At 49.5% G+C, this 461,373-nt stretch carries 401 protein-coding genes, 1 tRNA gene, 1 pseudogene and 1 riboswitch (1 of these 404 running past the window's edge); of the genes and pseudogenes, 161 read left to right on the plus strand and 242 right to left on the minus strand.

What is annotated here, in order from left to right:
- Window positions 1–11: 11 nt before the first annotated feature.
- The 28 genes from KXJ70_RS03005 to KXJ70_RS03140 form a co-directional block, all read right to left on the minus strand.
- Window positions 12–1,166: an outer membrane beta-barrel protein gene (locus tag KXJ70_RS03005; RefSeq protein ID WP_219041963.1), complete on the minus strand. Its 1,155-nt coding sequence runs from the start codon at window positions 1,164–1,166 to the stop codon at window positions 12–14.
- 122 nt (window positions 1,167–1,288) lie between these two features.
- Window positions 1,289–1,960 (minus strand): hypothetical protein, encoded by a 672-nt coding sequence (locus tag KXJ70_RS03010; RefSeq protein ID WP_219041964.1) that lies wholly within the window; start codon window positions 1,958–1,960, stop codon window positions 1,289–1,291.
- A gap of 231 nt (window positions 1,961–2,191) precedes the next feature.
- Window positions 2,192–3,451 (minus strand): glycosyltransferase family 4 protein, encoded by a 1,260-nt coding sequence (locus KXJ70_RS03015; RefSeq protein ID WP_219041965.1) that lies wholly within the window; start codon window positions 3,449–3,451, stop codon window positions 2,192–2,194.
- A 9-nt stretch (window positions 3,452–3,460) separates the two neighbouring features.
- Entirely contained in the window at window positions 3,461–4,660 is a 1,200-nt protein-coding gene (locus KXJ70_RS19515; protein ID WP_219041966.1) for a glycosyltransferase family 4 protein, read from the minus strand.
- Window positions 4,653–6,068 carry a hypothetical protein gene (locus KXJ70_RS03025; protein ID WP_219041967.1) on the minus strand — a complete coding sequence of 472 codons (1,416 nt, stop codon included), beginning with the start codon at window positions 6,066–6,068 and terminating at the stop codon, window positions 4,653–4,655. The genes KXJ70_RS19515 and KXJ70_RS03025 overlap by 8 nt, the downstream gene beginning before the upstream one ends.
- Before the next feature lie 38 nt (window positions 6,069–6,106).
- A complete protein-coding gene (locus KXJ70_RS03030; protein ID WP_219041968.1) occupies window positions 6,107–7,201 on the minus strand; it encodes a glycosyltransferase in 1,095 nt (364 codons plus the stop codon).
- Window positions 7,202–7,837, minus strand: a complete 636-nt coding sequence (locus KXJ70_RS03035) for a sulfotransferase family 2 domain-containing protein (RefSeq protein ID WP_219041969.1) — start codon at window positions 7,835–7,837, stop codon at window positions 7,202–7,204.
- Between the two features lie 23 nt (window positions 7,838–7,860).
- On the minus strand, window positions 7,861–8,256 hold the full coding sequence (locus KXJ70_RS03040; RefSeq protein ID WP_219041970.1) for an FAD synthase family protein: 396 nt from the start codon (window positions 8,254–8,256) through the stop codon (window positions 7,861–7,863).
- A gap of 2 nt (window positions 8,257–8,258) precedes the next feature.
- On the minus strand, window positions 8,259–9,191 hold the full coding sequence (locus KXJ70_RS03045) for a glycosyltransferase family 2 protein (protein WP_219041971.1): 933 nt from the start codon (window positions 9,189–9,191) through the stop codon (window positions 8,259–8,261).
- A gap of 22 nt (window positions 9,192–9,213) precedes the next feature.
- The gene (locus KXJ70_RS03050) at window positions 9,214–10,371 is read right to left on the minus strand and encodes a CDP-glycerol glycerophosphotransferase family protein (protein ID WP_219041972.1); all 1,158 of its coding nucleotides are present in this window, start codon (window positions 10,369–10,371) and stop codon (window positions 9,214–9,216) included.
- Window positions 10,372–10,424: 53 nt separating this feature from the next.
- Window positions 10,425–11,120, minus strand: coding sequence for a hypothetical protein (locus KXJ70_RS03055; protein WP_219041973.1), 696 nt, complete (start codon window positions 11,118–11,120; stop codon window positions 10,425–10,427).
- Window positions 11,121–11,122: 2 nt separating this feature from the next.
- Entirely contained in the window at window positions 11,123–12,073 is a 951-nt protein-coding gene (locus tag KXJ70_RS03060; protein ID WP_219041974.1) for a glycosyltransferase family 8 protein, read from the minus strand.
- Window positions 12,070–13,089: a putative sugar O-methyltransferase gene (locus KXJ70_RS19520; protein WP_219041975.1), complete on the minus strand. Its 1,020-nt coding sequence runs from the start codon at window positions 13,087–13,089 to the stop codon at window positions 12,070–12,072. Before KXJ70_RS19520 ends, KXJ70_RS03060 begins: the two co-directional genes overlap by 4 nt.
- Window positions 13,086–13,904 (minus strand): FkbM family methyltransferase, encoded by an 819-nt coding sequence (locus KXJ70_RS03070; protein WP_219041976.1) that lies wholly within the window; start codon window positions 13,902–13,904, stop codon window positions 13,086–13,088. Before KXJ70_RS03070 ends, KXJ70_RS19520 begins: the two co-directional genes overlap by 4 nt.
- A 22-nt stretch (window positions 13,905–13,926) precedes the next feature.
- Entirely contained in the window at window positions 13,927–15,411 is a 1,485-nt protein-coding gene (locus KXJ70_RS03075) for a lipopolysaccharide biosynthesis protein (protein ID WP_219041977.1), read from the minus strand.
- 15 nt (window positions 15,412–15,426) lie between these two features.
- A complete protein-coding gene (locus KXJ70_RS03080; protein ID WP_219041978.1) occupies window positions 15,427–16,224 on the minus strand; it encodes a TylF/MycF/NovP-related O-methyltransferase in 798 nt (265 codons plus the stop codon).
- A 24-nt stretch (window positions 16,225–16,248) separates the two neighbouring features.
- Complete coding sequence (locus tag KXJ70_RS03085) at window positions 16,249–18,144, minus strand: acyltransferase family protein (RefSeq protein WP_219041979.1); 1,896 nt, start codon at window positions 18,142–18,144, stop codon at window positions 16,249–16,251.
- A gap of 114 nt (window positions 18,145–18,258) precedes the next feature.
- Window positions 18,259–18,999, minus strand: coding sequence for an NAD-dependent epimerase/dehydratase family protein (locus KXJ70_RS03090; protein WP_219041980.1), 741 nt, complete (start codon window positions 18,997–18,999; stop codon window positions 18,259–18,261).
- A gap of 308 nt (window positions 19,000–19,307) precedes the next feature.
- Window positions 19,308–21,593, minus strand: coding sequence for an ATP-dependent DNA helicase (locus tag KXJ70_RS03095; protein ID WP_219041981.1), 2,286 nt, complete (start codon window positions 21,591–21,593; stop codon window positions 19,308–19,310).
- Window positions 21,590–23,323, minus strand: a complete 1,734-nt coding sequence (locus KXJ70_RS03100) for a VRR-NUC domain-containing protein (protein WP_219041982.1) — start codon at window positions 23,321–23,323, stop codon at window positions 21,590–21,592. The genes KXJ70_RS03095 and KXJ70_RS03100 overlap by 4 nt, the downstream gene beginning before the upstream one ends.
- 320 nt (window positions 23,324–23,643) lie before the next feature.
- Window positions 23,644–23,720: transfer RNA gene (locus KXJ70_RS03105), tRNA-Arg, on the minus strand.
- 148 nt (window positions 23,721–23,868) lie between these two features.
- On the minus strand, window positions 23,869–24,891 hold the full coding sequence (locus KXJ70_RS03110) for an SAM-dependent methyltransferase (protein WP_219041983.1): 1,023 nt from the start codon (window positions 24,889–24,891) through the stop codon (window positions 23,869–23,871).
- A 237-nt stretch (window positions 24,892–25,128) separates the two neighbouring features.
- Window positions 25,129–26,262, minus strand: coding sequence for a CaiB/BaiF CoA transferase family protein (locus tag KXJ70_RS03115; RefSeq protein ID WP_219041984.1), 1,134 nt, complete (start codon window positions 26,260–26,262; stop codon window positions 25,129–25,131).
- Window positions 26,263–26,508: 246 nt separating this feature from the next.
- Entirely contained in the window at window positions 26,509–28,608 is a 2,100-nt protein-coding gene (locus KXJ70_RS03120) for a TonB-dependent receptor family protein (protein WP_219041985.1), read from the minus strand.
- Window positions 28,609–28,808: 200 nt separating this feature from the next.
- The gene (locus KXJ70_RS03125) at window positions 28,809–30,365 is read right to left on the minus strand and encodes a DHA2 family efflux MFS transporter permease subunit (RefSeq protein ID WP_219041986.1); all 1,557 of its coding nucleotides are present in this window, start codon (window positions 30,363–30,365) and stop codon (window positions 28,809–28,811) included.
- Window positions 30,366–31,511: an HlyD family secretion protein gene (locus KXJ70_RS03130; protein WP_219041987.1), complete on the minus strand. Its 1,146-nt coding sequence runs from the start codon at window positions 31,509–31,511 to the stop codon at window positions 30,366–30,368. It lies immediately after the preceding gene.
- Window positions 31,511–32,008 (minus strand): MarR family winged helix-turn-helix transcriptional regulator, encoded by a 498-nt coding sequence (locus KXJ70_RS03135; protein ID WP_219041988.1) that lies wholly within the window; start codon window positions 32,006–32,008, stop codon window positions 31,511–31,513. Before KXJ70_RS03135 ends, KXJ70_RS03130 begins: the two co-directional genes overlap by 1 nt.
- 233 nt (window positions 32,009–32,241) lie before the next feature.
- Window positions 32,242–32,805, minus strand: a complete 564-nt coding sequence (locus KXJ70_RS03140; RefSeq protein WP_219041989.1) for a CBS domain-containing protein — start codon at window positions 32,803–32,805, stop codon at window positions 32,242–32,244.
- A gap of 699 nt (window positions 32,806–33,504) precedes the next feature.
- Here KXJ70_RS03140 and KXJ70_RS03145 point away from each other — a divergent pair.
- Together KXJ70_RS03145 and KXJ70_RS03150 are read left to right on the plus strand one after the other, a co-directional pair.
- Window positions 33,505–34,593 (plus strand): EAL domain-containing protein, encoded by a 1,089-nt coding sequence (locus KXJ70_RS03145; protein WP_219041990.1) that lies wholly within the window; start codon window positions 33,505–33,507, stop codon window positions 34,591–34,593.
- A gap of 176 nt (window positions 34,594–34,769) precedes the next feature.
- Window positions 34,770–35,822 (plus strand): NAD(P)-dependent alcohol dehydrogenase, encoded by a 1,053-nt coding sequence (locus KXJ70_RS03150; RefSeq protein WP_219041991.1) that lies wholly within the window; start codon window positions 34,770–34,772, stop codon window positions 35,820–35,822.
- A gap of 50 nt (window positions 35,823–35,872) precedes the next feature.
- Here KXJ70_RS03150 and KXJ70_RS03155 read toward each other — a convergent pair whose 3' ends face one another.
- The 3 genes from KXJ70_RS03155 to KXJ70_RS03165 form a co-directional block, all read right to left on the minus strand.
- A complete protein-coding gene (locus tag KXJ70_RS03155; RefSeq protein ID WP_219041992.1) occupies window positions 35,873–36,826 on the minus strand; it encodes a diguanylate cyclase in 954 nt (317 codons plus the stop codon).
- Between the two features lie 56 nt (window positions 36,827–36,882).
- Complete coding sequence (locus KXJ70_RS03160; protein ID WP_219041993.1) at window positions 36,883–40,953, minus strand: response regulator; 4,071 nt, start codon at window positions 40,951–40,953, stop codon at window positions 36,883–36,885.
- A 570-nt stretch (window positions 40,954–41,523) separates the two neighbouring features.
- Window positions 41,524–41,814: a DUF6482 family protein gene (locus KXJ70_RS03165; protein ID WP_219041994.1), complete on the minus strand. Its 291-nt coding sequence runs from the start codon at window positions 41,812–41,814 to the stop codon at window positions 41,524–41,526.
- Window positions 41,815–42,076: 262 nt separating this feature from the next.
- Here KXJ70_RS03165 and KXJ70_RS03170 point away from each other — a divergent pair, with 262 nt between their 5' ends.
- The gene (locus KXJ70_RS03170) at window positions 42,077–42,892 is read left to right on the plus strand and encodes an enoyl-CoA hydratase-related protein (RefSeq protein WP_219041995.1); all 816 of its coding nucleotides are present in this window, start codon (window positions 42,077–42,079) and stop codon (window positions 42,890–42,892) included.
- Window positions 42,893–42,959: 67 nt separating this feature from the next.
- Here the strand turns inward: KXJ70_RS03170 and KXJ70_RS03175 are convergent, their stop codons facing one another.
- The 11 genes from KXJ70_RS03175 to KXJ70_RS03225 form a co-directional block, all read right to left on the minus strand.
- Window positions 42,960–44,477, minus strand: a complete 1,518-nt coding sequence (locus KXJ70_RS03175) for a SpoVR family protein (protein ID WP_219041996.1) — start codon at window positions 44,475–44,477, stop codon at window positions 42,960–42,962.
- On the minus strand, window positions 44,474–45,700 hold the full coding sequence (locus KXJ70_RS03180) for a YeaH/YhbH family protein (protein WP_219041997.1): 1,227 nt from the start codon (window positions 45,698–45,700) through the stop codon (window positions 44,474–44,476). Before KXJ70_RS03180 ends, KXJ70_RS03175 begins: the two co-directional genes overlap by 4 nt.
- A gap of 30 nt (window positions 45,701–45,730) precedes the next feature.
- Complete coding sequence (locus KXJ70_RS03185; RefSeq protein ID WP_219041998.1) at window positions 45,731–47,653, minus strand: PrkA family serine protein kinase; 1,923 nt, start codon at window positions 47,651–47,653, stop codon at window positions 45,731–45,733.
- Window positions 47,654–48,061: 408 nt separating this feature from the next.
- The gene (locus KXJ70_RS03190) at window positions 48,062–48,766 is read right to left on the minus strand and encodes an SDR family NAD(P)-dependent oxidoreductase (protein ID WP_219041999.1); all 705 of its coding nucleotides are present in this window, start codon (window positions 48,764–48,766) and stop codon (window positions 48,062–48,064) included.
- A 124-nt stretch (window positions 48,767–48,890) separates the two neighbouring features.
- Window positions 48,891–49,388: a 6-pyruvoyl trahydropterin synthase family protein gene (locus KXJ70_RS03195; RefSeq protein ID WP_219042000.1), complete on the minus strand. Its 498-nt coding sequence runs from the start codon at window positions 49,386–49,388 to the stop codon at window positions 48,891–48,893.
- Between the two features lie 127 nt (window positions 49,389–49,515).
- The gene (locus KXJ70_RS03200) at window positions 49,516–50,037 is read right to left on the minus strand and encodes a shikimate kinase (protein ID WP_219042001.1); all 522 of its coding nucleotides are present in this window, start codon (window positions 50,035–50,037) and stop codon (window positions 49,516–49,518) included.
- Between the two features lie 182 nt (window positions 50,038–50,219).
- Window positions 50,220–51,104 (minus strand): 3-hydroxyisobutyrate dehydrogenase, encoded by an 885-nt coding sequence (mmsB, locus tag KXJ70_RS03205; protein ID WP_219042002.1) that lies wholly within the window; start codon window positions 51,102–51,104, stop codon window positions 50,220–50,222.
- Between the two features lie 128 nt (window positions 51,105–51,232).
- On the minus strand, window positions 51,233–52,354 hold the full coding sequence (locus KXJ70_RS03210; RefSeq protein ID WP_219042003.1) for an enoyl-CoA hydratase/isomerase family protein: 1,122 nt from the start codon (window positions 52,352–52,354) through the stop codon (window positions 51,233–51,235).
- A complete protein-coding gene (locus KXJ70_RS03215; RefSeq protein WP_219042004.1) occupies window positions 52,354–53,145 on the minus strand; it encodes an enoyl-CoA hydratase in 792 nt (263 codons plus the stop codon). The genes KXJ70_RS03210 and KXJ70_RS03215 overlap by 1 nt, the downstream gene beginning before the upstream one ends.
- Entirely contained in the window at window positions 53,142–54,302 is a 1,161-nt protein-coding gene (locus tag KXJ70_RS03220; RefSeq protein ID WP_219042005.1) for an acyl-CoA dehydrogenase family protein, read from the minus strand. The genes KXJ70_RS03215 and KXJ70_RS03220 overlap by 4 nt, the downstream gene beginning before the upstream one ends.
- Window positions 54,303–54,372: 70 nt before the next feature.
- The gene (locus tag KXJ70_RS03225; protein ID WP_219042006.1) at window positions 54,373–55,791 is read right to left on the minus strand and encodes an aldehyde dehydrogenase family protein; all 1,419 of its coding nucleotides are present in this window, start codon (window positions 55,789–55,791) and stop codon (window positions 54,373–54,375) included.
- A 206-nt stretch (window positions 55,792–55,997) separates the two neighbouring features.
- Here KXJ70_RS03225 and KXJ70_RS03230 point away from each other — a divergent pair, with 206 nt between their 5' ends.
- The 10 genes from KXJ70_RS03230 to KXJ70_RS03275 all read left to right on the plus strand — a co-directional run bounded on the left by KXJ70_RS03230 (window position 55,998) and on the right by KXJ70_RS03275 (window position 63,195).
- Entirely contained in the window at window positions 55,998–56,870 is an 873-nt protein-coding gene (locus KXJ70_RS03230) for an AraC family transcriptional regulator (protein WP_219042007.1), read from the plus strand.
- Window positions 56,871–56,960: 90 nt separating this feature from the next.
- Window positions 56,961–57,320, plus strand: coding sequence for an ArsC family reductase (locus KXJ70_RS03235; RefSeq protein WP_219042008.1), 360 nt, complete (start codon window positions 56,961–56,963; stop codon window positions 57,318–57,320).
- A 39-nt stretch (window positions 57,321–57,359) separates the two neighbouring features.
- Window positions 57,360–58,397, plus strand: coding sequence for a 2,3,4,5-tetrahydropyridine-2,6-dicarboxylate N-succinyltransferase (dapD, locus tag KXJ70_RS03240; RefSeq protein ID WP_219042009.1), 1,038 nt, complete (start codon window positions 57,360–57,362; stop codon window positions 58,395–58,397).
- Window positions 58,398–58,523: 126 nt separating this feature from the next.
- Window positions 58,524–58,709 carry a PLDc N-terminal domain-containing protein gene (locus KXJ70_RS03245; protein ID WP_219042010.1) on the plus strand — a complete coding sequence of 62 codons (186 nt, stop codon included), beginning with the start codon at window positions 58,524–58,526 and terminating at the stop codon, window positions 58,707–58,709.
- Between the two features lie 178 nt (window positions 58,710–58,887).
- Window positions 58,888–59,961, plus strand: coding sequence for an AI-2E family transporter (locus tag KXJ70_RS03250; RefSeq protein WP_219042011.1), 1,074 nt, complete (start codon window positions 58,888–58,890; stop codon window positions 59,959–59,961).
- Complete coding sequence (locus tag KXJ70_RS03255; RefSeq protein ID WP_219042012.1) at window positions 59,954–60,970, plus strand: amidoligase family protein; 1,017 nt, start codon at window positions 59,954–59,956, stop codon at window positions 60,968–60,970. Before KXJ70_RS03250 ends, KXJ70_RS03255 begins: the two co-directional genes overlap by 8 nt.
- Complete coding sequence (locus tag KXJ70_RS03260) at window positions 60,967–61,632, plus strand: gamma-glutamyl-gamma-aminobutyrate hydrolase family protein (protein ID WP_219042013.1); 666 nt, start codon at window positions 60,967–60,969, stop codon at window positions 61,630–61,632. The genes KXJ70_RS03255 and KXJ70_RS03260 overlap by 4 nt, the downstream gene beginning before the upstream one ends.
- Entirely contained in the window at window positions 61,629–62,054 is a 426-nt protein-coding gene (locus KXJ70_RS03265) for a YqaA family protein (protein ID WP_219042014.1), read from the plus strand. Before KXJ70_RS03260 ends, KXJ70_RS03265 begins: the two co-directional genes overlap by 4 nt.
- 56 nt (window positions 62,055–62,110) lie before the next feature.
- The gene (locus KXJ70_RS03270) at window positions 62,111–62,647 is read left to right on the plus strand and encodes a YaeQ family protein (protein ID WP_219042015.1); all 537 of its coding nucleotides are present in this window, start codon (window positions 62,111–62,113) and stop codon (window positions 62,645–62,647) included.
- A gap of 101 nt (window positions 62,648–62,748) precedes the next feature.
- Window positions 62,749–63,195, plus strand: a complete 447-nt coding sequence (locus KXJ70_RS03275) for a DUF1499 domain-containing protein (RefSeq protein ID WP_219042016.1) — start codon at window positions 62,749–62,751, stop codon at window positions 63,193–63,195.
- 11 nt (window positions 63,196–63,206) lie between these two features.
- Here KXJ70_RS03275 and KXJ70_RS03280 read toward each other — a convergent pair whose 3' ends face one another.
- The gene (locus tag KXJ70_RS03280) at window positions 63,207–65,933 is read right to left on the minus strand and encodes a tetratricopeptide repeat protein (protein ID WP_219042017.1); all 2,727 of its coding nucleotides are present in this window, start codon (window positions 65,931–65,933) and stop codon (window positions 63,207–63,209) included.
- 122 nt (window positions 65,934–66,055) lie between these two features.
- The gene (locus KXJ70_RS03285; protein ID WP_219042018.1) at window positions 66,056–67,054 is read right to left on the minus strand and encodes an AraC family transcriptional regulator; all 999 of its coding nucleotides are present in this window, start codon (window positions 67,052–67,054) and stop codon (window positions 66,056–66,058) included.
- 124 nt (window positions 67,055–67,178) lie between these two features.
- Between KXJ70_RS03285 and KXJ70_RS03290 the strand changes: the two genes are divergently transcribed.
- Window positions 67,179–68,099, plus strand: coding sequence for a sterol desaturase family protein (locus KXJ70_RS03290; RefSeq protein WP_255558173.1), 921 nt, complete (start codon window positions 67,179–67,181; stop codon window positions 68,097–68,099).
- On the opposite strand, the gene KXJ70_RS03295 is transcribed toward KXJ70_RS03290, so the two are convergent.
- A complete protein-coding gene (locus tag KXJ70_RS03295; RefSeq protein ID WP_219042019.1) occupies window positions 68,096–68,458 on the minus strand; it encodes a VOC family protein in 363 nt (120 codons plus the stop codon). The two genes, KXJ70_RS03290 and KXJ70_RS03295, sit on opposite strands and share 4 nt — an antisense overlap.
- Window positions 68,459–68,472: 14 nt before the next feature.
- Window positions 68,473–68,772, minus strand: coding sequence for a hypothetical protein (locus KXJ70_RS03300; RefSeq protein ID WP_219042020.1), 300 nt, complete (start codon window positions 68,770–68,772; stop codon window positions 68,473–68,475).
- 175 nt (window positions 68,773–68,947) lie between these two features.
- On the opposite strand from KXJ70_RS03300, the gene KXJ70_RS03305 reads away from it, so the two are divergent.
- Together KXJ70_RS03305 and KXJ70_RS03310 are read left to right on the plus strand one after the other, a co-directional pair.
- Window positions 68,948–69,232, plus strand: a complete 285-nt coding sequence (locus KXJ70_RS03305) for a hypothetical protein (protein ID WP_219042021.1) — start codon at window positions 68,948–68,950, stop codon at window positions 69,230–69,232.
- Window positions 69,233–69,344: 112 nt separating this feature from the next.
- Window positions 69,345–69,773, plus strand: a complete 429-nt coding sequence (locus tag KXJ70_RS03310; protein WP_219042022.1) for an MAPEG family protein — start codon at window positions 69,345–69,347, stop codon at window positions 69,771–69,773.
- 60 nt (window positions 69,774–69,833) lie between these two features.
- Here KXJ70_RS03310 and KXJ70_RS03315 read toward each other — a convergent pair whose 3' ends face one another.
- Window positions 69,834–70,022, minus strand: coding sequence for a hypothetical protein (locus KXJ70_RS03315; protein WP_219042023.1), 189 nt, complete (start codon window positions 70,020–70,022; stop codon window positions 69,834–69,836).
- A gap of 187 nt (window positions 70,023–70,209) precedes the next feature.
- Window positions 70,210–71,820 (minus strand): class I adenylate-forming enzyme family protein, encoded by a 1,611-nt coding sequence (locus KXJ70_RS03320; protein WP_219042024.1) that lies wholly within the window; start codon window positions 71,818–71,820, stop codon window positions 70,210–70,212.
- 278 nt (window positions 71,821–72,098) lie between these two features.
- On the opposite strand from KXJ70_RS03320, the gene dapE reads away from it, so the two are divergent.
- Complete coding sequence (gene dapE, locus KXJ70_RS03325; RefSeq protein WP_219042025.1) at window positions 72,099–73,238, plus strand: succinyl-diaminopimelate desuccinylase; 1,140 nt, start codon at window positions 72,099–72,101, stop codon at window positions 73,236–73,238.
- Window positions 73,239–73,249: 11 nt separating this feature from the next.
- On the opposite strand, the gene KXJ70_RS03330 is transcribed toward dapE, so the two are convergent.
- Window positions 73,250–74,008, minus strand: coding sequence for a class I SAM-dependent methyltransferase (locus KXJ70_RS03330; protein WP_219042026.1), 759 nt, complete (start codon window positions 74,006–74,008; stop codon window positions 73,250–73,252).
- A 150-nt stretch (window positions 74,009–74,158) separates the two neighbouring features.
- Between KXJ70_RS03330 and KXJ70_RS03335 the strand changes: the two genes are divergently transcribed.
- Both KXJ70_RS03335 and KXJ70_RS03340 read left to right on the plus strand, forming a co-directional pair.
- Window positions 74,159–74,458, plus strand: coding sequence for an RNA recognition motif domain-containing protein (locus tag KXJ70_RS03335; RefSeq protein ID WP_219042027.1), 300 nt, complete (start codon window positions 74,159–74,161; stop codon window positions 74,456–74,458).
- The gene (locus KXJ70_RS03340) at window positions 74,448–74,702 is read left to right on the plus strand and encodes a VF530 family protein (RefSeq protein ID WP_219042028.1); all 255 of its coding nucleotides are present in this window, start codon (window positions 74,448–74,450) and stop codon (window positions 74,700–74,702) included. Before KXJ70_RS03335 ends, KXJ70_RS03340 begins: the two co-directional genes overlap by 11 nt.
- 4 nt (window positions 74,703–74,706) lie before the next feature.
- Here KXJ70_RS03340 and KXJ70_RS03345 read toward each other — a convergent pair whose 3' ends face one another.
- Window positions 74,707–76,866: a molybdopterin oxidoreductase family protein gene (locus KXJ70_RS03345; protein WP_219042029.1), complete on the minus strand. Its 2,160-nt coding sequence runs from the start codon at window positions 76,864–76,866 to the stop codon at window positions 74,707–74,709.
- A gap of 325 nt (window positions 76,867–77,191) precedes the next feature.
- Here KXJ70_RS03345 and KXJ70_RS03350 point away from each other — a divergent pair, with 325 nt between their 5' ends.
- A complete protein-coding gene (locus tag KXJ70_RS03350; protein WP_219042030.1) occupies window positions 77,192–78,235 on the plus strand; it encodes an AraC family transcriptional regulator ligand-binding domain-containing protein in 1,044 nt (347 codons plus the stop codon).
- A gap of 87 nt (window positions 78,236–78,322) precedes the next feature.
- Here the strand turns inward: KXJ70_RS03350 and sat are convergent, their stop codons facing one another.
- Window positions 78,323–79,519, minus strand: coding sequence for a sulfate adenylyltransferase (sat, locus tag KXJ70_RS03355; protein WP_219042031.1), 1,197 nt, complete (start codon window positions 79,517–79,519; stop codon window positions 78,323–78,325).
- A 100-nt stretch (window positions 79,520–79,619) separates the two neighbouring features.
- Window positions 79,620–80,231 carry an adenylyl-sulfate kinase gene (gene cysC, locus KXJ70_RS03360; protein ID WP_219042032.1) on the minus strand — a complete coding sequence of 204 codons (612 nt, stop codon included), beginning with the start codon at window positions 80,229–80,231 and terminating at the stop codon, window positions 79,620–79,622.
- Between the two features lie 207 nt (window positions 80,232–80,438).
- Between cysC and KXJ70_RS03365 the strand changes: the two genes are divergently transcribed.
- From KXJ70_RS03365 to KXJ70_RS03400, 8 genes are all read left to right on the plus strand, one after another.
- The gene (locus KXJ70_RS03365; RefSeq protein ID WP_219042033.1) at window positions 80,439–81,320 is read left to right on the plus strand and encodes a LysR substrate-binding domain-containing protein; all 882 of its coding nucleotides are present in this window, start codon (window positions 80,439–80,441) and stop codon (window positions 81,318–81,320) included.
- Window positions 81,321–81,521: 201 nt separating this feature from the next.
- Window positions 81,522–81,770: a helix-turn-helix domain-containing protein gene (locus KXJ70_RS03370; RefSeq protein WP_219042034.1), complete on the plus strand. Its 249-nt coding sequence runs from the start codon at window positions 81,522–81,524 to the stop codon at window positions 81,768–81,770.
- The gene (locus KXJ70_RS03375) at window positions 81,763–84,639 is read left to right on the plus strand and encodes an SNF2-related protein (RefSeq protein ID WP_255558175.1); all 2,877 of its coding nucleotides are present in this window, start codon (window positions 81,763–81,765) and stop codon (window positions 84,637–84,639) included. Before KXJ70_RS03370 ends, KXJ70_RS03375 begins: the two co-directional genes overlap by 8 nt.
- A complete protein-coding gene (locus tag KXJ70_RS03380) occupies window positions 84,639–86,342 on the plus strand; it encodes an AIPR family protein (protein ID WP_219042035.1) in 1,704 nt (567 codons plus the stop codon). The genes KXJ70_RS03375 and KXJ70_RS03380 overlap by 1 nt, the downstream gene beginning before the upstream one ends.
- Before the next feature lie 13 nt (window positions 86,343–86,355).
- Complete coding sequence (locus tag KXJ70_RS03385; protein ID WP_219042036.1) at window positions 86,356–88,011, plus strand: site-specific DNA-methyltransferase; 1,656 nt, start codon at window positions 86,356–86,358, stop codon at window positions 88,009–88,011.
- Between the two features lie 14 nt (window positions 88,012–88,025).
- Window positions 88,026–90,770, plus strand: a complete 2,745-nt coding sequence (locus tag KXJ70_RS03390) for a DEAD/DEAH box helicase family protein (protein WP_219042037.1) — start codon at window positions 88,026–88,028, stop codon at window positions 90,768–90,770.
- Window positions 90,771–90,794: 24 nt separating this feature from the next.
- Window positions 90,795–90,980, plus strand: a complete 186-nt coding sequence (locus KXJ70_RS03395) for a hypothetical protein (RefSeq protein ID WP_219042038.1) — start codon at window positions 90,795–90,797, stop codon at window positions 90,978–90,980.
- Complete coding sequence (locus tag KXJ70_RS03400; RefSeq protein WP_219042039.1) at window positions 90,964–93,252, plus strand: AAA family ATPase; 2,289 nt, start codon at window positions 90,964–90,966, stop codon at window positions 93,250–93,252. Before KXJ70_RS03395 ends, KXJ70_RS03400 begins: the two co-directional genes overlap by 17 nt.
- A 256-nt stretch (window positions 93,253–93,508) precedes the next feature.
- On the opposite strand, the gene KXJ70_RS03405 is transcribed toward KXJ70_RS03400, so the two are convergent.
- The 7 genes from KXJ70_RS03405 to KXJ70_RS03435 all read right to left on the minus strand — a co-directional run bounded on the left by KXJ70_RS03405 (window position 93,509) and on the right by KXJ70_RS03435 (window position 103,044).
- On the minus strand, window positions 93,509–95,062 hold the full coding sequence (locus KXJ70_RS03405; protein WP_219042040.1) for a long-chain-fatty-acid--CoA ligase: 1,554 nt from the start codon (window positions 95,060–95,062) through the stop codon (window positions 93,509–93,511).
- A gap of 48 nt (window positions 95,063–95,110) precedes the next feature.
- Window positions 95,111–96,244 (minus strand): acyl-CoA dehydrogenase family protein, encoded by a 1,134-nt coding sequence (locus KXJ70_RS03410; protein ID WP_219042041.1) that lies wholly within the window; start codon window positions 96,242–96,244, stop codon window positions 95,111–95,113.
- An 11-nt stretch (window positions 96,245–96,255) separates the two neighbouring features.
- Window positions 96,256–97,437, minus strand: coding sequence for an acyl-CoA dehydrogenase family protein (locus KXJ70_RS03415; protein ID WP_219042042.1), 1,182 nt, complete (start codon window positions 97,435–97,437; stop codon window positions 96,256–96,258).
- 101 nt (window positions 97,438–97,538) lie between these two features.
- On the minus strand, window positions 97,539–98,312 hold the full coding sequence (locus KXJ70_RS03420) for an SDR family NAD(P)-dependent oxidoreductase (RefSeq protein ID WP_219042043.1): 774 nt from the start codon (window positions 98,310–98,312) through the stop codon (window positions 97,539–97,541).
- Between the two features lie 18 nt (window positions 98,313–98,330).
- Window positions 98,331–99,497 carry an acyl-CoA dehydrogenase family protein gene (locus KXJ70_RS03425; RefSeq protein ID WP_219042044.1) on the minus strand — a complete coding sequence of 389 codons (1,167 nt, stop codon included), beginning with the start codon at window positions 99,495–99,497 and terminating at the stop codon, window positions 98,331–98,333.
- A gap of 108 nt (window positions 99,498–99,605) precedes the next feature.
- The gene (locus KXJ70_RS03430; RefSeq protein WP_219042045.1) at window positions 99,606–101,753 is read right to left on the minus strand and encodes a 3-hydroxyacyl-CoA dehydrogenase NAD-binding domain-containing protein; all 2,148 of its coding nucleotides are present in this window, start codon (window positions 101,751–101,753) and stop codon (window positions 99,606–99,608) included.
- 82 nt (window positions 101,754–101,835) lie between these two features.
- The gene (locus tag KXJ70_RS03435; protein ID WP_219042046.1) at window positions 101,836–103,044 is read right to left on the minus strand and encodes an acetyl-CoA C-acetyltransferase; all 1,209 of its coding nucleotides are present in this window, start codon (window positions 103,042–103,044) and stop codon (window positions 101,836–101,838) included.
- Between the two features lie 192 nt (window positions 103,045–103,236).
- On the opposite strand from KXJ70_RS03435, the gene KXJ70_RS03440 reads away from it, so the two are divergent.
- A complete protein-coding gene (locus KXJ70_RS03440) occupies window positions 103,237–104,271 on the plus strand; it encodes an AraC family transcriptional regulator (RefSeq protein ID WP_219042047.1) in 1,035 nt (344 codons plus the stop codon).
- 206 nt (window positions 104,272–104,477) lie between these two features.
- Here the strand turns inward: KXJ70_RS03440 and KXJ70_RS03445 are convergent, their stop codons facing one another.
- The 3 genes from KXJ70_RS03445 to KXJ70_RS03455 are packed head-to-tail and all read right to left on the minus strand — an operon-like array spanning window position 104,478 to window position 107,088.
- Window positions 104,478–104,855, minus strand: coding sequence for a DUF6285 domain-containing protein (locus KXJ70_RS03445; protein WP_219042048.1), 378 nt, complete (start codon window positions 104,853–104,855; stop codon window positions 104,478–104,480).
- A gap of 2 nt (window positions 104,856–104,857) precedes the next feature.
- Window positions 104,858–105,877: a phosphotransferase family protein gene (locus KXJ70_RS03450; protein ID WP_219042049.1), complete on the minus strand. Its 1,020-nt coding sequence runs from the start codon at window positions 105,875–105,877 to the stop codon at window positions 104,858–104,860.
- Window positions 105,874–107,088, minus strand: a complete 1,215-nt coding sequence (locus KXJ70_RS03455) for an acyl-CoA dehydrogenase family protein (protein WP_219042050.1) — start codon at window positions 107,086–107,088, stop codon at window positions 105,874–105,876. Before KXJ70_RS03455 ends, KXJ70_RS03450 begins: the two co-directional genes overlap by 4 nt.
- Window positions 107,089–107,242: 154 nt before the next feature.
- Between KXJ70_RS03455 and KXJ70_RS03460 the strand changes: the two genes are divergently transcribed.
- Entirely contained in the window at window positions 107,243–107,806 is a 564-nt protein-coding gene (locus tag KXJ70_RS03460; RefSeq protein WP_219042051.1) for a VOC family protein, read from the plus strand.
- 59 nt (window positions 107,807–107,865) lie between these two features.
- Here KXJ70_RS03460 and KXJ70_RS03465 read toward each other — a convergent pair whose 3' ends face one another.
- Complete coding sequence (locus tag KXJ70_RS03465; RefSeq protein ID WP_219042052.1) at window positions 107,866–108,318, minus strand: MarR family winged helix-turn-helix transcriptional regulator; 453 nt, start codon at window positions 108,316–108,318, stop codon at window positions 107,866–107,868.
- 223 nt (window positions 108,319–108,541) lie between these two features.
- Between KXJ70_RS03465 and KXJ70_RS03470 the strand changes: the two genes are divergently transcribed.
- Window positions 108,542–109,711, plus strand: coding sequence for an alpha/beta hydrolase (locus KXJ70_RS03470; protein WP_219042053.1), 1,170 nt, complete (start codon window positions 108,542–108,544; stop codon window positions 109,709–109,711).
- A gap of 7 nt (window positions 109,712–109,718) precedes the next feature.
- Here the strand turns inward: KXJ70_RS03470 and KXJ70_RS03475 are convergent, their stop codons facing one another.
- Window positions 109,719–110,141 (minus strand): GreA/GreB family elongation factor, encoded by a 423-nt coding sequence (locus tag KXJ70_RS03475; protein ID WP_219042054.1) that lies wholly within the window; start codon window positions 110,139–110,141, stop codon window positions 109,719–109,721.
- A gap of 239 nt (window positions 110,142–110,380) precedes the next feature.
- On the minus strand, window positions 110,381–112,867 hold the full coding sequence (locus KXJ70_RS03480; protein WP_255558177.1) for an FAD-binding oxidoreductase: 2,487 nt from the start codon (window positions 112,865–112,867) through the stop codon (window positions 110,381–110,383).
- A gap of 60 nt (window positions 112,868–112,927) precedes the next feature.
- Here KXJ70_RS03480 and KXJ70_RS03485 point away from each other — a divergent pair, with 60 nt between their 5' ends.
- Together KXJ70_RS03485 and KXJ70_RS03490 are read left to right on the plus strand one after the other, a co-directional pair.
- Window positions 112,928–113,938: a class I SAM-dependent methyltransferase gene (locus tag KXJ70_RS03485; RefSeq protein WP_219042055.1), complete on the plus strand. Its 1,011-nt coding sequence runs from the start codon at window positions 112,928–112,930 to the stop codon at window positions 113,936–113,938.
- Between the two features lie 64 nt (window positions 113,939–114,002).
- Window positions 114,003–114,506, plus strand: coding sequence for a DUF2244 domain-containing protein (locus tag KXJ70_RS03490; protein ID WP_219042056.1), 504 nt, complete (start codon window positions 114,003–114,005; stop codon window positions 114,504–114,506).
- On the opposite strand, the gene KXJ70_RS03495 is transcribed toward KXJ70_RS03490, so the two are convergent.
- From KXJ70_RS03495 to ybaK, 3 genes are read right to left on the minus strand one after another with little or no spacing between them, the layout of a single operon-like run.
- Complete coding sequence (locus KXJ70_RS03495) at window positions 114,489–115,325, minus strand: 2-keto-4-pentenoate hydratase (protein ID WP_219042057.1); 837 nt, start codon at window positions 115,323–115,325, stop codon at window positions 114,489–114,491. The genes KXJ70_RS03490 and KXJ70_RS03495 overlap by 18 nt on opposite strands.
- A 48-nt stretch (window positions 115,326–115,373) precedes the next feature.
- Entirely contained in the window at window positions 115,374–116,099 is a 726-nt protein-coding gene (locus tag KXJ70_RS03500; RefSeq protein WP_219042058.1) for an SIMPL domain-containing protein, read from the minus strand.
- 51 nt (window positions 116,100–116,150) lie between these two features.
- The gene (gene ybaK, locus KXJ70_RS03505) at window positions 116,151–116,615 is read right to left on the minus strand and encodes a Cys-tRNA(Pro) deacylase (RefSeq protein ID WP_219042059.1); all 465 of its coding nucleotides are present in this window, start codon (window positions 116,613–116,615) and stop codon (window positions 116,151–116,153) included.
- Between the two features lie 359 nt (window positions 116,616–116,974).
- Between ybaK and rimO the strand changes: the two genes are divergently transcribed.
- Both rimO and KXJ70_RS03515 read left to right on the plus strand, forming a co-directional pair.
- Window positions 116,975–118,294: a 30S ribosomal protein S12 methylthiotransferase RimO gene (gene rimO, locus KXJ70_RS03510; RefSeq protein WP_439655074.1), complete on the plus strand. Its 1,320-nt coding sequence runs from the start codon at window positions 116,975–116,977 to the stop codon at window positions 118,292–118,294.
- Window positions 118,294–119,013 (plus strand): 16S rRNA (uracil(1498)-N(3))-methyltransferase, encoded by a 720-nt coding sequence (locus KXJ70_RS03515; protein ID WP_219042061.1) that lies wholly within the window; start codon window positions 118,294–118,296, stop codon window positions 119,011–119,013. Before rimO ends, KXJ70_RS03515 begins: the two co-directional genes overlap by 1 nt.
- A gap of 7 nt (window positions 119,014–119,020) precedes the next feature.
- Here KXJ70_RS03515 and KXJ70_RS19525 read toward each other — a convergent pair whose 3' ends face one another.
- From KXJ70_RS19525 to KXJ70_RS03530, 3 genes are all read right to left on the minus strand, one after another.
- Complete coding sequence (locus tag KXJ70_RS19525; RefSeq protein WP_219042062.1) at window positions 119,021–119,365, minus strand: MliC family protein; 345 nt, start codon at window positions 119,363–119,365, stop codon at window positions 119,021–119,023.
- Window positions 119,366–119,457: 92 nt separating this feature from the next.
- Complete coding sequence (locus KXJ70_RS03525; RefSeq protein ID WP_219042063.1) at window positions 119,458–120,042, minus strand: 2-hydroxychromene-2-carboxylate isomerase; 585 nt, start codon at window positions 120,040–120,042, stop codon at window positions 119,458–119,460.
- Window positions 120,043–120,056: 14 nt separating this feature from the next.
- On the minus strand, window positions 120,057–120,797 hold the full coding sequence (locus KXJ70_RS03530; protein WP_219042064.1) for an SDR family oxidoreductase: 741 nt from the start codon (window positions 120,795–120,797) through the stop codon (window positions 120,057–120,059).
- A gap of 99 nt (window positions 120,798–120,896) precedes the next feature.
- Here KXJ70_RS03530 and KXJ70_RS03535 point away from each other — a divergent pair, with 99 nt between their 5' ends.
- Entirely contained in the window at window positions 120,897–121,385 is a 489-nt protein-coding gene (locus tag KXJ70_RS03535; RefSeq protein WP_219042065.1) for a winged helix-turn-helix transcriptional regulator, read from the plus strand.
- Window positions 121,386–121,470: 85 nt separating this feature from the next.
- Here KXJ70_RS03535 and KXJ70_RS03540 read toward each other — a convergent pair whose 3' ends face one another.
- Window positions 121,471–121,884: a PaaI family thioesterase gene (locus tag KXJ70_RS03540; protein ID WP_219042066.1), complete on the minus strand. Its 414-nt coding sequence runs from the start codon at window positions 121,882–121,884 to the stop codon at window positions 121,471–121,473.
- A 279-nt stretch (window positions 121,885–122,163) separates the two neighbouring features.
- Between KXJ70_RS03540 and KXJ70_RS03545 the strand changes: the two genes are divergently transcribed.
- Window positions 122,164–123,039: a lysophospholipid acyltransferase family protein gene (locus tag KXJ70_RS03545; RefSeq protein ID WP_219042067.1), complete on the plus strand. Its 876-nt coding sequence runs from the start codon at window positions 122,164–122,166 to the stop codon at window positions 123,037–123,039.
- A 75-nt stretch (window positions 123,040–123,114) separates the two neighbouring features.
- Here KXJ70_RS03545 and KXJ70_RS03550 read toward each other — a convergent pair whose 3' ends face one another.
- The 4 genes from KXJ70_RS03550 to KXJ70_RS03565 all read right to left on the minus strand — a co-directional run bounded on the left by KXJ70_RS03550 (window position 123,115) and on the right by KXJ70_RS03565 (window position 131,058).
- Window positions 123,115–125,613, minus strand: a complete 2,499-nt coding sequence (locus tag KXJ70_RS03550; protein WP_219042068.1) for a TonB-dependent receptor — start codon at window positions 125,611–125,613, stop codon at window positions 123,115–123,117.
- Window positions 125,614–126,363: 750 nt separating this feature from the next.
- Window positions 126,364–127,416 carry a 2-oxoacid:ferredoxin oxidoreductase subunit beta gene (locus tag KXJ70_RS03555; protein WP_219042069.1) on the minus strand — a complete coding sequence of 351 codons (1,053 nt, stop codon included), beginning with the start codon at window positions 127,414–127,416 and terminating at the stop codon, window positions 126,364–126,366.
- Window positions 127,416–129,275 (minus strand): 2-oxoacid:acceptor oxidoreductase subunit alpha, encoded by a 1,860-nt coding sequence (locus tag KXJ70_RS03560; protein ID WP_219042070.1) that lies wholly within the window; start codon window positions 129,273–129,275, stop codon window positions 127,416–127,418. The genes KXJ70_RS03555 and KXJ70_RS03560 overlap by 1 nt, the downstream gene beginning before the upstream one ends.
- 1 nt (window position 129,276) lies before the next feature.
- The gene (locus KXJ70_RS03565; RefSeq protein WP_219042071.1) at window positions 129,277–131,058 is read right to left on the minus strand and encodes an FAD-dependent oxidoreductase; all 1,782 of its coding nucleotides are present in this window, start codon (window positions 131,056–131,058) and stop codon (window positions 129,277–129,279) included.
- Between the two features lie 331 nt (window positions 131,059–131,389).
- Here KXJ70_RS03565 and acnA point away from each other — a divergent pair, with 331 nt between their 5' ends.
- The 3 genes from acnA to KXJ70_RS03580 all read left to right on the plus strand — a co-directional run bounded on the left by acnA (window position 131,390) and on the right by KXJ70_RS03580 (window position 136,422).
- Window positions 131,390–134,026, plus strand: coding sequence for an aconitate hydratase AcnA (acnA, locus tag KXJ70_RS03570; RefSeq protein WP_219042072.1), 2,637 nt, complete (start codon window positions 131,390–131,392; stop codon window positions 134,024–134,026).
- A 411-nt stretch (window positions 134,027–134,437) separates the two neighbouring features.
- Entirely contained in the window at window positions 134,438–134,779 is a 342-nt protein-coding gene (locus tag KXJ70_RS03575) for a DUF6489 family protein (protein ID WP_219042073.1), read from the plus strand.
- Window positions 134,780–134,835: 56 nt separating this feature from the next.
- Entirely contained in the window at window positions 134,836–136,422 is a 1,587-nt protein-coding gene (locus KXJ70_RS03580; RefSeq protein ID WP_219042074.1) for a bifunctional GNAT family N-acetyltransferase/carbon-nitrogen hydrolase family protein, read from the plus strand.
- Window positions 136,423–136,460: 38 nt separating this feature from the next.
- Here KXJ70_RS03580 and msrA read toward each other — a convergent pair whose 3' ends face one another.
- Window positions 136,461–137,105 (minus strand): peptide-methionine (S)-S-oxide reductase MsrA, encoded by a 645-nt coding sequence (gene msrA / locus KXJ70_RS03585; protein ID WP_219042075.1) that lies wholly within the window; start codon window positions 137,103–137,105, stop codon window positions 136,461–136,463.
- Window positions 137,106–137,319: 214 nt separating this feature from the next.
- On the opposite strand from msrA, the gene speD reads away from it, so the two are divergent.
- The 6 genes from speD (at window position 137,320) to KXJ70_RS03615 (ending at window position 146,638) form a co-directional block, all read left to right on the plus strand.
- Window positions 137,320–137,775 carry an adenosylmethionine decarboxylase gene (gene speD, locus KXJ70_RS03590; protein WP_219042076.1) on the plus strand — a complete coding sequence of 152 codons (456 nt, stop codon included), beginning with the start codon at window positions 137,320–137,322 and terminating at the stop codon, window positions 137,773–137,775.
- Window positions 137,768–138,616 carry a polyamine aminopropyltransferase gene (gene speE / locus KXJ70_RS03595; RefSeq protein WP_219042077.1) on the plus strand — a complete coding sequence of 283 codons (849 nt, stop codon included), beginning with the start codon at window positions 137,768–137,770 and terminating at the stop codon, window positions 138,614–138,616. Before speD ends, speE begins: the two co-directional genes overlap by 8 nt.
- Window positions 138,617–138,896: 280 nt before the next feature.
- On the plus strand, window positions 138,897–141,152 hold the full coding sequence (locus tag KXJ70_RS03600) for an arginine/lysine/ornithine decarboxylase (protein ID WP_219042078.1): 2,256 nt from the start codon (window positions 138,897–138,899) through the stop codon (window positions 141,150–141,152).
- Between the two features lie 332 nt (window positions 141,153–141,484).
- A complete protein-coding gene (locus KXJ70_RS03605; RefSeq protein ID WP_219042079.1) occupies window positions 141,485–144,187 on the plus strand; it encodes an OmpA family protein in 2,703 nt (900 codons plus the stop codon).
- A gap of 62 nt (window positions 144,188–144,249) precedes the next feature.
- A complete protein-coding gene (locus KXJ70_RS03610) occupies window positions 144,250–145,926 on the plus strand; it encodes a ShlB/FhaC/HecB family hemolysin secretion/activation protein (RefSeq protein WP_219042080.1) in 1,677 nt (558 codons plus the stop codon).
- A gap of 529 nt (window positions 145,927–146,455) precedes the next feature.
- Window positions 146,456–146,638: a hypothetical protein gene (locus tag KXJ70_RS03615; protein ID WP_159238819.1), complete on the plus strand. Its 183-nt coding sequence runs from the start codon at window positions 146,456–146,458 to the stop codon at window positions 146,636–146,638.
- Here the strand turns inward: KXJ70_RS03615 and KXJ70_RS03620 are convergent.
- A complete protein-coding gene (locus KXJ70_RS03620) occupies window positions 146,613–147,554 on the minus strand; it encodes a type II secretion system F family protein (protein WP_219042081.1) in 942 nt (313 codons plus the stop codon). The two genes, KXJ70_RS03615 and KXJ70_RS03620, sit on opposite strands and share 26 nt — an antisense overlap.
- Window positions 147,555–147,689: 135 nt before the next feature.
- On the opposite strand from KXJ70_RS03620, the gene KXJ70_RS03625 reads away from it, so the two are divergent.
- The 5 genes from KXJ70_RS03625 (at window position 147,690) to KXJ70_RS03645 (ending at window position 151,211) form a co-directional block, all read left to right on the plus strand.
- Window positions 147,690–148,175, plus strand: coding sequence for a DnaJ domain-containing protein (locus tag KXJ70_RS03625; RefSeq protein WP_255558178.1), 486 nt, complete (start codon window positions 147,690–147,692; stop codon window positions 148,173–148,175).
- Between the two features lie 84 nt (window positions 148,176–148,259).
- Entirely contained in the window at window positions 148,260–148,613 is a 354-nt protein-coding gene (locus tag KXJ70_RS03630; RefSeq protein ID WP_219042083.1) for a hypothetical protein, read from the plus strand.
- A 63-nt stretch (window positions 148,614–148,676) separates the two neighbouring features.
- A complete protein-coding gene (htpX, locus tag KXJ70_RS03635) occupies window positions 148,677–149,564 on the plus strand; it encodes a protease HtpX (RefSeq protein WP_255558179.1) in 888 nt (295 codons plus the stop codon).
- The gene (locus KXJ70_RS03640) at window positions 149,564–150,205 is read left to right on the plus strand and encodes a class II aldolase/adducin family protein (RefSeq protein WP_219042084.1); all 642 of its coding nucleotides are present in this window, start codon (window positions 149,564–149,566) and stop codon (window positions 150,203–150,205) included. Before htpX ends, KXJ70_RS03640 begins: the two co-directional genes overlap by 1 nt.
- A 223-nt stretch (window positions 150,206–150,428) precedes the next feature.
- Complete coding sequence (locus KXJ70_RS03645) at window positions 150,429–151,211, plus strand: putative porin (protein ID WP_219042085.1); 783 nt, start codon at window positions 150,429–150,431, stop codon at window positions 151,209–151,211.
- A gap of 60 nt (window positions 151,212–151,271) precedes the next feature.
- Here KXJ70_RS03645 and hrpB read toward each other — a convergent pair whose 3' ends face one another.
- The 10 genes from hrpB to dapA all read right to left on the minus strand — a co-directional run bounded on the left by hrpB (window position 151,272) and on the right by dapA (window position 161,524).
- Complete coding sequence (gene hrpB, locus KXJ70_RS03650; protein ID WP_219042086.1) at window positions 151,272–153,806, minus strand: ATP-dependent helicase HrpB; 2,535 nt, start codon at window positions 153,804–153,806, stop codon at window positions 151,272–151,274.
- A gap of 106 nt (window positions 153,807–153,912) precedes the next feature.
- Complete coding sequence (locus KXJ70_RS03655) at window positions 153,913–154,623, minus strand: pseudouridine synthase (RefSeq protein WP_219042087.1); 711 nt, start codon at window positions 154,621–154,623, stop codon at window positions 153,913–153,915.
- 170 nt (window positions 154,624–154,793) lie between these two features.
- Entirely contained in the window at window positions 154,794–155,012 is a 219-nt protein-coding gene (locus KXJ70_RS03660; RefSeq protein ID WP_219042088.1) for a hypothetical protein, read from the minus strand.
- A complete protein-coding gene (locus tag KXJ70_RS03665) occupies window positions 155,009–155,212 on the minus strand; it encodes a CsbD family protein (protein ID WP_219042089.1) in 204 nt (67 codons plus the stop codon). The genes KXJ70_RS03660 and KXJ70_RS03665 overlap by 4 nt, the downstream gene beginning before the upstream one ends.
- 251 nt (window positions 155,213–155,463) lie before the next feature.
- Window positions 155,464–157,533, minus strand: a complete 2,070-nt coding sequence (locus KXJ70_RS03670; RefSeq protein ID WP_219042090.1) for a TonB-dependent receptor — start codon at window positions 157,531–157,533, stop codon at window positions 155,464–155,466.
- Window positions 157,534–157,724: 191 nt separating this feature from the next.
- The gene (locus tag KXJ70_RS03675; protein ID WP_219042091.1) at window positions 157,725–158,015 is read right to left on the minus strand and encodes a hypothetical protein; all 291 of its coding nucleotides are present in this window, start codon (window positions 158,013–158,015) and stop codon (window positions 157,725–157,727) included.
- A gap of 89 nt (window positions 158,016–158,104) precedes the next feature.
- Complete coding sequence (purC, locus tag KXJ70_RS03680) at window positions 158,105–158,824, minus strand: phosphoribosylaminoimidazolesuccinocarboxamide synthase (protein ID WP_219042092.1); 720 nt, start codon at window positions 158,822–158,824, stop codon at window positions 158,105–158,107.
- Window positions 158,825–158,849: 25 nt separating this feature from the next.
- Window positions 158,850–159,608 (minus strand): MBL fold metallo-hydrolase, encoded by a 759-nt coding sequence (locus KXJ70_RS03685; RefSeq protein WP_219042093.1) that lies wholly within the window; start codon window positions 159,606–159,608, stop codon window positions 158,850–158,852.
- The gene (locus tag KXJ70_RS03690; RefSeq protein WP_219042094.1) at window positions 159,608–160,645 is read right to left on the minus strand and encodes an NlpB/DapX family lipoprotein; all 1,038 of its coding nucleotides are present in this window, start codon (window positions 160,643–160,645) and stop codon (window positions 159,608–159,610) included. Before KXJ70_RS03690 ends, KXJ70_RS03685 begins: the two co-directional genes overlap by 1 nt.
- Window positions 160,646–161,524: a 4-hydroxy-tetrahydrodipicolinate synthase gene (gene dapA / locus KXJ70_RS03695; RefSeq protein ID WP_219042095.1), complete on the minus strand. Its 879-nt coding sequence runs from the start codon at window positions 161,522–161,524 to the stop codon at window positions 160,646–160,648.
- A gap of 179 nt (window positions 161,525–161,703) precedes the next feature.
- Between dapA and KXJ70_RS03700 the strand changes: the two genes are divergently transcribed.
- Window positions 161,704–162,189 carry a DUF3806 domain-containing protein gene (locus KXJ70_RS03700; protein ID WP_219042096.1) on the plus strand — a complete coding sequence of 162 codons (486 nt, stop codon included), beginning with the start codon at window positions 161,704–161,706 and terminating at the stop codon, window positions 162,187–162,189.
- Between the two features lie 48 nt (window positions 162,190–162,237).
- Here KXJ70_RS03700 and KXJ70_RS03705 read toward each other — a convergent pair whose 3' ends face one another.
- On the minus strand, window positions 162,238–163,122 hold the full coding sequence (locus KXJ70_RS03705; RefSeq protein WP_219042097.1) for an AEC family transporter: 885 nt from the start codon (window positions 163,120–163,122) through the stop codon (window positions 162,238–162,240).
- A gap of 192 nt (window positions 163,123–163,314) precedes the next feature.
- Here KXJ70_RS03705 and KXJ70_RS03710 point away from each other — a divergent pair, with 192 nt between their 5' ends.
- A complete protein-coding gene (locus KXJ70_RS03710) occupies window positions 163,315–163,530 on the plus strand; it encodes a TIGR02450 family Trp-rich protein (protein WP_219042098.1) in 216 nt (71 codons plus the stop codon).
- An 8-nt stretch (window positions 163,531–163,538) separates the two neighbouring features.
- Here KXJ70_RS03710 and KXJ70_RS03715 read toward each other — a convergent pair whose 3' ends face one another.
- From KXJ70_RS03715 to npdG, 6 genes are all read right to left on the minus strand, one after another.
- The gene (locus KXJ70_RS03715; protein ID WP_219042099.1) at window positions 163,539–164,300 is read right to left on the minus strand and encodes an SDR family oxidoreductase; all 762 of its coding nucleotides are present in this window, start codon (window positions 164,298–164,300) and stop codon (window positions 163,539–163,541) included.
- 30 nt (window positions 164,301–164,330) lie between these two features.
- A complete protein-coding gene (cofH, locus tag KXJ70_RS03720; protein ID WP_219042100.1) occupies window positions 164,331–166,823 on the minus strand; it encodes a 5-amino-6-(D-ribitylamino)uracil--L-tyrosine 4-hydroxyphenyl transferase CofH in 2,493 nt (830 codons plus the stop codon).
- Window positions 166,820–167,563, minus strand: a complete 744-nt coding sequence (cofC, locus tag KXJ70_RS03725; protein WP_219042101.1) for a 2-phospho-L-lactate guanylyltransferase — start codon at window positions 167,561–167,563, stop codon at window positions 166,820–166,822. The genes cofH and cofC overlap by 4 nt, the downstream gene beginning before the upstream one ends.
- A gap of 142 nt (window positions 167,564–167,705) precedes the next feature.
- Window positions 167,706–168,689 (minus strand): 2-phospho-L-lactate transferase, encoded by a 984-nt coding sequence (cofD, locus tag KXJ70_RS03730; protein WP_219042102.1) that lies wholly within the window; start codon window positions 168,687–168,689, stop codon window positions 167,706–167,708.
- Entirely contained in the window at window positions 168,689–169,456 is a 768-nt protein-coding gene (gene cofE / locus KXJ70_RS03735) for a coenzyme F420-0:L-glutamate ligase (protein WP_219042103.1), read from the minus strand. Before cofE ends, cofD begins: the two co-directional genes overlap by 1 nt.
- A 6-nt stretch (window positions 169,457–169,462) precedes the next feature.
- Window positions 169,463–170,140, minus strand: coding sequence for an NADPH-dependent F420 reductase (gene npdG / locus KXJ70_RS03740; protein WP_219042104.1), 678 nt, complete (start codon window positions 170,138–170,140; stop codon window positions 169,463–169,465).
- A 534-nt stretch (window positions 170,141–170,674) separates the two neighbouring features.
- Here npdG and KXJ70_RS03745 point away from each other — a divergent pair.
- A complete protein-coding gene (locus KXJ70_RS03745) occupies window positions 170,675–171,448 on the plus strand; it encodes an SDR family oxidoreductase (protein ID WP_219042105.1) in 774 nt (257 codons plus the stop codon).
- Between the two features lie 253 nt (window positions 171,449–171,701).
- Window positions 171,702–172,163 carry a globin domain-containing protein gene (locus tag KXJ70_RS03750; protein ID WP_219042106.1) on the plus strand — a complete coding sequence of 154 codons (462 nt, stop codon included), beginning with the start codon at window positions 171,702–171,704 and terminating at the stop codon, window positions 172,161–172,163.
- Between the two features lie 93 nt (window positions 172,164–172,256).
- Here KXJ70_RS03750 and KXJ70_RS03755 read toward each other — a convergent pair whose 3' ends face one another.
- The 8 genes from KXJ70_RS03755 to KXJ70_RS03790 all read right to left on the minus strand — a co-directional run bounded on the left by KXJ70_RS03755 (window position 172,257) and on the right by KXJ70_RS03790 (window position 185,810).
- Window positions 172,257–173,432, minus strand: coding sequence for a lipid-transfer protein (locus KXJ70_RS03755; protein WP_219042107.1), 1,176 nt, complete (start codon window positions 173,430–173,432; stop codon window positions 172,257–172,259).
- A gap of 81 nt (window positions 173,433–173,513) precedes the next feature.
- Window positions 173,514–175,979 (minus strand): TonB-dependent receptor, encoded by a 2,466-nt coding sequence (locus KXJ70_RS03760; protein WP_219042108.1) that lies wholly within the window; start codon window positions 175,977–175,979, stop codon window positions 173,514–173,516.
- 174 nt (window positions 175,980–176,153) lie between these two features.
- Window positions 176,154–178,148: an acetoacetate--CoA ligase gene (locus KXJ70_RS03765; protein WP_219042109.1), complete on the minus strand. Its 1,995-nt coding sequence runs from the start codon at window positions 178,146–178,148 to the stop codon at window positions 176,154–176,156.
- Window positions 178,149–178,161: 13 nt separating this feature from the next.
- Window positions 178,162–178,992: a hypothetical protein gene (locus tag KXJ70_RS03770; RefSeq protein ID WP_219042110.1), complete on the minus strand. Its 831-nt coding sequence runs from the start codon at window positions 178,990–178,992 to the stop codon at window positions 178,162–178,164.
- A 33-nt stretch (window positions 178,993–179,025) separates the two neighbouring features.
- Entirely contained in the window at window positions 179,026–181,272 is a 2,247-nt protein-coding gene (locus tag KXJ70_RS03775) for a hydantoinase B/oxoprolinase family protein (RefSeq protein WP_219042111.1), read from the minus strand.
- A gap of 45 nt (window positions 181,273–181,317) precedes the next feature.
- A complete protein-coding gene (locus KXJ70_RS03780; protein ID WP_219042112.1) occupies window positions 181,318–183,462 on the minus strand; it encodes a hydantoinase/oxoprolinase family protein in 2,145 nt (714 codons plus the stop codon).
- A gap of 14 nt (window positions 183,463–183,476) precedes the next feature.
- Window positions 183,477–183,857, minus strand: coding sequence for an acetone carboxylase subunit gamma (locus KXJ70_RS03785; protein ID WP_219042113.1), 381 nt, complete (start codon window positions 183,855–183,857; stop codon window positions 183,477–183,479).
- Window positions 183,858–183,869: 12 nt separating this feature from the next.
- Window positions 183,870–185,810, minus strand: coding sequence for a hydantoinase/oxoprolinase family protein (locus tag KXJ70_RS03790; protein ID WP_219042114.1), 1,941 nt, complete (start codon window positions 185,808–185,810; stop codon window positions 183,870–183,872).
- A 301-nt stretch (window positions 185,811–186,111) separates the two neighbouring features.
- Here KXJ70_RS03790 and KXJ70_RS03795 point away from each other — a divergent pair, with 301 nt between their 5' ends.
- Both KXJ70_RS03795 and KXJ70_RS03800 read left to right on the plus strand, forming a co-directional pair.
- On the plus strand, window positions 186,112–187,125 hold the full coding sequence (locus tag KXJ70_RS03795) for an NADP-dependent oxidoreductase (RefSeq protein WP_219042115.1): 1,014 nt from the start codon (window positions 186,112–186,114) through the stop codon (window positions 187,123–187,125).
- Between the two features lie 136 nt (window positions 187,126–187,261).
- Entirely contained in the window at window positions 187,262–189,958 is a 2,697-nt protein-coding gene (locus KXJ70_RS03800) for a winged helix-turn-helix domain-containing protein (protein ID WP_219042116.1), read from the plus strand.
- 42 nt (window positions 189,959–190,000) lie between these two features.
- On the opposite strand, the gene KXJ70_RS03805 is transcribed toward KXJ70_RS03800, so the two are convergent.
- The 5 genes from KXJ70_RS03805 to KXJ70_RS03825 form a co-directional block, all read right to left on the minus strand.
- Window positions 190,001–190,453, minus strand: a complete 453-nt coding sequence (locus KXJ70_RS03805; RefSeq protein WP_219042117.1) for a DUF1294 domain-containing protein — start codon at window positions 190,451–190,453, stop codon at window positions 190,001–190,003.
- A 100-nt stretch (window positions 190,454–190,553) separates the two neighbouring features.
- A complete protein-coding gene (gene pyk / locus KXJ70_RS03810) occupies window positions 190,554–191,975 on the minus strand; it encodes a pyruvate kinase (protein WP_219042118.1) in 1,422 nt (473 codons plus the stop codon).
- A 181-nt stretch (window positions 191,976–192,156) separates the two neighbouring features.
- Window positions 192,157–193,341, minus strand: coding sequence for an acyl-CoA dehydrogenase family protein (locus KXJ70_RS03815; RefSeq protein WP_219042119.1), 1,185 nt, complete (start codon window positions 193,339–193,341; stop codon window positions 192,157–192,159).
- 108 nt (window positions 193,342–193,449) lie between these two features.
- On the minus strand, window positions 193,450–194,361 hold the full coding sequence (locus KXJ70_RS03820) for a VOC family protein (RefSeq protein WP_219042120.1): 912 nt from the start codon (window positions 194,359–194,361) through the stop codon (window positions 193,450–193,452).
- A gap of 29 nt (window positions 194,362–194,390) precedes the next feature.
- Window positions 194,391–195,455 carry a 3-ketosteroid-9-alpha-monooxygenase, oxygenase component gene (locus tag KXJ70_RS03825; protein ID WP_219042121.1) on the minus strand — a complete coding sequence of 355 codons (1,065 nt, stop codon included), beginning with the start codon at window positions 195,453–195,455 and terminating at the stop codon, window positions 194,391–194,393.
- 321 nt (window positions 195,456–195,776) lie between these two features.
- On the opposite strand from KXJ70_RS03825, the gene KXJ70_RS03830 reads away from it, so the two are divergent.
- From KXJ70_RS03830 to KXJ70_RS03845, 4 genes are all read left to right on the plus strand, one after another.
- Window positions 195,777–197,336 (plus strand): tetratricopeptide repeat-containing sulfotransferase family protein, encoded by a 1,560-nt coding sequence (locus tag KXJ70_RS03830; RefSeq protein ID WP_219042122.1) that lies wholly within the window; start codon window positions 195,777–195,779, stop codon window positions 197,334–197,336.
- Window positions 197,337–197,748: 412 nt separating this feature from the next.
- Entirely contained in the window at window positions 197,749–198,321 is a 573-nt protein-coding gene (locus KXJ70_RS03835; RefSeq protein ID WP_219042123.1) for a DUF1214 domain-containing protein, read from the plus strand.
- Complete coding sequence (locus tag KXJ70_RS03840; RefSeq protein WP_219042124.1) at window positions 198,318–198,851, plus strand: DUF1254 domain-containing protein; 534 nt, start codon at window positions 198,318–198,320, stop codon at window positions 198,849–198,851. The genes KXJ70_RS03835 and KXJ70_RS03840 overlap by 4 nt, the downstream gene beginning before the upstream one ends.
- 278 nt (window positions 198,852–199,129) lie before the next feature.
- Window positions 199,130–201,493, plus strand: coding sequence for a TonB-dependent receptor (locus KXJ70_RS03845; protein ID WP_219042125.1), 2,364 nt, complete (start codon window positions 199,130–199,132; stop codon window positions 201,491–201,493).
- 33 nt (window positions 201,494–201,526) lie between these two features.
- On the opposite strand, the gene KXJ70_RS03850 is transcribed toward KXJ70_RS03845, so the two are convergent.
- On the minus strand, window positions 201,527–202,435 hold the full coding sequence (locus KXJ70_RS03850) for a LysR substrate-binding domain-containing protein (RefSeq protein ID WP_219042126.1): 909 nt from the start codon (window positions 202,433–202,435) through the stop codon (window positions 201,527–201,529).
- A gap of 87 nt (window positions 202,436–202,522) precedes the next feature.
- Between KXJ70_RS03850 and KXJ70_RS03855 the strand changes: the two genes are divergently transcribed.
- The 4 genes from KXJ70_RS03855 to KXJ70_RS03870 all read left to right on the plus strand — a co-directional run bounded on the left by KXJ70_RS03855 (window position 202,523) and on the right by KXJ70_RS03870 (window position 207,661).
- Window positions 202,523–203,389, plus strand: coding sequence for a sterol desaturase family protein (locus KXJ70_RS03855; RefSeq protein WP_219042127.1), 867 nt, complete (start codon window positions 202,523–202,525; stop codon window positions 203,387–203,389).
- Between the two features lie 64 nt (window positions 203,390–203,453).
- Window positions 203,454–204,935 carry a flavin-containing monooxygenase gene (locus KXJ70_RS03860; RefSeq protein WP_219042128.1) on the plus strand — a complete coding sequence of 494 codons (1,482 nt, stop codon included), beginning with the start codon at window positions 203,454–203,456 and terminating at the stop codon, window positions 204,933–204,935.
- Window positions 204,932–206,719 (plus strand): arylsulfatase, encoded by a 1,788-nt coding sequence (locus KXJ70_RS03865; protein WP_219042129.1) that lies wholly within the window; start codon window positions 204,932–204,934, stop codon window positions 206,717–206,719. The genes KXJ70_RS03860 and KXJ70_RS03865 overlap by 4 nt, the downstream gene beginning before the upstream one ends.
- Before the next feature lie 36 nt (window positions 206,720–206,755).
- Window positions 206,756–207,661: an alpha/beta hydrolase gene (locus KXJ70_RS03870; protein WP_219042130.1), complete on the plus strand. Its 906-nt coding sequence runs from the start codon at window positions 206,756–206,758 to the stop codon at window positions 207,659–207,661.
- A gap of 57 nt (window positions 207,662–207,718) precedes the next feature.
- Here the strand turns inward: KXJ70_RS03870 and KXJ70_RS03875 are convergent, their stop codons facing one another.
- Window positions 207,719–207,916, minus strand: a complete 198-nt coding sequence (locus tag KXJ70_RS03875) for a CPXCG motif-containing cysteine-rich protein (RefSeq protein WP_219042131.1) — start codon at window positions 207,914–207,916, stop codon at window positions 207,719–207,721.
- Between the two features lie 106 nt (window positions 207,917–208,022).
- Here KXJ70_RS03875 and KXJ70_RS03880 point away from each other — a divergent pair, with 106 nt between their 5' ends.
- Window positions 208,023–208,937: an SDR family NAD(P)-dependent oxidoreductase gene (locus KXJ70_RS03880; RefSeq protein ID WP_219042132.1), complete on the plus strand. Its 915-nt coding sequence runs from the start codon at window positions 208,023–208,025 to the stop codon at window positions 208,935–208,937.
- Between the two features lie 189 nt (window positions 208,938–209,126).
- Here KXJ70_RS03880 and KXJ70_RS03885 read toward each other — a convergent pair whose 3' ends face one another.
- The 5 genes from KXJ70_RS03885 to KXJ70_RS03905 form a co-directional block, all read right to left on the minus strand.
- Window positions 209,127–210,284 (minus strand): helix-turn-helix transcriptional regulator, encoded by a 1,158-nt coding sequence (locus KXJ70_RS03885; protein ID WP_219042133.1) that lies wholly within the window; start codon window positions 210,282–210,284, stop codon window positions 209,127–209,129.
- Between the two features lie 75 nt (window positions 210,285–210,359).
- Entirely contained in the window at window positions 210,360–212,009 is a 1,650-nt protein-coding gene (locus tag KXJ70_RS03890; RefSeq protein WP_219042134.1) for an arylsulfatase, read from the minus strand.
- A 174-nt stretch (window positions 212,010–212,183) separates the two neighbouring features.
- A complete protein-coding gene (locus KXJ70_RS03895) occupies window positions 212,184–212,954 on the minus strand; it encodes a glucose 1-dehydrogenase (RefSeq protein WP_219042135.1) in 771 nt (256 codons plus the stop codon).
- Between the two features lie 153 nt (window positions 212,955–213,107).
- A complete protein-coding gene (locus tag KXJ70_RS03900) occupies window positions 213,108–215,381 on the minus strand; it encodes a TonB-dependent receptor (protein ID WP_219042136.1) in 2,274 nt (757 codons plus the stop codon).
- 246 nt (window positions 215,382–215,627) lie between these two features.
- Entirely contained in the window at window positions 215,628–216,857 is a 1,230-nt protein-coding gene (locus KXJ70_RS03905; protein WP_219042137.1) for an acetyl-CoA C-acetyltransferase, read from the minus strand.
- A gap of 261 nt (window positions 216,858–217,118) precedes the next feature.
- Here KXJ70_RS03905 and KXJ70_RS03910 point away from each other — a divergent pair, with 261 nt between their 5' ends.
- From KXJ70_RS03910 to KXJ70_RS03975, 14 genes are all read left to right on the plus strand, one after another.
- Window positions 217,119–218,306: a cytochrome P450 gene (locus tag KXJ70_RS03910; RefSeq protein WP_219042138.1), complete on the plus strand. Its 1,188-nt coding sequence runs from the start codon at window positions 217,119–217,121 to the stop codon at window positions 218,304–218,306.
- The gene (locus tag KXJ70_RS03915; RefSeq protein WP_219042139.1) at window positions 218,303–218,782 is read left to right on the plus strand and encodes a MaoC/PaaZ C-terminal domain-containing protein; all 480 of its coding nucleotides are present in this window, start codon (window positions 218,303–218,305) and stop codon (window positions 218,780–218,782) included. The genes KXJ70_RS03910 and KXJ70_RS03915 overlap by 4 nt, the downstream gene beginning before the upstream one ends.
- A 187-nt stretch (window positions 218,783–218,969) precedes the next feature.
- A complete protein-coding gene (locus KXJ70_RS03920; protein WP_219042140.1) occupies window positions 218,970–219,950 on the plus strand; it encodes a VOC family protein in 981 nt (326 codons plus the stop codon).
- A complete protein-coding gene (locus KXJ70_RS03925; protein ID WP_219042141.1) occupies window positions 219,950–220,354 on the plus strand; it encodes a VOC family protein in 405 nt (134 codons plus the stop codon). Before KXJ70_RS03920 ends, KXJ70_RS03925 begins: the two co-directional genes overlap by 1 nt.
- Before the next feature lies 1 nt (window position 220,355).
- Window positions 220,356–221,540: an acyl-CoA dehydrogenase family protein gene (locus KXJ70_RS03930; protein WP_219042142.1), complete on the plus strand. Its 1,185-nt coding sequence runs from the start codon at window positions 220,356–220,358 to the stop codon at window positions 221,538–221,540.
- Window positions 221,537–222,139 carry a TetR/AcrR family transcriptional regulator gene (locus KXJ70_RS03935; RefSeq protein ID WP_219042143.1) on the plus strand — a complete coding sequence of 201 codons (603 nt, stop codon included), beginning with the start codon at window positions 221,537–221,539 and terminating at the stop codon, window positions 222,137–222,139. Before KXJ70_RS03930 ends, KXJ70_RS03935 begins: the two co-directional genes overlap by 4 nt.
- A 59-nt stretch (window positions 222,140–222,198) precedes the next feature.
- Window positions 222,199–223,311 (plus strand): acyl-CoA dehydrogenase family protein, encoded by a 1,113-nt coding sequence (locus tag KXJ70_RS03940; RefSeq protein ID WP_219042144.1) that lies wholly within the window; start codon window positions 222,199–222,201, stop codon window positions 223,309–223,311.
- Window positions 223,311–224,207 carry an SDR family NAD(P)-dependent oxidoreductase gene (locus KXJ70_RS03945; RefSeq protein WP_219042145.1) on the plus strand — a complete coding sequence of 299 codons (897 nt, stop codon included), beginning with the start codon at window positions 223,311–223,313 and terminating at the stop codon, window positions 224,205–224,207. The genes KXJ70_RS03940 and KXJ70_RS03945 overlap by 1 nt, the downstream gene beginning before the upstream one ends.
- A gap of 3 nt (window positions 224,208–224,210) precedes the next feature.
- Window positions 224,211–225,023, plus strand: coding sequence for an enoyl-CoA hydratase/isomerase family protein (locus KXJ70_RS03950; RefSeq protein WP_219042146.1), 813 nt, complete (start codon window positions 224,211–224,213; stop codon window positions 225,021–225,023).
- On the plus strand, window positions 225,020–225,757 hold the full coding sequence (locus KXJ70_RS03955) for an enoyl-CoA hydratase/isomerase family protein (RefSeq protein WP_219042147.1): 738 nt from the start codon (window positions 225,020–225,022) through the stop codon (window positions 225,755–225,757). Before KXJ70_RS03950 ends, KXJ70_RS03955 begins: the two co-directional genes overlap by 4 nt.
- A complete protein-coding gene (locus tag KXJ70_RS03960; RefSeq protein ID WP_219042148.1) occupies window positions 225,754–229,263 on the plus strand; it encodes an indolepyruvate ferredoxin oxidoreductase family protein in 3,510 nt (1,169 codons plus the stop codon). The genes KXJ70_RS03955 and KXJ70_RS03960 overlap by 4 nt, the downstream gene beginning before the upstream one ends.
- Window positions 229,260–229,799, plus strand: coding sequence for an FAS1-like dehydratase domain-containing protein (locus tag KXJ70_RS03965; protein ID WP_219042149.1), 540 nt, complete (start codon window positions 229,260–229,262; stop codon window positions 229,797–229,799). Before KXJ70_RS03960 ends, KXJ70_RS03965 begins: the two co-directional genes overlap by 4 nt.
- Window positions 229,796–230,269, plus strand: a complete 474-nt coding sequence (locus tag KXJ70_RS03970; protein ID WP_219042150.1) for a hotdog family protein — start codon at window positions 229,796–229,798, stop codon at window positions 230,267–230,269. Before KXJ70_RS03965 ends, KXJ70_RS03970 begins: the two co-directional genes overlap by 4 nt.
- Window positions 230,266–231,489, plus strand: a complete 1,224-nt coding sequence (locus KXJ70_RS03975; protein WP_219042151.1) for a CaiB/BaiF CoA transferase family protein — start codon at window positions 230,266–230,268, stop codon at window positions 231,487–231,489. Before KXJ70_RS03970 ends, KXJ70_RS03975 begins: the two co-directional genes overlap by 4 nt.
- 134 nt (window positions 231,490–231,623) lie before the next feature.
- On the opposite strand, the gene katG is transcribed toward KXJ70_RS03975, so the two are convergent.
- Entirely contained in the window at window positions 231,624–233,792 is a 2,169-nt protein-coding gene (gene katG / locus KXJ70_RS03980; protein ID WP_219042152.1) for a catalase/peroxidase HPI, read from the minus strand.
- 207 nt (window positions 233,793–233,999) lie between these two features.
- Between katG and KXJ70_RS03985 the strand changes: the two genes are divergently transcribed.
- Window positions 234,000–234,401, plus strand: coding sequence for a carboxymuconolactone decarboxylase family protein (locus KXJ70_RS03985; RefSeq protein WP_219042153.1), 402 nt, complete (start codon window positions 234,000–234,002; stop codon window positions 234,399–234,401).
- 61 nt (window positions 234,402–234,462) lie between these two features.
- On the opposite strand, the gene atzF is transcribed toward KXJ70_RS03985, so the two are convergent.
- The 16 genes from atzF to KXJ70_RS04065 form a co-directional block, all read right to left on the minus strand.
- Window positions 234,463–236,262, minus strand: a complete 1,800-nt coding sequence (gene atzF, locus KXJ70_RS03990) for an allophanate hydrolase (RefSeq protein ID WP_219042154.1) — start codon at window positions 236,260–236,262, stop codon at window positions 234,463–234,465.
- Window positions 236,259–239,873: an urea carboxylase gene (uca, locus tag KXJ70_RS03995; protein ID WP_219042155.1), complete on the minus strand. Its 3,615-nt coding sequence runs from the start codon at window positions 239,871–239,873 to the stop codon at window positions 236,259–236,261. Before uca ends, atzF begins: the two co-directional genes overlap by 4 nt.
- Window positions 239,874–239,978: 105 nt before the next feature.
- Entirely contained in the window at window positions 239,979–240,620 is a 642-nt protein-coding gene (locus KXJ70_RS04000; RefSeq protein ID WP_219042156.1) for an urea amidolyase associated protein UAAP2, read from the minus strand.
- Between the two features lie 15 nt (window positions 240,621–240,635).
- Window positions 240,636–241,346 (minus strand): urea amidolyase associated protein UAAP1, encoded by a 711-nt coding sequence (locus KXJ70_RS04005; RefSeq protein WP_219042157.1) that lies wholly within the window; start codon window positions 241,344–241,346, stop codon window positions 240,636–240,638.
- Window position 241,347: 1 nt separating this feature from the next.
- A complete protein-coding gene (locus KXJ70_RS04010) occupies window positions 241,348–242,124 on the minus strand; it encodes an ABC transporter ATP-binding protein (protein WP_219042158.1) in 777 nt (258 codons plus the stop codon).
- Complete coding sequence (locus tag KXJ70_RS04015) at window positions 242,121–242,945, minus strand: ABC transporter permease (RefSeq protein WP_219042159.1); 825 nt, start codon at window positions 242,943–242,945, stop codon at window positions 242,121–242,123. Before KXJ70_RS04015 ends, KXJ70_RS04010 begins: the two co-directional genes overlap by 4 nt.
- A gap of 102 nt (window positions 242,946–243,047) precedes the next feature.
- Entirely contained in the window at window positions 243,048–244,091 is a 1,044-nt protein-coding gene (locus tag KXJ70_RS04020) for a putative urea ABC transporter substrate-binding protein (RefSeq protein ID WP_219043073.1), read from the minus strand.
- Between the two features lie 61 nt (window positions 244,092–244,152).
- Window positions 244,153–244,280, minus strand: a riboswitch (guanidine-I (ykkC/yxkD leader).
- Between the two features lie 261 nt (window positions 244,281–244,541).
- Window positions 244,542–246,983 carry a TonB-dependent receptor gene (locus KXJ70_RS04025; RefSeq protein WP_219042160.1) on the minus strand — a complete coding sequence of 814 codons (2,442 nt, stop codon included), beginning with the start codon at window positions 246,981–246,983 and terminating at the stop codon, window positions 244,542–244,544.
- A 390-nt stretch (window positions 246,984–247,373) separates the two neighbouring features.
- Window positions 247,374–248,753 (minus strand): ATP-binding protein, encoded by a 1,380-nt coding sequence (locus KXJ70_RS04030; protein WP_219042161.1) that lies wholly within the window; start codon window positions 248,751–248,753, stop codon window positions 247,374–247,376.
- The gene (locus KXJ70_RS04035; RefSeq protein WP_219042162.1) at window positions 248,753–249,406 is read right to left on the minus strand and encodes a response regulator transcription factor; all 654 of its coding nucleotides are present in this window, start codon (window positions 249,404–249,406) and stop codon (window positions 248,753–248,755) included. Before KXJ70_RS04035 ends, KXJ70_RS04030 begins: the two co-directional genes overlap by 1 nt.
- A 66-nt stretch (window positions 249,407–249,472) precedes the next feature.
- Window positions 249,473–250,801, minus strand: a complete 1,329-nt coding sequence (locus KXJ70_RS04040) for a DUF1552 domain-containing protein (RefSeq protein ID WP_219042163.1) — start codon at window positions 250,799–250,801, stop codon at window positions 249,473–249,475.
- 5 nt (window positions 250,802–250,806) lie between these two features.
- Complete coding sequence (locus tag KXJ70_RS04045) at window positions 250,807–252,462, minus strand: DUF1592 domain-containing protein (RefSeq protein ID WP_219042164.1); 1,656 nt, start codon at window positions 252,460–252,462, stop codon at window positions 250,807–250,809.
- On the minus strand, window positions 252,452–253,615 hold the full coding sequence (locus KXJ70_RS04050; RefSeq protein WP_219042165.1) for a hypothetical protein: 1,164 nt from the start codon (window positions 253,613–253,615) through the stop codon (window positions 252,452–252,454). Before KXJ70_RS04050 ends, KXJ70_RS04045 begins: the two co-directional genes overlap by 11 nt.
- Window positions 253,616–253,626: 11 nt before the next feature.
- Window positions 253,627–254,904, minus strand: a complete 1,278-nt coding sequence (locus KXJ70_RS19530) for a c-type cytochrome (RefSeq protein WP_219042166.1) — start codon at window positions 254,902–254,904, stop codon at window positions 253,627–253,629.
- Between the two features lie 285 nt (window positions 254,905–255,189).
- Window positions 255,190–255,960 carry an acetoacetate decarboxylase family protein gene (locus KXJ70_RS04060; protein ID WP_219042167.1) on the minus strand — a complete coding sequence of 257 codons (771 nt, stop codon included), beginning with the start codon at window positions 255,958–255,960 and terminating at the stop codon, window positions 255,190–255,192.
- A 66-nt stretch (window positions 255,961–256,026) separates the two neighbouring features.
- A complete protein-coding gene (locus tag KXJ70_RS04065) occupies window positions 256,027–257,001 on the minus strand; it encodes a Rieske 2Fe-2S domain-containing protein (RefSeq protein WP_219042168.1) in 975 nt (324 codons plus the stop codon).
- Window positions 257,002–257,369: 368 nt separating this feature from the next.
- On the opposite strand from KXJ70_RS04065, the gene KXJ70_RS04070 reads away from it, so the two are divergent.
- Together KXJ70_RS04070 and KXJ70_RS04075 are read left to right on the plus strand one after the other, a co-directional pair.
- Entirely contained in the window at window positions 257,370–257,921 is a 552-nt protein-coding gene (locus tag KXJ70_RS04070; RefSeq protein ID WP_219042169.1) for a nuclear transport factor 2 family protein, read from the plus strand.
- Between the two features lie 92 nt (window positions 257,922–258,013).
- Window positions 258,014–258,313: pseudogene (locus KXJ70_RS04075) on the plus strand (GGDEF domain-containing protein); the annotation flags it as partial.
- A gap of 38 nt (window positions 258,314–258,351) precedes the next feature.
- Here the strand turns inward: KXJ70_RS04075 and KXJ70_RS04080 are convergent.
- The 3 genes from KXJ70_RS04080 to KXJ70_RS04090 form a co-directional block, all read right to left on the minus strand.
- Complete coding sequence (locus KXJ70_RS04080) at window positions 258,352–258,894, minus strand: GNAT family N-acetyltransferase (protein WP_219042171.1); 543 nt, start codon at window positions 258,892–258,894, stop codon at window positions 258,352–258,354.
- A gap of 110 nt (window positions 258,895–259,004) precedes the next feature.
- The gene (locus KXJ70_RS04085) at window positions 259,005–259,364 is read right to left on the minus strand and encodes a hypothetical protein (RefSeq protein WP_219042172.1); all 360 of its coding nucleotides are present in this window, start codon (window positions 259,362–259,364) and stop codon (window positions 259,005–259,007) included.
- A gap of 20 nt (window positions 259,365–259,384) precedes the next feature.
- Complete coding sequence (locus KXJ70_RS04090) at window positions 259,385–259,828, minus strand: septal ring lytic transglycosylase RlpA family protein (RefSeq protein WP_219042173.1); 444 nt, start codon at window positions 259,826–259,828, stop codon at window positions 259,385–259,387.
- A gap of 176 nt (window positions 259,829–260,004) precedes the next feature.
- Between KXJ70_RS04090 and KXJ70_RS04095 the strand changes: the two genes are divergently transcribed.
- Window positions 260,005–260,946 (plus strand): DMT family transporter, encoded by a 942-nt coding sequence (locus tag KXJ70_RS04095; protein ID WP_255558180.1) that lies wholly within the window; start codon window positions 260,005–260,007, stop codon window positions 260,944–260,946.
- A gap of 34 nt (window positions 260,947–260,980) precedes the next feature.
- On the opposite strand, the gene KXJ70_RS04100 is transcribed toward KXJ70_RS04095, so the two are convergent.
- Both KXJ70_RS04100 and KXJ70_RS04105 read right to left on the minus strand, forming a co-directional pair.
- Window positions 260,981–261,661 (minus strand): TetR/AcrR family transcriptional regulator, encoded by a 681-nt coding sequence (locus KXJ70_RS04100; RefSeq protein ID WP_369409743.1) that lies wholly within the window; start codon window positions 261,659–261,661, stop codon window positions 260,981–260,983.
- Between the two features lie 20 nt (window positions 261,662–261,681).
- On the minus strand, window positions 261,682–262,560 hold the full coding sequence (locus tag KXJ70_RS04105; RefSeq protein WP_219042174.1) for an SDR family NAD(P)-dependent oxidoreductase: 879 nt from the start codon (window positions 262,558–262,560) through the stop codon (window positions 261,682–261,684).
- A gap of 142 nt (window positions 262,561–262,702) precedes the next feature.
- Here KXJ70_RS04105 and KXJ70_RS04110 point away from each other — a divergent pair, with 142 nt between their 5' ends.
- Window positions 262,703–263,944 (plus strand): cytochrome P450, encoded by a 1,242-nt coding sequence (locus KXJ70_RS04110; RefSeq protein ID WP_219042175.1) that lies wholly within the window; start codon window positions 262,703–262,705, stop codon window positions 263,942–263,944.
- A 67-nt stretch (window positions 263,945–264,011) separates the two neighbouring features.
- On the opposite strand, the gene KXJ70_RS04115 is transcribed toward KXJ70_RS04110, so the two are convergent.
- Entirely contained in the window at window positions 264,012–265,028 is a 1,017-nt protein-coding gene (locus KXJ70_RS04115; protein WP_219042176.1) for an AraC family transcriptional regulator, read from the minus strand.
- Between the two features lie 143 nt (window positions 265,029–265,171).
- Between KXJ70_RS04115 and KXJ70_RS04120 the strand changes: the two genes are divergently transcribed.
- Entirely contained in the window at window positions 265,172–268,258 is a 3,087-nt protein-coding gene (locus KXJ70_RS04120; protein WP_219042177.1) for a parallel beta-helix domain-containing protein, read from the plus strand.
- Window positions 268,259–268,304: 46 nt separating this feature from the next.
- On the opposite strand, the gene tmpT is transcribed toward KXJ70_RS04120, so the two are convergent.
- Entirely contained in the window at window positions 268,305–268,958 is a 654-nt protein-coding gene (gene tmpT / locus KXJ70_RS04125) for a thiopurine S-methyltransferase (RefSeq protein ID WP_219042178.1), read from the minus strand.
- Window positions 268,959–269,090: 132 nt separating this feature from the next.
- Between tmpT and KXJ70_RS04130 the strand changes: the two genes are divergently transcribed.
- Together KXJ70_RS04130 and KXJ70_RS04135 are read left to right on the plus strand one after the other, a co-directional pair.
- Window positions 269,091–269,495 carry a helix-turn-helix domain-containing protein gene (locus tag KXJ70_RS04130; protein ID WP_219042179.1) on the plus strand — a complete coding sequence of 135 codons (405 nt, stop codon included), beginning with the start codon at window positions 269,091–269,093 and terminating at the stop codon, window positions 269,493–269,495.
- Window positions 269,496–269,625: 130 nt separating this feature from the next.
- Entirely contained in the window at window positions 269,626–270,441 is an 816-nt protein-coding gene (locus KXJ70_RS04135; protein WP_219042180.1) for an alpha/beta hydrolase, read from the plus strand.
- Between the two features lie 144 nt (window positions 270,442–270,585).
- On the opposite strand, the gene KXJ70_RS04140 is transcribed toward KXJ70_RS04135, so the two are convergent.
- The 12 genes from KXJ70_RS04140 to KXJ70_RS04195 form a co-directional block, all read right to left on the minus strand.
- Window positions 270,586–270,999 (minus strand): MAPEG family protein, encoded by a 414-nt coding sequence (locus KXJ70_RS04140; RefSeq protein WP_219042181.1) that lies wholly within the window; start codon window positions 270,997–270,999, stop codon window positions 270,586–270,588.
- A 170-nt stretch (window positions 271,000–271,169) separates the two neighbouring features.
- The gene (locus tag KXJ70_RS04145) at window positions 271,170–272,621 is read right to left on the minus strand and encodes an efflux transporter outer membrane subunit (protein WP_219042182.1); all 1,452 of its coding nucleotides are present in this window, start codon (window positions 272,619–272,621) and stop codon (window positions 271,170–271,172) included.
- A gap of 7 nt (window positions 272,622–272,628) precedes the next feature.
- A complete protein-coding gene (locus tag KXJ70_RS04150) occupies window positions 272,629–275,796 on the minus strand; it encodes an efflux RND transporter permease subunit (RefSeq protein ID WP_219042183.1) in 3,168 nt (1,055 codons plus the stop codon).
- Window positions 275,793–278,900 carry a multidrug efflux RND transporter permease subunit gene (locus KXJ70_RS04155; protein ID WP_219042184.1) on the minus strand — a complete coding sequence of 1,036 codons (3,108 nt, stop codon included), beginning with the start codon at window positions 278,898–278,900 and terminating at the stop codon, window positions 275,793–275,795. The genes KXJ70_RS04150 and KXJ70_RS04155 overlap by 4 nt, the downstream gene beginning before the upstream one ends.
- Before the next feature lie 9 nt (window positions 278,901–278,909).
- Window positions 278,910–280,199 carry an efflux RND transporter periplasmic adaptor subunit gene (locus KXJ70_RS04160; RefSeq protein WP_219042185.1) on the minus strand — a complete coding sequence of 430 codons (1,290 nt, stop codon included), beginning with the start codon at window positions 280,197–280,199 and terminating at the stop codon, window positions 278,910–278,912.
- 207 nt (window positions 280,200–280,406) lie between these two features.
- Entirely contained in the window at window positions 280,407–281,969 is a 1,563-nt protein-coding gene (locus KXJ70_RS04165; protein WP_219042186.1) for an NADPH cytochrome P450 oxidoreductase family protein, read from the minus strand.
- A gap of 33 nt (window positions 281,970–282,002) precedes the next feature.
- Window positions 282,003–282,827: a DUF4198 domain-containing protein gene (locus KXJ70_RS04170; protein ID WP_219042187.1), complete on the minus strand. Its 825-nt coding sequence runs from the start codon at window positions 282,825–282,827 to the stop codon at window positions 282,003–282,005.
- A gap of 73 nt (window positions 282,828–282,900) precedes the next feature.
- Window positions 282,901–283,410 carry a DUF2271 domain-containing protein gene (locus tag KXJ70_RS04175; protein WP_219042188.1) on the minus strand — a complete coding sequence of 170 codons (510 nt, stop codon included), beginning with the start codon at window positions 283,408–283,410 and terminating at the stop codon, window positions 282,901–282,903.
- 62 nt (window positions 283,411–283,472) lie between these two features.
- Window positions 283,473–284,093, minus strand: coding sequence for a PepSY-associated TM helix domain-containing protein (locus tag KXJ70_RS04180; RefSeq protein ID WP_219042189.1), 621 nt, complete (start codon window positions 284,091–284,093; stop codon window positions 283,473–283,475).
- 55 nt (window positions 284,094–284,148) lie between these two features.
- Window positions 284,149–284,565: an ExbD/TolR family protein gene (locus KXJ70_RS04185; protein ID WP_219042190.1), complete on the minus strand. Its 417-nt coding sequence runs from the start codon at window positions 284,563–284,565 to the stop codon at window positions 284,149–284,151.
- Between the two features lies 1 nt (window position 284,566).
- Window positions 284,567–285,304: a MotA/TolQ/ExbB proton channel family protein gene (locus tag KXJ70_RS04190; RefSeq protein ID WP_219042191.1), complete on the minus strand. Its 738-nt coding sequence runs from the start codon at window positions 285,302–285,304 to the stop codon at window positions 284,567–284,569.
- 74 nt (window positions 285,305–285,378) lie between these two features.
- Entirely contained in the window at window positions 285,379–286,083 is a 705-nt protein-coding gene (locus tag KXJ70_RS04195) for an energy transducer TonB (protein ID WP_219042192.1), read from the minus strand.
- 481 nt (window positions 286,084–286,564) lie between these two features.
- Between KXJ70_RS04195 and KXJ70_RS04200 the strand changes: the two genes are divergently transcribed.
- From KXJ70_RS04200 to KXJ70_RS04210, 3 genes are all read left to right on the plus strand, one after another.
- On the plus strand, window positions 286,565–288,022 hold the full coding sequence (locus tag KXJ70_RS04200) for a flavin-containing monooxygenase (protein ID WP_219042193.1): 1,458 nt from the start codon (window positions 286,565–286,567) through the stop codon (window positions 288,020–288,022).
- Window positions 288,023–288,374: 352 nt separating this feature from the next.
- Entirely contained in the window at window positions 288,375–288,929 is a 555-nt protein-coding gene (locus KXJ70_RS04205) for a hypothetical protein (RefSeq protein WP_219042194.1), read from the plus strand.
- Entirely contained in the window at window positions 288,926–289,921 is a 996-nt protein-coding gene (locus tag KXJ70_RS04210) for a DUF262 domain-containing protein (RefSeq protein ID WP_219042195.1), read from the plus strand. The genes KXJ70_RS04205 and KXJ70_RS04210 overlap by 4 nt, the downstream gene beginning before the upstream one ends.
- A gap of 414 nt (window positions 289,922–290,335) precedes the next feature.
- On the opposite strand, the gene KXJ70_RS04215 is transcribed toward KXJ70_RS04210, so the two are convergent.
- On the minus strand, window positions 290,336–291,313 hold the full coding sequence (locus KXJ70_RS04215; RefSeq protein ID WP_219042196.1) for a transposase: 978 nt from the start codon (window positions 291,311–291,313) through the stop codon (window positions 290,336–290,338).
- Window positions 291,314–291,513: 200 nt separating this feature from the next.
- Here KXJ70_RS04215 and KXJ70_RS04220 point away from each other — a divergent pair, with 200 nt between their 5' ends.
- The 5 genes from KXJ70_RS04220 to KXJ70_RS04240 all read left to right on the plus strand — a co-directional run bounded on the left by KXJ70_RS04220 (window position 291,514) and on the right by KXJ70_RS04240 (window position 297,043).
- Window positions 291,514–291,912, plus strand: a complete 399-nt coding sequence (locus tag KXJ70_RS04220; RefSeq protein ID WP_255558181.1) for a GFA family protein — start codon at window positions 291,514–291,516, stop codon at window positions 291,910–291,912.
- Between the two features lie 90 nt (window positions 291,913–292,002).
- Complete coding sequence (locus KXJ70_RS04225) at window positions 292,003–292,461, plus strand: Rv1443c family protein (RefSeq protein WP_219042197.1); 459 nt, start codon at window positions 292,003–292,005, stop codon at window positions 292,459–292,461.
- Between the two features lie 288 nt (window positions 292,462–292,749).
- Window positions 292,750–294,336: an alkaline phosphatase gene (locus KXJ70_RS04230; RefSeq protein WP_219042198.1), complete on the plus strand. Its 1,587-nt coding sequence runs from the start codon at window positions 292,750–292,752 to the stop codon at window positions 294,334–294,336.
- Between the two features lie 11 nt (window positions 294,337–294,347).
- Window positions 294,348–296,177, plus strand: coding sequence for an alkaline phosphatase family protein (locus tag KXJ70_RS04235; RefSeq protein ID WP_255558182.1), 1,830 nt, complete (start codon window positions 294,348–294,350; stop codon window positions 296,175–296,177).
- A gap of 95 nt (window positions 296,178–296,272) precedes the next feature.
- A complete protein-coding gene (locus tag KXJ70_RS04240) occupies window positions 296,273–297,043 on the plus strand; it encodes a hypothetical protein (protein ID WP_219042199.1) in 771 nt (256 codons plus the stop codon).
- Window positions 297,044–297,361: 318 nt separating this feature from the next.
- Here the strand turns inward: KXJ70_RS04240 and KXJ70_RS04245 are convergent, their stop codons facing one another.
- Window positions 297,362–298,201 carry a LysR family transcriptional regulator gene (locus KXJ70_RS04245; protein WP_219042200.1) on the minus strand — a complete coding sequence of 280 codons (840 nt, stop codon included), beginning with the start codon at window positions 298,199–298,201 and terminating at the stop codon, window positions 297,362–297,364.
- Between the two features lie 102 nt (window positions 298,202–298,303).
- On the opposite strand from KXJ70_RS04245, the gene KXJ70_RS04250 reads away from it, so the two are divergent.
- From KXJ70_RS04250 to KXJ70_RS04270, 5 genes are all read left to right on the plus strand, one after another.
- Window positions 298,304–298,714: a nuclear transport factor 2 family protein gene (locus KXJ70_RS04250; protein WP_219042201.1), complete on the plus strand. Its 411-nt coding sequence runs from the start codon at window positions 298,304–298,306 to the stop codon at window positions 298,712–298,714.
- Between the two features lie 41 nt (window positions 298,715–298,755).
- Window positions 298,756–299,670 carry an NAD-dependent epimerase/dehydratase family protein gene (locus tag KXJ70_RS04255; protein ID WP_219042202.1) on the plus strand — a complete coding sequence of 305 codons (915 nt, stop codon included), beginning with the start codon at window positions 298,756–298,758 and terminating at the stop codon, window positions 299,668–299,670.
- 140 nt (window positions 299,671–299,810) lie between these two features.
- A complete protein-coding gene (locus KXJ70_RS04260) occupies window positions 299,811–302,093 on the plus strand; it encodes a TonB-dependent receptor (protein WP_219042203.1) in 2,283 nt (760 codons plus the stop codon).
- A gap of 261 nt (window positions 302,094–302,354) precedes the next feature.
- Entirely contained in the window at window positions 302,355–303,275 is a 921-nt protein-coding gene (locus KXJ70_RS04265; protein WP_219042204.1) for a glutaminase, read from the plus strand.
- A 317-nt stretch (window positions 303,276–303,592) separates the two neighbouring features.
- Window positions 303,593–304,138, plus strand: a complete 546-nt coding sequence (locus tag KXJ70_RS04270; RefSeq protein WP_219042205.1) for a hypothetical protein — start codon at window positions 303,593–303,595, stop codon at window positions 304,136–304,138.
- 84 nt (window positions 304,139–304,222) lie between these two features.
- On the opposite strand, the gene efp is transcribed toward KXJ70_RS04270, so the two are convergent.
- From efp to KXJ70_RS04290, 4 genes are all read right to left on the minus strand, one after another.
- Entirely contained in the window at window positions 304,223–304,795 is a 573-nt protein-coding gene (gene efp, locus KXJ70_RS04275) for an elongation factor P (protein ID WP_219042206.1), read from the minus strand.
- A 52-nt stretch (window positions 304,796–304,847) separates the two neighbouring features.
- Window positions 304,848–305,990, minus strand: a complete 1,143-nt coding sequence (gene earP, locus KXJ70_RS04280) for an elongation factor P maturation arginine rhamnosyltransferase EarP (RefSeq protein WP_219042207.1) — start codon at window positions 305,988–305,990, stop codon at window positions 304,848–304,850.
- A 145-nt stretch (window positions 305,991–306,135) separates the two neighbouring features.
- A complete protein-coding gene (locus tag KXJ70_RS04285; RefSeq protein ID WP_219042208.1) occupies window positions 306,136–306,462 on the minus strand; it encodes a hotdog family protein in 327 nt (108 codons plus the stop codon).
- Window positions 306,463–306,662: 200 nt separating this feature from the next.
- Entirely contained in the window at window positions 306,663–307,472 is an 810-nt protein-coding gene (locus tag KXJ70_RS04290) for an enoyl-CoA hydratase-related protein (protein WP_219042209.1), read from the minus strand.
- 460 nt (window positions 307,473–307,932) lie between these two features.
- Here KXJ70_RS04290 and KXJ70_RS04295 point away from each other — a divergent pair, with 460 nt between their 5' ends.
- Window positions 307,933–310,083: a TonB-dependent receptor gene (locus KXJ70_RS04295; RefSeq protein ID WP_219042210.1), complete on the plus strand. Its 2,151-nt coding sequence runs from the start codon at window positions 307,933–307,935 to the stop codon at window positions 310,081–310,083.
- Between the two features lie 82 nt (window positions 310,084–310,165).
- Window positions 310,166–310,846, plus strand: coding sequence for a Fe2+-dependent dioxygenase (locus KXJ70_RS04300; protein ID WP_219042211.1), 681 nt, complete (start codon window positions 310,166–310,168; stop codon window positions 310,844–310,846).
- 164 nt (window positions 310,847–311,010) lie between these two features.
- On the opposite strand, the gene KXJ70_RS04305 is transcribed toward KXJ70_RS04300, so the two are convergent.
- From KXJ70_RS04305 to KXJ70_RS04355, 11 genes are all read right to left on the minus strand, one after another.
- The gene (locus KXJ70_RS04305; RefSeq protein WP_219042212.1) at window positions 311,011–311,388 is read right to left on the minus strand and encodes a hypothetical protein; all 378 of its coding nucleotides are present in this window, start codon (window positions 311,386–311,388) and stop codon (window positions 311,011–311,013) included.
- 4 nt (window positions 311,389–311,392) lie between these two features.
- Window positions 311,393–312,079: a helix-turn-helix transcriptional regulator gene (locus KXJ70_RS04310; protein ID WP_219042213.1), complete on the minus strand. Its 687-nt coding sequence runs from the start codon at window positions 312,077–312,079 to the stop codon at window positions 311,393–311,395.
- 291 nt (window positions 312,080–312,370) lie between these two features.
- Window positions 312,371–312,847, minus strand: a complete 477-nt coding sequence (locus KXJ70_RS04315; RefSeq protein WP_219042214.1) for a YehS family protein — start codon at window positions 312,845–312,847, stop codon at window positions 312,371–312,373.
- A gap of 27 nt (window positions 312,848–312,874) precedes the next feature.
- A complete protein-coding gene (gene ylqF, locus KXJ70_RS04320) occupies window positions 312,875–313,810 on the minus strand; it encodes a ribosome biogenesis GTPase YlqF (protein ID WP_219042215.1) in 936 nt (311 codons plus the stop codon).
- Between the two features lie 83 nt (window positions 313,811–313,893).
- Window positions 313,894–314,526 carry an MOSC domain-containing protein gene (locus KXJ70_RS04325; protein WP_219042216.1) on the minus strand — a complete coding sequence of 211 codons (633 nt, stop codon included), beginning with the start codon at window positions 314,524–314,526 and terminating at the stop codon, window positions 313,894–313,896.
- 930 nt (window positions 314,527–315,456) lie between these two features.
- The gene (locus tag KXJ70_RS04330) at window positions 315,457–315,900 is read right to left on the minus strand and encodes a hypothetical protein (RefSeq protein ID WP_219042217.1); all 444 of its coding nucleotides are present in this window, start codon (window positions 315,898–315,900) and stop codon (window positions 315,457–315,459) included.
- A 126-nt stretch (window positions 315,901–316,026) separates the two neighbouring features.
- Window positions 316,027–316,956: a D-alanyl-D-alanine endopeptidase gene (gene pbpG, locus KXJ70_RS04335; RefSeq protein WP_255558184.1), complete on the minus strand. Its 930-nt coding sequence runs from the start codon at window positions 316,954–316,956 to the stop codon at window positions 316,027–316,029.
- 90 nt (window positions 316,957–317,046) lie between these two features.
- Window positions 317,047–317,454 carry a hypothetical protein gene (locus KXJ70_RS04340; protein ID WP_219042218.1) on the minus strand — a complete coding sequence of 136 codons (408 nt, stop codon included), beginning with the start codon at window positions 317,452–317,454 and terminating at the stop codon, window positions 317,047–317,049.
- 45 nt (window positions 317,455–317,499) lie between these two features.
- Window positions 317,500–317,946 (minus strand): ribosomal protein S18-alanine N-acetyltransferase, encoded by a 447-nt coding sequence (rimI, locus tag KXJ70_RS04345; protein ID WP_219042219.1) that lies wholly within the window; start codon window positions 317,944–317,946, stop codon window positions 317,500–317,502.
- A gap of 4 nt (window positions 317,947–317,950) precedes the next feature.
- A complete protein-coding gene (locus KXJ70_RS04350; protein ID WP_219042220.1) occupies window positions 317,951–318,805 on the minus strand; it encodes a hypothetical protein in 855 nt (284 codons plus the stop codon).
- Window positions 318,806–320,350, minus strand: coding sequence for a 2-isopropylmalate synthase (locus KXJ70_RS04355; RefSeq protein WP_219042221.1), 1,545 nt, complete (start codon window positions 320,348–320,350; stop codon window positions 318,806–318,808). It abuts the gene before it with no gap.
- Window positions 320,351–320,720: 370 nt separating this feature from the next.
- Between KXJ70_RS04355 and KXJ70_RS04360 the strand changes: the two genes are divergently transcribed.
- Complete coding sequence (locus KXJ70_RS04360) at window positions 320,721–322,223, plus strand: succinylglutamate desuccinylase/aspartoacylase family protein (protein ID WP_219042222.1); 1,503 nt, start codon at window positions 320,721–320,723, stop codon at window positions 322,221–322,223.
- 48 nt (window positions 322,224–322,271) lie between these two features.
- On the opposite strand, the gene KXJ70_RS04365 is transcribed toward KXJ70_RS04360, so the two are convergent.
- From KXJ70_RS04365 to KXJ70_RS04390, 6 genes are all read right to left on the minus strand, one after another.
- Window positions 322,272–325,244, minus strand: coding sequence for a methyl-accepting chemotaxis protein (locus KXJ70_RS04365; RefSeq protein ID WP_219042223.1), 2,973 nt, complete (start codon window positions 325,242–325,244; stop codon window positions 322,272–322,274).
- A 245-nt stretch (window positions 325,245–325,489) separates the two neighbouring features.
- Complete coding sequence (locus KXJ70_RS04370) at window positions 325,490–325,963, minus strand: hypothetical protein (RefSeq protein ID WP_219042224.1); 474 nt, start codon at window positions 325,961–325,963, stop codon at window positions 325,490–325,492.
- A 144-nt stretch (window positions 325,964–326,107) separates the two neighbouring features.
- The gene (locus tag KXJ70_RS04375; RefSeq protein ID WP_219042225.1) at window positions 326,108–327,283 is read right to left on the minus strand and encodes a hydroxymethylglutaryl-CoA reductase; all 1,176 of its coding nucleotides are present in this window, start codon (window positions 327,281–327,283) and stop codon (window positions 326,108–326,110) included.
- Window positions 327,284–327,342: 59 nt separating this feature from the next.
- Window positions 327,343–327,804 carry an acyl-CoA thioesterase gene (locus KXJ70_RS04380; protein ID WP_255558186.1) on the minus strand — a complete coding sequence of 154 codons (462 nt, stop codon included), beginning with the start codon at window positions 327,802–327,804 and terminating at the stop codon, window positions 327,343–327,345.
- 57 nt (window positions 327,805–327,861) lie between these two features.
- Window positions 327,862–329,031, minus strand: a complete 1,170-nt coding sequence (locus tag KXJ70_RS04385) for an iron-containing alcohol dehydrogenase (RefSeq protein WP_219042226.1) — start codon at window positions 329,029–329,031, stop codon at window positions 327,862–327,864.
- A 244-nt stretch (window positions 329,032–329,275) separates the two neighbouring features.
- Window positions 329,276–330,328 (minus strand): AraC family transcriptional regulator, encoded by a 1,053-nt coding sequence (locus tag KXJ70_RS04390; RefSeq protein ID WP_219042227.1) that lies wholly within the window; start codon window positions 330,326–330,328, stop codon window positions 329,276–329,278.
- A gap of 388 nt (window positions 330,329–330,716) precedes the next feature.
- On the opposite strand from KXJ70_RS04390, the gene KXJ70_RS04395 reads away from it, so the two are divergent.
- The 5 genes from KXJ70_RS04395 to KXJ70_RS04415 all read left to right on the plus strand — a co-directional run bounded on the left by KXJ70_RS04395 (window position 330,717) and on the right by KXJ70_RS04415 (window position 337,502).
- The gene (locus KXJ70_RS04395) at window positions 330,717–333,080 is read left to right on the plus strand and encodes a TonB-dependent receptor (RefSeq protein WP_219042228.1); all 2,364 of its coding nucleotides are present in this window, start codon (window positions 330,717–330,719) and stop codon (window positions 333,078–333,080) included.
- A 176-nt stretch (window positions 333,081–333,256) separates the two neighbouring features.
- Window positions 333,257–334,837, plus strand: a complete 1,581-nt coding sequence (locus KXJ70_RS04400; protein WP_219042229.1) for an AMP-binding protein — start codon at window positions 333,257–333,259, stop codon at window positions 334,835–334,837.
- A 60-nt stretch (window positions 334,838–334,897) separates the two neighbouring features.
- Window positions 334,898–335,875 carry an NADPH:quinone oxidoreductase family protein gene (locus tag KXJ70_RS04405; protein WP_219042230.1) on the plus strand — a complete coding sequence of 326 codons (978 nt, stop codon included), beginning with the start codon at window positions 334,898–334,900 and terminating at the stop codon, window positions 335,873–335,875.
- Between the two features lie 53 nt (window positions 335,876–335,928).
- The gene (locus KXJ70_RS04410) at window positions 335,929–336,693 is read left to right on the plus strand and encodes an SDR family oxidoreductase (protein WP_219042231.1); all 765 of its coding nucleotides are present in this window, start codon (window positions 335,929–335,931) and stop codon (window positions 336,691–336,693) included.
- A gap of 47 nt (window positions 336,694–336,740) precedes the next feature.
- Complete coding sequence (locus tag KXJ70_RS04415; protein ID WP_219042232.1) at window positions 336,741–337,502, plus strand: SDR family NAD(P)-dependent oxidoreductase; 762 nt, start codon at window positions 336,741–336,743, stop codon at window positions 337,500–337,502.
- Between the two features lie 84 nt (window positions 337,503–337,586).
- On the opposite strand, the gene KXJ70_RS04420 is transcribed toward KXJ70_RS04415, so the two are convergent.
- Entirely contained in the window at window positions 337,587–339,047 is a 1,461-nt protein-coding gene (locus KXJ70_RS04420) for an amidase (RefSeq protein ID WP_219042233.1), read from the minus strand.
- Between the two features lie 211 nt (window positions 339,048–339,258).
- Between KXJ70_RS04420 and KXJ70_RS04425 the strand changes: the two genes are divergently transcribed.
- The 3 genes from KXJ70_RS04425 (at window position 339,259) to KXJ70_RS04435 (ending at window position 341,675) form a co-directional block, all read left to right on the plus strand.
- A complete protein-coding gene (locus tag KXJ70_RS04425) occupies window positions 339,259–339,513 on the plus strand; it encodes a TIGR02647 family protein (protein ID WP_219042234.1) in 255 nt (84 codons plus the stop codon).
- 133 nt (window positions 339,514–339,646) lie between these two features.
- Window positions 339,647–340,645, plus strand: coding sequence for a metal-dependent hydrolase (locus KXJ70_RS04430; protein ID WP_219042235.1), 999 nt, complete (start codon window positions 339,647–339,649; stop codon window positions 340,643–340,645).
- Between the two features lie 43 nt (window positions 340,646–340,688).
- Window positions 340,689–341,675: an LLM class flavin-dependent oxidoreductase gene (locus KXJ70_RS04435; protein ID WP_219042236.1), complete on the plus strand. Its 987-nt coding sequence runs from the start codon at window positions 340,689–340,691 to the stop codon at window positions 341,673–341,675.
- Between the two features lie 70 nt (window positions 341,676–341,745).
- On the opposite strand, the gene KXJ70_RS04440 is transcribed toward KXJ70_RS04435, so the two are convergent.
- Both KXJ70_RS04440 and KXJ70_RS04445 read right to left on the minus strand, forming a co-directional pair.
- Window positions 341,746–343,056, minus strand: a complete 1,311-nt coding sequence (locus KXJ70_RS04440) for a mechanosensitive ion channel family protein (RefSeq protein ID WP_369409744.1) — start codon at window positions 343,054–343,056, stop codon at window positions 341,746–341,748.
- Between the two features lie 116 nt (window positions 343,057–343,172).
- Window positions 343,173–343,613, minus strand: a complete 441-nt coding sequence (locus KXJ70_RS04445; protein WP_219042237.1) for a YybH family protein — start codon at window positions 343,611–343,613, stop codon at window positions 343,173–343,175.
- Between the two features lie 341 nt (window positions 343,614–343,954).
- On the opposite strand from KXJ70_RS04445, the gene KXJ70_RS04450 reads away from it, so the two are divergent.
- The 4 genes from KXJ70_RS04450 to KXJ70_RS04465 all read left to right on the plus strand — a co-directional run bounded on the left by KXJ70_RS04450 (window position 343,955) and on the right by KXJ70_RS04465 (window position 346,264).
- Entirely contained in the window at window positions 343,955–344,794 is an 840-nt protein-coding gene (locus tag KXJ70_RS04450; protein ID WP_219042238.1) for a BLUF domain-containing protein, read from the plus strand.
- 13 nt (window positions 344,795–344,807) lie between these two features.
- Complete coding sequence (locus KXJ70_RS04455; protein WP_219042239.1) at window positions 344,808–345,377, plus strand: GTP-binding protein; 570 nt, start codon at window positions 344,808–344,810, stop codon at window positions 345,375–345,377.
- Window positions 345,367–345,774: a roadblock/LC7 domain-containing protein gene (locus KXJ70_RS04460; protein ID WP_219042240.1), complete on the plus strand. Its 408-nt coding sequence runs from the start codon at window positions 345,367–345,369 to the stop codon at window positions 345,772–345,774. Before KXJ70_RS04455 ends, KXJ70_RS04460 begins: the two co-directional genes overlap by 11 nt.
- A 127-nt stretch (window positions 345,775–345,901) precedes the next feature.
- A complete protein-coding gene (locus tag KXJ70_RS04465; RefSeq protein WP_219042241.1) occupies window positions 345,902–346,264 on the plus strand; it encodes a hypothetical protein in 363 nt (120 codons plus the stop codon).
- 144 nt (window positions 346,265–346,408) lie between these two features.
- Here the strand turns inward: KXJ70_RS04465 and KXJ70_RS04470 are convergent, their stop codons facing one another.
- Window positions 346,409–348,583, minus strand: a complete 2,175-nt coding sequence (locus KXJ70_RS04470) for a glutamine synthetase III family protein (protein WP_219042242.1) — start codon at window positions 348,581–348,583, stop codon at window positions 346,409–346,411.
- 357 nt (window positions 348,584–348,940) lie between these two features.
- Between KXJ70_RS04470 and KXJ70_RS04475 the strand changes: the two genes are divergently transcribed.
- The 3 genes from KXJ70_RS04475 to KXJ70_RS04485 all read left to right on the plus strand — a co-directional run bounded on the left by KXJ70_RS04475 (window position 348,941) and on the right by KXJ70_RS04485 (window position 352,625).
- Window positions 348,941–350,110, plus strand: a complete 1,170-nt coding sequence (locus tag KXJ70_RS04475; protein ID WP_219043080.1) for a BaiN/RdsA family NAD(P)/FAD-dependent oxidoreductase — start codon at window positions 348,941–348,943, stop codon at window positions 350,108–350,110.
- 79 nt (window positions 350,111–350,189) lie between these two features.
- The gene (locus tag KXJ70_RS04480; RefSeq protein WP_219042243.1) at window positions 350,190–350,927 is read left to right on the plus strand and encodes an SDR family oxidoreductase; all 738 of its coding nucleotides are present in this window, start codon (window positions 350,190–350,192) and stop codon (window positions 350,925–350,927) included.
- A 36-nt stretch (window positions 350,928–350,963) separates the two neighbouring features.
- Window positions 350,964–352,625, plus strand: coding sequence for an NAD(P)/FAD-dependent oxidoreductase (locus KXJ70_RS04485; protein WP_219042244.1), 1,662 nt, complete (start codon window positions 350,964–350,966; stop codon window positions 352,623–352,625).
- Window positions 352,626–352,720: 95 nt separating this feature from the next.
- Here KXJ70_RS04485 and KXJ70_RS04490 read toward each other — a convergent pair whose 3' ends face one another.
- Complete coding sequence (locus KXJ70_RS04490) at window positions 352,721–353,311, minus strand: hypothetical protein (RefSeq protein ID WP_219042245.1); 591 nt, start codon at window positions 353,309–353,311, stop codon at window positions 352,721–352,723.
- Between the two features lie 218 nt (window positions 353,312–353,529).
- On the opposite strand from KXJ70_RS04490, the gene KXJ70_RS04495 reads away from it, so the two are divergent.
- On the plus strand, window positions 353,530–354,072 hold the full coding sequence (locus KXJ70_RS04495; protein ID WP_219042246.1) for a DUF2058 domain-containing protein: 543 nt from the start codon (window positions 353,530–353,532) through the stop codon (window positions 354,070–354,072).
- A gap of 6 nt (window positions 354,073–354,078) precedes the next feature.
- Window positions 354,079–356,223 (plus strand): DNA helicase RecQ, encoded by a 2,145-nt coding sequence (gene recQ / locus KXJ70_RS04500; RefSeq protein ID WP_219043081.1) that lies wholly within the window; start codon window positions 354,079–354,081, stop codon window positions 356,221–356,223.
- Between the two features lie 97 nt (window positions 356,224–356,320).
- Here recQ and cobB read toward each other — a convergent pair whose 3' ends face one another.
- From cobB to KXJ70_RS04525, 5 genes are all read right to left on the minus strand, one after another.
- The gene (gene cobB / locus KXJ70_RS04505; RefSeq protein ID WP_219042247.1) at window positions 356,321–357,028 is read right to left on the minus strand and encodes a Sir2 family NAD+-dependent deacetylase; all 708 of its coding nucleotides are present in this window, start codon (window positions 357,026–357,028) and stop codon (window positions 356,321–356,323) included.
- Window positions 357,029–357,048: 20 nt separating this feature from the next.
- Window positions 357,049–357,492, minus strand: a complete 444-nt coding sequence (locus KXJ70_RS04510; protein ID WP_219042248.1) for a TM2 domain-containing protein — start codon at window positions 357,490–357,492, stop codon at window positions 357,049–357,051.
- A 102-nt stretch (window positions 357,493–357,594) separates the two neighbouring features.
- Window positions 357,595–358,071 (minus strand): GNAT family N-acetyltransferase, encoded by a 477-nt coding sequence (locus KXJ70_RS04515; protein ID WP_219042249.1) that lies wholly within the window; start codon window positions 358,069–358,071, stop codon window positions 357,595–357,597.
- Window positions 358,072–358,129: 58 nt separating this feature from the next.
- Window positions 358,130–358,549 carry a VOC family protein gene (locus KXJ70_RS04520; RefSeq protein ID WP_219042250.1) on the minus strand — a complete coding sequence of 140 codons (420 nt, stop codon included), beginning with the start codon at window positions 358,547–358,549 and terminating at the stop codon, window positions 358,130–358,132.
- An 8-nt stretch (window positions 358,550–358,557) separates the two neighbouring features.
- On the minus strand, window positions 358,558–358,830 hold the full coding sequence (locus KXJ70_RS04525) for a LysR family transcriptional regulator (RefSeq protein ID WP_219042251.1): 273 nt from the start codon (window positions 358,828–358,830) through the stop codon (window positions 358,558–358,560).
- Window positions 358,831–358,838: 8 nt separating this feature from the next.
- On the opposite strand from KXJ70_RS04525, the gene KXJ70_RS04530 reads away from it, so the two are divergent.
- Window positions 358,839–359,288 carry a sterol desaturase family protein gene (locus tag KXJ70_RS04530; protein ID WP_219042252.1) on the plus strand — a complete coding sequence of 150 codons (450 nt, stop codon included), beginning with the start codon at window positions 358,839–358,841 and terminating at the stop codon, window positions 359,286–359,288.
- A gap of 261 nt (window positions 359,289–359,549) precedes the next feature.
- On the plus strand, window positions 359,550–361,349 hold the full coding sequence (locus KXJ70_RS04535) for an alpha/beta hydrolase family protein (RefSeq protein ID WP_219042253.1): 1,800 nt from the start codon (window positions 359,550–359,552) through the stop codon (window positions 361,347–361,349).
- Window positions 361,350–361,436: 87 nt separating this feature from the next.
- Here the strand turns inward: KXJ70_RS04535 and KXJ70_RS04540 are convergent, their stop codons facing one another.
- From KXJ70_RS04540 to KXJ70_RS04560, 5 genes are all read right to left on the minus strand, one after another.
- A complete protein-coding gene (locus tag KXJ70_RS04540; RefSeq protein WP_219042254.1) occupies window positions 361,437–362,621 on the minus strand; it encodes an acetyl-CoA C-acyltransferase in 1,185 nt (394 codons plus the stop codon).
- A gap of 38 nt (window positions 362,622–362,659) precedes the next feature.
- Window positions 362,660–363,580 carry an SDR family NAD(P)-dependent oxidoreductase gene (locus tag KXJ70_RS04545; protein WP_219042255.1) on the minus strand — a complete coding sequence of 307 codons (921 nt, stop codon included), beginning with the start codon at window positions 363,578–363,580 and terminating at the stop codon, window positions 362,660–362,662.
- Window positions 363,581–363,626: 46 nt separating this feature from the next.
- On the minus strand, window positions 363,627–364,088 hold the full coding sequence (locus tag KXJ70_RS04550; protein WP_219042256.1) for a MaoC family dehydratase: 462 nt from the start codon (window positions 364,086–364,088) through the stop codon (window positions 363,627–363,629).
- A 23-nt stretch (window positions 364,089–364,111) separates the two neighbouring features.
- Entirely contained in the window at window positions 364,112–365,914 is a 1,803-nt protein-coding gene (locus tag KXJ70_RS04555) for an acyl-CoA dehydrogenase (protein ID WP_219042257.1), read from the minus strand.
- Between the two features lie 101 nt (window positions 365,915–366,015).
- On the minus strand, window positions 366,016–366,852 hold the full coding sequence (locus KXJ70_RS04560) for a helix-turn-helix domain-containing protein (RefSeq protein WP_219042258.1): 837 nt from the start codon (window positions 366,850–366,852) through the stop codon (window positions 366,016–366,018).
- A gap of 160 nt (window positions 366,853–367,012) precedes the next feature.
- Between KXJ70_RS04560 and KXJ70_RS04565 the strand changes: the two genes are divergently transcribed.
- Window positions 367,013–368,152, plus strand: a complete 1,140-nt coding sequence (locus KXJ70_RS04565) for a zinc-binding dehydrogenase (protein WP_219042259.1) — start codon at window positions 367,013–367,015, stop codon at window positions 368,150–368,152.
- Between the two features lie 165 nt (window positions 368,153–368,317).
- Here KXJ70_RS04565 and KXJ70_RS04570 read toward each other — a convergent pair whose 3' ends face one another.
- The 3 genes from KXJ70_RS04570 to KXJ70_RS04580 form a co-directional block, all read right to left on the minus strand.
- Window positions 368,318–368,695, minus strand: coding sequence for a carboxymuconolactone decarboxylase family protein (locus tag KXJ70_RS04570; protein WP_219042260.1), 378 nt, complete (start codon window positions 368,693–368,695; stop codon window positions 368,318–368,320).
- A gap of 95 nt (window positions 368,696–368,790) precedes the next feature.
- Window positions 368,791–370,194: a wax ester/triacylglycerol synthase family O-acyltransferase gene (locus KXJ70_RS04575; RefSeq protein WP_219042261.1), complete on the minus strand. Its 1,404-nt coding sequence runs from the start codon at window positions 370,192–370,194 to the stop codon at window positions 368,791–368,793.
- Between the two features lie 92 nt (window positions 370,195–370,286).
- Window positions 370,287–371,729 carry an HAD-IB family hydrolase gene (locus KXJ70_RS04580; protein WP_219042262.1) on the minus strand — a complete coding sequence of 481 codons (1,443 nt, stop codon included), beginning with the start codon at window positions 371,727–371,729 and terminating at the stop codon, window positions 370,287–370,289.
- Window positions 371,730–371,842: 113 nt separating this feature from the next.
- On the opposite strand from KXJ70_RS04580, the gene KXJ70_RS04585 reads away from it, so the two are divergent.
- A complete protein-coding gene (locus tag KXJ70_RS04585) occupies window positions 371,843–372,724 on the plus strand; it encodes a LysR family transcriptional regulator (protein WP_219042263.1) in 882 nt (293 codons plus the stop codon).
- Window positions 372,725–372,754: 30 nt separating this feature from the next.
- Here the strand turns inward: KXJ70_RS04585 and chrA are convergent, their stop codons facing one another.
- The 8 genes from chrA to KXJ70_RS04625 form a co-directional block, all read right to left on the minus strand.
- A complete protein-coding gene (chrA, locus tag KXJ70_RS04590) occupies window positions 372,755–373,888 on the minus strand; it encodes a chromate efflux transporter (RefSeq protein ID WP_219042264.1) in 1,134 nt (377 codons plus the stop codon).
- A 55-nt stretch (window positions 373,889–373,943) separates the two neighbouring features.
- A complete protein-coding gene (locus KXJ70_RS04595; protein WP_219042265.1) occupies window positions 373,944–375,734 on the minus strand; it encodes a DEAD/DEAH box helicase in 1,791 nt (596 codons plus the stop codon).
- A 168-nt stretch (window positions 375,735–375,902) separates the two neighbouring features.
- On the minus strand, window positions 375,903–376,289 hold the full coding sequence (locus tag KXJ70_RS04600; RefSeq protein ID WP_219042266.1) for an acyl-CoA thioesterase: 387 nt from the start codon (window positions 376,287–376,289) through the stop codon (window positions 375,903–375,905).
- A gap of 32 nt (window positions 376,290–376,321) precedes the next feature.
- Window positions 376,322–376,594 carry a hypothetical protein gene (locus tag KXJ70_RS04605; RefSeq protein ID WP_219042267.1) on the minus strand — a complete coding sequence of 91 codons (273 nt, stop codon included), beginning with the start codon at window positions 376,592–376,594 and terminating at the stop codon, window positions 376,322–376,324.
- 28 nt (window positions 376,595–376,622) lie between these two features.
- Entirely contained in the window at window positions 376,623–377,240 is a 618-nt protein-coding gene (gene trhA, locus KXJ70_RS04610; RefSeq protein ID WP_219042268.1) for a PAQR family membrane homeostasis protein TrhA, read from the minus strand.
- 302 nt (window positions 377,241–377,542) lie between these two features.
- The gene (locus KXJ70_RS04615) at window positions 377,543–377,821 is read right to left on the minus strand and encodes a hypothetical protein (RefSeq protein WP_219042269.1); all 279 of its coding nucleotides are present in this window, start codon (window positions 377,819–377,821) and stop codon (window positions 377,543–377,545) included.
- Window positions 377,822–377,996: 175 nt separating this feature from the next.
- The gene (locus tag KXJ70_RS04620) at window positions 377,997–379,199 is read right to left on the minus strand and encodes an amidohydrolase family protein (protein ID WP_219042270.1); all 1,203 of its coding nucleotides are present in this window, start codon (window positions 379,197–379,199) and stop codon (window positions 377,997–377,999) included.
- Between the two features lie 133 nt (window positions 379,200–379,332).
- Window positions 379,333–379,791, minus strand: coding sequence for a MaoC family dehydratase (locus tag KXJ70_RS04625; protein ID WP_219042271.1), 459 nt, complete (start codon window positions 379,789–379,791; stop codon window positions 379,333–379,335).
- A gap of 288 nt (window positions 379,792–380,079) precedes the next feature.
- On the opposite strand from KXJ70_RS04625, the gene cls reads away from it, so the two are divergent.
- From cls to KXJ70_RS04655, 6 genes are all read left to right on the plus strand, one after another.
- On the plus strand, window positions 380,080–381,546 hold the full coding sequence (gene cls, locus KXJ70_RS04630) for a cardiolipin synthase (protein WP_219042272.1): 1,467 nt from the start codon (window positions 380,080–380,082) through the stop codon (window positions 381,544–381,546).
- A gap of 9 nt (window positions 381,547–381,555) precedes the next feature.
- The gene (locus KXJ70_RS04635) at window positions 381,556–382,185 is read left to right on the plus strand and encodes a paraquat-inducible protein A (RefSeq protein WP_219042273.1); all 630 of its coding nucleotides are present in this window, start codon (window positions 381,556–381,558) and stop codon (window positions 382,183–382,185) included.
- A complete protein-coding gene (locus KXJ70_RS04640; RefSeq protein ID WP_219042274.1) occupies window positions 382,182–382,802 on the plus strand; it encodes a paraquat-inducible protein A in 621 nt (206 codons plus the stop codon). The genes KXJ70_RS04635 and KXJ70_RS04640 overlap by 4 nt, the downstream gene beginning before the upstream one ends.
- On the plus strand, window positions 382,792–385,116 hold the full coding sequence (locus KXJ70_RS04645; protein ID WP_219042275.1) for a PqiB family protein: 2,325 nt from the start codon (window positions 382,792–382,794) through the stop codon (window positions 385,114–385,116). Before KXJ70_RS04640 ends, KXJ70_RS04645 begins: the two co-directional genes overlap by 11 nt.
- Before the next feature lie 92 nt (window positions 385,117–385,208).
- Complete coding sequence (locus tag KXJ70_RS04650; protein ID WP_219042276.1) at window positions 385,209–386,480, plus strand: efflux RND transporter periplasmic adaptor subunit; 1,272 nt, start codon at window positions 385,209–385,211, stop codon at window positions 386,478–386,480.
- Window positions 386,477–389,623, plus strand: coding sequence for an efflux RND transporter permease subunit (locus KXJ70_RS04655; protein ID WP_219042277.1), 3,147 nt, complete (start codon window positions 386,477–386,479; stop codon window positions 389,621–389,623). The genes KXJ70_RS04650 and KXJ70_RS04655 overlap by 4 nt, the downstream gene beginning before the upstream one ends.
- Here the strand turns inward: KXJ70_RS04655 and KXJ70_RS04660 are convergent.
- Window positions 389,620–390,006 carry a diacylglycerol kinase family protein gene (locus KXJ70_RS04660; protein WP_219042278.1) on the minus strand — a complete coding sequence of 129 codons (387 nt, stop codon included), beginning with the start codon at window positions 390,004–390,006 and terminating at the stop codon, window positions 389,620–389,622. The two genes, KXJ70_RS04655 and KXJ70_RS04660, sit on opposite strands and share 4 nt — an antisense overlap.
- Window positions 390,007–390,048: 42 nt before the next feature.
- Between KXJ70_RS04660 and glpE the strand changes: the two genes are divergently transcribed.
- A complete protein-coding gene (gene glpE, locus KXJ70_RS04665; protein WP_219042279.1) occupies window positions 390,049–390,369 on the plus strand; it encodes a thiosulfate sulfurtransferase GlpE in 321 nt (106 codons plus the stop codon).
- Between the two features lie 90 nt (window positions 390,370–390,459).
- On the opposite strand, the gene KXJ70_RS04670 is transcribed toward glpE, so the two are convergent.
- The 5 genes from KXJ70_RS04670 to arsC all read right to left on the minus strand — a co-directional run bounded on the left by KXJ70_RS04670 (window position 390,460) and on the right by arsC (window position 394,116).
- Window positions 390,460–390,645, minus strand: coding sequence for a transcriptional repressor (locus KXJ70_RS04670; RefSeq protein ID WP_219042280.1), 186 nt, complete (start codon window positions 390,643–390,645; stop codon window positions 390,460–390,462).
- Between the two features lie 244 nt (window positions 390,646–390,889).
- Window positions 390,890–392,710, minus strand: coding sequence for a signal peptide peptidase SppA (gene sppA / locus KXJ70_RS04675; RefSeq protein WP_219042281.1), 1,821 nt, complete (start codon window positions 392,708–392,710; stop codon window positions 390,890–390,892).
- Window positions 392,707–393,057 carry a DUF2069 domain-containing protein gene (locus KXJ70_RS04680; RefSeq protein ID WP_219042282.1) on the minus strand — a complete coding sequence of 117 codons (351 nt, stop codon included), beginning with the start codon at window positions 393,055–393,057 and terminating at the stop codon, window positions 392,707–392,709. The genes sppA and KXJ70_RS04680 overlap by 4 nt, the downstream gene beginning before the upstream one ends.
- A 49-nt stretch (window positions 393,058–393,106) precedes the next feature.
- Entirely contained in the window at window positions 393,107–393,700 is a 594-nt protein-coding gene (gene wrbA, locus KXJ70_RS04685; protein WP_219042283.1) for an NAD(P)H:quinone oxidoreductase, read from the minus strand.
- 59 nt (window positions 393,701–393,759) lie between these two features.
- Window positions 393,760–394,116 (minus strand): arsenate reductase (glutaredoxin), encoded by a 357-nt coding sequence (gene arsC, locus KXJ70_RS04690; RefSeq protein WP_219042284.1) that lies wholly within the window; start codon window positions 394,114–394,116, stop codon window positions 393,760–393,762.
- An 87-nt stretch (window positions 394,117–394,203) separates the two neighbouring features.
- On the opposite strand from arsC, the gene KXJ70_RS04695 reads away from it, so the two are divergent.
- Window positions 394,204–394,662, plus strand: a complete 459-nt coding sequence (locus KXJ70_RS04695) for a TlpA family protein disulfide reductase (RefSeq protein ID WP_219042285.1) — start codon at window positions 394,204–394,206, stop codon at window positions 394,660–394,662.
- Here KXJ70_RS04695 and KXJ70_RS04700 read toward each other — a convergent pair.
- From KXJ70_RS04700 to KXJ70_RS04720, 5 genes are all read right to left on the minus strand, one after another.
- Window positions 394,651–395,484 carry a DODA-type extradiol aromatic ring-opening family dioxygenase gene (locus KXJ70_RS04700; RefSeq protein WP_369409745.1) on the minus strand — a complete coding sequence of 278 codons (834 nt, stop codon included), beginning with the start codon at window positions 395,482–395,484 and terminating at the stop codon, window positions 394,651–394,653. The genes KXJ70_RS04695 and KXJ70_RS04700 overlap by 12 nt on opposite strands.
- A 16-nt stretch (window positions 395,485–395,500) precedes the next feature.
- Window positions 395,501–396,040 carry an O-acetyl-ADP-ribose deacetylase gene (locus tag KXJ70_RS04705; RefSeq protein ID WP_369409746.1) on the minus strand — a complete coding sequence of 180 codons (540 nt, stop codon included), beginning with the start codon at window positions 396,038–396,040 and terminating at the stop codon, window positions 395,501–395,503.
- Complete coding sequence (locus KXJ70_RS04710; protein ID WP_219042287.1) at window positions 396,027–397,304, minus strand: PGAP1-like alpha/beta domain-containing protein; 1,278 nt, start codon at window positions 397,302–397,304, stop codon at window positions 396,027–396,029. Before KXJ70_RS04710 ends, KXJ70_RS04705 begins: the two co-directional genes overlap by 14 nt.
- 144 nt (window positions 397,305–397,448) lie before the next feature.
- Window positions 397,449–397,715 carry a DUF4404 family protein gene (locus KXJ70_RS04715; RefSeq protein ID WP_219042288.1) on the minus strand — a complete coding sequence of 89 codons (267 nt, stop codon included), beginning with the start codon at window positions 397,713–397,715 and terminating at the stop codon, window positions 397,449–397,451.
- A 91-nt stretch (window positions 397,716–397,806) separates the two neighbouring features.
- Window positions 397,807–398,283, minus strand: a complete 477-nt coding sequence (locus KXJ70_RS04720) for a hypothetical protein (RefSeq protein ID WP_219042289.1) — start codon at window positions 398,281–398,283, stop codon at window positions 397,807–397,809.
- A gap of 188 nt (window positions 398,284–398,471) precedes the next feature.
- Between KXJ70_RS04720 and KXJ70_RS04725 the strand changes: the two genes are divergently transcribed.
- From KXJ70_RS04725 to KXJ70_RS04735, 3 genes are all read left to right on the plus strand, one after another.
- Window positions 398,472–399,266: a glucose 1-dehydrogenase gene (locus tag KXJ70_RS04725; protein WP_219042290.1), complete on the plus strand. Its 795-nt coding sequence runs from the start codon at window positions 398,472–398,474 to the stop codon at window positions 399,264–399,266.
- Between the two features lie 182 nt (window positions 399,267–399,448).
- Entirely contained in the window at window positions 399,449–400,273 is an 825-nt protein-coding gene (locus tag KXJ70_RS04730; protein WP_219042291.1) for a mechanosensitive ion channel family protein, read from the plus strand.
- An 83-nt stretch (window positions 400,274–400,356) separates the two neighbouring features.
- Window positions 400,357–401,091, plus strand: coding sequence for a DUF481 domain-containing protein (locus KXJ70_RS04735; RefSeq protein ID WP_219042292.1), 735 nt, complete (start codon window positions 400,357–400,359; stop codon window positions 401,089–401,091).
- A 196-nt stretch (window positions 401,092–401,287) separates the two neighbouring features.
- Here the strand turns inward: KXJ70_RS04735 and KXJ70_RS04740 are convergent, their stop codons facing one another.
- Window positions 401,288–401,983, minus strand: coding sequence for a Crp/Fnr family transcriptional regulator (locus KXJ70_RS04740; RefSeq protein ID WP_219042293.1), 696 nt, complete (start codon window positions 401,981–401,983; stop codon window positions 401,288–401,290).
- A 141-nt stretch (window positions 401,984–402,124) separates the two neighbouring features.
- Here KXJ70_RS04740 and KXJ70_RS04745 point away from each other — a divergent pair, with 141 nt between their 5' ends.
- From KXJ70_RS04745 to KXJ70_RS04765, 5 genes are all read left to right on the plus strand, one after another.
- Window positions 402,125–402,886: a class II aldolase/adducin family protein gene (locus tag KXJ70_RS04745; RefSeq protein ID WP_219042294.1), complete on the plus strand. Its 762-nt coding sequence runs from the start codon at window positions 402,125–402,127 to the stop codon at window positions 402,884–402,886.
- Between the two features lie 12 nt (window positions 402,887–402,898).
- Window positions 402,899–403,222, plus strand: a complete 324-nt coding sequence (locus KXJ70_RS04750) for an Mpo1-like protein (protein ID WP_219042295.1) — start codon at window positions 402,899–402,901, stop codon at window positions 403,220–403,222.
- Between the two features lie 95 nt (window positions 403,223–403,317).
- Entirely contained in the window at window positions 403,318–403,563 is a 246-nt protein-coding gene (locus tag KXJ70_RS04755; protein ID WP_219042296.1) for a DUF6868 family protein, read from the plus strand.
- A gap of 69 nt (window positions 403,564–403,632) precedes the next feature.
- On the plus strand, window positions 403,633–404,040 hold the full coding sequence (locus KXJ70_RS04760; RefSeq protein WP_219042297.1) for a hypothetical protein: 408 nt from the start codon (window positions 403,633–403,635) through the stop codon (window positions 404,038–404,040).
- A 139-nt stretch (window positions 404,041–404,179) separates the two neighbouring features.
- The gene (locus tag KXJ70_RS04765; protein ID WP_219042298.1) at window positions 404,180–404,953 is read left to right on the plus strand and encodes a hypothetical protein; all 774 of its coding nucleotides are present in this window, start codon (window positions 404,180–404,182) and stop codon (window positions 404,951–404,953) included.
- Here the strand turns inward: KXJ70_RS04765 and KXJ70_RS04770 are convergent.
- Both KXJ70_RS04770 and KXJ70_RS04775 read right to left on the minus strand, forming a co-directional pair.
- Window positions 404,933–405,940 carry a 2-dehydropantoate 2-reductase gene (locus KXJ70_RS04770; RefSeq protein WP_219042299.1) on the minus strand — a complete coding sequence of 336 codons (1,008 nt, stop codon included), beginning with the start codon at window positions 405,938–405,940 and terminating at the stop codon, window positions 404,933–404,935. The two genes, KXJ70_RS04765 and KXJ70_RS04770, sit on opposite strands and share 21 nt — an antisense overlap.
- 62 nt (window positions 405,941–406,002) lie before the next feature.
- Window positions 406,003–408,408, minus strand: a complete 2,406-nt coding sequence (locus tag KXJ70_RS04775; protein WP_255558189.1) for a TonB-dependent receptor — start codon at window positions 408,406–408,408, stop codon at window positions 406,003–406,005.
- Between the two features lie 414 nt (window positions 408,409–408,822).
- Between KXJ70_RS04775 and KXJ70_RS04780 the strand changes: the two genes are divergently transcribed.
- Both KXJ70_RS04780 and KXJ70_RS04785 read left to right on the plus strand, forming a co-directional pair.
- Window positions 408,823–410,046, plus strand: coding sequence for an acyl-CoA desaturase (locus KXJ70_RS04780; RefSeq protein ID WP_219042301.1), 1,224 nt, complete (start codon window positions 408,823–408,825; stop codon window positions 410,044–410,046).
- Window positions 410,047–410,201: 155 nt separating this feature from the next.
- Complete coding sequence (locus tag KXJ70_RS04785; protein ID WP_219042302.1) at window positions 410,202–410,606, plus strand: GFA family protein; 405 nt, start codon at window positions 410,202–410,204, stop codon at window positions 410,604–410,606.
- A 53-nt stretch (window positions 410,607–410,659) separates the two neighbouring features.
- On the opposite strand, the gene KXJ70_RS04790 is transcribed toward KXJ70_RS04785, so the two are convergent.
- The 7 genes from KXJ70_RS04790 to KXJ70_RS04820 all read right to left on the minus strand — a co-directional run bounded on the left by KXJ70_RS04790 (window position 410,660) and on the right by KXJ70_RS04820 (window position 419,866).
- On the minus strand, window positions 410,660–411,661 hold the full coding sequence (locus KXJ70_RS04790; protein ID WP_219042303.1) for a GDYXXLXY domain-containing protein: 1,002 nt from the start codon (window positions 411,659–411,661) through the stop codon (window positions 410,660–410,662).
- Window positions 411,654–412,967, minus strand: a complete 1,314-nt coding sequence (locus KXJ70_RS04795) for a DUF2157 domain-containing protein (RefSeq protein WP_219042304.1) — start codon at window positions 412,965–412,967, stop codon at window positions 411,654–411,656. The genes KXJ70_RS04790 and KXJ70_RS04795 overlap by 8 nt, the downstream gene beginning before the upstream one ends.
- Window positions 412,968–413,193: 226 nt before the next feature.
- Window positions 413,194–413,673, minus strand: a complete 480-nt coding sequence (locus KXJ70_RS04800; protein ID WP_219042305.1) for a hypothetical protein — start codon at window positions 413,671–413,673, stop codon at window positions 413,194–413,196.
- A 38-nt stretch (window positions 413,674–413,711) separates the two neighbouring features.
- Window positions 413,712–416,744 carry a YadA-like family protein gene (locus tag KXJ70_RS04805; RefSeq protein ID WP_219042306.1) on the minus strand — a complete coding sequence of 1,011 codons (3,033 nt, stop codon included), beginning with the start codon at window positions 416,742–416,744 and terminating at the stop codon, window positions 413,712–413,714.
- Complete coding sequence (locus tag KXJ70_RS04810; RefSeq protein ID WP_219042307.1) at window positions 416,741–417,031, minus strand: hypothetical protein; 291 nt, start codon at window positions 417,029–417,031, stop codon at window positions 416,741–416,743. Before KXJ70_RS04810 ends, KXJ70_RS04805 begins: the two co-directional genes overlap by 4 nt.
- Before the next feature lie 223 nt (window positions 417,032–417,254).
- Window positions 417,255–418,814: a cation:proton antiporter domain-containing protein gene (locus tag KXJ70_RS04815; protein ID WP_219042308.1), complete on the minus strand. Its 1,560-nt coding sequence runs from the start codon at window positions 418,812–418,814 to the stop codon at window positions 417,255–417,257.
- 173 nt (window positions 418,815–418,987) lie between these two features.
- Entirely contained in the window at window positions 418,988–419,866 is an 879-nt protein-coding gene (locus tag KXJ70_RS04820; RefSeq protein ID WP_219042309.1) for a DUF1295 domain-containing protein, read from the minus strand.
- A gap of 346 nt (window positions 419,867–420,212) precedes the next feature.
- On the opposite strand from KXJ70_RS04820, the gene KXJ70_RS04825 reads away from it, so the two are divergent.
- Together KXJ70_RS04825 and KXJ70_RS04830 are read left to right on the plus strand one after the other, a co-directional pair.
- A complete protein-coding gene (locus KXJ70_RS04825) occupies window positions 420,213–421,088 on the plus strand; it encodes an LOG family protein (protein ID WP_219042310.1) in 876 nt (291 codons plus the stop codon).
- Between the two features lie 83 nt (window positions 421,089–421,171).
- The gene (locus KXJ70_RS04830) at window positions 421,172–422,629 is read left to right on the plus strand and encodes an ATP-binding cassette domain-containing protein (protein WP_219042311.1); all 1,458 of its coding nucleotides are present in this window, start codon (window positions 421,172–421,174) and stop codon (window positions 422,627–422,629) included.
- Between the two features lie 15 nt (window positions 422,630–422,644).
- Here KXJ70_RS04830 and mrcB read toward each other — a convergent pair whose 3' ends face one another.
- A complete protein-coding gene (gene mrcB, locus KXJ70_RS04835; protein ID WP_219042312.1) occupies window positions 422,645–424,939 on the minus strand; it encodes a penicillin-binding protein 1B in 2,295 nt (764 codons plus the stop codon).
- A gap of 163 nt (window positions 424,940–425,102) precedes the next feature.
- Between mrcB and KXJ70_RS04840 the strand changes: the two genes are divergently transcribed.
- Window positions 425,103–426,098 (plus strand): adenosine kinase, encoded by a 996-nt coding sequence (locus KXJ70_RS04840; protein ID WP_219042313.1) that lies wholly within the window; start codon window positions 425,103–425,105, stop codon window positions 426,096–426,098.
- A 77-nt stretch (window positions 426,099–426,175) separates the two neighbouring features.
- On the opposite strand, the gene KXJ70_RS04845 is transcribed toward KXJ70_RS04840, so the two are convergent.
- Genes KXJ70_RS04845 through KXJ70_RS04855 form a run of 3 tightly spaced genes read right to left on the minus strand, consistent with a single transcriptional unit; the run spans window position 426,176 to window position 428,265 of the window.
- The gene (locus tag KXJ70_RS04845; protein WP_219042314.1) at window positions 426,176–426,763 is read right to left on the minus strand and encodes a YajG family lipoprotein; all 588 of its coding nucleotides are present in this window, start codon (window positions 426,761–426,763) and stop codon (window positions 426,176–426,178) included.
- Window positions 426,764–426,766: 3 nt separating this feature from the next.
- Window positions 426,767–427,804, minus strand: coding sequence for a DUF2333 family protein (locus KXJ70_RS04850; RefSeq protein WP_219042315.1), 1,038 nt, complete (start codon window positions 427,802–427,804; stop codon window positions 426,767–426,769).
- On the minus strand, window positions 427,801–428,265 hold the full coding sequence (locus KXJ70_RS04855) for a copper chaperone PCu(A)C (protein WP_219042316.1): 465 nt from the start codon (window positions 428,263–428,265) through the stop codon (window positions 427,801–427,803). Before KXJ70_RS04855 ends, KXJ70_RS04850 begins: the two co-directional genes overlap by 4 nt.
- 187 nt (window positions 428,266–428,452) lie before the next feature.
- Between KXJ70_RS04855 and KXJ70_RS04860 the strand changes: the two genes are divergently transcribed.
- From KXJ70_RS04860 to coq7, 12 genes are all read left to right on the plus strand, one after another.
- A complete protein-coding gene (locus tag KXJ70_RS04860; protein ID WP_219042317.1) occupies window positions 428,453–430,159 on the plus strand; it encodes a protein-disulfide reductase DsbD family protein in 1,707 nt (568 codons plus the stop codon).
- 174 nt (window positions 430,160–430,333) lie between these two features.
- On the plus strand, window positions 430,334–430,774 hold the full coding sequence (aroQ, locus tag KXJ70_RS04865) for a type II 3-dehydroquinate dehydratase (protein ID WP_219042318.1): 441 nt from the start codon (window positions 430,334–430,336) through the stop codon (window positions 430,772–430,774).
- Between the two features lie 34 nt (window positions 430,775–430,808).
- Window positions 430,809–431,267 carry an acetyl-CoA carboxylase biotin carboxyl carrier protein gene (gene accB / locus KXJ70_RS04870; protein WP_219042319.1) on the plus strand — a complete coding sequence of 153 codons (459 nt, stop codon included), beginning with the start codon at window positions 430,809–430,811 and terminating at the stop codon, window positions 431,265–431,267.
- A 62-nt stretch (window positions 431,268–431,329) separates the two neighbouring features.
- Window positions 431,330–432,670 carry an acetyl-CoA carboxylase biotin carboxylase subunit gene (accC, locus tag KXJ70_RS04875; protein WP_219042320.1) on the plus strand — a complete coding sequence of 447 codons (1,341 nt, stop codon included), beginning with the start codon at window positions 431,330–431,332 and terminating at the stop codon, window positions 432,668–432,670.
- Between the two features lie 94 nt (window positions 432,671–432,764).
- Complete coding sequence (prmA, locus tag KXJ70_RS04880; RefSeq protein WP_219042321.1) at window positions 432,765–433,652, plus strand: 50S ribosomal protein L11 methyltransferase; 888 nt, start codon at window positions 432,765–432,767, stop codon at window positions 433,650–433,652.
- Window positions 433,653–433,669: 17 nt separating this feature from the next.
- Entirely contained in the window at window positions 433,670–434,509 is an 840-nt protein-coding gene (locus tag KXJ70_RS04885; RefSeq protein ID WP_219042322.1) for a zinc-ribbon and DUF3426 domain-containing protein, read from the plus strand.
- A gap of 123 nt (window positions 434,510–434,632) precedes the next feature.
- Entirely contained in the window at window positions 434,633–435,622 is a 990-nt protein-coding gene (dusB, locus tag KXJ70_RS04890; RefSeq protein ID WP_219042323.1) for a tRNA dihydrouridine synthase DusB, read from the plus strand.
- Entirely contained in the window at window positions 435,619–435,927 is a 309-nt protein-coding gene (gene fis / locus KXJ70_RS04895) for a DNA-binding transcriptional regulator Fis (RefSeq protein WP_219042324.1), read from the plus strand. The genes dusB and fis overlap by 4 nt, the downstream gene beginning before the upstream one ends.
- 60 nt (window positions 435,928–435,987) lie before the next feature.
- A complete protein-coding gene (gene purH, locus KXJ70_RS04900) occupies window positions 435,988–437,568 on the plus strand; it encodes a bifunctional phosphoribosylaminoimidazolecarboxamide formyltransferase/IMP cyclohydrolase (protein WP_219042325.1) in 1,581 nt (526 codons plus the stop codon).
- 152 nt (window positions 437,569–437,720) lie between these two features.
- Window positions 437,721–438,998, plus strand: a complete 1,278-nt coding sequence (gene purD, locus KXJ70_RS04905; RefSeq protein WP_219043083.1) for a phosphoribosylamine--glycine ligase — start codon at window positions 437,721–437,723, stop codon at window positions 438,996–438,998.
- Window positions 438,949–441,747: a response regulator gene (locus KXJ70_RS04910; RefSeq protein WP_219042326.1), complete on the plus strand. Its 2,799-nt coding sequence runs from the start codon at window positions 438,949–438,951 to the stop codon at window positions 441,745–441,747. Before purD ends, KXJ70_RS04910 begins: the two co-directional genes overlap by 50 nt.
- Before the next feature lie 40 nt (window positions 441,748–441,787).
- Window positions 441,788–442,429 carry a 2-polyprenyl-3-methyl-6-methoxy-1,4-benzoquinone monooxygenase gene (coq7, locus tag KXJ70_RS04915; RefSeq protein ID WP_219042327.1) on the plus strand — a complete coding sequence of 214 codons (642 nt, stop codon included), beginning with the start codon at window positions 441,788–441,790 and terminating at the stop codon, window positions 442,427–442,429.
- 175 nt (window positions 442,430–442,604) lie between these two features.
- On the opposite strand, the gene KXJ70_RS04920 is transcribed toward coq7, so the two are convergent.
- A complete protein-coding gene (locus KXJ70_RS04920) occupies window positions 442,605–443,009 on the minus strand; it encodes a VOC family protein (protein ID WP_369409747.1) in 405 nt (134 codons plus the stop codon).
- Window position 443,010: 1 nt separating this feature from the next.
- Window positions 443,011–443,433, minus strand: a complete 423-nt coding sequence (locus KXJ70_RS04925; protein ID WP_219042328.1) for an OsmC family protein — start codon at window positions 443,431–443,433, stop codon at window positions 443,011–443,013.
- A gap of 145 nt (window positions 443,434–443,578) precedes the next feature.
- Here KXJ70_RS04925 and crp point away from each other — a divergent pair, with 145 nt between their 5' ends.
- Window positions 443,579–444,250, plus strand: coding sequence for a cAMP-activated global transcriptional regulator CRP (crp, locus tag KXJ70_RS04930; RefSeq protein WP_219042329.1), 672 nt, complete (start codon window positions 443,579–443,581; stop codon window positions 444,248–444,250).
- 143 nt (window positions 444,251–444,393) lie between these two features.
- Here crp and trpC read toward each other — a convergent pair whose 3' ends face one another.
- From trpC to KXJ70_RS04970, 8 genes are all read right to left on the minus strand, one after another.
- A complete protein-coding gene (gene trpC / locus KXJ70_RS04935; RefSeq protein ID WP_219042330.1) occupies window positions 444,394–445,200 on the minus strand; it encodes an indole-3-glycerol phosphate synthase TrpC in 807 nt (268 codons plus the stop codon).
- Window positions 445,197–446,252 carry an anthranilate phosphoribosyltransferase gene (trpD, locus tag KXJ70_RS04940; protein WP_219043085.1) on the minus strand — a complete coding sequence of 352 codons (1,056 nt, stop codon included), beginning with the start codon at window positions 446,250–446,252 and terminating at the stop codon, window positions 445,197–445,199. The genes trpC and trpD overlap by 4 nt, the downstream gene beginning before the upstream one ends.
- Window positions 446,253–446,257: 5 nt before the next feature.
- Window positions 446,258–446,842 (minus strand): aminodeoxychorismate/anthranilate synthase component II, encoded by a 585-nt coding sequence (locus KXJ70_RS04945; RefSeq protein WP_219042331.1) that lies wholly within the window; start codon window positions 446,840–446,842, stop codon window positions 446,258–446,260.
- Entirely contained in the window at window positions 446,842–448,347 is a 1,506-nt protein-coding gene (gene trpE / locus KXJ70_RS04950) for an anthranilate synthase component I (protein WP_219042332.1), read from the minus strand. The genes KXJ70_RS04945 and trpE overlap by 1 nt, the downstream gene beginning before the upstream one ends.
- 230 nt (window positions 448,348–448,577) lie before the next feature.
- The gene (locus KXJ70_RS04955) at window positions 448,578–448,871 is read right to left on the minus strand and encodes a type II toxin-antitoxin system RelE/ParE family toxin (RefSeq protein WP_219042333.1); all 294 of its coding nucleotides are present in this window, start codon (window positions 448,869–448,871) and stop codon (window positions 448,578–448,580) included.
- Entirely contained in the window at window positions 448,864–449,106 is a 243-nt protein-coding gene (locus KXJ70_RS04960; RefSeq protein WP_219042334.1) for a type II toxin-antitoxin system ParD family antitoxin, read from the minus strand. The genes KXJ70_RS04955 and KXJ70_RS04960 overlap by 8 nt, the downstream gene beginning before the upstream one ends.
- A gap of 119 nt (window positions 449,107–449,225) precedes the next feature.
- The gene (plsB, locus tag KXJ70_RS04965) at window positions 449,226–451,697 is read right to left on the minus strand and encodes a glycerol-3-phosphate 1-O-acyltransferase PlsB (RefSeq protein ID WP_219042335.1); all 2,472 of its coding nucleotides are present in this window, start codon (window positions 451,695–451,697) and stop codon (window positions 449,226–449,228) included.
- 107 nt (window positions 451,698–451,804) lie between these two features.
- Window positions 451,805–451,975 (minus strand): hypothetical protein, encoded by a 171-nt coding sequence (locus KXJ70_RS04970; RefSeq protein ID WP_219042336.1) that lies wholly within the window; start codon window positions 451,973–451,975, stop codon window positions 451,805–451,807.
- Here KXJ70_RS04970 and KXJ70_RS04975 point away from each other — a divergent pair.
- Both KXJ70_RS04975 and KXJ70_RS04980 read left to right on the plus strand, forming a co-directional pair.
- Window positions 451,974–453,473 carry a protein adenylyltransferase SelO gene (locus tag KXJ70_RS04975; RefSeq protein ID WP_219042337.1) on the plus strand — a complete coding sequence of 500 codons (1,500 nt, stop codon included), beginning with the start codon at window positions 451,974–451,976 and terminating at the stop codon, window positions 453,471–453,473. The two genes, KXJ70_RS04970 and KXJ70_RS04975, sit on opposite strands and share 2 nt — an antisense overlap.
- A 65-nt stretch (window positions 453,474–453,538) precedes the next feature.
- Window positions 453,539–453,967 carry a DUF3010 family protein gene (locus KXJ70_RS04980; RefSeq protein WP_219042338.1) on the plus strand — a complete coding sequence of 143 codons (429 nt, stop codon included), beginning with the start codon at window positions 453,539–453,541 and terminating at the stop codon, window positions 453,965–453,967.
- On the opposite strand, the gene KXJ70_RS04985 is transcribed toward KXJ70_RS04980, so the two are convergent.
- The 7 genes from KXJ70_RS04985 to KXJ70_RS05015 all read right to left on the minus strand — a co-directional run.
- Complete coding sequence (locus KXJ70_RS04985; RefSeq protein ID WP_219042339.1) at window positions 453,964–454,557, minus strand: TetR family transcriptional regulator; 594 nt, start codon at window positions 454,555–454,557, stop codon at window positions 453,964–453,966. The two genes, KXJ70_RS04980 and KXJ70_RS04985, sit on opposite strands and share 4 nt — an antisense overlap.
- A 29-nt stretch (window positions 454,558–454,586) precedes the next feature.
- A complete protein-coding gene (locus tag KXJ70_RS04990) occupies window positions 454,587–456,005 on the minus strand; it encodes a cytochrome P450 (RefSeq protein ID WP_219042340.1) in 1,419 nt (472 codons plus the stop codon).
- A 221-nt stretch (window positions 456,006–456,226) separates the two neighbouring features.
- Window positions 456,227–457,777 carry a cryptochrome/photolyase family protein gene (locus KXJ70_RS04995; RefSeq protein ID WP_219042341.1) on the minus strand — a complete coding sequence of 517 codons (1,551 nt, stop codon included), beginning with the start codon at window positions 457,775–457,777 and terminating at the stop codon, window positions 456,227–456,229.
- Window positions 457,774–459,267: a cryptochrome/deoxyribodipyrimidine photo-lyase family protein gene (locus KXJ70_RS05000; RefSeq protein ID WP_255558190.1), complete on the minus strand. Its 1,494-nt coding sequence runs from the start codon at window positions 459,265–459,267 to the stop codon at window positions 457,774–457,776. The genes KXJ70_RS04995 and KXJ70_RS05000 overlap by 4 nt, the downstream gene beginning before the upstream one ends.
- Complete coding sequence (locus KXJ70_RS05005; protein WP_219042342.1) at window positions 459,264–460,610, minus strand: DASH family cryptochrome; 1,347 nt, start codon at window positions 460,608–460,610, stop codon at window positions 459,264–459,266. Before KXJ70_RS05005 ends, KXJ70_RS05000 begins: the two co-directional genes overlap by 4 nt.
- Before the next feature lie 238 nt (window positions 460,611–460,848).
- Window positions 460,849–461,019 carry a DUF2986 domain-containing protein gene (locus tag KXJ70_RS05010; RefSeq protein WP_219042343.1) on the minus strand — a complete coding sequence of 57 codons (171 nt, stop codon included), beginning with the start codon at window positions 461,017–461,019 and terminating at the stop codon, window positions 460,849–460,851.
- Between the two features lie 51 nt (window positions 461,020–461,070).
- Window positions 461,071–461,373, minus strand: the final stretch of a protein-coding gene (locus KXJ70_RS05015; RefSeq protein WP_219042344.1) for a glutathione S-transferase family protein. The gene runs 621 nt beyond the window's last position; 303 of the gene's 924 nt are visible here — the last part of the coding sequence; the start codon falls outside the window, past its right edge; it ends in the stop codon at window positions 461,071–461,073.

Below are 461,373 nucleotides of genomic sequence, written 5' to 3' on the forward strand. Positions count from 1 at the left end.
ACACTTCCTATTTAGTATTTCCAAGAGAGGCCCAGAGTAAAATACTGCTTATCAAACTCTCGGATACCAAACGACGAATCACGATCGGTATAGGTATATTTTGAATAGAGCGTGGCTCGCCGGGTCAGTAAGTAATCTAGCGACAAAGACTGACTAAGCACATCATCCTCTCTTTCACTATTTTCAAAAGTGATATTTGCGTACTGCAGTTTGTATCGCGCTATAAACTTTGCACCGAGCGACTGCCGCCACAAAAGTGAATATCGTTCTATATTAAGAAAGCTAGAGTCTAAAATATAACTCTCTTCAGTTTGCCTGCTAGTGCGGAGCTCAAATTGGCTTGATGTTCTTGGCCGCCAGTCTACTGCGACGTCCCAATCTAGCGCAGAAAAATCCTCATAAGCTGATGAGTCGGGTTCACGTCCTAGATAGCCAATAAACACTCTGCCGCTAGTTTTAGCTGTCGCCCGCCATATCGCACCAAGTGCGACTCGCGTCTCGGTTGCGTCCCTAGCCGCCAGGCCCGGAGAGGTGTCCGGGTATTCTATATTTCCTACACTGGCACGAACCGCTAATGCTGATTTCGGACTATTGTTATATGTCAGCAAAACCGTATGGGCGTCAAAATCGTAATCCAGAAACTCGGTACCCAATTCTCTATTGGTATCATAGTTCTTCGAGGACACATCAAAATTATATTCTAAATTAACAAGCGCTTCCTTTGCTCCGAATCGATAATGGAAATTCCCTGAGTCTAGAGTGAATTCATCAAGTTCCCGATCAATATCACTCAAATCCCTCGTTCGCCGCGTGCCAAACGCGTCATGGGACTGCGTATTATTAAGCCTGAATCCAAGGGTATTTCGAGAATTTGCTTCATAGTCGAAGCTAAAGTCCACCTCGCTATCGGCAAAATCATCCAAACTGCCATTATCGTAGTCACTGACAGCGCCTTCGACTTTCAAGTTAAAACTCGTTTTTTGAATTAATCCGCGCAATTCGAGCTCAGGGTAAAGAATCGCCCCTTGAACGCTTTCTTCATTTTCCGCAGTCCAATAAAAATTTGAATCGGACACGGCTTCAATGGCAATCGCTGGGTAAGCTCGCAACCACGAACTAAGCTCCATGCCTCCGGTATTTTCGACCGCCCACGCTGACGAACTCATACATATAGATAGTGCAGTGCAACTATAAACACTGGCGTTTAAAAAATTTCGGATCACAATTGACAACCTTTTCTCATCCAGCAACACAAGGAAACAGACCATTCACCACCATCGCTTTCTGGCTATGATGGGCTAGCTGGAGGATCAGGAAATATAAGATCCAGAATAAAATCAATTAACCCCTGTCCACCGGAAGGCTCGCCTGGATTCCCTGGATTATCTGGATTACCTGGATTCCCTGGATTCCCCGGATTCCCCGGATTCCCCGGATTCCCCGGATTCCCCGGATTCCCCGGATTCCCCGGATTCCCCGGATTCCCCGGATTCCCCGGATTAGACCCGTTATTCTCAGATATACGGGCATTGCTATTCAAAACACCAGGCTCTTTAGTCGCGCTACCAATACTAACTTTGAACCGTTTATCTATTCGGCTTAATTGTGTAAGTACAGATTGGAAGTACGCTGATTCTTTCGAATTGTTTGCCATCGTAGACTGCGAATTTCCAATTATCACATCCACAACTTCAGCAGTGTAGAAGTCAAAAAGGCCTTGCAGAAACTCAGGCAATAGAGGAGATTCTCGCTTTACGAGCTCAACTATTATAATTTCGCTATTAGTCGCAGACGCCCCGCCTAGTTCGAGCAAACTTTCAACACGGGTCGTATTTTGCTCGTCAGCAAGTATAGATGCCAGCTCTGCCCTAGTCTGCTCGGAGTCATCAGACGCAGCCAGAGAAACAGAAGCGCCTCCGAAAACAAGTAGGATTGATGCCAAATAAAGTCTAATTTTCATAAGCACGCCACATTTCGTTATTTATTCATTATTTTCGAGTGTCGCTATCAGCCAAGAGCTTTCTTATTACTGACTACGACTTAAATTTACACGTAATTGAAATTAAGTGCAATTGTATAAACAGGAACATTAGATGGCACTTTGAAGGCATTTTCGTGATTTTTCGCCGCTTTTATCACTCTAATTTCGCTATGATCGCAGAAACGTATGTGTCATTGGCATAAAAACGACCTAAGTAATTTCAAGCCTTAGTTCCGTTAGTACAGCCTCCCACTGTGCTAATGCCGCACTGAACGAATACTTATCAGATGCAAACTGAGACGCGTTCTTTTCAGCTTGAATATACGTCGCACTTCGCAAACTCATATCACTGACGTAATCTTTAATGTCATCAAAATTATCCAGCTCAAAAGCCCTGCCAAAACCATTCTCATCAAGGATTCTAACGACCTCACTGCTTCTGTCACCTACAAATACAAAAGGCCGACCAACAGCAATGATGCCGTATACCTTGCTCGGGACGATAAAATCCGACATACCTGCTTGTAAAGTAACAAGATGCAAATCAATGACGGAAAGACTGTCAGCAAGATGTAGGCGAGACTGATAGGGCATAAACATAACATTAGTCAGATTCGAAGCAGCACATTCGGCTTTGAGCAAGACCATTCCCGCACCTCCGCCGATAAAAACAAAGCTCACATCGATTCTATCGCTGAACGTAACCGCCAAATCGTGCATCCATCTCCAGTCATGGGCCCGGCCAAGATTCCCTGAGTAACCGACAACGAACTTTTCATCTAGGGACCATGACCTCCTTAGTGAATTATCCCTTAGAGCAACGGGCTTCACTCCTTTTGGCCCCCAATTTGGTATTACCTTAATTGTCGATTGGGAAATGCCTCGCTGCGCCAAATAAGAAGACATACCTGCGCTAATCGCTATATTCAACACTGCGGCCCTGCAGCTCCAATCCCTAAGGGAGCGCAAAACAATTGCAAGATAACCATCGTCAGATAGACCCAGCACGCTTAATTGGCTAGCTACCTCAGGAAACAAATCCTGAAACCAATTTACTTGCTTAGCCTTCTTAATTGCTAACACTGGAGCCAGGAAAACGCCTAATAATGGCGGATCTGTCTTAACGACAACAATGTCGCCCTTTTTCGCCCTCAGGCTCACACGCAATAGAATCGAACAATAGAAACTAAAGTAATCTATCAAACGACCAAGCAACACACTTCGCCCAAAATTGGTGGACCAAACCCGCTCCACACTAACGCCATTGATAGTTTCCTTTGACGACAATACATTGCCTTTACCTAGATCAACACTGTCGTCGTAACGACGATTACTGCACAGTAATAGAACTGAATACCCCTTTGCACTCAATTCAAACGCGAGATCCGAAAGAAGCTGACTTGTAGCCGAGTGGTCAGGATAAAAATACCTGTTAACAAACACTATTTTCCGATTATTATTATTGTGCACAAATTAGCCTTAGCGCTTACTGGAGACAGATGCATAGTAGACATCTTTGAGACCTGCCGCCATTTCTTGAAGCGAGAACCTTCTCAACGCGCTTTTCTCAGCTGCAAGGATCATATCTCCGTGAACGGTGTCATTAATCAATAATTCAATTGCGCTTGCCAATGCGTTCTCATCCTCCGACTTAAACACAATTCCGCAACCATCGGCTTCGATAATTTCCGCCGCACCAACTTGATCACTTGCGATAACAGGGCAGCTGTGCAGAATCGCCTCTGCAACCACATAACCAAAATTCTCACTTTGTGAGGGCAAAATGAGACAACGCGCTCTTTTAAGTAAACCGGCGACGCGATCCGGCGCTTGAAATCCAAGCCAGGATACTTGTTGCTCAACACCCGCAAGCTTACACAGATTCTTAAGTTGTATCGTGTATGAAGACTCTCCTTCACCCACAATATAAAGACCCACTTCCTTACCTTTAGCCTTTAACTTTGAAATCGCATTGAACATCAGCGGGATAGATTTTATAGGCTCTAGCCTTCCTATAAAGATGAAATAATCTGAATCGGAAGATCCACCAGATGACAATGTATCATCAACCTCAGTTGCAAACTGACTAGCAGGCTTTACCGCAGGCGCGACCAAATAAGGCTTTGCCGCTATAGACAATCGCTTTACAGAGTCCAACTCGAGACCAGACGAGACAACAAACGAACGCACGCCTTTGAGCAACGGCGAAACCATAAAATCGAAATATATACGATTCATCACAGATGACTTTCTTGCGATATCAATCGCTGGCAGCGAGAGTGCTCCATGCGGCGAACAAACCAGTGGTTTTCGCGAAATTAGGCTGGCTAGCAAACATATAATAAAATGGATATCAGTGACACCATGAATATGAATGATGTCATATTTTTTTTTAGGCAAAACTAAGCGAAAAAGAAGTTGGCACGCCTTGATAGCTTTATACTGCCTACCAGTTCGAAACCTTTGCGATCGATAAGCCTCAAAAGATTCCTTTGAATCAAGCAAGGCATCAAACTGAAGATCGAGATGCTCAATAGTTATAAGCGATTCTTTTAAGACATCGAGATAACTTGATACACCGCCACCGGCTCGCACGTCTGACCAACGCGAAACATGCATAACAGACAATGGCATATGCAAAGAATCAGCGCATGAATTTATCGCGCCGTCACTAACCACTGCGCAAGGTCTTCCAACGTCGGAACAGCAAATTGTAGCCTTGTACCAAGGTATAAATAGCTACCAAAATCAATCCTACAATAAAGATTTCGCGCATTGCGCGCAGGCCGACAAATAGCACCATCACAAAGATACCATACACTATGACGCTTTCACGACCTGCACCTTGCCTTAAAATACGATTCCCCAGAGATGCTAAAAAAGAAAATAATATTCCACCTGCAAATACTACAAGATTTCCACCGATCAGGTAGAGCTCGCAAACAGCCGAACAAGTCCAGTTCCAGCCCGCTGCGCGTCCAGCACCTAGGTACTTAGTAAAATCGATAACATTATACGTTGGCTTTCCTGGTAAAATCGACCCTGGGATGCCTGATCCAACAATTGAGTAAATACCTGTAAAGCCGGTATGAGGCTCAAGTTCAGGTACAATATCTGAAAGCATAGAAAAAAACTGGAAATTCCTATCAACATGAAAAACCTCTCCATCGTCGTCAGTACTAAAGATAGAAATTTCCCCATCAATTACACGGCCAATCCCATGATTTCTTACCTCAAGCATGAATTGCATGACAGACATTAGGAAAAATAATCCAAACAATGCCTTTAGGACCTTTACGCCGTTCAGCGGTTGATTGAGAGAAAGCCAGACAAGCATACTCGCGCCACCTATAATACCGAGCTGTCGGCGCCCTCCTGCCTGAACCAACACCAGCACAAACAGAACGCACAAAAACAGGGACACTATCGCTTGCCAATTGAGTTGTCTTTTATAATGGATGAGCAGTACGGTAAGAGGAAAAACAAGATAGCCTAGTAATCGTAATCTTATTAAGATCGTGTCCCAAGAACCAAAATCAACCCCGCGCCAAACTGAATACCAGCGAGGCGCGAGTATGCCATCAACGAAGCATTCGACATTTAATCCACATACAAAAATCACTCGCATCATACCGAGAATAAAACAAACAAGAATGGCAGGAAAAATATATGCCTCAATTGGAAATTTCTTTATAAGACCTTTATTCGGCGATGTTTCTTTATTCCAGAACCCAATACCCAACAACAACCCGAATGCGAACAAAGATATAGAGACTAAAGTGTTATGTACACCATCGTACGAGGCAGGAAACACAGTAAATCCAGGCTGCAAGATATCAATTAACAACCAAAAAAATACACCTACCAATAGCAGCAATTCAACACGAAATATCTGATTAATATCCCGGGAACAAGCAATAAAAACAGGACCCAACAGGGCAATAGTTAAAAATATACCTGATACCTGAAGCGCCCCCGCACTTTGGACATTAGACTCTGGAAGGAAATATATCGCCAACAGCGCCCCAAGAGCGAGGACCACAAGATCAACGGCATTAAAATTCCGCACTTTATCGAAGGACGACACTTATTGGCACACCCATTTACTCTTAAATACCTTATAAATCACGAGACCAATTCCTGAAGAATCTCATCCCACGTTATTACTTCATCGTATTTTTTTACATAACCAGTGGCACCATCCGGCGACGCTCCCGATTCATAGCGACCAACGGCATCCACAATTGATTCAGTTAAATAAGGATCAAACCAGTATACATTGCAATAATCACCAGCGGCCTCCCTGGCGTACGGGAGATCAGGAAGTAATACTGTTTTCTCGAGCGCTACAGCTTCACTAATGGGCAAGCCCCAGGACTCTAAAGTCGATGGGAAAATTAGGGCCTTACACCCCGCAAGACGACTGAGAGTCTCATCTCGAGACAATCTTCCAAGAAACCTAACATTCTCACAAGTATTCTTTGCGCAAAATTTCTGAATCGCCTGCGAAATTCGATTCTCATTTCCAGAGAGCGTTAAATCGAGCGTACTCTTTGGCACAGACTTAAAAGCATTTACGAGCGTCATATGATTTTTGAATACGCGCGGGAAAGCAGGGTAGAAGAACGAATCTGACTTAACCGCCTTCGCATGGAAATTACCGCGACTTAAATCAAAATGTGGACGTGCGACGAGAATACAATTTCGATTCGTATAGCTTTGAAAGAAATCACCAAACCAGTGTTGTTGAACAATGACCTTTTTGTTTTTCCTAATACCTAGCCTATATATGTACTTGTAAAGCAGTGAAACAATATAAAGTCGGGGCGCTAAAAAAATATGACGTATATTCAATTTTAAAAAGACGACGGCATTATGGCAATATACTGCCTGCCGAGATGCAAAGACATTGGGGGTAGTATCGTGTAAAGAAAGCCATAGAAAGACATTTACATAACCTGCACTCAATTGCCATCTCTTAAACCCGATATACTCATAGTACAAACGAAAAAGCCATGACCTTCGACTGAGAGGAAAAGAAACAAATTCTATACCCTCAATACCTTGATAACTATCCGCCACATCTTGAGACACCAAATAGACGATCTTGTATTCATTTTCAATCTTGCGAAAATGATTTATGGACTCGTCAAGTATTGTGCGCATTCCGCCATCAACAATATTGATAGCGGATACCACAATTACTCTTCCATCCTTCAATTACTCGCCCAACCGTATTGTAGGTGACTGGTAGTCAAACATCTTAATGTCATCACGAAAGAGATGCTCTATTTTTGACGACGTTCTATCACAGTAATAATCGACAAAATCACCTCTTCGTGTAACATTCTTCTGCGGTAACACTGTGTCCACGCCTAATTTTTCACACACAAGATTGAAGTCTGCTTCTATAGTTTCGAACTTGCCTATATAGTCAACCAGCAACTCACCAGATTCGTCGACCAAAAAACTGCGCTGAGTCTGAACACTTTCCTCATTCAGACTCATTATGTATTTTTCAAAGCTTCCCAATGCACAGAGGCGCCGATGCTGTGGGTGAAGCTTATGACTTGTAATATAATGATATAGCGACACTTGCCAGTCCCATGGGTTCCTTACAAATGCAAATTTGAAATAGCGGTCAAACCGGTCGTCGTTTAACCAGTATGCCCTGACATCTCTCGCAGTTGCGTGGTCCGCAGGTGCAGAAGCCAATCCCATCACATAAAGTATTCGACGCGGTGTTATACGGCGAAAAGTGACATCGGCGTACGGGCGCAATGCCGACCGAACACTCGTTCCCGCCACTTTATAAATATGAATAAACACAAACTCTTTTGAGTGAGAAATGATCAAAAAAATCTCCCAGTTTATAATTATTATTTCATGAAACTAATTTTTTCAATCGTAGCAGTTGTTGAAATAGATGGCGTTCTCTCCAAATAGACCACGTCACAAACATTGCCATATTGATCAAAGCGACCTCTCCAGTCATCCCCCATAACAAGGACATCGGCACCATGCTCCAAGATATACTTCTCTTTGTCCTCTAATGAAAACTCAAGAAATACGCTAGAGACGCACTTCAATGCTGAAATTATTTCTGAACGCTCAAGCTGCGTAAACACAGGGTATCTATTCTTCTTCTCGAAATTCAGTCTATCCGTTGATACCCCAACTATTAACTCGTCACCTAGCGCCTTCGCGCGCTGCAACAAACGAAGATGCCCCACGTGAAACACATCAAACGTACCAAAAGTAATTACTCTACGCATTCTTAGCCGTTCCAATCTTCATTCATGCTAGCCAGATATATCTGCGTTTTCTGGCTTGCAAACAAAGCACCTATATAGAATTTATAATATGACAGCTTGAATGGCATGCTAAAGAATGCTTCCTTCATAAACCGTCTTGAAGAGCCCACATTACCTGTAGCAAGGTACAAGCGACTACAGGTGTAATTCAACAAAGCCCAAACTTTCTTGTTCTTGATCAGATTCTCTTTATTGAATGTCAGGATATCAGAAAGCGCATGCGCAAATAAGGCGCGATTTTTGGTCAGACTATCCTCGCCCTGCGGTGACAAGACCATCCAGTCCCCGACAGCGATGACCCTATTATCTTTCGATAGCCTTAACAACAAGTCATAGTCTTCCCAAACCGACAAGGACTCCCGAAATCCGCCCGCGTCACTCAACAGCTTGGCCGGTAAAATCCAACTTTGAACATATGCACTGCGCATAGCAGCGACGGTATTGTAATCTAAATACCCTTTCGTCAAACGTTTGTCAGGGCAATACTGGATTACTTTCTTGCCACAAACCCGAATCACTCTACCGATCACCAACGTCTTATACTTCTTAACGAGCGCAAATTGAGCTTTAAGCTTACCTGGCAACCAAAGATCGTCACTATCTTGAAATGCAATATACGGCGCTTTGGCATTGGCAATACCCGTATTTCGTGCTGCGGCCACGCCACCATTCCTTGGGCGTCGGATATATACCAATCTTGGATCATTAAATAAAGCAAGTTGTGACTCGACATCCACCTCTGAGCCATCGTCTACAATTATCAGCTCAAAATTAGTAAATGACTGATTCAAAACCGAGAAAATGGCATCGCGAACGCCATCAATCCGATTATAAACCGGCAATATCACGCTAATTTCAGGTACCGGCTTCAGAGAACTACTTTCATTTTTTTTCACAATGCGTCCAAAAAGTTGGCCACTACAAATTTACGGAGCTTAAGATTATCTCACACCCATTAACTGCAGACTGATTAACCAGTAGCTCCCTAGCTATATCATCCGGGGGGATCGCCATTTCACCTGACGAGACCGCTTGAAAATAAGCAGCAACGGACTCACGATCGCTCAATGTATAGCACTCTCGCTGTCCTTCAACTAGACGGTAGGGAAACAATAATCCGCGCTGATAAGATTCAGCATCATAGCCAACAAGACCTATCGGCTTAGCTGTCCCCAAGCAATCTATAATAATTGATGAAACATCAGACATAATGCCGTCGGATAAGGAAACCAAGTCATAAAGTTGCATTCCCGCTTTTTCCCATTCGCTACTCTTCAACAGTAAGACATTATCAAAACTCCAAACTCTTGAATCATTATTCAACGAATCGTTCTTGTGAAGCTTAACTATGACAATGGTATTACTCATGCCCGCTTCAAAATTAAGAAAATTAAGCATGTCTTCATCTAGGTCATCTAAAAAACTGGGCGAATGAACGGAATTATACTTATCTCGAAAACTAGGCAACCAAATAACAATCTTTTTATTAGCAGCACTAAAGTAACTGCTTACTAAATCCCTGCTTATATCAGGAAAAATATTGCCCTTTAATACCTCACAGCGTGGCTGCTCACACAAGACGACATCACGGACATCGACCTTAAAAACTGAAGAGATTATATACTGGAAGAACACAGTCGAAGCGACGAATCTAGATCCGTAGGGAATATTCTCTAACTTCCTGGCATTATCTAGCACACCTATTCTCTTGATCGGCATACCATGCCACAAATTCACCAGCACCCTCGCCGTGGTCGGCTTTAGATATCGATATACTGTGTGTGAATAGAAAATCGTCCCGCAGCTGAGCATACATAAGAAGGAATAGATACTTTTTCGCGGCAAGACCACCAGTGTATGTTCTCCGCAGTTATAGTTCTCAAAGTCACGCTTTATACGCTGTGCCGTGTCTTTATCACTAGCGATCCATACATGTGTAACATTATCGCGATGCATCAATATATATTTATACATATAGAATGCGTTGTCAGTATAGTCAGGCTCGCTATAGTAGCCGATACGGCTTTTCCACGTAGGCACAAGAAATTGGACTATACGACTAAGCCATTTCATCATTTACACGCCATATATATGTTACACGGGTTATTCGCCACGATGATATCCAGCATCTACTTAGTCATCTCGGTCAATTCAACGTAAAGTTGATTTGCCCGTTTTCGCCATATCGAGTCGCCAAGATCTATAGTATCGTTCATGCGCTCAGCGTCTGGCCTCGCGACGTGGCTTGCAAGCCCCTTAGATACCCTAGTGTTAATACCATCGATTTCCTCAAAAACTCGACTTATGTTTTCTGGGCTCGAAATAAAACTTCGATAGTTCATATCGAATTTTTCATTTACTTCACAAATAATCGAACCAAAATCAGCAATCACATTTTCAAATTTCGCAATTACTACGTCATCCAAAGTCGAAGATACTAAATTGTAAAAATCAAAGTATCTCTCAAAGTGATCCGTTGGGCAGTTGGAGCTTTGGCGGATCATAAGCGATCGCACCGCGTCGTCTGGGTTCCTAATTAATACCACCACAGGCTTTGATAGTTTAACCGCCGCCAGAATTTGGGCCTCTGAATGAATATGGTGTGCAACTTCAATTTTGCTATTTTGCGCACTACGGAACGCCACAACAGAAAACGTATTTGCACTACGGGGAAAGCCCTCGATTACAAGCTCAGTAGTAGGCTTAAACAGGCACTCCTCTCTAACCTCGCGACGAAAGGCAATTTTAGAATAAGCAAAATACAGCGCAGGGCTGCGTCCTAGAATGCGCTTAATTTTATTCTTTAAGGAAAAATTTGCACGCACAACTATATCTCAATTCCGAGCATGCGCTTGTATTTCGCAATTTTCTTCTCAAGCCGCCACCCAAATGACTCAGGAAAGAGACGCACGACAATGTTTTCGATACTAACGCCCTTTACACTTGAATCAGCCCATTCTAGTGAAGCGAGCAAACGCCTGAACTCACCGCGAAACGGATGCTTGCATCGATAGTGGTCAGGTTTATAGTGGCTAATAAAATGCACTACCACCGGTGATTCCCTCGCCTCTTGCAAGGCTTCAGGGGAGAAGAACATTTCGCTGCCCTTCATTTCATAAATTGAATTCTGCGCATTCCATTTCGGCTCTAGCGGCTTCCACAAGCCCTTGAATACAATGTTCAGGATATTCTGATCAGGGAGGTGCAACTCCGTGGAATTACGCACGCAATCTATAAGCCGCTGTCCGTAGTTACCCTCCCGCCAATGATGGAGGTCCATCAAAATCACACCGGAGTTAAAATATTCACTCTCTTCCACGCATATCGATCTCAAAAAGTGTCTATTCATATACGGGTATATTGGATTATGAACGGCCGCTATTGGCATTCCTTCAAGATCCATACCCCACATGTCAGAAATACTACCGCGAATAATGATATCAACGTCTAGGTATAGCACTCTTTGGATACTAGGAAGAATTTCGGCTAAGAACAGTCTGTACCAAGCTAGCTTTCCGAATCTTCCAATTTCTGGAAACTGATAATAGTTATGGGAATCAATATTATAGCTATAAAAGTTGGCTTTACTCCTAGATGCTATTACCGATAACTTCTCTAAATCTAACGAGTTCACACTATCATCATGCAAAAAATGAATGCTGATATTGCTACGCGCATTGTGCAGCAGTAATGAACTAAGCATGACTGCTGCGTAGTGCAAATATCCTTTATTAGCCGCACAAGCGACATGCATCGTTTCAGTCAATGTCGTAATCACACTCGTTCGAACAGGTAGAAACTATCAAACACGCCAACAATGTCTCGTACTGCCTTATCGCCAAAAACAAATTCACTCTTCTTCAGCGAGTAGCCCGCGTCTATAATCAATTGCAGATAATCTTTGCGCGCACCATCTCCTTCGTTTGTTAAAAATCCTTCCTCCTCATTAGGTACGATAAAAAGATAAGGTATTTCTAATGCACTGACCTTATCTACCCACCACTGCACAGCCTGAAGCTTGCATTCTGAAAAGCTATGGATATTCACAGCTAAATCAAATGAATACTTTGTTAGCTCACCAGCATCCACATCGTCTAACGGAACTGCTTTGCAGGTATTATCAAGGCCTCGGTAGTTTAAATAGTAATCACATAGAAAAGTACTTTCGGGGATAGCATCAACACAGATATAATTTTTCGTACTAGCTAATGCGCTAGAAAAACGATGTGCGAATCGACCATATCCAGCACCTATGTCTAAAACGTTAATACTTGAAAGAGAGAAGATATCTAGATTTCTTTGCAGAAACGAAATTTCAAGAATCGAGTCTAATAGATCCCTGGACACCATCGGATAATCTGGATATTCATAATGCCAACATCCAAAATCGCCATCTTCCACTAATATTCCTAGTAATTTTTCTGAATCTACGCTTTCTACATACTTCAAAAATATGAAATATTTTAGATAGGTAATTTCCTCGCCCTTGCGATAATGCCACACATATGGGCTATCACCTCTAAAATAGGCAAGATTTGTATTTATAGTACCTTGTGCTCGCTCACCCCATTGAGAGTGCACCGACGCAGGGATGTCTAAACTGTCATACCGCTTTCGCAGCTCTGTTAACTTAGGATTATTGCTAGTTAACTCTTGTTGCAAACTTATTGGAACTGGCTTTTTGGGATCATAGGCCAAGCGCATTCTCTTTCGAGTCAAGCGATCTTCGGCAACTACTCTATACGCCCTTTTTACCCCGCCAATTTTACCTCTAATATAACGCGATACATTCACCCGACAATGCCTCCAAAAATATTCCTAGTTGTCGTCAACCAATACCAACTGAGTAGCAAACCCAAGCGACCTTTTTTAATAGAAGAACTTTTTATACATAATGCGTCCATCGTATCCTCGTAGTATCGATACCCGTGCCCCTGAATTATTTTTCGACACTCTCTTCTATCCTCATCACTTAAATGGAGGTGTTCATATATCAAAAGTCCCGGCTTTACTTTGTCGAAATTAATCGCTTTGATAATTTCGTAATCGTATCCCTCAGTATCTATCTGAAGAACATCTATTCTCTTAACGTCATACAATTCGCAAAAATCATCGAATGTTAAGGTATCTACTTCGGTTTTTATTAAGCGCTCTTCTATATCAGGAATTAAGTACTTATGACTCAACACGACTTCTTTACGGAAGGATCCTAAGGCGTCGTACAATCTGCGCTCTTCAGCTAGCTTGGCATCTTCCTGCAAGTGCCAAAAATCCGCTTTGCCGCTTTGATCTGATATTGCGACATTGGCGAACTTAACTCTGTGTTTTAAATGATCCTTATTTTTAATCAATCTATTAAAAACATAAATGACGGGCTCAACCATCACGCCACGCCATTCATTCTGCTCAATAACCCTCTGAAAAGGGTCTTGTTGATCGCCGTCATTGACGCCAATCTGTACAAAAAAATCACGCTGATTGGATTTGGAGTATCTCGCAATTATCTTCGGCTTAATATCAAGTATTTCAGGAGATTTCCGTTTTATAGATCGATAAACATATCTACTGAACTCAAACTTTTTTAGAAACTCACGAAAACGAATTCGCATAATTTTTCCTATTCTCATGCCATTAGCGCCCAAGGGCTAAGCGGCCAGACAACTGAAATAGTAGCGATTTCAGCATAGTTGATTTTCGAAACACAAAAACCAAGCACATCAAGTAGATTATTGCGAATACAATAGTTGCAATACTTATGGAAGCAAGATTATTTTTTACGTTAATACTGTTAAGTAACAGACTTGTCGCGCCGCCGGACAATATGGATGACATGACTACCGGTGCCAATGAGCACCATAGTTGTTTAAACGTCGCCTTAGATTTTCTAAAAGCCAGCTTCATACAAGGATAAGTTAGGACATACATTCCCAGAACATATGAAATAGCCAAGCCAAGCCCACCCCATTGAACACCAACTATTAATAGCAGTATTAACGTACTCCATCCCCCTAGCCCCCAAAGCATCATGCTTTTTGTGTCACCGTTAGACATATACAACCAACCACTACTTGCACATATTGCCTGCGGTATCGCTGCCAATGAAATAATTTCAAATATTGCTATAGACTCCTTCCAGCCGTCACCCAATATGATCATTACAATCTGCGGTGCACAGAGAAAGCATAAGGCGCCTAGTGGCGCCATTAAGAGAATCTGCATTTCCAGCGTATCAAAGTAGCTCCTTCTGTATTGTTCGATATTTGATTTAAGCTTTGCCAAAATTGACGGCACAACAGTAATGAGTGGCGCCGTAATCAAACCAGTGGCTAGGCCATACAATGCAAAAGCTCTACCATATAATCCAGCCTGCTCCGCACCAAACTGGCTACCTAGCAATACGCTATGTATATGCATAGCCACGTATCCCATAATCGAGAAAACTGTCAGCCAGCCACCAAAGCTGATCATTTTACGTATATTTTCATCAAAAGAAGGTCTCTCCAATTTAAAGCTACCGGCGACCCAGCCAAGCAAGGATTTCGTCAACGTTGTTAGAAGTAATCCAATGGTAAGTGCCCAGTATTCATGACCAGAGAATGCCAGAGCAATTGCGACACCTTGGCCGAAAATGACTGCTGTTAGGTTTATCTTTGCGAGGGATACAAATCTCAAGCTACGGCGTATTAATGCTAGATGCTGAGCTCCTAAAGCACTGAAAATAAAATTCAGCGATAGAGCCATTGCGATCGGTACGATTTCCGGATTATTGTAAATTTCACCTACTAAGGGGGATAACTGTGTGGCAATTACGGTCGCGGCTGCACCGAATAGAATATTAATTCCGAGTATGGCCGTAGATTGCGAATCGCTCAAATTGTCCACTCTAACCGTGGCGGCTGAAAGACCAAGATCTTGCACAATTGAAGCTACGCCAAGAATAGCCATCACCATAGCGATAATTCCGAAGTTATCGGGCGCTAGTGCTCTCGCTAAGATCGCCATACTGACGATTTGCACGACAAGAACCGCAGCATTACTTGCCGCAGTCACCAACCACAGTTGGGGCATATTTTGGCTTGCCGCCTCAAGTGGCTTCTTGATTTGTCCATCACGCATCACTTCGCGCACCACTCACACTAGCTTCTGCGCTATTCGTCCAGCATAGTCGATTCTATGGAGCAGCGGTCGGATTGCGCCAAGTTCTGAAAAGTACTCCTCAACAGCCACTTTCGCTCCTTCCCAATGTCCGTAATCGTCAACAATCAGTATCCCGCCTCTACTCAACCTAGGATAAAGGTGTATCATTTCGTGTTTAGTAGACTCGTACCAGTCTGTGTCTAGCCTTAGTATTGCGACTTTATCTGGCGCCACCTCGGGAATCGTATCTTCAACTTTGCCTTTTACAAAATGAAGTTTTTCCTGCGGATACCCCGTGTCGAGAATAAGACTTTTAACGAGGTCTTCATTAAAGATGTCTGCGTTAAAATAATGATCGTAAAGGCGCTCGCCGTCTGCCACCTTCCCTAAAGCTTCCAGCGCATTATCATTGTATTCAGAAACATCCTTTTCTGTCGGTTGCGACATACCTTCGAATGTATCGTATAAATATATTTCTCTGTCATTGCAGCCAAGAGCCTGCAACTGCAAAATCATCGCAAGGATGGAGCCGCCCTTCCAGACTCCACACTCTACAAATGCACCATCTATATCGGCATCAACAACATGCTTTACTGAGTTCAGCAACGATTCGATTCTCAGCTCACCAGTCATGGTATAAGCGTTAACCCTATCAATTATCTCTCTGCTTTGTGGCAACATATCCGTTATCACGCCGACAGGTGGATAAACATGTCGCTTCAAGCCAAGCGAATGTAGAATTTTCTTTTTGACTGATTTAGGAAGCAATTTTTTTATAGTTTTTAGTGCCACGAATAGAAATCCCAATAGTACAAATTACATTTCAGCTATTTTTTTGCCAATTTTTGAAGAAAGCTTACGTCCGATAAAGATCGCTCCTTCCTCTGTTAAGTGCGCGTAATCCCAAGACAGCGGGACGCGCTTATTTGATATATCCGAAAACGCTAGACAACTGCCAGCTTCGCAAAGTAGATCTATCAAGGAATAAAACTCGACATCACTTCGCCTAGCCGCGTCTGCAACCTTCGATTCAGCATCTAGCAACTCCGGCATGAGTGTAACCTCTTGCCACTCATCAATCGACGAAAGATCAACACCCTCTGCACGCATTTTCCTAGCAATGCTGTGCGGAAGGTCTGGCCTCCACCAAGGCAGAGGGCCAAGGACGATGACCCGGCGCCCAGTCGCCTTTATCCTATTAATAGTAACTTCAAGTTTTTCCGGCCAGTTTTCTGCATCCTTATAGCCATACCAACTTGCCATTAATATGACTTTATCTGCAGATGATTTTTCTATTAGAGAAAATATCGCGTCGTTATTTGCCCTGCAGCTTGGGTTATACCTAGATATAAGATCGAGAATAGGTGGGCATGCGGCGACAGTATATTGCTCTGCAACTTCACCGCCCCAGACTTCGTTCAAACCAGGGAATATTGATGCAGCATGAGAATCACCCCACAACAACCACTCTTTATTATCCTCCGGAGCACACTCTTCCGGGAACTTACCGATAGGCTGATTTGGCATTAAAAAACATGGATATTCATTTGCCTTATAGTATTTGGCGTAATCCAAAACAGACAGTTCGGCGTCATTCCAAAGCAGGGTATCTAACTTTCCTGATGTGCCAAGCACCCCCAGCGGTAAAACCACAAATGTTGAGACTAAGGCAGACTGCCAAACTCGACGCGACGAAATGATCGCCTTATGGCGAAAGGGCGTTTCAATATACTTCCAAGTAAAGTAAGCCAACACACCGGAAACCAAACACATTCCTAAGTACAACAATCTATTCGACTCGTCATAGCCGAGTATTCTAGCGCCGGCAAAAAATGGGTTATGCCAAAGATACAAACTGAAAGACATCAAGCCAACAAACACAAGTGGTTTACTACGCAACACATAGCCCGCGATCGTGTTACCGCCGCCATACATAATGATCAAGAACGTTCCTACTGAAGGTAACAAAGCATTATATGATGGGTAAAGCATGCTGCGATCAAGGAAAAAGACTGCGCCACAAATCATCATTAGGCCGATAAAAGAGAGCAAATTATTTTCGTTGGACTCCCCTCCTTTGGAGTAAAGCAATACCGCGGCTATCGCACCAATAAACAATTGCCAAGCCCTAGTAGGCGCAAAATAGAAGTTAGCCTTTGGATACAGTGGCCCAGCCCATATGGAAAAAAAGAAGGCCAATATCGTTATAACGACGACAATCTTCAACATATGTTGTCTGAAATACTTAAAAGCCACGTACAGTGCTAACGGGTAAAAAATATAGAACTGCTCTTCAACTGCAAGACTCCAAGTATGCAGCAAAGGCATTTGCTCAACGGCCACACCAAAGTAGCTACCTTGATTAAAGTAGAAAATATTAGATACAAAGAAGACCACCGACAGAAGGCTTTTAGAATACTCCTCCATTTGCTCAGGCGTCAGGATCAGCGCAAGACCAAAGCTACTCAAAAATAGTATAGTATACAGCGCGGGCAATATTCGTCTTACCCGGCGTTCATAGAAGTTAACCAATGAAAATCTGCCGTCTTCCTGTTCGCGAAGCAGAATAGTAGTTATCAAAAACCCGCTGATTGCGAAAAAAAGATCAACGCCGACAAAACCACCAGAAAACCCTGGGGTATGGGAGTGGAAAAGTAGTGCCAATAGTACCGCTACGCCGCGCAATCCATCCAAATCTTTACGATAAATCATAGTTATTTTCAGGCCAATATTATTAATTTATTATTCTTGACTCAGGGCGACAGCATAACGGTGTTGTAACAACAATGCTTGCCGCTTCGCATTTTCGTAATCACTTTCGATCATTTACGCGCATAATTGCTGGGCTCCTGGGACGTACAACCAAGCTAAACTCTTACGTACTTTTGTCGGATCGCAATGCAACGATACAACTTCAGCCGATCTAAAATACTCAGCGCCGGATGACTCAACTAGCCCAACCTCGTCAAAACATGTGTAAGCAGCCCCAGATAGCCCGCGAGCCAAGACGGGAATGGCACGAGCATTCTCAATGTGATAATTGTCTCCCGCACCATATAAATTGTATGGCATTACGCGCCGATAATCTAAGCCGTGACTATCGCCGTGCTGTTGCGTGTAGCTCTCACAAAGTTTTATACCTGCAATTTTCGCAACGGCATACGCTTCATTAGTACTCTCTAGCGGCCCGCCTAATAACGAAGACTCCAAAATTGGCTGGGTTGTTATTCTGGGATAAATGCAGCTAGAGCCAAGAAAAAGTAATTTCTGTACGCCGGATTGAAATGCCGAATGAATGACGTTAGTTTCGATCATCAGGTTTTGATAGATAAAATCAGCTGGATAATGACTATTCGCGAATATTCCTCCGACTTTTGCTGCGGCCATATAGACTTGAGAAATATTGTTTTCAGCAAAAAAAGAGTGCACGGCAACCTGATCGCATAAATCGAGCTGCGATTTATCCTTCGTAAGGATGTCTTTTTCTGCTACGCCCGTCGCAAGTAGCTCACGAACAATCGCCGACCCAACCATTCCTGCATGGCCAGCAACATAAACCGTATTCATTATTATTATCACCTATTCCAAGGCACCAACTGGAATAAGAGCCTTAAATCGTCCCCAAAATACCTTACTTCTCTTGCATTAATGCGACGAGGAGATAATTCTGCGGGCTTGATATGCGGCGCTCAATGCAATTTGCCACGTCTTGGATCTATTCTAACGACCGTACCAGAGCTCAGCACGTAGAAACTACCTCTAATACACAAATAAATCAATATTGAGTCCTTGCGCAATGATATTAACTCCGCAGCTGATAGTTAGCGCTTTCGTCGCATAACTCATATCGCCATGTAAATCTAAAGTAATTACACTTAAATACCCCACCACGTAGGTAGAAGTGATCGCACTTTTTTCCAAGCATAGCGGGCGTCAATAAGCTCGATAACGCCACGATCTTCAGGTGTCCGAATCAAGCGCCCCGCCGCTTGTATTACCTTTTGCAAGCCTGGGTATATATAAGTGTAGTCATAGCCCCTACCGTAGCGCGCTTCTAGGCGCTCCCTTAGTACCTCATGAAATTCATCGTGTGGCGCTAATCCGAGTGTCGCGACAAATACCCCAATCAGTTTATCGCCGGGTAAGTCGATACCTTCACCGAACACGCCGCCCAGCACCGCAAAAGCGACACTTGGCGCGGTATCACTAATATCACTTATAAATTGTTCACGCTCAAATGGCGGCATGCCTGGAGTCTGGCGCAGTAGTCGCAGCGCCGGCGCCAACGTCCCCAACCGTTTATAGACAGTATTGAGGTAATCAAAGCTGCTTAAATACACCAAGTAATTACCGGGCTTTGCCTTATATTGCGCAATAATACGCGCGCAAATTGGCACCAATGAGTCTTCGCGATCGTGGTGCCTGGTACTAATGGTTGTTACCAGTCGTAAGTCGATTTGCTCTTTCGCAAATGGGCTTTCAATGTCAATAAAGTTAGTGGTCTGCGGCAAGCCCAAAAGATCTTGGTGGTAGCCCGCAGGTGACAGGGTCGCAGAAAACAGAATCGTACTTACGGCATCGATGAAACGCTGTGCGAGATGGTCGGCTGGTATCAGGTTGTCGATGAGTAGTTTTGCGCTGCCCGGCTTTGCTCGCACACTGCCAGCAAAGGTTTCAAACTCCAAGGTACACAGGGAATGCTCATCAAATTTATCTGCAAGCCGCAAGAATCCCAGTGCCGTAAACAGTACATTCTGTACTTCTGCGGCAGCAGGGTTGTCGGTGAGGTAATCTGTAATTGCTGAAATTAGGCCGTAAAGCGCCGTATTTAAATCCTCCGGCACGGACTTTAAGTAGTAGCGACGTTGCTCAATATCTTCATCGCTATCCAGGAAGGGGCGAATCATTGACGCCCAAGCGATTTCAAGTTCAGACATGGGTTTGAGTAGTGGGGCCGGCACTTTGCGTATGCCATAGAGCATTTCCGCTTCACCCAAGGCAATGCTATACATCCCTCGTGCGCGATCAATTAGATTATGCGCTTCGTCGACTAGCGGCATTACCCGCCACTCATTGGCGATGGTTAGGCTGTATAGCAGTGCAAACTGGTCGTAGTAATGGTTGACGTCAGCCACGACCACATCGCACCAGCGCGCCATTTCCTGCGCGAGGAAATAACGGCACACATTGTGTTCGCCGGCGATGCGGCGAAGTGTGCTTTGAGTTAAAAACCCCTCTTCGACTGCCTGCTGTCGGGCAGCAGGTAAACGGTCAAAAAAGCCCTTCGCTAGTGGGCAGGAGTCACCATGACATGCCTTATCCGGGTTGTCGCATGCTGCCTCTCTCGATGACAGCTCAAGCACTCGCAGCGGTAAGCTCAAAGATTGCGAATCTAGAATTATTCGCAAGCCATCCAGCCCTAATTTGCGCCCCGTATTGCGATTGGTCAGGAAGAATACGCGATCCAACTCCACCTCAGGCATCGCCCGTAAGGCGGGAAACAACACCCCCACGGTTTTGCCAATGCCCGTTGGCGCTTGCAGTAATAGCGGCACAGCGTTCTTGGCAGACAGGTATACCACTTTCGCCAGTGAATGTTGGCCCGCTCTAAATTCTGGATGAGGAAAGCTCAGCGCAAGTAGGGCATTGTCTCGAGCTTCTCGATGCGCAGTCTCCTGCTTCGCCCAACTTATATAACACCGACAAAGCTCTTCTAAATAATCCTCTAATTCAGTCGCCTCAAACGTAATATCTTCAGTGGTTTCCAGCTCATCGCGCACTTCGAAATAGGTCAGTCGCAATGCGATACTGTCTCGCTTATCGCGTTGACAAAGCAGCGCACCATAGACTTTGAGCTGCGCCCAATGCAAATCGCGACGACCCGGGCCAATACGGTTTACATTACCGCGATGGGTTTTGATTTCCTCTAAAAAGCACTCTTGTTGATTGGCATAATAGCCATCTACGCGACCGCTCACTTCCAAGCCGGCGCATTGCCCCTTGAGCGCATATTCGGCGACGTAGGGGTCGGGGCGGCGCTGCTGCACCGCAACATGCCCCATCATGCCCTCTTCAGACGTCGGCGCGGGGGTATAACGAAACTCTAAACTTCCGGTGCGAGCAGCGAACTCGCACAGCGACCTAACTGACACTCGCATCATGGCGCGTCTTCCCAACGTATTTCTGCCACGGAAACTGGCAAACCCGCTGCAAGCATAGTCTCTATCCAAAGCCGCTGGTGATCTTGTAAACGATCCCCCGGGCCTTTGACCTCTACAAGTTGATACGTATGTTGATTTAGATTAAACACGATTAAATCAGGCATGCCGCGGCGGTGGTTACGCAAATCACTTAGCAAATGGCGAAACACCAGCTCAAGGTGTTCAGCGGGAATATAGGTTAGCGCGTGCTCCAATAAAGATCTCGGCAATGACGGCCAATGTATCAGTGTGCAAGCAATGCCCTGCTTCGCATCCCAACACGCCAGCATAGCGGAGCGATACTCACCGGTCTCAAGGAGGCTTAATCTCGCATCAATTTCTCGCTGTCGTAGCACTGCAAAATCAGACCGAAACAGATCCGCAGGCCCCGCTTGGAAGGGATGAAAGAACGCACCAGGAAGCGGCGCATAAAGTACGGGCCACATCAATAAAGCAAAGAGACCCGTAAACAAGGTGTTTTCACAATACGCGCCAACAACACCCGCCTCTTTTGCAAACTCATTTAATGTCGCCAGCTCCACACGGTCTTCGCCTTTCACCAATTGAAAATGATGAGTGGGGATTATTGATTTAACTGGAGCGGCAGTTGCCAACTTGATCTTACGTCGCAGCCGGTGGGCAATGCGAGAAAGGTGTAGCCGTGGCTCAGGGCGACGAATGTTTAATAGGGTGTTTTCTAGCTGTACGAGCATCACTTCGATATCGTTGCGGGTCTTTTCCTGCAAGCGATATAAACGCACTTGAGCTTCATCCAGAGAATTGTTCGAATAAATGTGTATTGCCAATTCCAGATCGCCCATTCGCTCGGTCTGCTGTGCGAGTTGAAACATCATGCGTTGGCGCCGGTGCTCAAGCCACGGGTTATCTAACTGATTGGGACAGTCACGCAAAATATCGGCGACCGGTTCTTCTTCAAAAAGCCTCACCTGACATTGGTGAATCGCAATATAGTCATCCAACTCCCGCCGTGATTTAAAAGCGCGGGACTGCGAACTAAACTCGACCGACTCATAGCGCTGATGTCCGAGCTCAGCAAGAACAAACTCCGACCAGTCTTGATACAGATTTCCAAAGAACATCAGCCGCACCCGCTCCAAGAGTGCACCGTTTCTCAAGCCGACAATGTGTATTGCACTATCTGACCACCAGTCACGAAGAATACGAGGCCCCCGCTCCTCGCCTAACTCCAGAAGCGGATCAAGTAATTCGGACTTGCGAATATTTTTTGCAAAACCATACCCAGCATCGGACAGCAAAGTGTGCAACTCCGCGCGACGACACAATCTATACAATTCAGGGGCATCAAGGTTAGGCTCTAGATCCACCCAGTCAGATTGCGCAAGCTCGTGCAATGCGTCGTCGATCGAGGGGATTTCATCGTAAGCCAAGGTATCACGGCGGAACAACTCGCCCTTGCGCATAACTAGACGGGTAACTATTGCTTGCCCTGCTTCCGATTGATTCAACAACTGCACTAGTAGCGCCCGCTCATCGTGCAAGAGTAAATCCGCGTGATGAGCTAAAACCCAGCGAATCACCGTTTGAAAGTTTTCTAAATAATAGAGCGGATTGCTAAGTGATGCGCTTTGCAAGGCGGGCACCGCTGTCGAAGCTATTGCTATGCTATTTTCCTCATCACTATTGGGTGCACACATTAATTGGCTAGCCAAACGTTTAGCTTCTCTTGGATTATCGTCCACATTAATAGCAAAGCTCGCTGGCGCCTTTTAGTTTTCCCATCGAAACATACACAAGCTCGCCAAGGCAATAAACGGAAGCTAGGCGAGCGTATGGTTTTAGAAACTTTGAGAATTATCGATTACGAGTGCTGGTCCACTGCGGGTGGGACGGGATTATAAACAGGGTTTAATGAGTGCCATCCCCCGTTAATGGGGTAGAGCCTAGAGCCGGGCGTCATAGCCAAATCTAAGACATAAAAAAACCCAGACTAAAGGTCTAGGTTTTTTTATATAAGTCAAAGACTTATGTTTGGTGCGCCCGGCACGATTCGAACGTGCGACCGCCTGGTTCGTAGCCAGGTACTCTATCCAGCTGAGCTACGGGCGCTTCAGGCTGCGTACTATATGGAAGCGGGCTTGCCCTGTCAACGACTTATATCAATATATTGTGAATTTCCTAGGGTTGTTCAAAAATTCACCAACATATTGATATATAAGCCGATTACGTAATAAGCCCCCTCTTCCAATGACAGTATTTAGTCAGCTAACTGCCCAGGTGTTAGCAGGTAGTGACCTACAAACCACTCCTGCCCCCCGCGATAAGCAAACAACTCCGAACAGGCAAGCATAAACATGCGCCAGCGCTGGTATTGCACTTTGGGGTTGGGTGCGTCTTTTAATATTTCAAGCGCTTGGGCTTTGTTGTCATCCAGCTTTTCTAACCATGCCTCTAGTGTTTTGGAATAGTGCTCGCCGTTAACTCGCCAGCTATCGACCATGCGCATATGTTCTGAGAAATGCATTAGCGTATCGAAGGCAGGCATTTGACCGCCGCTAAAGAAGTGGTCGGTCATCCAGCCACCATCAAAGGGATAATGCAGGTAGGCGTGACAAAATATGTGAACGAACATGAGGCCATTTGGCTCTAGCCACTGCGAGACGCTGGCAAGCAGATCGCGGTAGTTGCGAACGTGCTCCAACATCTCAACAGTAACAAGTCGATCAAAACGGGTATCTAGGCTGAGATCCCCAACATTGCAGGTAATGACCTTTATATTGCTCAAACCGCGCTTTTGCGCCTGATCTTCTATAAATAGACGCTGGCCCGAGGAGTTCGACACGGCGGTAATATGCGCATTGGGATAGCGCGCCGCAGCCCAAAGAGTAAAGCTGCCCCAGCCACAGCCAAGATCGAGAATTTTCTGACCATCGGCCAACTGCGCTCGCTCCGCATACATCTCTAACATCGCCTGCTCTGCATCGGCGAGGCTGTCGCAATGCTCATCCCACCAGCAGCTACTGTATTTAAGGCAGGGGCCAAGCATAAGTTCAAACAAGGCCGCGGGCACTTCGTAATGCTGGGCGTTTGCATCTGTGGTATTGATCGCTATTTCCGAATGGCGCAGTTCATCGCGAAATTGTCTGCGGCGGACTTCGTTGCTATTTAAATCATCGCTGGCTTCCTGCACCAGGCGATCCGCTAGCTCTCGGCGAATCCCCCGCCGGAGCAGCACGTCAGGTACCAAGCCGCGTTCGGCAAGTATGATTGGGTCTATCATGGTTAACTCCGTCACTGAGCGATTCGCTTTATTAGCGTTTTTACGATTCGATACCGAATACGGATCTTGGCAGACAATATTTTTGACAAAAAAAAAGGGCCTACAATCGGCCCTTGCTAAACCTTGTCCTAAAGCAGTGCTCCTTCAAGGTAATCAGTTAGAGTTCAGTTTGCCTGTCTGCTTTCGCAGCAAGGCGCCCTGGACCTCTGAATCCCGACTTATTACCTTGAAGTAGCGCTAGGTTAAAACCCCATCTGCTCGCAGCGCCGCAAGCGTATCGCTGTCGTAGCCAGCAAGCGATGCCAATATGTCGTCAGTGTGGCTGCCAGGTCGCGGTGCTCCCGCTTGCACAGTCGGCACGGTACGACTGAACTTGGGGGCAGGCCCAGGCTGAATTTCGCCATTCACTTCAATAAAGGAATTTCTCGCGACGTTATGTGGGTGTTTTGGCGCCTCTGTCATCGACAATATAGGTGCAAAACAGGCGTCAGTGCCTTCGAGTAGTTCACACCATTGGTCGCGGGTTTTGGTTTTAATAATAGCAGCAAGCTTTTCTTCCAATTCAGGCCAGCGAGCCGAATCCATTTGCGGCTCAAAGCTGTCATCTAACTCTAGTTTCTCTTTTAAAATGTGATAGAACTGAGGCTCGATAGGGCCAAGTGAAATGTGCTTAGCATCACTAGTTTCATAGGTTTCATAGAAGTGCGCGCCAGTATCCAGCAAATTAACACCACGCTTATCAGCCCATACATTCTGATTAAAGAAACTGTACATCATATGCATTAAAGCAGCGGAGCCTTCTACCATAGAGGTGTCAACCACCTGACCTTTACCACTGCGGCTGGCCTCCAATATTGCAGACACCACACCAAAGGCCAGGAACATACCGCCCCCGCCAAAATCACCGACCAAATTAAGTGGTGGCACTGGCTTATCGCCATCTCGCCCCATTGCATGAAGCGCTCCGGACAGCGAGATATAGTTAATATCGTGGCCCGCGGCATGCGCCATAGGGCCCGTTTGCCCCCAGCCTGTCATTCGTCCGTAAACCATCTTGGGATTACGCGCGGCGCAGTCATCAGGACCAATACCTAAACGCTCAGCAACACCTGGCCGAAAACCTTCAATCAAGGCATCCGCAGATTCACACAGCTTTAGTACTGCCTCTATTCCACGCGGGTCTTTTAAATTAATGGCAATCGATTTTTTACCGCGCTCGCTAATTGTATTAGCCACCGGCTTGCCTACCGCAGCAGATTTACGGGTAATAGAGATAACCTCTGCGCCCATATCGGCAAACATCATTCCCGCGAATGGAGCCGGCCCTAGCCCCTCAATTTCTATAATTCGTATTCCGGCAAGTGGTCCCATATCTTTTCCTGTCCATCCCTTAATCAATAGGCTCGGCTATTGGCCGATTATTATATGTTAGCTTTGCTACCTGTTTATTTCAGTTAGGGTATAACGAATCGTCCAAGCCAGCACCGCGCTATTCTGCACGCTTAGCACTGCTTAGGGAACCGTCAAAGGAATTCGATATCGGCTTTAGGCGCCACGATATTACTGGCCCAAAGTGAGAGGCCGCAAACTAGCGGCCTTAGCTGGCTTTAGGAAGATTTAGAAGCGGAATACAAATCCGGCGTAAGCTGAAGGAGGCTCGCCGGCATTAAATATCGCAGAGTCAGCAGCGACGGTATCAACCACGCTGTGAACTGACACATATTCTTCATCAGTGATATTGCGAATATCGAGATACACCTGCCATGCCTCGCGATTTACACCAAGGCGGAATCCCAGCAAGGTATAGCTATCAATAGTGAATGAGTTAGAAAAATCCGCATAGCGCTCATCAACCACATCAAAGGTCGGGCCAGCATAAAAGCCGTTGTCATGGCGGTACATTATCTCGCCGTGAACGACATATTTAGGTGCTGCAGGAAAGCGGTTGTCGCCATAGGTCGTATCGCCATCAAAAGAAAACTCATTGACGGTGACGCTAACTAAAGGCTCAATCCTGGCGGTGTGGGAAATAGCAAAACTTGCATCAATTAGTGCCTCAACACCTGCGTGAACAGTATCATCGACATTGCTGGTGACACTGGTACCCGGTGCACTGGGGTCGTCTTGCGACAAGATTTCATCTTCAATCAACGCGTAATATAGAGAAACGTCCCAGCGCCAAAAGTTATCGTGACCAAACTCGTGGCGTCCTCGGCTCCCTACCTCAAGGACCTGTCCCTGCATAGCATCTAGTGTTGCGCCAGAAGCGCTGACCTCGTCTTCGAGCTCAAAATTAGTAGGCGCTTCATAGAGCTTGCTAAGATTACCAAACACCTCAATATCGTCGCTCCATTGGTATATGGCACCAACCCGAGGGTTGAAACTGTTGTAATCCTCGGACGGGTTACGCAAGGCACCGGAGCTCACCGAGGTATTGCGCACGTCGCGTTCTGTAGAGATCGCTTGAACACCATAAACCAACGTCCAGCGCTCGCTAAACTGCCAACGATCCATCACGAAAGTTTCCAGGCTTTCAGCGCTATTATCAACAATCGTCGTCAGACCATTCCTCATACCGCCGTCATTGCGGTAGTTGCCGCCCTCAACTTTGTTTTCGCCCCAGTTCACGCCCGCCAATATCGAGTGATCACCCAGCGTGTGGCTGAAGCGCAGCACGACACCTTGATCCTGATGCTTGGTATCGATCAGCAAGCTAAAAACCTCGACGGGTTGGTCAGGACCGGGACCATCAAAGTCCACTAAAACCTTATCAACAATCGGGTGGAACAGGTGCTGATTTTCCCGATACACGCCCATTTCGAGCTTACTATTGTCGCTGAGTGTGAATGTCGTCTTATTCGCAAAACGCCGCGTATCTACATCTACTTGAAAATTACCCGACTCCGCCGTCGCGCCTGCCTGATCAGGGTCAGCGGCAAATTCTGCTTCAGTCAGTGCACCCGCCAACTCTTCATCATTTTTTATATAAGTAAAGAAAAAGCGTGATTCAATATTCTCGCTTAGCTGCCAGCCTAAATTGGCGTACACACCCTTGCGCTCACTTTCATTGTGATCTCGATAACCATCGCGCTGCTTTTTCTCGAGGGTGACAAGCCCATCGACGGACTCGCTTAACACCGAGCCCAGGGTTAGTCGTGCTTGCTTTTGTCCAAAGCTACCAAAGCCGAGGAACAATTGCTTAGCGTCCGAGTTACGCGCCGTGGGTGTAACGAAATCAATGGCGCCACCCAAAGTACTGGCGCCATACTTTAACGCATTTGCACCGCGCGCAATGCTCGCGTAACGGCTAGCTAGGGGGTCAATTATACGATTGTGGTTATTGCCGTCCGCCGTGGTAACCGGCAAGCCATCTTGTAACAGCTTAATACCGTTCATATCGTAATTAGTGGCATCAAGATTCGATCCGCGACTAGAGAAGAAAATACTGTCGCTGCCACTGGTGCTGGCGGACCATACACCGGGAATGTATCGAAGTGCGTCCGCCAAATTTCCGGTATTGCGCTCCATAAGCGACGCACTATCTAGAACCGACACGCCGCCCGGCGTTAAAGACTGCTCTACTTGCAAGCTGGTACCCAGCTCATGGTCGCGAACTAAAACCTCTTCCATCTGTGCATGTTCGGCAAACACACTAAGGGGAAGCGCCGCAGAAAGTAGTATCGCCGCGCCTGTTTTATCCAATGGAAACAGCTTCATAGAATGGTCCGACTCACGCACTAAAAAAAGAAGCCGAATTTTATGGGGTAACACAGGGTGTGCCAATGCGGCAAATCGTCGCAGCTAAACAAGGTTCGCAGATATTTCAACGCTGCGTTTGCACCTATTACCTAGAAAAAAGCCCCTACCTGAAAACACGGAGAGGCAACACTCTGCAAGAGCAAGGGTTTTAAAGAAGTTTAATCCATCACCGACTCATGACCACTCTCGTCCAGCTTACCCGGCCGCAATAACAGGATTAAGGGAATAGCGCATAGCACACCAATCGCCATGTAGTGAAAGTCACCGAGCATACCAATTACCGCCGACTGCCGTTGCAGCTCCACTTCTATGCTAACCATGGCATTCACGCTATTAACGCCGGCAAAGGAATCCACATATTTTATCAGCGCTGGATTGAAAGGGTTAATATTTTCCACTAACACAGAGTGAGCCATTTTTGTCCCATAATCTTGGTAAGCAAATGCTAAGGCGATACCAACGCTACTGCCAACATTCCGTAACAAGCTAAATAAAGATGTGCCCTCGCCGCGATACTTTGGCGCCAATGTCGAAAAGGTCACCGCAGAGAGCGGTACAAATATAAATCCAAGCCCTAAGCCCTGAACTAGGCCACTATAGATTACTTCTTGAGCGCCAACGTCTAAATTAAATGTCGACATCCAAGACAGCGCGATCGCCAACAGCAACATGCCAAAGAAAATGGGGAGACGGGCGTCAACTCGGTTCAGTATATAACCGGATATTTGCATCGCAATCATGGTCCCAACGCCACGCGGCATCATTACCAAACCAGCGGTAATGACAGGGTAGCCTTGAAGTCGTTGTAAAAACGGCGGCAGTAAGGCGAATGTCGAAAACAACACAACACCCAATATGGCGATAAGGACCAATCCCCCAACCAAGTTCCGATCCCTAAACAACTGTGGCGGTATAAACGGCTTATCCGTTGTCAATGTATGGGTTATAAACAAGTAGAACGCCGCAATCGCGATACCGCATTCAATAAGAATTTCTGTGGACTGGAACCAATCTAAACTTTGTCCGCGATCCAACATTAACTGCAAGGCGGCAATGGCAACACTCAAGAACAAAAAGCCAGAAAAATCCATCGGCTCAGCGCGAAGTGATTCAACATCCGGATCTGGCAGAGCTGACTTTAGGGCAAAAAAGGTGGCAATACCGATAGGCAAATTAATATAAAACACCCAGCGCCAACTATAATATTCAGTGAGCCAACCACCCAGCGCGGGTCCAAGAATAGGGCCAATCATTACCCCAACACCCCAAGCCGCCATTGCCGCCCCTTGTTTTTCTGGGGGGTAGCTATCTAGCAGTGTGGTTTGCGATAAAGGGACTAAAGCCGCACCAAACACACCCTGCAACAATCTAAAGAAAACGATCTCGCCAAGACTGCTAGCCACGCCACACAACATTGAGGCGACGGTAAATCCGACGATAGCAATCAGAAATATACGTTTTACGCCATAACGATTAGCCAAATACCCAGTAGGCGTTGTCGCGATAGCAGATGCGACAATATACGAGGTCAGCACCCAAGCAACCTGCTCCTGAGACGCCGACAAACTGCCCTGCATATGGGGCAGCGCCACATTGGCAATGGTCGTATCTAAGGCCTGCATCATTGTTGCAGCCAAGGTACCAAAGGTAACTAAACCAGTCGCACCAACCGCAACAGCGGGAACACTGGCTCGTATTGTATTAGTGCTACTCACTTACCGCTTCTCGGCAAGGAGTGCCGTATCGGATGACGTACCAGTTTCGCCGTGCTTTTTGCGACCAAAAAGCGCCAATAGTGATTTCATTCTTTCGGGCACGCCGGTATCAACCTTTACACTAACACTCAAGCCTGCCCTCAACAGCGACTCGTGTTGATGGTGCTCAAGCGCTAGCCGAACCGGTAGGCGTTGAACAATCTTTACCCAATTCCCTGTCGCATTCTGTGGGGGTAGTAAAGCAAACTCCGCCCCGGTGGCCTGTGCAATACTTTCTATCGTCGCTCGCCACGTCTCTCCTGGGTAGGCATCGATTTCAATTTCTGCCTCTGCACCCAATGTTAGCTTCGCCAACTGATCCTCTTTAAAATTTACGACCACCCAGGGATTATCGTGGGCAACAACACTAATTAATGGCAATCCCGGCATCGCGTATTGCCCCTGCGGCGGCACTTTCGACGCAATACCTGAAATTGGCGCACGCAATATACAACGCTCAAGATTAAGTTCCGCTTTCTCTAGCTCTGCATGGGCCGCCATCACCGCTGGGTGTGCTTCGATGTCCAAATCATATTTGCCACCTAGTTGCACCAAGGTTTCTGCACTGTCACTTACGAGTTTATTAACAGTATTTCGAGCCACATTTAAATCGCGCTGCGCTTGATCTAAGGCAGTACCAGAAGCCATGCCCCGCTGGTGTAAATCACTAATTCGGTGCAGTTGCTTATTAGCGAACTCGAAGTCGTCTTTTGCCGCCGCTAAACTAGACTGCTTTTGAACATACGCTGCTTTTAACGATTCAATGCGCATATACGCCTGATCAAGCTCAGCTTGCGCATCATGGAGCTCAACCTCAAAAGCACGAGAATTAATTTTTAATAATATGTCGCCGGCCTCAACGTACTGGTTTTCCTTAACACTCACAGAGGATATATTGCCGCTGATTTCAGCACCTACATTCACCACATCTGCCTTTATGTAAGCATTATCTGTCGTGACATAGCGGCCACCGAAAACAAACACATACACCGCGATAACAATGGCAAACACAGGAACAACAAGAAAAAGACGGTGGCGCAAACGACGCTGTTTTTCTGCTGTCTCTGCCGCAATGAACTCATGTGACGCTTGATCTTGATTATCCATTACACATCTTCCTTGCTAGACCGCGCTGACGCGGAGGCTTTTACATCAGCTTTAGTAGTATTATCGGTATTACAAAAATTCATTTTTACTCGAAGTAATAGCTCTTCAAACAGTTGAGCCTCGGCAGCACTGAACCCCGCGAATGCGACCGCTCGCGTCTCAGCCGCAATCACATTTAGCTCCTCTAATAAGGGTTCCGCCTTGCTGGTTAAAAATAAGCTAACTGCTCGGCGATCTTGTTGCCGCCGCTCACGAAGAACCAAGCCCGCTTTCACAAGGCGATCAACACTCTGCGCGACGGTAACCGGGTTCACATCAAGTTGCTCGGCAAGATTGGCTTGATTAATGCCAGGTTCGCGCGACAAATTAAGCAAAGTTTGCCATTGAGGCTGGGTGAGGTTTAGGTGCTGGGCGCGACGTCGAAAATCCATTCTAAGAATTCGAGAGGTGTCCGCCAAAATCGATGCAGCAATTTGTAAGTGATTAGTGCTTTTCATTTTGCCATACTAACAAATAGATAGGCACCTATTCAATAGCCACCTATCAAATAGATACCTACCCAGTAATCCACTAGTTTATAATTTTGGGCTGCAAAAATAATCACCATGTTCGGCGCCGCTGGCTCGGAAAATAGCTATCGCGCAGACTACACTGACAATTTCATGCAACGAGTGACATTGCGTAGGGAAGTGAAATTTCCCGCCGAAGCGGGAAAATTAACGTTAGAAACTTAGCGATGTAAAGACGATAGATATAACTCGGCAAACTTTGGTGGTTGCTGGATAGAAATATCCATTTTCAATTTACGCGCTATATCACTGGCTGAAATGACGCCTCGAATCTGGTGTTTTTCTCTCTCAACCACCAAGCAGTGCTGGTGGCCAGACAGTTTAAGTACCGATAACACATCAGCGACAGTCATCAGATCGAGATCGGCATAATCAAACACCTTTAGGTCTTGGCGCTTGCGCATCATATCCGCAACCTGGAGTTCGTCACGATTATAGCCTTTAGCGACTTTCTTGATGATTTCGCCATCGCTTAAGTCTTCAAGCGCAATTACGCCAAGGAATAGGCCCTGCTCATCAATCACCAACTTCAGGCGCACATGTGATCGCCGCATCATGTTTTCGGCCTCTATTGCGCTGCTGCTAGCTTCAATAACGAGTGGCTCGTGTTCTGCAAAATCAGTAAATATGACTTTTGCGGATGAGCCGCTGCTAATTTTTTGGAAATTTTCAGGATGAACCAACTGATCTATCTGATCAGCATCATACAAATCAAAATGTCTCATGAGATATTTACTCTGAATAATAGAACTGAACGCCAGCAATTAAGCGGCAGACGATGTTTTACTTCAGAGGTCTAGTGGGGGGGCGCGAATAGAGGTATTGCCAAATAGGCGTTTAGAGTACGCACGAGCAAGCGGTGTGAGGGCTCGGCTCTCTAGTACATAAAAAGGAGCTACTGGGCTACGCTGAGCAGACAGTGTAAATACTAAGTCGGCGGTCTCCGATAGCCCGGAATCGACGTCGACAACATCCCCGACAGTGTTCGGAATAGTATTTACTGTATGACGCGAATTATCTGCCAGTGCAAACGTGCACAGCAAAAAAAGCATCATGGAAAATACAATTCGTAGCATCAGGGGCTCGATAAGATCGGATACGATACCAAACAAACAAGTTTGATCATAACGAGATGCGGGATTCTTGCCTACGTTTAACGGCAAAAATAACAACTTTTAAACTCCAGCACTTGCTCTCTAGCGCCAGACTATCGTTTACTGCCTAGCTAACACTCTGTCGGCAAAAGTGCTAAGCAGACTTGTGATAAATATAAATTGCATTAAAAATCATGAACTTAGAATCCTGCATAACGCTAAGCCATACCAAGCGATGACTCGATGGCCGCCCTCAGGTATATTTACTTGATTGCAATACCGACAACGATATCAGCATCTTCATTGCGTTGATCCGAATAAAAAGGACTTATGGATACTATCTACTATCTCGAAAGCTGCATTGTGAGTAACGGTATACCCCAGCGAATTGTGCTAGATAAGCTGCCAATGACCATTGGCCGCAGCACAGACTGCGATGTCGTCGTAAATAGTGCCTCACTATCTCGTATCCACGCCCAAATTGATTACCAAGACGGAAAGGTGGTCCTTAAGGATTTAGCAAGCACCAACGGCTGCTTTGTGAATCATCAGCGTATTGAAAGCAATACAGACATCCAAATCCAGGTCGGCGATATCGTCCATTTTGCCGGAATAGAATATTGCACCAAGGTCGAACAAGATACAGATGACGATGAAGACCACACCCGCATTAGCATGCAAACCCTACCAAAACATTTTGCGGTGAAAAGTAAGGAGTTTGCAGAGTTATTAGAACAGCAACTTGTCACAACGTTTCAGCAAATCATTACCTCCCGAAATGGCGATGTGTACGCCTACGAACTGCTTGGCAGAGGCAAACACCCGGCCCTGGGGGCCAGCCCGTATGAATTATTCAAAATCGCAGAGTCGCTTAATAAACAAATTGAGCTAAGCGTGCTGTTCCGCCGGCAAGGTTTTATACAGGCAGAACTCGCAGGAATCGACAAGCCACTGTTCTTTAACTCCCATCCTGAAGAGTGCCATAACCCGGACAAATTGCTCAAAGAATTAACCGAGCTTCGCAAGCTGCACCCCAGCCTAACGTTATTTTTCGAAGTCCATGAAGCCGCAGTGACCGATATCGGCGCCATGGTAGAAATTCGCAACGGTTTAAGTGCGCTGAATATTGGCCTTGCCTACGACGATTTTGGCGCTGGGCAGGCTAGATTACGCGAACTGACGGAAGCGCCACCCGATATAATTAAATTCGACATCAGCTTGGTGCGCGGCGTTGGCAACAGCGAGTCACCACGGTATCGATTGCTCGCATCGCTAAATAGACTCGTCCAAGAAATGGGCATAGCAACGTTGGCCGAAGGCGTAGAAACAGAAGAAGACGCAGCCGCCTGCAAAGAAATAGGCATAGATTATTTTCAAGGGTATTTTTATGGCCGCCCTGCGGCAATAATCGCCGACTAATTAGATTTAATCTCTGCATGTCATTTAGACACTTTCGGCGGCAACATCCGGGTACACCGCAATATTGCAAGCATTGAGCTAGCTGCACCAAGTACGCTATGGTAAAGCCCACTTTTTATATCCGCAGTAGTTACCGGCACACTGATTTTGTGCACACATTAAAACTGGAGCAATTAATGATTCAATCTAAAGGCTATGCTGCAAGTACTGCTACATCGCCACTGGCACCTGTCGACTTCGATCGTCGTGAACCGGGAAGTCAAGATCTTGTGCTAGAACTCCTGTATTGCGGTGTTTGCCATTCAGATATCCACTATGCGCGGAACGAATGGGGAAGCAGCCGTTTTCCGATCGTACCAGGGCATGAAATGGTCGGCAGAGTAACTCGCGTTGGCGATCAGGTAAGTGACTTTAAGGTCGGCGACCTTGCCGGCGTAGGCTGTATCATTGACTCCTGCCGGACATGTACTCCCTGTGAAGATGGCGAAGAACACTACTGCCAAAAAGGCGTCACCATGAGCTACGGTAGCAAAGAGCGCAAGGATAGCAACGTCATCAGTCAGGGCGGGTACTCAACAAATTATGTCGTCGATGCCGATTTTGCCCTGCATATTCCAAGTACACTCGATCCTAAGGCAGTTGCCCCGCTGCTCTGCGCAGGTATTACAACTTGGTCGCCATTGCGGCGCTGGAAAATTGGCCCTGGCATGAAAGTCGGCGTAGTCGGTTTAGGTGGACTTGGGCACATGGGACTAAAATTTGCCCATGCCTTTGGTGCAGACGTCACCTTATTTACGACCAGTGAATCCAAAGCTGCGGACGCAAAATCATTGGGGGCACATAATGTCATCATCTCCACTGACGCAGAGGCGATGAAATCTGCGCGCGGCTTCGATTTTATACTGGACACCGTCTCCGCACTACACGACATCAATCCGTATTTATCAGCATTAAAACGCAACGGTACGCTATGCCTAGTGGGCTTGCCCGATCAGCAGCTCGCCTTTAAACCGGGGCTGATACTCAGCAACAAAGTGATCTCTGGATCCTTTATCGGAGGTATAAAAGAAACTCAGGAAATGCTGGAATACTGTGGAGCACACAATATCGTTTCAGAAATTGAATTGATTGATATCGCGGAAATTAATAAGGCCTTCGACCGAGTTGTAAACAATGACGTCAAGTACCGCTTTGTAATTGATCTTGCCACTCTCAAAGCCGACAGTTAAAAGCACGCTTTTGCTCGCCTCCTTCCTTGAAAAATGCAGGGGGCAGCAAATTAAACTGAGGCACCCTCAACACGATTCCGTCCACCTTCCTTCGCTTTATACAGTTGAGAGTCAGCAGCAGAAAGCAAACTACTCAAATCACGCTCATCAGGAATAGTACACGCCACACCAACACTAATCGTGACTCGATCCGCAGTATCAGAATGCGCGTGGGGCAAGGCGAGCTTGAATAATCGCTCGCGGATCGCCTCAGCTTTCTGCATTGCGCCTTCTAAATTAGTCTCAGGCATCAAACAAACAAACTCTTCACCACCATAGCGAGAAACAATATCGCGCCCTCGCCACTCATTCTCTTTAAGTGCTTTAGCAACGGCTTTTAAGCAAGTATCGCCTTCCAAATGTCCGTAGTGATCGTTGTACTTTTTGAAGTGGTCGACATCAATCATAATGACAGAGAGCGGCTGCTCGGCACGACGGCAGGCCCGCCACTCAGCCTCAATTCTTTCATCAAATCGACGCCGATTGGCTATCCCCGTCAAACCATCAACGGATGCTAACTCACGCAATGCGTCCGCTTGAACTTTTAACATGAGATGTGTCTTAACGCGGGCTTTGACCACGGCGGGATTCACGGGCTTGCTAATAAAGTCTACTGCGCCAACTTCTAAACCCAGGGTTTCCTCTTCAGGGCTATCTTGTGAGGTCACGAAGATAACAGGGATATCTTGGCTCTCCGGCTCGGCCTTTAGCGCTCGGCAGACCTCGATCCCATCCATATCTGGCATAACAACATCAAGTAAAATTAAATCTGGCTTTTTTTGCTGACACACTTCTAGTGCCTGCTTGCCACTAGTCGCCATAAACACTTCACAACTAGCACTAAACACCTGATATAAAACCTGAATATTCACCGGCTGATCATCAACAATCAACAATTTCGGTCGCTCAGGGTATGACATACCCGGCACGACATCTGACGGGAATAAGGGCTTGCTATCACTCATAATGAATGCCTAATAAAAATGTATTTAATAAAAATCTGCGCCTATAATTAAAGGGTCTACGACGCCAATATAGTATTTAGAATCTCTGCCGCCTTGGCAAAGTCTAACATTGCGATCGCATCGTCCAATGCCACCGCCTGTTCACCATAACCCGCCAAGCCTGGCTTTAATTCCGCATGCACTTCCATTGCCCGCATATTACTTTCCTTCAATAGACTCAACAGTGATTGTAGCTGATCAGAATCCACCGCCACCTCATCTTCAATAACCGCGTCAGCCGCATCAGCAATGGGGTACAGTGTATTTGCAAGATCCAGTAAAACCTTGCAGGCTTGCTGTAACAAACCATCACCCCTGATCAATATAGTTTCAATAACGGAAGCTTCAACCACGCTTTTGGCAGCAACCTCTGCCTCCGATATGCACGCCGCCAAGGCCTGCGCACCCAATGTACCGGACACACCGCGCAAGGTGTGCAACTCTCGGACGACAGCGGGTCGGTTATTCTTGCGTAGCAAGCTCAATACGTTTTGAATATCGTCGCTGTGCCGACTTGCAAACATGCGCGCCTGGCTTGCATAAAGCTCACGATTATTACCCATCCTCAGCAAAGCTTCTTTAAACGAAAACCCTGCTGGCGCCGACGGCAACTCGCTTGTATCCAAGCTCACTTTGGCCGTCGTGGCAGACGAGACATCTTCCTGACGCCCGCAGGCTTTAAGCAGGGCACTAACCAATTCCGCTAGCTCAAAAGGCTTGCCGATATGATCGTTCATGCCCACCGCTAAACATGCCTCTTTGTCAGCAGGCATCGCGTTAGCTGTCATCGCAATGATAGGCAAGTGCTTAAGACCTAAGTTCCCGCGAATTTCCTTGGTCGCTTCATAGCCGTCCATCACCGGCATCTGTATATCCATTAACACCACATCGAAAGGCCGCACCGCATTTCGGATGCAATCTAAACTAATTTTACCGTTGTCGGCGACCTCTACTTCAGCGCCCTCAATCGCGAGTAGCTCTCGCGCAACTTGTTGATTGGTTACATTATCTTCGACTAATAATATTCTCATTCCGGCAAGCGCATTTTTCGCCGTTTGTGCATCACTCTTATCATCGCCGCTCGAAATTGGCTTACCGGTCTGCGTATCGACTACTGAATTATAAATATCAGAGGCGGTGACCGGCTTCATTAGAAACCCATCAAGCGGAGACTGCTCGGCATCCACACGCTGATCGAATACTTCCTTAGCGTGGGCAGTCACCATTACTAAGCGGGGCAAGCCTACCGTTAACTGTAAAGCTCGAATCGCCTGTGCTGTTTGCCAGCCATCCATAACGGGCATCATCCAATCTATAAACGCAATATCGAAATGTTTTCCGTTTCTGATACTTTCCTGAATCAACCCCAACGCGGCTTCACCAGACTCAGCCTCGAGAGAGCTCCAGCCAAAAGATTCGCAAATACCAGCAATGATTTGTCGCGCGCTGCTATTATCATCAACAATTAAAATATGCAAATTCCGATATTTGGGCGCAGGTGTTCTTCGCTCAGCCTCGAGCAGCTCTTGATCCTGAACCTTGTCGACAATTAAGGAGAAGGAAAATGTACTTCCTTTGCCCAATTCACTTTCAACTTCAAGCTCGCCACCCATTAAGCGAATGAGACGCTGGCTTATTACCAAACCTAAACCCGTGCCGCCAAAGCGTCGATTGGTACCAGCCTCGGCTTGGGTGAACGATGCAAAAACTCGTTTTTGCTGCTCATTTGTCATACCTATGCCAGTGTCGCGCACACTGAAACCCAGCACCAAACTCTGCGCGCGCTCATGCTGAACCGATAGTGATAATATTACCTCGCCCCGCTCTGTAAACTTAACCGCATTACCAGCAAGATTTATCAAAATCTGCTTCATACGCAGGGCATCGCCCAAGACCATTTTGGGAACGGCGGGATCAATATCGAATAGAATTTCAACATTTTTATCATTGAGATTCATGCTGAGAATAACAGCAATATCACGCAGCACATCATCGATAATAAGCGGGCGAACATCGAGAAGTAATTTACCTGCTTCTATCTTAGAAAAATCGAGTATGTCATTAATAATACCCAGCAGTGCCTCAGCGGCACCGCTGGCTTTACGAACGTAATCGGACTGCCGATCAGTCATCTCGGTATATTTCAATAAATTCAGCATACCCAGTACCGCATTCATTGGCGTGCGAATTTCATGACTCATATTCGCCAAAAATTCGCTCTTTGCTTTACTGGCTTCTTCCGCTATGCCCTTGGCGCTTTCTAACTCTTTCTGCTGCTGCTTATGTACGGTTAGATCCCGCGCTATCCCGAGGTAGCCAATTACTTCGCCATTATTTCCGTACAAAGTATTGCTCTTTAGCATGACCGGAAATTTGGAGCCGTCCTTGCGAACAAAAGTCCACTCGCGCTCGTAGTTAACATCACTAGAGATCTGCTTGCCTACGCCGCCGGCTTTGTTCAAGCGTTCCAACTCAGGCTGTATCTCGGACGGTTCAAATAGCACCCACATCGGCAATTTATTAACAACTTCATCGGCCTTATAACCCAGCATTCGCTCTGCTGCGGGATTGAATAGCGTAATGGTGCCATCTGTACGATTTGTAAAAATAGCGTACCCGGCATTACTTAAAATTCCATTCTGCAAAGCAGATGCAGCCTGAAGCTCACTAGTTCGCAACTCAATTTGCTGCTCTAGGTTCTCATTCAAATTCTGCAATTGTTCTTGCGCTGATTTCATATCAGAAATATCACGAATGATATTAGCGATACCAAATACTTCTCCATCCTCGCTCTTCAAAGGCGAAGCTGTAATTGCAACATCTATTAAGTCACCGTTTAGCTGACGTCGCTGAGTGACAATATGAGGAACAGTTTCACCACTGACAACGCGGTTATAAATTCCGCGTTCTTCAGCCAAAAGCGAATCGGGAACAATAAGATCTATCATTTTCTTGCCAAGTGCTTGCTTGGCGGTATAACCAAACATTACCTCCGCGGCGCGATTCCAGCTTTGGACAATACCATCTATAGATTTACTCACTACGGCATCGTCTGTGCCGTCCACAATAGCCGCCATCGTCGCATTCTGCTGTTCCGCCTGTGTTCGACGGCGAAGATTCGCTGCAACAAGGTACACAAACATCAGGGTTAAAGTAATAAACCCGAATAAAATATAAAGATTAAATAATCTGGCTTTTGCAACTGCAGCGGCAATAACTGTATCTGGCGCGGTTACCACCAAATCTATCGCGCGGTTACCGTCATAGGCAATCTGACTGAGTATCGCGTGGGTAATTTGACCATTATCTAATCGGATAAATGCAGCGTCGGTATCGTCATCTCCCGTGCTGAATTCATCAGACCAACGATAACTATTACCTAACTCAAACCCAAAGGTCTTCTCTTCATTTGGGTGTAATAGAAACTCGCCATCGCCATTGAGAAGGTAAATATTTTCATTTTCATCTAAGTCGGCACTCAGGGTGCGAAATATTTCCGTCATATTTAGATTAATGACTAGAATGCCAAAAACGCTCAAATTTTGATCGAAAATTGGAGCCGCCAATCGAAGTGTTGGTATATGGGGAACTTCTATCTCACCGTGCTCACGATTCAAATTAATGTCTGAAACATAAACTTCACCAGGTCGGCGATTTATCGCGTCTTGAAAATAATCTCGCTCTGATTTTTGCTGCAAGCCGCTCGACTTAACTTTTTGAATACGGCCATTATTTCGATCTACCCGCACAAGTTCACGGCCACCGTCTGCAAGGCCAATATAACGCACCTGCATGACTGAAGGATGCGTCTCTAAATAAGCAGCAAATATTTCCTGCAAGCGTTTAGACCACAGCTCGGTGCTGCTGTCTTCTTGTTTATCTACCCCGGCATTTTGACTAGCACGAATAATCCCCGCAATCGGTGGTGTACCGGATAAAAAATAGACATCTTTCCGCAAGCGTTCAAGAGAGGCTTGTACCGCATTGCTTTTCGCTACAGCTATGTTGTCTAGATAATTCTCTAGTGCCTGAACTTGATTATTTCTAACTTTGCTATCGGAAATAGGAATCATCACGGTAGCAGCCACGACAAAAACCAATAGAACAATGAATAAGTATCGCCAGGGAAACCTTGTTATTTTGGATTTATAGCCTTTCAACACCCGGCACTCCCACTCGTATTAAGCACAAATTTACATTTATGGCGCAGCGTAGCTAAATACATAAAAATCCGCACCAGTGACAATATAACTCAGTATATTAGCGCTCTCCGAGGCTAAAGTCTCACTTAGGAGATCAGGGATGTCGACTCACACAATATTAAGAAGTGCAGCGATTTGCTGGAGGTTCAATCCATTCCTGAATAACTAGGATGATTTCGAGATGGCTAATGAGATTGCTTGCTAAGGGAGTGAATACAAGTAGTGGAGATCAGCGGTCACGGCCCGCTTCCATGCTTGTAGAGAAACTTTGTCTGCGCAGTACGGGTCAGGAATGACCTTCGGTACCACCAACTGCTGGACGCTTGCGCTGGATTATCGGCAGATTTACCTGCTAGGCCATATAGAGCCTAATTCTGGTGCTAATGACTGCCTTTACGGATGCTGGACTCTATATATTATCTCTGCCGCAGGGCATATAAGATAAGCTTGGTGACATTATGCCAAGGCAATCTTCATATCTGGCTCTACTGCTGACTCAATGCCTATCATTTCATCGTAAGCTGAATGATGAACTAAAAACGCTTTTACGCCGCAGCCATTTTCGAGTAGTACAGATTTGATATCGCCAACACTGCGTCGGCTTAGCGGGCTATTATCCACCTCGTATACTCTTAGAAGCTTTCCCTCCAATGCTACATAGGCAGCATATAGCCCACCTTCGATAGATCTTACTTCCACTTCGCGTATTGGCAAGGCGGCTAATTGATCTGTAAAAACTTTAGTCATTTTTTCACCCATTATTATTTGCGTGAGGGATGCCACACATATTCCAGAACACAAACACAATATCCTTACGCTAACTCGGCAGTAACGGATCCATTTGTATTCTGCCGCGGCTACTAGCGCCATACTGTTATCTATGATTAGCAAGAACAAGGCCAGCTTATATTCGGCCTCTGACACTTATTTTCGACATCACACATGAGGGCTAGGTTTCAATAACTTTGATATAATTTTCAATTTATTCCTAACATGGAAACAAGAAACAATGTCTGAGCAACCCACACTAAGTGACGCCACATTAACTGTCACCAATCGTTACGCCACCCTGCGCTTTGAACGCGACGATGTGCGAAATGCGCTAACCGGCACCGCACTGATCGACGATCTGTGCGCCACAATAGCCTGGGCGAATGCGAATAAGGAAATATCATGTTTAATACTCACCGGAGCAGGCTCAGCCTTCAGCTCCGGTGGTAATGTAAAAGACATGCGCGACAAAGTTGGCATGTTTGGCGGTAGCTCAAGTGAAATCAGCGAAAGCTACAAGAACGGGATTCAACGTATTTCTAGGGTCATGCACAGCGCGGAAATTGTCACCATAGCGGCCGTAAATGGCGCCGCTGTCGGCGCCGGATTTGACCTTTGCTGCATGGCGGACTTGCGCATTGGCTGCGAAAACACGCGCTTCGGCGAGACGTTCGTCAACCTGGGCATCATTCCCGGCGATGGCGGCGCATGGTTCCTACAGCGCTTGGTTGGCTATCAACGTGCAGCGGAGCTTACATTCAGCGGCCGCATCATTGACAGTGACGAAGCGCTAAAACTAGGACTGTTACTTGAATGTGTACCAAAAGAAACACTCATCGCGACAGCTGAGCACTACGCCAGTGAATACGCAAGCAAACCGCCGCAGGCACTGCGAGCCACCAAGCGCTTAATGAAGCTAGCTCAGCGTCAGGAACTAGGGGACTTTCTCGATGTTTGCGCCGATGTTCAAAGTCAATGTCACCACACCAACGACCATCAACGCGCACTTAACGCCTTCTTAACGAAGACCACTGCGCAATTTGAGGGCAATTAATGTAGATTGCACCGAAATATCGTATAGCAACTTGCCACCGACTTATTGTTTCAATGGTGGCAAGCGCTTAGGCGGGATTCACTTCTATTTTATCCACCACACCACGGCCCTCTTCAAATATCTCCATGGTAACCGTAAAGCCCCACAAGCGACTGAGGTGCTTCAGCACTTCACATGCATCCTCGGTGAGAGGTCGCTCGCGAAGTTGGTTGTAGCGCAGTATTAAAGAGCGGTCACCCATATGCTCGTAGCGCACTATTTGAATATCAGGTATCAGTACGTCACGGTTATATTGCTTGGACAGCAAGCGCCGCACCTCGCGATAGCCAGCCTCATTATGAATCGCCTCTACTCGCAAATGATCTTCCTTGTGCTGATCTGCGATGGCAAACAGGTGAAATTCACGAATTAATTTTGGCGACAAATACTGGCCGATAAAGGATTCGTCTTTGTAGTTGCGCATGGCGAAGTCCAATACCTCTCGCCAATCCTTGCCGGCAATATCGGGGAACCAAGCGCGATCTTCGTCATCGGGTTCTTCACAAATACGACGAATATCCTTCATCATCGCAAAGCCCAGTGCATAGGGGTTAATTCCTGAATATCCAGGATGATCAAAGCCGGGCTGCATTACCACATTGGTGTGAGACTGCAAAATCTCAAACATAAAACCGTCGTCAACCAAGCCGCGATCGTACATGGTATTGAGCAAGGTGTAGTGCCAGAAGGTTGCCCACCCTTCATTCATCACCTTGGTTAAACCTTGGGGATAAAAATACTGTGCAAGTTTGCGAACAATCCTGACAATTTCGCGCTGCCAAGGCTCCAATGTGGGTGAGTATTTTTCAATGAAATAGAGAAGATTTTCCTGCGGTTCCGGCGGAAAGCTACGCTTCTTCTTTTTAGCACCGGATTTATCTACCGCTTTTTGCGGCAGGGTGCGCCAGATATCGTCGTATTGTTTCCAAGCGTGCTCTTCGCGCTCGTGCTGGCGATGCAATTCATCCTCCGCCGACAAGGGCGAGGGACGATGAAAACGATCCACCCCGTGATCCATTAAGGCATGACAAGCATCTATCGTTTCTTCTACTCGCTGCTCACCGTAGCGCTGTTCACAATCAAAGATATATTTACGCGCGAATACCATGTAATCGACAATCGCGTCGGCGCTAGTCCACTGTTTAAATAAATAATTGCCTTTAAAGAAAGAGTTGTGACCGTAACAGGCATGGGCAATAACCAGCGCCTGCATCGGCATGCTGTTATCTTCCATTAAATAGGCTATACAGGGGTCAGAGTTTATCACTAGCTCATAAGCCAAGCCCCTCATGCCTCGACGGTATGCCTCCTCGTTTTGAATAAACTCTTTACCGTAACTCCAATGGCTGTAACTGATGGGCAAACCAACTGAAGCATAAGCGTCGAGCATTTGTTCAGAGGCAATAACTTCTATTTGATTTGGATAGGTGTCTAAGCCGTATTCCTTGGCAATGACTGCAATTTCTTTGTCGTAACGCTGTAGCAATTCAAAATCCCAATCGCCACCGTGAGATAAAATAGTGTCACTTCGTTTTGCTACCGTCATACCGACTCCTTCTGAAACAACTCACGCAGCACCGGGTAAACATCACTCCGATCCATAACAGTGCTCATTGCAAAGGTTTCATCGCGAATCTGACTGTAAGCAGCAGCCAGCGGCGTAATGGTAGACGGACTATCAGGCACCTCAACATAGGCAAAGTATTTGCACCACGGCAGAATATCCTTGTTCAGCCGCATCGCGCTGCGCTGTGGGTCGCTACCGAAGGCATCGCCATCGGAAACTTGCGCACCGTAGATATTCCATTGATTTGGCTGGTAGCGCTCTTGCTGAATTTCGATCATCAGATTTAAGGCCGACATCACCACCGTGCCGCCGGTTTGGGGGTCGTGGAAAAACGCGTGCTCGTCGACTTCTTCCGCGTTTGAGGTATGACGAATAAATACCAGCTCAACCTTCTCGTATTTGCGACTCAGGAAGAGATATAGCAGTGTGTAAAAGCGCTTTGCCAAATCCTTTTTTTGTTCTGACATCGACGCTGATACGTCCATCAAACAAAACATCACCGCTCTGCTGATAGGTTTCGGCTCTTTGACACGGTGGCGAAATCGAAGATCGTATTCATCTAAATACGGGATGCGGGCAATGCGCTGCTCCAGGGCTTCAATATCTTCTATTGCAGCCCCAGATTGTTTTAACTCCTCAAGCTCTCGCTTTAAAGGCGCTGCCAGCGCTATGCGGCGCGCCATGGCATTTTTAACCGAACGCGGCACCGACAGGTTTGCCGGCACGCCACTTGGTGTATAGCCTGCACGACGGTAGGTAAACTGCTGAGAATCGCCGAACACATTCCGCGCCAAACGAGGTAACTCAAGATCGTCGAAAAACAAATTCATGAACTCTTCTTTGGAAAGAGTAAACATGAAGTTATCCTGGCCTTCTTCGCCCTGACCTTCACCACCGCCTGAGCCGCTGCCGCCACCGCCGCCAGATTTGGGTTTGGCAATCATGTCGCCGGTATTAAATTCCTTATTGCCGGGGTGAACCATTTCTCGGTCACCACCCCGGCCAATACGAAACCTTGGCTCAGAAATGTCCTTTACCGGAATACCAACCTCGCCACCGCGAGACATATCAGTGATCGAACGATCAGCTACAATATCGGCAACCGATCGTCGCAATTGCTCTTTGTACCGCTTGATGAATCGCTGGCGATTCGTCGCGTTTTTATTGCGATCATTCAGGCGGCGGTCAATAATCATTGACATATTACGCCCCTTCTACAAACGGTCGACTAATTAACCTGCCTTCCTGACGCGCAGATACCACTCAGACAACAAACGCACTTGCTTAGGCGTATAGCCTTTCTCCACCATTCGCGTAACAAAGTTTTCGTGCTTTTGCTTGTCTTCAGCCGAGGCTTTGGCATTAAACGAGATGACCGGCAACAGCTCTTCGGTGCTAGAGAACATTTTCTTCTCTATCACTTCGCGCAGTTTTTCGTAGCTGGTCCAGCTTGGGTTGCGCCCCTCATTCTGTGCCCGTGCCCGCAATACAAAATTAACAATTTCATTACGGAAATCTTTGGGGTTCGCAATCCCTGCAGGTTTCTCAATTTTTTCCAACTCGCCGTTCAAAGTACTGCGGTCAAAAATAGCACCGGTTTCAGGATCGCGATAATCCTCATCCTGTATCCAGTAATCCGCAAAGGTGACGTAGCGGTCAAAAATATTTTGACCGTACTCTGAGTAGGATTCCAGGTACGAGGTTTGTATTTCCTTGCCCACGTATTCGGCGTAGCGCACTGCCAGCCAACCTTTAATAAACTCAAGGTAAACGCGCTGAGTATCCTCGGGTAATTGTTCACGCAAAATGCGCTGTTCCAGCACATACATGAGATGCACAGGGTTGGCTGCAATTTCCGAGTTATCGTAGTTGAACACCGCCGACAAAACCTTAAAGGCAAAGCGTGTGGACATGCCGTTCATGCCCTCATCAATACCGGCGTAATCACGATACTCCTGAAAGGACTTAGCCGCGGGATCAGTATCTTTTAAGGATTCGCCATCATAGACCCGCATCTTTGAATAAATGCTGGAATTCTCCGGCTCGCGAAGCCGTGACAACACTGAAAATTGCGCCAGCATTTCCAAGGTCCCCGGCGCACACGGCGCACTGGCCAAAGAGCTGTGACGGAGTAGTTTCTGATAAATTTTGACCTCTTCAGAAACCTGCAAACAGTATGGCACTTTGACGATATAGACGCGGTCAAGGAATGCTTCGTTGTGTTTGTCGTTGCGAAAACTCTGCCACTCTGATTCGTTGGAGTGAGCCAAAATGATACCTTGGAAAGGGATGGCCGAAAAACCTTCCGTGCCTTTGTAGTTACCCTCTTGAGTCGCTGTTAACAAAGGGTGGAGCATTTTAATGGGCGCTTTGAACATCTCCACAAATTCGAGCAAGCCTTGGTTAGCCAAACACAGACCACCGGAGTAGGAATAGGCATCCGGGTCGTCTTGAGCAAAGGCTTCCAGCTTGCGAATATCTACCTTACCAACTAGGGTTGAGATGTCCTGGTTATTTTCATCACCGGGCTCAGTCTTAGTGACCGCCACTTGCTTTAACACCGACGGCTGAACTCTCACCACACGAAACTTGCTTAAATCACCTTCGTATTCTTCCAGACGCTTAATTGCCCATGGTGACGATAAGCCTGTGAGGTAGCGCTGAGGAATACCGTACTCTTCCTCCAACTGTTTACCGTCGCGAAGGGGATCAAATAGGCCCAGGGGCGACTCGTTAATAGGTGAGCCCTTTATGGCGTATATAGGCGCCGCTTCCATCAGCTTTTTTAAGCGCTCAGCGATAGACGATTTACCACCGCCCACTGGCCCGAGTAAATACAGAACCTGCTTACGCTCCTCCAAGCCCTGTGCTGCGTGTTTGAAGAAGGCGACGATCTGGGCGATGACATCTTCAAGCCCATAAAACTCTTCAAAAGCGGGATATCGAGGAATGAGGCGATTAGAAAATATGCGCGATAAGCGCGAGTCTTTGCGCGTGTCAATTAGCTCAGGCTCACCAATGGCGGCGAGCATACGCTCAGCGGGGGTTGCGTAAGCAAGGGGGTCTTGACGGCAAAGGTCAAGATAAGCCTCTAGGGACATTTCTTCGTCACGCCCCTTCAGGTATTGCTCACGAACATTATCAAGTATGCCCATCTTTGCAATCTCCTTCTGTGCTGTACTTTGACGCCGATCTATACCGTTTTGGGACTTAAATCAGAACGCCTTAAAAGTGTGCAAGCATCTTTACTCTACTCTGATACGTAACTGCCATCCAGCTGGTTTATCAATAATTAAGATAAAAATATTAAAAAATAATTTACGCTATCTAAACAAACGACTGCTTCGCATCATGGTAAAAATAATCCTGCGGATAAGAAAACTTAGCCATCTTGGATACTACCTATTCGCGCGCACGATGTGCGTATACCCGCCTAGCAAGCTCTGCCATTTACGCAGAAATACCTTGACCTCATACAGGGCGATAACGTGCCAAGCACAGCGCTATTTTCCCAATTACCACGCCAAGTTAAGGCACATCCAAGCTTCATTTAACAATCACTACTAACTCTCAATCTGCCCCAGGTTGGCGTGTAACACACTGCCATTTATCACCGGGTTTTGAGAGCAGAAATAAAGCGTCTCGACTATTTCGCTCGGATCAATCAAACGACCGTAACTCACCATTCCCGTTATCGCCGCCATCACCGCCGGATCATCACCAATATTGCCACGCAACATGGCGGTATCGGTAAAGCCGGGACAGATACACGCGGTGTGTATACCAAGCCCCACTAGGTCTTGGGTAGTCGCTCGCATCAGACCAACAACGCCATGTTTGCTGGCAATATAAGAGGCACACCCGCTAACGGCCTTTTCACTAAGTGTAGACCCCATATACAAAATGGCCGAACCCGGCTTCATTAACGGAATCAACAAATTATTCAACTGCTGCGGCGCCACCAAATTTACTTGCAGCACGTCGGCAAAATTTTCCGCCGATAAATTTTTCACCGTATCGCTGTCGTGACGCGCCGCATTGTGCAGCAGCACAACTTGGTCAGCGCCAGCTGCGACGGCCGTTATAGCGTCAATGCAATTATCCAGCCAATCGCGCTTTTGCATATCGACACAAAGCTGCGTCACCCCATCCAAGTCAATTGGCCGACGAGATAAATTAACAATTTGATAGCCTTCTGCCATAAAACGCTTAGCGCAAGCAAAGCCGATACCCTGGCTGCCGCCACTCAAAATTAAAACCTTAGTCATAAAATGAACTCACTACTGAAATTTACGCAATAGATGCCAAACGGGATACCGATCGTCCAGCCCCGTGTGTGATCGATGCACTATAGAATTTAGCGTAGGTAGAGAAATACTCGCATCACCGTGCCTAATCTCGGCTCCAGCTCGCGGATCCCCACTGCCCCGGACCTGATGACACCTTCATCACCAATTCGCGAATCTCGTTGCCCTCAATAAAGGGCGCGTCAGTGAGTAACAGCTCCAGTATATAGCGGGCAAATTCTTCTACCGTGGTATTGCGCACTGGCAACAGGAGGGTATCTGACTTTAAGAAGGGTATTTCTTCACCGTTAAACGCTGCAATATAAAAGTCGCCACTCTCAACAACTCGCATATAGGGCGATTCGGCAGGCAACAAGGTGTATTCATCCAGGCTCGCGCACAGTTTTCGCAAGCGTGATTTGATTTCGACATAGCTAAAACACATGCCGTTGTCACCAACATCCGCGGTAAGTAACAAACTGACTTTAAAATTATGGCCGTGCAGACGCTCGCGGTCCGTCGCCGAAAAAATGGTAAAATGGGCACCCGAGAACTTTAGATCTTCTTTGCAAATTTCAATGCTGGTGTAGGCTTTTACAGGCATTACACTCACTATTCCTTATACGGTCATTATTGTCGCTATCAAGTGACCGACTCACCGAATTACGTTGGCGACGGCCTAAGATATTTAGAGACCTCAGCATAACGTCACGAGCGAAGCCTTGCACCCCTTAGTTATTGGAATCCGCGATTGACGCCAGCACCTTCGCCAACAGCGCCGTCTCGTCTAAACCGCTGCCATCGACGGTAATATCCGCATAGCGGCGATAAAGAGGCAGGCGCTCGGCGTAAACACCCTGCAAATCTTGACCCACAGGACCGGCAATACCGCGCTCTGCAAAGTTCTGCACTCGCCGCACTATCTCACGCAGGGGAATATCAATAAAAACGCAGGGGCCAAATTGCCGCAAATGGGTCATTGCAGCTGAGCTATACACCGCACTGCCACCTGTAGCTACCACCTTGTTTGAGAAATCACTACTCTGCAGCACCTCAGCTTCTATACGACGCAGCCGCTGATAACCCTCTTCATCCAAGATTGCCTGCAAACTCCGGCCCTCGCGCTGTTCGATGAGACGATCAGTATCGACAAACGTCAAACCGCTTTGCAGAGCTAAGGCCTCGCCAATAGTGGATTTACCCGCACCGGGCATACCGATGAGTACAAGACTCGATGACACATTGTCAGACATACAAGGACTCATTCTTCATAATCGACTACCCGCGTTTTACAGTGCCACAAAAGCTCGGCAAGAAAAATACGGAATGGTATACCAAAAAAAGACGGTAGCCATCGAAACAGCTACCGCCAAAGGAGTTACTTGAAGGGAAAAGATAAGTCGATCAGAGAGCCGCCAGCCTCAGTGGTCAATTTCTAAGGCTGAAACATTTCCAATATTGAAGAGAAGTCGCGCTGGGCGTTGCCCTTAGACGAAAACGACGCATACAAGCTGCGCGCCAAAGCGCCCATAGGCACTGAGCTCTGGGTAACTAAGCTGTTTTCCATTGCCAAGCCAAGGTCTTTTAACATCAGCTGAACCATAAACCCGGGCTGATAATCGTTTGACGCGGGCGCCGTTGGCATCACATCTGGATACGGGTTGTAGTTCTCTAGCGACCAGTTTTTGCCAGAGCTATTCAACATGATCTCTGACAGCACCTTGGGATCCAGGCCGTTATTGGCACCCAGCTGCAAGGCTTCTGCCGTGCCAACCATATGCACTGCCAGTAGCATATTGTTACAAATCTTGGCGATTTGACCGGCACCGTGATCGCCTGCGTGGAAGATATTTTTACCCATACCCTCTAGCACCAGCTTACCGCGGGCAAAACCCTCGGCGCTACCGCCACACATAAAGGCCAGAGTGCCGGCTTGCGCTGCTTTTACGCCGCCAGACACGGGCGCATCGATCATTTGCAAACCACGCGCAGCAGCGGCCTCACCAACGCGGCGAGCAGTATCTGCATCAATGGTGCTGCAATCCATAAACAAAGTGCCGTCGGCGGCTTTGGCAACAAGACCTTCATCGCCAAGATATAAGCCCGCAACGTGCTTACCGGCCGGCAGCATAGTGATAACGGTATCGGCACCTGCTAAAGCCTCAAGCGCAGTGGCGGCTTTACTTGCGCCCTGGGCCACAACAGCATCCATAGCCGCCGCCACCAAATCAAATACCGTCACGTCGTGACCGGCTTTGACCAAATTGGCAGCCATTGGACCGCCCATATTACCCAAACCAATAAACGCTACCTTAGCCATAATACTCACCTGTTTATTAGACTGCGGATGCCCACATGAGCGCCCGGTCGATGTAAAAAATGAGACGACCGAAACCGCCTCAAAACTTGTTTACCATCGCCTCTGCCGATACCGCGAAGCGCTTTCCTCTAAAGGTCGTGCAGCGGGTTTTCTGACCAAGGTGCGGTAAAGTGATGCTCAATCAAAGCCTGTGGCACCTCAGCGGGTGAGGCATGCTGCCAAACTGGATTTTTATCTTTGTCGATCAACAAGGCCCTCACGCCTTCAGCAAACTCGGGCTGACGAATAATCGTTGTCGACAACAGGGCCTCGGCCTGGAAAGCCGCCTTAAGACTCAAGCCCTTACAGCGCTGTATCTGCTCGGCAATCAAGCGCGCACTCAGTGGTGAACCCGAGGCCAGGGTTGCAGCAGCCTTTTGAATCCAGGGATTTTCAGACTGCGCGGCAATAATGTTATTGATTACCGTCACGTCATCATCGGCAGTGCATAACGCTTCGATTTCTGTCGCCGCAGCTTCAACGTTACCCGCCGGCAGCGCCGCTTTTGAGCGCGCTACAAAGCCTGCCATCAAATCGAATACCCGCTCGTGGTTATCCGCAACACCGGTAGACCACGCGGTATCCGCTAGCGCATTCAGTACTTCTCCTGCGTACTGATGCTCAATAAAGCCTTCCGCTAAACCAAGGTAACGCGCATCGGCGGCGTTGAACGACGCCCCCGTTAATGCGAGGAACAAACCGCTGTGTCCCGGCATCCGATTTAGGAAATAACTACCGCCAACATCGGGGTATAAACCAATGGTAATTTCGGGCATTGCAAGGCGAGTGCGCTCAGTAACGACGCGATAACTACCCGCCGCAAACACGCCCATACCACCGCCCATCACAATGCCGTGCCCCCAAACAATGACCGGCTTGTCAAACTGATGCAGCAGATAGTCAACGCGGTATTCTTGCTCAAAGAATGCCTCGGCGTATTCACAGGGGCCGCCCGGCTGATCGATGGAGGACTTGTATAAGGCCTGCACATCACCGCCGGCACACAGCGCCTTCTCACCTGCACCGTGAATGAATACGCAGGCGATATCACTGCGCTCGCGCCATTCCCGGAGTTTGACCAGCATTAACTCGACCATATTCAAGGTCAGCGAGTTAAGTGTCTTCTCGACGTTCAGGGTAATCACCCCAACCGCCGGACCACTCGCGCTGCGACGCTCTGCAAATAAAACTTCTTCTACATAACCAGTCATTACGCGTTCTTCCAGTCTGGACTGCGTTTTTCTAAGAAAGCGTTTACACCTTCTTTTTGATCTAGGGTGTCGAATAGCTGAATGAAACGCTCGCGCTCCAGCAGCAAACCTTGTGGCATGACCGCTTCGCGAGGTTTGTGGATCAGCTCTTTACAGAAGGTCACAGACACTGGGCTCTGCTGGGCAACCTGCGCAGCCAAGGCCAAGGCAGCTTCCTTAGCCTTGCCTGATTCAACCACTTCTTCAACCAGACCTAAGCTCAACGCCTTATCGGCTTTAATGCGTTCGCCACATAAAATAATGCGCTTCGCCCAGCCAGGGCCAACCAACGCGGTCAAACGCTGGGTGCCACCAGCGCAGGGCAGCAAGCCCACCTTCGCTTCAGGCAACGCCATTTGCGCGTGAGTTTCCGCAATACGAATATCACAGGCCAGTGCACACTCGAGACCGCCACCCATGGCAAAGCCATTGATCGCTGCAATCGACACACCACGGAAATCTGCCAAGGCTTCAAATGCCTGACCAAATTTCAAGCCAATATCCTGTGCAACTGCTTTATCGCCACTGGCGAACATTTTTAAATCTGCACCAGCCGAAAAGAACTTTTCGCCCGCGCCGGTAATTACCAAGCTGTAAATATTTTTGTCGGCGTTTAAATTGGCGATTAACTCGCGCATGCCACATAAAGACTCAGAGTCCCAGGTATTCGCACCGGGGTTGTCGATAGTAATCAAAGCTGTGTGGTCAATGATCTCTACTTTTAGTTTTTCTGTCGGGCTGTAGTTGCTCACTTAATCACCTCCAAGGCGCCATCCATCAATAAACGTCGGCCAATAATGACCCGCATAATTTCATTCGTCCCTTCCAGAATTTGATGCACGCGACTGTCGCGAACATGTCGTTCCAAGGGGTATTCTTTAATGTAACCATAGCCACCGTGCAGCTGCAGGGCGTCGTTACAAATAGTAAAACAGACATCGGTCGCGAAGCGCTTTGCCATGGCGCAGTAAACACTGGCCTCCGGATCGCGGCTGTCCAATTTGAACGCCGCCAAACGCACCATTTGTCGCGCCGCGACTAAGTCAGTGGTCATATCGGCGAGCTTAAACTGGGTGTTTTGGAAATCGGCAATCGCCTGACCAAATTGTTTACGCTCTTTCACATACGCAATGGTTGCTTCAATTGCTGCTTGGGCCGTACCGATTGAGCAGGTCGCGATATTGATGCGACCGCCGTCCAAGCCCTTCATGGCAATCTTAAAACCTTCCCCTGCACTGCCTAACATATTGGCAGCGGGAACCACCACGTCTTCAAAACTTACGGTGCGGGTAGGCTGACTATTCCAACCCATTTTCTCTTCTTTCTTACCGTAGCTAACACCAGGGGCATCGGCGGGAATGGCAAATGCACTAATACCTTTAGGGCCGTCGCCACCGGTGCGCAACATCGCCACCAGCAGATCCGTGGAGCCGGCGCCAGAAATAAACATTTTGCTGCCGTTAACAATATAGTTGTCGCCATCGGCGCGCGCCGAGCTGCGCAAATTGCCCGCATCAGAACCGGCACTGGGCTCAGTCAAGCAGTAAGAAGCGAGTTTTTCGCCCATTACCAGGTCGCCACACCACTCTTCGATTAAGGCCGGCTTACCGTAGGTGCCCACCATGCTGGTGGCCATATTGTGAATGGTCAAAAACGCAGCGGTAGAGGTACAACCCCGCGCTAACTCTTCAACAATCACGCTGGTATCCAAGCGGCTCATGCCTAAGCCACCCGCATCCTCTGGTGTGTACATCCCCATAAAGCCCAGCTCGCCAGCTTGCTTTAAAGCGTCTTTTGGAAAAATATGTTCTGCATCCCACTGGGCTGCATTTGGCTTAAACACGCCGTCGGCAAATGACCGCGCACTTTCGGCGAACGCTTTTTGGTCGTCGGAAAGGTTAAAGTCCATGTTATTCTCTTTTATTTACGCAGAAACAATGCAAAACGCCGCAATTGCTGCGGCGTTTACACGCGACGTCTTACTTGAACTTGTCCATTACTTTGCCAAACAGCACGTCGTCAGACGGGATCTCTTTGGTGACAGCCAGTGGTTTAGACACCCACGTTTCGTTGATCAGGTCGCGCCAGGTAATATTGTTGTTGGTGCTGTTGCCACCCCACGAGCCACAGCCCAAGGAGAAGGTTTGGCGCATCCCATTCCACAAATTACCGCTGTTAGACGGCGCTTGCGGTTGGTTAACCATAACCCGTGAAGTTTTGGTCGCGTTGGCAAACTTCATGATGTTGTCATCGCTGTACGAGTAAATACCGCAAGAGTGTCCCTGACCTTGGTAAGCCTGAATCGCATTGGTCATGGCAATAGCGCCATCAATGTCTTTCACTGTGTAAAAAGCCATTACCACTGACATTTTCTCGCCAGAGAAAGGGTGCTCTGGACCAGTGCCTGTTTCGGGTACGATAAAGAAGGTTTTGCCTTCTGGCAGATCGATACCTGACATATCAGCCAATACCGTTGCAGGCTGGGCCACGATACGAGCGGCGATGTGGCCGTCTTCCCAGATAATACTTTGCAACTTCGCCTTTTCTTCAGCGTTACAAATATAGCCGCCCTGCGCTTGCAGCTTTTCAAGCAGGGCTTCTACGTTTGATTCAAAGGCGATAACCGCGTTATCAGAAGAGCACGATGCCGCCAAATCCAAGGTCTTGGAAATACGGATTTTTTCAGCTGCTTCGTCCAGATCAGCAGTGTCGTCAACGGTGATAACTGCGTTACCGGCGCCCACACCCAGTGCTGGGGTGCCGCTTGAGTAGGCTGATTTAACCATTGGCGCGCCACCGGTAGCCAAAATACGATCACACTGCTTCATCAGCTCAGCGGTGCCTTCCATTGACGGGCTATCCATAGAGATAACCAAGTCCTCAGGGGCGCCACAGGCCTTGAGTGCTTCGCGCATCAAATCGCAGATCATTTTGTTGGTCAGCTTAGAGCGTGGGTGCGGCGCAACAATAATCGAGTTGCGGCCTTTAACCGCAGAAATAGCCTTGATAACCGGCGTTGCCTCTGGATTGGTGCATGGCGTCAAGGCGCCGATAACACCCACAGGCTTGGCGATTTTAACGATATTGCGCTCTTTGTCTTCTTCCAGAATACCGACCGACTTGTCGTTGATAATATCGAATAATGCCGCGCGGGTTTTCTTGAAGATCTTAAGAAACTTGCCGTCGTAATTGCCCAGCTGGGTTTCTTCCACAGTGAACTGAGCGATTTTCTCTGCCACGTCCTGACGAGCAACCGACCACACCATTGCCGTGATTAATTCGTCAACCTGTTCTTGGGTATAATTCGCGATCTGAGCCTGCGCTTTGCGTGAGCGCTCGACGAGCGAGGCGACGAATTTCGCTTCTTCAGTAGTAGCTACGGCGGTTTCGGCGGCCATGGTATTTCTCCGGGTTATTTTTGTGGCTAACAATAGCGCACCCGAACTCTCGTCGCATGCGCACAAACAGGGCACCTATATAAACACATCCCCACAGACGGTAGGATTGACTATATTGCCGACTTGATGGACTATATTGCGCATACACTTAAACGCATTACCCACCCAAAAAAATACATTAAATCAATAATTATCAACAACTTAAAATGAATATAACCTCGGACTGGCCGCTTCCCCCACTGGGAATTCGCTTTCTCACACCGCAATTTGTGCAAACTCAACTCGCTGGCCACCCGCTTACCGAAGGGCTATTTCCCGTTGCCATGGGCTATTACCCCGCCGCATTTGGCCACCGCATGCAGCGCCAACAGCAGGACAGCTATTTGCTTATCTACTGCATCGATGGCAAAGGCACCTTAATGTGCGATGACAAACGCTATCGTATTAATAGCGGCGATATTATTCTGCTCCCCCCCAACCACCCCCACGCCTATAAAGCAGACACCAAGGATCCGTGGACAATTTACTGGCTACATTTTAACGGCCGCCTCGCCGACCATTTCTATCAACATATTCAGATGAGCACACCGTCGTTCAATATCGGCGTTCAACCGCGTGTCGTGAGAATATTCGACGGCCTATCCGAGTTGCGACGGAGCGGCTACCAGCTAGCCGAATACATTCAAGGTGGGCATCAATTGCAAGCACTGCTGAGCTATGTCGCCCTGCTGGTGCGTCAACAACGCCCCCAAAGTGGTAAGACACTAAACTGGGAAAGGCTGCGCGCCACCATGCAGGAGCACATTCACGGTCAGCTCAACCTCGACGAGCTGGCGGCAAGTGCAAAACTATCGAAATACCACTTCAGTAAGAAATTTAAAGCGCATACCGGTCAGTCGCCGATACAGTATTTTATTAACATGAAAATTCAGCGAGCCTGCTATTTGCTGGATAGTACCGGTCAATCCGTAAAGCAAGTTGCATCTGCGGTTGGCTACGACGACGCTTATTACTTCTCTCGCCTATTTAAAAAAGCCATTGGTTTAGCACCCCACGACTATCGCCACCATCGCCGGTGATCGGCGACATTGCCGTGATCCCAAAGCTAGAATTTGTTATCCTTGACGGCCGAAAATTTCCACCTGTTGTCAGCAACCAAGAGAAAACCCATGAGCACAACACTCTACGGCATCAAAAACTGCGACACCGTGCGCGCGGCCAGACGCTGGCTAGAATCACATGATGTTGATTTTCACTTCCACGATGTCCGCGATACACCACTCGATAGCAAACAGCTTATGGGTTGGCTAGACAATCTCGGCCTGGATGCCTTGGTCAATAAACGCAGTACCACATGGAAGCAGCTGTCAGAAACGCAGCGCAATTCACTAAGCAAAGAGACTGCGGTTGACTTACTTATTGAACATCCGACGCTAATGAAGCGCCCCCTATTGGATACCGGCAGCGCGCTACATCTCGGTTTTAAAGCCGCGGACTATCAATCGCTGTTCACTCACCACACGCTTTAAATCATCATCCCTTTTTTATCACCAAATAGAGACGCAACAATGACTCAAGCAACTTTCGCATTTGGCCTCGGCCTCGGCACTCAAAATAGCAAAGGCGACTGGCTAGATACGTTTTACCCAAGCCCACTGTTAAATCCAAAAGCTGATCTGGTCAGCGCGGTTCAGTCGATCATTACGTCACTGCAAGGCAATACCGCCGTTGCCGTCACCAGTGCGCAAATGGCTCAGATTACGGATGTCATTGCAGCCTCCGACAACGCAGTACAAGCCGCAATCGCCGCGCAACTCGCCACTGGCAATCAACCCTTAGTAGTCACTTTACTCAGCAGCGATGACGCGCCAAGCTCGGTCCCCGAAGCTTATTTGAAGCTGCACTTATTGTCTCACCGTCTAGTTAAACCTCACAGCATTAACCTGACAGGTTTATTCGGTGTTCTGCCGAACGTAGCCTGGACCAACCAGGGGGCAGTCGACATCAGTGAACTGCAACAGCGCCAGCTACAAGCTCGTCTGAATGGCGAGATGCTAGAAGTCATGTCAGTGGACAAATTCCCCAAGATGACCAATTACGTCGTGCCTACGGGTGTGCGTATTGCGCATACGGCGCGGGTTCGTCTGGGTGCCTATTTGGGCGAAGGCACCACCATCATGCACGAGGGTTTTGTTAACTTTAACGCGGGCACTGAAGGCCCAGGCATGATAGAAGGCCGTATTTCTGCTGGGGTTATGGTTGGTTCAGGGTCTGACTTGGGCGGCGGCTGCTCCACAATGGGCACCCTGTCCGGCGGGAATAACGTCATTATATCCGTCGGTAAAGAATGCCTGATTGGCGCCAACGCCGGTGTCGGCATTCCACTGGGCGATCGCTGCACCATCGAGGCCGGTCTGTATATCACCGCCGGCTCAGTGCTCACTATGATTGATGCCAATGGCGCGGTAGCGGGAACAAGCAAAGCACGCGACTTGTCCGGCCAGTCTGACTTACTGTTCCGCCGCAACTCTAAAAACGGCGCGATTGAGGTGTTAACAAATAAATCTGCCATCGCCCTAAACGAGATGTTGCACGCCCACAATTAAGTTATTTTCTTGCTTCTACGCCCCGCGCTCGCGGGGCGTGTATTTTCCGCTGGTGAACTCTCCGCCGCTAAACTACTCTACTAAAAGAAATCATTTACATAGCTATCAATTATTCAGGAGAGTGATATGGAGCTTCACATTACTGGCGTCTTGGGGTTTATTATTTTTATCGCCGATATATGGGCGATCTTAAACATTGTGCAAAGCCGAGAAACCTCCTCCAGCAAGTTGCTATGGATCGTACTTATTCTGTTACTGCCATTTTTAGGCCTCGTCATATGGTGGTTTGCCGGACCACGAGAGCGCAGCTAATAAACTCAGGGTATAGAATAACTTCGTCACTAAACCGAAATCCGTTTGCCAAACATGCTTGCTTGCGATGTCGCGAAAAAGCCAATGCCGCCGCCAAGCCGTAACGGTTAACTGATACTCCTCACACGTCACCTTAAGCAATAGCGAGTACTCGAATATCGACGACCACAATAAAACTATGGATACAAAACTGAATAACAAATCTGATTGGGCAATCAAGATCCTCGCTATTCTTGCGATTCTTTACACCCTGCAAGTAGCCAGAGATGTCATGTTGCCAATCACCCTGGCACTGATTTTTGCCTTACTACTCGCGCCCGCAGTTAGCCGCCTACAAGGGATTGGCGTTCCGCGCAGCATCGGCGCAACCATCATCATGGCAATTGGCTTGAGCGCGATTGGCGGCGGTGTTTACGCTTTAGCCTCACCGGCCAGCGACTGGCTGCAACGTGTACCGGAAGCGGTTGACGTGTTGCGCGACCAGCTCAATGACGTGAACACCGACAAGGGCAGCGTCGATGCGGCTAGCCGCAGCATTGACTCCCTCGCCAATGAATTCAGTAGTAATGCCAGCGATCCGCAAATAACCCAAGTTGTGATTGCCGACGCCGGCTGGCGTACTGAGCTTGGGGAGATTGCAAAGAACTTCGGGGTTTACGGCACACTCAGTATTATTCTCCTGTTCTTCTTACTAACATCTGGGGAAGCGCTGATGAAACGCTTTATTCACAGCCTTCCAACCCAGAGAGACAAAGCCGTGGTAACACGGATAGCAGAGCTCGCTCAGACCCAAATGTCGCGTTATTTAATGACAATTACCGCCGTCAATATCGCCGTTGGCGCTATCACCGCACTGGGGCTTTGGCTGGCAGGGTTCCCCGACCCGGCGCTTTGGGGCGCAGTCGCAAGTCTATTGCGCTATATCCCCTACTTAGGAGTGAGTATTACGCTCGCTCTATTCACTATTGTCAGCGCCGTTAGTTACAGTAATCCCGCGGCCATTCTCGCCGCGCCGCTGTCATACGGTTTATTCACGGCTTTCACCGGTCAATTTATTGACCCCTTTGTCCACGGCTTGCGATTCAGCCTAAACCCGATCGTCGTTTTTTTGTGGATATTCTTCTGGGGGTGGTTATGGGGCGCCCCCGGTGTACTGCTCGCCGTGCCCTTACTCACCCTATTCCAGGTGGTTTGTCAGCACACCGAACGCCTACTACCAGTAGCCCATATCATTGGAGATACAAATGAGTGATTCATTGGACGATTATCGCAAGTCGCTGTGGCCAATGCCGCAACACCGCAATACTGCCGACGGCAAAATACGGCGCTTGGGCGTGGAAATCGAATTTACCGGCATGGAAATAAATGACATTGTCGACACGATTATTTCGCTCTATGGCGGTAAGGCGGAAGCCGTATCAGACTACGAAATCAACGTCGTGGAGTCATCACTCGGCAAGTTTGGCGTTGAACTCGACTTTTCATACATCAAACGCATCAGCCGCGAGCGTCACGAATCGGCAGATAATAACGACTTAGAAGAACTCGCCGAGGCCATTGTGGGTGCCATTGCCAAGCAGCTTGTGCCATTTGAAGTAGTCGCGCCCCCAATTGCGATGAATGAACTTTGGCAGCTTGAAACCCTGTTTCAAAAACTGCGCGACTCAGACGCTCAGGGCACCCACGCTTCAGCAAAGAATGCCTTTGGCCTACAGCTCAACCCTGAGATGCCCGACTGCAGTGCAGAGACCATTAGAGATTATCTCCGTGCCTTCTTGTGTCTCTACGACTGGCTAAAAATGCGCTGCGATGTCGATTTCAGTCGCCGCCTAACCTCGTACGTAGACCCCTTCGGCAAAGACTACGTGAGACTATTGCTGCGTAGCGACTACGAACCCGATATCAATCAGTTGATCGATGACTATCTTGAATACAACCCAACACGCAATCGGGCTTTAGACATGCTGCCCCTGTTCTCGCATATTGACGACGAAAGACTGCGGCGCACTGTTAAGGATGACCGGGTAAAAGCCCGCCCAACACTGCACTACCGACTGCCCAATAGTCTTATCGACGATCCGCAGTGGGGACTGATCCACCCCTACCGCGACTGGCTGCAAGTAGACAACCTAGCTATGGATAAACGCCGTCTGGATATGGTCTGCCGAGGCTACCGAAAATACCTCGACAACCCGACAGCGAATTTATTTACCAATTGGGCAAGCAGCGTCAGCCGCTGGTTAATTCCGGAATTACTGTGAATAAACCGCTGATTGGTGTAACCGGAGACGATACCCACCTACCCCTAGCGTGGTGGTTTATTCGCTGGGCGCTGTGGCGCTGCGGCGCTGTGGCTTATCGCTTAACACCGCAGCGCTGCGCCATTCCCGAGGCGCTTGACGGCATCATTATCAGTGGCGGTGATGATATCGACCAGCAATTGTATATGCCAGACGCACCGGACATTGCGCCAATCAATCGCGAGCGCGACCGCTTTGAAATGATGGCGCTAGAACGCAGCTTGGCTCAAGACCTCCCCATTTTGGGGATATGCCGCGGCGCGCAACTTTTTAATATCGTGCTGGGTGGCACGCTGTATACCGACCTGCGCGAACACCGTCGCCTGACGTCGAACAAGCGCATGTTAATTCCACGGAAAACCTTGAACGTCGACCCCAACAGCTCGCTATTTAAAATACTTGGCAGTGACCACTGCCACATCAACAGCCTTCATCATCAAGCCATTCACAAACTCGGGGATGGCTTGCAGGTCGCGGGACGCGACGCCGACAATATTATTCAGGCGGTAGAATCAACGACTCATCGCTGTCACATCGGTGTGCAGTGGCACCCAGAATACCTGCCATTCCAAGCCCGACAACTGCATATTTTTAAACACCTGGTAGCAAGCGTAAATACATGATCAGCCAATACCTACTGATGTTTATTACCGCCTTTGGCGCGGCCACGCTACTGCCATTTTATTCCGAAATTCTATTGGTGGCGCAGCTCAATGCGGGACTCAGCCCTGCTTGGCTATGGGTGGCGGCCACCTTGGGCAATACCCTAGGTGCCGGTATTAATTGGTGGATGGGCATGAAGCTCAGCCATTACTCGGATCGCAAATGGTTTCCAGCGCGGAAATCAGATCTTATCCGCGCCCAGAATTGGTTTACCCGCTACGGCAAGTGGACACTACTGATGTCATGGATGCCTATCGGCGGCGACGCCCTTACGGTGGTCGGCGGTATTATGCGAATATCCGCTGTTCCATTTTTTATTCTGGTGGGGATAGGCAAAGGACTGCGCTACGCGCTGGTTATTGGCGGCGTAAATGCCCTGTAAACTCTTTGCTCAAATCTGCGTACAATAGCGCTCCCAGCTCATATGCGAATTTGACAATGGCATTAAACGCGACGCTTTTTAAAACCACCTTAGACATCAGTGACCTTCGTCGTCATTACTACCAGCGCCATCAATTTACCGTTGCTCGCCATCCATCAGAAACCGGCGAGCGGATGATGCTGAGAATCCTCGCTTTCGCTTTATACGCCGACGAGCATCTGGAGTTTACCAAGGGTTTAAGCACCGACGACGAACCCGATTTATGGCAAAAATCCCTCACCGGCGAAATCGACTTATGGATTGAAATGGGGCTGCCCAGTGAAAAGCGCGTACGCAAAGCCCGTGCTATTGCAAAGCAAGTCATCATTTTTATTTACGGCGGCCGCACCGCGCAAATGTGGTGGGATGAAAACCGCAGTAAAGTCCTGCAACACAGCAATGTCAAAATCATTGAGATCAGCGCCGAAGACTCTGGTGCTTTAAGAGATATAGCTCAGCGTACCATGCGCCTGCAATGCACCATTGACGAAGATTCGGTGTGGTTTTCCGATGACGCAAATAACATTGAAATACGTTTAATAGAGCACTGCTAGTACTCCTTCAACATAGACCACTCTTGACTGACGCGGTATAAAACTCCAATTGCTGATTTTCTACGTAGACCTGTCATTGACGTCAACGTATCGAGGTTTTTATGCCTACTAATATTCGCCACATCGCACACGCAGCAACGGCTTTACTCATCTGCGCACTGCTCAGCGCCTGCAGCGCGCCACAGCTTGGCGCTGACAGTGGTAAGTTTCAAGCATGCCCCGCCGCGCCACACTGCGTTTCCAGCACTGAAAACAATAGCGAGAAATATATCGCTCCGATTTCTGTTAAATCGCAAGACGACTGGCAGCGTTTGCAAAATTTATTGCTGGCCATGCCGCGCACTGAATTGATTAGTCGAGATACCCATTATCTTCATGCCGTCACCAGCACCGCAATCATTCGCTATAAAGATGATGTGGAATTATTGTATACCCCGTCAAAAAACACCGTCGATGTACGCAGTTCTTCCCGCATCGGATACTACGACTTTGAAGTCAATCGCCAGCGGATTGAAACCCTGCGCAGCGAATTTCAACGCTCAAAATAAACCTCTGCGCACTAATACAATTCTGCAAAATTATTGTCTGCCAAGTTCAGCAGCATTGTCCTGCGCTCAGCAGCCAATACATAACTCGCGGGGTCACGCAGCCGCTGCTCCGCCATTGCGTGTAAATTAGTGACGAAATCCTGGTCAGTTTTCAGCAAGGCATTTGACATGCCAAGTAACTCCAACAAACCCAATACCTTGGGGGTATTGCTCTCGGTGACAATAAACGGCGTATCCAAACAGGCAGCGGCAATACTGTGATGGAAACGGCCAGACACTAGCAACTCAGCGTTAGCGATACACTCCAGCCACTGCCGCTCCGTATCGGCAATATGCAACTCGAACTGCCCCCCCGCGCTGCGTTGCATCCACTGCGCAAAAGCCACGTCATCGGCTGCCAAAAAAGCACTGGCACCAATTAATATTTTAATGCCGTATCCGTTTGCGATTTGCAGTTGCAAAAAATGCGTTAAGGGTTCGGCGATCGCCTCTGCCCAAGCGACCGATCCGGTCAACACAATATACGGCTTATCGGTCACCGTCTTGGAGCGCAGTTCAGCGAATGTCTCAATAAATAGCGGCAAGCAATCGAAGCTCTGCACACAGGGAATCGCTAAGGATTGTAAAAGTCGGAAGCTCACTGGCTCACGTACTGCAACATAATCTAGCTGTTGGTATACCCGCTGATACAGGGTATTCAAGGGTCCATCTGTGGCCAAGTCACCATCTTGCGGGTAGCAGGAGTGATTAATTATTTGCACCGTTTTACGTAAACGGGTTTTCCCTATGTGGGCGATATACAGCAAGCCGACTGGCACCATACCACCACCGTGCAGGCTGCCCTCGCCATTAATCACTAGCACGTCAGCCTTGACGAGACGAGCAAGTAAACGCGAATTGTGCTCGGCAAAGTTTGCGTAAACCTCCTCACTATCAAAATCATCCGGGCTTTGCGGCAAGGCCGGCAGATTCTGCGTCATCGCAATTGGCAAGCCATCTACCCGATAACCATTTCGTCGCAAGGCGCGATGAATACTTAAGCTGGTGCCACTGCAGCCCCAGTGATACCAGTTAGAGGTGTCGTTAACTAATACGCAGATCTTCGCTCCGTCGCTTTCGAGCACATCAGCCTTAGCCTCGCGCTCAACACGAATCAAATCACGCTCGTCGCGCTGCGGTGGCGTAAATTCATCTAGCGCTGCAACAAGCCTTGCCATGACATCACGCCAGCCATCTTTAGCTCCGCCTTGTTTACGAAACAGACGTGCGGACTGATACCACACACTGTCATCACTATCGTCGGTCCAGCGGCGCTCCGGCCCACAGGGCAGCAGGACCCATACCGGCACACCCAGCGCGCCCGCTAAATGCACGGTCGTGTTGTCGACTGATATCACCAGATCAAGATTGCTCATCAATGCGGCTAAACCATCAATATCTGCATAGGTATCAAGATCGGCAAAGGTATGGATATGTTCACCGAGCTGTTTAAGCTCTTCAGACTCACAGCGATATTGTAAATTCACTACACTGACATCTTTGCGCTTGAGCAAGGGGCGCCAATATTTTAGATCAATACTGCGCTCTTTCACCGCGCGGGCTTCCACACCACCCCGCCAGCAAATACCAACCTTCAACTTGCCCGCCAGCTCCTGAAATCGACCTTGCCAGTGAGCGTATTTCTCACTATCTGGCTTCAGATAAGCACGACCGGAAAAGTCCGCGTCGTCTAGCCGAAAATACATGGGCAAATCGCCGGCAGAGATAAAACTATCAAGCCCGTGTGGATCGAGTTCCCCCTTAGCAATCACTTCCGCTGAGGGGAAAGACCGCGCCCACAGAGGAACGAGTCGGGGATCGCATTCAAGAACACAGGATGCCGCGGAAGAAATCAGGTCACTAAAACAGGAAGCGAACATAACTTCATCGCCCAAGCCCTGCTCACTGCCGACAAATACTCGCCGCCCGGCAATATTAAATTTTTCAGCGTGGGGCAAACCCGTTGAACGCGGTGGATTGCTTTCCAGAAAAGACTGCTCACTAAAACGCCATCGATACTCTCGCCAACCCTTTTGCCATTGACCTAAGCGCAGCAGGCTGCCGGAGCGTTTGAGGCGCAACTCTGGGTCCACAGGCGAAAGCCGAAGTGCGTGTTCAAAGCACTGCAGCGACAGCGCCGTATGACCCGATTTAAAATACAAGGTACCTAAGTTTTTTAACGCGAGCACTGAGTGCGGGTTTTGCTCTAGGGCTTGCTGATACGCTTTTAGTGCGGCCTCATCGCTACCGCTGTCCTGCAAGGCCACACCGAGGTTTTCATAGGCTTGCTGATAATCAGGCTTTAGACGTATCGCATTGCGATAGGCATCAATCGCCGCCTGGTCATTGCTAAGTCCCTGCAACACCACGCCGTGGTTAAAATGATACTGAGCAATCTTAGGGCTTAATTTAATCGCCTGCTCGATCAGCGCGCTGGCTTGAGCGGGATTATGTAAACTCTGTGCTACTAGAGCGAGTAAATGCAAGGAATCAGCATGGCCAGGAAACTCAGCCAACACTTTTTGATAGCCCTGCGCGGCGGCATTCAGCTGCCCCTGCTTATGATGATATAAGGCCTGCTGAAATAGGTTTTGAGCAGTCGCGGGCAAAACTTGCGACCCATCACTGCTAGGGCGTTTGAACGCCTGTGAGCGAACTTTCGCACCGCCGGTCTTACTTTTATTTTTGTTTTTCGCCACTCAACTTTCCCGTTTCGCAATTCAGAACGCACTACAATGACGACTATGTCATCGCGAATAATAGTGTTTAGCTGCGCCAAGGACTATTACGAATAACCCCTACCTCCCCATAACTACCTGCTTCACTCACGTAATTTGCGCACTTGGCACTGACGCGGAGTAAGCCCGGTTTCACGCTTAAATGCGCGGTTAAAGGCGCTCTGCTCCGAATAGCCAAGCAACAGCGCAATTTCACTCAAGCTCAATCTCGAATCAGCGAGATACTCCCGCGCTAACTGAACACGAAGCTGCGAGAGCAGCGCCTTAAAATTCAAACCCTGCTCATTCAAACGCCGAAACAAGGTGCGTTCTGACATATTTAACATTGCCGCCACATCGGCGGAGGTACTGCGACCGCTTTGCAGTGCCCTGAGCAATACACTTCTCAGGGCGCCGGCAAACCCTTCGCTATCGGGAAGAATCGCCAGCGATGCCTGCGCCTGTCGCTCCAATAAGCTACGCAAGCCTGGGTCGCTATTACTAATCGGCAAATTCAGATATTCGAGGGGAAAGTAAATGGCCGTCGCGGGCTGGGAAAAACCAGCTGCAACATTGAACACCTTGTCATAGTCCTCAGTCGTTTCTGGAGCGGGAAAAATAAAATCGACCTGCAGTGGCGACAGATCTGGCTTTGCTGTCATTTGACGGATAAAGGCCAGCAGCCCCGCCAGCAACACCTCATCAGAAAGCTGAGTAGAGGGGCCGTAATCGCTGGTCCAGCTCATCACCATGATGTCATTTTGGATGCTGACTTTGGCTTTCTCGCCGTCGTGAAGTAGGCGCTGATAACGCTGAAATGCGCCGAGCGCATCAGCCAAGGTATCACTGGCCAAAGTTAAATAGCCAAGCACGCCAAGATGCTTGGAACGCACGCACTGACCCAACGCTAAACCAATATTGCGATCGGGAAAACGGGCTTGAATTTTATCCAGCAGAGCCCACCACTGCGCAAAACTCATGCGACTACTAAGGCTGTAGCTCTGCAAATTTGTATATAGCTCACAATGCACATCGCCCTCCTGCTCTAAAAAATCTCTAAGCAGGCCGGCCAAATCACCGCTAAGCTGTAACTGTGCAAGCATCGATATTCTCTGAGGTGTCTTGGTCTTTGTTGCTACATCATCGTGATGATGGCGCTAAATGTCAAAAAAGTGTCTCGAATAGTCAATATACCTTGAGCTTAGCGCCCTAAGATAATAACTCTTATTGAACACTCGACGAGGTCTTCGCGTGCAAGATGTTCTTCATGCTCTATTTTTTGTCACTGCCTTCGGCGCGCTATTCCTCGCGGTTATCGCGGCAGAATTTGTCTATGTTCGCCGCAGCGGTAAAAGCGGTGTATACCACCCCCGCGAAACCGTCGCCAATCTGGCTGCTGGCTTCTCCTACAAAATAGTCGACGGCATCGCCGTCGCGCTATTCATCCAAGCCTTTTACCTATGGGTTTACCAATACGGCCTACAATGGAACCCCGCGGCCTCGGCAGTCAGCATATTGGCATTAATCGTCTTCATTGATTTTTGTTTTTATATCAATCACTACATGATGCACAAGGTACGCTGGTTCTGGAGCGGGCATATCACCCACCACTCATCTGAACACATGAATTTCTCTACCGCGCTGCGACAGAATTTCACCTTTGCCTTTTCAGGCAGCTGGGTATTGTGGTGGATTCCCGCCGCTCTCGTCGGTTTCGACAAAAATTGGGTGCTGCTGGCCATTGAGGGCAATCTAGTTTATCAATTCTTTCTGCACACCGAGCAAATACGCAAACTCGGCGTTCTCGAAAAGGTGATGAATACACCCTCGCACCATCGCGTTCATCACGGCAGCAACGCAGCGCAGATAGATCGCAACTTTGGCGGCATCTTTATTTTTTGGGATAAAATGTTCGGTACGTTTCGCAGCGAAGATGACGCCGGCGAGATTAAATATGGCGTTACTCGCATGCCAGAAAAGCCCTATAACCCACTCTACTTACAAATTCACGGCTGGGTAGAGATGGCGCAAGATGTGTGGCGACATAAAGATTTACGAATTATTTACAAACACCCGGAATGGGTAGATGAGCAATACGGTGATCAGCAAGCTGCACTTGCGAAATCACCGTTAATAGAAAAAATCTAGGTTTTTGCCGGCTCAGACCAAACGGCATACTCGTTGCCGTTAGGGTCGGCAAAATGAAAGCGGCGACCGCCGGGGAAATCATATATTTCTTTTAGTATTGTCCCACCGGAAAGTACAACCGTGTTGCGGGTTTCCTCAAGCGTTTCGCTATAAAAAACCACTAGTGCACTACCATTAGCGACGGTCGACGACAGCTCTGCGCGATAAAACCCGCCGTCTAGCACCCCATCGGAAAAGGCGGTGTAATCCGCACCATAATCGGTAAACGACCAGCCAAAGGCTTTCGTAAAAAACCCCTTAACAGCGTCAATATCTGCAGCGGGCAACTCAATATAATTAATTTTGCCATGAGCATTCATAAGCCCGCTCCCATTTAATTTAAAATCTCAAGTATTTCTAGCGTCGCTTGAACTAAACGTAATCGACGATCTTCAATCGTCACAATAACGTGTCCACGGTTATCAACCGGCACGACAACACGACCATGCGCATAGATATCCGGGTCTAAACGATAGCCAACCTGTAACTTCTTTTGCCAACCGGGTGGCAATTGGCGACCCTCATCAATCTTCTTCTGCAAACCTGGTGGCAGCTCCCCACCCGGAGGCTTGGCTAACACACCAACAGCTCCAAACAATAATACGAGCGCTAGCATTCCGATTGTTGTTTTCATCCTTCGCTCCCAATTCTGATTTTTTATCTATGGTTTCCACGTCAATATGACCGTTAGGAAGGCAGAAAGTGCTACCGATATTGATTTACACACATTATCGGCATATTTCATTGCCGTACACCCACTCCACCCGTAGTATTCCACCCCAATGTAAAAATTCACTATCACTCAAGCTATGCGCAAAAACGATAAGAAATTAGACAATGCCATACGTGTAAAACTCACCGAGGTTTGTGAACATGCACTTGATCATACCGATGGCTTCCTGTGGCTAACGCATACCGTTGATTACAAGAAATTCCCAAGTAGTCTGCTTGTTCGCTGTGTATTCACAGACGACTCGCTAGGGGCAGCCATCAAGGAGGCCCCACTTAGTTCTTTAATTAAGAATACCTTGGCTAGTGTCGGTATCGAAATACAAAAGCAGCAAATCTGTTATACGCCGGAAAATATTCACTAGCAATGACGCCTCTTAGACATTGCCAAGCCCGCTTCTGTGACCAGCAAATCAATCATGGCAGCAACAGCAAATAACACCGATAATATGAATTCAATAATAATGAGGAAATACTATGTTAGAACACTCACCCATATTCACCCCAGTCGTTGTTCTTATTCTATGGACGTTTGTGATGTTATTTTGGATGGCGCTGGTGCGCTTACCGATGATCGCAAAGCTAAAATTAAAACCCGAAGCCGGTGAACGCACTAGCGAACTTGCGCTACAGTTGCCACCCAAAACACAGTGGAAGGCAGATAACTACAACCACCTAGTAGAGCAACCAACATTATTTTACGCCACGGCATTTTTGCTCGCCTTCATTGGCGGCGGCGACGGCCTAAACCTTAGCCTAGCGTGGCTTTACGTCGGTGGCCGCATCGTACACAGTCTAGTACATGCAACCATTAACAAAGTGATGTTGCGCTTTACAATATTTTTATTGACGTCTATCGCCTTGCTTATCATGGCTATTAACGCTGCAATGATTTTACTGAATTAAACTATCTTCACTGCGCGGACATTCTCGCTGTGTTACGACAATATCCGCGCATACACCCGTCTACAATGCTTCTGTGATCATGCCATTGCCAATACGAACCACCCGATGCGGCTGAAATTGAGGCCCATTCAACTTCTCAATTTTACCGCCATTATGTAAGAACTCATCAATCTGTCGAGCAATTTCAGCACTCGCATGCTGTTGATGTAAGTTAGAGAAGGTACCGTGTTGCTTAATATAGCGATCCATATCACAACCCTTTTTGCTCATCTACATGTATTGGAAACCAATAATCGATTGCCAAAGCCCTAGCGCTCTTCAGCAAGACGAATGCTATACCCAGCAGATGACAAAATTAGGATGATTTTATGACAAAACACTAACATAGAAATAAAAAAAGGCCGCTTTCGCGGCCTTTGTAAACAACGATAACGAATTACACCGCTGGCATTTCGTCCGCCATTTCTCGCAGCTTATTCTTAGCCACTTTCTCTAAAGTTGCACGTGGGAACTCGTCCACAAAATACACCGCACGGGGTACTTTAAAGTCGGCAAGATTGGCTTTGCAATGATCGATAATCGCCTGACCAAAAGCCGCTTCGTCCTCCGGCGCTCCCCAACCTTTAATGACAAATGCAACCGGCACCATGTCTAACATCTCATGGGATTTCGCGACAATTGCCACTTCACCTACGCCGCCACCTGGCACTTGCATACATACTTCTTCAACCTGGCGGGCTGAAACGTTTTCCCCCCCCACTTTGAGCGCGTCCTTATCGCGATCAGTGAAAAAGAAATTCCCTTCATCACCGACGCTGACCATGTCGCCAGTTTTGAACCAGCCGTTGGGTGTAAACGATTTGGCCATGGCCTCCTCGTTTTTGTAGTACTCAAGGAAGATATTCACGCCGCGTGTGCCCTGCACCCACAACTCGCCAATCTCGCCTTTTTTACACATGGCGCCGGTTTCAGGGTTCACCACCGCCAAATGGTAACCCGGCGTGGGTTTGCCGATAGAGCCCTGCGGCCAATCGCTCACAAAATCAGAACGGGTAGCGTGGGTGACGGTTTCAGTCATACCCCAGCTTGCAAAGGGTTTGGCCTTGAGCCAGCCTTCAATTTCTTTCCAAATAATACCCATCGGCATCACTTTTAAGCTGTGCTTTTCAGGCACCGCTTGCATACCAATCGCCTTAAACACAAAGGGAATCATTGAGCAGTGACTGACCTGATGCTTCTCAATAATTTCCCAGAATCGGCTAGCGGAAAACTTAGGCAGCAATACCGCCGTCGCGCCGACACCAAGAGAGCCCCAGAACGCCCAGCTTTGACAGTTGACGTGGAAGAAAGGTAAAAACCCGAGATAAACGCTGTCGGTATTCATGCCCATACTTTGCGAGCCCATATTGCCAGACCACAGAGCATTGGCATGGGTATGAACAACGGCTTTAGGCAGCGACGTGGTGCCCGAGGTAAACATAATACCCGCTGGCAACATCGGTTCTGCCGGGCGCGCAGGCAACGATTCAGCGTCGCCGTATAAACTGCTAAACGCATCGGCACCGTTTTTAGATTCTTCGGCAACTTCACCGGAGTTGTCATCCGTCACCACAATCCACTTTAAGCCGGTAGCGCTTTTACGCACTTCCTCTAAAAACTTGGGCTGGGTAATGGCGCCAACCGCTTCGGTATGACGCGCGAAGTATTCAATTTCGCCGCCCACGCTGCGAGTATTGGTGGTCACACCCACCGCGCCGATCTTGGCACACGCATACCAAGCTAATACCATTTCTGGGCAGTTTTCTGCGTGGATCATCACCTTGTCGTGTTTGCGCACACCTTTGGCGTATAAGCCCGCCGCGATCTTTCCGGTCTCTTCGTCAAAGGCCTGGTAGGTCCAGCTGCGATCTTCAGCAGAGCGCGGCTCCCAAATCATAAATGGGTGATCGGGTTTTACACGCGCCCAATGACGCAGGCGCTGGGGAATGTCCTGATCTGCAAAATCGAATTCGGCGGCAGCGACCGCGATATCCAAATCCATGCTCATAGCCTTTCCTCTGATTCTCATTATGGTTTTTGAAAGCATGCCGCCTTACGCTATCTGCATTGCGGGCAGCATTACCATTTAGGCATTTGATAATAGCCAAGCTGCCCAGCACCCTCTATGACATTTCCACTCATTCGTGATGATAATGAGTGTTTCGGTCAGTCCTAGCCCCAGCGGCTAAAGCGCCTTTATGCACAGTTAGATTCTGTTAGAATACCGCGCTGACACAATGGCAGCTGCCTTGATACATTCCCCTTTAAAGAAGCCGACACCACCTTATGACAGCGCTATCCCCCACTTTACAACTTGCCTGCGAACTCATCGAACGCCCCTCAGTCACCCCTGCTGACGCTGATTGTCAGGCAATTATGATGGCACGCCTAGAGAAAATTGGCTTTCAGTGCCAGTCACTGCGCTTTGGCGACGTCGATAATTTCTGGGCTGTCCACGGCAGCAGCGGTCCCATATTTTGCTTTGCTGGCCATACCGATGTAGTGCCAACGGGGCCCGCCGCCAAATGGCAAACCCAGCCCTTTGAAGCGGTCATTCAAGACGGCATGCTGCGCGGTCGCGGCGCTGCCGATATGAAGGGCAGCCTGGCCGCCATGATTACCGCCTGCGAAAACTTTGTCGCCGCCCACCCCGATCACAGCGGCCGCATCGCCTTTTTAATTACCAGCGATGAAGAGGGTCCAGCGATCAACGGCACCGTCAAAGTCGTGGAATGGTTGGAACAGCAGAACGAAAAAATCACCTGGTGTTTGGTTGGCGAGCCCTCTTCGACCGATAGCGTGGGCGATGTCATTAAAAATGGCCGTCGCGGCTCCCTTGGCGCGGTGATGACAGTGCGCGGTGTACAGGGCCATGTCGCCTACCCTCATTTAGCGAAAAACCCTATTCACTTAGCCGCCCCTGCGCTCGCCGCCCTTGCCGATGAAATATGGGATGAAGGCAATGATTTCTTCCCCGCCACATCCTTCCAAATTTCGAATATCAACGGTGGCACCGGCGCAACGAATGTCATCCCTGGTGAGCTAGAGGTGGTATTTAACTTCCGCTTTTCTACCGAATTAACTGCGGATATTTTAAAAACTCGCACCCTGGCGCTACTCGATCAATACGGTTTAGATTACAGTATCGACTGGAATTTAAGCGGCCAACCTTTCCTGACATCCGAGGGCCCACTGGTTGAAGCAGCGCAAGTTGCGATCAAGGCCGTCACTGGCGCCGACACCATTTTGTCTACCGCTGGCGGCACCTCCGATGGTCGCTTTATTGCACCTACCGGCGCCCAGGTTGTGGAACTTGGCCCCGTTAACGCCACCATTCACAAAGTGGATGAATGCGTTAACGCAGAGGATTTAGATAAGCTGTCGCTGATGTACGAAGGTATGTTGAAAGAGCTGTTAGCGAAGTAATGTCGACATTCTTATTTAGCGAAGGCTTTTAAAGGATAGATGTCAAAGCGCACCGCTTTTCCGGCAATGGATAACTGCGGCTTCCGCTCTGCCAAATACGGTGCTTTTGGCGGGCGCTTGACCACCACTCGGTGACGGGCGCGCTGCAGAGCCAAATCCAGCAGCGCATCGCTGTCCTCGTCCAGGCCGACCAGCGAATGAAACAAACGCATTTCTTTTTTCACCAGCGCGGATTTGCCAGACACCGGAAACATAGGGTCTAAATACACCACGTCGGGACAGTCGTCCTCAGCCAACGCCGCCAAATAATCCGTCGCGCTACCTTGATGCAATCCCATTCGGCTCGCAATCTCGACACAATCATCGGCCTTTTCAGCGCGGCGCAAGCCATCCGCCAATAGTGCCGCTACCACCGGCATGCGTTCACACATGGTCACCGTGCAGCCGTGGCTCGCCATTAAAAAGCTGTCGCGCCCCAAGCCTGCTGTCGCGTCAAGCACACTGGCACGGTTGCGGCTGCCTCCCACGGCTTTTATCAATAATTCTTTTCCTGGGTGGCGGTTGCGCAAAGCCAATTCAAAATCGACGGCGACCGGGTGTTCTCTATTGACTGGTGATAGACCAACAACCAAGCGGTCGGCGTCGTAAAACACATACACCTGATCCGCGTTTTCGCTCCAGTCATCGACCATACGCAGGCCGAGCTCCTGCGCTAAATCGGCGCTGGTGCTGGCGGTATTCAAAACGAGCGGCGTTGAGGGTGCGGTCACGAAAAGTCTGTCGGCAATGGGCGAAGGCGTGATGTTAGGATATTTAGCGCGACGCGAACAGCCTTCGACATGGTTTCTCGCAAAGATAGCAGGCGCAGATAATGTCTATACCAGCTATAATTCACGCCATATCACTACAACGGCAGCACCATGAAATTATTGATTCGCAATTTAAACCGCACCACCACCGAAGCAGAGCTTTTAGACCTGTTTGAAGAATATGGCAGTGTGCAATCCTTAAACTTAGTCAGAGACGAGGACGCGAACCTGTCCAAGGGTTTTGGCTTTGTGAATATGCCCAAAGCAGGTGAAGCCAAGGTGGCCATGCAAAACCTGAACGGCAAAATTATTGCCGGCTTTAAAATTCGCGTTAAAAAGGCTGAACCTGCGGTTGCCGCAACGGATAGCGACGATGTAGAAGCCATCGACGAAGACAGCGATGAAGTCTAAAGACCCCACGCCATCCTCCCCCGGCTCAAAAGATCCATTGCACGGACTGACCTTAGAGATGGTGTTAACACGCCTAGAGGCCAAGTTCGGCTGGGAGGAATTGGGCCGTCGCATCAAAATAAAGTGCTTTACCGACGACCCGAGCATAGCCTCAAGTCTAAAATTCTTGCGGCGCACACCGTGGGCAAGACAAAAAGTTGAGGCGCTGTATATTCGCAGTCAGCGCCCCGCGCAAAAGTCATAAGCCGTTAAGCACTAAGGGCTGCAGTCGCCGCTACCAAGCTCAAGGTCACCGGCACACCGTTTAATACCGCATTGCCAGACAATTCATCAATCTGCATTTCATCGGTCAAGTCATTGACGCTGACACCGGCGTGATCCTGCGCCGTTTGCCACTGGGTACCGCTGAGATTGTGCCCCCAGCCGTGGGGAATACTAATTACCCCCAGCATCATTTCATCACTGATATGCGCCGCCAACTCCACACTGCCAACCCGCGACGTCACCCTGACTAAATCACCGTCGGCAATTGCCAGCCGCTGTGCATCGAGGGGGTTTATCAAAGCCGTACAGCGATCCTTGCCTTTTACCAAGCGGTGACTATTGTGCAACCAGGAGTTATTACTGCGCACATCGCGACGACCAATCAACAAGAGCTGGTCTGGCGCGGTACTACTATTAAAGAATTTAGCTTCCACCCGCGCCACATCGTTTAGAAAGAACTCAGCTTCGAGATGGATTTTACGATCGCGATGAAACAGCGCCCCTGGCAATGCCGGCTTAAGCGCACCAAGATCGATACCGTGAGGCGATTTTTTCAATTTAGCCAAGGACAAACCTTTAAACAGGTTTAAGCCTCCGCCATAGGGGCCCTGTCGCAACAACAAGGCGAGTAAACCCGATGGTCCAGCACGTCTCAGCAGTTGCCGTCCGAGCTTGTCTTTAAGCCCCCTTGCGGGCTGAAGACGATCTCGCAAGCCCAACAAAATTTCCCAATCATGCCTCGCATTCGCTTTCCGAGGGAAAAGTGCTTCGGCATAACGCGCATTGTTTCGCACCGCCAGAACATTAAAAATCACATCGTAATGCTCCCGCTCCAAGGGACTCACCGGCGGCAAGATAAAATCGGCGTGACGGCTGCTTTCATTGATATAAAAGTCGATCGCGACCAGCAAATCCAGGCCTTTAAAGGCGCGATCAAGCTGCTCACCATTAGGTGTCGACAGCACCGGATTGCCCGCCATTAACAACATACCCTTAATCTGGCCAGCACCTGGGGTGGTAATCTCCTCGGCCAAGGTCGCCACCGGCAACTCGCCATTAAACTCCGGCAGACCCCGCACACGGCTGTGAAAGCGCCCCATATTGCCACGGCCACTTTGCGCGAGAATATCGACTGCAGGCTTGGCAAACATTAAGCCGCCCACGCTATCCAGTCGACCCGTGAGAATATTGAATAACATGATGAGGTACTGACTGAGGGTGCCAAACTCCTGCACCGAGACACCGAGGCGTCCGTACATCACCGGCGCTTTGGCCGCGCAAAAATCACGGACCAAGCTGCGAATCAAATCGGCAGACATACCCGTCAACGGCGCAACTCTCTCAGGGGTGTACTCGCTGAAAGAATCTGCCAAGCTCATTGGGCCTTGATCTAGATGCTTGGCTAAATTCCCGGTGCTAACAAGGCCCTCTGCAAACAGCACATGCAGCATTGCCAGCAAGACCAACACGTCAGTTCCGGGCCGCACAAAATGATGAGCGTCCGCCATGTCGGCGGTCAATGTGCGCCGCGGATCTACCACCACCACTTTGCCACGCTTGCGCACATCTTTAAGCCGCTGCTTAACATCGGCCACACTCATGATGCTGCCATTGGACGCCAGGGGGTTGGCGCCAAACATTAAAAAATAATCGCTGTTATCGATATCTGGCACCGGAATTCGCAGCTGATGACCAAATAACTTCCACGACACTATATGGTGTGGCAGTTGATCTACCGAAGTGGCAGAAAACTTGTTCCTGGTTTTTAAAGCTCGCAACATCCCGCCGCTCATTAATAACGATCCGGTGTTGTGAACATTGGGATTGCCGAGATACACACCCAGTGCGTCGTTACCGTGCTCAGCTTGCAAAGACGTAATGCGCGCCGTGACTTTGTCTAACGCCTGCTCCCAGGATAGCTCGCGCCACTGGCCATTTACCTTCTCCATGGGCGCTCGAATACGATCGGGGTCTTCGTACAAATCCTTTAATGCAAGTGCTTTTGGGCAGATATGGCCTCGGCTAAACGAGTCTTGCGGATCACCTTTTATACTGGTGATCGCATTATCTTCCAGGGTAATTTCGATACCGCACATGGCCTCACATAAATTACAGGTGCGGAAATGTTTAGTTGTAGATCCCACAGCATCACCTTTATCTGACATCGGTCTTATTATTTGGCACGCTGAATCCGCGCGCAAAGTAGCTCGATGTTATCAGCGAATACACCTAATTAGCTAATTTCAATAAAATTTGCCTGTTTCCACTACGACGCATCGCTAATAACACCCCGGAAGATGCTAAGCTGGCGACATATAGATCACATTAATCTCCCCGCGAAAATCATCCACCTTTACGCGAATATTTACGGGCAAACTGATATATGTCTATGCAGATAAGACCTTAGGCATAAAATTTGCTACAAAAAAACCATAGGAACGACAAGAAGTAGGTGATATGAAACACACTATGACTGAAGACGAGGATGTCCTCCACGCGTTGTTTGAAGCGTGCAAAAGTCTAGGCATTGACCTCAAGGACGCTGCGAGTAAATCTGGCTTACCTGCCAAATTACTGACATTGCCCAATCATTTTGTGTCCAGCCATTTATTTAACTACCTGCTTGAAAATATCGCCAAAACATACCACTGCCAAGACTTTGCTCTCCATCTTGCGAACAAGCTTCAAACCCCGGAGCTGGGCCTACCTACCACGGTAATGTCACTAAGCTCAGATTTTAAAACTGGCTTGGAGCACGCCAGTCAATACAGTGCCTATTACCAAGACACCGGATATTGGCGGCACCAAATCTGCAATGAGCAGGTCACCCTTATCAAGTCAGCCAATACTCTCAGCAGCACATATTACCGACAGAGAAATTTACTCGGCACCGCACAGATGTTTTTGCTGCTCAACACCCTGTCCAGTCACCTCTGGCAACCAAAGAAAGTCTGCTTTAGCTTTTCCGATCCCGGCGCCAAATTTTCCGATACCTTCCATGAGTTCTTTAATTGCGAACTTATTTTTGATCAGCCCAATGACAGCATTTCTTTTCCAGCGGAGTACTTAGAGTTCAATATTAGCGGCAGTGACCCAGCGCTATTGCGCAGCATGGAGGTACACATAAGAGGCCTACAAGAAGAATTACTCCACGACCGGGATATCGTGGAACGCGCCCGCTTGATGATCGATGAACGACTGCGGTTTGCCCATTGCTCCGAGGACGAGTTGGCTTTCTACCTGAAGCTATCGACCGCAGACTTGCAGCGTGAATTTGCCAAAGCCAAAACCGACTTTACTGCATTACTGGAACAGCAGATCAGTGCCAGAGCAGTCTTTTATACCCAGCGCTGCCATGTACCGATGGATATCGTTCTCACATCGCTAATGCCATACGATGAAGACCGGCTATACGACTTACTCAAGGAAAGAGAAAAGGAACCCACTGAACCAACCCTGAGACAGGACGATATTATAAAAGGTGGTATCAGCAAGCCGCCATTGAGCAACTAAGCAACAAAGAATTACCCTGAAGATGCAAAAAAGCCGGAGCGATTAACTCCGGCTTTTTTATTTACACGATCGATGATGCCTTAGCAATTAAGCCTTGGCATCCTCAATTTGATAGTAGTCCATCAAAATCTTAGCGACTTCAGGGCGCGAGAACTCTGGTGGTGGCGCAATGCCAGCACCCAGCATTTCACGCACTTTAGTGCCTGACAGCAATACGAAGTCTTCTTTGCTGTGATCTGGCGCGTCGCGCATCATCACAACCTTGTCGAGTTTCTTCGAGTATGCGGTGTGGTCTGCACGGTAAATTTCGATATCCATTGCGCCTGCTGGCACTTTTTCGTCGAAAATCGTTTGCGCATCAAAACCGCCGTAGTAATCGCCCACACCGGCGTGATCACGACCAACAATCAGATGAGTACAGCCACAGTTCTGACGGAACAGCGCGTGCAATACCGCTTCGCGAGGACCAGCGTAAAGCATATCGAAGCCGTAACCAGTGATCATCACTGTGTTTTTAGGGAAGTAAACGTCAACCATTTTACGGATAGACGCGTCGCGGACGTGAGCCGGAATATCGCCTGGCTTCAATTGACCCAACAGCATGTGAATCAAAATACCGTCGGTGCCAAGATCTTCCATTGCCATGCGGCAAAGTTCTTCGTGGGCACGGTGCATTGGGTTGCGAGTTTGGAAGGCAACCACTTTTTCCCAGCCGCGCTCGGCAATTTCATTGCGAATTTCAACGGCGGTGCGGAAAGTATCCGGGAAGTCAGCCTGGAAGTAAGAGAAGTTCAACACTTGAATCGGACCAGACAACATGGTGTTGCCCTGAGCCTTAAAGGTTTGTACGCCTGGGTGCTTGTCATCCAATGTGCCGAAAATGTTCTCAGCCATAAAGTCGATTTGCTCTGCGCTAACAGTTTCAACCGCTTCCACATCCATGATCGCCAGAACAGGATTGCCTTCAACATTGGGGTCGCGCAGTGCAATGCGCTGACCGGCAGTGATGCCCTGCGCATCTTTAGTCAGGTTAACGATAGGCACGGGCCAGAATAAACCGTCAGTAGTGCAAAGGTCTTTGGCTACCGCCAAAGAATCGGCCAGGTTCATATAGCCTTTTAAGGGGGTGAAGTAACCCGCACCCAGCATAACGGCGTTAGCCGCAGCGGCAGAACTCACTAGCAGCGATGGCAGTGTTTCTGCTTCGGCATTCAGCGCGTGGTGTTTTTCAGTGTCGTATACGAATAATGGGCTAAGCTCGTCGGCGCCATGTGGTTTGATCATTTTGTCACTCCGTTAGTTAGAAAGTCCGACGTCGGGTGTCTGACGTCGGACGAAAACATAAATGCAACTCGGGCGTCAGACATCTGACACCCGTCACGCTTTAAATAATTCCGCGCTCGGTCATCATCGCCAGCAGAATTTCCACCTCTTCTTCCAGGCTCTGCTCGTGACTATTCAATACCAGTTCCGCTTTTAGCGGCGCTTCGTAGGGGTCAGAAATACCGGTGAAGTTTTTAATCTCGCCAGCACGGGCTTTTTTGTACAAGCCTTTAGGGTCGCGCTGTTCTGCCACATCGAGTGGTACGTCGACAAACACTTCAAGGAAATCCATGTCGCCCGCGTCGTGCAGCTCACGAACGATGTCGCGGTCAGCGCGGTATGGGCTGACAAAGCTCGACAACACAATCACACCGGTGTCGACAAACAATTTAGAGATTTCACCGATACGACGGATGTTTTCAGTGCGGTCTTCGGCGCTAAATCCTAGGTTTTTGTTGATACCCAAGCGAATGTTATCGCCGTCCAGACGGTAGCAGAGATGACCTTTTTCCATCAGCGCCTTTTCTAATGCAACTGCAACGGTGCTTTTACCACTGCCAGACAGACCGGTGAACCACAGAGTTGCACCTTTTTGCTTGAGCAGCTTGTTGCGGTCTTCACGGCTTACTTCGCCGTCATGCCAGTATACATTCGTTGCTTTTACGTCAGTCATTCACTTATCTCCACGGGAACGAGTTAAATCACATTCTTTCACTGCTAGCAGCCCAAAGCGGCCCTGCGCAATAACAGGCCGCCATACTAAAAGCATTTTTATCACAAGTAAAACGGGATATTATTATAGTCAGTATCGATTTTATCGATACTGACAGCATATTCGCTTACACTGTACAACACGTTTAAATAGCGGAGAAACCGCGCTATGAACTTCAGCATTCGACAGCTAGAGATCTTTCTGTCTGTCGCCAAACACCAGAGTGTGTCCAAGGCGGCAGACCAGCTATGCCTGTCCCAGTCCGCCGCGAGCGCCTCATTGCAAAATTTGGAAAAGTCCTACGGCGTGAGCCTGTTTGATCGCCAGGGCAACAAAATCAAACTCAATGCCATCGGCCACACCCTGCGCAAAGAGGCGGAGACCTTATTCGCCCACTGCCAACAATTCGACGACGCCTTAAAGCGCCATGCCGATATCGGCCACCTGCGGGTCGGCGCCAGCTTTACCATTGGCAACCATCTAGTGGTGCGCTACCTAGCGGACTATTTAGAAAACTACCCCGACGCCGACGTGCAGTTTGAAACCGCAAACACCCCTGACATCGTCGCTAAAGTCCTTAACTATGAAGTCGATGTTGGCATGATTGAACGCGAGGTTCAGCACCGCGAACTAGAGCTAATACCCTGGAAAGAAGACGAACTCGTGGTCTTTTGCAGCGCCTCGCACCCGCTCGCCCAAAAAGGCGTTCTCAAAGATAAGGATATTAAAGAAGCGAGATGGATCTTGCGGGAACCGGATTCCGGTGCGCGCTTCACCTTCGACCGCGCACTTGCAGGGCTGTTGCCCGACATCGAAATTTACCGTGAATTCAAACACAATGAGGCGATTAAGAGCGCGGTGGAGTCAGGCTTGGGGATCGGCTGTTTATCTAAGGTGGTGTTGCAAAACGACTTTCGCAACGGTGACCTGGTGCCACTTACCTTGGCAAATCGGGATATGACACGAACCTTCTACTTCGCCCTACCCAAACAGCGGCACAAAAAAGCCGCCGTTGAATTTTGGGTAGAGCTTTGTAGAAAAATGCGTTAATGAAACTTCCAACTTGCCTAAACTCCGCTTTAAGTGCTTACGAAACGATAACACTACGGACTCACTCAACTGAGCCGATAAGTTCAAATTGAGCCCCATATTGAAAATGACGGCAAAACCGATGAGTAAAGGCGTCATTTATATTGTTTGACCTACATTTGCACTTTACTATAGTTGAATCTACACAAGCACGGTGCAAATATGATCAGATTTCGCCTGAAAGAGCTAATAGCGGAAAAGGAATTTCAAGAAAGTCGACGTATTACTTTAGAGGAAGTAGCCAAATCGACGGGAATTCACCGAACTACCCTTTCAAAGGTTTCTAATCAAAAAGGCTATAACACTACAACAGAAGTGCTCGACAAATTGTGCGAATTCTTTGGCGTAGAACTTGGGGGCCTCGCAGAGCACATCAAGGAAGACAGCGAGAGCGGAGCTGCTCATGATTGATAAAACCTCAAATAGCGGCATTCCATGTAAAGAGCAATACACCAAGCATCAAGCCCAGTATTTCGCATGGCAACTCACCCGCCGCCTCGATAGTGAAAACGAGGATAAGCTAACGGGCGCCATTATGGATGCCCAAATCGACCTAAACCCCCATCAGGTTGATGCAGCGCTATTTGCCTTCAGAAACCCACTATCTAATGGCGTAATATTGGCCGATGAAGTTGGCTTAGGTAAAACCATTGAAGCAGGACTTGTTATCGCCCAAAAATGGGCGGAAAGACGCCGCCGTATCCTTATTATTGTGCCAGCCAACCTCCGCAAGCAGTGGCATCAAGAGCTTCAAGAAAAATTTGGTGTTGAGGCTACTATTCTTGATGGCGACAGTTACAAAAAAGCAAAAAAAGACGGTCGAAAAAATCCTTTCGACATGCAAGAAGGCGTTGTCATTTGCTCATATCAATTCGCCAAAGCTAAAGCAGACGATATTCAAATGATACCGCAATGGGATCTAGCGGTAATTGACGAAGCGCACCGCCTAAGAAACGTTTACAAAAAAGGCAACAAAATAGCTAAAGCCATTGCTGAAGCAATCGGCAATACCTATAAAGTGATGTTGACGGCGACACCACTACAAAATTCCTTACTTGAATTGTATGGAATGGTGAGCATCATTGATGAAAAAATATTTGGCGATCTCGACAGCTTCCGCATTAAATACGGGCGAATTAATGACGCAACCTCGTTTAGTGAATTGAGGCAACGTATCAAGCCCGTTTGCAAGCGTACATTACGAAAAGATGTGGAAGCTTACGTCAAGTACACTAAGCGTATTGCTATGGTAGAGGAATTTACGCCATCAGCGAACGAACAGTTACTTTACAAAAGGGTATCTAATTACTTACGCCGCCCTAATCTAAACGCCCTGCCCGATGGTCAACGTCAGTTGATCTCGATGGTGATGTGGAAGTTGTTGGCCTCATCGTCATTCGCAATCGCTGGCGCTTTAGACACCATTAGAAAAAGACTGCTTGAAGGACTTACCGACCAGTCATTAACAAAAGCATTTGAAGCCGAATATGAGGCATTTGTTGAAACTAGAGAGGAATGGGATGACGACGACCAATACTCTACTCCTCTCGCTGATAGGCAATCTGTCCTGGACGAAATAGAAGAACTCGGTGCGTACATTAAACTCGCGGAAAGTATTAGTGATAATGCCAAGGGCGAGAAACTCTTAGACGCATTAAAAATTGCATTCCAAAAACTTAGCGAAATTGGTGCAAAAGAAAAAGCGATCATTTTTACAGAATCGAGAAAAACCCAAGATTACTTGCTAAGAACTCTAAAAAAGAGCCAGTACAAAGACGGCATTGTTCTATTTAACGGAACAAATAATGATGCCCAAGCAAAGGAAATATATAAAGCCTGGATAACTAAACATGCAGAAAGTGACAAGATAACAGGCTCAAAAACCTCCGATACACGCGCTGCGTTAGTCGAGTATTTTTGTGATCAGGGAAAAATCATGATTGCAACGGAGGCGGCGGCAGAAGGCGTAAACCTCCAATTTTGCTCGCTCGTCATTAACTATGACTTACCGTGGAATCCCCAGCGAATCGAACAGCGAATAGGTCGATGCCATCGGTACGGTCAGAAACATGATGTTGTCGTATTAAATTTCATTGACTCGACTAATGAAGCTGACAAACGTGTTCACGAGTTATTAAGGCTGAAATTCAACATTTTTGATGGCGTATTTGGTGCATCGGACGAAGTGCTTGGCGCTATTGAAAATGGTGTTGACTTCGAACGAAGAATTAAAAACATCTATGACAACTATCGCGAGGCTCATGATATTCAACGAGAGTTTGATAAGCTTCAAGAGGATCTAGCCCACGAAATTAACCTACAAATGGTTAACACTCGGGAAAAGCTGTTTGAACATTTTGATGAAGATGTACTTCAAAATATTAAAGTGGATACCAATAGATCGCTTGATAAGTACGAACGGATGCTACTTGCATTAACTAGAAGCGAATTAGATGGTCACATAGGCGATATTGAAGGTGGCTTTGTAGTTAACACACTTCCTCCACAAGCGCCAAAGGATATTCCAACGGGTGAATATGAATTGCCGCGCAGGAAGGGAGATTGTCACCTATATCGTTTAAAGCACCCCTTAGCCCAATGGGCGATTGAAAAGGCTAAATCGCATCAGTTAGAGCAATCTCACTTGGTATTTTGCGCGAACGCCAAAGATACCAAAGTCTCTGTGGTTCAAGAGCTTCGAGGGCAGTCGGGCCAGCTTAAAGCCACAAAACTTACAGTAGAGTCAATGAAACGAGCGGAAGACTATATCGTGCTCACAGGCTTCAATGATGCCGCCAAAAGTGAAGCGATGAGCCAAGAAGTTCTTGAAAAACTTATGGCGTTTCCAATTTCTAACATCCATAGCGCATCATTTGTAGAGTCCCCGCATTTACAAGATCAACTGTCGCGTAGAAAAACAGAGATACTGGGGGAAATTACCAATCGAAACCTGCAGTATTTCGAAGCAGAAGTTGAAAAGCTAGAAGCTTGGTCAGATGACCTTAAGGTGGTTTTGGAGCAGGATATTAAAGAAACCGACCGTGAGATCCGTGAGGTTCGCAGAACAGCGAAAGTCGCTCCAGACCTTAACGAAAAGCTCCATTGGCAAAAACGTTTAAAAGATTTGGAGCGACTACGAAACAAAAAGCGCAGAGACTTATTTGATAAGCAAGATGAGGTTGATGATAGGCGTGAAGAATTAATCACGGTGTTAGAAGAAAAAATGAATCAAAAAATCGAAGAACATCATTTGTTTACCATTACCTGGGAGGTTATTTAATGGCTAAAAAAGGAGTTCAGCCATTAGAGTTAATGCAGTTGTGCGAATTGCTTCATTCGAAGTTTGATAGGCTCATAGAGGGTACAGGCTCTGGAGATACTGCGAAGGAACGTAATTTTTTCTCTAGGGCATTGGCTGCTTATTATTTGGTTTCTGAGGTTGGTGCTTCCATTGAGGATGCGGTGACAGCCTCTATTGATGGCGGAGATGATCATGGAGTTGATTCAGTTTATGTGGATGCCACCGAAACTATTTGGTTAATTCAATCAAAATATATTGATCGAGGTGTCGGCGAGCCGGCGCTTGGTGATGTGAATAAATTCGAAAATGGTGTTCGAGACTTATTGCGTAAGCAATACGGCCGTTTCAATCAACACTTACAAGCAAAAATACCACTCATCGATCGCGCATTAGATTCTGGCGTGTGCCAAGTAAAAGCCGTTTTGGTGTATACCGGTAGCGCATTGTCGGATGATAGACGGCGAATGATGGGGGATCTTGTAAGCGCCTTCACCTCTCCAGCCAGAAGAAATTTTCTTCGTTTTGTCAATGCTGGATTAGAGTCTTTCCACCAGTACCATTTAAGTGAAACGCTAGCGGCTCCGATCTCGCTGGATATTGAGCTAGAGCAGTTTGGCTTTTTAACCGAGCCTTACCCCTGTTACTACGGTGGGCTAGATGCAGACCAAATTAAAGCCTTTAAAACGCTGCACGGTGACCACCTATTCAACGCAAACATACGTCAATTTAAGGGCAATACAGCGGTTAACATCGATATAGTTAGTACCTTAACGAACACGCCTGAAAACTTCTTTTACTTCAATAATGGCGTAACGTTGCTTTGCGATGAAATACAGCAAATATCAGCTCATGATGAAACCAATCGACTAGGCAAATTTCGCTTACAAGGCGTGTCAGTCATTAATGGCGCTCAAACGGTTAGTTGCATTGCCGATGCCCTTGGTGAGGATCAAAAGCAATCAACAGCTAAGGTTATGGCAACAATCATTAGCTTAGAAAATGCTCCCGACCGCTTTGGTGAATCTGTGACACAGTTTAGAAATAATCAAAATGCAGTTTCTGATGTGGACTTTGCAGCTTTGGATGAAAACCAGCAACAATGGGCAAAAACGCTAGCCAATAGCGGAATAAATTATCGCTACAAAGGTGGTTTGCAGGATGACGAAACATTTAATTTAGAGTTCGCAGCGCGGGCATTGGCTTGCTCATACTCTACTGATGAGTCATTACACCTTGTAGCTTTGGCAAAAAAAGACAGCAAGAAGTTGTTTTCACGCACAAAAACCGCTGAAAACGAATCAACCTACAAGTCCATTTTCCCTGACACATTAGAGGCTCGAGTCTTGTGGCGAGTCGTTCAAATTTGCCAGGAAGTAATCTCGGTGATTACGCGTGAAGTAAAGAGTGCGCAAGGCACAGATAAGGAAATTATTTCTCATTCTCGTTGGATGGTCTGTTATTTGGTGATGTGTCGGAAATTCGACTTAAAACTTGAGCAAGAAGTTGCTTTGACCTTGGTTCAAAAAAACCTGGTTGGAATTGAGGCGCAAAACATTGTTTATCGAGTTATCACGGAATTTAACAAGAAAGCTTTTGATAAGTCTCCGAAATCAGTATTTGAAAACCAAAACGATTTACAAACATTAAAAGGCCCTGTAATGGCCGCATTGGCCAACACATAGGGGTATTTAAAACATGAGCAGTAAAAACAAAACTAAATTAGAACTTATTTGGATCGGTAAAGATAAACGACCGAAACTAGAGCCTAGGATTTTGTTGGAAGACCCGTCGAAGTCCTACCATGCAAGCCACAAAGTTTCTGAAAACGATATCTTTGATAATAAGCTGATTTTTGGGGATAACTTGCTGGCGCTTAAGGCTTTGGAGCAAGACTACGCTGGAAAAGTTAAATGTGTATTTATTGATCCTCCTTATAATACTGGTAGTGCATTTACGCATTATGAAGATGGGATGGAGCATTCAATTTGGCTATCTCTAATGAAAGACCGGTTAGAGATTCTCCATAGCCTGATGTCAAAAGATGGTTCGATTTGGATTTCAATTGATGATAACGAGGCGCATTACCTTAAAGTGCTTTGCGATGAGGTTTTTGGAAGAAATAATTTTGTTGCATCTGTAATATGGCGCAAAAACTATGCACCCAAGTCAAGCGCAAAACATTTTTCTGTTGACCATGATTATATTCTTGTTTACGCAAAAGATGAAGACACTTGGCGTCCTAATCCGATGCCTCGATCAGATAAGCAAAACAAGGCCTATAAAAATCCAGACAATGACCCTCGAGGTCCTTGGAGAGCCAATAATCTGGCAGCTAGAAATTACTACAGCAAAGGAATGTACCCAATAACATGTCCAAGTGGACGGGTTGTCGATGGTCCTCCACATGGCTCTTATTGGCGTTATTCTGAAGAGAAGTTTAGAGAGCTGGATGCTGATAATCGTATCTGGTGGGGCAAAGATGGGAACAATGTACCCGCACCCAAAATCTTTTTGAGCGAGGTCAAGCAGGGGGTTGTGCCTCAAACCTATTGGGACTATCAAGAAGTTGGGCATACGCAAGAATCAAAGAAAGAGATAGTAGATCTTTTTGGCGCAGCAGTTTTTGACACGCCGAAACCAGAGCGGTTAATGGAGCGAATTTTAACATTAGCTACCAATCCTGGTGATTTGGTGTTGGATTCATTTGCAGGATCGGGCACGACAGGCGCTGTTGCGCACAAAATGCATCGAAGATGGATTATGGTTGAGTTGGGGGACCATTGTGCGACGCACATTGTTCCACGCCTAAAGAGCGTGATAGATGGGGAACACAAAGGAGGGATTACGGATTCATGCAAATGGATTGGTGGCGGTGGCTTTCGCTATTACCGCTTAGCACCATCATTATTGGAGCAAGATCGCTGGGGCCGCTGGGTGATTAGCAAAGATTATGATGCCGCCATGTTGGCCGAAGCCATATGCAAATTAGAAGGCTTTACCTACGCACCTTCCGACACTGAATGGTGGAATCATGGCTATTCCACCGAACAGGATAGAATTTATGCCACTACGCAGACGCTTTCTGTTGAACAGCTACAAGCATTAAGTGATGAAGTCGGCGAAGATTATAGTGTGTTGGTTTGTTGCAGCGCATTTCGCTGCAAGGCCGATCGTTTTCCTAATCTTACGTTAAAGAAAATCCCCAAAATGGTGTTGTCGCGCTGTGAGTACGGCCACGATGATTACAGCTTAAATGTAGAAAACCTACCCATGCAGGAAAGGCCTAAACCCGACCCATCGCAAGGTGGCTTGTTTCAAGATGAAATGTTTGACGATAACGGACAAGGCTAAGGGCGGGATAAAAAATGACAACAAATACAATCAACCCAACAAATACTCGTATTCTTAAAGCCATCACGGGTCGCTTGAGTTTGCGAAAGCCTCAAGAAGATTCACTTATTGCGCTTGCTCAGGCAATTGCGTCCGCACCGGATACGCTTGAGCAATCTCGTGATATTGAGTCTTTACTTAAAACTTTGAGTTCGGCGTTTCCAACCCTTTCGGATTTCGAGCGAGAGTTCCCATCTTTGTGTTTTGCCCTGGCAACGGGTGTAGGTAAAACGCGATTGATGGGAGCATTTATTAGCTTTTTACATCAAGCCCATGGCATTAATAATTTCTTTGTATTGGCGCCTAACCTCACCATTTATAACAAATTAATTGCCGATTTTGATGATACGGCATCGCCTAAGTATGTTTTTAAAGGCATCGCAGAGTTCGCAGTCAATCGCCCGATAGTCATAACCGGTGACAATTACGAACAAAAAGGCGCACAGCTTAAACAAGACTTATTTGGTCAAGCACAGGAAGTGCGCATCAATATTTTTAATATCTCCAAAATAGTCTCTGAGGTACGTGGTGGTAAGGCTCCACGGATGAAGCGCTTATCAGAATACTTAGGTGATAGTTATTTCAATTATCTGTCTGAGTTGGATGACTTGGTGTTATTAATGGACGAGTCGCACCGTTACCGAGCCAGTGCCGGTATGCGTGCCATTAATGAACTAAACCCACGATTAGGTTTGGAATTAACGGCAACGCCTTTTACCGAGTCAAATCGCGGCCCTGTGCCCTTTAAAAATGTGATAGTGGATTACCCGCTGGCATGTGCTATGGAGGATGGATTCGTAAAAGAGCCAGCCGTAGTCACTCAGCGCAATTTTGACCCCAAGCAATACAGCCCTGAAGGACTAGAAACGGTAAAACTCGAAGATGGTGTGCGCCTACATGAAGCGACTAAATTAGAGTTGTTTACCTACGCGAAACAAAACAGCGTAAAAGTGGTAAAGCCTTTTATGCTGGTCATTGCGCGAAACACAACACATGCGGCGCAATTGCTTGAACGCATAGAATCTGACAGTTTTTTTAATGGCGCCTATAAGGGTAAAGCCATTCAGGTAGATAGTTCTAAAAGCGGTGCGGCTGAAGAAGAGATGATACTGCGCTTATTGGCCGTTGAAAGTGTCGATGAACCTACCGAAATTGTCATCCACGTGAATATGTTGAAAGAAGGTTGGGATGTTACCAACCTTTACACCATTGTCCCTTTACGTGCGGCAAACGCGCGAACACTTATTGAACAGTCGATCGGCCGTGGCTTGCGCTTACCCTACGGTAAGCGTACGGGTGTGGACGCCGTCGATCGTCTAAACATTGTTGCGCATGATCGCTTCCAAGAAATTGTTGATGAGGCTAATAACCCCAACAACCCCCTGCGTTTACGTCAGGTCATTCTGGATAAAGACGATACCGAGCAACCTAAAGATAGCGTAGCAGTAACGTCTCGCTTGGAAGGTTTGTTTACTGGTAGGTCTGTGCAAAGCGCCACAGGGTTCGATTATTCAGCTCCAGGTAAGTCACCGGATGAGGTTACTAAGCCTGTATTTAGCGGCGTGACCGAACGGGAGGTGGCGTTAACCACGTTACGTGTTCTGCAAAGCTATCAAAACAAGCCGAATGAGGCACCTACAAGCAAAGCATTATTGAATAAAGATGTTCAGGCAGAGGTATATAAAGCTGTTTCTGAGCAGCTTAGTGGACAGCAACAATCTTTGCTAGAAGACGAGGAAAAAGTAAGCCTACAAGAAGTTATCGCAAAAGCGACAGAGCTAGTGGTTGAGCAAACGATTGATATACCGCGCATTGTTGTTATGCCTTCAGGTGAAATCACCTATGGCTATACACCGTTTTTGTTGGAAATGGGACAGTTAAATCTTCAACCGACGAACCGAGAGTTGATCTCGCAGAGTCTACAGACCAATGAGCAAGTCAGTATCTCTTCGCTTCCTGAACGGAAGTATACCCGCCTAGAAGACTATATTGTTGAACATTTGGTGGACTATGACGACATTTCCTACGATGAACATGCGGAGCTTATTTACGACTTAGCGACACAATCAGTCAACTTCTTTCGCGATATTCGTGAATACACCGAAGATGAGTTGCACAATATCTTCTTCGGGTTTGGCAAGCGAATCGCCGAGAATATACATGCGCAAATGGCTGAACAGTATTGGGAAAAAGCCAGTAGTTATGAAACATCCATTACAGCTGGTTTTGTGCCCTTGTGTGATGCTGCCTACACCACTGGCGAGAAAGAAATTCATAATGTACGTAGCACCTTGCAAGATAAAGGAAAAATTAAAAAAATGCTTTTTGGTGGCTTCCGTAAATGTCTCTACGATGTTCAGAAGTTTGATTCTGACACAGAGCGTACATTCGCTCTGATTCTGGAACGTGAAGCTATTAAGTGGTTCAAGCCTGTTAGCGGGCAGTTCAAAATTTACTATAAAGACGGCATTCATCACCGAGAGTACCTTCCTGATTTTGTCGCTGAACTCGATGACAGAGTCATAATGGTAGAAACCAAAGCTCGCCGAGATATGACTGACACTTTGGTAGAAAATAAAGCAGAGGCAGCCAAAAAGTGGTGTGCAAATGCAACAGACTACTTGACCCAAAATGGCGGCAAGCCATGGGAGTACATTTTGATTGCCCATGATGACGTACATGAAAATAGAGATTTAAAAGGGTTTTCGTCAATAATATAAAAATATATCGCGCTGGAGCTTGCTATGAGTAATTCTGAAGTATTGTTAAAACAGATAATGGACACTGTTAATGCCGAGGGGTTGCTGGCGGAAGCAGAGATTAAGAGCATTGAAAAATTGATTCTTTCTTCGAAGGTGAAAGAAGAGGACTGGGCGCTTGCCTTGGAGAATACACATTTGCAGGAGCACTATAATGTCGAAGATCTCTAAACTTGATAAATTAACAATTGCTGGTCTGCGAGGAGTGTCAACTCCGCTAGAAATCCAATTCGAAAAGCCGCTAACACTAATTTATGGTCAAAATGGAACAGGTAAAACCTCAATCTGCGATGCATTGGATTTTCTAGCGAATGGCGACTGCGGCTCTCTAAACGACAATAGCATTGGTGCCTCAAAACATAAGTATTGGCCATTCGTTGGCAAGAAAGCTTCTGACGTGTCAGTAACTTTAACCCACGAAAATGGAGCAAGCTGGCGAGCAAGCATTTCCGGCACAAAACCTGTTGTTACTACATCCTCGTTGTATTCCATCCCCTTTGTTAAAATTTGGCGGCGAAAGCAAATGATGGATCTTATTCTTGCCAAGCCCGCAGAACGATTCAATGTCATATCTGAATTTATCGACGTAGGTGAAATAGACCGATCAGAGAAGACGGTAAGAGACTTACAGCGAAATATCGAAAGCCAATTGAGAATTGCATCCGAACGTATAGCAGAGAACTATTCAACATTGGAGATGCAATACCGCTTAAGCGGGGTGACAAACTCAGACCCTGTTACATGGGCTAAGATCGAATCAGACAAAGACATATCTGAATTTGATGCAGAAATCAGTTCCTTTTCTGAGCTATTACGCAAAATTGAATTATTAACCTCCGCACTAGAGACACTCCGTCGCATGGGTCGGGAAGCCGATGAAGTTGAAAATGATTTTAATTCTAAAGAAAAATCATATACTGAAATTAAATCAAAAGTTATTGATGGGGCCGCTGATTCACTGGGAATTCTTTCTGAAGCCCGTAAATACTTCGAATCAAAAAAGATGGAGGTTAGCTCATGTCCTCTATGTGAAAGCAAGGAAAATATTGCTGGTCTTCCCTCTCGAATCGCGACAATAATTGAAAGCTTCTCAGAGCTGAATACTGCAAAGGAAGAACTCGATCATGCTACGCAAAGAAAAGATCGTAACCGTGAATCCATAGCCACCGCAACATCAGCTATTTCAGATAAGATTAAAGCTATCGAAATATTTATGCGCGAATTCTCCGAAGAAATCGATATATTAAGTGACTTAAAAACAATCTTGTCTAAAAAAGACACTCTAGCTTATGACGATATCGAGGCAGTTCGTAGTGATCTTGAAATTTATAAAAATAGCTTACTTGAAAACAAAGGAAAACGCGCAATTATCGATGCCGCTTACTCACAGTACACTGACAACATGCGGGAACAAAAGTCAAACAAGATTTTGAAACCGATAATAGACAGGTTATTAGCAATTCACGAATCAAAGCGGAAAAATTTTATAGATGCAATACTTTCCTCGATCGCCGGAGAAGTTGGTCGTTTGTATGAGGTCGTTCATCCCGGAGAGGGTTTGGACAAAATTGCATTACAATTAGACCCAAAAAGACGGGCATCATTAGATATTCAATCAGAGTTTAAATGTAAAAATGCTCCTCCAGGAGCATATTTCAGCAACTCTCATCTAGATTCATTAGGACTATGCATATTGCTGTCTCTTGCAAAAAGAGATGCTCCAGACAATACAATTCTAATAATGGACGACGTATTGGGAAGTATAGATGAGCCGCATGCAGATCGCATTGTTAACCTTATTTACGCAGAGTCTGAAAATTTTATGCATACGTTAGTAACTACGCATTATCAACGCTGGCATGCAAAGATAAGAAATGGGCAGCTAAAGTTTTCAGACTGCCAGCTTATCGAGCTTAAGGAATGGAACCCAAGTCTTGGCGTAATTCTACAAGATTCAGCGCGATCTATGGTAGAGATCCTGCGTGACAACATCAATACTCGACCAAACGAGCCTGAACCGATCGCACAACAAGCTGGATACCTATTAGAACAGGTATGTGACTGGCTGGTTTCACATTATGAATTAAGTATTCCTAGACGAAAAAATACAGCTTACGATTACCTTTGCGCTTTAAAAGATAAATACAGCAAGCAGCTAAAGGTACAGCATTTACAGCCAGATGGTTCATATTATGAAACTGAATTACAGCAGTTAATTTCGGATCTTCGCATTTTATTTCAAATACGGAATATCGTTGGAGCCCATTTCAACGAACTGGCCAGTCATTTAACTGCGAGTGACAGCTTAGAGTTTGGCAAGAAAGTTCTGGAGCTTTCTGACTTACTGATCTGTAAACATGAAGGCTTCCCGAACAAAAGCAAAGCTGACTATTTATCTACGAGCACAGAAACAAGAAGGCTCTACCCACTTAGAATGCAGTAAATTCTTATATATCACTCTGAATGACGGAGTTGAGTTAAAAATTACCGAACGTCGGAGAAGTTCCACGTCGGTTTATATCTGAGTTAAATTTATTGATATAAAAATAGTTTTCGATCAGCGGATAACAGACGTATTTTATATCGACAGAACCCTTCCTCATCAACGTTAGCTAACATTGATGAGGAAATTACCGTCATATTATTAAAAGTATTAAGGCAATGAACTACCTGCCGTTGACGCATATTGAGTCAACGAGCTAAGCGATTGGCGGATACTTCTCTGCCATCATCGTCCGAATATCTTTCTTCAAGACTTTGCCGGTTGGGTTACGTGGCAAGGCAGCGATGTATTCCACTTTGCGAGGAATTTTATAGCCCGCCAATTTACCGCGACAAAACTCGGTAAGCTCCTCGGCGCTGAGTTCTGGCTGACCGCCGGAAACGATCACCGCGAGAGGCACCTCCCCCCACTTTTGATCCGGCACGCCAATCACAGCGACATCCTGTATTTGGCTGTGCGACATTAGATGGTTTTCAATTTCCGCTGGGTAGATATTCTCGCCACCAGAAATAATCATGTCTTTTACGCGGTCTTGAATATAGATATAGCCCTCTTCATCCATACGCCCTGCATCGCCGGTGTGCAGCCAACCATCAACCACGGTTTTAGCCGTTGCCTCCGGGTTCTTCCAATAGCCCTGCATGACTTGCGGGCCTTTGGCAACGATTTCGCCAATTTCACCCAGTGGCAATTCCTGGCCGTCATTGTCTACAATTCGCATCTCGGTACCAAACACCGCCCGCCCGCACGAGCGCAATAACTCGGGGCGACCTGTCAGCGCCTTCTTGTGATCATCTGCGGTGAGGAAGGTCAGCGCCATGGTCGATTCTGTCTGTCCATAGCCTTGCACAAAATCGCAGCCAAAGGCATCCATACACTGCTGCAACAAGGACTCTGAAATCGGTGAGGCGCCATAATTGATGGTGTGTAACTCAGAGAAGTCGTAGTCTTTTATATTCGGCACCATCGCAAGGGAGAACTGCAGCATCACCGGTATAACCGCCACCGTACTAACGTGCTCATTGGCCAGGGTTTCGATCATCCCAACCGGATCATAGTCACTGTGGATAATCATTGAACCACCGTAAATGACCCCCATCAAGGAACCCACTAAGCCGACGGCGTGGAAGGTAGGCGCAATCACCAAACCAATTTCACCAACCCGACCACCTTTACCGGTTGCCATCGGCGCCTGGTAAGTATTAGCAAGTACATTGTGATGACTGATCAAAACCCCCTTGGGTAAGCCCGTGGTGCCACTGGTGTACATTTGAAAAAGGATGTCGTCGCCATTGATCTCGACCTCATTCAAGGTCGCGCTGCTATCCAACCAACTGTCCAGCTTTGCCGCACTGCTGTCGCTGTCAAAACATACACCAATCCTGGAGCGCAGATAGTCACCGCGCAGTCCGTCAAACTCTTGATCAAAGAACAGCATTTGCACGTCGGCATTGCTGGCGATAAATTCAACTTCTGCAGCTGCCAGGCGATAATTCAAACCCACTACTACCGCACCGATGCGGGCACAAGCGAGAAAGACACAGAGATTATCAACCGAATTTTTCGCTAGAATCGCAACGCGGTCGCCTTTAACAATACCTTTGCTTTGAATATTGGCGGCAATCAAATTAACGTAGTCCCAGGCTTCGGCGTAGTTCAGGGACTTTTTACTATCGCGCGCCATCATCATGTCGCCACGCATACGCGCATGAAACCGGGTATGGTCATTCAAATTATTAAATAGCTTCATCGTATTTCCCTACTGTTATATTTATTGTTCAAAATGAAACAAAACAACTTAAAGATATCGCATATCGCTAAAGCGACGACGATGCACATCTGAACCACCAAAATACATATCGATCATCATAAGACGCTTTAGGTAATGACCGATGGGCATCTCGTTAGTCACGCCCATACCGCCGTGCATCTGCACCGCTTCTTCTGCCACCTTGCGACCATACTTACCTACCATCGCTTTCAAGACCGCAACATCCTGGCTGCGCTCCGCACTATCATCCAATATCGCACACTGGGCTCGAACAAGTAGCGAGCGACACTGCTCTGTGGCCATAAACATATCAACCATACGATGCTGTAAGGCTTGAAAACTGCCAATAGCGACGCCAAACTGTTTACGAGTATTCGCGTAGTCCGCCGTGGCTTTATAAAGATAGGTCATTGCACCAACCGCTTCGGCGCAGAGCGCAACCAAGGCCTCATCAACAACCTCAGCGATTAAAGGATACGCCTCACCCTCTGCGATAAGCATGTCATCCTGACCAAGGACAAGATCTTTAAATTGGATATTGCAGGCAAGTTGGCCGTCCATTAAACGAACGGTCTCTTTTTCCAATGTAGGATGAGCCGCGTCCACCACAAATAAACTTATACCCGCTTCGTCTGCCACGTCACCGGCCGTGCGAGCCGCAATGATAAAATGATCGGCGCCGGCATTTAAAACCAGTTTCTTCTCACCGCTTAGGCGATAGCTATCGCCCTCTTTAACAGCCGAGGTACTTACATAACTTAAGGAAAAGCAGCTCTGGGCTTCTAGCCAAGCGAAACTATAATGCGTCTCACCAGAAATCACTTGCGGCATAAGGCGGCTTTTAAGCGCCTGGTTTGTGCAGCGAGCGATCAGCTGCCCAGCCAGTACAATTGACGACCAGTAAGGCTCTACCACTAGTACTTTGCCAAACTCTTCCATCACCGCTGACACATCAGCGACATTGCCACCAAAGCCACCATCAGCTTCTGAAAATGGAATAGTTAACCACCCCAACTCAGAAAACGTGGACCAGTGCGCGGCACTATAGCCCGCCTCATTTTTTACAATGGCCTCTCGTTGCTCCGGCGCGTAATTGTCTGCTAAAAATTTAGTCACGCTATCTTTGAGCATGACTTGTTCTTCAGTTAATGAAAAATCCATTCTTAAATCCCCTAGCGCGCCGATAGACCGAGCGCAAATTTTGCGATGATGTTGCGCTGCACTTCGTTGCTACCACCAAAAATGGTGCAGGCGCGGCCAAACATATATTCACGTCGGGCTCTATTGCCTTCGCTTTCCCAGAGTTCATCGTCTGCGTCGGGTGATATTCCACCGAAACCAGCGGCAACATCCCACTGCAGAGACTGAACAGCCTGTTGCATTTCTGTGCCCTTTAATTTGAGCAATGACGACTCCATTCCCGGTGCACCACCACTATCAATTGCGCTCAACACCCTGAGTTCTAAAAATTCCAGCGCCATTACTTCCATTTCCACGTCGGCTAAGCGCGCACGGAAATCACTGTCATCAATCAAGCGAGTCCCACTTGCAGATACCTGATTCGCCAGTTGACGAATATTGGTCAACTTACGTTTGCAATAACCCACACCCGACAGCGCGGTACGTTCATAAGTCAACAATGCTTTTGCGTAAGTCCAGCCCTGATTTTCCTCGCCAATACGATTCGCCACCGGCACTCGAACATTCTCGAAATTCACCTCATTCAGGTGATGTTCATCGTCCACAGAAATGATGGGGGAAACGGTGATACCTGGGGTTTTCATGTCGATCAGTAAAAACGAAATGCCCTGCTGCGGTTTGCCGGTGTTGTCGGTGCGCACCAAACAAAATATCCAGTCCGCGTATTGCGCAAAGGTGGTCCAAATTTTAGTGCCATCAATAATATAGTCGTCGCCATCGCGAACCGCGCGGGTTTGTAGCGCGGCAAGATCAGAGCCAGCACCAGGCTCGGAATAGCCTTGGCACCACCAAATATCGGACGATTTTGTAATTGGAAGAAAGCGCGCCTTTTGCTCTTCTGAGCCATAGCTGTACAGCACCGGCGCTACCATTTTTATACCCATTGGCACTACGTCGGGCGCACCAGCCGCAGCTAATTCGGTGGTATAAATATATTTTTGAGTTGCACTCCAACCCGTACCGCCGTGCTTTACGGGCCAGCCATTTGCAGCCCAGCCTTTGCCATCAAGAAGCTTCTGCCACTCTATACTGGCATCGCGGAAGGTTTTGGGATGATGAATACGGGCGGCCAATTCCGGCGTAAAATTATCGCGCATAAAGCCGCGCACTTCTTCCTGAAAGGCGAGTTCCTCAGGGCTGAATTTAGCGTGCATAAGAGCTCTCTTTTTAAGTGATATGCAGAATTTGATAAACCTATTGTGGCAGCGAGTTGATTCAACTCGCTGCCAAGAACGCTACGCAAAGCTCACCGCTATTAACGAGGCTGCATACGAATAGCGCCATCGAGACGGATACATTCACCGTTCATATATTCGTTTTCGGCCATCATCACCGACAAATGTGCGATCTCTTCCGGGCGCCCAAGACGCTGGGGATTAACCACACTGGCCTCCAGGGATTTGTAGGCTGCTTCCGACAGCGTTTCAAACAAGGGCGTATGAATAAGACCAGGCACAATGGTGTTTACCCTAATGCCATACGACGCCAAATCTCGTGCCATGGGTAATGTCATACCGACAACGCCGCCTTTAGACGCGCTATACGCAACCTGACCAACCTGCCCTTCATAGGCGGCAACCGAGGCGGTATTAATAATAACGCCGCGGGCATTCGCGCCGTCGTAGGGTTCATTTTTGGCCATTTGCTCAGCAACCAAACGAGCGACGTTAAAGGTACCGACCAAGTTAACGTTGATCACGGTCTTATACGCATCTAATGGAAAGGCACCGTTCTTACCCAAGGTCTTCACGGCGTTACCAATACCGGCATAGTTATTACAAATATGGATTGCACCAAATGTTGCCATCACTTCTGCTATGGCAGTGGCTACCGATTCTTCATCGGCAACATTTACATTGTGAAAGCTAACTTTGTCAGCACCCAGTTCCGCCACCAGTGCGTTGCCGCGCTCGGCATTCATATCGAAGATCGCTGCTTTGCCGCCTTTTGCAACGTAAGCGCGCACAGTCGCTTCACCTAAGCCAGATGCGCCACCGGTAACAACGGCAATTTTTCCATTAATATCCATAACGATTATTCCTAATAATTATTCAAAGAATGAAACGAATTTGTCTGAGTACAAATCGCGACCAATAATTAATTTCATGATTTCTGAACTGCCGGCAAAAATCCGTGTAATACGCGCATCGGTATACATACGGCTGATTGGGTATTCATCCATAAAGCCGGCGCCACCGTGAAGCTGAACGCCTTCGTCTACCATTTTGCACAGCAACTCACTGGTGTATAACTTGGCTTTGGCCGCGTCTTCTGAAGTCAGTAAGCCCGCATTGTGGGCAACAACACACTGATCGACATAGGCCTGTGCAACATCTATTTCGGTCCGCAAGTCCGCCATTTTAAATTCAGTGTTCTGCATTTTAGACAAGGGTTTACCGAAGACTTTACGCTCCATGGTAAATTCTCGGGTGACTTCAAATGCGCGATGCGCGCCCGACAAGAAGCCACAAGCGCCAATCAAGCGCTCTTCTGCCAAACCTTCCATCAAATAGATGAAACCCTTAGTGGCATCGCCCAAGACATTTTCTTTTGGAATGCGTACATCTTTGAAAAACAGCTCAGCGGTATCCTGTGCTTTCATACCCATTTTTTTAAGATTGCGGCCGCGCTCAAAACCCTCCATGCCACGCTCAACTAAAAACAAGCCAACCGCATAGGGGTTATTTTCCGGATCCGTCTTGGCGGCAACAATCACCACATCAGAATTAATACCGTTGGTGATATAGGTTTTTGTTCCGTTTAACAGCCAATGATCACCCATGTCTTTGGCATTGGCACGCATGCCGGCCAAATCCGAGCCCGCATCTGGCTCTGTCATCGCAATGGCGAGAATCGTTTCGCCGGTGGCACACTTGGGAAGAAAACGCGCCTTCTGCTCGTCATTACCGAAGCGATTAATATAAGGACCGACCAAACGGCTGTGTAAGGTATTCGCCCAGTCTCCACCGTGAATACGGCTGGTTTCTTCAATAATGATTTGCTCAAAGCGAAAATCATTATCGCCCATGCCGCCATACTGCTCTTCTGGCCAGATCATCAAAAACCCTTGCTCGCCGGCTTTGGTGAACGCTTCGCGATCAACAATGCCCTGCTCCCTCCAGCGCTCTAAATTGGGAGCAATTTCTTGCTCCAAAAATTTGCGGTAGGCAGAGCGAAACATGTTTTGTTCTTCGGTAAAACTACGTGGCAACATAGGAATTGTGCTCCGGTTTAAATACGTTTCGATGCATCACATCGGAATTTACTAAATATTTTTTCAGCGGCGAGAAATTCCCACCGCCTCTTTTATAGAAAAGCTAAATTAAACGAACTGTTCGCCCGCAGCGGCCTTTTCCAACAACAGTGCTGGTGGTGTAAAGCGTTCGCCGTACAACGCGCTTAACTCGGCAGCGCGGTCTGCAAACTTCTGCACGCCGTAGGTATTGATATATTGGAAAACACCGCCAGTGTAAGGAGGAAAACCTATTCCCATGATTGAACCGATGTTGCCATCCGCAACCGATTTCAATACGCCTTCTTCTAAACAGCGAACCGACTCAACAACCTGCCTGAACAAAATACGCTCTTTAATATCCAGATTCGGAAGCTCTATTTCCGGCTTAACAAAACGCTCACGGATTGTTGGCCAGATCGCCTTGCTGCCATCTGCTGCGTAATCGTAGTAACCACCTTCATAGGCTTTACCGTTCCGCTTGTATTCCTCAACAAAGATTTTAGACATACGACCAGTTGCGGTATCGACGTTCATATCGTCGCCGAGGCGCTCATTGAGCTCGCGGTTGGTAGCCACAATCTTCGTCGTTAATTGCTGGCTTACTTCATCGTGCACAGCTAATGGACCAACTGGCATGCCCACTAATTTAGCGAGATTTTCAATCAATACCGGCTCTACGCCTTCTTCAATCAGCACCGCGCCTTCATCGACAAAGGTGCCAAATACCCGCGAGGTGAAGAAGCCGCGAGAGTCATTAACGACAATTGGCGTCTTCTTAATTTGCTGCGCGTAATCAAAGGCCTTCGCCAAGGTTTCTGGCGAAGTTTTATCACCAACAATAATTTCCACCAGCGGCATCTTGTCGACCGGTGAGAAGAAATGAATACCGATGAAGTTCTCAGGCTTGGCAGAGGCTTCTGCCAATAGGGTAATTGGCAAAGTAGAGGTGTTCGAACCCCAAACGCCGCCCTCTGCCAACAGTGGCTCCAGTTCTTTTGTCATTGCATGCTTAAGATCTACGCTTTCAAACACCGCTTCGATAATTAAATCGCAGCCCTGCAAATCTTTCGCATCTACCGACGCCGTGATGCGACCGAGAATGCCAGCCTTCTTGTCTTCGGTCATACGACCGCGTTCTAGCGCCTTGTTCAACAGCTTTTCGGTATACGCCTTGCCTTTATCTGCGGCATCCTGGCTAATATCTTTCAAGACCACATCCATACCAGCAAGAGCAGAAACATAGGCGATTCCCTGGCCCATCATGCCCGCGCCCAAAATGCCGACTTTCTTAACTTTGCTTTTAGCAATGTCTTTTGGCCGGCTACCACCACCATTGACCTGATTCATTTGCAGGAAAAAGGTCATCATATTTTTCGCTTGCGGTGTGGTTACCAAGCTCGTTAATGCACGACTTTCTATACGCAAAGCGGTATCGAAATCTACCCGCAGGGTATTCGCTATCACATCCAAAATTTTCGCAGGCGCGGGCATTAAGCCTTTGGTTTTTTGCGCCAACATGGGCACCGCACCTTGAATCATCTGGGCGATATTTGGCTTGCGCAAATCGCCACCGGGTATTTTAAAGCCCTTGATATCCCAGGGGTTTGCCGCTTCCGGGTTCGCTAAAATCCAGGCCTTCGCCTTGGCCATCATGTCGTCTGTATCAGTTGCCAGCTCTTCGACCAAACCAAATGCGGCCGCTTTATCGGCCTTAAAACGCGTGCCTTCAAGCAGGGGCATAATCGCTTTTTCAACACCCATTTTACTGACTAAACGCACGACACCGCCGCCGCCAGGTAGTAAGCCTAAACTCACCTCCGGCAAACCAATCAACACCGCCGGTGAATTCAGCGCGACGCGATAATGACAAGCTAGACATATCTCATAACCGCCACCTAATGCCGCGCCATTGATAGCCGCAACCACTGGCTTACCTAACTTTTCCAAGCGGCGTAACATGCCTTTAATTGACTCCGCTTGCGCAAACAAGGCGGGCTCGTCTACGCCGGGTACTGCTTTAAGCATGTTTTTAATATCACCGCCGGCAAAGAAAGAGCTCTTGGCTGATGTTAAGATCACACCGGCAATGTCGGCGCGCTCGGCTTCCAAGCGCTCAATTGTTGCACTCATTAATTCAATATATTCATCGTTCATTGCGTTGACTGGACCACTCATGTCCATGGTCACCGTCACAATATTATTGCTGTCTTTTACGTAATTAAATGTTCCGCTCATTGCGCTACCTATTCATTCATTTTGTCGTCAATGCCAACTGGAGGTACCTGTCAGCCGCCAATTCAAATTGTGAATTCTGACCCTATACCCGCTCGATAATGGTCGCGATACCCATGCCACCGCCAACACATAGCGTGATCAAACCAAAGCGCAAATTACGACGCTCGAGTTCGTCCAAGCAGGTACCGACCAACATGGCACCGGTCGCGCCAAGAGGGTGACCCATGGCGATAGAGCCGCCATTGACGTTAATTTTCTCACTGGGAACACCAGTTTCTTTTTGGAAGCGCATCACTACCGATGCAAACGCCTCATTGACTTCGAACAGGTCGATGTCGTCGATAGACATACCGGCTTTTTCCAACACTTTCCAGGTAGCCGGCGCGGGACCAGTCAACATAATGGTCGGCTCGGTACTGGTAACCGCCGTGGCAACAATGCGGCCGCGGGCTTTTAAGCCCAACTCGGCGCCAATTTTCTCGCTGCCAATCAGTACCGCTGAAGCACCATCCACAATGCCTGAGGAGTTACCTGGGGTATGGATATGGTTAATTTTGACCACCTGCGGATACTTACCAAGCGCGATGTCGTCATAGCCCAGTGAACCGTGGAACTCAAATGATGCCTTTAGCCGTGCCAAGCCCTCCAGGCTGCTGTCGGGCTTTATAAACTCGTCACGCTCAAGAATAGTTACGCCGTTCTCGTCCTTAACCGCCATAACGGATTTATCAAAGTACCCGGCGTCTCTTGCAGCCGCTGCTTTTTGCTGAGAATGAAGTGCAAAGGCATCAACATCTTCACGGCTAAACCCAGCCAAGGTTGCGATCAAGTCGGCGCCCACACCCTGCGGTACGAAGGCGCTATCAAACGCGGTTTGCGGATCTTCGCCCCACGCGCCGCCGTTGCTGCCCATTGGCACCCGCGACATACACTCAACACCGCCGGCAACGACAAGATCTTCCCATCCTGACGCCACTTTCTGCGCGGCAAGATTGACCGCTTCAAGGCCCGAAGCGCAAAAGCGATCCAGCTGAAAACCGGCAACACGCTCATCCCAACCCGCTTTCAATAAAGCCGTTTTGGCGATACACGAGCCCTGCTCACCGATGGGGGTGACACATCCCATAATGACATCATCGACTTTGCTGGTATCGAGATTGTGGCGGTCTCGCAAACCGTTAAGTAAACCGGCAAGTAGGTCAACCGGCTTCACTTCATGTAGCGAACCGTCTTTTTTACCTTTACCGCGTGGTGTACGAACTGCGTCGTAGATGAAAGCTGTATTAGCCATACTTTTTGTCCCTGACTGACGTGATTATTGCGTGGTCAAGAGGTTCGCCCTCAAACCCCTTTTCCGCAATGACCGTCAATGACATACGATAGACATTATGTTACAAGTTAGTATTGAAAACTCTGAAGTGTGCGCCTGCGACTAAAAACTGGTCTGCGGGGAAATAATCAGGCTAAATTCTCGCGGTATTTTATGGAAAACAGAACCATCTCCATCGCCTTTATCCGCAATATGGTGTCCGGCTGCGGGCTGCCAAAACGCTATTGCGAGGAACTCCTTGAGCGCGCCGGCATAGACCCCAAAATAGTGAATAGCCAGCGCGCCAGAGTCACGCCCACACAGCTGTCGCAGCTAAATTTATGGATTACCGACGCCACTGGCGACGAAGGCATGGGGCATTATCGGCAGCCACAAAAGCACGGTACGTTTCACGCACTAGCCCACTACCAGCAAAGCGCCGCAAACTTAAAGCAAGCCATAGAGCGCAATGTCAGCTTTTATAATTTATTCGATTTTGGCTTTAGCCTGGCGCTGGTCCGCAGCGGCGATTACATAAGTTACCGACTCCAGGCAGACCTGGGACTGACATTAACTGACTGGGTTTACGAACAGCACCTGATGATAAACCACCGCTTTTTAAGCTGGCTGACAGGCAGCACAATCCCACTTCATCGAGTTAACCTGAACTATCCGGCGCCGACCCACAGTGGCGAGTACCACTATTTGTTTTTTAGCGATACCCGCTTTGGCCAAGACCACAGTGAAATCGTGTTTCATCGCCAATACCTTAGCTTGCCAATAATACGATCAACCGCCGAGCTGGAAGACTATATATCGCGGGTGCCCCACGAATTTCTCCTCACGCCAAATCAAGGCAGCAGTTACAGTGAAAAAATCAGACGAATAATAAAAAAATCACTGCCGGATATTCCCAGCTACGAGGACATGGCCGAGTCACTTGGACTAACACCGCAAACCTTGCGCCGCCGCCTCCGGCAGGAGGGATGTGATTATAGATTAATCAAAAACGAACTGATCCGGGATACCGCGATTGGCTATTTGTTACACGACAATAGAGAGATTAAAACGATTTCTTATCAACTCGGCTTCTCAGAGCCCAGCGCCTTCATCCGATCATTCAAAAAATGGACAGGGGTGACGCCGCACCAGTACCGCGATAATCATAGCTTGGGCGCTGATTCTCTCGAAAGCGGAGCTAAAGTTTAAATTACCCGTCGGCCTAAAACCCAGCGCATAGGCCTTACCATTGGTTTGTATTTGTCAGCGCCAAAAACTACAGATTCCCGCGAGACTTCATTTCGCACCCGCTGGGCGACTTTCTGCTTTTTACGAAAAAAATAAGCAATAAAATCGCCCACAATCACTCACCCCTCGGCTACCCTGAGCTCACAATAAGGCCCTAAAGCCAGCATTTAGGGGTCAACATGCTTTACATAACTGGCATAGCGCGGATTATCTATCGCCATTTTGGCAAGGGTAATGCGCTCCAAGGCCGCGAGTATGTCGTCTTCCTGAGACAGGATATCCGCGCTATTTATCAGCTTGATCAGCCGCTGGTTTTGATTTCCTTCTGAGCCGTCATCACCCAATAAGGTATTGAGTTGGTCACTCTCTAGGCGCTTAAATTCCTCACCCAACTCAGACTCGCGGGCGATGATCCCCAGCACATTGCCCGCAATTTTGAGCTTATATTTAAGCGCACTGTCGCTGACCGCTGGCGCTAACTCGGTTTCTAAAAATGACTGCAAGGCATCGCATAGCTGACTAATATTTGGTTTATTTACTGGCACGTCTATTTTCCCCGCAATAAATCGAGAATATCCAGCTCACACTCGGAAACGCGGCGGCCGATAGCAACTCGCTCCAGTGAGCGCTCGCGGCCACTCAAATGCATATCGCATTGATATAGGCAGATGACTCCCCACTTGAGCACACCGAATAGCTCCCAAAATGTCACCGCCTTGGGATCAACCTGTCGGCCGCTCGCCTGCGAATAGGCTTGGTATAAGCTGTCGCGATCGCCGAAGCCACCCACCGGCTTGTCAATTCGCCCAAAGCGCCAGGAATTTACACAGAGCCAGCCCAAGTCTTCCATGGGGTCACCAATATGCGACAGCTCCCAGTCGAGCACGGCGCGAATACCGTCGTCGTCCACCATCAAATTGCCGTTGCGGAAGTCACCATGCACCAAGGTTTCCTCGGTACAAGGCGGAATATGTTCGGCCAGCCAGCGAAACGCGTATTCAAACACCGGCAGGGCTTGCTGATAGCCATCATAAGCCTGTCGATAAAATGCAATTTGATCTGCCGCCAGAGCGCGATGCAATCCCGTCACGGTCTTTAGCGGCACAGCGTGGATAGCCGCTAAAATGCCGCCACACTGCCCCGCCATTTTTTCTCTAGCCACAGCGTAGCGCGGATCTTTGAGTATTTTCTGCGGCAGGGTTTCACCAGCGATATGACCCATGATAAATCCTTCGCCCAGGCCATCCTCAGTACTTAACTCTAGCATTATCGCCGGTGCTGGCACGCCTGCGGCAACCGCAGCACCAAGAACGTAAACCTCTTGCGACTTGCCAAGCGCTCCGCCAAATTGGCTGGCATCATGGCCGCGGCGCAATATCAGCGCCTGCTCGCCCTGCGACGTCACGGCGGTGAATGCCCAGGTCTGAGCCGCCGCTCCCCCCGTCAGACGACGCAGCTCCGCAATAGTAACAGGCTCAGCAAACTGCCTTGAAAGTGCTTTTTCCAAGGGCGCCAGCAAATCCTCCGCTCTTGTTGTTGGCGCCGTCACTGCCGCCGCCTCACTCACAGAGCACCCGCCCATTCCGCATCGCGCTCGCCAAAATCCCAGCCCTGACCATTGTCGCGATAGCGCTTTAATACCTGCCTGGCAACCGATTGAATATGCACTTCATCTGGGCCGTCATAGATACGGGCCTCGCGGGCGTGGCGATACATTCGACTCAATGGCGTATCGTCGGTAAGGCCCGCCGCGCCATACACTTGAATAGCCCGGTCTACCACATTGTGGAGCATGCGCGCGCCCACCACTTTAATCGCCCCAATCTCCACCCGCGCAGCGTCGCCACTGTCTATGCAACGCGCAGCGTGCAAGGTGAGCTGTCGGCAAGCCTGAATCTCGGCGAGACTATCAAATACGTGTTGCTGCATGAGCTGCTTATCTGCGAGGCTAGAACCAAACGCACTGCGGCTATGTAGGCGCTCACACATTAAATCGAAGGCGCGCTGAGCCTGACCCAGCCAGCGCATACAATGGAAAATTCGTCCGGGCCCAAGACGTCGCTGCGCGATCACAAAGCCCTCGCCGCGACCACCAAGCAGGTGATGTTCAGGCACACGGATATCTTTGTATTTCACTTCAAAATGGCCGCTATTTAACCCGAGTAGCGGCGTATCTCTCACAATCTCATAGCCCGCCGCGTCGGTGGGAACCAAAATCATGCTGAAAGCTTTGTGGTCAGGGGCTTCAGGTTCCGTGCGACACATAATGGTTGTATAGGCGGCGATATCCGCACCGGTGGTAAACCACTTGTGGCCATTGATACGCCAGACACCATCTTCAAGTACCGCACTGGTCTGCAATTGCGTTGGATCTGAGCTGGCCAGCGCTGGCTCGGTCATGGCAAAACTCGGGCAAATCTCACCGGCAACCAAGGGCCGCAAATACTGTTCCTGCTGCTGTGGCGATGCGTATTGTTTGAGCATCAAGGAGTCTTGCAAGGAATAAGTGCCAAATACGCGCTGGGCGTATTCAGAGCGGCCAATCACTTCATTGATATAAACGTAATCGAGAAAGGGCATGCCCTGCCCACCGATTTCCTTAGGGTGCCCCAAAGCCCATAAACCTGCAGCCTTGGCTTCGACCACCAACTCCATAAGCTTGGCCTCAGAGGCCACCTTATCTGCGCCCTGCAACACGGCTTCAGCAGGATATATACGCTGTTCCAGAAATGCCTTAGCCCGCTGACGAACGTCAAACCACCCGGAAGATTCGCTCACAACACACCCCTATTCTTATGATTATAAATATTGGCAATACAAACAAGACGCCTTTTTATTGTCAAGTAAATTGACTTTATATATGATAACGGCAATATCACTGTGATACACCAACAATAACAACAATAGCCATTACCTGAGTAGCGAGATCAGTATGAACGCATCACTAAAGCCATTACACAATATTCATCACGCCGCCTACCGCTGCCGTGACGCAGAGCAAACTCGCTGGTTTTACGAGGACGTGCTTGGCTTAAAACTAGCTGCTGCCTTTGAGGAAGACATCGACTTTGGTGAAGGACTCGGCCGCAATCGCAATTTTTTGCATATTTTCTTTGAGATGGGCGACGGCAACTACCTCGCGTTTTTTGACGAACCCGGCATTTCAAAAGAAGCCGATTTTGGCCGCAAAGACAGCTTCGACATGCACCTAGCCTTAGAAGCAGAAACCATGGAAGATTTACTGGCCTGGCACAAGCACATCAATGACGCCGGCAAAACCTGCCTTGGCCCGGTTGACCACGGCTTTGTGCACTCGGTTTATATGTATGACCCAAACGGCATACAAGTCGAAATTACTTGCCGCGCTCCGGACCCGTCGCTAATGCAAAAACACAACAACAATGCGCGAAGTTCACTGGCGGCTTGGACCGAAAAAACTCGCCCACTTAAAGAAGAAACCTTTGGTGCAGCTAAAATTGATAAACGCGCCCGCTAACAAAGCGGGCATTAGCAATCACTCCACGGGTACTCCTTAAACATGAAATTGAAGGAGCACTAGACCGGCGGCACGACAACGATCGGGCCCCAGCCCTTACTCAGTGCCTGCTTTAATTGTTTTAATTGGGCTTTGCCAATGCGATTACCGAGCTCGTCTTCTATGCCGATAATAGCCTTTTCTGCATCTTGGCGAATTTTATCGGCGGCGCTACTAAACTGAACGATTTTAGCGCGACGATCGGCGGGATCTGGCACCAGCTCCAGCAAACCGTCATCCTTCATACCCTGCAACAATTGATGAATGGCCTGCCGGCTGACACCTAGATTGCGCGCCAGGAACGCGGGGCGATTGATACCCACGGTCACGCTTATCATGATCATTGATTTGGTTCGATTCATTCGCTCCCAGCCCGCCGCTTCTAGGCTGGCCTGCAGACTCTCGTCCATCCAGAACAAGGCGTAAGCCAAGGTGCCAATCAAAAAATCCTGATGCTCTGCTATTTTTTTCATTCAATTATCCAGGCATATACGGTGCTTAAATGCACCGCTACTCGTGACATATAAGCGCAAGGTAAATACATTTACGAGTACGATAAGCATGCCATTGTATGCGGTATCGACCTAGAATAACCAGCATAGCTATCGTTATTTTAGTAAAGATAATTGACATATTATCTAAGAATTGCTCTACTGCCACACATACTTTTCTTGTGAGCAAGCAGCGAGTATCGTCATGACCAATAAGAAAAAAGCCTACGAGCGCGTACCTTATTTAATTTTCTATCAAGACAAAAGCCCATTTAAAGAGACCTACGGCGGGCCAATGGATTTTGGCGCCTTGAAGTCACATCTGCTGCGTCCGGCAGAACCGAAAACAAACAATGTCATTGTGTTTATGCATCCCGTGGGTGGCGGCGAATACCTACCGATGATTACCGAGCTGGCCAAGGCTGGCTATCCGGTGATTTACTGCCAAAGTCGATATCCCGGCAATGACACCGCACTGATCATGGAAAAAGTCGTTATTGATTTAGGTAACTGCATTCGTCACGCCAAAGAAACCTTTGGTTTCGACAAAGTTATCTTGGCGGGCTGGAGCGGCGGCGGCTCGCTGTCGATGTTCTACCAAAGTCAGGCAGAAAACCCCACCATTACTGAAACACCCGCAGGCGATGCGGTAGACCTCACAATTCAAGGCCTTATTCCCGCCGATGGCATTATGATGCTGGCAGCCCACATCAGCCGCACCCACACATTGACCGAGTGGATGGACGCATCGATTTTAGATGAACAAGACCCAAATCACCGCGACCCGGAACTTGATCTATACAATCCACAAAATTCGAATCAGCCACCCTATTCTGCGGCGTTTTTAGAGCGCTACCGCGCGGCACAAATTGCCCGTAACCGCAAAATAACGGCGTGGGTAAAGGATAAACTGGCAAGTCTAAAAAATAGCGGCCGAGCCAACGATGAGTTCGCCTTTGTGGTACACGGCACCATGGCTGATCCGCGCTGGCTAGACCCAACTATTGACGCCAATGACCGCAAGCCGCGTTGGTGCTACTTGGGTGACCCTGAGGTGGTCAATAACGGTCCCGTTGGTCTCGCCCGTTTTTGCACGCTGCGCAGCTGGCTATCGCAATGGAGTTACGACGATTCCAATGCAGACGGACTGCGCTGCGCCCAGACTATCAGCGTGCCCGCCCTTGTTATTGGCAACAGCGCTGACGACGCCTGCACACCGAGCCACACCGCGCGAATCTTTGATGCGATAGCTCACGACAACAAAGAAATGCACGAAATTAAGGGTGCCACCCATTATTACTTCGGACAGGAAGCGCAACTAAAGGAAGCCATTCAACTGTGTGGTGACTGGCTCGCTCGCCAAGATTTATTGTAATTAGCGCTTAGCCAGCACTTGCACTCTGACGGCGCTCGCTTTTGCAGGCCGGAATAGCGATATTCTGCACCGACAAGCGCCGCACCTTGCCATTCAATAGCGGCCACTCTATTTCACTGCCCTTTTGCAAACCCAATAGTGCGCATCCCACTGGCGACAGCACGGAGATTTTCAATGTCGTGACGTTTGCCTGCCAAGGCATCACCAAGGTAACGCTCGTTTTCGACTGTGAATCTAAATCAATAAAAGTGACCAGGGAATTAATACAAACGAAATCGTGTTTGTAATCACCGTCCTCAACAATGTCTGCACGATCTAACTCTGACTGCAAGTCCTGCGCTGCCTCTGATCGATTGCGACGAAGAAATTCACTTAAGACTTGATAGTCTGACTGCTTAACAAAAATAGGGATATGAGTTAAATCTTGCATTACTTTTCTCCATAGCAAAAACCCTGCGGAATTTAAAAATATCCGCGTCTAATGAATTACGATTAGCTTGGTGTGTGGCGGGCGACTGAGTAAAACTCAATCGCCTTGGGAGAGGAAGGCGACAAAAATCCCAGCGCAAACAGCGCCGAAATTGAAAATTTTAACAACATAAAACAATGCAGTATTCATGGCGCTGAGATTAGCAGCTTTAAAAAACTTAGCAAGCGCCCGACGCTCTGTTAATAATCATAAATATGTTCAAGCTCAAATCCCGCGCCCTGCACATCAACAATAAGTTGCGCGAGATCCGCCACCGCCACCATAAGAATAACGCGGGCGCGCTGTTCCTTAGAAACAAGTGATGAACGAAATAATTCCTGCGCACCTAAGGACGAAACATCTGCGTCTTTATCCACCAGCAAGGACACCGCAATTTGATGGTTTCCAGAGATATCGCTAATCGTCCATTCGCTAATTGAAAACTTAGGCAGGATCTCGGTAAAACCACCCCAACGCGGCACCGACATAATGTAATCATCGCCACCGGTTGCTACAACCTCTGATCCTTCCGGCTCTTTAGGTAGACGAATACTATTGCTTTGCACCCGCTGCGCAGTGAGGTAAATCCGCTTATCAGTCTCACCGTAGGTAGATTGCGCGGCGTATTTAATCAACTTGGCATAAAGTGATTTCAGCCCAAATTCGGCACTAAAGAATAGCTTTCGCTCCCATTTGCGAAAGGCGTGCTCACCCCACAGCGGCGTATCAGACCAAATTCTATTTCGCCAGCCGGCAAAATCAAATTCGTACCAGGGCTCATCGTAAATAAGTTGGCTGTAAGCGCGATGCGCCTGCTGAATCAATTTATCTTCGGCAGTGTCTTCGCCATCAGCTGACCAACGACTCAGCCGTCCCAGGCTGGCTTCATATGCGCCTTTCGCTAAATATTCCAGCGTGGTGCTCACACCAATCACCCGCAGCATGGTGCGGTACTCTGAATTGGCGGGGTAGTTTTCCGCACTTAAACTCATTACCCGATCATACAAGGCCCAGTACTCATCTATGCTCGCAAGAAATGGAAAACGGCTTGGATCGCCGCCATCGGCCAAATAATCCGCATATTCCTTGGGCTGAAATACCAAATACCACTCAGGGATAGTCAGTAAAGTTTGCTCGACAGGGCGATAATATTCGCCAATGTCGTCGCGGGTAGCGGCCATTAAATCGGTGTTGAACGGGTAGTACTTAGCCCACAGCATATTCACAAAGCGATTGTTGGGGTCGAGGCGCCACTTCAGCCCGAAAAAGTCGTTAGCTTGGGGATAAGCTGCCTTAAATTGCTCGGTACTGGCCTGTAGCTGGTACGGCAAGTAGTAGGCGCCGCCAGCTTCGATTGCCGCATCAATCATCTCGCTACTCCACGCGCCTACCGCGTCTTTCGCCGCCGCGTCGGTGCCTTGCCGGTAATACACCACAAAGGCAAATACCTCGGAGCGCGCCCACGACAGCAAGGTGTTGGTATCAGCCTTAGCATGGCGAACACTCACATTAATAATATTCGCCTTATAGCGCTGAAATATGTCGCGCATTTTTGGCACAAACTCATCAAAGCGATCTACTGGTACAAAGTACTCACGCAAGCCATAGGTGTACTGGGAGCGATCTTCCGGCTCTAATTCCGCAACGTCGTAACTGGCCTCATGGTTACGCCAAACCACTTTCGCGGGGTAGTACAATATGGGGTCTATGAGATATTGCCGAGTCCACTTGCCAAAATCTGAACCGGCAACAAACTTCTCTAGCGCCACTTCGATTCGGTAATCCTGATCTTTGGCTATCAGTCTTTCAACTTCCGTCACGGGCTTGTCACTGGCGTACCAGCTCACATCGCGCAATGCGGTAAAATCAGGGGGATAAATATCGGCGTTGTGGAATACCACGTCATTATTGTCGCGAACAGCCTCGCGGAAGTACTTAGCATAATCTTCTACCGGCATCACCCGAGTGCGGCGCTCAACCGGCACATTATCTTCCAATTGCAAGGTCGCCTCGACAATGACGCCCAGACCACCATAGCCGCCAATGGCACCATAGAATATATCCGCGTTTTCCGTCGGCGAGGCACTGACTATAGAGCCGTCTGCCAACACCAGTTTAAGGCCTAGCACTGAGCCAACTAGCGGCCCCTCCCCGATGTAGCGGCCGTGAACGTTTACGCTAAGCGAGCCACCAACGGTAAAGTTGGCGTAGGTTTGCATGATCTTGACCGACAAATTATGGGGGTCAATCTCCGCCTGCAACTGCCGCCAACTAATACCCGACTGAACTGAAACCTGCTTATTTTGAACATCTAGCGACAGCACTTTATTAAAATTGCGCATATCGATATGAAGGCTATCTGGATAGGCAGTTTGGCCGCCCTGACTGTAGCGACCACCGCCAATCGACACTCGACCTTCAGTGTCACGCAGGGCTTGCTGGATCTCAGACACGGTGCGCGGGGCAATCACCTGCCCTACCCTTACCGCATTTAAATGCGTTACGTCGTTCACAATCTGCGGTATCACCGGCGGCACATACTCATCATCGCCAGACCGAATCACCACCACAGCTGTCGCAATAAGCGAAAGCACTACAGCAAAAATAAATAGCGCTGCTAAACTACGAAGCAAGGCCCAAAACACCTTAAAAGGACGCACCCATTTTGATCCCGCAAATTCCGACAAGCTCAAACTCCCTTTTTAATGTATAACAGCAGAATTCCTGTTAGCGCAGTGAGTACAAAAATGAATAATGTTTCACGCCGACAAGTTATCAAATATCTTTCGCTAGTGTCTGCGTCACTACTGACACAACACACTTTAGCAGCAGATGACGTCGCAGCACCTAATATTGATAGCACCGCCGCGCCTTTTCCGTCTGTACCGCCCTTACTGATCGACAGTTTTGGCGGCAATTTTTCCTATATTTATCGCAACACCGAGTTGCGCGAGCAATTTTTTAACTTCTTGGTGAATGTATTCCGCCTCTACCCAGAGCACGAGCTTCACGCCCTAATCCAGAGTTTTGCAGAATCATACAGCGCAGATGAAAACGTCTATAAACAGCTACAACAGAATATTGGCAATATTAAGCCGTTTTTATCGGAATTAACATTTGCGCTACCCGCTTTAAATAAGCAAAAGCTAACAATGCGCGCTCAAACCTGCGAACTACTAGATACGAATCGCCGCTACGAAGGCTATCTAGAAATAGGCTCAAGCGGTCGCTATGTGGATGCCCTTGAAGAAGACTTGAATATCGTTGGCGAACGCTTCTTTCTAGCCGAGCAAACCGCCACTTACTCTCTTAGCGACATGATTGATCGCGGTCAAATAATGAAGGCTGGCACCCACATTCCACTTGCAAACTACGCCTCCATGCTAGGTGACAGCATTCCGAGTAATTCACTAGATTTAGTCACCGTTTATATCGGCTTTCACCACTGCCCGCTAGCACTGCGCGAGCAATTTATTAGCGATATTCGCGATGCGATGAAACCGGGGGCCTACCTCATTGTTCGCGACCATGATGCGCACAATGAGGATATGCAAGCTATCGTTGGGCTTGCCCACGATGTGTTTAATATGGGTACCGATGAAAGCTGGGATTACAATGCCAATGAGTTGAGAAATTTCTATAGCTTAAGGTTTTTAGACGAATGGCTAAGTAGCTCGGGCTTCAGGGGAAGTGGCGAAAAACTGTATCAAAGTGGCGACCCAACGCACAACGCACTAATGGTGTACCAAAAAGCGTAGGCCGCGCCAACACGCAGAAAACGCCGCAACTGCTAGACTCTAATTAGGCAAGAGGCTGAGCATTATGATTGCAATTCAAGACCACGAAGACAGCGCAGAAATCATTTTGCGCCCTAACTGTTCTGCTAGCTGGGATCAAAACCGCCGCATCCTACTTGCAGTAATGGCCGTGAACACCCTTTTTGGTGCCGGCTTCATTGCCATCGGCGCCTGGCTGGTACTGCCCTTTATGGGTTTAGAGCTGTTGATCATGTGGCTGTTACTGGGCCGAACTTTTCGAAGTCTGCAAATACAGCAAATTGTCAGTCTTAGCCCACAAACCCTGAGTATTGACCTTGGTCATCAACACCACGAACGCAGCTGGCGGTGGCCCAGAAACACCAGCTACATACTCGTTACGGTAAAGCCCCACCCTTGGGACCCCTTACACATCAGTCTTAGCCACTGCGGTGAACAGGTTTCAATTGGTGATTTTTTAAATAAAGACGATAGCCAGCAGCTACTTAGCACCCTGCGCCGACATCTGCCAGTTAGGCACTATTGCGAGGATTCAATAATCCGCGTTTGAAAGTGGCGCAATCGGCGCATTCGCTTCAACCAACAAGGACAGGACCCCAAGCTCTCCGAAGGAGGCGTAATAACGCCCTGCTTGCAGGGGCAACATCTGTCCCAGCGCACCGGTCAATAGCCATTGATCAGGATAAATAACCCAGCCCTGCGCCACACGGTCGTTAATTAATTCAAGCAGCATTGGCCACTGGCCACCGCCAATAAGCGAATTACTCTGCGCTGAAAAAACAATTTGATCATTGTGATGCAAGCCCACGGTTATCGCATCAATATCGACACTGCCAATAGCCACTGGCTCGCCAACAACAAAGCTATGCGCCGCCGCATTGGCGCGAATAATCTCAAAAACACTTGGCGCGCCAACGGCTTTAAACCCCAAGTCGGGTAATTCCGCCGCAGGGGCAACATCGGCCACCAGCTTCTTTAGGCTCGCGACGTCGGCCACCGCATGCTCTATTGGCTGCTTTAACCGAAAAGCCAACTCGACCTCGATCATGCCTTTCTTAAAGTTAGTAAGGTTTATCGCCTGTGTTGAATCGATTTTTGCGCCGGGTAGCAATACGCCCATGATGGCGCGATCGCTGCGAAACTGCTGTTGCGACGCAAGGGAGGTAAGCCCAGCTTTAAAGCCTTCGGGTACACGCCCACCGAGCTTTTTATCAAGACTCAATTTCTGAGACTGATAAGCACCGCGCCATTGCAATGCTTTTACCGACGCTGAACTCGCCTCGTCGTCACTGTCAGCCCAGCTTATTGTGGCAGCACCGAATAAGCTAAGTGCTAACACCAGTTTTATTACCTTTAAAAATTGCTGCATTTCACCAACCGTAAAACCCTGAGTAAATCAGGCAAACCAAATGTTAAATCAGTCTGAAAGATAATATTCCACCGTAGACACGACGCGCACTTTTTTAATGTGCGGATTGTTTTTGTCTCGGTCACTTATTGAAAACTGGCCCTGCGAGGCCCGCTTAATTTTGCCTAATACACTGTCGGAATCAGCGGCAAATTTCTCTGCAACGGCGCGCGCCTGACGCGTTGCCTCTTCAATCATCGTCGGTTTAACCTGATTGAGCTTGGTAAAAATATACTCGGTTTGGGCCTGATAATTATTGCCGTTAAAGGCGATACCTTTTTGACCTAGTTCAGACAGCTCGCGACTCACTTCGCGCACTTTTTCGATATTGTCGGTGTATACCGTTACCGTCTGCTCCGAAGTATAACGAAATGGCGAGCCACCGTTATTGCCATATTGCTGGGCGGATTTATCGGTAATCGCTGGCGCCGACACAGATATCTCATCGCTGGAAAAACCCTTGTCGCGCAAAAAGGATTTAATCGTCGCGATTCGCTCATCTAACAGGATATAGAGCTTGGGCAGATCGTTGCTGGCTTCGGTAAACTGCAGCGGCCAGATCGCAATATCGGCGGTAAACTCCCGCTCAGACAAGCCTTTTACCGTCACGCTGCGCTCAAACTGGCGGTATTGCGTCACTGCGGTACCGAGCAGGACACCGAGTACCGCAAGTCCCAAGACCAGCGAAATCCCCAAAATCAGCGCACTGGCCGCCGAACTTTTAGAATTAGTCATTCCAATCTCCCCGTTCCAATCCGAATTTTCGCTTTTAACCACCAAGCTTTATTAAATGAGCTCGAAAAAAACACCTCGAGTTAGCGCCCGTAAATCCTCCGGAGCCAATTCTAACTCTAATCCGCGCCGGCCAGCGCTAACAAACAGAGTAGCGTACTTCCGCGCTGACTCATCAATCGCGGTAGCCAATAACTTCTTCTGCCCCAGAGGACTAACACCACCCAACACATAGCCCGTCGTTCTCTCCACCTCGGCAGGCCCCGCCATTGCGGCCTTCTTGGCACCCAATGCCTTGGCTGCCTGCTTCATATTTAGTTTTGCAGACACGGGCAATATCGCCACGGCAAGATCACCGGTGTTCAACGTGATAACCAAGGTTTTAAATACCCGCTCAGGTGCAATAGCGAGTTTCTCTGCGGCCTCCAAGCCATACGACGCGCTGCCTGGGTCATGACCATAAGAGTGGACGGTATGGCAAACCTTCTGCTTTTTGAGCAAATTAACTGCTGGTGTCATATCCGCGCCAAACCGCCTCCCCAAGCCTGCAGTTGACCGCAAGCACACACCCTAGTTCCCAATTTAATGCCGCCTTTGAGCTCAACAGGAGGCGTTCTCGGCGCAATATTAAGATTGAATCGAACCGCCCCACTACCGTCGCTACAACTGCCGCGTAAGCCACCCATGAATGGCTGCTTTGGTGGATTTCGCAATATCATTCCCTCGCCAACACTCCGCTTAGGGCCACTTTCAGCACTATTAACGCTATCGTCGCAGGCAAACACCCCACTTCGTATATGGCTAGCCGAGCGGTCGTGCTAAAATTGCGCGCTTTTCCAAATTCACTAGACGCCGCCAGGTATGAGCACAATATGAGTATGTCAGACGCAAGAAAACGGGTTGGATTCGTGAGTTTGGGTTGCCCGAAAGCCCTAGTCGATTCCGAGCGTATTCTCACCCAATTGCGTATCGACGGCTACGACATTGTGCCAAATTACGATGACGCCGACGTGGTTGTCGTCAATACCTGTGGCTTTATCGATAGCGCGAAGCAAGAATCACTGGACGCCATCGGCGAAGCTCTAAAAGAAAACGGCAAGGTTATCGTGACCGGCTGCATGGGTGACGATGCCAAAATTCGCGCCGTGCATCCCAACGTCCTGGCCGTTAGTGGCCCAGCAGCATACGAAGAAGTGGTCGGCGCCGTTCACGAATGGGCTCCCGCCAATAAACAGCACGACCCCTTTATCGATTTGGTGCCACCGCAGGGCGTTAAATTAACTCCCCGCCATTACGCCTACTTAAAAATATCCGAAGGCTGCAACCACCGTTGCAGCTTCTGCATTATCCCGTCTATGCGCGGTGACTTAGTCAGCCGCCCCATCGGCAGTGTGCTAGAAGAAGCCAAGCGCTTGGTCAACGCCGGCGTTCGCGAAATTTTGGTGGTGTCACAAGACACCAGCGCCTACGGCCTAGACACCAAATACAAGCTCGACTTTTGGGATGGTCGCCCAATAAAAACCCGCATGCTGGAACTGTGCGAAGCCTTAGGAGAAATGGGTGTTTGGGTGCGCTTGCACTATGTTTACCCCTACCCCCATGTCGACAATGTCATTCCGCTTATGGCCGAGGGCAAAATTCTCCCCTATCTCGATATTCCCTTTCAGCACGCCAGTCCCAAAGTGCTGAAAGCCATGAAGCGCCCCGCTCACCAGGAAAAAACCCTGGAGCGCATTAAAAAATGGCGGGAGATTTGCCCAGACTTAGTCATTCGCTCAACGTTTATCGTCGGCTTTCCCGGTGAAACTGAAGAAGACTTCCAAATGCTGCTGGATTGGCTACAAGAAGCCCAGCTCGACCGCGTCGGCTGCTTTGAATACTCACCAGTTGAGGGCGCCACCGCCAATGAACTAGACGAGCAAGTGCCAGAAGACGTGAAAAATGATCGCTGGCAGCGCTTTATGGTGGTCGCCCAGGATATCTCCGCCAAGCGCCTGCGCGCCAAAATCGGCACGCAACAGGAAATTCTTATCGATACCGTCGATGAAGAAGGCGCTATCGGCCGCAGTGTCGCCGACGCGCCAGAAATCGACGGCAAAGTGTATTTGGACGGCTTTACCGACGTGAAACCCGGCGATGCCCTGATCGTAAATATCATCGATTCTGACGATTACGATCTGTGGGCTGAACCCGCCTAATGAACCTGCTGCTATTGCAGCCTGAAGACGTAGGCTGCAATCCCACGTCGCATAACATCACGCTAACAGACCACCGCGCAGCACATATTCGCAATGTGCTGCGCGCCAAGCTTGGCGACACCCTCAAAGTGGGCATGTTAAATGGCCTCACCGGCAGCGCCAGCATCACTGCAATTAACAATGACAGCGTGAGCATTGAATTTGAATTGCACAGCCCGCCGCCTGCGAAACTGGCACTGACGTTATTACTTGCCCTGCCCAGACCCAAAATGGCGAGGCGAATTATTCGCTCAGCGACCGAACTCGGCGCATCAGAGATCATTCTGCTCAATAGTTATCGCGTTGATAAAAGCTACTGGCAAAGCCCCCTCGTCAGCGAGGAAACGCTGCACAAGGCCATGCTAGAAGGCCTGGAACAAGCAGGCGATACGGTGTTGCCAACGCTGCGACGAGCTGAGCGCTTTAAACCCTTTGTGGAAGACGAGCTGCCCAGCCTGCTAGAAAACAAAATAGGGCTGCTGGCCCACCCCTATTCGGAACAAAGTCCACCTCAAAAAGTGCAGCAAGATTGTGTGTTGGCCATTGGCCCGGAAGGTGGGTTTATCCCCTACGAATGCGAAAAACTGATCGACGCTGGCTTGCAGAGCTTCAGCCTTGGCTCCCGCATTTTAAAAACCGAAACTGCCGTTTCTACCTTGATTGGCCGCTTGTTTTTATAAAGCCACACTATCTAGCTGATACAACACAGTGAAAATCTCGCCCATCTATAGTTAAAAGCGCCTCGTCTCCTTTATTCCAAAAACGGGTATCGGCATTGGCGTAGCGAGCTCCAGACGCGCTCCGCTCCCTTGTTAATACTTCCGCCTCCCCGCTCCTGAATAATTGCAGCCTATCCGGCCCCAGAAATCTGACTTCAAGCGCCCCAAAGTCTTGGCACTTAAATCTTACGGATACACTAGAACCCTGATCCGGTTTTAAACTATTTTCTCTCGCCGCGGAATCATCCGCACTGCAGGCGGCTAGGCTAGCTGCAGACAACAACAAAATTAGATACCCAAAAACATGTCGCATATCTTGCCTGGTAGCCTGGATAAACTTTGGCGCGGGACGTTGGCATTACTATTTGGAATATCGCAAGCGTCCCGTCAAAATTACGGCTTACTTTACTGTAAAGCGCGCTCGACGAAATCCAGGCGATCCTGGCCAAAATACATGTCGTTGCCAACAAAGAAAGTCGGGGCACCAAACACATGATGCGCTATCGCCTCATTCGTAATCTCTTTTAAGCGCGCTTTCACGGCATCTTGTTCGCACAAAGCGAGAACTTCCGCCGGATCAAAACCGGCTGAACTGAGAACCTCACTCACGCCCTCCGTGGTGGTCATGTTGTTCTCATTTACCCACAGTGCCGTAAAAATGGCAGTTATATAGTCGTGAAACCGCGGTGTGTCTAAAAACGCCACCGCACCGCGCATCAAGGTTAGGGTGTTAACTGGAAAATACGGGTTAAAGCTAAATGGAGTTTGGTAGTGATCTGCCGCGCGCTGTAAATCCATCATCATATAGCGCGCTTTGGTGGGTATCATCGCCGGCGACTGATTGCCAGTCGCTTTAAATACGCCACCTAATAACATCGGCTTAAAAATAATTTCGGCCCCGGTACGCTCTGCCAATGTCGCCAGTTGCGTCCACGCCACATAACTCGCCGGACTACCTACATCAAAAAAGAATTCCACTGTTTTTTTCATGTTATTCAATGCCTTTAAAAAGTTTCTTGCCAGGGACGCAAATCAAATTCATGGGTCCAACAGTCTTTGGGCTGACAATGTATTTGCCAATACTGCTCGGCAATATGGTCGGGATCGAGAATGCCAGCTTGCGCTTTACTAGCGTATTTCTCCGGAAAGTTGTCTTGAATAAAGGCCGTGTCAATCGCGCCGTCGATAATGGAGTGCGCCACATGAATACCCTGGGGACCGAGTTCGCGAGCCATACTTTGCGCCAATGCCCGCAGGGCAAACTTGGCGCTGGCAAAAGCACTAAAACCACTTCCGCCACGCAATGATGCCGTAGCGCCGGTAAAAATAATCGTACCGCTGTTGCGCGGGAGCATCGCTCTAGCCGCCTCTCGACCAGTGAGAAAACCCGCAAACGCCGCCATTTCCCAGACCTTTTGATACACCCTTGCCGTCGTCTCAGTGATCGAAAACATCACATTCGCGCCGATATTGAAAACCACCACGCCCACTGGGCCAATATCCCGCTCAATCGAAGCAAACAGATCGACCATGGCCTCTTCATTTCTAGCGTCACACGCCAGCGTATGCGCCACGCCACCTTCAGCCTCTATTTCCTCACGCAGTGTTTGCATGGAGTCCGCATTGCGACGCGTTGCCACCACACTATATCCCTCGCGAGCAAAGCGACGGGCAATAGCACTGCCAGTCGCATCACCGGCGCCGATAACCACCGCCACCTGCTTTTCTTGTTTGCTATTGTTCATAAATCACCATAAGTTCTTTTTTGGAACTAACGAAATATAGGTTCCTTTTTAGAACTTGTCAATTTATTCTAGTGCCTGTGTTCTTTAGGATTCTGTTCTATGCGCTGGGAAGACCTTGATCAGCAACCCTGCTCACTCGCTCGCACCCTCGCGGTGGTCGGCGATCGCTGGACTTTACTCATACTCCGGGACTGTTTTTTAGGGGTAAGACGTTTCGACGCCTTTGAACAACGCCTTGGCGTTACCCGCCACGTGCTCACCGATAGGCTTAAAAAGCTGGTGAGTTACGGCGTGCTCTACAAATCCCCCTACCAAGAGCGACCGTTACGCGAAGAATACCGGCTCAGCGAAAAGGGACTGGAGCTCCACCCCGTGATACTTGGACTAGTTGGCTGGGGCGATAAACATATGAGCGACGAACGCGGCGCACCCATCATTCATATCCACAAATCCTGCGGGCAGGAAATGCACGCCACCACACATTGCTCAGTGTGTGGTAAAGCCATTACCGCAAAAGATATAAAAGTTGAGGTCGCAACGAGCTGGCAGGGTCATTTAGATGAATTCCTGCCCAGTAAAAGCCGTTAACGACATTATGACTTTCCGCATATCGGCTTTTGTATTTTTTCGACTTGGGCACTCGCTAAGAACGCTATTGCTAGTTAGCCGCTAGTTATTTCGAAATGTGGTAGCAAGCGGTGGTTCGCACAACGATGCGGCCGTCGACCTTCATCACGGCGTGCGAATAAAGTGATCCTTTAGTTTCTCTTACCAGATCTGCCTCAATTTCTATCCACGCATCGGGGGGCACCGGCGCAATAAAATCAATATCCAAATTCTTGGTGGGAAAATGAACATTCTCACCGCTTATTTGCTCCTCAAATGACAGTAGCTGCATGTCGGCAAGATAAGCAAGTACGCCGCCATGACAGGTCCCGGCCATATTAAGATGATGATCTCGAACCCGAAACCCCAGCACTTTCTTCTCACCCACGTGCTTTATATAAATATTACCCATATGAGTATCAAAGCCAGGGGCCGAATCAAGTAATTCAAAACCTACTGGTATTGCGTCATTTATGTCCATTTACAAATCCCATCTATTTCAAAGACTACTTGTGCCGATTAATTTACCATCGACACAATACCTATTTAAGCTCTCTTTTAAAACGACATAATTCCCTTGGGCCAACCGCAATACTGTCAAGACCACCACCTGAATCACAACTCAAATCAAAGCGACGGCTAAAACAGTCTGTCATAAACACGGGAATTCCAACCCCGAATGATGTAGTCAGCAAATTACTTTTAAACATCCTGCTCTGCTAAGATACGTGGCCGTTCACGCCCCAAGTAGGATCACCACATGGCATTTACCGACAAAAACGCTGAACCCTATAGCGGGCAAGACTTAGTTCGCTATATAGACAAAGTCCTACAAGTAAGGCCGCCCCAGTCTAAGGTGCGAAATTTCAGCTATCAAATCATCAAGCGAATGTTTCAGCCTCAAATCCTTGATATTGAGAATATCCCTGGCAAGCCCTGTCTATTTGTCGCAAATCACGCGATGTACGCCGTCGACGGTCCCATTATTGGCCTGCCAATGCTCGCTGAACATGGCCGATTTATACGCGCGCTCAGCGACAAGTTTTTATGGAACCCCATCAACGAAAGCGTATTGCTAAACCAAGGTGTTGTAATTGGTCATCCCGAGGTGTGCTCTGCGCTGATGGAAAATGGCAGCGATTTAATTGTATTTCCCGGCGGTGCACATGAGGCAACCAAGACTGCCGACAAAAAGTACCAACTTTTGTGGAAGGAACGCTACGGGTTCATCAAGCTAGCAGCCAAACACGGCTACACCATTGTGCCCACCGCCATTGTTGGGCCAGAAGATTTTTATGACCACCTTATTGAAGGAGAAGATCTTCCTAACACTATAGTCGGACGCGCTCTCACCAAACTCGGCCTTATCAATGAAAATACCCGAAGTGATTTAATGGGACCCATTCCCCTAGGCCTGTTCCGGACACTGATTCCGAAGCCGCAAAAGTGTTATATCCAATTTGGTGAGCCATTAGACCTTAGTAAATACAAAGGTAAGCGACTTGCTCAAAAGACAATGATCTCCCTTCGCGAAGAGGTCGCGGGGGAAATCACTACGATGATTAAGTCACTGCTCCAACGTCGAGATGAGGAGAAGCAACACTTTGGACGTATCCGGCGTTTACTAACGAACTAATTTACAACCGCAAAACTAGCTGCCCTAAATGCAAAAAACCTCGGCAAATGCCGAGGTTTTTTTACAAACAGCTACTTAGAAATTATAACGGAAATTGATACCTAGCTCGCGCTGAGCATTCATACCAATCTGACGATAGCTACTTACTCCAGTTCCGCCCTGAGCACCGGTGACCTGCGTGGGATTACCAGGATTACCAAACTGTAAAACCTGATAGTCTGCAGTCGCCGGGCTTGCTTCACGATAGCTTACGCGCTCTGTATCCAGTACATTTTTACCGTAGAACATAACTTCCCACTTGCCCTCGGGATCGCGGATACCAGCGTAGGCATTTACGGTATTGTAGGCATCCACATCGTCAATTGGATTACTCGGATCATTCTCTGAGTTTCCATACATTGTCACTAAACCGCGAACATAGGCTTCAAGCCCCACAAAGGGAAAGCTGTATTCAGAACTAAAAGTCGCCGTCCACAATGGTGCATTATTCGAACGATAATTGACAACACAAGCACCGACAGTATCACCTCCCGTACCGTTGCGAATATCAGATACCGATGGGCTCCCTCCTGAATCGGGTTGCCCGTCGGCAGGTAGATAGTCGTTACAAGCCACTGTGCCGTTATCAATTTCACCCTTAGAATAGCTAAACAGCGCGCCGACACTTAAATTTTCACTTGCCTGGAATCCGGACTCAACTTCTATGCCGTAAACATTGATAGGCACTGCACTAACAAAGTTAAACTGAGCAACCGTGTCAGTGAAATTAACCCCATCTCGAGTCGAGGTTGAAATATAATTAACGCCATTGCCTGGCGCGCGATACGGGTAGTCTTCAAACTGTTGATAAAACGCGGCGGCATTAACCGTCAATCTACGATCCAGCCAAGTTGACTTTACACCAAACTCAATTGAATCAGAGGTCTCCGGCTCTAAACTTATAAACGAGCGCTCCCTCGCACTAGGCGTCACGCTGAAATCACCCACCACCGAAATACCCGGACGCCAAGAACTGCCCGCAGTCGCATATGCCATTAACTCATCGGTAAACTGGTGACGGTAAGACAGCAGATAAATAGTCTCTGCCCAGTCCTCATCAAAGTTAGACACTCTAGTCGTCACACCTTGCGAAGTTAGATCTACGCTAGACATGGCCTCGAACATGATGCGACGCAGCCCCAGTGAGATTTCATCCTGCTCAGTGAGATCCCAAGTCACGTTAGCGAACACCGACTTTTCTTTTGATTTAGTTACCGACGTAATCGGCGTCAGCGTTTTACCGGCAAATGTAGCGGGGTTTAAAACCTGAGCGAATAAGGCGGTAGGATTAAGAATATCGTTTTCTGAGTTATTGTCCTGAATTAATAAACCAGCAATAACGTTAAATCTACCAGCCAACGGCTCATTCGATGCCACACGAATCTCGTGACTTCTACCACTCGTATCTCCCGAAAGCTGTTGGCCAATATTATCAAGCGCGGGATTATTATAGCTCGCATCAAAGAAATCGCCGAGATCGCCACTTTCATACGGCGTCTTCCGCCGAACCTTTATATCGGTTTTCGAGCCGGAATAATTCAAGGTGAATTCGCCAAGATCAAGCGCTATCTCAACTCCGCTGCGCGCCATATCTTGGCTGCTTTGTTCGGCATAATTGGTTACCGCCAAACGATCACCGCTGCGAATAGTTCTTGGACTCGCCGCCAGCGACGGATCAGCAATATTGGCGGACTCCATTTGAAACAAAGTCTTGCGATCCGGCGAAATTTTCTGATGCATTAAATTGATCGATAAGACATCGGTGGGTTCAACACGGAAAGACGCGCGATAGCCTTCACCGGTATAATCAGATCGGTCGGTGCTATTAATACTGCGCACGCCATTGCCATCATTTTCCTCGTAAAATCCTGCAAAACGCATTGCCACTTTGTCTTCAACGAGAGGAAGATTAATCGCCGCTTTCGCATTTCCTCCGCCATTGCTGGATGAGGTTAAATCGACATAGCCGCCTAACTCTTGTAAATCTGGTTTTTGGGTCGTAATTGTAATCGCCCCAGACGGTGAGGCTCGCCCACGCAGAGTACCTTGGGGTCCACGCAACACTTCAATTTGACCAATATCAAATAGCGCTTGTATGGCTGCCAAAGAAACAATAGGAGAATCGTTCAGGTAAAATTCGACAGTGGGATTAAATCCACTTGCAAAGGTATCAAAGCGAACACCGCGCAATGATGAACTTGGCGCAATAGAATTTTCTTCCAATGTTAAGCCCGCGACGACCGACTGCATGTCTTCTAATTTTCGAATATTTAATTTATCAATACTTTCAGATGTCACCACAGCGACACTGACAGGTACCTCTTGAAGTGACTCGTCACGGCGTCTAGCAGTAACTAAAACCTCCTCAATCGTGAACTCCTTGCCTTCACTGACGGCTTCCGCAGCAGTACCGATATTAGAAGTGGCGATGATAAAGGGGACAAGTAGAAGCCCTCCCAATCGGCAGTTCGCATTAATTCTCGCCTTTCTTATCTCTTGCAGCATGGACTTTATTCTAGGCTTTGGCACTTGCATGCATCTCTCCTGATTTTTGTTTAATACTTATTATTTAATTACCCGGACTAATGTTTCACCAAGTAGTAACGCAACAGAACACGCACGCATAATTTGCGCGCCACATCATAAAATATGAATCACACTAGTTCACTACTGCCATATTTTGAATTTAAATTTATTCTAAGAGGATCTTTTTCAGAGTAAAAATTGAAATCGAACTAAGTAGATAAGAGCCGTATAACATTGGCTTCCTCTGCACTGTTATTATCATACATTGCCCGCCAGCTTCTTATTGCTTTAATCAACACTGGTGTTCAGGAAGATATCACCAATATTTGCCACGCGCAAGCACGAGACTTATAGGTATTAATACTTAGGGAAAAGTGCTTGAATCGATGGCGAAGAAAGAAGGGAGCTGACATCATTGCCTTGCAATGTCATTCGCCAAATAGTGTCAGAGCTTATAAGGAAGAACGTGCGGGAAAATTAATTTTATTGACGTTCGGGCTAAACGCCGCCCCGCTCACACGGCCACAGGAGTTTTATCAAATCAAACATTGCGCAGCGGTCAACACTGCTCCGGCGATAAAGATTGGTAAAAGAAAATAACAATTCTGACTATTTAAAATATATTTATAAAAATTCGATAAATTTAGACGTAGCGGGGAAAAAACTTTTGTGCGCCAATAAAACAGGCAAATAAGAATATATAAATAGGGCAGCCAGCACCTGATATACGGGCCACCCTTCTCCAAGAAACTATAAAAATTATCTCAGACTTTCATTAAGCTTATCCAGGACTTTCTGGCCAGGACATAACTCTGCCGCGCCAAGATCCCGCAACGGAGTTTTGCTGGTACCCAGTATTTCGTGCAAGTCCTGGGATTTTTCGTCCATGAACAACAGACCCGTAAGTATTTGATCCTTTGCCTTATAATCCTTAATTAAACGCAAGGCGGAGCGCCGGCTATTTAAATCGAGCTCCGGATCTGCTTTGTGAAGATGCACAACAGAGCCGTCATGCAATGTGACCTCTTTGGATTTGCCCTGTTCGTATTGAGTGGAAATTTCTTGTTTAAACGGCACGTAATCAACCGTACCCGTCGCCGCCAGGTGATCGCGCACGTGCTCGTAGCCCTTGGTCGATTTAGGATTGTTATTAAAGGTCACGCAGGGCGAAATCACGTCGATAAAGGCAAAACCACGGTGACTGATCGCGGCTTTTATCAGTGGCACTAGCTGCTCTCTGTCCCCTGAAAAACTGCGCGCAACAAAGGTAGCGCCAAGTTGCAAGGCAACACTTGCCAAGTCGATTGGCTCAAAGTGATTGGGCTCGCCTTTTTTACTGGCCGAGCCAATATCGGCAGTGGCTGAATCCTGGCCCTTAGTTAAGCCGTAGCAGCCATTATTCTCCACCACATACATCATATTTAAGTTGCGACGTACCGCGTGGGTAAACTGCCCCATACCGATAGACGCGGTATCACCATCTCCGGATACACCCACATAAATTAAGTCGCGATTGGCGAGATTAGCGCCGGTGGCAACCGAGGGCATGCGACCGTGTACCGAATTGAAGCCGTGGGAATTGCCCAGAAAATAAGTTGGGGTTTTTGAGGAACAACCAATACCAGAAAGCTTGGCAACCTTATGCGGTGCAATAGACAGCTCAAAACAAGCTTGTACGATGGCAGCGCTAATGGAGTCGTGGCCACAGCCGGCGCACAGCGTCGATATCGCTCCTTCATAATCTTTGCGAGTAAAACCAAGATCATTGCGCGGCAAATCTGGATGGCGAAACGCGGGGCGAATATACGTCATTACACAGACTCCTTAGCCATTTTTTTCTTGTGCAGCGGCCTCACGTTGTCACCTCGCAGAACCGCAATAATTTCATCGTGAATTTTGCGTGCGGAAATAGGTGTGCCGTTGTAATTTAAAATTGAAATTAAATCTCGTGGCGATACCAAACACTCATTCACCAGCAATGTTCGCATTTGCGCATCGCGGTTTTGATCTATCACAAACACGGTATCGTGCTGTTCGATAAAGGCATCGACAGATTTGTGGAAGGGAAAACCTCTTATCCGCAAGGTATCAACCACAATACCCTCAGTAGCTAATGCATCGACAGCTTCCAGGGTCGCATCGCGACTGGTACCAAAATGAATCACGCCGACGTTAGCGCCGCCCTTCTTAGCCTCAATAATCTCAGGCATTGGCACTAAGTTCTTAGCGGTGTCCCACTTCTTCAGCAGGCGCTGCATATTCTTTTCATAGGCTTCGCCGTCTTCGGTGTAGACCGCGTATTCATCCCGCGACGTACCGCGAGTGAAAAAGGCGCCTTTAGTCGGATGGGTGCCGGGGTAGGTTCGATAGGGAATGCCATCGCCGTCGACATCTAAATAGCGACCAAAGCGCTCACTCATCGCCTCTAGCTGTTCTTCGTTAAAAACCTTGCCACGCTGATATTCACGCTTGTCATCCCAGACCAGTGGCGGCGACATGGTGTCGTTCATACCGAGATCAAGATCCGTTAACATAATGACCGGCGTTTGCAGCGTTTCCGCTAAATCAAAGGCTTCCGCCGTCATCTCGAAACATTCCCTCGGTGTCGCCGGAAACAGCAAGACATGCTTGGTGTCACCATGGGATGCATACGCGCAAGCGAGGACATCAGACTGCTGGGTACGGGTTGGCATACCGGTAGAGGGGCCGGCGCGCTGGACATCAATCAACACCGTCGGGATTTCGGCGAAATAAGCCAAGCCCAAAAATTCGCTCATTAAAGAAATGCCGGGGCCACTGGTTGCGGTAAATGCCCTCGCACCATTCCAGCTAGCGCCAATCACCATACCAATAGCCGCCAGCTCATCTTCCGCCTGCACAATCGCATAATTTTTACTGCCGCTACCTGGGTCTATACGCAGGCGCTTACAGTATTTATCGAAACCATCGACCACCGAGGTCGACGGCGTTATGGGGTACCAGGCCGCAACCGTCGCGCCGCCATATATCGCGCCAAGTGACGCGGCGGTATTACCGTCAATCAGTATTTGATCTCCCACCGCATCGCGGCGCTCAACTCGAATCCCCAAAGGGCATTGATAATGTTCAGCCGCATAGTGATAGCCAATTTCCAAGGCGCGAACATTCGACGTGATCAACTTTTCCTTGCCGCGGAACTGATCCGACACCAAACCGGTGAGCACATCAAACTCAATATCGAGCAGCGCCGACAGGGCGCCAACATAGATGATGTTGCGGAATAACTGCTGCTGACGCGCATCACTGTATTCACGCTGGCACAAGTCCTTTAACGGCACGCCAATAAAATGAATATCACTGCGCATCATGCGCAGATCTAAGGGCTTGCTGGAGTCATAGAAAAAATAACCACCCGCCTCCACTTCTTGTATGTCTTTCGCCATACTTTGCGGATTCATGCACACCATCATGTCGACGCCACCGCGCCGGCCGAGATAGCCCTTCTCGTTTACCCGCACTTCATACCAGGTTGGTAGACCCTGAATATTCGACGGAAATATATTCTTGGGACTTATTGGCAAACCCATTCGAAATAGCGACTTGGCGAACATATTATTTGCACTGGCAGAGCCGGTACCGTTCACATTGGCGAATTTAATGACAAAATCGTTTACTGCTTCGATGCGTTTCATATCAGCCGCACTGCCCCGCTTTAGTCACCGAGTAATAAAATTTCTGCATATCCCAGGCTGCTGTTGGGCAGCGCTCTGCGCATAAGCCACAGTGCAAGCAGACATTCTCGTCTTTAATCATGGCGCGGCCAGTACGTAAATCAGCCGACACGTAAATGTCTTGTTCAATATTGTTCGCCGGCATTTTTAAGGTCTGGCGAACACTGTCCTCGTCGCCATTATTAACAACGATACTTAAGCAATCCGTCGGACAAATATCGACGCAGGCATCACATTCAATACACAATTTTTCGCTAAATACGGTTTGCGCATCGCAATTCAAACAGCGCTGAGCCTCTTGAAATGCGGTCGCGGCGTCGTAGCCAAGTTCCACTTCTAATTTACGATTGCTAAGGGTCTGCGAAAGCTCAGCTTGCGGAACATGATAGCGGTCGTCATTTTCAACTTGGCTATCGTAACTCCACTCGTGGATACCCATTTTTTGACTAACCAAGGTCACCCCTGGCGGTGGTCGCTTGCTAACCGAGTCGCCCTGGCAGTGCAAATCGATTGAGATAGCGGCCTGATGACCGTGGGCCACGGCAGTAATAACATTTTGCGGACCAAAGGCCGCATCGCCGCCAAAAAATACGGTGGGATTACTCGACTGGAAGGTTGTCTCATCCACCACCGGCATATCCCATTTGCCAAAATCTATGCCGACGTCACGCTCAATCCACGGGAAGGAGTTTTCTTGACCGATGGCCACCAAGACATCGTCGCAGGGCACAATCACCGGATCTTCACCGGTGGAGACCAAACTCCGCTTACCTTTGTTGTCATACACCGCTTTCACACGGTCAAAGCGCATCGCCACGAGGCGCCCATCTTCAACGATAAACTCCTGGGGTACGTGATTATCCAGAATCGGAATACCCTCGTGGGCGGCGTCTTCTTTTTCCCAAGGTGACGCTTTCATCTCTGCGAAGGGGCTGCGCACAATGACTTTTACTTCGTCGCCGCCCAAGCGGCGGGCTGTGCGGCAGCAGTCCATCGCGGTATTACCACCGCCGAGCACAATGACATTTTTACCAATGGCTTCAACATGCTCAAAAGCCACACTGGACAGCCAATCAATACCGATATGAATATTGGCATCAGCGGCTTGCCGACCAGGCAAATCCAAATCGCGACCACGAGGCGCGCCGCTGCCAACAAACACCGCATCGTAATGTTTATCTAATACGGCTTTGAGGCTATCGACGTAATGGTTGAAATGAGTCAACACACCCATATCCAGAATCCGATCAACCTCTTCGTTTAGCACCGATTCAGGTAAGCGGAAGGCGGGGATTTGGCTGCGCATAAAGCCACCACCGGCGCGTTGATCATCGTATAGATCGACGCTGTAACCCAGTGGCATCAAGTCTCGCGCGACGGTTAATGACGCGGGGCCCGCCCCAATTAACGCAATTCGCTTGCCATTTTTCTTTTTGGGAATGATCGGCATGCGGTCAGTGATGTCGCCTTTATTATCGGCGGCTACACGTTTTAATCGACATATCGCCACTGGCTCTTCGTCGATACGACCGCGCCGACAGGCTGGCTCGCAGGGACGGTCACATGTACGCCCCAACACCCCTGGAAACACATTCGATTCCCAGTTGATCATATACGCGTCGGTATAACGCTGAGCGGCAATTAAACGAATATATTCTGGAACCGGCGTATGTGCCGGGCAGGCATACTGACAATCGACCACCTTGTGAAAATACTCGGGGTCATGGGTGTTAGTGGCTTTCAATGCGCCCCCTCAAATTATTATTAACAGCGAGTTGGGTAGCAGGTGTCGGTGGTCTTGCTGGGACCGACACCCCTCAAAACCCAGAGATTACAACACAGCAGAAACATAAATTCATTAGAAAAATGGCGCCATAGTTATTAATTTATCCATATTGAATTCAGGCACATACCCGACAAGATTTCAGATGCCTTGGCCACAACCCCCAAGCGCGACTGATACTGGCAGTAAACGAGGCATTCTTAAATTTAATAGCAATAGCACCGCGGATAGTCCCGCAAATTTGACGGTCTGTGCTAGGGTAGGCAATACATAGTTAGCGAGGGAGCTCACCATGCAAACAACCGAACATCTGCGCGCCACTCTCAATGTCGACGGCCACAGTTACGACTATTTTGATTTAAACAAACTCGGTGACGACCGGCTTTCGCAATTACCAAAATCGCTAAAAATACTACTCGAGAACCAACTTCGCCATTTTGATGGTGAGTCGGTCAATGCGGATATCATCGTCGCCTTCTCGCGCTGGCTCGATAAGCCATGCGGTGGCGAAGATCTTAACTTCTCGCCTGCTCGGGTATTAATGCAAGACTTCACCGGCGTACCCGCAATAGTCGACTTAGCCGCAATGCGGGACGCCGTTGCCAAGCGTGGCGGCGATGTTTCGGCTATTAATCCACAAATTCCAGTCCACCTTGTTATCGACCACTCCGTCACCGTAGACCAGTTCGGCTCCCCGCAAGCTTTTGGCGAAAATGTGGCCAATGAGATGGCCCGAAATGACGAGCGCTATCGGTTTTTAAAATGGGGGCAATCCGCCTTCCAGAACTTTAATGTGGTGCCGCCCGGCACCGGTATATGCCATCAAGTGAACTTGGAATACCTCGCGCAAGTAGTGTGGAACAGCGATGGCATGGCCTACCCCGACACCGTATTAGGCACGGATAGCCACACCCCAATGGTCAATGGTTTAGGTGTCCTCGGCTGGGGGGTTGGCGGCATCGAGGCCGAGGCCGCCCTACTTGGCCAACCCTATTCAATGATGCTACCCGAAGTCATCGGCTTCGAATTAAACGGCAAGTTAAATGAAGGACTTACCGCAACCGATTTGGTGTTGACGGTGGTACAAATTCTGCGCAAAGCAGGCGTCGTCGGCAAATTCGTCGAGTTTTACGGCGACGGGCTCGCTGAGCTAAGTGTGGCCGACCGCGCCACCATCGCCAATATGGCACCTGAATACGGCGCAACCTGCGGCTACTTCCCCGTTGATGAGGCCACCCTCGCCTACATGAAGCTAACCGGGCGCAGCAGTGAAAATATCGCTTTAACAGAGGCCTATTGCAAGGCGCAAGGCATGTGGCGAAATGCCGGTGACCAGCCGACGTTCACCAACACCGTAAAACTAGATCTCGATACTGTCGAGCCCAGCCTCGCTGGGCCGAGTCGACCACAGGATCGCGTTGCGCTGAGCGATTTAGGCACTGCTATGCGCGAGCACTTGGAATTAAACGGCCGCGACCTAAAGGAAAGTGCTGATATTCCGGAGATGAAACTAAAACTTCATCATGGCGATGTAGTGCTAGCCGCTATAACCAGTTGCACCAACACCTCCAACCCAGACGTGATGATTGCCGCCGGCCTTGTCGCCCGCAAAGCAAGAGAGCGTGGTATGCGCGTGAAACCGTGGGTAAAAACCTCCTTCGCGCCCGGCTCAAAAGTCGTTAGCAGATACTTAAACGACAGCGATTTACAAGAAGACCTCAATTCGCTGGGATTCGACTTAGTCGGCTATGGCTGCACCACCTGTATCGGTAACTCTGGCCCGCTGCCGGCACCAGTCGCCGCAGCCATTGACAGTAAAGACATGGTGGTATCGGCACTGTTGTCGGGCAACCGCAATTTCGACGGCCGAATTCATCCCCAGGTGAAGGCCAGTTGGCTAGCATCGCCGCCACTTGTTGTTGCCTATGCGCTCGCCGGCAGCACATTACTCAATCTACAAGAAGACCCGATTGGCGTTGATAGCAAGAACAATGAGGTTTTTCTCAAAGACCTGTGGCCGAGCAACGCTGAAATTCATGACATTCGCAAAATTGTCAGCGGCAGCATGTTTCGCGAAGCCTACAACGACGTCTATCAAGGCACGGACGAATGGCAAGCTATCGATATTGAAAAAACGGATACATATCAGTGGCAAGCCGACTCTAGCTATATTCGCCTGCCGAACTTTTTCGAGTCGCCCTCGTTAGCAGGAGAGGAATTCCCCAGCCTGCGCGGCGCACGGATTCTCGGTTTATTTGGCGACAGCATTACCACCGACCATATTTCACCGGCGGGTAAAATCGCCCTCGACAGCCCCGCCAGCCATTATTTACAGAGTATTGGCGTTGAGCCAGATGACTTTAACTCCTACGGTTCGCGACGAGGTAACCACGAGGTTATGCTGCGGGGCACCTTTGCCAACACCAGACTGCGCAATAAGTTGGTCGACCGCGAAGGGGGTTACACCCTGTCACCGGATGGCAAAAGTGTCGTGCCTATTTATAAAGCGGCTATGAAATATCAAGAGAGTAATACGCCATTGGTGGTTATTGCTGGCAAGCAATACGGCACCGGCTCAAGTCGCGACTGGGCCGCAAAAGGCACCTTGCTACTGGGTATAAAGGCGGTAGTCGCCGAAAGTTTTGAACGCATTCACCGTTCTAATTTGATCGGTATGGGCGTCATGCCCGTAGAGTTCGACAAGGAAATACCCCAGGAAATGCTAGACCTTCAGGGCGATGAATACGTTGATATTGTGTCTTGCGACGATAAACTCGCACCGAAGCAAAAGCTCAGAATTATATTGTCGCGCAGCGATGGCAGTCGCCATGAAGTGTTGGGGCGACTGCGGATTGATACCGCCGAGGAGATGGCGTATTTCCGCCACGGAGGCATCTTGCAGTACGTTTTGGCCGAGCTAGGAAATTAATTCTAAGGGACTAAATGAACGGCGATTTCACGTGGTTATTATGCATCGCCGCGACTATTTGAGACCCTTACACGAGCCGGAGTTTTACTCTCCGGCAAGGAAAAAACGCAGGAATCGGAGATCACGCACATTGTGCGAGTGACGAGTGGGAACGGTAAATGAGGCGGGGCCGACCATCGGGTTTATTGCTATAAATGACCAATTGAGTAGAGGCTGCCCTTTATGCCCTGCGGGTACGCGTGCTTTGGGTACCATTTTGCCAATAGTAGGCGCCTTTAAGCGACGCCGACGAACGGCAAAATAACAATCGTGAAAAAGTCTCTATATTAAACCATTGAAGCTCGCTCGGCGCTGGCATACACAGGTCACTCAGTGACATACTGAATGCGAACATAAGACGGAGTCAGATCTATGAAAATTCATGTTGAGGTTGAAATTAGTCCGGAAGAAATGCGCCGCCTTGTCGGCCTTCCCGACGCTCAACCACTCTGGGATGCAGTGTATAAACGCATTGGCGAGGGGGACTCAGAAATGATCCAACAAATGGCCAAAACCGCATTTACCGAAGGCATGAAAACCATAGACTTGTCGGCCCGCGTTTTAAAATCATTGAGCGGCCTCGCAAGCAATCGCAAAGGCAGTGACAAAACAGCGAGTAAAACACCGGAGGCAACTGACGATAAGACCTCAAAATCAACTCCAAATAAAGCTGCACCACTGCGTCGCAGCGCCTCCAGCAAGAGCAAAACCTAAGCGCAGCGCTGCTGGCACAACACACAACTTCTCACCTAATTCAGAGTGGCATCAACATGGCAAACACAATAGCGGGCAGCAAGAATATTGCTGCCTCTGGCAAAGTCCTGCGAGTTCGCACCGCAACCTTGGCGGATATTTCCGCTATCGCGGCGCTCTCTAAGCGCGTCTATACCGGCACCGGCATTGACCCCTACTCACGCGCCGAATTGCGTGGCCAGTTAAATAATTTCCCAGAAGGGAAATTTGCGGTCACCCTCGACGAAGAAATCGTCGGCTATTGCGCAACCTTTCGCGTTAGCGGCGATGTCTGTTTGCGGCCACATAGCTGGGCCGCCATCACCGCCAATGGTTACGGCACCCGTCACGACCCCGATGGCGAATGGCTTTACGGAATGGAAGTGTGTGTAGACAGCAGCGTGCGAGGCTATCGCATTGGCCAACGACTGTATAATGCCCGTAAAAAACTTTGCGAAGAACTCGGCCTAAAGGGCATCGTCTTTGTCGGCCGGCTGCCAAGCTTGTCGCGACGCATTAAAAAATACGGCACAGCCGAAAATTATCTCGACGCCGTGGTCAATCAAAAAACCCGCGACCCGGTATTATCGTTTCAGCTGCGCAACAACTTCGAAGTCATCGATTTAATGCCGAACTACTTAACCGATGACAAAGACTCTATGGGCTATGGCGTCCACCTTGTGTGGCACAACCCCAAAGTAGAAACCGCTGCCAACGTCGCCCACACCAAACGCCACGGCGGCCGCCAGCCAGACACCGTGCGCGTCGGCACCGTGCAGTATATGCAGCGTCGCGTCACCTCGTTTGTCGAATTCATGTCGTTTATCGAATATTTTGTTGACGTGGTTGCTGACTACAAAGGCGACTTCGTGGTATTTCCAGAGCTAATCACGCTGCAACTGCTCTCTATTGAAGACCAAGAGCTGACACCGATTCAATCGATAGAGGCGCTCACCAAATACACACCGCGCTATGTTGAAGCCATGCAAGATTTAGCGGTGCGCTACAACATCAACATTATTGGCGGCTCACATCCAACCCGTGTACCCAATGGCCGAGTAGAAAATATTTCCTATGTATTCCACCGCGACGGCCGCGTCGACGAACAAGCTAAAATCCACCCAACCCCGAACGAGGTGTATTGGTGGAATATTGAAGGCGGCAACGAGCTACAAGTCATCGACACCGACTGCGGCCCAATTGGTGTATTGATTTGCTATGACTCTGAGTTCCCAGAACTAGGCCGTCACTTAGTAGACCAAGGCGCGGAAATACTTTTCGTGCCCTTCTGTACCGACGAACGCCAAAGTTATATGCGGGTGCGTTACAGCTGCCAAGCACGGGCGGTTGAAAATCAGGTTTATGTCGTTATGTCTGGCAATGTGGGCAACCTGCCGAATGTGGCAAATATGGATATTCAATACGCCCAGAGCTGTATTTTAACGCCCTGTGATTTCCACTTCGCGCGGGACGGTATCGCCGCCGACACAACTCCCAATGTGGAAACCGTCGCTATTGCCGATCTGCGCCCAGAATCACTGCGGGTAGCTCGCAATAGCGGCACTGTGCAGAATCTACGCGACCGTCGCCACGATTTGTATCAAATGAAATGGCGGGGGAATTAATCGCCTGGCGTCCAACGTCTGGCGCCGGACGCGCCTGACTACAAAACGCAGCTCACACCTGTGCCGCCCAAACCGCAGTAGCCACCAGGATTTTTATCGAGATATTGCTGGTGGTAAGGCTCCGCATAGTAGAACTCACCCGCCATCAAAACCTCCGTTGTGACTTCTGGCAACCCCGCTTTAGCCAAGGCGTCTTGATACACCGCCAAAGATGCTTTGGCCACTTCTTGCTGCTCAGCCGTAAAACAGTAAATGCCAGAGCGATACTGGGTGCCAACATCGTTGCCCTGCCGCATCCCCTGGGTGGGGTTGTGGCTTTCCCAAAATAGTTTAAGCAAAGTTTGAAAACTGACTTGGGCGGGATCAAACACCACCAGCACCACTTCGTTGTGGCCCGTCATACCTGAGCAAACTTCTTCATAAGTGGGGTTGGGGGTATGGCCACCACAGTACCCCACGGCAGTAGAATACACACCGGCTTGCTGCCAAAATTTGCGCTCCGCGCCCCAAAAGCACCCCAAACCAAACACAAGCTCTGCCATGCCCTCCGGAAACGGGCCCTGCAACGGCGTTTTGAGCACGGTGTGCTCCGCTGGCACTTGCATTTTTTCTTCGCGACCAGGAAGGGCTTGCTCAGCACTTGGAAGCACTGCCGGCTTGCGGTAACGGTCAAACATACTCATTTGTCATGCTCCTCATAATAGCCTCGCGGAATAGTACTACTATGCCTTGATTCGCCCACATTCCGCCACCCCCAGTAGCTGCGGAAAAACACTGGTGGCTCAAGGACTTTGCTATCGGCAAACGGGGGGAATTTTACGGGATTTTTTATTGCTATTTGGGGTAAAACACGTTTAAATCGCCCGCTCTTTAACCAACGCGGAGGATTTATGCTAAATGAAAAGCTTAGATCATATGCCTTCTCTGGAGGCCGGCGCAGCCACGTGTAATCCGATTACACAGTCGGACGAAAATCTCGACCACTTCATCATCCGCGACGGCGTTGCTTACGCTGGCACGCACTTAATTATCGATCTTTGGGGCGCTTCGCACCTCGACGAACTCCCCCGCATGGAAAAAGCATTTATTGACTGCGTCAAAGAATGCGGTGCAACACTGTTGCACATCCATATGCACCACTTTACCCCCAATGGCGGTATTTCTGGTGTGGCGGTACTAGCTGAATCACATATTAGCGTGCACACATGGCCGGAGCGAGATTACGCCGCGTTCGACGTCTTTATGTGCGGTGACGCTAAGCCCGAATTGGCCGTGGAAATCCTGCAAAAGGCCTTCTCTCCTTCACGTATAGAAGTTGGCGAGAACCTGCGCGGGAGAATGGACGATGTCTGAGTGGTTTGACGAAACACTCCACGACGCGTACCACCAGGGTTTTAAAATTCGCGAGGTCTTGTTCGAAAGCAAGACCGAACACCAGCACCTCATTATTTTTGAATCCGGCAGTTTCGGTCGGGTAATGGCGCTCGACGGTATTATTCAAACCACCGAGCGCGATGAGTTTATTTACCACGAGATGCTGGCCCACACGCCTTTATTCGCGCATGGCAATGCTAAAAATGTATTGATTATTGGCGGCGGAGACGGCGGTCTATTGCGTGAAGTACTCAAACACCCAGAAGTAGAAAGTGTCGTGCAAGTCGAAATCGACCAAGCGGTTATCGACATGTGTGTAGAGTACCTACCCAATCATTCTGCCGGTGCCTACGATAATCCCAGAGCAGAAATTGTGATTGGTGACGGGATTGATTTCGTCAAGCAGTGCTCGCGCCAATTCGACGTTATTCTGTCTGATAGCACAGATCCAATCGGGCCTGGCGAAGTATTGTTTACCTCTCCGTTTTATCAGGGTATTCAGCGGTGCTTAAAGTCTGGAGGTATCTTTGCCGCACAAAACGGCGTTGCCTTTATGCAGCCAGACGAAGTGAGCACCACCCACAAACGTCTATCGCCGTTATTTGCAGATACCGCCTTTTATACCGCAGCCGTTCCGAGCTATGTAGGCGGCATAATGACATTCGCCTGGGCTAGTGACAGCAGCGCTGCGCGCGAGCTCGATCTGGCGACCTTAACAAGTCGTTTTATGAATAGTGGCATTCAAACTCGCTATTATAATCCAGCCCTCCACATGGGTGCTTTTGCACTACCACAATACCTTGTGGATAGTTTGGGCTAAGCGTGGCGGCCTGTTTGCAGCAGGCCACCACAATGCGCAACCCTGCAACCCTCAACGCCATGTCTATCAATAGCCAAATTACACCTATATAGCTGACAGTTGTCATGGATTATTGGTAGGGTAGAAATATTGCGGGACTAAACCGTAAAAAAGTTTCAAAATCAGCGCGCGAGAACCCTCAGAATCTGGGCTAAATAATTCCCTCAATCTGACCAACTAAATGCGCAAACGAGCCCAGCTAGAAACTGGGAATAGCCTTAACCCAACAATGGCCATATAAATGAAATTTCGTTTTCCCGTTGTCATTATTGACGAAGACTTTCGCTCCGAAAATATCTCAGGCTCAGGCATTCGCGACCTTGCCGATGCTATTAGCAAAGAAGGCATGGAGATAGTCGGATTAACGAGCTACGGCGACCTCACTGCCTTTGCCCAGCAAGCCAGCCGTGCATCATGCTTTATCCTGTCGATTGACGACGAAGAGTTTGGCGACGGCAGCGATGAAACGGTGAGCCAAGCCTTAGAATCGATCGCAGAATTCATGACAGCGGTGCGCCAGCGCAACACCGATATTCCGGTTTTCCTCTACGGTGAAACTCGCACCTCACGCCATATTCCCAATGAAATTTTGCGCGAGCTGCACGGTTTCATTCATATGTTTGAAGACACCCCGGAGTTCGTTGCACGACACATTATTCGCGAGGCCAATAAATACCTCTCGTCCTTGGCGCCACCGTTTTTCAAAGCGCTTATGAATTACGCCAGCGACAGCTCCTACTCCTGGCACTGCCCAGGTCACTCCGGTGGCGTGGCGTTTCTAAAAAGCCCTGTTGGACAAATGTTCCATCAGTTTTTTGGCGAAAATCTACTGCGCGCCGACGTCTGTAATGCGGTGGAAGAACTCGGCCAATTGCTCGACCACACCGGCCCAGTTAGCGCCAGTGAAAACAACGCGGCGCGGATCTTTGGCTGCGATCATTTGTTCTTCGTCACCAACGGCACCTCCACCTCAAATAAAGTGGTTTGGCACTCTACGGTAGCCCCTGGCGACATCGTAGTGGTTGACCGCAACTGCCATAAATCAATCCTGCACAGTATTATAATGACCGGCGCCATTCCGGTATTCTTAATGCCGACGCGCAACCATTACGGCATTATCGGCCCAATACCGAAAAGCGAATTTGACCCCGCTGCAATTCGCAAAAAAATTGAAGACCATCCCTTTGCACGTCACGCCGAAGACAAAAAACCGCGTATATTGACGATTACCCAAAGTACCTACGACGGCATTGTGTACAACGTCGAAGAAATTAAAGAAATTCTCGACTCGACCATCGACACCCTGCACTTTGACGAAGCATGGCTGCCCCACGCGGCCTTCCATGAGTTCTATCACAATATGCACGCCATCGGCTCCGGCCGTCCACGCTCGGACGACACGCTGGTATTCGCGACCCAATCCACCCACAAATTGCTAGCCGGCCTGTCCCAAGCCTCGCAAATTTTGGTGCAAGATGGCACCCAGCGGAAGCTGGATACCCACCGTTTCAATGAATCCTATTTAATGCACTCGTCTACCAGCCCGCAGTACGCGATTATCGCGTCGTGCGACGTAGCGGCTGCCATGATGGAACCACCCGGCGGCACAGCGCTGGTAGAAGAATCTATTCTTGAGGCACTGGATTTCCGTCGCGCCATGCGCAAAGTCGATGCCGATTATGGCGACGACTGGTGGTTCCGTGTTTGGGGTCCAGAGACCCTTGCTGAAGAAGGCATTGGCGATCGCGACGACTGGGTTATTCACTCTGATGACAGCTGGCACGGCTTTGGCGAAATAGAGTCGGGCTTCAATATGCTTGACCCCATCAAAGCGACCATCATTACCCCTGGCCTCGACGTCGACGGCAACTTTGATGACATCGGTATTCCCGCATCGATCGTCAGCAAATACCTCGCTGAGCACGGTATCATTATCGAAAAAACCGGCATGTACTCTTTTTTCATCATGTTCACCATCGGCATTACCAAGGGCCGCTGGAACTCGATGGTAACCGAGCTACAGCAGTTCAAAGATGACTACGATCAAAACTTGCCACTGTGGCGAGTGATGCCACAATTTGCCGCAAAATACCCCCAGTACGACAAGGTAGGTCTGCGCGATTTATGTAGCAATATTCACAATGTCTACAAAGAGTACGACCTAGCGCGCATCACCACCGAAATGTATTTATCGGAAATGGAAGCGGCAATGATCCCAGCCGATGCCTGGGCAAAAATGTCTCACCGAAAAGTGGAACGTGTTGCCATCGATGAGCTCGAAGGCCGCATTACTGCAATGCTGGTCACACCCTACCCGCCAGGTATTCCGCTATTGATTCCGGGCGAGCGCTTTAACAAAACCATCGTTCGGTATTTACAGTTTGTGCGCGACTTCAATTCACGTTTTCCCGGCTTTGAAACTGACTGCCACGGACTGGTTAAAGAGCGAGTTAATGGCGTAGACCACTACTTTGTTGATGCGGTTATCGACAACTAGAAAGAGGTAACCCCCAAATAAAAAAGCAGGGGAATTGTGAAATTCAGGGCTGGAGAACACGCCATCACTCCAGCCCCCTTCTGCCTCAAACTATTAACGCTGAATTTTAGTGTTAGATTCCCAAAGGCAGCGCTTAAACGCGATACTTTCCAAAAAACCTGTGACCCCGTTCACAAAACCAAAGCACCATAACAACACATTATTCACCAAATATGTGCTTATATTGGCACGAGAGCCCGTTTATACTTTCTGCTGAAAAAACTCGAGCGAAACGACACAACAGATAGCCGCGCCTTACAGCATTGCAATTTTTAACTATTCAGGATGAAAATATGATGAATTTACGATCGCCGTCAACTCTAGCGTCTGTAATCATATTAACTGCAGCAACTAGCACCAGCTTAACGCTTAGCCCTTCGGCCAACGCACAAGAACTCACCAAAATTTTGAATATAGGTGCCTTATTAGCACCCAAAAATCCGCAAGGTGTTGCCAATAGCAAATCGATTCTGGCGCCGATCACAAAGCCGCTCGGCGACTCGCTGGCACCGCTAGTTGATGCCGTCGATCTTGCACTTGACCCGCTCACCGATCCCATCGATGACCAGCTCGGTGTTCCGGTACTCGATGCACTGGCACCGCTAACCGACCCACTACTGGGTGCACTGCAGCCAATCACAGATCCTATCGACGGTATTGTCGCTGATTTAACCGGCGGCAGCGTAAGCGATGCATTAAGTAATATCGACAAAAACACCGCCGACGGCGACGGCATTGTCAATGACTTACTCGGCGGTCCCCAAGTACCTGGCAGCGGCACCGAAGCGGGCGAATTATCACCCTTAGGGTCAATCAGTGCGAGCTTGGGCGCATCACTCGAGCCTCTCATCACTGCTATAGATCTAGGCCTAGACCCACTGACAGACGTCGTTGACGACCAACTATTAGAGCCTATTCTAGACGCTTTAGCTCCCGCGACAGATCCCCTGCTAGCGGCCATTGAACCAGTCACCGACCCCGTAGATGGTCTGCTCGCCGACCTTACTGGCGGCAGTGTTGAAGATGCGCTCACCAATAATGACGATAATACTGCTGACGGCAACGGTGCCGTCAATGACCTACTCGGCGGCGGATCGGCTAATACCGCAAGTGGCACCGAAGCGGGCGAAGCTTCAATTCTGGCCCCTATTACCGGGCCGCTAGGTGAATCCCTAGACGATTTAGTTAGCACATTAGACTCCGGCTTAGACCCCATCACAGACGCCGTCGATGACCAAGTCGGTGAAACTCTATTAGACGCGCTAGCTCCAGCCACGGAACCCTTGCTTGACACCCTAGAACCCGTTACTGACCCAGTAGACGGACTCTTAGCGGACGTCACCGGCGGCAGTATCGAAGATGCCCTAACAAATTCTGATGACAACACCGCTGACGGCGACGGCATTGTCAACGATTTACTCGGCGGCGCAAATGAATCAAGCACCGGCGATGGCAATGGCAATGGCAATGAAATATCTCCTTTAGGACCAATCACTGCATCACTAGGCGACGGTCTTTCAGATTTAATTGACGCAATTGATACCGGCTTAGACCCTCTTACCGATGTTGTTGACGATCAAGTTCTAGAGCCCGTACTAGAACAACTAAGCCCCGTAACAGAACCCGTACTTGCTGCACTAGAGCCTGTTACTAATCCGGTAGACGGCATTATCGAAGACTTAACCGGCGGCAGTCTTGAAGACGCACTTACTAACGATGACGAAAATACCGCAGACGGCAATGGCTTGGTAAACGACTTGCTCGGCGGCGGCGATGTTAACACTGACAGCGGCACCGAAGCAGGAGAAAGCTCGGCCCTTGAGCCTATCACTGGCCCGCTTGGCGACTCTATTGATAGCTTAATTTCGGCAGTGGATACTGCACTTGACCCAGTCACTGACGCTATTGACGATCAAGTTGGCGAGGCCTTGTTAGATGCACTGAGCCCAGCTGTCGACCCTTTGCTTGATGCCGCAGAACCGGTTACCGATCCAGTTGATGGGATTCTTGCGGACGTCACCGGCGGCAGCCTTGAAGACGCACTAACAAATAATGATGACAACACATCAGATGGCGACGGCATTGTAAATGACTTACTCGGTGGTAGTGACGGCAACGGTGATGAAATATCGCCCCTACAACCAGTTACCGAGCTAGTTGGCGACGCTATAGAACCCGTTATCGATAGCCTTGATGGTGGCTTAGACCCTCTTACAGAAGTTGTCGACAATGAAATTGGCGACACCTTGCTTGACGCGCTTGCGCCGGTCACTGAGCCAGTCCTGGAGATGGCTGCCCCAATCACCGATCCCCTTGACGGTGCGCTGGCCGATCTTACCGGCGGCAGCCTGGAGGACGCCCTAACCAACAACGACACTAATACCAGTGACGGCAATGGCATTGTAAACGATGCACTTGGCGGCGGCGGCAGTAATAATGGCGGTCTCACCGGTGGCCCGAACAATGGTCCATTCGATCAGCCGGCGCTCGTTGCACTGCTAGATCGCGATCTCATGGCCAGTCGTGCGAGTGCCGCCTCTAGCTGCGCAGACCAAGACGCCGATGGTGTTTGTGATGACAAAGACGAGTGCCAAGACACACCCTTAGGTAACGCGGTCCTCGCCAACGGCTGCCACCTCAGCGAGGCTGCCCCACTGCGTTTAGACGGCGTATTCTTTGAGTTTAACAGCGCCGTACTGACCGCTAACGCAACTACAATTTTAGATGAAGCCTCAGTCGTTATTCAGCAGTCAAAGGCTAAGAAAATCGAAATCGCAGGTCACACCGATAGCAAGGGTAGCGACAACTACAACCAAAACCTATCTCAAAACCGCGCTCAGTCAGTTAAGCAATACCTGAGCGAGCACGGTGTTGCCAGCAGTCGCTTAAGCGCTAAAGGTTACGGTGAAAGTAAACCAATCGCAGACAATACTAGTGATGCAGGGCGCGCAGAGAATCGCCGCGTCGAATTGTCAATTATCGAAACAGAGCAATAAAAACTTCAATGGCCCGCCTAGTGGCGGGCCTATGGAAACTTACTATATAGGGAGAGCTCCACATGGCAATCGATTTGCCCCCAGTAATACCGCCACAACTTGCGACACCAGCACAAGTCAGTGCCTACAGCGCAGTATCAAACGCCGCCATTTCTAGCGTTATCAACGGCACCAATGTTCGGGTATTAGGTAATCGCTACCTTGCCGACGCTGATGTACAAGATGTTTTAGGCAGCGCAAAGACACCTGCCGAAGGAATTATCAACCTCACCAAACGCTATTACCAAAGCGGTCATTTGCTTGTCAGAATTCGCTATGCTCGGGAAGGCGACGGCGTTGTCGTATTTGTAGAGCAACTGACGCTTGCCGATATTCTTGTCGACGCTGATATCAAACCGTTTTTCGAAGAACTGGTCGGCGACACAGACCTGAGTATCTCTGAGTTTGATCGCGCCCGCATTCTGGCAAATCTTAAAGCGGAACGCGGCGGCTACGAGTACAGCATGAGCTACCAAGAAGCTGGCAACGACGCTGTCGCCTTGGTAATGACCAAAACTGACATCGAAAACTACGACAGCACTGACTACATTCTTGAGGCCAACAACAAAGGTAGTCGCTTCTTAGGACGCTACTTTGGCTTAGCAGGTATAAAACACCGCTTTGAAGGTGGTACTGAACTATCAGTTGCCTACCAAACCGCATTTACCGATTTGGGCGAATCCCGCGACGGTGAAAACCTGGATCAATTTAGCCTTAGTATCGACCGCCCCTTTACCAGCGGACTTTACGGCGTTGATTTATCCTACGTTGAATACAGCCGCGACCCTAAATTTGCGCAGCTTCAACAACAAGGCTTGTGTCTCCTTGGCTTGCTCGGCTGCAGCACCACGACGGTAATGACGACAGTGAGCCTGGATGCCGAGATTTTACAAGCTGCATTCCACGGCGAACAAATACTATTCAGCGACCTTGAATCACGTATCTCTCTCACCGAAAGGCTGTCACATACCGACTCCACCATTCAGCAGGCGGGAGCCAATGGCAAGCTACTGGAAGAGACTTATCAAGTTGTCGATATCGGACTTAAATACCAAAAAGTACGCTACCAGACCGAAGAGTTAGCCGCTGCGCAACTCAATGTGGGCCTCAACTTCTTAGCGGGTTATGGCGATGGCGGCACACTAGACAACTACGCCGAATATCAAGCTGCCTTTATGGCGCAAAACCCTGGCGTTACCGCTCCAGATGTTGTCCCATCAGCCAGAACCGCTGAATTCATTGCACTGCAGCCAAGTGCTCGCTATTTGGTGCGTGTAGCGGAGGACACCTTGCTTTCCTTCTCTGCAAATGGCCAATTTACCGACGAACAAGTGCCACAACAACAGCAATTCGTTTTAGGCGGTATGAATACCTTAAGCGCCTATTTACCGGGTGTTTTAATCGGTGATGAGGGTTACTACATCAACGCCAGCCTAGAAAAAACGTTTACATGGAACGAGTACAAAATATCGCCTTCTGTGTTTGCCGAATATGGCGCTAGCTGGTTTAACAATACCAATAGTGAGCTCGGCGACACCCAAAGTATTGCCGACGCGGGGGTAAAATTAAGAATCGAATTCAGTGAGTACCTCTTCACCGAGTTTGTCGCCGCACTGCCCGTCCACGATGACGTCGTTAACAGCAGTGAGCTAGACTCTCTAGAAGCCGACTTTTTCTGGCGGGTTCACCTGACTTTCTAGCTAGCTTGAGTATGCTCGGGCACACTGCCGAGCATACTCAGCCAAACTATTTTTTCAAAACCGCGCAAAAACCTATTTACACACTGGCCCGAACTTTGCTAGCTTAAAGGTGTCTGAGCATTAACCTTGACGAAACACAAAAATTATTCAAGGTAAATAAACAGTCGATCTAAGCAATTGATAGTATCCGCATTTGGGCCAGCTTTACCCGCAAAACCCCGCGCAGCACGGTTGCCAGTACATACAGTACTAGCACCCATTATCTAGATCAGTTGCTCAAAATAGGACGCTTTCATCCAGCACACCTAAGTCTTAGGTCTGGAAAAGCGCTGTTTTGATGACCCACAGTGACCATGTTTTTGACATCGCACCAGTATGGGTCAATAAATTTCGACTAAACAGACAAAAAAATGGCGTTGTCATAAGGCTGTCACGGACAGCATAGATAGTAGTGAACGGTAAGCAAACCGATGCAAAACTAAAGTGATGATGGAAGAAGGCGCAGAGAGCGCAAAGTAAGGAGAAGAAGATGAACAAGCAAAGTAATGATATGAATGTTAAAAACCTATGTAGCCGCAAATTGTGGGAATTATTGAAGAACGCCGAATGGCAAAGCAACACTGAACGTTTCGCCATCGAAAGCGAATTGTCAGATCGCCGCCACTATGTGAAAGAATTGGAACAGCTCAGCGGCCGAGAAACAATGCATTAAGCAAGACAATATACGGCAGTAAACCCAGTAGTAACCAGGGCAAATAGCCCGACCAGAAAGTCAGTTGTTCCTCGCAAACCCGATGTATCGCCAGCCCTAATTGGGCTGGCACTTGTTTAGCCTCCCCCAGCTTAGATACCGACGGCAACTCCACCCCGTTCAAAATACCACTTCGTAACAGCGCGGTAGAAAACTGTTCACCGGCTTCCACTTCTGCTGCTAATTTATGAAATCGTCTATTGATCGGCGACTCGGGTAAGCGCCGCGCTGACTGCTTCAAAGACTGTGGCAAGCTGAAACCGGCAGCAATACAATCGGCAAGGTGATTCATATAGTGGTAACTCTGGTATTGTGCCAAGGCCCTTCCCAAGCCCGGCAAACGATAGCAAAGTGAGGTCATACCACGCACCAAAAACGGCACACCAGCCGCTATCTTTAAAAACACAAAACCCAATACCAGTGGCAATACACCAGCAACCATAGCGATCCCCGCATATGGTCCGGCAGTGACTCCTGCACTCACAGCCAAAGCCGGCAATATCACCGCAAACGCAATCACTAAGACTGAAGGCCAGCGCGTGTGACGCTTTACACTCTGCTGAAATTCGGCCATTAAGCGGTAGTGCTCAGCAAGGCGCAAATACATTTTGGCGAGATTCCCCACGGCCAAACCCAGTTGCAAAAATTGCAGTTCCCACTCTAAAAAAACACCGCCTTCCCGCAACTCCTCCAGCATCACCCGCTGACCGTCGGCAAACTGCGCCGCCACGCTGTCGAGCTTTGCGCGCCGGGCCGCTTGCTGCCCCTTGCTCAACAAAGCAACGACCTGATCCCAGTTATTCTCGCCGGACTGACTGGCCTGATATAAAGATTGAAATAATACAAAGCGTTGCGCGGGTGAAAAACCAGAAGCCATCTACAAATCCGTTATTAGAAGGTAAACACCGTCGTCACAACTGTGGGTATATGACGCTCGAGGCCTTATACTTTAGCACAGCTAAAAATTGCGATGGCATGCAAAATAACGTGCCGCTTCGACTTAAGGATAAACATGATAATTCGTCTGCTCTTTGCCGCCGTGGTTTTGTACGGCCTATATCGTTTTGTAAAACTAGTGCAAAGTAAACCCGCCAAGGAGCGACGTGCCTATTACGTTACCTTGGTCATTGGCCTCAGCGCAGCAGCATTAGTGCTACTATCACTAACCGGTCGAGTACCCTGGATTGCCGGTCTTATAGGCGGCGCGCTGCCATTTATACGGCAGCTAGCATTGAAATACGCCTACAACAAAATTGGGGCTAGCAAGCAGCAAGATGAAAATAGTCAGGGACAATCAAAGCCAAAATCAAACAGCGCAATGAACCGAGCTCAAGCCTTATCAATACTTGGCCTGAAAGCTGACGCAAGCAAAGACGACATAATTGCTGCGCATCGCAAGCTTATGCAAAAGATTCATCCTGACCGCGGAGGCAACGACTTCCTAGCCAGCCAGATCAATGACGCCAAAGATATACTACTCGACGACCCTAAAGTTTGAAGACGAGGAATGTATTCAAGCCCCGCGCCAAACAGTTTAAAATTACCCTCTTGTTACACAATTTCAACATGATGTAAGGCAATAATGGCTACTGTATTTGTTATTCAGAATCAGCACGGACACTACCTAAACAAACAATTGGAATGGGTTGATGGCCGCGACAAACGCGCACTGTACAGAACGGTTCACCGCGATGAGGCCATCAACGTGGTATTTGAACAAAGCAGCAAAAATATTGAACTGCGCGCCCACCCCCTCGAATGTGAAACGGACGAAACTGCAAACCCTAAAGTGGAGGCCGGCCCGGCTATCATGAGCCAAGTCGACGATTTACTGGCCGACGATGATCGCAATGACGAAAGCACTCCAGACCATATAGAGGAAGCAACGGACGACATCATATTGGCTGAGGATAGCGACGAAAATAGTCGTCAGTAACTTGAAACTAGCCGCACAAACCTCCATCTAATAGGCAGTATCCACTTACCGGAATTATTTCCCATGATGCGTATTTTTCTGTTTTTAGCCACAAACTTGGCCGTTGTGCTGGTTGCCAGTATTACCCTGAGTTTACTCGGGGTTGAAAGTATTTTGGCGCAAAACGGTGTTGACCTGAATTTGGGCTCCCTCCTGATCTTTTGCGCCGTTTTCGGTATGGCCGGCTCGCTGATATCTTTGCTGATCTCCAAATGGATCGCGAAACGCTCGACCCGCACTCAGATTATTACCCAACCAGCAAACAGCAACGAGCGCTGGCTTTTAGAAACTGTTGCGGAGCTAGCTCAAAAAGCAGGGATCGGTATGCCTGAGGTCGGTATATTCCCCTCGCCCCAAGCCAACGCATTCGCTACAGGATGGAACAAAAATTCGGCCTTGGTCGCGGTGTCGGAAGGCTTACTGCGGCAAATGAAGCCCAACGAAGTACGCGCCGTACTCGCGCACGAAATTGGTCACGTTGCCAATGGCGATATGATTACCCTCACTTTAATACAAGGCGTGGTAAACACTTTTGTGATGTTTTTCGCACGCATTATCGGGCACACGGTTGACCGCGCGGTATTTAAAACTGAACGCGGCTACGGCATTGGGTATTATGTCACGACGTTTTTTGCCGAAATGGTCTTAGGGATTCTCGCCTCAACCATCGTAATGTGGTTTTCGCGCTGGCGAGAATTTCGTGCGGATGCCGCAGGCGCCAGCCTAGCCAGTCGCAATGATATGATTGCGGCTCTGCAAAGTTTACAAGCGCAACAGGGGCTGCCCAACGACATGCCCGGTGAAATGACCGCCCTCGCCATTAGCAGCCAAAAGAAAACCGATCTAGCTGCCCTGTTTAGCTCTCACCCCCCGCTAGAAAAGCGGATTCAGGCACTGAGAGATGCGGCGTAGTGAAATGGGAGCAACAGCGCGCTCAGCTCGTTAGCGCGCTTCACGGGCTAAGCAGAGCCGAGCTCAGTCCCGGCGCCAGTGGCAATGCGTCTGTAAAAACGGCTGATGGCGGTATGCTAATATCCGCCACCGGCCAAATAGCCGCGAATACGAGGCCAAGCGATTTGGTTTATATCAAACCGGACGGGGAGATCACCGACGGCCAATTAAGACCGTCCAGCGAATGGCGGATGCACTGGCAAATATATCAAGATCACCCCGAGGCTGGCGGCATTGTTCACTGCCACTCTCGCTACGCCACAGTACTAGCCTGCCAACGCAAGGAGATACCGGCCTTCCACTACATGATTGCGGTCGCGGGCGGGTCATCCATACCGTGTGCGCCTTACGCGCTATATGGCAGTAAGAAGCTATCGGAACGGGTGAGTCATGCCCTTCAACAGCGCAAAGCCTGCCTGTTGGCAAACCACGGTCAAATTGCCTTTGGCAGCGATCCGATCAAAGCCCTAGCCTTAGCAAAAGAAGTTGAAGAGTTAGCAGCAAACTACTATTTCAGCTTACAACAGGGCGGCCCCACATTGCTAAGCGAACAGGAAATGGCTGAGGTCTTGGCACAATACGCAAACTACGGAAGACAGTAATAAATAGTCTTTCGGCAGCAGCGCATTATGGCAATAATACCAGCCCGTCCCTACTCCCTCCCCTGAAAATACTGTGTTAATCTCCGTCTCGATCGCACCAAAATAAAGCAATCGCATTATCTCGGTGCATCACTATGGAAATATAAAAATATCACACAATGGAAACAGCTGTGTCACAGACGATCTTTATCGTGGTGCTCAGTTCTTACGGGGAGTGAACAAAATGAAAAAACTACTATTAGCAAGCGCCATCGCCATAGCAGCGACTGGTCAAGCCTATGCAGACTACCAATTTGAAGTGGGCGCAGTTTACACTGATGGCGAAGTTGGAAGTGTCGACTATGACGGCTTTGGTGTTGCCGGCGAATTCCATTTCGACAAAGTCGATACCAGCAAAGGGCCGCTGGCGGAAGCTGCCTTTCTCGATAAATCTTCTTTCGTTAACTTTGCTTTCCTAACTGTCGAGCCAGATTTCCCAAATGCCGATGACGAAGACACCACCAATATTGGCGGTCGCTTCGTCACAGCGACAAACCTTATCATCGAGGCCGACTGGACTACACAAGATGATGGCAACAACGACACCGACGCAGTTCGAATCGGCGTGGGTACTTATCTTAGCGAAACTAGCGACGTTGTTGTCAGCTACACAAGCCAGGACGATGACAACAATAACGACGTTGATTATCTGAATGTCGATTTCCATGGCGTAAATTCACTGAATCAAGGTGCCTCCGTCGCCTATGATGTTAGCGTTGGCTACATCGATGCTGATAGTGACGATGGCTACCGTATTGGTGTTGGCGGCACATATTACTTCAGCAATATGTTTGGCTTGGGCGTAGACGCAGAACTGGTAGACGTGGGCAACTTCAGTTCAGATGAGATTGGCATTGAAGCTAGCTTCTTCCCGAATGAGCAAGTTGAGCTATTTGCCCGTATATTTGATGTTGGCGGCGATGCAGACTCCGATGGCATCATCATCGGCGGGGCAGTGCGCTTCTAAGCCTTAATCACTATGCAAACGAAAGGCCCCATATGGGGCCTTTTTTATGTAGCAAATTTGCTATTTAGGCGAAGGCTTGGGTTTTAAGCGCGCCGTAGCGACGGCGGTCATTGGATCATCCGGCCAGGGGTGCTTAGGGTAACGCCCCTTCATTTCCTTTTTTACATCGTGATAGCTACCCCGCCAAAATCCAGCAAGATCCTGAGTGACCTGCAGAGGTCGACGCGCGGGAGAAAGCAAATGAACTACCAGAGCCTGCCGCCCCTCGGCAACACGCGGCGTGTCTTGGCAACCAAACATTTCCTGTAATTTCACCGCCAATACTGGCGGCGACTGGCAGTAATCAATTTTCTTTGCAGAACCGGATGGTACCGCGAAAGATTCAGGTGCTAATGTTTTTAGGGCCTGCTGCTGTGGCCAATCTAGCAAGCCCGTCATTATTTTCGCCAGATCTAAACGCTTAAAATCTTGCAGTGTATTCACACCGATCAAATAGGGGGACAGCCAGTCTTCTATACTTTCAAGCAAACCCTCATCACTTACATCAGGCCACTTGCCCGGCTGGCAGGCTAGCTGTCTTAGCAAACTAAGCCGCGCACGCCACTGCAATACCGGCTCCGGCCATTCAAATACCGCCAGACCACGCCTGCGCACAAAGGCGAGTAAGGCTCTACGCTTTTCTTCCTCAGATACCTTAGCAAGTGTTTCGGTATGTAGAACAATTGCTCCCACTGAGCGTCGACGCTCTGCGACAAATCGCGCCTTAGCCTCGCTCCACTCGGCGGTGCAATTGACGTCGACTAATTCCGCTAGCGCTACATCAAAATGAGATACCGGCAGAGACGCCGCTAAGTAAATAGTATCGTCGCGACTTCCGGCCGTCCCACCCAGAGACGCGACAACAATATAAGGGGCGGCGCACAAGCCGTCAGACTCCTGCAACACCGCAGCTCGACCGTTACTTAATACATAATCACAGCCCCGCTCACGCCGCTGCTTAGCGATACGATCTGGATACGCGAAGGCTAATAATAAGCCGGGGTCTACCACAGTCTCCGGAACAGGGCTGAGCCTCGTCTGAACACGCGACAATATTTTTAAATACTGTTGCTGCTGTCTTTGCAAGCGACTAACTAGCGATTTAGATTGCCGATCAATCGCCACATCACCGTTCAATATATCCAGTCGCAGTTGAATATCGGCATCGCCTCTAGGGCCGAAATCGCGATCACTCAGCAAGGCTGCCAGCTGACACGCGAGCGCTGTGTGACCGAGTTCCCGCCCCTTTAAAAGCATATGTGCTAAACGCGGATGAAGCGGCAAACCGGCCATTAACTCGCCATGTGAACTAATTGAGCGTACCCCGGACTCTGTCGTCAAAGCACCTAGTTTTTGCAGTAAATCTGTCGCCTGCTGAAATGCCGCACTCGGCGGCGTGTCCATCCATTGCAATTCGCTTGGATCAGTCATTCCCCAGCGATGCAATTGCAAACACAGACTGGCCAAATCCGCTTGTGCTATCTCTGGTTCGCTATAAGACAATAAATCATTATTTTGCGATTCGCTCCACAGCCGATAACACACCCCTTCGCTTAAACGCCCCGCACGACCAGCGCGTTGCTCAGCCGAGGCACGCGAAACACGGCGAGTATCCAAACGATTCATTCCCGTGCGTGGATCAAACGCCGGCACCCGCGACAAACCGCAGTCAATCACAACCGTAATACCATCGATTGTTAAACTGCTTTCAGCAATACTCGTCGCCAGCACGACTTTACGACAACCCTCTTCTGCCGGCGCTATTGTTCGACGCTGATCAGCAAGACTTAAATCGCCGTACAGCGGAGCTAGCACCACAGACACCCCAAAATGATCCTCAGAAAGACGGCTAAGGCAGCGACGGATCTCTGCTTGCCCTGGCAAAAATACTAAAATACTCCCCGTATTTTCGTCCAGCGCTTGGCGAACGGTAGAGCACACACGGCTTATTAGATCTTGTTGCGGGCTATAAGCGTCACCATAACGCAATGCGACGGGGAACTGACGACCGAGGCTGCGTACGATGGCCGCGCCGTTTAATAATTCAGATACCCGATCGCCGTCAAGGGTCGCCGACATGATCAATAGCTTTAACGGTGTTGTGCGGAGATCAGCAAATAATTTTCGGCTTTCCAATGTAAGTGCCAAGCCGAGGTCGGCATCTAAACTTCGCTCGTGAAACTCATCAAAAATCAATAAGCCAATACCATCTAGCGAGGGGTCGTCCTGCAACATGCGAGTGAGAACGCCCTCGGTCACGACTTCGATGCGCGTCGTCGGACCGACCACCGTTTCCATTCGCATTCGGTAGCCTACGGTCTGCCCGGTGCGCTCACCCAGCAGCTCGGCCATACGCTCCGCAGCGGATTTCGCCGCTATCCGGCGGGGTTCCAACATCACAATACGCTGCCCTTCAAGCCATGGTTCCGCCAGCAAGGCCAATGGTACGCAAGTTGTTTTACCCGCGCCGGGCGGTGCCTCTAAGACAAGTTCATTGACATTCGCCAATGCTGAACGAATATCTGCAATCACAGATTGAATGGGTAAATCAGCCATAAACGGCTATCGCTCCACGTTGGCGAGTCATCTTTATGTAGGTGGTGAAGTATAAATTAAGAAGCGCAATAATAGCGTCTTGTTGATATTGCAATTAAAAATTCCGCTAACACGCCAAAGCTAAGACCTCGTCCTGCGTCAAATTGCGATACTGGCCGGGCGCTAAACTGGAATCTAAAACGACAGACCCAATCGCGTCGCGATGCAATGCTAAGACCTCATTCTGGAAGCGCCCAAACATTCGCTTTATTTGATGGTAGCGCCCTTCGACGAGCTGAAGCCTTGCGACATAATCCGATATTATTTCTAAACTCACCGGTCGAGTAGTTACATCTTCATAGGAGAAGTACATACCTGCGGCAAATGCTGCTATATAGGAATCATCTAATGGCTGTGCCAATAGCGCCGTATATACTTTGGCGATATTACGTTCGGGCAAACTCAATTGCCGCGACCACCGTCCATCATCAGTTAATAGCAACAAACCAGTGGTATTAAAATCCAAACGACCTGGAATATGTAAGCCCGTGCCCTCACCTGACGAAAGTAAATCGAGAACGGTTTTATGCTTATTGTCTTTGGTAGCACTCACCACACCTGCCGGCTTGTTCATCATCAAATAGCGTGCTTGTCTGCTAGTCAGCACTTCGCCGTCCAGACAAATACGAGAAAATTTTCCAACAAGCTGACTGATATCAGTGGCAAAAACACCGTCCACTTCAATTCTCTTCTGCGCGAGAAGTAGACGAACATCCCCTCGCTTAATCCCTAGACGGACGCTGAGAAATCGATCTAAACGGGCGGAATTAGATAGCACACCTTGCCTCAAGGAATTAATGACAGTGGCGACATTGTATTGCCTAGCAATAAATTAACCCATAAAAAAAGCCAGCTGAAATAATCCACTAAGACTAGTGTCATTCCAACTGGCTTTCTAGGCACTTAAAGAAAAGAACCAAATACGGATCTATTTAAATCATGCTAGGGTTAGCTATGATCGTCTATTTCGTCCTTCACTTCTTCAACACCCTCGTTGTATGAATCTTTAGCGCTATCCATACTTTGGTCAATCTGCTCACCGGCCTTCTCAGCAGGGCCTTTTTGTTCGCATGCACTCATGGCAAAAACGGTAGTCGACAACAAGAAAAATACGACTAACAATTTGCTGGTTTGGGTAGATTTTAAGTTTTCCAATAATTTTTTCATTTTTCAAAATTCTCCATTAATTGATTCAGCTTTTTTGCTACGGATTGTTTTGAGTCACCGTATTTCTGCTGAATTTTAGCTGCGATCGCGTCAATATTGCCTTCGGCTTGCAATACTTCATCATCCGTCAGATCGCCCCATTCCTGCTTCACTTTCGCGGTAAATTCACGCCACCGGCCTTCAGCCTGATCTCTATTCATGGTGCTTTACTCCGTTAAACCCATTAGAACAGCAACAAACGTTAATCCATACCGCTTACGTCCGTATTCAGGTGATCTGACAAGAGCTGACTCCTAATTGTTCCTTAGTAGTATTAAATTACGACTTAATTACAATTAATGAACTTAACTGGAAATTTTCAATTTTTACTGAAATAGAGCATAAAAGGCCGCTAAGAAATTCATCTTAACGGCCTTTTTTAGATTGAAATTAACGTATTTTTGATAAAAAACTAGAATTTGACTCTCAGTGCAAGCTCGATATTTCTTCCCGCCTCAGGCGCATAATCGCGAATAAAAGATGCACTGCTGCGGATCTCTTCATCGCCCAAATTGTGCCCAGAAAGCATAATCGTGTAGTCATTTCCCGCCATGTTAAACTCACGCGAGATACTGGCGTCAAAGCGATTATATGCAGCGGTGGCCGCCTCATTTACACCTGCTTTATTCTGCGCATGGGCGTGTACATAGCTCACATCAGCCCGCCACTGCTGCCACAACCACGCTAGGCTCAAACCATCGTGCCCCGGTGGCAAACGTGGCACATTTTGGCCGCTATCTAGTTCAGCACTCACGCGATCACCAAATAATGTCACCACATATTGCTGCTCTGTGCTGGCTGGAGACAGATTATAACTAAACTCGTATTCGAGCCCCGTAAACTTTGCATCCTGCTGGCGATATTGCAGAATTTCCACGTCATCACTCTCGGTACCAGTATTATCAAGGTAGATATAGTCTGCAAACTCATTGTGAAACGCAGTCAACTTCCCGCTTAAACCACCAAAATCTGCTCGCACACTAAAATCGGCATTACGTGATTTTTCAGTTGATAGGTTTACGTCACCCACTTCAATAGCGCCCGTTGCACCGTGAACAACATATTGTTCCAAGGTATTGCCGATATTAGAGAAACGTTCCTCTGCGTTCGGAGCGCGCTGTGACTCTGATAGCGAAAGCGACAGCGTCCACACCTCATTAATATCGTAGATACCCGCTAATGACGCACTAAAACTCGTGTCCTGCTGATCATCAGCAATCGCTTGCGATATCTCTAAGCGATCAACATCTGCACGCAGTCCAGCTTCCAGCGACCAATTCTTGGCGTGGTAATCCTCCAGCCAGAACAGACCGACAGATCGCGTGGTGTTTTCAGGCACAAATGACTCTTCGCCCAAGGCCGAAAAATCGGCATCTTGCCACTGCAAGCCCCATACACCATGCCATTGCCCCCACGGCGCATGGGACAGCTCGACACGACCAGCCCAGGCCTCTTTACTAAACGTGGTGCCCACTTCACCACTGGGCTCAACTTCCTTATGCTGATAGTCGCTGTAGCTTAGACGCCAACGCATGAGATCTATTGGGCCATCGAAATGTAAATCACCGGCTACATCCCAGCGTTTTTGCTCGATAACGAGACTTACACCTTCTTCCTCGTGGTCGTGGTCGTGGTCGTGGTCGTGGTCGTGGTCGTCATGATCTTCCTCTTCCTCGTGCCCATGATGATGAACGCCGGAGGGAATACCGTATTGATTGCTCAGTTCGGAATAACTTAGACCCCAGTAGCCATTATCGAAGTGATAGCTACTACCCAAGGTTAGGCGGCGGGTTCGCCCGCTGGCATTGCCGATACTACCGTCAGTGCTCTCATCGACATCGTCAACATTACGGGGATTTATCGCCAAGCCCGGAATGTCTGGGTCAGACCAATCTCGGTACAAGGCGTCGAGGTGCACAACCCACTGACCGTCGCCCGCATCCACTCTAAAAACGCCACTGCGGCCGTCATTCACACTGCTACTACGCAGCTCTGCGACTCCCTCAACACCGTCCACCGGCTTAGTAGGAATACGTCCGTCTACCACATTAATCACGCCGCCAATTGCACCGCCACCGTAAAGCATTGTCGCCGGCCCGCGCAGTATCTCAATACTGTCTGCCAAAATAGGCTCTACTGACACAGCGTGATCTGCACTATTGGTAGAAACGTCTAAGGCTTGCATGCCGTTTTGTAGAACCTGTACTCGCGGCCCTTGCTGACCGCGAATAACCGGTTGCCCTACCGCAGGACCAAAACTTGCGCTACTCAAGCCCGGCGAATTATTTAAGGTTTCGCCAATCGTTGCCGCTGCTCGGCGTCGCAACTCGGCGCCATCTAAAACGGTTACCGGTAAGGCGGTTTGCGCTTCCTTTTTATGTATTGGCATAGTCACCAACACATGCTCCATACGATTTTCATTTGCGGCCATCGCCGGCGCAGCGCTTACTGCTACCAGCGAAGATAGAATATATTTTTTCATCAGAGAACATCCTGCGTATCAAGTCATCGCAATCGGCAGTCACGCGACCACCGAATCAACATGCTATTCAGGAAACATCGAACTCACGCGCTGCTAGCAACTAGCACGCGCCCATAAAATAATCGCGCGCACAGTAAAAAAGGAGCTAAGCCTCGCTGTGCGCATTCAATAAATTCGACACTTCCAGAGATTTAAACGATGAGTTTTGCAGGTGGCGCGCGCGCAGGTGGGCGCAATGTGACAAGGAGTACAAATACGACAAGCGACACCGTATCCGAAAACACGACTGCCGTGCGGATAATATCGGGACTGCTCGTCGTGGACGGCAAACTTGCCGCGTTGTAGTGGCAGACCACACAGGCATCAATCGCTGAGTGTTCCGCAACATGGACATGATTACCCTGCAACCACACCGACCAGCTAAGGCACAGTAATAATACTGCCAGCAGCGATAAGCGATGTTTGTGGACTAATCTCGTCATGTAAACTTGGATCTTGAGAAGAGGGTGTTTAGCGGGGAGTAGGATAAAGCCCGTTTATGACAATCATCCTACAACTCGCTGTGTTTAAATTAGGCGTCGAAATCTATTCCTAAACGGCGACCAACAATTTCGTATGACTCAACAACGTTGCCCAAACCTTGACGGAAGCGGTCTTTATCGAGTTTCTCGCGGGTATCGGCATCCCACAAACGGCAGCCATCTGGTGAGAACTCATCACCGAGATGAATTTGTCCGTCGCTGAATACGCCAAACTCCAGCTTGTAATCCACCAGAAGCATTCCGGCATTAGCGAACATGCTCTTCAGTACGTCGTTCACTTTAAAGGTCAGTTCCTTCATCCGATCTAGCTGCGCGTCGTTTGCCCAACCGAAAGACCGAATGTGATACTCGTTGATCATCGGGTCATGTAGGGCGTCATTTTTAAGGAACATTTCAAAGGTAGGCGGATTTAACTCCTTCCCCTCTTCCACGCCCAAGCGCTTAACGATCGAACCGGCAGCGATATTACGCACCACACACTCGATGGGTAACATATCGAGCTTTTTCACTAAGGCATCGTTGTCTGATAGCAGCTTTTCAAAATGGGTGGGAATACCCGCCGCTTGCAGTGCCTGCATAATGAAGGCATTGAACTTGTTGTTCACCATACCTTTGCGATCCAGCTGCTCTACCCGCAAACCGTCAAAGGCTGAGGTATCGTTTCTGAAATTGAGGATATAACGGTCAGGATCATCAGTTTTGTAGACTGATTTTGCCTTGCCGGAATACAACTCTTCGCGTTTTTCCATGGTTTGCCTCATTAGCACAATAAATTCACGCTATTTCAAGCCAGTCAAAACCAGCCTCTTGATCAGCAGACAGCAGCGCGTCACTGTTTGCCAACATCGGTTCTATCGCTGCCCTCGCCAAGGCGGGGGTATTGTTCTGTTCACTTAAATGGGCCATCACCACGTGCTGGAGATGCTCCACCTCTGCTTCAGCCAGCAAGCTAGCCGCCTGCTGATTATTCAAATGCCCCCAATCGCCGCCCACCCGCTGTTTTAGTGAATACGGATAAGGGCCATTGGCCAACATGGTGACATCGTGATTGCATTCTAAAAGCAGGGCATCGCAGCGCCGGTAGTGCTCCCGAACGAAGGGCGTAATACTACCTAAATCCGTGAGCAGCCCAAATGTTTTTTTTCGGTATCTGAACACAAATTGACAGGGCTCACGGGCATCATGGGGAACAGCGACTGGCGTCACAGCAATACCGCCAATATCCACTTCAGTTCCCAGCGCTAAATGTTGCCAGTGATGCGAAAGCCGAAGCTGCCCGTATTCACCGGTGCCATGACTACAATACACCGGCAACTTATACTTTCGAGCGAGTGGCAGCACACCTTTGATGTGATCGCTGTGTTCATGGGTAACCAAGATTGCCGCCAGGTCCGTCGGCGACCGCCCCAGACGCGCCATGCGCCGCTCGGTTTCCTTTATGGTAAATCCGCAGTCAATCAGCACACAGCTTTGATCGGTTTCAAGCAGGGTAGCGTTACCTTTACTGCCGCTACCCAGCGATGCAAAGCGCACTAATACAAATACCCCATAATGCGAGTAAGCAATCTTTCACGCTCTGCTTCTCGGAGACGACGCCCCTTCTGGTAATTTAAGTAAATACGGGCTTTTTCTGGGCCGACTTCCTGCATTTCAACCACATAGCGGCTCAAACCATTACGGCGAGCACCAAAAGTACGCGCAAACCAACCCGGCTGCTCAGCCTCTGGATCAACGTAAGTAAGCCAATACTTATTAACTTCGCGACGCTCGTCTTCAATTTCAAATCCGGCTTTCACCAGCGCAAGCCCTAGCGCAGCCCATGCACGGTCAACTGGAAGCTCCAAACGCAAGTGGCGACTATCTGGACCACCTTCGCCACCTTCTATAAATATTTTACCCTGACCATCTTTGCGCTGCGCCAAAATTGACACCGACCCAGCTGTCTCTTGGTCAGCCAAGTACTGTGCTACCACTCGCACCATCTGAGACTGACGCTCAGAGCTATCCGACTTCGTCGGCCATCGCTCATTGCCGTTTATTTGGACCAACACGTGTATTTCGCTGGTTCCCTGCTGCACACCCTCTTCTAGGCGGAAACGAAAACGCTCGCGGCTGGCGCCATCACCATTGGGATCGCGCCACTGGGTTTCAATAATGGCAGTCTCACCGTCGGCTTTTGCAATTTCTAACCCTGCACGGCCAAGGAAAACCCGCATACGCGGCCATACTTGGTTCGGGTCGCCATCTAGCAATATCCAGCTGCGGTCTTCCAAGGTCTGAATTTTAACCTCGGCAGTCCCCACATTCTTTGCGAGTGGTTCCGGCCGTAAAACCTCAAACTCGCCTTCGAGGGGTTTGTGGTTTTGTATTCCCGGCACCACATATTGGTCGTCAAGGGTGTCGGAACGCACTCCCGGCGGCAACTCAATTGGCGCGCTTAATTTTGCGCGACGATAATCTTGTCCGCGATCGCGAAACATCCCATCGCCGCCAAAGCAGCCTGACAACATTGCCAGCCCCAGACCCACTACTGTTAATCGAAAACTGGTGCTGCGCATAAAAGTGCTCATCTAGTCTAATAATCCCGCTTGCGTTAGCGCTTCACTAACGCTTGGTTGTGCCGCTTCACTTAAAACCGTCAAGGGCAAACGAATGCCATCTTCCATCATCCCCATGGCTAACAAAGCCCATTTCACAGGGATGGGATTGGCTTCAACAAAAAGACGCTCGTGCAATATTCTCAATGGTGCATCCGCCGCAACGGTCGCTGCCTTATCACCGGACATCGCCGCCACACAAACGGCTTTTACCGCTGCTGGCGCAATATTGGCGGTCACCGAAATATTACCTTTGCCGCCTAACAACATCAGTTCCGCGGCTGTGGCATCATCGCCAGACAGTACGTCGAGCTTATCGCCGACCGCATCGATCAATTCTTTACCCCGCGCCAGGTCACCGGTGGCGTCTTTGATCGCGATAATATTGCGGTGCTCTGACAAGCGAATCGTCGTTGAATTCAACATGTCGCAAGCTGTACGGCCCGGGACATTGTATAAAATTTGGGGAATATCTACCGCATCGGCAATCGCCATATAGTGGCGATACAACCCCTCTTGGGTAGGCTTGTTATAGTATGGCGTCACCAGAAGGCACGCGTCTGCGCCTACTTCACGGGCGACTTTAGTCAGCTCTATCGCTTCGGCAGTCGAATTGGCACCGGTACCTGCCACCACCTTAATGCGGCCAGCAACTTGATCAACACAGGCCTTGATGACCATTTTATGCTCATCCATTGCAAGGGTCGCAGACTCGCCAGTGGTACCCACTGCGACAATACCGTCTGTACCCTGCTCTATATGCCATTCGATAAGACGCGACAACGCTTGCCAGTCAATACTGCCATCGCTGTGCATCGGGGTTACCAGGGCAACTACACTACCCGAAATCATGCCGCTATCTCCAAATTTGGTGCAAGCCGCTAATGGTACTGGCCAGTGCCACACAGCTCAAGGGACAAATCACTGTAAACCGGTTAGGCTTAGCCACTTTTGCGAAACAAATTGCGTTAATTGCAATCAAACGCCTTAGAAAACCAACGTTTTGCCGACTTGAGACAGGAGAAAATCCAATGCGTTTCCCAGCCCTAGTGCTTCTGCTTATTTTGGCGCCGCTGAGTATAGCCGATCCTTGGCGCACTGACCCCATGACCCCCTTAGATGAAAAGTATATGGAGGATAGCCGCACCCAGCTAAATGACCTCAGCCGCATTGAACTCGGGCGCAGTTTCGGCGAAAGCCGCGACAATGATCTTCGCCTGATACAAACCCTGCTGGACCGTAAAATCGTCACCGGCGATCAAACCCGCCTGCTACAGGCAATGGGCATCGTCATGGGCGACTATCTGCGCAAGGAACACAGCCTCAAATGGGTCATTTACATCGACAGATTAGGTCGCAGTCGCGCCCTTGAGGTGCCCTTCAAAGACGAGGCGATATTCCCTGTCACCCAAATATCAAGCCGCGCAGCGGTTGGCGGCGACATAGACGTCAAGGCGATATACCAAAGACTAGAATCTGAGATTGCGCGAGCTAAAAAGAAAATCATTGTGCGCTAATGCTAGAACTCAAAGGCAGCGAAGCCCATCGCTGCTTTGCTAGCCCACCTAAACACCGAGAAAATACAACAACACCGGAATACTAATAAAGCTGATCAAGGTTGAGCTCACCACCATTCCCGCCACCACATCGGCTTCACGCTTATATTGCATTGCCAGCAAATAATTGAACACCGCAACCGGCGTAGCGGACTGCAGCAACAGCACCTTGCGCTCCACACCTTCGAGATTCAAAAAATACACGGCGGCGAACCCACCGGCAAGCCCAACAACTAAGCGGAGCACGCCCAGGCCAATTGATTTTCCCGCCGCGTGCAATTTCAGCGAACCTAAGGATACACCCAAGGTAATTAGCATCAGTGGAATGGCAAGCCCACCCAAGAGGCTCAAGGTATTTTGTAGCGCGAGCGGCAAACTCCAGTGATTTAAAATTAGCACGCAGGCAATCGCACCCGCGTATATGATCGGCGAACTAAGCACGCCTTTGACCATCGCCTTGCCACTTAATATCGCCGCCCCCAATGAGAAGTGGACAATGGTGGTAATCAGAAATATCCCCAAACCAATTGCCAGCCCCTCTTCACCAAAGGCAAAAAGACACAGCGGCAAGCCCATATTGCCAAAATTGCCAAACACCAATGGCACCAGAAAACTGCGCAAATCAACGCGCAAGATCACGCAGGACAGCGCAGCAAACAAAGCGCTAAAACCTAGCATGCACATACTGGCATACAAGACGTGCTGGAGTTGCGCAGCGCTAATCTCTGTTTTTCCCAGCGTACCCACGATCAGCGCAGGTGTTCCCACACTCAGTACCAGCACCCGCACAAAGTCATGATCAAAAGGCTGGCGTAAACGCACCCAAAATACGCCGATAGCGGCGCACAATATAATCGGCAAAATAATGGGTATAAGTGGATAAACTAGCGACATGACAACTCCGACATCGCGATTACCAACACAGCTCGCGAGGCAGTATTATCAGCGTATCCTAGGACATTTCCAAGTGAAGCATTTATTGCACGGAAAATTACGCAGCTATGTCTACGTTCATCTAGAACGCCGAGTTCAACGTACACTGAGCAATCGCAAATCTATATAACAAGCTACATACAACTACTACTCATGACTCCTTTAAATCCCAAAAAGCTCCTCAACAGTAAATGGACTGCGCTTAAGCCCGAGCGCAAAGAAAAGCACTTTTTGATTCGAGAAGTCGAGTTTGATGAGGATGGCCAAGTGATTCACTGCCTCGTGGAAGCCATCATGACCAAGCGAGAATTCGAAATTGACTGGCGGGATTTAAAAAACACCGCCCGCTGGCAAGCGGGCTGGTGCTAACACATTAACTAGAACTGATCTGGGCGCAACATGGCGTCGTGGCCGCCGTCGACAAATACAATCGATCCAGCCATAAAGCTGGCTTTGCTGCTCAAGATAAAGCACACCACATCGGCGATTTGTTCAGGCTTACCAATTGAACCCATCGGTACACTGTCACCAAAATCTTTCATCACTTGGCCAAGATCTTTATCGGCGAGAACTTTATCACTAAGCGGCGTATTAATAATGCCCGGCGCCACCGCGTTTATACGCACACCTTGCCGCGCATAGTCAGGGGCATTGCGACGCAGCCAACAACTTAACGCATGTTTTGAACCCGCGTAAGCAGTGTGGCCGTCTTTGCCGTCGACGAATTCGCAGGCCTGCGCTTCTTTATCAGCTAACAATAATTCGACGTAATCATCGTGCCCAACCATGGCCGCGGAATTAGAGGAAATCATCACTACACTGCCTTTGCGTTTCACGAGTAAATCGAGAAGCCCTTCAGTGACGGTTACGGCGGCAAAGTAATTTACTTTTGTGATTAGTGAAAAAGGTCGTACTGATGGTCCCAAACCGGCACAGGGAATAAAACCGTCGAGGCCGTTTGGTGCCAGCGCCCGAATGCCATCTATGGCCTTTTGTCGACCCGCCAACTCCGACAAGTCTGCACAAACATCACCCTCAACGAGGTCAACCACGATCACCTTGTGACCCGCGTCGCGAAGTTGCGATTTAATCGCCGCGCCAATGCCAGTCGCGCCGCCTGTTAATGCATAAATGCCCATTCCTTATTCCTTTATGTTTGGCAACAAGACTTATCCGACCGCAATCAAAGCCTCGTCAGCGGCCAACTTACTGCGCTCATATTTATGTGCGGGTGTATTAACGATCTCATCGAGCGGAGCGGCAACGCGAGAGCGCTGACTCTGCTGCTCATCTGCGGGCCCGTATAGAGTATTGCGCTGAAACGGTTGACGATTAGCGCGACGAATACGCGCCTCCATCTGATCTGGCGCCGTTTCCTGGCCGTGCACAGCACCTGCAGCGCGAGTGATAGTCTCATTCATCAAGGTGCCACCAAGATCGTTTACCCCGGCATTTAGCAACGCCTCTACACCTTGTTCGCCCATCTTCACCCACGAGGCTTGAATATTGTCGATCAAGCCATTGAACACCAGTCGCGCAACGGCGTGCATCAGCACCGCCTCACGGAAACTAGGCCCGCGCCGTGATTTTCCTTTCAGGTAAATCGGTGCTTCTGACGCCACAAAGGGCAGCGGCACAAACTCGGTAAAGCCGCCGGTTTCCACCTGTACTTGTCGAACCCGCAATAAATGCCGCGCCCACGATTGATAACTATCAACATGGCCATACATGATGGTTGCCGTTGAGCGCAGGCCCACCTTGTGAGCTGTCCGCATCACCGTCAGCCACTGCTCAGAGTTTATTTTGTCTGGACATAATACAGCTCGCACTTCGTCATCTAACACTTCTGCTGCAGTACCCGGCAGAGTGTGTAAGCCAGCTGTCTTTAATTTCTGCAAATAACTTTCTAGATCTAAGCCTAGCGTTTCAGCTCCCTGCCACACTTCTAAGGGCGAGAAAGCATGAATGTGCATATCGGGTGTAGCTGAGCGCAGCGTGGCCACAATATCGAGATAGGTTTGGCCGGTGTACTCGGGATGAATTCCGCCCTGCATACACACTTCACTGGCACCGCGCTGCCATGCCTCAATTGCGCGTCGCGATATTTCTTCGCCTGACAAATCATAGGGCCGACCGCGCAAATTCTCGCTTAGCTTACCCTTAGAAAACGCACAGAACTGACATTTGAAATAACACACATTGGTGTAATTAATATTGCGGGTAACGACATAACTCACTCGTTCGCCGCAGCGTTGCTGCCGCAGCTGATCCGCCGCGCGACACACCGCAGCAAAATCACTACCACGGGCGCTAAACAGGCGCACAATATCAGCTTCGCTTAACGCTTCCGCCTGAAGTGCCCGGTCAATTAAGTGGCCAATATCTGCAGATACCGGCCCGTAGTTCTTTAATGAAGCAGACTCGGATCGCAGCAGTGCCAAGTCGGCAGTTGGTGCGGCCACATCCTGCCCCGCAACCCAGTCATCCTCCTTGGGAAGACCTTGACCATCGCTTAATTGTAAAACCTTGGTATGCAGCGCGGCATCCAGCCAGCGCGTGTATTGCCGCACATACGAAGGGTAGATGGTCAAACGCTCGTGCAGAAATTTACCCGCGCCGGCGGTTTCTTGCGCCAGGTTTTCCAAGTGCGGCCACGGCGCTTCGGGATTGACAAAATCGGGCGTAAGCGGCGACACGCCGCCCCAGTCGTTTAAGCCCGCTGCCACCAATTGCGGCAATACACCTGGGCTCAAGTTCGGCGGCGCTTGAATGCTCATGTGTGCGCCAAAAATCAAACGCGCTACCGCGATGGTCCACAGCAACTCATTTAAATCTGGCTCAGGCGCCGTCGCCATTTTGGTATTGGGTTTAGCGCGAAAATTCTGAACAATAATTTCTTGAATATGGCCGTAGCGCTGATGCAGATCACGCAGTGCCAAGAGAGATTCCACCCGCTCGCGACGGGTTTCACCAATACCAATCAAAATACCAGAGGTGAATGGCACCGATGCTCTACCGGCTCGCGCAATTGTTTCTAAACGCAGTGCGGGGTCTTTATCTGGAGAGCCGTAATGCGGCATGCCCTTTTCGCAAAGTCGGCTTGAAGCAGACTCAAGCATGATCCCCATTGAGGCCGAGACCGGCCGAAGCATCGCGATTTCCGCATCGTCCATGCAACCTGCATTTATGTGAGGTAGTACATTGGTTTCTGCCACCACTCGAGCAGCAACATGAGCGAGATACTCCAGTGTGCTGGCAAAGCCCATCGCCGCCAAGGCATCCCGCGCCGCCTTATAGCGAAGTTCAGGCTTTTCACCCAAGGTAAATAGCGCTTCCTTGCAGCCCATGCTCTCTGCCACTTTGACTTGGGCCAAAACGTTATCGACCGGCAAATAGGCCTGCTCTATTTTTTTAGGGGTTTTCGCAAAGGTACAGTAATGGCAAACATCGCGGCACAGATAAGTGAGCGGAATAAATACCTTGCGGGAATAGCTGATGCCATTGTAAAAACTGCGATCGCGCAAGCCTGCCGCGGCCGTCATCAGCGCCTGGGTTTCGGTCATGTCGGCAAGCGCTAATGCCTGTTCAGTGCTCAGGCCATCATCGCTTACGTGAGACAGTATTGCCGCAAGTGCGTGTTCCACGGCTAGCCCTTTGCTCATACTACGCTCCACGCGGGTACAGGTGTATTTGCTGCGCCATTAGCCAGTTGTTTTAGTCTCTGCGCGATGCCATTTTGATATAAATAGGCCAAGGTTCGCTCTGCGGCGGGCAAGGCATTCATAGCCAGCAAGCGCTGCAGATCCTCCTGGGTATCAATGTCCTGGGCAATGCCCGGCAGGGAAATAACTTGTGCGGGCAACGCCATTGCCATGGCTGACGCTTGATGCGCTGCGCAGCTGTCGCGGCCATACGACAGGGCCGGAACCCGCGCCGGATCACACATCAAAATATTACTGCCGCGACCATGTCTATCCGTGGCGATACTCACTGCGGAAGGATGAACCTGTGTTAGTGCAGCGTGCTGGGAAATCAGTAAATCCAACTCCTTCTCACCCAGCAGCGGTAAATCGCCGTGTACCACCATTGCCACACTCACCCTAGATTGGCTCTGTGTGTGTGTCGCCATTTCCTGTAGCGCCGCCGCGACGACGCCATTTAAGCCAGTGTGACCAAGACCGCGCTCAGACCAGCACTCTATACCAAAATGTTCCGCCAATAATTGCGCAGCGGGATCATCCGACACCACCACAATACGCTCAAATCCCGGATGCGCAGCTAAGACCGTCAGAACGTCTTCCACCATCGCATGAAATAAACCTCGGCGTTCCGATACGGTCAAACATCCGGCAAGACGCTGCTTGGCCTGCACAAAATCTTTTAACGGCAATAGTGCCCACATAGTGTTATACGCTTCTGTCCGTTCACTTTTATTATGAGAGAGCTTTGCACGATTGCTATTTTATCCTCCGCCAGAAAACAAAACGCCGCTTCCTGCAAAGATCTCTATGAATGTGTTTTGCCAAGGTGTTATGCGAAAACCCTCAAGCCCGCAAGCTTGCCGCAAATGCCAACACCTCTTTTGCTAAGGAAATCTTGCTCTCCATATCCGTCATTAAACTCGGCGCCACACAAACCGCTAAGCCCATGGCCGCAATGTCATCCATGTACTCCGCATCGGCCTCATCCAATACAAAGCCATCCAGCAAATCACCGTAATACTCCGCCACCGCCAGCGCCGTGGCTGGCATATCTAATTCCCGCATCATCTTCGCCGCAGGCCCCTTCACTGCACGGCCTGCAATAATTGGTGACACCGCGATAACAGGCGCCGACGACGCCTTTAGCAAACGCCGGCAATCAGGCAAACTCAATATCGGATCAATACTGACAAAGGGGTTCGACGGGCAAACTACAATGGCCGCCAAGCTTGCATCCGTCAACATCTGGCTTACCAATGGATTTAGTTCAGCTGAATCCACACCCTCAAAACGCAGGTCAAGTACTTCGGGCTCACATTTATCGCGCACAAAATAATGCTGAAAATCCAGCCAACCCTGAGCGGTATTCACCTTGGTCGCTACCGGCTGCTCAGTCATAGGCAACAGCGTGTGACAAATACCCAAGCCCGTCGCTATGCGCTGCGTTGCGGTAGACAAGGTTTCGCCGGCAGCCATAAGCTTCGTTCTCAGCATATGGGTTGCCAAATCCTGGTCACCAATTTGAAACCATTCATCACCACCCAATCTGCGCATGGCAATGAGCGTTCGCCAGGTCTCGTCCCGCAAGCCCCAGCCGCGCTCCTCGTCGTTTAAATCCGCAAGGGCATACATCACCGAGTCAAGATCGGGGCAGATGCGCAAATCCCAATAATCAAAATCATCGCCGGTATTTGCCACGATTGTCAGTTGCTCAGCAGCTAACACTGCCGCTAAACCTCGGCATAGCTTGGCGCCACCAACACCACCACTCAAGGCCAATACGCCGCCGCTAAATGCTGTTCCCGCGGGGAGACTTACCTCAGCCATTAGCGAAACATATCCTTCTCTCGGTCGCGGATTAAAGACGCGGAGCCAAGCGCTGATGGGCGCAGTGTTGCACCGCGAATCAATACCACCGGCAGCGCCTCGTCACCTTGCCCCATCATAAAAGACGCCGCTGCGGCTAACTCATCGGCCACAGCAACCTCGGTAATTTCCAGTGGTCGGCCATACAAATCTTGCTCGCCAACGCGATTTTCCAATGCCTCAAATCCGGCGGTACCAATCGCGAAGCCCATGGTGCCATTGCGCCAGGCGCGGCCGGCGCTGTCGTTGATCAAAATATGGACGTTTTTGCCGGTGCTCGCCGATAGCGACGAACGCAATGCAGCCGCGCTGCCATCGGGATTTTCGGGCAACAATAGCAAACGCGGATTCTCGTCATCGCTACTTATATTGGAGCGATCAATGCCCGCATTGGCGTGCACATAGCCGAGTACATGTTCAACAATCACCACCCCTGGTCGGCGACGAATAACCTCGCGGGATTCATTTAACAAGACCTGCATATGACGCGGATCTTTATCGCACTGCGCCGCCAAGGCAATCGCCTCAGGCCCCGGCTCTACTTCGTTTAAATAGGCGTAACGGCCTTCCGCTTTAGACACAATTTTTTGCGCCAGCACCAAAACATCACCATCCTCTAGCGCCCATTCGGAGTCATCCAAGGCCTTGAGAATAAGATCCGCCAGATTATCGCCGGGTTCCACCATTGGGATCCCAGCCAGCGCGTGAATAAGCAGTGACGACGTCATGTGGGATTAATGGTCCAAGCCCGTTAATTTAATGCCAGCGTGACACTTATATTGCTTGTTGATAAAGATCAGTAGCGAGGTCATTGCCTCAACTGCGGCAGCATTAGCGATGCTACCGGCGTGAAAACCACGCAAACCCGCCGCCTCGACGAGCTCAATGACTTTTGCACGCGCTTCTTTATTATCGCCGCACACCAAGACGTCGCAGTCCATCCCTTTGCCATCTTGCAAATGCACTGCCGCCACATTCTGAAAGGCCGACACAACACTAACCCCCTCACCCAAAATATTCTGGGCAATCTGTCCCGCTGAGCCTTCAGCCGGTAGCTGCACACGGGCAACCTTTGGCGGTAGCAAGGGCACGGTCACATCAATTAAAATTTTGCCCTGCAAAGCGGCCTTAACACTAAGCAGCGTGTCAGCATGGTGAGCAAAGGGCACAGTTAACGCGGAAATATCTGCCGCATTGGCCGCAGCGACATTATCCATTGCCCTAACCGATACGTCCCCTACTCCGCGCTCTTGCATTAACTCACGCAATTCCTGCGCCGCAGTCTCGGCTTTTTCCTGGGTGCGTGAACCGATGATGATTGGGTAGCCGGCCTCGGCCCAACGCCTCGCCAAACCCGTTCCCAAGCCACCTGTACCACCTAAAATTGCCACTACTGCTTTTCTTTCACTCATGTAGAAATCTCGCATTGTTATTCAGTTTGTCATGCAAACTGCGACGTCTAGTGCTCATTATTTAAGCGCCGAAGTAAGCAAAATACCGTGTATATAAGGTTTAGTGTATACATGTTGACCCAGCGAGAATACTGTCAAAAACGGTCTATCATCAAACAAATCTGATCGCTTTAGGCATTCAAAATAACAATACGCGGGTATTCCAGCCCAAATCGTTCTCATTTAATAGGAGTGCCCACTCAAGCTGCATTTAATCAGTTGCAAGCGCTCAAACAATTAAGCATTACAGATTAGTCCCTTCAGACTACCCCTGCCGCAAACCACGCTACAGGCCACGTACTACGGCAATTTCATACCGGCATAGAAAATTGACGTCGCTGTATATTCCATTTCCGCGCGATCAAAATACGGTAAACTTAACGCAGATTGGCCTAGCTAAGCTTAAACAGCTGGAATTGTTTTATACCGAAGCAAGCAGCGGAATGGCACAGCCTACAAAAAAGCTTATCAAATCACATGTGCGACGGAGTGGGAATGCAGAACAGACTAAACTTTAAGGGCCAAGTTGCTATCGTGACTGGCGGTGGCAAAGGTGTTGGCCGTGGAATAAGCGAACGCTTCCTCGAAAACGGTGCTACCGTCATTATCTGCGGCCGCAGTGAGCCTGATGAGCTACCCACCGCAGATGGCAATACCGCTGTATTTCTGCCACTGGATGTGCGGGACGCCGACGCTATACAGAGTTTCGTCGATACTATTGTCCGCGACTACGGTCGCATCGACGTGCTCGTCAACAATGCCGGCGGAGCGCCAGCCGCTGACGCCGCCACCGTGTCGCCAAGATTCTCAGAATCCATTATTCGACTAAACCTACTGGCTCCGCTGAACTTCGCACAGTCCTGCAACAAAGTCATGCAAACCCAAGACAGCGGTGGCGCTATTATCAATATTGCGTCGGTAAGCGCAGTCCGACCATCGCCAGGTACTGCGGCCTACGGTGCTGCAAAGGCGGGCTTAGTTAGCTTATCTACCTCTCTCGCCGTTGAATGGGCGCCCAAGGTGCGCACCAACACCATCATCGCCGGGCTCATTCGCACTGAACAAGCTCACCTGCATTACGGCGACGAGGCGGGGATCGCTGCGGTAGGTAACACGATTCCACTGGGCAGAATGGCCGTACCCCAAGATATCGGTGACGCCTGCCTATTTCTAGCAAGTAATCTCGCCGCTTACATCAGCGGATCAACCCTAACCGTGCATGGTGGTGGCGAAAACCCGGCATTTTTAGGTGCCGCAAACGCAGAATAAGCGCCCTATCAAGCTCGCCGTTAAGCGCTATTTTCCTCACAAATAGCGCGTATCAGCCTTATTGCGGTATCCCCCCTTAAAGATGTAGTGAATTACCGCAATTCACTACGCAATCTATGTATTCAGACCTCGGTAATTTCGAATAATCACGACATCATCACCGGAGTACATTGTCCAACAAGTAAGGAGTTAAATTTCTCTCGACGCGACGATCGACTATCGCCAGCCGCCGACAAAAAAAACGAGGCGCACCATGACACCCAAGCAAATAGCTATCGTTCAATCGCAGTTACAGGCAGTGAAGTCCATCGGCAAGCCTTTTGCCAAAGTCTTCTATGCACGTCTGTTTCAGTTGGCACCCGATTTGCGAAACCTATTTAACTGCACCGACAATAGCAAAGATCGCAAACTCATCAATATGCTTTGTACCACTGTGCATTCACTGGACAATATGGATGGACTCAAAGTGGTCGCCCACAACATGGGGCAGCGCTACAGCGAGCAAGGCGTCAGTGATCGTCACTACGATTTTTTTATACAAGCCATGCTAGAAACATTAGAGATGGCGCTTGGCGACGATTTTAGCGGTGATGCTAAAGCCGCCTGGGTTAGCATGCTAGCCATGTTAAAAGAGACGCTGCTAGAAGCGAGTAGCTATCGCGAAATTGAACATACCGAGTGGGGCCATGAGGTTCCGATGGCATTGGTGGGTTAGTTATTCGGCGCCAATGTAGTTTGAAATACTGAATACAAAACAAGAAAACGTGCATCGACTCCTATTGAAACCCGAATCGATGCCGTTACGCTATCAAATGCTTTTTGCGTAAACAGTAACCACCGCCGCGCCGCCTAAACCAAGATTATGCTGCAAAGCCACCTTCGCACCGGCAACTTGTCTCGCCCCAGCCTCTCCGCGCAATTGTTTTGTTAATTCAAAACACTGTGCTAAACCGGTTGCTCCAATGGGGTGTCCCTTAGACATCAATCCACCAGACGGATTTACAACAATTTTCCCGCCATACGTATTGTCGCCATCGGCTACGAAACGACTCGCTCCTCCTTCCGAACACAGCCCCAAGGCTTCGTAACTAAGCACTTCGTTTGTGGTGAAGCAATCGTGAAGCTCAACGACATCCACATCCTCCGCATCAATCCCTGCCTGCATATAGGCTTTAGTTGCTGCCTGTCTAGTCATACCCGACCCCACCAACTTCATCGGATCGCTAAAGCTATCGAGCTTATCCGTAGCCATGCTTTGTCCCGCAATGACGACACCTCGGGTAATACCGTGATGCTTTGCAAAGTCTTCGCTGCATATAATCGCAGCCGCCGCGCCGCAGGTTGGCGGACAGCACATTAGTCGGGTGAGATAGTTCATATATAGCATCGGTGAGTTCATCACCTCGGTAAGCGAAAGCGGCGTATTGAATAAGGCATAGGGGTTATTCACCGCATGATTACGGGTTTTCACCGCTACCTGCGCGAACAACTCAGGTTTTGCGCCATAGCGTTCCATATAGCTATGGCCAGCAGCGCCAAAACAACGGAGGGCCAACGGGGCGGCTGGGTAATCTAGTCTGTCTAAGGCTTCGTCAAAAATAGTAAATGGCGATTCTCTATCATCCCACTGAGAAGCAATTGCCCCGCTGGGCATTTCTTCAAATCCCAGCGCGAGCACACAATCCACTTCACCACTTAGAATTGCTTGCCTAGCAAGATAAATCGCGCTAGAACCCGAGGAGCAATTATTATTGACATTAACCACCGGAATACCGGTCATGCCAACATCATAGATCGCTCGCTGACCACTACAGCTATCGCCATATATATAGCCGGCAAATGCCTGCTGAACATCTGAGTAATTTAGACCCGCATCTTTTAATGCATCACTTACTGCCTCGCTAGCCATCCTTCTGTAGGGCGCTTGCTTTCCGGGCTTGGCAAATTTCACCATGCCCACACCGGCGACAAGAACCTGATTCATTAAACCCCCTAATAAAGCGCTAGTAAGTATCGACTTTGAGCTAGAAAATAAAAAAGCCGCGCTTTTCGCACGGCAAAAAAATTAATCGTATTTATAATCAAACGTAATGCCGTAGGTGCGAGGATCGCTGACGTATCGCGTTACGATGTCACTTACCACCTGAACATGCCCCGTGGTCGCGTACTCGTTAAATACGTTTCGGCCGTATAGCGTCACCATCCATTTCGCATCTGATCGTCCAAAACGCAAACGCGCATTTGTGATAGCGAAATCATCATGTGCAAAGAACGGGTCACCATCCAAGGTAGAATTGGTTTCATCTTTAAAGCTGTAATCTACCCCAACACCGGCCTCATATTCGCTGCCAATTGGTAAGCTGTAATCCGCTAAAATCGTATAACTCAGCTTCGGTGAATAGTTAAATTCACGTCCCGTTAAATCCGCTGGCTGACCTCGGGTATTAAAAGCATTAGGGAACTCTTTAACCTCGGTCTCGATATACGCACCTGCGGCAGAAAGATATAAGCCTTCAAACGGTGATCCTGATATATCTATTTCAAAGCCTTTGACTTCGGACGATGGCGCATTTTGTAGCTGTGGTAGCGAGCCGAATAGCGGATCTTGAATACGCGAGAAGAGCTGCTTGTCGACATAGTCATAATAGAAAGCGGCAGTATTGAGCTGCAAACGACGATCAAAGAAGTTTAATTTAGCTCCAATTTCATAGGCGTCAACCTGCTCTTGGCGGGCGGGTACATACTGTCCCTGATCGGTGGTATTTGTGACCGGGAATGAACCTGATTTAAAGCCCCGTGACCGAGACAAATACATCAGTACATTGTCATTCGGCGTCCAATCCCCAACGAGGCGCCAAGACAAGCTGTGCTCCTCTAGATTATCGGTGTAACGATCAAACTGACCATCTTCGGTAAGCGTAATACATTCACCGGGTGTGGTGACATCTGGAGTAGTTAACGCAAGTAGCGCGCGCTGCAGTGACAATGCACTGAACACGAGGTTTACATTGGTATTATTATCCTTGGCGTCATCTGCTAGGCAGCCGTTGAAATCCCGTTCCTCATCGGTGTAACGGGCTCCAGCGGTCACTTTTAATGTGTCAGTAAATTGCCACTCGACATTACCGAAGGCAGATTGAGAACGGTATTCCATTTCACCATCACCAATGTAATAGCTTCCCAATAGACTTATATCGTCAAGCCCCGGTAAGGCGCCGACAAGGGGAACAACATAAAAAACGCTGTTGTTATCACTAGCACCAAACAGGCGATAATCCGTTCCGGTTTCATGTGGGGTAGCATGCAGACCCGCGGTCCAAGTAACTGGCCCATTGAATAGCTCGGCGCTTCCCGTTAATCGGAATTCAACGTCGACATTTTCAATTTCAGAGAAAAGCGTAGTTTCTATATGTCGTTCGGAATAAGACGAGGCGGGAATTTCGCTGCCGTCTGCTTCAAAATTATTATATGAAACCAATAAAATACCTTCGACGGTCTCAGTAAACATCCAAGAAAGACGCAATGCCGCCTGATAGAACGTTTCATCCTGGGTGAAATCGTAGGGCTTACCATTTACGTCTACACAGGAGGAATGCCCCTTACAAAACTCGGCGGCACGTGGGTCATCAGAATCTGGAATAAAGGGATAATTCTGCACATTAAGCGACGCAAGCAAATCGCTTTGTGGATTTTGCGCATTAAAATATACCGGCTGTCCGGCACGGCTATCACTGCGATCTCGCCACCCGGCCAACATCAACCGCACACTCACATCGTCGCTCGCATCCCAATCAAAGATGGATCGAAGAGAAAACTTATCCTGCTCACCCAGCTCGCGGCTGCGATCTGTATTACTGTATTGCCAAGGATCGCCCTGCAAAATATAGCGCCCAGCAAAACGATATCGCAAACTGTCCGACACCGGGCCACTTACATAGGCTTCTAGATCTTTGCGATCAAATCGACCGTAGGAACCGCTTACGCCCGCCTCAAAATTCTCGGTAGGCTTTTTAGCAATGTAGTTTATGGCACCGCCTGTTGTGCTTCGGCCAAATAGGGTGCCCTGGGGGCCTTTCAGAATTTCGACCCGCTCGACATCAATATTAGGCCCTTTGGACATAATGGAGTACGGCATACTCACTTCGTCGATGTAGACCCCAGTTGTCGGGCTAGCAAAATAGGTTGAATCTGGAAAGCCAACACCACGCAATGTATAAACCGGCGCACCGTACCCACCTTCAGACGCTGAAAAACCTGGAACAATGATATTGAGATCACGGGTATCAGTTACGCCTAGGATATCCAGCTGCTCACCGTTCAGCGCAGTAACCGCAATAGGGACATCATTTAGATTCTCCTCTCTCCGCTGCGCCGTAACCACCACCTCTTCAAGCAGGGCATTGCGGGTTCGCGGGTTCTTTTTAGCTATACCGTCCTGTGCCTGTGCAAACGTGGCTGCCGCCATCATTACGGAAAGTGAAACGAGGCTAATAACAAAAGGGGGACATTTCCTTCTATACTTTGGGGACATATTTTATCTCATCCTTATTTTTATATTTTCATGCGCTCAATGAAATAAATCTAGCCTGCATTGAACAATCTGAGTAGCAAGTTCAGTTTATGTAAAATACCGCTATGTCTCACACTACCCATTTGTGCAGTTTTAGAATTTTCTTACCGAAATCTAAACCAACGGAATATAAAGTCAGACAGCCTTAGCTAGCCTTTGTATGGCGAAATCAATATAGAAATTCAAACTATCTGGATTTTTCATAGAACCCGCACTAGCCACCTCAGCCGCTTTCGCCCCCTTTAGTAACTTCCTGACCGGCACTTCTAGTTTTTTCCCCGTTAGGGTGTAGGGCACTTCTGCAACAACGACAATCTCGTCGGGTACGTGCCGCGGAGAACACTGCACTTTCAACTCTGACTTAATCGTATTGCGCAAGCTATCATCTAGCTCAACCCCGGGTTCCAAAGCCACAAATAGTGGCATATAAAAACCACCATTTTCAGTCTCGACGCACACGATAAGACTGTCAGCTACACCCGCTACGGCTTCGACAGTGCGGTAAATTTCTGCGGTACCAATACGAACACCAAAGCGATTTAAAGTAGCGTCGGAACGGCCATATATATAGCAACCTCCCCGCTCATTGATTTTTATAAAATCACCGTGCCGCCAAACGCCGGCTATATCTTCGAAATAAGACTTTTGATAGCGCTCGCCATCTTCATCATTTAAAAAATATAATGGCATCGATGGAAATGGTAGATCGCAAATTAGCTCACCCACTTGATTGATACATTCACGCTGATGATCATCGACAGACTTTACTGACATACCTAAAGCCCGAGCCTGTATTTCTGCAGCATAAACTGGCTGCGTCGGTGTGGCTGCCACAAATGCACTTGCAATCTCAGTACCACCACTTTGGGAGGTTACCCACATATCTGACTTCACATTCTGATAAAACCAATCAAAAGTAGACGGCATTGACGGCGAACCACCAACCAATACTGTTGATAATCTTGTCAGCGCAAAATGATCCTTGGGAACAATATGGTTGGCCTCCATTAGCTGTACATATGTGGGACTAGCCCCAAAGTGCGTGGCGTCACTTTCTTCGGCCAAACGCCACAAGGTATCGGTACTGGGGTAAACCGGGCTACCGTCATATAAAATAATTCCTGCTCCCGACAACATCATGCCGACTAGCAGATTAAACATGACCCAGCCCGTCGTTGTGTAAAAGAAACTATTGTCGCCAGGCTTCAAGTTCATATGAAGACTCATGAACTTCAACATTTCGATTAAGACGCCAGTATGCGAATGTGCAATGGCTTTCGGTAAGCCTGTCGTACCTGAGGAAAAAACAAACCAAAGGGGATGTTGCGCACCTACCCGTTCAAATTTAAATCCGTCAACACCAGGGTCCTCGGTACTCAGCAGCGTCGGCCACGTTTGAACCGGAAGTTTGGTATTAAAGGCCGGACAATCGCCGAGCACATCTAACCGCACCAGCTGTTCAACTGAGGGCAATTTAGCAAGCAAATCCGACAGCACCTGTGTGCGATCAAACCGGCTGCCGTTAAAGGTGTAACCATCGCAAAAAAGGACCAGCTTTGGGCTAACTTGCCCAAGCCGGTCAAGAATCGCCTGAGTTCCGAACTCAGGCGCCGCATTGCTCCATACCGCGCCAACGCTTATCGTTGCAAGCATCGCGACAACTGTTTCTGTGCGATTCGGTAGTACCGCGCTGACTTTATCGCCTGGTTTAATTCCCAATGAGCGCAGCGCTGTAGCGACCCGCCTCACCTGCTCATGTAACTCATTCCAGCTAAGCACGCTGAGCGAATCACTTTCTGACATCGCCGATATCGCGGGATGATCCCCTTTATGCCGGAGAATATGTTCCGCAAAATTCACCTTACTCCCGGTAAACCATGTCACCCCAGGCCGCATTTCGCGGCTGCTCATAACCTGCTGATAAGGGGTATCCGATATCACCTCAAAATATCGCCACAGCGCAGCCCAAAAGTCTTCTGGCTCCGCCACCGACCACTGCCAAAGCGCACTATAGTCATCACAGCTCGCAATTCCTTGCTGGTTCAACCAGGACATCAAGCTTGACATATTGCTGCTAGCAACAAATTCCTCTGTGGGTGACCACAAGCATTGACCTTCCTTTACAGCCATCAGACTCTCCTTCTTATTGCTGACGCAGTGCGGCGATCTTTGTTCGAACAACTTCGGGCTCTACAAAACCAGGTAGCTCTGCGTAAGCCCATTTGCTATCTAGCGCCGCCGCCTTACCTGAACTCTCCTGCCAAAATTCGGCTGAGAGCGATACCAAATCTGTATTGTCACTACCGGCATCATCACCCAGGCAATAGTATTGCTGGCTATCAAATTTTGCGCCGACCAACGGTTTGCGAAAGGCAAATTGCCAATGATAATTTTCAGCGACATTCGCCAAGGGTTTATAAAGCTCAACGCTGGCACCCGCATTTAAATCCGACTCAGACAAGGTGCTGACAATACCCGCTATTCCCGACGGCTTTAGCTGTCTCACGGTGTCCGCCAGATACACTGAGGTCGAGTCAATATCGAGGTCAGACAAGGACTCAATTTCCGCGGCGGGGTTGGCACGGGCATGCGCCCACGAAATAAGGGCGGCATTCGACGGAATCTCTAGCACCACCTCCGAGTCTACCATCGCGCAACACACTGTCATCCACTCCAGCATATCTGCGCGTAAATCCTGGTTTGTCAGAAATCGCTTTATCGCAAAACGAACACGACTTTTGCCGGTCATTGTTTGCAAAACATGGGGATGCCTATCGATCCAGCTGTCTAAAAACCCCATCAAGGGCACACTGATTCGATCAGCTTCGAGGATACCCTGAAGCTTTTTATATACTTCGGCGAACTCGGTATTATTAGCCCACGGTAGCGCCCTACCGCCGCACAGTACATGCTCTGCGAAAGCGTGGGCATTAAGCCAAATTGCCGGACCTGTCTTGTTTTTTTCTACTATCATTTTTTATTCACCTATCAACAATTTCGAAAGCCCTTAAGATAGCGTTTGCAACGCCGCAAGCTGCGATTTTAGCTGCTGGATCTCTACATCCTTTGGGTCCGGCATGATGATAGGAGGCAACTCGGACGGCAGCGCCTTACCGAATGGCCCGCAATACAACTCTTCGGAGTTATTCCAGCGACCAAAGAACGGCACCGCCGGTGGTGGCTCAGGATTGACACGTGTCGCCATAAATTCATCCCAGCTGATACCTTGGGCAAGTCGACCCTTGAGTATTTCTGTGCGGCGCTTCGCGGTCTCTGCCTCATCGATGGCGTAGGTTTCGGCGTCGTAAACAACACCGTATAAATCGCTCGCCGTCTCTGCGCGGATAAGCCCCTCTTCCAAATCCTTAATAACCATCTCAGGATCGCGATCTAACACGTCGCCGTAGCCACCGCCGCCACCTTGGCTGGTCATGAACAGCTCGCCCTCAGGGTACAACTCGAATGCAACTGCCATCGAATGACTGCTGTATTCCGCTCCCTCGATCAAGCGGTCATTCATAATGCTTGCCATCGACGCTTCGAACAGTTCTGGTGTTTCTTTCAATACATTAAACAAATTTTTACCGCGTACTCTCACCGTACCGTAGGTAGGGCAGGCATAGCCGCCATAAAGACCAAAGGTAGACGGGAAGTAAGAGCCACCAGTAAATGTCTGAAAGCCAAATGGTTGCTCGCCGTAACGCATAAGGCCGTATTCATAAGCCGCCCCGCCTCGAAACTTGCCGAAGCCGCAGTTACCCGGCCAAATTCGTTTAGATATCGCATATATGAATGGCAACTTCTCTTCAGCATCTTCACTTTCGCCGATATCGACATTGGCACCGAAACACGGTGCAATACTGTGTTCACCATCCTCGTCGCACTTCGCACCACCGGCCATGCCATTGAGATCACCACACATATTCCCGCAGGAATCCTGATGCTGAGTTACCCCTCCGTAAATTATGGCGGCTGGTTGGTTAAACCAGCCCGCTTTGGTTTTGCCATACTTCTTAGGTGCACCGAAATACAATTTGGCAAAGGCCAATTCTGCAGCCGTCATAATCTTGAACATTGGCTGAATGCAGAGCGCCACCGGAACCTGATCTGAGCAATCAGCAATCGAGCCAGGGTCAGTAATAAATTCAAAGCAATCAATAATCGCTTGTGCACACGGCATATCAGGCCAAATATGGTGAGCAAGCGTTATGGCTACACCCAGCACCTGGGTACTCAACAAACTATTGATGGGGCGATTAAATAATTCCGGAGAGCTGCCACGCAAATCAACGATGACTTTGTCACCCTTCACGGTGAAGCAATACATAACTTTTAATAAGGCGGGCTCGCGCATGGTATCGTCAATATAGAATTGTGTGCGCACAGTGCCGTCGGGCAATTCCGCAATGCGACGACGACCTTCGTCGCGCATAAATTCCACATTGCTTCGCAAAAATCCAACAATTGAATCTATGCCGTAGCGAGCAATATGTTCTTTACCTCGCCGCTCCATTCGGCAGCAGGCCGCTAAGCGCGCTTTCAAATCTGCCAACATGGTTTGTGGTTCACGGCAGCTATTCTGAAAAAACGTCACTAAATCCGTTTTTAGGGCATAGTTCTCTACCATTTTAATCGGCGAGCCACGTAGACCTTCATCCCAAGGCGACTCGATCATCGGCCCCATGCCGCCTGGCACACGCGCACCAATTTCTCCTTCATGCATGGCACAAACACACCAGCTAACAATTTCTCCGTCATGGAAAATGGGCATAAAAAGATGTTGATCAGGGCTGTGAATACCACCGTAGTGAGCATCATTTAGCAAGAAGCCGTCGCCCTCATGGATACCCACCGTGTCATCGGCCTCAAAATATTTCCGAATGAAGCGAATGGGATAATGCAGACTTACCGTAAACCCGGCCACGCCGCGAGTAGACGCGAGTGAAAGATCACCCGCCGCGGTAAAGTAGCCAGTAGACATATCTGCGCATTGCGCAGCGGGTGAAGCTACTGTCATTTCCGCAATTTTAAATGTTTCGTCAAGTGCTGCACGCAGGCCGGAGCGGATTTCAGCGTATAAATTACTATCCACCCCAGCGCTTAACACTTGCTCTTCATGCAGCGAGCGCGCAGCAACATGATGATTACGCTGGATCGCTGGATCGGGACCTAGGAAGGCCCTATTTTTACTCAGAAAACGATCAACCAATTCTTGATCATCAGCGGTATCAGGATTTACCAAATTTGTGCTCATTGTTATTTTCCTCACTCCAATGCTGGGGAGCCGTCAATTATTAATTTACTGTTCGAGCGTGTCGTTTTCACAAATAAACCACACCGCGCCTTGAGCGGCTGCAACATAGCGCCAACCGGGTTCTACTAAGTAGGTGGTTTCTCCGGGGTTAACGATTGCCGGACCAGAGATTTCAACACCTTTACTCAGTGCGTCAGGACCGTATATCGGCGTGCGGATCGCTCCGGAATGCCCATTGAAATAGCACTCCCGATAGGTCACCGGTTCCGGCGGAGATAGCCGTTCGGTCGGCGGTCGCAAGTCTGAAAATTTCACTGTACCTAAATCCACGCGGGACACGACTCGAACGGTAGATACCCATACTCCCGATTCGGGCGACACAATTTCACTCCCATATCGCTTGGCAAAATCTGTGTTCATATATTCAATCGCCGCCAACACTTCCTGCGGTTTTTTCAATCGTCGATTTTCAAGTTCGATACTCACTTCCATCTTTTGAATACCGTAACGCATGTCTAATTCTAGAGAGTACTGAATATCCTCTTCACGGAAGCCTTGACGGAGCAAATCAGCGCGCCCCTTCTCTTCCAAAGATTCAACCAAACGATTGAAGGCACTGTATTCCGAATAAAGTGCGCGGGTATGTTTATTGTAAAAACCCAGCGACACGTTTTTTTCATGGATATGCATTTGATCTAAACCCGCGCCGCCGCATGCGGAAAACACACTGCTGTATGGCGGCGCGAGAATTTTCTTAATACCCGCTTTGTCGGCAATACCACAAGCGTGCAAAGGACCGTTGCCACCGTAGGCTAGAAACACAAAATCGCTGGCTTTGTAGCCGCCGCCATTTAGCTCTCGAACGAGACCGGCAGCCATTTCACTATCGGCCATTGATTTAATAAGGAGGGCTGCATCAAGTTCTGAAATATCCATTTCATCACATATATCCTCGAGCGCCTGATAGGAGCGACGAGTGTTCAATGGGATCGCACCCTTGGCGTAATTTTCCGCATCTAAGTAGCCCAAAAGTAAATCGGCATCGGTTACGGTAGGGTTCATTCCACCTCGGTCATAGCAAGCTGGACCGGGATCGCTACCGGCACTTTGAGGACCGACACGCACGGTATTAAAAATCGTGTCGTAACTTGCAATAGAGCCGCCACCGGCACCCAATGTCACTAGATGCACCATGGGTAGCGACACCCGCCACCGGTCGACCACGGGGTTAAAATCGTAGTGTTTAGTGCCGCCGTCAGTAATTAAGCCGATATCAAATGAGGTTCCCCCCATATCACCGCAAACGATATTTTGAATATCACCCTGTAGTGATAATTGGCCTGCTGCGTGTATTCCCGCCACAGGACCGGAGTGCAAGGTTTTTAATGCATCGGTGGAGTTTAACTGGGCCATCCCCCCCGAGTTGTGTACTAACAACATGGGACGTGTGTAGCCGTTTTCGCGAAGATTTTGTTCAAGCGCACTCATCGCAAAGTACATTGTAGAATGCAAAAACGCGTCAACTATAGCTGACGAACTCCGAACATATTCACCCTTGCGCCCCACCACTTGATGAGACAACACCATGGGTATTGCACCGAGCATCGACGACGGAAATTCTTCTTCGAATATTTCCTGAATACGCAATTCGTGCTCAGGGTTTTCTACTGAGTTGATGAGGGTAACAACAAGGGCCTGAACACCGGCATCCACCAACTGTTTGAGTTTTTCTCTAACGTCGGCTTCGTCCAAATCCATTAATATTTTGCCGCGATAGTCCATACGCTGCTTTACAGAACGTATGCGCGAAATTGGCACCAGGGGATCAGGACGCTTGGCCCTAGACATATCCCTGGCTTGCTCGTCTGAAAGGCCATCGCAATAGCCGCGACCGCGGGAAATAGGAATCGTGCTTTCGAAACCCGTTGTAATCAAAACGCCAACTTTAGGGCCCTTGCGTTCGATAAGTGCATTGGTACCTAAGGTTGTCGCATAGCGCACGGAATCTACCGACTGCAACAACTGGCGGCGATCTATGGTTAGAATTTCACAAGCTTGATCAAGGGCGTCATTAAAACCCAGCGCCAAATTATGATGGCTAGTCAGCGCCTTGGTTTGAATAAACTGCTCGCCCCAACTGACAAAACAATCTGTAAATGTGCCGCCGATATCTACTGCTATACGTTTCATTATTGTGCCTCCAACTAAGATCGAAACGCAGCGGTAGTCGCTGAATTGGCTTGCAAGTCAGATCCGCTCCACTTCTCTTTCAAGGAGTCGATATCAAGTTCCAAGTCATGAAGCGGTGCGTGGCCGGGGACGGTGTATTCAACGTCCATCATCAAGCCGCAATTGGGACAGTAAAACTCATATATCACGCACACTTCGGGATCCGGAGAAAAACAAAACCGATACCGCTCTGGATCGAGCAATGGGTGATGCACCTCTCGGGGGTTACGATCATGAATGAGTAAAAAACGCTTATAATTCTCTCTTGCCGATCCTAAAACGTGATCGCACCTATCGCATTCCCACATCTCTTTTTGAAGATCGACACGCAAATATTCCGTCGCTAACACCTTCATTATTATTTCTCCTTATTCTGAAATCGCTCGGTGGCTTGTGGCACTTAATACAATGTCGCGATTTGCGGTAAACTCAAATCCCCAACCGCGCGGTACGCTGCAGGTCCAAAACGCTTCTTCCAAAACCACCGGCCCGATACCCGCCGCACCCGCAATTTGATCCTCGACACGAAATACTGGTACGCGCTCAGACTCACCGCCCGGACCAATCAATGCTCGATCAGAAAACACCTTCGGTTCACTGGATTCCAAATGGACTTTCGGGGCTAGTCTCGCGTGGCTTATGCGTCGGACTGCGCGCACGCTTAGAAGGACGTTGTCGCCTTGTACCTCCGCACAAACAAACTCACCATCACTACCCACCGCCAACTCATGGCACTCACCTGCAAGCTCATACCACACCTCTAATTCGCACTGCTCTGCGCTGTAGCCTTCCGTGCCCATATCACGCAAAACACGATCTTTAAGTCGCTCATAGGCCTCGGCAATCGTGCCACTATTCACATCGCTTACTGCCTCAGTTGCCTGATGAGCAATATCGCTAAAGCCGATGCCGTGGGCGCTAAATACCGCCGATAAGCGTGGAATTAGCACCGTAGCGATCCCGGCGCTTTTGGCGACTGCGGCGACACCCATCGGCCCACCACCACCAAATGCCATTAATACGGTATCGTCGGTAATCGTGGTGTACTCACGAATGCCATCGGCGATTTTTCCCGCCCACGCGTCTAGCATTTGCGTACACGCTTGCTCCAGACTGAGAGACAACGGCTCGGCGACATGACGAAGAATGGCGGCTTCCGCCTTGTCATACTTAAGCGCCAATTTGCCGCCGAAATACGTTTTGGGGTCGAGCAAGCCAAGTACCAGCAAGGCATCAGTAATTGTTGCTTTATCGCCCCCCATACCAAAGCAGGCAGGGCCAGGCGCTCCACCCACCGACTCGGGGCCAACTCTAATTTCGCCGCCTTCAGCTCGAATTATTGAGCCACCGCCAACGCCGACACTGACAATTTCCGCCAGCGGGTCGCTGCAGCGCACACCCTCGATTAAACCGAGGCGACTATCGACAATCTTGCCATCTTCGATCAAACCGATATCAGTGGTAGTGCCACCAACATCCACCGTAATCACACGCCGGTAGTCGTAATAATTGCTATATGCCAAGGCACCCTCAGCGCCGCCACGGGGACCTGAGCTGTATGTTTTCAATGCAATTGTTTTTGCAACTCGACCGGAATAACCGTCATTTCGATAGACAAGCAAGGGATTTCGGGTACGAAAGTGACTCAATTCACTTTCGGTGTTGTAGAGGAAACGCTCCATCGCTGGATGCAGAAATGCATTGAACAGGGCGGTCCACAAACGGACATTTGGATTTGCGTGCCGACACAAGGCATTGGAATACAATACCGGCACGGAGCCCAGAAGATGACGAGGAAACAAGCGCAACATCATCCTGTGCAATGCCCGCTCCTGCTCGACATACGCATCGCCTGTATAGGCAACCACAATTCGACTCGCGCCATCAGCCGCTAGCTGCCCTACCGCCTCAGTCAGCGCCTTATGGTAATCCTCAGGGGCGAGCGTCGTATCGAGCACTGCGACTCGAGCGCCCAAAAGATCGGCGTATAAAGACGCTTGATGATCGTCTTCGCGGCACCAGTTATTGTCGCTAGTATTCAGCAGCAAGCCCAGCGAAGGCCCTTTGCGCTCAACCAGAGCATTGGTTCCCTGCGTGGTGCTGTATCTTATGTGATCAGTAGATTGCAGCAGCGCGCGCAAATCTTCATGACCATAGATATCCTCTGAAATCTTCTTAAGGCCTTCGAAAAAGCACTTACTCAAATCAAAAGGAGTAGTGATTGTCTTGGTGTGATACGAGTTATCGCCGTCCAATACCCAAATATCAGTAAGCGTGCCGCCGTTATCAATGTTGATAAGTTTTCCCATGCCAGATCTCTTCTTATCTATTTATGTGTTGCATTCTCTCCGTCGAGTCGCCCTGCGCCAACTACCCAAACGAGCAGTTATTTTTATTCAGCGATGGGCGTGTTCACTAGGAGAATCACGCTATTATTGGCAAAGAACGCGCCCAGCTAGCACTACCCACATGGGTAGATGAATCAAGCCAGGGTTTAGGGTACAAATTAGGGATGCATCAAGCGCTTGCGCCACCTAGCTACAATACGAATCACATAAGCGTGGGCGGCACTTGAACAAAAAACATATAAATAGAAATTAGGAAATAATGATGACCAGCCCTTCGCACAGCCAGTTCTGGCGCTTCGATAATCGTCCAGAAGCGAACATCAACGACAGCACTTTCAGCCTTCAGCAACGAGAATTACCTCCCCTAGAAGAGGGCCAGTTGCTTGTCAAAAATCTAATACTGTCGATGGATGCAACCAACCGCCTTTGGCTGGGCGAGCGTGAAGAGCTATATATGGAGCCAATAAGCCTGGGCGACAGCATGAGAGGCTTTGGACTTTGCCAGATTGTTAAATCCAACAGCCGCTTATATCAAGAAGGACAACTAGTAAGCTCACTGACAGAGTGGGCAGAGTACTCAATACTGGACGCCAACGCGGTGCAAGCGTTTGTCGCACCAAAAGACATGCCGCTAGACCTGGCATTTGGCGTAATGAGCATCGCGGGCCCCACGGCCTACCACGGCCTGCTTAATATTGCGCATCCCAGACCGGGTGAAACAGTGGTGGTCACCGCCGCCTCTGGCGCTGTCGGCTGCCTGGCAGGACAGATCGCCAAGCTTAGCAGATGCCATGTCGTCGGGACCGCAGGCAGCGATGCCAAGTGCCGGTATTTAGTCGAAGAATTAGGTTTTGACGCCGCAATAAACTACCGCGACGCCAACATTGAGGACGCCCTTCGGCAGGCCTGCCCAAATGGCATAGACATTCAATTTGAAAATGTTGGCGGCAGTATTTTGGACAGCTGCCTAAAGCTAATGAACAACAATGGTCGTGTGGTAATTTGCGGTCTTATCTCCATGTATAATTCTGCGCAAAATGTTCCTGGGCCATATATGTTTCACAACAGCATTATGAAGCGGCTAAAAATAGAAGGATTCGTCATACTCGACCACGCGGCAGAGTTTCCGGCCATGCAGCGCTATTTAGCTCAGTGGATACAAGATGGGTCAATAAAATTTAAACTGCACAGTCATCAGGGAATAGAGCACGCCTCGACTGCGCTGCAGAGTCTATACACCGGCGAAAACAACGGCAAAGTTCTCGTTAAGCTGTAAACTCACTTAGCAAAAATGCCAGTGACAGCCACCCACCGTGCACGGCCAAAATAAAACAAGTAGACTAGGTGAGTAGCTTATACGATAAGCACACTCATTGGTCCTCAGCCAATTTTGGCAAGCAACGATAATAATTATGCTCACTAGCAGTAATACTTCAGACCTTGGGCTATCGCATCACAAGTTCCAAGCCCCACTAGGAGAGCAAAAGCAGGTTCTCCGCCAGGAGCTATTGACCCGAATTAGTGAGCTTGGCGCAATCCAATGCGTAGTTATTCAAGCGCCAGCTGGACATGGCAAAACCACCCTTCTGAAGCAAATCCTTAATCTCAGCAAAGACGCAGGAAAACTGACTGCGTGGCTTAAACTAGATGAGGCCGACAATGATTTACATCGGCTGTTACTCCACCTCGACAAAATAATAAGCGACCTTGAAGAAAGCCAAGAGGCAAAACACAGTAAAACCCTTAAGGAAAACTCTCTACCGAAAGGCCGAGCAGAGCGCTTCAATAATCGGCTTGCCGAAATAGGTGCTGACATACATTTATTCTTCGATGATTTTCAGTTCATCGACGAGCCTGAAATTGAACACCTCTTCAGAAATATACTTAGCAATTTGCCCAACTCTGTCAAAGTATTTATTGGTTCACGCTCGCTGCCAAAAATTGGACTAACCGAACTTCAGGTCCAGCAGCGATTAGAGTTGCTTCGTTTCGCAGAAATTAAGTTTTCTCTCCAGGAGGCAAAGGAATTCTTTCAAAAAGAACAACAGTTATGCCTTAGCGATGAAGACCTCGCGATCATATATAGTCGATCAGAAGGTTGGGCGGCAGCCCTGCAACTATTCAGACTTACACTGGCAAAACGAAGCGTGAAAGAGTCTCTGAATAATCTAGAATCCTACACACCATTCCAGATCACAGAATACCTAGCGAGTAATGTACTACAGCAGCAAGCATCCGATGTGCAGGAATTCTTACTAACTTGCTCGCTATTACCCAAATTGTGCGCACCACTATGCGAAGAGATCACTGGGCGAAAAGATAGCCAGGACATTCTAGAGCAGCTAGAACGCCAGGGGCTTTTCCTCAACAATATCGACAATGAACGCTACTGGTTCCAGTTCCACCGACTTTTTGCGCACTATTTGCAAGAGCTGGTTAGAAAACGCCACCCCGCGCGCTGCAGTCAAATACATAGTAAAGCTGCCACGTGGTTTTTAGAGCACCAGCTATATGAAGATGCCTTATTTCACGCCGTGGCAGCCCAGGATTTTAATCTTGCCACCACCGCGATGGACATCTGGGCAACCGATCAAATCACCAATGCCTGCTTGCATTCTGTAGAGCGCTGGGCCGATAAAATTCCTTTGGCACATATTTTTCAGCACCCCAGACTGATTGTTAAAATAACATGGGCACTGACGTTTCTGCGGCGCAGAGCGAAAGTACTCCCCTACCTCGACGTACTTAAAAAACTTGGCGAGCAAGCGCTAGACGAGCAATTTGCAATTGAACGGCAAATAACAATGGCCGTCGTTGAAATGGCGCTAGATCATCTTGACCACGCCTTTGCCAACGTCGCAGATATCAATACCGAAAATCATGAAGCCAGAGGTTTCTGGGCCTTTGAACTGGGTGCGGCGGCCAACATTCAAGCGTGCCGCCGCATTGCATACGGCAATTTTGCTGCCGCGCGATATCATATTGCGGTTGGCCGCAATCACAACCACGGTGATAGCGCGCCATTTTTAGCCGGCTACAACACTGGCTTAACTATTATCAGCAGCTACCTACAGGGCAATATCAACGACGCCTACGAACGCAGTATTTCAATATTAAAAGCCAAAGGTCTTAATATTGAAGAGTCCTACGCAGCAACATCGGCGGTCTGCTGCTGCTTATTCCCGCTCTACGAAAATAATGACTTCGACACCGCGGTAGAAGTTTTTGAACAGTATCATCAGGAAATAAATACCGGATTGCTTCCCGACTTTGTGTCAGCGGCGTACCTGCCTATGATCCGAATCTACGACGCCAAAGGGGAGCCAAACAAAGCCAGAAAGCTACTAGACACACTGGAAGATATTGCCATCAGCGCAAACTGGCCGAGGATTGTTCGTCTCTGCGCATGGGAAAACGTCCGCCGAGCTTTGCTAGCCGAAAATAGTCAACAAGCCCTATCAATAGCCGCAACCTTGGGCTACCCGGCACCAGAATTAAGCACACCCTCGTTTCTAAGTTTTGCCGACGCTATAGAAGACGCGACCTTAAGTAGAATACGTTTAGAAGTGCACACTAAGCCGCTGCAAGACACCCGAAGCAAACTCAAACTGGCGATTCAAAGAGCCCAAGACCACAATCTAATCGCGCGGGAAATAAAGCTTCACTTGCTCAATGCCATTTTGGAGAGCAATGAAGGTAATGCAGAAAAATCCTCTAGCGAACTAAAAATTGCGCTGACCTTGGCAGCTGAATACGGCGTCATTCGCAGTGTTTTAGATGAAGGACCAAAGGTAATCAGTCTTCTCAAAGCGCGCTTAAACGGAAGTTGGTCAAGTACGCTTAATCGCTATATTACCAATCTACTGGGTCAATGTGAGGAACGCGACAATATCACCAGCCCTCAGACCGAACTACCGGAAGCACTTACTTCACGAGAAATGCAAATCCTGTCCCTACTCGCCAAGGGGGAAACCAATAAAAATATTGCGCGCAGCCTCTTCGTTTCAGAAAACACCGTCAAATTTCATTTAAAAAATATTTTTCACAAACTTGGCGTTAGCACTCGCACCCAGGCGATCAGTAGCGCAAGCAAACACGGGCTTATTTAGCTTGCTGTTCATTACACGAAAGATAGCTTGATAGGTATTGCACTAGCGCGTTCGAAGTCTTGTGATAAACAATAATGGCAATCTGGCCCTGTCTGAATCAACATAACGAATAAGCGCACTATCTACGCTGTTCATCGCTACGCGCAGAAGCTTCTGCCCATCGTGCGAATGCAATAAGACTACGCCACTACAATTTGCTAACACGCTTAGAAAAAGCACAATTCGAAACGATGTCTTTTGGGTTTTGTGTCTAAGACGTTGCTGCGCATATAAGGCGCCGGGCCAACCCCCGCACAAGGCTAGTAGATGCAAGGTATTTTCTGGCACGCGCCAAGCACCAGTCATCGCGGCCTTCTTATCTTTAGCGTAATAAAAATAGCAACATAAACTGATGATCAGAATATACGCACTAAGCAGGAGCGGTGTATACGCAAGGTAGTACGACATTCCCAAACATAAAATCAATAAGCAGATAATAGTATTGACGCTTTTCATCGCTAAAACTCAAGGTAGAATCACGGCACTACAATATAGTAGCCATAAAAAAGGCCCCAATACTGGAGCCTTAAATCACTCATTAATCAGCGCGACAACCTTAGCTCACCCTGACAATTTTTAAGGTATTGGTGTGACCGTCGACACCCACTTGATCACCGGTAGTGCCTAGAATCAAATCGTCACTTACCACATGCCCACGATCTTTAATTGCATTTACGCAGCCATCAATTTCTATACCTGCTGCTGGGCTGGCAATAGCGTAAACGCCACGATATAGACTTACCCGATTGCAAGTCGCGGGGTTGCGGCTAAAGGCGAAAATCGGAATACCGGAGGTCAACCGCGACATCAGCAATACGGTTCTGCCCGTCTCGGTCATTGAGACGATCGCCTTTACACCAAGCTGATGATTGGCGGCATAGACTGCGCTCATCGCCAAGGTTTCTTCGACTGACTCAAATTTGCGCTCAAGTCGATAGCTGGATTTGCGCGCCGAGGGGTAAAGTTCAGCGCCTTCGCAGTTGCGGGCCATCGCCTTGACTGTTTCAACTGGATAAAGCCCGGATGCGGTTTCTGCGGATAGCATGACGGCATCGGTGCCATCGAGGACCGCATTGGCCACATCAAATACTTCGGCGCGGGTCGGAACGGGACTACTCACCATCGACTCCATCATTTGGGTCGCCGTAATGACTGGGCGATTAAGCACCCGCGCACGCTTGATAATATGCTTTTGCAAGCCAATTAAACTCGCATCGCCAATCTCCACACCAAGATCACCGCGTGCCACCATCACACCGTCACAAGCACGAATAAGCGCGTCGAGATGCTCGTCGCTGGCAACGGCTTCGGCCCGCTCGATTTTGCCGATGATATGGGCAAAACAGCCAGCGGCTTCTAACTTAACTCGCGCATCCTCAATATCTTCGGCGCTGCTGGGGAAGGACACGGCAATAAAGTCGAGGCCAATTTGCGCGGCAAGTTTGATATCTTCCATGTCTTTTTCAGTTAAGGCCGGCGCCGACAGGCCGCCACCTAAACGGTTAATGCCTTTGCGAGAATGCAATTTACCCACGCTTTCAGATCGGCAATAGACTTTTTCGCCCACGACCTTATCCACGCTTAAACGCAGACGACCGTCATCTAATAGCAAAACATCGCCGGCACTGACCGAGCGCGCCAAGGGCTCGTAATCTACCCCAATATGACCTGCATCGCCTTCGCCATCGGCTAGTTCGGTATCTAAAATCAGCTCGGTGCCTTTTTTAAGCTCAACTGGGTCGACAGCCAACTTGCGCAAACGAATCTTTGGCCCCTGCAAATCACCTAATAAACCAACATAGCAACCCGCTTCAAGCGCCAATTCACGAATTAAGGCTGCACGATCCGCGTGCTCAGCTGCGGTGCCATGTGAAAAATTTAAGCGGAAGACATTCACACCAGCGCTAATCATTTCTGCGAGCATTTCTCTTGAATCACAAGCAGGTCCGACCGTGGCCACAATCTTAGTTCTTCGCATGAATGGCGCTATCCTTTAAATAAATAGTGATAAAAAACCCTATGTTACACCTCTATCCAACAGACAGCGACTAAGCAAATGTGTAGTTTTTATGATTTATTAATTTCAAACACTAACGCCGTACAAATTTTGAACATAAAAAAACCCGGCTGTGCCGGGTTTTCATTTAAAACAGGATGGCTTAAACGAAGAAGTCACCGTTATCCATGCCCAATCCCAAACCACCTAGATTGCGCGCAAAGCTGGTTGGGTTATTGGCCACATGCGCCCTGGCAGTGTGAATATCCAAAAAGCGCTGCTGGATTTCGCTACCCAAGAACACCGACTGACCGCCAGCCACTTCAAATAATGAGTCAATGATGTCGATGCTTTTCGTAATAACCAGCGAGGCGTGGTAGCGATAGCGAACACGATCCTCAACAGGAACCGGTTTGCCGGCTTCCACCAGCGCCATCATCGCATCGAAATTGCGGAACAGCAGCGCTTCCATCTCATCTATGCCATTTAATGCACCAGCAATACGCTCCTGCACTTGGGTGTCGCCCGCCAGCTTGGTCGGGTCGCCGCTCGCCTTATTCAGTACGGCGTGCTTATAGAGATCGACTGCCGCTTTGCAGGCACCGATCGCAGGCGTACACACCACGCGAATAAAGGTTTGCGCCCACGGCAGTTGGTATAGTGGCGCGGTGTTCACCGCTTGGCCCGGATTTGTGCAGGCAAAGCCGTCAGTTTGTTTATGGGTCATGTAATCTGGTACAAACACATCATTGACCGCAATATCATTGCTGCCGGTGCCTTCCAAACCCATAGACTGCCAGGTATCAATAATCTCGTAGTCACCCTTTGGCACTAAGAAAGTACGATAGCCGTCACCGGGAATAATAGCGCCAAGCAAAGCCCACGTGCAGTGGTCACTACCGCTCGACCAACCCCAGCGACCGCTAAGCTTAAAGCCACCATCAACCACCGTGACCTTACCCATAGGCGCATACGATGACGAGACGCGTGTGTGGATACTGTCGCCCCAGATGGTTTGCTGAGCACGGTCATCCATAACGGCAATTTGAAATGCGTGAACGGCGATAATACCGCTTGCCCACGCCGTTGACATACAACCCTCTGCCAATGCAATTTGCATACGGAAGAAGTCTTGTGGCGAAAGCTCTAAGCCGCCGTAGCGCTTTGGCTGCAGGGCTAGGAAAAAGCCAATTTCCTGCAATTCGTCGATAGAGGCTTGCGGCACCTTGCGCAGCGCCTTGGTTTCCGCCGCCCGCTCCCGCAAACGCGGTTGCATGTCTTTTATGGCAGCCATCATCTCTGGTACTGACAATACCTTGGTGTCACTTTTAGCTTGCGCTACGCTCATCGCACTTCTCCTGTACACATTCTTAATGGCGAGATGACTATCAAACTTTAAATAGTCAAACCACGACCTAAACCGATGCGACTACTCGCCGCAAAAAGCCGCGCAGAATTACGCGTCTGGCATGGAAAATTTATGGCCCCACAAACTTGGCAGACTGGTGACCGTCGGGGTGAATCCCTCCCAATCCATTTGCAACCCGTCGGTGCCAAACTCCATGGCAAAGCCAGACGGGGTAGCCATATAAAACGACAACATATTGTCGTTGGTGTGACGACCCAAGGTCGATATTATGGGTATCTCAGCTTCTTGAACTCGATCCAAGCAGTAACCCACCTCATCGACCTCAGTGACCTCTAACATTAAATGCACGCAGCCTACGGGATTAGCCGGATCTTCATACAAGGCCAAGCTGTGGTGACGGGGGTTGTTCACATGCATGAAGTTTAAGCCCTGGCCCGGGTCATCGGGGTCCGGCGAAAATTTAAAGTGCATATAGTCACTGTCACCGAAGCCCAGCAGCTCTTTATAAAAGGCATGGGTTTCCTTCAGTTTTGCCGCTGGCAGAACTGCGTGGCCAAGCCCCATATCGCCGTTAAAGCCGGTTTCAAAACCCGATATCCCTTTTGGCGAGATAAACTTAGCGTAGTCCAACTCGCCACCCCAAAATAACTCAAGACCATTCCCTGAGGGATCTTGCAAGCGAATCAAGCCACGAACACGACGCGCTTGTGCATCTGCCGCAGACGCCTCTTCGAAGGCCACACCCGCCGTTGTCAACTCGGCTTTGGCATCATTAAATCCCGCCTCGTCTGCCAGCTCCCAGCCACAGCGAGCTAGACGGTTCTGGTCTGACTTTACAATCGCAAAGCGATAAGGCCGCGAATCCAATTTCAAATACACATTGCCGTCTTGAGGCATTGTTGGTGCAACCATCAAGCCCAATATATTTGTACCGTAGTCTAGCCATTGCTGTGGCTCTGTCGATTCAATCACTACGTAAGCTAAGCTGCGAACATCCATTACTACTTCCTGTTTTTACACTAAATTAATCAGGTATTTCGAAGCGCATAATCCACAACGTATTCACGCTTCTCGTTGAACGCTTGCGGAACCTCGGCAACATCGACATAAAACTGGTTATACCACTGACGCAAACGCGTAATTGGGCCATCACCATCGCACAAGACCGGATTATCTACCCGTGTTTTAGTATGCCAAATATGAACGTCCTGGAAAAATGCGGTGCGGTTTTGCTGTACATATTCACGCGCCATTTCCTCGTTCTGCTCTTCTGTCATACCGGCGATTTTCTTCACCGCCACACCGAATCGCAAATCGAAACTGCCGTGATTAATAGGCACATGCGTCACCAGCAAACGAGACGCGATGTCCACACCACCAGCCTGCCCGGTCATATAGGTATTCATATAGGCGGGGCCGTAGTAGGTCGCCTCGGAACTCAGAGCGCCATCTTCTGCCAGCAACTCGGAGCCACCGGTTAATTCCTGCCGATAAGTATGTTTATAGACTATATTTTTGAACTCGGTAATCGGTGCACCATGAATCGGACCAAAATGCGCAACATCGGCCATATTGTCGATCAATTCGCGGGCATTGGTGTTGATGGTCATCAAATCCATCTGCCAGATCGTCCAATCGTCACTGAATACATCGTCGATACGTGGCGGACGCTGCTCTTCAATCGGTGGATTACCTTCGGGGTCAAACCACATAAACAGCAAATGATTTTCTTCTAAGGTCGGGTAAGAGCGGATAACCGCTTTCGCCGGAATACGCTTAGCATAGGGAATATCGTCACAAACACCGTCTGCACCCCAGCGCCAAGCGTGGAAAGGACAGCGAATTGAGCTACCCTCTACACAACCTTCACTGAGATCGGCACCCATATGTGGACAGTAGCCGTCCAGGATATGAATCTCGCCATCGTCGCCGCGATAGGCAACCAAACGCGTACCAAAATAATTGAGTTTGACCGGCGTACTTGTATAATCGCTCGCCAGACCGAGACAGTACCAACCGCGGGCATAGCGATCGGGTAATTCCGCTGCCTCAATAATATGCGGCTGGCGCGGCACTTGCGCTACCTGACTCATTGTTTCTCTCCTTCCAACTCGTTTTTATAAGGGTTCTGCATGGTGAAAAATTCTCACACATGCCCCCCAGCCACACCATCCTCCGTTTAGACGAGCTGCACTCAATCCATAACGCACTGTTTTTATTAATTTTTTTACTAAAAAGACAAGCCCTGAGAAGCAAATCTGACGCGGAATTTAAAAAACCCATTCGCCGGTATCGCCAGCTATGGCCAGCCGTTACAATAAACCTTCGATCTGTTAGCAAGCGCCGCTTTAACTGTAAAAAGACTAAGCCGCGAAAACATATCTGCATTTATTCCCACTTAAATATGGTCACCAATGGCAAGTAAAAAAGGCTCGAGTAAACCATCTGTCGACAAGCACGAACGAAAAGACGTCGCCATTAGCCTTCCCGGCCGCTCCGGCAACAATAAAATGCCCGCAGCGCAAGCGCTCAACTTCGCCAACCAACTAGGCAATGACGGAAAATGGCCGGTAGTCATCGTGCTGTGCCGGCAACTACTCACTCAAATTCCGCAACTCACACGCGCCTGGCATTTACTATTTAAAGGGCTCGTCGAGGCCGGCGACTACAGCGGGCTGCTCACCGCCACCGAGCAGTATTTAAGTAGCAAGCCTCGCGACCTCACTACGCTTCTATTTCAAACAACCGCACTCAGGTTGCTAGGCCAACACGACAAGGCTTTGCAAGCTATCGACAAGGCTTTGCGTTTAGCACCAGCAAACACCAGCGCCTTGAATCAACGCGGCGTGATACTCAAAGAAATGGGAAATATGGCCGAGGCCTTAGACAGCTTTAATCGCTGCGTGCGCCTCTCGCCACTGGACGGCTACGCCTATTGGAATAGATCTGATTTACTGCGAGACATCAATACCGAAGAACTAAAAAGCATGGAAGCGGTAGTGAGCAGGCCCGCAGTCACGGCTCACAATAAAGCGCGCATTCACTACGCCCTAGCCCGCGCTTATGAATTTCAAGGCGACACCCAAAAGCAATTTAGCCATATCGAACAGGGCGCAAAATTAAAACGCGGCTTACTCGAATATCATCACGCCGATGAAATACAACAGACCCGCGATATTCCGAAGCACTTTAGCCAAGAGCTGCTAAAGCAAACACCACTGCCAAGAGAGACTAAAAAAGCCAGCCCAATCTTTATTTGCGGCTTGCCACGCAGCGGCACCACCTTGGTAGAACAAATTATATCGACTCATTCCATGGTCACCGCCGGTGACGAATTAGTCGCTCTGCAGCGGGCCACAGCCGCCGTATTGCGGCAAAAGAAAATAGATAAGCCCTTCCCCCTGTGGGCCAATGACTTAAGCCCGGCCGACTGGAAAACCATCGGTGACAACTACCAGTCAATGACGAGTGAGCTACACGGCACACCATTTTTCACAGACAAAAATTTACAAAACTATAAAGCATTGGGACTCATCCACCTTGCCAACCCCGAGGCGAAAATCATCTTTTGCCGACGCGCGCCGATGGATAATTTGTGGGGCTGCTATCGCCAGTATTTTGCTGACGGACTGCGATACACCTACGATCAAGAAGAATTAGCCGACACCTACCAGGCCGCCAGCGAGTTGTATCGCTACTGGCAAAGCGCACTGCCCGACAAGGTGTTCTTCCTAGAATACGAAACACTGATCAGCGATTACGAAGCCACCGTAAAAGCGCTACTGCACTTTCTCGACTTACCATGGGAAGAAAACTGCCTGCATTTTTTCAACAACCCCAGGCCTGTGAGAACTACCTCCGCAACCCAGGTTAGATCGCCCATAAACACCAGCCGCGTAGATCAATGGAAAAAGTTTGAACAGCAACTTCAGCCTATGTATCAGCGTCTTATTGCACTCGGCGAGATAGAGTAAGGTCTTGCAAGAAGCTCAATAATAGAAACAATAATTAATCGCAAACGTACTTTACACCGCGCGCATCAAATACCATGCCATATAAAGCCCAAATGTTTTCCACATTGAAACCATACTCTCAACACGTTGCGTATGGATTCCTATCTTCTAGTACTTGCTATAAAAACGCCGATGACATTACTTATTAAGTTGATGCCAGACGAGAAATAATATTGCACTTAGCCCGCTAATTTTTAACGCAGTCGCGTCGAAAATTAAAATCCAATTACGACAAAAAGTAAGCTGCCGGCGACTTATTTGTGTACTATCTTGCGCACTATAACGGAAAATAAGCGGCTTACAGATTACCTGTTCACAATGAACTAGGTTAAATAAACACATTCAAAACTCACTTGCGATAATAAAATAAACTATGCGAGTTCTTAACATTACCGTCACGTTTGGTCTCGGAATAGCGATTGGCGCTTGGTCTGCCAGCCTGATGCTAAAACACCAGCTAGATTTGTCGTCAGTGCGCAATGGCCCATGGCGAACACTATTGACCACCGGGGCGGCCGATGCGGGAATGTATCAACGGGCCGGAATAGCCGTCGGTGGTTTACTGGCCTTATCCAAGCAAGAAACGCTCTACTACACCGCCTTTGAAGACAACAGCGGAAACCAATTACAAGAAAACTGCACTTACCGCATACTAGGGAAAGATCCTGACGCCCGCTGGTGGAGCTTAACTGCCTACGCTGACGATCATTATCTACCCCAAAACGACGACAACGCCTTATCCATTGCCAAAACAACGGTTGAGCGTGACGACGATGGACATTTTGAGATTATGGTATCGGCGAAGCCACAGCCTAAAAACTGGATATCTAGTCGCGCCGCTGGCGAATACTCTTTAACGCTGCGTCTGTACAATCCCAGCAGCCGTGTTTATGAGGCACCAGCCGCCGCCAACCTTCCCAACATTCTGCGGGAGAACTGCCAATGAAACGCGCAGTTCGCTGGATACTATCAATAGCGGTAATAGCGGGTGTCACTCACTTGGTAGCCATATTCATTTTACCAAGGGCATTAATGACACTCATTGTGTTCAAAATCAGCTCCGAGGCCAACGGCGTCAACCAGCTATACCTACCAGACCGTATTACTTCTAATTCTCGGAAGATTGTTCGCCCAGCGCCAGATCTTGCCTATGCAATTTGCGCCTACGATCTTAGCGATGGCCCCGTGTTAGCAACATTAAACACGTCTGAAACCTACTCATCGCTATCTGTGTTTGCAAACAATACCGACAACGTTTTCGCGATCAATGATCGTGCTGTTACAGGAGATGTCGCCACGGTGCTCCTATCTAACGAGGACACCGACGTCACTCCGCCTGCAGGCGCCATTGCAGTGAAAGTCCCAAGCGACAGGGGCTTAATTCTTTGGCGGCGAGTCATTACATCGAATGCTGACTGGCCCAAAGCGGACGCAGCGCGTCGAGAAGTTATCTGTGTTCCATACCATTCAACATAATCCAAGGCGTTAGTTCCGAAGAGCGGAGCAGCTTAACCTTAGCTCAAGATATGCAGCTATTCGCGGCCTTAATCTTAGCTTTGCGATCAGGCAAAACCCGTTGTCATAGCAAACTAAGATGCCTACGGAAGTTACCATCGAAAGATGGTAACTATTAGCATAAGCAGTGTCATTACTTTACTTCTGTCCTCAATGTGATAGCGTTCAGCGTAGAAAGTCAGGTCAACATAAAAATTATAAGCTTCGCGCGCTTGTGGGCGTCTACCCCGGAACACAATATGAATAACAAAAATTACTCCATTCGCTCGACCATAAGACCACTTATATTTAGCGTCAGCGCCGCCGTTCTCGCGCCAGTAGAGTTGACCTATGCCGCACAGCTCGAGGAGGTGATTGTCACTGCGCAAAAACGCGCAGAAGATATGCAGACCGTTCCTGTGTCTGTATCCGCATTAACAGCAGATCAGCTTGCCGATATTGGTTTTAACGACATTAGCGATATTGCCGCGCAGGTGCCGTCGCTAATCGTGCTTACCAATATCAGCCCCCTAGCGACCACCTTCAGAATTCGCAACATTGGCAATGCAGGTAATATCCCAAATTTTGAGCCCGCCACCGGTCTATTTATTGATGGCGCCTTTCGATCCCGTTCGGGTATCGGGATGGGCGACCTAGTAGACGTGAGTTCCGTAGAGGTTTTGAAAGGCCCGCAAAGTACCTTGCACGGTAAAAACGTCACCGCTGGGGTGATCAGCGTCGCAACCCAAGGCCCGACAGAAAACTTTGAAGCGATGGCCGAAGTGAGCTTCGGTAGCGATAATTTAAAACAGATTAAAGCTTATATTAGCGGTCCTTTTACCGATTCAATTGCAGGACGCCTCAGCCTGGTCGATACCGGTCGAAGCGAATTAATTGATAATGTCGCGGGGCCGAAAAGTGAGGGCCTAAATGGCTACGCTATTCGCGGCCAACTGCGAATGGATTTCAGCGAGTCACTTTACGCGCGCCTAATCGTCGGTTACGCAGACAAAGACATGAACACGACCACCGGCGACGTGTTTCTAAGTGACGCCACGCAGAGAATCTTAAGCAACGCGGGTGCCAATCTAACAATACCAAATGATCCTTCAGATCGACTAATCGAATACAGCGAAGGCAGTGGTTATATTGGCGATTCCAACGATGTTATTTTCACAATGGAATACAGTGGCGATGGCTACTCCCTAACGTCGATCAGTAGTTACGATGACTACGACGGCTTAACGTTTTTAGACGATGTTGAACAGGCCAGTTTGCTGCTAGCCGATTTTAAGGATCGCCAAGCAGGTGAATCCTATTCTCAGGAATTCCGAATCGCATCAGATACTAACAGCCCATTCAGCTGGCTCGGCGGCGTGTTTTTATATACCAACGAATTCCGTCGCGGCGATAAATCACTGCCTGAATTCATCGCCCAAAAAGATATTGAAGCCTACGGCGGTGCAGTCGCCGGCGAATTGTTAACTAGAGGCCTCCTGCCGCCTAATCTCGCCATGTTACCGCTGCCACTACTCGGCGTTGAGGGTGATCGCGGCGACTACTACATCACTCAGAACACCGACAGTTTTGGTATATTCACCAAACTAGATTACGAGTTTAGCGACGCGTGGAAGGCGGCGTTTGGCCTGCGCTATTCCTATGAAGATAAAACCGGCGTAGTTAATCAAACCGCAGAGCTATCCGCACTTGGATGCATTCCGCCTTTAAATACCAATCTTATTTGCATGGTCACCCCCGATGGTAATAATTTCAATCAATCGAAGAGTTTCGATGCGATCACCGGTTCTTTGTCTACCAGCTACTTCGTCAACGCAGACACCATGTTTTACGGGGTAATTTCTACGGGCTTTAAAGCAGGCGGCTTCAGCTTACAAAATGGCACAGCCACCGACGATATGCGCCCCTTCGGTGAAGAGGAAGTTATCAACTTTGAATTAGGTGCCAAAACTGAATTCTTGGATCGCCGAGCGCGGATCAACGCCTCAATTTTTCACACCGAGTATAAGAACTTTCAAAACGCCAGTTTTGCAGGATTGGTGTTCATAATAAATAATGCTGACCTAGTCACCGTGGACGGCATAGAAGTCGATTCAACTGTCATCTTCACAGAAAACCTATCGACGACGATCAACTTCGCTTACATCGATACTATTTTTGACAGCTATGACGGCGGTCAATGCTTCTACGGCCGCGAACCGGACAACGACTTAGGGCAATGTAGCCTGGATGGCGAGGAGCTCGCGTCCGCAACCAAGCTTAAGGGCAACATAGCACTGAATTGGCGCTATCCTTTAGCCAGTGGCGATCTCTATTCTCGATTGGACTACGCCTACACTGGCGAGGCGAACGCAAGTTCTGCGCTAGACCCTCGGTTTGATCAGCCCGCCTCAGACACACTAAACCTTCGCCTAGGCTGGCGAACCGCCAATATAGATATCGCGCTCTGGGGAAGAAACATCACCGACGAAGTGCATATCGACCAAGTCGCCCCGGCCAATATATTTACCACCATTGATTCGCGGGTTAACTCTCCGGTCGGTTCGTATCAGGCATTTACAAACCAGCCGAGGTCGCTTGGTTTAACGGCTCGCTACACCTATTAAACAAGACCTAGCGGTGACGAAAAAAGCTACCGCTTACACACACTCCATAATCAGCGATTTCAACCAGCGGTGGCCCTTGTCTTGGCTCATTGCCCGATGCCAAATTAAATAAATGGGTAGCGACGGCAAACCAAGGGGCAGCTTAAATATTTTCAGCTTGTTTTTGTAAAGAAAGAACTCAGCCATAGGCCGCGGAACAATAGCGATGCCGTCGGACTGCATTACCACCGTCGGCACGGCTATATACTGATTAACCTCGGTAAGTATCTTACGGGTGCCGCCCTGCTCTTCCATAAACTGTTGAAGCAGCTCGCGACGGTCGCTGCCAAAACTCATCACAATGTGTTTTTCTTCAAAAAACTGCTTGTTGCTGATCGACGACTTTCCGCCCAAACGGGGATGATCATGACGGGCGATAACCACAATTTCTTCCGGCTTAAATTCGCAATAATCTAATCGCTTATCTTGCGGAGAAATAAAATCGAAGCAGAAATCGATCTTGCCCTCCTTAAGTGACTCCAGCCCAGTTTCCTGATCATCCAAATGGGAGTAAATACTGATGCCGGTTTTCACCTGATTCACCTTTTCGAGAATACTCGGAAGTAGGCTCAGCTCGCCGTAACGACCAAAGGCAATTTTAAATACTCTGTCTGACTCTGTTGGTTCGAAATGTCTATTGGAATCCAGCGTGTCCTGTATTTTTAACAAGACCTCTTGAATCGGGCCTGCGATTTCAATCGCCCTAACCGTGGGCTTCATGCCATTACGGGTGCGAATAAATAGCTCGTCATCAAAGGTTAGGCGCAAACGTTTTAAGGCGTGGCTAGTGGCGGGCTGGGTCATATGTAACTGCGCCGCCGCCTTAGACATCTGACCGTGGGTCATGATGGCATCGAAGATGGTGAGTAGATTCAGGTCAACCGAACGTAAATTAAGTTTCATGCATATTACTTATACTATTATTGAATTGTACTAATATTAACAAATTGCGTAAGGTCCCACCATCTCATACCGAGCACGCATTACTAGATGGAAAACGTATCAAACGGCTACACCACTTATTCGCTGGGGGTAATTGCCTTTTTCATTCTCTACGAATGGGCAAAAGGCGCAACCAAAGCGGGTAAAAAAACCGGCAAAGACTGGCAGATGCTAGGCATCGCTGTGACGTGGCTGCATTTTGTAGAAAGACCACTACTCATACTAAGCAGCTTTGGCCTGTTCACCTTATTGATGCCAGAACATGCAGGCGTTTTAGCATGGCTAGACGACCGCTATCTAATAGCTGGCGTTATCGGCTTTATTTTGATTGACGAACTTTTGCACGGCTGGGTGCATAATTTTTCCCACGCGCGCACCCCGAATAATCCCATACTGGCCAAACTACAACGCTGGTATAAAGTTACCCACCGAACCCATCATTTACACGGCGGCGCCGACAATCGCGGTGAATTGGGCGTCAGCCAAACCATCGTAGTCGGCTGGGGCTGGGCCTTCACCTTGCCCAATTACTGGTTTGGCTATCTATGCCTCTATCTTGGCCTATTCCATGTGTGGGCCATTGGCACCGCCATAAAAAGCATCTGGGGAATACATACCCACGCCAATCTAGACTACGATCTAAAATTACTAAATCACCGCAACCCCGTGGTTTCCAAAACCATGTATGCGCTATGCCATATTTTGACCTTTCCTACCCAGCACCATCACCATCATAGCCGCAGTCCAACATCCGCCTGTAATCTTCAAAATATGTTGGCACTGTATGATTGGCTACTGTGGAAAAAGCTTGCGATTGAATTTGAACGCCCAAAAATTTACGGCTGGCGAAAAAACGAAAAAGAAGAAAATAGTGTGCTCTATCGTTACTTTTACCGGCCACTCAGAAAAAGTTAATAACAATTAGACCGCAAATTATCTTTCCACAATAACGATGAAACGGGTAAAAACCGGAATAAATATGACATTAAAAACACCCAAAAATACGAGCGAGCAGATTACTTTTCACGAGACGATTGTCGTTGGTGCCGGTGTTTCCGGAATTTGTGCCGCTATCAAACTTAAGCAGGCGAAAATCGATTTCATTGTGTTAGAAAAGTCCCGTGAAGTGGGCGGTGTATGGCGAGATAATGTCTACCCCGACTGCGCCTGCGACGTCCCCTCTGCCCTATATTCCTATTCCTTTGCACCAAATCCAGATTGGACACGCGTCTTCGCGACACAGCAAGAAATAAAAGCCTATACCCATGACACCGTAAAACGATTTAAGGTAGACCAGCACATTCAGTTCAACCATCAACTCAGCAAGTGTAATTGGCATGAGTCAGACAAATGCTGGCAGCTAGAAACCAGCGGCGGCATCTACCGCGCTCGTTTCGTGATTATGGCCTGCGGGCCTATGCACATCCCCCTGATTCCGCATATTAAAGGCATAGAGACCTTTCCCGGTAAATCCTTCCACTCTGCCACGTGGGATACAGAATATGATCTAAGTGACAAACGTATAGCCGTCATCGGCTCAGGTGGCTCGGCCATTCAATTTTTACCGGCCATCCAAAGAAAGACAAAACAAATTACGCTTTTTCAACGCACACCACCGTGGGTGTTACCGAAGGTAGACACCAAAATATCCGAACGCTGGCGGAAAAATTTTAAACGTTTCCCGTTCACCCAGAAGCTATTCAGGAAGGCGCTTTTTTTCCAATTCGAATTTCTCAACCACAATTTGAAAAATAAATGGTTCTCACAAAAGCTGGAAGCCGCCGCAGTCAAACACATACATCGTGGCGTAAAAGACGAGGCACTGAGGGAAAAACTAAAACCCGACTACTCCCTTGGATGCAAACGTATACTGCTGTCGAATAACTGGTACAAGGCACTCGGCAAAGACAATGTTGAGGTATTCCCGGGTATCACTGAGATTCAAGGCAACACGCTCATTGCCAGTGATGGCTCCAGATGTGAAGTCGACGTCATTATTTATGGCACGGGTTTCGAAGTGTCCGACCCGCCAATCGGTAAGCTCATTTATGGTCGCAATGGTCGGAGCTTGTCTGATCAATGGTCAGGTTCGCCATCAGCTTATTTGGGCACCATGGCCGAAGATTGCCCAAATTTATTTTTAACCCTCGGCCCAAATCTCTACACCTATACGTCTGCCTTTGTGATTATTGAAGCCCAAGTAAAATATATTTTGAGCGCCATCACCAAAGCGCGCAGGAAAAACATTGCCACAATAACGGTCAATAAAGACAAAAGCGAAAAATTGAACAAATCACTACAAAACGCATTGCAAGGTACGGTTTGGAATAGCGGCTGTGCCAGCTATTTTATCGACAAAACCGGTCGCAACAGCGTGAATTGGCCTTGGACAACAATGAAGATGCAGCGCCGCTTGAGCAAAATAAAACTCGCCGAATTTCAGATCGAGAAACAGTTATGACATTCGCAGCCAAGCACGCAGCACTGATCCTTTCAGCATTTCTCGCAAGCGGCCTAAGCTATTCACAGGCGGAACACGTCGATCAACAGGATCGGCAGCCAAACATTGTGCTTATACTCGCCGACGATTTGGGCTTTAGCGACACAGCGCCCTATGGCAGCGAAGTCAACACACCGAATATCTCTGCCCTTGCAGACATGGGTGTGCAATTCACCAATTACCATACCGCTGCGACATGCGCACCTTCTAGAGCAATGTTACTCACCGGCGTAGATAGCCATCGTAACGGTGTACCCAATATTCCAGAAACCATTCCCCCAGAGCAAAAGCGCTTTCCCCACTACCAAGGCACCCTTGATCCGAAAATAGATACGGTTGCCAATATACTCAATTCGGTTGGCTACCACACATACATCGCAGGTAAATGGCATCTAGGCAACACCCCAGAAAAATTGCCCAGTCAACGCGGCTTCGATCGCAGCTTTGCCCTAGGTGCTACCGGTTCAGACAATTGGGAGGATAGGCCCTACCTTCCTATTTCCGATCGCGCCGAATGGTTTGCCGATGGCAAAGCCGCCAAACTACCTGAAAAGTTTTACTCATCTGAATTTCTGGTAGATAAAACCATTGAATTTATCGACAGTAATGCGCAAGACAAAAAGCCCTTCTTTGCCTACATTCCGTTTCAAGCGGTTCATATTCCTGTGCAGGCGCCACAGGAATTTATCGATAAATACGACGAGGTATACCGCGATGGTTGGCAGGCGCTGCGAGAAGCCCGCCAAGCAAAGCTCAAGGCTCTGGGACTAATCCCCAACGACAGCAATATGGTCCGCATGAGCACCATGGGTGACTGGGATGCGCAGACCGAAGAGCAGAAGCGATATCAAGCAAAAAGAATGGCCGTGTATGCGGGTATGATAGACGCAATGGACTTCCATATTGGCCGTCTGATCACCCACCTAAAATCCATCGGTGAATTTGACAATACCGTATTTATTTTCACCTCCGACAACGGCAGCGAAGCCACCGGTGAGAATAACGCCCGAGATCTTTACGGCCGCTTAGTGATGAAGTTTCTCGGCTACCGCAACGACTACGAAACCCTTGGTCTCAAAGGTAGCATGAATGTGATTGGCCCCAGCTTCGCCAGCGCAGCTGCCTCACCACTAGCCTATTACAAATTTTATGCCGGTGAGGGCGGAATGCGGGTGCCACTTATTATTGCAGGGAAACCGCTGCAACGCCCTGAAAAAAAGGTAAGCAATAGCTTTAGTTTTGTTACCGACATAACACCAACCATCATTGACATTGCCGGTGCTGAATTTTCAAGTAAGTCTAAAGAACTCGTGTCTGGACGGAGTTTACTACCCGTAGTAAAGGGTGACATTGAGCATACATATGGCCCGAACGACTCAATAGGTTATGAATTAGGCGGCAATGCGGCGCTATTTCGTGGTGACTACAAGCTCGTCAAAGTCAGTGGCAAAATTGCTGACGACCAATGGCATTTATATAACATAGTCAATGACCCAGGAGAGACTGTAGACCTGAGAGCAACGTTACCCGAGCGCTATGCATTAATGCTAAACGAGTATCAGCAATACGCGAAAGATAACAATGTTCTGGACATGCCTACGGGCTACGACCATGAACGCCAAGGAATCATCAATGGCATCAATACCCGTTTACCCAATCTCCGTTTATACGTGAGTATTATTGTCGGAGTACTAATCCTATTTGCCCTAACCACGATTGTCCGCGCTCGTCGCAGGTATAAGTAAACGAATGACAATCACTCATTTTTTAGAGATTTAACTATGAGTTGGCAGAACTTTATTCTCAGCGCCGTCATCCGCCGTCAACAAAAAGCAGCGATGAAGCTGAGCCCAGAACACCGATTTAAGCGCCAACGGAAATTCATGGCGATGGAGATCGGCAAAGCCAATAAATCTATTATCTGTCAGCCCGATGAAATCAAGGACGTAAAGGTCGAATGGCTTATACCCAAGGGAATAAAAAACACAGCCAGTGCACCAGTGTGTGTTTACTACCACGGTGGCGCCTTCATTATGGGTGGCATGAATAGCCATCGACAAATGTGCAGCGAACTCGCGGCATATGCGAATATAAAAGTGCTAATGGTGGATTACCGCCTTGCCCCCGAGCATCCTTTCCCGGCGGCCACTGACGATGCCATGACCGTCTATTTAGCTTTAATCGACGCGGGTCATTCAGCAAAAAGCATAGTCATTGCCGGAGACAGCGCTGGCGGAAATCTCGCCCTCACGACATTACAAAAACTGCGCGATGACGGGAAAAAAAGTCCAGCTGCCGCAGTACTATTTTCACCCTGGCTAGATTTAAGCCACAGCAGCGAGTCGTTTAAAAACAATGCAAGAAAGGACGTATTACTGAATAAAGCTCTGCTTGACGAAGCTGTTGAGATGTATGCGCCCGCACTTTCTCGCAACGATCCAAGAGTATCTCCCCTATTTGGCAACGTGGCGGCGCTACCGCCAATACTGACTATTGCTAGTCGATCTGAGGTCTTACTAGATGACGCCTCTCGTTTACACAATGAAATTGAAAAATCTGGCGGCCGCAGTCGCTACTTAGAATGGCAAAAGCCACCACATGCCTTCCCAGTAATGAGCCGATTCCTGCCAGAAGCGAGAAGCGCTTTACGCCAATCCGCGGCTTTTATCACCGAACACCTTCCCTAAGCGGGAAGGGAGCGGCTACCCGGCCATGCAGTACCGACAGAAAATACTGCGCCGCAATCAATACGCGTCGTTCTCCGCATATACTCGGATACTCACGCCCTCCTCTTCATCAAAGGAAAGCACAATGGACATCGGCCGACAGCAAACCTCGCAATCTTCAATGTACTGATCATCGCCCGCAGACCCGTCCACGAGTAATTCAATGGCCTCGCCACAGTAGGGACAAAAATCTGAGACCGATTCAATCGCATTCATGTATCTTCTCCTTCCAAAGCGTCTAAGCAACACAAGCCATATCGATTTATACTGCCCCACACTCTAAAATACACGCCTTATAAAAAAACATCACCGAGGAAACCCCATGAGCATTCGTTTTGATGGCAAAGTCGCCATAGTCACTGGCGCGGGCAACGGTTTAGGCAAAAGCCACGCTCTGGCATTAGCCGCTCGCGGCGCAAAGCTTGTTATTAACGACCTAGGCGGCAGCAGAGACGGCACCGGCGCCTCATCCGCAGCAGCACAAGCAGTTGTTGCTGAAATTGAAGCAATGGGCGGCGAAGCCATCTCCCACGGGGCCAACGTTGCTGTCTTCAGTGAAGTAGAAGACATGGTGCAGCAAACCATCGACAAATGGGGCCGCGTCGATATTCTTATTAACAACGCAGGCATTTTGCGCGACAAAACATTCTCTAAAATGTCACTAGACGATTTCAAACTCGTCATGGACGTTCATCTCATGGGCTCGGTCAACTGCAGTAAAGCCGTGTGGGACATCATGAAAGAGCAGGAATATGGCCGTATTGTGATGACTACGTCCTCAAGCGGCTTATACGGCAACTTCGGCCAAAGTAACTATGGCGCAGCCAAAATGGCCGTTGTCGGCTTAATGAATACCCTGGGTATTGAAGGCGCGAAAAATAATATCCGCGTAAATTCACTAGCGCCCACTGCGGCAACCCGCATGACCGAAGACCTCATGCCAGCAGAAGTCTTAGCCATGCTAGTCCCCGAAGCGGTTACCGCAGGCGCACTCGTACTTTGCCATGACGACGCACCAAGCAGAAATATTCTCTGCGCCGGCGCAGGTGGCTACGCAACAAGTGCTATTTTTGAAACCGAAGGTGTCTATCTGTCACCAGATCAACAAACACCCGAAGCGGTATTCGCCAACTGGGATAAGATCTCTGACAGTTCTGAGCAATCAAAAATGGAAACGGGCTTTAATCAGTCCGAGAAGTTTTTGTTAAAGGCCCAGAAATATTTGCAGGGTCAATAATCATATGTTTCTTCGCACTGAATAATAAGCATATGTAATAACCAATTGTTCGATGAGCTAGTAACTCTATTAGCTACATGCCCTGTATTTTACTTACAGCTAAAATACAGGGCTAAGCTCTAGCGGACGCCTCATCCATCTAAGCTTGCGATGCTACAAACTGGGTTATTGGAGACTTTGGCCAATGAATTAAACGATGTTGGCCGCACTCGCTAATATCAACCTCACGACTAAAGCCTGCCTATCTACTCCCATCTTCTTGAATACTGAGCGAAGATGCGTGCGAACCGTAGAATTGGCCATACCTAATGAGTCCATGATATCTGTGACACTTAGTCCGTCTGATAGCAATAATGCAATGCGCGCTTCAGTGGGCGACAGACCAAAAAGCTCACTAACTGTTACTTCACTAGCATAAGTAGGTAAATCAGAATCTCTTATAAATAGGGCTAACGCAGGTGATTCAGTTTGCTGAGTATAATCATGTGCCGGAATAGCGCGAACGACTACGCCTATAGAGCTAGACTTTGCCTCCTTTGAAAGCCTTAAAGCCTCGGGACGAACTGGCGCACCTATGCTCCGAGCATTCAACATCCTGCTTACCACACCCTCAAACACTTTCTTCGATGCAAGATCCCGAATGTCAACCCGTCCGTCTGAGATCGCAATATCAGTCTGATTGGAAAGTAATATATCAGCACTTTTATTACGGGAAACGACTCCTCCGAGTGCATCAAGTAGAATTAAACAAATTGAAGATCTATCAATTGTCTCATAGTAAATCATGTTCTCGGACGCTAAACATTGCGCTTTAGCTAGCAAAATCAAAAATTTACCAATATGCCCAGAAAGATAATCCAGCAAATATCTGTCCGAAGGTGAGACTTTTCCGCCTGCGACAGGAACGCCTATTTTAAGAATTATAGTTACACCGGCGGATGCCGGTATCTCAATTGAGTACAAACTATAGAGCCCTAATGTTTCTAAAAACATATCGTAAACTCTACATTTCCCCAACCGGGAAGAAGCTTCAAATTCAGAATTATGTCCCACTCTTTCTGTATACAAATACTGATTCAAGTCAAAGGACATAACTCGATCGTTGCAAAATACATGGGCATCACCTGGAATTCCACTTACAAAAAGCACCTTTCCCGTACTGTCTTCTGAGGAAAATACCAACAGTGTTGCCATAGTGGATTGAAATTTTTCAGTAAGCAGCGTCAATAGACTACGCAAGGGGTTTTCATCGAATAGGCATTCATATATGTCGCCAACAAAAATAGCATAACCATTCTTGTCACACGTAATAGGGTCAATATATGACGCACTCTTTGATATATGCATATCAGTACAATTGAACCACGATTTGAATTATGACTATAAGAACGAAACCCGAAGTTAAATACATTCACCACCCAACTAGTAATTCATTATTTTACCTGGCGCTATAACGTTATTTTTATCCCTATATTCTTCCCAAATTAAAATAAGTTCTTTTACTTTATCTGGATATTTACTGGCAATATCTGTACTTTCCGAAGGATCTTCACTGAGATTAAAAAGCCTCCATTCACCATCACCAAATGGAAACGGCAAAAGCACTAACTTCCATTTGTCATGCCATACAGCGACTCGACCGAACAACTCCCTCACCAATGTAAATCGGTGTTCTTCCTTAGCGGACTCAGCTTGGCTTAATATTGGCAGGAACGACTTTCCCGTAAGCGGGTAAACGGTACGCCCTTTATAATTCTCATCTGGATGCTTCACTCCTGCTAATTCCAACAATCCGGGAACGACATCCTCAACCGAAAATCGCTGACGATTAATTTGGCCACCAGAACCTAATAATGGCGGATAACGTAATAAAAACGGAACTCGCACCCCGCCTTCCAATGGCATGGTTTTAAACCCACGAAAAGAGCCGACTCCGGCACGCGCCCAGTCATGGCCATAGCTAATATATGAATCAGGCTCACCGATATTGTCTAGGGTATTATCACAGCACTGCTCAACATAATTTCGAATTTCAGGTATCGCATCGAACAAGTCATGCCCCTCCGCACCGTTGTCCGACAAAATCAGTATCATCGTATTATCTAACGCATTTTCGTCTCGCAATAGCGACAGCACTCTTCCAAGATAATGGTCCATGTCGTCAACCATAGCAGCGTAAACTTCCATTGTACGTGCCGCGTGCTGCCGCTCTATATCAGTTAAGTCTGACCACTGACGATTAAAAACACCCTGCCCCTCAACCAAGTCACTTAGTCCCATTAAGGTCGCTCGCTGGCGTCTCTCATTGTGTAGAACTTCAAATCCGCGACTATAGCGGCCTGAGTAACGAGCAATTGATTCTTTAGGGGCCTGTAGAGGCCAATGTGGTGCTGTATAAGAGAGATATGCAAAGAAGGGGCGCGTCTTATCACGTCTCGTCAAATACTCAACCATCTGGTCACTATAGAATCTACTCGAATAGAAATCTTTCGGTAGATTTACCAACGCACCATCGCGACGGTACAGGGCGGGTGACGAGGACGTTAAGCCTTGATTAGTAAAGTGCCCCCCACCGCCAGGCAGCAGCGCGAAGGAGCGCTCAAATCCGCGAGAGGCGGGACTATTATCCTCAGTCATTCCCAAATGCCACTTCCCCGCCATATAGGTCTGATAGCCCGCGTCTCTAAGCAAGGTCGGCAAGGTCACAACTCGCTTATTAAGATACCCCTCATAGCCTGGCTGGCCCTTCTGCCCTGGAGTTTGCGTATGCTGCATTGTAGCAAGCCCAGCTAAATGGCTATCAATCCCCGTTAGCAAGGTAGCTCTCGTAGGCGAACAACTTGGATTTGCATAAAAATGAGTGAATCGCGCGCCTTCTAATGCCAGCTGGTCAATATTGGGAGTTTGAATTTCACCACCGTAACTTCCCAAATCTGTAAGCGCTAAATCATCGGCGACTATGAGTAATATATTTGGTCGACCAAGCTTCGCACGGTCTGCATCTGCAAAAATACTGTTTGAGACACACATCCCAACGAGTGAAATTATCAACAGCGATATTTTCAAGTTCATGAAAGGCCTATATGCTTTAAAAAAGAGCCGGTAATACCGGCCAAGTTCAGATCTGACAAGTAGCTGAGGGAGAAAAAAGATCAAGAATATTTACGCGTCAATACACGCCGCACTTAGTCATAACACGATCACATAATGCTAAATTTCCGCAACACTGCACTTTCTATGAAGGTGCTACTGAATGGTAAATCCACCATCCACCGGAATAGACTGGCCTGTTATATAGTTCGCCTTATCAGAGCAAAGCCAGATCACAGTGTTTGCTATATCTTCCGGGAAACCCAAATCTCCCATCGGAGTAAGCGCCTTTAAACCCTCAACCACTTCTGGCATCGTATCTACCAGCCGTTCAATGATAGGGGTATATATCCCGCCGGGGCATACCGCGTTCACCCGAATTCCACTACGCGCGTAATCTAGAGCAACTGATTTGGTAAGCCCCAGAACTCCATGCTTTGCCGCAACATATGGCGCTATACCGGAGTTGCCCACCAAGCCCATAACGGAAGAGATATTAACTATACAGCCAGCACCCTGTTTCAGCATTTGCTCGCACTCATATTTCATGCATAGCCAAACACCTTTCAAGTTTATGTTAATCGTTCTGTCCCAGTCTTCTTCCAAAGCGTCTGCTATCGCAGCAGTAACACCTTCAACTCCTGCATTGTTACAGGCGAAATCTAGTCGTCCGTAGGTATCAATCGTCTTTTGAACCAATCCTGAAACACTACTACTAGAGGAAACATCGGTTCGGCAGAAAATCCCTTCTCCACCCATCTGAACCATGTCATTCAAAACCTTCTCACCCTGTTCTTCGTCTATATCTGCGATAACGACCTTGGCGCCTTGACTAGCAAAACCCTTAACGACCGCACGGCCTATTCCAGATGCGCCACCAGTGATAATTGCCACTTTGCCGATAAGGTCACTACCTAAAACACTCATTTTATATATCCCGCAAATAATAACTTTCGATAAATAAGGTAGAACATGAAAGATTACGTTTTCACCAAGCGAAAAGTACTACAAACACACTCTAATGCACCTACAGCGTCAAGGAACAACGATTCCCAGTAGGCGCAGTGAAAGCTAGATCAATTAAAATTCGTAGGTAAAGTCAATGCCGTAGCTACGAGGCTCAGAAAATGTAACAAGAGACAAATCCAAAGCGCCTACATCAGTAATCCAAGTTTGATAATCTTTGTCAAAAATATTGTTGACCCACAATGAGATCTTGCCACTACCACCACCAATATCTATCTCAGATAAGCTTAGGCGCGTATTCACGAGAGTACGCGACTCGACAACAGCACGACGCGAAATGCGCCCAGCATCGTTTTCAGCGTTAGCTCCTACCATGTCGTCACGATAATCCGCGCCAAGCCGATAAGATAACTGACCTATCTCAATGGGATCAAACTCATAAAGAATGCCCACATAGGCAGAGTGCTTCGGAGAAAACGCCGGTGTATTCATACTCGCCGTATTTTCACCCGGCGCGGCACCAGGAAAATCTTCAAACTTTGAATCTAAGAAAGCGTAGTTAGCATTCACGCTCAAATGATCAGTAAGTAATGCAGAAACCTCTACCTCTACTCCACTGATCTCTGATTTCCCAGCATTTATCAGCGAAAATGACGTATTAACTCCCTCTTGCACTATAGGCCCATTTACCTGCTGATCACTATAATCATAGAAGAAAGCAACGGCGTTGAGACGAACCCGATTATTCATTAACTCAGATTTAAGACCTAACTCCCAAGCCTCTAGGTTTTCTTCGTCAAAGGTTACTGACGCCAGTGGAACGTTCCCTGTCACAAATCCCCTTGCACGCTGATTAAAGCCACCAGAGTTATATGATTGCGACCATTTTATAAAAGTGCTGAGATCCTCATTCCACCGATAATCAAGCGTTATCATTGGATCAACGCTGTTCCAAGAGTCCGAGACATTCAACTGATTGGCAAGCGTAAATCCAGCGCTCATAATCGACGGGTCATAATAGTTCATGGTCTTTTCGTCGTCACTCCAGCGTAAACCCAATGTAATATCCAGTTGATCATTCAACACTGGGGGCGTGACGGTAGTCTGGCCATAGACAGCCAACGACTTGATATCTTGGACACGACTTGTTGTCTTCAAGTCACCGGGGAAATTGGTCATGTCGACAGGACCATTCTCGGTATCCGCTTGATATAACACTTCTTTACTATCTGTACTTGCGTCGTAGTAAAAAATACCGGCTATATAGCTCCAGCGATCACTGACGTCACCGGTGAGTGTTATTTCCTGAGTAAACTGATCAACCGTGTTACTTTCATTACTTTTTGTAAAAAAGGCATTTAGAACTGTTCCGTCTCGCTCATTCCCAGTATTAAACACGTCCGTTTCCCGAATAGCGGTAATAGACTTTAGTGTTGCGTCTCCAATATCGATCGCTAGTGTCAGGCTGTGGCCTTGAGACTCTGTATCGACACGGAACCCAGTGCCCGGCGATGGTGTAAGCCGAGAAGCACCACTTTGAATAGCACCCGAGTTTGTTGCCTGAAAGAATGGCGAGTTTGGCCCAACTGCAAGCAACTGGCCTGGATGAGGTGCAGTGGTCTGGTCGGTATAATCAAAAATATAGTCTGCAATAAAGGTGTCGGATGGCGTCCAGCGCAGTGCCGCACGGACAGTGTCGTTGTCAAAGCTTCCTATATCAATATCAGCAATTTCAGGTATCGGGGAATTATTCTTCTCGTACGCTTCCTGTTCTTCGTGGGCATAACTAATACGTGCAGCTAGATTCTCAACTATAGGAGTTTCAACACTGGTGATACTTCTCCGCTCACCAAAATTAGCTATTGTAAATTGCTGCTTTACATGAAATTCACCGCTAGGCTTCTTACTTATGTAGTTTACCGCGCCACCAGTGTTATTTCGTCCATACAATGTACCCTGCGGACCACGTAGAACTTCGACCCGTTCCAAATCAACAAGGCCGCTCATGCTACCCACGGTACTACCGTAATATACGCCATCAAAATATTGACCAACGCGACTTTCAACGCCGGCAAGGATATCGCCTCCGCCAACGGACCGTATTTGCAGGTTTACAATACTTCCGCCACCAATCGTCGCACTAGTCGTTAAGCCAGGCACAACACTACCGAGCTGATCACTTCGCTCAACACCAAGATCTTTAATCTCATCGCCGCTAATCGCCGAGATCGCAATAGGGATATCTTGCAATCCTTCTGCTCTCTTCTGAGCCGTAACCAATATTTCTTCAAGAACCCTCTCCGCAGCAAAAGTGGCAGGCGAGCCGCAGTTTAACGCGGCAATGACGGCTATGCTTAACAGGGGTCTAGCATGAATCTTAGGGTACATTTGATACTCTCCGTAATTATTCTTATGGACCAATTTAAGTTTAGAAAAATTTCACATACACAATTCCAGGCTCCAACAAATAAGAGTACTGCCTGTACCTTTATTTATTAATAAGGATACTCACAGTTCCATAATTGTCAATTAGAATTTCAATAAATGATGATGAAGCCTCAAAATAACTCAAATATAATCCGCAAAGACCCGTAACTTCGCGACCAAAACTCGGCCACAATCTAGCTAACTACCTTACAAGCGCTCAATAATCATCGCCGGAGCCATCCCCCCACCCGCACACAATGTCACAAGGCCATAGCGCATATCGCGACGCTCCAGCTCGTCGAGCAATGTACCAATCAACATCACTCCGGTCGCGCCAATCGGATGCCCAAGGGCAATCGCCCCCCCGTTTACATTTACCTTTTCTGGATCTAACTTTAGATCCCTTATGCATTTTTCGACGACGACTGCAAACGCCTCATTAATTTCGAACAGATCAATGTCATCTATTTGCAACCGGGCTTTTAGCAAAACCTTTTCAACTGAATTCACCGGCGCGTTAAGCATTAATGTCGGGCAGCCTCCCATATTCGCTACCGCGACTACTCTAGCCCTAGGGGCTAATCTATTTCGCGTAGCATATTCAGGGGATGCGAAAAGAACAGCTGCGGCACCATCGACAACACCAGACGAGTTACCTGCATGATGCACATGTGGTATTTCAAGACCAGGGTATTTTATTGCGAGCAATCGGCGATAAGTATCACCACTGCCATCTATAGACAGATCAAGGTTATCGAATGAGGGAGCGAGTTGCGACAAAGCCTCGAGCGTTGTTCCATGCCTTGGATGCTCGTCATGAGCAAGAGCAAGTGACCCATCCTCGTTATAAACCGGGATTAGACTCTTATTGAAATACCCATTTATCTGAGCATGCGCTGCCCGCTGCTGCGAACGAAGCGCAAACTGATCCAAAGACATGCGGTTAATATGCTCAATACTTGCAATCGCATCCGCGCACATGCCTTGATGAATCTGTGGATGCAAATACCGAAGATGCAAGTTTCCCTGATCCATACTTGGTAGACGCCCCGCCATTCGGTCAGGTGCAGACATTTTCTCACTACCCCCAGCGACTACCAGATCCTCCATACCAGACATAACTGATGCCGCTGCAAAGTTGACGGCGGTTAAACCAGAACCGCAGAATCGATCTAAAGTTACACCACTGGACTTTATGTCATAGCCTGCATCCAAAGCCGTCATCCGCCCAATATCACCGGCTTGCGCGCCGCCTTGTGCACTTGTCCCCCAAATAACATCGTCCACATCAGCCGTATTTATATTATTGCGATCCCGAATAGCAGAAAGCACCGCGCTGCCAATCCTATGAGGATGTACATGCGCCAAGGAACCCTTGCCGGACTTACCAATGCCACGCGGTGTACGACAAGCATCAATTATCCACGCCTCAGTCATAGAAAGCCTCTCAATTCATACAGGGAAGGTGGTATTAAAAATAAGGGTACCAATAGTACTTTAAAAGAAAATAATATTCTAGAATAAGCTGAAAGAACAATTATTTAACGCAATAAAAATTATAAGCGCTTGAAATAAAACAAAATTATCTAATAAAAACCACAATGCGAATCAATGTTTCTGAGAATAGCCTTGACAATCTTATCGCAACAAATAAAATAGGTACCGTTAGTACACAAATAAAAATCAAAAGGTAGCGGAATGAGCATTAACTACGACCCTTTTTCAGAAAAAGCCATGAAGGACCCGCTACCGTTGTACTCAGCTCTTCGCGCAGAAGGGAAACCGCACTACATTGAAAAATACAATGCATGGGCTCTGACAAGATTTGAAGACGTCATGAAAGCCAGTACCCATCACGAGAAAGACGTTACTTTCACCGCAGGACAAACACCCGGCCAACTTCTTCTGGGCGAACCAGTTTTGAAAGCATTTACCACAATGGATGCGCCAGAACATAGAAAATGGCGAGGTGTTATCCGTAAAAATTACACGCCAGAAGGCATTGAAGAGCACCGCGAGCGATTTACGGAACTCGCTAGAAATATTCTGGAACCGCTTTTGGATAAGGGTGAATTCGATGTCTACCACGATTATGCAAATCAGGTTTTCTGTCTTAACTCAGGCTACAACCTAGGACTGAGTAGCAGTGAATCTATTTCATGTCGAAGATTGATCGATGAAATGCTGCATCGTGATTCCGGACAGGTTGGTAGCGGCTCTACTCGCAACCAAAAAGCTGCAACGGAGTTAATGACCTTCCTAGCTAATTTTGTTCAGAAAGTTCGGGCAAACCCAGACTTAGCAGTTCGCCATACTGCGGCTTACTTATACGCAGATATAGATGGCAAGCAACTCGATGACGAAGAACTCGCACTGCTGTTATTAAACTTCTTAATTGTGGGCTCCGAAACCACCCCGATGGTGGTAGCCGGAATGCTCTATCACTTAGCGCAAAACACAGACGTAAAAATGCGTGTTTTGAACGATCACCGCCTTATTAAAGAACTCTACATCGAAACCTGTCGATACGACCAGCCGACAAATATGCTATGCAGACGCGCAGTTAACGCCTTTGATCTAAACGGCGCCCATATCCTACCGGGGCAGAATTTACTTTATATCTATGCGTCGGCAAACAGAGACGAAGAAGAGTTCGAGCAAGCAGATACCTTTAACATCTTTCGAAAACGTCGGCGTGACCTAAGCTATGGCGCCGGCGGACATAAATGCCTAGGCATGCATATGGCAACAATGGGGGCAGAAATTTTAGTAAGCGAGTTGTTTAAATCTATTAGCGATTATGAAGTACTTGAAGACCAATGCGAGCGATCTTACGGTGAATTTCTCAACGGCTACCTAACAGTTCCGATCAGAGTGACGCTATGAGCACGACTAGCGCCCCAAAAATAACATTCGATGATATAGCACAATTAGAAGCGTGCATTTCAGACGAGTTTGGCCCACGTGGTAGCTCGATATCGATAGATCAAGAAACCATCGATAGTTTTGCCGTGCTGACCACTGACCAGCAGTGGATTCATGTTGACCGTGAACGAGCTATCAACGGTCCCTTTGGTACCACCGTTGCGCATGGCTTCTTAATTCTCAGCATGCTGCCAGCCATTCGCCCCGTGAACAAATTTGAATTAGCGGGTTGGTCATCTGCGGCAACTTACGGTATCCGCGCCCTGCGATTTTTGCAGCCTGTAGCCAGCGGCAACCATATCTATGCTCGCAGTCGATTGCTCGGTGTTGAAGCACATCGACGCGGAACGCTATTAACAAGCGAGATAATGATTCAATCAATTGAAAATACAAATCCGTCACTTTTATTTGAGCTACAACTGCTCTATATGCCCTAGCAACTGCGTTTCGCTTGCGAATAATAGGATCGATATGAACAGGTTTAATCTCTAGAAAAGTGCTATCGATGACATCTATGCCGGCCATCTTTTCAAGCCGATATAGAAAGAGTTATTTTCGACAAGCAGTAACGCTTCTATTGAATAAAAGTAAAGACGAACACGCGTACTCAAGGAATAGAATGGAATGAAAATACAGTCATTAGGCTATGTCGGGATCGGCGCACCAGACCCCAAAGTGTGGCAAGAGTTCGCTACCAACATCATCGGCCTCATGCCCGCGAGAGCCTGTGCCGGAGAAGATTGGGGTATTCCAGCCGTTTTGGATAGCGGTCCTGCCAGCGCAGGTTCAGGCATCTCTGAAAACGGATCAGTGTTTTTAAAGATGGATGAATGGCAATGGCGAATAGCAGTACATCCCGACCAAGAAAATCGCGGTATTTTGTATATCGGGTTCCAATTACAGTCACTTATAGATCTGCAATGCGCAGTAAAAGAGCTGCAAGCAGAACATATCCCCGTTCGCTTTGGCAGTGATACAGAGGCCCGCAGCAGATCCGTCAGTGGTATTGCCTACACGCAAGACCCCACTGGCAATATGATTGAGTTGTTCTACGGACCAACAATCGACAAGCATTTCGAATCGCCGTTGGGAATGGAATTCAAGGCCGGCAATCTCGGCTTGGGGCATCTAAACTTACTCGTTCCCAACCTTGAAGACGCCAAAGATTTCTACACCCGGATACTGGGCTTTGAACTTACTGATTATATCCGTTTCGGCGAGCAAAACTCAGCCAACTTCTTTCACTGCAACGGTCGCCACCACAGCATTGGCTTAACTCGGGTAGGCAATGTCAAAGGCCTCCACCATTTGATGCTCGAAGTAGACAGTTATGACAACGTCTGCCAATGCCTTGAGCGTGTAGTAGATGCTGGTATCAATATCACATCAACATTAGGTCGTCACACCAACGACAATGTATTTTCATTCTACATGTCCAGCCCGTATGGCTTTGAAGTCGAAATCGGTTGTAATGGTGTCATGGTCGATCAAGATTGGGTGCCGCATGAATTCGTCAATGGCGACCTGTGGGGGCATCGCGGCCTAGATCCTGAAACAATTACTAGAAATCTAGCAAAACTTGCAAGTAAAGGAGCAGAAAGATAATGCCTGTCATCCTAGCAAAACCGGTTCTCGATGCGGGTATAGTGACCAAAGACATGGAATCTGCTCACCGATTTTACGGCACAACACTGGGTTTAACTGTTGCCGGCGAGATCGATATTCCAAGTTATGGTTTAGTGCGCCGCTATACCGTAGGCGATAGCACGCTTCGAATCTATTTACCCACCAAAGAACCAAACTCAGAGGGAAGTCGCAATGGATTCGCCACCCAAACGGGTATCCGCTACTTAACGCTTTATGTTTGCAACCTAGATGACGCCACCGATGCCGTTAAAAACGCCGGTTTCAAGATCGCAGTCGCCGTTCGTGAACTACGACCTGGCGTTCGCGTATCACAGGTTGAAGACGCCGACGGAAATACCGTCGAACTAATGGAGACAATCTAAAGTGGACTTTCGATTCTCAGAACGTGAAGAACACTTCATCGCCGAGGTTAAGGCCTTTATTGAAGAGCAGAAGCAACTACCTGGGGCGGATGATGTATTTAATCCTAACCGCGAAGCAGACTCTTCCCTCTCCGATAGTGAAGAACGCCGAGCGTTTAACCGGCGCCTATCAAAAGCCGGATATTTGGGCATGTCATGGGGAGAGCAATACGGCGGACAAGGCAAAGAAGGGATATACGACTACCTGCTTAACGAGGAACTCGCCACGGTTGGCGCGCCACTGATAGGTAAAGGTGTAGGTTGTATTGGTAAAACACTTATTGCTCACGGCTCAGAGAAACTTAAACAGGAATTTTTGCCCCAAATTCTGAACGCGGAAATCGAGTTTGCCCTAGGCTATTCCGAGCCCTCAGCCGGCTCAGACTTAGCATCTTTACGCCTAAAGGCAGACGCAGTTGGAGACGACTGGGTACTCAACGGGCAAAAGATGTGGACCACATCCGCCCACTTTGCTGACTGGTATTGGGTTGCGGCTCGTACCGATACAAATGTAGCCAAACACAAAGGCATAAGTGTTTTTCTAGTTCCTATGAACCATCCAGGGTTAACCGTGACTGCCATTGAAACCATGGGTGACCACCGCACTAACCAGGTATTTTTTGACAACGTTACCGTGCCCGGCGACTATCTGGTCGGCGAAGTTAACAAGGGGTGGCTGTATGTCTGCGAGGCCCTGGACTATGAACGCTTCACTCTCTATACCGTTGGGCCAATTTTTTCCAAGTTTAACGCCTTGATTGAATCACTAAAAAATACCGAACGAAACGGCAAACCGCTTTCGGAACATCCCATCATCCGCAGTAAGATCGCCAGTATCGCCGCTGAGCTCGAAGCTGCGAAGATGCTCCAACGGCGGGTCATCTCAGCAGCACGTAAAGAACAAGTTCCAACAGTAGAAGCGGCGATGTACAAACTTTATAGTACTGAACTCGGGCGACGGCTCGCAAACCTAGCCATGGATGCCTTAGGCCCCATGAGCTTACTTAGACATGAATCAGAAGATGCACCAGCCCACGGAAAATGGGAACATTCCTATCGGGCAACCGTCGTTGACACCATCGGCGGCGGCTCTTCCGAAGTTCAGAAAAATATTATTGCCCGTCGAGGGCTAGGGTTACCATCATGACAAAAGACACTACTCCCAAAGCGGCGCCAAAACGCGGACGCGGTCGACCGCGCAGCCAAGCTTCAGAGAACTCGATCCTCCAAGCGACATTAGAGTTATTGGCGAAAGGCGGGTACACCGAAGTAACAGTCGATAAGGTTGCTGCTATGGCGAATGCCAGTAAAGCAACAATCTACCGACGCTGGCCCACAAAAGAAAACCTGGTTATTGCCGCCTTCGAATTAACCACGCCCCTCACTATTCCCAACAAGCAAAATATGGTGGAGAGCTTAATAGAGCTTATTTGGCAATACAGTCAGTTTTTACAAAACACCGCATTGGGTGGCGTGTTACCAGCACTGGAAGCAGAGCGCCAACACAACCCCGAACTTGATAAATATCTTGGGCCATTAATAGAAGCACGCCGCGACCCACTGCGCAGCATTATCAAGCTTGGAATAGAAAACAACGAATTGGAAAAAAAAACCGACGTCGAGTTTATTTGCGACTTAGTCATGGGGCCAGTCCAGCTTCGTATTCTCAGCATGCACAAGCCTGTTACTAAAAAGTACATCACTAAAGTCGTAGAAACTGTACTTGCATCACTTTTACAAAAATAGACCACAAGAAAATCGGCAGTCACAACATTAATTTTAAGTCGGCATACGAGAGCAGCAGAATGGATCTTGATTTTTCTGAAGAACAAATCATGTTACGCGAGTCAGCGGCTCGCCTGTGCGATGATTTCCACACAAGCCTGTCAGTACGTGAACTTGAAAAAAGTGATACAGGTTTCTGCCGTGAGTTTTGGTGTGAATCTGCCAACTTGGGTTTGTGCGGTCTATCGGTCAGCGAAGCATATGGCGGTGCCGAACTTGGGGCGCTTGAAACCGCAGTAGTCCACGAGGAAATCGGCCGCACATTAACCCCATCTCCTCACTTAGACTGCTGTGTTATCAGCGCGGCATTACTTTCTGGCGCAGGTAGCGACGCGCAAAAAACACAATGGCTCTCTGCAATCTCGAGCGGTGACAAAATTATTATACCGGCCTGGCAGGAAGCTAAGGCGGGGAACGATCTCTCCCACATTTCGACACGACTAAGTAAGAGCGACAAACGGTGGGTAATAAACGGGAAAAAGATGCTGGTACCCTACGCCAATAGTGCAGATGCGTTTATCGTCCTCGCGCGCGACGAAGATCAAGGCACTCACCTTCTTCTTATTCCTGCCGACAACCTAATCTTGCACCGTCAAGCAAACCATGCAGATCAAAATCTCTTCTCTGTCACGTTAGAAGAAGTTGACGTGTCTGCAGAAAATCGACTCAGTAGCAACGAGAATATCGCGGGGTGTTGGGATCGGGCAATGCTGAAAGGAATCATTGCTACTGCAGCGCAAGCGGTAGGAGGCGCAAGCCGTATTCTCATTATGGCAAATGAGTATGCCAAAGTAAGACAGCAGTTTGGCAAACCTATTGGCTCGTTTCAGTCGATAGCCCACTACCTTGCAGACCGCGCGACTGAAATTGAAGGCGCTCGCTATCTAACGTATCAAGCTGCATGGGCCTGCGATGCCGGCGAAGAATGGGAGCAATTGGCACTGATGGCCAAGTTACATGCAACTGCCGTGTTTAGACGCAGTGCTGTTGACAGCGTACAGATTCATGGCGGGATGGGCTTTAGTGCCGAGGCAGATCCCCAGCTCTACTATCGTCGCGCGAAACACCTGCAATTAATGCATTGGGATCCGGACTATCTGGAACATCGAGTTGCACAAAAGGTATTCGGCTAATGGGACTACTCGCCAATAAGTCTATAGTTGTTACCGGCGCTGGTGGCGGTATTGGTCGTGCTCACGCACTGTTAATGGCAAGCGAAGGCGCACGAGTTATCGTGAACGATATCAATACCCAAGCGGCTAATTCTGTTACCACCGAGATACTTGCTGCAGGGGGAGACGCCCGTGCCAATATCGATAATATCGCTAGTCGCAGCGGTGCAGAAGCACTGATAGATCACTGCATAGAGGCCTTCGGCGCTATCGATGTCATTGTGAACAATGCCGGCAATCTGCGTGACCGCTCATTTCTTAAAATGACTGACGAAGAATTTGATGCAGTCTGGCAGGTACATGTGAAAGGGACTTTTTGGTGTAGCCAAGCCGCGGCCCTTGCAATGAAAGCAGCAGGTCGAGGTGGCGCAATTATCAATACAAGCTCCGGTTCACACTTTGGTAATTTTGGCCAAACGAACTATGCCGCAGCGAAAGGCGCTATCGCCTCAATGACCTATACCTGGGCTATTGAACTCGCGGGACTTGGTATACGTGTCAATGGTATCTGCCCAGTTGCTATGACCCAAATGACCGCCGGCCTAATGGCAGATCAAAACGGTCAGTCACCACAAGCGCTTTGGCAAGCTGAGCGCAATGCCCCGCTAGCGGCTTATCTCGCATCAGACGAAGCCATCAATGTCAGTGGCCAAATATTTGGTGTAGGTGGTGAACGTCTTTCACACATGGTTCAACCGCACTACGGAAAAACCCTAACCATGAAAAATGGCTGGACTGTCGCGGCCGTGCGCGAACAATTTCAGCAAGTCATGCCTCAGCAATTCGGCAACTTTGGCATTTTAGGAAACCCGTATCCATTCCATGGCGGTGTGTATCCACCCGCAAAGGCGGACTAACTCATGGTATTCGAAACGCTCAACTACACCGTCGCAGATGGTATAGCAACAATCACCCTACAGCGCCCTGAGGCCCGCAACGCGGTTAATTCAGTGATGAGCCGCGAACTGCCATTGCTGTGGCAAATGTTCGAGCAAGACGAATCCGCCTTAGTTGCTATTATCACCGGTGATGGAAATAAAACGTTTTGCAGTGGCGCCGACCTGTCAGATTTACCAGAGACAGACAGCGATGGACGCTATGGTTCACTCGAATCTTTCCGCTGGACCTCTCTGCAAAACAAAGTATGGAAACCCGTTATCTGTGCCGTAAACGGGATGACAGTGGGCGGCGGACTGCACTTTGTCGCCGATAGCGATATCGTTATTGCAGCTGACAGCGCTACCTTTTTCGACACCCATGTCAAAGTAGGGTTAGTCGCCGGTTTAGAGCCTGTCTCCCTAGCCCGCAAGATGCCCATGGAAGCGGTATTGCGCATGATGCTGGTAGGCGGCAATGAGCGCATGTCAGCAAAACGGGCACTCGAGCTCGGCCTAGTTGGCGAAGTGGTTACCAGCGCCGAATTAATGGCGCGAGCACAGCACGTCGCGAACATGATTAAAACAAACTCCCCCTCCGCTATAGCACGCACAAAGCAAGCAATTTGGAGTGGTGAAAATAAAGGCCTCGATGATGCCTTGCAAAACGCATGGGATCTAATCATGGCGCAAAATTCGCACCCAGATTGCGAGGAAGGCGCGCGCGCCTTTCTTGAAAAACGCCCGCCCGTTTGGCAAAGCTACAGCAGAATAAATCTTGATGGCAAAAACCAATGAACTATCAAGAAATACTATTTTCCCGCGATGGCCATGTAGCCATCATCACGCTGAATCGTCCCGACAAACTCAATGCCTACACGCCAGATATGGGTGAGGAGCTTGTCCATGCGCTTCGTTTTTCGGCAAGGGATAGCGCGATAAATGCAATAGTTATCACCGGTCAGGGCAGTGCATTTTGTGCCGGAGCAGACACAGAGTACTTAAAAGGCAAGCGCGGGCATTGTGGCAAACTACTTGGCGAAGAAGACTTTATCGCCAATTTTACTCAAGAATTTGCCTCCCTACCGCTGCTTACGATTGCAGCTATTAACGGCACCGCGGCAGGCATTGGCCTGACCGGTATGCTGGCGGCTGATATACGTATCGCAGCGACCGACTCCAAGCTGGTATTCAATTTTGCCGAGCTAGGCATCCTACCTGGACTGGGGTCGAGCTACTTTTTGCCTCACCTAATCGGCGAACCTCAGGCGAAGCAGCTGCTGTTATCTGACCGAAGGCTGAACGGTAAAAAAGCCGAACAACTTGGCCTAGTAAATGAGGCCGTCCCAAGTGATCAAGTACTACTAAGAGCACTGGAAATTGCCCGCGGTGTTGATGCTTGTAAAACCAACATGGTCGCCTACATAAAGCGTGCTCTCAGTGCAGGCTGTGAGTCCAGCCTTGAGCAAGCACTGGCAAACGAAAAAACACTTTCAAACAAGCTGAAACAAGCCAACGAGGTAATACAGTGAGCGACTTTTCACTATCAGATAAATATACGGCAACCTCAGGCAGAATTTACGTAACGGGTTCCCAGGCACTTACCCGACTACCCATCATGCAGAATCAGCGAGACGCTAAACAAGGCTTGAACACTGCCGGTTTTATTTCGGGCTACCGAGGCTCGCCGCTTGGTGTCTACGATTTAGCGCTGTGGCAAGCAGAGAAATATCTAAAGGAGCACCAGATCCACTTCCAACCCGGTGTTAACGAAGATCTCGCCGCTACCGCTGTGTGGGGTAGCCAACAGGTTTCGAGCATAGGTGAATCACTTTACGACGGTGTATTTTCTATGTGGTACGGCAAAGGTCCTGGCGTCGACCGATCCGGTGATCCTCTCAAACATGGCAACTGGGCTGGCGCATCTAAGCACGGCGGTGTCTTAGTCCTATGTGGCGACGATCACTCCGCTCGATCATCAACTACCGCTCATCAGAGTGAGCACGCACTTATTCATTTCGGTATGCCAATTCTGAACCCTGCCTCTGTACAGGAGTATTTAGACTATGGCCTCTACGGATTTGCCTTGTCTCGCTATTGCGGTGCATGGATAGGTTTTAAATGCGTCACCGACACCGTCGAAGCGTCTGCATCAGTATCGATAGACCCCGAGCGCGTATGCATTGCTGAGCCCAAAGATTACCCACTACCTGCTGGCGGCTTAAACTTGCAGCAGGGACTGATACCAATTCAGTCCGAATCTTTAATGCTTGAAAGACTGGAAGCGGCAAAAGCATTTGTCCGCGCCAACAAACTAGATATAACAAAATTCGGTGGTGGCTCCAAAAAGCTTGGCATTGTCACTACAGGTAAGGCCTACCTAGATTTAATGGATGCGCTCTCTCAGCTTGGCATTAATGAAACCGAGGCAGAGCAGCTAGGCATTGCGGTTTATAAGGTGGCAATGGTTTGGCCTCTTGAGCCTGAGGGCCTTAAAGAATTTGCCAGCAACTGCGAAACATTAATGGTGATAGAGGAAAAGCGGCCCATTATTGAGGAGCAAATTGCGGCATTACTTATCAACTTAAGTGACAGCCTACGCCCTAAAGTAATTGGTAAATTTGATCTCCACGGTAAACCGCTGTTGCCCTCTAATGGCGAATTATCACCGGGTATCATCGCGCAAAAACTAACCGGTGAAATCCTCGCTCGCTGCGAAAACACACAGCAACTCAAACAGAATCTATTCGACCTAGAAACAAATTTAGCAACACAGAAACAATTGCCTGCAAATCAGGGAGTGCTCGCTCGACTACCCAGTTTCTGCGCCGGTTGTCCACACAACACCTCGACCAAAGTACCGGAGGGTTCCGTCGCTCATGGCGGTATTGGTTGTCACGGACTCGCCGTCTGGCTGCCCGGTCGCAACACTGTAGGACTGACCCACATGGGAGGCGAAGGCGCAACCTGGATTGGCCAGGCGCCTTTCATGAAACGGAATCACGTGTTCCAGAATATGGGTGACGGCACTTATTTCCACTCTGGTTTACTAGCTATCCGTGCAAACGTCGCTGCAAAGACCAACATCACTTATAAAATATTAGTGAACGGCGCCATTTCTATGACCGGCGGGCAACCCATCGAAGGGGAAAGTTTCAATGGCGAAATCACTGCGCCCCACGTGGCACAGCAAATTTACGCAGAAGGTGTACAGCGCATTGCACTGGTTACTGATGATCTCCTCCGCCACCATGACCGCAGCCAATTCCCCTCAATTACAAGCTTCCACCATCGCGATGAGTTGGATCAACTTCAACGACAAATTCGCGACGTAAAAGGTACTTCCGCGATCATTTATGAACAGGCTTGCGCGACTGAACGTAGACGTCTGCGCAAACGCGGTGAATATCCTGATGTCGACAAGCGGACTTTCATTAATCAAGATGTCTGTGAAGGTTGCGGCGACTGCGGAGTGCAGTCCAACTGTATTGCTATCGAACCGGTAGAAACGCGCTTTGGCCGCAAGCGCAAAATTAATCAATCTGTGTGTAACAAGGATTTCTCCTGCGTAAAAGGCATGTGTCCGAGTTTTGTAACCGTCACTGGAGGAAAATTACGCGCCTCCACGAACGCGGCCGGCGATATTGACCCCACCCTCTTTGCAACATTGTCAGAGCCGGTGAGCAAACTTTCCGGCGGTGACTGTAACATCCTAGTGGCTGGCATTGGCGGCAGCGGCATCATTACCCTCGGCGCGCTGTTAGGTGTCGCTGCGCACATGGAAGGGAAGGCGTGCTCTGTCTTAGACCTAACCGGTCTCGCCCAGCGAAATGGTCCCGTTACAAGCCATATCCGTCTTGCTATCGAAGGTCAATTAGAGCTTTCAACACGCATCCCCGAAGGAGCTGCAGATTTAGTACTTGCCGCAGACTTAGTCGTCGCATCCAGCGGGCAAGTCCTACCAACACTATCTCAAAATCGATCCTCCGTGGTTTATAACAGCTATATCGCCCCAACAAACGCCTTTGCAAGCAATGCTGACCTGAGCTTTGACAGCAGTAAAATGGAAGTAGCCCTGCAGACCCGCACCCGCAATGGCCAAGCTTGGGGCATTGATGCAACGGGTATCGCCAGTAAATTACTTGGTAACGCGATTGGAGCAAACTCATTCTTACTCGGCATTGCCTATCAACAAGGCCTCATTCCTTTAAAGCAAGAGTCACTAGAAAAAGCGATTCGCCTCAATGGCGCCGAAATAGAAATGAACCTCCACGCATTCCGACTCGGCAGATTGTCAGTGGTATCGCCTGAGAAATTAGAAGATCTATTGACGCCTTCACAGGTAGTACGCTTAGTGCAAGCTGACACATTGGAGCAGTTTGTAGCTGAGCGCGTAGAGTGGCTTAGCGACTACCAAGACCCGACCTATGCTCAACAATACAAAGCCCTAGTTGATAAAGTGGTCGCGACCGAAATAGACGTTACCGGCACCCACGGCCCGCTATCCAAAGCAGTAGCTCGTTACTACTCCAAATTACTCGCTTACAAAGATGAATACGAAGTGGCAAGGCTATACACCCGCCCAGAGTTTATGGCTCGCGTACGCGATCAATTCGACGGCGACTTCAAACTAAGTATTAATCTAGCACCGCCGCTGCTATCGCGCCGCGATCCAAACACGGGGCGCTATGCAAAAAAAGAGTTTGGCGCATGGATCTTAAGCGCGTTCAAATTACTAGCTCGCTTAAAAGTCTTACGCGGCACGCCACTGGATATCTTTGGCTACTCAACACACCGCCGTCAGGAACGCCAATTAATAAGTGAATACAAAACCATGCTAGAGGACCTTCTGCCAACGTTGACCAAAGACAACCACGCATTGGCAGTAAAATTAGCTTGCCTGCCAGAACGAATCAGAGGTTATGACGTGGTTAAAGAGGAACATCTACATCGGGCCGAGGTCGAGAAAATGCGTTTACTCGCAGAGTATCAAGACGGCGGAAAGCAGGTAATAGAAAAGGCGAAAGTCTCGCCATGAAGAACTTGCCTAGCCAGGTACAAGCGCTCATCAACCAGCCTCAATATGACAATATTGCAGACAATATTGTGAGCAGCAGCAATATTCGAGCACTCTGCGCCACAGTGAAAAATGCCAATCCGGCATACTGGAGCATTGATGCAGCGAATCAGATTGCAGGCGCAGAAATTGCGCCAGCTGCAATGCTATCTACGTGGACTCGCCCAGAGCGTTGGTCGCCAGACAGGCAAACAGAATTTAATTCATTGCAGCTACACTACGACCTTAAACATTTACTCGACTATCCTAGCGCTATTATTAGTAGTTTCGAATCCGTTTTTCACGCCCCCGTGAAAGTAGGCGACCGACTGCGCTCACACCAAACGCTACGGTCAATCAGTGACGAAAAAACAACCCGTCTCGGACGAGGCAGGTTCTGGCAAATTGAGGTGCAGTACCTAAATCAATTAAATGAGTTAGTCGGTGAGGAGCTTTTTAATTGCTATGGGTACTGCAAACCCACCCCCTCACGCGATTCGGAAACCAGCGCGCCATGAAAACCTTACTCTACGAAAATGTGCACATTGGCGATGACATAGCATCACTAGAAGTCAATATCAGCTGTACTGATATCGTCAGTGGGGCACTAGCGAGCCGCGACTACTCGCCACTGCATCACGACTTCCACTATGTAAGCGAGCAAGCTGGGCATCAGGATATTTTTCTGAACACACCACACCAAGCCGCATTATTTGAGCGATTTTTAAGTGACTGGTCTGGCCCGAGAGGTCGACTTGGGCGCATGGGCTTTACCATGAAGAATTCAATTTATGCGAACAGTGCATTTATTATTAACGGCCAAGTAGAAGGTAAATCAATTGATAGTACCGGGTGCGGCTGGGTCAATGTAAATCTACAAATACACGCAGGAGAAAGCATCGCGACAGAATGTGTCCTACGCTATGCATTACCCAAAACAATATACGATAACCCTTGGCGGCGCCGGGGCAAGGAGTGGCAACCATGAGCGCACCACTTGAAGGAATCCGGGTAATTGATTGCTCTCTATTAGCGCCCGGCGCAACCGCTGCGCATCTTGCTGATCTTGGTGCAGAAGTCATTAAAATTGAAGCCCCGGGAGGAGACTACGTACGGGAGTTGACGTGGCCAATTATTGAGGGCAGCTCTCTTATGCATCACGAAGTCTCCCGCGGCAAAAAGAGTCTCGTACTCGACTTGCGGCAGGAGGATGGTGTTAGAATATTTAAAGAACTAGTAGCAAAGTCAGACGTGGTAATCGAAGCCATGCGTCCGGGTGCATTAGCCCGCCGAGGCTTATCTTATGAAAACCTGAAACTCATCAAGCCTGATCTCGTTTTCTGTTGTATATCTGGTTACGGAATGACTGGGCCTTATCGCGACATGCCCGCCCACGGTATTGCATTCGACAGCTGGGCCGGGCTAGTGAAGCCAGAATACGATGACGAAGGCTTCTGCAATATTCCTGAGCACCCTTCCGTCGGCATGCATTCAGCACCAGTATATGCGGGAATGGCAATTTGCGCGGCGTTGCTGAGAAGCAAACGTACTGGTCAAGGCGCACAACTCGATATCGGCCAATCCGATGGTGCAGCCTATATTGATCGCCTGCGTTCAGAGACATGGAAAGCCTATGAGCGCCCCCAATCTGAAGTAAGTGGAAATAAGTCAGACAATCACGAACGAAGAGAGCCAGGCACCGCCGGCATGCGCCACGGCGTTAGATATCAGTACTACGAAAGTCGCGATGGTCATGTACTTTTTATGGCTTCAGAACAGGAATTTTGGCGAAATTTCTGCGACGGCGTAGGTCATTCTGAGCTATTCGAAAAATGGCCCGGCAAGCAATACGGAGATCACGCCGTAGGCAATAGAGAACTTCAATTATTACTACGAAACATATTCAAAACACGAAGCACACAAGAGTGGATGCAATTCGCCAGCGAATACAACACCGCTATTGCACCAGTCAACACGCCAAAAAGTTTATTGGCGGACCCTCATTTCCAAACTCGCTTTCCGCTACTAAACGCCAAAGAACATATTGCTGACATGCTGCCCTTCCCCGTTCACTTTTGTGACGAAGACCTACCAATTCCATCCAAAGCGCCGACGGCTGGAGAGCATAGTGGCGAAGTTCTAAAATCAATATTGAATTATTCAGAAGAAAAAATTTCGGCGTTGACAGAGTCAAAGATAATTACTTAGGCTGAATTAAAAATAAGGACAATTTACGCTGAGCATTTAAAAAAAAGGAGCCCAATCTGAGCTCCTTTTTTGATATTACCAGAATCACCACAGATTAAATCTTTCAGTGAATTGGCAATTTTCTTAAGCGTGTTTTAAGCAAGATCAAAGCGATCTGCATTCATGACCTTCGTCCACGCCGCCACAAAGTCTTTTACAAACCGAGCCTGGGCATCTGAACTACCGTAGACTTCTGCCACTGCACGCAGCTGTGAGTTAGACCCGAACACGAGGTCTGCTCTGCTTGCCGTCCATTTAAGGTCTCCGGTTTTGCGGTCTCGGCCTTCAAACTCCTCCTCGGTTTTCGAAGTCGCTTTCCACTCGATGCTCATGTCTAGCAGGTTCACAAAGAAGTCATTGCTAAGCGCGCCGACTTTGTTGGTAAACACGCCGTGCTGGGTGCCGCCAACGTTGGTGCCCAAAACCCGCATACCGCCGACAAGCACGGTCATTTCTGGCGCGGTTAAGGTCATCAATTGTGCGCGATCTACTAACAATGCCTCTGCAGGAACTGAGTAGCGACCCTTAACGTAATTGCGGAAGCCATCGGCAATCGGCTCCAAAGCGGCAAAAGAATCCACGTCAGTTTGTTCCTGAGTGGCATCCATACGTCCCGCAGTGAACGGCACGCTTACTGTCTGCCCCGCATTTTTAGCCGCTTGTTCGATGCCGACCCCACCGGCCAACACAATTAAATCGGCCAGCGAGACTTTTTTGCCGCCGCTATTAAAGTCGCTTTGAATACCTTCAAGCACTTTGAGAACCTTAGCTAACTGCGCAGGTTGATTGACCTCCCAGTCCTTTTGCGGTGCCAAGCGAATGCGAGCGCCGTTTGCGCCACCGCGCATATCTGAACCACGGTAGGTGGCCGCAGACGCCCACGCGGTCGAGACTAACTCGCCAACCGACAAACCGGCAGCGGCAATCTTTGTCTTCAATCCGGCTATATCACTGTCATCCACCAAGACGTGATCTAGCGCTGGAATCGGGTCTTGCCAGATCAACTCTTCGGTTGGGACTTCGGGCCCAAGGAAGCGCGCGCGCGGCCCCATATCGCGGTGAGTTAATTTAAACCACGCTCTGGCGAAGGCATCGGCAAACTGATCGGGGTTCTCGTAAAAACGCCGTGAGATCTTCTCGTAAGCTGGGTCAACGCGAAGCGACAAGTCGGTGGTCAGCATCATCGGCACTTTGCGCTTAGTCGCGTCAAAGGCGTCTGGAATCACACCTTCGCCCGCGCCATTTTTGGGTTGCCACTGATGCGCACCCGCTGGACTTTTGGTCAGTTCCCATTCGTAGCCAAACAGGTTCTCAAAGAAGTTATTGCTCCACTGGGTTGGCGTACTCGTCCACGTCACCTCCAAGCCGCTGGTGATGGCATCGGCGCCCTTACCGCTGGCGTGGCTGCTTTTCCAGCCAAAACCCTGCTGTTCAATACTTCCCGCCTCTGGCTCTGCGCCAACAAGGGCGGCATCACCGGCACCGTGGGTTTTACCAAAGGTGTGACCGCCCGCGATTAAGGCCACCGTTTCTTCGTCGTCCATTGCCATGCGCGCAAAGGTTTCGCGAATATCTTTCGCCGCCGCCAGTGGATCAGGCTGACCATTCGGGCCTTCTGGATTGACATAAATCAAGCCCATCTGCACCGCAGCCAGCGGGTTTTCAAGATCGCGCTCGCCAGAGTAACGCTTGTCGTCTAACCACTCCCCTTCCACACCCCAGTAAATGTCTAACTCTGGTTCCCAAATATCTTCGCGGCCACCGGCAAAGCCAAAGGTTTTAAAACCCATGGTTTCCAGCGCGACGTTGCCGGTCAGAATCATCAGATCTGCCCACGATATTTTCTTGCCGTATTTTTGCTTTACCGGCCACAGCAATCTGCGTGCTTTATCGAGATTGCCGTTGTCTGGCCAGCTATTTAAGGGCGCAAAGCGCTGACTGCCGCTGCCCGCGCCACCGCGACCATCGGCAATACGGTAAGTACCTGCGCTGTGCCAGGCCATGCGAACAAACAGGGGGCCGTAATGACCAAAATCTGCGGGCCACCAATCTTGGGAATCGGTCATCAGTGCGGCGATATCCGCCTTCAAACCATCGTAATCGAGGCTTTTGAATTCTTCGGCATAGTTAAAATCATCACCCATGGGGTTAGATTTAGCGGACTGCTGGTGCAAAATCTCTAACGGTAACTGATTCGGCCACCAATCCTTGTTGCTTGTGCCAGCACCTGCGGTATGGTTCACCGGACATTTGTTATTCGACATAGCGCTCTCCCTTGAGATGAATAATTTTTCTATCAGGCATAGTTATAGCCCCATGCTAGCAAGCTATCCAACTGTACTTTTCAATCATTACGATAGCTTTTAACTCTTGGACTTAGATTGAGGCCGCCATACGCTAGGAATGTTCCTTTATCATGAGCTTGGGCCTGTTACTATCTGTGCAGAAGCAGACCAGCAAGGAATCACATCATGCCCGACGACAAGACAAAGAAAATCAAAGACACCGCAGCTGCGCTATTCAGCGGCTACGCAGACGAAAAGCCCTATGAGTTATGGCTGAGCTTCGACAAGAATCTGGCCAAGGAGATGTCCCGCTTTGTGGTGGGGGATATGTATGCGCGGGATGTATTAGCCAAAACCACCCGCCAATTAGTAGCTATTGCCGCGCTAAGCGCGACGGGCAAACAAGATGAGCTGAAACTCCATATTCACGCCGCCCTCAATATTGGCTGCACGCCTCAGGAAATTAGTGAGTCTATTTTCCAGATTGGCGTCTATGCGGGCTTTCCGGCCATGAATAATGCGCTGCTTACCCTGCGCGGCGTACTGGAGGAAAACGGCCTTTGGCCGCTTGAGCAAAAAGAGGATTAGAGATTGCTCTCATCTTGGCAGCCATCCATAGATGGCCGCCAAGATGGGTACTAGCAGGGATTTATTTTGCCGCGAGATATTTCCGCCAGGCAGCGAAATGACTAATGTCTTCAGCACCGGCTAAGCCCGATGCCTCGCAGATAAAGCCACTTACCTGACTGCCGTCTTGCAGGGTGACTTTACCGATACCCAAGGGCGCCGGAATTCCCGCAACAAAGCTGCCAAACTCTGCGGTAGGCACCGCCCACACTTCAACCTCTATGGCACGGCCTTCCCCCACAGACGCAACAACCATACCCGGTCTAAACGGCGGGCCACCGGCTAGGGCGTAAAGTTTGTAGTCAGGCGACGACATGGTTTTAGACAGCAAATAGGCACCGCGCTCTGTCAACTGCCAGTTTAGCGGCTGCCCTTCTAAATGAGCGCCGCACACCGCAACGGAAATAGTTTGTTGATCTTTAACAGGCACTGAAGCCAAGGGCTGGTAGTCGCCCTGCCCCTTTCCTAGCGGCAACTGGAAGAGCTGCTGCAAACGGTTGGCCACCGACAGCAAACGCCTATCGGTGAAGGCTTCACCCACTAGGGTTAAGCCAAAGGGAAAGCCGCTTGCAGTAAAGCCTGTTGGCACCGCGACTCCGGCCAAATCAAAAAGGTTCATATAGTTGGTGTAGTAGCCCAAATTACTGTTCAGGGTGATGGGGTCTGCATTCACCTCGTCGATACGATAGGGCCGACCAGCGGTGGGGGTAAGCAAACAATCGACGCTTTCTAGCACGGCAGTTGCCGCTTTGCGCAATGTCTTTAAACGATACTGGGCGCGAAAAGCATCGACCGCAGAGCCTTTGTCACCCGCGCTGATAATAGTTCGGGTAACATCCAGCAAGGCCTCCGGACGCTTCTGAATAAGCGGCGAAGTCGCTATATAACGCTCGGCCACCCAAGGGCCTTCATATAGCAAACGTGCCGCTTCTATAAACGGTGAGAAATCAACTTCGACCAATTCCACACCGCTCGCGGCGATCGCTGCCAAAGACGCTTGATAGCTTTGTGCGTATTCTTCATGCCCAAAAAAGGCGAGCTGCTCGGCGGGCAATACACCCATCCGCACGCTACCCTGCCACAGCCCATAATGTCTTGCGTGATTGGCAAAGGGGTTGTTGCGACTATAGGCATCAGTGGCATCCTCGCCCTCGGCGATCGCTAAAATCGCATTGGCATCGTCGCACTGCAGGGCGAAAATGGTGATGCAGTCTAAAGACCGACAAGCGGGTAACATGCCGCTGGCAGAGAGCAAACCGATACTGGGTTTTACCCCCACCAAATTATTAAAGCAGGCCGGTACCCGTCCAGACCCTGCGGTATCGGTTCCCAATGAGAATGTTGCCATGCCCAGCGCCACCGACACCGCCGACCCCGCGCTTGAGCCGCCGCTAATCATGCTCGGGTCATAACTATTTTTGCATGCGCCCCAGGGTGAGCGCGTGCCCACCAAGCCTGTCGCAAATTGATCGAGGTTGGTTTTGCCAACCGGAATTGCCCCCGCCTCAATCAAGTGTTTCACCACAAATGCAGAGCGTTCCGGTGTGTAAGTGAATTCCTCGCAGGCAGCTGTTGTCGGCACTCCCGCCAAATCAATATTATCTTTTATGGCGAAGGGAATACCGTATAAGGGTAAGGCAGATGGCGAACTAGCTTCCAAGCGTTTTAAGTATGGCTCTAGCTCCGTCGCCGTAAGCTGATGAATCCAAATATTATGGTCACGATATTGTTCACAGCGCTCGCCAATCATCGCCATTACATCTCGCGGTGTGACAGTGCCAGCAGTATAGGCCGCTCGTAATTCAGTCAGTGAAAGGTTCATGACAACTCCTCCAAAATAAGCACAGACTGGCCGGCACTCACCCGCGCACCCTCGCGTAATAATTGTTTTTTAACCCGTCCCGCCTGTGGCGCAAACACAGCTATTTCCATCTTCATCGATTCCAGCAGCAGCAATGGCTGTCCCATTTCAACCACGTCGCCCTCTTTGACTAGCAGTTGCCACACGCTGCCAGCGACGGAACTATCTACGGGAATTTCGCCCTCTTGCAAACTGACCACATCGGCGGCGTCATCAATTTCAGGCGCCTCGTAATGGAATTGGCCATCGGCATGCCAGCGTGCTAATTCTTCCGCAAAAGCCTGCTCGCGCTGCTCGGTATGTACAGTAATTTCAGATGAGTTATCAGCCAGCATTTGCTGATAATCCGCCAAGGAAAATTCGCCCTCTTCAATGCGCAGCGAATATTTACCCAAGGGGAAGTCATCACGAATTTGTAGCAACTCTTCCTGACTCACTTCGTAGAAACGAATTTGGTCGAAGAAGCGCAGTAAATACGGTTCGGTAAATTCCGTCGTGCGCCGATACCGATTCCACATTTGCAGAGTTCTACCAATAAATTGATAGCCACCCGGCCCTTCCATGCCATACACACAAAGATAGGAACCGCCGATACCCACCGAGTTTTCCGACGTCCAGGTTCGTGCCGGATTGTATTTTGTGGTCACCAAACGATGGCGCGGATCAACTGGCGTAGCCACCGGCGCGCCCAAATACACATCACCTAAACCCATCACCAAATACGCGGCATCGAAAACAATGCCTTTCACTGCATCAATACTGGCTAAGCCATTTATACGGCGAATAAATTCAAGGTTGCTTGGACACCATGGCGCATTTTCGCGCACTGATTGCTGATATTTCGCAATGGCTTGGCGACAGGCTTCGTCGTCCCAACTCAGCGGCAGGTAAACGGTTCTCGACGGCACATTTAGTTGTTCAAGTTGGCTTGCGAGATGCCGTTCAGCCGCGCTCAGCACCGCCAGTAATTCCGCCAAGGAGATACGCTGGGAATCGTAATGCAACTGTAGTGAACGAATACCGGGGGTTAATTCCCGCACACCGTCCACCGGATTCTTCTGCAAATACTGCATTAGAGCGTGGACGCGGAAACGCAGGCGTATATCTAATTCTAGGGGGCCGTATTCAACCAATAGGAAATGATCGCCAGCAACCCGATACACAACCTCGTCGCCGACTTCGTCAGCACTCAAGCGCTGAACGATGGGTGAGGGTAATTCCTTGAGTGATGTCACGGCGGGCATATCACCTGCCAAGGTGTTGATACTAGCTTGCTGTGCTGCCTCGGCCGCAACCGCATCGTCAATCGTCACCGCCACAAAACGCAATTTATCACCGGCGCGCAGCTGGCCAAGCTTCCATAGGTCGGCGCTTATCACCGTTGCGGGGCACACAAAGCCACCCAATGACGGGCCATCCGGGCCGAGAATAACCGGCATATCGCCAGTGAAATCCACCGTGCCAAAAGCGTAGGCATTGTCGTGAATATTAGACGGGTGCATACCCGCTTCGCCGCCGCTGTCCCGCGCCCATGTTGGCTTAGGGCCGATTAAGCGCACACCGGTGCGGCTGGAGTTGTAGTGCACTTCCCAGCTCGCAGAAAAAAACGCCTCAATATCTGCGTTAGTAAAAAAGTCCGGCGCGCCATGCGGCCCGTAGATTACCCGCAGAGTCCAGTCATTGCTTATCTGTGGCTTGAGTTGTTCGGGCAAGCTGTGAATCTGTGCGGGCGTGTCGCTCAATTCTAAAACGTCACCCACCCGCAAGGCACGGCCACTGTGACCACCAAATTGCCCCAGGGTAAAGGTAGAGCGTGATCCCAGATACTCCGGGCATTGAATACCGCCGGCGATAGCCAAGTACGCCCTGGCACCGGCGCTAATGCGACCAAGGGTTAGGGTCTGACCAGCCTCAATGCGCACGACCTGCCAGCTTGCTATCGCCAGTCCCTGCGAGCCGGCCGAACCACCAAACACCGTAGCGGGTATGTCTGCACCACCCACGACAATATCGGTGGCAATACTAAATTGCAGACTCGGGCCTTGCAGGGTTATCTCTAAACCTGCGGCGCGCTCGTCATTGCCTAACAAGCGATTTGCCAAGCGGAAAGAGTAACTGTCGAAGGGGCCAGACGGCGGCACGCCAACATCCCAGTAACCACTGCGGCCGGGGAAATCCTGCACGGTAGTTTGAGTACCCGCTTGCAACACCGTGATCCGCTTTGGCTGCCACTGAAAATCATTTAAATAGCGCGTGGTGACCAAACCTTCTTTTAGCAAGGGATCATCGAGCAAAGTTCGCAGATACTCCCTATTGCTGACAATGCCATACAGCTCAGTATTATCTAGCGCCGCCGCCACGCCCTGCAGCGCCAAACGCCGCTCGGGGGCATGAAAAATAATCTTAGCCAACATCGGATCAAAGTACGGCGACACCTCAATGCCGCTATCCAACCAGTGATCTATGCGCAAGCCATCAGCCTCAGGAAATTTAACCTTGCTGAGCAAGCCCGCGCAGGGCTGAAATTGCTGATAGGGATCTTCGGCGTAAACCCGCACTTGTACGGCGTGACCTTTAGGAACCAGTTTTTTGCGCAAATCGGCAAGGTCGGGTAAATCACCACTGGCCAGCATTAACATCCACGCCACCAGATCGATACCCCAAACCGCTTCCGTCACGCCGTGCTCTACTTGCAGGCGTGTGTTTACTTCTAAGAAATAAAATTCGCGACTGTCTTGATCGTAAATAAATTCCACCGTGCCAGCATTGCGGTATTTAACCGCCGACAGCAAATCTTCGGCTTGGGTATACAGCAAATGCCGCACTGAATCAGGCAGATTCGGTGCCGGACATTCCTCCACCACTTTTTGGTTTCGGCGCTGCGCCGAGCAGTCTCGCTCGCCAATGGCAACGACCTGACCGTAGCCATCACCAAACACCTGCACTTCGATATGGCGAGCGCGGGCAATAAATTTTTCTAAAAATACACCGTCGTTTGAAAAATTATTGCCGCCTAATTTTTTAACTTTTTCAAAACCACTGCGCAAATCTGCCTCGCTGTGGCAGACCTGCATACCGATGCCACCACCGCCGGCGGTGCTCTTTAACATTACCGGGTAGCCAATAACCGAGGCTTGGCTAACCGCGCTATCTAAATCATTTAACAAACCCGTGCCGGGTGGCAGCGGCACGCCGACCGATTCGGCGATTTCACGCGCGCGATGCTTTAAACCAAAGTCGAGCATATGCTGGGCGGTCGGCCCAATAAACGTGATGCCAGCTGTCTCACAGTCGCCAACAAAATTCGCGTTTTCACTAAGAAAACCGTAACCGGGGTGAATTGCCTCTGCGCCACACTCCTTCGCGATGGCCAGGATTTTATCGGCATTCAGGTAGGTGTCGGCCGCTGCGCCGTCGCCCAAGCTATAGGCTTCGTCGGCATTGCGAACATGGAGACTGCGCGCGTCGGCTTCGGCATAAACCGCGACGGCCGTGATATTGAAGCTTTTGAGTGTGCGAATAATACGGGTGGCGATGGCGCCACGGTTCGCGATTAATACTTTCTGGAACATAGCAATCCGGTAACGGGCCGTCCCGTTATGTCATACGACAGTGGCCGTCCACTGAAGATGATTTACAAAAGTCAGACGTCGGAAGTCAGATGTCTGAGGGTTCCCTTACGCATCCCACACCAGGTATTCAATGGGTGTTGGATTGTAGGCATTACAGGGATTGTTTAACTGCGGGCAGTTGGAAATTAATACGTATACATCGACCAAGGCCTTTAACTCCACGTATTTACCTGCACCGGAAATACCGTCTGCAAAACTCAAACCTCCGTCTTCGGTCACCGGCACATTCATAAAGAAATTAATATTGTGGCTTATGTCGCGCTTGCTCAAACCGTATTCAGGTTTCTCTGCGATCGCTAACATCCAACTATCTCGACACGCGTGCATACAGCGCTTTTCCAGATCGTAACGCACGCTATTACTCTCCGTGGCACAGGCGCCGCCGAGGGTGTCATGACGACCGCAGGTGTCGGCCACAATCTCGAGCATGGCGCGATTTTCATTACTGCGCAGCAGCGAGCCCGCCGTCAAATACACATTGTGTTGTTCGCGAATGGTATCGGTGGCGCTGTATCGCTCAGCGGGATTGTCCGCACAAAAAAATAGGGTATCGGCAGCCTGATTGCCCTCTAAATCGAGAAGACGGAATGTTTGGCCGGCATCAACTTTACCTAAATAGTAATCCCCCGCCCAAACCACTTCGCGAAACACCGCGTCGTCTACTAACAAACTACTTTCTCTAATCATGTTACGGCCCTCCCCTCAGCTGCCTAAATAGTACAGTGCGTTGTTTTTAAAACCGCGACGGTTTTCATCACAGTGATTCAAGCACACATCGTCTTCTGTCATCGGCGCAGCGAGACCCAACTCAATACCAATACGGTGGCGAGGATACTGCGCATCATGTCGAAGTGGATGCGGACAGGCGTGAACGACAACCAGAGTATCCATTTCAAAACGCAGGGTGACACTGCTGCCCGCTTCACTTGGATTCGAAGCCAGGGACATATCGCCTTCGGCGTCGGTAATCACCGTGCTAAACCAGTTGATATTGGCCGCCATATCCGCAGCACCTAAACCGTATTTAGCCAGCTCTGTTAGGAATGCATCGTAACCATTTTGATGCCACTCGTTGCGATCATTTTGATAATCCCGCGCACCCCAGCGATCAGCCACATGGCTGGCGTGGGTATTACCGCAGACGGTGTCGTGCCAACCGTGATCGTCCGCAATCACCGAGGCAAAAATCCGCCCCATATCTGAGTACAGGCAATGGCCTTTGGTCAGCTTAAAGGTGTGCTGGCATTTCAAGGTGTCTGGCGCGTTATAGCGCTCCAATAAATTTCGTGGATTGTAAAACAACATACCGGCATTGCCGCCGCCATCGATATCGCGCAGGGTAAGCTGTGTACCGCGCCGCGCCTCAAATGACCAATGCCCTCCGGCGGGCAACTCGGTTTGATAATTTTGCATTTTAAACGTGCTCCACCTGACTTTTTACAGCCAGGCTCTGGTCAATTTCATCGAGTAATTCCTGCTCACAAGCGCCCACTGGCAGGTCATAGGTTATCCCCGCTCCGTAGGCGTTGGGTGCCTGCGCATCCACTCGACGCTTATCAAATACCCACAGCCGTGTGCCCAAATGAAAACCCTCTTTTAAGTCGTGGGTCACCATAAAGACGGTGAGCTTATGCTTGCGCCATAGATCCAATACCAGCTCATGCATGTCGGCACGAATACCCGGATCTAGCGCACCAAAGGGTTCGTCTAATAGTAAAATTCGAGGCTTTAAAATTAAGGCCTGCGCGATGGCCAAGCGCTGTCGCATACCGCCCGACAACTCATCGGGGAAGCTATGTTGCATATGACTTAGACCGACAATGTTTAGTAATTCAGCGGCCTCCTGACGAGCAGCCCTTTTTGCCCCGCCCCATAAAAAACCTAAGCGTGTTTTTTCAAAAACACGGGCGATTACTACATTTTCTAAAACGCTTAAGTGGGGAAAGACCGAATACTGCTGAAAAACCACACCGCGATTTGCATCCGGCTCCGACGGTATCGGCTTGCCATCTAATAAAATACTGCCCTGCGACGGCGTTTCTGTACCCAGCAGCATTTTCAAAAAAGTGCTTTTCCCGCAGCCGGACGCGCCGACCAAGGTAATAAACTCACCTTCTTTTACCGTGGCAGAAATGTTTTCCAAAATGACATTGTCGCCATAGCGCTTCCAAATATTTTTAATCTCGATCATGACTTGCCCTCCTGCTGCGCATGCCAGGGAAAGGCAAAACGGCTCAGTTGGGCGAGTAAATAATCAATCGTGAATGCCAAGACAGTGACCCACGCGACGTAGGGCAAAATGACATCCATAGACAAGTAACGGCGAACTAGAAACACGCGATAGCCCAGACCGTCGGTTGAGGCAATTGCTTCGGCTGCGATTAAGAACAACCACGCAGAACCAAGTGACAAGCGCACTGCATCGATCAGCCTAGGCATCAATTGCGGAATCAAAACCCGCAAGATAATTTGTCCGCTATTGGCACCCAGGGTTTGGGCTTTAACCAATTGTTCTCGGGGAATTTCCAAGGTTCGCTTTTGGATATCTCTGGCAATAAAAGGTGTAACACCAATGGCAATCAGTGCCACCTTTGACACTTCACCCAAACCAAACACAATAAACAAAACCGGTAAAAGGGCCATCGGCGGTACCAGCGACACCACGGTAAGCAAGGGCGCGAAGCTGGCATTTAAAACCGGCAATGCGCCCGTCATTAATCCAAAGAACATACCCAGCGATGCTGCTATTAGCATGCCCAGACCCAAGCGACGGAGGCTACTCACGGTATCCTGCCAAAACAGGTAATCGCCGCTGCGCTTACTGGGTTCAAATGCGAGACGCTGAATAGCGTCGCCCATTTGCGAGAAACTAGGGAGCAACTTATCGGCAGCGTTTTCTGCCAGCCGCGCATCTGACGCTGAAATATACAGCAGAATAATTGCCGCGAAGGGCAGCAGAGCTAAGCCGATTCGCCATATTCTCGAGGGTGTAAAATTGATAAGTCGCTTCATAGGTTTCTTGCCTTGTTGACTGTAATTCTTGTGTAAGCTGCTTTGCTCATTTGTGCGGCGATTTTGCGTCGCTCATCGCCGCACAAATGGCGCTCTACAGCCTTACAACTTACCGTCTGCGGCCATTTGCATAAAGCTCGGGTCAAAGCGGAATTTAATATTTTCACTATTGCCGTATACACCGGCAGGTGTCTCGATACCGATAAATCCCGCGTCCGGCGCGCCGTCACCCAAAAGGCCGTGGGCGAAGGAGAACTCAGCAACATTTTTCATGGTGGTTTTTAGCGCTGCGCTGTTAGTAAATTCAACAGCACTGGCTGGGGTATAAAACATTTTTGTGCTCGCTAGTTGCGATTCATAACCAGCTAAATCGGTGCCAGATGCCGTACCCATTGCGGTCCGCGCAGCAATACCAGCTTTACCCGCGTCACTCATGGTCGCCATAATTTCGTACCACGCGCCGGTTAAGGCCTTACCTAGGTTTGGATTGGCTTTTAGCACATCGGTGTTAATCACCAGCAAGTCGATGATTTCGCCTGGAATTTGCGAGGAATCGAATACTTTGTTCGAACCCGGCATACTCATGATTTCGCTTAGCAGCGGATTCCAAGTTGCTACCGATGTCACGCCGGCAGTTGGGAAGACAGCGACCATATCGGCGTCAGATGTGTTTACCACAGTGACGTCAGACTCGCTCATACCCACGCTTTCTAAGCCGCGCGCCAGCAAGTAATGAGAAACACTGAGTTCGACCAAATTAACTTTCTGGCCTTTGATGTCTTTTAGGTCTTTATAACCTTTCAACACCACGCCGTCGTTGCCGTTAGAGAAGTCACCCACGATCAGCGCAGTACTATCCACGCCGCCCGCAGCGGGAATGGTTAGCGCGTCCATATTGGTCATGGCACAGGCCGCAAACTCGCCTGTGGTGTACTGGTTAATGGATTCGATGTAATCATTGATCTGCACAACCTCAATATCGAGATCGTATTTTTTAGCCCATTTATCCACGATCTTTTGCTCGGCGCCGTAGCCCCAAGGCATCCAACCCACGTAGATAGACCAGCAGATTTTAAAGCTGTCAGTAGCAGCAGAAGAGAATGACGAGAACGTCAGGGTAAGTAGTAAAGCGGCAATTCGCTTCATAGGTAAACCTCCAGCGGTTTTACACAGATTCATAGAGCACTCCTGGCGAATATCGCCGATCGTCTCCCGGGCTTTTGTCCCGCCGTGTAACCTTGTGATTTAGCATAGCTGCTAGCATCGCCGAAGGTCGAAAGCTCTCGGACCAGTCATCTCAAATTATCTGAGATCGGAACCCTAGCTTTCCATTTCTAAATTGTAGGTCGTCCAATGTCACCAAGAGTGCGGACATTAGCACTAATACAGGTTTCGTGCCAAGCCCCGCATATCCAGCTATACCGGCGATCGAGAATGAAGCAAAGCAATCTCCTTATTCGCGGCCCTCAATAACGCACCAAAATAAATCAGACCACGCACCAAAGTAAATCACAACTTGAGCTTGAGGAAGCATTGCTAAAATAGACTTACAAAAAAATGCCGGGCACTGAAGGCCCGGCAAAGGGTTGCGTTACCTTAAAAATTGTATCTAAAGTTAACTCCTATCTCTCGTTCAGCGTTCATACTGATCTGACGATAGGTGGATGAGCGTGTTTCCCCTTCAGCCGTTTGAAATGTAGGGGGCTGAAGTACTTGGACACCAATATTGGCCGCCTCTATTTCACGTGAAAGCACAACTTCTTTGTCGAATACGTTTTTAGCGTACAACATAACTGACCACTTACCCTCTGGATCTCTGACACCGGTATATAGATTCAGAATATCGTATCTACCTACATCATCTATATCGTTGCTGGGATCATTTTTCGACGCACCGTACATGGTCAGCAGACCTCGAACAAATACTTCTTTTCCAGCTACATCATAGCTATATGATGTAGTTAACGTTGTCGTCCAATCTGGGGCAAAATTAGAGGAGTAACTAACATTACAAGACCCTACGTTTTGATTACCCGTTGCCGTATCAATATCGGCAACCGTCGGGGCGGTAGCGCCAGAATCAGGGCGTCCGTCAACAGGAGCATAGTCATTACAAGGAATTAGACCGTTGTCGATTTCCCCTTTTGCGTAACTCATCAAGGCGCCAACATTCCAGTTAGGAGTCACTTGATAACGAGATTCCACCTCCAAGCCGTAGACATTGACTGGCACCGCGGCAACAAAATTGAATTGCTCTACTGAACGCACACCATTTGAATCGGTAGACACATAGTTAACTCCACTACCGCCTGAGCGATAGGGATAGTTATCAAACGTTTGATAAAACGCAGCCACATTCAGCTGCAAACGATCATCCATTGACGAAGACTTAACACCAATCTCAATCGATTCTGACTCTTCAGGGTCTAGCGTAATAAAACTGTTCTCTAGGTCACTACGCGCAAAGCTAAAGTTTCCAACCGCGCTAACACCTGGGCGCCAGGAGTTACCCACAGTGACATAACTCATGACGTCTTCGGTCACATAGTACTTCGCCGAAATTAAGTATATAAACTCATTCCAGTCTTCATCACGCGTCGCAATTATACGCCCAGACACCTTTGTGGAATCCTCATCGTGATAGCTGATGTACCGCCATCCTGCAGATAGCTCGGTGGCATCATTAAACTTCCAGGTGAAATTGGCGAACAGCGATTTTTCTACCGATTCCCTTCTACGCTCTACCGGCGTTCCGTTCACCACAGCCAAGCCGCCACCTGCAAATGCGGGAAGAAATACAGAAGTTTGCTGGATCAAATCTGTATCGGGATTATTTTTCTGGTACAAGATACCGGCAACATAATCAAACGCATCATTGATTAATTCAGCTGAAGAGACTCTCAATTCGTGGGTAAAACCTGAGGTATCGGTCTCTAGTTCTTGACCTACATTAGACAAGCGAGGATCTGATCCCGGACCGAAAAACACATCACCAGTATCACCTACGTCTTTTCGATCGATGTTCATATTGGTTAACGCGCCAACATAATTCCAGCGAAGTCCCGCATTTTCCCACTCTACCTCTAATCCAGCACGCTCAATATCCTGCTCTGATTTTTGACCAATATCACTCACCGCTTTTCTATCGCTGGCGCTAAAATCGCCCTGCGCTGGTGCCGCTATCGTAGCATCTTCATAATTTGCAGATTCAACTTGGGTAAAACTTAATCGGTCCGGGGTAATCCGCTGATACATCAGATTCATTTCTAAGGTATCGACAGGAGAATAGCGAAGAGAGAAACGATAGCCCTTACCTTCGTATTCAGACGACTTATTACTGTTGATACTATCGACGCGGTTATCGTCATTCTGTTCATAGAAGCCAGCAATCCGAAGTGCGAGTACATCTTCAATTATTGGCTGATTCACCGCAAAACGTCCGTTGCGACCTCCGATATTATTTACTGTACTATCAATGTAGCCACCAAACGCCTGCATATCAGGCCGTTCAGTTTGTATAGTGATTGCACCCGACGGAGATGCGCGCCCACGAAGCGTGCCCTGAGGTCCACGCAGAACTTCAATCTGACCAATATCAAAGGTAGCTTGCATAGCTGCTAACGAGTTTATTGGTGCGTCATTCAAGTAAAACTCAACGGTGGGATCAAAGCCACTGGCGAAGGTATCAAACCGCACCCCACGCACAGACGCATTCGGAGCAATAGAATCTTCCTGTAACGTCAAGCCAGCAACTATCGAAGATAGATCTTCAAGCTTTCTTACGTTTAACTGTTGCAACGTTTCTGATGACACCGCATTCACTGACAATGGGACATCTTGAGCAGTTTCAGACTTTCTTCTTGCGGTGACATACACTTCTTCGATTTCTACATTCTTAACAGATTTCACACCGGTATTTTCTTGCGAGAATACTGAATTTCCGCCTAAGATTAAAAGTGGTGTTAATGCAATAAATGTTAATTTGTCAATCTGGCCTTTTTGCATGGGCTGCAAAAATAAACTCTTCAGCTTTCGCATCTCTTCTACTCCGTGCGACACAATGTCGTCAATTATTATTTAGCTGCTCGCTACATACGGATGTACTCCGTCACTTGGTGACATCAATTTTGGCTCAATCAGAAAACTCCAACCGATTCAAAACATCCGCTTACAACAGCTGCCCAACTACTACGGCAGCTCACAGTAAAGAGTAGAAAACTGAATCGAACCTGAAATGGGTTAAAATTCTGTAATACTTCAGTTAAAAATAAGCGCAAACCTAATTAAAGCAGCGGAATGTGCACATAGCGATTACGAGAGTTTTAGCAATCGATATCTAATTTGCACTGCGGCAAAAGCGATTGGCGAGGCCAGGGAAAAAGACGACGGTACACGTTGTAACATGGCGGCACTAATCACGATTGCTTTTCAGCCTATAGGCCAGTTGACCATAACTCTAAATCCACCTCGCTCACTAACCGCCCCCAGCTGAACGGAGGCATCGTGAAGCTCTGCAATACGCTGCACAATCGACAGACCTAAGCCAACACCATTAGCGCGCTGACCAGCGGGACGAAAGAAGCGCTCGCTCAATCGTTGATACACATCGGAAGGCAGCGGCGAACATGCATTTTCGATCACCAATTCAACATCGCTTTCAGATTGCTTTATGGCGATTCCCACCACACTTCCTGCATCTGCGTACTTAAAGGCATTGGCTATTAAATTACGCAATAACACCCGCATCCACTCCGCATTGCCCGTCAAGCTAATCGCTGGCGCAAAATCCATATCCAGCTCTAAGTCACGGTCGTGGGCGATGCCTCCCATATCAGCAATCACATCGAGCAGGAGTTCACTTACATCGAAGTGATTGCGTTTAAATTCTTGGTCGGGATCAAGGCGCGCCAAGGTCAATAATTGCTGCACTGTATCTGCCGAGCGACGCACACGGGTTTCTATGCCATGCAACATACTGCGCGTGGCAGTATCGGTCTCAAGTCGAAGGCAGCGCTGCACCTCGGCCTTAATTGCGGACAATGGTGTTTGCAGTTCGTGAGCGGCGTTAGCGGTAAACCGGCTTTCGCTGGCGAGCGCTCTTTCCAAACGCTCTAATAAGCCGTTTAACGCGTTTACGACCGGACGGAGTTCTCTCGGAATATCGTCGATATTGAGTGGTGTCATTGCATGCGGGTTACGCGCGGCGATATCTTCCGCCAAAACTTGTAGTGGCGCCAAACCGCGCTCTACACCGACAATTAAAAATCCCGCCGTTAATGGCATTGCAATTAAAAGCGGTAGCACTATTTGCCAGAAAGTAGCCGCGCCATTCCTTCTTGCATGTTCTAAATCCACCCCCACAGCCAGCCAGACATTAAACGCTGGAAGATGACGGTAAATGATACGCCACTCCGAACTGTCATCATCGCGGGCCACTATTTTAGTTATTAAACCCGTGCTTTCCGGTTTGGGTAATCGTTGAGAGTTTTCACTCAGCTGAATATTACTTTCGCCAAACCACAGGTTTATTACCTGCTCCTGCCCCTCATTGAATCCTGTCATCCTCGCAAAGGGATTGCTCTCAGAATGAGTCGCTCTGTTTTGAAAATAATGTCGTACTTGTGGGTCACCTAGCACCGCCTCTATCGTGTGCTGCCCCATATCCGCGTAGCGTATTAGGCGCTCATCAATTTGTTTGAGCACCACGCTACGAGAGTGCAACACCGTGAGCACAACAGCAAATAGCCAGATCAATAGAATCAAACTGAGCAATATAGTGAGTAGGCGACGACGCAGTGAAATAGCCATCAGCGAAACCGATATCCAACACCGCGCATTGTTTCTATTCGCTCGCGACCAAAACGTTTTCGCAACCGAGATATATACACTTCTATGGTATTAGATTCGACTTCCTCGCCCCAATTATTGCTGCACTCAAGTAAGCGCGCCTTCGTCATAAAACGACCGCGATTACGCAACAACAATTCCAGCACTGCAAATTCTTTGGCGGTTAAATCGTCAACTTTCTGCCCCAAATACATCACTGAATGGCTCGCGGGATCAACCTCAATTCCCTCTGCCTTTAAGGTAGGTACTTTACTTCCACCGCGTCGCAAGAGTGATCTCACTCTGGCAAACAACTCATCCATTTCAAAAGGCTTAGTCAGGTAATCGTCGGCGCCGGCATCCAAGCCCTTTACTTTATCGTCAATGGCATCGCAAGCAGTTAACAACAAAACAGGCGTTTGTAGTTCTTCCGCACGCAGAGAAACAAGCACGTCTATACCGGATTTACCCGGCAGTCGCACATCCAAAATAAGTAAATCGTGGCTACCGGTTTTCAAGGTCGATAACACAAGACTGCCATCAGTAAACCAATCTACCGCATAGCCCTCTGCAGATAGCGCGCCTTTTACCGAGTCGCCAAGCATTTCATCGTCTTCAACTAGCAGTATTCGCACCGCCCTCTCCCACCAAGTCTATACCGTCATGATAGCCCTATTTACAACACTTTCACCAAGTACGTCTCAGACCAACAATTCCGTTATGGTACGATTTGTCTCCATCGATAAGCCACCCCAGCTCGCCACTGGCAAACCCATCGCCTGCTGCACTGTTAGGCCAATACGCGTAATCGGATCTGCGTTCCCCGCTAAATGAAAGCCCGTGCGTATACGGCCGCCGGCAGCCCCTGCAATCATGGCGGGAATACCTTCAACTGCATGGGATTTAGCGATTGAGCAATCCGAATGCGCAAGTACCAAGCAATTGTCTAGCAGCGTGCCATCGCCCTCTGGAATGCCATCTATGGCGTCAAGGAAATCACGCCAAGCCAGCATACTCTGCTGTGCAAACCACGCCACTTCTCGCTGATGGCCAAGCTTCGGATCTACCGGCTCTTCGTGAGTTAGGGTGTGATGGGTTGAACTCACCCCGGGGCGCCGCAAATTAGATGCGGTGTCTGAAAATAAAACATTAAAGACTTTGGTCTGATTACACTGCAGAGCCCGCGCCAACAGACCAGCCATAATGCGATGGTTTTCCAATACATTCGAGATTTCCGAATCAACCGCAGCTTCATTGGGCGAATTTGGTAGGAGAAAATTTTGCACCGGCGCAGGGGGTTGTAATTGCAGCGCCAGTTTTTGCTCCAACTCGCGAACCGAGGTGAAGTATTCATCCAATCGCTGACGGTCTTCCGCTCCGACTGCCCGCATCAAGGCCTGACGCTCTTCCTGCACGGCTGAGAGCACACTTTTGTGCACCATATAGTTAGGATCCGGTGTAAACGTCGCATTGTTCGGGTTTTGGAAGCCCTCGCCAAATAGGCGTTGATACAACGCTAAGGGCGAGGTTTCACTGGGGTTCGGCGAACCCGCGTCCCGATAAGAATACGATCGCTGTATACCCGCCGAACACACTTCTACCGATCTAAAACGCGTATCGGCAATCGCATCAGCAATAAGCACATCAAAGGTTGGCGCCTTCACTTGACGGTCTGGCACCGGAATACCGGTGCGCAATCCGAAACATCCTGTCACATGCGGTTTATTCGGTACACCGTCGAGTTTGACATCAAAACCACTTAGCAGCGCAAGCTTTTCTCGATAGCGCTCGATAGGCTGCAAGTGGGCCGGCATAACGTATTCTCTCCCCGTTTGCTCAGGCACCCATAGCTCTGGAATATGACCACATCCCCAAATCCATGTCCCAAATCGCACCGGAATTCTTTGCCCTGTGGCCGCCATAGCCTTGCCGGAATCATTGAGAAAGCAATTTAGCAATGGCAGGCCCATACCGACCATCGCACCTTGAAGACTGCCACGCAAAAAACTACGTCTAGATAACTTAGCCATTTTCATTACTCCGATCTGTCTGCTAGTTCCGCAATGTGTTCTTGATGGGCTGCAATAGCGAAGAAATTTTTGCTCAGTGCAATAGTTCGCATCAATTCAGGGACGCGATAATTGTGCTCTTCAAATTTCGCAATCAGATAATCCATATAGCTGCGTTCGTACCACACCGTGTCTCTTCCCACAGCAAAGCGATACATCTTTTCAGCTAGACAACGCGGCGTTTCAGAATGCTGACTCAAGGCGACACCAAACTCGGATGGTTTCGAGAAATCCAAACCATCAAGAGAACCACTGGCATCAATTTCTGCACCGTTTTCAAGTTGACGCCAACTTCCCAAGCCATCAAAATTCTCCAAAGCAAAGCCCGGTGGATCCATAATTTTATGGCATCCGGCGCAGGCTGCTTGGCTATTGTGAGCCCATAGACGATCGCGGGCAGTAGGCATAGGATTACCCTCAGGGTCATCTATGGCACTGAAGTCGACGTCTGGCGGTGGATCAGGTACCTCTTGGCAAAGAAACACTTCGCGAATCGCTGCACCTCTTAAGGTAGGGGATGAGCGACCAGGGTGTGAGTGCAAACCAAGAAACGAAACGTGAGTTTGAATTCCCGCTCGGCCGCTTTCAATAGGGAATTCGGTCTTTTCCCATCCGCTCCGCGACGGCACTGGAAGACGGTAGACAACGCCCAAGGCCCGCGTTAAAAACGTCTCTCGGGTAGTAAATAAATCTCGGTAATCGCCGTGTCGTTCAAGCAATTGATAAGTGATTGTGCGCAGAGTTTGCTCCTGCGCATCGGCTGCCACTTTTGAATTAAACGCGGGATAAATTTCACTATCTTTCGCTAGATCGTCAAAAAGATCAAACTCGAGCATATCAGTGAAGAATGCGCGCACGGCCAACTCAAACTTGTCTGAGGACTGCAGACGTCTGACCTGCACTTCTACACCACTTGGCGTATCTAGCTCGCCATCTTTGGCTGCCCGTAACAGCTCTTGGTCAGGGGTAGAGTTCGTTAAAAAGTAACTCAATCGAGTGGCTTTTGAATACGCATCCAACTGCCTTACACCGTTGCTATCCTGATCTACACGTTCAATTCGAAACGTAAATTCCGGCGCCGTCATTAATCCGACCAAACCGTATTTCAAGCCGGCATAAAAATCACCTAGATGCGCACTTCCCTGCTTTACGGCATCGACATAACGCGCTATCTGCGCATCGCTCAATGGCCGTCTAAATAATTTTTCACCGTATTTTTTTACAAAATCAGTAGCGCAGTTTTCGTCAAATTCACTCACATTCTCCGGTGCACAACTTAGATATTTGTCGCGCCTCTCGGCCGCCAAAATATAATCGGCAACGCCTCTGGCGGCCGAGTCATATTGCTCCAAGCTAAATGGTGATATGCCCGCCTCACCCGTGCCGACCGAAATTAAACCATCGCTTCGCAATGCTCGGCCAAAACGGGCCACCACCGGTACATCGCTGCCGAAAATATCTGCAACGGTAGCGTGATACTGGGAATCCGTTAAGCGCCTAAGTAGTGGCGGACCACCGACCGGCTCTGGTTCTGATAGTGCATCTCGACTGCCGTAATCGCCACAGCCAGATATGACAGAAAGAAGCACAAAAGGAATAATAAAGAGTCGCTTAGTAATCACTGCCGTACTCCCTGGATTGTTTCAAACCGGAATTTGCACTTTCGGTTTCAATGTCGACGATGAAGGCGGGAATAGCGCTAAACCGATATTGGGTGGAGATAGCCGTAAACTTACCTGTCTGCGGATCTGGTCGTGCGTCGGCGTTTTTATAAAGCGCGTGATATACACCATGACAAGTGTGCCCTAAAACATGCGCAGCACCGTTTGCAGAGCCTTGACGAAGCGCTAAGGGCGCCAATTGGCCGTCAACCGCCATAGCGTTTCGGTAACCGTACTGAACATCGTACAGCGCTTCCACAGGGGTATAGCCAGCCAAAATACCAGTAAGGCTGCCGTCGTCGCTGAAGCTAGCTTGCAGGCGAGCATCCAATAACGGCCGCTCAAGCTTCATGCTGTTCACCACGCTGTGAAAACGAACATCCACCGGATCTGTGGTCAGCACACCCGCCACAATTCGCCCCGTAGTGCTTCCTCGAAAATCAGCGCTTTGATCTTTTGCGTATGTCGCAAATGCCAATGGCACACGCGCGGCACTGAGCTGGATCGGGTCTGCATTCGCAGAGATTGTTACGTCGACATGCTCATCGTTGTAAATATCATCGACGTTGCTCAGTTCAAATACGATGCCCCAAGATCCAGCTAACATTTCAATTTTAAAGCCATTAGACTGCCCGGTAGACTGGAAGGAACGGCTACAACCCACAGTGCGATAAAACTGATTATCTACGCCGTTGCTGCCGGCCTGGTCATTGAAGTCCTCGGGACTATTTTTACCATCTAAATCAATACCCTCGACGACAAAGCCTGAACCCTGAACAGTTTTAAAGTACGGGTCAGGACTCCCAGCCTCCGGGTTTTGACATAGGTCTTGACCATTTTCTGCAGTACCTAGTGCTTTAGCTGCTGCCTGCAAGCGCTTTTCAAACTTCGCCTCAGACTCATTCTGGCGCCGTTTTGCACCGGATTCCAATATGTAGATCTCCTGCAAATTGCGGGCAAGCCCATCGGGGCAGGCGCCCGTCTCCTCTGCATCGGGTCCTAGTGCATAGGCAAATTCAGAAACCACAAATCCCAGTGTGCCGTTCTGAATAGCGGCATCAGCCCAGGTAAGTGGTGCGCACAGCGATAAAATAAATATAAAGGTCTTATTCATCTAATTATTCCTCAGCGTTGCACTTTGACTTGCTCTGGAGAAACAGCGCCGGCCCTATTATTAAAATTTGCCCTCAAATACGTGCTGACAGCGGCAATATCGACATCGGACAGACGCTTACCAAACATTTTCATCGGGCTTCTATCTACAGAGAACGGCGGCCCAGGTAGGTGCGGACCATAGAGAATGACGTTAATCAGTGATGCGGGATCCGCCGCCTGCACAATGGGGTTTTGGTGCAGTGTTACCCCTAAGCCTTCGCTTCCAAGCCCCGTTGGCAAGTGGCATGAACCACAATGCACCGTATAAACAATTTCCCCTTCTGCCAATTGTTCAGCCGTGCCTTCACTGCCACTTGGCGGTGATTTAGCAGGTAAACTTTTTATATACTCCGCCATTGCCAGTAAATCTTGCTCCGAAAGATAACTGCTTGAGTGCATCACAACCTCACGCATTGGCCCATGCACTATTGCCAGCGGGTTCTTGCCAGTTTTGAGAAACGCCGCAATATCAGTCTTGCTCCAGCTAGCAAGCCCGGTATCTGCGCTGGTTAAATTGACCGCTGACCAACGCCGGTAATGCCCCAGCTTTGTTTTATCTTCTTGAATACCACCACTCAAGGCCCACGCTTCTTTTTCAGCGCCCAATACATTGCGCGGTGTGTGGCATGCGCCGCAGTGACCCGGTCCCTCAACGAGATAGGCACCGCGATTCCACTCCTCGGACGAATCCATGTTTGGCTCAAAAGTCTGAGCGTCGTGAAATAGCCACTTCCATCCGGCTAGCAATAATCGCTGGTTATAGGGAAAACGAAGCTCATTCGCTTTGGCGGTGGCTGAAATGGGCTTTAACTCTTGTACAAACAAAAACAAAGACGCGATGTCGTCGTCTGTCAATTTGGCAAAGTCGGTATAAGGAAAAGCGGGATAAAGATGCTGCCCCATCCGGCCGACACCATATTTCATGGCTCGATAAAAATCGCCAAACTGCCACTTGCCCAAACCGGTTTCAGGGTCGGGGGTAATATTTGTCGAATAGAGCGTTCCGAAATCGGTTTTAAACGCCACACCACCCGCAAAGGGCTGACGCTCATCACTGGTGTGACAGGCATAGCAGTTTCCCGCACGCGCTAAGTACTCACCTTGTTCAAGCGATGCATTCAGCGCGTCAAGAGCCCTGGGCTCGGGATAATCACGGTCCAATACGTACACCGCAGCAAGAACAATGACGAGAAGAACAAAAGCACCGAGCGCGACCAGCGCAATATATTTATTAGTTTTTGATTCCACACCTGCACATCCAACTACCTCGGGATAGTGGCATGAAACCGCACAGGGCTGAATTGAACCTGAAATGAAGAGAAGAAAAATGCCGAGGGGAGATAAAGTGACTAGTTAAGAGAAATCAATGCATTAGACGATGTTATTGGCGGCACAATACTATCAGAACCTGAACACTATAAGGATCGACCTTAGACGCCGCCTCCCAAGCTTGTTAAATGAAAAGTGGTGCTGAAAATACCGAGAGTGAAAGCGGGCAACTTTCACACGACAAGTCGCCCGCTACTCACGACCCTAGCCTTTCTTAGGCGCGCCAAACTCACCCGGCCAACGAGAGCCGCCGATGGTGTCGGCAAAGGGCTGGAATCCGTCTGGATCTAGCGGCCCTTCGAGGGTGATACGACGATCTAAAAATATCGGCGTCCACAGATGAGCTTCGGGCTCGCTGCGCACTGGTAGCTTACTTGCCACCGGGTCCCAAGGGCTGTCGTTAAGGGTAAGTTTACCGCTCAACTTCTCCACATAGGCGGTGCCATACTTACTGTATACACGCACCACATGAGGAGGGAAGTCATAGTCAGTCGACGCCATATCGACACCGCGCAGGCACTTAATCCACCATTCATTGGTTTCAAACTCAGGCGGAATGTCGCCTTCGCCGGTAACTTGGCCGCTGTATTCTAAAAAGGTGTAACCGCGATGGGTCACGCTGGCACTGATGTAATCCATTAAACGAAAATACTTGGTTTCGCCGTAATACTTTGGCTGTCCCCAGCGCTCGTGACTACCGTAAATGGCAGCCTCCTGATCAATGGCAATACCCAAGGTATACTCACCTTCAATACCGTTGTAATTGGCATCGATATTTACCACGCAGCCATACTCAGGCTCATTGAGCACCGGAAAATTGTAAATGGTTAAGGTCACCTTCGGTGTTTTACCCGGCGTGATACCGGGCGGCAATAAAGCGGCGATACTGGCGGGGTCAGTGAGGTAACTTATTTTCAGCATTGGCCAATTCAAAATATCGCCCGGCACGCCCACTGGCTTAGTCGCATTTGTCATCATCATTTCCTCATTATTATTAGCATTTAAGATTCAGGTTTTTATTCTGCTATTCACAGCCTGCCGTTAAGCAACATAGAACTGTTGAAACCATTTACGATACTTGGCGATGGGGCCGTCGCCATCACACAGTGTTGGGTCGTCTAAATAGACTTTGTTTTCCCAAATCGGGATATCCTGCTCCACCTGATGCACGATCTCATCGCGGAAGGCATTGGCGTATAGCTTGTGCTCATCTGACTGCTGCTTAGGCATACTGAAGCTAAAGCGCATGTGCATACTCTGATCATCAATGGGGGTGACGGTACCCATCATGACGATTTCAAATAAGCGCGAGAATTTTTGATAGGTCTGCCCCGGCCCATATGACGAGGTTACCAAACGGCCCATATCAAAGTTTTCACCACTGCGGTCAATATTGCCGAACTCATCAATGGCCTCGGTTAAACTGTCCATCACTGTGCTGCGCTGATAGCCAGAGATGGTGACTTCACCCACCGGCATTTCGGGTGAGGAATGCACAGTGACAAAGTGGGCAATGTCCACCGCGTTTTCGCCAGTTTCCTGAATAATCGAATTGAATTTCCAGTCGTAGACATCCATCGGCGTCCACTCGGCGGAGTGCAGCTCAGGATGGGGTTCAACCTCCCACAGCGGCTCAATCCCTTCGGGGTGATACCACGCCCAAATCATTTGGTTACATTCCACGACCGGATAGCGGACGATGGCCTGCTTACCGTCAAACTTGGGTGGCATATTCTTCGCGTAAGGGACTTTGGTACAAAAGCCCTCGCCGTTGTATTCCCAGGCGTGGAAGGGACAGCTAATACTCTCGCCTTTTACCACGCCACCATGACCGAGATGCGCGCCCAAATGCGGGCAGTGGCCATTGAGCAACGACGCCACCCCAGATTCAGTGCGAAACAGCACCAGATCCCGGCCGAAATAGCGCAGCGGTTTTACATCGCCAATCTGTAATTGCGATGTATATTCAATCGCAAACCACCCAAATGGGATTGGTTTGTCATAACGCGTACCCATACTTTTCTCCCACACCGGCCCTACCGAATAGCATGACCATAAAAAAGGTAACCATAGTGTAAAAAAAGTATAAGGTTTCCCTTTGTAGGTCAAGTAGAGATTACAAATAGGCACATGAAAGATCATTCACTGAGCAAATGAGCGATCAAATTAGCTCGAATCGCACGTTGCTTAGCCGTTAATCGTCCAAAACTAAACAACGCAAAGCAAGCGAGCACTTTTCACCCACCGTGATCTCATATCGCAAGCACGACAAACTATCTACGACGAAATTAAGAGGTCTTGAAGTACTCCGCAACACGATATTGAAGGAGTACTAGTGCTTATAGACGATGCCGTAATGAAAACACCTCCGATAAAGTGAAATAATGAAAATGACAAAATCAACAGACGAACGACTTCACTATTTCATCGATAAACAGGAAATATTGGAGTTGCTTAATCGGTATTGCCAAGCAGCTGACAGGCATGACCACGATGCGATGCGAGCGCTCTACCATGCTGACGCCCTTGACGATCACGGGGCTTTCTTCAAGGGGCTGGCGACCGACTTTATCGACAAACTGCCTGACATTCAGGCGCCCATGGAAATACTTCACCACAATGTAACCACCGTAAATATCGAGATTGATGGCGACTACGCGGAGGGCGAAGTCTACATTCTAGCGTTCCACAAAGCAGCGGGGCCGGACGGCAGTATCGACGTGTTGATAGGTGGTCGCTATTTTGACAAGTACGAAAAGCGGGATGGCGAATGGAAATTCTCTCACCGCGTAGTGGTGGCAGACTGGGTAAATATCCAAGACCCTAGCATCGTCAACCTAGAGCATCCTTTTGTCGCTGGCTCTCATATCGGCTGCCCCGGGGCCGATGACCCTTCCTACACGTTTTTTAAACTCATTAAGCGGCAAACACCTTAAAACCATAGCGCTTTCATCATTCCAAATTCGCGATCAAGAGTTCAAGTTACTTGATTGTGATTGCAGTCCTTTGAGAAAACTCTGAAGGCGACTTTGTGCTAAGCACGTTTGCCAAAATAATGCTCGACACCTTTCGCAACACCGACGTTATCGGTCGACTAGGTGGCGATGAGTTCGTCGCCATGATCACTGACTCGGATCAACAAAACACCCAAGATATTTTAGACCGTTTGGCAAAAGCAGTAGCGGAAACCAACTCGTCCATGAACAAGCCCTACCAGATTGAATACAGCGTTGGCATAGAGCGCTTCGACTATGACACCGAGAAATCAGCTGAGGAGATGATCAAAGAGGCTGATACCGCAATGTACAAAAACAAAAAGGCGCGATAATCGAAACACTCACCGAAAAGCGATAAACACTCTATTTATCAACCCTGTGCCAAAAACGCCTCATGATAAGACACTTCACCACGGGGGTATTTATCGCTAAACGACAGCGCCTGGAAGTACTCTATCGGCGCGCCCGGATACGCTATCCCGTCAACAACCTTAAACCCAAAGCGACCATAATAAGCAGGATCGCCCAGTACCACGCAGCCAGAAGCACCCATGGATTTAAGCGCGGCGAGAGCACTATCCATTAATTTCGACCCAACGCCGCTTCTTTGCAACTCTGGAAGAACAGATATTGGCCCGAGCCCGAACCAGCCAGCAGCGCCACTCGATATAGTGACTGGGGAAATGGCAACATGGCCAATAATGTCACCACCGACTTTAGCCACATGAGATATCGTTAGCGCGCCCTCACGACGAAGCGCATCAACAACGAACTGCTCGGTATGGTCGGTGTGAGGCGCATTTAAAAATGCCCTCTCCGTAAGCTGATGTATTATTAGCGCATCACCAGCCCCTTCAGTGCAAATTTGAATATTCAGTTTCAACTCCTTCGATGGGTCAATGCCAGCATCCATTTATCTCGTCCTGAATGCTGACAATAACCTTTCCCATTTTTAACAATGCTAGGAACGACACCGCTAACAGCGGCCCAGATTAAATTTCATTCTTATTTGTGTATGTCTCTTTAACCGTCGTATGACTCGATTCGACAAACTTGATTACACTTTGCTGAAGTGAATTCTATAACATAGCAAAAGCGATGCGCGCTGTTGCCATATGTGGCGATGCCATTCACGGCGCCGACCTTACCGTGGGACATAACAAGATCAATTGTCAGGCTTTTGGGTTTATTTAGGCTTGCAAGGTGATCGAGAACGCCCTTTGCGGTGTTCAGCGTACCGCCCACATAATTCCACAAGGCGTCTGATACGAGGATTGTAGCTAGGAATTCACCGTCTCGTATTTCCAGTGCTACCGCAATATTCTCGGCCATCTTATTTTTAGGCGAGTTACCGCAATCCGCACTGCGATTTACAAGCGTCATTCACACGCCTCCTTATTGAGCTATTCAATGACTTCAATTTCTACTTTAATGATGCCACTCGCGAGGTTGCCAATACTACTGAACGCTGATTTTGATAAATCGATAATACGCCCGCGAATAAATGGGCCTCGATCATTAATCCTTACAATGACACTTTTGCCATTCGCTACATTGCTCACTTTGACAATTTTGCCAAAGGGGAGCGTCTTATGAGCAGCGGTATTTAGCTCATGTTTATAAAATTCTCCATTTGCTGTTCTTCGAAGCTGAAATTTATCCGCATAAAAAGACGCCCGGCCGGTCTCTGTGTACGCAGTGGATTCTGAGCCCGAATCCGGGCTGAGGCGTTCACGGCCGTCAAGCGGGCCTGAATCGGCACTAGCCGTATCCTTCGGAAGGTTGCTACAAGCAGCAATCACAAGGCCAAGCAGCGCAATGGCGAGGTATTTTAATTCGACCTTCATTGTCACTCGATAAATAAAACTCAGGTTAAGAGGCTCTTATGGCCGCAATATTGAGAGATGATGCAGCACAATGCCATACGCGAGAGTAGACACTCACACCCTCTACAAGTTGCGGTGAATGCGAAGTCACTAGAGACCTATTATACTAGCGCACCCAACAGCGTCAGGCCGAACTTTTGAACAACGCGCATAAATCCGATCTGCTACTGGTGCTTGTGACCCTGCTAGCCTCTATCAGCTGGATGTTCTCAAAAGAAGCTGTGCTGCAGATGCCACCCCTGCTATTCATGTCAATTCGGTTTTTTCTAGCGGCCTTGCTTCTCAGCTGCGCGTCTTACCGTGCCCTGGGCAAGCTGGCTGTTCACGCATGGCTGCACTCAGCGCGGGTTGGCTTAGTATTTGGTATTGCGATGTGCTTTTGGGTTACTGGTCTCGCTAAAGCAAGCCATGTTGGTGAAGCGGCGTTTTTGGCCAGCCTTGGCGTAGTGATGGTGCCGATAATTGGACGAGCTTTATTTAAGGAAGCCATTCCCACCAGCACCTGGGTTGCCCTGCCGGTCGCGCTTATCGGTCTCGGTTTTCTGTCGCTAAGTGCGCCAATGGATCACGCCTTAAAAATAGAAACCTCCCATATTCTATTACTGTCGTCCGCGGCGCTTTTCGCCTTGTATTTCAACTTAAATGCGCGTGTCACCAATATTCAATCATTTGTTCGTGACGATGGTGAAGAAGGTAAAACGCACAAGGTTCCAGTGCTGGCCTTAACGACGATTGTTCTGGCGACTACGGGCGTAATAACCGGGCTAGCGTCAGCTATTCTTGAGCCCTGGCAACCCACAGTCTCCGATATGCATGGCGAATTAGTTGTTTGGATTCTTCTCTCAGCGACGATTGGTACCGCCCTGCGCTTTTTAGTTCAAACCTATGCGCAGAGCCTAACGGCCAATAGCCACGGCGTCGTTATTATGGTGCTAGAACCGCTGTGGACGACACTAATAGCGATGGCGTGGTTTGGTGAGAGCATGAACGCGAGCCAGCTAGTAGGCTGCTTATTTATTTTACTGTCATTGGTCATTAATCGCTTGAAGGCAATCACTCAGCTTTTGCGCTTAGGATAGCTGCCAGCAATAAGAGCACTGTTCAAATAAAGAATTACTTCAGCATACTGTCTTTCAAAAAGCGCTGCAGAGACTGAAACCGCGCAGAGGTGTCGTAGTGATCATCGTGCAGCCAATTAAGGGTAATCACATTGGTCATACCCACCGTCATTTCCGCGCAAAACTGCGGGCTAAGCCCCGCTTTCAATTGCTCTTTGCTGTGGTTGAATAAACGGTTGTAGCAGTTGCTCATAAATTGTAACTGCCCGGCTCCTTGACTCATATTCGTTGACAGCGAGCCCACTAAATAGCCAATCAATTCGCGTTCTAATTTACTGGCGGTGCTGTTGCGGGTAGCCAGCACGCTGAGAATAAAATCTAGTTGCAGTGCCAAATCGTCGCTTTGCTCGATGGCTTCGGTAATCAGGTCGTCGGTGCGCTGCAGTAACTCAGACTGACAAATATCCACTAATAGATCGTGTTTCGAACCGTAGTAGTTGTAGAAGGTCTTTTTGGCGATATCGACACAATCGCATATCGCATCAATGGTGATGCCATCCACGCCGTATCGGCTAATCAGGTGCAGGGTTTGCTCACAAATATTCTCGCGAACGGCCTTTTTCTTTCGTTCTCTACGTCCAAGCTGCACTACTGGCAAAATATTCACCTCAAAACCCCGATTTGGATTGCGATAGTAACGCAAGCTTAGGCAGAGAACCAAACGAGGCTGGCGCACTGGGCGCCAGCGCGAGACAACTACAAAACGTCGGGAACGGTCGGCGTAGTTTTATTTAAAATACTGTCTACCCTGGCCACAAAGGCGGCTCGAGCTTTATCGGACATTGGCGATATCCAAAAGCGCTCGTCTCGAATGCCCTGAATGGCAAACTCAGCCACTTCCTCTGGCTCGGTGGTCTGCAATTGCATATCGTACTGCGCCATAATCGCCTTCATATCCTCTACGGAATGAATACCAGAATCGGGCTTATCAGGATTACCCGGCAGCGACTCCGGACGGTTGCGCTCAGAATTAAAGATACCGGTGTTCACCACATTGGGGCCGGGGAACAGGGCATTCACTTTCACCGGCGACTGGCTAGCCTGCAGCTGATAGTGAAGATTTTCCGTAATGGCCTGCACAGCGGCTTTGCTCGCAGTGTAGATCGGCGTGTTTGGCAACATTAAAAAGGCGCCATTGCCCGAGCCCGTCACCACAAAATGAGCCTCTTCGTTCTGCGCAACCAATTTAGGTAAGAAAGCGTTGATCGAGTGAATTAAGCCCCAGGTGTTCACCCGAAAGCCCCACTCCCAGTCGTTTAACTCATAGTCCCACATATTGCCGGCTTCACCGGTGCCCACACCCGCGTTAGCAAACACCAGGTGAATTGCACCAAAGCGCGCCATAACAGCGTCTACCAGAGAATTCATCGACGTTGCGTCCGTCACATCGGCACGCTGGCCCATGCATTCGCAACCCAGTGCCGCTAGCTCAGACACGGTGCGGTCCAAGGCCTTGGCCTCGATATCAGCGACAACGACCTTTGCCCCCTCCTTGGCGAGTAAATGGGCGATTGCCCGCCCTACACCACTCGCACCACCGGTAATAACCGCTACCTTGCCTTTGAAATCTTTCATAGCTTGGGACTCCAGATGTTAATTTTTATTAAGTAACTTGAGAATAAAATTACACTGGAGTATATTTTTTTGCAAGCAGCTAAAATTTTATCGCATCAATAACAATCTGAGCCGCTAAGCGCGTCACCAGAGAGGATCAATCATGTCAGAAAGTGCAACTGCTCTGCCCCCCATCGAGTCATTATTCGATCCTAACTCGCAGTCCTATGCCGAAAACCCCGCGCCGCAGTGCCTGGCCATCGCCGCGCGCGGCCCTTTGGTTTGGTATGCCCCTTGGCAGGCGTGGATCATGACCCAGATGCCCGACATCATGGACTGCTGGAAGCGCGAATACCTCTCCTCTGATTTTTACGACTGGGAATTTGCCCCGCCGCGCCCCACCGAGGAGAACTGGAACAAGTTCGAGAAAGCGCTGGTAGGCCACAGTCTGCTAGCCGATCCCGATCATCACCGCCTGGTGCGCCGTATTACCTCGCCGGCGTTCTCGCGCAATGTGGTCGAAAACATTCAGCGCCAAATAGAGCCCCACGTTAAGCGCCTGTTTGACGACATCGGCACGCCGGAGTCCTTCGACTACATTACTGAGATTGCCCAACACATCCCCTTTATTTCTATTACGGCGATGGTCGGCGTACCAGAAAAATACTGGCCGGAAATGAAACGCGTTACCCAAACCTTCACCGAAACATGGAACCCCACCATATCGGATGAGCGCCGTCTTCGCGCCCAGGAAGACAGCAATAAGGCCATTGATATACTACAGGTGGTGATTGCCGAGCGCCGCGAGAATCCACAGGAAGGCGACTTCCTCAGCGCCCTGCTAAAAATCGAAGCGGAAAATGAGAAATTCAATGAGTGGGATATTATCACCCTCATTCTCGCGCTAATCGGCGCTGGGGCAGACACCACCTTGATCGCCCAGCAATGGTCGGTCTACGCCTTATTAAAAAGCCCTGATCAAGTGCCCTATGCACTGGAATCTGCCGATGCGTTTTCAAATGCCTTCAGCGAAATTATGCGCTGGTCCGGCAACTCTAAAATGGGCTTTGCGCGCTACGCACCCAGCGACATGCAGCTACTAGGTCAAGACGTGAAGAAAGGCCAAATGGTATTGATGATGCCACACCTAAAAGACCACGATCCGGCCCATTTCGACAACCCGGAAAAACTCGACGTAAGACGCCAGTTCGAGCCCGACGTGCTATTCGGCTACGGCCCACGTTTTTGTATTGGCGCGGCACTAGCCAAACGTCAGCTCTACTTAACTTTGGGAGAAATGTTTAAGCGCTTCCCGAATATCTCACTTGCAGAAGAGCCAGAGCGCGATTTAGAAGATCACAACGCAGTGGTATTTAAGCGCTTAATGCTTAATACCAATTTATAAAAAATCCATTAGTTATATGGCGTGAATTAATACAGCGACGAACCGTAATGCGACTGCTATGGCCGCGTTAATCGAGCAAGGACGCTCTGAGCTCACGGACGCTGAGTCCGGTTCTGCGTTTAAGCATTTTTCTAAGCGAGGCGGCATCGGAGTAGCATAGTTTCTCAGCAATAAAATTCATGGATTCGCTGCGCTTTAGCCAGTGCCGTGCAAGTTTTTCAAAGACCTGCTCCTGAATTTCTTTATAGCTAATGTCTTCGCCCTGCAATCGACGAAGCAAGGTGCGCTCACCCAAGCCCAGCTTTTCAGCAACGGTTTTGCGGCTTGGGATTAGGTCGCTATCGATCAGCGATAAGATCGCGGTCTCGATACTACCTCTGAGATTTTTAAGATTAAGGACTTGGTGCTTTAAACGGGAGTCCAGCGATTCGTAAAGTAGCGGATCAGCAGACACCAAAGGCAAATCGAGTACCCGCGACTCTACGCAAATGGCATAGCTAGTTGTATTAAATTTACAGGGACAGCCTAACAGCCGCTCGTATTTATCGCGCAAATCGAAGTCTGGATGGGCAAACCGGACCTCTGCAAAACGATAATTTTCGCCGGGAAAGCAGTCCTGCATAGTACGGATACAGGCACTAATAAAGGCATCATAGGAGTGGTGAGTTATTTGCATTCGAGGGTTGGCGAGCTTAAAGCTCATCACTCCAAGTCTGCCCTGTTCACTTAGCGTGTAGTGCCAGGCTTCGCTGACCACGCTTATTTGGTGAAGTGCCTCAATAATAGATTGCCGAAACGTCGTGGCCACCATCATTTTAAATGCCAGTGGGCCAAGGGTACGAAAATGGAAACGCTCTAGAACGCCAAGACCAATATCGGGGGCAGCACCCAAGCGATCTGCCGCTCGCCACAGAGCGGTAATGTCGTCTTGATTGACACGGCTTAGCGATTGCCAAGCATCTGGATTTAACTTCGCCTCTTTAAAGAGGCGTTCTCGGTCGACATGACAGCCCTCCGCGATGACCTGGGCAATCATATGCGCCCATTGCAGATTAGTCGTAATGGTCGTTGAGCTTTTTGTCACAAATTAACCTATTTCCGGCGCGAATTTGCATTGTACGCAAATTTAAACTCGCTAGCATAGGATATTGGGGAGTACCAAATCAAAGAAGTCGAAAACAATACTAGTGACTACTTTGATTAGACAAACATTACGGGCTGAAATTAATGCAAATGCTAAATAGAGAGTTGATCAGAATTACGTTCATGGCCGCCATACTTGGGCTTGTCGCCTGCGGAGGTTCAAGCAGTAAATCGTCATCTGGCGGCGACCCCGTCACTGAAAACCCAGACACCGGCAACCCAGATGAAGTTGCAACGGGCCGGACCTTCGTGATCCATCCCGGAGCAGACGCCACAAACCAAATGTTGTTGGCGATGATTGAGGTCAAGCCAAAAGATATTATCGAATTCGCCGAAGGCTATTTCGAACTGACATCCGGCATTCAAATTTCTGGCACTGAAGATATTCTGGTAAAAGGCCAAGGCAAAAACAAAACCGTTTTATCTTTTAAAAATAGCGGCTCTCAAGAAGGCTTTTTAGCCACTACCGTGCGCGGTATTACCGTAGAAGACTTAACCGTACTCGACTCCCCAGGTGACGCATTTAAACTGCAGGGCGTTGACCACGGCACACTGCGCCGAGTTCGCGCCATCTGGTCAAGTGGCCGCAATACCGCTAACGAAGACACGATTACCGCAGCCAACTACACAAGTAAACTCAACGTTGCCTGTACCGACCCTGCGCGCCACAACCCGGATAACCCCAATCCACTGGAAACAGACACCACCTCTCCCGACTACAACGTGAGCAAGCTATCGGGGCGCTACGGCATCTATCCGGTTAACTCAAAAAATATCTTGGTTGAAGAAACGGAATCGGTGGGGGCATCAGACGCCGGCATCTATGTTGGCCAAACTGACAACGCCATCATTCGCAATAGCCGAGCGGCCTATAACGTCTTTGGTTTTGAAATAGAAAACGTGCGCGGTGGCGAATACGTCGACAATCTATCTGAATGTAATACCGGTGGTTTCTTGGTATACGACTTAGATGGCCTAACACGCTACGGTAGCCGCACCCGTATGTACCGCAATACCTCTCGCAACAACAATAGCTACAACTTTGCCGAACCCGGCAGCATTGTCTCCAACGTACCCCGTGGTACCGGCATGCTGACCATGGGCTACGACAAAATAGATGTGTTTGAAAACACCTTCGAGAACAACGGCACCGCAGGCATTGTCCACACCAGCTACGAGTTATTTGGTGTGCCTGGCGATCGTCGTATGGACTTGTACAGCGAAGGCGTACACATTTGGAATAACACTTTTAAGGACAACGGTAACGATCTGCCGCAGCCAGATTTTGCCGCCATTTTAGAAACCGGCGGCGAGCAAATCACATCGGCCTTCCCCATGTTGGTCGGTTTAAAAATGCTCGCTGGCGCGGGAGAATATCGCGGTGCGCATATCGTTTGGGATGGTTATGAGGACGAATACAATCCCGACTGTGGCTACCCGACAGACAGCAATGGCCAGCCGATACCCGCCGACGCTGAAGGTAAGCCTATCTCAGGCAACCAATACCCTAACCCGTCTTGTCGCTATAACGCCTACAAATTTAACGACGCCGGCGAGCGCAAAAAACCTCAGTGGTGGTATTCGTGTATCGACGCGGATAACAACTTCGACAGTGACAGCGCAACCTTTGCTAATTTCCACGGCACAGAAGGCTTAGAAGTATTAATTAACTTACCACCAGACGGACCAGAAGATATTGTAGATATTCTTACCAGTGTTCCAAACTTTCCGGCCGACACGGATTTAACCCCCCATTTGTGCGAACAAAGCTATGGCAGCAATATGGCAGCCTTGCCGCCAATTGTGATACCGGAGTTTGTCGCCTCGGGTAATATTGATCCGGCGCCACCACAATCATTAATCGATCAGCTTTGCCAAACTAATGTGGCTGATGGAAAAATTAATGCAGACGCCTATCGAGTTAATTGCCCGCGCTTGGATCAGTATCATTTATTCAGCGATCCACAAGATCCAACCAGTCTACCTAACGGCCAAGGCGTGCCGTTTGTGCTGAATACAAAATTGTTTTCTGATTATTCCACAAAGTATCGCGTGGCCTATATTCCAGAAGGCGAGCAAGCCATCTACCGCGATGGCGAGGACAATGCCAACGCCGCCATATTGTTCCCGCTAGGCACTATATTAGCCAAGACGTTCTCTTTCACTAACGAACCAAGTCAAACTGAAACAGCTGTTGAAACGCGCTTGATAATAAAGCGTCAAACCAGTGGCGGTCAGTTCTACTGGGAAGGCTTGGAATATAAGTGGACAGTAGAGAATGGCCAAAAAGTCGCCCGATTGCTACAACAAGGTGACCTCGTTAGCGGCAGCTGGGACTACCACGACGTCGACAGTGGCGAGCACTACGTGGGATCTACCGACAGTTACTCATTGCCGAACGCCAACCAGTGTCAAAGCTGTCATGCCAACGACGACGCCGAAACAGGTACCGCTCCGATTGGGCCTAAAGCGCGTAATTTGAACCGTCCCTTTGCCAGTGAGTCCCCGCTGCCTAGCGGCATTGATTCACACCCCATTAATGGCAAGAACCAACTACTGTATCTCTGCCAAAATGGCTTGATGAAAAACTGCCCCAGCAACTTAGCATTGGATTCGACGACGCAGTATTTAACCGCCGTTGAGCGCAACCCCAAATTTAATGTTCCCGGTGATGCGGGCTTCGCCGCTGGCAGCGATCAAGATATTGAAAAGCGCGTGCGCTCATACCTAGAAGTAAACTGCAGCCACTGCCATAACCCTCGTGGTTTAGCGCAGAACACCGGCTTTTACCTCGATGTATTCCGCTCAGTTAACGACACCTTCGGTATTTGCAAGGGACCAACCGCGAGTGGCACCGAAGGCCGCGGCGGACGCGAATATGACATCGTGCCCGGCAGTGCCTTAGACTCTATTTTGCCTTATCGTCTGGGGCCCGAGGCGACAACCCTCGCCGCGCGCATGCCTCCGATTGCACGCAGCACCGTTCACGGCACCGCGTTTAATTTGGTGACCCAGTGGATCAATGAGGTGGTGGACGACAGCTATGACAATGCCGATGCCTGTAAAGGCAGCACCGGTGGCGGCAGCACAGAATCTCTGTGTGCACCCGACGAAATACCGCTGCTTGGTGGCCAATGTCTACCACTTAGCTCAATATTCGGTGAGTTTTAAGTAGTTCATTTGGACATACACCTTAGTCGGTGTATGTCCAAACTGCTCACAGCAATGACACTTCCGTTTTGTTCAGCAACCAAACCACTTCGTTGGCCGCAGCACCGCCTTTGAACCCCCCCTCTAATTTCACCCGATCCAGGCATTGCAGAGCGTAAACTGCCTCATAGTGATCACGCAGCTCAGCTTCGCCAATTGAAAACGGCGGTCCTTCTTGCAGGTCTTGGTTGTATTCAAAACAAATTATGAGCTGCAGTGCCGCGCGGCAAATTTCGGTCAGCAGAACGGTATAACTGCGCCTCATGCTCTCAGGCAAGGCCACCAATGCTGCGCGATCGTATATAGCGTCTACCTCGCCGACTAGCTCCGCCGACAGCTCAAAAATATCGCCAACAAATATATCGATATATGGCGCCCGATAGCGACGAAGTTTGCCCAGCTCTGTCACATCGGGACGCAGCCCCAAGTCCGCAAATAAGGCCTCTATCGCCAACTCACTAAGCTCGGCACCAATAACGTGGACACCCTGCGCTAACAGCCAAGCAATATCATTAGTCTTGCCGCACAGGGGAATAAAAACCCGACTACCCGCAGCCAAATTCAGTTTAGAAAAATGCGCTTTAAGTAAGGGGTTTCCCCGCTCCTGGTGAAACCCTATTTCATTAGCGCCCCAGCGCTGGTGCCAAAACTCTGCATCCATAAACGACTCCTATTACCATTTAATGTATATCGGTAGCTGTGCTTGCGAGCATCACGGCTGACAGATAGCATACAAGTTCAAGTCGACTTGAAGTCAAGTGTCGCGATCACACTGCCAATAATGGGGTCATCCATGGACATCGCTGAGGTTGCCAAGGCATCCGGATTGCCAAGCTCTACGCTACGATATTACGAAGAAAAAGGCCTTATCCAATCCACCGGTAGAAAGGGATTGCGACGACTTTTTAAAGCAGATGTAGTAGACCGCTTAGCACTTATATCACTAGGGCGAGCGGCGGGCTTTTCACTCGCCGACATTAGCGATGTATTTACAGCCAATGGTCCACAGATAAACCGAGCAGCTCTGCTAGAAAAAGCCGACGAACTCGACAAAAAAATTGCTGAGCTAAGCCGTATTCGCAATGGACTTAGGCACGCCGCTGTCTGCAAGGCTGATAGCCATTTTGAATGCCCTACATTTTTACGGCTGCTAAACATCGCTGGTAAATCGCACCACCGGCCGAAGCCAAGGTGGTAAAAGCCCGTAAAGGCGGCTCGATCAGAATCTACTTGTCGTTAATATCCGTACAAACAGCACAGATAATTACTTACTAACATATTCAGCGGCCCCAGCGCGTATTTACGCCACACAAACCACGACAGCGACTATGAAACTACTGCTCATTGCCTTTGCCCTACTCTTCGTTTTAGCCTGCTCCACAGTGGGGTTCACTAAATCCGTAGACGTTCGCAAAATCGACAACATCGTTTTCAAGGAAATAGACACGACCGCCTTGGTCGGAGATATGTATATCCCTGACATTGCGGGCCCCAAACCCGCTGTGATTGTGGTTCACGGCGGCGGCTGGACAAACCGCAGCGGAAAAATGGAAGGCATTAGCAAAAAACTCGCCCAAGACGGTTTTGTAGTCTTCAACATCACCTACCGACTCGCACCTGAAAGCCGCTATCCGTCGCAGGTTGAGGATGTGTCAGACGCTATCTCATGGCTCTACCAGCACGCCGACGAATATGAAATTGACCCCCTCAACATCAGCGGTTGGGGTTATTCAGCTGGGGCGCACTTAATCTTAATGGCGGGCTTAGATCGCGATAAGTCACCGCAATTACGCAGCATCGTCGCCGGTGGCACCCCTGCCGATCTCACTCGCTGGCCGAACTCACCACTAGTATTAAAACTAATTGGCGAACCTTTAGCGAACGCCGAAGAAACTTGGATAGAAGCCTCGCCCGTCAACCACGTCGTTAAAAATTCACCGCCGGTATTTTTATACCACGGCCAGTTGGACAGCCTTGTCGAACCGGAACAAATGGCCTTGATGGCCGAGGCCCTAAAGAAACAAAACGTCCCGGTTGAAACATACACTGTGAACTTACTAGGTCACATTCTGACCTACGCCATAGCCAACGGCGCCGAGCGCAGCGGTATTGAGTTTGTAAAAGCACATGAGGCGAGTGAGTAAATTCGCCTTCGGCTCAAACTGCCTACCAGTTAAACCGTTACTTCCTGCAGTACTCAGCAGTATTGACGGTGGATTGGGGTAAGCTGCGGGTATCGTAGTGACACTGCACTCTTTGCCTAATACTAGAACGCCACACTCTAATCGTCACAAAATCGAAACAGCGAGCATTATCGACATCAACAGAACAACAATGACACCAAAGGTAAATATTCTCCGTCTAAGCGGCACGTAGTTAGATCCTGTATGAATGTATGCATGAGCAACCCGGCTAATTACAAATAGCCAAGAAAGAATTAATACAGGATAGCTAACAGCCTCAATAACCACGAAGGAAATCGAGAGCACAAAAAATAAAACAGGTACTTCAAACTGGTTGCGAATGCAGTTGTTTAATTTTAATACATACTCAGGCCATGCATCTTCATACAAGCTGCGTCGTGCCTCATTTACTTCACCCGCCTTAACTGCGCGAACTTTAACTACGTTAAGCGAAATATACAAAACTATCGTGAGTAAAACCTGTATCAGTACCGGAATCAAAATTAAATTATTATTCATATATATTCCAAATTCGTTTGGTGATTCGAACTTAACCTAAACTCCAACGTCTGGCTGCATTTTTTTTAAATAATATCCAATTTGACTAATTACATCACTGACTAAAAACAACAAGGGAGGAGAAGACATCAAACTTCATCATTTTTATTGAATAAGCAATAATACGATGACTATTGCGCATCTTCCAAATCGTCATCAGCCTCAGCCCCCAAACTAACCGACTGCACCACGGGATCATTCAAATCCCAACCGCCGCCAATCACCGCTGCTAATTGCAGCGATGCTTGCAGGCGATCTGCAGAGGTATTCAGTCTTGTACGGCGTGCATTAAGGGTTTGGTTTTGCGCAGTGGCCACTTCTAAAAAGCTTACCAGACCAGACTTATAGCGGTTATTGACGATGCGTTCGTTTTCTTCGGCGAGCTTTAACAATATATCTTGCTGCTCGGCTTTATCTTTTAACAAGCTGATTGTGGCCAGGGCATTTTCTACTTCTGCCAAGCCGTCCAAAACGGTTTGCCGGTAGTTAGCGAGTTGCTCGTCGTATTGGGCAATGGCAATATCTTTGCTCGCCCTGCGCGCGCCGCCATCAAACAGGGTTTGTACCAACGATGGCCCCACTGACCAAATAGCCTCCGGTGCATCAAACAAATCGCTAAACCGTGCAGCACTTGCACCGTAACCTGCTGTGATGCTAAAGCTGGGTAACCACGCCGCTTGCGCAACACCTATTTGCGCGCTGGCAGAGGCGAGCTGACGTTCGGCAGACACTACATCGGGACGTCTTGATATAAGCGTTGACGGCAGCGACGCAGGTAACACCGGCAGCTCTGGCAGTTGCTCTGTAGGCGTTAAGGCGTAATTTACCGGCGCTTTACCCAGCAGTACCGCAATGCTGTTTTCTTCTATCGCGCGCTGATTTTCTAAATCGATAAGATCCGTTTTTAAGGACTGACGCTGAGTCTCAGCCTGAATCACATCTGAGCGCGGTACGATACCCGCCTCATACTGATTGCTTGTTAGCTTGCTTGATCGCTCGTAGGCAACCATGGTTTGTTCAAGAATAATCTTCTGTAAGTCTAGTGCCCGCAAGCGTATATAACTTTGCGCCACGGCGAGCTGAATAGTTAAACGAGCGGCAACGAGATTGGCTGCGCTGCTTTGCATATTCGCGCGGCTAGCTTCTACGCTGCGGCGCACACGCCCCCACAAGTCCGGTGACCAACTCGCGTTTAGCCGAGCAGAATAACTTTCGCTGACACTAATGCTGTCTCCACCACTGCGGTTGCCGCTTAAGGACGCCTCGAGCCGCAGGCTGTAATCACCGCGTGTCAGTCGCCACTGTCCCTGCGCAGCACGATAGCGAGCTTCCGCCTGGGCCAGGGTTTGATTCGCTTCGTTCGCCTGGGTAATTAATAAATTTAATTCGGGATCATTAAACGCCGTCCACCAATCTCCCTGCGCCGCCCAACTTTGCGGCGAAATCGTTTGCCAGCCAGCCTCGTATTTAAAGGCCGCGGGAACGCTAGACTGCGGCGGCTGATAATCGGGGCCAACACTACATGCCACCAAACCAAGTAGCAGCGGCAACACAGAAATACATTTAACTTTTAATAAATTCATAAATTCATCACTTCTTTTCGGCATAAGCCGCATCGGTATTGTCCGCCGCGAGACGCTTCTCGCCGCTATTCACACCCTGCGATTTGCCACCCAATACGTATTGGCGTAAACGCTCTAAATAGAGATAAATAATCGGTGTGGTATACAGCGTTAAGAACTGACTAACAGCCAGCCCGCCGATAATCGTAATCCCCAAGGGCCGACGTAATTCCGCGCCTTCACCAAAGCCTATCGCCAAGGGCACTGCCCCCAATAAGCCGGCGAGATTTGTCATTAATATTGCCCGCAAACGTAAACGCGCGGCCTGTCTGATCGCCAAATCCGGCGACATACCATCGCGACGCTGAGCTTGCAGCGCGAAGTCGATCATCAAGATGGCATTTTTCATTACGATGCCGATCAATAAAAATAGCCCCAGCAAGGCAATTAAGCTGAGCTGGGTTTGGCTAATGTTCAGCGCTAGTAACGCGCCGATTCCCGCCGACGGCAGGGTCGACAAAATAGTGAGCGGATGCAAGGTGCTCTCGTACAGAACCCCAAGTACCAAATAGACCGCTAATAGAACCCATAGAATCAACCACGGCTGACTTAGATCGGCACCAAAATCGGGGCGCCCGCCATCCGGTGCAACGTGGACTGCGGTGGGCAGCATAATGCTATCTAACGCCTCCGCTATCGCGTTTTCTGCCTCGACAGCCGTTACGCCCGGTGCTAGGGCATAGCCTATTCCCTCTGATGCAAACTGGGCTTCGTGGCGAATGCGATCTTCGCCCATACCGTAATCCCAGGTTGCGAAAGTCGACAGTGGCACTCTCGCACCATCACTGGTCAATACATTTAACTGGCTCAGTACCGCAGGCTGCGAGGTATAGCCGGGGGACAGCTCCATTACCACGCGATACTGATTCATATCATCGTATAGTGTCGCAACCTGACGCTGCGAGAAGGCGTTATTCAGCATGGACGCCACCGTACTCATATCAACGCCGTACTGTCTGGCTAGCTCGCGATCAATGTTCAGGGTGATCTGCCGCGCATCAGCCATACCAATGGCATCAACGTCGGTTAACTCGGGTAGCTCCTGCATGACTAACGACGCTTTGCGACTCCATATATCCAAGGCTTCCAGCGAATCCGAGCGCAGTAACAGTTCATGTTCGCTGCGACTAAACGGCGAACTCAATCGAATGTCTTGATCAACCATCATGTATAACATCGCGCCCGGCACTTTAGGTGCGTTAGCGCGCAATCGGTCGACGACCGCTTGTGCAGAGACAGCGCGCTCAGACAGCGGCTTTAAATTTAAGGTGAGCTGTGCATTGGTCAAACCGCCGCTGCCACCGCTGGTGCCTGTCACGTCCGCAACCGCTGGATCGGTCAAAATGTATTTGCGAAACACTTCAATTTTGGGCTGCATTAATTGGAAGGAAAAGCCGTCATCGCCGCGAACAAAGCCACGCACTTGTCCGGTATCTTGTTGCGGCAAGGTCGTTTTAGGCAGTGCAATATACAAATAGACATTGCAGGCAATCACCCCAGCCAACACTAACATCACCACAATGCTGTGGCGCAAGGCCCAGTCTAAACTGCTGGCATAAGCATTTTTAAGGAACTCAAACATCTCATGGCTATAAGCAGCCATGCGGTTCTCGAAACCTTTTTCACCGCCTTCCTCGTCCACAGAGTGTGAATCACGGCGGGGTCGCAGCCAGCGCGCACATAAGCTCGGCGTCAAGGTGAGCGACACCAATAGCGAAATGAGCATAGCCGCCGCGAGGGTAATTGAAAACTCGCGGAATAAGCGCTCGACCACCCCACCCATGAATAAAATAGAGACGAAGACCACCACCAATGCCAAGTTCATCGCCAATAGGGTAAAGCCTACTTCCTTGGCTCCCACTAGCGATGCGTGCAGTGGCGACAAGCCGGCTTCAATATGTCGCTCAATATTTTCGAGCACGACAATGGCGTCATCGACCACCAAGCCACAGGCAACGACCAAGGCCATTAAGGATAAATTGTTAAGCGAAAAGCCGTAGAAATACATGGCGACAAAGGCGCCGATCAATGACACGGGAATGGCAATTGACGGAATTAAGGCCGTGCGAAAGCTACCCAAAAATAGCCACACCACCAACATGACCAAGGCAACGGAAATTAACAGGCTCAGTTGCGCTTCACTTAAGGTCGACCTAATCACCGGCGAGCGATCCATAATCACAGACAGTTCACTATCGGCTGGCATTAACGCGCGCAAGCGCGGTAACTCCTGATAAATAGCGTCGATGGTTTCCACAATATTGGCACCACTCTGACGGCTAACCATCAAGATTACGGCCGGGCGATCATTGTGGAAGCCGCTGCTATAGCGGTTTTCTACCGACTCGCTAACCTCAGCAACATCACCCAATCGCACCACTGCGCCGTTATTGTGACGAACCACTAAATCGCGATATTCACTGGCTTTGCGCAGTGGGTCATTGGTACTCACTCGCCAGCGATGACGACTGTCTTCAATAACGCCTAGGGGACGCAAGGCATTTGCCTGGGTAATGGCGTTGCGCACTTCGTCCAGTGCAATGCCGCGATGCAATAGCGCGCCCGGATCTAGCTGCACCCGCACCGCAGGCAAAGACGCGCCACTTACACCAACTTCACCCACCCCAACAATTTGCGCCAAGCGCTGGGCGAGGATCGTCGATGCGGCATCGTATAATTCACTGGGCGAACGATTTTCCGAACTCAAGGCCAGGCCCATAATAGGCGCCTGCGATGGATCTATTTTGCGAAATTCCGGGTTGCCCGGCATACCTGCAGGCAACTCACCGCGCACCACATTAATCGCCGCTTGCACATCTCTGGCAGCCTCATCCAGGTTTCGATCAAGATCAAAGGTGAGCACAACTTGCGTCGATCCCTGATTACTCGATGACGAGATTGACGAGATACCACTGATACTACCGAGCGCCCTTTCCAGTGGTGTCGCCACCGTGCTCGCCATACTTTCCGGACTGGCACCGGGCAAGCTAGCGGTGACACTGATTACCGGAAAATCGACCTGCGGCAGCGGCGCTACTGGCAGCAGCCGCCACGCGAGCAAACCCACCAGGACCAACGCCAAGGACAGCAAGCCCGTCGCAACCGGACGATATATAAAGGGGCGCGACAAATTCATGCATTGCCACTCGGTGAATCGACGTCATCGTTCAGGCTTAAATCTGAACCTGAATATTCCTCACCGCTGAAACGATCAAAAAACAAATACACTACCGGGGTAGTGAACAGCGTTAATACCTGACTCACCAGCAAACCGCCCACCATCACCAAACCCAATGGCTGACGTAACTCTGCGCCCGAGCCACCAGCTAACATCAACGGCAAGGCGCCAAACAAGGCCGCCAAGGTTGTCATCAAAATCGGACGAAATCTTAGTAGTGCCGCACGATGAATAGCCTCACGCGGACTCATTCCCTGATTGCGCTGAGCGTCGAGGGCAAAATCCACCATCATAATGCCGTTTTTCTTTACCAGCCCAATCAGTAAGACCACACCAATGACCGCGATCATATCCAGGGACCGGCCGGTGATAAGCAGCGCGAGCAAGGCACCAACGGTTGCCGATGGCAAGGTCGACAGAATAGTAATTGGGTGAATCGTGCTTTCATACAAGACGCCCAGCACCACATACATGGTGGCGACCGCCGCCAACACCAACCACAAGGTATTAGACAGCGAGGCCCTAAACGCCTCGGCGGCGCCTTGAAAGCGGCTTTCAATACCCAGCGGTAAACCAATCTCTAGCTGGGCCGCTTCGATTGCCTTAACCGCTTCACCAAGCGAGGCTCCCTCAGCCAAATTGAATGACAAGGTGGCTGCGGGAAATTGGCCTTGATGATTAATGAGCAAGGCCGCTGAACGCTGCTCCACCGTTGCCACGCTATTCAGTGGTGTGGGCACGCCCGAGGCCGTCGGCACATACAAATTGTTCAATGCAGCCAAACCACTGCTCTGCACGGGGTCAACTTCCAAGACCACGCGGTACTGATTCGATTGGGTAAATAGGGTCGCTATCTGGCGCTGACCATAGGCGTTCTGCAACGTGTCTGCAATCGACGATACACTCACACCAAGGCGCGCCGCCGCGTCACGATCAATATTGATATACGCTTCGTCGCCCTGTTGCTGTAGATCACTGGCAACGTCGACCAATTCCGAACGCTGCTGCAGGGCCGCCATAAGTTTGGGCACCCACTCGGCAAGTTCGGCGGTGCTGGCGGCAGTAAGCGTAAAGCGGTATTGGGTACGGGTAATCTGATCTTCAATACTCAGCTCTTGCACTGGCTGGAACCAGGCTTCAATACCGGCGACATCGTCGGCGCGCTCGCGCAAGCGCGCCATCACATCGAAAACCGATTCACTACGATCGTGATGAGCGGGCAAATTAATAAACATGCGCCCGCTATTCAGCGTGGTATTGCTGCCATCAACACCGATAAAAGACGACAAACTCGAGACCCCAGGGTCTTCAAGCAAGGCGGCTGCCAGTGCTTGTTGACGACGGGACATCGCCGCAAACGAGGTGTTTTGCGGCGCCTCCGTCACGACTTGAATGACACCGCTGTCTTGTACCGGAAAGAAATCTTTATCGACCGCAAAGTACAGTAAGACCGTCAATAAAATGGTCGCTAACATCGCCATCATGGCAGCGGGTTGACGAGCCAAGACCCAGTCCAGCATCTCACCGTAGCGAGCAATAAAACGATCCATTGCACCGGGCGCACCATCCTCAGACTGCAGTGGCTCGCGCAACATTCTCGCGCACATCATCGGCGTTAGCGTTAGCGAAACCACCAGCGAAATAGCAATGGCCACCGCCAAGGTCACTGCAAATTCATGAAACATCCGCCCCACGACATCTGCCATAAACAGCAGCGGAATTAATACGGCGATCAATGACAGTGTTAAAGAAATTAAAGTAAAGCCAATTTCTTTGGCGCCTTTTAACGCGGCCGCCATCGGCGTATCACCCTCTTCACGATGACGGGCAATATTTTCCAACATCACAATGGCATCATCGACCACAAAGCCGGTCGCAATGGTCAGCGCCATTAAACTTAAATTATTAATGGAAAATTCCGCCAAATACATAAAGGCGAAAGTACCCACCAACGACAACGGTACGGCAATGCTGGGAATAATGGTGGCCGGCACACTGCGCAAAAAGGCAAAGGTCACCAGCACGACCAAGCCGATGGCAAACAGCAATTCCTTTTGCACGTCGCGAACAGAGGCGCGAATACTATCGGTGCGATCACTCAACACCGTGACGTCAACCGCCGTTGGCATGGTTGCGGACAACTGCGGCAACAGTGCCCGCACCCGGTCAGCAACGTCAATCACATTGGCGCCGGGCTGTTTCTGAATGTTTAGCAGTACCGCTGACTGACTATTTGCCCACGCCGCAAGAAAGCGGTCTTCAGCACCGTCGCTAATTTTTGCCACATCACCCAAGCGCAGTGGTGCACCTTCTTGATAAGCGATAATCAGCTTTTCATAATCTTTTACCGAGCGTATTTGATCGTTGGCATCGAGCAAGGTGGTTCTATTGGGGCCATCAAAACTGCCCTTGGGTTGGTTAACATTGGTCGCGGCAATTGCCGAACGAATTTCATTCAAGCTTAAACCGTAAGCTGCCACCGCCGTGGGATTAACCTGTATACGCAGTGCCGGACGCTGGCCGCCGGCTAAACTGACCAAGCCCACACCCGACAATTGTGCTAGTTTTTGCGCCATACGAGTGTCGACCAAATCGTGAACTTCGGGCAGCGGCAGACTTTCTGAGCTAATCGCCAAGGTCATAATTGGCGCGTCAGCGGGGTTCACTTTGCGATAAATCGGCGGTGTCGGTAAATCATTGGGTAATAGACTGTCTGCGGCGTTAAGTGCCGCCTGAACTTCTTGCTCGGCAACACCTAGGTCCACCTCTAAGGCAAACTGCAAGGTAATAACTGAAGCACCGCCCGAACTAGTAGAGGCCATTTGTTTAAGGCCTGGAATTTGCCCCAACCGTCTTTCTAAAGGCGCCGTAATCGTGCGCGCTGTTACGTCTGGCCCCGCGCCTGGATGAAAGGTAAAGACCTGAATGATGGGATATTCCACCTGCGGCAATGCCGCTACCGGCAGCAGTCGCCATGCCAACACACCCGCCACCAAAAGCGCGAGCATCAGCAGCGAAGTGGCCACCGGCCGTAAAATAAAAGGGCGCGACATACTATTCATGATCGCGCCTTAGTGCGGTGACGGCGCGGCTGCGCCGCCATCACGATTTGGGCGTTGACCTGCTGCCGCGCCATTGGGTGCTTTTCCACCCTCGCGAGAGCGTGAATCCGCTGCGCCACCCGCCCGCCGCTCTGCAGCGGGCACCGGCGCATCACCATCGACGGTGACATCGCGGCCATCGCGCAGACGATCCAAGCCCTCTATCACTACCCGATCGCCGGCTTGCAAACCGTCTATAACCGCAACGCGATCGCTATCAACGATGCCGGTGGTAATCTGCCGAATATACGCTTTGCTGTCTTCCACCACGTACACATAACTACCCTGCGAGCCATGTTGAACAGCGTCGGCAGGTATAGTTAACGCGTCGGCAATACTGTTCAAACGCAAACGCACATTAACAAACTGATTCGGAAACAAACTGTTATCCAAATTTTCAAATTCTGCTCTTACCCTCAACGTACCTGTGGTGGTATCAATTTGATTATCCAAAGTCACCAACTTGCCAGTGGCGATGATATTTTGTTCGTTGCGATTTAACGCTTCAACGCGCAGGGAGTCGCCACCGTTAAACGCTTTAACTAGCGCAGGAACCTCTACCTCAGAAACGGTAAACAGAACAGCGATCGGATGGGTTTGAGTGATAGTCACCAAGCCTTCGCTATCATTGGCGGCAATTAAATTTCCCGCATCGATCCGACGTAATCCAAGCCGCCCTGATATAGGCGCTTCAATACGAGTCCACGACAATTGCAAACGCGCGTCATCAAGCTGCGCCTGCTGGCTTTTATTTGCACCCTCTAATTCCCGCACCAGGGCAGCCTGACTGTCGAGCTGCTGACGGGCTATTGAGTCTTCAGCGTACAAACCTTGATACAAATTCAAATCAACCTTGGCATTGGCAAGCTGCGCCTGATTTTGCTGAAGCTGTCCCTGTGCCTGCTCAAACTGCGCACGATAGGGAGCGGGATCAATCACCGCGAGCAAATCGCCCTTGCTCACTTCAGACCCTTCAGTGAAGACAATCCTATCTAAAACTCCGCCCACCCGACTGCGCACCACCACCGTGTTCATTGGCGTCACAGTGCCAATGGAACGCACTTGCACGTCTAAGCCACCTTTTTGGACAGGCACCACACGCACGGACGAGGTCTGACCACCCCAGCCCCTCCGCATGACTTGCTCCGGTGCCGGCGGTGTACGACCCAATAGATACCAAATACCAACAACAAATAGCAGCAATAACACCACCCAAATGACGGCCTTGCGAGAACTACTCAAACGTGGGGAATTATTCATTTATAAAAAAACCATTGCGGACGCTGCAGCAAGAATTCAACACTCGTCACTCAGCAGAAAAAATATCGATAATGTTTAAACACAGCGAAGGGAAAAATCCCTCGCTATAAATTGAAAAAGTTAGGGTGAGTATACTCTCAAATCGCACTCTCTTTGCCTACGCATCAAATCAGCAAAGAGATCGCACGGTGGACAATAGCGGTGTATTCAATACACATCTCGACAGTACAAACCCGCATCGGCCAAGTCATCAAGCTGTTCATCACCCAATACTCGGCGCAATTGCCGATCAACACCCGCGGCCATACCCTCGCGGCTACCGCAAACATAGATCGCCGCACCGGCGCTGAGCCATGCCTTCAAATCAGCTACATTGGCTAAAATTGCATCTTGCACATAGGCGGGTTGTTCTCTGCATCGCGAGAACGTTAAGTCGATATGAGGCAAATAACCGTGATCTTGCCACTCTGCAATTTCATCACTAAAAATACGATCAGCGCGGGGGCTGCGCTCACCAAACATCAACCAATTGTCTTTTCTATTGCTTAACTGCCGCGCGCGAAGATGAGCGCGGATACCGGCAAAACCAGATCCATTGCCAATAAATATCACGGGGATATTCGACTCGGGCGCATGAAACAGAGGGTTGCGCCGCACCCGCAAGGCGAGTGAATCACCGACAGCTAAATGTCTACCCAGCCAGTGTGATGCCACCCCCGGAATACCGTCGCGGCCCTGCACCCGCACCAGTAAATCGAGGCTGCCATCTTCCGGCACAGACGCAATGGAATACTCCCGCTTCGCCAGTAATGGCAGACTCATAACCCACGCCGACACCGAGTCCGGATCGCCTACCACTGGGCCCGCGATATCGCTTGCAGGTAAAGCTCGGCGTTGTAACTCATCGATCAACTTACTGGCCTTGCCGTCGATCAATAAGCTAGCGTCAAAATCCAGTTTGTACATTGCCGCAAATTCGGCGCAGCGAATAACGCTATTGCGCGGCAACACTTCTGCGATATCACCGGCCTGCCACAGCGTGTCCAGCGCAACATCACCTAAAACCTGAGCTGGCGAAAACTTGAGATAAACCAGTGGCTCACCAACGCTGCCGACATTAACGACCTTGCGGGCATCCAAATGCCATGACTGGTAGTGATCACGATGGAAAGACAATTCTGTGAGATCAGGCAGTGAAGACTCTGCGCCAAAACGAGCGAGCTGCTGATACCAGCGCTGCAAAACCGCATCGGCATTGCCTGCGGTATTGCCATCTAACTCCAAGGGCGCAAACACGGGTGCGGCACCATGGCTGGATAAGCCCTCGTGCAACTTGTGGCCAAAGGCACAAAAATGTTGATACGCGCTATCGCCCAGCGCCAACACAGAGAATTTTAAATGCGAAAATTGCGCAGAACTGCCGTTTAAGTAGCGCCGCGCAAAGCGGTTGCCGTTATCCGGAGGCTCGCCTTCGCCGTAGGTACTGGCCACAAAAAAGGCGTGCTCAGTACCGGCCAATACCGCGTCATCAACTCGATTTAATGGCAACACTCGCACCGGCCCAATCGCCAGTAATGCCTTAGCACTGCTTTGCGCCAATGCTAGCGCTACCCCACTCTGACTGGCGTAGGCGACCAGCATCGACGCCGCAGACACGGACGAGTCAACGGATTGCAGACGCCCACTACTGCCGCGCCGAAATTGCCATAGGCACAGCGCGGCATACCCGAGCAAAACGGCGAGTACGAGTAGCAATCGCTCAGTGAGCACCACCTAAAATTACCGCGCTAGATCAGTAAAGTACTACTGGGGAAGCACTTCTAACGTCGCCGAGTAACTACCTTGACGAGTTGTCGCCGGTTTCGCAGCTTTATCATCTTGGTATTCAGCTTCTAGCCAGTAACGTCCTGCGGATGGCCACTCGATGCTGACCACCCCTTTTTTATCACTGGTGGCTTTAATTTCATTCGGGCTGTTGCGGTAACGTCCACCGTCTGGAATGACAGTTACGTCAACACCGACCGCAGGCTTGCCGTCGATCATAAAACGGAACTGCGCTTTTTCGCCGGAGAACAAATCATTGGGATGAGTGATGGGCTCCATTTCTAAACCTTGGTTTTGCAGAGCAAATACCGTTTTACTTGGCTGACCTGCTGTCACAAAGGTTTCCATACGGCGGGAAGACTGACTCACCTGCAGATTCTTTGCATTTTTAGGCACGGCTTTTTTAAACTCACCCGGTGCTGGCGTTTCACCACGGCCGGGCCAAAAGCCGCGTTTTCCGTCTTCTGTTTCCCAGCGCGCACGCAAGCCACTACTGGCACTAAATACTTTATAAGTACCTTCTTTGCTCAACTCTAAGTCAAAGCTGCTACGGTATTTGCCAGTGTGCTGGTTTTGCAACTCGACTTCGTTACCGTCAGGGCCAACAGCCTTCATGCCGTTTAAGCGCATCGCCGCGTGGTCGGTGAAAAAAATATCGTTAGACACCGCCGCATCAAAAGTCACCCACGCATTTTCACCAGATAATACCGTTGCTGCGGGCAGCACCCATGCACGGTGAGCATTCGCGACAAGGGGGAGTGAGCATGCCAATAAAGCAATTATCGCCAGTTTAGATTTCTTCATATACAGTCTCCAAAATATTATTTAGTGCCCAAGGCAGACGCGGTATTTCGATACCAAATCGTCAGCAGAATAATTAAGGTGCTAAGTTCAAAAGAATCTTGCCCAGCTCGGTCTTACCCTCAGTTTCCAAGGTCGTTGAGGATGTCACCGGCCACTGAAACGGAATTTTAAGCAGCTCACGACCACCAACTTCGCGGGCCGCTTCGACATATAATTTATAGCTTCCGGGGGCGAGGGAATCGGCCACCTTGGCAAGATCAACACTATGTACACCAGGTTGCTGTGTTGCTCCGCTTACCCCATCAAGCGGCATGCTTGCGCTACGTCCGCTGCGACGCCACCACTGGCGCATATCTTTAAGCCACTGCTCGCCCTTGTCATCGCGTTTATCTAGCTGATACCACACGGCTAAATTCGTTACATCGCCGCTGTCGTCATTCTGCAACCACATCGCCACGTAGGGGCGGTGATACTCGGCAACATCAATGCGCGGCAACTCAAGGGAAAGCGCCATATCACCCGCCTGCGCCGACACCGTCATCGCCATGCCCACTAGGCCCATCGCTGTCATTTTCTTAATCATCAACACACCTATTCACTACGTTCTTAAAAAGTATTTAAAAAATTAATTCACAGATAATTCATTCAATGCACAAACAAAATTATCAGTATCAGCGGTATCACCAAACCCAAACCCACCATCGGCCAGGTTGAGGGACGGCTCGCTGCATGGCGCTGCAATAGCAGCAAACCAGATACACAAAACACCACGCAGGCAATCGCAAATACATCGATAAACCAACTCCACGCCGCACCCGTGTCGCGCCCTTTGTGCAAATCATTTAAATACGCAACCCAACCTCGGGCGGTGCGCTCGTACAAAATATCGCCGCTTGTTAAATCCAAACTCAACCAGGCATCACCACCGGGTCGTGGCAACGCCACATACACGTCTTCATCACTCCATTCACCGCGCACCGAGCCTGCTATATAAATATTTAGCTCGCTCTCCAGCCAGCTTCGCAACTCGACATTGAGTGGCGCCTTGTCGGCGTTCGGTAACTCGATGTCGTCTAAAATTTGCTGTGGCAACACCGCTTCTATTGACGTAATCACCGGTACAGCCGGAATGATTGCAGCATTGTTTAAAGTGATTCCGGTGACCGAAAACAGCAGCATACCGACTAGGCACACCGCCGAGCTGATCCAATGCCATTGCCGCAATGAGCCCAAATGCCATGGCGCGCTAAACCCTTTCAAACTCATATATGACAGACTCTAGGCAAGCATGCCGCACGGTGAAAATATCCCAACATCGCGATTAGCTCTCTGGCTCGGTTACAAAACCCAACTTTAAAATGCCCGCCCGCTGCACCGCCGCCATGACTTTTAAAACATGCTCGTAGGTCGCACTGCGGTCACCGCGAATATGCACCTCTGGCTGCACGGGTTTCTCGGCAGCAAGGTAAAGACGCTGCTCCAAGTCCTCCATCGACAACTCGGTTTTGTCCCAGTGAATTAATCCGTCCGCCGTTATTGATAAGGTCACCGCATCCGGTTTAATTTCATTCGGGGTATTGTCAGCGCGAGGCAAATCGACTTTTACCGAGTTGGTAATCACCGGCACGGTAATAATGAAAATAATCAGTAAGACCAACATCACGTCGACCAGCGGCGTCATATTGATCTCGCTCATTACCTCACTGCTGTCGTCATCCAGACCACCACCGAACGCCATCTCAGACTGCCTCGCTGCGCTTTTGCTGCGCCTTGGCTAGACTGCTAATAGACTCAGCATTGCGATTAGCGGGTGCCGCGCCGGTAATTAAATAAGCGTGGAGTTGATGCGCAAATCGATTGAGCTTACTGATAATCGCCTTGTTACCGCGGGCCAGAGTGTTGTATGCCAATACCGCTGGAATCGCGACTGCCAAACCAAAAGCCGTCATGATCAGGGCCTCCCCGACTGGGCCAGCAACTTTGTCTATGCCCGCTTGGCCAGAAACACCAATATTCACTAGCGCGTGATATATGCCCCATACCGTACCGAACAAGCCAACAAACGGTGCCGTAGAGCCTACCGATGCCAAGACGGCTAATCCGCGTTGAAGGTTTTCTGAACTCTCGTCGATGGAGCCCTTTAAGCACGCAGTGAGCCACTCCGCCAGGGGCAAATGCCCGTGTAAATCAGCCTTGTGATTTACGTGGTGATCTAAGCCCGACTGCCCTTCTTCTGCTAAATGACGGAAGGGGTTGTCGCGCTGATTCCCAAGCAAATGCAAGCCTTCGGCAAAACTCTGGGCGTGCCAGAAATCCACCAGCGCGCGGGTCGGCTTGCGCAAACGAAATAAACGCCAAGAGCGAATGACAATGACATACCAAGAGGCGATCGACATCGCCAATAACATCATTGCCACCACCTTGATGACCATGTCGCCCTGGGTCCAGAGCGCTTCTACGCCATAGGGGTTTTCCATAAATCCACTTCCTCAATCGATCTTGCCATGGGCTAACGCCGCTTCAAAATGGCTAATGCTGTGAATGACTACAGTTACTGATTCAGCGAGAATTCCAAAGGTTGTAAATACCAATAAGAAATCGCCTCGTCGCCGCGCTTGGCGGGTAAATATCGCCAGCGCTTTACCGCCTTCATCGCGGTTTTGTCTAAACGCTTAAAACCGCTGGATTTTTTAACTCGCACCTCTCCGACCTTGCCATCAGGCAAAATCAGCAATTCTAAAATCACGATGCCCTCTTCCTTCAAACGCCGAGAAATAGTCGGATACGCCGGCGCAGGATTATTCAAAGGGTTCGCGTCATGGCGCGGCGGCGTAATCGGCGCTCCCAAGGCCTTATTGTCTTCCTCTGCTCGCTTCACCGTTTTCTGCACTGGCGGAGGCGGAGATTGCGGCTCCTCAGCTTGATCTTCACGGCGTATCGCCTTCTCAGACGGCGGCGCTTTTGGCAGCGGCGGCAATTTCTGTTTTGGCTTTGGCAGCGGCTTGGGCTTTGGCTTTGGCTTCGGTTTAGGAAGCGGCTTAGGTGGTGGTTCGACCTCCTTTTGCGGCGGGGGAGCTTTACTTGCGCTGGGAATTTGCACTGCCTCGGCAGGTGGAGCCGGGATTATTACGCCCTGAATAGTGGGCATCACCAATACGTTATTCTTAGGTGACGGCAACCAAAATACAGCGGCAATGGCTCCACCATGTAAAAAAAGCACAAAGAACAAGCCTAGCCACGAATCCCTTCTTCTCATCTGCCAAAGCCTTGATACAAAGAGATATCACCAAGGGAGAAAGGCAAATCTATAACGGCGTTATCGCTACCCTTGCACCCGCAAGCAGCTCCTCCCCCATTAAATTGCCAGTCCGCAGCGCGCATTTATCACTTAAATTCCGTGGTATTTATCCAAAACAGCGCGCAATAACCGCAGCGCCAAACCTAGGGCGCAAGATTACTATAAATGATAATGATTATCAAAGACAAATAAGAAACAATTTTATTACGTTTTAGATCTAGGTAGGCAGCTAGTGGCGCGATGCGACCAAAATACCCACTTAGGGCAATAAGATCGGCGGTTTACCCGTATATTTTTGCGATAGCACATCTTATGCTCGTAGCTCGTGCTTAGGCTTATCTCTCTGTAAGAAGCCACCACCATTTTATAGCTAAGCTGCCCTATCGCTGACTGCGGCAGGTAAACGACAGATAGAGCAATAAAAATAATAAGGAAGGCAATGAAGAATTTAGATGTCGTCATTTTAGGCGCAGGCATGTCAGGCCTCTGCATGGCAATCAAGCTACGCGAAGCTGGCATTAGCAATTTTGAAATAATCGAAAAGAACAGCGACGTCGGTGGTACCTGGCATGAGAATACCTACCCAGGCGCCTGCTGCGATGTGCCCTCGGCGCTTTATAGCTTTTCCTTTGAACCCAATCCAGACTGGAGCCGCACCTACTCGCCGCAACTAGAAATTAAACGTTACTTTCAGCACTGCGCCGACAAGTATGCACTGCGCCCCCATATCCACTTTAATTGCGAAGCGGTGAGTGCTGACTATCAACAAGAAGGCCATTGGCTGATCACCCTCGCAAATGGCGAGCAACTACGCAGCCGTATCTTAATTTCCGGCATCGGCCAATTGAACCGGCCCAACATCCCCCACTTTGACGGCGCGGAGCAATTTACCGGTCAGACCTTTCACTCCGCGCGATGGAACCATGACCTAGATTTAAACGGCAAACGTATTGCCGTCATTGGCAGCGCAGCCAGTGCTATTCAGCTCATCCCTGTTTTGGCAAAACAAGCCGAAAAACTATACGTCTACCAACGCAGCGCAAGTTACATCATTCCGCGAGGAGACCAAGAATACCCTACTAAGACGAAACGCCTTTTTAGAAAACTGCCGTGGACACAGAAAGTACTGCGACTGTATTACTATCTCCGCCAAGATTGCTTCACCTTCGGCGCAATGTTAGCGGGCTCATTCCGCGGCAAAATTATAAAATGGATGACAAGCCAATACCTTAACGCCAGCATCAGTAATCCGGATCTACGTGCTGTATTACGCCCGGACTACCCCCTAGGCTGTAAACGAGTATTGGTCAGCGACGACTTTTATCAAGCCTTCGAAGAAGACAACGCAGAGGTGGTTACATCACCGATTAGTGGCATGAACTCCGACGGCATAATAACTCGCGATAATATTCCGCGTCCGGTCGATGTCATTGTGTACGCAACCGGCTTTCAAGCCACAGATTTTTTAGTGCCACTCATCGTGCATGGCGAGAACGGCATAGAGCTCAATACAGTTTGGCGCGACGGCGCCGAAGCCCATCGCGGCGTTGCCCTAGCAGGCTTCCCCAATTTTTATATGCTCTACGGCCCCAACACCAACCTAGGCCACAGCTCCATTATCTATATGGTAGAGAAACAAGTGGGCTACTTAATGCAATGCATTACAAAAACCCTCAAGGAAGACCTGCGCAGCCTTCAGCCAACGGCCGTTGCGCAACAAGCGTTTAACAAGCGAATGCAAGACGCCTTAGCTGATACAGTATGGGGAGGCGATTGTGGTAGTTGGTATAAAAATGAATCCGGCAAAATCATCAACAACTGGCCCTACAACACAACGCGCTTTGGTCGTGAAATGAAAACCGTTGATTTTGATGAGTATCAGCAAGAGCGGGGTTAAGAGCCCTCACCGCTACGCTATATAGTGATAATGCCTCGCGAAGACTCGCTATTCACTCGTGTTTAAGCGCTGTGAACAATAGAGCCATTCCCCCTATCTAGCTGACGAGTTATATAAGTCATTGAATTTTATAAAAACCACTATATGATCAAGGGAAAGGAATGCATGGCAGAAATATAGGGAAATGTTCTTCGTTTGGCCGGCACGCGCTACTAGCGAGGTCGACATCTCATTGAATTCCCATCATTTTCCCAATCAAGCTAAAAGCCAGCTCTGTGATAAGGGGGCCAAAGTAATATATAGCCTGAGTTGTCATAACAAAACTGTAGCTCCTATTTGAGAAACTGGATATATGAATGAATTCAAAGACGATTTAAGGGTCTTAAATAGTCTTCAGATTGTAAGAAAGCATATATTTAACGGTGCATGCCACTTTCTGGATAACGCTAATTATTATCAACTAAAAGAGGAAATATGTGAGTATTTTGATGTTGAATTTAATGATGTACTAATTGTTGGATCTGGAAAATTAGGATTTAGCATAAAACCCCAAAGACGTTACGGTGCGTTTAATGATGAATCTGATATTGATATAGCGGTTGTTTCAACAGAGCTATTCCAAAAGATTTGGAAAGAGGCATATTTATATCAAAGAAGTGGGGCATATTGGCCAAAATCAGCTGATTTCTTTAAATATCTTTCTGAGGGGTGGATTAGGCCAGATAAGTTACCATCGAGTAAGTACTTTAGTTTTACGGAAAATTGGTGGAATTTCTTTAATGAGCTAACAACCTCTGAAAGATATGGTCCTTACAAAATTAGGGGTGGTTTATATCAATCGTGGTTTTTCTTACAAGAGTATCAAAAAATATGCATAGAACAGTGCATAACTGAGGTGAAGACATGAGAACATCCGCAACCAATCGGCGTTTACGTGTTTTGTTGACGGCAATAAGTAATAAATCCCTTGTGCCTCAACCAGATTTTCAAAGACGTTTAGTGTGGTCAAATAAAGACAAGGTGGCGTTCGTGCGAACTGTTCTAGAGGGTTTTCCGTTTCCAGAAATATATATTGCTGCTGGAAAGGTCGACCCGAAAACTGGGGAGGGGTGCGAGTTACTTGTCGATGGCCAGCAAAGAATAACCACTTTATACCAATATTTTAAAGGTTCAGAGGATTTAAAATTACCTGCAGAGCTAGTCGAATATTCAAATCTTGATGAGCAAAAACAATTGGAGTTTTTGGAGTACGAAGTTGTAGTCAGGGATTTGGGGAGCAAACCTATCGATGAAGTAAAAGAAATATTTCAGAGAATCAATTCTACTAGCTATGGTCTTAACACAATGGAAATCCACAACTCAAGGTATGCCGGGGGATTTAAGGCTTTTGCTGAGACGATGTCTGAGATGGAATTTTTTAGCACTTATCGAATTTTCACAACAACAGATATCAAGCGAATGAATGATGTTCGGTTTTGCCTAGGAATGCTATCTGCAATTATCGTAGGTTATTTTAATCGAGACAAAGAAATAGAGCCGCTTTTGGAGCGTTACAATGAGGAGTTTGATAGGGCTAAAGAATTCGAAGTACGTGTTAGTAAAGTTATTAACAGCATTGAAAGGCTAAATTTTCCTGCTTCATCCAGAGCATTTAAAAAGGCGGATTTCTATAGTATTTTTATTGAAGTTTACAAGGCTTTGTATCTGCACAAGAAAGAAATTGATATCTCGAAAACCAGGGATAATATAGACGAGTTTTTCGAAAAAGTTGAAAAAGCTTCTGAAAACAAAGAGAAAGACCCAGTAGCTAACGACTATTATAAAGCTGCTCTGCAGGGTAGTAACGATAGAAATAATAGGATTCTACGAGGGAATACTATTCAAAATTTAATCGTATAAGCTAATCGGGTAGCCGAGGGTCTCTAACCCTCAGCCCCCACAACACCCTGCACCGAGACGTCGGGCCGCCTGGTCCGCACAGGGCGTTTCACTGAGAATGGTGAAGCTTGACCCAACCATCGCGCAATTCATAAAGCCCCTGAGATTTTAAATAGGCATTGGATAATGCCTGATTAATCCCCGGTGTTTTAGAGCTGCGCCATGGGCCTTTACTGGCAATGCCACACGCAACTGGAATTATTAGACAGGCACTTCATAAATTATTTTAGCCAATGGTCTCGATTGATCTCCGTTTTTATACCGAATGCTGCCTTAGGGGGAAATATTTAAAAAAATAGCTAGCGATGGGTGGTTTTGAGGAATAGCTTTTCTTGAGCTAAATCGCCGACTAGATAATCAGTAAGTCTAGAAAGATTATGCGATTCTTTTTTCTAATTTTTGGTTTTGTCTTTTGGCAAATCGCTTGCGGTAAATCAGTTCAAAGGCGGCGGCATTATTTAGCCAAGTCTTTTGATCAATGCCTAATCGCTTGAGAATAGGAGGGAGGTGCAGCGTAAACGCGCCGCGCTTATCTTTGCGGACTAGCCTGCCGGTGTGATCAACCAACTCCAGATAATCTTTGAGACGGAAGAAAATGCCGTGTTGTTCTTTGTCAGTGACAGTACCCTCAAAGGGCAATAGGGGTTTATGGGGAACAGTAAAGTGATTGAGCTGGTGGGATTGAAGTAGACTGGCGATTGCCTCGGCCAAGTTTAATGACGGGCGAGTACGTTCTTTAATACTGGTGTGATCAGACTCTTCTGGCGACGCTGCCATTCCAGCACGCACGGGATTGAGATCGACATAAGCCATGCAAGTGAGTAGTGCTTCTTCGCTTAACAGTGCTTGTGACCGATAGCGGGCTTCCCAGAAATGGCCGGTGCAGCCATCTTCCTGATTTGCCATGCGGGCAATCGGTTCGTTAAGGCATTTCATGAACCAACCCAAATCCCCTAATCGCTGGCGGTAGAGGGCGATAATGTCATTTAATACTGCCAGCTCTGCCGCTGGGAGCACGACACCTTTAAGATATTGCTGAATCAATAACGGCCCTTTGAATAGGCTAGTCCAACGCGCTATTACTTCCTGATCAGACCAGTCATTGACCGCATCGGGCGAGAGTTTAACAACCAAGTGCAGATGATTGGACATCACCGCGTAGGCGGCGATATCAATGGCAAATAGACTACTGAGCAAATGAATGCGCTGTTCAATAAAGAGCCGGCGGTGGGAATAGTCTTTGCCACTTGCATGATCTATACCGCAAAGAAACGAGCGTCGGACGCAGCGAGAAGTCACGTGGTAGAAGGGCGTGTCGTTGACACAGACTAAGGATTTTCTGGGTAAGGTCATCGTAATTCCTTTTACGAATGGGTGAATTGAAAATAAAGCAGTGTTATTGTTTTGTCAATTTTGGAGTGCCTGTCCTCAAGAGAGAGAGGAGAAAACAAGATAGCAGGCAGTTGCCTTTTAAATACCTGTCAAGAAAAATTCCCACCTCTGCCCTAGAACATTAAGCAAATGAAAATCCAAACCACAAAAGAGGAAACATTATGAAAGGAAAATGCCTTTGCGAATCCGTCACCATCGAGTCAGACGATGTAGCTGAATTTGAAGCATGCCATTGCAGCATGTGTCGTCGCTGGGGAGGCGGCCCTCTTCTAGCTGTGCACTGTGGTTCGAATATCAGTATTACTGGCAAGGATTCAATCAAAGTTTATGAATCTTCCGAGTGGGCGGAACGATCTTTTTGTAGTCATTGCGGCACCCATTTGTACTACCATCTAAAGCCAACTGATGAGTACATCGTTCCCTTAGGATTGTTTAACGAGGAATCGAGCATCAGTTTTAAACGGCAGATATTTATTGATCAGAAACCGAGTTCTTACGAATTCTCAAACCAAACAGAGAATTTGACTGAACAGCAGGTCTTCGACAGTTTTGGCGTTTAGAGTTTACATATCAAGGCACTGCTATCGCCGCAGTCGCCGCCACGATATCCTGCAGTGACTGCGGTAAGCTCGCATTAGGCAAGATTATACATGAAGTACACGATACGAAATTCGACGCACCTTACTGCGTCCAAAAACGATGTTTGGCAGTGGATTACGTCCATCGACGGAATATCGAAAGAGATGTCTCCGTATTTGCGAATGTCTTCACCTCGCGGGGTTGCGAGTTTAGCGACAATTGATTTTACGCCGGGTAAAAGACTGTTTAGGAGTTGGATTTGCTTCTTAAAGATCATACCGATTGATTACTCAGATTTAACACTGGAAAGCCTTGATGAGGGCGCTGGCTTTGTAGAGCAATCAAAAATGGGATCTATGCGGTCGTGGCGGCATGTGCGCACCATAAGCCCGGATAAAGAGGGATGCATATTAACGGACGAGGTGTCATTTGAGCCTAAGTTCGCCGGGCCGCTACTCAGTAAGGTAATAGCCGCCTTTTTTAACCACAGGCATCGCCGCTTAAGTAAATATCTCGGTGCTGCCACATAGTTTCACCTAGTCCGCAGCCCTTCCCACAAAATGTATATACGCCCTATTCAGCACTAGGCTGCTAGCTATGCATTCCACTAACAATAAAAAAACAAATAAAGAGCGGCTCTTGGCGCTGTCATCTTATCGTCTTAAAACTTCAATATAAGCGCAATTAAACTGTAAGGCTAAGGCTCTAGTCTTTGTGCCGGTAAGTGGCTTTGTGCCACTGCTCATTTTTTCTGGGATCTCACCCACGCACAACATACCTATATAGGAAAAGTCATTTTCCAGACCAGGAGCCTTAAAATGCGTATTAAAACCGCCATATTGTCAGGGGTTTTACCCCTTACAATAGCCACTCAGGTAGCTGCCGCTGTGTTGCCTTCTCATCAAACCAACAACACGTGGTATACCGATGCTGCGACAAGCACAGAAACTAAAGCCACTGCCACTACCCCGGCCAAAGCAAAGAATGTGATCCTATTTGTAGGTGATGGCATGGGGGTTTCTACCCTGACTGCAGCACGTATTTTACAGGGCCAACAAAACGGCGATCTCGGTGAGGAAAACTTTTTAAGTTTTGAGGCCTTCCCCCACACCGCGTTGGTTAAAACCTACAATGTTGATGCACAGACTCCAGACTCTGCGGGTACCATGACAGCAATGATGTCTGGTGTTAAAACCGACGCGGGTGTATTGGGCGTTGCCGAGAATATCGAACGTGGCGACTGCAGCACCGTGAGCGGTAATGAATTAATCACCGCCATTGAGCTGGCGGAAATGAAAGGCATGTCGACAGGTATTATTTCTACTGCGCGTATTACCCATGCCACCCCCGCTGCCGCCTACGCTAAATCCGCTGATCGCAACTGGGAAGACGACGGAGATATGCCTGCGGCTGCCAAAACAGCAGGCTGCGAAGATATCGCGTCGCAATTAGTTAACTTTGAACCCAATTTGGAATCACGCATAGACGGCGCAGATGTAGACGGTCTCGATGTAGTAATGGGCGGTGGTCGCCGCAGCTTTTTACCTAAAGATGCCGCCTTTAATAGCAATGACGCCGTGAGCGGTGTTGAGGGTGATCGCACCGACGGCCGCGATTTAACTGCCGAGTGGAAAACACGCTACCCAGCCGGTAGTTATGTGTTTGACCAGAGCAGCTTTGACGCGGTTGACACCAGCACCACTACTAAGTTGTTTGGCCTGTTCAACGAGTCACACATGCAGTACGAAGAAGACCGCGGCAATGACGTTGCCGGCGAGCCTTCACTGACTGAAATGACCAGTAAGGCCATCGCCATTCTCAATAAGAATAGCAATGGCTATTTGTTAGTTGTTGAGTCAGGTCGTATTGACCACGGTCATCACGCTGGCAGTGCTTACAGCGCACTAAGCGACGCCATTGAATTATCAAACGCAGTACAAGCGGCAGCAGATGCAACCAGCCCCGACGACACCCTGATTATGGTTACCGCTGACCACAGTCATGTATTCACTATTGCGGGCTACCCAAAACGTGGCAATCCGATTTTGGGCAAGGTAGTCAATATCGGTGAAACTGAGCCGACAACCGCGGCAGATGGCATGCCATACACCACGGTGGGTTACACTAACGGGCTTGGCTTTCACGACCTTGGCGCGGTGACAGATGCCGACGCAGTATACTCAGAAAGTATTCAAGCAGGACGCGCTGACCTCGCCAGTGTAGACACCGAGTCACCGGGCTTTCATCAGGAAGCATTAGTACCACTGGGCTCTGAAACCCATGCCGGAGAAGATATTAGCCTGCACGCGCGCGGCCCCGGTTCACAATTTGTTCGCGGCGTTGTTGAGCAAAACATGGTTTTCCACCTGATTAACCAAGCGCTTGATCTGCTGGACAGCGAATAAGGAGAATGGCAATGAAACAGTTTAAATTAGCAATTTTAGCAAGCGCGATAGCAGGCTTAACCGCTTGTGGTGGCGATGATGGCCGCAACGGCGCAAACGGTAGCAATGGTGCTGATGGCAGCAACGGCGTGAACAGTTTAATCACCCAAACACAGCTAGCAGCTGGCGACAGTAACTGCCCAGGTGGCGGTATTCAGTTTGACAGCGGTGCCGATAGCAATAGCAATGGCGTTTTAGAAACTAGCGAAATCACCGACACCAAGTTTGTGTGTGAACCCTTTACCGGGCCAGCGGAAACCGATCTTATCGGCAACACCCGCAACAATACTTGGTTCAGTGATGCAGAAGCTAAAATTGCGTCAGCTACCGCGCCAAATCTCACCCGTGGCGCCGCTAAGAATGTCATTTTATTTGTCGGCGACGGCATGGGGATCTCAACGGTAACCGCTGCACGCATTTTAGCTGGGCAGCTCAACGGCGAACTAGGCGAAGACCACAACCTGAGCTTTGATCTATTTCCCTATAGCGGTTTGGCAAAAACCTATAACGTAGACGCCCAAACACCCGACTCCGCGGGCACCATGACGGCGCTTATGAGTGGTGTTAAAACCGATGCTGGCGTGATTGGCGTAAACGAAAATATTGTGCGCGGTGATTGCAGCACGGTTGCTGGAAATGAGCTGGTAACCGCGCTTGAGCTGGCGGAAATTGCGGGGAAATCGACGGGTATATTGTCTACCGCCCGTATCACCCACGCCACCCCAGCAGCGACCTACGCTAAATCGGCAGACCGCGATTGGGAAGACGACGGCGATATGCCTGCCGCCGCTAAAGACGCTGGCTGCGAAGATATCGCCTCGCAGTTAATTAATTTCAAAGCTAACTTAGAGGCCCGCATTGGCGGCGTAACCGTCGATGGCGTTGACGTTGTGATGGGTGGCGGTCGCCGCAGTTTCTTGCCTAAAGACGCCGCGTTTAACAGCCCAGATGCAGTGAGTAGCGTAGAGGGTGATCGCACCGACGGTCGCGATTTAACCGCTGAATGGCAAGCACTCAACCCCACTGGGAGTTATATTTTTGATAAAGCTGGCTTCAATGCGCTGAACACCGAAACCACCACCAAGGTACTCGGCTTATTTAATGAATCGCATATGCAGTACGAGGCGGATCGTAAAAATGACGTTGCCGGTGAGCCATCGCTGCGTGATATGACTGGCAAAGCAATCGAGATCTTGAACAAGAACAGCGAAGGCTTTTTCTTGATGGTAGAAGCGGGACGTATAGATCACGCTCATCACGCAGGCAACGCCTACAATGCCCTAACTGATGCAGTAGAGCTATCTGAAGCGGTGGCTAAAGCGGTTGAACTAACGAATAGTGATGAGACCTTAATTATCGTCACTGCCGACCACAGCCATGTATTTACTATTGCGGGTTACCCGAAGCGCGGCAATCCCATCTTGGGTACAGTCGTAGACATCGGTTCCACATCACCTTCGCTTGCCGCAGACGGTATGCCCTATACCACCGTTGGTTACACTAACGGGCTAGGCTTTCGCGACCTCGGTGATGAAACAGATGCCGACGAGGGCTACAACTCCGCAATCGATGCTGGTCGCCAGGACCTGTTGTTAGTCGACACGCAATCGCCAGGATTCCACCAAGAGGCCCTAGTGCCGCTCGGTTCTGAAACCCACGCCGGTGAAGATGTCGGCGTCTACGCGAAAGGCCCTGGCGCTGCGCTAGTTAGCGGCACCAACGAGCAAAACGTGATATTTCATGTCATGAACTACGCTGCAGACCTTGCGAATAAAGCAAATAGCAAGCAAGTAGCACCATGATAACAATAATATAAAAGCCTGACGGCGCCGGTGAAAACCGGCGCCTTTATTTATAAATAAGTAGATGTAAACAGATTTATAAAGAGGAAGTAACATTGAAGCGGCACCGCGTTTTCCCGAACATCTCAGGTCGATTAATCTGCGCCTTAGCGAGTCTTTTTATATCGGCCTTATCCGCACCCGCAGTATTTGCAGCCGACTGCACAGCAAATACACCTATTAGTGCGCGCTACCAAATTAGCCATTATGAACATAGCGCCCAGCCTGAAACCGTCTCTCACATGGTATTGTGGCGTCGCGCCAATAGCGTGGCTGAGCAGTATCCAGAGCGAGGCATCACCGAGTTATGGGAGCGCAACCACAGCAATAGCATAAAATTAAATCGCTATTTTGATGCGTATCAGCGTGGCATTGAATACTCACCGAACGAATTAAAAGTGGTAAAAACCGACGACGACTGGAGCATGAAAAACCAGCTAATCGCGAACTCATTGCTATCTAAAATGAGCTTGAGTAGAAAATCGGGCAAAGCCTGTGAGCGCGAAGAAATCTACACATTAGAGAATGACAACGAAACCATCACAGTGGTCTGGCTTCCCGCCTACAAAATTGTAAAATCCTATAAGCGCCGCGCCAAAGGTAAAATATCGCATTGGTCACTAACGGAAATGAGCAGCGACAGCAAAATCATCGACGCGTTTTTTAGTAAACACCTTGATTATCAAACCACCGACTACGCCGATATTGGCGATAGCGAGTCCGACCCATTTTTAAGAAAGATGATCAATCTGGGCTTTGTCGAACACGGCAGCTCAGGCATGTATGACGCGCAGGGCAATGATATTGGTGGGGAACACCATCACTGAATTATTAAGCTGAATGAGCACACCACTAGTACTCTTTCAAATTTTAAATTTTAAATGGCATGTGACTCTGTAGCTTGGGTGGAGCGGTAGCGACAAGGCTGTATGGAACAAATTTGGGCAGCTCTGCTGGCCGTGAGGCCGAAGCGCGAATGCGCCGAGTCATGCCCAACATAGTGGTAGAGCACCCCACCCTGTTGGGCTTTATTTCTCAACCCAAGCTACGAACTTCATGTTCAGGCGTTTAGGGCAAGAGGTTTCAAAAATAGACCAATAAACGTCTTTCGTATTACGCTTCTGTGGTTTGCATCGACATAATGTCTAACACTTCTCTACCATAAACTGCATAAAACAACGCACTTTGGCTGAGTGACGCAGGTCGCTGTGGGTCAGTATCCACAGCCCTGTTGTCACTAATGGCGTATCTGACACAGGGACTAATTCGGGGTATTGCGCCGCAATTTGGGCCGACATTAAGCCGAGTGAGTCGCCCTGCCTAACCATGGCTAATAGCTGGCTATTGCTATTGGTGCGCAGCGTGATATGCGGCTCGGCAACGAGGGTGCGAAAATATTTATCGCCCTCACTTTTGCCAAATACCGCCTGCCAGATAGCCCAGTTGGCGCCCTCGTAGTCACCGTTAATCTGTTCCACATAATCTTCTCTACCGTATGCATAGAGGGGAATTTCTGCCAAACGACGCCCCACTAAAAGCTCTGGTGGAGTATCGGTCATCCGAATAAGGACATCTGCTTGCAGTTGGTTTAAATTGAGCTGCTCCGAGGTCGCCAGTACCGTGAGTTGGACGTCGGGATAACTCTTCATAAAGGCGGCAATGGGAGCCGACAGATCTATGAGGGATGTTTCCGGAATAGATATGGTTAGGGGGCCGGAGAGCACATCTGACTGGCCCCGTATTTTCCGCTCGAAATGCAGACAGCTCTCTTCAACCGCTTCGCCTTCAGCCATCAAGCGCTCGCCAGCGGTACTGAGTAAATACCCTTTCTGGCGCCGATCAAACAATTTCACCCCGCGCTCAGTTTCGAGACGAGTGATACGCCGAGCCACCGTAACGTGCGTAACCCCCAACACGCGTGCCGCCGCGCTAAGCGAGCCGGTGCGTGCGAGAACTAGAAAATAGCGAATATCGTCCCAATCCATCTGTACATTTTCTCACAGTTAATGTGCTTTTATTGAACTAACTATAACAGATCTAATTTTGTACACTGTAGCGAATTACTTCTCATAAAAGGCTAAAACGGCATGCACACGCTTTATGACGCCCAGAATCTGGCTTTGCGCTATGCGCAAATTGTCGACGACCGCACGTTTGACGATATGCGCGGCATCATCAGCGATGACTTTACCCAAAAGGGGCCTCACTGGCAGTGCGAAAATGCCAATGCCTTTATTGCAACACTCGGCTTTTTAAAAGAAACCTACAGCGCCACATTCCATCTGGTGGGTAATCAACTAGGTCAATGGCATGAAGACCACTACGAAGGGGAAACCTACTGTATCGCGTCTCATATCTATGAAAAAGATGGCCAAGGCCGAAAGCTGGATATGGCGATTCGCTATCAAGAGCGCGTGGAGTATATCGATGGTCGCTACTGTTATACACGTCGCGATGTAAACGTTGTATGGAGCAGTGACCAGTCTTTACATCAGTAGACCAAATGGTCACGAACACTAAATTAACTAAGGATAAAAATATGAAAGTACTCATTGTTGGTGGTTCAGGCTTGGTGGGCGGCGACGCCGCTATTTATCTTCAGAACCAAGGTCATGACGTAACGATTATGGCGCGCAAAAAGCCCCTTGCACCGATTTTAGCGGCAATGCCCTTTTTACAGTGCGACTACGTGAACGATGATGTTGGCGACGGTCGCCTGGCGGGTTTTGACTGGCTTGTGTTTGCCGCTGCCGCAGATATTCGTCAGCTACCGTTTGATGGCAGTGTCAGCCCCGAAGAGTTTTACAGCAAAGTAAATGATCAGGCCGTGCCGCAATTTTTTGCCGCTGCACGCGACGCCGGTGTGAAGAGCGCAGTGTATATCGGCACGTTCTACCCTCAAGTGGCACCGCAGCAAATTGGCGTCTGCCCCTATGTCACCTCGCGCAGCAAAACCGACGAGGCCGTGCGAGCACTTAGCACTGAAAGCTTTTCGGTTTGCAGCCTAAACCTACCGTTTGTACTAGGCCACATCCCCGGCCTAGACATACCCCATATTGGTGCATTGGTCGCCTATGCCAGCGGCGCACTGCCAGATCTGCCGGTATTTGCTCCCAAGGGTGGCTCCAATCACATCAGTTCTCGCTCTGTAGCGCAGGCTACGTTAGTGGCATTAACAAAGGGCGAATCGGGCAAGGCGTATCTTCTCGGCGATGAAAACTACAGCTGGCAGGAATATTTGCAACTGTGGTTTGACGCTGCCGGAAACACTCAGAGTCTTGAGGTATCGGAAGAAGATCATCCATTGCTACCCAATATCATTATGTTTGCAGGTGCTGGCGCAACAGTGCGTTATGAGCCGGAAGACGCAACATTTCTAGCGTATGAGCGGCAGCAGATTCGCGATTTAGTAAAAGAAATCTCGGCCGCGTATCAAGGTAGCGGCACTGCCTAAATAGCTTCTGAAGGTCGCTCGAAGCGAGCCACTAGCTAGTGGCTCGTTGAAATACCAAATTAACAATTAGCGGCACAGCTGCGACCGTGCCGCCCATAACAGTGACCACCGTTTTACAAATATAATAAGGGACTCTCACCATGAAACACACATTATCGCTAACACCACTTTGCGCTGCGGTATCGATTTCACTGTTCGGCAGCGTAGGTAGTGGACACGTCCATGCCCAGCAAGAAAGTTCTCGCAATATAACTTCTACTATAGAAGAAGTTATGGTGACTGCCCGGCGGCGATCTGAAAACATGCAGGAAATACCTGTTTCCGTTACCGCGTTTACGTCCTCAGATATAGCAGAAATCGGTATTAGCGATATTTCCCACATTAGCGAGTTAACGCCCAACCTCGTTATTCTGCCAAACTCCGGCGGCAATGATGGGGCGCTAATATGTATGCGCGGTCTGTGCCGCACCGACTTTACTATTACCGAAGACCCAATGGTTGGCGTCTACGTCGACGGTATCTACGTAGGCAAATCCATTGGCTCTCTGTTCGATGTTGCCGAGCTCGATCGCGTTGAAGTGCTCCGCGGACCACAGGGTACTTTGTACGGCAAAAACACCTTGGGCGGCGCAGTTATCCTGCACACCCGCAAACCTTCGGGCGAGCTCGGCGGCAAGGCGACGGTAACCGCTGGCAATTACAATCGCATCGACACTAAGTCTTATATTGAGTTTCCAGTAACAGACCAGCTCGCAGCTAACGTGTCAGCGTTGACTAAAAATCGTGACCCCTTTGTGAAGAACAACCTTGGCGACGACCGCTGGGACGAAGACAATCAAGCCCTCCATGGCGCATTGCAGTGGACACCATTAGACAGGATGACCCTTAACTACGCCTACGACTGGCAGAAGAAACGCGAACAACCGATGGCGTCTCAAATGACCTCGGCCACTGGTTGGCTGGCCGCAATGTATGGCCAAGATGTTCGCCCAAACCGGGAAAGCAATGTCACTACCTTCGGCGCCTCACACAGCAACATCGATTTAAACGCCCACGGCTTAACCATAGAATATGAACTCGACAGCATCGGTACCTTTGAGGATCTCGCGCTCAAATCAATCTCTGGCTATAGAACAGTAGAAAACGATTTGCTCAACAATGCCACCGGCGCAAGCAGCCCGTTTATTTACAACAGAGATATATTTGACTACGACGCCCTGACCCAAGAAGTTCAGCTAACCGGCACAGCCTTTAACGGCTTCTTCGATTTTGTTGTCGGCGTGTTCTACTTTAATGAACAGGGTGACTATAGCAACGAGCAAGAAATTGACGCCTTCGCCTCACACGTTGTGCTAAACACCGAAATAGATAACACCAGCAAAGCCCTCTTCACTGAGGTGACCTCGCACCTGACCGACAAGCTCGATTTCAGTCTGGGCATTCGCTACACCGAGGAAGACCGCGAACAACACCACACCCTAATCGATGTGAGCTCCGGTTTTGTGGTTATGGATACTTACAATCAAACCTACCTGGGCGCGCCTGAGCAAATCCCCACCACCATTACTGAAAGCAATGTATCGCCACGGGTGTCGATCAACTATCAGTGGAATGACAGCCTGATGACCTTTGCAACCTATGCCAGAGGCTTTAAGAGTGGCGGCTTTAATGCCCGCGCCAATACGCCGCTGCAATGGGGACCCTACGATGATATGCAGGTTGATAGCTACGAGCTCGGCATGAAATCAAACTGGCTGGAAAATCGCGTGCAATTTAATATGACGGCCTTCCACCAAAACCTCAGTGACATGCAGGCGCAAGTGAATGCGGTAGACCCTGGCAATACGCAGGGCGGCTTTTCGATTGTTATCCAAAATGCCGCTGAAGCTACCATCGCTGGCGCCGAAGCCGAATTAATTATGCGTGTCGTTGACGGACTAGATATCAGTGCAGGCTACGGCTACATCGATGCCCAATACGATAAATTCAACTCTTTCGATATCAACACTGGCGCGGTGAGCGATATTGCCGAAGATCGCGCCTTTGAGTTTAGCCCCAAGAACAGCTACAACCTCTCGCTCAACTATACTGTGCCCAGCTTTACCAGCATTGGCACACTGCGAGCGCGCCTGGATTGGTCCGGCACCAGCAAAATATACGTCACACCAAAAATCAGCGGCAATGACGATATCAACCAAGACAGCTACGACTTGCTAAACACTCGCATCACCTTTGACGATGTTGCCCTTGGCGACGGCATACTGGCGGTGTCAATTTGGGGGAAAAATATCACCGACGAGGAATATAAAATCGGCGGCTTTGAGGTAGATGCAGGGGGCGGCGCACGCGTTGGTACTAACCAGTGGGGAGAGCCTCGCACCTTCGGTATTGATGTGACCTACCGATTTGGCTCGCTGCTTTAAGTTCATCGATGCCTAGCGGTGAATACGCTTGCGGCGCTTTGGCGGAATCCGTGAAGCTGATCCAATATGATAAGCAGAACAATGTGGTCGTCACTTGCGACCACATTGTTTTTTCTAGCAAGGGCCATCAGTGAGCCTCCCCTAAACTCGGTTTAGCAAATTTTTTATCTAAAGCTGCTTATCACAGCACCTATAATATCTCTGCCCCGCAAGTCGCGTTACACTATCCACTTCTGTTCCTAGAAAATCTTTCACACTGCGATGCAAGACATTCTCAACGATATCTGTAAAACCATCACCGCCGAGCCAAACAAGGGAAAGGTCGCTAGCTATATCCCTGAGCTAGCCTGCATCGACCCCGAGCAATTTGGTATCAGCGTCGCTTTGCCGGATGGCCAGGTGTTTAATGCCGGCAGTGCCCATCAGTTATTTTCGATACAAAGCATTTCAAAGGTTTTCACCCTGACTATCGCCCTCGGCAAGCTCGGTGACGCGATCTGGTCTCGTGTTGGCAGAGAGCCATCGGGAGACCCATTCAACTCCATTGTGCAGTTAGAACACGAGGGCGGAAAACCCCGCAACCCCTTCATTAACGCCGGTGCGATTGCAGTAACCGACGCCATTATGATGGGCCATAAACCCAGAGAAACCCTGGGCGAAATTTTGCAGTTTGTGCGTTTTATCGCCGATGACAATAGTATCGGCATAGACGAGAAAGTGGCCCAATCAGAAAAACTTACCGGCGATCGCAATGCCTCCCTAGCCCATTTCATGGCCGCGTTTGGAAATTTGAAGAATCCCGTAGAGCAGGTGCTCGGCACGTATTTTCACCATTGCTCCATTTCCATGAGTTGCGAGCAGCTCGCGCAGGCCGGCTTGTTTTTGGTGTCGGACGGCATTAATGAAAGCACCGGATTTAGGGTGGTATCTGCACAGCGCGCCCGCCGTATTAATTCACTGATGATGATGTGTGGTCATTACGACGGCTCAGGCGAATTTGCCTACCGAGTGGGCTTGCCTGGAAAAAGTGGGGTTGGCGGCGGTATTTTAGCAATCGCGCCGGGCAAGGCCTCTATTGCGGTCTGGTCGCCCGGACTCGATAGCATCGGCAACAGCAAGCTGGGAACCCAGGCGCTGGAATTGCTTGTGCAAAAAACGGGATGGTCAATTTTTGGGCATTAACACTGACTATTTCACCGACCCAATTAAAGCTCATAATAAATTTTTTGTCTCTCCACTCTTCGGGATACTGATGTCCAAGCCAAACCGGCTTCACACTCCGTTTAGGCTGCCGACGTCGACCAGCACTCCCATTAAACGCCTGTTTTTTCAGTTGCCATAACATGCACAGTCATTCGCGAAAACAGAAGCTGACATTATATGTTAGATTTTGTGAGTGTGTTCTCATTTGCGGCGATTACGTATACATAGCAAGGCATTTTGCCGCCAGTATCATTACAATCCAACGCTGTAATGCATTCTGAATATGGTGGCCTAATATGAATAAAAATCTTTCTTATCCCTTATTGCTAAGTACCGCACTGTTGTCCGCTAGCGTTTTTGCCAAAGTCACACCCATGTGGAAAGTAGGCGAACTGTCTCATTCCACTGGCTATACGGTTGCTGCAGACAGTCAAACCAGCCACCACTTTGGCCTAGTGAAACACAGCAACACCTGTGGCAGCGATGAACTGTATCTCAGTTGGACTAGTTCAAGTCCAGATGTCTGGTCTTTAGCAGGTAAAACCGTCACCATGGACGCCAATTTTGATGGTATTTCTATATCCTTACCGCTAAAAGTTGTCGCCATAAAGCCAGGCATCGGAGATAGCCATGAAATTATTATGGGCCATGTATTTGCGAACGCAGAACTGCTGAACTTAATGACTCACTCCGACGCGGTCAATGTCTTGATACCGACCACAGACGCCATGGCACAGCACTTGGACGCTGGCAACGATCGCTTCTCCATGCAGGGCTTTAACGAAGCGCGGGAACAGGCTTTAAGCCGCTGTCACAGCAAGAGCTCGCTGGCCAGTAACTAACAGCCCTAAACCGCAGGCATAAAAAAGCCCAATGTTTGACTCAGTACAATGAGCTAAACATTGGGCTTTTTTGCTTAAGCGGGTTTAAACCGGTGCTTTAGCGCGTGATTTGTATTCGCCGGTACGAGTATCAATCTCGATCCAGTCGTCAATCTCACAGAAGTCAGCCACTTTGATTTCAGTGCCGTTACTCAACTTCGCTGGTTTCATAACCTTGCCAGAGGTGTCGCCGCGAGCAGAGCCTTCGGTGTAGGTAATTTGGCGAACGATCATGGTCGGCAGATCAACAGATATTACTTTGCCTTCAAAGAATACCGCTTCACAAATATCAGACATGCCATCAACGATATAAGGCAATACGCTTTCGATATCGTCTTCATTTAATTCGTACTGATTGTAATCTTCGTCCATAAATACATAGACCGAATCGGCAACATAGGAGTACGTTACGGCAATACGTTCGAGGATAACCGGCTCAACTTTGTCGTCGGTCTTGTATACGGTTTCTGTCGTCGAACCGCTAAGCAAGTTCTTTAGCTTCATTTTAACAATGGCGCTGTTACGACCAGATTTCGTAAATTCTGCTTTCTGAACCATCCAAGGCTGGCCGTCGATCAGAATCACACTATTGGGCTTCATTTCTTGTGCTGTTTTCATAGGTTTATCCGAATGGAAATTGAGTTAAGCCAGCAATTTTTTTGGCTGCGTATCATACCCAATTCTGATAAAACTGCACTAGCGATTCCGCAAGATTATTTTGCCCTTCTAAAACCCCACACCATCGCTCCGCATGGCCCGCCAGCTCTGCCGATGGCGCAAACATAAAGCCATCCCACTGCACACGTTGATCAGCGGAATTCCAAGCCCGCCAATGACTTAGCAATTCTTGCTTGGCGCCAGCGCTTAGCTGACATGAATAGTGACTTAAAAATGCCTCCATTTTAATAAGATGAGCCCCTTCCTCCTGCGGGTAGATATGCCATAAAAAGGGTCTGCCTGCCCATTGGGCTCGAACAAAGGAATCCTCCCCCCTAACCACATTGAAATCGCAGCTCCACAGTAAACGGTCGTAGTCCTGCTGGCTCAAAAACGGAATCAACTGAATCGTGACGTTGCCCCGCGCGTAAACCTCGTCAAATTCGATTTTATCCACTGCCAACCAACGGCAAACATCACCGACGATTCTCCCCTCGGGCACCAAAACATGACAAGGGTGCCCCGCCACTGCAGCATGATCTAAGAGAGTTGCCAGCTGGGGATTTTCATAACAAAACAGCGAAACTAAGGTGCTATCTGTGGCTAGCTGGACCCCAATACGATTTAAAAACACCTCGCGGGCGGTGGCACTGCGCTGAAATTCTCGCCGGTCTTTTAACAGACCAGACTCTCTGATCAAGCCGCCAGTATCTGCGCTGAAGCCAGGGAAGAAGAAGTATTTTTGCAGGCCATTTGCCTGCAAGGACGGCAGGGTATGACAGCCTGCGACCCAGTCTTCGGCGCTCAAATATTCTAGATTCAACCACAGTACCGGCGTCTCCCGGGCTAGCATGGCTGCAATATAGGCACTGGGCAGCTCGCAAGCAAACGCTTCCACGACCACATCTGCCGCTGACACTGGCGACCACGGCGCGGCCCAGAAATGTACCCAAACGCCGTCTATCAGCTGAGGTTGTTGCTCGACTGCCGCAGTGTTCGCGGCGGGAACCAAGCGGGACAAGCTCGCGACGTCATCAATCCACAAGCGCACATCGAGGTCGTATTCCGCCGCCAATTGCCGGGCCAGACGCCAACAAACGCCAATGTCGCCGTAATTATCGACGACCTGACAAAAAATATCCCAGTGTGTACGCATCGCATGTTCGCAGTGAAAAAACAAAATATGGCTAATTTAGGTGGCAGCTAATTTACGCAGAGTAGCGGTAAAACTCGTTAACACCCGTCCCTCTTGTTTGAGCACGCCGCGCGTGAACCCCATACGTCCGGTTTCGTGAATTAACTCAATTTCCGCCAACAGCGGCAAGCCCGACAAACTGCAGCGTCATATCAATCGTCACCACCCTACCGAACGCAACGCTTCGATTAATATAAAGGGGGAGATACAACACTTGCTCAGCGCGTACTGCCAAAAAACCACCGTGAAGTCCATTCTGCCCATTTTGGCTAGCACTACTGGTTTCAAACCGCGCCTCCGCCCTGCCATCACCGGATTTACGAAACTCATAGGGAGCGAGCTGACTGTCAAAACTATCGCCTTCAGGCATGGGCATCGCCATCCACTCTGAAGACGTAACGTCTGGAAAATACACTGGGGAATTATCTACCATCGCACTGCGCGCCGTATTATTAATAACCGGCAAGGTATCATAGTCTTGGGAGAATCAGACTGATTTGCAGTGAAAAAAAGCGCAATCAAATATGGCCAGAACCACACAGAGAATTTACCCGCTAAAATCGCCAAACAAAAAAATACCGCCAAGCAGTGTGAGCTGGTGGCGGTACTTTAATTACAGGCGCTTGCCAGCTATTACTTTGCGAGCTTTACCCTGGGCAATACCGGTTCTCGTTTCTCCAAAAAGGCCGCTAACGCTTCGCGGTGCTCATCACTATTCCTGCAGCGCTGGAAGTTTTTGATTTCTTCAGCGATATAGCTCTCACAGCTTAATTCTTCGGCATTTTTTAGATTGTTTTTAATGCAGCCCAGTGCATTCGTTGGTCCTTCCGCTAACCGCGTGGCCAACGCTTCTACCTCAGTACATAGCGAATCCACATCACAGACCTTACTGAGCAGACCGTTTCTATAGGCCTCATCCGCGCTATAGGTTGGGCATAACAAACAGAATTCCCGCGCCTTGCCCGCCCCCATCCATTTGCTTAAAAAATAGGCCGCCGCGAAGTCGCCGGACAAGCCAATTTTTGTGTGGGCATAGCCCAGCGTTGCGGTGCTATCCGCCAAGCGAAAATCGCAGGCCAAAGCCAGCGACAAACCCCCGCCCACCGCCGGACCACGAATCATTGCGATGGTCGGTTTTGGCATTTCATGCAATAACATGGCGGCTTCAGCCCCCACCCGTAACAACACTTCAGTAGAGTATTTACGGGTGTGCTCAACACCCAGCGCCAAATTTTTGATGTCTGCTCCAGAGCAAAACGCGTCGCCCGCGCCCTCAAGCACAACGGCACCGACGGTGTCATCCTGCGCCGCATCGCGCAAGCAGCGATATAAGGAGGTCACCATCTCTTCATTTATGGCGTTCTTTAATGCTGGGCGGCTTAAAATGACGTGTAGGACTCTGCCGTGGCGACGTGAATGAACGGGGCCGATTTCATTAATCATTATTTTAATCCTATCTACTACAGATAAAGACGCATCCTTGCCTCGTGCTTAGTGCGCTCCTCCTAGCTGGACTGCTGTCACCAAGCTCTAAACACACAAAATACGGGACATTCCTAGGAAAGACAATCGATAAAACACGCCGATTTGCACAGCCTGCGTCGACGTTTATGAATTAGCCATTTTTAGCGAAAAATGCACTAAAGCTGCGCGTAATTTCATGCAAAACCCGACGCTTACCCAATCAGTTATTTGAATCTAACGACACCGCGACAGGCTTTGGCGAACCCTCTCGAAGCAAAATCTAAATACAAACCATTTGTATTTGATATTGATTCTCATTACTATGTGCCTCGACTTCACGAGTTGACCAAACAAAAGCCCGCTAACCACTCGGTCATCTTATTTATAAACAGTGGCATATGGGATCAGCAACATGAGAACCTACCAGGAGACATTCAACGTGACAGATAGATACAAACCAAACCAGCCGCGGCGCCAACTTCTCGCGCAGGCGATTAGCGTCGCACTTGCCAGTACAACATTGACAGCCCTAGCCGCCGAAGAAGCCCAACAGACCCTTCCTGCAGTAAAGGTTGAATCGACGGTAATCTCGCCCTACAAAGCAGAGAAAGCATCGTCTCCGCAGTACACCCAAAAATTAGCCGACACGCCAAAGACTATTAGCGTTGTACCTGAGCAAGTGCTGCGCGACCAGGCGGTCACTAGCCTACGTGACGCCTTGCGCAATGTATCGGGCATTACCATGCAGGCCGGTGAAGGCGGCGCTGCGGCCGGCGACAATTTGAGTATCCGTGGTTTTGACGCTACCAACGATCTTTATGTAGATGGTGTAAGAGATATCGGCGCGTATAGTCGCGACACATTTAACCTGGAGCAGTTAGAAGTAACCAAAGGCCCCTCGTCTACCGTCAGCGGTCGCGGTTCAGCCGGTGGCTCGGTTAACTTGGTAAGTAAAACCGCTAAGTTTGAAGACTTTAAACGTGGCACCGTGTTGGTCGGAAGCGACAGCCAACTACGTGCCACCGCAGACATCAACGGTGCACTGAGCAATAATTTGGCCGGCCGCATTAATGTTATGACCCAAGACAGCGGCGTACCCGGCCGCGATGTTACCGAAAACAAAGGCAGCGGCTTTGCCGGCGCGTTAACGTATTTATTATCTGAAAAGACCACACTATCTGGTGGCGTCACCTATCTCGACCAAGACAATATTCCCGATGGCGGTGTGCCATTACTTACCAACGCCAACGGCGAGCGCTACTTGGATGAAGCCACCGCAGAAAACTACTACGGTGTTGAAAATCGCGATTACGACAAGAATGAAATCACCACCTTCAAAGTGGCCGTTGAACATAACTTCAGCGACACCTTAAGCCTGCGCAACCAAACATTTATCGGCACAACCGAAACCTCCGCCGCCTTCACCCGCCCGAGCTTTGATTCATCTACCGGCGACGTACGCCGCGGAGGCGTTAAAGGACGTGACGAAGACCGCGATATCATTTCTAACCAAACCACCCTGCGCAGCGACTTTGTCAGCGGCAGCGTCCAACACAATCTAGTCACGGGCATTGATATTACCCAAGAGGAATATATCAACTACGAGCTGCTGGCCACCAACGATAATCCGCCCAATGTCGACCTATACAACCCCGTCACCGACGATCCATACGGCGGCTCTATTACCCGTGCCGGTGGCCAGCGCAAAGGCACCTACGACGCGCTGTCATTGTTCGTAAGCGATACTTTAACCTTTACACCGCAATGGTTGGTCACCCTTGGTGTACGAGTTGAAGACTATGAGCAAGAGTATTCACAAGACTATTCTTCAACTGGTCGTGGTGGTGTTATCACCGACCCATTCAAGTATAAATCGAGTGACACCTTGATCAGCTGGAACGCCGCAATTACCTATAAACCGGCAGAAAATGGCAGTATTTATGTCGGTGTTGGCAATTCTCAAACGCCACTTGGCAGCAACTTAACGCTGAGTTCTGATGAGCAAAACCTCGATGCTGAAGAAGATCAAATCCTCGAACTCGGCACCAAATGGGAACTGTTCGACGCCAAAGTGCTAGCCAGTGCAGCCATTTTCCGCTCGGAGAAAACCAATGCTTCCACCAATGACGTGGATAATGATGACGTACTAGTACTTGAAGGCGAGCAAGTAGTACAAGGACTTGAGTTGGGCATTAACGGCACGATTACATCCAAGTGGGTCATTATTGCCAACTACACCTATACCGATAGCGAAATCAAAGACTCTGGCGATCCAGAAGAAATTGGCGAAGTTATTTTCAATACCCCTGAGCACAGCGCAAGCCTGTGGACGACCTACCAAATTGATCGAGCGTGGCAAGTGGGCGGAGGCCTGCAGTACATTGGCGAATACGAGAATGGCAGCACCACTGAACTAGACGCTACCACTCTGCTAAATGCGGCTGCGTCATTCCAAGCGACTGATAACCTCAAGTTACAACTGAATGCGAATAATCTAAGCGACGAGAAATACCTGCTTAAACCTCGCGGCAGTCGCGGCGTACCAGGCGCCGGCAAAAGCGTAGCACTTACCGCTAGTCTGGAGTTCTAATTCTCAACACGCAATAATATACGCGCCAGAGAAAACCTACCGCCCCGCACATGCGGGGCGTTTCCGTTAAAGGTCTAAATACATGTTAGTTAAAATACCCGCCGTTCTCAGCAAAGCAGAAGTCGCACACTGCCGCCGTGTTATGGAAGCAGCAGAGTGGGTAGATGGCAAAGTAACTGCGGGTTACCAGTCAGCAAAAAATAAAAACAATATTCAGTTGGCAGAGAATTCCGACGCGGCAAATCAGCTCGGCGATATTATTTTGGCCGCCCTTGCCAAGAACAATTTATTTATGTCTGCCGCCCTACCCCTAAAAATTTTTCCGCCACTGTTCAATTGCTACCAAGGTGGTCACTCCTTTGGCGTGCACGTCGACAATGCTATTCGGCAGGTAAAGGGTACGGCGGTTAAAGTGCGAACAGATATATCAATGACCCTGTTCTTCTCAGAGCCGGAAGAATACGACGGAGGCGAACTCGTCATCGAAGATACCTACGGCACACAAAGTATTAAGCTCGCTGCCGGAGATATGATTCTCTATCCCTCCACTAGCTTGCACCGAGTCACACCTGTCACCAAAGGCCGACGCCTCGCCTCGTTTTTCTGGCTGCAAAGTATGGTCGCCAGCGATGAAAAACGCAGCTTGCTATACGACATGGATATGAGTATTCAGAACTTAAGTCAGGGTAATGAAGACCACCCCGCCATCATTCAACTCACCGGGGTTTACCACAACTTATTGCGGCAGTGGGCGCAAACTTAAATTGCTTTTACATAGAGAAAATACGGAGCTTTACTCTTCAAACTACAAATAGCGAGGGACTATCTAGATTACTCAGAGAAGTACGGACAGCTATTTTACTACCCGTTAAAGTAGCGCAGATCCAAAGCTTCTCGCTTCCTGCGCAGCCTTATTCTGTTAAAGTTTTAGTTGATTCTCGTCCAGAACGTCATGTTCACAGAGTCTTTTTCAAGAAGTTCTAAATATTCAAGTGCAACGGCGTTATCTAACCATTGCTGGCAATACTCCTCTGCCTTTTCCTGCGAGCTGGCAATAGCCACATCTGCATAAATACCATCTGCACCACGAACCAAAAAATGGAGAATTAGCTCCCCTTGCTGACTAAGAAAATCTGCCTCGACGTTATTAGACAGTTCTACCAATCTTGCCTCTGTCACACCGTCTTTAAGCCTGAAGGTCGCGAACTCCATGCCGCCAATGCTATCAATATTGCCATTCTTTATCATATTAGTGCCCCAGTTATTGCTTGAATGCCAACTGTAAGGCGTTGCTACTGACAGCATTGTGTCAGTCCACTTTTGCTTTTGATTCAATATATGCCGATAGAGAAACACCTTCTGGTAAAGGAGCGGTATATTCACAAAGGGTTAGCTCGCTTATACGGTCAAGCCTGAAGTCCCTGTAGTCGCCGCGCAGGTCGCACCAACTGCCTAGCGTCCATCTGCCTCCCCAATAAAATAGACCCAAAGGATAAACTGTTCTCGACGTCACACTCTCTGAAAGCGAGTTATAAGCGATCTTCAGCCAACGCTTTCTCTCTATCGCCGAGTGCGCTTTCCCCCAAACTTGATACGTTTCAGAATCACGATGACTTACCGGCACCCTTACCACGCGCTCCTCATCAGGAATCAGATTTGATGCCTTCGGTAATACAGCTTCGATCTTTGACAGCAGTGAGTGCGCTGAAGCCGCAAGATGCTTTCCAGTTAAAGACGCTGTAAAGCTCACCCCCGTAATGAGCGCCTCCAACTCGCCCGAAGATAGTTGTATCGGCGGTAACTCAAAGCCCTCTGACAACCGATACCCAACACCTGGCTCGCCATATATCGGTATTCCCGACAAAGATAAATCATCAATATAGCGATATATAGTTCTTTCAGACACCAGCAATTTCTCAGCTAACTGCTTTGCAGTAATGGGCTGATGTTTACGCAAAATATTAGTTAACTGAAAAAGTCTGTCTGATTTTCGCACACTATAGCCTTTTCTCTTAGAAGGTCTAACACACGCAAAAGCGGCGCTGAAAACGCGCGGTTATGATGTCCGGCCCCGCAGGGGTGCACTGCTTGCTAGTTAGGTAGATAGTGGGAAGTGCTCTCTTATTCACATGCCTTGACGACTTACATCGAAAGTTACAATACCCGTGACTGACCGCTAATGAGTTTATTAACGATCAGGTTTAGTATCGACTTACATTCGGCGAAGTTAGATAACGTATGATCACTCTAGTTTTTCAGACAACCAGGCGGTATCAAAAAAGTAGTGCTACGATTCGTCGCCGTCAGTATTGCGGAACTTCAACTGCAAACCCTTTAAGAAATTCCGCAAAATCTGATCTTTGCAATCGCGGTAATGTTTGTGATCGGTCTTGCGAAAGAAGGCACTCAACTCATGCTTGCTAATCTTAAAATCTGCCAGTGCCAGTATCGCCATCACGTCTTCCGCTTTTAGACTTAGGGCAATTTTTAACTTCATGAAGATCATATTGTTTGTCAGGCGTTTCTCTACTACCGGCTTTTGCCCGTCTTTGGCGCCGCGCATATCAACAATTAAGCCGTTTAAAAATGCGGCTAACAACAAGTCATCGCAATGCTCAAAGCCGTCATCTTCTTCTTTTTTTAACCACGCACTCACTTCTTCGCGGGAAACATGGTGATCAGCCAAGCTAAAGATCGCCATCATTTTTGAATCATTAAAATCAAAGATGTAACGCACTCGGCGCAAGACATCATTATTTACCATGGTGTTTTCCTATTACTTACTTGTCTTTCAATTATCTGAACGGCGAGAGCCATCTTTAAAACGACGTTTACGGGCTTGGTTCTCTTCTTCTTTTTTTGCCTTTGCTTCGGCAACGGCTAAATTTTCGCGCTCAATCATAGCAGGCGTTTCCAGGCTAATCCGTCCCACGGTACCGGCGCGCAATTCGTTAATCAGCAATTCGCATATTTTGTGGAAGTTAATGCGGCCGCCACCGGTAAGTGCGCCACGCCGACGCGCTGCCGCCTCTAAAAAAGCCAGTTCGGTGTCGGGAATGCTATCGAGCTGGAAGCGCGCTTTGAGTAACTCTGGGTAGGCCTTAATTAAATATTCAGCGGCGTAAAACCCGACATCGTCGAACTCCATAGCGGTGTTTTTAATTGCGCCGGTGACGGCCAAACGATAGCTGCTATTTGGGTTTTCAATTTTTGGCCACAGAATACCGGGAGTATCAAATAGCACAATACCGCTGCCCAGGTTTATTCGCTGCTGGCTTTTTGTCACCGCTGGTTCATTGCCGGTTTTGGCGATAATCCGATCTGCGAGAATATTGATAAGCGTGGATTTGCCCACATTGGGAATACCGACGATCATCGAGTTGATAGTTTTTAAACTCGCGTCTTTTGCGGGAAACATTTTGCGGCAGAGATCAATTATCTGCCGAATTTTGCCGGGCTCGTCGGTGGTGGTGGTAAAGGTTTTTACCCCGCGATCACGCTCTAAGTATTCTTGCCACTCGGCCGTCACCTTGGGGTCGGCCAAATCAGACTTACTTAGCACCTTGATGCATGGCTTTTCACCGCGCAATTTAGCAATGGCGGGATTTTCGCTGGAGCTTGGAATCCGTGCATCCAAGACCTCAATGAGCAGATCAACCTGAGGCAAAACCTCGGCAATCGCCTTTTGAGCTTTGTGCATATGCCCCGGATACCACTGAATTGCCATTAACCACGCCCTTATCTATCAGAGGCGCTATTGTACGTGATGCAGATCAAATTAGGTAAATCCTATGGGCAATTCGGCTTTTACTACGTAAGCGGCCAATCGTGAATGACACTGCGGTGATAATTTGAAATAGGCGATGCCAAAGCCTTGCGGATCAATTGCGGGCAGCGTTGCTTAGCGTGCCAGAGCTCAAACACTTCCAGCACTCCGGCGTAGGCCTGGTCGGTCTTTACTAATATGATAGGGTCACCGGCGCTGATATTGCCGTCTCGCAACACCCGAGCATAGGCGCCCGGCCTGCCCGCAAAGATAAACTGTTTGGCAAATTTACTGTCTCCCATGCGCACTGCCAACTTAAAACAGGGGGTACGCGGTGCAGATATTTCGAGAATGGTATTGCCTATCATAAGGCGGTCGCCAATAACTAATTCACGCAGATCAATGCCTTGTGTGGTGAGGTTTTCGCCGAACAATCCCGGCTCAAGTTCTCTACCCAAAAAGTCAGCCCACCACTGATAGTCTTCCTGGCTATAAAGATAAACGGCCTGATCTGCACCACCATGCACACTCAGGTCGACGATATTATCACTCTCAATTCCTGCACTACTCACGTAGACCGACGACGCGACAGGCTTTTTGAATATGCCGGTTTCGACCAATTTACCGTCGAATTCTATCTGTTGCTTCTGCGCTCGATTTATTGAAACAAGCTTCATCCCTTCCCCCACTTTCCGTAATTACTGATGCCAGGGTCCATCCACGCTGGCAGCACAAACTACTAGATGGACAATAGCCTGTGTCGGAAACCTAGAATGCCAAACATAGGCAAGGTGTAGATATACGTCAGTCAACATATCTCGCACCGCAATAGGTGGTCCGATATTGACGTAAAAGAAGAAAATGGGAAGGTCAGCAAGCGGGAGTGTTGTTCTCTGGCAAGGAGAAATCTCACGAACCGCCGCGCAGCGGAGGCCTTGCACATTGTGCGGCGACTGAGTAAACAAACCAAACCTCCGCCATACTCTGCAGCGACCGAGTACACATACCAGATCCCCGTCAGAATCGGCCACGACCGAGTATCTAGGTGAGCACAGCGATCCCCTTTGCTTTTCTCGACCTAGGAATCAGCGCATAGCCCGCGGTTTATGGATCCCCGATCGGGGTCGGGGATGACTGCGGTGGGAGCCCGCACAGCATACTCAAGCACCGTCATATTGAGCAGCGACCGAGTACACAAACCAAAGTCCGCCATACTCGGCAGCGACCGAGTACACATACCAAATCCCCGTCAGAATCGGCCACGACCGAGTATCTAGGAGAGCACAGCGATCCCGTTTGCTTTTCTCGACCTAGGAAACAGCGAATAGTCGCGGTTTATGGATCCCCGATCGGGGTCGGGGATGGCAGCGGTGGGAGCCCGCACAGCATACTCAAGCACCGTCATATTGAGCAGCGACCGAGTACGCAAACCAAAGTCCGCCATACTCTGCAGCGACCGAGTACACATACCAAATCCCCGTCAGAATCGGCCACGACCGAGTATCCATACAAGAGGAGCGAGTGCATTATTGGGTACGACTTTGCCAAAAGTAGGTGTCTTTAAGCGACGCAGACAGCGGATAAAATAACAACCGTGTAGAGGTCTTTTAAAGTAACTCTGTTTTAGCCCTATCACCTTCCGAAAAAGTCGCCACCAAGGAGAAGCGCATAAAGCCGCTACAGGTGGTCAAATAGTCGCGAAGACAGAATTTAACAACATCTGCAAAGCGCTCATCTTTAAACTTCCAGTGCGAGGATTTTGCGAGATACGGCTCAACGGTAGACATATCACAAATAACTTTGTGTCCCGCTTCGCGCTGTTTGGTGTCGTCCGTTACCACAATTTTTAAGATGCCGTCAGCCGTGATTTCAAATATCAAATACTGGGAATCGTCGTCGATATTGTCGTGCATCAAGCTGACTGCCTTGTCTGTACACGCGATAATCAGCGGTTCAAGCTCTTCCTCAAGCTTAGCTACGCTGTCGATAGTACAAACATATTCCGCCAAAGAGCCAAGCTCAGACGGCGTGATATTCCAATTTACTCGCATTATATTCAAGCCTTTTGTTCTAGAATCGCTCGCCACGAATGTTCAATTCGATTGCCAATCACTGAAAACAAGAAGGGCCTTCCTGTCGGCAGGAAGGCCCTTCGAGGTGTTCGCTAGCAAATCTGTTTAACGAATACTGGCTGTCGCGCGAGCCGCCATATATTCAGATACTTTCTTCTTCTGATACACATGTGCTGCCGTGGCCACATTACCGCCCTTACCGGTTTCTAGCCAACGCTTAATACGGCCAGCGTCGCCAATGGGGCTGGTTTTGCCAAAAGAGTCTAACATCACAAACAGCAAAGACTTACCATCGACGTTTGCCTTCATCACTAGGCAGCGTCCAGCTTCGTTGAGATAGCCGGTTTTGCTCATATCCACATCCCAGCGCTTATAACGCACCAGGGAGTTGGTATTAACATAGGCGAGACTATAAGCCGGGCGGCTAAAGTTAGCCGTGTGAGTTGTGGTCGTTGAGAACTCTGCAATTTCAGGGTATTTCGCTGCGGCAGCAACTAATTTAGCTAAGTCTGACGCAGTTGAGACATTGTGATGCGATAAACCGCTGCTATCCACAAAGACGGTATTTTTCATACCTAAGGACTTCGCTTTGGCATTCATTTTTGCCACAAACGCCGTCATGCCACCCGGATAATTTCTTCCCAATGCGGCGGCTGCCAGATTTTCAGACGACATTAAGGCAAGACGCAAGACTTCGCTGCGAGGTAATTCAGAGTCTAGACGTATGCGCGAATAGTAATTGTTAACCGCTCTGCGATCATCTTTAGAAAAACGAATCACTTCTCGCATCGGCTGATGAGCATCAAGCACGATCATCGCCGTCATCACTTTGGTAAGCGAGGCAATCGGTTTCACAATATCTGCGTACTTTTGGTACACCACTTCGCCGGTGTCGGCATCGACAACCATCGCGCTAACAGAGGCTAACTGCAGGTTTGCAGGATTATTCCCGGTGGCGGGGTTTGTCGCTGAAGTACCCGCCATTGCTGGAGATAACAGCAGTGACACCAACAGCGTAATCATTATTCTTGTCATTACTTCACCGTCTAACCAAATAATTAAGCGGAAGTTATCATAGCCATTTTGGCAAAACTGCCGACCTGTTCAATATTTATACAAATTTGTTTACTCTTCGCTTTTAACCCGCAAAGTATCCAAAATTTGATCTACCGCTGCCCGATCCATATCCCTATCATCTTCCGCGCAAGCATAGCTCACTAGCAATAAGTGACTTCCACCATGCAAGAACCATTCGCGAATATAATCTCCTTCTTCAACAGTTTCAAACTCCCAACCACGATAATCGTCACCTATTTTGCAAACTTTGCCGTTTTTTATCGGAATTCCGACGTCTTTGATCAAGTCGAGCAGGTCTTTCTCGGTAGCGGCCTTGCCGTTCTCTGCCTGTAAACTGCTCAAACTAATGCAGCCGAGTTCATCCTGGTCGAAGATCAGAATACTGTCGTCGTCCTGTTCGGTACGCCATTCTTCAGGTAATCCAATAAACCACCAATCAGATTCTACTTCCTGCATAATTTTAATCTCAATAAATAGGGTTTAAGTGCGGCTTGATGCTGTTCAAAACAGCGGCAGATCGGCTGACATCAAAACGGCATCTTCATGACCGTCGCCTAGCGGATAATACTTTTTGCGGATGCCATCCTCGACAAAGCCGAGCTTACTGTACAAGGTTCGCGCTACTGTATTAGATACCCGTACTTCGAGTAAACAGCGCTGGCCACCGAACTGCTGCATCCACTCCAAACCCTCGGTGAGCAAATGCCTGCCTACACCGCCGCCACGGCTGTCGGTATCAACCACAATATTCAGAAGGCTGACCTCATCCAAGACCAAGGTATAAGCGCTAATCGCCAGTAATTCATTGTCTTGCCAATAACCAAGGCAGTGATCGTCGCGAAGACTGCGCAGCCAATTGACCCGCCCCCAGGGATGCGGATCAGATCGTGTTTCTATTAATAAGCACTGTTCAAGGTGATGAATACCCAGCATAGCGACACGCGGCATGATGTTATTCGCTATCCTGAGTGGGAAAGGCGTGCCCACGCAACTGCTGCCATAAGGCGGCTTTTAAAGCGCCATCTGTCATCATCGCTGCCGGACTGGCGCTAAACAGGACAGTCAAGCTAGCGCTGGCCAGGATATCGTGATCGAAATACGGCTGTATTTGCTCACCAAACACCACTATGCAAGGCGCATTTTGGCGTTCGGCATGCGCCATCACACTCCCTAAGAGTGCGTCTTTCGCCGCATTGGCGCCCTGCGCAAAGCTGGGGGTTTTAACGACCGGCCACTGGAATTTAGTACTAGAAAAGCGTGGTGCTGACTCGATGTGATGGTGGGTTTTCACCGCAACGGCAATATTGGCGAGCAGCCGCTTCTCGCTGGGGATCAGCGCTGATGCCGTCGTGTCCACCACGAATAACAGCCCAATATCTGTGCCGACTAGATCAACGCTAAAACGGGGATTGGCTTGCGCCGCGCCATCATTCTCTGCATTAAGCTGGTCTTTTTCTTCAACGTTAGCAGCGCGTTTTGCGCTTTTGCCGTCTAAATTAATACCCTCAAGCTCAGACGCAATGCGCGACCGGCTTTCGCCATTGCTTTGCGGGGAACTGTCTTGCAATGCCCTAGCTTGCGAACTACCGGCCGCTGACTTTTCACTGTCGCGCTGCGCACTTAGGTTTTGATATTCGCTTTCAATATCGTAGTTGTCCGCCGATGCCGCGCCGCCATCGTCATAATCCGCAGGCGGAAAACCCATGTCGCAAAGCGGTGATTCTGCCGCGCCATCCAGCACGTAGCGTGGCACATAGCTGTCCACGCCCATCGCCTGCAAATAATCTAAGCGCAGTGCTTCGTTCACTTACACGCCCCGCTGTGGATGGGCTTTTAAGACGCCCGCTTCCAGAAGATTCAAAGCGTCCAAATAGGCTTTAACAGAGGCCACAATAATATCGGTATCGGCGCCGTTACCGTTCACGATAACACCGTCTTTTTCTAGTCGTACCTGCACTTCACCCTGAGAATCTGTACCGCTGGTAATGGCGTTTACAGAGTAAAGTAAGAGCATAGCGCCGCTATTTACCAGGGATTCAACTGCCTTAAATGCGGCATCCACAGGCCCGTCGCCCTCGGCAGAGGCCTGTTGTGATTCACCATCGACAAGCAGCTGAATATCCGCTCGGGGCTTTGAGCCCGTTTTTGATAGCGCTTCCAAGCCGGCAAAGCTATACCGCAACTCGCGCTCCGCGGGCTGCACATCGCTCATCAAGGCTTGCAGATCTTCATCGAAAATTTCGTGTTTTTTGTCCGCCAATTCCTTAAAGCGGGTAAACGCCAAATTCAGGGCCGCCTGATTTTCCAGGGTAATGCCTAGCTCCTCCAAGCGGGCTTTGAAGGCAGCGCGACCGGAGTGCTTGCCCAGCACCAATTTATTGGCGTTCCAGCCGACATCTTCGGCTCGCATAATTTCGTAGGTTTCACGATATTTTAAAACCCCGTCCTGATGAATGCCGGACTCATGCGCGAAGGCATTGGCACCGACAATGGCCTTATTCGGCTGCACCGGAAAACCGGTGATCGACGACACCAGACGCGAGGTGGGCACAATTTGGGTGGCATCGACACTCACTTCAACTGGGAAAATGTCAGCGCGGGTCCGCACTGCCATCACCAGCTCTTCCAGGGAGGCATTACCGGCACGCTCGCCCAAGCCATTAATTGTACATTCCACTTGTCGCGCACCGTGCATAACCGCAGACAGTGAGTTCGCCACCGCCAAACCGAGGTCGTTGTGGCAGTGCACTGAGAAAATGGCCTTATCAGCGTTGGGTACCGAGTTCATCAACCGCGCCACCATGGCGCCGTATTCTCCGGGCTCACCATAACCAACCGTGTCTGGAAGGTTAATGGTGCGCGCACCGGCATTGATAACCTGTTCAATAATACGGCACAGAAAGTCATATTCTGAGCGGGAAGCATCCTCACAGGAAAACTCAACATCGCCAATAAGGTTACGAGCGTGCTTAACCGCCGCCACGGCGCGCTCAACCACATTGTCTGGCGCCATTCTCAGCTTGTATTCCATATGGATTGGCGAGGTGGCTATAAAGGTGTGGATACGCCCCGACTCAGCCGGGCGCAGAGCTTCCGCAGCGCGATCAATATCCTCTGCGCCGGTGCGCGCCAAGCTACATATCGTGCTGCCTTTCACCGCCTCAGCGACCGCTCGCACCGATTCAAAATCACCCACACTGGCTATCGCAAAGCCCGCTTCAATAACGTCGACACCCATTTTTTCTAGCATCTTGGCGATGCGCACTTTCTCATCGCGCGTCATCGACGCACCTGGACTTTGCTCACCGTCACGCAGTGTCGTGTCGAATATAATCAACCGATCTATAGCCATGAATAACTCCCCAAATTATCATTATTTGCTGTGACATAATGCTCACAGCACAATCAATGCTCGCAATTATAGTCGGACATGGGCCAGAGTTCTTGGCTCTTTTCACCATCCAGCGCCGTTTTTTCTCCGTACTACTGTCCAAACTCGGTAAAAATGCCAAGACCGGCAAATGAACTTAGTCCATCCTTAACGTCAAACTCCGAGAGGCGCAAAGCAAATGAAATTGCGCAAACGTCAATTTAAAGGCGTTTCCGCTGGTGATTTTGTATACAATTTACTCGCTAGCGCTGGCCTTACTAGTTGTAACAAATGTAATTAACGCGCAAGCCTAGGCTTGCTTACCAACAATAACGGAGTAATCCGCTGTATCATGCGACGCATCTTTATTTTTTGCATAGCGCTAAGTCTGCCACTGTTCACTCAGTCTGCTGCGGCCAACGAGCAATCTCCAAAGACACTGGACGAATCTAAATCCCTTAACTCAAGCACCGTCAGTGAAACCAAAAGCGCTGAGGACGGCACGACGTTTACCTCAAATGGGCGCAAAGACCCCGATTTAAACAGCAAATTTGATACAAACTCTGGTAATAAGGGCACCCCGGAAGTGGCTTTCAATTTGCTGGGGCAAGACATTTTACGGGGCAGTTTTGAACGGCTCTACTGGACAGCTGGTCAGGCCATTGCCGGGCTCGCCATGCCAACGCCAATCCTTGTCGCGGCAGGCAATCAACCCGGTCCCACTCTGTGCTTAACCGCGGCGGTACACGGCGACGAGCTAAACGGGGTAGAAGCTATACGCAGAGTGATGTTTAGTTTAGAGAGCGACAAATTGAACGGAGTTGTTATTGGCGTACCCATCGTCAATATGCACGGCTTTCGTCGCACATCACGCTATCTGCCAGATCGCCGCGACCTCAACCGCTACTTCCCCGGCGACCCCAAGGGCAGCTCGGCGGGTCGAATTGCCCACAGCTTTTTTAACGAAGTTATCACTCACTGTGACCGCCTCATTGATATTCACACGGGCTCATTTCACCGCACCAACCTCACCCAGTTACGCGGCAATTTGGGTAAAGAAAGCGTGATGCAATTTAGCAAGATGTTCCATGACGTCACAGTCTTAGACGGCGCCGGTGCGCCCGGAACACTTCGCCGTGCAGCGGTAGATGCGGGCATACCAGCGGTGACTCTTGAGGCGGGCGAACCCTTGCGCCTGCAGCTTAAAGAAGTGATACAAAGTGTGAACGGCATAAAAGCGGTGATGTACCACATGAATATGATTGCTACTAAACCGAGTCGCGCACCCAAGCAAAATGTCTTTTATAAATCGACCTGGCTGCGTGCAGATCAAAGCGGTGTGTTTCTCACCGAGGCCAAGCTGGGCCAGAATGTTAAAAAAGGCGACATACTCGGCAGCGTTACAGACCCGATTACCAACCGCAGCTCGGTCATTCGATCTAATGTCGACGGCCAAATTATCGGTCTCGCGCTAAACCAAATGGTTATGCCAGGCTTTGCCGCCTACCATGTCGGTATTGCCGCTGATGAGAAGAAAGTCGCTGCGGACAAGGTCGCGGACAGCGTCGTGGCAGAAGCACTTGAACCCGTCGCTGAAAACATGAAGGAAGTGGCGCGGGAAGCAGCGCAAACTGCAGCTAAAACCAGCAACGATCCAGCCAAAGTCAGCGCCGCCGCTCGCAAAGCTGTAAAAGATGCGGCGCGCAATGCCTCTCAGCTGGTGGATCAACCCAAGACAGATAAACCGAAAGATCCTGAACCAGAAAATAATCCGCCAGAAAGTGGCCAAGCCCCGCCGTCGGAGTCGATAAGCTCACCTCGACCCAATGACGAGCTAGAAGAGCACCCTGAATAAGGGATATAAAAAAGCCAGCGCATGCGCTGGCTTTTTTTAGCTGCGGTTCTACGCTCGGCGCTGCTGCCAGCCACGAGCTGGCGCTGCTTCAGGAGCCTTATTTTGTCGCACATCGCTAACCCGCTTGTCGTCTCCAAGCTCAAATCGACCCACCATGTGGTTCAATTCTTGCGCCTGTCCAGATAGCTCCTCTGCGGCACTGGAAGACTCTTCAGAATCTGCAGCGGTGCGTTGTACCACCTGATCCATATCCGAGATAGCCAAGTGGATTTGTTCAATACCGCTGGTTTGGGCTTCACTTGCCGTGGTGATCTCATTGACGATATTCGCGACCTTGCCGACAGCACCCATGATGTTCGTTAGCTGACCATTCACATCGCTAGACAAACGACCGCCATCTTCAGCAGATTCTGCCGATTGCGCGATTAAACTGGCGGTTTTATTTGCCGCCTCTTTGGCACGCTGCGCGAGGTTGCGCACCTCGGCCGCGACCACCGCAAAACTGCGTCCTGACTCACCTGCTCTCGCAGCTTCTACAGCGGCATTCAGCGCCAGTAAATTGGTTTGGAAGGCAATCTCATTAATATCATTAATGATGGTCTGGGTGTCTTTGGCTGAGGCTTTGATTCGCTCCATCGCACTCAACATTTGACCCATGGTGTTACTACCACACTGGGCCAAATCCTGAGTTTCCCGTGCGAGTTGCTGCGCGTGGCGAGTATTCTCGGCATTTTGCCGAGTCTGTTCCGCCACTTCATCTAAGGAACGGGTAGTTTGCTCTAGCGATGCCGCTTGCTGAGAGGCACCAACCGCAACCGAGTGACTGCTTGAGGCAATTAAGCCCGACGCCGCAGAAACCTGTTTAGACGATTCAAGAACGTGGGACATCGAATCACGCAGCTGGGAAACGGCAGTATTCACTGAATGCTTCAATTCGTCGAACTGACCGCGATAATCACCAGCAACCTGGACACTCAGTACATTTTCAGCAACGGCCTGCATAACCGAAGACACTTCATTTATCGGCGCGGTAATCGCGTCAAGCATGGCATTTATATTTTCTAGCAATCTCAGGTTGTCGCCACTAGCACCATCAAGTTTTGCGCGATTCTCTAAACGACCTTCCTGTGTCGCGCGAATTAAAGCCTCTACTTCGGCAACAGTTTCTTTACGCTCGGTAATATTGGTGGCGTATTTCACCACTTTAAATACTTTGCCAGAGAAATCTTTAATCGGCGTATAAGAGGCTTGAATCCATATGTCGCGGCCATCTTTGTGTTTTCGGCAAAACTCACCAACCTGCGCCTCACCCGCACCTAGCGCCTCCCAAAAACGACGATAGTCATCGGATTTACGATACGATGAATCGACAAACATGTTGTGATGTTTACCGACAACTGCGCCCAAGTCATAACCCAAGGTATTCAAAAAGTTATCATTCGCGGTAATTATCGTGCCGTCGGTTTCAAATTGAATTACCGCCTGCGACGAACTGATGCCTTGAATCTGTCCCTCAAAATCGGCATTTCGTAACTTTTGATCAGTGACATCACTCGCGTATTTCACGACCTTCACAACCTTGCCCTGAATATCTTTTATCGGTGTGTAAGAAGCTTGTATCCAAACATCTCGTCCGTCTTTACGAACACGACGAAACTCTCCGGTCTGCGCCTCGCCCGCTGCTAAAGCCGTCCAGAAGCGACGATATTCCTCGGATTGACGGTAACTGGGATCGACAAACATGCTATGGCTCTTGCCGACCACTTCGTCCGCTCGATACCCAAGCGTTTTCAGGAAATTATCATTGGCGGAAATAATTTTACCGTCGGTCTCGAATTGAATAACCGCTTGCGATGAACTAATGCCTTCAATTTGGCCGCGGAAATCTGCGTTCTGAATTTTTTGCGCCGTGATATCAGTGGCGTATTTAACAATTTTAAATACCTTGCCACTCATATCTTTAATGGGTGTGTAAGAGGCCTGGATCCAAACCTCGTGGCCTTGCTTATGTTTGCGCGAAAACTCGCCGGTTTGGGCTTCGCCAGCAGCGAGTGACGCCCAGAACCGTCGATAGTCATCCGATTTCCCGTAAGCCGCTTCGACAAACATACTGTGGTATTTGCCAACAACTTCATCGCGACTGTAGCCAATGGTGTTTAAAAAATTATCGTTAGCCGCAATAATCTTGCCATCAGTTTCAAATTGAATAACCGCTTGAGAGTGACTGATTCCTTCAATTTGACCTTGGAAATCGGCATTGCGAAGCTTTTGCGCGGTAATGTCTGACGCATACTTTACAACCTTAAAGACCTTACCTTCCAAATCTTTTATCGGTGTGTATGAGGCTTGCAACCAAATGGTTTTGCCATCTTTTCTTACGCGGCTAAACTCGCCCACCTTGGCCTGGCCGTTACCGAGCTCTGACCAAAAATTGCGGTATTCCGAAGACTGGCGATAGGTCGGGTCAACAAACATGCTGTGGTGTTTTCCGACAACCTCATCACGACTATAGCCAACCGCATTTAAAAAATTATCATTTGCCAGTGTAATCGTACCGCCAACATCAAATTGAATAACGGCCTGATTCAGGCCAATTCCTTCAATCTGACCTTTGTAGTCAATATTTCTAAGCTTTTGAGCGGTGATATCGCTGGCGACTTTCACAATACGATTAACATTGCCCGCTTTGTCTAATACCGGATTATAGGAAGCTTGTATCCAAAATATATCGCCGTCTTTGGTAAACCGACAAAACTCGCCAGTCTGGGCTTGGCCTTCACTCAGTGCGCCCCAAAACTCGCGATATTCCGCGCTCTTCGCGTAGCTGGGATCTACAAATATACGATGATGCGCGCCATCTAAGTCCCCAGCTGAATATCCGGTCACACTTAGAAAGTTAGCATTGGCGGTGATAATAGTGCCGTCAGGTTCAAACTCGATAATTGCCTGAGAAGCGCTGATCGCGTCGAATGTGCTTGATAAACGAGCGTATTCAGACGTCGTTGTTTTTTTCGCTGGCATGGCAACCTCGCGTTATTATTCGAATGAAATACCGCTGCCATTGCTAAATAGCAAAAGACAGTAGGACGTAAATCACAATAAGCTGCCTTTGCATTGATGGATATAAGTAATACTGCGCATGAGGTAATGCGTTAGTTTTAAGGCGATCGCGACCATTCCCGGCACCTACTCACACCACAGGGATGAAATAGCGACATTCTATTGTGGGGGCTATTGTCAGCTGTTCTGCACCACTGCGCCCCCTGTCAGGGAAGCCGCGAACCGTCGGGCTCGGCGGCGGCACTTGCGGCACCTAGTGTGAGCGCAACCAAGCGAGCAATACCCAAAATGCTAACTATAACCAGACCGCCGCCAAGTACCACAAGACTCATCCAGACCAACGGCTGCGGAGGGATACCGTCCAATTTCGCGGCTAGACCGCTCACTAGATAAAACATAAACGCGTAATTATTGAATATCATAGGCAACATTTCGCCAAAGGCGACAATCGCGTAAACCACCATACAAATAAAAATCAAGCGCGCCGTGTCAATGCCGAGGCTGCTAGCAAACAATTCAACAAACTGCAGAGTAAGTAGATAACAAGCGATACCTGTGATCCCACCCAGTATTAAATGGGGTGCTTTGGTGCGGTCCATATGTGACTCAAAGAAAAAGATCATCACCAAAAATACCGGCCATGCCGGCAAATGAAAGTGATGCAGAAACAGTTCTAACATTATGATAAGTACGATCAGGTAAGCTCCGAATACGAGCCGTTCTTTCTTTATTGATTGCAGTGACACCATCACATAGTTCTCCTAGATTATTTTTATGACTATTGATCTGATATTAAAATGACCAATAAATGCGCGTCGCCTTTCCTAAGGGCGGTTTCGCCCCAGCTCATCGTGACTACTCACCCACTCCTCTGAGACTACCGCAGCGCCCAGAGATATTTCACCGCAGAGCACTGTAGCGGCGATTATTTCTGCCAGTTTTCGTGCCTTGCCGGTGCCGTAACAATCCATAGCCTCAAGACATTCTCGCTGCGTCGGCAATCCGGTGCCGCCACCGTAGGTCGCGACAATAAGCGACGGCATCGTCACCGAATAATAGTAGTCACCCTCAGGAGTCACTTCCGAGAACACCAAGCTGGCATGGGACTCTGCGACATTAGCTTCATCTTGCCCTGTTGCAATAAACACCGCGGCAACGCCATTTGCGGGGTGAACACCATTGTGAACCGCCCCCGCCATTAGCCCGCCTAGCTGCGAGGTCTTTCGCGCTTGGTACAAGGATTCAGGCGTGGTCCTTAGCTTTTCCTGAAGTAACGCTCTGGGCAAGGTAATTTCGGCAATAACGCGCTTTCCACGACTGTGCAGTGTATTGAGTTGAGAGTGCTTTTTATCGGTATCCATGTTTCCCGACAAATAATAATTCACAATTTTCTTTGGGTAATTATTGATAATCCACTGGCAGGCAATGTACGTCGCCTTGCCGGTCATATTCTGCCCAGCGGCATCGCCAGTGCTATAGTTAAATCGCAGGTACAACATGCGGCTGGCAAAATAGTGTTCTATATTGCGCAATTTACCGGTGTTGGTGGTGGTTTCAGCAGCAGCTTTAATCGCCGTAAAATTCTCGCGCATCCATTCGTCGAAGTGTTTCGCACCACGCGCGCTCGCAAACACAAAAACCGGTGAGCGCTGCATAGCGTCGTCAACTACTGTAGTGGTAATTCCACCCGCCGCGCGCGTTAAACCCATGCCGCGATTGTAACTGGCGACAAGGGTTCCTTCGGTAGTCGCCATAGGCACGTAAAAGTCGCCCTGCGCATGTTCCCCGTTTATTAATAGTGGGCCTGCAAAGCCCATCGGCATTTGCACAACGCCAGAAAAATTCTCAATATTTCCAGGCAGAATATTTGGATCAAAAGAAAACTGGGAGGTATGATGCAAAATTGCTGGCGTGTTATTTTCAATAAAGCGGCGCCGCTCGGCGGCTGCTTCTCGAGTGTAATCATTGTCGGCTTGACGAGGTATTTTTATTGACGTCATTGCGTGATATTCCCAAATATTATTAGTAAAGACAGGAGGATAGATTTCTGCCACGCACATCACGTCGCGTGCAACAGGTGATCCAATCCGGCTCTAAGCTCTCCCTGAATTTCGACCGGCCGCTCCGTCTGCCGATCCACAAACACGTGGGTAAATGTACCGTAGGCACTGGCTTGCTGCGCACCCGCAGAAAAAATCGCAATACCGTACTGAACTGAACTACTCCCAATGCGATTTACTCGCAACGCGCCCTCAAGTTGCTGAGGAAATGCGAGCGCATGCTTATAAAAACACTCGGAGTGCACTATATATCCGATGACGGAACCGAGTTTGATATTGAGTCCGCAATGATCAATAAGATAGGTATTGGCGACCGTGTCAAAATAGGAATAGTAATTCACATTGTTAACGTGGCCATACACATCATTGTCCATCCATCGAGTACTAATCGGCAGAAACCAGCGATAGTGTTGGCGGTGCATTGAGTCCGGCGATTCGGACGCAGTAATCGGCTTTGTCATTATTTTTGCTTACCCTGCTGCATAAGTTTGGTGTTGGTATAGATCTACGTTGCGCATCTAATACGCAGCGCGATATATCGCCAATGCGTCCGCGGCGGTAACGGGTCTAGGATTGTTCACCAGCAAACGCTGTTGCTTCATTGCATCCTCCGCAAGTATAGGGAGGTCTTTTTCTGGAATATCCATTTCCGACAGACGCGACGGTAACGCCAAGGATTTGATCAAGCTCACAAAGTAGTCGATGAATTGCTGACAACGTTCTGATGTGCTCGACGGCTTTCCTAGATCTAAGCTCAACGGTGGAATAACAAACTCGGCGAGCTCCGCATACAGCTCCTCTGCAGCGGGCGCATTGAAGGCCAGCACCTGCGGTAAAATCAAGGAATTACTCAAGCCGTGGGGAATATGGTAATGGCCACCAAGGGGGTATGCCAGAGCGTGCACCGCGGCAACGGGGGCATTAGCAAATGCCTGCCCCGCCAGACAGGCGCCCAACATCATGCCCTGCCTAGCTTCCAGGTTACTGCCATCTCGAGTCGCATTTAATATATGGGTCGACATCAATCTTAGCGCCTCACCGGCGAGCAAATCCGAATAAGGATTCTTCTGCCGCACACTTGTGTAGGCTTCCACAGCGTGAACCATGGCATCGACACCGGTCATAGCAGTGATAGCGGGCGGCAATCCCAGCGTTAACTCAGCGTCTAGAATAGCAACATCCGGATAGAGAAATTTTGATACCACACCCATTTTGCTGGTCGCGCCAGTCGTTACAATTGCAACTGCCGTTACCTCTGAACCGGTACCCGCGGTGGTGGGTATAAGCACTAAAGGTAGTCGCGGTCCGCGCGCTTGCTCGACACCGTAAATAGCTTGCAGGGATTCACCGGACTTGGCCAATAGCGCAACTAGCTTGGCAGTGTCTAGCGAGCTTCCACCGCCGAGGCCTATCACACCGTCGACGCGCTCAGATGCTGCCAAGGCAAGCGCCTCTTTCACCACGACTTCAGGTGGGTCGGCCACCACCTTAGCGAAGGTGGCGAAAGTCATTTTTTCAGCTCTAAGACAATCACACAAAACATCTAATACGCCAGCTTTCTCAATTCCCGGATCAGTGACAATAAGCGGATTATAAATTCCCTGCTCGCGACAAATCTCAGCAATGCGTTTTGCCGCACCGACTTCAACGATGATTGACTTACTGGTAGTAAAAGTGAAATTGCGCATGGCTCTCCAGCTTGCTGCGCACGGCTGCTCTCAGCAGGTGATAGAGCAGCGCGCGCAATTAATTTTATATAGGAGAGATTCTAGAAAATTACACGCTACACGCAATTGCCATTTCCGCCGATGTGAGTTACCAAAAGCGTCGACGTGTAAACGCGGGGAAAATTAAGCAAGGGCGCAATACCATTCATGGAGGAACGGCACGGCAACAAGATATATGCAAAAATAATCAAGGTAGCCTGCGGACTTAATCGCCAACAGAATGAGAGGTGCGATATTGACCAGGCGTTAATCCCGTCCATTTTTTGAAAGCGCGGAAAAATACACTGACCTCGTCGAAGCCCAAACGCTCGGCGATTTCACGATTACTTATGTCAGGGCAACCCAGGTAGTGGAATGCGGCCTCCATCCGACACTCGTCTTTAAGACGCTGGAACGACGTATCCTCCACCTGCAGATGCCGTCGCAGGGTGGTGAGTGACATATTCAGACGCTCGGCCACACGATCTGCACACAACATATTGTGGCCAACATTCTGATTCAACATCGCTTTGATACGCGACTTGGTGGTGTGCTCTTCACCAATGTTCACAATCAGGCTGAACTGGGCTATTCGCACAAACTCTTCGGCAGTTTCAGCTGTTTGAATAATCGAATAGTCGAGTAGCGCACGCGGAAACTCAAACCCGTTGAAGTCGTGATCAAACACTGTTTCTTTACTAGAAAACTGTGCCATTTCCCAATCGTCCTTGGGTTTTGGAAAGGCAAAATAGGTCTTTAATACCGTCACTTCGCTGCCAATAAGCCAACTCCAGTGTCGCTGCCAAGCGGCCATCGTGGTGCGGATCGTCGCCGGATTCGAGTTGGTGATGATTTCTTTGTATTCATCTGGGTCGACATGATCCAAGGCTTCCATGCGCACGCGCGCGACATCGTCGATCTCGTCTAAGCCGACGGTGATTTTGAAACCGCGGCAAATATGGCCGAACTCTCTAGCTCGCCGCAATGCCTGGCGCAGGGTTTTGCATTGCACCATCAACAGCGATAACAAGCGAAAAGAGCCTTTATGAATTTTGCCACCGGTCAACATACCAAACCATTCGTCCTGCATGGCTCCGCGCGCACATTGGTAAAGCTTGCCGAAACGCACCGCAGAAAAATAACGATGTTGCTCAAGCTCGGCGCGGTCGATCTGCGCCTCTTTTAATAGTTGCTCCGTGTCGTAACCTCGCTCCTGCACACGGTTTAACAGTGTCTGGATATAGCTGGTCGGTATTTTTATTTCTTCATTCAACATCATTTTTCTCAACCTGCATGGGAGTGGATTGAGCCGCGTCGTCACACAGGAAACAATATACGTCATAGCGGCCGAGCTTTGCTAGCCAATCGAATGAGCCCTGTTGTTTTGCAAGCGCAATGTGTCGCGCTGCAAAAATTAGCTCGCCCCACCCAGTATGAGCTCGCTCAACGGCCACTTCACTGACAATTCACTAGCGATAGGCGTTTTTGGTAACTGACTTCGGCGGGAATTGTTATTTTTTTTATACAGGCCCTTCGCTAGTCTCTCCATTAACTGGATCAGGACGAGCTTTTACCAGAACCGTCGGCCCGGCAGCTTAGAACAATAATTAACATTTCCAGAGCATGACAGTCACATTTTATGTTCTGAGAATAATAAGGAGTACAAAATGAAATCTACCGAATTACCATGCAGCTTACCGTTAACTCGACACCGTTTTTCGTCACGACATCCACTTCGCTTTAAACACCTAGCATTGGCCGCGGGGATTGCCGCTAGCTTGGGCAACACCACCGCAGTGGCACAAACCCAAATGCGAGGAAGCGCCGCCACACTAATGGAGGAAGTGATTGTGACCGCCCGCAAACGAGAAGAGAACTCGCAGGATGTGCCGATTCTCGTTTCCGCATACAACTCAGATCAACTCGACGCACTTAAAGTCCGCAATATGGAAAGCCTATCTGTCGGCCTACCCAACGTGTCCCTAGACGATGCTGGAACGGCAAAGGGCTACGCTAACTTCTCGATACGCGGCCTCGGCATAAATAGTTCGATATTGTCAATTGACCCAACCGTCGGCATTTTTGTCGACGGCGTTTACATGGGCGTTTCCAGCGGCATGGTGTTTGACGTATTCGATCTAGAGAGTGTCGAAGTATTGCGCGGCCCGCAGGGAACCCTGTTCGGCCGCAATGTGACCGGTGGCGCCATTTTAATGAACACCAAAAAGCCAGGAGATGAGCTTGCCGGCAGCATCAAAGCAGCCGTTGATGGCGGCGGACCTGGTGGCCTCAACAAGTACCTAATGGGCACAATAGGTGGCCCTGTCACCGACACCGTTGGCGCCAAATTTACCATGTACTTAAACGACGATGACGGCTGGTTCGAAAACCAATTAGACGGCGAAGACTTTGGTGCGGCGGAGCAGGAAATGATACGCGGCGTTGTCACTTGGCAAGCCGCCGACAGCACGGATGTTATCTTTCGTTGGGAGCATGCCAAAAATGATAGCGATGGCCCTGCCGGTCAAAACCACCGCAATGGCGATGGTGTTGAAGCAGCGACAAATGCCATCCCCGGCGTCACCTCTAGTTGGGACCGCGACAGCCACGATTTCTCGATTGATGAACGCGGCTTTTACAATACTAAAACCGATTTCATGACCTTGGAAATTAATCACGATGTCGCCTTTGGCGACGGCACTATCACCAATATCACCGGCTGGCGTACATACGAAGCACAAAGCCTCGGTGATATAGACTCACAACCGTTCTGGATTTTTCACTCAAGTAGCTGGACCGAACAAGACCAAGTCAGTAATGAGCTGCGCTACACCGGGCGTTTTGCCGAAAAAGCCAACCTAACCACAGGAATATTCTATTTCAATAGTGACCTCGACTATCACGAGCGCCGTTTATTTGGACCGAATGTATTTACTGCTTCCCCAATCTCCTTCGACGGCGGCGGCATTTACGGAGTCGAAACCTGGGCGATATTCAGCTCTTTAGATTACGATGTCACAGAATCGCTAATTCTTAACTTGGGTCTGCGTTATAGCTACGAAGAAAAAGAAGCTAGGATTGCCACGCTGCCCGCCAACTCGCCATTATTTGGCGACCCGACCTGCAATATTGTTGCGCCATCGCCAAGCGATGCAGCATCTTGTCAGTTTGATTTTGAGGACAGTGAAGACTGGAGTAACTGGTCTCCTAAAATTGGCATGACCTATCTGCTGTCAGACGACGCGAGGCTCTTTGCACATTGGACTCGAAGCTTCCGCTCCGGTGGTTACAATCTTCGCAATACCGCTCTACCCACTGACACAATACCTGCGCCCTACGATAGCGAAGATCCAGCTGACATTCCCGGTCCCTTTGATGAAGAAACCGTGGACAACTTTGAGCTTGGCTTTAAATCTGAATTCGGTCGCAGCCGTTTAAATGCGGCGGTATTTTATAACCAGATCAAAGATATGCAACGCGAGCTTAACTTCCCTGGTGCGCTGGGTACCAACCAGCTGATCCGAAATACAGCCGACGCACAGATTTTCGGGATCGAAATTGACGGCGCCATCGCGGTGACAGACAGCCTCCTTCTCACGGCGTCGATCGGCTGGCTAGATGCCGAGTATCAAGATGTAAAAGCCGATCTTAATGGCGACGGCAATATCGACAGTCAGGACGAAGATCTCGACTTGCCCCGTGCGCCAGAGTTGACCTACAGCGTGGGAGTAAATCACGACCTCAGCCTCGGCTCTGTTGGTTATATCGCGTCTCGTATTAGCTACGCATTTCGCGATGAATCAGCCTATACCGACAATAATAAAGGCTTTATCACCGAGCAAAAAATGCTCAATGCTGGCGTAGATTTCCACACCAATGATGAATCGTGGGTGGTCGGCATCTACGGTAATAATTTACTGGATGACGTGAAGCACGGCGGTGATACGCAGCTACCAGCCAGCATCGGTGGCACGTTTGCACCGCTCGCCAAAGGTCGAGTACTTGGGCTTGAGGTCACCTACAAATTTTAAACAGCTGCGCTAAGTAAGTTTAGATCTCCCAGGAAGGCCATTCGCGGCGTCTCTCTTTTTACCTGACAACATATTCTATTGTTAGGTACAAAAGAGAAACACCGCGCTTTTTACCTCGCAAAAATCTTATCAAAAATGCACTTCTCAACGCGACCCACAACCGATGGTAGCTAGCAATGAACGACACCAATACTGTAGTTAACCTACTCGAACACGCCTTTACCACCTACCCCGATAAGCCGGCATTTACATGCCTAGGAAAAACGCTAACGTATAAAGAGCTGGATTCCCTAAGTAGCCAATTCGCTATATTTCTGCAAACCCAAACAGATTTAAAACCCGGCGACAGACTCGCTATTCAGTTACCCAATTTATTACAGTACCCGGTTGCCGCTTTCGGTGCTATGCGCGCGGGTATTGTGATCGTCAACACCAACCCGCTATACACTCCGCGAGAAATGCAACACCAGTTTTCTGATTCCGGCGCCAAAGCGCTAGTGACACTGGCATCGCAAAAAGCAGTCTTAGAGACGGTCGCCAAAAACACCCAAATTCAGACAGTCATCCTTACCGACGTAGGCGATTTGCACAGTGCCATCGCAGCTGGCGCAAACAGCCAGTCGATGCCCAAATCGGGTTTGCTCAGTGAGGTGGGGTTTCGCGATGCTCTGGCAGCTGGCGCAAATGCGGACTTTACTGCTGTAGCACTCGAGCCTCACTCACTCGCGCTTCTTCAATACACCGGAGGCACGACGGGTGTTGCCAAGGGCGCCATGCTCGCCCACCAAAACCTTGTCGCCAATGCGCGCCAATGTATCGCGCAATCCACCGCCTATTTCAATGAAGGGGCAGAAACCTATGTGGCGGCATTGCCGCTTTATCATATCTATGCTTTTACAGTACAAATGCTCACCCTCATATTCCGTGGTGGCCACAACATACTAATACCTGATCCGCGGAATACCGACGCATTGGTCGAGGCGGTAAAACCTTATGCCTTTACCGGCTTTCCGGGCATTAGCACCCTCTTTGCCAGCCTTTGTAACAATCCGTCCTTTCAACAACTGAACTTTAGCGCCTTAAAAAGCACCTCTGCCGGCGGCATGGCACTCAGCGAAAAAGTAGCCACCCAATGGAAGGCATTGACTGGCATTGAAATCGCTGAGGGTTACGGCATGACAGAATCGTCACCGGTTATTTCATCCAATCCACCAGGGCGTATCCAGTCGGGGACCATCGGCATACCGGTACCCGGTACCGAGGTTCGCATTATTGATCGCGAAGGTAACACGCTGCCAGACGGGAAAGCCGGAGAGCTGTGTGTACGCGGCCCGCAGGTCATGCAAGGTTACTGGCAGCGTCCCGAAGCCACCGCAGAAGTAGTATCGGATGACGGCTGGCTGCGCACCGGCGATATTGCCATTCGTCAGCAAGATGGTTATCTCAAATTGGTCGACCGCTTAAAAGACATCATTCTGGTGTCTGGATTTAATGTGTATCCCAATGAGATTGAAGAGGTAGCGAGCAGTTACCCAGATATTTTAGAGTGCGCCGCCATCAGTGTTCCCGATTCGCAATCTGGCGAGGCCATTAAACTTTTTGTGGTGCCCACGAGTAATCGTTTCGACGCCGATCGCTTACGCGATTACCTACGCACCCAGCTCACGCCTTATAAAGTGCCTAAACATATAGCACTTATCGATGAACTACCTAAAAGCAATGTTGGCAAAATACTGCGTCGCGAGTTGCGCGACTAAAACCCAACGGGGTATGCGCAGCGTCCCCTTTTTATTTATACACGATCGAAGTTGAAAATTATGAAAGCTATTATTTGCAAACACTACGCGCCAATCCAGGAACTTGTTTACCAAGACATACCCGATCCAATACCTGAGGCCAACGAAGTGGTGGTGGCGGTCAAAGCAGCCGGCGTTAACTTCCCCGATGCGCTAATCGTACAGGGCCTATATCAAGATAAGCCCGCACTGCCCTTTACCCCCGGCCTTGAATTCGCAGGCGAAATTCTAAGCTGCGGAAAGGATGTGACACGACTCACCGCCGGCACCCGAGTACTCGGTTTTAGCGCGGGCTACGGCGCCTATGCCGAGCAGGTGAAATGCCATGCGACCAGCGTTGTTGCCATCCCCGATGATATGCCCTTTGTCGACGCAGCCAATTTGGTCTGTGCTCACGGCACTGCTCAGCACGCACTCCGGCAACGCGCAAACATTCAGCCTGGTGAAACCCTGGTCGTACTCGGTGCAGCGGGTGGCACAGGCATCGCCGCGGTGCAGATTGGCAAAGCAATCGGCGCAAGAGTAATTGCCGTGTGCTCTAGCGCAGAAAAGCTGGAAATTGCCAAAGCCAATGGTGCTGATGAGCTGGTTAATTACAGCGAGCAAGATTTAAAAGCTGAATTGAAGCGCATCACCCAAGGCAAAGGTGTAGACGTCGTATTTGACCCAGTTGGCGGCGATGCCTTTAACATTTGTTCGCGCTGCATGGCACGCAATGGCCGCTTACTGGTGATCGGATTCGCCAGCGGCGAGATTCCCAAGCTGCCCGTTAATTTAACGCTAGTAAAAGAATATTCGCTTATCGGTGTATTTTGGGGAAGCTTTACCCAGCATGAACCCCAGGTCTTTGCCAACAATCTCAAAGAGTTATTTCAGTGGTATCGCAATCGGCAAATCAAGGTTATTACCGACGCCGAATTGCCCTTAGCCGAAGCCGTTGACGCTTTGCAAATGATGGTTGAACGCAAAGTGAAGGGCAAAGTGGTTCTGCTGCCCTAAGACTTAAAATACTGAATATCTAAACCAAATTTATACGTAATTGGAAAATCATAATGAGTACATCCCTATTCGATCTCAGCGGCAAAATAGCCCTAGTCACCGGCGCCAGTCGCGGTATTGGTGAAGCCATCGCAAAGTTACTAGCCAAACATGGTGCCCACGTCATTGTTTCAAGTCGAAAAATAGATGACTGTCAGTCGGTAGTTCAAGCTATCCGAGCGTCAGCTGGTAAAGCTGAGGCGATAGCCTGTCACGTAGGGTCAATGGAAGATATTGCCACGCTGTTTGAAACAATTAAAACGCGTCACGGTAAGCTCGACATTTTGGTCAACAATGCAGCAGCGAATCCCTACTACGGCAATATTCTCGACACTGACCTCAATGCCTTTAACAAAACCGTCGAGGTCAATATTCGCGGTTATTTCTTCATGACGATCGAGGCCTGCAAATTGATGCGCGAACAAGGCCGCGGAGCTATCGTTAACACCGCCTCAGTCAACGCGCTGCAACCGGCCGAACTGCAAGGCATCTACTCCATCAGCAAAGCCGCCGTGGTGAATATGACTAAATCCTTTGCCAAAGAGTGCGGACCACTGGGAATCCGCGTCAACGCCCTGTTGCCCGGTTTAACAAAAACTCGCTTTGCCGGCGCCCTGTTTCAACAGCAAGCATTAGTTGAACAAGTGGTTGGCGCGATCCCTCTGCGCCGTCACGCCGAACCCGAGGAGATGGCCGGAACCGTGCTGTATCTGGCGTCGGATGCCGCTAGTTACACCAATGGCGAATGTATTGTTGTGGATGGTGGTTTGACAATTTAGCCACGCGGATTCAAGCATTTCTTACAAATGGTGCACGGGAGTCAAACATGAACACTGAAGACTTTAACGACAAAGTTATTTTAATCACTGGCGCAGCTGGCGGCTTCGGTCGGCTGCTTGTGGAGCGCTTTGCCAATGCGGGCAGCAAGTTAGTGCTCTCGGACCAAATCCTTGAATCACTCGACGATTTTGCCGAACCCTTCCGAAATCGAGGTTGCGATATCGTCACGCAGCGCTGTGATGTATCTATAGAGGCGGATGTTCGCTCCCTCGTAGAAACCGCTGTGGCGCGCTACGGCAGACTAGATATCGCCATCAACAATGCGGGCATGTCGAGCCCGATGAAGTCGCTAATTGACACTGAAGAAGCCGACCTAGATATTAATTTTGCGGTTAACACCAAAGGCGTTTTTTTCGGATTGAAGTACCAAATTCGACAAATGCTAACTCAGTCTGAGGGCGGCACGATACTCAATGTCGCGTCCATGGCAGGCTTGGGTGGCGCGCCCAAATTAACGGCCTATTGCGCAGCTAAACATGCGGTGGTTGGGATTAGCAAAACTGCAGCGCTGGAATATGCAAAACACAATATACGGGTCAATGCGATCTGTCCGTATTTCAGCCCGACACCCTTAGTCACCGACGGCATGGATGAGTCTATGCAGGGTTTGCTAGCAAAAGGCTCGCCCATGAAGCGCCTAGGAGCACCAGACGAAATCGTCGCCGCCATGGTAATGATGGTGGCGCCGGAGAACAGCTATCTTAACGGACAAGCGATTGCCGTTGATGGCGGCGCCTCCGCTCGGTAAACACGTTTATAGACAGCTATCGCGATGGCGATGCGGGGTAACGATGGCGCCGGCCTCGCCGCCACAATCCATCACGACGCGGTTTCAAGACCAGCCTATATCGCGCTCTAATTGCGCGGCAAGACCGAACAGCGTCGCCTCGTCATTCATCCGACCAGTAAATTGCATCCCTATCGGCAAACCGTCACTGCTGTTGTGCAGGGGCACTGACATGCCCGGCAAGCCGGTGATGTTCCCCATGATGGTGAACGCCATTTTTGCGAGTACCGGTGTGGCCATCTGCTCAACTAATCCCGCGCTAAATAACCATTTACCCACATTAATTCGATGAGAAGCCAACATCAGTAGCTCTTCAATACGACTGTTAGGCAATACGCCGTGGGGCACTGCGGGCGTGGGCACGGTTGGGCAAAGCATGACATCGTGATGCTCCAGCAACCGTCCCATCGCAAGCTGAATGTCATGCCACCCTTTTTTGGCGGCTACCAAATCTGCCGCACTTAAAGAGCGCCCGATCATCGCCATATTTTTAGTTGCCGGCTCGAATTTTGCGACACAAGCTTTACCGTACAGTCGACTGTAGAGTGCGACCATCGCTGCCACCTCGCCACAGACCACCACAAAAAAGTCGCGCCAAAACCGGTCAATATGAATATCAGGCTCACACTCAATGACCTCATGACCGAGATCACGCAGCTGCTGCGCTGTTTTACTCAGCGCGGCGTCTACCTCGGGATCGAGTAAGGTATTTACCAGCGGTTTGCGACTCAGGGCAATTCGAAGCGGTTTTGGATCGCGGGTAGTCGCCGATAAGAACGTAGCGCTTGGCAGCGCAATATTATAGGGAGCGCCAATCTCGTGGCCGCTGCTACAATCCAACATTGCCGCGCTGTCTCTCACACTACGCGTCAACACATGCTCCGCAACGGCGCCCTGCCAATCCTCGCCTTGATCAGGGCCCAAGGGGTTACGGCCTCTGGAGGGCTTTAAACCGAACACGCCGCACCAAGAGGCGGGAAACCGGATGGAACCGCCGCCGTCACCACCGTGTGCCATCGGTACAATGCCAGCTGCCACCGCAGCCGCACTGCCACCCGACGAACCACCAGTGCTATAGCCCAACTTGCGGGGATTGTGGCTAGCCCCGTGGGCTTTTGGTTCGGTGGTGATTATGAGTCCAAATTCGGGGGTATTGGTTTTGGCGAATATATTCACACCACTGGCTTTGTAGCGACGCACTATCTCGCTGTCATAACCAGGCACTACCGCCACCCCCCGACTGCCCATGGTCATAGGTTCACCGGCAAACGCAGCCAGTAAGTCCTTTAGTACAAAAGGCACCCCGGTGAACGGCCCCTGGGGTAGGCCATCTTTAATATACTGGTAAGCTCGGTCATCGAAACGATGAATAATCGCGTTGATCGCAGGGTTAATCTCATTGGCGCGGGCAATGGCTGCATCGAGCAACTCCGCAGGTGTCACCTCACCAGCCTTGACTAAATTCGCCATACCCAGGGCATCGTATTCACCGTATTCTTTAAACATTCATTACTCCCCGTTTTATTCTTCTAATGCCCACCGGCATGCCCCGTTTGCCAAGAATAATTAAATAATCAAAATGCCTTTGGCCGAACAGACAAAATCGCGCTACAGTATTCAGTCTGGGTATACGGAAAAACAATCTCCCCAGAGCTAACATTCCTGTGTGGATGTTATACGCAAGACCTTTACTTCATAACAATACAAGGTTGTAGCTATGCCGCTATCTAATGACGTTCTTGACGAAATACGCGTACTCACCCAATTTAACCCCGCCTCCGCACTGGAAGGCATCAAGGTACATCATACCGCCGACGCAAGCACCATTGCGGCCACCCAGCGGCTTTTTGACAAAGACTTAATCACCCTGCCAGACGGTGGCTACCTCACTAATAGTGGTGTCGAAGTCATTCGCCATTTAGACAGCCTGATTACTGTCTTACAATGCAAAAAAGAAGCTGTTGCCGGCTGATTACTAGGAAATACTGGTCGGTAAATAGCTCGCCATCACCCTATTTCCGACCGGGATACTATTAATGACATGACGTGAATTACCCGTCCTTTTTCAGCTACACTCTCGTCTCGCCCAAAAATCAGAGCACCACATGGATCCCCTTACCCAAGGCTTACTTGGCGCGGTTGCTGTTCGCAACTCCCGCAATCGCAGCGCACAACGCGGCGTCGCCGTCGCACTCGGTTTTTTTGCGGGTATGGCCGCCGACCTAGACGTGCTTATTCGCTCGAGTAGTGACTCATTATTGTTTCTTGAATACCATCGCCAATTCACCCACTCGCTTACTTTTATTCCCTTGGGCGGCCTAATTTGCGGCTTGGTTTTGCACTATTTGATAGGGCGGCGAGGCCACCTCAGCTGGCCGCAAAGCGTTTTATTTTGCACACTGGGTTACGCCACCCATGCACTACTCGATGCCTGCACCACCTATGGTACCCAACTATTTTGGCCGTTTAGTAACGAGCGCGTAGCGTGGAACGTCATGTCGATTATCGACCCACTCTATACCTTGCCCATCGCCGGGTTGCTGTTGCTCAGCCTACGTAAACACTGGCAGTGGGCTGCGTCGGTAGCACTTTTTTGGGTCATTGCCTATCCATGCCTGGGTTGGTGGCAACGAGATCGCGCCGAAGCGCTTGGCTACCAACTGGCCTCCAGCCGCGGCCATCTCGTTCGCAGCTTGGAGGCAAAACCCTCCTTCGGCAACATCCTGCTCTGGAAAATTGTGTATCGCACTGACGATGCCTTTTACGTGGACGCAGTCCGCGTCGGCAGGACAACAAAGATTTTCCCCGGCGACAGCATCCCTGTGCTGACACTGAACTCAGACTTACCGTGGCTTATTTCAACAAGCCGCCAAGCCGCAGATATTGAGCGCTTTCGCTGGTTTTCTAAAGGCTATATCGCACTAGACCCAAACAACCCGTCGCGCATTATTGATATTCGCTATTCTCTCCTGCCCAATGAACTGGATGCACTTTGGAGTATCGAACTGTCACCAGATTCGCCAAATAGTCACGTGCAATTTCAAACACACCGTAGTGATGGCCAAGCGAAACTGCAGCAGTTCTGGCAAATGCTAAGCGAGTAACATCTCGCCAACACCCTGCGCAACAAACAATACGGATTTACTCATGGTTAAACTTTCAGTCCTCGACTTGTCACCCATCACCGCCGACGGCGATGCGGGCACATCACTCAATAACAGCCTGTCACTGGCGCAACACGCAGAAAAATGGGGTTTCAATCGCTACTGGCTAGCTGAGCATCACAATATGCAAGGTATCGCCAGCGCGGCGACGGCGGTGGTTATTGCTCATATTGCCGGTGGTACCAAAAGCATCCGCGTGGGCGCTGGCGGTATTATGCTACCCAACCACGCCCCGCTCATTATTGCTGAGCAATTTGGTACCTTAGAGGCGCTTTTCCCAAACCGCATTGACCTTGGGCTTGGCCGTGCACCGGGTACCGACCAAGCGACTGCCTACGCCATGCGCCGCAATCTCGACGCCGATGTCGATCAATTTCCGCAAGATGTCGTTGAGCTAATGGGCTATTTTGGCGAACCTCATCCAGATCAGAAAATTCATGCTGTGCCAGGATACGGCCTCAACATTCCCTTTTGGATTTTAGGTTCAAGTCTATTTGGCGCGCAGCTGGCAGCCTCTCTCGGCCTGCCATACGCCTTTGCCTCACATTTTGCGCCAGAGCAAATGCTGAACGCGATAGCCCTCTACCGCGAACGTTTCCGCCCCTCTGCGCAACTAGATAAGCCCTATGTCATGCTCGGCTACAATGTTTTCGCCGCCGACAGCGATGCCCAAGCACATTATCTAGCGAGCTCAATGCAACAGGCTTTTGTGAATTTACGACGCGGGCAACCGGGTAAATTACAGCCACCCACAGACAACTATCTAGAACAATTATCCGCCGGCGAGCAAATGCTAATCCGGCAAATTATGTCCTGCGCAGCCATTGGCACCGCAGATAAAGTACAAGCAGAGATGCAGAAATTTATCCAGCGAACCCAAGCTGACGAGTTGATGATTACCTCGCAGATATATTCCCACGAGGCGCGATTGCGGTCTTACGAAATTGCCGCGTCGCTAGAATTACTATGAGGCAGTCATAAACTACCTACATAGACAGCCGCCACTAATGGTTCAGACTGTCTATGTAATGTAAACAACGCTATTTGCCGTACTTCTCGTTTAATACCCGCACTTCGCGCTGCGGGAATGGAATTTGGAAACCGTGTTCGCGCATAGCCTCAAATATCATCAACAGCAAATCGCCACCGACACGGTTTTTACCATCGTCGATACCCATCATCCAAAACTCGACAAACATATTCACCCCGGAATCACCGAAGCTGTCTATTTCACAATCCGGCCGCTCTTCAAAAGGGATATCCTCACCACTAATGACCTGCTCATGCGAGGCGACGGTTTCCTTAATTATTTCTACTAGCTTGCGTATATCTGAGTCGTAAGCCACCGAAAAATCCACTCGGTAACGCTGCTTCTTATTCTTGTGCGTCCAGTTGGTAAAACTCTCGGTTACAAACTTCTCGTTTGGCACCATGATGTCTTTGCCATCATAGGTTTCCAGGGTGGTCGATCTGAGAGTCAGCTCGCGCACAATACCGGTGCGGCCATCCTCCAGTTCAATGTAGTCATCCAGGGAAATGGAGCGATCCAACAAAATAATAATGCCGGAAATAAAGTTAGACGCAATTGCTTGCAGACCAAAACCTAAACCGACCCCGAGAGCACCACCAAAGACCGCCAGCGCGGTTAGATTAATACCCATAACCTGCAGCAGGAGAAGAAAGATCACGACAAAAATCGCTACTTCAAGTAACTTTGCGGCAACCTCTTTGGTTCGGAAATCGAGCTTTTCTTGGCGCCGAATCATCTCCTGACCGGTACTATTTGAGACGCGCCCCAACCAAAACAACATGGAGCCAACCAACATCACCCGCATTACACCATAGGCTGAAATCTCAATATTACCGACGGCCACCTCAACCGATTCCAGCACGGCAATGATCGGCTCAAGAATATTTAGCAGGTGCAAAAATAACAGTGGCTGTCCTACCCAGCGAAAAACAAACGCAATAAAATCATTTTTGACGTAATCGCGAATTATTGACCTAAACACCAACATCATGGCGACAATTAGAGCCGTTCGCACCAGCCAGTATTCACCGAGCAAGCGCTCACTAATTTCAACTGCAAAGCTCAACACTAAAATGGTAAGTAAAGGGAAAATCATTACACCAAGTTTGCCAGTAAGCTTGCGCAGTGGCTTGAGGGGTGCATTTGCCGGCGCGTCAGCAAAAGACGGCACAAACTTGCGAATGTAAGTGGTAAAAAAATAGGTAATAGCAAAGACCACCAGCACCAGTGCTAGCTGAGCGTAGGTCTCCGATTGCAAAAGAACGGCAAATACGTGGTCAGAAAAATCTAAAAATGCCTGTTTGTAATTATCAAAATCCACACTATCTACTCTTGTTATTCGCTCTAATTGGGTAGATGTTCGTCACATCTACCCAGCCCCACTCACACACGCTTCTCGTCACAGGATTTCATTGTAGCCAGTGACGTCACTGCAAGCTAAATATCATGAAATACAATATCGTGGCCATAAGAATTATAAATACAACATAACCACGTGCCGTCAGCGGATCTATTGAACACATAGCATGCTTTGCGCTCAACGGCCGGATAGCTCGGTGCGGCAACTTCGGTCAGCGCCAACACAAGGCAAGTGTCCCCCGACTCAAGTAGCTGCATACCCTTTTGTCTTAGCTGTAATCCATTCTGAAAATACACCGCTATCTTCTTAAAAGCTGCTCGTATCGCTGCTTTACCAACAGCATTCCGCCCCGGTTCAACGACAAGTACCGCATTTTCTGAGTAAATATCGAGGAGCGTATCAAAATCCTCCTTCACTATTGCTTCATCTGCCCGCGCTATCTGCAATATAACTGGATGCTGCGCCAAAACCACTTCCTCACTACGGTAACTAAAGGCTTGCGGTGCTTTAAGTATCATCCAAGCACTAGCCAGGTGAATTATAGAATATCTGTAGGCCCTTATTGGAACTGAGAAGATGAATATGCAATTTGGGGCCAGCAATACTCCCCAGTCATTCCACAATAGACAGCTTCGCCTGAAAAAAGTGATGTATTTCTCGTTTTTACTACCACAGCCACTTAATGAGTACTAATACGAATACGGAAGTCAGCGTGACTACGACATAGTTCGATCACATCAGGGAAGAATAACCTAAAAACTAGTCTGCTGCTGACGTGACTTTAATCGAACAAGACATCGTTCTGCTTAGACGCCTCGTTCAGCAACACAGAATGCACTTAGCCTAGCGAACGAAAGCCATGAAAAGAATAGCGTGTATTAGCACGATCACGACCCAGCCCGATGAAGGGGACGCTTCTACTCAACTCATGGCGCTCTATAACTCAACTCGAGTTTACAACAGAGAAAATGATATCACCGGCGTATTCCTTGTGTCAGATAGCAGCTGTCTGCAAATTATGGAAGGAAATGCCGAGTCTTTGGCCAACGCCATTTACCGCATTGGGCGTGATCCTCGTATCAGTGACTTCAGTGTAGTAATGAATAGCAATGCCGACGCGGCGGAATTTGCCGGTTGGAAGATTCGTATCATAGGCGCCGGAACCGATGCGCATTTAGATTTCATCGCAAGACTCAAAGAAAGCCTGGCGGACAAGATCCAGGCAAAAAGCAGTACTGATAAAACGCGGCTAGAAAGGTTTTTTGGTCGACCTGAGTTACCTACTCCTACACCGACCACAATATTAGCCACACCAGCCCCCGCGCCAGCGAACATTAGCAGCACAAGCCAAAAAATATACGATGACTGCGTTGTATCCGTATCTGCGTGGCCGCGACCAACGCAAATGAGGATGACACCAGAACTTATCCGCCTTTGCTCCAACCTGACAAAAAGACCCGCACATTTCGAACGCATTTTAGCCCTGAAGCTGTGCTCATCTACTGAAAAATTAACTCATTACTTGTCAGTACTAGAGAGCTTGGGTCTATTAAAAACACATTCAAGCGTCGGAGTCCCAAACTTGAGGGTAGTTAGCAATCCATCGATAGCAGCCAATACGACGGAACAAGCAGTAAATAAAACCGCAGACCGATTTAGCCGAGTTCTCCGACGCTTTATCGCATCTGCTAAATCCTAGGGCTTCGCTAACTATGGATCAAATTTATAATAAATTAGCGATAGTGGGCGAAGTGGGCGCGGGTAAAACCCAGCTCATAAACACTATTAGTGAAATCTCTCCCTTCGCCACAGAAGCGAGGTCTTCTGTCGATATAGGCAAGGAATTCACGACCGTTGGTATTGATTATGGCCGCTTGAGTCTAGATGCCGATATCGCACTGGGACTTTTTGGATTACCCGGACAAAAGCGTTTTTCACTGCTTTGGGACATGGTCAACACTGCTTTGTGGGGGCTGGTCATCTTAGTCAAATACGGTGAAGGTATTAATATCGATGCCATCGACGATATTCTCAGCCATTTCCAGCCATTAAAAAATAACGTCCCAGTTGTAGTCGGAATCAGCCACTCCGAAAACGCCACGGCTGAGGAATTAGACGTACTGATGGAGTTTTTAGAACACGTTTTACAAGGGCACGGTTTATCTGCCCCGATCATGCCTGTTGATCCACGCGATGTTGAGTCTTCTCTCATGCTTCTGCAAATGATCGATGCAATCAGCAACACGGAAGAGCCCGAAGGAGCACAACTACATGTCGGATAATAAAAAATTGAGTGAGCAGCTAATTGGCTTATTCAATGAATATTCGAGCAACAATGACGCGATAGAGATTATCTCACTGGCAACCACAGACGGATTTCCCGTTCATCACTTTTCACGCCTGAGCGAAGGATTTGATGTCGAAACTATGGCCGCAGCGGCAAGCACCCTGTACTCCGTAAGCAATGCCGTGACCAAACAGATTCTGTCGAAAAGCTTCAAAATCACCTTCATTGAATCAGAGCAGGGCAATGTCGCCTTTGTTGCGCTGCAATTGAATGACAAGGACTTTGTACTGTCCATGTCGGCTAAAGGCGCCATGAATATCGCTAGTTTACGCTTACTAATAAACCGCTTAGCAGTTGAAATTGGCGATCTCGATTTAGCCAATGTTGCTTAGCCAGCAGAACACTCTGGCGCCGGAATCGACACACCCATGCTAAGGCAAAATAAGAAAGTCAAAGGGTCCAAATCGTTAGAATTTAATTTGCCAAAACAAAACAGATTTAACCAGGAGAGTAAAAACTATGAGTAATTTAAACGACGCCGTAAAAAGCATGATGGAAATCGACGGCGCAATGGGTTGTGCAGTTGTGGATTACACTTCAGGAATGCTATTAGCTTCGGCTGGCTCTGGGGTTGACCTTGAAATGGCTGCAGCTGGTAACAGTGAAGTGGTCAAGGCAAAAATGAAAACCATGAAATCACTGGGCATTACCGGAAAGATCGAAGATATTTTGATCACACTGGACACACAGCTTCATATCATCCGTCCAAGCGCGAGCAATGAAGGCCTATTTATCTATCTCGTACTCGATAAAAAGAACTCAAATCTCGCCCTAGCCCGCCGTAAAACTGCGGACATTGAAGGCGACCTAAAGCGCGTTTAAAAGATGTGAACTAGGATTCAAATGCGCGTCACGGCATTTGAATCTGTATAGCCCAATGTAAAAACGCCCTCACAAAGAGGGCGTTTTTATTTCAAGCGAAGTCATTTCAAAAAATAATACGCAGCCCGAGGGACTGCGCGAATATTATTTAATAAATAACATCTCCGAATACTTAGGCAGCGGCCACAGATCATCAGCAACCAATGTTTCCAAAGTATCAGCGTGGCCACGCACTTCAACCATCAGGCTACGCAGAGTGCTTGCAGCGTACTGCATATGCGCTTCGGTAGAATCAAAGTCATGCGCGTCTAACGCTGCGCTTAATGTCGCTACTGCCGCCATCATCGCATTCGCTTCGCCGGCAACCGCTGACGCAACACTGCTATCAAGGGTGATGTTCAAGGCAGCCATAGACGACGCAGTGCTCGCAATTTGCGACAAGTACTCAACAGCCGCTGGGTAGATCATGGTCGTTGCCATATCAACTACCAGCTTGGCTTCTACTTCAATGGACAGCAAGTACTGCTCTGAATACACCTCGAAGCGGCTCGCCAGCTCAACTGGCGTTAATACGCCAGTGCTAGAGAACAATTTAACAACCGCTTCGTCGCGGAAGGCAGGTAGTGCATCAGCTGACGTCGGCAGGTTTTTCAGACCACGTTCTTCAACAGCAATACGGTGCCATTCGCTCGAATAACCGTCGCCGCCGAAAATCACGTTACTGTGACCTTCCATCAACTCTTTCAATACTTTGATAGCCGCTACTGGTTTGCTAGTACCGGTCGCCAATTCTGCTTCCAGCTTGTCGGCAATCCAGTTTAAGGAGTCAGCCAACATGGTATTCATCGCAACCAATGGACCAGAAACCGAGGCAGATGAACCCACCGCGCGGAATTCAAAACGGTTGCCAGTGAATGCGAATGGCGAAGTGCGGTTACGGTCGCCTGGATCACGCTCAAATTTCAGTATTTGGCTTAGACCTAAATCCATAAAGCCGCCCACTTCAGACTTCAACAATTTGCCTTCCTTGATGTCGTTAAATACGCGCTCTAACTGGTCACCAAGGTAAACAGACAGGATGGCAGGTGGGGCTTCATTGGCACCTAAACGGTGGTCATTTGAGGCGGAAGCGATAACCGCGCGCAATAATGGGCCAAAAAGGTGCACGCCACGAATTACCGCACCACAAAAGAGCAAGAAGTTAATGTTGTCGTGTGGGGTGCTGCCAGGGTCAAGCAAGTTACCCTGAGTCGCGTTACCAACCGACCAATTCACGTGTTTTCCCGACCCATTAACGCCTGCAAACGGTTTTTCGTGTAATAAACATACAAAACCATGTCGCTTAGCCGTTAGCTTTAACAGTGTCATTAGAAGTTGCTGGTGGTCAGACGCGATATTCGCTGCCTCATAATAGGGCGCGATTTCAAACTGACCTGGTGCGACTTCGTTGTGGTGAGTTTTAGCCGGAATACCTAAACGGTACAACTTATCCTCTAAATCCTGCATGAACACTTGCACACGCTCTGGAATAGCAGCGAAGTAATGATCGTCAAACTGCTGGCCCTTCGCTGGCGAAGAACCGAATAGTGTGCGGCCCGCCAACAGTAAATCTGGACGGCTATTGGCGAAATTCGAATCGATCAGGAAGTATTCTTGCTCAGCGCCACAGCTAGAATTCAGCGCCGCAACGTCAGTTTCACCCATTAGAGACAATACGCGCTGGCCAGCTTTATTCATTGCCGAATTTGAGCGCAATAGCGGGATTTTCTTATCCAAGGCTTCGCCGGTCCAGCTCATGAAAACGCTTGGAATCATCAGCGTCGAACCATTGTCGGTGTGCATAATATAAGCTGGGCTGGTTGGATCCCACGCGGTGTAACCACGCGCCGCATTGGTCATGCGCAGGCTGCCGTTGGGGAAAGAAGAGCCATCAGGCTCGCCTTTAATCAGCAAACTGCCAGTAAATTCTGTGATTTGGTTGCCATCGGAATTAGTGATAATAAAACCGTCATGCTTTTCAGCGGTGGCATTGGTCATTGGGTAGAAAATGTGTGAGAAGAACTTAGCGCCTTTGCTCAGTGCCCAATCTTTCATGGCAGCAGCGACTACATCGGCAGTCGCCGCATCGAGTGGCGCACCGGTTTGCACGGTGGTTTTCAATGCCTTAAATGCGTTTTTAGACAGTGCTTCTTCCATCTTTGACAGATTGAAAACATCACTTGCCCAGATTTTACTGAGAGGCTCAGGCATCGTAACGTCAATTGGCTTACGATTAACTATCTGGGAAACAGCTTGAACACGCGCTTGATTGCGACTCATTAAGGAGACCTCGCCTTATAAGAAATTAGCTAATGGGTATCACTTGAGCTTACTGAGGGGATCAGGAACTGAAATGACTGCCAGAACACTAGCAAAATCTGCACCAGTCTGACGCAAAACACCAGATCTAATAAATTATTTTTGCGCCACACAAGGCCATGGGCAAAAAACCGCTCAAATGAACCCAGCGCCGGCATCGAAGACAATGGCGGCGCTGCCACACTTGGGATTAGGCGGTATACTGCGCGCCCGACGCATCCGCATGCAGTTCATTTAATAGACGGTGAAACCAAACCTGTGGCGAACAACCCCAATACATACGATGTGATCATTCTCGGTGCGGGCGCCTCCGGCTTGATGTGTGCACTGACCGCCGCGCAGCGCGGGCGCCGAGTTTTAGTTCTCGAGAAGGCGAATAAGGTCGGCAAAAAAATTCTGATGTCGGGCGGTGGCCGCTGCAACTTCACCAATCATTTTGTCGAGGCCGACAACTTCATTTCCGACAATCTCCACTTCTGCAAGGCCGCCCTAAGTCGCTACACCCAGTGGGATTTCATCGGCATGGTAGAGCGCCATCAAATCCCCTACGAAGAGCGCCGGCACAGTCAATTATTTTGCCTGAACTCGGCCAAAGACATCCTCAATATGCTATTGGATGAATGCGCCAACGCCGGCGTTGAGATACGCTGCCACACTGATCTCATTTCCGTTGCGGCAAGCGACGCCAGCAGCCAATCGTCACTGCGCTATCAACTTTCAGTCAATCAACAAGACTCACTTTTAGAGCTACATTGCCAATCTTTTGTGGTGGCCTCAGGCGCGCTATCTATACCCACACTAGGCGGCAGCGGCATGGGCTACGATATCGCCAAGCAGTTCGGCTTAACGCTTACCAAACGCCACGCCGGTTTAGTCCCCTTTATGTTCAGCGACGGCATGAAACAGTTCTGCGAGAAACTTTCCGGACTGGCGCTGGAAGTCGACATGTCGGCCAACAAAACCAGCTTTACTGAAAACATCTTATTTACCCACCGCGGAATCTCGGGACCAGCCGCCCTACAGGTCTCAAATTACTGGAACCCCGGTGACGCTATTACCATCAATTTACTGCCAAAAATAAGCGCTAGCGACTGGCTGCTAGAGGCCAAACACAGTCAGTCTAAGAGCCTGTTGCGAACCGTACTTCACCACAATTTAGCAAAGAGTCTCGTGGCAGAGCTGCAATTTCTTTGGTGGCAGGAATTGGCTGAAAAACCGCTGGGGGAATACTCAGATAAACAGCTAATCAGCATCGCCGAGCGGCTAAATAACTGGGTATTAAAGCCCTCGGGAACCGAGGGCTATCGAACCGCAGAAGTTACTCGCGGTGGGATCGACACCGCCGACATCAGCTCCAAAACCATGGAAGCCAAGAACCAGCCCGGCTTGTATTTTATTGGCGAGGTGCTCGATGTGACAGGTTGGCTGGGTGGTTTTAATTTCCAGTGGGCATGGTCGTCTGGGTATAGCGCTGGACTGGTAGCCTAAACCTACAAGCCAGCTATCTCGTCATCTACTCACTCGGCGACAGCGTATACACCGTTTAGCTAAAAAGCAGTGATGCCCCATGCAGTCAACAAGCATTGTTATTGGCGCCAGTGGCGCCCTCGCCTCCGCCTGCATAAATGCCATTGAAGCATTGGATGATGGCAGCCAAATCATTGCCATAAGTCGACGCAAATTATCCAGCACTGCGCACGCTGACGTACGCTATTGGCAATGCGATAACTCAGAGCTGGGCATTGAAGAATGCGTAAACGACCTGAAAGAAATCGACGGGCATATTGATCGCGTTATCATTTGCAACGGCCGCTTGCACGATGACGGAATCAAACCCGAAAAGCGCCTTGAGGATATTAAGGCCGACGCCCTCTTCAGCATTATGCAAAGCAATGCGTTAACGCCGCTGCTTTGGATAAAGGCATTAACACCACTTCTCAAATCATCGCAGCCCTGTGTGATGGCGGTATTCAGTGCTCGCATTGGTAGCATTAGCGACAACCATCTCGGCGGCTGGTATAGCTACCGTATGTCGAAGGCAGCTTTGAATATGGGGATTCGCACTGCCGCCATCGAATATGGCCGCCGCGCAAAAAATGTCCGTCTTATGGCTTTTCATCCGGGCACCACAGATTCACCACTGTCACGACCTTTTCAGACCTCTGTGCCTGAGGGAAAACTATTCTCCCCCGCCTTTGTGGCAGAGAGCTTAATCACCCTAATGCAGAACACCGCGTCATCGCTTGACCATTCTGCCGCAGAAGCGACTTTTATCGACTGGGAGCACAAAACGATTCCGTGGTAGAATCTCGCGCTTTCCAGTACACCGCGACCCCCGCCAATGCTCAGACTCAACGACTTGAAATTGCCGCTCAACCACGATGAAACGGCACTCCGCAAATCCATTTTAGCCAGACTGGCTATTCAGGACGATGAACTCAAGACAGTAAGCATTTTTAAGCGCAGCTACGACGCCCGTAAAAAAGGAGATATCCAGTTAATCTATCAATTGGATATTAGCCTCGACGCCAAACGCGAAGCCGAATTGCTGGCGCGCTTCGAAGGCAAATCATTCCTTAGCCCCAGCCCGGATACCGATTATAAATTCTTAGCCCATGCGCAGAGCGACTTCCCTAACGAGCAGCAACAACGCCCTGTCATTATCGGCTTTGGCCCCTGCGGTATTTTGGCGGCCTTGGTACTCGCCCAAATGGGACTCAAGCCGATTGTCTTAGAGCGCGGGCAAGATGTAAGGCAACGCACCAAAGACACTTGGGGATTGTGGCGCGAACGCAAACTCAATACCGAATCGAATGTGCAATACGGCGAAGGCGGCGCGGGCACCTTCTCCGACGGCAAACTCTACAGCCAAGTGAAGGATCGTCGTTTTCTCGGCCGCAAAGTCATGACTGAGTTTGTGAAGGCCGGTGCGCCCGAAGAAATACTGATGGTCAGCAAACCGCATATCGGCACGTTTAAGCTGGTAAAAATGGTGGAGAACATCCGCGCCGAAATTACCCGTCTCGGTGGCGAAATACGCTTTAACACCAAGGTCGATGTGATTCACCGCGAGCAGAGCAGCGACGCGCAAGGCCAAATCACTGGCCTCACCCTGAGCAATGGCCAGCACCTGCAAACTCACCATGTCGTTCTGGCGATTGGCCACAGTGCGCGCGACACCTTTGAAATGCTGCTAAACCAAGGTGTGTATATCGAGCCAAAGCCGTTTTCCATCGGCTTTAGAATTGAACATCCCCAATCCGTCATCGACAAAGCGCGGTTTGGTGAACAAGCTGGTCACCCTATTTTGGGCGCCGCCGACTACAAGCTTGTGCATCACTGCAAGAATGGTCGCAGCGTTTACAGCTTTTGTATGTGTCCGGGCGGCACCGTGGTTGCGGCCACGTCTGAGGAGGGCCGCGTCGTTACCAATGGCATGTCGCAGTATTCCCGCAATGAGCGCAATGCCAACGCCGCCGTAGTAGTGGGAATCGAACCGGATAAGGACTACCCAGAGCATGTATTGGCGGGTATCGATTTGCAGCGCTCGCTAGAAACCCTGGCCTATCAACTCGGCGGCGAAAACTACAATGCGCCGGCGCAGTTAGTCGGTGACTATTTACGCAACACGCCATCAACCGCCCTCGCCAGCGTCACACCGTCTTACAAACCGGGAGTATCGCTGGGTGATCTATCCAAAGCGCTTCCCGATTTCGCCAATGAGGCGATCCGCGAAGCCATCCCCGCCTTCGACAAACAAATCAAAGGCTTCGCTATGAACGACGCCATTCTCACCGGCATTGAAACCCGTACCTCGTCGCCTATTTGCATCAAACGCGGCAGGGACTATCAAAATTTAAATACCCGCGGACTCTATCCAGCGGGCGAAGGCGCAGGGTATGCGGGTGGTATTTTGTCGGCGGGGATAGACGGAATCAAAGTGGCGGAAGCGCTAGCCATAGACTTGCTGAAACTAGATATCGCGATACCGGATGGCCGCTAAAGCCATCACCGTATTGTTGCGCAAAGTTGGGGACAACAAAGCAATAGGCACTACACTAAAACTATCGGCATAGTGCCTTTTCTAACAAGACCTAATTAAAAACTGTAACGAAAACCTAATTCATAAGAACTAAGGTCAAGTTCGTCATAGTCCCGAACGCGGAAGCTGCCGCCGAGATGTTCGTTGTAGGAATAGATCGTCTCAAAAATAAAGGTGGTGTCGCTGCCCACAATCAGATCGTGCTCACCCGCTTCCAAAGTAAGCCGCCACTGGGCGTTGAGATCATGGCGAATTCCGACGCGATACTCTCTTGCCGTTTCATCGGGCTTTTTGTTGTTAGAACCTAGCTCGTGGCGATCAGCCGTTACTAATAAAGAGGTATTAGGGGAAATGAAGTAATGCGCCCCGATACCGTAGGTCAGCCAGCCGTCTTGCTGATAACCTTTAGGTAAATGCGTGTCGCCGTTGTTATACCGTGCATGGGCATGCACATACTTTAGAAAATCGATGCTCGCTAAAAAGGTCGCATTGGTTTCTTCACTGAAAGGCCCCCAATCGGTACTTTGGTAGGCAACGGCGGCTTCCAGGTAACGATATTGATTGGCATTATCCGCATCTGCTTGGGCATTAATCGTCGCAGTTGCGAGAACAGAACTTACTAGTAAGGTGGCGATATTTGATTTCATAAGTGGCTTTAGTCTGCGAAAAGAGGGGCTCAGTGTAAGGTATCATCAAGAAAAGTAGAAGTTGCAAAACTCTAGCACCTGACAATTAGCCCAAGACCAAGCCATCAGCCCCAACGCGTATAATCAAACAATAAGCCCAAGCTCCGCGGCCACGAATAGCATAGAATACACACAGGCAACCCAACTCCAACTCAACACAAGCAAATAGAGGTTATTGCATGGCATCTCTGCAAGAGCAGCTTCTTAAAGCCGGCATGGTCGACAAAAAAAAGGCCAAGCAACTCAATCAAGAAAAACGCAAGCAGGTAAAACAGGCCAAGGGTACGGGCCAAGTACTTGTTGATGAAGGCAAGGAAGCAGCCAAGCGCGCGCTTGCCGACAAAGCCGAGCGCGATCGCGAGCTTAATCGCCAGCGCCAGGCCGAAGCCGACAAAAAGGCCATTCAAGCGCAGATTATTCAGCTAATAACACTGAATAAAATTGACCGCAAAAATGGCGAGATCGCCTATCAATTTACCGATGGCAAGAAAATTAAAAAACTCTACGTCGACGCTCTATTACAGGCCCAGTTAATCAAGGGCGTAATCGCCCTCGTCAAACTGAAAGACGGTTACGAGCTAGTGCCAGCCATCATTGCCGACAAAATCAAACAACGCGACGACAGTGCCGTACTCGTTCACAACACCCAATCTGCCAGCGACATCGTGGCTGAAGATGACCCTTACGCAGCGTATCAAATTCCCGACGACTTAATGTGGTAACCCGCTATCTTACACACTGACACCCAAAAACCCGCAGATGCCGCCCTGCACATTCTGCAAAGCATTTACGGTTACGACGCCTTTCGCAACCAGCAAGCAGAGATCGTAAATCACGTGATAGGCGGCGGCGACGCCCTCGTGCTAATGCCTACCGGTGGGGGTAAATCGCTTTGCTTCCAGGTACCGGCTCTCGTCCGAAGCGGAACCGCCATTGTCGTTTCACCCTTGATCGCGCTGATGCAAGACCAAGTCATGGCGCTGCGCCAGAACGGTATAAAAGCGGCGTTTTTAAACTCCAGCCAAAGTGGTATCGAAGTTAACGGCGTAGAATCTGCGCTTATGAATGGCGAACTAGACCTGCTCTACGTCGCACCAGAACGCCTGATGATGCCGCGCATGCTCGACCTGCTGAGTCGAGCGCCCCTCGCTTTATTTGCCATCGACGAAGCGCATTGCGTATCACAGTGGGGCCACGACTTTCGGCCGGAATACATCAAGCTTTCTATTCTGCACGAACGTTTCCCCGACATTCCCCGCATCGCACTGACCGCCACCGCAGACGGGCCGACACAGCGGGAAATTATCGAGCGGCTTTCACTGCAGCAAGCCCGTGTTTTTAACGACGGCTTCGACCGACCCAATATTCGCTACCGTATCAGTGAAAACCAGGGTAATGCCCGCGAACAATTACTGCGCTTTATTCTGAACGAACACGAAGGCGAAGCGGGCATTGTCTACTGCCTGTCGCGCAAACGGGTAGACGAAGTCGCGCAGTGGCTTAGCGGCAAAGGGTTGACCGCGCTACCCTACCACGCAGGCCTCGGCAACGACGTGCGCCAACAACATCAAGAGCGGTTTCTGCGCGAAGACGGGGTGATAATCGTTGCGACAATCGCCTTTGGCATGGGTATCGACAAACCCGATGTGCGCTTCGTGGCGCACTTAAACTTACCGAAAAGCATCGAAGCCTATTATCAGGAAACGGGTCGCGCAGGTCGCGACGGTTTAGCTGCCGATGCGTGGATGGCCTACGGCCTCCAAGACGTTATTACCCTGCGGCAAATGCAGGGCAACTCCACCGCTGAAGAAGGCCGCAAACGCCTGGAGCAACACAAGCTCGATGCCATGCTCGGCCTCTGTGAACTCACCACCTGTCGCCGCCAAGCGCTGCTGCGCTACTTCGATGACAATTTAGATCGGCCCTGCGGTAACTGCGACAACTGTCTCACACCGCCGGAAACGTGGGACGCCACCCTCGCCGCCCAAAAAGCGCTGTCGTGTGTATATCGAACCGGTCAGCGTTTTGGCGTAAGTTATTTAGTCGACGTTTTGCTGGGCAAAGAGCACGAGCGTATTAGCCAATTTGGTCACGACAAAATTTCGACTTACGGCATTGGCAGCGAACTAAACGCCACCGAATGGCGCACCCTGTATCGACAAATAATTGCCCGAGGATTACTCAAGGTAGACGTAGAAGGTTATGGCAGCGTACAGCTCACCGATAGCGCCAGACCCGTTCTAAAAGGTGACGAACAACTGACCTTACGGAAAATGGTCAAGCTCAGCAAAAAAAGCAAAGAGCGCAAAAATCGCTCGTTCTCTGGCGCGGAGAGCAACACCTTGTGGGACGCCCTGCGCGAACACCGCAAGGCACTGGCCAGCGAACAGGGCATTCCCGCGTATATGATTTTCCACGACGCCACCATCGCCGAAATGACCGAGCGCCAACCCCAAACGCTTGAGCAGCTAGGCCGCATATCCGGTATTGGCGAGAAAAAATTAGACAACTATGGACAAGGATTTTTAGACGTCATTCTGGCCAATGCGGGAAATAGCGGCGACCAAAACGATGATGTTAACGACACTGCGGCTAATAGCATCATGCTGTTAAAACAGGGCAACACAGCGGAAGATATCGCTAGCCAACGCAAGCTGTCTATCAACACCATCTATAGCCACCTTTGCCAGGGTATCAGCAATGGCGAACTCGTACTTAGCGATGTAATCACCCTCGACGACACGCAAATAAAGGAAATACTATTTGCCTTTGAATTGAGCGAAGACGGCAAAATGAAAACCGTGTTTGAATCCCTAGATGGCGAGTACGATTACACTATTTTGAAATGTGTGAAGGCGTCGTTAAATAGCTAATAAAGTTTAAAAAGGCTCATAAGGTCGCACCAAATCACAATACTGATTCAAATATTTTTATAACCTAGATTAAGGTTGCCAACTGCTTCAAGAGCTCTCAACGCTCCGCTAGCTCCGCAACCAACGCCGGCACCACTGCACTCGCCAGTCCGTAACGATGCTCAGCAAATGCCGACTCCACGGCGGACGGCTCCAGGTTTATTTCCATAGTATGCGCGCCAGACAGCGCCGCTTGCCGCACAAAACCCGCAGCGGGATAAACATTGCCAGAGGTGCCAATGGCAATGAATAAGTCGCAGGCGTCGAGTGCATCGCAGATCTCGTCCATTTGCAGCGGCATTTCGCCAAACCACACCACATGGGGTCGAAGTGCACCGCGCATGCCGCAGCATTGGCAGCGGTCATCGACTTTGATATTAGTGTGAATGGGGTATATTTTGTCGGTATACGCACAGCGCATTTTGAGCAATTCGCCGTGCATATGAATAATATTTTGGGAGCCAGCTCGCTCGTGAAGATTGTCGATATTCTGGGTTACCAGCAGCAAACTGGCCCCATAAATTTGCTCTAATTCCGCCAAGGCGATATGTGCCGCATTGGGCTTTACCGCATCGCTTATCAACTGCGCGCGCCGACCATTGTAGAAGTGCTGCACCAGCTCCGGATCAGCAGCGAACCCTTCAGGGGTTGCCACATCTTCAACGCGATGTTCTTCCCACAAGCCATCTTCAGCTCGAAAGGTTTTAATACCAGACTCTGCGGAAATACCTGCGCCGGTTAATACAACGATGCGTCTGTAAGCCATAATATTTTACTTATAGATGCTTAAAACCACGGACGCTGACCAATAACATAGGTCTGTTCAAAATCTTCGTCTGACTTGGTGATATATAAAATAAACTCAATAAACGCGATAATGCCAATGGCAATAGAGGGAAGCCCGAGAAGGATAAAACCAAATAAAAATGTCAGCAACATAATGACGCCTTGCTTGTTGTAACCAAGGTAAAATTTATGAACACCAAAGGCGCCGAAGAAAAACGCCAGTAACGCAGCAGCGACTTTTTTAGACGAGGCGGGCACAATACTTTTATCCATATACAGCTGTTTAGCCGTGTCACCCTCAGCAACAAAATCCACGGCCAATCCGGCGCCCGCGAAACCTTCGCCTTTCCATTCGGCAGCGCCAAAGTTATAACGCTTGCCGTCTTCGCCAGCAATGACACCCTGCGATGTTGTCGCGTTGAAATCGAGAATTTTGCCTTTCATAAAGTACTTTCCTTAGCGTGAGATAAATTACGTTTAAGCATAGCGCGGCCGCTTTTCGATAACCACACCAAAAGTTGAGCACGCCAATCTACGACTAGCTCGCTATAATTCCTTTTGCCAAAACAGGGCCTGCCCCAGCTCAGGATCAAGTTCGTAGGCGGCAAAACCGCAGCGCCGGTAAACAGCCTGCGCAACCGTATTACCCTGCAGGACTTCGAGGGTTACTTTACAACAACCCCGCTGCCTGGCTAACTTTTCTACCTCAGACATTAAGCGCTGGGCCAAACCCTGGCCACGGTAGGCCGGCAATACAATCACATCGTGAATATTTAGCAAGGGCTTGCACTTAAAGCTTGAGAATCCTTGCAATACCGTTGCCAGTGCCGCCGGCTTTTCACCATCGAAAATCAAAATCGTTTCGGCATTTGCGACGTCCGCCAAGGCGTCACATAGGCCAGACAAAACCTTATCTGGCAACGCTTCACCACCACCCATTGGATCTAAGGCATAGTGGGACATCAGCAACTCTATCGCAGCGCGATCCCGCGGTTGTTTGTAGTCTGCAAGACTGACTAGCATCAGCGCGCACCATCCACTGACTTTTTTCCAGCTTTTTTCAGGCCTTCATCAATCACCCTTAAAACTCCCTATTTTCAGCACCCGGCCCCAGTGGCTGGCCGTAACTAAATTCGACAAAATTACCATCGGGATCTCGCAAACCGCAGTAGTAGCCAACCGGGTAATCTTCCTCACGGGTTTCCCACACCAAAATGCCGTCGGCGCGAGCGCGATCCGCGATGCTATCGACAGCATCACTACTGGCGACGGCAAAACCCAAATGCGAGAAGTCGCTATCGCTTTGCGCCCTACCCGGCCCACCGGGCAACAGCACTAAAATAAACTCTTTTTCTCTACCGTGCTCGGCCATCCAAATGACTTTGCCATTGTGGTGCGGTCGTTCGTGGACAATATTCATCTCAGCGTAGCGATGATAAAAATCGACACAAGCCGCTAGATCCTGCACGTGCATGGCGATATGAGTCAGCGATGTAGGCATGATACTCCTTACTCCATCCGGGAATTAACTGCCTGTGACAATAACAAGCCGTGCCGGTAAGGTCGAATATCTTCACGTGTAAGCCCACCCTCATCAGGGTACTTGCTGTGCCAAATGGCGCGTGGTGTCGCCATCATGCCTTGCCGGCTGCGGACGAAAAGCTCGTCGTGAAAGGTCAACCGCCATCTCTGCAATACCGCGCTCATGGCGGGCTGGCTCGAGCCGATGCGGTCGGCGGCGGCCACTGGTTTCACACGCTCGTCGGATGACCTGGAAACCACTATTCTATTTGCAACAACTCTTTAAAATTGGTCATCGCCCACACCATTTTTCAGGCACAAATGACGGCAAAGGTGAAATCTCCGTTACCCAAACCTTTGTTGAGTACTCCCTGTTCTGGTTTATCTGCCTATACCTTGGCTTAACCGAAATATTTCTTTTTGGCACCGCGTTCAAAGGCTTATGGGCTGCCCACAACCACGTGAACTGGAATTACGATCTGTTTTTTTTGAATCACCGCTGGGTTTGGGTGCGCAAAACCATATATGGGCTGTGCCATGTACTGACGTTCCCAACCCAACATCACCACCATCACGCCCGCGGCAAAAACTCGGCAAAAAACATGTGCAATCTACTGTCGATCTACGACTGGCTGGTATCTGGCACACTGGCAATAGAATCCAGCCGACCGAATCAATATGGCTGGAAGCAGTCACCGCAGGAAGAGCACAATATATAGCACCGCTATTTCGCCATCGACATGCAAAAACTTGGCTAAATCTTTAGTTGCATCGCGACGCGTCACAACATGGCCTGCCGCGCCAGTTCACGAGCACTAAGTGCGATAGTTCACGAAAGCGTAAAGTTTAATGCTGCCGCCCTTAATATTTGCACTGAAAACATTATACTGCCCCTCAATAAACGGATTACCTTCAACGAAGTGACTTCTGCTGTCGCATTCAAACCGAGTAATCCGCCACGATAACAAAGAGGCAATATCATGCTCCCCAGTGCCCGCTTAATCACCCAACTCACACTTATTAGTGCTATCACGGTACTCACAGCCTGCGGCGGAAGCTCAAGCTCGTCATCCAGGGGCGGACCCACTGATAATCCCGGTAGCGGGAATAACGGCCAGCCCGAAAGCCAAAACCACTTCGATCAAACGCTCACCGGCTTCGACGGCGAGACAGTGGCATTTACGGTATACGCACCGGAAAACCCCCAGGGAAAGCGCGTCCCTTTAATACTTCACAGCCACGGCTTTGGTCTTTCTCGCGCCAAAAATTTCGAAAGCCCCGATCCACTCGAATCCTTTCTCACCAATGATATTTCTGGTGATGTCGCCAGGCGAGCATGGCTGGAAAAGGGCTTTTATGTCATTAGTTTTGACCAGCGCGGTTTTGGTGAAACCACTGGCAATATCACCGTAATGGATCCCGATATCGACTGCCGCAATGTGTCGCAAATAATAGACTGGGCCGAAGAGAATCTGGTTAATTTGAGTTTTGAGGGCGACGACCCGCTCATTGGCGCCGTTGGTCTGTCTTACGGTGGCGGCTTCCAAACAGTGTGCTCCAGTGTAGATAAACGCTTTGACGCCATTGTGCCCTTGGCAACATGGAGCAACCTGCCCTACAGCCTGTACGCCAACAATACGCCGAAGAATATCTGGTTAGACATTTTATCAGTCGCATCGATGGGCAAGCTTGAACCCTATCTTTTCGAGGCCATTATTGGCGCAAGCACCACCGGCGAAATCGCAGCCGAAACCGTCACCCGCTTAGCGGGTCACAGCCCACTGTCGTTTTGTGAAGGCGAACGCGAAGACGGCAGAACGCTCTCCACCGCCGACGCCTTATTTATTCAAGGTAGCAATGACGTACTTTTTAACATTAATGAAGCGGTAGAAAATTACGAGTGCTGGAAAGGCCAAGGCAACGAGGCACACTTGTTTATACAGAAAGACGGTCATATTTTACCGGCACTACAAACCGCCGGTCGGCAAATCTTATTCGGCACCGAAGGCACGCTGTATTGCGATGGCCAAGTTTTTCAAACAGACGATCTAGCCTTGAATTTTTTGGTCTCCAAATTACAAGGCACAAGTGCCCCAGCCATTCCCGACGTCTGTTTTAGTCTGACTGCCCAGCAATCCGGCACCAGCAGCAGCGAAGTAAAACGCGGCGGCTCACTCACTAGTTTTGACGAAACGCAGATTATTCCCGGCGGCCTGAGCAATGTTGTCGATCTGCTCACCGCTCTGCCGTTACAAACCGTTCTCGCGACCTTATCCTCATTGCCGGTAGAAGCATCAAGCACTTTGATTGCAGTACTAACAGCCAGCACTGATCCTACGTCACTGGTCGATTATCTAGACGATATCGTCAATCTGCTACCAAGCGAACTGCTAAGCCAGCTGGTCGCTAAGGGAAAATTCATTCCCCTGCAAATTGTGACAAATGATGGTGTTCTCGCAGGCATTCCCTTAGCCATGCTGAATGTCAGTGGCGGCAATGGTGACGGCAATCTATTGTATATAGGCTTGGGCAAAATACCCGCTGATGGCGGCGATGCCTTTTTAATTAACGATCAAGTGTTGCCAATACGCGGCAGCGGCTTGATCGCGCAGGAAATGATCGGGGCTTCGGAGCCCGTCACCACGGGGGATACCCTCGGCCTTATGGTGTATGGATTCCATCCTTACTTCACCCACATTAGCAGTATCACCCAAGCCCCCATACCGGCGGCCATGAGTGGTACCGTTGACTTGCCGCTGTTAGTGAACAACAGCCAATAAGCCCGCTTAGATCGCACGCTGGTGATATTTTTGCTCTATCACCAGCGTGCGATTTCAGCTAATTAACGCATCGCCGCAAGCTTGCGACTAGAGACACACTTCAAACAAGCCCGCCGCGCCCATACCGCCACCGACACACATGGTGACGACAACATATTTCACACCGCGACGCTTACCCTCTAGCAAGGCGTGCATCACCATTCTTGCGCCGCTCATACCGTAGGGATGGCCAATTGAAATAGCGCCGCCATTAACGTTTAAACGCTCATTGGGAATGCCCAGTTTGTCGCGGCAGTAAATGACTTGCACTGCAAAGGCCTCATTCAATTCCCAGAGACCGATGTCATCCATTTTTAGCCCAGCATGTTTAAGCAATTTTGGAATAGCGTAGATAGGCCCAATACCCATTTCATCGGGCTCACACCCGGCAACCGCAACACCACGATATATTCCCAAGGGAGCTAAATTGCGCTGTTCAGCTAATTTGGCATCCATCATAACGACCGCTGCCGCGCCATCAGAAAGCTGAGACGCATTTCCTGCACTAATGCTACCGCCGTCACGAACTGCTTTTAAAGACGATAAATTTTCCAGCGTCGTCGACGGGCGGTTACCTTCGTCCTGGCTCAAGGTGACCTGTTCCTGCGAAGTTTCACCGGTTTCTTTATTGCTCACCAACTTGCTTGCTGTGACCGCCACGATCTCATCGGCGAACTTCCCTGCCTGCTGTGCAGCTGCAGTTCTCTGCTGAGACTGCAGCGCGTATTCATCCTGGGCATCGCGGGAAATATTGTAGCGATTCGCCACGACCTCAGCGGTATCCAGCATAGCCATATAAATATTTGGCACTTGGGCGATCGCTGCAGGATCAACCAAGCGGTGCATATTCATATGCTCGTTCTGTACCAATGAAATCGATTCGCAGCCACCGGCAACGAGCATCGGTGCGCCATCTAAAATGATCTGCTTGGCACCCGTTGCAATCGCCATCAAACCGGAAGAACACTGCCTATCAATTGTCATGCCGCCGACTGATACAGGCAAACCCGATGCCATTGCCGCAATGCGGCCGAAATTCATCGTCTGCGTACCCTGCTGAATCGCGGCACCCATTATGCAGTCGTCCAATTCCTTGGGATCTACTCCAGAGCGCGCAACCGCAGCTTTAATCGCAAAAGCCGATAATGACGGTGCCTCTAGATTATTAAATGCGCCGCGATACGCTCTTCCTATCGGGGTCCGCGCCGCCGATACTATCACTGCCTCTTTCATTATATTTTCTCCAATTACCTTGCAATTTTTACTTAAAGTTACGCCTTGTCTTGCGCTAAAAATGCCTGAGCCTTCAGTAAAAATTTCTCTGACTGCTTAGCGCCATTGTCCAAGGGTGATTGTTTATCGGTATTACAAATCTCATCCCAATGCGCAGCTACCGCCTCGGGTGTTTGCTGAGCTGGCTCTAAATAAACACCCTCGGTTTCAAATATTTTTGAACTTGCGTAGCCACCGCCACCGGCACATAAAATGTGGCGACTGGGTGCACCCTCATGACAGAGAATCAGTGCACCAGCAGTTACGGCTTCCGGCACCAACATGGCTAATATTTCTTCCGGCATGATATCTTCCGTCATGCGCGTTGCCGCTGTGGGTGCCAAGGCGTTAATTCTGACATTGTATTTAGCGCCCTCTAAACCCAAGGTATTCATTAAGCCGACCACCGCCATCTTGGCGGCACCGTAATTGGTCTGACCAAAATTACCATATAGTCCGCTCGACGACGTGGTCATAACGATACGACCGTACTGCTGTTCTTTCATGAGGTCCCACACTGCTTTTGTGCAGTTTACCGACCCCATAAGATGAACATCCATCACCAACTTAAAGTCATCTATCGACATTTTAGTAAATGATTTATCACGCAAAATACCTGCGTTATTAATCAAAATATCAACGCGTCCCCAGGCGTTCAGCGCTTGCTGAACCATGTCTTCAACGTCACTGTAGTTTGCAACGTTGGCGCCGTGCGCAATGGCTTCACCACCGGCGGCTTTAATCTCTTCCACTACGCTTTTGGCCGCCGCAGAAGACGAACCCGCGCCATCGCGCGCGCCGCCTAAATCATTCACAACGACCTTGGCGCCACGGGCGGCCAGCGCGATGGCATGACTGCGACCCAAGCCATTTCCCGCACCGGTTACTATTGCCACCTGGCCATCAAAACGAATACTCATCACTTTCTCCTAATAATTTCTGGGCTCGCTGTCCCGTCAATTCGCTTCACGCGACCATTTGCACGCTGATCCATTCCGCAACTAGAGCGGGTTTAGACTCACCTTCTATTTCAACGGTGACTTCGGTACTCACCCTAAAGTTTCCGGGCTTTATTTCTTCAATTGATAATATTTTGGCCTTTGCTCGTATACGACTACCGACTTTGACCGGAGAGAGAAAACGCACTTTATCGAAGCCGTAATTAATCCCCATATAGAAGCCATTGATCAGAATACTGTACTGTTCAGAAAAATAGGACAGCATCGACAAACTGAGAAAGCCGTGAGCGATGGTGGTGCCAAAGGGGGAGTCTTTCGCTCGCTCTGGATCAACATGAATAAACTGATGATCGATCGTGCAATCTGCAAATTGATTTATTCTATTTTGGTCTATCGTCAGCCAGTCGGTGGCCTCAGGCTCGAAGCCAATATAATTCTGCACATCCTGCTTATCTATTAATGTCGCCACACCACATCTCCTTTTACTCGTTATTAAAACCAATTATTTTTCATATCGTAAAACGTCGCATCAAGTTCCGTTAAGCGCATCGACCAAACATCAATTAATGGCAATTCAAAATTCATAAAATACGTCATCGCCTGCAACTTTCCCTGATAGAAATCCATATCAGACGGATGAAGTTTAGCGGCCATTGCCGCCTGCGCAACTAGGCCCTGACGCAGCCACAACCAAGCTATCACAACGTGGCCAAACATATCTAAATAGCTGACAGAATTCGCCAACACCAGATCAATTGGCTTTGTCATCATGGCCTGCAATAAGAACTCGGTGGTGCTCTTGAGTACCGATACCGCTTCGCTTAGCTGCATTGCTGGGCCCGACAAATTAGTCGACATTGCCGCATCAATATCTTTTTGTATTTCCGCTAGACAAAATAAATAGCCCGTCTGCCCATTCATCGGCAATTTGCGAGCCAACAAATCAAGTGACTGGATGCCCGTAGTGCCCTCATGAATAGGGTTAAGGCGGTTGTCGCGGTAGAACATTTCTACCGGGTGCTCATTGATATAGCCGTGCCCACCAAGCACTTGTATCGCCAAACTATTTGATTTTGGGCCGTATTCCGATGGCCAACTTTTAATAATCGGGGTTAGGAAATCTAGCAAGGTGTCTGCTTTGGCACGCTCGTCCTCGCTGAGGGCGGTGTGGCGATCATCCGCCAACTGCGCACCCAGCAGGCAGAGGGCAAACGCACCCTCCGAGTAGGCCTTTTGGGCAAGTAGCATACGCCTCACATCAGCGTGCTCAATGATACTCACCGGCGCCGACAGTGGATCATTATTCGACGGCAGTCGCCCTTGAAAACGCTCCCGCGCATAGTCCAATGAATATTGATATCCGGTTAACGCCGTGCAGGCCGCAATGGTGCCGACCATAACCCGCGCCTCGTTCATCATATGAAACATATAGCTAAGACCGCGGTTAGCTTCGCCCAGTAAATAGCCAACGGCACCGCCATTTTCACCAAAGTTTAGCACCGTAGAGGTTTGGCCACGGCCACCCATTTTGTGAAAGAGCCCTGCCAACGCCACATCGTTGCGCTCGCCCAAAGACCCATCTTCATTGACAAGTATTTTAGGAACAATAAACAGGGAAATCCCCTTCACACCCGCTGGCGCACCTTTAATTCTCGCCAAAACCAAATGCACTATATTCTCATTGAGGTCGTGATCACCCCCGGATATAAATATTTTGCTGCCACTAATTCGGTAGCTGCCATCGTCCGCCGGTACAGCGCTTGTCAACAAATCCGCTAGCCCTGAGCCAGCACTCGACTCGGTCATCGCCATGGTGCCGGCAAACCGACCGCTGCGCATGGGCTTCACCCATTTCTCCACTTGCTCGGCAGTACCATGATGCTCAATAAGACTAGCATTGGCGGAAGTTAAGGCGAGGTAGCCCATAGTAGTGCTGCCAGCGGCACACAAATATGCGTTAGCCGCAGCAGACACCAGCAAGGGTAACTGCATTCCCCCGAATTCGTAGTTGGCTGTAGAGGATACAAAGCCGGCTTGAATCGCCGCATCAACAGCAATTTTTATTTCCGGGATCATCGAAATTTTTTCGCCATCAAAGGTCGGTTGCTGTTCATCCACCTTCTTGCGAATCGGAACAAAATATTTGCTGGCAATATGCTGGGCTGTATTGATTGCCGCATTAAACGTGTCTACAGAATGATCTGCATAGCGGGGTCTGGCAGTTAAGCCCTCAGCATCAAAAAGCTCGTAGAGCATGAACTGTATATCGCGTTCAGAAAGGATTGCCGCTGTCATATTGCCTGACCTCATTAAGATTCTTCAGGCATTCTGGTTAACTAAAGATTCATCCACCACGACACCGAATGTCCAGGTGGCGAATATCCACTACCTAGCGACTAATAAAACAGCAGAGGATGCTCTAGGTCGTGATCTAATGAGTCACCAAAATCATAGGCCTCATCCTCGGGATACAAGGTCACAATACTTAGCTGCGGCTCAGAGGCAAAGGCGGTTGGCCCTAAGGCACCCACCATCGTCCCCACGCTGAAAAACCGTTTTAACTCGCCCTCGATATCCAGCTGCACCCGAAAGCTCGCCATGGGCTCTGTACGCGCCGCGCGCTGGCGCCAATCAGCCGGCGCGCTTGGGTAGGCTTGCAGGCGTTCTATCGTGTTAAGCGCCGTTTCATCACCGGTAAACAAGGCCGTCTGCTGAATGGACATGAGAATCGCCGACAAGGTATCTGGCCAATCACTCACAATATTACCGGCGCCAGAGTGACTAAATATAAAGTCATAAAAATTAGTGACCGAGGTCAACGCCTCTGCACTCACTATTCGCGAGTAAAAACGAACCCAACCTCGATTAACCATTAGGATATTTGTCGAGCTGTCTATCACCGATGCGGGAAACGGATCTAAAGCCCGCAAGTTCATCAGCAAGGCTTTGCGAAGCCATTTGAGTTCGGGGGCATTAAAGTCTACCCGCTCCTCCCGGGGAGCGAAGCCCGCCGCAATCAGCAGATGGGTTAAATCCCGCCGCCCAAGACTTAGAGCACGGGCAATATCAAGTACCATGGTCTCACTGGGCCGACTATTGCCATTCTCGAGACGGCTAATATGACGCGGAGAGCTATTCAAACGATCTGCAAGATCCTCCTGGCTAAGCTGATGTACGCCGCGCCAAAATTTAAGGAAACGCCCAAACACTGGTCTCGGAGTATTATCTTTCATGCACTCTCATTTAAGTAATTGGCTAGGGTCTGTTTAAGAACCACATGCTTTGCTCCATTGCCACCAATAGCAAGCGAAGCGACTACACTGCTGATAATACGCTATAGTAATTCTCAATATAAAAAACAAATTTAAATTGAGCTAATAAGGGACTCTCAACATGAGCAACGACACAAATACTTCAGGCCTGCAATTACGCTCACTCGTGACCGACGATGGGCATCTGCAATTATTCCTAAAATCAGCACCCATAACCGAGCCCGGCCCGGACGAGGTCGTTGTGCGCATAGAGGCTACCCCTATCAACCCTTCTGATCAGGCCACGCTCATCATGCCGGCAGATGTTAGCACAGGCGTAACAACAGGCAGCGGCGAAGAGACCCGTTACACCGCTAAACTACGCAAGGGTATCGAAAGCCGCGTGCAGGCCAGAATAGGCAAACCCCTTGCAGTTGGCAACGAGGGTGCAGGTACGGTTATCAAAGCCGGCAGCAGTGATGCAGCACAGGCACTACTCGGGAAAATAGTGGCTGTTTTAGAGGGCGCTCTTTACTGCCAGTATCGAACACTGAATGTGATGCAATGTATGCCCATGAACCAAGGCACTACTGCGCGGGATGCCGCCTCGTGCTTTGTTAACCCGCTCACCGCACTGGGATTTGTGGAAACGATGCGTATGGAGGGCTACAAAGCCATTATTCACACTGCAGCTGCGTCAAATCTAGGCCAAATGCTAAACCGGATTTGTATCGAGGACGATATCGACCTGATCAATATCGTGCGTAAAGAAGAGCAAGCTGAAATATTAAAATCCCTGGGCGCAAAATATGTCTGCAATACCAGTGACGATACTTTTATGGCCGATCTAACCGCTGCTATTGAAGAAACTGGGGCCTATATCGCCTTCGATGCCACCGGCGGTGGCGATCTAGGTAGCCGAATCCTCAGCTGCATGGAAAAAGCGGCACTAAAAGACGTGGAGCGGCCAGGCCCGTATGGATCGACTACGTTTAAGCAACTGTATATTTATGGCGGCTTGGATATCTCGCCAACCTATATTAGTCGCAATTTTGGATTTAGCTGGGGTATCAACGGCTGGCTTCTTACGCCGTTTACGCAAAAAATCGGCTTAGAAAAAACCATGGTACTGCGTCAGCGTGTCGCTGACGAACTACACTCGACATTTAAAAGTCACTACAGCGACGAGATTTCTTTAAGCGAGGCATTAGACAAAGACACCGTTGCGGCATACAGCCAGCAAGCGACCGGTAGGAAATTCCTGATCAACCCGTCTAAATGATTTAGAGCAGAAAACGAGTTCTCAGTTATATTTTTGAAAGCACCACGAGAGTATCAAATACACGTAATTTTTATAGTAGCTAAACCAGCACCATCATTTGCATAAGCCCATTTCAAACAATGGGTTTATGCAAACCTATCGAAGCCTAATAAATGCTACACAGCACTATGCTTGGTAGCTGTCGATCACTTCTCTCGCCACTCGCATTGCAGAAAGAGACGCGGGAAAGCCGCAATAAGCCGACGCGTGAATAATAATTTCACGAATTTCTTCTGGACTCACACCATTATTCAGTGCCCCGCGCACATGGCCCTTTAGCTCTCCGTGTGCCTGCAATGCAATAAGCATAGAAACGGTGACGATACTCCGGGTTTTGTAATCTAGGCCATCACGTGTCCAAACCCCTCCCCAAGCATGTTCCATCGCCGCCTCTTGCAGCGGCATATCAAAATCGGTGGCATTGCCCAAGGAGGCATCCACATGAGCGCTACCCATAACTTGTCGACGAATAATCTCGCCGCTCTTTTGATCTTCAATACTCATAAAAATCTACCAAGCCAGTTTTTTCAAGAATAGAGTCAAATTAAGCTGCCCCAGCGACACTCGACCGCTGACAACAATATAATTTATATTCGATCTCACACCTTCATCACGGATTGCAGCTCAGCAAAGGAATCCTGCAGGCATGACATAAAAAATTCAATATCTGGCAAAATCGCCGCCGTCGAAATAACATTGAAATACAATTTGCCATTGTAACTTGGCGTCGCGATGAAAAGGCCCATGCCTTCTCCCAAAGGTGGTAAGCCCGCCAAACTTTCTAAACGATGCCCTGCGATATGAACGCTGTGAGCGGGGCCCGGCACATTGGATACAAACAAATTACAGGTTGAACTTGCGGCAGAGGTTGCATTTATTGCTCGCGAGAACAAGTATTGCTCGGTCGCCGGTAAGCACTTAGTCACATTTAAAAGAAGGCCTGCTGCCGAACTCCCGCCCTTTCCACTTTGGGTCGCCGCAACTATTTTGGCCAATCTAGCCACGGGATCGGCAATATTTGTATAGATTGGCGCCGTAAACGCACTTAAATTATTACCGCTATCGCGCTCGCCCGTCGAGGCCACGCTTCTGGCATTAACAGGTATCCACGCAACCACAGGCGTCGATGTAAGCTCATTGTGCGTTTGCAAATAGCGTCGTAATGCGCCGGAGCAAACCGCAAGCACTACGTCATTAACCGTTGCGCCAGAATATAAGCTGCGCATGGCACTGAGCGCTTTAAGATCTACATTGATGACATCAAATATTTTGTCACCACCGACACTGGAATTAAATCGAGTGGGATGCACGCGCATCCTTTCCGACGGTTTGGTCTTAAGAAATCGGCGCGCTGTAGGCGCAACCACGGACGTCCCTTTCAGCAGCGTACCAGCAAGGTTTACGGTGTGACGAAAACGGTTTTTAAGCGCTCGACCGGCTAAATTCGTCCACGACATCATAGCGCTATCATCGCTAATTTCGTCATTGAGTTCTTCATCAGCTTCGCTTAACGGCATGGCCATATTCGCCAAAATTTTTAGCAGGCCAATACCATCTACCGCGACATGATGTAGCCTGACCGCAACAGTAAAACCGCCTTTAATCTCGCCATTGCAATTAACGCCGGAAAATATTGTTACGTCCCATAGAGGACGACTCATATCCATCGCTTGTGAATGAAGATCGCAGGTCGCAGCCCTTAGTTCCGGCCACATGCCCGGTGCGGGAAGCGGTTTTATACTAAAATGCGCGTCCGGTTCAAACAGTTCATCGACGATCCAATAGGGATAATCTAACTCTGCGGGCAATCTCACCAAACGATGGCAATATACAGGATGATGTTTTAATTTTTTCTGGACAAATAATTTCAGATTTTCAAAATCTAAGGCACCACCACTTTTTTCTGACGCACCGTCAAAATTAAGTAGCAGTGTGATGTGATTAAAATTATCGTCCGTTTCGGTATATAAAAACTGTGCATCTTGCGGTTTTATTTGTTCCATTGCGGCTATCACCTAATGTCATTGTGATGGGGACGTAAACCACCCAATCCAAGCGCTATAATAAGGGCATTCTGAAATATCATTTCTGAAAACTACTCAACCGCGGTCGACCTGTCCAAAGCAGTTCGGTATAGCGCTTCGATTTTTGCAATTTGCTTATCGAGATTTGCCGTCGTCCAACGACTGGTATCGATGGGAGCAAGTACTTCCACCTCAACGGTGCCGGGGTAATACACACTATCGCCTTTGGGCGATACGTCCATGGCATTGTGAATCACGATGGGAATGATCGGGACACCCGCCTGCATGGCCACGTGAAATGCCCCCTTTTTAAATGGCTTGGGGTGCTTTGAGTGAGTTCGCGTGCCCTCAGGGGCCATCGCCACTGAAATACGCTCATTTCTGATTCTATCAATTAAGGGCTCCATCGCCTTAATTGCACTTCTTCTGTCGCTGCGATTAATCAATACAATACCCGAGTATTCCATTGCCATGCCGATCAGCGGCATCTGTTTTATCTCAGCTTTACCCACACCGGCAAAGTTACGGCGCAAAAGCTTGGCACAGATCATGACATCGATATCGCTTTGATGATTAAAAATAAACACAGCGGGTCGCGCCGCCCAAAGATTCTGTTCGCCAACAATATCGAGTTTGAGGCCGGTAACGGCGCTAGATATATCCGCGAACAAAGACATCGAAAAATTTCGCGCCTCCTGCTTAGAACCGGTTAGGGCCCATATTGGAAGACCTGCTAGCACCGAACCGACAAGACTGACTTTACTTGCGATATTTCGTGTCAGGCCTATCGCTGAGCTACGGTTTGACCGGCTGTGAAAAGTCCGCACCGGCCAACCGCGTGCTCCGGCAATTTCTCGCAATTTAGTACTTGGGTTCAACGGGCGGGGCTTGCCGACATATTCTAAAAGCTCTATGTCGTCAGTACTGTCTGAGTAAAAATAGCTATCTGCCAAGTCGACATTATGTTCCTTAGCAATGGTAAGTGCCGCCTCTACTTTGCCAACACCAAAACACAATGGGCCACCCAGTTCGCCAGTAAAAATGCCGTTCTTCACTTCTATTGTACTGCAGGACACCTTGTCGATACCGAGATAGTTAGCACAGGGCGTCACTTGATAAGGTGTGGCAGAGGAGATGATCGCAACTGTATGACCTTTGCGCATATGAGCCTCGATCAGCGCTCTGGTTTCAGGGAAGATCTTTTTCGCTAAATCCCGTTCAAATATTTTCTGCGCAACATCTAGATAATCATCTTCTTTAAGCCCTTTCATGCTTTGCGCTGACAGCGTCATAAGCGTTGCAAAATCTTTTTTACCGAGGCCGAAACGCGCAACCGCATCAACGGTTGCCACTATCTCTGAAGGTGCTAGATCTCCGCGCCGCACCTGCTCACGAAGAAAACTAAAAACTGAATATCCGGCGATGATCGTGCCGTCGAAATCAAACAGTGCGGCAATTTGCGGCCCAGCGGGAGCATTATCTATTTCTGCCGTAATTTCAGTATAGGGACGCATGCAGGTGTAGCTCCTCGCTTATTCAATGGGATTTACATATCACTTCATTTGACAACGTATCAAATATTCAGTCCAATACTATTTTCCCTGTAATATTTGGAAAACGTATACCTTTGAATACCACCAAACTACGCTACATTGTGGCAGTTGATCGCTTTGGCTCAATGACTGCCGCTGCCGCCGCAATTCACGTATCGCAGCCAAGCTTAACCAGAACCGTCGCGGAGGTAGAAAAAGAGCTGGGAGTAATTCTCTTCGAACGCCGCGCACGCGGGGTAATCGCAACACAGCAAGGACGCAGCATTATTGATCGCGCCGCACGCATTCTTGCCGACATCGAACGCCTTGATATGGATGCTAGGGAATTCCGAGAATACCGCGAAGCACATTTGCGGGTATGCATTTCGCCACCGCCCCTAATCACCCTAATGAACCCAGCCTTGCCGCAGTTACTGGCGCACTACCCGCAATTAAAAGTCGATGTGAAGTCAGTTTCTACAGGAGAGGCAATAAGCCATTTAAGAACCGGCGATTCAGATCTTATCATAGGGCCAACTCGTGCCCTTGAAGAAAAACGGGAATTCAAAATTGTGCCACTTAAGCCTTTCGATGCCTATTTTTTCACTCGCCGCGACCATCCCCTAAGTAAAAAGCGCACGGTGACGTCGAAGCACATTTTACATTACCCCCTTGTGCTACCAGAACGAGATGGCTCATCACCTGAGATCACTAATCGCCTATTCGGAGAAACTGAAATCCCCAGTGATCATCCAACCCATATTATCGGCCACTTCCCCCTGGCATGCGAAGTTGTCGCTGCCACGGACGCCGTCGCCACCGTTGGCCAAGCCTATTTAGGAAATAAGGAGTTTTTAAAGCGTTTCAATATTCTCGCCTTTACCACTGCAGATAAGTTGAGCGTTTGCTGCGCTTACCGCCAGGACTTCGAACTCTCGGCACCAGCTACGGCGCTGGTGAATATTCTGGCGCTGTAATTAGAGCCTATCGTCTTTGTTTATGGGAACTCATGCTGAAAATAGGATCGCACCACATGCCGAGAATACCACTACCAGCAACAGGATCGGCACCCGCTTACTCCGCACCGCTATATACCCTACCACCGCCAAGCCCAACGCAATCACATCGTGCGGAGCGCTGCTGATCACAGGGTTGATCCAAGCGGCAGCCAACATACCCACCGCCACGGCATTTACCCCAGCGATAGCTGCAATCACTTTAGGCCGAGCAGATAGCTGCAGCCAAATACCCCTTATACCAGTGAGCAATACAAAACCGGGAGTGAATACTGCTAGAGTCGCGACAAGGGCGTAGTACAAAGGTGCGTCAGGATGAAGGACTGCACCCAGATAGGCGGCAAATGAAAACATCGGTCCTGGCACGGCCTGAGCAGCAGCGTAGCCCAAAAGAAACTGGTCGTTGCTTACGTCACCATTAAGCAGAGGCTCTAACAGCGGCAACACCACGTGACCACCACCGAACACCAAACTGCCTGCCTGATAAAAAATTGCAAAGATACTGCCAGAAAATAAAGCACAAACGGCGGCGAGCAGGAGAAAAACGAGCATGCAGGCCACGAAAATAGAATCGACTTTCATCAAACTGCTATGCCGTGTCGGCAGCCCACGCCACGCCATAAGACTAGCGGCAATCACCATTAAGCTTATTTGCCACAATGGACTCATCGCCAAACTCAAGACCACGGCACTAAACACGGCCACAGCAATAGTCAGCGGGCTACGGCAGCTCTGCCGCGCCATTCCCCACACCGCATCCGCCACCACAACTACCGCCAGTAACTTTAAACCGCTGACCACACCATATTGGAGCGAACCCTGTACCAATTCGAGCTGCCAAACGGCAAGCGCAACCATAAGCAAAAAGGAAGGCAGCGTGAAACCAATAAAGGCTGCGACACCAGCCGCAATGCCGCCGCGCCGACAAGCAATAGCGTAACCAAGTTGACTAGAGGATGGGCCTGGCAAAAACTGACATAGGGCAAGATCGGCGGCAAATTCCTGTTCGTTGAGCCAGGCCTTGCGCTCTACAAAAACCGTTCTGAAATAGCCGATGTGTGCTGCAGGGCCGCCAAAACTAATACAGCCCAAATAGAGGAATTGCAGAAATACGCGCCAAACCACGTTTACACTCTCGCCTTAATAATTCAGAAAGAGTGTAAACAAAGGTGATGACGGTTTATAGCTTGCCGCGTTTTTCTCGTGGCGCTGAGGACTTAGGTTTGGCCTTGGTCACTTTACTCACCGGCTTGCGACCACCTTTAACATCACCGGTTTTGCTAATGCGAGGCTTGCGTGGACGCTCGCGCTCAATAGGCATATCGCCGCCTTCGTGAACGGAGATATTTAAGGCTTGCCCAGCAACGCGGGTTGTTTTCAAACACGCCATTGCACCTTCAGGTAAATCTGCAGGTAAATCGACGGTGCTGAACTCCGGGTAGATTGAAATACGGCCAATGTGTGCGCTATCAATATTCGCTTCGTTGGCGATTGCACCGACGATATTGCCCGCGCTCACACCGTGCTGACGGCCTACTTCCAAACGGTAACGCAGCAAACTTGAATCTGGCGCGCGCTTGCCACCGGTGGTGCTCAGCTTGTCACGGCTGCGCGCTTCGGTCATAAGCTTAGGGGCGTCTTTAACGAGTAAAGGTTTGTCACCCTGCAACTGGCTAGCCAACGCCGCCGCCACGTCCATTTCTGACACGTCGTGCTTAGAGACGTATTCCTGCAGCATTTTGCGGAAGAAGCTAAGGTCTGTGCCAGCGAGGGTGTCAGTGATCTTTTGCATGAAGCGATCAACGCGTAGAGCGTTGATATTCTCTGCCGTCGGCAAGCCCATCTCTTCAATAGATTGCCGAGTTGCACGCTCGATTGCCTGCAACATGCGTTTTTCACGCGGCGCAACAAACAAAATCGCATCGCCGCTGCGTCCAGCGCGGCCGGTACGGCCAATGCGGTGAACGTAGGCTTCCGTGTCGTGTGGAATATCGTAGTTAATAACGTGACTAATACGCTCGACATCCAAACCACGGGCGGCAACATCCGTTGCGATAACAATATCTAAACGCCCGTTTTTAAGTTGTTCAACGGTGCGCTCACGCTGGGCCTGCGCGATATCGCCGTTCAGTGCCGCAGCGGTATATCCGCGCGCCTGTAATTTTTCTGCCAGCTCGGTGGTTACCAGCTTGGTCCGCACGAAAATAATCATGCCATCAAAGGGTTCGGCTTCCAAAATGCGGGTCAAGGCATCGAGCTTATTCAAACCGCGCGCCATCCAATAACGCTGACGTATAGTCACCGCGGTGGAAGTTTTAGTTTGAATAGTCACGTGTTCGGGGTTGTTCAAATAGGTCGTTGCGATGCGACGAATCGCCGATGGCATAGTGGCAGAGAACAGCGCTATTTGACGCTTCTCCGGCATTTGCGACATGATCCATTCAACGTCATCGATAAAGCCCATACGCAGCATTTCGTCGGCTTCATCTAGCACCAAATGACTCAGATCATCGAGTTTAAGCGTGCCGCGACGCATGTGGTCCATTACTCGTCCGGGTGTACCCACAACAACCTGTACGCCGCGTTTAAGCGCCGCTAGTTGGCCGCGATAGTCTTGCCCACCGTATATAGGAAGCACCTGAAATCCGGGCATATGCGACGCATAGCTTTGCAGCGCTTCCGCTACCTGGATAGCTAACTCACGTGTTGGGGCCAAAATTAGAGCTTGGGTACGACGACTGTTTACGTCGAGGCGAGACAACAGGGGAAGCGCGAACGCCGCCGTTTTGCCCGTACCGGTTTGCGCCTGACCAACGAGATCTCGGCCAGCCAGAATAAAGGGAATGGTCGCCGCCTGAATTGGCGAGGGAGTTTCGTAACCAACCGCTTTAACCGCGGCCAGTACCATGGGCGCTAAGCCCAAATCATCAAAAGTAATAGTTTCCGCTGCCGCGGCCGTATCAGAGGGCATAATCGCTACCGTAAAAAATGCAAGAGTCGCCGCAACATTAGACCTCACACTCGGCCGAACGCAGATATGGCGTTGAGGCCGCATTATACCGGCATGTGACTACAAATACCCTGAAACCTTTGGCCTTTTTTGGCATTGCCGCCTGGAAGACACCGCTAAACCTTGCTATTAACTCAGTTTTTCCAACTCTGCGCGCAAGGCCGAGGGAATTTCCTGTTTACACTGTTGAGCAAAATCGAAATAAATCATGACCGCAGTGCCCTTGGCGACCAGTTCGCCACGCTGCCAAGCCTCGTGCTCACACACACACGAAGAACTCCCAACATACCCAATACGGGTTCTGATTTCGACAGAGTGGCCATGGTAGATCTGCGCAATAAAATCAACATCGATTTTGCGCAGAATAACATTCCACTTGCTTAAATCCTGACCTGGATTAAACACTTCAAAAATAGGACCCCGCGCAGTCTCAAACCACATCGGTACTACCGTATTATTTATATGTCCCAGCGCATCCGTTTCGCAGAACCGGGGCTCCATCGTACAAGACAACATTTTAGATATTCCTAAACAATATTAAAAAAGGACTAGAACGCCAACCAGCGCAAAACCATACACAGCCAAAGGATATAGCTCATAATTGACGCGGGTAAAGCCTTTAGCCCTAGCGCGCTACCACGCTGTTTTTCGACCGCCGCATACAGCATCGCCGCAGTTACAAAGGCATGCAAAATCATGAGGGATGATGCTTGTTGCCAGCCATAAATATGACTCTTGAAGGTCAGAGGCACAAACAGCGCGGTCGCTAAGAAAAGTCCATTTAACAGACCAAAAGCCATGACAATACGGCACAAAATCAAAATATTAGATCCTCAGCCAATATACTATTCAGGCGACATAGTAATAGATGGTGAAGAAATGGCATACACTTCCCGCCAACACGAATAGATGCCACACGCCGTGAAAATGAGTGACCTTTTTGTCAAAAACATAAAAGACGATACCCGCGGTGTAGGCAACCCCACCCGCCAAGAGCAAGTTAAAACCACCCGCAGGTAAGGCGCTTCCCAAAGGCTTAATCAAGAACATGGCAAGCCAGCCCATCAATAGATAAACCGCGATCGACCACGCACGCCGCCCCGCTTTGGGGATAACTTCTAAAATCATACCGACCGCCGCCAGTGACCAAATCAGCGCGAACATCCACCAACCGCCAGCGTCACGGAGTGTCACGACTAAAAACGGTGTATAGGTGCCGGCGATAAGAAGGTAGATAGCCAAGTGATCAAGCTGCCGATAGAGCGCTTTATAAGGCCCCTGGGTGCTGTGGTACAAGGTAGAAAACAGATAGAGGGCAAACAGGGAAGTGCAGTACACCGAAAATCCCAATATTTTCCATACATCGCCACTTTGCACCGCAGGCGCAATCAGCGCCACACTGCCAATCAGCGCCGCGCACACGCCAAGCAAATGGGAAACCCCGTTAAAACGCTCGCCTTTATACACTATGCCGCTACCATCCTAATTATTTTGCGAGATGCACTACCAACACTGACTGCAACAATTGGATTCAACTGCCCACAAAAGACGCCGCAGATGAAACAATCTAACAGATATCATTGAGCCTGCGGGGATTCGACGGGGAGTTGCGGACATTTTATTAAGACAGGGAGTTCGCGCTATTCAAAAACATTAAGAGATTGAGGCTGGGGGCACAACCGCCGAGGGAAATAAAGTCGCACCGGAATATAGACGCTAGGAATCCACATTATCACTGCAGGTGCGACCGCAGCCTTCCGCAGGCAAGTTTAAGCTACCTCATCATCCAAGCGCCCCACCCCCTCAAAGAGCAGTTCTACATGCAAAGATCCATTAGTATTGACGACTTTCCGAATACGAATTTCACCCAAGCGCCCGTCACGCAGGCGGATACGGTATTCTGTTCCGTCTAAACGTTCGCTAATCTGCTTATTCAGGTGTAAGCAACCGCCCCACTTCACATAATTGCGGCTTGAGGAGATATACATGGGAACATCAGATAATAATTCCCGATCACCGAGTAATACACTGCCATGCGTCAAATCCATTGACTAACTCCATGCTATATATAAATTCACACCAAAATACGTAATTTAACTTATAGCATCCGTGCCAGTAGCTCTGTTATACCATAGCCCTAGCTTAATTCATCCCCCCCGTTCTAGATCAAAGCGCTTCAACTACTCAGTTATTTCATAACAAAAAGTAATAAAACGACCCTATTTAGCTGCTGATACCAAGCATTTTCGCCGCATTTCCTCTCATCATTTGATGTATTTCAGACTCCGAAAAGCCGTCCATTTCCTCTGTCATTTCAGAGGGCCACAAAAGTCCCTCCGGGTGCGGGTAATCTGAACCGTTGACGATAGTCTCGACCCCAGCGCTTTTCGCTATGCGGCCGAAGTCATCCTCGTGAAAAGGCACAATTTTAAAGTGCTGGCGAAATACCTCGCTGGGAAGCCCCGGTTTTCCGTATGGCCAGCGGCTTTTATGGTCGCCAAGCCGGTAGATCTTATCCATCGTTTTGAGCAAATGCGGTAGCCACGCCGCACCAAATTCCACAATGAGAAACTGCAGGCGCGGGAAGCGACCAAACAGATTTTGGAATATGGTCGCGGCAAGCTGATCGACCACAGTCCGCTCCCCCATCCCAACAAACATATTAAAAGCCGTAAAGCGATGCGAAGGTGGGTTCGCTGGCTCGCCCCACGGCGCTGCATACAGCTCTGTAAACGGGCCACTACCGATATGGTAAGTCACGATCACGCCCGCCTCCTGGACTCTCGCCCAAAAAGGATCAAAATGCGGATCAGCTGGCGAACGCCCCTCAATGGGACCAGTATTAATATGAACTAGGCGGCAGCCTTCTTTTAATATGCGCTCCAGTTCCAGCAAAGCCTGGCCGACGTCCAGCAAACTCATCATGGCCGTTGAAAAAACTCGGCCGTCGCCGCCCCAGCCCCAGTCTTCAGCTACCCAACGGTTAAATGCACGGATACTCGGGTAGGCGATATCGCGGTGTTGAGGCTTGCGAAGCTGGTATTCAACACCGCAGCCCAAGGTTGGAATCATCACACAGGCCTCTACGCCCTGCTCATCCATACGCTTAAGGCGCGCGGCTTTATTAATAAATTCCGGACAATCGATAGCGCGAATAGCATTGGCATTAACGGCGCCGCCGGTATCAACATCGCCTTTAAAAAAGGCCTTCATGGCACCTGGCGGCCCCACGTAATCACCCACACCGACGCTAAAGAAATTTAAGCGCTCTTCCCCCAGTTTCATTACCCCAAAGCCATCGTCGCGCTCGCGCTCAACCCATACGGTGCGATCGCGAAATTTGGCTTCGATATGCCGACTAAAGCAATCGTCAGGCTCGTAGTAATGGTTATCGCAATCTATTAAAGAATAGGGAAGTGGATTCATGGCACAGCTCCTTGTCGCAGACGCAAGCTCACTTTACGCCGGGTCACAAAAGAACTCATTAACCGCAGCAATCACTCGACGGTGACAAAAAAGCTCACCGCCACCAGCACTGCAAGTCAAGATAGCTGCGAATCTAGGCAGGAAAATAGCGGCTAATGGTATCAACGACGCAGGCTGGCCTGTCGCTGCCTTCAATCTCTACAGTAACTCGAACTACCGACTGGATCGCGCCCTTTATTTCCTCTACCGACACGAGCTCACCGTTACCGCGCACTCGCGACCCCACCGGCACAGGGGACGGAAACCGAATACGGTCACAGCCCACGTTGACGCCCATCGAAACACCCTGGACATCAATTATCTGTGGCAAAAATAGGTTAACAAGCGACAGGGTTAAGTAACCGTGGGCAATACACTTTCCAAATGGGCCATCTTTTGCCCGCTCTGGATCAACATGTATCCACTGATGATCGCCAGTCGCGTCGGCAAACAAATTTATGCGCTGCTGATCTATCTCTAGCCAATCACTGCTTCCCAGTGCGCTACCTACCGCGGAAATCAGATCTTTGGGCTGTTTAAAAACGGTGGTCATATATGCTCCAGTGCTTGACCGACTCCTTACTTTACAATGCCGTAGCATTCACAAAAGCAGATCGGATGTAATAACTCGGGTTTCTAAGGTGACTTTATCACTCGAGCTTAAAAACACGGCATAGTCTATCAGGACGACAAGACCATTTTTTAGCGCCCATTTCTACGCTACTTTATCCGCTACAATGTAAGCTGTGCCGCAACTTATACGCATTGCCGTGCTCCTAAGGTAACGCTGGGGAAATGTAAGGACCTGCCACTAAAAATAATTGAGGGGCGACAATACAGTATGACGACGCTCAGTCCGCAAGAAATCTGGAGCTGGCTCACTGGCAATATCGCTGGCTTAGGCGCACTGCTCGCGGCCATTTTTGCCATACTCGGTGTGCTATCGGCCTTAGAAGCCATTCTAAAAACCCGAACAGCACAAGGCGCCGTGGCGTGGGCTATTGTTCTCGTCGGGTTCCCCCCAGTATTTGTGCCCCTCTACTGGATATTTGGTCGCCGCAAATTCCGCGGCTATGCGCTAGCGAAACGCCATAATCACTTGCAAATTGATGAAGTCGCACACGACTTACTTAGAGATTTCCCAGCCTTCGGAGCAGAGACAAGCAGCAATGACCCTCGACTAATTGCCCTGGAGCAACTCACCACGCTGCCATTCTGCTCCGGAAATGACTGCCAGCTCCTGATCAATGGCAAAGCCGCGTTCAATGAAATATTTACCAAAATTGAGGCGGCATCAGACTATATCTTGCTCGAATTTTACATTATTCGCGACGATCAAATTGGCAATGAACTCGCCGAATTACTAATAAAAAAGGCACAGCAAGGTCTTAAAATTTACGTCGTCTATGACGAAATTGGCAGTCTCAAGCTCAGCAAGCATTACCTGCAAAACTTAAGTGTGCACGGTGTGAATATAATCCCTTTCAACAGCACTAAGGGCTTGGGAAATCGCCTGCAACTTAATTTTCGCAACCATCGCAAAATTGTTGTCTGCGACGGCAATTACGCGTTCATTGGCGGCATGAATATTGGCGATGAGTATCGAGATATGCACCCGGTACTCACTCCGTGGCGCGACACTGGCATCGCCATTACCGGACCGGCTGTGCAAGCAGTGCAGCTGGCCTTTGCCGAAGACTGGTTTTGGGCAAACGAGTCTCTGCCAAAATTAAACTGGCAGACCAGCCAAGCAAAGAGGCAGCTCAACACCTTAGTGCTCGCCACAGGTCCCGCCGACAATACCGACAGCTGCGCTCTGTACTTTTTAAATATGATCCATCAAGCAAGGCAGCGGCTGTGGATTGTAAGCCCCTATTTTGTCCCCGACGCACCGGTGATTCATTCTTTACAGTTAGCGGCCATGCGCGGGGTCGACGTGAGAATTATGCTCCCCGCGAAACCCGACAAGCTTATAATTCAACTTTCTTCTTATACCGCAATCAAAGAAACCCTCGATCGGGGTGTACAGTTTTATTACTACCAAGACGGTTTCTTGCATCAGAAAGTCATGTTAGTAGATGATGATATCAGCGTGGTCGGCACGGCCAATTTAGATAACCGTTCCTTTCGCCTCAATTTTGAACTCTGCGTTATCAATCACAGCACCGAATTTGCTAAGAAAATAGAAGATATGCTGAAAGACGATTTTCAAAAATGCACCCAATTGCTGCCCAGGGAAGTGGCGCAATGGTCCCTCCAACGCCGCATTTTGAGTCGTTGTGCCTATCTTTTCGCGCCACTGCAATAACGTATTTCTATGACCGAAGCCAGTCACATACCTCAACAACTGACCGCCTGCCCCGACTGCGATTTACTATTGCAAACTACGCAGGACCATCATCGCATGGAAGGTCGCTGCCCGCGCTGTAAAGCGGTGCTATGGCACTCAGCCAAGCATACTGACACGATTAGTTTCGCTGCGGCCATCAGTGGCCTGATATTATTTTACCCCGCCATTACGCTGCCAATCCTAAAATTCAGCATGGTCGGGCAGAATGGCAGCAATTCTCTAATCGGCGGCATTTATCGCATGTGGATTGAGCAGGAGAAGATGCTCGCGATATTAATTTTGCTGTGCTCGCTGATAGCCCCGCTAATGCATTTACTGCTCACCGCGGTAGTGTGTTTGAGTATTCGACTGAATCATTTTCCACCTCATTTCCCTCAGTGGCTCAAATACAAATGCTGGATGCAAAGTTGGAGTATGCTTGAGGTTTACGCGATGGGGATTATTGTCGCCTATGTGAAAATGATGCACGACGGTGATGTGAGCGTGTCTGGCGGCACCTATTGCCTATGTGCGCTTCTGCTCTGTGTTATTTTAAGCAGCCAATATTTCTACGAAGAACAAGCTTGGCAGCACTGGGAGCAAAATAAACCGGCATGACCACTAGCGCCCAACAACGCGGCATAGCGCGCTGCACAGAGTGCGGCAAACTCAGCCACCTGCCAGATCTAGGAGACAACTCGGTAGCTAGCTGCCCCCGCTGCAATGTCGCGCTGAGCTTTCGTAAGCCGCAAAGCTTACAGCGCAGCTGGGCCTACACCGTGGCCGCCATCGCCTTATTACTACCTGCGAACATTTTACCCATACTCACTGTAATTAGCTTTGGACAAGGCGACCCCGACACGATCATGTCCGGCGTAGTAAAACTATGGGTATCAGATCTGCAAGCCATTGCCGCAATTGTGTTTATCGCCAGTATCGCAGTGCCGGTATTGAAGCTCGTGATTCTGATTATTTTAATGCTCGTCGTGCAACTACAGCTGCCGCTAAATCGCCAGCAGTGCACCGTACTTTACCGCTTTATCCACTTTATCGGCCGCTGGTCCATGCTAGATTTATTCATGATCTCGATTTTGGTCACACTGGTACACCTCGGCAATATCGCCACCGTAGAGAGTGGCCCTGCCGCCACTGCCTTCGCCGCCGTGGTAGTACTCACTCTTCTGGCCGCAAACAGTTTTGACCCGCGCTTAATATGGGACTTAGATGATGAATGATCGCAATATATCGTCCGCTGTCGTCGCGCCAAAGCGCGGACTATCTGCTATTTGGCTGCTACCACTTATCGCCTTAGGCATTGCGGTATGGCTGATGTACAAAAGCCTAAATGACAGCGGGCTTAGCGTCACTGTCGCCTTCGACAATGGCAGCGGTATTAATGTCGGTAAAACCCCAGTCATTTATCAGGGGATCAATGTTGGTCAAGTGCAAGGTTTACAGCTCGATGACGATCTAGAAGGGGTCACCGCCACCCTCGAACTCTCTCGTCAAATAGAGCCGCTGATTAAGAAAAACACCGAGTTTTGGCTAGTGAAACCGCAGATCTCACTTTCCGGCGTATCCGGCCTAGACACCCTGGTGGCGGGCAACTATATAAGTTTTAAACCCGGGGATGGCGAGGTCGCCGAACATTTTGTCGCCTTGAACACGCCGCCACCGCAAACCAATAATTTACCCGGCCTTCGCTTGATTTTAAACGCGACTGAGCTTGGGTCCTTGTCAGTTGGGGCACCGGTGCTTTACCAACAAATCGATGTCGGTGATATCGAGGGCTACCAGCTTAGCAATGACGGCATTGAAATAAATGTACGCATCGATCCGCAATACAGCCATTTAGTCAATAGCAGTTCCCGCTTTTGGGCCCATAGCGGCGTTAAAATAAACGCTGGCCTGCAAGGTATCGATATTGAAACAGGCTCAATGGCCAGTATCTTGGCCGGCGGCATTGCCTTCGACACGCCCACAAAGGACGACAGCGTTGTCGATAACAACGCGCAATTCAAATTATTCAAAAACCAAGATCGCGCGAAAGGTAGCAAAATTGTCAGTGTTTACTTCCGCAACCCTGACGGTTTAAACGTCGGCAGCAATGTGCGCTTATTGGGTATGGATATAGGCAAAGTTGAGAGCTTAAAGTTTGTCGACAACAATCCCAACCTCGGCGCCAAAGTGAACCTTGCGATCTACTCTCCGCATCATCGCTACCTCAATGAGAAAACTGACTTTTGGCTAGTGAAGCCCGAGGTTTCCAGCAGCGGCGTTAGCGGTTTGGATGCCTTGATTGGCGGACCCTATATCAATGTGAAGGTCGAGGGGAAAGGTGGCGCAACACCAGATCAATACACCGCATTACTCAAGGCGCCAGACAGCCGCATTCAACAACCTGGTTTGCGACTAACCCTGCGCAGCGATGAACTCAGCTCCGTCAGTATTGGCAGCAAAATTTACTATCGTAAAATTGCGGTTGGCCAAGTTGAGTCGGTTGACCTTGATAAAGACGGTGTCAATATCGGCATCTTTATCCATGAACGCTATGCCACCCTTGTGCACCGCGAATCCCAATTTTGGAATGCCAGCGGTCTGAGTATCAGCGGCGGCTTAGGTGGCTTAGATATCCAAGCAGATTCGCTGGCCACCATTGTCGCAGGCGGCATTGCATTCCACACACCACAAGTCAGCAAGCCACAACTGGCATGGGAAGGCCTGGGGTTCACGCTCTATCCAGACTTCCAAAGTACCTCCGCGGAGAAAGGGCGCGATATCAATTTATTTTTTGCCACCGGCAGTAACATAAGTAAAGGCACTGAAATCAAATACCAAGGTATCAAGGTAGGTGATGTCGTTTCCGTTGAGCTAGATAGCAATATGGATCGCGTAAAAGTGAGCGCGCGGCTTGCGCCTTCGGCCAAGGCTCTCGCTCGCACCGGCAGTCAATTTTGGGTAGTGCGCCCGCAACTGGGACTGATTGGCACACGCAACCTAGAGACCTTGGTAACAGGTAGCTATATAAGTGTTAGACCTGGCTACGGCAGCATCACCACCAACTTCGTCGCCTTAGATAAACCACCGCCGTTAAGCAAACCCAGCAATGGCCTGAACTTAATTCTCACCGCCGCCCAACGCGGGTCTATAAAGGAGGGAGTAAAGGTTTTTTACCGCGACATTCCGGTAGGTGAAGTGTTTGGCTATGAATTGGCTGAGGATGCAAGCCAAACCCTCATTCACATCAATATCGAGCCTCGCTATGCCAGCCTGGTGAGAGAGAACTCCCAGTTTTGGAACTCAAGTGGTATCGCCGTCAAATTCGGTCTGTTTAGTGGCGCCACAATACGCAGTAAATCCATTGAGTCACTGCTGGAGGGCGGAATTGCCTTTGCGACTCCCGGTGGCGACGACTTAGGCCCCCTTGTCAGCGACGGCAATAATTTTGTGCTGCATCAATCAGTCGACCAACAATGGCTAGACTGGACACCGCGAATTTCTTTGCCAAACGAAGCCGACACAGGTGAGAACTGGCTGCGTGCGGATTAACAAGTTTTCACAACATCGCTACGCAGATAACGATACAATAGGCCCACCATGACACCCAGTGCGCGCGAACTCACGTGCACATGTCGTTTCCAATGACGCAGCAAATTACCCTGGGTGCCATCACGCAATTAGAGAACGTCAGTGTGTTAAAACCATCAAAACAAACTTTACTATCTGCAGCGGTTATCGCCACCTCTCTTGTCATCGCAATCATCATCTTCGCCTTAAAACCACCGCCTGAAACCGTCACGATCGCGCCACCCGCGCTCAACATCGATGTCGCAATTGCCGAAAAACAAACCTTATCTATCGCCGTTAACTCACAGGGGACGGTTCAACCGCGTACAGAAACCATCTTAATTACCGAAGTGTCCGGCAAAATAATGGCGGTCGCCCCACAGTTTCAAAGTGGCGGATTAGTAGAGAAAAACGATTTATTACTAGGTATTGACCCGCGTAATTACGAGGTAGAGGTAAAACGTGCTGAAGCGAATGTGGCGACCTCTTTTAGTAATTTGATACAAGAAAAAGGTCGCGCGGCCGTCGCGAAAGAGGATATTAAAAAGTATCCGCGCAACTATGCGAGTAAAGAGGCGCGCTACCTTGCACTGCGGCTACCCCAGCTAAAAGAAGCCCAGGCGCGCTTAGACTCTGCTAGAGCTGACCTTGCGCACGCAAAAAATAATTTGGATCGCACTAAAATTCGCGCGCCTTATCGCGGCATTATTAAGGCGCGCAACGTCGACCTTGGCCAATTCGTGAGCTCTGGCAGCCAGCTTGGGCAGATCTTCGCCGTCGACATTGCAGAGGTTCGCCTGCCGCTTCCAGCCGACCGTCTCAACTACTTAAATCTCCCAGATAGCAATACAACTGAAACTCCGCGGGTAACCTTGGAAAATGAACTCGGAGGCACTTGGAGCGGCACGATTGTTCGCACTGAAGGCGTACTGGATGAACGCAGCAGAGTACTGTTTGCTATTGCCAATGTGAACGACCCCTACGGTATCGAAAGCAATGGTGAGCCGCTGCTTATGGGCAGCTTTGTCAAAGCAGAAATCAGCGGCCGGCAAATGGATGGCTTGATCGCCATTCCGCGCCACATTTTGCGAACGGGCAACAAAGTCTGGGTTCTGGACGATGAACAGCGTATCCGCAACCGTGACATCAAAACCCTGCGCACAGAAGGGAAGCTCGTCTACGTATACGAAGGTCTCGATGACGGAGATATTATCTGCCTATCGACCATTCCAAATGCCGTAGCTGGCACTAAAGTACAGATCAACAACACAACCAGAACCAGCACGCTAGTTAGCGCGGCTGCCGAACAGGTCGCTGCCGCCCACAGCAAGACGACAGCCCTATGAGTGCTACCCCTGAGCTGGACACCACTATGGGCGTCATTCCGTGGTTTGCCCGTAACTCCGTTGCCGCTAACCTCTTAATGCTCATTATTATTGGGGTAGGTCTGGGCTCCGCCTTGAGCATCCAACGTACCACCCAACCCGACTTTGAAATCAACGTCGTTCGAATTACGGTGCCCTACCCTGGCGCAACACCGGATGAGGTTGAAAGTGGTGTAGTCTTAAAAATCGAAGAAGCCTTAAAAGATATCGAGTCAATCCAAAGCCTTGAAACCACCGCGGACGAATCGCTGGCGACGTTATCTGCCGAGGTCTATGACGGCTACGATACGCTTGCGGTAATGGACGAAATCAAAAGCGCGATCGACGGCATTGTCAGTTTTCCAGAACAAGCCGAGCGCCCCATCGTCAATCGGGTTGAATTTAACAATCACGCACTCAACGTTCAGCTCTTTGGCGACATTGACGAACGAAGCATGAAGGAGCTGGCTCAGCAGGTAAAACAAGAGCTCACCCTTGATGAAAATATCGCCTACGTGCAGATCAACGGTGCTCGCGACTTTGAAATTAGCATTGAGGTGCCCGAACACACCCTACTTGAATACGGATTAACATTAAACGAAGTCGCAGAGGCCGTTCGCCGCTCTTCACTGGACTTGCCCGGCGGAGCTATAAAAACTGTCAACGGGGACATCTTACTCCGCACCCGCGGCCAGGCGCGAAACCAGCACGAATTTGAAAATGTCGTACTTATCACGAATCCCGACGGCACCCGCCTCACCCTCGGTGACATTGCAACGATAAACGACGGCTTTGTGGAACAAGATGGCTTCGCGTTTTTTGACAGCCAAATCAGTATCGGTCTGCAAATTTTTGCAGTGGGGGATCAGGACTTAATCAAAGTCGCTACCGCCGCCAAAAAATATGCTGAAGAGAAGCGCCCAAGTTTGCCCGAGGGAGTAAGTATTTCAACATGGGCCGATGTGACCTTTTACCTGGAAGGTCGCATGGACATGATGATGAAAAATCTCGGCATGGGTGCCTTATTGGTTTTCATCGTGCTGGGCTTATTCCTCAATATAAAACTCGCTTTCTGGGTAATGGTCGGACTGCCGATCTGTTTTCTTGGCACCTTTGCAATGATGCCAATTGTCGACATTAGCCTGAACATGCTGAGTCTATTTGGTTTTATTTTGGTACTCGGTATCGTCGTTGACGACGCTATTATTATTGGTGAAAGCGCCTACGCAGAAGCAGAGGACAAAGGTCACTCCATCGACACGGTTATCACTGGCGCTCTGCGCGTAGCGACACCGGCCACCTTTGGCGTACTCACCACCATCATGGCTTTCTCACCCACCTTATTTACCGAAGGTGCATTTTCGCCGTTTCCCGAAGCGGTGGGTTGGGTCGTTATTTTATGTTTGATATTCTCCCTAGTCGAATCGAAATGGATATTACCGGCGCATCTTGCTCACAGCAGGCCTGGCACCAGCGGCGTGTGGCTCAAGCTCGATAAAATTCCGCGTTACTGCAATGCCAAACTTAATAATTTTGTAGAAAACAGCTACCGCCCCTTTATTCACAAGGCAATTAACAATCGCTATCTCACCGGCTCTGTTTTCACCGCTATGTTGATTGTTACATTGGGATTGGTAGCTGGCGGAATTGTGCGATTTGTGATGATCCCCGAGGTCCCGGCGGACTTTGTTAGAGCCAACCTTGAAATGGTTGAGGGCACTCCAGAAGCGCAAACGCGGAAAGCCTTTGAATATATGGATCAAGCCCTGCGGAATGTCGATGCCGACTATCAGAGCAGCCACCCCGACTCGTCTAATAAGCGCTTAGTCAATCACGCCCTCGCCTACGGATCATCTGGCCGCATGGTGACCTTTATGGTGGAACTGAGCAAAAACGAACTACGCGACATCGATGGCGATGAGATAGCGCGACGCTGGCGCGCTGAGATTGGCAATATACCAGGGGCCAAAACCCTTTCGGTCAGCAGCGCTGACCAAACATCAGGTCCCGCTATTTCTCTGAAGCTCAGCAGCAACTCAAGCGCGGAACTCGACGCAGCAGCTAAAGATATAGAAGAAACATTAAGTCACTACAAAGGTGTGTTTGATATTCGCAATGGCGCCAGTTCGATACAAGATGAGATTGTGATAGATATTAAACCCAGCGCCGAAGTTTTAGGTATTTCCTCAGCCTCACTGGGACGCCAACTGCGGGACGCATTCTATGGCGCCGAGGCGCAGCGAATTCAGCGCGGCAACGACGAAGTGAAGGTGATGGTGCGCTACCCACCTGATGAAAGAACTGCGATTTCTGATTTGCAAAATATGTATATCCGCTCCAACGACAATGCCTATGTTCCCTTGAGCAGCGTCGCCAATTTAAGCATCGAGCCTGGCTTTAGCCAGTTAAAACGTATCGATGGTGAGCGCTCCATCACAGTCACTGCGCAAGTGGACAAAACCTTCACTGCACCTGACAAAGTGACATCAACAATTATGAATACCTTGATTAAGGACACCTTCCCAAATAAGTATCCTTCCGTGATAGTACAGCTAAGTGGTGAAAGTGAAGAAAGTGGTGTGCTAATGAAAAGTTTAGCCATTGGCTTTGTACTGGCATTGTTCGGCATTTATGCGCTACTTGCCATTCCACTGCGCTCCTATTTACAACCCCTTATCATCATGGGCGTTATTCCCTTCGGTATCATCGGCGCGGTGGTGGGTCACATCGTGCTGAATATGTCGTTTAGCATGATGTCTTTCTTCGGAGTCATTGCGCTCTCCGGCGTGGTGGTTAACGACAGCCTAATAATGGTCGATTTTATAAACTCCGCAATTGCCCGTGGCGAAAACATTCTCAAGGCAGTGGTCGACTCTGGCTGCCTGCGCTTTAGAGCAATCCTGCTCACCTCGTTAACTACGTTCTTCGGCTTATTACCCATGCTGTTAGAAAGCAGTGTGCAAGCGCAGTTTGTGATTCCCATGGCGGTGTCACTGGGTTTCGGTATTATCTTCGCCACCGTGATTACGCTAATCCTAATACCCTGTCTTTATATCGTGCTAGAAGACGTTAAGCGCCTAACCGCCCCATCGCCAGACAAGTCATTAATTGGCGATAGTAACTAGGGCCAAAACGCCCACAGGGCTATGATAAGCGAAAACGCCGCAGCGATTAGCACACCCGCTGCGGCAACGTCTTTAGCCTTGCCCACCAACTTATGGGTTTCTGGCACGGCGGCATCGGCCAAATATTCAAGTGCCGTATTTAGAGCCTCAGCTATCCAAACTAAGGTAATTGCCAGCATCAACATAATCCACTCTACTGAATTCAAACCGGTCAACACCCCCAAGGCCAGCACGGCAATTGTCGCCACCAAATGAATTTGCGCATTGCGCTGTTCAAGGATCATTGTCATCAAGCCGTTGAAGGCATAACGAAAACTGGCAAGTCGCGCCGGCAGTGAAAAGCCATGCTCTTCACGACGGTGGCGTTCTGTTTTTTGCTTCATCGCGGTACCATACCCATTTTAATCTGCGCGGAAAGAGTGATCATGCCTGAATTCAAACATATCTCACCACAAGATGCTCACGCAATGATAGAGGCCGGTTGTCAGCTCGCCGACATTCGTGACGAACAATCCTACGCCACAAGCCACATTCCCAAGGCGGATCATTTAGATAACCACAATTTGCAGCGATTTATTGAGCAAGCTGACCCCGACCAGGCACTCATCATTTATTGTTATCACGGCAATAGCAGCCAAAGTGCAGCGCAATATTTTGTTGAAAAGGATTTTACCGAGGTTTACAGCATGGATGGGGGATTTGAAATGTGGCGCCAGCTATATCCGCAGAATACCGTTGCCAACTAACCACCGAGGAGCGCAGTTGATGTAATTGAATTTGCACTGCCCTGCCGCTCAATATCAACGATGACGGTGAGGCAGTCACTATGCATTTGTCTATCGCCGTTTTACTATTTTTTCTGACGCAAAAACCACGACATGCTTAACAAAGTCGACGTTATGCTGCAGCGCAATTTCTTGCTGACGCCGTTCGATGGCAGGATCGCGAAATTCAATCACCTCACTAATATCGACATACACCATATGATCATAACGATGCACCTTCATCAGCAAGTAGCGCATACCTATCGCGGCCTCCTTCCAAAACCACGCGCTATCAGGCCAGACTGACTTTATTCATCAGGGTTGTGAACGGCGACGCTAGGATCAAGCGCAACATCGTGGCCTATAACATGAAAAAGATTGAGCACTGCACGACAGGTTTAAAGCCGTAGACGCAAACCTGTTTACATCACTAGATAACCTAGCGATGTAAACATTCAAATACGCTACTTCGCACAGCAATAGACATTCGAAGTTAATTATCTCACGGCGCAACGCACATGAGGCAATAGGCGTAAACACCGCGACTATCTTGAAGCTTTAATACGTCGTTCCAGGCTGGCAGGACACTATTGAGAACGGAGATAAGCGGTGACGACAGGCTAAAAGCGCTTTTCACCATGCCGGAGCCAAGTATCATGCGCATCAGTTCTTCTTCAGGACTGAGTGGCAAGGTCAGCAGCCGCGAATTAGCTGCGCTAATGCCAGCCAAGTTCGCCGCAGAATCAACCGCCTGCTTTAAGCCGCCCAGTTTATCCACCAAACCAAGCTGATGTGCATCTATGCCACTCCACACTCGCCCTTCGGCAATGGGCTCAACTTGCTCAACTAGCTTATTGCGACCGTCGGCAACAAGAGTGATAAAACGACGATAGCCGTATTCAACACCAGATTGAATAGCCCTCGCCAAGATCGGATCTAGCGGCAAATCAGGGCGCAATTTACCCGCCACCGCCGCAGTGCCAACACCGTCGGTACTAACACCGAGACCCTGCAACAAATTGTCTACCGTTGGAAAGGCGCCAAAGATACCGATTGATCCTGTCAGGGTTGCCGGTGTCGCCCAAATTTCGTCGGCACTTGCTGCGATCCAGTATCCCCCCGAGGCCGCCATGCTGCCCATCGAGATAACCAGGGGTTTACCGGCTTCTTGTAATTTTTGCAGCTCCGCGCGAATAACTTCAGATGCGAAGGCCGAACCGCCGCCACTGTCGATACGCAGCACTAGCGCTTTAATATCGTCGTCGCGACGCGCCTTGCGAATTAACTGTGCCAGGCTATCACCACCGATGGTGCCAGTGGGTTGCTCACCATCGACAATATTGCCACTGGCAACAATAATCCCTACTGACTCCTTCACCTCAACTAAGAGGCTGCGATTCAACATGAGATAATCGCGATAATAACTTTGCTTAAAACTACCGTCTTTGTTTTCACCAACACGCTCAATGAGTATTTCTCGCAACATTGGCCGGCTAATAATGCCGTCTACAAATCCGTAATCTAAAGCGGCCTGCGCAGCGTCGCCACCGACTTCAGCCATAACCTTATCGATGTGGTTCACGTAATAATCAAATTTGCTGACGCTGATACCACGCCGCTCAACGATGGTGTCGCGATACAGAGTCCAAAGTTGATCAAGCCACGCCCTGTTCGCCTCTTTGGCCGCGTCAGACATATCGTCGCGCAACAGCGGCTCGACCGCAGACTTAAAATTACCAACTTTAAATACATGGAAGCGTATTTTTAATTTTTCAATCGCCTCGCGGAAGTAATTGCGAATGACGGCAAAACCCTCAATACCGACGCCGCCCATATTGTGAACAAAAATCTGGTCGGCAAAACTCGCTAATAAATACTGATCTTGATTATAGTGATTCGCGCTGGCAACGATGGTTTTACCACTTTGACGAAATACCTTTATTGCTTCGGCCAGTTCCAAGGTCTTACTCATGCCGATATGATCAAGCTCGTCGAGGTGCAAAAGCAAAACCTCGATACGCGGATCATCCGCCGCTAGCGAAACCGTTTCGATTAAATCTGCCAGCAGCGTTTCTCTCGGTAAGCCCTGAGCACTGAGCTGAGTTAATGCATCAACTGCAGATAATTGGTCGACGACAACACCTTCCGGAGCAAGCACCAAGACCGCGCCATCGGGTACAGTGACATCTTTTACCGACGTAAAAAGGGCCGTCGCAATTGCGACAACAATCACCAGAAAAATGATATTCAAGGTCCAACGTCTGGCGCCGTCAATAAAGCCACCAAGCTTGGAGAAAAATCCTCGTTTTTTATTATCGCTCATACCGGCTCACTCTCCTGCGCTGCACTTTCGCGCAGCATTTGCGCCTGCCAGCGAATAAACACTGTCGCACTGCAGAACAGCACTACCACCATGCCCAATTCAATATAATTAAACCAAATAGCTAGGGATGAGAAAGCCTCAGTCACCGCCATCACAAAGTACAACAAGCTGGCAAAGCACATCCAGGCTATTGCGCGCAATTGCGCCTTAAAAATACCCGGCGCAAACATAAGCATAGGCGCGACACGAATAACCCAAATAGTAATACTCGGTTGGCGGCCCTCTTGAACCCACACCCAAGTCCCAAGAGTCAGCGTAATTAAAAAGCCAATGTAACTTATCTTCATCAGCGCTCCTGCAAAAGCAGCGCGTTTTTCTAATGCCGTCATGAGCACCTCAGTGTTGCAATTGATTACTTAAATTAGCAATGCGCTTACCCAGCGCCGCAGCCAATTCAAGTTCTATTTCATCGACTGGGCGTCCATTTTGCCCAGCCACATGCGATGCACCATAGGGCGTACCGCCGCTTTGAGTTGCACTCAAGGCGGCCTCGCTATAGGGGATGCCGGTAATTAACATGCCGTGATGCAATAAAGGCATCATCATCGTCAACAGGGTGCTTTCTTGTCCGCCGTGCAAACTGGCGCTAGAGGTAAATAACGCGGCTGGCTTGCCGATTAAGGCGCCGCTCATCCACAGGCCCGATGTGCCATCCAAAAAATATTTAAGCGGCGCGGCCATATTTCCGAATCGAGTCGGACTGCCCATCACCAAACCTGCACAGTGACGTAAATCATCCTCAGTTGCATACAGGGCACCGTTTTCAGGAATGTCATCCGCTGTCGCCTCACACACAGCCGACACGGCCGGCACAGTGCGCAGTCGCGCTTCAACACCCGCCTGTTCCACACCGCGGGCAATATGCTGCGCGAGCTTTTCTGTTGCACCGTGACGGCTGTAATACAGTACCAATACGTAAGCTTCGCTCACAAAAGACGTCCTTTGAATAAAGTCATAAATTACATTACCGCCAAACTAAACAGGACATCTCATTCAGACATTAGCGCCAATACATTTTCAGGAGGACGACCCAATACCGCTTTATCGCCTTTTACAACGATAGGCCGCTCTATTAATTTAGGCTCTGCAAGCATCGCGGCAATCAGTTTCGACTCAGACAAGCCGGTATCAGCCAAACCACCCTCTTTATATGCGGCCTCACCCTTGCGCAACAGTTGCCGAGCACTCATTTCTAACTTGGCTAATATTTTCTTGAGCTGGGCTGCGGTCGGAGGCGTATCAAGATACAAAACAATTTCGGGCTCAACACCATTATCCGTCATTAGCTGAAGGGTTTGTCTGGATTTGGAGCAGCGCGGATTGTGGTAAATGGTATACTCAGACATATCACTCTCAATCTAACATAGTAATCACAAATTTATGGCGGGTATTATACACGCCCGATACCAACTCGAACTGTCATTGAGCATTTAATGAAAACTTCTACACTACTGGCTTTGATCTGCTTATTATTTTTAGGACTAGCTGGCTGTAGCAAGCCGGATTTCCAAACCTTATCTGGCAGCGACGGAAATTTCGCGCAGGATAAATGGCTAATAATCAATTACTGGGCAACGTGGTGTGGTCCCTGTCGCGAAGAAATCCCAGCCCTAAACGACTTCGGCGCAGCGCGCAGCGACGTCAAAATCTATGGCGTCAACTATGATAATTTAAGTGGCGAGGCCCTACAGGCAGCCGTTGACGAAATGGGCATTGAATTTGATTCCATGCTGATTGACCCCGCCCAGCAGTTAGCAATCCCGCGCCCTCGAGTGCTGCCAACGACCTTGCTAATCGGCCCAAAGGGCAGCTTGAAGGCAAGCTTAACCGGGCCTCAAACGGCAGACAGCTTGAGCAAGGCAATTTTAAATGCCAGCACTCTAGCGCCATAGCAACGCGCTTACCCGAACTCCCATCATGTCATCGTTAAAAATCAATTCCGCGCCAGCGTCATCTCGCGCCACTGCGCCATAACAAACATGCAGAGGCAGCAAGTGCTCTTCGCGAGGATGGCTAAATCTCGCCTGTGGCGCCGTCGCCCAATTGATTAAACGACGCTCACGGTCACTTGGACTTATGGCTCTGTCCGTGCAGGTTTCGACTAGCCAGTCATCAAATTCAACGGCTCGCGCCGCCGCATCTACGTAAGAAAATGCCTGCAGATTGTGAAAGGACAATCCCGAGCCTATAAGTAACACGTTTTGTTCCCGGAGCTTGCGCAAAGCGTGGCCCATCGCAATATGCGCGGCGGGGTCGAGAGACTTTAACAAGGACAGCTGAATACAGGGGATGTCTGCCGCGGGGTACATCAAGGTCAGGGGCACAAACATACCGTGATCAAAACCACGCGAGGCTTCAATCCGCACCGGAATTCCAGCTTCCTCCAGTAAGTCACGAACACTCTGGGCAAGCGCAGGGTTTCCGGCAGCAGGGTAGCGCAGCGCATAACTTTCTTCGGGAAAGCCGTAATAGTCAAAAATCAATTCAGGCTTCGCTGCCCCTGTCACAGAGGCTTGATCAGCCTCCCAGTGTGCACTCACCAAGACAATGGCCGAAGGGGCGCCCAATTGGGGCGCGACTCCTTTTAAAAATGCGCTAAGCTGGCGGTGCCCCGGATCCCCTAATAAGGGTAAAGGACCGCCGCCATGAGGAATAAACAACACAGGGGCAAGCGCGGAGCCCGCCGCCGAAGGTTCTGAGCTTATGTGTGCCACTAGGTTTTACCCGCCATTAATATTCACTCCATGTCAGCGCCGACGCGGTCAGGGCTGACTGCCAATGCGCCATCATTTGCTCGCTGTAAGCCACCAAGATAATTTCGTTAACGGTGGCGTTATCCCCACACCCCATGACACTGCCATTGATGGCCGCAACGGCGACGTGCGTAGCCGCTTCGTGCGGGTAACCATACACTCCGCAGCTAATAGCCGGGAACGCGAGACTTTTTACCCCCAGCTCATTTGCGATGTCTAGGCAGCGCTGATAACACGAGGCCAATAACGCCGGCTCATTCCTTAATCCACCTCGCCAAATAGGCCCGACCGTGTGAATAACAAACTTGGCAGGAAGCAGAAAACCCGGACTAAATTTAGCATCGCCCGTGTCGCAGCCACCCAACCCGCGGCAATAGATCAATAACTCCGGACCCGCCGCGGCGTGAATTGCGCCATCGACACCGCCGCCGCCCAACAGGCTATTTTTCGCAGCGTTCGCAATAGCGTCTACGCGCAAACCACAAATATCCCCTTTGAATAACTTAAACTTCGTCACTGCCCGCACTTTCAGTAAATTCATCACGCTTCATATACATAAGCAGGGTTTGATAAACCTGCGGATCGTTCAATAAATCCATATGATTTATGCCCCGTGCAAGCCAACAATTTTCTGCGGCAAAACCCATATCGGCGCTCGGCTTTTCATGGCGCCCCAGCGCGCTGGCAACTGTCACTAATCCATCCCCAAGCACGTCGTCACTATAATTCACCGCGTCGCCAATCGTCGCCGCCGCAATCGCATAGCAGGGAACCTTTTCGGGTATGCTCTGCAGGCAGCGCTGATCACCGGCCATCGCAAATCGATCACGATTATTCCAATCTTCATCAATAATATTACCGTAGCGCAGATCGGTAATGCCGCTGCTGCGGATTTTTGCCAAGCGCGCAAAAGGTGCACAGAAGGGGTTGCTGTCTAGTATCACGTCGATCCAATTGCCACCGCGCTCAAGCAAAGCGCCGTGGTGGGGCGTACCTAGACAAATTAATTTGCGCAGCTGCGCGGGCCAAGTGTGGCCGCCCTGCTCCCCGTAATAGTAGGCACTGCGCGACACCAAGCCCCCCATGCTGTGGGCAATAATATAGAGCTCCGCACCACTTGGAGAGTGTGATGACAAAGTCTGTAAAAGATCCGCTAACTGACGCCCGTTCTGCGATACATGCAAGCCAGAGTTATAGCGGAGGTAAATAGGTGTAATGCCGAGATCCCGCGCCAGAGCTTCGCCATGATCGTGGCCGCGACGCAGCCACTGCAAATCATTCATACATAAGCCGTGGATAAAAATAGCAACTCGACCACCGGCCCTAGTCATAAACTCGGCAGTATCTTCGACTGCCAACTTCTTGCCATTGCTTCGCAGACTCATCGCAATGGCGAGGGGATTTCGTTTGTCGTTTAAGTGATCACCCAAAACGCCGTTTAAAGCTGACACTACCGCACCGTGCCCTGGCGAGCGATCCTGCTCGCCAATGGACTCCGTCAAATGTCGTATCAACGCCTCTAAGCCCAAACCAACTAAGCCGTTTATGCCCCTGATACTGCGATACACCAATCCGGTAATGCCACGAGTGCGCGGTGTAGGTTTCGTATTAGTGCCTGAGATCGAGTCAGTAGCTGAGTCTGCCGAATCTAAAGTGCCACCCAAATTGAGAATCGCGTGATGTAAACCTTCGGCAATATTAGTGACGCCGGAAATCGCGTCGATAGTTAGGCGACCGACACCAAGAAGATCTTTAGAGTGGCTTACTAGGGGGTTTTGCATAGCATTTTTACCGCGAGCCCCTGCCAATCAGCAGGGCACGCCAGAATGGAAACCAAAGGCCTACAAATAAACTGATGGGTACCCAGCACTGACGGCGGGGTGGAGGCACAATATAGTCATTAGCACGGACGTCAGCGCCAATGATCACACGCCAATACTGGCGAGCTTCACCATAATATCCTTTAATACCCCGGCCGTGGTCGGGTGCTCTACCTCAAAGCTAGACACCAACTCCTCAAGCCGGTCCTGCAAACTACTGTCCTCCAACACAAATTGGGGGCCGCTGCCTAACTCGCGGTCAATATCGTCGACCAGAGCGTGTAATTTCGCTCGATTAGCGTCATTTACTGCGAGCAGGTCAATTTCTTTTTGGAGCGTAACTAATTGCTCATGCAAGTGTTTTGGATCCATTGCTATTCTCCGCTGCGTTAACCTTGAGCATAGCAAGTCTCACCGGCAACGCACAGTCGAAGATGGCAATCTTGCGCTCGGCCTGTTCACACTAATGACAACTTCGCTTCAATAGACGCATGCTTTCTTGATAGCAGGCTTGTAACATTTCTTCTTCACCTGCCGCTTCATAGTGACGTGACAACATCTGCAGCGATATCTCCACGTTGCGGTGCAGCGACAAGCCTCTGCCCTGCGGGCTGCGCAGCACTTTTAAAAGATGATGGTGGACCGCCAGCAAGCAATGCCGTTGCAGGCAACTGTCGCGACAACGGCCAAAACACTCTGCCAGAAAATGACCCGACACCATATAGCGATCAATATTGCTAAGGCTTGGGTAATGGTCATTGTTAAGCAACATTTCGCTCAACTCAAAGCTACAACCCAAATATTTAAGCGCCGCCTGCCAATCCTTCTGAGCAAAGGCTTCGCGCCCTGCCTCCATCCACTCATCCCAGCGGTGCTCCGCCACAATCTTGCTGCGTTTAAGCTGCTGCCGGTGAGCCGAACATAAAAACTGCATCGCCATAGTGATCCCCTGTCATGTTCTATACGGGAGTGATATTAAATGATAATCATTATCATTTAAAGGCCTGGGTTTAATAATTTATGCTTTTAGCGACAAGTGGCGAATGACCAGTCAAAAGACCGAATTAGTCATTGCCCTAGCACAGCCACTTCGCGAGACTGACGGCAATAAAATAAAAGGATAAGACCATGAGCATTCAACAATTATTTTCATTGCACAGCGACGTCGCCCTCGTCACTGGCGCGGGTCGCGGAATTGGCCGCGCTACCGCCATCGCCTTTGCAGAAAGCGGTGCCTCAGTGATTTGTGCTGCACGAACTCAGGCGGATATCGATGCGAGTGCCGAACTTTGCAATGCCGCCTTGCGCAAATACCACCCCAACAGCAGCGCTAGGGCCGTGTCCATAAGCTGCGACGTCAGCGATGAAAGTGCGCTGGAAAACCTCGTCGCAAAAAGTATCGACGTCTTTGGCAAAATCACTATTCTGGTTAACAATGCCGGCGGTGCCTACCCCAACGATCCATTGAAAACCACCGCCAAAACCTTCAATCGCGACTTTAACTTCAATGTCACCAGTGCGTTCAATCTCACTCGACTTTGCCACCCGTATTTGCTCGAACACAATGGCAGAGTCATCAATATTATTTCTGCCTCGTCGCGCTATTCCCAGGCCGGATTCAGCAGCTACGGAACAGCAAAAGCCGCTCTAGAACAACTGACTAAATTGCTGGCCGCTGATTTTGCACCCGCGATCCGAGTAAATGGTGTTTCACCAGGAACCATATTGACGGAGGCGCTGGGACAATATCTAAACGATGAAGTACAAGAAAAAATGACGGCGCTTACCCCAATGAAGGCACTGGGGGAGCCGCAAGACATTGCCGCAGCCGCGTTATATTTAGCGAGTAACGCATCGCGCTGGGTAACCGGTAAAATTATTGAAGTAGATGGTGGTGCCGAATCGACCACTTGGCCGTTCTAAACCTCAGTTTTTTTAAATCCCCCGCTTCCGCGAAGCTCAACGTGTACTTTTTAGTCGCGTTGCGATTGTGATTGCCGCTGCGTCCATGTGTATAATTGTCGCTGGTTTCATCTGCTGCCGCGACTCATCCAGCTTCGCGGGCCAGCTTCTCCTCTACTTAATCCGCAAGGGTATAAACAAATATGGACGCAAAAGCAGTAGAAGAATTGATCGCACAGTACGCACCCAATGCGGCCGCCATCGGGATACAAGCAGCCACTGCGCTAACCCTGCTACTGGTCGGTTACTGGGCCGCAAAATTTGTCTCCGGCCTCACCAGCAAAGCAATGGTAAAACGCAGTATCGACGCCACGCTTACCAATTTCATCTCCAAGTTAGTGTTCTGCATTATCTTTGCTTTGGTAGCCATTCCGGCCTTAGCTGAAGCAGGTATTCAAACCGCATCCGTTATCGCCGCCTTAGGTGCCGCCGGTTTAGCGGTTGGCTTGGCCTTGCAAGGCTCGCTGGCGAATTTCGCCGCGGGCGTATTACTCATCGCGTTTCGCCCATGCCGCGTAGGTGATTGGATCGATGCCGGCGATTGCTCCGGCACAGTGGAAAGCATTAGCTTATTTTCTACTATTTTACTTACCGGCGACTACAAACGCATTGTCATTCCCAATGCCAGAGTCATGAGTGGCCCGATCACCAATTACAGTGTCATGCCCCGCCGTCGGATTGATTTAGTTATAGGCATCTCCTACGACGCTGACATGCGCACCGCCATTAAAATTCTAGAAAAACTAATTCAAGCTGACGAACGTATCCTTAAAGACCCAGCGTCAACCGTCGCTGTATCGGAGCTAGGCAACTCTTCGGTCAACTTAATTTGTCGTCCCTGGGTTGCCACGGCCGACTATTGGCCAACGCGTTGGAAAATGATCGAAGACATCAAAACCGAGTTTGACGCAGCTGGCGTAGGCATCCCTTACCCGCAAATGGATGTGCACTTTCACAAGCAAGACTAAACGCTTTAACCGCTGACAGAGAGCGCCTGCGAGTCGCTCTCTGTCAGTCCAAGGCCAACATCTATCTCATCAAAAGGTACACAATGAACTATTTTACTAGCACTCTGGTAGCTGCAGCTGCCACCGTGGCAGCCAACGCCGCATTCGCCCAAGACGCGGCAACTAAACTCTGGAAAGGCGATGTCGAGTTTGGCTATTACCAGCAGGATGGCAATACTGAAGAATCCAGTGTTGTCAGCAAAGCCAATGGCAAACGCAAGAACGGTCAATGGACTTACGATATTTCTGCAGAGGCACAAAATAGTGAGACCACTGGCGTGAGATCTGCCGAGCGTTATTTTTTAAACAACCGCTTGGCTTATGACTTCAGCGAGTTCAATTACACCTTTGGTTACGCGTCTGCTGTTAAGGATCGCTTCAGCGGCTTCGTCTATCAAGCAACGGTGGCTGGTGGCTATGGTCGCCGACTATTAAAAAGCGACCGAATTACCTGGGACGCTGAAGTGGGCCCCGGTGCCCGTGTAAGTGAGTTTGAAACCGAAAGTGACGCCGGCGACGGCCAAATCACCGAAGCAATTCTTCGCATGTCGACCGACTTCGCTTGGGCTCTATCAGAAACCGCTACATTTGAGCAAAAGCTAACCGTCGAAAGTGGTGACGAGAATACGGTTTCAAGATCGATAACATCATTAAAAACTAAAATAGTTGGTGGCTTAGGGCTAAAGATCAGCTACACCATGGAATACAACGAAATAGTGCCCAACGACACCGTGCATATGGATCGCGAAACTGCGGTTACCGTGGTTTACAGTTTCTAAACGCACTTCCGATCGCTATTTTCGCGAACAAGCCAAATCAGCGATCGAGAATCTAAGCCTAAGAGTGACATGACAAATTGCGCAGAAGTCAGCCATTTACTCATGTCATTCTTACATTTAAAAAGCGGCTCGGCCGCGCAGCGCCAATAAGAACTTTCCTTTCCACCCCTACCCCCCCTACTACCGCTAGCAAACTTTATACATAGCGATCTAACTCATCTTGCAGAGCGACGGTATTCATAACGCGAAGTTGCCCATATGCAAGCGCGATGGTGCCATCTGCCTCTAAGCGTTTTAACTCTCGACTAATGGCTTGCCGCGACACACCCAGCATTTTTGCCAGATCCTCTTGAGGAAGATGTACATTAATCAACACGCCGGGCTTGTCATCTTCCACGCCGTAAAACCTCAGCAACTCCAAAATCCGCTGTGCTAACCGTGCAGCCAAAGGAAAAAGTGCTACGCCTTCGACATAACTCAATGCCAAACGCAGCTTTCGGCACAGCATGGGAATAAAGTATTGGTATAGCTCTGGCTTTGACTTGAGCAAGGCATTGAATCGCGCACTGGGTAAAAATAATACCGCGCAGTCACCCATTGCGAAGGCGTCGAGGCTTCGTGGCAAACCATCCAACAGAGATACTTCGCCAATCCAATCACCAGGCTCCACCAACATGACCAGCAACTCTTTACCGTCTCGGCTGCTATTGCTCAGCCGAATGCGCCCTTGCACCACCCCAAACAGGCCATCTCCATCGTCACCTTGGGCATATACACACTCGCCATCGCTAAGTTGTTTTAGCACACTCACCGCCATTAACTCTTCCACTACATCTGCGGGCAAGCCTGACAGAAGCGGATTGGCGGCCAGAATTTCACGTTTATCAATCACTATATAGGTCCGTTATGCTAGGGTCTGTTGGCAGTTATGCTGATATCCAACAGTGTAACTTTGTTGACAGATTTTTCGATGCAAAACGTCGACACTGAGCTATAGATTAAAATTGCACCTAAAAAATAGGGATCAACGCCCATGGCAACAAACACTCCACTCAAAGATCGTGTCTCCGCAGAAGAATGGCAGCTGCGGATAGACTTGGCAGCGGCATACCGCCTTGTCGCTCTCTTCGGCTGGGACGATTTAGTTTTTACCCATATTTCCGCGCGGGTACCTGGTCCAGAACATCATTTCTTAATTAATCCCTACGGTATGATGTTCGAAGAAATTACCGCTTCGTCATTGGTAAAAATAGATTTGCACGGCGAAAAAGTTGAAGATTCACCTTATCCCGTGAACCCCGCGGGATTCACCATTCACAGCGCGATTCATCAAGCCCGTGAAGATGCCCACTGCGTTATGCACACCCATTCTCTAAATGGCGTCGCTGTGTCCGCTCAGCGCGACGGTGTACTCCCCTTGTCGCAACAATCCACACTCGTATTAGCCAGCCTCGGTTATCACGATTACGAAGGCATTGCCTTGAGCGAGGATGAAAAACCCCGCTTAGTAGCAGATCTAGCAGATAATACCTTTCTGATGCTGCGCAACCACGGTCTGCTTACCGTCGGCAACAACCCCGCGGATGCCTTCCTCTCTATGTATATATTTGAAGCCAGCTGTATGATCCAAGTGCGCGCACTGGCGGGCAATCGCGATTTGACACCCATCAATCCCGCCATTGTTGATGGCGTAAAAGAAGCCGCCAGAATTGTTACCGGCGGACTTTTCGGCGGGATTGCCTGGCCTGGATTACTCCGCAAATTAGACCGCCAAAACCCCGGCTACGCAGAATAAAAGGAGCTCACTATGACTACCACAAACAAGGATTTACAGCATTTTAATAGCTTTGCTGAATTCTACCCCTTCTATTTGGCAGAACACCGTAATACTACCTGCAGACGCCTGCATTTTATTGGCAGTACGCTGGTATTAGCCCTGTTAATCAGCGTAATTGCAAGCCAGCTCTGGGCCTTACTATGGCTAATACCGGTGATCGGCTACGGCTTCGCCTGGATTGGTCACTTCTTTTTTGAGCACAATAAGCCGGCCACGTTTAAACACCCGCTCTATAGCTTTATTGGTGATTGGGTAATGGCCAAAGACATGCTGATCGGCAAAATACCCTTCTAATCACCGCGCTATTTAGGGATTGAACCCCGGCTCCTGTTATTTGGACTATGCTGTGTGATGACATCACACAGTAACCTTCACAAATAGGAGCCGAAATGGACATCGTCCTAGTTACCAGCTTTCTCAAATGGTGCTGCATCATTAATTTCAGCGCACTGCTGTTCAGCTCCCTCGCATTCTCGTTGATGCCCGGCTTCATTTATCGAGTGCACGGCCAGCTGTTCAAACTTTCACAGGACGCGTTTAATACCACGATCTATCAGTTCTTAGCCTTGTATAAAGTGCTTATTTTAGTCTTTAACTTCGTGCCGTTTTTAGCCCTCTGGATAGTCCAGAGCTGAGCTTGTTTTTGCCAAGCGAAGATAGTGCGCTAGAATCCAAGGCCAAAAATTGTTTAACTTGGATCATCAATGAAAAAAAACAGCCTATTTGTCCTCTGCCTTTTCTTAATTGCGTGCTCAGGAAAACCGAGCGACCGCCAGATTGAGCAACTAGTCTCAGACCGAATGCTAAGCGACGGCGGTGCCGAAACCTACACTATCTCTGATTTTGAAAAGACCAACGGTCTGCTTAAAAACGAGCAGCTCTATATCGCCGATATTCGTTACCAACTCACATTTAAAACAAGCTTTGAAGAACTCAGCGAGCAAGTCATAAATACGCCAAGTGAATCTCCCTTCGAGACAGTCGGTGCCGGCTTCAAACTCATGACAATGCGCATGCAATACGGTGACTTTAAGGCCGGTGACGCCTTCGTCAAAGAAGACCGCGTAGAACTCGTTAAAACTGAGCAAGGCTGGCGTTTAGACGACTATTAAACAGCGGGATAATTCACACCACACAGCAGCCCAATTAGACCAATGCCACGGAATTTAGATATCGTGTAATAAATACTCTATGATGTGACACTATGGAGTCGACGCCCCACTCAAAAATAAACAAAGGGGAAGCATGAGAATGGTCACTAAGGCCCAATTTGCGGCGTGCTTTATCGTTAGTATTGCCGCCAGCCTGCTCGGTTCGGAGGAAGCGCGCGCCGAGGTAGATGGCTTCCAAGATAGCTATTTTGCCGAGGTCAATGGCAGCACATGGATTCTGCAACTCGCACCGAATAAGACCTTCCAATCCCTGGTAACGGCAAAGTTACAGATGGGCGATACCCGTGAACGCTACCTGCTAATGGGTGGACTGAGCGGTAATCAAATTTCCGGTAGTTATAAACCGATACTCGGCACAACAGCGACCTTTGACGGCGAGCGAAGGTTTGAAATAAAACGTCTCTCTGAAAACAGTCTCCGCCTCAGCCTAAAGGATAAAAGCGGTAAAACTGGCCAGCAATTCGATTTCACATCTAATGCCGCGCAAACCCCTATTGATACCGCCATCATCGGAACTTGGCTCACCATCGCCGAGCCGGAAGGCAATTTAGACAAGCCTTACTCTGGTGAGCAATGGGCCGTTCGATTCATGGAAGATGGCACCCTATGCGAAGACAGTTATACGGTCGACACCCGCAAGCCGCAGGTCGAACAAGATCCATGTTTAAACGCCCAAGCACGTCGCTGGAAAGCCGTTGATGGCAAGATATACACCGCCGACAATGAAGAAAATTGGGCCCTGCAATTCAACTATCGCCTGATGGGAGGACGCATGGTGGTGAGCTATCCCGGCGGAAAACGCCGCGTGGCAAATATGGCTGACGGCTTAAGATTAAGTGCGGATAGCCGCTAACAACTCCGCCGCGCGATAATCACGGCGGCCACCCTGCTCTGCCAACTGAATCAAGTGCCGTATCCGCTCGTTGACCGGCACTGGAATACCGTGTTCTGCAGCAAGCCGTATTACCTCACCATTTAACCACTCAACTTCCGTTTTACGGCCCCGCTCCAAGTCCTCCCACATAGAAGACCGCGCCAGTGGATCAATGGCGAGCATAGGTTGCGCGAGTCGTTTAAATATCAAATCTGGCAAGCTCAATACTGCAGGCAGCCACTGCGCGGGTACCGCCGTTAATTTTTGTACTGGGATTTTCGCTGCACTGATCGCCGCCAAGGCCTCACGCTGAGAGGCAGCTAAGCAACGCCGGTAAGCTCGCTGCGAAAGTTGATCTTTTAGCCCAATACCGGACAAGGCATTGATAGGGTTGTTTAAATTTAATAGCAGCTTAGACCACAGCACCGACAACATATCATCGTGAGTTTCAAAGGGCGTGCCACTCGCTTTAAAAAAACCGGCTAACTCACGTACAACGGGCGCATCTTGAATAATAACTTCGCCATCGGTACCCGCGTGAAAACAGCCCTTCTCTCCCTGCACAACATTAAATGCAATCATGCCCGGCAATACCGAATTTCTAGGCATCGCTTGCTGCAAGATCGCCGCATTACCAACACCATTTTGCAAACTAATCACGGTGGTTTTTGAGGCTAATACCTTGGCCAGGTCCGCCGCGATCGCAGCAGTATCACCAGATTTAACCGTTACGATGACGCAATCTCGATCCCCCATCGCCGCGATATCCGTGTAAAAACACAAGCGTGCCGCCGGAATATGGTGATCCAAGCCGCGAAAATCACTAATTCGCAAACCGTGCTCCGCAACCGTTTCAGCGATCCGCTCACGCCCTAAAAAGCTGACATCTGCACCACCCATGGCTAATGCGGCACCCACGTAGCAACCGATACTTCCTGCACCCACTATTCCCACTCGCAATGACATCAACGTCTCCATATGTTTTTATTGTGAACACTATCAAACTATTTTCTCGCGCAATTTATCCCTTAATACCGATAAGCTAAGTCAATTCCATAACTCAGTGGATCACCCCACAGCACCGATCGATCAGCGTGCGGCAGATTATCGATCGCGTAGCTTTCATACTCTTTATCAAGTAAATTTTTACCCCATAGGGCGATACTCACACTGCCCTTGGCAAAGCGAATTTCGTCTAAGCTCAAGCGGGCATTCCACAATTGGTAGTCACGTAAAATGGTATAAGCCTTCTGAACATCACCACCACCCAAACGGGTATCCATATAGCTGGTATTGATATTGAACTGTAACAGCGCAGTTTTACCTCGCCACGCAATCCAGTTAGCAGATGCCGTGTAACTATTTACCGGCGCGGCCGAGAAGGCATAACGCTGAGTTACATCGTTGCCAAAGCTATCGATGACTTCGGTAATTTCGGCATCGAGATAGGCGTACTCCATGGTCACAACAAGATCGTCATTAACTAGTGCGGTCACGTCAAACTCAAAACCGGACATGCTGGCCTTACCCGCATTTAAGACCTTGGTGTCGGCTATCGTGCCATTGAGGATAAAGTTCATTTGCATATCGTCGAACTCGGTCCGATAAATATCGGCATTTACCCGCAAGCGCCCTCCCATCCATTCACTCTTTATTCCCAGCTCCGCAGTGCGCGCCTTTTCTTCTCCAAAACCATCGGCAAAGCCAACGCCGTAATCGATACCGTCAGAGGCAGGGCCTTGATTACCGTCTAATTGCGGATCCCGAGTATTAAAACCGCCGCTTTTATACGCCTCAACTAGCTTGCCGTAGATATTGATATCGTCATTAATTTCGTATTCCGTCAATAAACTGAAAGAGTCATCTTTAAAACGACGATCGCCAGAAGCATTGTCAAAACGCCGATCACCTGGAAGACCCGCCTGCATAAAAACAGGACCGAGTACGGGACCAAGCACCGGATTTTGCACAAGCTCGGCCAACGGCAACACCAATGGCACACCATTAAGCGGCGAGTACTCAATGAATACCTCGTCACGCTGGTTTTTTAGGGCGTAGCGATGATCCCGTGAGTGGCGAGCGCCAAGGGTAATATGTAAGCGCTTATCGAGAATATTCGGCGTCCAGGTAAGTTGGCCAAAGGCAGCCATCGCCTGATTATCAACGTCGTATTTCTGACTTAGAAGATTGACGATATGTGCATCCTCAAAACCATCAACAGGTGAGGTCAGCTGCAGATGGAGAGGACTATTATCCTCAACCGCCGACTCCTCAAAATAGTAAACACCCAGGATATACTCTATTCCCCAGTCATCAAGGGCATCACTAAACTGAAATTCATGGGAGCTTTGATGCTGGCGAATTTCCGGCCTTACCAATGGCGTCGCACCACCCGTCGCAAACTGCGCCGCTGGCCCATCGTAACTATTGGTGTCCAAACGGTAATCTGGCGCACCAAGCCCACCACCCAGGTCGGTGTACGCAGCGTCTTTTAACTCCCGATAAGCACCAATATACTTAAATTCACCAAAGCCAGTATCCGCATTAATAATGAGAGCATGCCCTTCAATATCACTATTTGACGCTTCGAGCGGCGAAGTGGTCGCTAATGAGCTAAGCCTCGCACTGCCAAAGCGACTGCGCGCTTGGGCACTGTTCTTGACGGCATTAGACTGACCTTTATTGCCATTGGGATCCGGCGGCGTTACAGCCTGAAAGGTGTAATTGTAATATTCAAGCTCTGAGCGGTCGTAACTATAATCCAGCCGAAGTTGTTCGCTAATATCCCAACCCAAATCAAAACGCAGCCCTTGAGTATCGCGGTCACCAAAATCGCCACCGGGACCAGTATTTTCTACAAAGCCATCGCGGCTTTCCGTCAGATAAGCAAATTTGAACGCCAAGGTATCAGCAAGAGGTAAATTAACACTTGTCTTAGATCGAAATAGCGCCTGGTTGCCCGCAGACAATACTTGCGCGAACTCGGCTGCCTCGGTATTCGGGCGACGAGTAACTAGGTTAATAGCCCCACCAGTGGTATTGCGGCCGTATAAAGTGCCCTGCGGTCCGCGCAAAATTTCTATCCGTGCCAGCTCCGCAACATCCATCGAGGTCCCGCTCGATCTAGCGATATAAACACCATCGATATATAAGGCCACCGGCGTGTCCTGCGTGACCTGAACATCACCAATGCCAATGCCGCGAATATATATTCGCAGGCTTCCACCATTTATAGGGAAGGGCTCAATAGTCAAACCGGGTACTTTGCTCGCAATATCCTTTAAGCCACTAATGCCTTCTACCGTCAGGCGCTCTTCATTAAAAACGGTGAGTGAAATAGGCGTGTCTTGCAAAGACTCGGTCTTCTTCCGGGCACTCACCAACACCTCTTCGAGCCGCAACTCTTCCGCCGCCCAGCCAATATTGGGGCTCAACAGGGAGCCTACTAGTGTACTAAGCAATAATAAGGGCCGCGCTGAAAGGGGTTTGTGGACGCCAAGTAGGTTCACCGAGGGAGGAAATCTATTCGCGCATTTAAATGTCATCGCATTCCAATTCTAAGAAGTTCTTCTGAGGTTTACGTCTAAATAACAGCGCTTACGCGAAGGAATAACAATACCACATGCTCGCCCAACAGGAACCTCAACTTGCCCTAGCGCGCCTCAGGGAAATTGCGCATATCTACAAGCGCTCTCAATGTGTAGTGTAGCCAACGGCAATAGAATTTATGCCCAGTAAAATCAGACCCGTTGCAAGGACAAATTGTCACGAAGCGGTAACTGTTATTGCTGAGATGCTTTCTATAAAATGGATCCACGCGAATAATAGATACCCGAGGCCTACCTCCCATGCCCGAGCACGTACAGCGTGAAAACAAGATCACTGAAACTCTGCCGCCACGACTGTGGATGCAGACTATTTTGTTTTCCAGCACCTTATTAATTGCACTGATTGGCGTACCTTGGTACGGAATCACTCACGGATTTACATGGACTGGCTGGCTGGGCTTTTTCCTTATTCTCGGCGCCAACGGCATGTCTATTACAGCCGGCTACCACCGTCTGTGGGCTCACAATAGCTACAAAGCCCACCCCATTTTAAAAGTGATGTTTGCATTATTCGGCGCGGCAGCTACCCAAAACAGCATTCTCATTTGGGCCTCTGGACATCGGCGCCACCACCGTCATGTCGACCATGTTGAGCAAGACCCCTACTCAGCAAAAAAAGGCCTTTGGTACTCTCATATTGGCTGGATGCTGCGTGACTACCCCGCAAGCAGCGAGGACTTCTCTAACGCCAAAGACCTGCAACGCGATAAAATTGTCATGTGGCAACATCGCTACTATCTCCCGTTAGTATTGTTCATGAACATTGCGCCCGCAGTCGCCCTCGGCTTTATCACCGGTCATATGCTGGAAAACATCCTGCTAGCTGGGGTACTGCGTTTGGTTGTCAGTCACCACACTACCTTCTTTATCAATTCCCTCGCGCACTTTTGGGGCCGCCGCCCTTACACCGACGAGAACACTGCGCGTGACAACGACTTCTTAGCACTGCTTACCTATGGTGAGGGCTACCACAACTACCACCATATATTTCAAAATGACTATCGCAATGGTATCCGTTGGTGGCAATACGACCCGACTAAGTGGCTGATAAAATCAGCTTCGTGGATGGGGCTCACTTGGGATTTGCGCAAGATTCCCGACTTCAAAATTCAACGCGCCATCATGACCATGCAGTTCAAAAAGGCGGAGCAAGCCCTGCGCAATCGCAAAGGCAGTGATAGCAACCAATTTACCGCGTTTCTAGAACAAGAGTACCAACTGTTTTGCGACCACTTAAATGACTGGAACACAGTAAGCCAGCGCTGGATGGAAGCTAAACGCGACAACCTTGCCGCTCAAAAAGATGCACTACAGCTCAATCTGGCCGGCAAAAAAGAAAGCCTGCAGCAAAACCTACACGACGCATGGGAACATGCGACTCTGCGCAGCCGCTTAAAAGAATTAGAGTACGCACTAAAAATGCAACGCAAGCGTCTGCAAATGCTGACGATGGAAATGGCCTAACACCCTTTCGAAAACAAATATCTAATATCGCTCTAGCCTCAGCCCAACTGAGGCTAGAGCGATGCTTTAAAGCAGACAACTTATCTCAACATTTTTTAATCAACTCAACATCATCCTTCATAAACATTTAAAACCCTTAACTTAGGAAAAAACGAATGCTTATTACTGGTGAGTGCTTTTGCGGAAGTGTTAAGTATCAAATAGATGGCAAACTTAAAGACGCGCGCTCCTGCCACTGCTCGCGCTGCCGCAAAACCTTTAGCGCACAGGCATCAGCTTACGCTCTGGTAGACGTCGACGACTTCAGTTGGATTCAGGGACAAGATTTACTAACGAGTTATGAATCTATGCCCAACTTCGGCCTACAATTTTGCAGCAAATGCGGGTCAACACTCTGCGGCACCCACAACGGGGAAGTACACGGGGTGACACTGGGCTGTATCAACGGAGACCCAGATATTGAAATTGGCTACCACTTATTTGTAGGGTCAAAAGCCAGCTGGGAAGTTATACCACCGGGCATTACTGCATTCACGGAAGGTCCAACGGACTCCAACTGAAACGCGGCCACAACGAACAAAATAAGCCCTAAATTCCCGCCGGTATCTGGGGCTCAATCAATTTGACCACGCACATTAAATGCCGGGGAGGCTAACTCGCCCTGCCACAATAGCGTGGCATTACTATCCATTCCCGACATCACAACCGGTGGCCGATAAACCATTCTAAAGCGCTCATTAGGCGCAGCGGCAGCAATCGACGCCGAGCCAGCTACGCCTTCTTGCAATACATACCAACGCGGCAAAGCCGTGTCCAACTCTACGCGATACTCCTCGCCCGGCTCCAAATTAATGACGTCACCCGGTTTAAAAACAAAGGGATTACAACGGGTGTTGGCCATACTATAACGCCGCCCAGTATCACCTTCAGTTTGCAATGAAAAACCACAGTGCATTTCATTATCGGCCAGCTGCAGCAGTGAATCCGAGACGTTCTTTAAGGTCACAATCAACACCGGACTGCGCGTCGGCGCGCCTTCACCACGATCTTCATTTGCACCGGCAATTTGCTCTAGACGAATTCCAATTCGGCTCCAACGATAATTCGTTAACACCGCACTACCACTGCTACCTACTGCTAATTCTACCTCCATAGGAATTTGGAGATCATCGCCGGAACCCCGCTTGCGCTCAATTTCTATCCCGCTGCCCTGCTGCACAAAATACTGTTCAATACCATAGCGAACTTGTATCTGACCGCCGCTAGCTTCTCGACTCACCCTACCGCGCAGAAAAAGACCACCACTGGGTTTGCGATCGCTGAGATAATCCAGCTGGTAGACATCTGTCGAACTGGGTTTCAAAACCGCGTAAACGATAGTTTCGCGCTTTAAGGACTCAGCCGACACCGAAGATCTAAAACGAGTGACATCGATGCTATTCAGCGAATAACTCAGTCGCACAAAATCGCCTCGAAAGGGATCTCGTGGATCCACCGGTGCCGTCCGCAAAAATATCCTTTCGCCATTGTGCCGAATCCACTCTCGCTCCCCACCCAGATAAGCCAGCACCGCGACCTGGCCTAACACGAGAAGCACAACCAGGATTTTACGCATGGGGCTTCTCCAGTTTTTTACGGGTGCTCTGCTTGGAATAGCGCAAGCCGATTAAAAATAGTAACACCCCCAATAGTAAAAAGACGGCGGAGCGCGCCAGCAAGCTCTGGAATAAATCGGTAAAACGGGCAGCGCCCAGCAGCACTAACATCACGCACCCCAGTGACAAAATCCGCCCCTTGAGAAACTGGGTGCCGCGATATACGTACAGCAAGCCATAAGCCAAAAATACGATATTAAATATGCCTCTACTGAAGCCATTCACATCCAAACCAACTACTGCCGGCAATACCACCACCAATAACACCAGTAGCACTAATCCGCTCTCCAACCACTGATCTAGCGTTTCGGGTCGGCTTCTCGATCGCGCAACGGCAATCGCCCACGCGAAAACAGCGACGAATAAGGGCAGGAGCACGTACAGCAAACCAAACCCTGCTAGCTGCGACATTCCTAACAGCGGCGAAAGCCCAATGAAGCTACCGATAAAAATTAATGGCAGCCAAAGCGAGCTGGCAACAATCTTCACCACATACGCACTTTCAGGATATGCACTCACCGCCGCCAACTTAGCCAGCGCAAAATAGCTAATTAACAACAGCAAACCAACTGCAAATAAATATTTTTCGCCAATACCAAAAACAGAAAACGCATAGGAAAGAGGCAGTGCTAACAACACCACCGCCAGCAGCGAAGCAGAACGCTGCATGTAAGCCAGCGGCAATATCAACAAGAGTAAGGCAAAGCTTGCAAGGGGTATATGCAGACCAAATTCAAAGGTCTCAAGACCGCTCCACAACAGCAATAAAATAGTTGCCAAAGCTGCGTGTGCTGTCGAAGGCAATGCCCAAGCCAAGGCCAATGCCGCCACACACCAAAGCAGAAAGCCATCAGGATAGTGAGCATCAAAATGGTAGATTTGCGCTATTAACCAAATGCCGGCGCCAAAAATCATGGTGCCTAATAGATGAAGACTCTCTGTTATCCGGGGGTTCGACTTGTCACTTTTCGCCATTAATAAGGCTATACCGTGAGCGCCAACAATCCCTAGTCCGATAGCAGCCATTTTTGCAAAACGGTGCATCCCCTCCCAGTTGTAGGCAAACAACAGAATGACGCCAAGCCCGAAAACGCCTGCGCCAAGGACAGCAAAAATAGCCTTTCCCCACGCGATATCACTTTTCGGACGGTAGGCTACAAATGCTGGATAGCGAGCGTATAAGGTACGTGCCTGTTCATCAGTAATAATACCCTCTCGCAGCCACTGCGCTATTTCGGCGCGTAACCAAGGGTTATTGTTATCCATATTGCTCCCGCAGAATATAATTCGCCGGACAAGCGTCCCAGCTTCCCTCGCATCATTATGAGCAAACGGCTTGCAGTATTAAAGAGGGAAATGGGGAATGTAACTAATCGTGGTTTGCGCTGAGGGTCAAAACTGGGGCATAAAAAAACGGTGTCGTTAAACGTAGTTTATTACGTCCCACAACACCGCAACGCTAAAAGCGAACAAAAAAACTAAAATAAGCCGGTTATTTCTTAAACCAGAATCGACGACGCTCGATCTTAGCCTCTTCTAAACCGGTCACAACTGCAACACCGAGCAACCTCCATTCGCCGTAAATCATTTGGTAAAGTAGGTCAAAGTTCACCACCTCCGGCGGCACCGCAAACTTACCGCGCATGCGCAATAACCCAGTCTCGGCTATCTGAGGTGAGATTTCGTACTCAGGGTTGAGCAGTAATACACGACTTAAATCGACACCCGACTGGCGTAATCCAGCAAATAGCTTGGCAACATCTTCAGCGCTATTCTTGCGCTGAAACTCTGGAGCCGCTATTTCTCTAAACACCGAATAATTCAAGGTGTCATTTGCCTGCTCAATCGCGATAAATGTTGACCACACGATTTTCGCTGCTTCCCCGGGGTCAAACATCGTGACGTTTTTATCAGCGTGCGCATTCATCACACTTAGCAAAAAAGCGCACACCATTAACGTCGATCTAAACATATAAAGCCCCCATTTTCCGGGGGCTTTCGTCAAACGTATTACCATGAAGCGGTCATCCCAACACGGCCACCTACAGTAGAATTACTTTTACCGCTGCCGATACCAAACTCAAACTGCACGGTTTCGCTTGCGCGAATTGCACCTGACAGGGCGGTGGCTTCCTCACCTTCAAAGTAGCCTGCCCCGATGCTCAAGGCAAATCTTTGATCGACCGGAACATACGGTGAACTCAAGGCCATCGCTAATGCGATACCGCCGCGGTTCTCCTCGATCGCATCGCGGTTTTCCTGAATCTGACTAAATGTCGCGCCGCCATCTGTCGCCAGATTGCCGTTTGCGTCGGAAGTGACAAACTCAGTGGGACCAGACTGCGCCGAGCGACTCGCTGCGGAGGTAATACCCGGAGTAGTGTACGTGCTCGAGGCAGTGCCCAAAACCACTTGGTTAGCCCGCGTGGTTGTCGCACCAGCGCCGATTGCCACCGAGTTGTCTTGTCCCGCACTAGCACCATCACCAATCGCAACAGAACGAGCGCCACCGGCCACCGCGGCTTCACCCACCGCTACCGAACGAACACCATTCGCCTGTGCTAGATGACCCAGAGCGGTTGAGCGCTCTGCATTTGCGCCTGACTGCCAGCCGTAAGCGGTCGCACCTGGACCGGTTGCAACAGACTCGCCGCCAACGGTAGTTGTGGAGTTGCCATTCGCTACCGCCATCGTACCAATAGCCATTGCATCGGTGCCCGTTGCACTGGATTGATTACCAATCGCGACCGACTCAAGGCCCTGAGCAGTGGCTGCTTCGCCGACCGCTGTTGAACGAATACCATCCGCTTGCGCCAAATGACCCAAGGCAGTAGCACGCTCGGAGTTAGCACCAGACTGCCAGCCAAACGCAGTCGCACCTGGACCCGTGGCGACAGATTCACCGCCCACCGCCGTGGTCGAATTGCCTGTTGCTATGGCTGTGTCGCCCAGCGCTAAGGCATCAACGCCATTGGCAATACTTTCATTGCCGATAGCCGTTGCATTGTCACCCTGTGCATCCGCGTTTTCACCAATCGCGACTGAACGAACGCCAGTCGCCGTCGCTAAATGACCGACAGCCGTAGAACGTTCACCCGATTCTGCACGCCAACCAAATGTGCTAGCACCTGGACCTGTGGCAACAGATTCACCGCCGACTGCGGTTGTCGAATTACCATTGGCAACCGATTGCGTACCAATCGCCATTGCATCAATTCCTGTAGCCGACGCTTCGTTACCGATGGCGCTAGCCTGCTCGCCCGTTGCAGTAGCGGCTTCGCCCACTGCCAATGTGCGATCGCCGGTTGCAGTGGCAAGATGGCCCATTGCATGCGCGCGCTCGCCAGTGGCATTGGATTTCCAACCGAAGGCCGTTGCTGCAGTGCCATTTGCAATAGATTCCCCACCAACAGCGGTGGTGGATGTTCCAGTAGCCATTGTCGTATCACCAATTGCCAACGCATCGGCACCATTTGCGATACTTTCATTGCCGATAGCGGTTGCGTTGTCACCCTGCGCATCTGCGTTTTCGCCGATCGCGACTGAACGAACACCGGTCGCCGTCGCTAAATGACCGACAGCCGTAGAACGTTCACCCGATTCTGCACGCCAACCAAATGTGCTCGCGCCTGGGCCCGTGGCAACAGATTCACCGCCCACTGCGGTTGTCGAATTACCATTGGCAACCGATTGCGTACCAATCGCCGTTGCATCAATACCTGTAGCCGACGCCTCGTTACCGATGGCGCTAGCCTGCTCGCCCGTTGCAGTAGCGGCTTCGCCCACTGCCAATGTGCGATCGCCGGTGGCTGTTGCAAGATGGCCCACAGCATGTGCGCGCTCACCAGTGGCGTTCGATTGCCAGCCGTAAGCCGTCGCAGCGAGACCATCGGCCACTGATTCACCGCCTACTGCAGTAGTCGAATTGCCGTTGGCAATTGATTGCGTACCAATCGCTGTTGCATCAACACCTGTGGCCGACGCTTGGTTACCGATGGCGCTAGCCTGCTCGCCCGTTGCAGTCGCGGCTTCGCCAACCGCCAATGTGCGATCGCCGGTTGCAGTGGCAAGATGGCCAACCGCATGTGCGCGCTCACCAGTAGCGTTCGATTGCCAGCCGTAAGCAGTTGCTGCCAAACCATCAGCAACTGATTCTCCGCCAACCGCCGTGGTTGAATTGCCATTGGCAATCGATTGCGTACCAATCGCGGTTGCATCAATACCGGTAGCGGACGCCTCATTACCGATGGCGCTGGCTTGCACCCCCGTCGCGTTGGCTGCTTCGCCAACCGCCAATGTGCGCTCACCCGCTGCAGTGGCAAGATGGCCAACCGCATGTGCGCGCACACCAGTCGCGTTCGACTGCCAGCCGAAAGCCGTTGCTGCGGTGCCATTCGCGATAGATTCCCCACCAACAGCGGTGGTAGATGTTCCAGTAGCCGCTGCCGTGTCACCAATTGCCAACGCATCAGCACCATTGGCAATACTTTCATTGCCGATAGCCGTTGCATTGTCACCCTGTGCATCCGCGTTTTCACCAATCGCGACTGAACGAACGCCAGTCGACGTCGCTAAATGACCAATAGCCGTAGAGCGCTCACCTGACTCTGAGCGCCAACCAATTGCCGTTGAGCCAGGACCAATGGCCTCAGCTTCACCACCTACCGCGGTCGTGGAGTTCCCACTCGCTACGGCATCGGCGCCAATGGCCACCGCGTCGATTCCCGACGCTTGCGCGCCCAATAAGTCGGCGTCTTCAGGACCATCACCACCAATGGCAACCGCACCATCATTAATCCCAGGATCTGTGTCTGCGGTAACTGCACCGTCACCACAGGCCGTATTGCTTGGATCGCCACCGTCATCCGGCGCGGTTATCAGTGTTCCACTGGCATCTGTACACTCAAATGCAGAGCTTTCATTGCCTCCTAAAAGCAGCGGCAGTGTAATAACTGCGCTCAATAATGCCCCACGCACTCGCACCTGAAAGGTCGATTGCGTATCTCCAAAAACATGGCGCCATCGTTGTTCACTAATTTTCATTTTTTTGCCTCCATAGGCATTTTGTGGGTCTTAGCTACATGAATTTCTGCCTGTTTAAGAAGCAAATAGGCGAGAAAAGAAAAAGAATAGGGAGAGAAATTCACTGAAATAAAACGCGTTAGACGACTTAAATTAAGAAAAGACAGTACCGGCACAGGCATCGCGAGGCGCAATGCGGGATCTATATTCTTTGATTTTCCATGACGAATACGAGTTGAGCACAACCCATCCAGCACAGCGCCAGGTTGCGCAGTGCTCAGCAAGTCCTTATTAGAAAATCCAGCCATTGTCATATCTTGGGCAAATCCGTTCCCTGAATATCGCGACAATCATCGTCACATTATTATTTTATGAGAATGATTACGTGCTCAACTTGGAAACGGATCAGTGCCCGATCAAAAAAGTTTATAATTTTCTAAAACGGCTAGATCAGGGGATAGATTACGGCCAGCGAATGAAAAAATGGCGCCATCGTATTAATGTGGTAGAGAGCATAATTTGGACAAGCGCCTAAGACATCTCCTCCATTACTCGCTCAGCGAAACCGTGGCCGGCTTCCGCATAAAGATTGAAGGTAATGCAACCCAAACTAATTAACTCCTCTTGCTGGTCAGGAAATCGCGAAACAACCGCAATTTTTCCTTTATAGTCAAGATGTTGAAGCATTTTAACAACATCGATATTCTCAGAGTGATTGGTAAGACTAACCAATATCGTCTTGCGTTTATGCAAATCAGCACGCTCTAGAAAATCACGGTCACTCGCATCGCCCGGCACGCAGGACACCCCAGACAAACGGAGCTTTAGCGCTTTATCGGCACTCTCCTCCACGCCAACAATTTTATTGGGGTAGTGCTGACTTAAATACTCATATGCGCCGCTGCCGATACGGCCCATACCAAAAATGACAATTTCTGCATCACCCAGATCAACGGGCCGCTCCTGAATCAGTAATTCGCTGCGTTCCAATTTTTGCAGCCGGCTGGCAAGTCGCCCGTAAAGCAGATGCACATGTGTATTGAAAGGCACCGCAACAAATAGGGACAGCGCCATTGCGACTGCCAAGGTAGTAAGCCAGACCGCCGGCAACTGCCCACCTTTAACCGCCATAGCGGCAACAATTAAGCCAAACTCACTGTAATTGAACAGAGAGAGACCAACGAGTAATGAAGTCCGCGCGCGCAGTCTGAATGTCAGTAGCAGTAGAAAATAAATCAGTGGCCGAAGAAAAATGAGCAAACCGATGGCACACGCAACTAACAGCATCTCACCGCTGGGCAAACCCGAGTAACCGATACTAAGAAAAAATGCTGTCAGGAAAATATCTTTGAAATTAATGAGGCTTTTATAAAGTTCGACGCTCTTTGAAATATTAGACAACAATACCCCAAACAACAATGCCCCCAAGCCCGCTTCCAAGTGCAGCATGTCAAATAATTCGGCACTGCCAAGCGCTACCGCGATACCAAATAAAACTAATAATTCACCGTGACCGGCCTGCTTAAGAAAAAAAGCTAAAAGCGGCCGAAGCAATGGTAAGCCGAGTAATGCAAACGCCCACGGTGACGGCGCATGCTCGGCAGATAAGACTAAATAGCTAACCGCAAAGATGTCCTGTACAACCAAAATACCAATTGCTATTTTGGCGTGCAGGGCTGCACCTTCCCCGCGCTCATCAAAAATTTTGACGGCGAACACGGTGCTTGAAAACGATAAAGCAAAGGCTAGCATCCACGCGACCGAGGTTTCCACCTCGGCAACACCGGGCAACAGCCAAGGTAAACTCAACAGCATCGCAGCGGTTAAGGGCACCACAATAGCGGTGTGTAAAGACGCGGTGGCCCACACTTGTGGCGCAAGTAGTTCTCTTAAATTGAGTTTCAACCCAATGGTAAATAGCAGCAGGATAATGCCCACTTCCGACAGCGCATGAATGACTTCGGCGTCGCCGATCTGCAACCCACCCGCTATAAACCCCGCCACCAGATAACCAAGCAACGGCGGCATACCCGCGCGTCTAAAACCCAAACCTGCTACAAAGGCTAATCCCACTATGATGGGTTCTATCATCGATACTTATCCATATCCCGGAGATCTTTGCACGAAAGTTATTTTGCCCTCTGCCTGTGTCAGAGTCGCACTCAATCGGTCATTTATGAGTATAAACTCTCTCATACCGCGCGCCTTTCCTTGCCAGCGAACAAAATTCCGGCTCGTGCAAAGGTCTCTCTATTTTTACAAAATCAAGTCTTGCGCGGCATTTTTGGCAACAATACCGGCGTAATATTTTTGTACTTTATATACTCTGGCTCTGCACCCCAGCGCTTATCTGCGCGCTCTTCTAACAAGGGAATACCACTGACCTTAGTGAGTAAAAAGATGACGAAGCAAGGTGAAAGCAAGCCCAATAGCATCCAGCCATTTAACACTGGTAGTGCCATCACCGCGACGCCAACCCACACAAAAATTTCGCCAAAATAATTCGGGTGTCGCGACCACGCCCACAAACCCTCAGTGATAAAGCGACCGTCGTTCGCTGGATTGGCGCGAAACTGTCGCTTTTGCCAATCTGCAAGACTCTCAATAACCATCCCCGCCAGCCAACAACAACTACCCAATAGCGCAAATAGTCCAAGACCGTTTTCGGTGCTGTCGGCGCCAATTGCCAACAGCGCGCATAATTGAATGAGAAATATCCACACGCCCTGTAACGTCCAGGTCAGCAAAAATCTGAAAAAATGCGGTTTAATCTCATCAAAACGACCATCACCACCCTCTTTCAAAATTCGCAGGAATAAAAAACTGCCTAAGCGCAGAGCCCAAAATAAAATGCAGGCTGCGAGTAAATAACTACGCGCATCTGCCCGCTCAGCTAGGGCAATAACAAATACAACCACGGCAATATTAGTTAGCGCACCGATTAAATCGTAGTAGCGCTCGGTTTGAAAAGCATAGGCGTGAAGAAACCCAAGCCACTGCGCAATCATCGCGAGCACCAAAGCCCATACCGGCAGGGCCAGACCATAAATGGTCGGCATTCCAGACGTAGCCAGCATCGCGATGCCGCCCACCAAGATAAGCAGAGCAATAATAGTGAACAAACTGCGTATAACAGAATTCATATCGTGGACTAATTTTCCTTGCCAAACCTTGCCCAAGTCGCACTCGATGCTCGCGCGCTAAGCCGGCGCAACAAAAGGGAAGCGACTCCCGCCGCCTCGTTGAAAGCAAAAATTCCCGGAACATGACTTGTCCGTGTCGAACTTCGGCTAAATAACTATATCCGCTGAATTTCAGCACACATATGGAATGATCATACCTGCTAAGCAGGCCAGCACAAGAATTACCGTCTATATATTAGGTATATAGGCTAAATCTGCCGACTAATGATCTTGCCGAAATCAAGTCTTGCCCCCGAGCAAGACATCACGCAGCATAAGAGTCGAAAACACAATAAGGACATAGTAGATGCCAGATAAATCAAAATTGCGCGGAGCTAACTTCCCATCTGCCCGCGAGGAAATGCCTAGCAACCAACAGGACATACCTGCCGCCTACCGACTGGCTTACACCGACCAAGATTTTTTATTACGTGAAGAACTGCGCGGCCTGCGCTTTCACTTAGAATTACAAAAGCCCGAAATGATATTGAAAGAGCACGGCGTTGAATCAACGATCGTTATTTTTGGTAGCGCCCGCTTTTTATCACCGGAAGACGCAGATGCCGCACTCAAAGTCGCCGAAGCTGACGGCGAACCAGCCAAGATTCGCGCCGCAAAACGCGAGCAGCGCAATAGCCACCACTATCAACAAGCGCGCCGTCTCGGCGAGCTTATCGCGTCACATTCAGCAAATTGCGAGGAGAGCGAACAGCTTTATGTGGTAACCGGAGGGGGCCCCGGTATTATGGAAGCCGCAAATCGTGGCGCCATGGAAGCGGGCGGCAAGTCTATCGGATTAAATATTGTATTGCCCCATGAACAGGAACCTAACCGCTATATCAGTCCCGAGTTCTGTTTCCGTTTTCACTATTTTGGCATCCGCAAAATGCACTTTATGCTGCGGGCAAAGGCCGTCATTGTCTGCCCCGGCGGCTTTGGCACCTTCGACGAGTTATTTGAGGCACTCACACTGATTCAAACCGGTAAATCCAAGCGTGTACCGATCATTCTGATTGGTCACGAGTTTTGGCGTCAGGCAATTAATTTAGAGTTTTTGCGCGACGAGGGCGTCATCAGCCCGGACGACGTCAATATGATTTCTATTGTGGATACTGCGGAGCAAGCTTGGCAGCATATAGTCGATTTCTACCAACTCAGCCCGGGACAATGTATAGGCTGCTAAGCTTGTGGCATAGACAAACCAAGCATTTGGAGCCCATGCTTATGATATAATGCGGGGCTATTTTTCAGTGAAAATGGTTTCGCATGTCCGCCCCTATCGTACGTTTTGAACACATTCGTTTTGCCTACCAACTCGACCCAATTTTAGACAACTTCAACTGGCAGTGGCCGCAGGGCCAGCATGTCGCTATTTTGGGCGGTAATGGCGCAGGCAAAACCACATTGGCCAAACTTATTACCGATACGCTACGCCCCAATAGTGGCGACGTCATTTTTGCCGACAACATTGGCCCCGCTGATATTGCCCATATTTCCTTCGACTTACATCGCGAATTAATGGAACGCGACCGACGCTTAGACGACAGTGAAACCCGCGACGACGCCTTCGACGTAGGTACCACAGTTAAAAACGTGATACTGCAGGGGCGCACACCCAATGCCGACTTTCATCAGCTGTGCGAGCGTTTAGGCATTAAGCATATTCTTGAACAAGGCATTCGCTTTATCTCGACCGGTGAAAGCCGAAAAACTCTATTAGCACGGGCACTATTTGCCAAACCCGCCGCCTTAATACTCGACAACCCCTTTGAAGGTTTAGATGTAAAAGCACAGGCGGAAATGCACAGCCTGCTAGCTGAGCTCGTCACCTCGAGCACCCCACTGGTATTGCTGACCAAAGACGCGAATGACATACCCGATGGCATCGATACCGTTGTTAAAATGGAACACGGCAAAATACTCGGTGAACTCAGTGCCAGCGATGCCAAACAACAGGCGACGGCAGTGCATCACTATGCCAAACCCCTGCCAATCACCGAGGCGCCAGCGCACCCCACAAACACGCCCCTGCTTGAACTGAAAGACATCAACGTCAATTTCCGCGGCAAGCAAGTGTTAAGCGATATTAACTGGACCTTGATGCCCAACCAACACTGCTGCATTAGTGGCCCCAACGGCGCGGGGAAATCGACACTGCTAGGCCTATTGTGTGGAGAAAATGACAAGGCCTACGGCCAGCACGTTTTTTTATTTGGTCGCCAGCGCGGCAGCGGTGAAAGCATATGGGACGTAAAAGCCCAATTCGGTTTGCTGAATACCAATATGCAGATGAGCAATTTAAAGCGCACCAAAGTTATTGACGTCGTAGCCTCAGGGCTGTTTGATTCGGTGGGGCTGTATAGTGATTACAGCGAAGCGCAGCGCCAGTTGCTGGTGGCTTGGCTAGACGCCTTAGAACTACTGCCGCTAAAAGAACAGCGCTTCGACCGCCTATCCTTTGGCGAGCAGCGCATGGTTTTGCTGGCGCGGGCCATGGTGAAATCGCCGCGGATTTTAATTTTAGATGAGCCCTGCATTGGCTTAGACAATGAACAAAAATCCAAACTCTTGGGAGCGGTCGATCAAATTGCCACTCACGGTGAAACGCGAATTTTATTTGTCAGCCACCGCAGCGAAGACGTGCCGGATTGTATCAACCAATTTATGAACTTGGTGCCGTCTGATAAGGGCGGTTACACCGCCCAAATCCGCGAGCGCGCTTAGTCAAGGTTCCAAGGGCTAGTCAAACACGCCCTTGAACCACTGCCACATTTTCTCGCCGTCTGGTGCGCAGCCACCGTTTTCCGTTGGCGCGCTGCCGCTCATAAAGGGCATATAGCGCGCACCCTGACACCAGGACTGAGTCAGCTTTCCAGATTCGCCATCGACCCATTGATACTCCACACCGGCCACCTGCGAAAACGGCATTTGCTCGGTGCTCGCCTCGGCCATAAATTGTCGCCACACAGTCAATGCGCCACTGGCACCCGTTAAGCCAGACGACGCATTATTGTCCAAGCCCATCCACACCACCGCCATATAATCGCCGGCAAAGCCCGCAAACCAAGAGTCGCGCGTATCATTACTGGTGCCCGTTTTTCCCGCCACTCGGTAATCCTTGGGCAGTACATTGTAGACCCCCTTACCGGTGCCTTCGCGCACGGTTTCCAGCATCGCATACTGCAATACATGCACGGCAGCGGGGTTAACAACCTGCTTGGGTTTTTGCGGGTAGCGCGCTAATAATTTACCGTCGCTATCGGTAATCGCATAAATAGTACGCAGCGGGGTGTATTTGCCGTCAGCCGCAATAGTCTGATACATCGCTGCCACTTCGATAGGGGCTAATTCCGCCGCCCCCAGCAACATCGACGGCACTTGTAACAAGGGTCGCTGGATACCCAGGCGCTGGAACATATCCATCACCTTATCTAAGCCCACATCCATACCCAAACGCGCGGTAGCTAAGTTGTATGAGTGCGCCAATGCCGTATGTAAAGGCACATTGCCGTGGGACTTGCGATCGTAGTTAGATGGCTTCCAAAGTGAACCATTAGCATTGGGAATAGAAACAGGCTCATCGGATACGCGGGTCAGCAAACTGTAATAGCGCGGTTGATTAAGCGCGGCTAAAAATACCGCGGGCTTTGCCAGTGAGCCGATTGGCCGCAAGGCGTCGAGTGCGCGATTAAAGCCGGCATAGCGCGGGCGCTTGCCACCGATGACCGCAACGACATCGCCGCTATTCACCCGCGTGACCACCATCGCAACTTGCAAATCTTTTTGACGGTCTTCCAAACGCGCCAAGGATTTCACCGTGGCTTTTTCGGCCCTGCGCTGCAAAACCGGATCAAACGGTGTGAAAATTCTCAGACCGCTGTTTTGTAAGTCATTGCTCTGGTAGTCGCGACTGAGTTGACGGCGTACTAAATCCACATAGGCTGGGTAAACGCCATCCAAGGCCGATGATTTAGCGAGCTCTAAGGGCTCTTTTTGCCAAGCGGCCAACTGCGCTGGCGTTAACCAACCCTGCTCAGCCAACTCGCCCATTACGATATTACGACGGTTTTTTGCGCGCTCTGGGTGCCGCCAAGGGTCATAGTATGAGGGTCCTTTTACCAAGCCAACCAGCATCGAGATTTGCGCGAGATTCAGCTCATCCAAGGGTCGGTTAAAATAATGTCGAGCTGCCAGACCAAAACCGTGAATCGCGCGATTACCCTCCTGCCCAAGATAGACCTCATTGATATACGCCTCTAAAATTCGATCCTTGCTGTAATGCATTTCGGTAAGAATCGACATGATCGCTTCCTTACCTTTACGCCACAGACTCCGCTCATTGCTGAGAATCGTATTTTTCACCAATTGCTGGGTGAGGGTACTCCCGCCCTGCACCGTGCGGCCCGCCTTAATATTCGCCAAAAATGCCCTCGCGATGCTGCGGGGCGAAATACCGATATGGCTGTAAAAATGCTGATCTTCAACCTGTACCAGGGTTTCCACTAGCATTTGCGGCACTTCAGCCAAACTTAGCATAAGCCGATCTTCGTGACGGCCAGGATAAACACCGCCAATCACCATCGGGTCTAATTGGTCTTCGGCAATTCGTTGACCCAAGGTATCGCGCACCACCCCAACCGTGGTCACCGCCATATCCAATTCTATTTTGCGTGCGGGTCGCTCACCGTCGGCAAAGTCAAAAGGCCGTAAATAGATGGAAAAATGATCACCTTGCCGATTATAGGTTCCCGGCTCGGTAACAAGCTTCCTGGAGCGATAGCCCAGCTCGCCCAGCTCAGACTCAAGCTCATAGGCAGTCAAAATTGCCCCCGTCGCCAATACTAGGGGGCGGGCGTAAACCTTGGCGGGTTGCTCATAACGCTTTGCGTCAAATGCGCCGCGCACTTTCGCGTCACTGTAGGCAAACAAAATAAGCAGCAGGACGATGCCCACCAAGGACACCTTTAAGCCCAGACTCAACCAGGGAATATTCCGAAACTTACTGCCACTGCGCTTAGGGGATTTCTTAGACATTCATCACAACCAGATAAAATTCATTGATACACATAACACTTTATACATAGTGCTTACAGATACACGACCGCACTGTTGACCAGTATTCGCCAGTTAACGCATTGCAAATCGGTATTCAAACCGGATAATAGCGGCACTTTACCGCAAGTAACTGGCAAATAAGATGAAAAAATACCACCTCTACGGCATTGGCGCTGCGCTTGTCGACACCGAAATTGAAATCAGCGACCAAGACCTGAGTGAGTTAGGCGTTGAAAAAGGCCTGATGACACTCGTTGACGCCACCCGCCAACAGGAACTCTTGGACAAGCTCAGCGGCCATATGGTTCATGCTAGTTTAGCCAGTGGCGGCTCGGCGTGTAACTCAATCATCGCCGCAGCTTACTTTGGTGCCAAAAACTATTATTCATGTAAAGTTGCCCGCGATGAGCACGGCGACTTTTTCATGAATGATATAAAAACCGCCGGTGTTGATGCTGACTTCAGCAGCGAAAAATCCGCCGGTGTCACGGGTAAATGCCTAGTACTGATCAGCCCCGATGCAGAGCGCAGCATGAACACTCACCTTGGGATCAGTGAAACACTATCGATCAGTGAACTGAATGAAGCGGCACTGAGTGACTCTGAGTACTTCTACGCAGAAGGTTACCTGGTGACATCCGACACCGGCCGCGCCGCGGCGATCGCTGGCCGACAAATTGCCGAGCGCAATGGTGTTAAAACCGCGCTTAGCTTTTCAGATCCCGGCATGGTCAGCTTCTTCCGCGACGGCCTTGCCGACATGCTAGGTGACGGCGTTGATCTGATTTTTTGCAATGAAGCCGAAGCGCTGGGTTGGGCACAAAGCGAATCTATCGATGACGCGGTCCTTGCCCTTAAAAAGATTGCTAAAACCTTTGCCATTACCCTCGGCGCCAAAGGCGCATTAGTGTTTGATGGTGAACAGCTCCACAGCATTGCCGGCCACAAAGTGAATGCGATTGACACTAACGGTGCCGGCGACATGTTTGCCGGTGCCTTTCTCTACGCGATCACCCACGGTCAGACTTTTAAGAGAGCAGGTGAATTAGCGAGCCTAGCGGCAGCCGAGGTCGTGTCACAATACGGCCCACGGCTGGCAGGCCCGCGTCATCGTGAGTTATTGGCTCGTATGACGTAAACCACTACATTCGATACAAAAAAGGCAGCGCTACCAAACCAGCGCTGCCTTTTTTTGAACCTGTAAGTTTGCAAATGTTAATTTTTTTGCAAAAACGCCACTAATCTCGGATCAGAAAACATACTGCTGAGCACTTCCACGACCAGCTCATTTACCATTTTACTATTGTGCGAATTGCTCGGCGCATTAAAAAACTTTTGATTCCGCTTAACTCGGTAGCGACCCTCATAGTGCTCATTGCCACGACGGGCTTCCACCTCTACCGTCGCCAACATATCCATATCGTAGCCCACACCACCTTCTTTGGGATGGTCGTAAACCAGTGACGTAAAGATGACGTGTAGATCAGTGGTATTCGGATTTAAGCTATCAACGTCATAGCCCATTGCCGCCATGTAAGACGACAAGGCCTTCTCGACGGGCAAGGACAAATCGCTTGCCAAGGTGATCACCGAGGTATCTCGGTAAGTACCGCCACGGCTACCCAACACTTTATCGGCCCGTTTATCACTAACCCGAATATGAACTGGGCTATCACTACCATTCGCTTGCGTCGGCGCCGGAAACTCAGGCGCGACTTTAATCGCTTGCGGGCTTTGCGCGCACGCCGTTATCAGCAGCGCGGTGGCCAAAACAAATCCTTTCATCACAGTTGTATAGCTCATCTTTTATCCTTGGGATAACAAGTCACGTAAGTCAGTAATCGCGGCGTTGGCGCGGGTAATATACGACGCCATAACCAGCGAATGATTGGCAAGCAAGCCGAAACCACTGCCGTTCAATACCATTGGGCTGAACATTGACTGCTGGGTTCCCTCTAACTCGCGAATAATTTGTCGCAAACTTACCGCCGCATTTTTGTTGGCAAGCACGTCAGCAAAATCCACTTCCACCGCTTTCAAAAAGCAAATTAAAGCCCACGCGGTGCCGCGCGACTCATAAAATACATTGTCTATTTGCAGCCACGGTGTTTTAACACGCTGCTCACTGACAGTAGGTGTCGACTGCCGCGCATTGGGGTCATTTGCCAAGTCGGTATTCAAGCGTGGACGCCCAACACTGGCACTTAAACGCTGCGACAAGCTTCCTAAACGCGACTCCACCCCCGCCAACCAATACCGCAAATTGTCGGCCCGCGCATAAAACTGCGCCTGCGGATCATCTACATCACTCAAGCGTTTGCGGTACGCTTTTAAATATTTAATACCCTGCCGGTATTCAGACTCAGAGGCGGGCACGGCCCAACTATTGGTTGAAAAGTTAAAACGCGGCTCAGCTTTAGCGAGATCGCTGTCTTCTTGAGATTGCGACTGCGAGCGACTAAAGCTTTCACGCATAGCGCGACTCAAATCACGCACCTGAATCAATACGCCGTACTCCCAAGCCGGCATATCGTCCATAAAAATGCCTGGCGGGGTCACATCGTTGCTCAAAAATCCGCCGGGCTTATCCAATAGCGACTCACTGACATCAATCAATGCTGAGGTAGTCGCGGTGCCCACTACGGCAAGGCTTGAATTTTGCTGCAAGTAACGAGTCTCTGGCATATCTGGGGTAAAGCTCCAGTACACCCCAAACACGATTACCAACAATATATAGAGAGGCAGCACAATTGCCGCAACCCGCCACAACACACCGTTACCCACCCAGTCCTGCATGGCCTCTTTCGTTCGCGAAAATAGTTCTGCTATTTTTTGCTTAATCATGGTTGCATCCCTGAGTGTTCTTTAGTAGCCGTTGGCTCTTTTAATACGCTAACAACCGGCGCAACTACGGTAACTTCCTGACCACTGCTGGTTTTAAGACTGAAACTGACTTCCTCACCATCGCGCACTGGCCGCGTTATGTTTATGAGCATGAGGTGGTATTTGCCAGGAGCAAACACAAAGCTCTCTCCGGCGCCAATCGTCACCGATGCTTGCTCCTGCATTAACATCATGCCATCGCGATGCTGGTGACTGTGAATCTCAATACGTTCTGCGGCATCAGATTCACCCGCCATCAATTCAATGGGCTTGTCGCTGGTATTTACCGCGGTAAAAAATGCGGCTGTATTGCGCTGAGTAGGCGGTAAACCGCGCACGTAGGCATCGTTAATTTCCAGGGTATGAGCCAGCAATGGCGCCAGCGCCGCTGCCGCCAGCATTACCCTCCCAATCTTTAGCACAAAGCCCTCCTCGTCATATTCCTAAGCGCCACTCTTTAGCACCAAAACACACAAATGCTGTCGTAAACTGCACCTTACGTGGGAGCAAGGTTATACTCCACCGTCTAATGCAGCTAAATTCAGCAATATCTACTCAATAACAGTTTCCGTAACGTATCATAACGCCACAACCCTAGTGATTGTATTTATGAAGCAGTTTTTATTATTGGTTATTTTGCTACTTGCCGGCGCAACGCAGGCGGCGAACGACTTTTTCTCCACATCTGCGATCGATGGCTTCGATAATGACAGCCCACAGTTTTTGCCCGTGGAAGAAGCCTATCAATCACAATTAGTGTGGAATAAAAATCAATTACTAATCAGCTGGACAGCAGCCGAAGGCTACTATTTATACAAAGAACGTTTTGCCCTAAAAGCAACAATCGGCGGCGAGCCCACATCGCTCGGTGCCGACTTCGAAGCAGGCAAGCTAAAACAAGATCCTAACTTCGGCGAAACCGAAGTCTATTACTACAGCACAACGATCACACTGCACGAATTCCCCACTGAGCCCTTCACGCTCAGTGTCACTTCACAAGGCTGTGCAGATGCTGGCCTCTGCTATCCACCACAAACCCAGTACTACGCGGTTGACAGCCAGCGGCAAACCGTCACTGAAATCGAAAAGCCGTTGACCGGCAGCCCAGCTAAATTTATCACCCTGTCAGGAAGCGACGACACGGATAGCGCGCTATGGCTCATCCTTGTTTTTGCAGCCCTCGGCGGCGCAATCCTTAACCTCATGCCCTGTGTGTTTCCAGTGCTGGGCTTAAAAGTCTTAAGCTTTACCAAGGCCAACAACGGTAGCCCCTTAAAACACGGACTAGTATACAGTGGCGGTGTGGTACTCAGTTTTATCGCCGTCGCCGGGCTCCTCATTTTTTTACAGCAAGCTGGGCAGGCCATTGGCTGGGGATTTCAATTGCAAACCCCGTGGTTTGTTGCCCTTCTTGCCTGCTTATTCTTTGCTTTGTCACTCAATCTATTGGGGCTTTTCGAGCTCGGCACTAGCTTGACTAATATAGGCAGCGATCTCAGCCGGAAAAGCGGTTATAGCGGCAGCTTCTTTACTGGAGTACTCGCCACCGTCGTCGCCAGCCCCTGCACCGCTCCCTTTATGGGCACTGCGGTCGGCTTTGCCGCCAGTCAGCCACCGCTTGTCGCCCTGCTGGTCTTTGCCTTTATCGGCATCGGCATGGCACTGCCCGTGCTATTACTCACCCTCTTCCCAGCCGGACTGCGACGCCTGCCCAAATCTGGCAATTGGATGATTAGCCTGCGTCAGCTATTAGCCTTTCCCTTGCTCGCGACCGCCATCTGGTTACTGTGGGTCAGCGGCCGCCAAGCGGGTGTGGACGGCATGGTCACGACGCTTTCCGCTTGGCTGTTAATCTCGTTTGGAGTTTGGCTGCATGGCAAAGGGCTAAAATTAATAGCCGGTCTTATCATCACTGCGGCTGTTGCCATGGTTTTCATTAAGCTGACCGAGCAACCTGACGCGGCGGAGTTAAAAAGTGCTAACTTCGACAGAAGCGAAATCCAACGGCTGCGGGAAAATGGTCAAAACGTCTTTCTCGATGTCACCGCTGATTGGTGCATTACCTGCGCCGCGAATGAAAAACTGGTGCTTCATACCGATAAAATTCGCGCGGCATTTGAGCAGCATAATGTGCACTATCTAGTCGCTGACTGGACAAGCTATGACCCCGCCATCACTGCACTCTTGGCGGACTATAAACGCAATGGCATCCCCTTATATATTTACTACCCCGCCGAGCCGAGTGCCGCGGAAATCATGCTGCCACAAGTACTAAACAACGCGATGATTATCGAGATGCTAAACAGTTACGATTAGCCGCCATCAGTGTTAGCACCGAAAACACTGGCGTCGGCAAAATTCCAGCTAACTTCTGTAAACTTGCAGACAACTGGACGCTATCTTAAAAAATTCACGAGATGCGTTGGACTCGAAAAAACAAATAAGGCACAATCGCGCTATACCCTGAATGACACATTCAAGCAGCAACTTATGGCATCAATACTCGTTCTACACGGCCCAAATCTGAATTTACTCGGCACGCGTGAACCCGGCGTTTACGGCAGCGACACGCTGGCAGATATCGATGCGCAATTGCAGCTCAGCGCCAAAGAGCGCGGCCACCATCTGCAGGCAATGCAAAGCAATGCCGAATACGAATTAATTGAACGCATTCACCTTGCTAGGCCAGAGGGCATTAATTTCATTATTTTTAATCCGGCCGCATTCACTCACACCAGCATCGCGCTGCGAGATGCCTTGTTGGCCGTCGATATCCCGTTTATCGAAGTGCATCTTTCTAATGTGCACGCGCGGGACAGTTTTCGTCATCACTCCTATTTTTCTGACATCGCTCGTGGCGTTATTTGTGGGCTGGGCGCACAGGGCTACCAGTTCGCACTTCAAGCAGCGATCGATCAGTTAAACCAATAACATCTTTAAACTTAAGCCATTCAAGAGAGCGACTATGGACATTAGAAAAGTAAAAAAATTGATCGAGCTACTCGAAGAGTCGAACATCGATGAATTAGAAATTAAAGAAGGCGAAGAGTCTGTGCGCATTAGCCGCAACAGTGCCGCCAAAGGTATGCAAGTTCCCCAGTATATTAGCCAGCCCATGATGCAAGCACCCGCTGCTACACCAGTCGCCGCACCTGCCGCTGCTGAAGTACCTAAAGCAGCTGAACCAAACGGCCACATTATTAAATCGCCTATGGTTGGTACTTTCTACCGCTCGCCATCACCGTCTTCACCCGCATTTGTTGAAGTCGGTCAGCACGTCAAAGTCGGCGACGTTATCTGCATCGTTGAAGCAATGAAAATGATGAACCAGATCGAAGCCGACAAATCCGGCGTGATTGAAGCCATTCTTGTCGACGACGCAGAGCCAGTTGAGTTCGATCAATCCCTGATCACTATTGTGTAAAAACGGGTATACCCGGAACAGCCAATTGTCCGATCAACGCACCCCAAAGGGATTGAGTCCAAATGCTTAAAAAAGTAGTCATTGCCAACCGTGGCGAAATTGCATTGCGTATTCTTCGCGCTTGTAAAGAGCTCGGTATTAAGACCGTGGCAGTCCACTCCAGTGCTGACCGCGATCTAATGCATGTTCGTCTAGCTGATGAGTCAGTTTGTATCGGCCCTGCGCCGTCGCCAGCCAGCTACCTGAACATCCCAGCCATCATTAGTGCCGCTGAAGTCACTGACGCGGTCGCCATCCACCCAGGCTACGGTTTCCTTGCCGAGAACGCGGCATTTGCCGAGCAAGTGGAAAAAAGCGGCTTTGTATTTATCGGTCCTACCCCCGATATTATTCGCATGATGGGTGACAAAGTCTCCGCCATCAAAGCCATGAAAAAAGCGGGTGTGCCAACGGTACCCGGCTCCGACGGCCCCATTACTGACGACAACGAGCACACCTTGGCCGTTGCAAAACGTATTGGCTATCCCGTAATTATTAAAGCGGCAGCAGGTGGCGGTGGCCGTGGCATGCGCGTTGTTCACAGCGAAGCTGCACTGCTTAACGCGGTCTACGTTACCCAGTCTGAAGCCAAGGCGGCCTTTGGCGACGACACCGTGTACATCGAGAAATTTCTTGAAAACCCACGCCACGTCGAAATTCAAGTTTTGGCCGATGGTCAGGGGAACGCCATCCACCTCGGTGACCGCGATTGCTCGCTGCAACGCCGCCACCAAAAAGTACTTGAAGAAGCACCAGCCCCCGGCATTCCGGACGAGATTCGCAATCAAGTTGCAAAATCTTGCGTTGATGCCTGTATTGCCATTAACTACCGCGGCGCGGGTACCTTCGAGTTTCTCTACGAGAACGGTCAGTTCTTCTTTATCGAGATGAACACCCGTATTCAGGTTGAGCATCCCGTCAGTGAAATGGTGACCGGTGTTGACTTAATACGACAGCAGCTACTTATTGCCGGCGGCGAGAAATTATCGATCACCCAGGATGATATCAAAATCAAAGGCCATGCCTTTGAGTGTCGTATCAACGCTGAAGACCCTAAAACGTTTATGCCCTGCCCTGGCCTGATAAAGCACTATCATCCGCCAGGCGGCTTGGGTGTTCGGGTCGATTCGCACCTCTACAGCGGCTACACCGTGCCACCTCATTACGACTCGATGATTGCTAAAATCATCACCTGGGGTGACAGTCGTGAAATCGCCTTAAGCCGCATGCGCAATGCGCTGGACGAGCTGGTTGTTGACGGTATTCGCACCAACACTGACCTGCACCGCGACCTCGTTCGCGATGCCGCGTTCAAAGAGGGCGGAGTCAGCATTCACTATTTAGAGAAAAAACTTAAGCTCTGAGCAGCCTAAGTCTGTAACATATCAGGGGCCTGTTTTCGGATAGGCCCCTTTTTTATTGATAAGACTTACTCTTTCTCAACGACACGAGCACTCCATGACTTGGTTACAACTGCGACTCGACGCCGACCCAGCCACCGCATCTGCACTGGAAGACGCGCTCTTAGACATTGGCGCCGCCGCGGTCACCATGGAAGACAATGCCGATCAACCTGTGTATGAGCCGGGCGTCGGCGAAACACCGGTTTGGCAACACACTCGCGTTACCGGCCTCTTCACCGCCGACACCGATATGACCGCGGCGCTGGCCGAATTGCAGGGGCATTACGGCCAAGCCTTGCCCACACTTCGCATCGAAATTTTGGAAGACCGCGACTGGATACGAGAGTGGATGGATAGCTATCACCCCATTCAATGCGGCGAGCGCTTGTGGATTTGCCCGAGCTGGCGAGAGCCGGTAGATCCAAATGCGGTGAACCTGCTACTCGACCCCGGTCTTGCCTTTGGTACTGGCACACACCCAACCACCTGGCTGTGCATGCAGTGGCTAGACCAACAAGACTTAAGCGGACTTACTGTCATCGACTACGGCTGCGGCTCCGGCATTTTGGGCATCGCCGCGTTATTACTTGGCGCAGATAAAGTCATCGCAGTAGACAACGACCCGCAAGCACTGCTCGCTACCCGTGACAACGCCCGCCGCAATAATATCGACGATGCGCGTATAGAATGCTTCCTGCCGCAAAACATGCCAGCGGGTTTGCGCGGTGACATGGTGGTCGCCAATATCTTAGCGGGCCCGCTAACGTCGCTAGCACCGAACTTAGCCGCCACCCTGGATACAGGCGCTGCGATTTGTTTATCCGGTATATTGCAAAGCCAAGCAGAAGAACTCATGGCCTGTTATCAACAATGGTTTAGCCAGCTGACCCTGACCACGAAAGAAGAATGGGTTAGGATAGCGGGCAATAAAAACAATAGTTAAAGTGAAGAAATTCGTCGATGCCAGCAGAAAACATCACGCCAAAAAGTATCCAATGCCCGAAATGCGAGACTCGTTTTCGGGTAAAAGCCGAGCAACTACTCCTCGCCGACGGCTTAGTTAGGTGCAGCGTATGCATGAGCATCTTTAGTGGCATTGACGACAACACCAATGCCTCAATACTACTCACTGACCTGGACGACGACATCCGAAGTGCTGCTCACGAGATAGATGACGCACCCGCACCGGAAACAAACACAGAGACACATGAGGAAAGCGACGACAGCTCGCTGCGGGGCGCCCCTCCCGAGTTAGACCTTCTCAGTGGATTGAGCACCGTCAACCACGACTTTGAGCACCACCAAGCGCGCCAAAACAAGATCCAATGGTTTTGGCTGTTTGCCAATACCGTTGCACTACTGGTTCTCGCCGCACAAATAGCCCTCTGGCAAAAGGCCGCCTTGTTCGACAGTCCAGTCGGTGACGAACTCCGCAAGCTATGCCCGCTACATCCAACACTGTGCGAAGACAAGCCAACTCAACGCAGCTCCGCCGTCACTGACGTTATTAGCACCAAGTTAATCGTTCGCAAACACCCCACCACTAGCAACGCCTTGATGGTCGATACCATATTAGTCAACCGCGGCCCTGCCAGCACAAGCTTCCCCGAACTACAGCTGCGCTTTAGCGACATCAACAATCAAACCGTCGCCAGCCGCACGTTTAAACCTGCCGAGTATCTTGCAGGGGAGCTGAGCGCCGGCGCTAGCTTGGCGAGCCAGCAACCGGTGCACATCGCGCTCGAAATAGTTGACCCCGGCCCACAGGCTGTCAACTACCAGTTACAGCTGATGCCGTAAAGCCTATTTTTTTACACTCAAAACTGGTTATTTTCTGAGCGCAAGACTTCCGATGAAGTCTTTGAACGAGTATCATAGCTGCCCTGTTTTCCCACGGTTAATTTCCCTTCACAGGGCATGGCGATGATCCAGATTGGTCCTCACAAGCTTCCTGCCCGTGCCGTATTGGCGCCAATGGCGGGCATTAGCGATCTGCCGTTTCGCCGCCTGTGCCGCGAGTTCGGCGCTGGCCTAACCGTGTCGGAAATGCTGATTAGCGACACCTCGCTGTGGGACAGCCGTAAAAGCCATCTGCGCTTAGCCCATGACGACAATGGCCCACGTGCGGTTCAAATCGCCGGGGCTGATCCCTTGATGATGGCGGATGCAGCGATGCGCTGCGCAGACATGGGCGCCGATATTATTGATATCAATATGGGCTGCCCCGCAAAGAAAGTCTGTAAAAGGGCTGCTGGTTCGGCCTTGTTGCGCGAACCAGATTTAGTAAAAGATATTTTAAGCACCGTGGTCGCCGCCGTAAATATCCCGGTGACATTAAAGATCCGCACGGGCTGGTCGCAGGATCAGCGCAATGGTATCGACATTGCCAAACTTGCCCAAGATAGCGGCATAAGCTCTTTGGCAGTGCATGGCAGAACCCGCGAGTGCCGGTTTTTAGGAAGTGCGGAATACGACACCATCGCCGCAATTAAACAGGCCATTGATATTCCTGTGTTTGCCAACGGTGATATTTGTTCAGCACAGCAGGCAAAACAGGTTTTAGATTACACCGGCGCCGACGGTGTCATGATTGGCCGGGGCGCACAGGGTAAACCCTGGCTGTTCCGGGAAATCAACACGTATTTGGCGACTGGGGAATTAGCGAAACAGGTAACAACGACAGAAATAAAGACCGTACTGTTGAGTCACATCAGCGCCCTTCACCATTTTTACGGTGAACAAAATGGACTGCGTATCGCGCGTAAACATTGTGCATGGTATTTGCAGGAGCTCGACCCCAACACTGGTTTTCGCGGTTTATTTAACCGCCTAGAGTCAGCCAGTGCACAACAAGATGCTGTACATCGCTACTTTGAACAGCACGAACAAAACCTACAGGAAGCAGCCGCATGAACCTAAACAGCATTGACACCGCCCCAGTCGCCGAAGCCTCCACCGCGACGACTGCTGCCAACGATGACATCAGTAAAGCCAAAACGCTGCGCGACAGTGTCGCGATTGCACTCAACAACTACCTCGCCACCCTCGACGGCCAAGACGTCTGCGACGTCTACAATATGGTGCTGTCGGAAGTGGAAGCGCCTTTGCTCGAAGAAGTGATGCGCTATACCCGCAACAACCAAACCCGCGCCTCGCAAATGCTAGGTCTAAACCGCGGCACATTGCGTAAAAAGCTCAAGCAATACGACTTACTGTAAGCCCCAATTTTGAACAGCTCCCGTTCGACGTTTTTTTAAACTCAAGGTGACTCACTAGGCATGACTACAGACAACCAGGCCCGCCCCGTTAAACGCGCCCTCATCAGCGTTTCTGATAAATCCGGCATCGTCGATTTTGCCCGCGAACTTGCCCAAATGGGCGTCGAACTGCTCTCTACCGGTGGCACCTATGCTCTGCTGAATCAAAACGATATCGCGGTAACTGAAGTATCAGACTACACCGGCTTCCCAGAAATGATGGACGGTCGCGTTAAAACCCTACACCCCAAAGTACACGGCGGAATCTTAGGGCGCCGCGGCATCGATGACGGCGTAATGAGTGAGCACGGTATTGACGCCATCGACATGGTTGTCGTCAATCTCTACCCCTTTGAAGCCACGGTATCTAAACCCGGCTGCACGCTTGAAGATGCCGTTGAGAATATCGATATCGGCGGCCCAACCATGGTTCGCGCTGCGGCCAAAAATCACCGTGATGTCGCTATTGTAGTTAACGCCACTGACTATCAAACCATACTCGACGAGCTGCGCACTAACAGCGGCTGCACCTTGCACGCCACGCGCTTTGACTTAGCGATCAAAGCCTATGAGCACACCGCCGCTTACGACGGTATGATCGCGAATTATTTTGGCCGCTTGGTTCCCGGCGGCACCGAAAAATTCCCGCGCACTTTTAATAGCCAATTCATCAAAGCGCAAGACATGCGCTACGGTGAAAACCCACACCAGGACTCGGCATTCTATGTAGAGCGCCACCCCAGCGAAGCCTCGGTAGCCACCGCGACTCAGTTGCAAGGCAAGGCATTGTCATACAACAATATCGCCGATACCGACGCCGCCCTGGAGTGCGTGAAGTCGTTTGTAAAACCTGCCTGCGTCATTGTTAAACACGCCAATCCCTGCGGTGTCGCAGTGTCATTAAACGGTATTAGCGAAGCCTATGATTTAGCCTTTGCCACCGATCCTGAATCGGCATTTGGCGGTATTATCGCCTTTAACCGTGAACTGGATGCGGCCACCGCCAAAGCCATTTGCGACCGCCAATTTGTCGAGGTGATCATCGCGCCAAGTGTTAGCGATGAAGCCGCCGCCATCGTCGCTGAAAAGAAAAACCTGCGTTTGCTCGCCTGCGGTCAGTGGGGCGCCAACAACCCCGCCTTTGACTACAAGCGCGTGAACGGTGGCCTATTAGTGCAAGACCGCGACCTAGGCATGATCACTGAAGCAGACTTGAAGATCGTCACCAAACGCCAGCCCGAAGAAAGCGAAATTCACGATATGATTTTTGCGTGGAAAGTGGCCAAGTTCGTTAAATCAAACGCCATCGTCTACGCAAAAAATCGCCAGACTATCGGCGTCGGCGCCGGCCAAATGAGCCGCGTTAACTCTGCACGTATCGCGGCGATCAAAGCTGAGCACGCCGGTTTAACAGTCAAAGGTGCGGTAATGGCATCTGATGCCTTCTTCCCCTTCCGCGACGGTTTAGACAATGCCGCCGCCAATGGCATTAGCTGCGTCATCCAGCCCGGCGGTTCCATTCGCGACGACGAAGTCATTGCCGCAGCCGACGAGCACGGCATCGCGATGGCCTTTACGGGTATGCGTCATTTCCGCCACTAAATACGGAAAATGCTGGATGGGAGACGGGAAACGCAAAAGACGCCTCATCTCCCAACCATGGACTTAATCACAAAAAAAGGAGTATGGACGTCGACAGCGGCGGTAGGCCTAGGTTAGCGTCTTCCGTCTCCCATCAAGCGTTCACCCAAATCATGAATGTACTCATCATCGGCAATGGCGGCCGCGAACACGCCCTCGCGTGGAAAGCAGCCCAATCACCCCAAGTTGAAACTGTCTACGTTGCCCCAGGTAACGCCGGCACGGCCCTCGACTCAGGCATCGAAAATATCGCCATTGCCATTAATGATTTTGCCGCTCTGGCACAGTTTGCCGAGGCGAATAATGTGGGACTCACCATTGTTGGCCCAGAGGCTCCACTGGTTGAGGGCATCGTGGACTACTTCAATGAGCGCAAGCTTCCCTGTTTTGGTCCGACCAAAGGCGCGGCACAATTAGAAGGCTCCAAAGCCTTCACTAAGGATTTTCTTGCCCGCCACAACATCCCCACCGGCAGCTACCAAAACTTCACTGAACTAGAACCTGCACTGGCTTATCTTCGCGAACAGGGCGCGCCCATCGTGGTGAAAGCTGACGGCCTAGCTGCGGGCAAAGGCGTCATTGTGGCCGAAACCCTAGCGCAGGCCGAAGACGCCGTGCGCGATATGCTATCGGGCAATGCCTTTGGCGATGCCGGCTGCCGCGTGGTCATTGAAGAGTTTTTAGAAGGTGAAGAAGCCAGCTTCATCGTGATGGTCGACGGCGAAAACATTCTGGCCATGGCCACCAGCCAGGATCACAAGCGGGTTGGCGACGGCGACACGGGGCCAAACACCGGCGGCATGGGAGCATACTCACCCGCGCCAGTAGTGACGCCCGCTATTCACCAACGCATCATGAATGAAGTCATCATACCGACAGTAGAAGGTATGGCCAGCGAGGGCAATCGCTATACCGGATTTCTATATGCCGGCCTAATGATTAACGCCAATGGCGACCCCAAGGTCATTGAATACAACTGCCGCTTTGGCGACCCGGAAACTCAGCCCATTATGTTGCGCCTGCAATCAGATATTGTCGCGCTGTGCCTGGCAGCCATAAACGGCAAGTTAGATTCCGCAAACGCTGATTGGGACCCTCGCCCCGCCGTCGGCGTTGTCCTAGCGGCGGGGGGATATCCTGGCGCCTACAATAAAGGCGACGTGATCAGCGGCATTCCAGCCAGTGATGCCAACGGCAAGGTATTCCACGCTGGCACCCAACTTGAAAATGGCAACTTAGTGACCAACGGCGGTCGAGTACTCTGCGCAACAGCGATGGGCGATACGGTTAGTGCAGCACAACAGCTTGCCTATTCGATTGCTGAGCAGATAAAGTGGAAAGATGCCTTCTACCGCACTGACATTGCTTACCGCGCGATTGCCCGAGAATAAGCCCTTGGTAAAACAACTGCTGTGCGCGGTCTTGTTACTGCTATCGATTGCCGCGCATGCAGCGCCAAGCTTAACAGTGAGTCAAAATCAGGGCGTAATCTCACTCGGCGACTTCAGCGACATTATTGAAGATAACGACAAGCTTTACCGCATTGCGGAAATTTTAACCCCGGAAGTCGAACGCCAATTTCGGCCAACTGAAAATGGTGATTTCAATTTATCCCGCGAAGTTGGCCGCTACTGGTTTCGTTTTACACTGAGTAACAACAGCAGCGAAGTAGCTCAACAACTACTGCAAATTACGCCGGTGGATCTCAGTGCCGCGCAACTATTTGACAAATCTGGGCAGCAAATTTCTGCCATGCCAACAGAGGCGTTGATACGCGCAGAAACATTATTTGCTCTCTTTTTAAATCCACACAGTACCGAGACGTATTACCTCGCCCTTGAATACCCCCGCGACCGCCAGTTATTGCTGTCATTACACGACTACGCCAGCTTCCTAGGTAGTGTTAGTAAACGGGAGTTTCTCAACGCCCTGTTTTTTGGCACCCTCGGGTTGTTATTTATTTTCGGTCTAATAAGCGCCTCACTCCGCACTGACACGCTGTTTTTCACTACTGCAATCTATGCCCTACTGATTATTTCAGCGCAAATGGTCGCGTGGGGCTATATCGGTTCACCACAGGGTTTGCTGCCGCCTTGGGATGGCTACACTCTCATTCTTGTCATTTTGGGCGTCAGCCTTACCGATTTAGTTTACGCGCTGCGATTCCCCATATATCCAATAAACAATCCAGGCCGCTGGCCCACTGTCATCAAGCTGCTAATTATTATCGACCTGCTCGCAGTCGCACTCAGTATCATCGGTAATACCCAAGTAGCGGCCGCCACAATCTATATTGTATTTACATTAAACTGCCTCACGCTTTTAATTATTTCACTAAGCTGCTTTTTGCAAACATACAGCCGACTTATTTTTTATTACATGGTCGCACGCACCATAGTAGTTTTGATTTTGGCCTTAAGTTTTGCCAGCTATAGCCTGTCGGTAATCACCGCCACAAGTACTAACTTTATTTTGATTTCACTCGCCACATTGACCGGCATTTTTCATACCGCCTTGCTGATTGGCAGACACTATCTGCACCAGCAAAAACAAGCCCAAGATGAACAACGCATTGCCATCCTAGGCGCCGTCAACCGCGCCAAAACAGATATTCTCGCCAGAATCACCCACGACATAAGAACGCCGATGAGCGCCATGCTCGGTGTGTCAGAATTGCTGCAAGAGACAAGGCTCACCACCACCCAGGAAGATCACGTTCGCACTCTGCAGCGCTCAGGACACGAACTTCTGCAGCTACTCCAGGAAGCCAGCCAGGCAACTCGCTTCAATGAGAGCGACATTGAGTTACGCAATGTAATTTTAAATTTGCCGGAAATTATCGATGAATCCGTATCGGGCTTCCGCAATATCGCTGCAGAGCAATCTTTAGAACTGATTTGTGATGTGGACCATGAGATAAGCGAAAAACTCATCGGCGACCCATCTCGTATTCGTCAATTGCTGTCCCATGTTATGAACAACGCCTTTGAGCACTATGAATCAGGCTATATTCTACTCAAGGTGTATGCGGCGGATATTAATCAGGGTTTGATTAATGTTGAAGTAAGTCATCGTGGTAAGCCATTTAGCGCTTTAGAAAAACAGGCTATCAACGGCTCATCGGCGAGCGAGGGCGGCATCATTAATACCCGCCTTGCTATTGCTTCGCAGCTCATCGCGCTCATGAACGGCAGCACCGCGGTAAAAACAGCACCCAACGGCCTGCACACCCTGCACCTCTCTCTGCAGCTTGGCGTCCCGTCTAATAGCGACAACAGTACCCTGCGCATACGCACTGGTCTGTTAAGCAATAAGCGATTGCTCGTGGTAGACAGCAATCAAACCTTCTGTAAGGTGGTCACCAAACAGTGCAGTAATTGGGGCATGTCAGTATTTGTCGCCAATAGCGATAACGCGGCAATTGCCACAATTCGCAACCAGTCTCTACTCGATGCACCCATCGAAATAATTCTCATCGACCACACCCTACCTGGTGGCGGACTAAAATTAGCCGAGCGTGTATTTGACGAAACCAAAGAACAAAACTGCACACCTATTGGCCTCCTACTCGCCCACGCCAATATCACTTTCGATCGCAATGAGCTGCGTGCGGCAGGGATACGCCGCATTTTAAGCAAGCCGCTTACAGGCGTCGCGCTGCGCAGCGCATTGCTTGCAGAGTGTCATTTTGACGCCAACGCCGTTAATTATTTACCCGACCAATATCGCACCGACGCGCTGACCTTAAACTCCTTGCAATGTCTAATTGCTGAAGACAATCCCACCAATGCGCAGGTACTTACCCGCATGCTAAAAAGTCTCGGCATTAGCGTTCACCACGTTGAAAATGGCCAGCAAGCGGTAAATACCTTTATGCGCAAGCGCTTTGATGTGGTGATAATGGATATTGAAATGCCGATCATGGACGGCGCCGAAGCCACTCGCCAAATTCGTCAATTCGAAAAGGAAGAAGAGCGCGACCGAACGCCCATCATCGGTTTGACCGCCAACGCCCTCGACGAACAGCGCGACAGCTATCTCCGCGCCGGCATGGACCTGCACTTAGTAAAACCCATTCGTCTGTGGGAAATGGCCGAAGCGATCAAACGCTGGACTGGCTACCAGCAAAACAAGTCATAAATAGCCAAATCCGTTACACTAGAGAGCGGAGGAAACCACGATGACACGAGAATACACTCTACTCGACCGTGCCCTGATGGGGGCCGACAGAAGCTTAAAAACCCTCGTCAAGGGCAGCAGCACCGCCCAGCGTCACAACCCTGCGAGCAGCGTTAGCAATGCCCCAAGCGCCGATCAACAACGCCGCCATGCAGCGGGCCTAATGCGGATCAATCACACCGGCGAAGTCTGCGCGCAAGCGCTTTACCAAGGCCAGGCACTTACCGCAAAAAACGCGCAAGTTAAGGCCGCCATGGAACACTCGGCAACCGAGGAAATCGATCACTTGGCGTGGTGTGAACAGCGCCTAAAAGAACTAGATAGCCATACCAGCCATTTGAACCCCCTCTTTTACGCCGCGTCGTTTGCCATTGGCGCGGCGGCCGGCGCTATTAGCGATAAGATCAGCCTTGGCTTTGTGGCGGCGACCGAGGATCAGGTCTGCGAGCATTTGCGCGAACATTTGCAAACCCTCCCAGCGGAAGACGAGAAATCCCGCGCGATATTACAGCAGATGCTAGAAGACGAAGCGGAACACGCCAGCAAAGCAATAGAGGCCGGCGGCCAAGTGTTTCCAACGCCGGTGAAAAAAGTTATGAGCTTAATGGCAAAAGTCATGACCGGCAGCACCTATTACGTTTAGCGAAGGATCGCCGGACGTCCGGTGTCTGATGTCTGATGTCTGACGTAAGAGCATTCGCTTTATTCATTCAGCAACTCGCTCGGTCTGCTTTTGATTTTTCGTCAGACACCAGACTTCTGACGCAGGACTTTAACGTCGGACATCTGCCATCACTTCCGCAACGGTCCTTAAGACGCTAATACACAGCGCTAATCGGTGGATGGAAAATGAGTTGAACAAGATTACCATCGGGATCGAGACAGTAAAAACTACGGGCACCATCGCGATGGGTGCGCGGCTCCGTTTTAATACTGACCTGATTGGCTAGCAGGAAGGCATGCCAATCATCTACGTCATCAAGGCTTTCTAATATAAAACCGATATGATCCAAACGCTGGCCCGCCACCGGCCGCTGTGGCCCCTGATAGCGGTGCAAGGCGAGGTTGTCATTGCCAGAGCACAGATAAATATTATCTGGATCTGGTTGCCACTCCACCGCCATTCCCATCAATTCCGTATAGAAATGCAGGGTTTCGTCGAACTTCTCAACAAACAAGGCGATATGACGCATGCCGCGATGAGGCTTAGGACGAGTCACCACCTTAGACACCGTCAACAATCTCGTAGCTATGACTAACGTCGACGCCTGCGGCTTCCATCATGATCGACGCAGAGCAGTATTTCTCAGCCGATAATTCTACCGCACGCTTTACGTGTGCTTCTTTCAGGCCATTTCCACTTACAATAAAGCGCAGGTGTATTTTGGTAAATACCGCTGGCACCGCATCAGCGCGCTCAGCGTCCAGTTCACAGCGGCAGGCACTCACGTCTTGGCGCGACTTTTTCAACATACTCATTACATCGAATGACGCACAGCCGCCCATGCCCAGCAATAACATCTCCATGGGCCTAACACCCATATTGCGGCCACCGTGATCTTCTGGGCCATCCATCACTACCGAGTGCCCGCTACCGGACTCAGCAAGAAACATCGCACCGTCTACCCATTTAACCGTCGCTTTCATTTGACCCTCATAGCGATACTAAAAAATTGCACTAAGCTTACCACAGCACCCAGATTCAAGCTCGCCAAGGCCGGCAAAGCACGTCATACTGAGGGGGAACTTTGGGGCAAATAACAATATTTTAAAGGTGCCTTCAATTTTATAAATGGATTTCCTGCTATACCGAGAGACCCAAACAGTGCTGAATTCTTTAAAACCAGAAATTGCCAATCTAGAAAACTTTCTCGCGCATTGCCATCGGCGACGCTACCCCAGCAAAAGCACGCTTATCTACGCCGGCGATGCCAGCGACGCGCTGTATTATATTATTGAGGGTTCAGTGACCGTCATTATTGAAGATGACGAAGGCCGAGAGATGATCGTTGCCTACCTTAATAAAGGTGACTTTTTCGGTGAAATGGGCGTCTTTGACGAAGATATCCCCGCCACCCGCAGCGCTCTAGTGAAAAGCCGCACCGAATGTGAAATCGCCGAAATCAGCTACAACAAATTTCGCGAACTGAATGAACAATACCCAGATATTTTGCTGGCACTGGGCAAACAGATGGCAAAGCGCCTGCGACTGACCACCCGTAAAGTAGGTGACCTGGCCTTTTTAGACGTCACCGGCCGCGTTGCCCGCACCCTACTGGATTTGTGCAAACAACCCGATGCCATGACCCACCCAGATGGTATGCAAATCAAAATTACCCGTCAGGAAATCGGTCGGATTGTGGGCTGTTCACGGGAAATGGTTGGCCGTGTATTAAAGACCTTGGAAGAACAGGGCTTGGTGCAGGTGAAGGGTAAAACGATGGTGGTGTTTGGGACGCGCTAGGTATCGCTAAATGCTGGACGGGAGACGGGGGAAGCAAAAGCTTGAGATTGGAGAGTCCTAACGCCACGCAATTCTTGCAAGCTCAGCGGCGACCACCGCCCGCTTTTGCGTTTACCGTCTCCCATCCTGCGTAGAGCAGCTCTTTAAGCAAACAACTCCGCCAGCTTCTCCCCCGGCTCCGCTGCCCGCATAAAGGCTTCGCCAACCAAAAATGCATTCACGCCGTGCTCGCGCATCGCCGCCACATCCTCAGCGCGATGAATGCCGCTTTCGGTGACCACAATATGCTCGTCGCTAATCGCCGCCAATAAATCGAAGGTGTTTTGCAAAGACGTTTCAAAGTTATGTAGGTTGCGATTATTGATACCCACCAAGCGATTGCCCAGCGGTAAAGTACGCGCCAATTCCTCGGCGTTATGAACCTCAATCAACACATCCATACCCAGGTCTTGGGCCAGCGTATTCAAACTCGACATCGCCGCATCGTCTAGGGCCGCCGCGATCAATAAGATGCAGTCCGCACCTATGGCGCGGGCCTCATAGACTTGATAGGGGTCAATAATAAAATCTTTGCGAATGACCGGCAGTGAGCACGCCGCGCGGGCCTGCTGCAAATACGCTTCCGCTCCCTGAAAAAAATCGGCGTCCGTCAGAACTGACAAACAGGCCGCCCCACCCGCTTCATAGCTTGCGGCAATCTCCGCTGGAATAAAATTCTCACGGATCACGCCTTTAGACGGCGACGCCTTTTTTACTTCAGCGATCACCGCCGAATGACCAGTGGCAAGCTTCGCCTCTATCGAGCTGACAAAGCCGCGTGGCGCGGACGCCGTTTTAATCTGCTCCTGCAGCGCAGCGACAGATAGCTTTGCACTGCGTTCTGCTACTTCTTCTCGCTTGCGATCAAGTATCTTTTTCAAGACGGTGGGAGTGCCGCTTTCACTCATCATGACTCAGTCTCTTTTGCTGGGTTTAAGCCCTGACTAAACGCCGCCAGCTCACCCATTTTTTCCAGTGCTTGACCACCGTGAATAGTGTCTTCAGCCAATGCCACACCGTGCTTCAAACTACTGACGACGCCGGCCACATAGAGCGCCGCGCCCGCGTTGAGAGCAATCATATCGGCCGCTTTCTTACCCGCTTCGGTTTCACGCTTACCGAGTGCGTCGCGAATCAAGGCCAAAGAAGCCTTGCTGTCCGCTACATCGAGGCCGACTAAACTCTGGCTTTCAATTCCCACGTCTTCGGGAGTCAGCAGATATTCCTTAATCTCACCGCCTTTGAGCTCGGCCACTTCCGTTGCCGACGCCAGGCTAATTTCATCCAACCCATCTTTAGCGTGCACCACCATCACGTGCTCGGCGCCTAGGCGCTTCATGACTTCAGCCAAGGGCCGACATAGTTCCGAACTGAACACGCCCAAAACCAAGCGAGTCACACCAGCGGGATTAGTCAGCGGTCCTAAAATATTAAAAATGGTGCGCTGACCAATATCGCGCCGCACACCAATCGCGTGCTTCATCGCACTGTGGTGGTTGACCGCAAACATAAAGCCGACACCCACTTCACGAATACAGCGTTCAACCTGTTTGGGATTCAAATCTAGCTGAATACCGGCGCTTTCCAAGACATCTGCGCTGCCGCTCTTAGATGACACCGAGCGATTGCCATGTTTTGCCACCTTGGCGCCCGCCGCCGCAATAACAAAGGTACTCGCCGACGAGACATTGAACAGATTGGCACCGTCACCGCCAGTGCCAACAATATCGACCACATGGTCTAAGCCCGAAATATCAACCGGCGTGGCAAGCTCGCGCATAACGCGAGCGGCCCCTTCAATTTCATCAAGGCTTTCGCTTTTCATGCGCAGGGCAATCAAAAACGCCGCAACCTGAGCGTCGGTGCATTGTCCGGTCATGATGTCGCGCATGACCGATGCCATATCCTCGGTGCTTAAACTCAAATTGCGGACCAGCAAGCCCAAGGCATCTTTAATATTCATGGTGCTCATGCGCTGCGCTCCAAAAAGTTTTTAAACAGCTCGTGGCCCTGCTCAGACAAAATCGACTCCGGATGAAACTGCACGCCCTCCACGTCTAGCGTTTTATGGCGCACACCCATTATTTCATCGACAGAACCATCGGGCTTTTGCGTCCACGACGTCACTTCCAGGCAATCGGGCAGGCTTTCTTTTTCAATAATCAAAGAATGATAGCGAGTCGCCACCACCGGATTATTTAAGCCGGTGAACACCCCGGTATTATGGTGATGCATAGGCGAGGTTTTACCGTGCATCACCTCGCGGGCGCGCACGATATTGCCGCCAAAGGCCTGGCCAATACTTTGATGTCCCAGACAAACCCCAAGAATGGGAATCTCCCCCGCAAAGGCTTTAATCGCCGCCAGCGAAATACCCGCCTCATTTGGCGTGCACGGACCAGGGGAGATCACCAAATGGGTCGGCGCCAAGGCGCGTATTTCGTCGATGGTAACTTCGTCGTTGCGCAGCACTTTTACATCAGCGCCCAGCTCAGCGAAATACTGCACAACGTTGTAGGTGAAGGAGTCGTAATTATCGATCATTAATAACATTATGACGCCTCCCCGTTTTTGTCTGTATCACGCATTGCGCTCTGAACCATAGAGGCCGCTTTAAATACCGCCCGCGCCTTATTCATGGTCTCTTTCCATTCTAGTCTGGGCTGCGAATCTGCCACGATTCCCGCACCAGCTTGGATATGGAGCTGATTGTCTTTGATGACCGCGGTGCGAATGGCAATCGCCGTGTCCATATTGCCGTTCCAGCTTAAGTAGCCAACCGCGCCGCCATACACGCCGCGCTTAACCGACTCCAATTCATCGATAATTTCCATGGCCCGCACCTTCGGTGCGCCGCTCAGGGTGCCCGCAGGTAAAGTAGCTCGCAGCACATCCATCGCCGTAATATCGTCGCGCACTTGGGCGCGGACGTTAGACACGATATGCATTACGTGCGAATAGCGCTCCACCACCATTTTATCGCTCAATTCTACGGTGCCGGTTTTGGCAACACGGCCCGCGTCGTTGCGGCCCAAATCAATCAGCATTAAATGCTCGGCAATTTCCTTGGGGTCGGCCAGTAACTCTTTCTCTAGCTCCAGATCTTCCGCCTCGTTGTGACCGCGGCGGCGAGTCCCCGCGATGGGCCGAACCGTCACTTCGCCGTGCTCTAGGCGCGCCAATATTTCAGGGGACGAGCCCACAATATGAAAGTCTTCCAAATTGAGGTAATACATATAAGGCGAGGGATTGAGGTGCCGCAGTGCACGATAAAAATTCAAGGGCGATGCGGTAAACGGAATACTCAAGCGCTGGGATAAGACCACCTGCATAGCATCGCCAGCCAGCACGTACTCACGTACTTTTTCCACCGCATCTTTAAATCTGTCTTCGCCAAAGCTCGACACAAAATCGGTTTCGGCAACGCCGTCGGCATCCAGATTTAAGGTCGGCAGCATGGGTGATAGTCCACGCATCATCTGCTCGTAGGTATCTAATCTTTCCTGCGCCTTGCTGTAGGCCCGGTCATCGGCGGGATCAGCATGAGTAATGATTTTTACAATGCCAGACAAGTTGTCAAAAACCAGCAACTCCTCTGACACCATCAATAAAATATCTGGCGTACCCAATACGTCGGGCGGCGTGCTCGGCATGAGCTTGGGTTCAATATAGCGCACGCAGTCGTAGGCAAAATAACCGACTAAACCACCGTAAAACGCCGGTAGTTCGTCAATTTCGGGTACCTGATAACGGGCCTGAAAGTCCTCAACAAACGCTAACGGGTCATCGCAATCGTGGCTTTCAATCAGTTTGCCGTCACGCGAAATAGTGACGTGTTTACCGTCGGCACGCAGCACAGTTCGCGCGCCCAAACCAATAATAGAGTAACGGCCCCATTTCTCGCCTCCGTGAACAGACTCAAACAGAAAACTGTAGGGCTCGGCGGCAAGTTTTAAATAGGCACTGAGGGGAGTATCGAGGTCGGCCAGCACATCGCGGTAAACCGGAATACGGTTATAGCTTTGCTGCGCCAGTTCATTGTATCGCTGGGCTTGCATGATAAATCCTTAAAAATGGGGTTCGGCTTGGTAATCTGCTAATTGCAGTAATTCGCTTATTGCAAGAGCTACCATCGCCATCGACGGCAATCACACAGCAGTGTCATGCGGGCGTTATGCACCATTTCTTCGGACTCGTCACACGTAATTAGAATATCAAAACATTGTAACCGAGCGGGCCCCGTGGGGGAACCGCAAAATACCGAGCTAGATGCACTCAATCTCCAAGATTACAGCTCAGTAAAATGCTTCATCGGCTCCATCTGCTGATGCAGAATTCGAATAATAAAAATATCATGCTCGCGCTGGCGATAGAAAACCGCATGACGTTGGTGGTCATGACGACGTATGTCGTCTGCAATTTCTGGGCATGCATGCCCCATCAATGGCGAGATTGAAAGCAGTCGAAAACTACTTTCTAAGTGCTCTGTGTATGTGTCAGCTTGAGCAACACCAAAGTTAAGCAAGGTATATTCATATATAGCTGTAAAATCGTCGACTGCTTTATTAGACAGCTTATACACGGTGCTTCTGCTTCACCTGCGCGGCAATATCATGAAGCGACAAATCGCTTTCCCCGCTTTGCTCTCCCGCTTCTAGCGCATTTCGCAGTGCTGCAATTTGATTTTCCTGACGTTCGAGCAAGCGCAAAGCTGAGCGGACAATTTCACTGGTTGAGCCGTAACGCCCAGATTCAATCAACTTTCCCACAAAATCGTCTAATTGAGCGCCAATGGTAACGCTGGTTGTTCTGGCCATAGAAATGCGCACCTGTGTTAATAATCAACACAAAACTAACATTCCCACACAGGAGTTTCAAGCCACAGCAACTCAACTACACTCAAGCAAGATTGACCTAGCACAATAGATACCTAAGATTATTGCTCCCTCATCACCGGCTTGCGAATAAGCTGCTGCATGCTTTGCTGCACGTCTGGCCCCAACAAGGCCACCCAGCGCTGTGAAAATGCCTCTAAACGCTTATCTACGCGCAAAAATTCGCCGGCTTCTTGTTCATCGGCCAATAGCAGTCCCTGCTGAATAAGGGTGTCGATATAGCCGCGAAACAGGTTCTTATCGAAATACTCTGGCGCCTCACGGCCACTTAAAATCGCCAAGCGCTGCGCCATTTCAATGGTGTTCTGCTCTACATCATCGCGCAGTGCCGCGACTGCAGAAATATCTTGTACCAGCAGCAAGCTGGTAATGGTGTAGCGCTCAAACGTCTCGCGTAAAATCCGGCCCAAGCCGGTTAACACTGCATAGCCTTCAGTGCCAACGCTAGCGCGACTGAGGTCGCCGGAGTCACCGTGTCGCGACAGCAAATTAAGCGCGACCAAGTTGTTAATTTGCTCTTTGACCGCCCCTGCGCAATCCGCAATTTTAGTGCGTAAAAACAACTCATTTTTTACAAAGGGGTACAACAGTACGCAGCCCTCTATCAACTCCGCCTCGTTAACGGTTTGACTGTGGCGGAAAAACCGCGCGATTAAGCTTGGCAGTGCCAAGACATGCATGACCGAATTCCGGTAATACGTCAGCATCACCGCCTCTTTGCCCGTGGCGGTAATAATCGGCCCCCAGGGATGATCAATTCTTGAAAGACCGGCTGTGCGCGCTGCCTGCTCCAGGATTTCCTGTGCCGTCCCCTCTGGCAAGCTGACGTCAGGGCTGTATGGCAGGCGCCGTAATATCGCAATAAAGTGATCTATCTGCAGCAGCAGTTCATCTTCCGCCATGGCGCGCTGGGGGCTCGACAGCAAAATCATTGCGACCAAGCCGATGGGATTAACCACCGCCGCCGCGTTGATGCGCTCCATATTTTCTTGGGCGATGTAATCTATCACCGCCGGCACAAAAGACAGGTCGCCAGCTTGACTGCGTTTACGCCAGTTGGGCTCAATATGGCTAAAGCATTCATCCAAGCTCAAAGGCTGACCGAATGCGACATGGGGACTGCCGTAAGACGATTTAAAAATCTTGCGCGCCTTTAACAGCCCACCCGCTGACTCACCTTTTTTGGCGGCGCCGCGCAACTCTTTTACATAGGATGCACTCTCTACCAATTTGTCGTAGCAAACGTATATCGGCACCAAGGCAACGTTGCGCCCAGGCTGATGAACAAAGCTCTCAACCGTCATCTTCAGCATGCCTTTTTTCGGTGGCAGCAAACGACCGGTGCGGCTTCGACCACCCTCGGGGAAAAATTCAACAGGATAGCCCCGGCCCAGCAACACATCTAAATAGGATTTAAAAATCGCTGTATATAATTTTTGTCCGCCAAAACTGCGGCGTATATAAAACGCGCCGCCACGGCGCAATAAGCCGCCCACTGGCCAGAAATTGAGATTCACCCCCGCGGCAATATGTGGCGGCACAAGACCTTGAACATAAAGGGTGTACGAAATTAGCAAATAATCAAAATGACTGCGATGCGAAGGCATGTATATTAACTGACGGCTATTTGCAGCCTCACGCAGGCGATCAATATGGTGAATTTTTAAGCCAGAAAATATCTTTCGAAACGCCCAAGTCAAGATCAGCTCCAGAGCGCGAATCATTCGACCATCAAAATTAGCGGCAACCTCTTCAGCCATTTTACGAGCCTGCTTTTTCACCAACTCAGGCTTGCCTATCGACGCTTTTTGTTCTTCTAAAATCGCATCGCGCACAGCCTGCCGACGCAAGACCACATCAATAATCTGCTGACGTGACGACAAGCTGGGGCCAAGGCTCGCTGTTTTGCGACGGGAATAGTAAAACGACAATAGCCGCGCCATGACCGCGGCGGCCTCTACGGGATCCGGTTTGCGAGAAACAAAGGTGCTGAATCGCACCGGTTGCGCGATATGAATAAGCACATTTCGGCGTTGAACCAAAATAACCATGAGCTTGCGGAAGGCACCTGCGCGCTCACCGTCACCCAAAAGCAATTTAAAAAACGAAGTTTCACTGCCGGGATCTCGGCCCCAAAACACCGATACCGGCACAATTTGCAGAGGGTAATCGCCATCCGCCGCCTGCTCAATCAAGGCAGCCATGGTATCGCCGCCACGAGCACCACCGCGCTGACCGCTCAGCACCGGCAAATACAAACACGCCGCGCTCTCACTATCAGGCAATTTACCTGGACTGGCTCGCAACTGAGGTAGCTTGTTCGCCTTGAAAACCCGCTCCAATAAAAACCGATCCGTCCAGCTATGTTGATGCAACACATAACAAACTGGTTTGCCGTCTAACTCGGTAGGCAATGACTCGTCGAATTGCACCAGCTTCGGCTTAATACCCGCAAGAAATGGTGCAGACAGCATCCGACACAAGACAAAAAAGAGACGTGTAAACCAAGGCATAATGCACATATTCCTATTAAACGGCGCCGCTTATCCAGATTCATCATCCGGTGAGAATTTGATTATAAAAATGAACGACTGGCCGCGATTTTACTTGGTCTATGGCGTCACGTCGCGGTTTTCAGCGCAGAACCCTTGGCTGAAATATAGAAAACCCAATAATTTATGTGCTCGGCGCCATTTGATATCCCGCAAACACAAGCCGCCAACGATTGATGTACAATCTGCCAAACAGCAGATATCTCAACTGTCTTACCGTTTAATGCAGGCTCAGTCATGACTTCCGCCAAAAGCCCAATTTTCGACAATAGCTACGCAAAACAAGCCGAGCGCTTCTTCAGTCCCCAAGCACCCTCCACCGTGCCCGCGCCAGCGCTAATTCGCATTAACACCGCCCTGGCTGCTGAGTTAGGTATCGACCCACAATGGCTGGCCTCACCAGAGGGCATTGCCACAATGGCCGGCAATCACATTCCAGACGGTGCTGAGCCGATCGCCACCGTGTATGCCGGCCATCAATTTGGTGGCTGGAATCCGCAGCTAGGAGATGGTCGGGCAGTGTTACTCGGCGAGTTAATCGGCAAAAACGGCACCCGCTACGACTGGCAGTTAAAAGGCTCTGGACGCACACCCTACTCCCGCGGTGGCGATGGTAAATCACCAATAGGACCGGTACTGCGCGAGTATATTCTCTGTGAGGCAATGGCGGCATTGAAGGTACCGACCACCCGCGCCCTTGGCGCCGTCAGCAGCGGCGAGATGGTCTTTCGCGATCAAGCATTGCCCGGCGCGGTGTTCAGTCGCGTCGCCCAAAGCCATATTCGCGTCGGCACCATGCAGTTTTTTGCATCGCGACGCGACACCGAGGCCCTGCAAGAATTAAGCGATTATTTAATACAGCGCCACTTCCCTGACGCTGCGCAAGCGAGCAATCCCGTCGTGGCAATGCTCGATGAGATCATTGCACGCCAAGCTGCGCTGATCGCCAAATGGCAGTCCATCGGCTTTATTCACGGCGTGATGAACACCGACAATATGCTGCTCTGCGGCGAGACCATTGACTACGGCCCCTGCGCCTTTATGGACAGCTACGATCCCGCAACCGTGTTCAGTTCCATCGATCACAACGGCCGCTATGCCTACGGCAATCAACCCGGCATTGCCCACTGGAATTTGGCTCAGCTCGCCCAAGCGCTATTAGCGATCTTAGATAACAGCCCAGACGCCAACGAAGACAGCGCCGTCGCACTGGCCCAACACGCGCTCGACGCCTTTCCAGAATTATTCCTCAAAGCCTATCAAGATATTATTAAAGATAAGCTCGGTCTTAGTCGCTTTACCGAGCAAGACGACACCCTATATCAAGATCTACTCAAACTCATGGAAGCCGAGAAAGCAGACTTCACTCTGTGTTTTCGCCGCTTAGCAGAGCTGGCCGACGAAGGCGCCTGTATCAATAACAGTGTTCGCGAACTCTTTGAATTTAACGACAGCTTTACCCCGTGGCTGCAGCAATGGCGTCAGCGCTTAACTGAAGACACCCAGACAGCAGCCGAGCGCCAAGCGCACATGTTTAAGGCCAACCCGGTTTTCATTCCGCGCAATCACCTTGTCCAGGAAGCGATCACCGCCGCCGAACGCAATAATGACCTTAGCGTGTTTAATCAGCTGGTAGACGTTTTGAAAACCCCTCATACTTTCGACCCAGCAAAACAGCGCTATGCGCTACCGGCAAAACCAAACGAGCGGGTTTTACAAACTTTTTGTGGCACCTAAAAATGCGACGCAATCAAACTGCCAAATCAACAGCCAAGATCGACAATTAAATTCAAGGAATCACAATGAGAATTTGCGGCGTGGAACTCACCGGCAACGATGCCGTCGTCTGCTTGCTTAATTTAGAAAATCAGCAATTTAATATTCCAGACTGCCGGGCGCGAAAAATCAGCTTACCCAAAGAACACAGCAGAGAAGATTTAAAACAATTCCAAGCTGCCTTTACACAATTAATGCGCGACTACAAAGTCGATAAAATTGCTATCAAAGGGCGCTTACCCAAGGGCAAGTTTGCCGGAGGTGCAGTCAGTTTTAAATTAGAGGCGGCGATTCAACTCATCGCTGACATCGACGTTGTGGTGCTGACCTCATCGCAAGCCAAAGCCGCGCTTGCAGACAATCCGCTACAGATTCCCTTTGCAGATACGGAGCTAAAAGGCTTCCAAGAAGCCGCATTCATTACGGCTTACGTGGCACACCAAAACATCACTTAAGCGGTTCTTTCGTTCTTAGACTCATTAAGCTGCAGCCGCAGTGCAGCAATTAATAATTCCAGGCTACACTCTATTTGCAGCCTGGAATTTTGCACTTTTACCCCATCGACATTTTTAGTCGCATGCTTTTCAATCCGCAGCGAAACCTGCAAACACGCCGCACCGATCACCGATTGAATGACCGCAAAATATGCATCCGTTGCCTGGCCAGCACTAAACCCGGCACGCCTTAATTTCGCAATAAATTGATCGGTTACCATCGCCGCTTGCTCACCGGGCCGCAAGGCACCCAGCAAAGGCACCCAATCTATTTCATCACTTAATGCCATAAACATGCGTTTAGCACACTCAACAAGCCACTGATCCCAGTTCATATCTGCATCAGGCAGCACATTTGCTCGGCCAATAAAATCATCCAGCGCACTACTCAGCAACGCCTCTTTATTGGGAAAATGTTTATACATCGCCATCGCGCTGACACCCAACTTAGCGGCAACGTTGCGCATCGATACCTTATCGAAGCCCTCTTCGCTTATTAGCGCTAGCGCGGCATCAATATAGGATTGTTTATTCAGGGCAGTTTTAGCCATTGCTAGTATTCATTCCCAATTTAAAGAATTTACGCCGCACAGTGCTGAGAAGCGCTGCTGATGACATCAAAGCGGACCGGTAATTTTTGTAAGGTATGCGCAAACATCGACGCAATAAACGGCGCATCGCCCACGATTTGGAGGTTTTCTGTACGTAATAAAAATTCGCGTAACACAATCCTAATTTCACTCCTCGCCAGCTCCCGCCCTATACAGGCGTGAATACCGTGACCAAAGGTAAGATGTTTTTTACCATTGGGGCGATTCAAATCGATCGCGTCGGGATTTTCAAACATCGTCGCATCGCGGTTCGCCGCCGCCCACATCAAAAATATTCGGCTACCCGCTGGCAGCGATACGCCGTGTAATTCAGTGTCTGTCTTGGTCCAGCGAAAATGCCCTTGAAATGCGGCTTCAAGTCGAAAAACTTCCTCAATAAAATTATCGAGCTTAGTCATATCCGCCCTGATTTCGGCTTGAATATCTGGGTTTTCAATTAACAGCTTCAAGGCATTGCCCATGCTCGTCGCCGACGAATCGCTGCCCGCCACCAATAACTGAAACAAGCTGCTCACCGCCTGCTGATCAGTCATCGGGTTATCTGGGTCCAATACCGCATTCACAAAAACACCACAGAGATCATCACGCGGATGCTTTTTAGCTATCGCCAATTGCTGCCAGCAGTAGCGGATAAACGCCAATATTTCGGCGCGACTTTTTGCCAGCTCTAAAGAGCTTGAGACACCACTTTGGGTAGAGATGGTGTGCATACACCAGTACTTAATTTTCTGATAATCCTCGGCGGGAAAACCCAGCAATTTAATAATTACTTTCATCGGCAGGCTCCAGCCGACTTGCTGCATAAACTCTACTTCACCGCTGTCGATGAACTCATCCATCATCGAGCGGCATAAATCGCCTATCTCACCTTCCAAGCTTTTCACAAAGCGCGAATTCAGGCCTTTATGACCGACCTTGCGATCATTGCTGTGCTGGGGCTGATCTGCCACAGCTAAAACATCGCATGGCGTAAGGCCCATTTCAGCCAACTTATCCTGCTTTCGGCCCTCCTCAACAATACTTTGATGGGGCTTTAAACCGACGATGGCACCTTGATGAGTTGAGGAAAACAGCTCTGTATCACGACACACCGCCGTAATATCTTCATAGCGCGACAAACAGTAAATGCCATTCTGCAAACGGTAAACCGGATACTGTTCACGCAACATCGCGTAGAAGCGGTAGGGATTTTGAAAGCAGGCATTCTCCAGCGGTCTGAAGTCCTCCGGCGTTTTTGGATGTTCAGGAATAGGCTTATCAGTCAAAGATTCGGTGACATTCGTCGCAGCGGCGCTAGCTCGTTTCTTACGCCAGTGCACAAACCGCAGCAGTCCTTCAACACTAAAAGACAGCAAAAGCCGGCGACCGTGAAAGAGAAAATTCGGCATTTTGATATGCTCATCATTATTGAAGCATCGATGCTAGCACGACAAGGTTTACAGTGTAAACCTTGTGTTGAGTCCGCACGCAATCGTGCGCAAATCAGATATGAAAAGAAGTAAATTGGATGTCAGCGCTTACTGCATAGCCGCTAGCCAGCTACATACAGCGCATCAGGAAAGGCAAACACTTTTGTTAATGGAATAAGTCTTCAAAAACGCCAATCACACTACAGTTCTTCAATATGATCTAGACACCATTGCGCGCGATCAAGAATGGCCTGCTTATTGTCGGCCGCCATTTTATCCCAGTTTTTATAGATCATACCTTGGCGTGGATTGGCAGCAAATCGATAACGGTGACGATGCATAAATCCCCAGTACAAACTATTTAGAGGACAGGCTTTGTCGCCAATTTTATCCTTCACTCGATATTCGCAATCACCACAATAATCGCTCATTTTGCGGATATAATTGCCACCCGCCGCATAGGCTTTGGTGCCCACCAAGCCGCCGTCCGCGTACTGACTCATGCCCCTCGTATTTGGCATCTCCACCCACTCCAGCGCATCTACATAAATTCCTAGATACCACTGGTCGACCGCCGCTGGATCAATACCACTTAACAGGCAGAAATTACCAGTGACCATCAAACGCTGAATGTGATGGGCGTAGGCATAGTCCAGCGACTGCCCGATGGCCTGGGATAAACACCGCATCTTGGTTTTGCCAGTCCAAAAGTACGAGGGCAATTCACGCGAGGCGGCTAAGTTATTCAATTCGGCATAGCGCGGCATGTTTGCCCAATAAACACCGCGAACAAACTCTCGCCACCCCAAAATCTGGCGTACAAAACCTTCCACCTGCGCCAAATCGATTACGCCATCACTAGTCTCAAATGCATACAAAGCGGCATCAATAACCTGCATTGGATGCAAGATCTTCGCGTTGATCGCAAAAGACAGACGCGAGTGATACAAACTCCAGCCGGTGGCCCCCCCTGCGGTCATCGCATCTTGAAAGCGACCAAAATAGGGAAGTAAGTAACGACAAAAATAGTCTAATAACTCCTTAGCTTGCCGTCGACTCACCGGCCAAACAAGCTTAGTCTCAGGACGCCCAATATGTTTTACACCGTGGCGCTCGAGGCGGTGTAATATCGCACTGACGTCATTGGCAAACACCAAGGGCTCGGGCACGTCAGCAATGTCATCGACACTCAGACGATTGCGATTTTCACTATCAAAATTCCAACGACCGCCGCGCGGACTATCACCGTCCATTAGCACTTGATAACGTTGGCGCATACCTCGGTAAAAATTTTCCATGCGACGATGCTTACCGGCGCTAAACTGCTGGGTTATTTCATCAAAGGGCAGCAAAAAATGCTCGCTATCGCACTCCTCAACTCTCACTTTTGGGAGAGACATCACCCGCAACTGGGTAAACAAACGATATTCATCTGCCCGCTGATATTCAAACACCGTCGCCTGACAAGTCACTAGCACAGATTGAATTAACGAAGGCAAATCAGCGTAGGCGGCACTGTCGTCTAATGTGAGGTAATGAACACGATGTCCGGCCCGTTGCAATGCCTCAGCAAAGTTCGCCATGGCGGAAAAAAATGCGCAAATCTTTTGCACATGATGTACACAATAATCGACCTCTTGATGCAGCTCCGCAATCACATAAAGTACGTCATCATCAACGCGCTTAAACCAACTATGGCTAGCGTTTAACTGGTCACCCAGCACTAACCTAAGTGTCTTTGCGCTCCTCAAAACCCGCTCCCTTTTCTGTGTTGAATCACGCTCTGGCTCGGCCTAACATGGCGAGCCAGTATTCTCCTCGCCTCATTTTGCACATCAGCTCGATCTCGCCACGACCACAAACGATCTCGTGCGGCACTGGCAGCCTCGGCTAAATCGATTATTGGCTGGGGATAATCCTGACCCGGTGCAAAGCCAATCATCTGCGCCTCCAAAGGTGGTATTGTCCACGGTTCGTGGATCAAATCTACTGGTAATTCAGCTAACTCCGGCAGCCACTTACGGATGAATATTCCGTCAGTATCCTGCTCTTTCGATTGCTTAACTGGGTTATAAATTCGAATGGTATTGGCGCCGGTAATACCAGCCTGCATCTGAATTTGGGGGTAGTGGATACCTGGCTCAAAATCCAAAAACAAACGCGCCAAATGTGTAGCTGCAAACTGCCAGTTCAGATTAAGGTGATGACAAAGAAAACTCACCAACATCGCCCGCATACGAAAATTAATATAGCCCGTTGCATGCAGGCAACGCATACAAGCATCAACCAAAGGAAACCCGGTATTCCCTTCCTGCCACGCGCGCAGATGCTGCGCTGCCAAATCATCGTTCCTGTACGGCAGATTGGTGTAGGCGCGATTAACGGGCCGAAACTCCATCTCACATTCGCTTTCAAACTTTTGGATAAAATGGCAATGCCAATGCAAGCGAGACAAAAGTGCCGTCAATGAGCGCTGCCAACCGGGCGCATTGCGATGGGCCAATAAGCGCTGATACATATCCCGTACACTGATATTTCCCCACGCCAAATAAGGCGACATACGAGAGCAGGCTTCGCGGCTTGTCGACGGACTAGACAGTCGTCGATAGTATTCCCGTCCGCGGCCCGCCAAAAAGCTATCGAGAGTTCTGGCGGCCATCTCAGCGCCACCGCGTTGAAATAAATCACCGCCCTGGAGCCAGTCATCCGGTGGCAGAAATGATGCAACGGGGTAATCGTTAATCAGATTTGTAGTATCCAGGGCTGGATGAGTCAGCGGCATACCCATTTGTTTCTGCCAGTGACTGTCCCAACTAAGACGGTTTCGCGCGCCGCGCCGCACCCCGCCACTGGGTGATTGTAACCACGGTATTTCGCGTTTCTTGCACCACGCCAGCACCTCACGGTCTCTGGCAAAAGTCTTCGCCAAGCCAACTTCTTGATGACTAAATAGGCTGTGAATACCTAGCTCACCATCAATGCTTTGCAACACAGACAGTGCATCACCGTGAAATATAAATACGCGGGTATTAAAGGGCCGCAAGGCTACGTTTAGTGATTGCAAAGACTGCCATACAAAGCGCCAATGACGTCTATCATAATGGGGGTCTTGCAGCAGTATCGGCTCGAAGATATAGCACACCATGACGCGCCGACCACTTGCACAGGCGGCAGCGAGGGCATCATGATCACGGAGGCGCAAGTCACGCTTCAACCAAACTAGGGCTAGCAAATCCGTCATTGATTCTTAGACCCATCAACGCAGGGCCAGCCCACCATGTCTTGGCTGTCTATTGCGGCACAGGTTTCCCCACCCCTCCATCGTCGTGTAAACGCACCATCAGGATCATACTGACGAGCTTGTTTTTCCAGATCAAAACGGCGATGACCACGGGGATCTGCGCCTACCCCGGCGAGGTATTGCCAATTACCCCAGTTACTCGCCATATCATAGTCGATTAACTGCTGCTCGAAATATGCCGCACCATAACGCCAATCTAATTGCAGTTCGTGTACAAAACAACTAGCAACAATCTGTCGTCCGCGATTGCTCATATAGGCAGTTTCATTAATCTGATGCATACAGGCATTCACAAGCGGCCACGGTGTTTCGCCCTGAGTCCACGCTCGAAACCGTTCGGGATAAAAACTCGTTAAGGGCTTACGCTGTTTAATGCCCTTAAAGCGAAATAAATGATTGCCGTGCTGATAGGCATACCACTGAAAATACTCGCGCCACAGCAACTCAAAATAAATCCACTCGGTAGAGTCGTTCGCGCCGTGGCGCGCCTCGTAGTCACGCAATTGCGAAACAATCTCCCTAGCCGATACACAGCCAAGCGCAAGCCACGGCGAAAACTTGGTGGAGTGATGCCAACTATCAAGATCATTGCGCAGCACCTTGTAGTGACTCGGCCAATCACTGTCAAAATAGCTTTGTGTGTGTTCTAGGCCCGCAACTTCACCACCATAAAATCGAAAATGCTTAGCATCGTCACCAAGGGCTAAAAAAACCTCATCACGTGCTGGTAACTCCATCGCATCGGGTGGCGGTGGCAATTCCGTTAAGGTCGGCAGGGGCTGAGGAACGCGCAAGTCAGCAATAGCCTTGCGAAACTGCGAGAAGGTCGGCGGCAAGGCCGCCGGTGCAAACGGCAGCGCTTCCCAATTAAATAAAGTGTGGCTGTCTAGCTCTTGAAAACGGGTTGTGGGAAAGGACTTCTGCAAGAATTGCCACTGGCTTCGCTCATAGCTCCCTGGGTGCCGACTTCGATATACCTCGTCTACCGGATAGCGATCTATTAGTTCCGCGAGCCCTTGCCTTGCTGACGCTCGACAAACTATTAAGCGCTGCCCTAACTTATCCAAACTCACCGCAAGCTCGGCGACACTCTCTTCTAAAAATTGTCGACGCTGCTTCGATATCGGCGCATCGCCAACAATATGGGGCGAACTCACCACTAATGCAGGGTCAACACACACCACACACAATAAGTGATCGACTCTCGCCGCTAATGCCCTCAACGGTGCCAAATCGTGTAGGCGCAAATCATTACCGAAGCAATATAAACCCAGTTTTTTCATTCCAAAATGTCATTCCCTAAAATATGGACACTGATAGAGTCGCAGCGAGATTTCCGCTCGACGTGCACCGAGATAGCCTTTTATAGGTAAAGGAAAACTGTTTGGATTTTAAGCGGGGCTAATTATTTGAATACAACGCCAAACGAAAATTATCGCAACGACATGCTACTACTCATGTGCTGGAGCTATAGAAGACCTAATTAAATGAAACTCACCATCGCTAGCAAGCGCGCTTGGCCTATGGACATCCATCATCTACAACGATAGTAGTTGACTGAGCGGATTGAAGCTCTAACTTAGCCCGCTCAGCCTTGCTAATATATTTAGGCTTGTTGTTAGTCGCCAACTTTGCCTTGGCCTTTTTAATTCGCGCCTTTGATGCCGCATTGCCTTTTTTACGACGGTTCATACTTGCTACTCAAATGGTGAAAACGCGGGCCGGAGTTTAGACCCGCATCGCTCATTTAGCGACAATAGAATAAGCCGCGCGAGGGAAATGAACATGCAGCGTTCCGAAATCGGCAGTTTCCCGCGCAACGATAATACGCGTCTCGGTGACTGCGGCTAGCGTACCGGCTACCGGCACCACGCCATAGTCAATAGGAGCAACCTCTACTGCGCTGCCAATAGCCACCGGTGAATCAGCCACACTAGCCGGCACCTGCCGCGGTTGCGATTCACGCGCTGCTTTAAAGGCATCAGCTTGCGCTATTTCCGTTCGCGACCCATGACCAATATTTTCTACGCGCTGATACCATTGCTG

Source organism: Zhongshania aquimaris, from assembly GCF_019312595.1.
Taxonomy (GTDB): Bacteria; Pseudomonadota; Gammaproteobacteria; order Pseudomonadales; family Spongiibacteraceae; genus Spongiibacter; species Spongiibacter aquimaris.

Bases quoted from the DNA above. Each gene is read 5' to 3' on its own strand.
- KXJ70_RS04545 (WP_219042255.1), bottom strand. From the start codon at position 363,580: ATGAGTATTCGTTTTGATGGCCAGGTGGCAATAGTAACCGGTGCGGGA.
- KXJ70_RS03765 (WP_219042109.1), bottom strand. From the start codon at position 178,148: ATGGCTGTAAAGGAAGGTCAATGCTTGTGGTCACCCACAGAGGAATTT.
- KXJ70_RS04710 (WP_219042287.1), bottom strand. From the start codon at position 397,304: ATGCAAAACCCCCTAGTAAGCCACTCTAAAGATCTTCTTGGTGTCGGT.
- KXJ70_RS03470 (WP_219042053.1), top strand. From the start codon at position 108,542: ATGACCAATAAGAAAAAAGCCTACGAGCGCGTACCTTATTTAATTTTC.
- KXJ70_RS03460 (WP_219042051.1), top strand. From the start codon at position 107,243: ATGAACGCATCACTAAAGCCATTACACAATATTCATCACGCCGCCTAC.
- KXJ70_RS03430 (WP_219042045.1), bottom strand. From the start codon at position 101,753: ATGAGCGGAACATTTAATTACGTAAAAGACAGCAATAATATTGTGACG.
- KXJ70_RS03710 (WP_219042098.1), top strand. From the start codon at position 163,315: ATGACTCCTTTAAATCCCAAAAAGCTCCTCAACAGTAAATGGACTGCG.
- KXJ70_RS04430 (WP_219042235.1), top strand. From the start codon at position 339,647: ATGGATCCCCTTACCCAAGGCTTACTTGGCGCGGTTGCTGTTCGCAAC.
- KXJ70_RS04395 (WP_219042228.1), top strand. From the start codon at position 330,717: ATGAAATCTACCGAATTACCATGCAGCTTACCGTTAACTCGACACCGT.
- KXJ70_RS04625 (WP_219042271.1), bottom strand. From the start codon at position 379,791: ATGACCACCGTTTTTAAACAGCCCAAAGATCTGATTTCCGCGGTAGGT.
- atzF (WP_219042154.1), bottom strand. From the start codon at position 236,262: ATGAACCTTTCACTGACTGAATTACGAGCGGCCTATACTGCTGGCACT.
- KXJ70_RS03190 (WP_219041999.1), bottom strand. From the start codon at position 48,766: ATGACTAAGGTTTTAATTTTGAGTGGCGGCAGCCAGGGTATCGGCTTT.
- KXJ70_RS04885 (WP_219042322.1), top strand. From the start codon at position 433,670: ATGCCAGCAGAAAACATCACGCCAAAAAGTATCCAATGCCCGAAATGC.
- cls (WP_219042272.1), top strand. From the start codon at position 380,080: ATGACGACGCTCAGTCCGCAAGAAATCTGGAGCTGGCTCACTGGCAAT.
- earP (WP_219042207.1), bottom strand. From the start codon at position 305,990: ATGCGTACACACTGGGATATTTTTTGTCAGGTCGTCGATAATTACGGC.
- KXJ70_RS04250 (WP_219042201.1), top strand. From the start codon at position 298,304: ATGCACACGCTTTATGACGCCCAGAATCTGGCTTTGCGCTATGCGCAA.
- KXJ70_RS03465 (WP_219042052.1), bottom strand. From the start codon at position 108,318: ATGAAAAAAATAGCAGAGCATCAGGATTTTTTGATTGGCACCTTGGCT.
- KXJ70_RS03115 (WP_219041984.1), bottom strand. From the start codon at position 26,262: ATGGGACCACTTGCCGGAATACGAATTATAGAAATTGAGGGGCTAGGG.
- KXJ70_RS04860 (WP_219042317.1), top strand. From the start codon at position 428,453: ATGAAGCAGTTTTTATTATTGGTTATTTTGCTACTTGCCGGCGCAACG.
- KXJ70_RS03300 (WP_219042020.1), bottom strand. From the start codon at position 68,772: ATGAAAACAACAATCGGAATGCTAGCGCTCGTATTATTGTTTGGAGCT.
- KXJ70_RS03965 (WP_219042149.1), top strand. From the start codon at position 229,260: ATGAAGAACTTGCCTAGCCAGGTACAAGCGCTCATCAACCAGCCTCAA.
- KXJ70_RS04960 (WP_219042334.1), bottom strand. From the start codon at position 449,106: ATGGCCAGAACAACCAGCGTTACCATTGGCGCTCAATTAGACGATTTT.
- KXJ70_RS04130 (WP_219042179.1), top strand. From the start codon at position 269,091: ATGGACATCGCTGAGGTTGCCAAGGCATCCGGATTGCCAAGCTCTACG.
- KXJ70_RS03700 (WP_219042096.1), top strand. From the start codon at position 161,704: ATGCGTTTCCCAGCCCTAGTGCTTCTGCTTATTTTGGCGCCGCTGAGT.
- KXJ70_RS04840 (WP_219042313.1), top strand. From the start codon at position 425,103: ATGAAAAAATACCACCTCTACGGCATTGGCGCTGCGCTTGTCGACACC.
- rimO (WP_439655074.1), top strand. From the start codon at position 116,975: ATGTCAGACGCAAGAAAACGGGTTGGATTCGTGAGTTTGGGTTGCCCG.
- KXJ70_RS04000 (WP_219042156.1), bottom strand. From the start codon at position 240,620: ATGATTAGAGAAAGTAGTTTGTTAGTAGACGACGCGGTGTTTCGCGAA.
- KXJ70_RS04945 (WP_219042331.1), bottom strand. From the start codon at position 446,842: ATGTTATTAATGATCGATAATTACGACTCCTTCACCTACAACGTTGTG.
- KXJ70_RS04225 (WP_219042197.1), top strand. From the start codon at position 292,003: ATGAAGTACACGATACGAAATTCGACGCACCTTACTGCGTCCAAAAAC.
- KXJ70_RS03890 (WP_219042134.1), bottom strand. From the start codon at position 212,009: ATGAACTTGAAAATATCGCTGTTGATAATTTCACTCGTTGGGATGTGT.
- npdG (WP_219042104.1), bottom strand. From the start codon at position 170,140: ATGAGTGAAAGAAAAGCAGTAGTGGCAATTTTAGGTGGTACAGGTGGC.
- KXJ70_RS04455 (WP_219042239.1), top strand. From the start codon at position 344,808: ATGGATCAAATTTATAATAAATTAGCGATAGTGGGCGAAGTGGGCGCG.
- KXJ70_RS04420 (WP_219042233.1), bottom strand. From the start codon at position 339,047: ATGTTTAAAGAATACGGTGAATACGATGCCCTGGGTATGGCGAATTTA.
- KXJ70_RS03885 (WP_219042133.1), bottom strand. From the start codon at position 210,284: ATGCATATATCAAAGAGTGCGTCATATATTGACCCTATTACGTGTGAC.
- trpC (WP_219042330.1), bottom strand. From the start codon at position 445,200: ATGATGAGTGAAAGCGGCACTCCCACCGTCTTGAAAAAGATACTTGAT.
- KXJ70_RS03155 (WP_219041992.1), bottom strand. From the start codon at position 36,826: ATGAGTGATAGCAAGCCCTTATTCCCGTCAGATGTCGTGCCGGGTATG.
- KXJ70_RS03415 (WP_219042042.1), bottom strand. From the start codon at position 97,437: ATGCACGCTAAATTCAGCCCTGAGGAACTCGCCTTTCAGGAAGAAGTG.
- KXJ70_RS04720 (WP_219042289.1), bottom strand. From the start codon at position 398,283: ATGGCGATGCAGTTTTTATGTTCGGCTCACCGGCAGCAGCTTAAACGC.
- KXJ70_RS04555 (WP_219042257.1), bottom strand. From the start codon at position 365,914: ATGACAGCGGCAATCCTTTCTGAACGCGATATACAGTTCATGCTCTAC.
- KXJ70_RS03315 (WP_219042023.1), bottom strand. From the start codon at position 70,022: ATGGATCGCTATATTAAGCAACACGGTACCTTCTCTAACTTACATCAA.
- KXJ70_RS03940 (WP_219042144.1), top strand. From the start codon at position 222,199: ATGGATCTTGATTTTTCTGAAGAACAAATCATGTTACGCGAGTCAGCG.
- purC (WP_219042092.1), bottom strand. From the start codon at position 158,824: ATGGAAAAACGCGAAGAGTTGTATTCCGGCAAGGCAAAATCAGTCTAC.
- KXJ70_RS03395 (WP_219042038.1), top strand. From the start codon at position 90,795: ATGAGTAATTCTGAAGTATTGTTAAAACAGATAATGGACACTGTTAAT.
- KXJ70_RS03145 (WP_219041990.1), top strand. From the start codon at position 33,505: ATGGATACTATCTACTATCTCGAAAGCTGCATTGTGAGTAACGGTATA.
- KXJ70_RS03610 (WP_219042080.1), top strand. From the start codon at position 144,250: ATGGCAATCGATTTGCCCCCAGTAATACCGCCACAACTTGCGACACCA.
- KXJ70_RS04200 (WP_219042193.1), top strand. From the start codon at position 286,565: ATGAAGAATTTAGATGTCGTCATTTTAGGCGCAGGCATGTCAGGCCTC.
- KXJ70_RS04175 (WP_219042188.1), bottom strand. From the start codon at position 283,410: ATGATTAAGAAAATGACAGCGATGGGCCTAGTGGGCATGGCGATGACG.
- KXJ70_RS03150 (WP_219041991.1), top strand. From the start codon at position 34,770: ATGATTCAATCTAAAGGCTATGCTGCAAGTACTGCTACATCGCCACTG.
- KXJ70_RS04755 (WP_219042296.1), top strand. From the start codon at position 403,318: ATGGACATCGTCCTAGTTACCAGCTTTCTCAAATGGTGCTGCATCATT.
- KXJ70_RS03400 (WP_219042039.1), top strand. From the start codon at position 90,964: ATGTCGAAGATCTCTAAACTTGATAAATTAACAATTGCTGGTCTGCGA.
- KXJ70_RS03975 (WP_219042151.1), top strand. From the start codon at position 230,266: ATGAGCGCACCACTTGAAGGAATCCGGGTAATTGATTGCTCTCTATTA.
- KXJ70_RS04975 (WP_219042337.1), top strand. From the start codon at position 451,974: ATGACTTCCGCCAAAAGCCCAATTTTCGACAATAGCTACGCAAAACAA.
- KXJ70_RS04105 (WP_219042174.1), bottom strand. From the start codon at position 262,560: ATGAAAGATTTCAAAGGCAAGGTAGCGGTTATTACCGGTGGTGCGAGT.
- KXJ70_RS03220 (WP_219042005.1), bottom strand. From the start codon at position 54,302: ATGGACTTTAACCTTTCCGACGACCAAAAAGCGTTCGCCGAAAGTGCG.
- KXJ70_RS03905 (WP_219042137.1), bottom strand. From the start codon at position 216,857: ATGACTGAGGCGTGGATAATTGATGCTTGTCGTACACCGCGTGGCATT.
- pbpG (WP_255558184.1), bottom strand. From the start codon at position 316,956: ATGACAAGAATAATGATTACGCTGTTGGTGTCACTGCTGTTATCTCCA.
- KXJ70_RS04535 (WP_219042253.1), top strand. From the start codon at position 359,550: ATGCTCCCCAGTGCCCGCTTAATCACCCAACTCACACTTATTAGTGCT.
- KXJ70_RS03485 (WP_219042055.1), top strand. From the start codon at position 112,928: ATGAATAATGTTTCACGCCGACAAGTTATCAAATATCTTTCGCTAGTG.
- KXJ70_RS04190 (WP_219042191.1), bottom strand. From the start codon at position 285,304: ATGGAAAACCCCTATGGCGTAGAAGCGCTCTGGACCCAGGGCGACATG.
- KXJ70_RS03310 (WP_219042022.1), top strand. From the start codon at position 69,345: ATGTTAGAACACTCACCCATATTCACCCCAGTCGTTGTTCTTATTCTA.
- KXJ70_RS04540 (WP_219042254.1), bottom strand. From the start codon at position 362,621: ATGAAAGAGGCAGTGATAGTATCGGCGGCGCGGACCCCGATAGGAAGA.
- KXJ70_RS04290 (WP_219042209.1), bottom strand. From the start codon at position 307,472: ATGATTAATGAAATCGGCCCCGTTCATTCACGTCGCCACGGCAGAGTC.
- KXJ70_RS04980 (WP_219042338.1), top strand. From the start codon at position 453,539: ATGAGAATTTGCGGCGTGGAACTCACCGGCAACGATGCCGTCGTCTGC.
- acnA (WP_219042072.1), top strand. From the start codon at position 131,390: ATGCAAACAACCGAACATCTGCGCGCCACTCTCAATGTCGACGGCCAC.
- KXJ70_RS03050 (WP_219041972.1), bottom strand. From the start codon at position 10,371: ATGATGAAATGGCTTAGTCGTATAGTCCAATTTCTTGTGCCTACGTGG.
- KXJ70_RS04655 (WP_219042277.1), top strand. From the start codon at position 386,477: ATGAGTGCTACCCCTGAGCTGGACACCACTATGGGCGTCATTCCGTGG.
- KXJ70_RS04715 (WP_219042288.1), bottom strand. From the start codon at position 397,715: ATGGATCCAAAACACTTGCATGAGCAATTAGTTACGCTCCAAAAAGAA.
- KXJ70_RS03580 (WP_219042074.1), top strand. From the start codon at position 134,836: ATGGCAAACACAATAGCGGGCAGCAAGAATATTGCTGCCTCTGGCAAA.
- msrA (WP_219042075.1), bottom strand. From the start codon at position 137,105: ATGAGTATGTTTGACCGTTACCGCAAGCCGGCAGTGCTTCCAAGTGCT.
- KXJ70_RS04790 (WP_219042303.1), bottom strand. From the start codon at position 411,661: ATGCGTAAAATCCTGGTTGTGCTTCTCGTGTTAGGCCAGGTCGCGGTG.
- KXJ70_RS04025 (WP_219042160.1), bottom strand. From the start codon at position 246,983: ATGCGAAAGCTGAAGAGTTTATTTTTGCAGCCCATGCAAAAAGGCCAG.
- KXJ70_RS03670 (WP_219042090.1), bottom strand. From the start codon at position 157,533: ATGAAAAAATATATTCTATCTTCGCTGGTAGCAGTAAGCGCTGCGCCG.
- KXJ70_RS03440 (WP_219042047.1), top strand. From the start codon at position 103,237: ATGGAAAACAGAACCATCTCCATCGCCTTTATCCGCAATATGGTGTCC.
- KXJ70_RS03380 (WP_219042035.1), top strand. From the start codon at position 84,639: ATGGCTAAAAAAGGAGTTCAGCCATTAGAGTTAATGCAGTTGTGCGAA.
- KXJ70_RS03800 (WP_219042116.1), top strand. From the start codon at position 187,262: ATGCTCACTAGCAGTAATACTTCAGACCTTGGGCTATCGCATCACAAG.
- KXJ70_RS04215 (WP_219042196.1), bottom strand. From the start codon at position 291,313: ATGACCTTACCCAGAAAATCCTTAGTCTGTGTCAACGACACGCCCTTC.
- KXJ70_RS04260 (WP_219042203.1), top strand. From the start codon at position 299,811: ATGAAACACACATTATCGCTAACACCACTTTGCGCTGCGGTATCGATT.
- cofD (WP_219042102.1), bottom strand. From the start codon at position 168,689: ATGGCTGAGGTAAGTCTCCCCGCGGGAACAGCATTTAGCGGCGGCGTA.
- purD (WP_219043083.1), top strand. From the start codon at position 437,721: ATGAATGTACTCATCATCGGCAATGGCGGCCGCGAACACGCCCTCGCG.
- KXJ70_RS04435 (WP_219042236.1), top strand. From the start codon at position 340,689: ATGGTTAAACTTTCAGTCCTCGACTTGTCACCCATCACCGCCGACGGC.
- KXJ70_RS04845 (WP_219042314.1), bottom strand. From the start codon at position 426,763: ATGAGCTATACAACTGTGATGAAAGGATTTGTTTTGGCCACCGCGCTG.
- KXJ70_RS04565 (WP_219042259.1), top strand. From the start codon at position 367,013: ATGAGCAACGACACAAATACTTCAGGCCTGCAATTACGCTCACTCGTG.
- KXJ70_RS04020 (WP_219043073.1), bottom strand. From the start codon at position 244,091: ATGAAGCGAATTGCCGCTTTACTACTTACCCTGACGTTCTCGTCATTC.
- KXJ70_RS03235 (WP_219042008.1), top strand. From the start codon at position 56,961: ATGAGCACAACACTCTACGGCATCAAAAACTGCGACACCGTGCGCGCG.
- cofE (WP_219042103.1), bottom strand. From the start codon at position 169,456: ATGACGTCGTCACTGCTTATTCACGCGCTGGCTGGGATCCCAATGGTG.
- KXJ70_RS04820 (WP_219042309.1), bottom strand. From the start codon at position 419,866: ATGAATTCTGTTATACGCAGTTTGTTCACTATTATTGCTCTGCTTATC.
- tmpT (WP_219042178.1), bottom strand. From the start codon at position 268,958: ATGGATGCAGAGTTTTGGCACCAGCGCTGGGGCGCTAATGAAATAGGG.
- KXJ70_RS04030 (WP_219042161.1), bottom strand. From the start codon at position 248,753: ATGGCTATTTCACTGCGTCGTCGCCTACTCACTATATTGCTCAGTTTG.
- KXJ70_RS04735 (WP_219042292.1), top strand. From the start codon at position 400,357: ATGAACTATTTTACTAGCACTCTGGTAGCTGCAGCTGCCACCGTGGCA.
- KXJ70_RS04060 (WP_219042167.1), bottom strand. From the start codon at position 255,960: ATGACAAATGCGACTAAGCCAGTGGGCGTGCCGGGCGATATTTTGAAT.
- KXJ70_RS03135 (WP_219041988.1), bottom strand. From the start codon at position 32,008: ATGAAAAGCACTAATCACTTACAAATTGCTGCATCGATTTTGGCGGAC.
- KXJ70_RS04230 (WP_219042198.1), top strand. From the start codon at position 292,750: ATGCGTATTAAAACCGCCATATTGTCAGGGGTTTTACCCCTTACAATA.
- KXJ70_RS03785 (WP_219042113.1), bottom strand. From the start codon at position 183,857: ATGAAGGTGTTAGCGACGGAATATTTGCGTGTCGATCTTCAAAAAGAG.
- KXJ70_RS04825 (WP_219042310.1), top strand. From the start codon at position 420,213: ATGCCAGATAAATCAAAATTGCGCGGAGCTAACTTCCCATCTGCCCGC.
- KXJ70_RS03705 (WP_219042097.1), bottom strand. From the start codon at position 163,122: ATGTCGCTAGTTTATCCACTTATACCCATTATTTTGCCGATTATATTG.
- KXJ70_RS03075 (WP_219041977.1), bottom strand. From the start codon at position 15,411: ATGCGTGATGGACAAATCAAGAAGCCACTTGAGGCGGCAAGCCAAAAT.
- cofC (WP_219042101.1), bottom strand. From the start codon at position 167,563: ATGTGGGCACTATTGCCGTTAAAAGATTTTGTGCAGGCCAAGCAGCGT.
- KXJ70_RS04150 (WP_219042183.1), bottom strand. From the start codon at position 275,796: ATGAATTTGTCGCGCCCCTTTATATATCGTCCGGTTGCGACGGGCTTG.
- KXJ70_RS03625 (WP_255558178.1), top strand. From the start codon at position 147,690: ATGATAATTCGTCTGCTCTTTGCCGCCGTGGTTTTGTACGGCCTATAT.
- KXJ70_RS03715 (WP_219042099.1), bottom strand. From the start codon at position 164,300: ATGGGCATTTATGCATTAACAGGCGGCGCGACTGGCATTGGCGCGGCG.
- trpE (WP_219042332.1), bottom strand. From the start codon at position 448,347: ATGCAAGCCCAGCGATACAATGAACTGGCGCAGCAAAGCTATAACCGT.
- KXJ70_RS04205 (WP_219042194.1), top strand. From the start codon at position 288,375: ATGAATGAATTCAAAGACGATTTAAGGGTCTTAAATAGTCTTCAGATT.
- dapA (WP_219042095.1), bottom strand. From the start codon at position 161,524: ATGATTTCGGGTAGTGTAGTTGCCCTGGTAACCCCGATGCACAGCGAT.
- KXJ70_RS04235 (WP_255558182.1), top strand. From the start codon at position 294,348: ATGAAACAGTTTAAATTAGCAATTTTAGCAAGCGCGATAGCAGGCTTA.
- KXJ70_RS04990 (WP_219042340.1), bottom strand. From the start codon at position 456,005: ATGCCGAATTTTCTCTTTCACGGTCGCCGGCTTTTGCTGTCTTTTAGT.
- KXJ70_RS04615 (WP_219042269.1), bottom strand. From the start codon at position 377,821: ATGGATTTGACGCATGGCAGTGTATTACTCGGTGATCGGGAATTATTA.
- KXJ70_RS03475 (WP_219042054.1), bottom strand. From the start codon at position 110,141: ATGCAAGATTTAACTCATATCCCTATTTTTGTTAAGCAGTCAGACTAT.
- KXJ70_RS04015 (WP_219042159.1), bottom strand. From the start codon at position 242,945: ATGAAGCGACTTATCAATTTTACACCCTCGAGAATATGGCGAATCGGC.
- plsB (WP_219042335.1), bottom strand. From the start codon at position 451,697: ATGCCTTGGTTTACACGTCTCTTTTTTGTCTTGTGTCGGATGCTGTCT.
- KXJ70_RS03895 (WP_219042135.1), bottom strand. From the start codon at position 212,954: ATGAGTGTTTTAGGTAGTGACCTTATCGGCAAAGTGGCAATTATCACT.
- KXJ70_RS05010 (WP_219042343.1), bottom strand. From the start codon at position 461,019: ATGAACCGTCGTAAAAAAGGCAATGCGGCATCAAAGGCGCGAATTAAA.
- KXJ70_RS03335 (WP_219042027.1), top strand. From the start codon at position 74,159: ATGAAATTATTGATTCGCAATTTAAACCGCACCACCACCGAAGCAGAG.
- KXJ70_RS04145 (WP_219042182.1), bottom strand. From the start codon at position 272,621: ATGAATTTATTAAAAGTTAAATGTATTTCTGTGTTGCCGCTGCTACTT.
- KXJ70_RS03935 (WP_219042143.1), top strand. From the start codon at position 221,537: ATGACAAAAGACACTACTCCCAAAGCGGCGCCAAAACGCGGACGCGGT.
- KXJ70_RS03910 (WP_219042138.1), top strand. From the start codon at position 217,119: ATGAGCATTAACTACGACCCTTTTTCAGAAAAAGCCATGAAGGACCCG.
- KXJ70_RS04470 (WP_219042242.1), bottom strand. From the start codon at position 348,583: ATGAGTCGCAATCAAGCGCGTGTTCAAGCTGTTTCCCAGATAGTTAAT.
- KXJ70_RS04405 (WP_219042230.1), top strand. From the start codon at position 334,898: ATGAAAGCTATTATTTGCAAACACTACGCGCCAATCCAGGAACTTGTT.
- KXJ70_RS04080 (WP_219042171.1), bottom strand. From the start codon at position 258,894: ATGGATGCTGGCATTGACCCATCGAAGGAGTTGAAACTGAATATTCAA.
- KXJ70_RS04370 (WP_219042224.1), bottom strand. From the start codon at position 325,963: ATGTTAGAACTGTTTCTGCATCACTTTCATTTGCCGGCATGGCCGGTA.
- KXJ70_RS04450 (WP_219042238.1), top strand. From the start codon at position 343,955: ATGAAAAGAATAGCGTGTATTAGCACGATCACGACCCAGCCCGATGAA.
- KXJ70_RS04385 (WP_219042226.1), bottom strand. From the start codon at position 329,031: ATGCGCAATTTCACTTTTACTACCAGTAAGTCAATCATCGTTGAAGTC.
- KXJ70_RS03825 (WP_219042121.1), bottom strand. From the start codon at position 195,455: ATGAGTCAGGTAGCGCAAGTGCCGCGCCAGCCGCATATTATTGAGGCA.
- katG (WP_219042152.1), bottom strand. From the start codon at position 233,792: ATGTCGAATAACAAATGTCCGGTGAACCATACCGCAGGTGCTGGCACA.
- KXJ70_RS03675 (WP_219042091.1), bottom strand. From the start codon at position 158,015: ATGACGAGATTAGTCCACAAACATCGCTTATCGCTGCTGGCAGTATTA.
- efp (WP_219042206.1), bottom strand. From the start codon at position 304,795: ATGAAAACAGCACAAGAAATGAAGCCCAATAGTGTGATTCTGATCGAC.
- KXJ70_RS03255 (WP_219042012.1), top strand. From the start codon at position 59,954: ATGAGTGATTCATTGGACGATTATCGCAAGTCGCTGTGGCCAATGCCG.
- KXJ70_RS03130 (WP_219041987.1), bottom strand. From the start codon at position 31,511: ATGGATAATCAAGATCAAGCGTCACATGAGTTCATTGCGGCAGAGACA.
- KXJ70_RS03790 (WP_219042114.1), bottom strand. From the start codon at position 185,810: ATGGGAAAACTTATCAACATTGATAACGGCGGCACGCTTACTGATATT.
- KXJ70_RS03900 (WP_219042136.1), bottom strand. From the start codon at position 215,381: ATGTACCCTAAGATTCATGCTAGACCCCTGTTAAGCATAGCCGTCATT.
- KXJ70_RS04490 (WP_219042245.1), bottom strand. From the start codon at position 353,311: ATGAAATCAAATATCGCCACCTTACTAGTAAGTTCTGTTCTCGCAACT.
- KXJ70_RS04650 (WP_219042276.1), top strand. From the start codon at position 385,209: ATGACGCAGCAAATTACCCTGGGTGCCATCACGCAATTAGAGAACGTC.
- KXJ70_RS03865 (WP_219042129.1), top strand. From the start codon at position 204,932: ATGACATTCGCAGCCAAGCACGCAGCACTGATCCTTTCAGCATTTCTC.
- KXJ70_RS04680 (WP_219042282.1), bottom strand. From the start codon at position 393,057: ATGAAGATAAGTTACATTGGCTTTTTAATTACGCTGACTCTTGGGACT.
- KXJ70_RS03805 (WP_219042117.1), bottom strand. From the start codon at position 190,453: ATGAAAAGCGTCAATACTATTATCTGCTTATTGATTTTATGTTTGGGA.
- KXJ70_RS04695 (WP_219042285.1), top strand. From the start codon at position 394,204: ATGAAAACTTCTACACTACTGGCTTTGATCTGCTTATTATTTTTAGGA.
- KXJ70_RS03405 (WP_219042040.1), bottom strand. From the start codon at position 95,062: ATGAAGCTATTTAATAATTTGAATGACCATACCCGGTTTCATGCGCGT.
- KXJ70_RS04305 (WP_219042212.1), bottom strand. From the start codon at position 311,388: ATGCTGTCAGTAGCAACGCCTTACAGTTGGCATTCAAGCAATAACTGG.
- KXJ70_RS03040 (WP_219041970.1), bottom strand. From the start codon at position 8,256: ATGCGTAGAGTAATTACTTTTGGTACGTTTGATGTGTTTCACGTGGGG.
- KXJ70_RS03245 (WP_219042010.1), top strand. From the start codon at position 58,524: ATGGAGCTTCACATTACTGGCGTCTTGGGGTTTATTATTTTTATCGCC.
- KXJ70_RS04970 (WP_219042336.1), bottom strand. From the start codon at position 451,975: ATGACTGAGCCTGCATTAAACGGTAAGACAGTTGAGATATCTGCTGTT.
- KXJ70_RS04570 (WP_219042260.1), bottom strand. From the start codon at position 368,695: ATGAGTATTGAAGATCAAAAGAGCGGCGAGATTATTCGTCGACAAGTT.
- KXJ70_RS03880 (WP_219042132.1), top strand. From the start codon at position 208,023: ATGAGCATTCGTTTTGATGGCAAAGTCGCCATAGTCACTGGCGCGGGC.
- KXJ70_RS03495 (WP_219042057.1), bottom strand. From the start codon at position 115,325: ATGCAGCAATTTTTAAAGGTAATAAAACTGGTGTTAGCACTTAGCTTA.
- mmsB (WP_219042002.1), bottom strand. From the start codon at position 51,104: ATGGCTAAGGTAGCGTTTATTGGTTTGGGTAATATGGGCGGTCCAATG.
- KXJ70_RS04670 (WP_219042280.1), bottom strand. From the start codon at position 390,645: ATGCGCTACTTGCTGATGAAGGTGCATCGTTATGATCATATGGTGTAT.
- KXJ70_RS03295 (WP_219042019.1), bottom strand. From the start codon at position 68,458: ATGAATGCTCATGGCAAAATTAATTATATTGAGTTGCCCGCTGCAGAT.
- sat (WP_219042031.1), bottom strand. From the start codon at position 79,519: ATGATCAAACCACATGGCGCCGACGAGCTTAGCCCATTATTCGTATAC.
- mrcB (WP_219042312.1), bottom strand. From the start codon at position 424,939: ATGTCTAAGAAATCCCCTAAGCGCAGTGGCAGTAAGTTTCGGAATATT.
- KXJ70_RS04645 (WP_219042275.1), top strand. From the start codon at position 382,792: ATGATGAATGATCGCAATATATCGTCCGCTGTCGTCGCGCCAAAGCGC.
- KXJ70_RS04255 (WP_219042202.1), top strand. From the start codon at position 298,756: ATGAAAGTACTCATTGTTGGTGGTTCAGGCTTGGTGGGCGGCGACGCC.
- KXJ70_RS03925 (WP_219042141.1), top strand. From the start codon at position 219,950: ATGCCTGTCATCCTAGCAAAACCGGTTCTCGATGCGGGTATAGTGACC.
- KXJ70_RS03525 (WP_219042063.1), bottom strand. From the start codon at position 120,042: ATGAAAAAAACAGTGGAATTCTTTTTTGATGTAGGTAGTCCGGCGAGT.
- aroQ (WP_219042318.1), top strand. From the start codon at position 430,334: ATGGCATCAATACTCGTTCTACACGGCCCAAATCTGAATTTACTCGGC.
- KXJ70_RS03200 (WP_219042001.1), bottom strand. From the start codon at position 50,037: ATGTCTGACAATGTGTCATCGAGTCTTGTACTCATCGGTATGCCCGGT.
- KXJ70_RS04185 (WP_219042190.1), bottom strand. From the start codon at position 284,565: ATGGCGTTCGGTGGTGGTCTGGATGACGACAGCAGTGAGGTAATGAGC.
- KXJ70_RS03755 (WP_219042107.1), bottom strand. From the start codon at position 173,432: ATGAATCAGGTTCTTGTCGCCGGTGTGGGCATGGTGAAATTTGCCAAG.
- KXJ70_RS04925 (WP_219042328.1), bottom strand. From the start codon at position 443,433: ATGAAAGCGACGGTTAAATGGGTAGACGGTGCGATGTTTCTTGCTGAG.
- KXJ70_RS03500 (WP_219042058.1), bottom strand. From the start codon at position 116,099: ATGACTAATTCTAAAAGTTCGGCGGCCAGTGCGCTGATTTTGGGGATT.
- KXJ70_RS03915 (WP_219042139.1), top strand. From the start codon at position 218,303: ATGAGCACGACTAGCGCCCCAAAAATAACATTCGATGATATAGCACAA.
- KXJ70_RS04725 (WP_219042290.1), top strand. From the start codon at position 398,472: ATGAGCATTCAACAATTATTTTCATTGCACAGCGACGTCGCCCTCGTC.
- KXJ70_RS03575 (WP_219042073.1), top strand. From the start codon at position 134,438: ATGAAAATTCATGTTGAGGTTGAAATTAGTCCGGAAGAAATGCGCCGC.
- KXJ70_RS04315 (WP_219042214.1), bottom strand. From the start codon at position 312,847: ATGGTAAATAATGATGTCTTGCGCCGAGTGCGTTACATCTTTGATTTT.
- KXJ70_RS04660 (WP_219042278.1), bottom strand. From the start codon at position 390,006: ATGAAGCAAAAAACAGAACGCCACCGTCGTGAAGAGCATGGCTTTTCA.
- KXJ70_RS04270 (WP_219042205.1), top strand. From the start codon at position 303,593: ATGAATAAAAATCTTTCTTATCCCTTATTGCTAAGTACCGCACTGTTG.
- KXJ70_RS03950 (WP_219042146.1), top strand. From the start codon at position 224,211: ATGGTATTCGAAACGCTCAACTACACCGTCGCAGATGGTATAGCAACA.
- KXJ70_RS04070 (WP_219042169.1), top strand. From the start codon at position 257,370: ATGAAAATGACAAAATCAACAGACGAACGACTTCACTATTTCATCGAT.
- KXJ70_RS04485 (WP_219042244.1), top strand. From the start codon at position 350,964: ATGCTCAGACTCAACGACTTGAAATTGCCGCTCAACCACGATGAAACG.
- KXJ70_RS03265 (WP_219042014.1), top strand. From the start codon at position 61,629: ATGATCAGCCAATACCTACTGATGTTTATTACCGCCTTTGGCGCGGCC.
- KXJ70_RS04595 (WP_219042265.1), bottom strand. From the start codon at position 375,734: ATGCCCTCTGATACGGCCGCGGCAGCGGAAACTATTACTTTTGATGAT.
- arsC (WP_219042284.1), bottom strand. From the start codon at position 394,116: ATGTCTGAGTATACCATTTACCACAATCCGCGCTGCTCCAAATCCAGA.
- KXJ70_RS04155 (WP_219042184.1), bottom strand. From the start codon at position 278,900: ATGAATAGTATGTCGCGCCCTTTTATTTTACGGCCGGTGGCCACTTCG.
- KXJ70_RS03920 (WP_219042140.1), top strand. From the start codon at position 218,970: ATGAAAATACAGTCATTAGGCTATGTCGGGATCGGCGCACCAGACCCC.
- KXJ70_RS03070 (WP_219041976.1), bottom strand. From the start codon at position 13,904: ATGCGAATTCGTTTTCGTGAGTTTCTAAAAAAGTTTGAGTTCAGTAGA.
- fis (WP_219042324.1), top strand. From the start codon at position 435,619: ATGAACCTAAACAGCATTGACACCGCCCCAGTCGCCGAAGCCTCCACC.
- KXJ70_RS03745 (WP_219042105.1), top strand. From the start codon at position 170,675: ATGCAGAACAGACTAAACTTTAAGGGCCAAGTTGCTATCGTGACTGGC.
- KXJ70_RS04730 (WP_219042291.1), top strand. From the start codon at position 399,449: ATGGACGCAAAAGCAGTAGAAGAATTGATCGCACAGTACGCACCCAAT.
- KXJ70_RS03210 (WP_219042003.1), bottom strand. From the start codon at position 52,354: ATGACTGGTTATGTAGAAGAAGTTTTATTTGCAGAGCGTCGCAGCGCG.
- KXJ70_RS03770 (WP_219042110.1), bottom strand. From the start codon at position 178,992: ATGATAGTAGAAAAAAACAAGACAGGTCCGGCAATTTGGCTTAATGCC.
- crp (WP_219042329.1), top strand. From the start codon at position 443,579: ATGGATTTCCTGCTATACCGAGAGACCCAAACAGTGCTGAATTCTTTA.
- KXJ70_RS04620 (WP_219042270.1), bottom strand. From the start codon at position 379,199: ATGAATCCACTTCCCTATTCTTTAATAGATTGCGATAACCATTACTAC.
- hrpB (WP_219042086.1), bottom strand. From the start codon at position 153,806: ATGGCTGATTTACCCATTCAATCTGTGATTGCAGATATTCGTTCAGCA.
- KXJ70_RS03425 (WP_219042044.1), bottom strand. From the start codon at position 99,497: ATGTTGCCACGTAGTTTTACCGAAGAACAAAACATGTTTCGCTCTGCC.
- KXJ70_RS19525 (WP_219042062.1), bottom strand. From the start codon at position 119,365: ATGCGACATGTTTTTGGGTATCTAATTTTGTTGTTGTCTGCAGCTAGC.
- KXJ70_RS03985 (WP_219042153.1), top strand. From the start codon at position 234,000: ATGCCCGACGACAAGACAAAGAAAATCAAAGACACCGCAGCTGCGCTA.
- KXJ70_RS04850 (WP_219042315.1), bottom strand. From the start codon at position 427,804: ATGATTAAGCAAAAAATAGCAGAACTATTTTCGCGAACGAAAGAGGCC.
- KXJ70_RS03645 (WP_219042085.1), top strand. From the start codon at position 150,429: ATGAAAAAACTACTATTAGCAAGCGCCATCGCCATAGCAGCGACTGGT.
- KXJ70_RS03870 (WP_219042130.1), top strand. From the start codon at position 206,756: ATGAGTTGGCAGAACTTTATTCTCAGCGCCGTCATCCGCCGTCAACAA.
- KXJ70_RS04465 (WP_219042241.1), top strand. From the start codon at position 345,902: ATGAGTAATTTAAACGACGCCGTAAAAAGCATGATGGAAATCGACGGC.
- KXJ70_RS03285 (WP_219042018.1), bottom strand. From the start codon at position 67,054: ATGCTTGCACAGTTACAGCTTAGCGGTGATTTGGCCGGCCTGCTTAGA.
- KXJ70_RS04325 (WP_219042216.1), bottom strand. From the start codon at position 314,526: ATGAAGCTTGTTTCAATAAATCGAGCGCAGAAGCAACAGATAGAATTC.
- KXJ70_RS04600 (WP_219042266.1), bottom strand. From the start codon at position 376,289: ATGTTGTCTTGTACGATGGAGCCCCGGTTCTGCGAAACGGATGCGCTG.
- KXJ70_RS03795 (WP_219042115.1), top strand. From the start codon at position 186,112: ATGACCAGCCCTTCGCACAGCCAGTTCTGGCGCTTCGATAATCGTCCA.
- pyk (WP_219042118.1), bottom strand. From the start codon at position 191,975: ATGCGAAGAACTAAGATTGTGGCCACGGTCGGACCTGCTTGTGATTCA.
- KXJ70_RS04355 (WP_219042221.1), bottom strand. From the start codon at position 320,350: ATGGCTATAGATCGGTTGATTATATTCGACACGACACTGCGTGACGGT.
- sppA (WP_219042281.1), bottom strand. From the start codon at position 392,710: ATGAGCGATAATAAAAAACGAGGATTTTTCTCCAAGCTTGGTGGCTTT.
- KXJ70_RS03110 (WP_219041983.1), bottom strand. From the start codon at position 24,891: ATGATAGACCCAATCATACTTGCCGAACGCGGCTTGGTACCTGACGTG.
- uca (WP_219042155.1), bottom strand. From the start codon at position 239,873: ATGTTCCAGAAAGTATTAATCGCGAACCGTGGCGCCATCGCCACCCGT.
- KXJ70_RS05000 (WP_255558190.1), bottom strand. From the start codon at position 459,267: ATGACGGATTTGCTAGCCCTAGTTTGGTTGAAGCGTGACTTGCGCCTC.
- KXJ70_RS04340 (WP_219042218.1), bottom strand. From the start codon at position 317,454: ATGCAGGAAGTAGAATCTGATTGGTGGTTTATTGGATTACCTGAAGAA.
- KXJ70_RS04380 (WP_255558186.1), bottom strand. From the start codon at position 327,804: ATGACAAAGCCGATTACTGCGTCCGAATCGCCGGACTCAATGCACCGC.
- prmA (WP_219042321.1), top strand. From the start codon at position 432,765: ATGACTTGGTTACAACTGCGACTCGACGCCGACCCAGCCACCGCATCT.
- KXJ70_RS03690 (WP_219042094.1), bottom strand. From the start codon at position 160,645: ATGAGCACTTTTATGCGCAGCACCAGTTTTCGATTAACAGTAGTGGGT.
- KXJ70_RS03175 (WP_219041996.1), bottom strand. From the start codon at position 44,477: ATGACGGTAGCAAAACGAAGTGACACTATTTTATCTCACGGTGGCGAT.
- KXJ70_RS04220 (WP_255558181.1), top strand. From the start codon at position 291,514: ATGAAAGGAAAATGCCTTTGCGAATCCGTCACCATCGAGTCAGACGAT.
- KXJ70_RS04300 (WP_219042211.1), top strand. From the start codon at position 310,166: ATGTTAGTTAAAATACCCGCCGTTCTCAGCAAAGCAGAAGTCGCACAC.
- KXJ70_RS03490 (WP_219042056.1), top strand. From the start codon at position 114,003: ATGATTGCAATTCAAGACCACGAAGACAGCGCAGAAATCATTTTGCGC.
- KXJ70_RS04040 (WP_219042163.1), bottom strand. From the start codon at position 250,801: ATGGCTAAGTTATCTAGACGTAGTTTTTTGCGTGGCAGTCTTCAAGGT.
- KXJ70_RS04110 (WP_219042175.1), top strand. From the start codon at position 262,703: ATGTCAGAAAGTGCAACTGCTCTGCCCCCCATCGAGTCATTATTCGAT.
- htpX (WP_255558179.1), top strand. From the start codon at position 148,677: ATGATGCGTATTTTTCTGTTTTTAGCCACAAACTTGGCCGTTGTGCTG.
- KXJ70_RS04765 (WP_219042298.1), top strand. From the start codon at position 404,180: ATGGTCACTAAGGCCCAATTTGCGGCGTGCTTTATCGTTAGTATTGCC.
- KXJ70_RS03365 (WP_219042033.1), top strand. From the start codon at position 80,439: ATGAACTTCAGCATTCGACAGCTAGAGATCTTTCTGTCTGTCGCCAAA.
- KXJ70_RS03250 (WP_219042011.1), top strand. From the start codon at position 58,888: ATGGATACAAAACTGAATAACAAATCTGATTGGGCAATCAAGATCCTC.
- KXJ70_RS03375 (WP_255558175.1), top strand. From the start codon at position 81,763: ATGATTGATAAAACCTCAAATAGCGGCATTCCATGTAAAGAGCAATAC.
- KXJ70_RS03780 (WP_219042112.1), bottom strand. From the start codon at position 183,462: ATGAAACGTATAGCAGTAGATATCGGCGGCACATTTACAGATTGTTTT.
- KXJ70_RS03410 (WP_219042041.1), bottom strand. From the start codon at position 96,244: ATGGATTTTTCATTAACTGAAGAACAAGTCATGCTCAAAGATAGCGTG.
- KXJ70_RS03195 (WP_219042000.1), bottom strand. From the start codon at position 49,388: ATGCCTGTAAAAGCCTACACCAGCATTGAAATTTGCAAAGAAGATCTA.
- KXJ70_RS04365 (WP_219042223.1), bottom strand. From the start codon at position 325,244: ATGCCAGCGAAAAAAACAACGACGTCTGAATACGCTCGTTTATCAAGC.
- KXJ70_RS03760 (WP_219042108.1), bottom strand. From the start codon at position 175,979: ATGTCCCCAAAGTATAGAAGGAAATGTCCCCCTTTTGTTATTAGCCTC.
- KXJ70_RS03305 (WP_219042021.1), top strand. From the start codon at position 68,948: ATGCGCAAAAACGATAAGAAATTAGACAATGCCATACGTGTAAAACTC.
- cofH (WP_219042100.1), bottom strand. From the start codon at position 166,823: ATGAGCAAAGGGCTAGCCGTGGAACACGCACTTGCGGCAATACTGTCT.
- KXJ70_RS03270 (WP_219042015.1), top strand. From the start codon at position 62,111: ATGGCATTAAACGCGACGCTTTTTAAAACCACCTTAGACATCAGTGAC.
- KXJ70_RS03540 (WP_219042066.1), bottom strand. From the start codon at position 121,884: ATGGACATAAATGACGCAATACCAGTAGGTTTTGAATTACTTGATTCG.
- KXJ70_RS03560 (WP_219042070.1), bottom strand. From the start codon at position 129,275: ATGAAACGCATCGAAGCAGTAAACGATTTTGTCATTAAATTCGCCAAT.
- cobB (WP_219042247.1), bottom strand. From the start codon at position 357,028: ATGGCTTACAGACGCATCGTTGTATTAACCGGCGCAGGTATTTCCGCA.
- KXJ70_RS04245 (WP_219042200.1), bottom strand. From the start codon at position 298,201: ATGGATTGGGACGATATTCGCTATTTTCTAGTTCTCGCACGCACCGGC.
- KXJ70_RS04375 (WP_219042225.1), bottom strand. From the start codon at position 327,283: ATGACGTCAATAAAAATACCTCGTCAAGCCGACAATGATTACACTCGA.
- KXJ70_RS03185 (WP_219041998.1), bottom strand. From the start codon at position 47,653: ATGGGCATACTTGATAATGTTCGTGAGCAATACCTGAAGGGGCGTGAC.
- KXJ70_RS04495 (WP_219042246.1), top strand. From the start codon at position 353,530: ATGGCATCTCTGCAAGAGCAGCTTCTTAAAGCCGGCATGGTCGACAAA.
- KXJ70_RS04135 (WP_219042180.1), top strand. From the start codon at position 269,626: ATGAAACTACTGCTCATTGCCTTTGCCCTACTCTTCGTTTTAGCCTGC.
- KXJ70_RS04745 (WP_219042294.1), top strand. From the start codon at position 402,125: ATGGCAACAAACACTCCACTCAAAGATCGTGTCTCCGCAGAAGAATGG.
- KXJ70_RS03090 (WP_219041980.1), bottom strand. From the start codon at position 18,999: ATGAATACGGTTTATGTTGCTGGCCATGCAGGAATGGTTGGGTCGGCG.
- KXJ70_RS04170 (WP_219042187.1), bottom strand. From the start codon at position 282,827: ATGAAGAAATCTAAACTGGCGATAATTGCTTTATTGGCATGCTCACTC.
- KXJ70_RS03180 (WP_219041997.1), bottom strand. From the start codon at position 45,700: ATGTCAATGATTATTGACCGCCGCCTGAATGATCGCAATAAAAACGCG.
- dapE (WP_219042025.1), top strand. From the start codon at position 72,099: ATGACAGCGCTATCCCCCACTTTACAACTTGCCTGCGAACTCATCGAA.
- KXJ70_RS04120 (WP_219042177.1), top strand. From the start codon at position 265,172: ATGCAAATGCTAAATAGAGAGTTGATCAGAATTACGTTCATGGCCGCC.
- KXJ70_RS04815 (WP_219042308.1), bottom strand. From the start codon at position 418,814: ATGATAGAACCCATCATAGTGGGATTAGCCTTTGTAGCAGGTTTGGGT.
- KXJ70_RS03170 (WP_219041995.1), top strand. From the start codon at position 42,077: ATGTCTGAGCAACCCACACTAAGTGACGCCACATTAACTGTCACCAAT.
- KXJ70_RS03835 (WP_219042123.1), top strand. From the start codon at position 197,749: ATGCGAGTTCTTAACATTACCGTCACGTTTGGTCTCGGAATAGCGATT.
- KXJ70_RS04360 (WP_219042222.1), top strand. From the start codon at position 320,721: ATGCGACGCATCTTTATTTTTTGCATAGCGCTAAGTCTGCCACTGTTC.
- KXJ70_RS04800 (WP_219042305.1), bottom strand. From the start codon at position 413,673: ATGTTTAGATCGACGTTAATGGTGTGCGCTTTTTTGCTAAGTGTGATG.
- KXJ70_RS03275 (WP_219042016.1), top strand. From the start codon at position 62,749: ATGCCTACTAATATTCGCCACATCGCACACGCAGCAACGGCTTTACTC.
- KXJ70_RS03095 (WP_219041981.1), bottom strand. From the start codon at position 21,593: ATGATGCGAGTGTCAGTTAGGTCGCTGTGCGAGTTCGCTGCTCGCACC.
- KXJ70_RS04985 (WP_219042339.1), bottom strand. From the start codon at position 454,557: ATGGCTAAAACTGCCCTGAATAAACAATCCTATATTGATGCCGCGCTA.
- KXJ70_RS04460 (WP_219042240.1), top strand. From the start codon at position 345,367: ATGTCGGATAATAAAAAATTGAGTGAGCAGCTAATTGGCTTATTCAAT.
- KXJ70_RS04510 (WP_219042248.1), bottom strand. From the start codon at position 357,492: ATGAAAGGCAAAATTCTCGATTTCAACGCGACAACATCGCAGGGTGTC.
- KXJ70_RS03435 (WP_219042046.1), bottom strand. From the start codon at position 103,044: ATGGCTAATACAGCTTTCATCTACGACGCAGTTCGTACACCACGCGGT.
- KXJ70_RS03945 (WP_219042145.1), top strand. From the start codon at position 223,311: ATGGGACTACTCGCCAATAAGTCTATAGTTGTTACCGGCGCTGGTGGC.
- KXJ70_RS04285 (WP_219042208.1), bottom strand. From the start codon at position 306,462: ATGGTAGATAATTCCCCAGTGTATTTTCCAGACGTTACGTCTTCAGAG.
- KXJ70_RS03555 (WP_219042069.1), bottom strand. From the start codon at position 127,416: ATGACGTATATTCGCCCCGCGTTTCGCCATCCAGATTTGCCGCGCAAT.
- speD (WP_219042076.1), top strand. From the start codon at position 137,320: ATGAAAAGCTTAGATCATATGCCTTCTCTGGAGGCCGGCGCAGCCACG.
- KXJ70_RS03620 (WP_219042081.1), bottom strand. From the start codon at position 147,554: ATGGCTTCTGGTTTTTCACCCGCGCAACGCTTTGTATTATTTCAATCT.
- KXJ70_RS04010 (WP_219042158.1), bottom strand. From the start codon at position 242,124: ATGATCGAGATTAAAAATATTTGGAAGCGCTATGGCGACAATGTCATT.
- KXJ70_RS03005 (WP_219041963.1), bottom strand. From the start codon at position 1,166: ATGAGTTCGTCAGCGTGGGCGGTCGAAAATACCGGAGGCATGGAGCTT.
- KXJ70_RS04065 (WP_219042168.1), bottom strand. From the start codon at position 257,001: ATGGGTACGCGTTATGACAAACCAATCCCATTTGGGTGGTTTGCGATT.
- KXJ70_RS03955 (WP_219042147.1), top strand. From the start codon at position 225,020: ATGAACTATCAAGAAATACTATTTTCCCGCGATGGCCATGTAGCCATC.
- KXJ70_RS03820 (WP_219042120.1), bottom strand. From the start codon at position 194,361: ATGGATGTTCGCAGCTTAGCTTACGTAGTGATTGAATCGACAGAGCCA.
- KXJ70_RS03535 (WP_219042065.1), top strand. From the start codon at position 120,897: ATGCGCTGGGAAGACCTTGATCAGCAACCCTGCTCACTCGCTCGCACC.
- KXJ70_RS04330 (WP_219042217.1), bottom strand. From the start codon at position 315,900: ATGCGAGTAAATTGGAATATCACGCCGTCTGAGCTTGGCTCTTTGGCG.
- KXJ70_RS03165 (WP_219041994.1), bottom strand. From the start codon at position 41,814: ATGACTAAAGTTTTTACAGATCAATTAGCCGCCTTGCCAATACGCGAA.
- KXJ70_RS03320 (WP_219042024.1), bottom strand. From the start codon at position 71,820: ATGAGCATGGATTTGGATATCGCGGTCGCTGCCGCCGAATTCGATTTT.
- KXJ70_RS04160 (WP_219042185.1), bottom strand. From the start codon at position 280,199: ATGAATAATTCCCCACGTTTGAGTAGTTCTCGCAAGGCCGTCATTTGG.
- KXJ70_RS04780 (WP_219042301.1), top strand. From the start codon at position 408,823: ATGCCCGAGCACGTACAGCGTGAAAACAAGATCACTGAAACTCTGCCG.
- KXJ70_RS04265 (WP_219042204.1), top strand. From the start codon at position 302,355: ATGCAAGACATTCTCAACGATATCTGTAAAACCATCACCGCCGAGCCA.
- KXJ70_RS03350 (WP_219042030.1), top strand. From the start codon at position 77,192: ATGACTGAAGACGAGGATGTCCTCCACGCGTTGTTTGAAGCGTGCAAA.
- dapD (WP_219042009.1), top strand. From the start codon at position 57,360: ATGACTCAAGCAACTTTCGCATTTGGCCTCGGCCTCGGCACTCAAAAT.
- KXJ70_RS03010 (WP_219041964.1), bottom strand. From the start codon at position 1,960: ATGAAAATTAGACTTTATTTGGCATCAATCCTACTTGTTTTCGGAGGC.
- KXJ70_RS04635 (WP_219042273.1), top strand. From the start codon at position 381,556: ATGACCGAAGCCAGTCACATACCTCAACAACTGACCGCCTGCCCCGAC.
- KXJ70_RS03370 (WP_219042034.1), top strand. From the start codon at position 81,522: ATGATCAGATTTCGCCTGAAAGAGCTAATAGCGGAAAAGGAATTTCAA.
- KXJ70_RS04910 (WP_219042326.1), top strand. From the start codon at position 438,949: ATGCCTTCTACCGCACTGACATTGCTTACCGCGCGATTGCCCGAGAAT.
- rimI (WP_219042219.1), bottom strand. From the start codon at position 317,946: ATGCCGCGTGTCGCTATGCTGGGTATTCATCACCTTGAACAGTGCTTA.
- trpD (WP_219043085.1), bottom strand. From the start codon at position 446,252: ATGAATATTAAAGATGCCTTGGGCTTGCTGGTCCGCAATTTGAGTTTA.
- glpE (WP_219042279.1), top strand. From the start codon at position 390,049: ATGCCTGAATTCAAACATATCTCACCACAAGATGCTCACGCAATGATA.
- KXJ70_RS03085 (WP_219041979.1), bottom strand. From the start codon at position 18,144: ATGATTTATCGTAAAGATTTGGATGGATTGCGCGGCGTAGCGGTACTA.
- KXJ70_RS04085 (WP_219042172.1), bottom strand. From the start codon at position 259,364: ATGACGCTTGTAAATCGCAGTGCGGATTGCGGTAACTCGCCTAAAAAT.
- KXJ70_RS03660 (WP_219042088.1), bottom strand. From the start codon at position 155,012: ATGAAAAAATTATTGGAAAACTTAAAATCTACCCAAACCAGCAAATTG.
- KXJ70_RS04410 (WP_219042231.1), top strand. From the start codon at position 335,929: ATGAGTACATCCCTATTCGATCTCAGCGGCAAAATAGCCCTAGTCACC.
- KXJ70_RS03140 (WP_219041989.1), bottom strand. From the start codon at position 32,805: ATGAGACATTTTGATTTGTATGATGCTGATCAGATAGATCAGTTGGTT.
- KXJ70_RS04560 (WP_219042258.1), bottom strand. From the start codon at position 366,852: ATGAAAGATAATACTCCGAGACCAGTGTTTGGGCGTTTCCTTAAATTT.
- KXJ70_RS03750 (WP_219042106.1), top strand. From the start codon at position 171,702: ATGACACCCAAGCAAATAGCTATCGTTCAATCGCAGTTACAGGCAGTG.
- coq7 (WP_219042327.1), top strand. From the start codon at position 441,788: ATGACACGAGAATACACTCTACTCGACCGTGCCCTGATGGGGGCCGAC.
- KXJ70_RS03970 (WP_219042150.1), top strand. From the start codon at position 229,796: ATGAAAACCTTACTCTACGAAAATGTGCACATTGGCGATGACATAGCA.
- KXJ70_RS03550 (WP_219042068.1), bottom strand. From the start codon at position 125,613: ATGCAAGTGCCAAAGCCTAGAATAAAGTCCATGCTGCAAGAGATAAGA.
- dusB (WP_219042323.1), top strand. From the start codon at position 434,633: ATGATCCAGATTGGTCCTCACAAGCTTCCTGCCCGTGCCGTATTGGCG.
- KXJ70_RS03845 (WP_219042125.1), top strand. From the start codon at position 199,130: ATGAATAACAAAAATTACTCCATTCGCTCGACCATAAGACCACTTATA.
- KXJ70_RS03515 (WP_219042061.1), top strand. From the start codon at position 118,294: ATGAACCTGCTGCTATTGCAGCCTGAAGACGTAGGCTGCAATCCCACG.
- KXJ70_RS03830 (WP_219042122.1), top strand. From the start codon at position 195,777: ATGGCAAGTAAAAAAGGCTCGAGTAAACCATCTGTCGACAAGCACGAA.
- KXJ70_RS04180 (WP_219042189.1), bottom strand. From the start codon at position 284,093: ATGAGTTTGAAAGGGTTTAGCGCGCCATGGCATTTGGGCTCATTGCGG.
- KXJ70_RS04090 (WP_219042173.1), bottom strand. From the start codon at position 259,828: ATGAAGGTCGAATTAAAATACCTCGCCATTGCGCTGCTTGGCCTTGTG.
- KXJ70_RS03775 (WP_219042111.1), bottom strand. From the start codon at position 181,272: ATGAGCACAAATTTGGTAAATCCTGATACCGCTGATGATCAAGAATTG.
- accC (WP_219042320.1), top strand. From the start codon at position 431,330: ATGCTTAAAAAAGTAGTCATTGCCAACCGTGGCGAAATTGCATTGCGT.
- KXJ70_RS03860 (WP_219042128.1), top strand. From the start codon at position 203,454: ATGACATTAAAAACACCCAAAAATACGAGCGAGCAGATTACTTTTCAC.
- cysC (WP_219042032.1), bottom strand. From the start codon at position 80,231: ATGACTGACGTAAAAGCAACGAATGTATACTGGCATGACGGCGAAGTA.
- KXJ70_RS03120 (WP_219041985.1), bottom strand. From the start codon at position 28,608: ATGAAGCTGTTTCCATTGGATAAAACAGGCGCGGCGATACTACTTTCT.
- ybaK (WP_219042059.1), bottom strand. From the start codon at position 116,615: ATGACACCAGCAGTTAATTTGCTCAAAAAGCAGAAGGTTTGCCATACC.
- speE (WP_219042077.1), top strand. From the start codon at position 137,768: ATGTCTGAGTGGTTTGACGAAACACTCCACGACGCGTACCACCAGGGT.
- KXJ70_RS03545 (WP_219042067.1), top strand. From the start codon at position 122,164: ATGGCATTTACCGACAAAAACGCTGAACCCTATAGCGGGCAAGACTTA.
- KXJ70_RS03225 (WP_219042006.1), bottom strand. From the start codon at position 55,791: ATGGCCGCCGAAACCGCCGTAGCTACTACTGAAGAAGCGAAATTCGTC.
- KXJ70_RS04515 (WP_219042249.1), bottom strand. From the start codon at position 358,071: ATGCTAGTCAGTCTTGCAGACTACAAACAACCGCGGGATCGCGCTGCG.
- KXJ70_RS05005 (WP_219042342.1), bottom strand. From the start codon at position 460,610: ATGAAAAAACTGGGTTTATATTGCTTCGGTAATGATTTGCGCCTACAC.
- KXJ70_RS04140 (WP_219042181.1), bottom strand. From the start codon at position 270,999: ATGAATAATAATTTAATTTTGATTCCGGTACTGATACAGGTTTTACTC.
- KXJ70_RS04770 (WP_219042299.1), bottom strand. From the start codon at position 405,940: ATGTCATTGCGAGTGGGAATAGTGGGTGCAGGAAGTATCGGTTGCTAC.
- KXJ70_RS04195 (WP_219042192.1), bottom strand. From the start codon at position 286,083: ATGAGAAGAAGGGATTCGTGGCTAGGCTTGTTCTTTGTGCTTTTTTTA.
- KXJ70_RS04210 (WP_219042195.1), top strand. From the start codon at position 288,926: ATGAGAACATCCGCAACCAATCGGCGTTTACGTGTTTTGTTGACGGCA.
- KXJ70_RS04480 (WP_219042243.1), top strand. From the start codon at position 350,190: ATGCAGTCAACAAGCATTGTTATTGGCGCCAGTGGCGCCCTCGCCTCC.
- KXJ70_RS03605 (WP_219042079.1), top strand. From the start codon at position 141,485: ATGATGAATTTACGATCGCCGTCAACTCTAGCGTCTGTAATCATATTA.
- KXJ70_RS03855 (WP_219042127.1), top strand. From the start codon at position 202,523: ATGGAAAACGTATCAAACGGCTACACCACTTATTCGCTGGGGGTAATT.
- KXJ70_RS03665 (WP_219042089.1), bottom strand. From the start codon at position 155,212: ATGAATAGAGATCAGGCTGAAGGCCGGTGGCGTGAATTTACCGCGAAA.
- KXJ70_RS04750 (WP_219042295.1), top strand. From the start codon at position 402,899: ATGACTACCACAAACAAGGATTTACAGCATTTTAATAGCTTTGCTGAA.
- KXJ70_RS03600 (WP_219042078.1), top strand. From the start codon at position 138,897: ATGAAATTTCGTTTTCCCGTTGTCATTATTGACGAAGACTTTCGCTCC.
- KXJ70_RS03615 (WP_159238819.1), top strand. From the start codon at position 146,456: ATGAACAAGCAAAGTAATGATATGAATGTTAAAAACCTATGTAGCCGC.
- KXJ70_RS04795 (WP_219042304.1), bottom strand. From the start codon at position 412,967: ATGGATAACAATAACCCTTGGTTACGCGCCGAAATAGCGCAGTGGCTG.
- KXJ70_RS03390 (WP_219042037.1), top strand. From the start codon at position 88,026: ATGACAACAAATACAATCAACCCAACAAATACTCGTATTCTTAAAGCC.
- KXJ70_RS03840 (WP_219042124.1), top strand. From the start codon at position 198,318: ATGAAACGCGCAGTTCGCTGGATACTATCAATAGCGGTAATAGCGGGT.
- KXJ70_RS04005 (WP_219042157.1), bottom strand. From the start codon at position 241,346: ATGCAAAATTATCAAACCGAGTTGCCCGCCGGAGGGCATTGGTCATTT.
- ylqF (WP_219042215.1), bottom strand. From the start codon at position 313,810: ATGGCAATTCAGTGGTATCCGGGGCATATGCACAAAGCTCAAAAGGCG.
- KXJ70_RS03530 (WP_219042064.1), bottom strand. From the start codon at position 120,797: ATGAACAATAGCAAACAAGAAAAGCAGGTGGCGGTGGTTATCGGCGCC.
- purH (WP_219042325.1), top strand. From the start codon at position 435,988: ATGACTACAGACAACCAGGCCCGCCCCGTTAAACGCGCCCTCATCAGC.
- KXJ70_RS03850 (WP_219042126.1), bottom strand. From the start codon at position 202,435: ATGAAACTTAATTTACGTTCGGTTGACCTGAATCTACTCACCATCTTC.
- KXJ70_RS04390 (WP_219042227.1), bottom strand. From the start codon at position 330,328: ATGATGTTGAATGAAGAAATAAAAATACCGACCAGCTATATCCAGACA.
- KXJ70_RS04805 (WP_219042306.1), bottom strand. From the start codon at position 416,744: ATGAAAATTAGTGAACAACGATGGCGCCATGTTTTTGGAGATACGCAA.
- KXJ70_RS03420 (WP_219042043.1), bottom strand. From the start codon at position 98,312: ATGGATATTAATGGAAAAATTGCCGTTGTTACCGGTGGCGCATCTGGC.
- KXJ70_RS04400 (WP_219042229.1), top strand. From the start codon at position 333,257: ATGAACGACACCAATACTGTAGTTAACCTACTCGAACACGCCTTTACC.
- KXJ70_RS03230 (WP_219042007.1), top strand. From the start codon at position 55,998: ATGAATATAACCTCGGACTGGCCGCTTCCCCCACTGGGAATTCGCTTT.
- KXJ70_RS04575 (WP_219042261.1), bottom strand. From the start codon at position 370,194: ATGGAACAAATAAAACCGCAAGATGCACAGTTTTTATATACCGAAACG.
- KXJ70_RS04640 (WP_219042274.1), top strand. From the start codon at position 382,182: ATGACCACTAGCGCCCAACAACGCGGCATAGCGCGCTGCACAGAGTGC.
- KXJ70_RS04830 (WP_219042311.1), top strand. From the start codon at position 421,172: ATGTCCGCCCCTATCGTACGTTTTGAACACATTCGTTTTGCCTACCAA.
- KXJ70_RS04785 (WP_219042302.1), top strand. From the start codon at position 410,202: ATGCTTATTACTGGTGAGTGCTTTTGCGGAAGTGTTAAGTATCAAATA.
- KXJ70_RS04475 (WP_219043080.1), top strand. From the start codon at position 348,941: ATGTGTGCACTGACCGCCGCGCAGCGCGGGCGCCGAGTTTTAGTTCTC.
- KXJ70_RS03875 (WP_219042131.1), bottom strand. From the start codon at position 207,916: ATGAATGCGATTGAATCGGTCTCAGATTTTTGTCCCTACTGTGGCGAG.
- KXJ70_RS04760 (WP_219042297.1), top strand. From the start codon at position 403,633: ATGAAAAAAAACAGCCTATTTGTCCTCTGCCTTTTCTTAATTGCGTGC.
- accB (WP_219042319.1), top strand. From the start codon at position 430,809: ATGGACATTAGAAAAGTAAAAAAATTGATCGAGCTACTCGAAGAGTCG.
- KXJ70_RS04810 (WP_219042307.1), bottom strand. From the start codon at position 417,031: ATGGCTGGATTTTCTAATAAGGACTTGCTGAGCACTGCGCAACCTGGC.
- KXJ70_RS04415 (WP_219042232.1), top strand. From the start codon at position 336,741: ATGAACACTGAAGACTTTAACGACAAAGTTATTTTAATCACTGGCGCA.
- KXJ70_RS04580 (WP_219042262.1), bottom strand. From the start codon at position 371,729: ATGCGTCCCTATACTGAAATTACGGCAGAAATAGATAATGCTCCCGCT.
- KXJ70_RS04445 (WP_219042237.1), bottom strand. From the start codon at position 343,613: ATGATACTTAAAGCACCGCAAGCCTTTAGTTACCGTAGTGAGGAAGTG.
- KXJ70_RS03385 (WP_219042036.1), top strand. From the start codon at position 86,356: ATGAGCAGTAAAAACAAAACTAAATTAGAACTTATTTGGATCGGTAAA.
- KXJ70_RS04520 (WP_219042250.1), bottom strand. From the start codon at position 358,549: ATGCCTACATCGCTGACTCATATCGCCATGCACGTGCAGGATCTAGCG.
- KXJ70_RS03815 (WP_219042119.1), bottom strand. From the start codon at position 193,341: ATGAGCGTAGCGCAAGCTAAAAGTGACACCAAGGTATTGTCAGTACCA.
- KXJ70_RS03340 (WP_219042028.1), top strand. From the start codon at position 74,448: ATGAAGTCTAAAGACCCCACGCCATCCTCCCCCGGCTCAAAAGATCCA.
- KXJ70_RS03630 (WP_219042083.1), top strand. From the start codon at position 148,260: ATGGCTACTGTATTTGTTATTCAGAATCAGCACGGACACTACCTAAAC.
- KXJ70_RS04425 (WP_219042234.1), top strand. From the start codon at position 339,259: ATGCCGCTATCTAATGACGTTCTTGACGAAATACGCGTACTCACCCAA.
- KXJ70_RS04050 (WP_219042165.1), bottom strand. From the start codon at position 253,615: ATGAATAAGACCTTTATATTTATTTTATCGCTGTGCGCACCACTTACC.